Source organism: Modestobacter sp. VKM Ac-2977 (assembly GCF_026968045.1).
Taxonomy (GTDB): Bacteria; Actinomycetota; Actinomycetes; order Mycobacteriales; family Geodermatophilaceae; genus Modestobacter.
On the sequence record NZ_JAPVBQ010000003.1, the window covers coordinates 270,530 to 722,192 of the forward strand.

Here is a 451,663-nt window from a genome sequence, read left to right on the forward strand (position 1 = left end):
CGCCGCCACCGGCTTCACCGACCAGGCGCACCTGACTCGCGAGTGGCGGGCGTTCAGCGGCCTGCCGCCGACCCGGTGGTTGGCCGCGGAGCTCGGATTCGTCCAAGACGGCCGGACGCCCGTGTCGACATCCTGAGCTCATGACCGAGACCACGCACACCAACGCTCCCCCGCCCACCGTCTGGCCCGCGTTCCGGGCCCGGGACGCCCGCGCCCTGATCCGGTTCCTCGTCGACGCTCTCGGCTTCGAGGAGACCGCCGTGTACGGCGAGGGCGACGTCGTGCAGCACGCCCAGCTGTCCTGGCCGCCCGGCGGCGGGGTGATGCTCGGCTCGGTGCGCGACGACGAGGGCTGGACGGTCGCCCCGGGCAGCACCGGCTGCTACCTGGTCGCCGACGACGTCGACGGGCTGTTCGACCGGGCGGTCGCCGCTGGTGCCGAGGTCTTCCGGCCACTGCAGGACACCGACTACGGCGGCCGGGAGTTCGCCGTCCGCGACCCGGAGGGAAACCTCTGGAGCGTCGGCAGCTACCGCGGCGAGCCCCGCCGGGTCAGCTGAACAGGCCGCGGACGTCGTCGGCGGTCAACGCGCCCGAGGCGAGTGCGCCGTCGTCGACGACGCGGGAGAACAGGGCCTGCTTGCGGGCCTTGAGCTCCATCACCTTCTCCTCGATGGTGCCGACGGCGACCAGCCGGTAGACCATCACCGTCTTGTCCTGGCCGATCCGGTGCGCCCGGTCGACGGCCTGGGCCTCGCTCGCCGGGTTCCACCACGGGTCGAGGACGAAGACGTAGTCGGCCTCGGTGAGGGTGAGTCCGAAGCCGCCGGCCTTGAGGCTGATCAGGAACACCGGGGCGCTGCCGGTGCGGAACTCCTCGATCCGGGCGTCCCGGTCCCGGGTCCGCCCGTCCAGGTAGACCCAGTCGATGCCCTCGGCGGTCAGCCGGTCGCGGATGCTGCCCAGGAACCGGGTGAACTGGCTGAAGACCAGCACCCGGTGCTCCTCGGCGACCACCTCGCGCAGGTGGTCGAGGAACGCGTCGGCCTTGCTGGCGCGGACGTCGGCGTACGCCGGGTCGATCAGCGCCGGGTCCAGGCTGAGCTGCCGCAGCAGGGTGAGTGACCGGAAGATGGTCATCCGGTTCTTCGACATGTCCTCGACCAGCCCGAGGACCTTGCTCCGCTCCCGCTGCAGGTGGGTCTGGTACAGCTTCTCGTGCCGCGGGTTCAGCACCACCTCGAGCACCTGCTCCTGCTTGGGTGGCAGCTCCGCGGCGACCAGCTCCTTGGTCCGGCGGCGCACCAGCGGGCGGATCCGGCGGCGCAGCAGGGCCAGCTTCTCCGCGTCGCCGTCCCGCTCGATCGGGATCCGGTAGAACTCGGTGAACCGCTCCGGGTCGGGGAAGAGGCCGGGCGCGACGATCGACATCAGCGCCCACAGGTCCATGACGCTGTTCTCCAGCGGCGTCCCGGTGAGCGCCAGTTTCACCGGCGCCGGCAGCATCCGGGCGACCTGGTAGGTGCGGGCCTGGTGGTTCTTCACGAACTGCGCCTCGTCGAGCACCAGCCCGCGCCAGGACAGCGACGTCCAGGAGTCGGCGTCGATCCGGAACAGTGCGTAGGAGGTGACGACGACGTGCGCGCCGGCCACCCGGCCGCGCAGCGAGGTGCCCGCCTTGCGTTCGGTCTCGTCGACGGCGACCACCCGCAGACCCGGGGCGAACCGGGCCGCCTCCCGGGTCCAGGTTGAGACGACGCTGGTGGGCGCCACCACCAGCACCGGTGCGGCGTCCAGGTCGCCGGCCTCGTGCGCTCGGCAGAGCAGGGCGAGGGTCTGCAGCGTCTTGCCCAGCCCCATGTCGTCGGCGAGCACCCCGCCGAGCCGGTGGTCCCAGAGGAAGGCCAGCCAGCCGTAGCCCTCCCGCTGGTAGGGCCGCAGCTCCGCGGCCAGCCCGGCCGGTGGTGGGGGCGGCTCAGCCGTCTCGACGTCGATCAGGCCACGCACCTCGCGGGTCCAGCGGTCGCTCTGCTCGGTGACCACCCCCAGCCCCAGCAGTTGCTCCCACAGACCGGCGGAGAAGCGGCTGACCTGCACCTCGTCGCCGGGCAGGTCGCGCAGCTCGCGGGCCTCCTCGATCAGCAGCCGCAACTGCTCGAACTCCGGGCGCTGCAGGGAGAACCAGGTGCCGCTGATCAGCGCCAGCCGGGTGCGGCCGGCGGCCAGTGCGGAGAACAGCGTCGCGAACGGCACGTGCTGGCCGTCCATGGTCACCGAGATACCGAGGTCGAACCAGTCGGACTCCCGGCTGTCCCGCGCGGTGAAGCTGATCTGCGGCGCCGAGGTGGTCTGCCGGTAGGACGTCGGGGTGCCCACCACGGTCACGTCGACGTCGGGGTCGGCGCGCAGGGCCGGGAGCACCTCGGTGGTGAACTCCAGCGCCTCCATGCCGGCGAGCTCGACCCGCTCGGCCAGCCGGCGCTCCGGCGTCCACAGTTCCGGCAGTCCGCCGACCGGGCCGGGCAGCGCCTCGACCAACTGCTCCTCGGCGGCCGGGTCGCGGCCATCGGCCGGGCCGGCCGTGGTCGACAGGCCGAACGACCGGTCGCCGTACCCCACCGACCAGGCCATGGTGACCGTCGCGTCACCGGGGTAGGTCACCTCGGCGGCCAGCCTCGGGGGTGCGACGTCGGGCAGCTCCACCGAGCCGTCGGCCGAGATCACCGGGACGGCGCGTCGCAGCCCCGGGTAGAAGTCGCGCTGGAAGCGGTCGACGTCGCCGGCCGGGATGCCGATCACCCCGCCCCGGGCCACCAGGCCGGCCAGCACCGGGGGCACCGGGGAGTCCAGCCGCGCGAGCACCAGCCCCGGCGCGCCCTCGGGCGCCTCGTCGCGGGCCGGACCGTCGACGGTGACCCCGTGCGGGGGCATGCCGAGGAAGGAGAGCGCCGCCGGGTCGATCGCCCGCCCCGCCACCCGCAGCACGGCGGACAGCTCGGTGCGGTCGCCACTGTCGCGCAGGTCGACGGCCACGTCCGCCTCGCCCTCGGCGAGCACCACCGGACGCGGCTGGCGGTCGGCGGTCACCAGGGGGACGCCGTCGGCCACCGCCTCGGCCAGCAGCCGCCAGAGCCCGGGGCCGAACTCGTGCAGGTACACGTCGACCGGGGCGTACGAGTAGAACTGGTTGCGCGCCGCCTGGTGGGTGGCGTGCAGCGCGCGCATCGCCGCCACGTGCGCCGGGTCCCAGCCGGACCGGCTGTTGTCGTACTGCAGCTGACGCCAGGAGATCCCGCTGCGCACCCAGTGCCCCCGCTTGCCCGGGACCACCGGCCGCAGCCGCACCAGCCGCTGCAGGGTGCCCGGCGCGCCGACCGAGCTCCGACCCCGCCCGGGCGCCTGCTCGACCAGCTCGAACTGCAGCCCGATCGGCACCGCCGTGCGCGGTCGGCGGTCGGCCGCCGCGGCCACCAGCTCCTCGAGTTCGGCCTCCCAGCCGGCCGCCACCGGGGACGCCTTCAGGTTCGAGCGCAGCGACAGCAGGACGGCGACCGCGTGCTTGCAGTCGTCGCCCACCGGGCAGGTGCACGCACCCGCCCAGCCCACCCGGCCGCCGTCGGTGCGCACCACCGTCGTCCGGTAGGGCTCGGCGGCGCCGCCCTGGACCAGACCGGTCAGCCGGCGTGCGTCGTCGGCCAGCCGGAGGTCGAGGACGCCGCGGGCCACGTAGCGGCGGGCACGGTCGAGCACCTCGGGGCCGACGGCGTCGGCCAACGCCGCATCGGTGACCATCTCCCGCCAGTCCCCGAGCACCCGATCAGGCTACGGCGGTGCACCGACAGAGCTGCCCGGGTCGCGGTCACCGGTGCTCCGGCGCGAAGATCACTGCATGAGCTCCGACCGCGCCGGCCAGCCCGCCCAGCCCTCCGACCTGGTCGACGTCCCCCACCTGCTGACCGCGTACTACACGGTCGAGCCGGATCCGGACGACGTCGCCCAGCAGGTCGCGTTCGGCACCTCGGGGCACCGGGGCTCCTCGCTGGACGGCGCCTTCAACGAGCCGCACATCCTGGCCACCACCCAGGCGATCTGCGAGTACCGCGCGCAACAGGGGTACGACGGCCCGCTGTTCGTCGGCCGGGACACCCACGGGCTCAGCGAGCCCGCCTGGGCGAGCGCCCTGGAGGTGCTGGTCGCCAACGACGTCACCGTGCTCGTCGACGCCGCGGACCGGTACACGCCCACCCCGGCGGTCAGCCACGCGATCCTGCGGGCCAACCGGGGGAAGACCACCGGGCTGGCCGACGGCATCGTCGTCACCCCGTCGCACAACCCGCCCCGGGACGGCGGCTTCAAGTACAACCCGCCCTCGGGCGGCCCGGCCGACACCGACGCCACCGGCTGGATCGCCACGCGGGCCAACGAGCTGCTGGCCGCCGGCCTGGACGGGGTGCGGCGGGTGCCCTTCGCCCGGGCCCGTGCCGCAGCGCAGTCCTACGACTTCCTGGGCACCTACGTCGACGACCTGCCGAACGTGCTCGACCTGGACGCCGTCCGGGCCGCCGGGGTGCGGATCGGTGCCGACCCGCTCGGCGGTGCCGCCGTCGACTACTGGGGGGCGATCGCCGAACGGCACCGCCTGGACCTCACCGTGGTCAACCCGTTGGTCGACCCGACGTGGCGGTTCATGACGCTGGACTGGGACGGCAAGATCCGGATGGACTGCTCCTCCCCCTCGGCGATGGCCTCGCTGATCGGTGCGAAGGACGAGTTCCAGATCGCCACCGGCAACGACGCCGACGCCGACCGGCACGGCATCGTCACCCCCGACGGCGGGCTGATGAACCCCAACCACTTCCTCGCCGTGGCGATCTCCTACCTGTTCAGCCACCGCGACGGGTGGGGTGCCGAGACGGCGGTGGGCAAGACGCTGGTGTCGTCGTCCCTGATCGACCGCGTGGTCGCCGACCTCGGCCGGCGGCTGGTCGAGGTGCCGGTCGGGTTCAAGTGGTTCGTGCCCGGGCTGCTCGACGGGTCGGTCGGGTTCGGTGGCGAGGAGTCGGCCGGGGCGTCGTTCCTCCGTCGCGACGGCGGGGTGTGGACCACGGACAAGGACGGCATCCTGCTCGCCCTGTTGGCCTCGGAGATCCAGGCCGTGACCGGGAGCTCGCCCTCGGAGCTGCATACGTCACTGACGCAACGCTTCGGTGAGTCGGCCTACGCGCGGGTCGACGCCGCGGCGACCCGGGAGGAGAAGGCCGCGCTGGGCAAGCTCTCCCCCGACGCCGTCACCGCCACCGAACTGGCCGGCGAGCCGATCACCGCCAAGCTCACGAAGGCGCCGGGCAACGACGCCGCGATCGGTGGCCTGAAGGTCACCACGGAGAACGCCTGGTTCGCCGCCCGCCCCTCGGGCACCGAGGACGTCTACAAGGTCTACGCGGAGTCCTTCAAGGGCCCCGACCACCTAGCCCAGGTCCAGGAGGAGGCCAAGGCCGTCGTCTCCGCCGCCCTCACCCCCTGACGCTCGAGGGGCCAAGATCGCGCTTTTGGCCCCTCAGGAGGTCAGTGCCTCCCGGACCCGGCGGACGACGGAGTCCAGGTCGTGCAGGTCCGGAGCGCTCAGCCGGATGACCCGCCAGCGCGCCGCGACCAGGACGGCGTAGCGCTGGTCGTCCGCCACGATCTTCTCCGCGTCGAAGTGGTGGGCCCCCTCGTACTCGACGATCAGCTTCGCCTCCGGCCAGGCGAAGTCGACCCTGGCCAGGAACTCACCGTGGTGTTGCACGTGGAACTGTGGCACCGGGGCCAGTCCGGCGAGCACCAGCGCCACCCGCACCTTCGACTCCGGCGCCGACTCGGCCCGTGGGTCGACCAGGCCGAACGCCCGGCGGACCTTCGTGACGCCCCACTCTCCGGCGGCGCGTTCCAGCCGTGAGGTCAAGGTGGTCGCGGACACCGAGCCGGCTCGGACCATGGCGTCGAGCGCGGCCACGGCCGTACCGAGGGGCTCCAGGGCGGCGACGTCCCACGCGGTCCGGAGAGGGGTGCTGACCGGGACGTCGTCGATGACGTCGATGTCCTCGGGACCGAGCACGGTCTGGTGGACACGCACCCCTCGCGGCCCGGACCAGCGGACGTCTGCGCTCCGGAGAACGGTCACCGGATCGGCTGGTCCGGCGAAGGGGGCGCCGTGCCAGGCGGCGGCCGAGTGCCCACCGATCGCCGTCCCGGCCGGGAGCAGGAGGGCGACGCCGGTGCAGCGGAGCCGATGATCGAACTCGAGCCCCGGATCGGCGTATACGCCCTGGACGATGCGCCGGTAACCCAGCAGGCGAAGCTGTTTGCGGGTGATCGCCTTCTCCGCGATGGCGTGGCTGGCGACGAAGACACCGTGGAGCGGTCGTAAGGGCACCGGTGCAGAGTGGTGGACGAAGTCCGGTCTGTGCTGGCGTCGTCCACAGGGGCCAAAATCGCGATAATGGCCCCTCAGCGGGTGAGGAGGCCGCCGAGGAGCATCAGTGCGAAGGCCAGCGCGGGGGCGCCGATGAGGACGGCGAGTTGCCACCGCCCGAGGCGGGCCATGTCCTCGCCGGTGCGCGGGTCGCGCACGGTGTCGTCGGGCTCGCGCCGGCTCGCGGCGGCGATCCAGGCAGCGCACGCGGCCAGGACGACGGCGGCAGCGGCGGCCATCAGCCCGGCCGGGACGCCGAAGGCTGCGTCGTCCCCCGCGCCGAGTCCCCAGAGACTGTCGGCGAGCAGGAAGCTGGCGACGCCGATGACCACGGTGACGACCAGGTGCGCCCACGACAGACCGCTGAGCAGGTGGCGCCAGCCGCGGCCCCGCTGCAGGCCGAGCGCCGCCGCGACCTCGTCGGCGTACTGCTTCGGGTCGCCGAACGCCTGACGCGGGTCCTCCCCGGTCTCGGCCACGTGGCTCTGCACCTCGGCGAGGACCTCGCCGATCCGGCTGCCCGGGACCTCCCGCAGCCGCAGCGCGAGCAGCAGGTCGTCGCTGTAGGCCTGGTCGGTGCTCTTCATGGCGTGCTCCTCGAAGCAGGCAGGGGGGCCAGCAGGCCGGCGGCCCGCTCGGTGAAGACGTGCCAGAGCTCGGTCCGCTCGCGGAGGAACTGCTCGCCCGCGGGCGTGAGGGTGAAGAACTTGCGGCCCGGGCCCCCGTCGCCGGCCTCCCAGGACGAGGACACCAGGGCCTCGGTCTCCAGGCGGGTCAGGATCGGGTAGAGCGTGCCGCCCTTCACCGGGCCGAGCCCGGCGTCGGCCAGCCGGGCGGCGATCGCGTAGCCGTAGGTCGGGCCGTCGGCGACGACGCGGAGCACGCACAGCGACAGGACGCCGCGCATCCACTCCCCGGGCCACCGCTCGTCGGTCACGGCTAGACAGTACGACTGACTAGTCAGGCGCACAAGCTAGTCATCCGGCCGGGTGGGCCCGGACGCACGGCAGGCCCGCCGGAGCGGACTCCGACGGGCCTGCAGTGCCGAGGGGACAGGCGTCAGCTGACGTCCTCGTCCACCCAGTCCAGCGACTTCGTGACCGCCTTCTGCCAGTTGCGGTAGAAGCGCTCCCGCTCGTCGGTGGCCATCTGCGGGTCCCAGCGCTTGTCCTCGGCCCACTTGGCGGTGAGCTCGTCGAGGTCGGACCAGAAGCCGACGGCGAGCCCGGCCGCGTAGGCCGCACCCAGCGCCGTCGTCTCGGCGATCTTCGGCCGGATCACCGGGACGCCGAGCAGGTCGGCCTGGAACTGCATGAGCAGCTCGTTGCCGACCATCCCGCCGTCCACCCGGAGCTCGGTGAGGTCGACCCCGGAGTCGGCGTTCATCGCGTCCAGCACCTCGCGGGTCTGGTAGGCGGTCGCCTCCAGGACGGCGCGGGCCAGGTGCCCCTTGTTGACGAACCGGGTGAGCCCGACGACGGCGCCGCGGGCGTCGGAACGCCAGTGCGGGGCGAACAGGCCGGAGAACGCCGGCACGAAGTAGGACCCGCCGTTGTCGTCGACCGAGCGGGCCAGGTCCTCGATCTCCGGGGCGCTCTTGATCATCCCCAGGTTGTCCCGGACCCACTGCACCAGCGAGCCGGTGACCGCGATCGAGCCCTCCAGTGCGTACACCGGCTTGGCGTCCCCGAGCTGGTAGCACAGCGTGGTGAGCAGGCCGTTCTCCGAGGGGACAGCCTCCTCGCCGGTGTTGAGCAGCATGAAGTTGCCGGTGCCGTAGGTGTTCTTGGCCATGCCCTTGCTGAAGCAGACCTGGCCGAACGTCGCCGCCTGCTGGTCACCGAGGGAGCCGGCGATCGGCACGCCGGCCAGGAAGCCGGCCTTGCGGCCCTTGCCGTACTCCTCGGAGTTGGAGCGGATCTCGGGGAGCATGGACATCGGGATGCCCATCTCCTCGGCGATGTCGGCGTCCCAGGCCAGCTTCCGGTAGTCCATCAGCATGGTGCGGGAGGCGTTGGAGACGTCGGTGAGGTGCAGCCCGCCGTCGGCGCCGCCGGTCATGTTCCAGATCAGCCAGGAGTCGATGGTGCCCATCAGCAGCTCGCCGCGCTCGGCCCGCTCCCTGGTGCCCTCGACGTTGTCCAGGATCCAGCGGACCTTGGGGCCGGCGAAGTAGGTCGCGAGGGGCAGGCCGACCTTGTCCTTGTAGCGGTCGGCGCCGCCACCCAGCGCGCCGAGTTCCTCGATGATCTTCCCGGTGCGGGTGTCCTGCCAGACGATCGCGTTGTAGACCGGTTCGCCGGTGGTGCGGTCCCAGACCACCGCGGTCTCCCGCTGGTTGGTGATCCCGACGGCGACGATGTCGGAGGTGCCGGCGTCGCTGCGGGCCAGCGCCTGGCCGACCACCTCGCGGGTGTTGCGCCAGATCTCCATCGCGTCGTGTTCGACCCACCCGGCGCGCGGGAAGATCTGCTCGTGCTCCTTCTGGCCGACGGAGACGACGGCGCCGTCGTGGTCGAAGATCATGCACCGGGTGCTCGTGGTGCCCTGGTCGATCGCGGCTACGTACTGGGCCATGGGGTTCCTCCTGGATGCGGGAGGGGCCAAAATCGCGACTTTGGCCCCGACGGGCTGGTCGGGTCAGACGTTGACGTGCGAGAGCAGGCCGGCCAGGACGGCGCCGATGACCGGGCCGACGATCGGCACCCAGGCGTAGCCCCAGTTGCTGTCGCCCTTGCCGCGGATCGGCAGGACGGCGTGGGCGAGGCGCGGCCCGAGGTCACGGGCCGGGTTGATGGCGTAGCCGGTCGGGCCACCGAGCGAGGCGCCGATGCCGACGACGAGCAGGGCGACGGCGAGCGGGCCGATCTCGGTGGGCGTGTCCCCGAACCGCAGGATGATGTAGACGAGGACGAACGTGCCGACGACCTCGGTGACCACGTTGTCCTTGACGGTGCCGATGGCCGGGCCGGTGGCGAAGGTGCCCAGCTGGGTGCCGGCGGCCTCCGGGTCGTTGTAGTGCCCGTAGTAGGCCAGGTAGGCCACGACCGCGCCGATGAAGGCGCCGACCAGCTGCCCGGCGAAGTACACCAGCGTGCTGGTCACGCTGACCTCGACGCCGGGGGCGTACTCGTCGGTGCCGCTGACCAGCAGGCCGACGGTGACGGCCGGGTTGATGTGCGCGCCGGAGCTCGCCCCGGCGAAGACGCCGGCGAAGACGGCGAGCCCCCAGCCGAAGATGATGACGATCCAGCCGCTGTTGTTGCCGTTGGTCTTCGGCAGCACGACGTTGGCGACCACGCCGACGCCGAGCAGCAGCAGGATCCCGGTGCCGAGTACTTCACTGCCGAAGACGGTCCAGAGACCGACGGTGTCCACGAGTAGGCGCTCCTCACGACGGGCCCGCAGCATCGCGGGCCGTGCTGATCCAGGACGGGCCTGTGGCGGTGGTCACCACGCGTCCCGTCGTGCGAGGACCGTAGGAGGCGCACTGTGAGCTGGACAACAGTCTCGGTGCGACATCGTCGGACGACGACCTCAGGGCGCTCCCCAGGCGATGCTCAGCTCCACGGCACGTTCCCAGCGGGGGTACTCCGCGGTCAGCGCCCGCGCCCGCTCCGGCGTCGGCGTCCACTGCGCCGACCGGTGCCAGTTCCGGCGCAGCGCCTCGACGTCCGACCACACCCCCACGGCCAGGCCGGCGGCGTAGGCGGCCCCGAGGGAGACCGTCTCCCCCACCATCGGCCGCACCACCGGGGTGTCCAGCGCGTCGGCGACGAACTGCATGAGCAGGTTGTTGGTGGTCATCCCGCCGTCCACCCGCAGGGCCGGCAACGACAGGCCGGAGTCGGCGGCCATCGCCTGCACCACGTCGCGGGTCTGCCAGCCGGTGGCCTCCAGCACCGCACGGGCCAGGTGTCCCTTGGTGACGTAGGAGGTGAGCCCGGCCACCAGGCCGCGGGCCTCCCCCCGCCAGTGCGGCGCCAGCAGCCCGGAGAACGCCGGGACGACGTAGCAGCCGCCGTTGTCGCCGACCGTGCGGGCGAGGGTCTCCACCTCCGCGGCCGAGCTGATCAGGCCCAGCCCGTCGCGCAGCCACTGCACCAGTGCGCCGGCGACGGCGACCGACCCCTCCAGCGCGTACCGGACCGGCTCCCCGGCCAGCTGGTAGGCCACCGTGCTGATCGACCCGGACCGGGTGCGCACCAGCTCGGTGCCGGTGTTCTGCAGCAGGAAGCTGCCCGTGCCGTAGGTGCACTTGGCCTCGCCGGGGGCGAAACAGGCCTGGCCGAACAGCGCCGCCTGCTGGTCGCCCAGCGCTCCCGCGATCGGCAGCGCCCGGTTCAGCGCGGTGGCCGTGCCCAGGACGCCGACCGAGGGGCGGATCTCCGGCAGCATCTCCGCCGGGATGTCGAAGAAGGCGAGCAGGTCGGGGTCCCAGCGGCAGCTGCGCACGTCCATCAGCAGGGTGCGGCTGGCGTTGGTCACGTCGGTGACGTGGACCCCGCCGTCCGGCCCGCCGGTGAGGTTCCAGATCAGCCAGGTCTCCATGGTGCCGAACAGCAGCTCGCCGCGTTCGGCGCGCTCCCGGGCGCGGGGCACGTGGTCGAGGATCCAGCGCAGCCGCGGGCCGGAGAAGTAGCCGGCGATCGCCATGCCGCTGCGCTCGGCGACCACGCCGGCGTCGGGCCGGGCGGCCAGCTCCGTCACCAGGTCGGCGGTGCGGGTGTCCTGCCAGACCAGCGCCCGGGTCACCGGCCGGCCGGTGACCCGGTCCCAGACCACGGTGGTCTCCCGCTGGTTGGCGATGCCCAGCGCCACGACGTCCCCGGCGTCGGGCACGTCGCCGAGCACCTGCGCGGCGGTCCGCTGGGTGTTCGCCCAGATCTCCATCGGGTCGTGCTCCACCCAGCCGGGGCGGGGGAAGTACTGGTGGTGCTCACGCTGGCGGACGGCGACCATCCGGCCGCCCCGGTCGAACACCAGCGACCGCGTCGACGTCGTCCCCTGGTCGACGGCCAGCACGTAGCGGTCAGCCACCGCCGTGCCCCAGCTCCCGGGAGACGGCGTGGGCGGCGTCGACGACCATGGCCAGCAGCAGGCTGCGGGGTACGCCGCGGGCGTCGAACAGCGAGGTCAGCGCCCCGCTGACCCCCAGCGCGGCGACCACCAGCCCGCCCGCGGCGCGCACGGGTGCAGCGATCGCACCCGTCCCGGGCTCGTGCTCGCCCCGCTCGGCCGCCCAGCCCTGGGCCCGCACCTCGGCCAGCTCGGGCGGGTGGGCGGCCCCGTGCGCCAGCAGCACCTTGCCCAGCGCGGTGTTGTGCGCAGGGAGGGCGGTGCCGACCTCGAGCACCTGCGCGGAGTCGTCGGGGCGGAAGACGTGGTGGACGACGACCACCTCCGTGCCGGCGAGGGTGGCCAGCCGCACCGCCTGCCCGCTGCGGGAGGCCAGGGCGTCGGCCCAGTTCGAGGAGCGGGCCCGCAGCTCGTTGACGTCCAGGGACGTGCCCAGCCGGAGCAGCCCGGGGCCCAGCGCGTAGCGGCCGGTGGCCGGGTCCTGCGCCACGAAGCCGACGTGCAGCAGGGTGCGGAGCAGGCTGTGCGCAGTCGTCTTGGCCAGACCGACCGCCGCGGCGATGTCGGTGACACCCAGCGTGCCGCCGGAGCCGGCCACCACGCGCAGGATCGCCGCTGCGCGCTCGATGGACTGCACGGTGCCCGGCACGGCGCCCGACGCTAGGCCATCGCGGGCCCGGATGGTGACCCAGCGCACGTGAGTTGTCCGACCATGTCAGACAGCGGCCGTCGACGGTCCGTCGCGCACCGCCCTACCGTGGGTGCATCGTGCGCCGTCGTCGGCGATGGCCCGTACCGAGGAGTTCGCAATGACGGCAGTCCGCCCACTCGGCCCCGAACAGCGCGCCCAGGCCTGGGCCGACCTCGCGGCCGGTGACTTCGAGGTCCTGGTGATCGGCGGCGGGGTGACCGGCGCCGGTGTCGCGCTGGACGCGGCCACCCGCGGCCTCAAGACGGCGCTGGTCGAGGCCCGCGACTTCGCCAGCGGCACCTCCTCGCGCTCCTCCAAGCTGTTCCACGGCGGACTGCGCTACCTCGAGCAGTTCGACTTCGGGCTGGTGCGGGAGGCGCTGCACGAGCGCGACCTCTCGGTCAACCGGATCGCCCCGCACCTGGTCAAGCCGGTGCCCTTCCTCTACCCGCTCACCCACCGCGGCTGGGAGCGGCCCTACGTCACCGCTGGGCTCGCGCTCTACGACGGGCTGGCCCGGCTCGGCGCGCTGTCGGACCCGATGCCCGCGCAGAAGCACCTGACCCGCACCGGTGCCCGCCGGGTGTTCCCCGCCCTCAAGCCCGACGCGTTCGTCGGTGCCGTCCGGTACTACGACGCCCAGGCCGACGACGCGCGGCACACCCTGACCGTGGCCCGCACCGCCGCCGCCTACGGGGCGACCGTGCTCAACTCCGCCGAGGTCGTCTCCTTCGAGCACGCCGGTGGCCGGGTGGTCGGGGCGAAGGTGCGCGACGTCGAGACCGGGAACGAGGTCGACGTCTGCAGCGAGGTGGTCGTCAACGCCACCGGGGTGTGGACCGACGACGTCCAGACCCTGGTCGGCGGCCGCGGCCGGTTCCACGTGCGCGCCAGCAAGGGCGTGCACATCGTCGTCCCGCGCGACCGGATCAACGGCGAGGCCGGCCTGATCCTGCGCACGGAGAAGTCGGTGCTGTTCGTGATCCCGTGGGGCAGCCACTGGATCATCGGGACGACCGACACCGACTGGGAGCTGGACAAGGCCCACCCGGCCGCCAGCAAGGCCGACATCGACTACATCCTCGAGCACGTCAACGAGGTGCTGTCGGTCCCGATCACACACGCCGACATCACCGGGGTCTACGCCGGGCTGCGCCCGCTGCTGTCCGGTGAGCAGGAGTCGACCAGCCAGCTCTCCCGGGAGCACGCCGTGGCCCGGCCGATGCCCGGCGTCATCGCCGTCGCCGGCGGCAAGTACACGACCTACCGGCCGATGGCCGCCGACGCGGTGGACGCCGTGGCCGAGGACGTCACCCGCCGGGTCCCGCCGAGCGTCACCGAGAACATCCCGCTGGTCGGCGCCGAGGGCTACGCGGCGATGGTCAACTCCCTCGACGGGCTCTCCGACCGGTGGGGCATCCCGCGCTTCCGCGCCGAGCACCTGCTCAACCGGTTCGGGTCGCTCACCCCCGAGGTGCTCGACCTGGCCGCCGACGCCCCCGAGCTGCTCGAGCCGGTGCCCGGCGCCGAGGAGTACCTGATGGTGGAGATGGTGTGGTCGGCCGCGCACGAGGCTGCGCTGCACCTGGACGACCTGCTGGCCCGGCGCACCCGGATCTCCATCGAGACCCCGCACCGTGGGGTCGACTCCGCCGCGCCGGTCGCCCGAGCCGTGGCCGGGGTGCTGGGCTGGGACGACGAGCGGATCGCCAGCGAGGTGGACAGCTACACCGCCCGGGTGGAGGCCGAGCGGCGCTCGCAGGAGGCTGCCGACGACCAGGAGGCCGACGCCGCCCGGGTCGCCGCACCGGACACCCGCGCCGTCGCCGTCGGCCGCGCCCTGGGCTGAGCCCCGCTGGGATCAGGTGACCTGATCCCAGGGGGACCTACCCGGTGGCAGACCGCCGGGTAGGTCCCCACAGGGCCAGTCAGGAACCCTGGCCGGCCCGGCCGGCGTGACGTAGCTCGCGTGTCGATGCAGGGCTGTATCCAATACAGTCCTGCATCGTGACCGACGTCGACCTGCAACGGCCCAAGCGCCGTCGCGAGGCGACCGTCGAGCGACTGCTGGACGCCGCCCTGGAGACCTTCGCCGAGCAGGGCTTCGCCGCGGCCAGCGTCGAGGACATCTGCAGTCGCGCCGGGCTCACCCGCGGCGCCTTCTACTCCAGCTTCAAGACCAAGGACGAGCTGTTCGAGGCGTTGATGACCCGCGAGGTCGAGCGGGACCTCGCGCGGGTCGCCGAGCTCCTCACCGGCCTCGCCGACGAGCCGGACCCCCTCGCCGCCGCGGTCGACCGGGTGCTGGGTGCCTTCCGCTGTGACCGCACCTGGGCCCTGGTGGTCACCGAGTACACGCTGCACGCCGCCCGGAACCCCGAGGCCGCCGAGGTGCTGCGCCGGCACGACGACCAGCTCGGCAGCCGGCTCGCCGAGCTCGTCGACCGGATGGCCGCCGAGGCAGGGCTGACCTTCACCCTGCCGGCCGCCGACCTCATCGGGGCGGCCACCGCCTTGCTCAGCGGGCTCACCGTCATGTCGCTCACCGCGCAGGGTGACCTCGAGCCCCTGCGCCGCACCGCCCTGCTCTCCCTCGTCCGCGGCGCGGTGTCGCGCCCCTCGACCACCCCCTGACCGGCTGAACCCAGGAGAACCGATGTCCACCCTGCTCTACCGGATCGGCCGCGCGGCCTATCGCCGTCGCGGGATCTTCTCCGTGGCCTGGCTCGCGGTCCTCGGCCTCGTCGTGACGCTCTTCCTCACCATCGGCGGGGAGTTCGACGACGAGTTCACCATCCCCGGCTCGGAGTCCCAGGCCGCGCTGGACCGGCTCGACGAGGTCTCCCCCGCAGCCGCCGGAGCCGGCGCGCAGTTGGTGTTCGTCGCCCCCGAGGGCGCCACGGTGGCCGACCCGCAGTACGCCGCCGCGATCGCGGAGACCGTGGCCGCAGCCGGGCAGGTCGACCAGGTCGCCGGGGTGCAGGACCCCTTCGCCACCCAGTCGATCAGCCCGGACGGGCGCGCAGCCCTCGCGCCGGTGCAGTACTCGGTGCAGGGTCCCGAACTCGGCGAGACCGCCCTGGAGGACCTGCAGGCTGCCACCACCGCGGCCACCGACGCAGGCCTGGAGGTCGAGGTCGGCGGGGCCGCCTTCAACACCGGGGCGGTCACCGTCGGCCCCCTGGAGCTCATCGGCGTCGTGGTCGCCGTCCTGGTCCTCGTGATCACCTTCGGCTCGCTGCTCGCCGCCGGCATGAACCTGCTGACCGCGCTGGTCGGCGTGGGCATCGGGCTCACCGGGCTGCTGGCGACGTCCGGGCTGATCACGCTCTCCTCGACCGCCCCCACGCTGGCGCTGATGATCGGCCTGGCGGTCGGCATCGACTACACGCTGTTCATCCTGTCCCGGCACCGCTCCCAGCTGGCCGCCGGCATGGAACCCGAGGAGTCCGCGGGGCGGGCCGCCGGCACGGCCGGGTCCGCCGTGGTCTTCGCCGGCCTGACCGTGATCATCGCGCTCTCCGGTCTCGCCGTCGTCGGCATCCCGTTCCTCACCGTGATGGGCCTGGGTGCCGCCGGGACCGTGCTGGTCGCCGTCCTGGTCGCGCTCACCCTGCTGCCCGCGCTGCTGGGCTTCGCCGGCTCCCGGCTGGTGCCCAAGCCGGGGTCCCGCGCCGACCGTCGCGAGCGCGCGCTCGCCGAGCACGACGGTGTACCGGCGCGCACCGGTGGCGCCCGCTGGGGCGCCTTCGTCACCCGCCGGCCGCTGCTCACCGTGCTGGTCACGGTCGTCGGCCTGCTGGTGATCGCGATCCCCGCGCTGCAGCTGCGCCTGGCCCTGCCCGACGCCAGCACGGCGCCCGAGGAGAGCACCACCCGCCAGGCCTACGACGCGGTCAGCGAGTTCTTCGGCCCCGGGGCCAACGGCCCGCTCATCGTCTTCCTCGACGGGCTGGACCCGGCGACCGCCCAGCAGGCGGCGGGCCAGGCCGCCGCCGCGATCGGTGGCACGCCGACCGGGCAGCCCGGGGAGTTCACCGGTGGGCTGGACGACGTCGCCTTCGCCGCCCCCCAGGTGCTGGCCGACGGCACCGCCGCGATCGTCCAGGTGGTGCCGGAGAGCGGTCCGCAGGACGAGGCGACGACCGCGCTCGTGGCCGGGCTGCGTGACCTCGGGGACGACCTGGCGGCCGACACCGGCGCCGACGTGACGGTGACCGGGCTGACCGCCGTCGCCATCGACGTCTCCGACCGGCTGGGCAACGCGCTGTTGCCGTTCACCCTGGTCGTCGTGGGCCTGGCGCTGGTCCTGCTGCTGCTGGTCTTCCGCTCGGTCCTGGTGCCGGTCAAGGCCGCGCTGGGCTTCCTGCTGTCGGTGGGCGCCTCGTTCGGCGCCGTCGTCGCGGTCTTCCAGTGGGGCTGGCTGATGGACGTCTTCGGCGTGCCGGCCACCGGACCGGTCATCAGCTTCATGCCGATCCTGCTGATGGCGGTCCTCTTCGGCCTGGCGATGGACTACGAGGTCTTCCTCGTGTCGCGGATGCGCGAGGAGTTCGTGCACGGGGCGGCCCCGCGGGTGGCGGTGGTCGCCGGCATGCGGCACGCCTCCCGGGTGGTGGTCGCGGCGGCGCTGATCATGTTCTCGGTCTTCGGCAGCTTCGTGACCATCGAGGACGTGACCGTCAAGGCGATCGCGTTCGGGCTGGCGGTCGGCGTCCTGGTGGACGCCTTCGTCGTCCGGATGACGCTGGTGCCCGCGGTGCTGGCGCTGCTGGGCCGCTCGGCCTGGTGGCTGCCGCGCTGGCTGGACCGGCTGCTGCCCGACCTGGACGTCGAGGGTGCCAAGCTCGGCCGGACCGTCGAGGCCGAGCGCACCCCGGAGCCGGTGGGCAGCTGAGCACACCCGGTCCCGGTTCCACGTGGAACCGGGACCGGGGAGCAGGATGGGGGTCGACGGCGAGGAGGCCTGGCGTGAACGAGTTCGACCTGGTGCTGCCGACGGCGGTCGACGTCCGTGAGGTCGGGATGCGGGACGGGCTCCAGCTGGAGGACCCGGTCCCCCTGGCCGCCAAGCTGGCCATGCTCGAGTCGCTGGTGGCCACCGGCGTCCGGCGGATCGAGGTGACCTCCTTCGTCTCGCCGAAGGCGGTGCCCGCCCTGGCCGACGCCGACCAGGTCGCCGCGGAGCTGCACCGCTTCGACGGCGTGCACTTCTCCGCCCTGGTGGCCAACCCGCGGGGCGCGGTCCGGGCGGTCGACGCGGGGATCGCGCACCTGGAGTACGTGGTCTCCGCCGCCGACTCGCACAGCCGCGCCAACGCCGGCCGCTCCACCGCCGAGGCCGTCGCCGCGGTGGGGCAGATCGCCGAGCTCGCCCACGGCGCCGGTGGCTCGCTGGAGGTCATCGTCGCCACGGCCTGGGACTGCCCGTTCGACGGGCGGACGCCGGTGGCCCGCACCGTCGACGTCACCCGGGCCGCGGTCACCGCCGGCGCCGACCAGCTGTGCCTGGGCGACACCATCGGCACGACCACCCCGGCGCGCGTGGTCCGGCTGCTGGACGAGGTCCGCCGGGCCTGCCCGGGTGTGCCGTTGGGCGTGCACTTCCACGACACCCGTGGCACCGGTCAGGCCAACGCCCTGGTGGCCCTGCAGGCCGGCGTCACCCAGCTCGACGCCTCCGTCGGCGGCCTGGGCGGGTGCCCGTTCGCGCCGGGCGCCAGCGGCAACATCGCCACCGAGGAGCTCGTCTACTGGCTGGCCGACGCCGACGTGGCGACCGGCATCGACCTGGACGCCGTCCTCGCCGCGGCCGCGGTCACCGAGCGGGCCGTCGGTCATCAGCTGCCCAGCTCCCTGTACCGGGCCGGTGGGCGCAACGCGCCCCGCGGCGCGGTGGTCAGCGGTGGGTGACCGGTCGCACGGTGCCCCACCGGGTCGCGCGTGATGGGATCGACGGTGTGAACCCAGGAGCGGACGTCCCCCCAGCAGTGGTCGACCCCTCGGTGATGCGGAACGTGCTCGGGCACTTCGTCTCCGGGGTGACCGTGGTGACGGCGATGGCCGCCGACGGCCCGGTGGGCTTCACCTGCCAGTCGTTCAGCTCACTGTCCCTGGACCCGCCGCTGGTCGCCTTCGCCCCGGCCCGCACGTCCCGCACCTGGCCGCTGCTGCGGGAGGCGGGCCGGTTCTGCGTCAACGTCCTGGCCGACGAGCAGAGCGGGCTGTCCCGGCAGTTCGCCCGCTCCGGCGCCGACAAGTACGCCGGCGTGCAGTGGGCGCCCAGCCCGCACGGCTCTCCCGTGCTCGCCGACGTCGTCGCCTGGATCGACAGCGAGCTGTGGGCCGAGTACGACGGCGGCGACCACATGATCGTCGTGGCGCGGGTGCTCGACCTCGGCGCCGACGCCTCCCGCACGCCGCTGCTGTTCCACCGCGGCGCCTACGGCCTCCAGCAGGCGCGGCTGGACCCCGAGGAGAGCTAGCTGTGTTGTGCCATGACGTTACTGGCACGCGCTAGCCGCATCTACCGTGCGGGATGGGGGTCCGGTGGTGGGAGTCCGGCGCGGTAGTGAATGTCCGCGAGAGCGTCTCGCGGGATGTCCCCGGGGGACACCCGCTGCAGATCCCGGGGAGCGAACACGTGGAGACCAGTGCCCACCTGTACAACCAACAGCCCGCCGTAGGGCAGAGTCTCCCTGACCACGCCGAAGGGCGGCTTGCCGTCCGCCTGGTCATCGCCGTGCGCGAGTATTCGCACGTAGTGCCCCTGCTTCAGGGTGCCTTCCTCGCTCCCGCCTGGCTCGACCATTCGCGCAGGCTAACGCTCGATCGGTACGCCACCTACTGGCGGCTCTGCGTCGTCGACAACGTCATGGAGCAGTACAGCTAGCCGAACCGCAGGGCGATGACCGCGACGTCGTCGCGGCGGTCCGGGTCGGTGCCGACGGCGTGCAGGCACAGCGCTGCCGGGTCGTCGTCGACCGGGGCGTCGCTGAGTCGCTGGACCAGTGCAGCGATCCCCTGGTCCATGTCCTGGCCGGGCCGCTCGATCAGCCCGTCGGTGTAGGCCACCAGCGTCGCCCCGGGCGGGATCTCCACCGCGCGGGACTGCCGCCGATGCGTCACGTCGACACCGATCAGCATCCCGGTGATCCCGTCGAGCATCTCGACCGTGCCGTCGACGTGGCGGAGCAGCAGCGGCGGGTGCCCGGCGTTGGCCAGCAGCAGGCGCCAGGGCTCCCCGTCGGTGCGGGGCCGCTCGACCCGGCCGTAGATCATCGTCGCCATCGGGGCCACGTGCAGGCCCTGCACCAGCCGGTCGACCCGGCCGAGGATCTCCCCCGGGTCGCCGTCACCGGCGTCCCAGGCGCAGGCCCGCAGCAGGCCGCGCAGGTGGCCCATCGCCGCGGCTGCCGCGACGTCGTGCCCGACGACGTCCCCGACGGCCAGGCCGACGCTGCCGTCGGGCAGGTGGAGCAGGTCGTAGAAGTCGCCACCGACGTCGGCGGAGCTCGAAGCACTGAGGTAGTGGGCCGCAGCCGTGACGCCGGGGATCGCCGGCAGCTGCGGCAGCAGCGAGCGCTGCAGCGTCTCGGCGACGGAGTGCTCCTGCTGGTACAGGCGGACGTTGTCCATCGCCATGGCGGCCCGACGGGAGAGGTCACGGGCCAGGTCGACGTCGTCGGTCCCGAACCGCCGGTCCTGGGTCTCGGCGACCAGGGTGAGCGCCCCGAGCGTGCGGCGGCGGGCGACCAGCGGCACGGTGAGCTGCGAGGAGGTGCCCAGCTCGGCCATCACCGCACGCAGCGCCGGGTCGGGGGCTGCTGCGAGCAGGATCTCGTCGGTGATCTCCGGGACCAGGACCGGCTCGCTCGACCGGAGCACCCGCCGGATGGGTGCGGCGTCGGGCAGGTCGGCGATGCGCAACGCGGCGAAGCGGCGCAGCTCCTCGGTCATCCCCCGCCGGTGGGCGGCCGAGGTGCCGGAGACCGAGCCGTGCTCGTCCACCAGGGTGAGGAACACCCAGTCGGCCAGCAGCGGGACGCAGAGGGAGGCCAGCCGATCGAGCAGGTCGTCCATGTCCAGGGTCGCGCTGAGCGTGCTGGTGGCCTCGGCCATCAGCGCCAGCCGGCTCTGTGCCTGCTCGGCCTCGACCCGGGCGGCGTCGGCGGCGGCGTGGGCCTCCTCGGCGTCCCGCCGGGCGGCCTGCTCGGCGGCGAACGCGGCCTGGCGGTCGTCCTCGACCCGGACCCGCTCGGTGACGTCGGTCTGCACGCCCACGAAGCTGACCAGCGTGCCCTCGCCGTCGAACACCGGCGTGATCGAGACCTGGTTCCAGAAGGCCGTGCCGTCCTTGCGGTAGTTGAGCAGCGTGGTGGTGACCGGCTGCTCGTCGCCCAGCGCCTGGCGGAGGTCGTCGATCGCCTTCCGCTCGGTCGCCGGGCCCTGCAGGAAGCGGCAGTTGCGGCCGACGCTCTCCTCGTAGCTGTAACCGCTGATCCGGCTGAACGAGGGGTTGACCCACACCAGCGGGTCGTCCTCCTGCCGCGGGTCGGTGATGGTGAAGGCGATGTCGGTGGCGACGACCGCGCGTTCCCGCAGCGTCTGCAGCTGCGTCTCGGGGTCCCTGCTGTCGCCGGGCTCGTCGAGCTCGAGGAAGACCACCAGCGACAGCCGTTGCTCGCTGTCGTCCCGGGAGAGCGGGAAACCGCTGACCCACAGCACCTGGTCGGGGTCGTCTCCGGCGTCGGCGGCGCGCTGGGCGTTGGAGCTGTCCCGGGGGCTGAGCCGGACGGCCTCGCCGGCGACCAACCGCCCGGCGGCGACGTCGGACAACGGGCCGGTGCTCTTCGCCAGCGGTGCACCGGAGAGGTCGGTGAGCCCCGCGGAGGCGCCCCAGGTGTCGATGGCGACCGGCAGGCGCACGTTGCCGGCGAGTTCGATGGCTGCGGCGTTGGCGTAGGTGACGGCGCCGTCGGTCTGGTCGATGACCAGGACGGCGACCGGGACGTCGGAGAGCACCCCGGGCAGCGCGGCCTGGGCGCTCCGCTGGCTGTCCGTCCCGGAGACCGCTGCCTCGGCGGCACCGACGACCGACGCCTGCTGGCGGGTCTGCTCGGGCTGGTCGGGGCTGCTCGGCAGGGCATCGGCCAGTGCAGCGGCGGCTTCGCGGGGGACCGGGACCGGTCGCCTGTCGGACGGCACTGCGCGATGTTACGAGAGGAGCTTCGGTTGCGCACCACAGAGCGCCGCTGGGCGGGAGGACGTCCCCCGCACGGGTCACCCGGTGCGGTCGGGCCCGTCGTCCTGGGCCTGGGCCTGGGCCTGGGCCTGGGCTTGGGCTTGGGGCTGGGCGACCCGGGACTGGTGGCGCAGCCACAGCAGCCCGAGCACCGGGAGCAGCAGGGGCACGTACCCGTAGCCCTGCCCGTAGCCGGACCAGACGGTGGCGTCCGGGAACGCCGCCGGGTCCAGCAGCGACAGCGTGCCCACCACGAGGACGCCGGCCAGTTCGATCGAGCAGGAGACCACGGCGGTGCGCCGGCCGCCGCGGCCGCCGCGGGCCAGCCCGATCGTGGCGATCACGTAGACCACCGCGGCGAGGGCCGACAGCAGGTAGGCCAGCGGCGCCTCGTCGAACTGGGTCGACAGCTGCACCGCCGCCCGGGCGCCCGCGGCGAGCGCGAACACCCCGTAGAGCGCCACCAGCACCCGCCCGGGGCCGCGGGTCGTCCCCGGGGCGGCGCTCGTCGCTTCCTGGGCCGGCCGGCCCAGCGCGCCGCCGCCGGTGGCCCGACCCTCGTCAGCCACCGGTGACCTCCCAGAGGTCCAGCAGCCGCCAGAGCATCACCGCGACGGCCAGCGCGGCGACCCCGAGCACCGTGCCTGCCCAGCGGGTGGGTTCCGAGCGGGCCCACAGCAGGCCGGCCACCGGCAACAGCACCACGCTGATCAGGTAGGCGAGGAAGGTCGGCAGGTCCTCGGGCCGGTCGCCGCCGGCGAGTGCGGACACCGCCACGCCGAGCTGCACCAGCAGCAGGAGCTCCAGCAGCACGGCCCCGGCCAGGTGGGCGGTGCCGATCCGGCGGCGCAGCACCGTGCTCAGCCCCCCGAGGGCGGCCAGCACGACGGCGACCACGGTCGCGGCGACGACGAGCGGTGTGCTCACCGGCGGCAGTCGGTCAGGGTGGGTGGCACGTGCCCATCCTGCCCGGCGGCCGGATCAGCGGTGCACGGTGGACATGTCCGGGTACCGGTCGCCGGCCGTGGCCCCGGCCGGTGCGGCCTCGTCGAGCGCCTGCAGGTCGTCGTCGGTGAGGACGACGTCGGCGGCGGCCGCGTTCTCCTCCAGGTAGCGGACCCGCTTGGTGCCGGGGATCGGCACGACCGCCGGGGCGCCGTCCCGGCCGGACCGGGCCATCACCCAGGCGAGGGCGAGCTGGGTGGCGGTGACGCCCTTGGCCGCGGCGAGCTCGCGGACCCGGTCGACGAGCTCCAGGTTCCGGGCGAACGCCTCGCCCTGGAAGCGGGGGTTGCGCCGGCGGAAGTCGTCGGGCTCGAGGTCGTCGACGCTGCGGATCTGCCCGGAGAGGAAGCCGCGGCCGATCGGCGAGTAGGCGACGAAGCCGATGCCCAGGTCCGCGCAGGTGGCCAGTACGCCGTCCTCCTCCGGGTCACGGGTCCACAGCGAGTACTCGGTCTGCAACGCCGTGATCGGGAGGACGGCGTGCGCCCGGCGGATGGTGTCGGGCGCGGCCTCGGAGATGCCGGCGTACCGGATCTTCCCCGCCTCCACCAGCTCGGCGAGCGCGCCCCAGGTCTCCTCGATCGGCACGGTCGTGTCGACCCGGTGCTGGTAGTAGAGGTCGATGACGTCGACGCCCAGCCGCTGCAGGGAGGCGTCGCAGGCCCGGTGCACGTACTCGGCGTGGCCGTTGATCCGGATGAAGGAACCGTCCTCGGCGCGCTCGTTGCCGAACTTGGTGGCCAGCACCACTTCGTCGCGGCGGCCGGCGATGGCCTGGCCGACGAGCCGTTCGTTCGTGAAGGGGCCGTACATGTCGGCCGTGTCGAGGAAGGTGACGCCGAGGTCGAGGGCCCGCCGGACGGTGCGCTCGGCCTCGGCCTGGTCGCCGGTGCCGTAGAACTCGCTCATCCCCATGCAGCCCAGGCCCTGGGCGGAGACGGTGAGGTCGCGGAGCATGCGTGTCTGCATGGCCCCCTCCTGCCCGTTGACCGGGGGCCGCAACCCGCGCGGTGGGCGACCGGGTCCCACTGGGTGGGAGATCTGGCCGGTTCGGTCACGAAAGGGTCACGGCGCCGTGACAGACGACGGTGCTGCTGATTGGTTAGGCGGGCCTAAGTGAGGGCAGCCTCTCCTCAACGTGTCCGACCCTGGAGTCACGCATGTCCCGTACGTCCCGGCCGCTGGCTGCGACCGCCCTGTCCCTGACCGCCGTGCTGGCCCTCGGCGCCTGCGGTGGCGGCGAGGAAGAGGCTGCGGCCTCGACCGAGTCGAGCGACGCTCCCGCCGAGGTCACCGTCGCCCACGCCCAGGGCGAGGCCACCGTGCCGGTCGACCCCGAGACGGTCGTCGTCTTCGACCTGGGTGTGCTCTCCACGCTCGACTCCCTCGGCGTCGAGGTGGACGGCGTCCCTGACGCCAGCTTCCCCGAGGCGCTGGCGGAGTACGGCGGCGACGAGTACGCCAAGGTCGGCTCGCTCTTCGAACCCGACTACGAGGCGGTCAACGCCCTCGAGCCCGACCTGATCATCGTCGGCGGCCGGTCTGCCGCGGTCTACCCGCAGCTCGCCGAGATCGCGCCGACGCTCGACCTGAGCGTCGACAACAACGACTTCATGGCCTCCTTCCGCGAGCGCACCATCGCGCTGGCCGAGGTGTTCGGCGCCGAGGACGACGTGACCGAGCGGCTCGACGCGATCGACGAGCGGGCGTCCGAGGTCTCCGAGGCGGCAGCGGGCGCCGGAGAGGGCCTGATCGTGCTCACCACCGGCGGCGAGGTCAGCGCCTACGGCCCCGGGTCCCGATTCGGTGGGCTGATCCACGACACCCTCGGGGTCACCCCGGCCGACGACGGCCTCAGCGACTCCACCCACGGTGACGCCGTCTCCTTCGAGTACATCGCCGAGACGGACCCGGACCTGCTGTACGTCATCGACCGGGACGCCACGATCGGTGAGTCCGGCGCGGCCGCTCAGGCGGTGCTGGACAACGAGCTGGTGCGCAGCACGACCGCCTGGTCCGACGACGCCGTCACCTACCTGGACGGCGCCGACTGGTACCTCGCCCCGAACGGGCTGCCGAACGTCGAGCGGATGGTCGAGGAGATCGCCGAGAGCGTCGGCGCCTGATCACCGCATGAGCGACACCCTCACCACCCGCGACGCCGCACCCTCCGACCAGGGGGTGCGGCGCCGCGGCGTGCAGCGCTGGCAGCTGGCTCTGGCCCTGCTCCTCGTCGCGGCCGGCGCGTTCGCCTCGCTGTTCATCGGGGTCACCGACCTCACCCCGCTGGACCTGCTGGATCCCGACGAGGCGCAGGCCCGCGTCTTCCTGGCCTCCCGGGTGCCACGACTGCTGGCGATCCTGCTGTCCGGGTCGGCGATGGCGGTGGCCGGGCTGGTGATGATGACGCTGACCCGCAACCGCTTCGTCTCCCCGCACACCGCCGGCACCACCGAGTGGGCCGGGCTGGGCATCGTCGTGGCCACCCTCTGGTTCGGCAGCAGCTCGCTGCTGGGCAAGATGGGCATCGCCGTGCTGTTCGCCCTGGTCGGCACCTGGGTCTTCCTCCGCCTGCTGCGGAGGATGGTCTTCACCGACATGATCGTCGTGCCGCTGGTCGGGATCATGCTGGGTGGCGTCGTCATCGCCGTCGCGATGTTCCTGGCCTACCGCTTCGACCTGCTGCAGACCATGGACGCCTGGACCAACGGTGACTTCTCCGGTGTGGTGTCCGGGCGCTACGAGCTGCTGTGGGCGGTCGCCGCGGCGACCGTCGTCGCCTACGTGTTCGCCGACCGGTTCGCCGTCGCCGGGATGGGGGAGAGCTTCGCGGTCAACCTCGGGATCGCCTACGACCGCGTGGTCCGCACCGGGCTGGTCATCGTCTCGGTGGTGACCGCGATCGTCGTGGTCACCGTCGGGTCGATCCCCTTCCTCGGCCTGGTCGTGCCCAACCTGGTCACCATGCTGATGGGCGACCACCTGCGTCGGGTGCTGCCGGCCACCGCGCTGGCCGGGGCGGCGTTCGTGCTGGTCTGCGACGTCATCGGCCGCACGCTGCGGTACCCCTACGAGATCCCGGTCGGCAGCGTGGTGGGCGTGGTCGGTGGGGCGCTGTTCGTCGCGCTGCTGCTCCGCGCCCGGGGCAGGGGGGCCTGATGGCCGCCCCCGTCCGCTCCTCCCCGCGCCGCGACGGCATCGCGACCGAGCACCAGCGTGCCGTGCGCCGCCGGCGGGTGCTGCTGCTCCTCGGCGCACTGGCGCTCGTCCTGGCCGGGCTGTTCCTGACCGTGGGCGTCGCCGGCTCGTGGGAGTTCGCCCTCCGGATGCGCAGCCGCCGGCTCGCCGCCATGGTCGTCGTGGGCATCGCCGTGGCCGTCGCGACCGTGCTGTTCCAGACGGTGACGAACAACCGCATCCTGACCCCGTCGATCATGGGGTTCGACTCGCTGTTCGTGCTCATCCAGACCGCCGGGGTCTTCTGGTTCGGGGCCGCGGTGATCAGCGGGGCCGACGTGCGGCTGCGCTTCGCCGTCGACCTGGTCCTGCTCGTCGGGTTCGGGGCGCTGCTCCACCGGCTGCTGTTCGGCCGCAGTCAGCGGGACCTCTATGTGCTGGTGCTCGTCGGCGTGGTGCTCGGCACCCTGTTCACCAGCCTGACGCTGCTGGTGTCCCGGCTGATCGACCCGAACGAGTTCATCACCCTGCAGGACCTGCTGTTCGCCAGCTTCAACGGCATCGACACCCAGCTCCTCACCCTGACCGCGGTCATCCTGGCGGCCGTGCTGCTCGGCGTGGTGCGGCTGCTGCCGCAGCTGGACGTCGTCGCCCTGGGCCAGGACACCGCGATCGGGCTCGGGGTCGAGCACCGCCGGGTGGTCAACCAGGCGCTGCTGGCGATGGCCGTGCTGGTCGGGGTGTCCACCGCGCTGGTCGGGCCGCTCACGTTCCTCGGGCTGCTGGTCGCCAACCTGGCCCGCCAGCTGCTGGGCACCCATCGGCACGCCTGGACGGTGCCCGGGGCCAGCCTGCTGGCGGTGATCGCGCTGATCGGCGGGCAGCTGGTGCTCGAGCAGGTCTTCGGCTTCAACTCCAGCCTGTCGATCGTCATCAACTTCGTGGGCGGCATCGTCTTCATCGCCCTGCTCACCCGGGAGCCCCGCCAATGAGAGGGCACGGCCTGTGATCCGCATCGAGAACGTGACCAAGTCCTACGGCGACACCCGGGTCGTCGACGACGTCAGCCTGGAGATCCCCGCCGGGGGGATCACCTCGGTCATCGGCGCCAACGGCGCCGGGAAGTCGACGCTGCTGTCGATCGTGGCCAGGTTGCTGGCGCCGGACACCGGCCGGGTCACCGTCGACGGGCTGGACGTGCGGACGACGCCGGGGCCGGAGCTCGCCCGCCGGCTGGCAGTGCTGCGCCAGGAGAACTCCATGTCGGTGCGGCTGACCGTGCGCGAGCTGGTCGCGTTCGGCCGGTTCCCGCACTGCGGTGGCCGGTTGACGCCGGAGGACCGCAGGCTGGTCGACGAGGCGATCGACTGGTTCGACCTGGAGCCGTTCGCCGACCGGCACCTGGACCAGCTCTCCGGCGGCCAACGGCAGCGGGCCTACGTGGCGATGGTGCTGTGCCAGGGCACCGACTACGTGCTCCTGGACGAGCCCCTGAACAACCTGGACATGAAGCACGCCGTCGGCATGATGCGGATGCTCCGCCGGATGGCCACCGAGCTGGGCAAGACGGTGGTCCTGGTGGTGCACGACATCAACTTCGCCTCCGCCTACTCCGACCGGATCGTGGCGATGCGCGACGGACACGTGGTCGCCGAGGGGCCGACGCCTGAGCTGATGGAGCCCGCAGTCCTCCGGAAGGTCTTCGACGTCGAGGTCGACGTGCACGAGATCGCCGGGCAGCGGGTCGGCGTCTTCTGGTCTTGACGCTCCCCGCCCCGGCGGAGCCGGCGCGGCCACCGACGGCCCCCCGGTTCCACGTGGAACCGACCGGAAACGTCGGTCGCCTACGGTGGACCGGTGACCAGCGCACCCCGGAGGTTGGCCGGCCACCGCACCCGTCGCGAGGTCGGCGCGGCGTTCAGCAGCCGTTCCTGGCAACGGCCCGCAGCGCACGAGCGCGCGGGCATGCAGGACGACGTCGTCCTGGACATGGGCTGGGGCCGGCTGGTGTTCGGCCAGACCTTCGACGACCTCTCCGGCGTGCTCGCCGCGCTGCGGGCCGAGGAGTCCGGGCGGCGGGACATCTGCGTCTACCCCTGGGACCCGCAGGTGCTGGTCGGGATGGCGCCGGACGAGCTCTTCATCGACCCGTCCTTCGTCTACCGGTTGCCGTTGCACCGCTACCGCCCGCGGGAGGAGGTCATCCGCGGGGTCTTCGTGCGCACGGTGACCTCCGCGGCCGAGATGGACCGGATCAACGAGCTCTACGCCCGCGCCGGCATGGTCACCGGCGACCCCGCCACCATGTGGCGCAACCACCGCACCCGCACCTTCACCTACCTGGTCGCCGAGGACACCCGCACCGGGCAGGTCATCGGCACGGTCACCGGCGTCGACCACGAGCTGGCGCTCGGCGACCCCGACCGCGGCGCCAGCCTGTGGTGCCTGGCCGTCGACGCGCAGGACGCCCCGGCGGGCGCCGGCGAGGCGCTGGTGCGGGTGCTGGCCGAGCGCTACGCGGCGCGGGGCCGGGCACACCTGGACCTCTCGGTCATGCACGACAACCGCGCGGCGATCGCGCTCTACCGCAAGCTGGGCTTCTCCCGGATCTCCGCGGTCTGCGTCAAGCGGAAGAACCCGATCAACACCCCGCTGTTCGCCGCTCCCCCGCCCGGCCTGAACGAGCTCAACCCCTACGCGCGGATCATCGCCGACGAGGCACTGCGCCGCGGGATCCGGGTGGAGGTCACCGATGCCGCCTTCGGTGAGCTGCGGCTGGCACTCGGCGGGCGCACGGTGCTGACCCGGGAGTCGCTGTCGGAGTTCACCTCCGCGGTGGCGATGAGCCGGTGCGACGACAAGCGGGTGACCCGCCGGATCATGGACCGGGCCGGGGTCCGGGTGCCCCGCGGCGCCGTGGTGGCCGACGGCGCGGACACACCCGCCCGGCAGCTGCTGGCCGACTGCGGCGCCGTGGTGGTCAAGCCCGCGCGCGGGGAGCAGGGCAAGGGCATCACCGTGGGCGTCCGCGACGAGCCGGCGCTGGAGCGGGCCCTCGCGCTCGCCGTGCAGTACTGCCCCGACGTCCTGGTCGAGGAGCTCGTCGCCGGGGACGACCTGCGGGTCGTGGTGATCGACCACCGGGTGGTCGCCGCTGCGCTCCGCCGGCCGGCCGAGGTGGTCGGCGACGGCCGGCAGGACGTCGCCGCGCTGGTCCGGGAGACCAGCCGCCGCCGGCAGCGGGCCACCGGCGGGGAGTCGAGCATCCCGCTGGACGACGCCACCACCGAGGTGGTCGCCGCCGCCGGGCACACCCTGGACGACGTCCTCCCCCGCGGCGAGCGGCTGCGGGTGCGGCGGACGGCGAACCTGCACACCGGCGGCACGATCGACGACGTCACCGACCGGCTGCACCCCGACATCGCGGCGGCGGCCGTGCGGGCCAGCCGGGCCATCGGCATCCCGGTGACCGGGCTGGACTTCATGGTCCCGGACGTCGCGGGCCCCGAGCACGTGTTCATCGAGGCCAACGAGCGGCCCGGGCTGGCCAACCACGAGCCCCAGCCGACCGTGGCCCGCTTCGTCGACCTGCTGTTCCCCGAGACGCACGGGGCGAGCCGCTGACCGGCTACGTCGCCGCCGCCCTCGGCGGGGCGCTCGGTGCGCTGGCCCGCTGGAGCGTGGCCGACGCGCTCCCCTCCCCCGCCGGGAGCTGGCCGTGGGCCACGCTGCTGGTCAACCTCACCGGGTGTGCGCTGATCGGCGGCCTGCTGGCGGTCCTGCTGGCGCGACGCCCGGACTCCCGGTGGCTGCGGCCGTTCCTGGCCACCGGGGTGCTCGGTGGGTACACGACGTTCTCCACCTTCGCGGTCGAGACCGTGCAGCTGGCCGAGGCCGGCGCCGTCGCCCTCGCCGTCGGCTACGTGCTGGTCTCGGTCGTCGGGGGCGTGCTGGCGGTGGTCGCCGGGCTGACCGCCGGCCGCGCGGTGGTGGGCCGGCCGTGACGGCGCTGTGGGTGGCGCTGGGGGCCCTGGCCGGTGCACCGCTGCGGCTCCTCGCCGACCGGGTGGCCACCGCCCGCCGGGGCCCGGGCAGCGTGCTGGGGACGCTGACGGTCAACGTGCTGGGCAGCGCCGTCCTCGGCGTGCTGCTGGGCCGGTCCGACGTCTCCCCCGCCGTCCTGGCGCTGGTGGGCACCGGTTTCTGCGGCACCCTCACCACCTTCTCCACCTTCGGCTGGGACGTCGTCCGGCTGGTGGAGGAGCGCGCCGTCCTGCGGTCGCTCGGCTACGTCGCCGCCTCCCTGCTGCTCGGGCTGGGCGCCGCGGCGGCCGGTTTCCTGCTCTCCCGCTGAACTGCGGTGAGCGCCCGAGGGGCCGTGTCGCCTAGGGTCAGCGCGGGATGAGTGGATCAACGCGCACCGGAGGAGACCAGGTGGAGGCCGACAGCCCGGTGGTGGTGGTGGCGAACCGCCTGCCCGTCGACCAGGTGACCGACCCCGACGGGACGACGCGCTACCAGCGCAGCCCCGGCGGCCTGGTCACCGCGCTGGAGCCCTTCGTCGCCGGTCGCGGCGGCGCCTGGGTCGGCTGGTCGGGCGCAGCGGGCGACGCCCCCGAGCCCTTCGAGTCCGGCGGCATGTCGCTGGTGCCGGTGCCGTTGTCGGAGGAGGAGGTGGACCGCTACTACGAGGGGTTCTCCAACGCCTCGCTGTGGCCGCTGTACCACGACGTCGTCGAGAAGCCGGAGTACCACCGCAAGTGGTGGGACGCCTACGTCCAGGTCAACAAGCGGTTCGCCGACCGGGCCGCCGAGGTGGCTGCCGAGGGCGCGATCGTCTGGGTGCACGACTACCAGCTGCAGCTGGTGCCGGCCATGCTGCGGCAGCAGCGCCCCGACCTGACCATCGGCTTCTTCCTGCACATCCCGTTCCCGCCCTACGAGCTGTTCACCCAGCTGCCGTGGCGCTCGGCGATCATCGAGGGGCTGCTCGGCGCCGACCTGATCGGCTTCCAGCAGCCGTCGGCGGCCAGCAACTTCGTCAACCTCGCCCGGCGGCTGCACGACCTGCAGTGCAAGGGCAACACCATCTCCTACGAGGGCCGCACGGTCACCGCCAAGGCGTTCCCGATCTCCATCGACGTGGCCGCCTTCGACGAGCTCGCCCGCACCCCGGAGGTGCTGGCCCGGGCCGCGGAGATCCGCGAGGAGCTGGGCCAGCCGGACAAGATCGTCCTCGGCGTCGACCGGCTCGACTACACCAAGGGCATCGGGGTGCGCCTGGAGGCGTTCGAGGAGCTGCTCGAGGACGGCGCCCTGGAGGCCCCGTCGACGGTCCTCGTGCAGGTGGCCACCCCCAGCCGCGAGCGGGTCGAGCACTACGTGACGATGCGCGAGACCATCGAGCAGCAGGTCGGGCACATCAACGGCGTCTACGGCTCGATGGCCGGGCCGGCCGTGCACTACTTCAACCAGTCGATGCCCCGCGAGGAGCTGGCCGCGATGTACCGCGCGGCCGACGTCATGCTGGTCACGCCCTACCGCGACGGGATGAACCTGGTCGCCAAGGAGTACGTCGCCGCCCGCGGTGACGACCGCGGCGTGCTGGTGCTGAGCGAGTTCGCCGGAGCCGCCGCCGAGCTCAAGCAGGCGCTGCTGGTCAACCCGCACGACATCACCGGGGTGAAGGCGCAGCTGCTGCGCGCGCTGCGGATGGAGCCGGCCGAGAGCGCGAAGCGGATGAAGGCGATGCGCCGGTACGTCACCAAGCACGACCTCGACCACTGGGCGAACTCGTTCTTCGAGTCCCTGCAGGCGCAGGCATGACGACCGCCCTCGACCAGGCGCTGGACGAGCTGGCCGGACGCCGTCCGCTGCTGCTGGCCAGCGACTACGACGGCGTGCTGGCCCGGCTGCGGGACGACCCGGCCGCGGCGGTGCCCGAGGCCGGTGTCGGCGAGCTGCTCGCCCGGCTGGCGGCCGTCGACGGGGTGACCGTCGCGCTGGTGAGCGGCCGCGGGGTGGCCGACCTGCAGGCGACCAGCGGGCTGACCGGGCCGTTCCGCTGGGTGGGCAGTCACGGCGCGGAGTTCGACGGGCCGCTCACCGGTGACCTCGCCGTCCGGCGTGACCAGCTCGCCGCGGCGCTCGCCCCGCTGGTCGAGGCCGTCCCCGGTGCCCGGCTGGAGCACAAGCCGGCCGGTGCCGCGGTGCACGTGCGCACCGTCGCCGACCGTGCGGCGGCCGACCGGCTGCTCGCCGACGTCGCCGCCGGCCCGGGAGCCGACCCTGCGCTCACCGCCAAGCCGGGCAAGGACGTGCTGGAGCTGGCGGTCACCGATGCCGACAAGGGGTCGGCCCTGCTCCGGCTGCGCGCGGAGCTGGGCGCCCAGGGGGCGCTGTACCTCGGCGACGACGTCACCGACGAGGACGGCTTCCGCGCCCTGGCGCCGGACGGCGTGACGGTCAAGGTCGGGGACGGCGACACCGCCGCGGTCCACCGGGTGCCCGACCTGGACGGTGTGCGCGCCGTCCTCGAGCGGTTGGCTGCGGCCCTGCGCGCCTGAACCGGTCGCCCCACCGGCCTCAGCAGGCCGTTCTCATCCCCTGCTCCCCCACTGTGACCGTCGGCCCTCCCGGGTCGGCGGTCACAGTCGTCTCCGGGGCTGCCGATTCGTCACATCACGCCGTGGTCTCGCGTCCTGACCAGGTCGGACGCTGATCCGCGGCCATTGTCGACATGGGCATGAAACACCATTTCAGACCCATGGAATGGCAATTAAGAAAAGGCGAGTGCTCGCCCGGAGTTCACCTTCAGGTGGTCCGGCGGGCGCCGATGAAGCCATCGCTGTGTGGGGCAGGCCCCACGGCGCACCAAGGGGAAGAGGCAGGCGTGGAAGGTCTGGACGACATCGTCGAGGAGTTCCTCGTGGAGAGCCACGAGAACCTCGACCAGCTGGACCAGGATCTGGTCGCCCTGGAGCAGGACCCCCGTTCACGGGACCGGCTCTCGAGCATCTTCCGGACCATCCACACGATCAAGGGCACCAGCGGCTTCCTGGCCTTCAACCGGCTGGAGGAGGTCGCGCACGTCGGGGAGAACCTGCTGTCCCGGCTGCGGGACGGCGCCCTGGAGCTGACCCCCAGGCGCACCGACGCACTGCTGCAGATGGTCGACACCATCCGCGCCCTGCTCGCCGCCATCGAGGCCTCCGGCGGTGAGGGCTCCGTCGTGGTCGCCGACACCGTCGCCACGCTCAGCGCCGTCCTCGAGGACACCCCCGCGGCCGCTGCGCCCGAGCCGCAGGCCGCGCCCGAGTCGGAGGCCACACCGGCCGCCGAGCCCGCCCCCGCCGAGCCCGCCCCCGCCAAGCGCGTGGCGGCCAAGAAGGCGCCGGCCAAGAAGGCCGCACCGAAGACCCCGCGCGCCGCCAAGGCCCCCGCGCCGGTCGTCCCCAAGCCGGCCCCGGTGCCGGCCGCCGAGATGCTCCCGGTCGCACCGCCCGCGCCGGCTCCGGCCGTCGACGTCCCGAAGGAGGTCCCCATGGAGGTCCCGGTGGCCCAAGCCCCCGCCGAAGCCCCCGCCTTCCCCCCGGCCGCGGCCGAGCTCGCGCCGGAGCCCGGTGAGGAGCGCGCCGGTGCCCAGCCCGGCCGCCGGGCCGTGGCCGACAGCACCATCCGGGTCGACGTCGACCTGCTCGACGCCCTGATGCTGCTCGTCGGCGAGCTGGTGCTGACCCGCAACCAGATCGTCCAGTACGTCGGCCGGCAGACCGACCAGGACCTGGTCCGGGCCTCCCAGCGGCTGAACCTGATCGCCAGTGAGCTGCAGGAGGGCGTCATGAAGACGCGCATGCAGCCGATCGACCACATCTGGAGCAAGCTCCCCCGCGTCGTCCGTGACCTCGGGCTGCAGTGCGGCAAGTCGGTCCGCCTGGAGATGGAGGGCCGGGAGACCGAGCTGGACAAGACCCTGCTCGAGGCGGTCAAGGACCCGCTGACCCACCTGGTCCGCAACTCCGTCGACCACGGCGTCGAGCCGGTCGCGGCCCGCACGGCCGCCGGCAAGCCGGCCGAGGGCGTCCTGACCCTGCGGGCCCGGCACGAGAGCGGCCAGGTCGTGGTCGAGGTCGCCGACGACGGCGCCGGGATCGACCCGGTCAAGATCGGCGCCAAGGCCGTCGAGCGCGGGCTGCTCACCCCGGACGCGCTGTCCCGGATGAGCCCGGCCGACATCCTGCAGCTGGTCTTCCTGCCCGGCTTCTCCACCGCCGCTGCGGTCACGAACGTCTCCGGCCGCGGGGTCGGGATGGACGTGGTCAAGACCAACATCGAGTCCATCGGCGGCACCATCGAGGTCGAGTCGGTGCCCGGGCGCGGCACCTGCACCCGGCTCCGCATCCCGCTGACCCTGGCGATCGTCCCGGCGCTGACCATCGAGTGCGCCGGCGACCGTTACGCCATCCCGCAGATCAGCCTGCAGGAGCTCGTCGCCCTGGACGCCGAGAAGGCCGCGGCAGCCGTCGAGGAGGTCGGTGGGGCGTCGGTCTACCGGCTCCGTGGCGAGCTGCTGCCGCTGGTGCACCTGGCCGACGTCCTGGGCCTGCCCTCCGACCGGCACGACGGCCACGTGGTCATCGCGGTGCTCCGCTCGGAAGGGCGCCGCTTCGGGCTGGTCGTCGACCGGGTCATCAACACCGAGGAGATCGTCGTCAAGGCGGTCGGTGGCCAGATGAAGGCCATCGGGCTGTACTCCGGGGCCACCGTGCTCGGGGACGGCGCAGTCGCGCTCATCCTCGACGTCCAGGCGCTCGCCCGCCGGGCGCTGCGCGCCGAGACCGCGGAGCGCCAGGAGGCCCGGGTGGCCGCCAGCGTCAGCGTCGCCGTCCAGGAGCGGCAGCGGATGCTCCTCGCGGCCATCGGCGGCGGCCGGCGGGTCGCCATCCCGCTGGACACGGTCACCCGGCTGGAGCAGGTGCGCAGCGAGACCGTCGAGCGCGTGGGCTCCCGCGAGGTGGTCCAGTACCGCGGCGCGATCCTGCCGATCGTCCGGCTCGACCGGCACCTGGGCGCGTTCGGCGACACCGAGCGGGAGACGCTGGAGGTCATCGTCTACGCCGACCACGGGCGGAGCGTGGCGATCGTGGTCGAGGAGATCCTCGACATCGTCGACGGCGAGGCCTCGGTGCACAGCGACATCGACGACCTCGGCCTGCTCGGTTCGGCCGTCATCGGCGACCGCGTCACCGAGCTGCTCGACGTCCGGGCGGCCATCCTCGCCGCCGACCCGGCGTTCTACACCACGGCCCCGGCCGCCTTCCCCTCCCCCGATGCGTTCGACTTCGACGACGCCGGGTCCACCGCTCCCCTGATGGAGGTCTGACATGAGCACCGCGACCGAAGCCTGGACCGTGCCGGCGACCAGTCAGCTCGCCACCTTCTGGCTGGACGGCGACCTCTACGGCGTCGAGGTCGAGCACGTCCAGGAGGTGCTGCGCAGCCAGAGCATCACCCGGGTGCCGCTGGCACCGCCGGCCGTCGCCGGCCTGATCAACCTGCGCGGCCAGGTCGTCACCGCGATCGAGCTGCGGGAGCGGCTCGGCCGGCCGGCCCGCCCGGAGGGTGAGCAGCCCGTCGTGATCGTCGTCCGGCTGCACGGCGAGGCGGTCAGCCTGCTGGTCGACAGCATCGCCGACGTCGTGGACGTCGACGTCCGCGACTTCGAGGCCCCGCCGGACACGCTCGACGGTGCGGCCCGCGAGCTGATCCGGGGCGCCTACAAGCTCTCCGGCCAGCTGCTCCTCGCCCTCGACGTGAACCGCGCCGTCGGCACCTGATCCCCTCCCCGCTGCTCCCCTCCGCTCCGCAGGTCTGCGAGGGGAGCAGCGGGGACCGATCGCTCTGAACCGCCATCCCCACCCCGATCCGCTCCCCTACCTGGAGACAGTCCATGAGCACCACAGCTCTTCCCCCTCGGCGGCTCGGGTGGTTCGCCGACCGACCGATCGGCGTCAAGATCGGGGCGGTCGTCGCCCTGCTCGCCCTCGTCGTCCTCGGCACGAACGCGCTGGCGATCGGCCGGATCAACGACATGCGCGACGGTCAGGAGGCGATCTACACCGAGAACCTCAAGCCGCTGAACGAGCTGGCGGCCATCCAGCGGGCCGTGGCGGCCTACCGCTCCCGCGTCCTGCAGTACCCCGTCTACTCCGCCGCGGACCGCCCGAAGATCCTCCAGCAGGCACAGGAGAAGCTGGCCGACCTGCGCGCCGCCTCGGACGCGTACGCCCCCCACGCCGTGAACCAGGCAGCTCTCGACACCTTCGAGGCGTCCTTCGGTCAGTTCGTCCAGCTCAACGAGACCCAGCTGGTGCCGGCCGCCGACGCCGGTGACCTGGCGACCTTCGGCCTGGTGTACCAGAACACCGCCGCTCAGATCGTCATCGACTTCTCCCAGGCGATGGAGGACGAGGGCGTGGCGCAGTCGGAGGTGGCCGCCGACCGCAACGCCGAAGCCGCCGCCGCCGCGGATCGGGCGATCACGAACCTGCTCGTGACGGCGCTGGTCGGCATCCTGGTCGCCGGCGGCTTGGCCTTCCTGGTCGTCCGCCGCATCCTCGCCACGGTCGGCTCGGTGCAGCGCTCGGTGCAGGCGATGGCCGACGGTGACCTGACCGTGCTGCCCGAGGCGCGCGACCGGGACGAGATCGGCCAGATGGCCGAGTCGCTCGCCGCCGCGCAGGTCAACCTCCGCTCGGTGATGGCCTCCGTCGTCGCCTCGTCCGACGCAGTGGCTGCCGCCTCGGAGGAGCTGTCGGCGTCCTCGGCGCAGATCTCCGCCTCGGCGGAAGAGACCTCCGCGCAGTCCGGCGTCGTATCCGCCGCGGCGGACGAGGTCAGCCGCAACGTCGCCACCGTCGCGGCCGGTGCCGAGCAGATGGGTGCCTCGATCCGGGAGATCAGCCAGAACGCGAACGAGGCGGCCCGGGTGGCGGCTCAGGCGGTGGCCGAGGCGGAGACGACGAACGCGACGGTGATGAAGCTGGGTGACTCCTCGCGGGAGATCGGCAACGTGATCAAGGTGATCACCTCGATCGCGGAGCAGACGAACCTGCTGGCGCTCAACGCCACGATCGAAGCGGCGCGGGCCGGTGAGGCGGGCAAGGGCTTCGCGGTGGTGGCCAACGAGGTGAAGGAGCTGGCGCAGGAGACGGCGCGGGCGACGGAGGACATCGCGCGGCGGGTGGAGGCCATCCAGGGCGACACGACGGGTGCGGTGTCGGCGATCGGTCGGATCTCGGAGATCATCGGCTCGATCAACGACTTCCAGCTGACCATCGCCAGCGCGGTGGAGGAGCAGACCGCGACCACCAACGAGATGTCCCGGTCGGTGCAGGAGGCCGCCGGCGGCTCCACGGAGATCGCCACGAACATCACCGGTGTCTCCACGGCAGCGTCGTCCACCACCCAGGCACTGGGCCAGACCCGGCAGGCCGTGGACGAGCTCTCCCGGATGGCCAGCGACCTGCGCACCACGGTGGCCCGCTTCTCCTACTGACGCCTCTCCCGAGAGGCCGGAACCGCACGACTTCCGCGGCCGCTGTCTCGCCCCCTTCCCCGGGCGAGGCGGCGGCCGCGGTGCTGTTCCCCCTCTCACTCCCGAGTCGACAAAGAGCCGACCGAGAGCGTTCGTCGACCATTCTCGGCGCCGTTCAACGACACGTGCGTCACAGCGGTACCAACCATTACCGGATCCACCACCATTGCTCGTGCAGCACCCTCCGGAGAAGCCAGGACGACGACGTGCGGGCTGATCCGAGAATGCGGTCCACCGCCGACCCGGAGAAATCAGCGCACCCTTGCCGGGCCGGTGCAATCGTTCTCATCCGCGCTCCACCGCCGTTCCTGACCAGGAGACCCGCCATGCACTCCCCCGCCCCGACCGGCCCGCTGAGCTGGTTCGCCGACCGCCGGCTCGCCGTGAAGTTCGGCATCATGATCGGCGTCGTCGTCCTGGCCTTCGGTGTGCTGGTCGCCGCGATGCTGACCTCGAACGCCACCGTCCGGGACGCCAGTGCGCACCTGGCCGAGCTGGACGAGGCGGCCGAGCTCGTGCTGCAGCTGGACACCCGGGCCAGTGAGCTGAAGGTGGACGGCCTGAAGGCCCTGGTGAACCCCACCCCCGCCGACCAGCTGGTCGACGTGACCGACGACGTGGCAACGGCGGACGCGCTGCTGGACGAGCTCCGGGACGTCCCGCTGACCGGCGCCAGCGCTGCTGCCGCAGCGGCCGTGCAGTCGACCTTCGGCGACTACCAGCAGGCGCTCACGGCGTTCGTGCAGGCGGCCGTGGCCGACCAGGTCGGCATGCGGGCGCGGTTCGAGGAGATCCAGGTCGCCAACGACCTCACCGACGGGGCGGTCGGCGAGGCCAAGGACGCGCTCGCGGCGGAGTCTGCGACGGCCCAGGCCGAGCTGGACGCCGCGATCACCCAGGGGGCCCGCACCGGTGAGATCGCCGCAGCCCTGGGGCTGGTGGCGATCCTGGTCATCTGCCTGCTCACCCAGCGTTCGCTGGCCCGGCCGCTGCGGCGGGTGCAGGCGTCGCTGGAGGCCATGGCGACCGGTGACCTGACCGTGGACTCCGCCGTCTCCTCCCGGGACGAGGTCGGCCAGATGGCGGTCGCGCTGGGCACCGCGCAGGAGCACCTGCGTGCGGTGATCGCCTCGGTCGCCGCGTCCTCGGATGCGGTGGCGGCTGCCTCGGAGGAGCTGTCGGCGTCCTCGGCGCAGATCTCGTCCTCGGCGGAGGAGACCTCGGCGCAGTCCGGGGTCGTCTCGGCTGCTGCCGAGGAGGTGTCCCGCAGCGTGGCGACGGTGGCGGCGGGTGCCGACGAGATGAGCTCGGCGATCCGGGAGATCAGTCAGAGCGTGAACGAGGCCACCCGGGTCGCCGCCCAGGCCGTGAGCGAGGCGGAGACCACCACGCAGACCATCACCAAGCTCGGCACGTCGTCGCAGGAGATCGGCGCGGTCGTGAAGGCGATCACCTCGATCGCGGAGCAGACGAACCTGCTGGCGTTGAACGCCACGATCGAGGCGGCGCGTGCTGGTGAGGCGGGCAAGGGGTTCGCGGTGGTGGCGAACGAGGTGAAGGAGCTGGCGCAGGAGACGGCGCGGGCGACGGAGGACATCGCGCGGCGCGTGGAGGCGATCCAGGGCGACACGACGGGTGCGGTGTCGGCGATCGGGCGGATCAGCGAGATCATCGGGTCGATCAACGACTTCCAGCTGACCATCGCCTCCGCGGTGGAGGAGCAGACGGCCACCACCAACGAGATGTCCCGGTCGGTGCAGGAAGCCGCCGGCGGGTCGACGGAGATCGCCACGAACATCACCGGTGTCTCGGCGGCGGCCACCTCGACCACTCAGGCGCTGGGGCAGACGCGGCAGGCGGTGGACGAGCTGTCCCGGATGGCCAGCGACCTGCGGGGCAGCGTGGCCCGATTCACCTACTGACCGCTCGGTCACGACGGCCGGCACCTCTCCCGTATCGAGAGGTGCCGGCCGTCGTCGTCGGTGCGTCGCGAGGACCCGCGACGACCATTCCAGGATGTCGACACGAACACCCCGATCATCCGTGAGCGCGCTTCCTGGCGGCCCGAGCGGCGCTTTCTTCTCGCCGTCCAGCTCATCCGGGCATGTCGACAAAGGCGCACCGATGATCGGTTGGTGCACTTTGTTGCGCACGCCATGCGACACGCCAAAAAAACGGCACTTCGCATTACCGGATCGATCACGATGGTCCTCATCCACCGCGCGCAGACGAATGCGATCGATGGAGCGAACGGCCAGGTCGCCCCCCTCCCCCGCACAGTGAACGAACCCAGGAGAAGAACATGTCCGTCAGCCAGCTGGCCCGTACCACCTCGTGGTGGGGCGACCGAGGAGTGAAGACCAAGATCCTCACGGCCGTGGCCGTTCCCGTGGTCGCCGCAGGCGCGATCGGGGTCCTCGGCATGCAGTCCATGTCCGAGGCCACCTCGAGGGCCGAGGTGCTCTACGAGAACAACCTGAAGAGCATCGCGGCCGCGGGGGACATGAACCGCAGGATCAGCGACATGCGGGTGCTCGCTCGGGACGCGATCCTCTCCACGGACCCCGCGGACGCCCAGGTCAACCTGGACCAGCTGGACCCCTTGCTCGCGGAGTTCGACTCGTTCGCCGAGGCGTACGCCGCCGGCGGGCTGGGGGAGGGGCGAGCGAAGGCCTACGACCACCTGGTCGCGACCGTGGACGAGTACGTCACCTTCCAGAAGACCGTGCTGGCGCCGCTGGCCCTGACCGGGGACGTCCAGGGGTGGATCGTCGCGAACGACACGGGCGGTAGGCCGCTGGTCGAGGCGATGACCGAGGACATCCGTGACCTCCGGGAACGGGAGGACGCGGCCGCCGCGGAGCGGTTCGAGGAGATCAGCGCCTCCGCCAGCTCCCAGGCGACGACGTCGATGGTCATCCTGGCGGTCGCAGTGCTGGTCGCGCTGGCGGTGGGGTTGTTCGTGGCGGTCGGGATCGCCCGGGCCACCCGCAGGGTCCAGCTGGTCACCGAGGCGCTGGCCGGTGGTGACCTGACCGTCACGAGTGGCTTGACGACGCAGGACGAGCTCGGCCAGATGGGGGCCTCGCTGGACGCGGCCGTGAGCGAGCTGCGCGGGGTGATGGCGGCGGTCGTGGCCAACGCCGACGCGGTGGCAGCGTCCTCGGAGGAGCTGTCGGCGTCCTCGGCGCAGATCTCGTCCTCGGCGGAGGAGACCGCAGCGCAGTCCGGGGTCGTCTCGGCCGCCGCGGACGAGGTCAGCCGGAACGTGGCCACGGTGGCGGCGGGTGCGGAGGAGATGGGCGCGTCGATCCGGGAGATCTCGCAGAACGCGAACGAGGCGGCGCGGGTGGCGGCGCAGGCGGTGGCGGAGGCGGAGGCGACGACGGTGACGATCACCAAGCTGGGCACCTCCTCCAAGGAGATCGGTGCGGTGGTGAAGGCGATCACCTCGATCGCGGAGCAGACGAACCTGCTGGCGCTCAACGCCACGATCGAGGCCGCCCGGGCCGGTGAGGCGGGCAAGGGCTTCGCGGTGGTGGCCAACGAGGTGAAGGAGCTGGCGCAGGAGACGGCGCGGGCGACGGAGGACATCGCGCGGCGGGTGGAGGCGATCCAGGGTGACACCTCCGGTGCGGTGTCGGCGATCGGGCGGATCTCGGAGATCATCGGGTCGATCAACGACTTCCAGCTGACCATCGCCAGTGCGGTGGAGGAGCAGACGGCCACGACGAACGAGATGTCGCGGTCGGTGCAGGAGGCGGCCAGCGGCTCCACGGAGATCGCCAACAACATCACCGGCGTCTCGACCGCCGCCGACTCGACCACCGAGGCGCTGTCGCAGACCCGGCAGGCCGTCGACGAGCTGTCCCGGATGGCCAGTGACATGCGGGGGAGCGTGGCCCGCTTCACCTACTGAGGCAGGCCCCCGGGGAGGGGCGCCACCGCACAGCAGGGCCGCACGGACACCGCGTCCGTGCGGCCCTGCTGCGTCCCGGCCCGGTCATCAGCAGCGGGTGTCGACTCGTCGTCCCCTGGCGGTGGTCGTCGGTCTTTCTGCTGGTCGACGGCGCGACACGCGCTGCAGACGGCCGGTCACGCCGGCCCGCTGCCCGACGATCTGCGGGACGAAACCGAGTCACACGCGCCCCACGGCTCCCACGCGTGACCGGCCGTCACACCCCCGACCGACGGACCGGTCGGACCAGATCGAGCCCAGGAGGCCCCTTCGTGAGCGCACCATCCGTCCTCGCCCGGTTCCGGCTGCAGGGGATCCTGGCCAAGATCGTCGCCACCGTGGGCCTGGCAGTGCTCGTGGCCGTCGGGGTGGGGCTGGTCGGGCTGCGCAGCCTGGGGGAGTCGGCCGACACCACCGAGGCCATGTACCAGGACGAGCTGGTCGGCACCGTCGACGTCGAGGCCGTACGAGGTGAGCTCTACGCACTGCGGCTGTCGGCGGTGGACTACGCGGTGGCGACCGACCCCCTGGAGAAGCAGAGCTACATGGGCGACCGGCAGGCCGCGTACCAGGGCCTGGCGCGCGCGGCGTCGCACTACCTGGCGACCAACCCGACCTCCCGGAGCCGGGACCTGATCGACCACGCCCTGGCCGAGGTGAACGAGTTCAAGGCCGTGATGCCCGCCCTGGACGACCTGGCCGACGCTGGTGACCTGGCGGCGTGGTCGGCGGCCCGGTCCGCCCAGGCCGACCCGATCGCCGAGTCGATCCTGGCCGACCTGGACGAGCTCGCGACGTTGCGCCAGGACAACGCAGCGGCCAGCGCGGCCGACGCGCGGACGTCCTACCAGGAGACCCGCTGGGTGCTGGTCGGCGTGATCGTCGTCGGAGCCGCCGTGGCGCTGGCGATCGGGGTGCTGGTCGCCCGCCGGATCACCGCCGGGCTGCGCCGGGTGCAGCACGCCGCCGAGGGGCTCGCTGCCGGCGACCTGACCCGCACGGCCGACGTGGCGTCCCGGGACGAGGTGGGCCGGACGGCGGTGGCGCTGGACGGCGCGATGACCCAGCTGCGGTCGGTGATGGCCTCGGTGGTCGCGTCGGCTGATGCGGTGGCGGCGTCGTCGGAGGAGCTGAGCGCGTCGTCGGCGCAGATCTCGTCGTCGGCGGAGGAGACGTCGGCGCAGTCGGGCGTGGTCTCGGCTGCGGCCGAGGAGGTGTCGCGGAACGTGGCGACGGTGGCCGCTGGTGCCGAGGAGATGGGGGCCTCGATCCGGGAGATCAGCCAGAACGCGAACGAGGCCGCGCGGGTGGCCGCGTCGGCGGTGGGTGAGGCCGAGGCGACGACGGCGACGATCACGCAGCTGGGGATCTCCTCCAAGGAGATCGGGGCGGTGGTGAAGGCGATCACCTCGATCGCGGAGCAGACGAACCTGCTGGCGCTGAACGCCACGATCGAGGCGGCGCGGGCTGGTGAGGCGGGCAAGGGGTTCGCGGTGGTGGCGAACGAGGTGAAGGAGCTGGCGCAGGAGACGGCTCGGGCGACGGAGGACATCGCGCGGCGGGTCGAGGCGATCCAGGGCGACACCGGCAAGGCGATCGAGGCCATCGGTGGGATCAGCGCGGTGATCGGGTCGATCAACGACTTCCAGCTGACCATCGCCTCTGCGGTGGAGGAGCAGACGGCGACGACGAACGAGATGTCGCGGTCGGTGCAGGAAGCGGCCGGCGGGTCGACGGAGATCGCCACGAACATCACCGGTGTCTCGGCGGCGGCCAGCTCCACCACCCAGGCCCTCGGCCAGACCCGGCAGGCCGTGGACGAGCTGTCCCGGATGGCCAGTGACCTGCGGGGGAGCGTGGCCCGCTTCACCTACTGAGCGAACAGTTTGAACAATCAGTGACGGGGCACTGACCGTCCGGCTGCAACGCGCGGAGGTCACCCGCTCGCCGTCCCGCGAGCGGGTGACCTCCGCATGGCGTTGCTGCCCGGGCCCCCAGCACGATGGCCTGACCACTTCCTTGGAGGCGACGTGCCCTACTCCCTGGTCAGCGCTGCGACGCTCGGCTTCGACCTCGTCCGACTGCCCGCCGGTGGCCAGGTCGCCGACGTCCTGGTGACCGGCATCGGTGCCGACGCCGCCACCTTGCACCGGATCGCCGCGGCGCACCCCGCCGCCGGCCGCCCCGACGGCGAGCGCGCGGCCCTCGCCGTCCGCGCCCGCCGGGCCCATGAACTCGCTGCCGGTGGCGTCCCCCAGCTGCGCGACCTGACCGACCCGGGTGGTGGCGACGACCGGTCCGCCCGCCTGGTCGCCCTGCTCGAGCGGGGCACGATCGGCAACACCCCGGCCCTGGAGCGGCTGGTGCGCGACGACGTCCTCGGCCCGGAGCACCCCGTCGTGGCCGACCTCGACCCGGCCGTGGCGGCCCAGGCCGCCGACGTGCTGGCCGACGCCGCCACCGGTTGGTGGGCCTCGGACGCACTCGACGCCCCCACGCGGCAGGAGCTGACCGGCCCGTTCGCCACCGCTACCGCCTGGGAGCCGGGCCCGCGGCCCGACCTGGGCCCGGCTGCCCCCGGTGTCGCGGCGTTCTTCGCGGAGCTGCGCGGACTGGACGAGGCCGGCCGCCGGCAGTGGCGGCTGGCCGTCGACGCCGGGCGCGCGCAGCGTCGTCCCTGGGCCGCGGCGATGCACGGTGCCGCGTGGGCCGCGCACGTCTCCGGCCGCACCCGCACCCTCGCCGCTGTCCAGCTGATGACCGTCGGGGTCTTCGCCGAGGCCGGCTTCTCCCCGCGGGACGGCGCCGAGGGCGTCTGGAACGCGCTGGCCGGCTGCGTGCAGGGCCTGGCCATGGCCGACCTGCTGGACGAGGAGTCCCTCGCCGTGTTGGGTGGCCCGTGGACCACGGTGACCGGGCGGTCCCTCCCCCTCGCGGGGTGAATCCGGATGGATCCGTAGTACACGCCTGAATCCGCTCAAGGCCCGGCCCCCGATGCCGATACAGCTCTAGAGCGGCCCACCGGCCGGCACATCGGCTGCGGGGGAACGCGTGGAACAGATCAGGGTGATGGTCGTCGACGACTCCGTCGTCGTCCGCAAGATCGTGACGGACGTGCTGTCCGAGGACCCGATGATCACCGTCGTCGGCACCGCGCCGAACGGTCGGCTGGCCGTGGCCAAGCTCGAGCAGCTCAAGCCCGACCTGGTCACGATGGACATCGAGATGCCGGAGATGAACGGCATCGAGGCGGTGCGCGCCATCCGCAGTCGTGCGGGCGGTCAGACGTACAGCCGGGTGCCGATCATCATGTTCAGCACGCTGACCGAGCGCGGTGCCTCCGCGACCCTGGACGCGCTGTCCGCCGGCGCCAACGAGTACGTGACCAAGCCGGCCAACGTCGGCAGCGTCGCGCAGTCGATGGAGAGCGTCCGGCAGCAGCTCATCCCGAAGATCAAGGCCCTCACCGGCCGGCCGCAGAGCAGTGGCCCCGCGGCCGCCCCGGTCGCCGCGCCGGTCGCCGTCCGCCCGCCGGTGGCGCGCACCCGCGCCCCCAAGGAGCCGGCCGTGCTCGTGATCGGCTCCTCCACCGGTGGCCCCGAGGCGCTCACCAAGGTGCTGCCGCTGCTGCCGGCCTCGCTGCCGGTGCCGGTGCTGCTGGTGCAGCACATGCCCCCCGTCTTCACCCGGCAGTTCGCCCAGCGGCTCGACCGGCTCTGCCCGCTCACCGTGGTCGAGGCCACCGACGGCACCCCGCTGGTGCCCGGCACCGTGCACATCGCCCCCGGTGACTTCCACCTGACCGTGGGAACCAGCGGTGCCAACAAGCGGACGGCGCTGAACCAGGCGCCGCCGGAGAACTTCTGCCGGCCCGCCGTCGACGTCCTCTTCCGCTCGGCCGTGGCCGCCTTCGACGGCGCCGTGCTCGGCGTCGTGCTGACCGGCATGGGCTCCGACGGGCGCATCGGCGCCGGGCAGATCCGGGACGCCGGCGGCACCGTCGTCGCCCAGGACCAGGCCACCTCCGTGGTCTGGGGCATGCCCGGTGCGGTCACCCAGGCCGGCTTCGCCGACGAGGTGCTCCCGCTGGGCCGGATCGCCGAGGCGATCGTCCGACTGCTCCCGACCCCACGCCCGGCCGCCAGCTTCGCCGCTGCCCGGGCCGCTGCCCCGATGGGAGGCCGGCGATGACCCTCACCGCCACCAGCTTCGACTGGGTGCGCCAGCTGGTGCACCGCGAGAGCGCGATCGTCCTGCAGCCCGGCAAGGAGTACCTGGTCGAGGCCCGGCTGCTGCCGATGGCCCAGCAGCGCGGCCTGTCCGGGGTCAGCGAGCTCGTCGAGTCCGTGCGCAGCCGGCCGGACCCGGCGACCACCCGGCGGATCGTCGAGGCGCTCACCACGAACGAGACGTCCTGGTTCCGCGACGGCGACCCGTTCACCGCGCTGACCAGCACGGTGCTGCCGCAGCTGCTGGCCGCCCGCCGGCCCGACGAGCGGCTGCAGATCTGGTCGGCGGCCTGCTCCAGCGGGCAGGAGGCGTACACGATCGCCATGCTGCTGTCCGACGCGATGCCCAACGCCACCACCCGGGTGTCGATCACCGCGACCGACCTGTCCCAGAAGATGGTGGAGCGCACCCGCGCCGGCCGGTTCAGCCAGCTGGAGGTCAACCGGGGGTTGCCCGCCACCATGCTGGTGCGGCACTTCACCCGCAGCGGGAACGAGTGGGAGATCGCCCCGGCGCTGCGCCGGATGATCACCGCGACCGAGTGCAACCTGGCCGCGCCGCTGCCCCGGATGGGCCCCTTCGACGTGGTCTACCTGCGCAACGTCCTCATCTACTTCGACCTGCCCACCAAGCAGGCGATCCTCACCCGAGTCCGCCAGCTCATGCGCCCCGACGGGTGGCTGTTCCTCGGTGCTGCGGAGACCACGCTCGGGGTCGACGAGAACTGGGAGCGGGTCGTCCTCGGCCGCGGCTCCGCCTACCGCCCGCGAAAGGGAGCCTGACCGTGCGAGCTCTGGTGATCGACGATTCCCGCGCCATGCGGCGCATCGTCGGCAGCATCCTCAAGGACTTCGGATACGAGGTGCGTGAGGCCGGAGACGGCCAGCAGGCCCTCGACGCGCTGCAGGAGGGGAAGGCCGAGGGCTGGGTCCCCGACCTGTGCTGCATCGACTGGAACATGCCGGTGATGGACGGGCTGCAGTTCGTCATGGCGGTCCGCGCCAACCCCGACTTCCGCCAGGTGACGCTGATGATGGTCACCACGGAGAGCGAGACCGGCCAGATCGTCAAGGCGCTGGCCGCCGGTGCCCACGAGTACCTGATCAAGCCGTTCACCGCCGACGCGCTCCGCGACAAGCTGGCGCTGCTCGGCCTGCTCCCCGAGGAGGTGTCCGCGTGACCCTGCAGGAAGCCCAGCCGATCAGCGCGCTGCTGGACCAGGAGACGGTGCAGAGCATCGCCGACGAGATCTGGCCGGCGCTGGTCGGTGACGGCGAGGCGTTCGTGCCCGTCCCGGTCGCACCGCCGGCCGAGGTGGTCAGCGCGTGGGTGACGATCAGCGGCCCGTGGGACGGCGCCGTCGTCCTCACCTGCGCGCCGGCCACCGCCGAGGCGCTCGCGGAGAGCGTCCTGATGACCCGGCCGCCCACGGTCGTGGACGACGAGGACGTCGCCGACGCGCTCGGCGAACTCGCCAACGTGCTCGGCGGCAACATCAAGTCCGTCCTGCCGGGGCCCTCCAGCCTCGGCCTCCCCCAGATCGGTTCCGCGCCCACCACCGGGCGGCTGGACGACGTCTGCCGCGTCAACGGTCAGTGGCGCGGACAGAGCCTGACCATCACCGTGCAGGGCGCCACCGAGGCGCCGCACCCGAGCGGAACTGAGGTGCCGCAGTGAAGATCCTGGTGACCGACGACAGCCGTGTCATGCGGCAGATCGTGATCCGCACCCTCCGGCAGGCGGGCTACGACGACCACGACATCGTCGAGGCCGTCGACGGACGCGACGCGTTCGACAAGGTCGGGTCGGAGAAGCCCGACCTGGTGCTCTCGGACTGGAACATGCCCGAGATGACCGGCATCGAGTGCCTGGAGGCGCTGCGCGCCTCGGGCTCGCAGGTGCCCTTCGGCTTCGTGACCTCGGAGGGCTCGCCGGAGATGCGGGAGAAGGCGGCCAACGCCGGCGCCCTCTTCCTCATCGCCAAGCCGTTCAACGAGGACACGTTCAAGGAAGCCCTGGACGGGGTGATCGCATGACCGCCCCCGCACCGGCGCTCCTGCCCAACCCCAAGGACGTCCGCGACCTGCTGGAGGGGCTGTTCGGCAAGGACGTCACCGTCGCCCCGGGCGACCCGGTGTCGCTCAACGACAAGCCGGCCGTCGCCGTCTACGTCGACCCGACGATGGCCACCACAGCCCTCTGCCTGGTCGACATCCGCCTCGCCGCCTGGCTGGCCGGGGCGCTGGCCCTGCTCCCCAAGGGCGGGCTCGAGGACGCCATCGACGAGGGTGAGCTCTCGGAGATGCACCTGGAGGTCGTCTACGAGGTGGTGAACGTGGCCGCCGCGCTGTTCAACGGCGGGGGCGTCAACCACTCGAAGCTCTACAAGCTGCACGCACCGGGGGAGTCGATCCCGGGGGACATCGCCGGCCTGGCTGCGGCGTTCAACCGGATCGACCTCAAGGTCGACGTGGCCGGCTACGGCTCGGGCAACATGTCCATCGTGATGGCGCACTGAGCTCCACGTACGACCAGCAGGACCCGGACGACCAGGGGAGCGGGACCGGTGCGCGAGCACCGGACCCGCTCCCCTGGTCGTCCGTCCGTGGTCAGCGACCGCGGGCGGCCGCCTCGCGCACCGCGTCGGTGATCGCCCGGATGCCCTCCGCCGTCCAGAGCAGGGAGTCGTGGTCGGTGCCGGGCACCTCGCGGGCGGTCACGTCGGCCTCGCCGAGCTGCATCGGCTCCAGCCGCACCTCGTCGTAGAGGCCGGGCACCTCGCCCTGCATGCCGCGGGTGGCCCAGAGCAGGGTCGCCGGCACCGGGAGGTCGGTGGTGGCCTCGAGCACCACCTGGTTGCGGAGCATGTCCGCGCCGTCGACCCGGACCGCCTCGTGCACCACCGCGCTGCGCAGCTCCGGGGGCGTGCCGGTGAGGTCGCGGACGAAGAACGCGGACACCGGCGGGTCGTCGACCCACCGGCCCACCGTCGGGTGCCCGGACCAGAAGTCCCGGACGGCGGGGAGGTCGGGGAACGTGCGGTCCAGCCGGTCCAGGGTCGGCCCGAGGAAGGCGCCGAGCATCGCGTCGGTGTCCGCGGCCGGCGGGACGGCGAAGGGCAGGCCGCCGTCGACCAGCACCAGCCCGTGCACCATGTCCCGCGCCACCCCGGCGGTGGCCAGCGCGGCGACGAACCCGCCCATCGAGTGGCCGACGAGCACGGTCGCGTCGGCCCCGGCCTGGGCGTCGGCGCCGAACCGGTCGAGCAGCGCGGCGAGGTCCGCGGCGTGCACGGACAGGCCGTAGGGACCGGGGAGCCCGGCGCTGCCGGCCCGCCCCCGCAGGTCGGGGGCGACCACCTCGCACTCGCCGGCCAGGGCCGCCGCAACCGGTCCCCAGACCGCGGCGTTCCCGGTGATGCCGTGGACCAGCACGACCAGCGGGGCCCCCGGGGCGTCGGCCGCCCAGTACAGGGCGGCGAGCTCACCGCCCTCGACCGGGACGGTGATCTCCTCGGGGGAGCGGACGTCGGGAGGGGTGCTCACCCGCGCCACCCTGCCGTCCCGGCGTCGAGGTTGCACGTGGAACACGACTCGATCGCGTGCGGGACTACTCCGGGGCGTGCCGGAGCAGGTAGCGGCCGAAGTGCGGGACGGTGAAGGCGATCTGGCCGCGCTCGGCGGAGTAGACCAGGCCCTTCTTGATCAGTGAGTCGCGGGCGGGGGAGAGGGAGGCCGGCTTGCGACCGAGGGTGACCGCGACGTCGGAGGTGCCCACCGCGGCGCCGGTCGGGCCGCCGAGCTCGGCCATCGCGTGCATGTACTCCCGCTCGGCGGGGGTGGCCCGGTCGTAGCGGGAGCCGAAGAAGCCCACCGCGAGCTCGGCCTCGGCGGCCGGTGCGGCCATCGCCACGTCGTCGGCGGTGATCGGCGAGGCGGCGGCGACGTCCCAGGTGACCTTGCCGTAGGCCTGCACGAAGTAGGGGTAGCCGTCGGCGGCGGCGTAGAGGGCGTCCAGCGCAGCGGTGTCGAACTCGACGTCCTCCCGCTCGGCCGGCGCCAGCAGCGCCCGGTCGGCGGCGGGCCGGTCCAGCCGGTCGATCCTCAGGTAGCGGAACAGCCGTTCGGAGTAGCTCTTCGAGGCGCTCAGGACGGCGGGCAGGTGGGGGAGTCCGGCGCCGACGACGATCAGCGGCGAGCCCTGCTGGGAGAGCTCGTGGCAGGCGGCGCAGATCGCCGAGACGTCGTCGGTCTGCACGTCCTGCATCTCGTCGATGAACAGCGCCACGCCCTTGCCCACGTCGGCGGCGAGGCCGGCCACGTCGCTGAGCAGCTCGACCAGGTCGATCTCCATGTCGCCGGAGTCGGCACGGCCGGTGGTGGCCGGCACGTCGATGCCGGGCTGCCAGCGGTCGCGCACCTTCGCATCAGCAGGTGCCTGCCGCTGCGCGAAGGCCTTCAGCGTGCCCAGGACGGCGTCGGTGGACTCCTGGTCGGGGTGGCGCAGCTCGCGCAGCGCCATGTGCAGCGCGGCCGACAGCGGCCGGCGCAGCGACTGGTCCGGTCGGGCCTCGATCTTCCCGGTGCCCCAGCCGCGGGTGATCGCCGCGGAGCGCAGCTGGTTGAGCAGCACGGTCTTGCCGACACCCCGCAGCCCGGTGAGCACCAGGGAACGCTCCGGCCGCCCGCGCGCGATCCGTTCCAGGACGACGTCGAAGGCCGACAGCTCGGTGTCCCGGCCGGCCAGCTCGGGCGGGCGCTGGCCGGCGCCGGGGGCGTACGGGTTCCGGACGGGGTCCATGTCGAGCACCCTATGCCGGTGTCTTGCTGTCGGGTTAGAGACCGTTAGACGACGGCATCGACCGCCGTCTCGACCTCCGTCTGACCGTCTCTAGCAGTGATCCTAGACAGCGCGATACGGCGTCAGACGGACCTCGAGGAGTCGCGGCGACGGCGATGACGCTACCACGGTGTTCGAACGCGTGTTCGAACAGACCTCTTCTCGTCAGGCTTCCGGGCCGCCGGCGCCGGCCGGTCGCCGACGACGGTGGGTGGCCACCCCCAGGGCCACGAGGGCCACGGTGAGCGGGACCAGGCTCGCCAGCAGGGGGACCGCGCCGCGCCCGGCCGCGCCCACCGTCGCCCCGATCGACACGTGCAGCACGGTGCCCGGCACCAGGCCCAGTGCGGTGCCTGCCAGGTGGTCGCGCCACCGCATGCCGGACAGCCCGGCGGCGTAGCTGACCACGGTGAACGGCACGACCGGCGTGAGCCGGCCGATCAGCACGGCGACGAACCCGCGCTCGGACAGCAGCGCGTCGGCCCGGGCCAGCCGCGGCCCGGCCAGCCGGGTGACCACCTCCCGGCCGAGCCGGCGGGCGAGCAGGAACCCGGCGGCGGCGCCGAGGACGCCACTGGTCAGCGCCAGGGCGAGGCCGCCCCAGAACCCGGCGAGGACGCCGGCGAGCAGGGAGAGCGCGGTGCGGGGGACCGGCGCGAGCGTGGCCACCGCCAGACCGGCGACGAGGGTCGCCCAGCCGAAGGGGCCGGCGTCGGCGAGCCAGTCGCGCAGGGTGGCGACGTCGGGGAGGTCGGCCGTGAGCGTGATGGCGCCACCGGCCACGACCAGGGTGACCAGCAGCAGGGCGCGACGCGCCGTCCGGGCGGGCAGTCGGCGCAGTCCGGCGGTCGGCCGACGGGGGAGTGGCGCCACGGCTGGGTCCTGCGGCGGCGCGCTCACCGGCCCAGTCTCCCAGCGCAGCGCCCCGCCGGGGGGCGACTCCCGGCGGGGCGCGCGATGACCGGTCCGGGCGGGCGCCTCGCGGCGACCGGACCGACTGCCCGGGACAACGAGCGGCAGACTCGGTGGTTCCCCACCGGATCGTGGGACATGCAGCTCTGTCGGGCCGTCTGCCGATGTCTAGCGACGACGCGAGAATCGGTTAGACGATGGGAGTCCCGCCCATCGTGATCAGTGCGCGTTACCGTGCCGCCGTGGCCACGATCGGCAAGTTCGCCGTCCGCGTCGTCGTGCTCGCGGCGATCATCTTCGCCGTGACCCGGCTCGTCGAGGGGATCGAGGTGATCGGCAACCCGACCGGCTTCTTCGGCGAGACCGGCACCTACCTCTGGGTCGCGCTGCTGTTCGCGCTGGTCAACTCCATCGTCGGGCCGATCGTCCGGCTGCTGGCGCTGCCGTTCGTGATCCTCACCCTGGGCCTGTTCCTGCTGGTGATCAACGCGGCGATGCTCGGCCTCACCGCGGCACTGTCCGACCGGTTCACCGTCGACGGCTTCCTGGCCGCCTTGTTCGGCGGGTTCCTCATCGCCCTCTTCAGCTGGATCGCCGAGCTGGTGCTGCCGTTGAAGGTGCGCGGCCACTAGCGTCGGTGAGCATGGCTCGTCTGGGTTCGGAGTCCGAACGGTCCACGCGCATCCCGACCGGTCCGGGGGGCGACAGCGCCCAGGTCCCCCCGGGTGGCGGGACGGGTGACGCGCCCGTCGACAGCCCTGTCGACAGCCCTGTCGACATGGCCTCGCTGGAGGCGGCGCAGGAGGAGAAGCGGCGACTGTTGGACCGGGCGGCCACCGCGGCACGCGGGCTGCTGACCGACCAGGGCGCCCTCCCGGCCGGCGTCCAGTCGGCCGACACCCCGGTGCTGCTGCACCGCTTCTACGCCGGCGAGCCGGCCGCGGAGGTGGTCGGCCACGACCCCGCGGACCTGGCTGCCCTCGCGCTGGGGCACCTCCGGCTGGCGGCCTCCCGCCGGCCGGGCACCCCGGTCGTCGACGTCCACCGCACGGACGGCGGACGGGCCGTGCTCCGCGTCGTCGTCGACGACATGCCGTTCCTCGTCGACTCGGTGACCGCCGAGGTGACCCGGCAGGGCATCGCCCCCGACCACGTCGTGCACCCGGTCGTGGTCGTCCGGCGGGACGCCGACGGCGCGCTGGTCGCCTTCTGCGACAGCGCCGACGCCGCCACCTGCGGTGCCGACGCGATCGCCGAGTCCTGGATGTCCGTCGTCCTCTCCGGGCAGGTCGACGAGGAGGCCGCCGCCGACCTGCTGGCCGGGATCGGTGCGGTGCTCGACGACGTCCGCCGCTCGCACACCGACGCCGACGCCCTGGCCGGGCGGGCCGGGGAGATCGCCGACGCGCTGGACCGCCTGCCGGCGCCCGAGGACGCCGGCCACCCCGCCGACGACCCGGCCGAGGCCGCAGCACTGCTCCGCTGGCTGACCCGGGGCAACTTCCTCTTCCTCGGCGCCCGCACCGTCGAGCTGGTCGGGGACGCCGCCGAGCCGGCGGTCGACGTGGTCGCCGGCTCCGAGCTCGGCGTGCTGCGCAGCTCCCCCGCGCGAGCCACCTCGGTGGCGCCGGCCGCGCTGGCCGCACCCGGCGCGGTGGCCGCCCGCCGGGTCCGGATCACCAAGGGCGACGCCCGGTCCACCGTGCAGCGCCCCGCCTGGCTGGACCTGGTCGTCGTCGACCTGCCCAGCGACTCGCCGGGCAGCCGGGGCCGTCAGCACCTCCTGGTGGGCCTGTTCCCGAACGAGGCGTACACCAGCAGCGTCCGGGACGTGCCGCTGGTCCGGCGGACCGCCGACGCCGTGCTGGCGCGCTCAGGGGTGCCCGCCGACAGCCACTCGGGCAAGCAGCTGCTCGACGTCCTGGAGACCTATCCGCGCGACGAGCTGCTGCAGGTCGACGTCGACGAGCTGCTGCCGGTGGCGCTGGCCGTGCTGCACCTGCGGGAGCGCCGACAGACCCGGTTGTTCCTGCGCCGCGACCCGTTCGGCCGGTTCTTCTCCGCCCTCGTCTACCTGCCGCGCGACCGGTACACCACGCAGGTCCGGCTGACCATGCAGCGCCTCCTGCTGGAACACCTGGGCGGCACCCACGTCGAGTTCACGGTCCGGTCCAGCGAGTCGGTGCTCACCCGCCTGCACTTCGTCGTCCGGGTGCCGGTGAGCCGGCGGGGTGGCGCGTCGCTGCCCGACGTCGACGTGCCGGCTCTGGAGGCGGCGCTGGCAGCGGCGGCCCGCAGCTGGACCGACGACCTGGCCGAGGCCCTGGCCGCGCGGCACGGGAGCGACGCGCCCCGGCTGCTGGCCCGGGTCGCGGACGCCTTCCCCGCGGCCTACCAGGAGGAGTTCCCGGCGCAGGTCGCCGTGGAGGACCTCGCGCGGCTGGACCGGCTGGCCCCCGGTGGGCTGGACCTGCGGTTGCGGGCGCCGGCCGGCCCGGAAGGGGAGCGCCGGCTGACCGTGTACCGGGTGGGGGAGCGGCTGCTGCTGTCCGACGTGCTGCCGGTGCTGCAGCACATGGGCGTCGACGTGCTCGACGAGCGGCCCTACGAGATCGACCGGATCGGCGCCCCGCTGGCCTGGGTGTACGACTTCGGCCTGGCGTCGCCGACCGTCGAGGTGCCCTTCGCCGGCACGCTGCCCGAGCGCTTCACCGACACGATCACCGCCGTCTGGGCCGGCCGCGCGGAGGACGACGCCCTCAACTCCCTGGTGCTGCTGGCCGGGCTGACCTGGCGGCAGGTGGCCGTGCTGCGCGCCTACGTGCAGTGGCTGCGCCAGGGTGGGCTGCCCTTCGGCCAGTCCTACGTGCAGGAGACGCTCGCCGCGCACCCGGGGATCGTGGCCCGGCTGGTCGCGCTGTTCGAGACCCGGTTCCACCCCGACCGGTCGGCGGGCCGCGAGGCGCGCACCACCGCCCTGGTCGAGTCGCTGACCGCGGCGATCGGCGAGGTGGCCTCCCTGGACGCCGACCGGGTCCTGTCCTCGCTGCTGGCCGCCGTCCGGGCGACCCTGCGGACGACGGCGTACACGGCCGGCGTCTTCACCGAGGGCGCCCCGCTGGCGCTCAAGCTGGACCCCTCCGCCGTCCCGGACCTGCCCGAGCCCCGGCCGGCGCGCGAGGTGTGGGTCAGCTCGCCGCAGGTGCTCGGTGTGCACCTGCGCTTCGGTGCGGTGGCCCGCGGCGGGCTGCGCTGGAGCGACCGGCGGGAGGACCTGCGCACCGAGGTGCTCGGCCTGGTCAAGGCGCAGACGGTGAAGAACACCGTGATCGTGCCGACCGGGGCCAAGGGCGGCTTCGTGGTGCTGCGGGGACCGGGCGAGGGCGCCTCCCGCGACGAGGTGCTCGCCGAGGGCAAGGCTCGCTACACCCAGTTCATCGGTGCGCTGCTGGCGCTCACCGACAACCTGGTCGAGGGAACCGTGGTCCCGCCGGAGCGGGTCGTCCGGCACGACGGCGACGACACCTACCTGGTGGTCGCCGCGGACAAGGGGACGGCGACCTTCTCCGACCTGGCCAACTCGGTGGCGATCGAGCGCGGGTTCTGGCTGGGCGACGCGTTCGCCTCCGGCGGCTCGGTCGGCTACGACCACAAGGCGATGGGCATCACCGCCCGCGGCGCCTGGGAGTCGGTGACCCGGCACTTCCGCGAGCTCGGGGTCGACGTGCAGGCCCAGGAGGTCACCGTCGTGGGCGTCGGCGACATGTCCGGCGACGTGTTCGGCAACGGCATGCTGCTGTCCGAGCAGCTGCGGCTGGTGGCCGCCTTCGACCACCGGCACGTCTTCGTCGACCCGACCCCGGACGCCGCTGTCTCCTTCGCCGAGCGCCGGCGGCTGTTCGAGCTGCCGCGTTCCTCCTGGGCCGACTACGACCGCTCGCTGATCAGCGCCGGTGGCGGGGTGTGGCCGCGGACGGCGAAGTCCGTGCCGGTGTCCGCCCCGATGCGCGCGGCGCTGGGGCTGGCCGACGACGTGGCGGCCCTGAGCCCGCCCGAGCTGGTGCGCGCGGTGCTGCTGGCCCCGGTCGACCTGCTGTTCAACGGCGGGATCGGCACCTACGTGAAGGCCGCCGGGGAGAGCGCGCTGGACGTGGGGGACAAGGCCAACGACGCGGTGCGGGTCGACGGCGGCCAGCTGCGGGTCCGGGTGGTCGGCGAGGGCGGCAACCTGGGCCTGACCCAGCGGGGGCGGATCGAGTACGCGCTGGCCGGGGGGCGGGTGAACACCGACGCGATCGACAACTCCGCCGGCGTCGACACCTCCGACCACGAGGTCAACATCAAGATCGCGCTGAACCGGGTGGTCGACGAGGGGCGCCTGGAACCGGACGACCGGGCTCGGCTGCTGGAGGAGATGACCGACCAGGTGGCCGCGGCCGTGCTCGGGGACAACTACGCGCAGAACGCGACGCTGGCCACCGAGTGCGCCGCATCGCGAGGGCTGCTCGACGCCCACCAGCGCTACCTGCGGGCCCTGGAGCGGGCCGGCCGGCTCGACCGTGCCGTGGAGGCGCTCCCCGACGACCGGGCGTTGGCCGAGCGCCGCCGCGACGGTCAGGCCCTGACCGGACCCGAGCTGTCCGCGCTGCTGGCCTACGCCAAGATCGAGGCCGGCGACGCGGTGCTGGACTCGGGGTTGCCCGACGACCCGGCGCTGGCCGAGCTGCTCGAGGACTACTTCCCGACCGCACTGCGTGCCCGCTTCCCGACCGCGCTGACCAGCCACCCGCTCCGGCGGGAGATCGTGGCCACGGTGCTGAGCAACCGGGCGGTCAACACCGCTGGGGTCACCGGGCTGTTCCGGCTGGGTGAGGAGACCGGTGCCCCGGTCGCCGCAGTGGTGCGGGCGCACACCGTCGCCCGGGCGGTCTTCGACGTCGACCGGCTGTGGGACGCCCCCAGGGACCTGGACAACCGGGTGCCGGCCGCCACGCAGGTGCGACTGCGCACCGAGGGGACCCGGCTGGCCGAGCGGACCACCCGCTGGCTGTTGCGGATCCCCGAGCTCACCGCGGAGCCGGCGGCCACGCTGGCCCCGGTGATCGAGCGGTTCGCCGGGCCGGTCGCCGAGGTCCGTGCCGGCCTGCCCGGCTGGCTGCTGGGTGCCGACGCCGAGGCCTACGCCGAGCGGGCCGCGGAGCTGCGGGCCGCCGGCGTCCCACCGGAGCTGGCCGCCGAGGTCGCCGCGGCGCCGCTGCTGCCGACGGCGCTGGACCTGGCGGTGGTGGCCGAGGACACCGGTGCCCCCATCGCGCTGGCCGCGCAGGTGTCGCAGTGCCTGGCCGAGCGGCTGGCCCTGGTGCCGCTGCGGGAGCTGGTCATCGAGCTGCCCCGGGACCGGCGCTGGCCGTCGATGGCCCGGGCGAGCCTGCGGGACGACCTGGCCACCGAGCAGGCGACGCTCACCGCCGACGTGCTGGGCCTGCGGAGGTCCGATCGCGAAGAAGCGGCCGACCTGGTCGAGCGGTGGGTCGATGACTGGGACGTCGCCCAGCAGCGGGCCGCGGCGCAGCTGGCCGACCTGGCCTCCGGTGACCGGCACGAGCTGGCCGAGCTGCTGGTCGCGGTCCGCACGCTGCGGGGGCTGCGCAGCCGCCGCTGAGGCCCCACCTGCTCGCGACACGCCGAGGAGAGTGAGTGGAGCGCTGATCGGTGGGGCACAACCGGCCTGTGAAGACCGTCGTGATCGCCACCCTCGGTGGCCTGCTGACCCTCGCCGGCATCGCGCTGCTGGTGCTGCCCGGCCCGGGGTTCGTGCTCGTCGCCGCCGGGCTGGCGGTGCTGGCCACCCGGTTCGCCTGGGCGAAGAAGCCGCTGGACTACGCCCAGGACAAGGCCGTGGCGGGCGTCGAGGAGGTCGGCCGCAGCCCCTGGCGGGCCGCCGGCGCCGTCCTCGCCGCCCTCGCCCTGGTCGCCGTCGGGGCGCTGGTGCTCGCCGGGGTGGAGTTGCCGTTCACGAACGCCCTGACCGCCGTCGTGCTGGTCGCCTCCGGGCTGTTCCTCGTGGGCACGGTGGTCTTCGCCCGCAAGCACGAGCACACCATGGAGGCCCGGGCCCACCGCCCGGCCGGGGTGGCAGGCACCGACGGCGCCTACCGCGTCGTCCCGTCCAGCCAGGACTGACCTCCGGGCTCAGCCCAGGTCGGGACGGCGCCGGCCGAAGCCGGTGGCCTGCTCGAACGCGTGCCCGACCTCCAGCACCCGGCGGTCGGCCCGCGGCGCACCGATGACCTGCAGGCCCACCGGGAGGCCGTCGGGGGTGAACCCGCCGGGCACAGACAGTGCGGGGCACCCGGTCGCCGAGATCAGCGTGCAGGAGCGCATCCATCCCAGGTAGTCGTCCTGGGGGACGCCGGCGACCTCGGTCGGGTACTCCTGCTCGACCGGGAACGGCAGCACCTGGGTGGTCGGCGCCAGCAGCACGTCGTAGCGCTCGAAGAACGCCACGACCCGTTCGAAGAGCGCGGTGTGCGCCACCTCCGCGCGGCCGACGTCGGCGCCGGTCAGCGCGGCCCCGCGGGCGGCGTTCCAGCGGATCGTCTCCTTCACCTGGTCCGGGTGCTCGCGCACCAGGTCACCGAAGCTCGCCTCGAACAGCCAGGCGCGCAGCACGCCGAACGCCTCGTCGGCGCCGGCCAGGTCGGGGCAGTCCTCCTCGACGGTGGCGCCCAGGTCGCGGAAGACCCCGAGCTGCTCCATCAGCACGCCGGTGATCGCCGGGTCGACCGGCACCTGACCGCCCAGGTCGGGGGCCCACGCCACGCGCAGGCCGGTCAGCTCGGTCGGCAGTGGTGCGGCGAACGGGGCGCCGGGGTCGTTCAGCGAGATCGGCACCCGCGGGTCGGAGCCGGCCAGCGCGGACAGCCCCAGGGCGACGTCGGCGACGGTGCGGCCCATCGGCCCCTGCACCGACAGCTGCGACCAGCCGATCGCGGCAGGGTGGGTGGGCACCCGGCCGGGCGTGGGGCGCAGGCCGACGACGTTGCAGAACGCCGCCGGGTTGCGCAGCGAGCCCCCCATGTCGCTGCCCTCGGCGATCGGCACCAGGCCCGCGGCCAGCGCCGCGGCCGCGCCGCCGGAAGACCCGCCGGCGGACAGGCCGTGCCGGTAGGGGTTGTGGGTCGCACCGAACAGGGTGTTGAAGGTGTGCGAGCCGGCCGCGAACTCCGGCACGTTCGTCTTGCCGACCCGGATCGCCCCGGCAGCCCGCAACCGGGCGACCACCAGCTCGTCGCGGGCCGGGACCGTCTCGGCGTGCAGCGGGGAGCCCCAGGTGGTGCGCATGCCACCGGTGGCGTGGGTGTCCTTGTGCGCGACCGGCAGGCCGTGCAGCGGACCGACCGGCCCACCCGCGGCGAGCCGGGCGTCGGCGGCGTCGGCCGCGGCCCGGGCGCCCTCGGCGTCCAGGGTGACGATCGCGTTGAGCTCGGGGTTCAGCCGCTCGATCCGGTCGAGGTGGGCGTCCATCAACTCCCGGGCAGACACCTCCCGGTCGCGGACCAGCGCGGCCAGCTCGGTCGCCGGACGGGTGCACAGGTCGTCGACGTCACTCACCCGGGCGACGGTAGCGGGTCCTTCAGCGCTGAGGAACCTCGGTCAACGGGTCACGGCCGCTGCCGGGACGACGAGGGTGAGTTCGGTGCCGCCGTCGTGTTCCACGTGCAACCCCGCGCGGCGCAGCAGCGCCCGCAGTCGGACGACGGAGTCCGGCTCGGCGGTGGTCGTCGCCAGCAGCCGGGCCAGCCGGCCCTTGTGCGCCTTGTTGAAGTGGCTGACCACCGCCCGGGTGCCGTCGGGGCGTTCGCTGAGCACCTGCACGGTGACCGCGTCAGGGACGGGGGCCAGCTCGGCGTAGGCCCCGGACCGCAGGTCGACCACCAGGTCGTCCACGCCGGCCAGCACGTCGGTGAGCACGGGCTTCCAGAGCGACCGCAGCGTCGGCAGCCCGGGCAGGGAGCTGCCGGCGGAGAGCCGGTAGGCAGGGACGGCGTCGTCGGCGCGCAGCAGGCCGAACAGCGCCGACCCCACCGCCAACCGCCCGGCGGCCCGGCGGCGCTGCGCGCGGGTCAGCGACTGGACGTCCAGGGCGTCGTAGAGGACGCCGGTGTAGCGCTCGATCGCCGGCATCGTCGGGCTGGTGCGCAGTGCGGCGTTGCGGGCGATCTCGCCGTCCTGGGCGGGGGAGAGGCCGAGCGCGGCCCGGGCGGCCGGGACGTCGGCAGCGAGGCTCGCCACCGCCGCCACCAACTGCTCCCGGAGGGGGTTCAGCTCCGGGGTGCCGAGGGCACTCGGGTCCAGCGGGGCGCCGTCCCCACCCGGGTGCTTGGTCTCCGACGGCGGCAGCAGGACGAGCACGAGGAGGAACGGTAGGTGACCGCGCCCGCCGTGTTCGTGGGCGGCCCTGGGTCGCGTGATCTACCGTTCGGCGACCGCTGCGTTCGCAGTGCAGGTCGGTGGGCCGGTGAGGACAGGGGGTGACGGCAGGTGCTCGTGCTCGACAGCGCTGCCGTCTCCACCCGTGGCCCCCGCCCGGACAACCAGGACTCCGCGGTCGCCGGCCCCCAGCTGATCGCCATCGCCGACGGGGTGGGCGGCAACGTCGGTGGAGCGGTCGCCTCCTCGCTGGTGGTGAACTGGCTGGCCCCGCTGGCCACCGGCAGCACCGGTGAGGGCGCCGACGACCCGGTGCGGATCGTGGCGAGCGCGAACGAGCGGATCCGGGCGGCCTACACCGAGCGTCCCCGGCTGCGGACGATGGCGACCACGATGACCGCGCTGCACATCGACGCCCAGGGGTTGGCGCTGCTGCACATCGGCGACTCCCGCGGCTACCTGCTGCAGGACGGCGAGCTCCAGCAGGTCAGCACCGACCACACGTTGGTCCAGGCGCTGATCGACGCCGGCTCCCTCACCCCGGCCGAGGCGAAGGTGCACCCGCAGCGCTCGGCGGTCTACGCCGCACTGCACGGCGCGGACGACGACGTCGCCGCGGTCGACGTGCTCCGGCTGGACGCGCGCCCCGGTGACCGGGTGATGGTCTGCTCCGACGGGCTGTCCGACGTCGTCCCGGCGGCCGTGCTGTGCGACCTGCTGGCCGCCGACGGCACGCCCGCCCAGGCCGCCGCGCGGCTGCGGGACGCCGCGCTGGCCGGGCCGCCCACCGACAACATCACCGTCGTCGTCGCCGACGTCCTGGAGGCCGGGGCCGATGGCGGCCCGGTCCGGGTGTGCACGTTCGGCGCCGCCACCGAGCTCCGTGAGGAGACCGCCGAGGCGCTGGAGGCCGTCTGGCCCGGCCCGGTGCCGGTCGGCCTGGTCCAGCACCGCCCCCGCTGAGGTCCTTTCAGGTCCAGTAGAGCAACCGGGCGGCGGGGAGCCGGTCGGCGATCGCGCCGGTGAACCAGCTGCGCAGTTCTCCCATGGTGTCGCGCGGGTAGACGTGCTTCACGGCCCCGTACTTCCCGCGCTTGGTGGTCCGCGCGGCCTCGTCCGTCTCCAGCTTCGTCCGCGGGTACCAGTCGGTCAGCGTCGCCTTGCTCCCCGGCGTTCACCGAGAAGCGCAGCCGGGTCCGGCCGCCGTGCGGCAGGTCGATCAGGCCGGCGACGTCGTCGAACTCGGTGGTGGCCCGTAGCTGCACCGGCCCGGCCCAGTCGTGGCTGCCGATGTGCGTGATCGCCGTGGCCAGCCCGCTGGTCAGGTGCTCCAGCGCGAGCGGGTCGGTGTAGCAGGAGGCCTCGAACGTCGTCCCCTCGCCGACGCGGGCGGCGGATCCGGAGGTGACGGTGCCGTGCCCGACGTAGCCGTCCAGGCCCGCCAGTGCCTCGTCGAGATCGGCGTACACCCGGGTGATCGGCGGCCCGGACAGCGAGCCAGCGAGGTAGCAGTACTGGCAGCGCGCCGGGCAGCCGATCGCCACGCAGCAGTCGATGTCGCTGACCCCGGCGGCCTCCAGCTGGCCCAGCACCCGCAGCCCGGACGGGCGCTCGGCCGCAGAACGGGTGACGAGGACCCGGGACGGCGTCCAGAGCCGGTCGGCGTGGGAGCCGTGTCGGGTCGAACGGCGGTGAGCGGGGGGGGGGTGACGGGAGCGGTGCGCGCGGTGGGCATCACCTGGTGCCAGGGCCCCCGGACAGCCGTCCTTCCGTTCAGGCGGCGCGTCGCCGGACGAGGTCGCGATGGGCCATCAGCGCCCAGACGACGTGCTGCAGGTCCATCCGCTCGCCGTCAGAGGGGAGGGCCGCGGGCAGCAGGTGCGGGGACGGGAGCAGTGACGTCAGCCCGTCGGCGGCGGTCCCGCGGAACCGTTCCCCGGTGTCGGACCACGGCCGCCCGCCGTCCGGGGCCACGGCGATCAGTCGGCCGCCACGCCGGCTGAGCACCAGGTCGTGGTCGTGGACCAGCCCGTGGTCGACGTCGCAGAGCAGGACGAGGTTGGAGACGTCGGTGCGGCCGCCGTGCAGCCAGTGCCGCAGGTGATGGGCGTGCAGACGTTCCGGCCTCGTCTCTTCGCAGCCGGGTCGCGCACAGCCACCGTCGCGGAGCAGCAGTGCCCGGCGCTGGGCGCGGGTGGCGTATCGCCGCGACCGGCCCTGGGCCAGCACCTCGGGGCCGTCGGTGACGATCGCGGTGACGGCCGCGTCGCAGGCCAGCCGCCGGGCCTGCGACGGCGTGAGGGCCGGGCCGCCTTCCAACGCGGCCCGCCCGGCGGCCTCGTCGTCGGCGAGCACGGCGGCGTCCACGACGACGACCACCTCGCGACGGGGCGGGTCCCCAGCGCGGCGGTCGGCATCGGCAGCCGCCGCGGCCAGCTGGGTCATCGCCCGGCAGCGGCGCTCGGTGGTCACCGCCCGCGGCTCCACCTCGTCCTCTGCCGGTCCTGGAACGCCGCCAGCCACATCCCCTGCCAGTTCCGGGCCGCCGGCGGGTTCCGGGCCGTCCGCCAGTTCCGGGGCGCCTGCCAGGGCGGCCTGGGTGCGGCGACGGGCGGCTCGTTCCCGGCGGGCGTCCCGTTCGGCGAGCGACTCGATCGCGGCGAGGAACTCGGCGCCGTGTTCGGCTTCCAGCCGGACCTGTACCGAGATCATCCCGTCGTCCTCGGTCCACCAGGAGAACCGCCGCCGGTCGGCCACCCGGCCCGCATCGACGTCGTCGGCCCGGCGCCACGCCCGCACGGTGCGCTCCACCTGGGAGGCGGTGGCGTGCCGGGCGAACTCGACGAGCTCGGCCTCGGTGCCCGGCTCGGCGACCCGGGTCAGCGCGCGCACCTTCGAGTAGGAGAGCTCACCGGCGGAGAAGGCGGCGCTTGTGAGGGGCAGCCCGCGCAGTGCCCGCGCCACCCGGACGTGTTGCCGGGCCGTCCCCGGCGTCAGCGAGCACTTCCAGGCCAGCCAGTGCGCGCACGAGGTGATGCCGACGCCTCCCCAGCCCTCCCGCTCGTCGAACTCGGCGACCAGCCGCAGCCAGGAAGCCGTCGCCGCCGCCAGCTGCACCGCACCGGCGCAGATGCGATCACCGAGCGCTTCGATCGGCTCCACCGACTCGACCGGCTGCCTCGGCTCGACCGGCTCGACCGCGGCGGGGGCGACGACGGACAGCGGCAGGGGGGTCACCAGCGCATCGATCATGTGTTCGAACATAGCCGGGGCCACCGACGGAACTGCAGCTCAGTCGCGCGGGACGGTTCCGCGGAACCGTCCCGGCAACGCCGGCGGAGGGGCTCGCCGAGTCGACGGTGCAGTGCGGCCGGCGCACCGGCGCCACGAGTGAGCTGGGTCAGTCGGCCAGGTCGACGACCACCGGGGCGTGGTCGCTGGCGCCCTTGCCCTTGCGCTCCTCGCGGTCGATCCGGGCGCCGGTGACCCGCTGGGCCAGCGTCGGCGAGCCGAGCACGAAGTCGATCCGCATCCCCTCGCGGCGGGGGAAGCGCAGCTGGGTGTAGTCCCAGTACGTGTAGACGCCCGGCCCTGGGGTGTACGGCCGGACGACGTCGGTGAACCCGGCGTCGACCACGCCGCGGAACGCGGCCCGCTCGGGCTCGGAGACGTGCGTGGAGTGGCTGAACACCGAGATGTCCCAGACGTCGTCGTCCTGCGGGGCGATGTTCCAGTCACCGACCAGCGCCACCTGCGCCTCGGCGTCCTCGGTGAGCCACCCGCCGGCGTGCACCCGCAGCGCTTCCAGCCACTCGAGCTTGTACTGCAGGTGCGGGTCGGTGAGCGTGCGACCGTTCGGCACGTACAGGCTCCACACCCGCACGCCGCCGCACGTGGCGCCGAGCGCCCGAGCCTCCTGGGCCGGCTCGACGCCCTCCTTCGACGACCACGAGGGCATCCCCGGGAAGCCGACCTGGACGTCGCTGAGCCCGACGCGGGACAGCAGGGCGACGCCGTTCCACTGCGAGTGGCCGACGTGCGCGACGTCGTAGCCCAGCGCCCGGAACCGGTCCTCCGGGAACTGCTCGTCCTTGCACTTGGTCTCCTGCAGCGCCAGGACGTCGACGTCACTGCGCTGCAGCCAGGCCTCCACCCGGTCGACTCGGCTGCGGATGGAGTTGACGTTCCAGGTGGCCAGGCGCACGGACGCCGAGCCTAGGCGAGCGCGCTCCTCCCTCAGGCCTGGGGCAGGGGGGTGAGCGCGGTGTCCTGGCGGGCCTGCATGCGGGTGCGCATCCGGTCCCGGCTCTCCACGAACTTGGTGGCCTGGGCGTCCAGTCCGGCCAGGAACTGGGCCAGCTCCTCGCGGGCCTGCTCGCCCTCCGGACCCAGGTTGGTGCGCTCGAAGACCTTCCACGCGCGCAGCACGGGCTGGATGACCTCGTCGTGGTGCAGGCGCAGGTCGTAGATGCCGGCCTTGGCGATGAGCACGGAGTTCTTGCGGAAGCCGGCCATGGTGGCGCCGGGCATCTCGAAGCGCATGACCTCGTCGGCGACCGCTCGCATGGTCTTGTCCGGCTCGATCTCGAACGCCGCGGAGACGATGTTCCGGTAGAAGACCATGTGCAGGTTCTCGTCCTTGGCGATCCGGGCGAGCAGCTTGTCGGCGATCGGGTCGCCGGTGGCCTTGCCGGTGTTGCGGTGGCTCACCCGGGTGGCGAGCTCCTGGAAGGAGACGTAGGCGACCGCCTCGAGCGGGGTCTTGTCCCCCGAGTCGTAGCCGGAGGTCATGTAGTCCATCCGGGCGCGCTCGAGCTCGACGGGGTCGACCCCGCGGGTGACGACGAGGTAGTCGCGCAGCGCGATGCCGTGCCGGTTCTCCTCCGCCGTCCAGCGGCCGACCCAGGTGCCCCAGGCGCCGTCCCGGCCGAAGCGGGTGGCGATCTCCCGGTGGTAGCTGGGGAGGTTGTCCTCGGTCAGCAGGTTGGTGAACATGGCCGCCTTGGCGGTCTCGTCCAGCCGGGACTGCTCCGGCGACCAGTCCTCGCCGCCGAGGAAGGCGAAGTCGCGCCCCTCCGACCACGGGACGTAGTCGTGCGGGTGCCATTCCTGGGCCAGCCCGATGTGCCGGTTCAGGTTCTCCTCGACCACCGGCTCGAGCTCGGTGAGCAGTGCTGCCTCGCGCGACGTGTGGGACACGATCGACCTCCTCGGTCTGGTACCTGCGGTGGGGTGACCTGCGGACGGTGACGACGGCGCAGCCGATCGCGATCACACCTGACCCTTCCGTACCCGAGGACGCCCACACCAGACATGCGGGTGTGACCGGCCTCACGACCTCGCTCTCCCGGGGGGTGAGACCGTCCCGAGGCCCCGTGATACGTGCCCGAAACGGTGCGATCATGGCCAGATGACCGGTCATGGGACGCGTGGGGCTGCCGCGTGAGCGACGACTCAGACGTCCAGCGGGGCGGCCGGCGCACGGTGCGTGGCTTCGGGCCGGCCCTGCTGCTCACCGTGGTCGGTGCCCTGGTGCCCGGGTCCGCCTTCCTGGCCACCGGACGGCGACGCCTCGGTGCGGTGGTCGTCGTGGTGTTCATGGTGCTGCTCGGCGCAGTGGCCTACCTGGCCACCACGGGCCTGCGCGACGTGATCCAGGTGGCCGTCGACTCCGCGGCCCTGCGGTGGGTGGTCGGCGGCATCATCGCCCTCGCGGTGGCGTGGCTGCTCGTCGTCCTGATCGGTTACGCCCTGCTGTTGCCACGCCGCACCCGGGGCTGGCAGCACGTGGTCGGTGCGGTCGTTGTGCTGGCTCTCTGTGCGGCGGTGGTCGTCCCCGCCGCGTGGGCGGTTCGCATCGCCAACGCCCAGGCCGAGCTGCTCGACAGCGTGTTCGCCGACCGGGACAGCGCCACCGTCACCGACTCGCCCGACGGGGCCGACCCGTTCGGCGACCGGGAGGAGGTCAACTTCCTGCTGCTGGGCGGGGACGGCGGCGAGGGTCGCGACGGGGTCCGCACCGACACGGTGATCGTCGCCAACGTGCAGACCGACACCGGCGAGACCACGCTGTTCAGCCTGCCCCGCAACCTGCAGGAACTGCCCTTCCCCGAGGACAGCCCGCTGGGCGAGGTGTACCCCGACGGGTTCGACGCCGGGAGCGAAAGCGAGAGCCTGCTCAACGCCGTCTACCGCAACGGCCCGGCCTGGTACCCCGACGTCCTGGGCCCCACCGACGACCCGGGCGCCGACTTCCTGAAGCTCGGCGTGGGCGAGGCGCTCGGCCTGCAGATCGACTACTACGTGCTGGTCAACCTGGACGGCTTCAGCCGGCTGGTCGACGCGCTCGGCGGCATCGACGTGAACGTGAACTACTACGTGCCGATCGGGGGCGAGCCCACGCTCGAGATCCTGCCCGACGACTACATCGAGCCGGGCCCGGACCAGCACATGGACGGCGAGCGCGCACTCGACTACGCCCGTGGCCGGTTCGGCCTCACCGACTACCAGCGGATGGACCGCCAGCGGTGCGTGATCAGCGAGATCGTCGAGGCCGCCGATCCGATGACCCTGCTCAGCCGGTTCCAGCAGCTGGCCGCGACCACGCAGGACATCGTCTCCACCGACGTGCCGCAGTCCCGGCTGGACGACCTGGTCGACCTGGCGTTCAAGGTGAAGGACGCCGAGATCCGCAGCGTCGTCTTCGACGACACGGTGATCGACCCGGCCTACCCGGACTACGACCGGATCCGGACGCTGGTGCAGCAGGCGCTGGGCAACTCGTCGGACACCCCGTCCGCGGACACCTCGCCGGCCCCGAGCACCCCGGCCGAGAGCACCCCGGCCGAGGAGGACGCGACCGAGGACGGGGCTGCGCCGTCCCCCACGTCGTCGGCCGGCGCGACCAGCGCCGCGCCGGCGGAGCCGGACCCGGCCGCCGAGGTCAGCGACGCCTGCGCCTACGACCCGGCGCAGGCGCGGGCCGCCCGCGCGGAGGGGGAGCCCCCGACCCGCAACGGCTGACGCCGTCAGCCGGCCAGCACGACCAGCAGGGTCCGCGGGCCGTGTACGCCCTCGACCCGCTGGAGCTCGATGTCGCTGGTGGCCGAGGGGCCGCTGACCATGGTGAGCGGGCGCAGCGGGTCCAGCCGGGCCAGCCCCTCGGGCACGCTGCCCACCACCTGGTCGGCGGTCACCACGCAGACCAGGCAGTCCGGCAACAGCGACAGCGCCCGCCGCCCGCAGGCCGGTGAGCCGTCGAGCACCAGGGTGCCGGTCTCGGCGATCGCCACCGCCACCGCGGTGACCGAGGCGGCCCGGTCGGCGAGCTGCACCGCGGGGCGGTCGTCGTCGACGTCGCAGCCGGTCGGCCGCCAGTCCCCGGCCAGCCCGGGGGCGACGACGACGTCGCCGGCCGCCCACCCGGCACCCAGTCCCTGGTCCAGGGCGGCCCGCACGGTGGCGCCGACCTCGGCGGGGGAGCAGCGCAGCACCGTGGCCCGGTAGTCCTCCACCCGGTCGACCAGCAACTCCAGCAGCTCCGGGTCGCCGGCCGGGCGGCCGTCGGTCAGCCGGTAGTCGCGGACCACCTCGTCGGGCGTCGTCCGGTCCGCGCCCAGGGCCTGGCGCACCCGGGACAGCACCTCGTCGCGCGCGCTCACCGTCGTCCTCCCGTCGTGTTGCACGTGGAACGTCGGCACGGGGAGCCCTGCCCGGTCACGACCCGTGCTCCCGGACCCAGGACTCCACGAACGTCTCCTTCGGCGGGGTGGGCAGGTCGCGGCTGCGGGTCCAGCCGGAGACCGGCGGGGGCAGGGCGTTGGGCAGCGTGGGCCTCCCGCGGGCGATCAGCCGGCCCAGCCGGGACGCCCGCTGGGCCAGGTGCCACAGCCGGGGGTGCGACATGACCTTCGCCAGACCGCGGAAGGCGACCGCCTCCGCGGTCGGCCGCTCCTGGGCCTCGACGTGCTCGCCGCGCAGGTGCACCAGGATCGAGGGGATGTCGATCGCCACCGGGCAGACGTCGTAGCAGGCGCCGCAGAGCGAGGAGGCGAACGGCAGGGAGGCGTTGTCCTCCACCCCGGTCAGCATCGGCGAGAGGACCGCACCGATCGGCCCCGGGTAGACGGAGCCGTAGGAGTGCCCGCCGGCCCGCTCGTACACCGGGCAGACGTTCAGGCAGGCCGAGCAGCGGATGCAGTGCAGTGCCTCGCGGCCCACCTCGTCGGCGAGGACCGCGGTACGGCCGTTGTCCAGCAGCACCAGGTGGAACTCCTGCGGCCCGTCCCCGGGGGTCACGCCGGCCCACGTCGAGGTGTAGGGGTTCATCCGCTCGCCGGTGGAGGAGCGCGGCAGCAGCTGCAGGAAGACCTCGAGGTCGCGCCAGGTGGGCACCACCTTCTCGATGCCCATGACGGTGATCAGGGTCTCCGGCAGGGTCAGGCACATCCGCCCGTTGCCCTCGCTCTCCACCACGGTGAGCGTGCCGGTCTCGGCGACGGCGAAGTTCGCGCCGCTGACGGCCACCCGGGCGCGGAGGAACCGTTCGCGCAGGTGGGTGCGGGCGGCCATCGCCAGCTGGCGGGGGTCGTCGGTGAGGTCGGGGTCGACGCCGGGGATGGTGCGGGCGAAGATCTCCCGGATCTCGGCGCGGTTCTTGTGGATCGCCGGCACCAGGATGTGCGACGGCTTGTCCTCCCCCAGCTGCACGATCAGCTCGGCCAGGTCGGTCTCGAAGACGTCCAGCCCGGCGGCCTCCAGCGCCTCGTTCAGGCCGATCTCCTGGGTGGCCATCGACTTGACCTTGACCACCTCGGTGGTGCCGGTGGCCTGCACCAGCCGGGTGACGATCTCGTTGGCCTCGTTCGCGTCCCGGGCCCAGTGGACGACGCCGCCGCGGGCGGTGACCTGGCGTTCCAGCTCCTCGAGGTGCTCGTCGAGCCGGGCCATCGTCGCGGCCTTCAGCGCCCGGCCGGCCTCGCGCAGCTGCGCCCAGTCGGGCAGCTCGTCGACCACCTTGGCCCGCTTGCCGCGGATGGTGCTGGTGGCGTGGCCCAGGTTGGCCCGCAGCTGCCCGTCGCGCAGGGCCCCGCGGGCGGCGTCCGGGAAGGACTGGTCGCCGCGCAGGTGCCCCACTCCGCGGGGAGCGGTGGGCAGGCCGAGGAAGGTCGGGGCCTTCGGCGGGACGGTGGCGGTCATGCCGACACCGCCGGGGCGGTCTGCTGGTCGGGGGTCACTGCTTCCTCCGTCGAGGCGAGGATCTCGGCCAGGTGCACCGTGCGGGTGCCGGCCCGGAGCCGGGAGAGGCCGCCGCCGATGTGCATCAGGCAGGAGGCGTCCCCGGCGGTGCAGACCTCGGCGTGCGTGCCCAGGACGTTGGCCATCTTGTCGGTGAGCATCGCGGTGGAGGTGTCGGCGTTCTTCACCGCGAAGGTGCCGCCGAAGCCGCAGCACTGCTCGGCGCCGGGCAGCTCGACCAGCTCCAGCCCGCGCACCGCCCGCAGCAGCTGGTAGGGCCGGTCGCCCACCTTCAGCAGCCGCAGTGAGTGGCAGGTCGGGTGGTAGGTGACCCGGTGCGGGTAGTAGGCGCCGACGTCGGTCACCCCGAGCACGTCCACCAGGAACTGGGACAGCTCGTAGGTGCGCCCGGCCAGCTCCTCCGCCTCGTCGGCGAGCCGGTGCTCACCGGCCCGGCGGGCGACCGCGGCCTGCTGGTGGTGGATGGAGGCCACGCAGGACCCCGACGGCGCCACGATCGCCTCGGCGCCGGCGAAGGCCCGCACGTGGTTGGCGACGATCGGCACCGCCTCCCGGCGGTACCCGGTGTTGACGTGCATCTGCCCGCAGCAGGACTGCCCCGGCGGGACCACGACCTCGTGTCCGAGCCGCTGCAGCAGCGTGGCGGTGGCCCGGGCCACCGAGGGGGTCAGGGTGTCCACCAGGCAGGTGGCGAAGAGCGCGACCTTCACGGGCGGCTCCTCCTCTCAGCTCGCGACGGTCGGGCGGAGTCGCCGGACCGTGCTGGACTCGCGGACGACGAGCATCGGCTCGAAGACGGGTTGGTCGTGCTGGTGGCCCTCGCCCGCAGCCTCGTCCAGCAACAGCTCCGCCGCGCGGCGACCGAGTTCCTGGCGGGGCTTGCGGACCGAGGTCAACGGGACGGCGGCGGCCGCGGCGTAGTCGATGTCGTCGTAGCCGACGATGGCGAAGTCGTCGGGCACCCGGACCTGGTGCCGCACCATCTCCTGGAGCACCCCCATCGCCAGCAGGTCGTTCGCGCAGACGGCGGCGGTGGGGCGCTGCCCGGCGGGCAGGCCGATGATGCGGGACGCGGCCTCGCGGCCACCGGCGACGGTGAGCGTCCCGGGGGTGATGACGGCGAGCGCATCGTCGGACCCGGTGCCCTCGCGGACAGCGGCGACGACCCCCTGGTACCGCTCCTGCAGCTGGGGCAGCCCCTCGGGGCCGCCGATGAAGGCGATCCGGCGGTGCCCGCTCTCGAGCAGGTGGCCGGCGGCCAGCCGGCCGCCGAGGACGTCGTCGACGGCCACAGCACACTGGTCGGGGCCGGGTGCGCGGCGGTCGAGCAGCACGACCGGGACGCCGCGTTGCCGCAGCGTCTCGATCTGCGGGGAGAGCTCCGCGGTCGGGGTGAGCACGACCCCCCGCACCCGCTGCTCGGTGAGCACCTCCAGGTGGGCGGCCTCCTTGGCCGGCCGGCCGTCGGAGTTGCACAAGATCACCGACAGCCCCTGCGCGTTGGCCACCTCTTCGACCCCGCGGGCGACGTCGGTGAAGAACGGGTTGGCGATGTCCAGCACGACCAGCCCGATGGTGCGGCTGCGGCCGGCCCGGAGGTGGCGGGCCGACTCGTTGCGCACGAAGCCCAGCGCGGTGATCGCGCTCAGCACGCGTTCCCGCGTCCCGGGGCTGACCGTGTCGGGCCGGTTGAGGACGTTGCTGACCGTGCCGACCGAGACCCCGGCGTGGACGGCGACGTCGCGGATGCTGGCGGTCAGCGCTGCCCCCTCGGTTCCCGGCCGGCCCGTTGACCGCTCGCACTGAGCATCCTACTGTGGCCCACAGCACCTTGTGAATCGTTTCAGCGAGGAGGGCTCGTGCCCCGCGTCTGCTTCACCCTCCAGGTCCGGCCCGACCGGCTCGAGGAGTACCGCGCGCGGCACGCCGCCGTGTGGCCGGAGATGCTCCGCGCGCTCCGGGACGCCGGCTGGCGCGACTACCAGCTCTTCCTGCGCGACGACGGCCTGCTCGTCGGCACCGTGGTGACCGACGACCTCGACGCCGCCCAGGCCGCCGTGGACGCCGCCGCGGTCAGCGCCCGCTGGGAGGCCGAGATGGCCCCCTTCTTCGAGACCGGGGACGGCCGCGGCAAGTCCTCACTCGACCTCGTCTTCGACCTCGACGCCCAGCTGCGGGCCGCCGGGGAGCACCCCACGACGAACGGAGAGACCCCGTGACCACCGACCCCAGCGCCCAGGACCTCCGCGCCCGGGCGCTCGCCGCCCTGGCCGAGCAGACCATCGAGCTGCCCTCCTGGGCGTTCGGCAACGCCGGCACCCGGTTCAAGGTCTTCAGCACCCCCGGCGTCCCGCGCGACCCGTTCGAGAAGATCAGCGACGCCGCCCAGGTGCACCGGCACACCGGCGTCGCCCCGCGGGTCTCGCTGCACATCCCGTGGGACCTCGTCGACGACTTCGGGAAGCTGGCCGAGCACGCCACCGACGAGGGCGTCTCGATCGGCGCGATCAACTCGAACCTGTTCCAGGCCGACGAGTACAAGCTCGGGTCGCTGACCCACGCCGACCCGGCCGTGCGGGCCAAGGCCGTGGCCCACCACGTGCAGTGCATCGACGTCATGCGGGCCACCGGCTCCACCGACCTGAAGATCTGGCTGCCCGACGGCACCAACTACCCGGGCCAGGACGACATCACCGACCGCCAGGAGCGGCTCGCGGAGTCACTGCAGCAGATCTACGCCGAGCTGGACCCCGAGCACCGGCTGATCCTCGAGTACAAGTTCTACGAGCCGTACTTCTACACGATGGACATCCCCGACTGGGGCACCTCGCTGCTGCACTGCCTGGCCCTCGGCGAGCAGGCGAAGGTCGTGCTGGACACCGGCCACCACGCGCCGAACACCAACATCGAGTTCATCGTCGCCCAGCTGCTGCGGGTCGGCCGGCTCGGTGCCTTCGACTTCAACTCCCGCTTCTACGGGGACGACGACCTGATCGTGGGCGCGGCCGACCCGTTCCAGCTGTTCCGGATCATGAACGAGATCGTCCGGGCCGACGCGCTCCGCCCGGACTCCGGCGTCAACTTCATGCTCGACCAGTGCCACAACATCGAGCCGAAGATCCCCGGCCAGATCCGCTCGGTGATGAACGTCCAGGAGGCCACCGCCAAGGCGCTGCTGGTCGACCGCGAGGCGCTGCGGACGGCGCAGCGCAGCGGTGACGTGCTCGGCGCGAACGGCGCGCTGATGGACGCCTACAACACCGACGTCCGCCCGCTGCTCGCCGAGCTGCGCGAGTCCCAGGGCCTGCCCGCCGACCCGTACGCCGCCTACGCCCGCTCCGGCCACCAGGAGCAGATCGCCACCGAGCGCGTGGGGGGCCAGCAGGCCTCCTGGGGCGCCTGAACGACGACGAAGGACGACGAGATGACGAACCCCGTGGTCAGTGACCTGCTCGCCCGCTCCAACCGGCTGGGCGAGGACCCGCGCAACACCAACTACGCCGGCGGCAACACCTCCGCGGCCGGCACCGAGACCGACCCGGTGACCGGGCAGCCGGTCGAGCTGCTCTGGGTGAAGGGCTCCGGCGGCGACCTCGGCACGCTGAAGGAACCCGGCCTGGCCGTCCTCCGGCTGGACCGGCTGCGCTCGCTGGTCGACGTCTACCCCGGCGTCGACCGCGAGGACGAGATGGTCGCCGCGTTCGACTACTGCCTGCACGGCCGCGGCGGGGCCGCGCCGAGCATCGACACCGCGATGCACGGGCTGGTCCGCGCTGCGCACGTCGACCACCTGCACCCCGACTCCGGCATCGCGCTGGCCACCGCCGCCGACGGCGAGGCGCTGACCCGGGAGTGCTTCGGCGACCGCGTGGTCTGGGTGCCGTGGCGCCGTCCCGGGTTCCAGCTGGGGCTGGACATCGCCGAGATCGCGGAGAAGAACCCGCAGGCCATCGGCGCCGTCCTGGGCGGGCACGGCATCACCGCCTGGGCCGACACCAGCGAGCAGTGCGAGGCCAACTCGCTGGAGATCATCCGGACGGCGGAGCGGTTCCTCGCCGAGCGCGGCCGGCCGCAGCCCTTCGGTGTGCCGCTGCCCGGGTACGAGGCGCTGCCGGAGGCCGAGCGACGGGCCAAGGCGGCTGCCCTCTTCCCGGTGGTCCGCGGCCTGGCCTCGACCGACAAGCCGCAGGTCGGGCACCTCACCGACTCCGACGTCGTGCTGGACTTCCTCGCCTCCGCCGAGCACCCGCGGCTGGCGGCGCTGGGCACCTCCTGCCCCGACCACTTCCTGCGCACCAAGGTGCGCCCGCTGGTGGTCGACCTACCGGCGTCCGCCCCGGTCGAGGACGTCGTCGCCCGGCTGGAGGAGCTGCACGAGGCCTACCGCGCCGACTACGCGGCCTACTACTCCCGGCACGCGGGCCCGGACTCCCCCGCCATGCGCGGCGCGGACCCGGCGATCGTGCTGGTGCCCGGTGTCGGCATGTTCAGCTTCGGGGCGAACAAGCAGACCGCCCGGGTCGCCGGTGAGTTCTACGTCAACGCGATCAACGTGATGCGCGGCGCCGAATCGGTCTCCACCTACGCGCCGATCGACGAGAGCGAGAAGTTCCGGATCGAGTACTGGGCGCTGGAGGAGGCCAAGCTCGCCCGGATGCCGAAGCCCAAGCCGCTGGCCACCCGGGTCGCGCTGGTCACCGGCGCGGCGAGCGGGATCGGCAAGGCGATCGCCCAGCGGCTGGCCGCCGAGGGCGCCTGCGTCGTCGTCGCCGACCTGGACCTCGCCAAGGCCACCGACGCCGCTGCGGAGATCGGCTCGGCCGACGTCGCCGTGGGCGTGGCGGCCGATGTCAGCGACGCCGAGGCGGTGGCCGCGGCGTTCCGGGCGGCCGTGCTGGCCTTCGGCGGGGTCGACCTGGTGGTCAACAACGCCGGCCTGTCGATCTCCAAGCCGCTGCTGGAGACCACCGAGGCCGACTGGGACCTGCAGCACGACGTGATGGCCAAGGGCTCGTTCCTGGTCTCCCGCGAGGCGGCCCGGATCATGATCGAGCAGGGCATGGGCGGCGACGTCGTCTACATCTCCAGCAAGAACGCGGTCTTCGCCGGCCCGAGCAACATCGCCTACTCCTCGACCAAGGCCGACCAGGCCCACCAGGTGCGGCTGCTGGCCGCCGAGCTCGGCGAGCACCAGATCCGGGTCAACGGCATCAACCCCGACGGCGTCGTCCGCGGGTCGGGGATCTTCGCCGGCGGCTGGGGCGCCAAGCGGGCCGCGGTCTACGGCGTCCCGGAGGAGGAGCTGGGCCAGTTCTACGCCCAGCGCACCCTGCTCAAGCGCGAGGTGCTGCCCGACCACGTCGCCGACGCCGTCTTCGCGTTGACCGGCGGCGAGCTCACCCGGACGACCGGCCTGCACGTCCCGGTCGACTCCGGCGTCGCCGCCGCCTTCCTCCGCTGACGTGGGGGCCAAGATCGCGACTTTGGCCCCGAGGGGGACGACGTGAGCCGGGAGCTGACGCTCGCCGCTGTCGACCTCGGGGCCTCCAGTGGCCGGGTGATGACGGCGCGGGTCGGGCCCGGGCGGTTGGAGCTGCACGAGGTCAACCGGTTCGCCAACCGGCCGGTCCGGGTCGCCGGCACGTTGCACTGGGACGTGCTGGCGCTCCACGGCGGGGTGCTCGACGGCCTGCGGACCGCCGGCCGCGACGCCGGGCCGCTGGACGGCGTGGGCATCGACAGCTGGGCGGTCGACGTCGGGCTGCTCGACGGCGACGGCGCGCTGCTGGGCAACCCGGTGCACTACCGGGACGCCCGGCACGCCACCGCCGTCCCCGGGGTGCACGAACTGGTGTCACCGGCCGAGCTCTACGGGGTCAACGGCCTGCAGCACCTGCCGTTCAACACGGTGTTCCAGCTCGCGGCGATGCGGCAGCTGGCCGGGTTCGGGCTGGCCCGGCGGGCGCTGCTGATCCCCGACCTGCTGGCGTACTGGCTCACCGGCGCCGTCGGGGCCGAGCTCACCAACGCGTCCACCACCGGGCTGCTGGACGCCACCACCCGGCAGTGGTCGACCGACCTCATCGACCGGCTCCGCCTCCCGCACGAGCTGTTCCCGCCGTTGCGGCAACCCGGGGACCGACTCGGTGAGCTCACCGGTGACGTGCTCGCCGAGACCGGGTTGAGCGGGCCGGTCCCGGTGACGGCGGTCGGCTCGCACGACACCGCATCGGCGGTGGTCGGCGTCCCGGCGGTGTCCGACCGGTTCGCCTACGTCTCGTGCGGCACCTGGTCGCTGGTCGGCGTCGAGCTCGGCGCCCCGGTGCTCACCGACGCCAGCCGGGCGGCCGGCTTCACCAACGAGCTGGGGGTGGACGGAACGGTCCGTTACCTGCGCAACGTGATGGGGCTGTGGCTGCTGCAGGAGTCCTTGCGCACCTGGCAGTCGGCCGGCCTGCCGGCCGACCTCACCGAACTGCTGCACGCCGCGGCCCGGGAGCCGGCCTTCGGCGCGGTCGTCGACTGCGACGACGACCGTTTCCTGCCGCCCGGTGACATGCCGGCCCGGATCGCGGAGGTCTGCCGGGAGACCGGGCAGACGCCGCCGCAGAGCCAGGCGGCCACCGTCCGCTGCATCCTGGACAGCCTGGCGCTGGCCTACCGGCGCGCGGTGCGCCAGGCCGCGGAGCTGTCCGGGCAGGCGGTGGACGTCGTCCACCTGGTCGGCGGCGGCGCCCGCAACACGCTGCTGTGCCAGCTCACCGCCGACGCCTGCGGGCTGCCGGTGCTGGCCGGGCCGGTCGAGGCGGCGGCGCTGGGCAACGTGCTGGTCCAGGCCCGTGCCGGGGGCGCGCTCAGCGGGGGGCTCGCCGAGCTCCGGACGCTGCTGCGGACCACCCAGCAGGTCGTCCGACACACCCCCGCCGCCGGTGCTGAGCAGGCCTGGGCGGTTGCGGAGGCGCGACTGCGCTGATCGTCCGGGAGTCGGGGTCAGCCGCCGAGGATCGGCTCGTAGACCTCCTGGGTGCGGTCGAGCAGCTGCTGGAACTCCTCCGCACCCTGGAACTCCTCCGGCACGTACTCCTCGCCGATCTGCTCGACGACCGCCGGGTCCTCGGACGCCGTCCGGAGGGCGTCCTCCAGCTCGGTGACGATCTCCTCGGGCAGGTCGTCAGGGCCGATCAGCCCGAACGTCGACCCGGACAGCGTCAGCTCCGGGAAGCCGGACTCGGCCAGGGTGGGGGTGTCCGGCAGCCAGGGCAGCGGCTCGGCGGAGGAGACCGCCAGCGGACGGAACTGCCCGGCGTCGATGTTCGCGGTGACGTCGGAGGAGGCGTTGATCAGCACCGCGTCGACGTTGCCGCCCAGCAGGGCGGTGGTCATCTCCGCGTTGCCGTTGAAGGGCACAGCGGTGACCTCGACGTCGTACTCCTCGGCCAGCCGCTGCAGCTCGATCGCCTGCGGGGTGGAGGCGCCGGGCGTGCCGACGTTCAGCGCACCGGGCTGCTGCCGGGCGGCGGCGAAGAGCTCCTCGGCGGTGGCGTACGGCGAGTCCGCGCCGACGGCGAGCACCGACGGCACCTCGCTCATCACCCCGATCGTCGTCACGTCGTCCTTGGTGTAGCCGACCTCGTTGGCCAGCGGGGTGAGGACCAGGGTGCCGGGGGTGGCGAGGGAGAGGGTGTGCCCGTCGGGGTCGGCGCCGATCAGCTCCTGGGTCGCGAGCGCGCCCGAGCCGCCGGGCAGGTTCTCCACCACCACGGTCTGGCCCAGCTGCTCCTCCAGGGAGGCGCCGTAGGCGCGGGCGGTCAGGTCCGTGGGACCGCCGGCCCCGTAGGGCACCAGCAGCCGGATCTCCTCGGTCGGGTACTCGGCGGCCGCGTCGGACGACGTCTCCTCCGCCCCGCCGCAGGCGGTCAGCAGGGCGAGGGCGGTCACGGTGGCGAGGGCGCGGGCGGTGCGGGACAGGGGCATCGTTGCCTCCGGTGGTGGGTGGGACCGGTCAGTGCGGGTCGAGCTCGACGACGTCGTCGGCGAAGGTGAGCCGGGCGGCGGTGACCGACTGCAGCTCGGTGCGGGTCAGCCCCGGGGCCATCTCCCGGACGACGAACCCGACGGGGCCGACGTCGAGGACCGCCAGGTCGGTGTAGACCCGGTCCACCACCCCGGCGGCGGTGAGCGGGTAGGTGCACCGGGGCAGCAGCTTGGGGCGGCCGTCCCGGGTGGTGTGCGTGGTCATCACCAGCACCCGTCGGGCGCCCACGGCCAGGTCCATCGCCCCGCCGACCGCGGGCGGCATGGTGGCGACGTCGGTGATCCAGTTGGCCAGGTCCCCGCCCTCGGAGACCTGGAAGGCGCCGAGCACGGAGATGTCGATGTGCCCGCCGCGCATCATCACGAAGGCGTCGGTGTGGTGGAAGTAGGAGCCCCCGGGCAGCAGGGTGACCGGCTGCTTGCCCGCGTTGATCAGCTCCCGGTCCTCCTCGCCGGGCGCCGGGGCCGGTCCCATCCCCAGGATCCCGTTCTCGCTGTGGTAGACGATCTCCTTGTCCGGGCCGACCACGTCGCCGACCAGGATCGGCATGCCGATCCCCAGGTTCACGTAGGCGCCGTCCGGGATGTCCCGGGCCACCCGGCGGGCCACCGCGACGTCGCTCAGCGGGTCGATCACGACGCCGCCACCTGCACGACCCGGTCCACGAAGATGCCGGGGGTGACCACCGCCTCGGGGTCCAGGTCGCCGAGCTCGACGAACTCCTCGACCTGCACCACCGTCAGCGTCGCGGCGGTGGCCATGGTGGGGCCGTAGTTGCGGGCCGCCTTGCGGTAGACCAGGTTGCCCCACCGGTCGGCCCGGTGTGCCTTGACCAGCGCGACGTCCCCGGGCAGCGGGTGCTCGAACACGTGCGGGCGCCCACCGATGGTGCGCACCTCCTTGCCCTCGGCCAGCAGGGTGTCCGCGCCGGTCGGGGTGAAGAACCCGCCCAGCCCGGCGCCGGCGGCGCGCATCCGCTCGCTGAGCGTGCCCTGGGGCACCAGCTCCAGGCCGATCTCGCCGGCCCGCCACAGCTCCTCGAACCAGATCGAGCCCATCGACCGGGGGTAGGAGCAGACGATCGTGCGGACCCGGCGCTCCCGGATCAGCGCCGCGACGTCGCCCTCCCCCGCCCCGGCGTTGTTGGTGACCACGGTGAGGTCCCGGGCGCCCTGGTCGAGCAGGGCGTGCACCAGCTCCACCGGGACGCCGGAGTCCCCGAAGCCCCCGACCAGCACCGTGGCGCCGTCGGAGATCCCGGCGACGGCGTCGGCGAGGCTGGCCACCCGCTTGTCGATCACCGCGGCCCCTGCCGCCGGTACCAGCGCGGGGACGTCGACGGCGGTGGGGTGAGGGCGGCCCGGACCACCAGCACGTTCGGGCCGGTCGCCGCCAGGGCCGCGGTCAGCTGCTGCTCGAACTCCGGCCCGAAGCCGTCGACGGACTCGGCGGGGACGCCGAAGGAGCGGGCCAGGGCGACGAAGTCCGGGGTGACCAGGTCGACGCCGTGGGTCGGCGTCCCGCTGTGCACCTGGTCGAAGCGGAGCATCCCGTAGCCGCCGTCGTCGACGATCACCACGGTCAGCTCCGGCTGCTCCTGGGCGACCGTCGCGAGCTCGCCGCAGGCGAAGAGGAAACCGCCGTCGCCCACCAGGGCCAGGGTGCGGCCCTGCCCGGCCAGTGCCGCACCCAGCGCCGCCGGGAAGGCGTAGCCGAGCGTGCCCCAGCCCATCGGGAAGGCCAGCCGGCGCGGACCGGGGACCCGGCCGAAGGCCGCGACCCAGTAGCCGGCGATGCACATGTCGGCGACCAGCACCCCGTCCGGCACGGCGACCCGGCCCAGGACGTCGAGCAGCTGGGCGGCCTGCGGTTCGTCGGCCGCCACCAGTTCGCGCACCCGGCTGCCCAGGCGGACCAGCCGTTCCCGCAGCTCGGGCAGGCCCTCGCGCTGGGGGGCGCCGGCGAGGAGCTGGCCGACCACCGCGGTGGCGTCGCCGACCAGGGTGAGGTCGGCCGGGTAGTTCTTGCTCGCGTCGGCGGCGTCGACGTTCACCGCCAGCAGGGTGGGTGGCTGGGGCATCGCCCAGTTCTGGGTGGACAGGCCGTCGAGGTCGCTGCCGACGGCGACCACCAGGTCGGCGTCGTCCCACAGCGCCCCGACGTCGGGCACGTGGGCCAGGCCCGGTGCCAGGCACGGGTGGTCGGGCGGGAGCACGCCGCGGGCGTTGTAGGTGGTGACCACCGGTGCGGCGAGCTGCTCGGCGAGCCGGCCCAGCACCTCACCGGCGCCGCTGCGGAGCGCACCGCCACCCACCCAGAGCAGCGGGCGCCGGGCGGCGGCCAGCAGCTCCAGCGCGCGGGCGACGTCCGCCTCGTGGGCGGGAGCCGGTGGCGGGACGGCCGGGGCGGCCGGCCGGTCGCCGTCCACCGGCGCGCTGAGCAGGTCGGTCGGCACCCCCAGGTACACCGGCCCGGTGGCGGGGGTCAGCGCGACGGCGCCGGCCCGCACCGTCTCCGCACCCAGCTGACCGGCCGAGCCGCAGGTGACCGTCGTCTTGGTGACCGGGGCGAACATCGCGCCCTGGTCCCGGGTCTCGTGCAGTACGCCCCGGTGCACGCCGGGACGGCGCAGCGTGGTGGGGATGTCGGTGGCGACCACCAGCACGGGCACGCCCGATGCCATCGCCTCGCCGGTGGCGCCCAGGGCGTTGGCCGCCCCGGGGCCGGTCGTGACGACGGCGACGCCGAGCCGGCCGGTGGCGCGGGCGTACCCGTCGGCGGCGTAGACCGCGGTCTGCTCGTGCCGCACCCCGACCAGCCGCAGCCCCGCGGCGGCGGCCGCCTCCCAGACCGCCAGGTTGTGTACGCCGGGCAGGCCGAAGACGATCTCCACGCCCAGTTCCTGCAGTGCGGCGACGAGGTCGTCGGCGCCGGTGCGCACGCCGGTCGCCCGCGGCAGGGCCTCAGTCGCCGAGGACATCGCCGAAGGTCTCCTCGGTCTCGACGAACAGCTCGCCCAGGCCGTCAGCGCCGATGAACTCCTCCGGCACGTACCGCTCGTCCAGCGACTCGACGACCTGCGGGTCCTCGGTGGCGCTGCGCAGCGTGTCCTCCAGCGTCTGCACGACCTCCTCCGGCGTGCCGGCCGGGGCGATGACCCCGAAGGTCGTGGTGCTCTGCACCAGCTCGGGGTAGCCGAGCTCGACGAAGGTGGGGGCGTCCACGTAGTCCAGCGGCTCCGGGCTGCCGACGGCCAGCACCCGGAGGTCGCCGGACTCGATCGCGGGCAGGATGTCCTGGGACAGGTTGGCGAAGCCGGCGGTGACGTTCTCCCCCAGCAGCGCGGTCTGCACCTCCGCGTTGCCGTTGAACGGGACGACGGTGAGCGGGACGTCGTAGAGCTCGGTGATCCGCTGGGTCTCCGCGGCGTGGGTGTTCGTGGCCCCGGGGGTGCCGACCGTGACCGCCTGGGGGTCCTCCCGGGCGGCCTCGAAGAGGTCCTCCAGTGACTGGTACGGCGAGTCGGCCGGGACGAGGATCCCCGAGGGCACCTGGGTGACCACGCCGACCGGCGCGAAGTCCTCCCGGGTGTAGCCGACCTCGTTGGACAGGTAGTTGAGCACCGCCGTGGGCAGCGCCGTCATCGACAGCGTGTAGCCGTCGGCCTCGGCGTTGATGAGCTGCTGGTAGGCGGTGGCGCCGGAGGCCCCGGGCGCGTTCTCCACGACGACGGCCTGGTCGAGCTCGCTCTCCATGTGCGCCGCCAGCGCCCGGGCGGCGATGTCGGTCGGGCCGCCGGCGGTGTAGGGCACCAGCAACCGGATGTCCTCGGTCGGGTAGTCCTCCGACGCCCCGGCGGCCTCGGTGTTCTCCTCCGTGCCGCCGCAGCCGGTCAGGGCGACGCCGGTGGCGAGCAGGACGGCGAGGGTGCGGCGCGTGGTCATCGTTCTCCTGGGGTGGTGGAGGTGGAGCCCGAGGGCTCGTCGGTGGTCGAGTCGGCGCCGGGGCTGCCCTCGGCGGCCACCTGCCGGTCGGCGTCCGGGGACGACTCGTCGGTCTCGTCGACGTCGGCGGGGTCGACCCGGCCGAAGACCGCCTTGCGCCGCCGGCTGGTGATCGCGCTGACGATGATGATCAACGCCATGAAGGCGAACATGCCGCCGGAGATCGGGCGGGTGACGAAGATGTCGAGGTCGCCACCGGAGAGCAGCATCGACTGCCGGAAGGCCCGCTCGAGGATCGACCCGAGCACGAAGGCGAGCACCAGTGGGCCCGGCTCGAAGCCGGTCTTCTTCATCAGCCAGCCGATGATCCCGAAGACCAGCACGACCCACATGTCGAACGCGCTGTTGTTGACCGAGAAGACGCCGGCCATGGTGACCAGCAAGGCGAACGCGGCGAGGATGCCGGCCCGCACCCGGAGCATCTGGATGAAGATCCCGACCAGCGGGATGTTCAGCGCCAGCAGCATCATGTTGCCGATCACCATCGAGGCGATGACGCCCCAGAAGATCTCCGGCTCATCCTGGATCAGCTGCGGCCCCGCGACGATGTTCTGCTGGGCCAGGGCGCCGAAGATCAGTGCCAGCACCACGTTGGGCGGGATGCCCAGGGTGAGCAGCGGGATGAACGCCGAGGTGGAGGAGGCGTTGTTCGCCGTCTCCGGGCCGGCGACCCCCTCGATGGCGCCCTTGCCGAAACGGCTGGGGTCCTTGGCCCGGCGCTTCTCCATCGCGTAGGAGGCCAGCGAGGAGACCACCCCGCCGCCGCCGGGCAGCACCCCGATCACGAAGCCGAGCAGCGAGCCCCGGCCGATCGCGCCGGAGGAGTCGCGGAAGTCCTTCCGGGTCGGCCAGATGCCCTTGATCTTGGAGGTGACCGCCTGGACCTTCTCGGTCCGCTCCAGGCTGTGGATGATCTCCCCGACACCGAACAGGCCCATCGCCACCGCGACGAAGTCCAGGCCGTTGAACAGCGCCACCTCGCCGAAGGTGAAGCGCGCCGTGCCGGTGATCGGGTCCAGGCCGACCGTGGCCAGCAGCAGCCCCAGGGCGGCCATGCACAGGCTCTTCAGCACCGAGCCGGTGCCCAGGTAGGTGACCAGCAGGATGCCCAGGATGGTCAGCGCGACGTACTCCGGCGGCCCGAAGGAGACCGCCAGGTCGGCCAGCGGCGGCGCCAGCAGGATCATCCCGATCACCGAGACCGTGCCGCCGATGTACGAGCCGATGGCGGCGATGCCCAGCGCCGGCCCGGCCCGGCCCTGCTTGGCCATCTGGTAGCCGTCGAAGGTGGTCACCACCGACGCCGCCTCGCCGGGCAGCCGCAGCAGCACCGAGGTGATCGTGCCGCCGTACATCGAGCCGTAGTAGATGCCGGCCAGCAGGATGATCGCGGTCACCGGCTCGAGCGTGTAGGTGATCGGCAGCAGCAGGGCGATCGACGCCGTCGGCCCGAGGCCGGGCAGCACCCCGATGACGGTGCCGATCAGCACGCCGAGGAAGACGTACAGCAGGTTGGTCGGGGTCAGGGCCACGGAGAAGCCCTGCAGGATGCCGTTCCAGCTGTCCACGTCAGCCCCCGATCACGGCGTCGACGAGGCCGTCGGGGAAGGGCACGCCGAGCAGCTCGACGAACAGCAGGTACATCACGGCCGTGCCGCCGACGGCCAGCCCCAGCGTCCAGCGCCAGGTCTCCCCGCCGAAGACCCGCAGCCACAGCACCAGCATCAGGAACGCCGAGACGACGAAGCCGAAGGTCTGGAACAGCAGGATGAAGACCCCGAGGCTGACCAGCCCGGCGATGATCCGCACCGTGCCGCGGGTCCATGGCTCGTAGTCCTCGGCCGGGTCGATGAGGACCAGGACGGCTGCGGTGCCGGTCAGCAGCAGCGAGACGATGAAGGGCCACAGCCCCGGCCCCGGGGCCGTGAGCTCGCCCAGGCCCAGCCGGCGGGAGCCGATGACCGCGGCCACCCCGAAGGCGAGGAGCAGCAGGGGCGCGATCCGGTGCAGCTGCCGCCACCGGTGCCCCCGGTCGGCCGTCCCCTCGGTGGGGGCGCGGGACGCAGATGTCGAGCCGTGCACGTGCTCACCTCGTCCTCGTTGACGCCGCGTGTGAGGCAGGACACTAGGGCCGGCTTTGAGAGTGGTCCAATACGGAATGACCCGCTGATCGAGATCGGCTGTGCATGAATGGTGGAGGGGTTCGATGGAGCTGCGACACCTGCGCGCGTTCGCCGCCGTGGCCGGGGAGCTGCACTTCGGGCGGGCGGCGCTCCGGCTGCACACCGCCCAGCCCGCGCTCAGCCAGCAGATCAAGCACCTCGAGCAGGACGTCGGCACGCTGCTGCTGGAGCGGACCACCCGGCAGGTGCGGCTGACCGCGGCGGGCGTGGTCTTCCTGGAGCACGTGCACCGGGTGCTGGCCGAGGTCGACCGGGCGCGGGAGTCGGTGCTGGCCACGGAGCGGGGCGCGCGCGGCGAGATCCGGGTCGGGGTGACCGGGGCGATCACCTGGCGGCTGCTCCCGCGGATGGCCCGCGCCTACCGCCAGCGCTACCCCCTGGTGCGGCTGGACCTGCACCCGGCGGTGTTCAGCGGCACCCAGGTGAGCTCGTTGCTGGACGGCCGGATCGACGTCGGGTTCCTCCGCGCGCCGGTGCCCGACGGGCCACTGGCCAGCCGGGTCATCCTCAACGAGCCGCTGATGGCCGTGCTGCCGCTGGACCACCCGCTCGCCGGCGAGGACGCCGTGGACCTGGCGGACCTCTCCGGCGAGGCCTTCGTCACCTATCCCTCGCGGCACGGCTCCGCACTGCGCGACGCGGCGGTGCACGCCTGCTTCTCGGCCGGGTTCACCCCGCGGGTCGTCCAGGAGGCGCCGGACACCCACACGGTGGTCGCCCTGGTCGGTGCCGCCGTGGGGGTGACGCTGATGCCCGCGTCGGCCGAGCAGCTCCAGCTGGAGGGGGTGGTCTTCCGCCCGATCGCGGGAGGTGTCGACGTGCGGGTGCCGATCGCGCTGGCCTGGCGACGGGAAGACCCCTCCCCGGTGCTGGCCGGGTTCCTGGCCACTGCCGAGGAGGTGCTGCCCAGCCCGCCACCAGATGCTCGGTGACCGGCGCCGTCCCCCGCTGTGGACGGCGCCGGTCACCGGGGCTCACTCCTGCAGGATCGGGCCGTACGTCTCGACGATCTCGTCGATCCGGTCGGCGAAGGCATCCGTGCCGATGAACTCGTCGGGCACGTACTCCTCGCCGAGCCGCTCCATCACGTCGGGCTGCTCCAGGCAGTCGTTGACCGTCGTCTCCAGGGTGGTGACGACGTCCTCGGGCGTGCCGGCCGGGGCTGCGAGGCCGAACACCGACACGCTGTTGGTCAGCTCCGGGAAGCCCGACTCGGCCAGCGTGGGCACGTCCTCGAGGTAGTCGACCTGCTCGGCGGGGCTCACCGCCAGCGGCACGAACTCGCCGGCGTCGATGTTCGCCAGCACGTCCTCCGAGGCGTTGATGAAGACGGCGTCCACGTTGCCGCCGAGCAGGGCCGTGGTCATCTCGGCGTTGCCGGTGAACGGCACCGCGGTCAGCTGGACGTCGTACTCCTCGGCCAGCCGCTGCAGCTCCATCGCCTGGGACGTCGTCGCCCCCGGGACGCCGACGTTGAGCTGGCCGGGGTTCTCCTCGGCGTACTGGAAGAAGGCCTCGGCATCGGCGTACTCGGAGTCCGCGCCGACCGCGAGGACGGAGGGGATCTCGGTGACGGCGGCGATCGGGACGTAGTCCTCGTTGGTGTAGCCGACGTCCTGCTGGAGCGGGTTGGTCGCGGTGGCCGGGACGGCGATCAGCGACAGGCTGTAGCCGTCGTTGCCGCCGGCCAGCATCGCCTGCATGCCGAGCGACCCGGAGGCGCCGGGACGGTTCTCCACCACGACGGTCTGGCCGAACTCCGTGGTCAGGCAGTCGCCGATCGTCCGTGCGGCCAGGTCGGTCGGGCCGCCCGCGGCGTAGGGCACGTAGAGGGTGATGTCGTCGGTCGGGTAGTTCGCCGCCGCGGCGTCGTCCCCACCACCTCCCGTCGCGGGCTCGTCCTCGGCGCCGCCGCAGCCGGCGAGGGTGAGTGCGGATGCGGCGAGGAGTGCGGGAACGGTGAGCCGGCGTCGTTGCATCGGTTACCTCCGTCGTGAGCATGGGCAGTGGCCTGGCTCACTGTGCCCTGCCTCCCGAGGGGTCGCCCGGCCGCTGGATCACGGTCGGGCAACGATCCCGAGGACCGTGTGAGTGAGTTCATTCGCCAGACGTCCAAGACGACTGGCAGAGTGCCGCCATGGCTGCCGTGTCGTCGCCCCCCGCCCTGCACGTCAAGCCCGGCACGGAGTGGGCCGCGGTCCTCGGCCGTGCCGCAGAGCTCGCCCCCGAGGCGTTCGGCACCGACCGGCTGCACAACCTCGTGGACGGCGCCTGGCGACCGATCGGCAGCCCCGAGCCGCTGGTGACCCCGGTCGACGGCACCAAGCTCATCGGTCTCCCCCGCCTGTCGGCCGGCGAGGCGCAGCACGCCGTCCTGGCCGCGGCGGCCGCCCACCGTGAGTGGGCGCAGACCCCGCTCGCCGAGCGCAAGGCCCGGGTCGCCGCCGCCGTCGAGGCGATGGCCGCCGCCCGCGACGAGCTCGCGCTGCTGCTGGCCTGGGAGATCGGCAAGCCGTGGAAGCTGGCCTGCGCCGACGTCGACCGGGCGCTGGACGGCGTCCGCTGGTACGTCGAGGAGATCGACACCATGCTCGGCGACCGGGCGCCGCTGGCCGGCCCGGTGTCCAACATCGCCAGCTGGAACTACCCGATGTCGGTGCTGGTGCACGCCGAGCTGGTGCAACTGCTGGCCGGCAACGCGGTGCTGGCCAAGACGCCGTCGCAGGGCGGTGCGGCCTGCCTGACCCTGGCCCACGCGCTGATGGCCCGGGAGGGGCTGCCGGTCACCCTGCTCTCCGGCGGCGGTGCGGAGCTGTCCAGCGTGCTGGTGCGCTCCCCGGAGATCGGCGCACTGGCCTTCGTCGGCGGCCGCTCCAACGGCGGGAAGGTCGCCGCCGACCTGCTGGACACCGGCAAGCGGCACATGCTCGAGCAGGAGGGGCTCAACGCCTGGGGGATCTGGGAGTTCTCCGACTGGGCCGGGCTGGCCGCACACCTCAAGAAGGGCTTCGAGTACGGCAAGCAGCGGTGCACCGCCTACCCGCGCTACGTCGTCCAGCGGGAGCTCGTCGACCAGTTCCTGGCCACCTACCTGCCGGTCGTGCAGTCGCTCCGCTTCGGGCACCCGCTGGCCGTCGAGGCCGACGGCGACGACCTCCCGACGCTGGACCTCGGGCCGGTGATCAGCGCGGCCAAGGCCCAGGAGCTCGGCCGCCAGGTGGACGACGCGATGCACCGGGGCGCGGTGCCGCTGTACCGGGGCAGCCTCTCCGACGGCCGGTTCATCACCGGCCAGGACACCTCCGCCTACGTGGCACCCGCGGCGCTGCTCTCCCCCGCCGGCGCGAGCTCCCTCATGCACGCCGAGCCGTTCGGGCCGATCGACACCATCGTCGTCGTCGACTCCGAGGCGGAACTGCTGGCCCAGATGAACGCCTCCAACGGCGCGCTGGTCGCCAGCCTGGCCTGCGACGACGAGGAGAAGGCCCGCCGGCTGGCCCGGGAGGTGCAGGCGTTCAAGGTCGGCATCAACAAGCCCCGCTCCCGCGGCGACCGGGCGGAGCCGTTCGGTGGCCGGGGCGCGTCCTGGCTGGGCTGCTTCGTCGGCGGCGAGCTGCTGGTGCAGGCGGTCACCCAGGGCGCGGAGAACGAGCTGCTGTACGGCAACTTCCCGGAGCACTCGCGGTACCCCGCTGCGATCTGAACGCCCCGCTCAGGCGCTCTGCCGGACCACCAGCTCGGAGGGGAACAGGGTGACCGGGGTGCGGTCCCGGTCGATCAGGCTGCCCGCCGCGCGGGCGGCGATCTGCTCGACCGGGTGCGTCGCCGTGGTCAGCGTCGGCCCGCTGAAGGCCGCCAGCGGCAGGTCGTCGAAGCCGGTCACGGCGACGTCGTCCGGCACCCGGCGGCCCAGCGCCCGGACCGCCTGGATCGCGCCGAGGGCGGTCTCGTCGCAGATCGCGTACAGGGCGTCGGTGTCCGGCCAGCGGCGCAGCGCCTCGGCGGCTCCCTGCCGACCGCTCTCGGTGGTGAAGTCCCCGGCCAGCACCCGTTCGGGCAGGCCCGCGGCGCGGACGGCGGCCCGGTGCGCGGCGACCGGGCGCTCGGTGCAGGGCAGCCACGGCGGCCCGGCCAGCATCGCGATCCGCCGGCGACCCGAGCCGAGCAGGTGTGCGGTGAGCACCGCTGCGGCGGCGCTGGTGTCGACGTCGACCAGGGGCACGGTGGGGGAGCCCGCGCCGATCGAGGCCACCCGCCCGGCCAGCCGGGGCGGCACGGCGGCGAGCACTCGGCGGGTGGTGTTCACCAGCACCACCCCGGCGACCGAACGGTCCCGGGCGAGCGCCTCGAGGGTGGGCTCCGGCGCGCCCAGGGGCAGCCACTGCAGCGCCACCCCGAGCCCCTCGCCGGCGCACCGCTGCGCGGTCGAGCCGACCACCCGGGAGACGTAGGGGCAGTCGACGAGCTCGGTCGGGGATGCGCTGGTCACCGCCACCACGAGACGCGTGCCACGGCCGTGGACCAGCGCGCGGGCCACCGGGTCGGCGGTGTAGCCCAGCCGCTCGGCCGCGGCACGCACCCGCTGCCCGGCGTCGGCGGAGGACGGGCCGGAGCCGGTGAGCACCCGGGAGACGGTGGCCCGGGAGACCCCGGCAGCACGGGCCACGTGCTCGATGGTCACCGCAGGCCGGTGGTCCTCACGCATGCCACCCACCCTGTCACCGGCCGGCCGGCGCCGGGGGGACCAGCGCACTGGAACCGCTCTCAGCCTGGTCTGAGAGGGTCGGTGGCATGACGTCACCGGAGCCGCCCGCCGATCGACAGCGGCTGATCGGCCTGTTCCTGCTGGGCGTCGCCCTCGTCCTGCTGGTCTCCAGCGTCACGTGGTTCGGCAGCGACCGCGGCGGGATCGGCATCGCCCAGGTGGCGGTCGCCCTGGTGGTGGCGGTGGTGGGCGCCGTCGTCGTGCGCCGGGCGCCACCGCGCTGACCCCCGCCGTCCCCACGCCTCGGCGGCCAGCTGCCGCATCGCGGTGACCGACGCCGGCTCCCCGGTCACCGGCCGAGCTCGCTGACCGGCACCTCGGCGAGCACGGTGCCGTCCGCGGCCAGGAACCGGACCACGGCGGCCGCCGGGCCGTCGCCCGCGGTGCCCACCCCGCTGCCGGCCACCAGCGGCAGCGCGGTCAGGAGCGAGCCGTCGGCGTCCAGCACCTGCGCCTCGACGGCGTCCGGAGGCCCGCTGACTGCGACGTCCCCGTCCAGCGGCACCGCCAGCACCTGCTCGGTCAGCGGGGTCCCAGCCGGCTGCGGGTCGTCGGTCGAGCTCGAGCTGGTCGTCGACCCGTCGGCCTGTTGCTGGGTGGCGCCCACCACCAGCGTCGTCGCGCCGGAGCGGAACGTGATCCCGGCCAGCACCATCTCCCCGCGGCCGTCCGTGGTGGGCCCGGCGGCGAGCAGCACCGTGCTAGCGCCCTCCAGGCCGGGACCGTAGGCGCTCAGCGGGAGCTGCAGGAGGTTCTGCACGGTGTCCCCGGAGACCCGCGACCCCACCGCCCGCGGGTCGGCGATCCCCTCGATCGGGGCCCGGGCAGCGGCCTCGGCGCGGTCGGTGAGCGTGTAGCTCATCCCGAGCTCCTGACCGTTCCGCTGGACGACGACCTGCAGGCTGCGCGCCGATGCGCGCGGGTCGCTGATCGCCCCGGCGGCCACGCCGTCCTCCCCGGGCAGCTGGCGCCGGTCGACCTGCTCCTCACCGGCGGCGGTCACGGTGGTGGCGGCGACGTACTCCACGGTGTCGCCGGGGAGTCCGACGACGACCAGCACGCCGGGCGACCCGCCGTCCGGGACGTCGACGAACGCCAGGGGCTGGTTGCGGACCAGCCGCTGGACGCCGGTCGCCTGGGTCATCTCGCCCGGCTGCGCGCCGGCCGGGCCGGTGAACCAGGTCCCGCTGAGCCGGCCGTCTGCCTGGCCCAGCACGAAGGCGATCCGCAGGCCGGCCTCGTCACCGGCCCAGGCCACCCGGTGGCTGTCGGTGGGCGGGGGCGTGTCCGGGTCGAACTCGCCGGCCTGCCACGGCAGTGCGGCCACCGCCTGCAGCCAGGCGTCGTTCCCGGCGAGCGCCCCGCGCGGAGGCAGGTCGTAGAGGCTCCGCGTGCTCACCCCGCGGGACGGCGCGGCGACGTCCTGTGTCGTCCCGGTGTCGGGCAGCAGGCCGCGCACCACCGGCACCGACCCGAAGACGAGCGCGACCGCCAGCCCGACGCCGGCCACCGCCGCCTGCTGCCGGCGCTGCTGGCGGTGCCGCAGCCGGGTGCGCGCGGCCAGGTCACCGGGGGCACGGGGGGTCGGGCGGGTGGCCAGGTGGGACCGGAGCTCGGTCTCGACGTCCAGCAGGTCCATCTCAGCGCTCCTCGAGGGCACGGGCGGGCAGGGCGGCGCGCAGCCGCGCGAGCCCCCGGGTGGTCTGGCTCTTGACGGTGTTCACCGAGCAGCCCAGAGCTGCGGCGGTGGCGGCCTCGCCGAGGTCCTCGCCGTAGCGGAGCACCAGGACCGCGCGCATCCGCGGCGGCAGGGTGGCCAGCGCGGTGGCCATGGCGTCGCGTTCGGCGAAGACGTCGGTCTGGTCGGGCTCGGGGGCGTCGTGCGCGGGGAGGGAGACGATCTCCTGGGTGGTGCGGCGGCGGCGCCAGCTCGCGGCGCTGGTCACCAGCACCCGGCGTACGTAGGGGTAGGCGTCCTCGCCGGAGATCCGGCCCCAGTGGCGGTAGGCCTTGAGCAGTGCGGTCTGCAGCAGGTCCTCGGCGTGGCCGCGGTCGGCGGTCAGCAGGAAGCCGACCCGCAGCAGGTCGTCGGAGCGTGCGGCGACGAACGCCTCGAACGCTTCCTCGTGCTCGGCTCGCACCGGTCTCCCCCCGTCGTCGTCACCCTCTAAGACGCGGTGGACCGGCCGGGGAAGGTGCCTCCGTGACCTGATCGTGACCATCTGGCGTTCTCGTCGACGACCCGGCAGTGTGACCGCTGACACATCGAGGAGTGGAGACGGCCGTGCAGATCAGCAGGGAGCAGTTGGTCCAGGTGTTGCGCACCGAGGGCGACAACGACACCGCGGACAAGGTGGAGGGAGACCTGCCGGAGCAGATCGACACCGACCGGGACGGCGACGCGCTCACCGCGGCCGGGCTGGACCGCACGCAGCTGATGGCCAAGCTGGCCGGCGGCGCGTTCGGGGGCACGCTGGCCCCGTGACCGGTGGGCCCGCCGGGATGCGGCGGGCCCACCGGCATCAGCCGGCGAAGGGGCGCTCGCGGGCCAGTTCCTCCTTGGCGACCCCACGGATGTGCACCGCGTCCGGGCCGTCGACGATCCGCAGGGTGCGGGCGCTGGCGTAGAACCGGGCCAGCACGGTGTCGCCGCTGACCCCGGCGCCGCCGTGCAGCTGGATCGCCCGGTCGATGACGTCGAGGGCCACCCGCGGTGCGGCCACCTTGATCGCGGAGATCTCGGTGCGGGCGCCCTTGGCGCCGAACCGGTCGATCAGGTCGGCGGTCTGCAGCACGTACAGCCGGGCCTGGTCGATCTCGATCCGGGAGAGCGCGATCGACTCCCGCACGGTGCCCTGCTCGGCCAGCGGCCGGCCGAAGGCGACCCGGGACTTCGCCCGCTCCACCATCAGCGCCAGCGCCCGCTCGGCCATGCCGATGGCGCGCATGCAGTGGTGGATCCGGCCGGGCCCGAGCCGGGCCTGGGCGATCATGAAGCCGTCGCCCTCGCCGGAGAGGATGTTGCCCACCGGCACCCGGACGTCGGTGAACCGCAGCTCCGAGTGGCCGTGCTGGTCCTGGTACCCGAACACCGGCAGGTGCCGGACGATCTCCAGGCCCGGGGTGTCCCGCGGCACCAGCACCATCGACTGCTGCCGGTGCGGCGGGCCGTCCGGGTCGGTCTTGCCCATCAGGATGAAGATCTCGCAGCGCTCGTCGGCGGCGCCGCTGGTCCACCACTTGCGGCCGTTGATGACGTACTCGTCGCCGTCCCGGACGATCGAGGTCTGGATGTTGCGGGCGTCGGAGCTGGCGACGTCCGGCTCGGTCATCGCGAAGCCGGAGCGGATCTCGCCCTCCAGCAGCGGCGTGAGCCAGCGGGCCTTCTGCTCCTCGGTCCCGAAGAGCATCAGGGTCTCCATGTTCCCGGTGTCCGGGGCCCCGCAGTTCGTCACCTCCGGCGCGATGACCGGCGACCAGCCCATGATCTCGGCGATCGAGGCGTACTCGAGGTTGGTCATGCCGCCGAGTTCGTGGTGGAAGAGGTTCCACAGGCCGCGCCTGCGCGCCTCGGCCTTGAGGTCCTCCAGGATCGGGGGGTGGGCGTGGTCGTCGTGGCCGCGCGCGGCGCGCCACTCCTCGTACACGGGCTCAGCGGGGAAGACCTGTTCCCGCATGAAGTCCCACATCCGGCCACTGACGTCCTCGGCCTTGGCGGAGAGGGTGAAGTCCATGGACGGACGTTAGCGCCGGACGTGACGTGGGACGCACCGGGGTCGGCACCCGGTGCCACGCGCGCGACCGCCCGGACACCAGCTGGTGTCCGGGCGGTCGAGGTGCTGCTGGTGTGCCGGGGCAGGCCCCGGCCGCTGGGCTCAGCGGCGCAGGGAGTGGTCCGACCCGTGCGTGGTGTCCACGGTCTTCACCGGGCCGAGCGCGATGGCCAGACCGGCCAGGACGCTGGCCAGGTGCAGCCAGTTGTCGGCCCAGTTGATGCTCAGGAAGTTGAGCGAGTCGTCCCCGCCTGCGGCGAACAGGCCGTAGACGAAGGCCGCGCCGTAGCCGACGGCCAGCAGCCAGCCGTAGGTGCGGGCGGTGCTCAGCTTCCGGGCCAGCGCGATGCCGGCCAGGCCGATCACGAGGTGGACGATGTTGTGCAGCGGGTTGATGCCGAACCCGAGGATCGTCTCGTCGGTGTGCTCGGCGAAGTCGTCGAAGCCGGTGATGAAGAAGCCGACGATGCCGACGAGGGTGTAGATGACACCGATCGCCAGGGCGAGCATCTGCGGCCAGGTCATCCCTCGGTTGCCGGCGCCGGGCAGGTCTGCGTTGGACATGGGTGCCTCCGTGGTGTCGTGCGCCGCCAGGTGCTCAGCGGGCGCACACAGGGAGTTCCCAGGGGGCCGGTACGAAAACGGCCGCCACCCGAACGGGTGACGGCCGTTGCCTGATCGTCACCTCAGGCCGGGCGGGGGGTCGCCTTCGGCCGGCGGACGACGAACGGGCCGATCGCGAGCAGGTCGACCGGAGCCGAGCCGAAGCACTCCAGCGCGTCCCGGGGGTCGTCGACCATCGGCCGGCCGGCGGTGTTCAGGCTGGTGTTCACCACCACCGGCAGCCCGGTGCGCCGCTCGAACGCCGAGATCATCCGGTGCACCAGCGGGGACGTCTCCGGGTCGATGGTCTGGATCCGCGCCGTCCCGTCGACGTGGGTGACGGTGGGGATGCGCTCCCGCCACTCGGGTGCCACGTCGTGCACGAAGAGCATGTAGGGCGAGGGGATGGGCCCGCGGCTGAAGATCTCCGGCGCCTTCTCCAGCAGCACCATCGGGGCCACCGGGCGGAACTGCTCGCGCCCCTTGACGTCGTTCATCCGCTCCAGGTTGGCCTCGAAGCCGGGGTGGGCGATGAGCGAGCGGTGCCCCAGCGCGCGCGGGCCGTACTCGCTGCGCCCCTGGAACCAGGCGACGATGCCGTTGTCGGCCAGCACCTCGGCCACGGCCTCGGCCACGTCCTCCGGGCGCTCGTAGTCGATCGCCGCGGTGATCAGCACCTGCTCGATCTCGTCGTCGGTCCAGCCCCGGCCGAGTGCGGCGCCGGGCATCGGCTGGGTCTCCTCGCCGAGTTCGCGGGCCACGTGCAGGGCGGCACCCAGCGCCGTCCCGGAGTCGCCGGCGGCCGGCTGCACCCAGACCTGCTCGAACGGGCTCTCGGCGAGGATCCGGGTGTTGGCCACGCAGTTGAGCGCGGTGCCGCCGGCCAGGGTGAGGGTCTTCTCGCCGGTCTGCTCGTGCACCCAGCGGGCCAGGTCGATCAGCACCTCCTCCAGCCGCTGCTGCACGCTGGCCGCCAGGTCGGCGTGGTCGGAGGTCCACTGGTCGCCCTTGCCCAGGCGGGGGGCGAACTCGGTGTAGTCGATCGCCTCGGTGCGGAACCCGCCGTCGTCGGTGGCCCGGATCAGCTCGGTCAGGTCGCCGACGAAGCGCGGCTTGCCGTAGCTGGCCATCGCCATGACCTTGAACTCGTCGGAGCTGCGCAGGAAGCCCAGGTGGTCGGTGAGGTCCTCGTACATCAGGCCGAGGGAGTGCGGCAGCGCCTGGCCGGCGAGCACCTCGAGCTGCCCGTCGACGTAGCGGCCGGCCAGGTGGCTGTGCGCCTCACCGCGGCCGTCGAGGACGAGCACCGCGTTGTCCCGCTGCGGGGCGGCCAGGCCGGCCGAGGCCGCGTGCGCGACGTGGTGCTTGACGAAGCGGACCTTCGCCGGGTCGAGCCCGGGCAGGGCGTGGGCCAGGAAGTCCGGGGCCATCTCGGCGTACTTCTTGCGCATCACGTCGCCGTCGTCGAACAGCCCGGACTCCTCCGGGGTGCCCATCAGCGCCGGGTCGAAGGAGTAGGCGACCGCGTCCAGCTCCTCGGGGCGGATGCCGGCCTCGCGCAGGCACCAGGCCGCGGACAGCTCGGGCAGTTCCCAGGCGCTCCAGGGCAGCGGGCGCTTGCCGTGCTTGCGCCGACTGAACCGCTCCTCCTCCGCTGCGGCGACGACCTTCCCGTCGACGACCAGCGCCGCCGACGGGTCGTGGTAGATCGCGTTGATGCCCAGGACCTTCACGTGCACTCCTCCCGGCCGGGCTCCAGCGGCCCGGTCCCTGTTCATGATCACGCCGGAGGTCGGGCGCTGCACGGTGAGCGGCAGGGATCACCCCGTCGGTGGAGACGCCCGGGGGTCGATGCAGGGCCCCGACCTGCCGATGTGCTGACCGAGGCCGGGCGCTCAGGTGCCGGAGCGCCGCCGCAGCAGGCCGTGGTCGAGCACGGGCTGCAGGGCGAGGGTCTTGTAGCCGACCTCCTCGAACAGGACGACGACGCGGTCGTCCTCGTGCCGCATGACGACGCCGGGGCCCCACTCGGTGTGCTCGACCGGCACGTCCACCGGGAACGGGTGGTCCGCGTCGGCGGCGTGCTCCTGGGAGAGTCCGGCGCTGCAGTTGTCGCAGTTCCCGCACGGGGAGCCCAGCTGCTCGCCGAAGTAGCCGAGCAGGAACTGCCGACGGCAGCCGGTGGTCTCGGCGTAGCCACGCATCATCTCGACCCGGCTCTCGTCGACCCGGACGTGGTGCTCGGCGAGCTCCCGGGCGTCGGCCGCGGCCTGGCCGGGCGGCGGTGCGTCGGGCGCCGGTGCCGCCGTCCCCTCCTCGTCCAGGACGACGGCGCCTGCCTGTTCCAGCAGGTTGAGGTCGCGGACCAGCGGGGTCGCGGGGCGGCCGGTCTCCTCGCGCAGGTCGCGGACGTCGACGCCGTCCATCCCGGCGGCCGCCCCGGCTCGCACCAGCCCGGCGACCTGCTGCAGCTCCTCCTCGGCCGGGGCGCCGGCCGCGAAGAACCTGCGCAGCCCCAGGTCCTCCTGGCGGTACACCAGCACCGCCACCGCCGGCTCGCCGTCGCGGCCGGCCCGGCCGATCTCCTGGTAGTAGCTGTCGACCGAGTCGGCCGGTTCGGCGTGCACGACGAACCGGGTCTCCGGCCGGTCGATCCCCATGCCGAAGGCGGTGGTGGCGACGACGACGTCCAGCTCGTCGGCCATGAACTGCCGCTGCACCTCCGCACGGTCGCTCTTCCGCAGCCCGGCGTGGTACGCCCGGGCACGCAGGCCGCGGTCGTCGAGCGCCTCGGCGAGCTCCTCGGTGCTGCGGCGGGTGGCGCTGTAGAGGATCCCGCTGCCCCGCTCGGTCAGCGCGATGACCCGGTCCAGGACGGCGGTGTGCTTGGTGTGCGCATCGGCGTGCTGCTCGACCTCCAGCCGGATCTCCGGGCGGTCGAAGCCGGCCACGACGACCTCCGGGTCGGTCATCTCCAGCCGTTCCACGATCTCGGCCCGCACCGGGGGCGCGGCGGTCGCGGTCAGCGCCAGCACCGTCGGGTGGCCCAGCTGCTGGACGACCCCGCCCAGGCGCAGGTAGTCGGGGCGGAAGTCGTGCCCCCAGGCGGACACGCAGTGCGCCTCGTCGACCACGAACACTGCCGGTGATGCCGCCCGCAGTGCCTCGACCACCTCCGGCTTGGCCAGTTGCTCGGGCGCGAGGAAGCAGTAGCGGACCGTTCCGTCACCCACGCCGTCCAGCACGTCCCGACGCTCCTGCGCGGACAGTCCGGAGTTCAGCACCGCCGCCCGGCCGACCCGCTCCTCGCCCAGGTCAGCCAGCCGCTGCACCTGGTCGCGCTGCAGGGCGATGAGCGGGGAGACGATGACGACCGGGCCGTCCAGCAGCAACCCCGTGACGGTGTAGACAGCGGACTTGCCGGCCCCGGAGGGCAGCACGGCGAGGGTGTCCCGGCCGGCCGCGACCGCCTTCATGGCGTCCTCCTGGCCGGGGCGGAACTCGTCGAACCCGAGCACCTCCCGGGCGGTCTCCCGGATCCGCCGGGTGCGCACGGAGGCCGAACCCCCAGCGGAGGTCGTGGGGTCGGCGGCGCGCTGGGCGGTCTGGGTCACCGATCGCGACTTCCCGACCGCCGAGATCGACAAACGAGCCGCAGCCGCACGGCGAAGTCCGTCTCGGCGCCGTCAGTTCCAGGAGTCGAGCCAGAACCGCAGGTCCAGGGCATCCGACTCCAGCGGGAGCCCCAGCCAGACCGGGGCGAAGAAGGCGAACCCGGCCACGGAGAGGGCGAGCACCGCCGCACCGACCAGCCGGGGCCGGCGGGTCGCCTGCACCGCACGGACCAGGCCCAGGGCGATGAACGGCACCACCGGCACCATGTAGAAGAAGTAGCCGGGCTTGTTCGCGGCCAGCCAAGGCGCCCAGAGCAACGCCAGCGGGACCAGGATGGTGGCCGCGATGCCGTCCCGGCCGGCGACCGCCCGCCCGATCAGCACCGGGTAGGCCAGCAGGGCCGGCCACCACAGGCCGGGGTTGCCGAGCATGACGATCCGCGCCCGGGTGTCCGGCGGCACCTCGCACTCCCCGGCCTCCTGCTGTGCAGTGGTGCAGCTCTCGGCGTAGACCAGCACCGGCCGCTCCAGCCAGGGCCAGCCGAGCGGGCTGGAGCGGTAGGGATGGCTGGCCTCCAGGCCCAGGTGGTAGTCGACCAGGTCGACCTGGCTCTGCGCCCAGGTCTCCAGCCGGTCGCCCACCGAGGTGCCGCAGTCCCCGGCCTCGCAGGCCTGCTGTGCGGCGTAGCTCTCCGAGTAGTTGGCGAACCAGCCCGTGAAGGTGGCGAGGTAGACGGCGGCAGGGACCATCAGCAGGCTCAGCACGGCGCCGCCGGTGACCGCGACGGCGCGGCGGATGGCCTGGCGGAACGGCTCGCCCCGGCCGCTGAGCTCGGTGCCGAGCACCAGCAGCCCGACGACGCCGACGGCGATCAGGCCGGACCACTTGGTGGCCACTGCGAGCCCCAGGGCGACTCCGGCCAGCCAGCGGTAGCGGGAGCCGACGAGGGACCGGCGTAGTCCCTCCCCGGCCTCGCGGGTGCGGCGGCGGGCGTCCCGGTCGAGCAGTACGACCCAGAACGCAGCGACGACGAACAGGGCGAGGACCGCGTCCAGCATCGCGATCCGGCTGGCCGTCACCGCGAGGCCGTCCAGGGCGACGAGCACGGCGGCCAGCGCGGCCGGCGCAGTGCGGCGGAACAGGCGGAGCCCGCTCAGGTAGGTCAGCAACACGGTGACCGATCCGGCGACGGCCACGCCGACCCGCCAGCCGAACGGGGTGGAGCCGAACAGCTCCATGCCGGCCGCGATCACCCACTTGCCCATGGGCGGGTGGGCCGGGCGACCCTCCTCGACACCCCGGACCAGGTAGTCGGAGGCGTCGACGGCGTAGTACTTCTCGTCGAAGTAGAGGCGGTCCGGGTCGCCGAGGTCCCACAGCCGGATGGCGGCGGCGAGGCCGACCAGGGCCAGCGCCACCATCCACTGAGGGAGCTGGGGCAGTCGCCCTGGAACGGAGGACGGGCGGCGCCTGGAGGCGCCGCCCGTCTTCTGTTCCGCAACCGAGGACGCGGTTGCGCTCACTGGTCGAGTACCCCAGAGGTCAGTCGAGGACTCAGCCCTCGTCCTCCGTGACGTCGACGTCGAACTCGGTCTCGGTCTCGACCTCGAGCTCGGTCTCGGTCTCGACGACCTCTTCCTCGATCTCGGTCTCGGTCTCGGTCGGCTCGAGGGTCTCGGTGACCTCGGTCTCCACCTCCTCGGTCTCGGTGAGCTCCTCGGTCTCGGTCACCTCGACCGTCCCGTCCTCGTCAGCGTTCTCGCCGCTGCACGCAGCAACGCCGAAGACGAGGAGGCCGGAGAAGGAGGCGGCGGAGACGCCGCGGACGAGCTTGTTCATGGGGTGCTCCTGTGTTCGGGGGAAGCGGTCGCTCAGAGGCATGTCCGCATATCGCCGCCCTCACACACCCGGAACGCATAACGATCAGGTCACAGGAGGTGAACTGTCTCTCTGCACATGGATCGCACAACGATCCGGTAACGGCGAGTGTCGGTAAATCATGTTGGAGAACGGGGTGTCCGAGAGGTCGGGACTGGTAATGGCGGGACGGTGAATCCTCGGTCCGTGTGCGTCTGCATCCCCACCTACCAGGAGCGGGAGAGCCTGCCGCGCACGCTCGCCGGCGTGCTGCGTGCGGTCCCGGACGCCCACGTGCTGGTGATCGACGACAACAGCCCCGACGGCACCGGCGAGCTCGCCGACCGGCTGGCCGCCGATGACCCGCGGGTGCACGTGCTGCACCGCCCGGGCAAGGAGGGGCTGGGGCCGGCCTACATCGCCGGCTTCCGGTGGGCCCTGGCCGAGGGCTTCGACGTGGTGGCGCAGATGGACGCCGACGGGTCGCACCGCCCCGAGGACCTGCCCCGACTGCTGGCGGGACTCGCCGGGGCCGATGCCGTGCTGGGCTCCCGCTGGGTGCCCGGAGGTGCCGTCGCCGACTGGCCGCGCAGTCGTGAGCTGCTCAGCCGCAGCGCCAACCAGTACGTGCGGGCTGCGCTGCGGCTCCCGGTGGGGGATGCGACCGGGGGGTTCCGGGCCTTCCGTCGCCACACCCTGGAGCGGCTGGACCTGGACGCGGTGCAGAGCCAGGGCTACTGCTTCCAGATCGACATGGCCCGTCAGGTGTGGGCCCGGGGTCTGCGCCTGGTGGAGGTGCCGATCCTGTTCGTGAACCGGGAGTTCGGCGAGAGCAAGATGAGCGCACGGATCGTCCGCGAGGCGCTGGTCCGCGTCACCGCCTGGTCGCTGAGCTCGCGACGGCCTGCGCCGGTGGTGCGGTCGACGTCCACGAGCGGTGAGCGGCTCGTCCACCGGGCCGCCGCCTGACCCACTCCCACATCCGCATGTGCGGGTTCTGAACCGGTTGTCCGTCCGCAGCTGCGGAACTAGGCTTCCGGCGTGCCTCCCTCCTACCGGATCGCCGAGGCCGCTGCGCTGCTCGGCGTCAGTGACGACACGGTCCGCCGCTGGATCGACGGCGATCGGCTGTCCGCCACCCGCGACGGGGGCCCGGCGCAGGTCGACGGCGCGGAGCTGGCCCGGGTCGCCGCCGAGCTGTACGACGCGCCCTCGCCCGGAGCCACCCGCTCGTCCTCGGCCCGCAACCGGCTCACCGGCATCGTCACCCGGGTGGTGCGGGACACCGTGATGGCGCAGGTGGAGATCCAGGCCGGGCCGTTCCGGCTGGTCTCGCTGATGTCCCGCGAGGCCGCCGACGAGCTGGGGCTGGAGCCCGGCGTCCGGGCGGTGGCCACGGTCAAGGCCACCCAGGTCAGCGTGGACGTGCCGTGAAACGGCTGGTCGCCGGCGCCCTGCTGCTGGTCCTGGCTGGATGCGGGGTCGACGACGGGCGGTCGATCGAGACGGACGGCGAGCTGGGCGGCACCCTCACCGTCTTCGCGGCAGCCTCGCTGACCGACGTCTTCACCGACCTCGGCGACCAGCTCGAGTCCGAGCACCCGGGCCTGGACGTGCAGTTCAACTTCGCCGGCAGCTCCGCGCTGGCGACCCAGGTGACCCAGGGGGCGCCGGCCGACGTCCTCGCCTCCGCCGACGAGGAGCAGCTGGACGCCGTCGCCGACCTGGGCGCCGGTGACCCCGCCGTCTTCGCGGAGAACACGCTGGTCATCGCCGTCCCGGCGGGCAACCCGGCCGACGTGCGCGGGCTGGCCGACCTCGCCGACGCGGGGAAGAGCATCGCCCTGTGCGCCGCCGAGGTGCCGTGCGGGGCGGCGGCCGCGCGGGTGTTCGACGCCGCCGGCCTGACCCCCGCGCCGGACACCCTGGAGCAGGACGTCCGCGCGGCGCTGACGAAGGTGCAGCTCGGCGAGGTCGACGCCGCGCTGGTCTACGCGACCGACGTCGCGGCGGCCGGCTCGGCGGTGGAGGCGATCGAGGTCCCGGAGGCCGCCGACGTGGTCAACCGCTACCCGCTGATGGTGCTCGAGAGGGCACCCAACCCGCTGGCGGCGAGGGCGTTCGTCGACCTGGTGCGCTCGGACACCGGCCGCCAGGCCCTCGCCGACGCCGGCTTCCGCCTCCCATGACCCACCCGGTGGGGCCAAAGTCGCGACTTTGGCCCCAGAGACAGGGGCGGGGTGGCGGGGTGCCGGCGCCGCTGCTGGTCCCGGCGCTGCTGGGGGTGGCGTTCCTGGTGCTGCCGCTGCTCGGGCTGCTGGTGCGCGCGCCCTGGTCGGACCTCGGCCCGCAGCTGGCCCGGCCGGGCGTCGGCGAGGCGCTGCGGCTGTCGCTCGTCTCGGCCACCCTGGCCACCGTCGTCTCGCTGCTGCTCGGCGTCCCGCTGGCCTGGGTGCTGGCCCGGTCCCAGGTGCGTGGCCGGTCGGTGCTGCGCGCGCTGGTGACCGTGCCGCTCGTGCTGCCGCCGGTCGTCGGCGGGGTCGCGCTGTTCCTGGTGCTGGGCCGGCAGGGGATCATCGGCCGCTGGTTGTTCGAGGCCACCGGCTTCTCGCTGCCGTTCACCACCGCCGCGGTGGTCGTCGCCGAGACGTTCGTGGCGATGCCGTTCCTGGTGATCAGCGTGGAGGGCGCGCTGCGCGCCGCGGACGCACGGTTCGAGGACGCCGCCGCCACCCTCGGCGCCGACCGGTGGACGACGTTCCGCCGGGTCACCCTGCCCCTGGTCGCACCGGGGATCGCCGCCGGCGCGGTGCTGTGCTGGGCGCGCGCACTGGGGGAGTTCGGCGCCACGATCACCTTCGCCGGCAACTTCCCGGGGACGACGCAGACCATGCCGCTGGCGGTCTACCTGACCCTGCAGCGCGACCCGGAGGCGGCGATCGTGCTGAGCCTGGTGCTGCTCGGCGTCTCCCTGGCCACCCTGCTGCTGCTGCGCGACCGCTGGCTGGGGCGGGGAGCGGTCACGTGAGCCTGGCCGCGCACGTCGTCGTCCGGCGCGGGACGCTGGCGCTGGACGTGGAGCTGGCCGTGGCCGACGGCGAGGTGCTCGCCGTCCTCGGGCCGAACGGTGCCGGCAAGTCCTCCCTCCTGCGGGTGCTGGCCGGGCTGCTGCGCCCGGACGGCGGCCGGGTGCAGGTCGACGACGAGGTCTGGGACTCCCCCGACGTGCACCTGCCCGCACACGAGCGGTCGCTGGGCATGGTGTTCCAGGACCACCTGCTGTTCCCGCACCTCTCGGTCACCGAGAACGTGGCCTTCGGGCCCCGCACCCGCGGCACTCCCCGGCCGGCGGCGCGGGCCGCGGCGGAGGACTGGCTGGCGCGGGTCGGGCTGGCCGGGCTCGGGGACCGGCGTCCCGGACAGCTCTCCGGTGGGCAGGCCCAGCGCGCCGCGCTCGCCCGGGCCCTGGTCGGCCGGCCGCAGCTGCTGCTGCTCGATGAGCCGCTGTCCGCGCTCGACGCCCGGACCCGGCTCACCGTGCGCGCCGAGCTGCACCGGCACCTCGGCGACTACCCCGGCAGCGCGGTGCTGGTCACCCACGACCCGGTCGATGCCATGGCGCTGGCCGACCGGGTCGTCGTCATCGAGGAGGGACGGGTCGTGCAGGCCGGCACGCCGGCCGAGGTCGCCCGCCGGCCGCGCACCGACTACGTGGCCCGGCTGGTCGGGCTCGTGCTGCTGGCCGGCCAGGGCACCGGGACCCAGGTCGCGCTGGACGGCGGGGGCGCGGTCGCGGTCGCGGTCGACGTCGCCGGGCCGGTGTTCGTCGCCGTCCGGCCCGAGTCGGTGGCGCTCTACCTGCAGCGGCCGGTCGGCAGCCCGCGCAACGTGTGGCCGCTGCGGCTGGCGGCGGCGACCCCGCACGGCTCGGTGGTGCGCTGTGACCTGGCCGGCGAGGTGCCGCTGACCGCCGACGTCACGGCGACGTCCTTCGCCGAGCTGGGGCTGGCCCCCGGCGCCGAGGTCTGGGCGTCGGTCAAGGCCAGCGAGCTCACCGTCTACCCGCGCTGAGAGAGTGGGGGCGTGACGACGGATGCGCCCGTGGCCGGGCTCGTGCTCGCCGCCGGCGGTGGCCGTCGGTACGGGATGCCGAAGGCGCTGGTCGAGTACGAGGGCAGCCTGCTGGTCGAACGGGCGGTGCGGACGGCGGCCGCGGTCTGCGACCCGGTGCTCGTCGTCCTCGGGGCGCAGGCGGTCGACGTCTGGCGCACCGCCGACCTGACCGGTGCGACCGTGCTGGCCAACCGCGACTGGGAGAGCGGGATGGCCTCGAGCCTGCGCACCGGGCTGGACGGGCTGCGCGGGTGGCCGGGCCGGGTCGACGCCGTGCTGGTGCAGCTGGTCGACATGCCGGGGATGACGCCGGCTGCGCTGGCCCGGCTGGCCGAGCACGCGGCCCCCGATGCCCTGGCCGTCGCCAGCTACGACGGCGTCCGCGGGCACCCGGTGCTGCTGGGCCGCGAGCACTGGGCGGGGGTGGCCGGGACGGCGACCGGTGACGAGGGCGCGCGCGCCTACCTGGCCGCCCACGACGTCACCGAGGTCGACTGCACCGGCCTGGCCGACCCCACCGACCTGGACGTCCCGCCGACGGCGTGACCGCTCGCCAGAGCCCGGCCGGCGAGTACCTTCGCGGCCGTGGAGACGATCCTGGCCCGGGTGACCGAGGAGCCGCTGTCGGTCGCCGAGCACGAGGCGGCCGTGGCCGACAAGGCGGCCGGTGCGGTGGTCTCCTTCGCCGGCGTGGTCCGCGACCACGACGGTGGCCGCTCGGTCACCGAGCTGGAGTACACCGGGCACCCGTCCGCCCCGGAGCTGATCGCCGAGATCGCCGCCGAGTTCGCCGCCCGGCCGGAGGTGCAGGCGGTCGCCGTCTCCCACCGGATCGGCCTGCTGGGCATCGGTGATGTCGCGCTGGCCTGCGCGGTCAGCGCCGCACACCGCGGCCAGGCGTTCACCGCCTGCGCGGAGCTCGTCGACGAGGTGAAGGCGCGGCTGCCGATCTGGAAGCGGCAGGTCTTCTCCGACGGCGAGGAGGAGTGGGTCGCCTGCCCGTGACGGGTGGGCCGCCTGTGACGTCGCTCCTTGCCCGCCGTTCACCGGCATGGCATAACTGACCGACTCGACTCCAACCCACGGGGCGAGTGCTCCTCCGGTGTACCGCAGGCGGCGGAATGACCGGGAGGTCCCACATGCCCTGGCGGGCTGGCGAACTGATCGTCGAGGCGATGCCCTCGGGCTTCCTCTCCATGGACGCCGACTGGCGGATCACCTACGTGAACCAGGCCGGGGTGGCGATCCTCGGCTTCTCCCGCGAGGAGCTGGTCGGCGAGGACTTCTGGGAGGTCTTCCCGGCCAACGTGGACAACGAGTTCGGCCGGGCCTACCGGCGCGCGGTCGCCACGGGTGAGCCGGTCAACGTGGAGGGCTTCTACCCGGCGCCGCTGAACCGCTGGTTCGAGGTGCAGGCGATCCCGGCAGACGCCGGCCTGCTCTGCTACTTCTCCGACGTCACCGACCGCCGCACCGGCCGGGAGCGGCTGGCGATGATGGCCCGGGTCAGCGCCGAGCTGGCCGGCACCCTGGACGTCGACTCCGCGGCCGCCCGCATCCCGCGGCTGATCGTCCCGGTGCTGGGCGACTGGTGCGTGCTGACCGTGCTGGACGACGACGGCCGCCCCCGGGACGTCGGCTGGTGGCACGTCGACCCGTCCCGCCGTGCCCTGGTGGAGCGGTACGCCGCCGTGCGGCTGACCTCGATGCCGGTCACCTCCCCCGTGGTGCGGGCGCTGCTCGGCGAGACCGTCGTCGCCGCCGCCGGTGACGTGGCCGCGCTGATGCCCGAGGGTGAGGCCCGGGACCTGCTGGGGCTGCTCGGCCCGCACTCCGGCGTGACGCTGCCGCTGCGCGGGCGGGGGCGGACGCTCGGTGCGCTGACGCTGTACTTCGACGGCGACCGCGTCATGGAGGAGGCCGACCTGGCCACCGCCCAGGAGGTGGCCGACCGGGCGGGCCTGGCGCTGGACAACGTGCGGTTGTTCTCCCAGCAGCGGCAGCTGGCCGAGGAGCTGCAGCGCAGCCTGCTCACCGGGGCCTTCACCCACGACCAGGCCGAGGTCGTCGTCCGCTACACCCCGGCCGCCGAGGCGGCCCGGGTGGGCGGCGACTGGTACGACGCCTTCCTGCAGCCGTGCGGGGCGACGATGCTGGTCATCGGCGACGTCGTCGGCCACGACACCGCGGCGGCCGCGGCGATGGGCCAGCTGCGTTCGCTGCTGCGCGGCATCGCGACCTACAGCGACGCGGGACCGGGTGAGGTGCTGCGCGGGCTGGACGCGTCGATGGCCCAGCTGGACGTCGGCACCTACGCCACCGCGGCGGTGGCACGGTTCGAGCAGACCCCCGACGAGCTGACCCGCGGGGTCACCCGGATGCGGTGGAGCAACGCCGGGCACCTGCCGCCGCTGGTGATCAACCCCGACGGCACGCTGGCCGCGCTGGCCGACTGGCGGGGCGAGCTGCTGCTCGGCGTCGACGCCGAGACCTCCCGCGGGGAGTCGGTGGTGACGCTGGACGGCGGGACGACGGTGCTGCTGTTCACCGACGGGCTCATCGAGAGCCGCGGCGGCGACCTGGACCAGGGGATGGCCCGGCTGCGGACGGCCGCTGCGGAGCTGGCCGACAGGTCACTGGACGAGCTCTGCGACGAACTGCTCGACCGGCTCGTGCACGGGCAGCCCGAGGACGACGTCGCCCTGGTCGCCATCCGCCTGCGCGGATAGCGACCGGCCGGCCGGCCCGGTGGCGTCAGTGCGCGCCGGCGCCGGCCAGCCCGTCGTCGTCCCGGCCGTCGCGCCGGGACTCGGTCCGCTCGACCCGCTCCTCCTCGGCCTCCGCGTCCAGCCGGCGGGCCTCGCCGTCGATGGTGGCCGCGGCGTCGCCGTGGGACTCGCCGTAGACCTGCTCGGCGCGGCCCAGCAGCTCCTCCACCTTCAGCTTCGCCTTGTCGAACACGCTCATCGGGGGCTCCTCATCCGCCGGCGAACGGGGGCAGGACGTCCACCACCGAGCCGGGCGCCAGCACCAACGCGCGATCGCGGGTGGAGGTTCCGTCGACCAGGAAGGAGCAGGCGGGCAGCACCCGCTCCAGTCGCTCGCCGTGGGCGTCGGCGAGCTGGCCGACGAGCTCGGCCAGGGTGCCGGCCTCCCGGGTCTCGGTGTCCACGCCGACGGCGGCGCGGGCGCCGGCGAAGTACCGCACGGTGACGGGCACGGCTCAGCCCCCGATCGCGGACATCGGGCGGGTGGGCTGGAGGAAGCTCGGGTCGTCGATGCCGTGCCCGGGCAGCTTGGACAGCGTCGCGATCCGCCAGCGGTCGGCGATCTCCGCGTCGTCGGCCCCGCCGCGCAGCGCGCTGCGCAGGTCGGACTCCTCGCGGGCGAACAGGCAGTTGCGGATCTGCCCGTCGGCGGTGAGCCGGGTCCGGTCGCAGGCACCGCAGAACGACCGGGTCACCGAGGCGATGACGCCGACGGTCAGGCCGGTGTCGTCGACCAACCAGCGCTCGGCCGGGGCGGCGCCCCGCTCCTCGACGTCCGGCGTCAGTGTGTGCGTCGCGGTGAGCCGGGCCAGGATGTCCTCGGCGGTCACCATCTCCCCGCGCGTCCAGGCGTGGTGGGCGTCCAGCGGCATCTGCTCGATGAAGCGCAGCTCGTAGCCGTGCTCCAGGCAGTACTCCAGCAGCGGGACGGCGTCGTCCTCGTTGATGCTCCGCAGCAGGACGGCGTTGACCTTGACCGGCGTCAGGCCGGCGTCCCGGGCTGCCTGCATGCCGGCGAGGACGTCGGGCAGCCGGTCGCGGTGGGTGATCTGCTTGAACCGCTCGCGGTCCAGGGTGTCCAGGCTGACGTTGATCCGGTCCAGGCCGGCGGCCGCCAGGGCCGGTGCCATCCGGGACAGCCCGATGGCGTTGGTGGTCAGGCTGACCTCCGGGCGGGGGCGCAGCGCGGTGGTCGCCGCGACGATGCCGGGCAGCCCGGGGCGCAGCAGCGGCTCCCCACCGGTGAACCGGACCTCCTGGATGCCGAGGTGCTCGACGCCGATCCGGACCAGCCGGACGACCTCGTCGTCGGTCAGCTGCTCGACCTTGGGCAGCCACTGGAGCCCCTCGGGCGGCATGCAGTAGGTGCAGCGCAGGTTGCACCGGTCGGTCAGCGAGACCCGCAGGTCGGTGGCGGTGCGCCCGTGCCGGTCGACGAGCCCGCCAGTGCCCGGCGTCACCTTCGGGCGCACCCGCGGGTCGGGGAGGGGGCTGGGAGTCGTCACCACCCGAATGTAGTGCTGGTGGGGCAGCTGGGTGCGGTCGTGGCGGACGCCGTCTCGACCGGACGGCGACTGCTACGTTCGCGGAGCCACCCGAGGGTCCGGCGGGCACCCCCGCACTCGCCTGTGGCCAGGAAGCGCGAGCAGCCGTGTCACCCCACGCCGTCTTCACCCCCCGCACCGTCTTCAGCCCGTACGCCCGGCTCTTCACCGTCCCCGGCGCCCGGGCCTTCTCCCTCGCCGGCTGGTTCGCCCGGGTGCCGATGGCCACCGTGGGCCTGGGGTCGGTGCTGCTCGTCCAGGCGGAGTCGGGCAGCTACGCCCTCGCCGGTGCCATCGCCGGGACCCTGTCGCTCGCCTTCGCCGTCGCCAGCCCGCAGTGGGCCCGGGTGATGGACCGGTACGGCCAGAGCCAGGTGCTGCGCTGGACGGCGCTGGCCTACCTCGTGCTGGGGCTGTCGTTCGTCGCGGTGGTGGTGACCGGCGCACCGGTCTGGACCTGGTTCACGCTGGCCGTGCTGGCCGGGGGGAGCGGCACCAGCATCGGCTCGGTGGTCCGCAGCCGCTGGGCGCACGCGCTGGACGACCCGGCCCAGCGGCAGACCGCCTTCGCCTTCGAGTCGGTCGCCGACGAGGTCGTGTTCGTCACCGCACCGCCACTGGTCACCTTCCTCGCCGCGCTGGTCTCCCCGCCCGCCGGGTTCCTGACCGGGCTGCTGGTCGGCGTCATCGGCGGGCTGGTGATGTCCCGGCTGGAGGCGACCGCGCCGCCGGTCGCCCCCCGGGTGGCCGGGCAGCCGCACGTGCGGATCCGGGTGCTCACCGCGGGGCTGCTCGCCGTCGCGGTCACCTACCTGGCCATGGGCGCGGTCTTCGGGGCGATGGACGTCGTCGTGGTGGGCTTCGCCGACGCGGAGGGCCGGCCGGCCGTCGCCGGGTTGGCGCTGTCGGCCTACGCCGCGGGCAGCCTGGTCGCCGGGCTCGCCTACGGCGTGGCCCGGCTGCCCGGCACGCTGGTGACCCGGTTCCTCGGCTGCGCGCTGCTGTTCGCCGTCGCCGCGCAGACGCTGTACCTGGTCAGCTCGCTGACGATGCTGATCGCGCTCGCCTTCCTGGCCGGCCTGACGATCGCCCCGGTGCTGGTCGCCGGGATGTCGCTGGTGGAGTCCCGGGTGCCCCGCGCGTCGCTCACCGAGAGCCTCACCTGGACGTCGACCGGCCTGACCGTCGGGGTCACCGCCGGCTCGGCGCTGGCCGGCACGGCGGTGGACCGGTGGGGGGCGGAGGCGGCCTTCGCCGTCCCGGCCCTGGGGGCGGCGCTCACCGGGGTGCTCGGGGTGGCCGCTTGGGCGGTGCTCCGCCGGCCGACCGAGCTGGCCGCCGAGGTGGCTCCCGTGATCTCGCACTGACCGGCCTGCCCGGGGCCACCGCCGTACCATCGGACAGACCGTCCGCGCCACCTGAGGAGACCCGGCACCACGATGAGCACCGTCCCGAGCACGGAGCTCCGTCCCGACGCCGCGACCGGTGAGGTGCTGGCGCAGGCTGCCCGGCGGCGGACGTTCGCGGTGATCAGCCACCCGGACGCCGGGAAGTCGACGTTGACCGAGGCCCTGGCCCTGCACGCGCGGGTGATCGGGCAGGCCGGTGCGGTGCACGGCAAGGCCGGGCGGCGGGGCACGGTGTCGGACTGGATGGACATGGAGAAGGCCCGCGGCATCTCCATCACCTCCGCCGCGCTGCAGTTCGAGTACCGGGACACCGTGGTGAACCTGCTGGACACCCCCGGGCACGCGGACTTCTCCGAGGACACCTACCGGGTGCTGACCGCTGTGGATGCGGCGGTGATGCTCATCGATGCGGCGAAGGGCCTGGAGGCCCAGACGATGAAGCTGTTCGCCGTCTGCCGGCACCGGGGCATCCCGGTGATCACGGTGGTGAACAAGTGGGACCGGCCGGGCAAGGACGCCCTGGAGCTGATGGACGAGGTCGCCGAGCGCACCGGGCTGGCGCCCACCCCGCTGACCTGGCCGGTGGGCATCTCCGGTGACTTCCGCGGGGTGCTGGACCGCCGCGACGGCACCTACCGGCGGTTCACCCGCACCGCCGGCGGGGCGACCATCGCCCCGGAGGAGACGCTCACCCCCGCGGCCGCCGAGGCCCGGGAGGGCATCGACTGGACCCGGGCGGTCGAGGAGAACGAGCTGCTGGACGCCACCGAGGCCGACCACGACCAGCAGCGGTTCCTGGACGGGGAGACGACGCCGGTCATCTTCGCCTCCGCGGTCTCCAACTTCGGCGTCGGCGCGCTGCTGGACGTGCTGGTCGACCTGGCCCCGCCGCCCGCGCCGCGACCCGACGCCGAGGGTGCCCTGCGGCCGGTCGAGGCGTCGTTCAGCGCGTTCGTGTTCAAGGTGCAGTCCGGCATGGACGCCGCCCACCGCGACCGGCTGGCCTACATCCGGATCGCCTCCGGGGTCTTCGAGCGCGGCATGGTCGTCACCCACGCGACCACCGGCCGGCCCTTCGCCACGAAGTACGCCCAGCACGTGTTCGGCCGGGAGCGGGAGAGCGTCGACACGGCCTACCCCGGCGACGTCGTCGGGCTGGTCAACGCCAACGCGCTGCACGTCGGCGACACCCTCTACGCCGGCACGAAGGTCACCTTCCCGCCGCTGACCACCTTCGCGCCCGAGCACTTCGCGGTGATGCGCGGCAAGGACACCGCCAAGTTCAAGCAGTTCCGCCGCGGGGTCGGCCAGCTCGGCTCCGAGGGCGTGGCCCAGGTGCTGCGCTCGGACCGCCGCGGCGACCAGGCACCCGTGCTCGCCGTCGTCGGCCCCATGCAGTTCGAGGTGGCCGCGCACCGGATGGCGCAGGAGTTCGGCGCGCCGGTCGAGCTGGACCACCTGCCCTACCAGGTCGCGGTGCGCACCGACGCCGCCTCCGCCCCCGCGGTCGCCGCGGCCCGCGGGGTGGAGGTCTTCGAGCGCGAGGACGGCGAGCTGCTGGCGCTCTTCATGGACAAGTGGGACCTGCGCTCCCTCCAGCAGCGCAGCCCGGAGCTGACGCTGGAGCCGATGGTGGCCGCACAGCTGAGTTGATCGACGGCAGGGCCGAGGCGACACACTGTCGCGATGACCACGCGCCAGTCCCCCAGCCACCCGGCTCCGCTGGACGCCGGCACCCGGGCCGCCCGGGCCGCCGGCAACGCCGGCGAGCCCACCGTCGAGTTCGCCGAGGCGACCCCCTACGAGCAGTACGTGGGCGTCCGCCAGCTGCAGGCGCTGGTGCGGCCGGTGACCGAGCACCCGGCCGAGCCGGCGTTCCTGGTGGTCACCCAGGTGATGGAGCTGTGGTTCACGCTGCTGCGCCGGGAGTGGGAGTTGGCCCAGCAGCAGCTGCGGGCCGACGACCTGGACGCCGCGATCGGCTCGATCCGCCGGTCGGTGCACCACCTCCGGTCCCTGGACGCCAGCTGGGGCTCGCTGCTGTGGCTCACCCCGGCGGAGTTCAACGGCTTCCGCGACCAGCTCGGTGAGGCGTCGGGCTTCCAGTCCTACGAGTACCGGCACGTGGAGTTCCTGCTCGGGCTCAAGGCGGAGTCCGTCGTCCGGCCGCACCGCGGGCTGCCGGTGGTGCACGCGGACCTGCAGCGCGCGCTGGCCGCGCCGTCCCTGGAGGACGACGTCCTGGCGTACCTGGCCCGCCGCGGCCTGCCCGTGCCGGCTCCCGTGCTCGAGCGGGACCGCACGGTGACCCACGAGCCCGATCGCGCCGTCACGGCGCTGTGGGCCGAGGTCTACACCGACCCGCGGCCGGGCAACGAGCTGTTCACCCTCGGCGAGGCGCTCACCGACGTCGCCGAGGTGTTCACCACCTGGCGGCAGCGGCACGTCACCGCCGTCCGCCGGGCGATGGGCGCCAAGCCCGGCAGCGGCGGTTCGGCCGGCCTCGCCTGGCTGGAGCGCAGCGCCGCCCGGGTGGTCTTCCCGGACCTGTGGGCGGCCCGCACCGTGGTCTGAGCCGCATTCCCGGTCCATCGGTGAGATCAGTCGCGGGTAGCGACCGTGAGCCCGGGTAAGGGTGTGACAGGCCGGTCGCGCCCCATGAGGTCGCGCGCCGCCACCCAGACCGTCCGACGCTTGGAGGACCCCCCATGGCCACCGTGCCCACGATCACCCTGAACAACGGCGTGCAGATCCCGCAGTTGGGCTTCGGCGTCTTCCAGATCAAGCCCGAGGAGACCGTCGAGGCCACCCGCACGGCCCTCGAGGTCGGCTACCGGCACATCGACACCGCCGAGATGTACGGCAACGAGGCCGAGGTCGGCGAGGCCGTGCGCCAGTCCGGCGTGCCGCGCGAGGAGGTCTTCGTGACCTCCAAGCTCAACAACGGCTTCCACGCCCGCGACGACGCCCTGAAGGCCTTCGACGGGACGATGGACGCACTCGGCTTCGAGTACCTCGACCTGTTCCTCGTCCACTGGCCGCTGCCGGGCATCGACGTCGACTACATCGAGACCTGGAAGGCCATGGAGGAGATCTACCACTCCGGCCGGGTCAAGGCGATCGGCGTCTCCAACTTCAACGCCCACCACCTGAACCGGCTGTTCAGCGAGACCGACGTCCGCCCGGTGGTGAACCAGATCGAGGTGCACCCCTACTTCGCGCAGAACGACCTGCGGGCGTTCAACGCCGACCACGAGATCCGCACCGAGGCCTGGGCGCCGATCGCACAGGGCAAGGTCCTGGACGACGCGACCCTCATCCGGGTCGGCGAGCGGCACGGCAAGAGCCCGGCTCAGGCCACCCTGCGCTGGCACGTCCAGCGGGGCGACATCGTCTTCCCGAAGTCGGTCACCCGCGCCCGGGTCGAGCAGAACTTCGACCTGTTCGACTTCGAGCTCACCGAGGACGACATGCGTGAGATCGACGGTCTCGACCGCGCCGACGGCCGCAACGGCCCGAACCCCGACGAGTTCAACTACATCCCCAGCTGATCGAAGGACCCCCTCGCACCCCACCACTCGCGAGCTCGTGGGGGACCCTGCGAGGGGGCCGCTCCAGCGGGTCGCCAGCGGCCGTCGTCCCCTCGGGGACGGCGGCCGTTGGCCTGCCCGGGGCCTGTGCACGCCGTTCGTCTGCTGTGCACGTGCTGCAGCCCGGGCGGTGCGTGCAGAACGCATGCGGAGTGCCGCGGCAGCGGTCTCAGCGGGGCGCTGCGGTGAGCAGGGCGGCCCGGACGACGGCGAGCACGGTGTCCCGGTCCACGCCGTCCTCCTGAGCGGTGCGGGCCAACTCGGCCGCCAGTGCGCGGACCCGCTGCTCCCGCGGCGCAGGCGCGGCGGCGCCCCCGGTGACCACGGTGCCGGTGCGGCGGCGGCTGGCCACCAGCCCGGCGGCCTCCAGCTCGGCGTACGCCCGGGCCACCGTGCCCGTGGCCACGCCCAGGTCGGCGGCGAGAGCGCGCATGGTGGGCAACCGCGCGCCGTCGGCGAGCACCCCGCTCTGCACGTACGTCGCGATCTGGCCGCGGATCTGCTCGTAGGGCGGCGTCGGACTGGCGACGTCCACCGTGATGTCCAGCCCCATGGACGTCAGACGGACGCCGGCTGGTCCGCCGGCACGCCGGGCGCGCGGACGAACCCGACGACGAGGCCGGCGAGCATCGTCAGCAGGCCCGGCAGCCCGCCGGCCCACCCCGGCAGGGGCAGGGCGCCGACGTTGGACACCGCCATCCCGCCGACCAGCATCAGGCCACCGGCCACCACCAGGGTGGCCCCGACGGCGGCCCGGAGCACCCGGTGCGCCGATGCCCGGCGGAGTGCGGTCTCGATCCGGTCGTCCTCGGTGGCGACGGCGGGCCGGTTGGCGACCACCCACAGCGCACCGACGGTGACCACGGCGAGCACGAGCAGGCCGATCGCCGCCGGCCGGCCGTAGAAGAGGCCGGGGAACGGGCTGGCCGTCGACCAGGCCGGGTTGCCGTAGGCCGTCGAGCCGTGGGTCACCCGCCGTCCGGTCTCGTCGGCCAGGAGGGCGCCGCCGACGAGCACGGCGGCAGCGAGCGCGGCCGAGAGGACCGCCGCCCGCACCAGCCAGCGGGGCGCGGCGTCCAGCACGCCCCGCCGCACCAGCCGGGCCCGACGCACCGCACCCTCCGGTCGGGGCCAGGTCAGCTCTCCGGCGGCGAGGACCAGGGTGTGCACGATGCCGAAGACGATCGGGACCAGCAGGGCCGTGACCCCCAGGCCGCCGGGGGAGGTGTTCCCCACCTCGCGAGCCGCGGTGGCCAGGGCGGCGGCGGCCCCGAGTGCCACGGCCGCGACGGAGGCGGAGCGGGCGTGCCGGCGGGCGGCCGCCACCGAGGCCTCCCGGCTCGGCGGTGATCGTCGGACGACGCCCACGACGAGCGCGACGGCGCCGGCCAGCACCAGCACGGCGAGCAGCGGTACCAGCGCCACGACGGCCTCCATGAGTCATTGAGTCAAGTGATTGACACAATGGCGCACGATGGCGCAGTGCACAAGCCTGCAGCTGGAGGGGTACCCGCTACTCGGTGGTGACGAAGTCGATGAGCTCCTCCACCCGGCCGATCAGCGTGGGCTCCAGGTCGGTCCAGACACTCACCCGGGCCAGGATGCGCTGCGCCCAGACGTAGCCGGTGTCGTCCTCCCAGCCCAGCCGCTTGCAGACGCCGGTCTTCCAGTCCTCGCCCTTCGGGACCGTCGGCCAGGCCTTGATGCCGACCACCGAGGGCTTGACGGCCTGCCAGATGTCGATGAAGGGGTGCCCGACGACCAGGGCGTGGGCGCCGGTGATCTGGGCGGCGATCCGGGACTCCTTCGAGCCGGTCACCAGGTGGTCGACGAGCACGCCCAGGCGCCGTCCCGACGACGGGCGGAACTCCTTGACGATCCCCGGCAGGTCGTCGACGCCGTGCAGCGGCTCGACGACGACCCCCTCGATCCGCAGGTCGTGGCCCCAGACCTTCTCCACCAGCTCGGCGTCGTGCTTGCCCTCCACGTAGATCCGCCCCTCGCGGGCCACCCGCGCGCGGGCGCCGACCACGTAGGTCGAGCCGGAGGCGCTGCGCTGCGGGCCCGAGGGCGCGTTCTGCTTCGGCCGCACCAGCACGACCGGTCGACCGTCGACCCAGAAGCCGGGGCCCAGCGGGTAGGCCCGCACCCGGCCGTGGCGGTCCTCGAGGTGGACGACGTCCTTCTCGCACCGCACGACGGCGCCGACGAACCCGCTGCTGGGGTCTTCGACGACGACGTCCTTGAGCGCCTCCACCTGCGGTGAGGGCTTCTTCTGGGTGCGCGGGTGGACCAGGTTGTCGTAGGGCGAACGAGGAGGCACCCGCCCATGCTCGGCGTGCTCCCCGCCCGAGCCGGGTGCGACACGCCCGGTGTGACCGGTTCCCGCAGGTCCACGGCGTGTCGGGACGGCGGTGCGTCGCCCGCCGGATCCCGCATCGACCTGCGAGGACGCAGCCCGTGGTCGGCGTCGGGTCGGCGACACGCACTACCACGACGCCGAATCGATCAGGGGATCGCCGTTTTGTCCGGGCCGTGGCGGGCAGTTCAGAGAGCGAGACAGTACGACCCCCGAACAGAGGAGCGGAACACATGATCGGCACCGAGACCCTCGACCGCGTCATCGGCGCAGACGTCATCGACGCCGACGGCAACAAGATCGGTACGGCCTCCGAGGTGTTCCTCGACGACCAGTCGGGCGCCCCCGAGTGGGTCACCGTGAAGACCGGCATGTTCGGCACCAAGGAGTCGTTCGTCCCGATCCGGGACGCGAACCTGACCGGCGACGGCCTGCGTGTCCCCGTGAGCAAGAGCGCGGTGAAGGACGCCCCGCGCATCGACTCCGACGGCCACCTCTCCCCGGCCGAGGAGACCGAGCTGTACCGCCACTACAACATGACGGAGACGGCTGTCGCCGCGCCGGCCGCCGGTGCCCCGGTCGCCGACACGACGACGACCACGGCCGACACCAACCGGCACGGCACCGTGGGCCACGACACCTCCGGTCCCACGACCGACGACGCCATGACCCTCTCCGAGGAGCGCGTCAACGTCGGCACCCAGCACGTCGAGACCGGCCGCGCCCGGCTGCGCAAGTACGTCGTGACCGAGAACGTCACCGAGACCGTCCCCGTGTCGCACGAGGAGGTCCGGGTGGAGCGCGAGCCCATCACCGACGCCAACCGTGGCAAGGCCACCGATGGCCCGGCGATCTCCGAGGAGGAGCACGAGGTGACGCTGCACGCCGAGCGTCCCGTCGTGGAGAAGGAGGCCGTGCCGGTGGAGCGCGTGCGCCTGGGCACCGAGACCGTCACCGAGCAGCAGCAGGTGAGCGAGACCGTCCGCAAGGAGCAGGTCGACACCGACCAGGTGACCGACGAGAAGCGTCGCTGACCTCTCGCAGTCGCACACCGCAGAGCGCCCGTCCCGGTACACCGGGGCGGGCGCTCTGCTGTCCGGCCCCGCATCCCGCCGCCGGCCCGGGGGCCTCCGTCAGTCGGTGGCGGGGGGCAGGGGGTCGCCGGGGCGGGGCATGACCGGCGCGCCGGCCTCCTCCTCGAGCACCTCGGCCGCCGAGCCCACGATCAACGGATCGGGCGTGCCGACGGCGGCCGGGTCCTTGCCGGTGTAGTCGAAGCGGGCCAGCACGTGCCGCATCGCCTCCAGCCGGGCGCGCTTCTTGTCGTTGCTCTTGATCACCGTCCACGGGGCGTGGCCGGTGTCGGTGTGCAGGAACATCGCCTCCTTGGCCTCGGTGTAGGCATCCCACTTGTCCAGCGAGGCGAGGTCGGTGGGGGAGAGCTTCCACTGCCGCACCGGGTCGATCTGCCGGACGATGAACCGGCTGCGCTGCTCGCCCCGGGTCACCGAGAACCAGAACTTGACCAGGTGGATGCCGCTCTCGACGAGCAGCTGCTCGAACTCCGGGGCCTGCCGCATGAACCGCAGGTACTCCTCCGCGGTGCAGTAGCCCATCACCCGCTCGACGCCGGCGCGGTTGTACCAGGAACGGTCGAACATGACGATCTCGCCGGCGGCCGGCAGGTGCTGCACGTAGCGCTGGAAGTACCACTGGGTCTTCTCGCGCTCCGACGGCTTGTCCAGGGCGATCACCGTCGACCCGCGCGGGTTGAGGTGCTCGGTGAACCGCTTGATCGTGCCGCCCTTGCCGGCGGCGTCCCGGCCCTCGAACACCAGCACCAGCTTCTGGCCGGTGCCCTTCACCCAGCCCTGCAGCTTCAGCAGCTCGATCTGCAGCCGGCGCTTCTCGATCTCGTACTCGCGCCGCTCCATCCGCTCGCTGTACGGGTAGCCCTCGCGCCAGGTGTCGACCCGGTTGCCGTCGGGGTCGAAGAGCTCCCGGTCGTCGTCCCAGTCCTCGTCGGAGTGCGTGTCCGGCAGGGCGTTGAGCCGCCACCGGGACAGGTCGAGGACAGGTGACGGCGTGCCCTCCGGGGCGCGGTCACGCATCTGCTGGGTCACGTCGTCTCCGGTCTGCGGGGTCCAGGTGCCACGTGCGAGGTGCTCGCCCCGATCCTGCCCGGATGCGGCTCGTCCTGCCCAGCCCGGTGGTCAGGGTGCGCCGACCCGTGCGCGCACGTGCCGGAGGTGGCCGATCAGCTCGTCCCCGATCCGGCCCCAGGTCCGCTCCGCCACCGAGGGCCGGGCCCGGTCGGCGGCGGCGCGGAGTGTGGCCGGGTCGTCGCGCAGTCCGGCGACCATGGCGGCCAGCAGGTGGGGGTCGTCCCCGGCCCAGAGCCAGCCGTTCTGCCCGTGCCGGACCAGGTCCAGTGGGCCGCCCGAGGCGGCCACGACGGCCGGGACACCCGCGGCCAGCGCCTCCTGGACCGCCTGGCAGAAGGTCTCGTCGGCCCCGGGGTGCACGAAGAGGTCCAGCGAGGCGACGACGGCGCCCAGTTCCGCCCCGCCGAGCTGGCCGAGGAAGTGGGCGCGCGGCATCCGGCGGGCCAGCTGCCGGCGCTGGGGTCCGTCGCCGACGACGACCAGCCGGACGCCGGGCAGCTCGCTGAGCGGGGCCAGCAGCTCCAGCCGCTTCTCCACCGCCAACCGGGCGACCACGCCCACCAGCAGCTCCCCGTCCGGCGCCAGCTCACCGTGGAGACCCGGGTCGCTGTGCCACGGGGCGAACTGGTCCAGGTCGACGCCCCGCCGCCACAGCGTGACGGGGCCGATCCCGTGACGGGCCAGCATCGCCAGGCTCGCCGTGGACGGGGCCAGGGTCAGGTCGGCGGTCTCGTGCACCGAGCGCAGGTACCGCCAGGCCGCCGCTGGGCCGCCGGGGAGGCGGTAGCGCTCGGCGTAGGCGGCCAGGTCCGTCTGGAACACGGCGACCGACGGCAGCCCGAGCGAGCGTGCGGCACGGGCCGCCGCCAGGCCGAGGACGGCGGGGGAGGCCAGGTGGACGACGTCGGGGGCCAGTCGGCCGAGCACCTCGGCCAGGTCGCCGACCGGGCGCGCCACGGAGAGCTGCCGGTAGCCGGGCAGGCGCATCGACCGCACGGTCGCGACGTCCACCCAGGCGCCGCAGCGGGACTCGTAGCCCGCGCCGGACGGGGCCACGACCACCGGGTCGTGGCCGCGGACGGCGAGGTGGTCGACCAGCCGCAGCACCGAGGTGACCACCCCGTTGACGGCGGGCATGAAGGTCTCGGCGACCACCGCGACGCGCATGCCCACGCCGCCGGACGGCGGTGGGGCCACGACCGGCGCGGGCAGCGGGACGTCCACGCACCCGGCGGTGTCCGCCGGTACGACGTCCTCACGCAACACGCGCGGCCCCGGGGTGGGTCGGGGTGACGGTGGGCCGGCGGACCGGCGGCCGGCGGGCGGGCACCCGGGGCCGGCGCGGGTGGGCCGCGACGACGGGCCGCCGCGCCTCGGTGACCGCGGCGACCGCGTACTCGGCGAGCGCGGCCAGTTCCCGGCGGTCGGCGCCGGCCGGGTCGAGCGCCGGCAGCAGGTGCACCTCCACCACCAGGCCGCGGACGGCGACCACCCGGGCGATGCTGCGCCACAGCGGCTCGTCGGCCAGGTAGCCGGCGACCGCGGTGGGGGCACCACCGTCGACCCGGTACCGGACGGCGACCGGGCAGACCGGTGCTGCGGCGTCCACGGCGGCCTGGAAGAAGGCGGGGCGGAAGCGGCCGAGCTCCACCCCGCACGCCGTCGTCCCCTCCGGGTGGACGGTCACCGCCGTGCCGGACCGCAGCAGACCCGCGGCCTGGGCGACCGCGGCCGGGAGGGTCCGGATGCGTGCCCGGTCGAGCAGGACGACGCCGGTACGGCGCGCCAGGCCGCCGAGGACCGGCCAGTCGCCCACCTCGCGCTTGGCGACGGGCACCCCCGGCACCACGGTGAGCATCGCCAGGTCGTCGACCCAGGAGACGTGGTTGCTGACCACCAGGTGGCCCGGGCCGCGCCCGGCACCTGCCCGCGGCCAGGCCGCGGACGGCGCGCTGACCTCGACCCGCACCCCGGCGGCGGTGAGCACCCTGGCCGCGGCGCAGACGACCAGCCGACGGCGGCCCCGTGCGCCGGTCCACGGTGCCCGCAGCGCGGCCGCCCCGGTGCCGGCGAGCGCGACGCCCAGGCGGAGCCAGCGGCGCCGCCGCGTCGCGGCGTCCACGGTCGGGACGGGGTCGGCCGTGCAGGCGGTGGTGCAGGCGGAGACCGGCAGCCAGCTCATCGGTCGCCACCGAGCAGCCGGGCGCGCACCCGGTCGGGGATGTCGGCGACGGCCAGGAGCACGTACAGGTCGGCGGTTCCGAATGCCGGGTCGTAGGCGGGCCGGCCGCACACCCGGGCGCCCAGCCTCAGGTACGCCCGGAGCAGCGGGGGCACCACCAGACGCTCCGGCTGCGGTGGCGCCACGACGTCGAAGGGCAGGCGCGGCACCACCCGGAGGGCTGCGGGGGCGAGGTGGCCGGTGCGCACCGCCTCCCAGACCCCGGCGACGGTGGCGCCGCCGTCGGTCAGTGGGACCGAGGCGCAGCCGGCCAGGTGGGTGGCGTCGCGCTCCAGCACGTAGCGGAGGACGCCGGACCAGAGCGCGGTGATCACGGTGCCGGTGCGGTGGTCGGGGTGCACGCAGCTGCGGCCGGCCTCGACCAGCCCGGGGCGCAGGGCGGCGTGGCGGGAGAGGTCGAACTCGCCGTCGCCGTAGCTGCGGCCCGCGGCCGCGGATCGCTCGGGCGGCAGCAGCCGGTAGGTGCCGACGACCTCGCCGGTCGCCTCGTCGCGCACCAGCAGGTGGTCGCAGAGCTCGTCCCACTCGTCGACGTCCCGTTCGAGGGCGGCGGCCGCGGGGTCCAGCAGGGCGCCGCCCTCCCGGGCGAACACGCTCCAGCGGAGCCGCTGGGCGGCGGCGACGTCGTCGGCGTGGGTGGCCAGGGCGGTGGTGTAGCTGCGGCGGGGGGCCGGCAGGGCAGTGGTCACAGCTGCGGTCACGACGACACCTCGGGTGTCGGGAGGCCCCTGGACGAGGCCCGGACGCCGCCAGCGTCAGCGGCCGAGGTGTCCGGCGGGTGGCCGCGGACTGGCGAGCCCCCGGCGGACGGGCGAATCCCGCCCCGGGTGTCCGCCGATCGGGTGACCGGTCAGGGGACGATGCGCTCGGCGAGCTCCTCGGCGAAGCTGCGGGCGGCGTCGGCCTCGGCGGCGGCACGCTCGCGCAGGTCGGCCATCGCCGGGACCCGGTCGGCCAGGGTCAGCTGCAGGGTGATGACCGAGACCGTCATGCCGAAGGATCGTCCGAGCACCAGCTCCAGCGGCGGCACGGTGTGGTCCCAGCTGGCCTGCTCGCCGCCGGCGTCGTAGCTCGCCCCCCGGCTGGAGACGATGACGGCGTGCCGCCCGGCCAGTGGCCGGGCCTCGTAGTCGCCGAAGGGCACCGTCGCGCCCAGCACGTGCACGTGGTCGAGCCAGGCCTTGAGGGTGGAGGGCAGCGACCAGTTGTACATCGGCGCGCCGACCAGCAGGACGTCGGCGGCCAGCAGCTCGTCGAGGTAGACGTGCTGCTGTGCCTCGGCGGCCGGGTCGACGACCTCCTCGGGCGTGCGCAGCCGGGGGGTCCAGTGCAGGGCGGCGTCGGGCAGGTGCGGCGGCGGGTCGGCCTGCAGGTCCCGGGAGGCCACGGTGAACTCCGCGCCGCGGTCCTGCCAGCCCCGGGCGAAGGCGGCGGTGACCTCCCGGGAGGCGGAGGTGCGCGGATCGGCGGACGAGTCGAGGTGCAGCAGGTGCGGCATCGAGGGCTCCCGGGGCTGGGGGTGGGCGGGGTCGCCGGGACCCACCCAAGCAGTGCCGGGCGCCGGGACGTCGGTCGGGGCGGATGTTCCACGTGGAGCATCCGGCGCTCAGTCCAGCGAGACCCCGTCGACGTAGCGCCACCGGCCGTCCTCGCGGGCGAACCGGCTGTGCTCGTGCTGGGCTCCGCGCACCCCGCCGGCGCGGTGGTGGGCCCGGAACTCCACCGTGCCCTCCGGTGCCAGCAGGGTGCCGCCGGTGGTGGCCAGCACCTCCAACCCGGTCCAGCGCACCGCGGGGTCGAGGTCGAGGGTGCGGGGCCGGGTGCTGGAGTGCCAGGTGCTCAGCAGGTACCCGGCGTCCACGACCGCGAAGGCGCTGTAGCGCGAGCGCATCAGCTGCTCGGCCGTCCCCGCGGTCGCCGTCCCCGCGTGCAGCCGGCCGCAGCACTCGGCGTAGGGCAGGCCGGTGCCGCACGGGCAGTGTCGGGGAGCCACCCGTTCAGTCTCCAGGAGCGGATCAGTCGGTGCCGGCCTCCATCGCCGCGCGGTCCAGCAGCTCGTCGTGCTCGGAGACCTGGCCGCGCGAGGCGATCGCCTCGGCGCCGCCCTGCTGGGTGGCGTCGATCAACCCAGTCGAGGCGGCCTGGGCTGCACCGATGGACGTCGGGGTGGCGCCGCCGACCATGCCCATCCGGGCGTACTGCTCCAGCTTGGCCCGCGAGTCGGCGATGTCCAGGTTGCGCATGGTCAGCTGGCCGATCCGGTCGACCGGCCCGAAGGCGGAGTCCTGGGTGCGCTCCATGGACAGCTTGTCCGGGTGGTAGCTGAAGGCCGGGCCGGAGGTGTCCAGCACCGAGTAGTCCTCGCCGCGCCGCAGCCGCAGCGTTACCTCACCGCTGACCGCCATGCCGACCCAGCGCTGCAGCGACTCGCGCAGCATCATCGCCTGCGGGTCCAGCCAGCGGCCCTCGTACATCAGCCGGCCCAGCCGGCGGCCCTCGGAGTGGTACGTGGCCAGCGTGTCCTCGTTGTGGATGGCGTTGACCAGCCGCTCGTAGGCCGCGTGCAGCAGGGCCATCCCCGGTGCCTCGTAGATGCCCCGGCTCTTCGCCTCGATGATCCGGTTCTCGATCTGGTCGGACATGCCGAGGCCGTGCCGTCCGCCGATCGCGTTGGCCTCCAGCACCAGGTCGACCGGGGTGGCGAACTCCTTGCCGTTGATCGTCACCGGCCGGCCGTACTCGAAGCCGACCGTGACGTCCTCGGCGGCGATCTCGACCGTCGGGTCCCAGAACTTCACGCCCATGATCGGCTCGACGGTCTCGATGCCGGTGTCGAGGTGCTCGAGGGTCTTGGCCTCGTGCGTCGCGCCCCAGATGTTGGCGTCGGTGGAGTAGGCCTTCTCCGCGCTGTCCCGGTAGGGCAGGCCGTGGGCGACCAGCCACTCCGACATCTCCTTGCGGCCGCCGAGCTCGGTGACGAAGTCGGCGTCCAGCCACGGCTTGTAGATCCGCAGCCCCGGGTTGGCCAGCAGGCCGTAGCGGTAGAACCGCTCGATGTCGTTGCCCTTGTAGGTGGAGCCGTCGCCCCAGATCTGGACGCCGTCGGCCAGCATCGCCCGCACCAGCAGGGTGCCGGTGACCGCGCGGCCGAGCGGGGTGGTGTTGAAGTAGCTGCGGCCGCCGGAGCGGATGTGGAAGGCGCCGCAGGTCAGCGCCGCGAGCCCCTCCTCGACCAGGGCGGCCCGGCAGTCGACCAGCCGGGCGAGCTCGGCGCCGTAGGCGGTGGCGCGGCCGGGCACCGAGCCGATGTCGGGCTCGTCGGCCTGTCCGATGTCCGCGGTGTAGGTGCAGGGCACGGCGCCCTTGTCGCGCATCCAGGCCACCGCGACCGAGGTGTCGAGACCGCCGGAGAAGGCGATGCCGACGCGTTCGCCGACGGGCAGGGACGTGAGCACCTTGGACATGGACACGAGTATGCATTGCACTGTATGACCATGCAAAGCCGGGTCGGGTGACCCGCGTCGCGTCCTAGCGGTGGGTCTCCAGCCGGCCGGCCAGCGTGCCGGCGAACCCCTCGGCGACGGCCAGCTGGTCGCGCAGCGCGGCGACCCGGGCCGTGGCGGCCTCGTGGAACTCGCGCAGCCGGGTCAGCAGCTGCTCGCGGTCGCCCGTGCCGTGCTCGAGGTCCTGGAGCAGGGTGAGCAGCTCCTGCATCTCCTCCAGCGAGAAGCCCAGCGGCTTCATCCGCTTGATCACCTCGAAGCGGGCGACGTCTGCCTCGCTGTAGAGCCGGAAGCCCCCCTCGGTGCGGCTCGTGGGGACGACGAGCCCGTTCTCCTCGTAGAACCGGATGGTGCGCAGGCTCAGCCCGATCCGCTCGGCCACCTGGCCGATCTGCATCAGCTCGCCGTGCCCGGCCACCTCAGTGCCCCCCGGCCAGCTGGCCGGTGTGCCGCTCGTAGCGGTCGGCCGAGTGCTCGCTCAGGCCCACGATCTGCACGGTCTTGCCGCGCGTCTCGTACTTGTGCGTGATCGCGTCCAGGGTGGCGACGGTGGAGGCGTCCCAGACCTGGGCGCCGGACAGGTCGATGACGACGTCGGCGGGGTCGTCGGCGTAGTCGAACTGCTGGTAGAGGTCGTTGCTGGAGGCGAAGAACAGCGCGCCGTGGACGGCGTAGAAGCGCGTCGTCCCGTCCGGGCTGGTCGTGCTGGTGACCTCGACGAGGTGGGCCACCCGGCGGGCGAAGAGCACGCAGGCGACCAGCACGCCGACGCCGACGCCGATGGCGAGGTTGTGCGTGGCGAGGGTGACCGCGACGGTGGAGAGCATCACGACGGTCTCGCTGCGCGGCATCCGGTGGATGGTGCGCAGGCTGTGCCAGTCGAAGGTCGCGATCGACACGAAGATCATCACGGCCACCAGCGCGGCCATCGGGATGATCGCCACGATGTCGCCGAGGACGACGACCAGGACCAGCAGGAACACCCCGGCGAGGAAGGTCGACAGCCGGGTGCGGGCGCCGGAGCGCACGTTGATCATCGTCTGGCCGATCATGGCGCAGCCGCCCATGCCGCCGAAGAAGCCGGTGACGATGTTGGCCACGCCCTGCCCCCAGGACTCGCGGGTCTTGTCCGAGTGGGTGTCGGTCAGGTCGTCGACCAGCTTGGCCGTCAGCAGGGACTCCATCAGCCCGACGAACGCCACGCCGAGGGCGTAGGGGGCGATGATCGTCAGCGTCTCCCAGGTGAACGGCAGGTCCGGGATGCCGAACAGCGGCAGGTTGTCGGGCAGCTCGCCCTGGTCGCCCACGTTCGGCACGGTCAGGCCGACCGCCACGGTCAGCCCGGTGAGCACCACGATCGACACCAGCGGGGCCGGGACGACGCTGCTCAGCCGCGGGAGCAGGAAGATGATCGCCAGCCCGGCGGCCACCATCGGGTAGACCAGCCAGGACACGTCGACCAGGTACGGCAGCTGCGCCATGAAGATGAGGATGGCCAGCGCGTTGACGAAGCCGACCATGACGCTGCGCGGCACGAACCGCATCAACCGGGCGAAGCCGGCCAGGCCCAGCAGCACCTGGAGCACCCCGCCGAGGACGACGGCGGCCAGCAGGTACTCCAGCCCGTGGTCACGCACCAGCGGGGCGATGACCAGCGCGATCGCCCCGGTGGCGGCGCTGATCATCGCCGGCCGGCCACCCGTGAAGGCGATCACCACCGCCATCGTGAACGAGGCGAAGAGCCCGACCCGGGGGTCGACCCCGGCGATGATGGAGAAGCTGATCGCCTCGGGGATCAGCGCCAGGGCCACCACGAGGCCGGCGAGCACCTCGGTGCGGGCCACCTTCGGCGCCAGCCACGCGGGGCGGCCGGGTGCGGAGAGTGCGGTCGGGAGGGACATGCCACCGTCTTCGGGTCGTGCGCCCATCGGGCGCAAGCGGCCGGAGCAGCGGTGATCCGGGTCTGAGCGGCCGTCGCGGCCGCTCGCGTCGCCGACACCCTACCCTCACGTCACGGGAGGTCGGTGGAGCGACCCGCCGGGGCTGACACCATGCCCCCGCGGTGGCTCAGGCGTCGATGACCACCGGGATGATCATCGGGGTGCGGCGGTGGGACCGGTTCGCCCAGTTGCCGACGGCCTTGGCGATCAGCGACTCCAGCTGGGCGGCGTCCTTGACGCCGTCGGCCGCCGCGCGGGCCAGCTCCCGCTCGATCAACGGCACCGCGGCGTCGAAGGACTCGGCCTCGTGGACGAAGCCGCGGGCCAGGAAGTCGGGGGCCTCCACGAGCTGCCCGGTGTTGGCGTCGACGATCGCCACGACGGTGATCACGCCCTCCTCCGCGAGGGTGCGCCGGTCCTTCAGCGAGGCCTCGGTCGCGCCGCCGACGGTCGAGCCGTCGACGTAGACGTTGCCGGCGGACACCTTGCCGGTGATCGAGACCCGGCCGTCGACCAGGTCGATCACCGAGCCGTCCTCGGCGATGACGACCCGGCTCGGGTCGACGCCGGTGCGGATCGCCAGGTCGGCGTTGGCCCGCAGGTGCCGCGCCTCCCCGTGCACCGGCATGACGTTGCGCGGCTTGACGATGTTGTAGCAGTACACGAGCTCGCCGGCGCTGGCGTGCCCGGAGACGTGCACCTTGGCGTTGCCCTTGTGGACGACGTTGGCGCCGATCCGGGTGAACTCGTTGATGATCCGGTAGATGGCGTTCTCGTTGCCGGGGATGAGCGAGCTGGCCAGCAGCACCGTGTCGCCCTCGGAGATCCGGATGACGTGGTCCCGGTTGGCCATCCGGGACAGCGCCGCCATCGGCTCGCCCTGGGAGCCGGTGCAGACCAGGCACACCTGGTCGGCGGGCAGCTTCTCCAGCACCTTCATGTCGACCACCAGGCCCTTGGGCACCCGCAGGTACCCCAGGTCGCGGGCGATCCCCATGTTGCGGACCATCGACCGGCCGACGAAGGCGACCTTGCGGCCGTGCGCGTGCGCGGCGTCGAGGACCTGCTGGATGCGGTGCACGTGGCTGGCGAAGCTGGAGACGATGACCCGCTTGGGGGCGGTCCGGAAGACCGTGTCGATCGCCGGGGTGAGCTCACCCTCCGACGTGGTGAAGCCGGGGACGTCGGCGTTGGTGGAGTCGGTGAGGAAGAGGTCGACGCCCTCCTCGCCGAGCCGGGCGAACCCGCGCAGGTCGGTGATCCGCTGGTCCAGGGGGAACTGGTCCATCTTGAAGTCGCCGGTGTGCAGCACGAGGCCGGCCGCGGTGCGGATGGCCACGGCGAGCGCGTCGGGGATGGAGTGGTTGACCGCCAGGAACTCCAGGTCGAAGGGGCCGAGCCGCAGCTCGTCGCCCTCCGCGACCTGCTCGGTCACCGGGGTGATCTTGTGTTCCTTGAGCTTGGCCTCGATGAAGGCCAGCGTCAGCTTCGACCCGATGACGGGGATGTCCCGCCGCTCCCGCAGCAGGTACGGGACACCGCCGATGTGGTCCTCGTGCCCGTGCGTCAGGACGACGGCCACGATGTCGTCCAGCCGGTCCCGGATGGAGGTGAAGTCCGGGAGGATCACGTCGATCCCGGGCTGGTGCTCCTCGGGGAAGAGCACGCCGCAGTCGACGATCAGCAGCTTGCCGGCGTGCTCGAAGACGGTCATGTTGCGGCCGATCTCACCCAGGCCACCGAGGGCGACGACCCGCAGGCCGTTGGGGGCCAGTGCCGGAGGGGTGCCGGGGTCGCGGCGAGAGCGGCTCATGCCCTTCACGCTACGTGCGCGGGACCGGCGAGCTGCCGCCGGTCCCGGCGCGTCTGCATCCGACCCGGCGCCTGCCGGCGAACGTCTGGTGTGGAGTCGCTCGCCCGGGACGAACACCAGTGGGTCGTCCAGCCGTTGCTCGATGCCGGCCTGCCGCTCGACGAGATCCGCTCCCTGGTGTTCGGCCTGGCCTTCCAGGGCGTCCTGAGCGAGGGGCGCGAGGTCCTCGCCTGCATCCGGGACCTCGTCGCCGACCGGCCCGCGGAGGTCCGCGCCGCCTGGTCGGAGGTGGTCCACCGGCTGTTCCTGCTGGAGCCCCCGACGTAGGGGGCGGCTCAGCCGCGATCGGGCCCGGCGGACCCGGCCGGGTACTCCTGCAGCGGCACCTCACCCGCCGACCAGGCGGCCAGGATCGGCTCGACGATGCGCCAGGACTGCTCGGCCTCCACGTCGCTGATGGACAGGGTGGCGTCCCCGGCCAGCACCTCCCGGAGCAGCAGCCCGTAGGCCGACAGGTCGTTCGGGGGCAGGTCGATGTCCAGGGCGCGGCGCTCGAGGTCGAACGGCTCGCCGGCCCCGTTGAGGTTCAGCTCCAGCGTGACGTGGTCGGGGTCGAGGCCCAGTCGCAGCACGTCCGGCTGGAGCTGCTGGTCACCGAAGGCCAGGTGCGGCACGGGCTTGAACCAGATGGCGATCTCCCGCCGGCCCGCGCCCAGCGCCTTCCCGCTGCGCAGCCGGAACGGCACGCCCGCCCAGCGCCAGTTGTCGATCGTCACCGTGAACTCGGCGTGCGTCTCGGTCTCCCGCGCCGGGTCGACGCCCTCCTCGCTGGTGTAGTCCGGCAGCTCCCGGCCCTGGACGGTCCCGGCGGTGTACCGCCCGCGCACGGTGTCCCGGGCCATGTCGGCCGGGGGCCGGACCGCCCGCAGGACGTCGGCCTTGCGGGCGGACAGGCTGGCGCCGTCGACCGCGTTCGGCGGCTCCATCGCCACGAGGGCCAGCTGCTGGAGCAGGTGGTTCTGCAGCATGTCCCGCAGCGCGCCCGCCGTGTCGTAGTAGCCGGCGCGCCCCTCGAGGCCGAGCGTCTCGTCGAAGACGATCTCGACCCGGTCGACGTGCGAGGCGTTCCAGACCGGCTCGAACAGCCGGTTGGCGAAGCGCAGCCCCAGGACGTTGAGCACGGTCTGCTTGGCCAGGAAGTGGTCCGTGCGGAACGCCCGCTCCTCCGGGACCAGCCGGTGCAGGACGGCGTTGAGCTGCCGGGCGTCGGCCTCGTCGCGGCCGAAGGGCTTCTCCACGGCGATCGTCGTCTCCTCGGGCAGCTCGACCTCGGTCAGTGCCTCCAGGGTGGGGAGGAAGACGGTGTTCGGCAGGGCCAGGTAGACCACCGGGCGCCCCGGCACGCGGGCCAGCACCTGCCGCAGGTCCTCGGGGGCGGTGACGTCGCCGCGCTGGTAGCCCAGCCGGTCGAGCAGACGGTCCTGGGCCTCCTCGGGCACGTGCGTGGCGTGCTCGGCGAGCCGGTCGCGTGCCCACTCCCGGTACTCCTGCTCCGACCAGTCGTCCCGGCCCACCGCCAGCACGTCGACGTCGCCGTCGAGCGCATCTGCCTGGACCAGCTGGGCCAGCCCCGGGAGGAGGAGGCGGCCGGTGAGGTCACCCGTCCCGCCCAGCACCACGAGGGTCGCCTGCATCGTCGTCCTCTCCGTCGTCGTGTCGGGCCCGCCGTCCGCAAGCCCCTCCGCGCCCTGCCCAGGGCTCGCAGCGCTGAACCCCGGGACGCCCGATCAGCCGATCCGGCGAACGGCCGTGGTCCACTCCTGGGAACCGGGACCACGTCGGCGAGGAGGCGCAGTGAGCAGCACGCACGAGGTCCTCAACCAGGCGCCGCCGCGGGTCGACCTGGACGAGTACTCGACCAACCCGGCCCTGACCGAGGCGGTCGAGCGCCACGGCGCCGGCTGGTCCGCCGAGCACCTCGCCGAGGTCGGGTCGCTCGTCGGACAGGCCGACTTCCAGCGGGACGCCGAGCTCGCCAACACCCACCCGCCGGTGTTCGCCGGCCACGACCGCTGGGGCAACCGGGTCGACGCGGTCGAGTTCCACCCCGCCTACCACCGGATCAGCGCCGCGGCGATCGCGCACGGCGCGCACACCAGCTGCTGGGCGGAGCCGCGGCCCGGTGCGCACGTCGCCCGGGCGGCGGCGTTCATGCTCTTCGCCCAGGTCGAGCCCGGGCACGCCTGCCCGGTGAGCATGACCCACGCCGTCGTCCCCTCGCTGCGGGCGGCGCCGGAGCTGGCCGACGTGTGGCTGCCCAAGGTCTTCTCCCGGGACTACGACCCCGAGCTGCGCGACCCGGCCACCAAGTCCTCGGCGGTCTTCGGCATGGCGATGACCGAGAAGCAGGGCGGCTCGGACGTGCGGGCCAACACCACCCGGGCGGTCGACGCCGGCGACGGCACCTGGCGGCTGACCGGGCACAAGTGGTTCTGCTCGGCCCCGCAGTCCGACGCGTTCCTGGTGCTCGCCCAGACCGGCACCGGCCTCTCCTGCTTCCTGGTGCCCCGCGTACTGCCCGGCGGGGACCGCAACGTGTTCCGCATCCAGCGGCTCAAGGACAAGCTCGGCAACCGGTCGAACGCCTCCTCGGAGATCGAGCTGGAGGACACGGTCGGCTGGCTGGTCGGGGAGGAGGGGCGCGGGGTCCGCGCCATCATCGAGATGGTCGGGCAGACCCGGCTGGACTGCGTCCTGGGCAGCGCCGCCGGCATGCGGCAGGCCGTCGCCGAGGCCGCCTGGCACACCCGGCACCGCCGCGCCTTCGGCGCGACCCTGATCGACCAGCCGGCGATGACCGCCGTCGTCGCCGACCTGCAGCTGGAGGCCGAGGCGGCCACCTGGACAGCGCTGCGGGTGGCCGCGGCGTACGACAGCGAGGACGCCGAGTCGGTCGCGTTCCGCCGGCTCGCCACCCCCGTGGCGAAGTACTGGATCTGCAAGCGCGGGCCGCACCACGCCTACGAGGCGCTGGAGTGCCTGGGCGGCAACGGCTACACCGAGGCCTTCCCGCTGGCCCGCCGCTACCGGGAGCAGCCGGTGATGGCGGTCTGGGAGGGGTCGGGCAACGTGATCGCCCTCGACGTCCTCCGGGCCCTGGCTCGCGAGCCGGAGTCGGTGGCCGCCGTCGACGAGGAGGTCGTCTCGGCGCTGGGCCGGCACCGGGCCTTCGACGCGCACGTGCAGGCCACCCGGGCGCTGATCGGCCGGGTGCAGGCCGACCCGGGGAGCGCCCCGCAGCACGCCCGCCGGGTCGTGGAGGCGCTGGCGCTCGCCCTGCAGGGCGCCGTCCTGATCCGGGAGGCGCCGGCCGCCGTCGCCGATGCCTTCGTCTCCGCCCGGCTCGGGGCCGACCGCAGCCTGGAGTACGGGGCGCTGGACCCCGGCCTGGACCTCGCCGCGATCGCGGCGCGCGCCTGACCGGGCCCGATCCGCCACCGCGCGCCCTATCCTCCGGCGCATGACCGGACGTCGAACCGCCCTGACCGCCGGCGCGGCCGGGCTGAGCGTGCTCGCCTGGGTCGCGTGGCTGGCCTGGGACCGGGAGTACCAGTTCGACCCGGAGACCAGCACGACCTCGGGCCCCTACGAGACGTGGCAGGTGGTCGGCTGCGTGCTGACGCTGCTGGCCGCCACGGTGCTGGCCGGGTGGGCGCGGCGGCCGCTGGTCGCGGCGCTGGTGGTGACCGTGCCGTTCACGCTCTGCTGGACGGTCGACGCAGCCCGCCAGGACGAGACCGGGCTCTTCATGGTGGGCGCCCTGCTGATCGCCGTGGGCCTGTTCCTCGGCTCGTTCCTGGTCGCGGTCGGGATCGGCCGGGCACCGGGTCGCCGTCGCATCGACGCCTGACCTCCCCCGGCGCGATCAGTCGGCGAAGCAGGCGGTCAGCGCGCCGACCATCAGCGGGACGTCGAGGGCCGAGGCCAGCTCGCGGGCCGAGTGCATGGCCAGCATGGGTGCGCCGACGTCGACGGTCGCGATGCCCAGCCGGGTCGCCGTCAGCGGGCCGATCGTGCTCCCGCAGGGCAGATCGGCGCGGGTGACGAACCACTGCACCGGCACCGACGCCTCCGCGCAGCGCTCGGCGAACCAGCCGCTGGTCACCGCGTCGGTGGCGTAGGCCTGGTTGGCGTTCACCTTCAGCACCGGCCCGCCGCCCAGCTGCGGCTGGTGGCCGGGCTCGTGCCGGTCGGAGCGGGTCGGGTGGACGGCGTGCGCCATGTCCGCCGAGACCAGCCGGGACTGTGCCAGTGCCCGGGGGAGCGCCTGCGGGTCACCGGCGTCCAGGACCGCCACCAGCCGGCGGACGACGTCCTCCAGGAAGCTGCCGCGCGCCCCGGACATCGAGCCGCTGCCCACCTCCTCGTGGTCGTTGGCGACCAGCAGCTGGGTGCGGCTGGTGGCCGCCGCGGCGATCAGCGCCGTCACCCCGGCGTGACAGCTGGCCAGGTTGTCCAGCCGCGGCGCGGCGATCCAGCTGCCGTCGGCGCCCGTGCGGCCGGCCGGCTGGGTGTCGGCGAGCACCAGGTCGTGCCCGACGACGTCCTGCACGGCCGCGCCCACCTCGGCGGCCAGCGCCTCCCGCAGGCCCGGCTCGGTGCCCAGGTCCTGGGACCAGACGGGCACCAGTTCCCGCTGCGGGTCCAGCTTCAGGCCGTCGCGCACGCTGCGGTCCAGGTGGATCGCCAGCGACGGCAGCCGCAGCGGCGCACCGGGCAACCGCACGAGTGCGGTGCCGCCGCCACGCAGCGCCACCCGGCCGGCCACGGTGAGCTCCCGGTCCAGCCAGGTGTGCCACAGCCCGCCGCCGTAGGGCTCGACGCCGACCAGCCGGTACCCGGCCTGCCGGACGTCGTTGCGCGGCCGCACCTTGAACGTGGGGGAGTCGGTGTGCGCGCCGACCAGCCGCAGCCCCGCCTCGGCCGGCGAAGCGCTGCCGACCCGGAACGCGATCAGGCTGCCGTGCCGGACGACGAAGTGCTGCCCGCCGGGGGCCAGCTGCCACCGGTCGGCCTCGGCGAGCTCGGTGAAGCCGGCCGCGCGCAACCGCCGGGCGAGCTCCGCGACGGCGTGCGACGGCGAGGGGGAGGTGTCGACGAAGGCCCGCAGGTCGTCACCGAGGGAGAGGTCCGGCATGGGCTCCATCTTGCTCGACGGGCTGGGGGCCTGGCCCAGCCCGTCTCTGAGCCGCCGGCAGGGCCAGGGAGACTGCCAGAGCCCGTACGTATGTTCGTCATGCGATGACGACGGCGATCCCACCGGGATTCCGGGGTGTGGCGCTCGACCTCTCCTTCACCGGCGGTGCGTGCGCGACGCGCGGGACGTCATCTCCTCTGATGAGGAGATGGATGCCCGGCTGCAGGGGGTGCAGCGGCGGCGGGCGATGGCCGCCACCGAAGAGGCCGAGCTGATCCTCGCCCTGGCCGGCCGGCGACCCGCTGCGCTGGACCCGGAGGGTCCCGGTGCCCGCCGGCCGGACTGGGCCAGTGAGGCAGGTGGCGCGGAGATCAGCGAGTTCTTCTTCGCGGAGCTGTCCGCGCTGCTCCCCTGGGCGAGCGGGCTGTCGGTGGCCCGGCTGGAGAAACGCGCCACCGAGGAATTGCTCCGCCTCGATGCGCAGCCGCCGACGATCGCCGGGCCGAAGCGGAGAGGACCGTCGACGTGCGGGTGTGCTCCTCCCCTACCAACGGGCGGTCGACGCTGCACGCTGCCCTGCGCGTGGCGGGGCCACCGCTTGCGCTAACCCCACTAGTCGTCAAGGCGCCCTGTCCCCGCGTCCTGGTGGACGAGGTCAGCGCTGTCGTTGGAATGCTCTTCCTCACCCCCCATGGCTTGAGTCGCTTGCGCTCGCCAGTTGCTAACTAGGGCGTTGCCCTCCACGGCGAAAGGGGACGATGAGTCGAACGCGTTTACGATCTCCCGCCATGTTCGACTCTTTTCTGCGTACTGTCGTTGCTTTGTGACCCTGGGACTTTCCGAGTCGGGCAGAGACTGGATTCTCTGGTAGATATCCTCAATGTCGTCAACAATTTCAAGCAGTAAGCGATGCTCCTCGGACGACTCCTTGGCGGCGCGAAACAGGGCGCTCATCAGGGGGTCTAGTTCCAATGCGAGGGAGTTGTAGTGTCGAGCCAGTTGCGCATGTCGTTGCGCGAACGGAAGGTTGGCGCGACCCAGCTCCTGCAAGACCGCTGGGACCGCGCCAGCACGGCCGGCACGGCGCAGTCGATCCATTCGCTGGTTGTATACAGTCAATTGTGCAAGGTATTGCGCTTCGGTCACCCGATCCTGCTCGACCGCTTCAATCAGTGTCGGCAATTTCGCCTTCACGGTCTCTAAGATGTCGTAGAAGCGCTGCTCCTCGGGGACTGGCGGCGCGTCAGATTCTTCCTGCAACTGCCGTTCGGTCACTCTGCGGGTGACCTCTACAAGGCGCTTGGCGACGGTGTTCAACTCTTCCCTGTACTCCGCCGACTCTGGGCCCTTCACTCGAAGTTCGCGCCAATCTGCGTACTGACTTCGCGAAGCTAGAGCTATTAATTCGTCCGGATTCTCGGAGCTGAAGTCCTCAATCTCCGCATATAGGATTGGGAGTAGCACGTCTGCAACTCCGCGGGCTTTGGCCTGAGCGTGGAATTCACGCAATTCCTTGCGGCACTCGTCCCGCTGGAAGTATCGGGGCGTCAGGACGGGGATTAGATAGGTGCTCGCGGCCAGGGAGCTGTCGATCCGCTCACGCCACAATTCCCCCCACTTCAGCTTCTTGTCGACGAACAGGTCAAGATCCCTCCCCGTGAGCAGGCTGTACTCATTAGCGATTCGGGAAGCAAGGTGAGTGATTCCACCCGAGTCGGCTTCGTCGTCTCTATGTGCGTAGCTCCAAAAAATTACTGCGTCGTTCATGTGGCCCCCGGGGTGCCCGCTCTGGGCGACTTAGGTGGAGCGCCGGACCCGTAGGGCCCGGCTACTTGACTTGAAGTAGCAACGTAGCTCGGGACCTGCCCGCTGCTTGTCCTGGGCTATCCCGGCGGCGGCGTCGCTGGTTGGTGCCCTCTTGTCGCGCGCACGGTCAAGGCGGCTGGTGTCGCTGGTCGGCTCGCTGCTGTGGCTGGTGGGGCCCTGGACCGTCTGGGGGTGCGGGTGTGGCGCACGCCCGGTCCGGCGGGTTCGTCAATCCGGAGCATGGTGCCTTGACGGAAGCGTGGGGGTCGTGGACGGCCTGGGCGGCCGCGGAGAAGCGGTGCGCGTAGCGCACACTGCACAGCCGTGCAGGGCCCCAGTTCCGGCGGGCCATCGCCTCTTGCGTGTGTGGGTAACCGGCTGCTGATGCCGAAGCAGCAGACCCTTCGGGGGCATAGGCGCCGGAACCGATCAGTCGCTGATCGGTTGCTCGGGAGGCCTTCGGTTGCCTCATCTGTTCTGTCTGCGTCCAGTTCGGCGGGCTGCTAGCGGCAGTCCTCCAGCTGGCGTCGCAGGCCGAGTGCCTTGCCTGTCTGGTCGCTGCTGATGTGCATAAATCGCGGCGGATCGAGGCGTCGACACGAGGGGTCATGTGAGGCGCAAATGAGGAACCTGTGGTGCCTGTGTCGCTCCCACCGCCGGCTCAAGCCTTCGCTCCCGGCTGGCACTTCCGCATCGCCGCCGACGGCGCCCTGCACGTCAGCACCCCCGACAGCGCCCTGCACGTCAGCACCCCCGACGGCATCACCAGGACCACCCGCCCACCCGGCCAACGACCACGAGCACCCCAGCGCCGCAACACCGACCCCTTTGTTCAGCCACTACTGGCCGACCCGGCCGACGGTCCACCGCCCTTCTGACCTGGCGCCGCCCGGCTGCTGTCCCCGTCCCGTGGGTGGTCGCCGCCCGGCTGTCCGTCGAGCTGTCCGGTTCCTGCGCAGGCTCACGCCCTCCGCCGTCCGGGCGTTTGGCTGGCGGCGCGCGGGTAGGTCGGGTGCATGGCCGACGACATCGAGATCGATGCCCAGGGTGAGCACGGCTACCTCGTGACCCAGCCGAGCGAGCTGGAGGACGTGCGCACCTGGTTCAAGGTGACCCCCGAGGTGATGGACCAGCTCGGCGCCGACGACGAGGAAGACGTGGTCCTGCGCACCGTGCAGTTCCTGCGCAGGCACCAGGACGTCGCCGACTTCCCGGAGGCCGTCGACCTGGAGGACGTCATCGCCAGCTACGACGAGTACCTGACGGTGATGACGGCGGACTGATCACCACCGGCGTGCGGATGGGATGCTGCGACCTGTGACCGAGCCCACGCTGCCCGCTGACCCCGCGGCGCTGGCCGCTGCGCTGGAGGACGCCGGCTACCTGCCCGACGAGGGCCTGGCGACGGCGGCCTACCTGGCGCTGGTGATGCACCGCCCGCTGTTCCTGGAGGGCGAGGCCGGGGTCGGCAAGACCGCGTTGGCCCGGGCACTCGCCGACGTCACCGGCCGGCCGATCTACCGGCTGCAGTGCTACGAGGGCCTGGAGGCCAGTCACGCCCTCTACGACTGGGACTTCGGCCGCCAGCTGCTGCACCTGCGCGCTGCCGAGGCCGCCGGTACCGCCGAGCGCGCCGAGGAGCTGGAGGCCTCGCTCTACGACCGCCGGTTCCTGCTGGCCCGCCCGCTGCTGCAGGCCCTGGAGGACTCCCCGTCGGTGCTGCTCATCGACGAGGTCGACCGGGCCGACGACGAGTTCGAGGCGTTCCTGCTCGAGGTGCTCAGCGACTTCACCATCTCCATCCCGGAGCTGGGCACGATCCGGGCGCAGACGCCGCCGCTCGTCGTCCTCACCTCCAACCGCACCCGCGAGGTGCACGACGCGCTCAAGCGCCGCTGCCTCTACCACTGGCTGGAACACCCCGACTTCGAGCGCGAGGTGGCGATCCTGCGCCGCCGGCTCCCGGACGTCACCGAGGAGCTGGCCCGTCAGGTCGCCCGCGCCACGGCCCGACTCCGTGAGCTCGATCTGCTCAAGCCGCCCGGGGTCGCCGAGGCGATGGACTGGGCGACCGCGCTGCACGCCCTCGGCGCCCGCGAGCTCGACCCGGACACCGCGGCCCGCACCCTCGGGGCGGTGCTGAAGTACCGGGAGGACACCGACCGCGTGCAGGCCCTCGCCCGGGGAGCGCTGTTCGGTGGCGGGTGAGCAGCGGGACGTCGTCACGACCGTGCTGGGGTTCGCCCGCACGTTGCGGCACGCCGGCGTCGACGCCTCCCCCGACCGGGTCGAGGCGATGCTCGCCGCGGTCGCGCACCTCGACGTCCTGGACCCCACCGCCGTCTACTGGTCCGGCCGGCTGACCCTCTGCGCCAGCCCCGACGACCTCGAGCGCTACGACGCCGGTTTCGCCGCCTACTTCGGGGGCGAGGCGCCGCGGGCCCGGCGGCCGTCGGGGGCGGAGGAGCAGCGGGTCGCGCAGTCCGCGCCGCTGCAGACCGGTGAGGGCAGCCAGGAGGGCGGGGAGCCCACCGAGCTGGCCACCCAGGCCAGCGGCGAGGAGGTGCTCCGGCACCGGGACGTCGCCGAGCTGACCGTGGCCGAGCGCGACCAGTTGCGCCGGCTGTTCGCCCTGCTGGTCCCGGCCAGCCCGATGCGCGCGTCCAGGCGCCGCAGCCCGTCGGCACACGGGGCGATCCACCAGGCGCGCACGGTGCGGCGGGCGCTGCGCGACGGTGGCGAGATCACCCGGCTGGTGCACCACCGGGCCCGCCCGCGCCCGCGCCGGGTGGTGCTGCTGATCGACGTCTCCGGGTCGATGAGCCCCTACGCCGACGCCCTCCTGCGGTTCGCGCACGCCGCCGTCCGCGCCCGGCCGGCCAGCACCGAGGTCTTCACCATCGGCACCCGGCTGACCCGGGTGACCCGCGAACTGCGGCTGCGCGACCCGGACAAGGCGCTGGCCGCCAGCGGTTCGGCGATCCCCGACTGGTCCGGCGGCACCCGGATCGGCGAGGTGCTCAAGGCGTTCCTCGACCGCTGGGGCCAGCGTGGCACCGCCCGCGGCGCGATCGTGGTGGTCTGCAGCGACGGCTGGGAGCGCGGCGGCCCGGAGCTGCTGGGCGAGCAGATGGCCCGGCTGGCCCGGCTGGCGCACGCCGTCGTCTGGGTGAACCCGCACAAGGGCCGGGCCGGCTACGAGCCGCTGACCGGCGGGATGGTGGCGGCGCTGCCGTCGATCGACTGCTTCGTCGCCGGGCACAGCCTGGCCGCCTTCGAGGAACTGGCAGGGGTGATCACGCGTGCTTGAAGGACCTCGGTCCCCTCACCACTCGCAAGCTCGCGGCGAGCCTCCGACCGAGGCCGACCGACAGGAGGACGCAGATGCGCGACGTTCTTGACGACCTGGTCGGGTGGTGGCAGGCGGGGGAGACCGTCGGCGTGGGCACCGTGGTGGGCACCTGGCGTTCCGCGCCGCGCCCGGCGGGGGCGTCGATGCTGGTCGGCCCGGACGGGACGGCGGTGGGCAGCGTCTCCGGCGGCTGCGTCGAGGGCGCGGTCTACGCGGAGGCGCAGGACGTCCTCGCCAGCGGCGAGCCCACCCTGGAGCGGTACGGGGTGAGCGACGACGACGCCTTCGCCGTGGGGCTGACCTGCGGCGGGATCCTCGACGTCTACGTGGAGGCGATCTCCCGCGAGTCCTTCCCCGAGCTCGGTGACGTGGCGGCGTCGGTGGGCGCGCACGAGCCGGTCGCCGTCGTCACCTGCGTCAAGGGCCCGGCCGACCGGCTGGGCAAGCGGCTGGTGCTCTGGCCGGACCGCGCCTCGGGCACGCTCGGCGCCCAGCGGCTGGACGACGCCGTCGCCGACGACGCCCGCGGCATGCTCGCCGCCGGCCGGACGGCGACCCTCACCTACGGCCACGACGGCGAGCGGCGCGGCGACGAGCTGACCCTGTTCGTCTCCTCCTTCGCCCCGCCGGCGCGGATGGTGGTGTTCGGCGCGATCGACTTCGCTGCCGCCGTCGCCCGGGTGGGGTCGTTCCTCGGCTACCGGGTGACCGTCTGCGACGCCCGGCCGGTGTTCGCCACCGCCCGCCGCTTCCCCGACGCCGACGAGGTCGTCGTGGAGTGGCCGCACAAGTACCTGCAGGCCCAGGTGGACGCCGGGGCGCTCGACGAGCGCACGGTGCTGTGCGTGCTCACCCACGACCCGAAGTTCGACGTCCCGCTGCTGGAGGTCGCGCTGCGGCTGCCGGTGGCCTACGTCGGCGCGATGGGCTCCCGGCGCACCCACGACGAGCGGCTGGCCCGGCTGCGCGAGGCCGGGCTGACCGAGGACGAACTGGTCCGTCTCGCCTCACCGATCGGGCTGGACCTGGGCGCCCGCACCCCGGAGGAGACCGCCGTCTCGATCGCCGCCGAGATCATCGCCGGCCGCTGGGGCGGCACCGGCGAGCGGCTGGCCGAGGTCGCCGGCCCCATCCACCGCACCGCCGACCGCTAGCAGGGGCCGAACTCGCGATCTTGGCCCCTGAGCCCGGGCCACCGAAATGGCCATTTTGGTGGTGGGTCCGGCCAGGTGGGTCAGGCCGGGTGGGACGGCGGGGGCCAGGCGGGGGCGAGCTCGGCGAGGTCCCACCACAGGCCGGCCATGACCTGCAGGGACTCCCGGACCAGCGCGATCGGCAGGTGCTCGTCCGGGGCGTGCTGGGCGCAGCCGGGATAGGAGTGCGGCACCCAGACCGTCGGCAGCCCGAGCACGTCGGCGAAGGCACCGTTGGGCAGCGACCCGCCCAGGTTGGGCAGCAGCGCGGGCCGGACGCCGGTGGAGCGCTCCAGGGAGGCGAGCGTCCAGGCGACCCAGGGGTCCTCCGGGTCGAGGCGGGTGGCGGCCATCGCGAGGTCCTGGCTGACCTCGACCGCACCGAAGCCGGCCGCGGCCAGGTGGGCGCGCACCCGGTCGGCCACCGAGCCGCCGTCCGTGCCGACGACGAAGCGCAGCTGGCAGTGCGCCCGGGCATACGGCGGGATGGCGCCGACCGGGGCGTCCGGGTCGCCGGCGGTCATCGCCAGCACCTCGAGGGTGTTCCAGCCGAACAGCCGCTCGCTGGGCGTCAGCCCGGGCTCGCCCCACTCCGGGTCGATGGCGGGTGCGTCCGGCCCCTGGTCCAGCGGCACGTCCAGCAGCGCGCGCCGCACCGGCTCGGGGACGCCGTCCGGGCGCAGGCCCTCGACCAGCAACCGGCCGCGGCCGTCGACCAGGCTGGCCAGCGCGTTGGCCAGCACCGTGGCCGGGTTGGTGAGCACGCCGCCCCAGTTGCCGGAGTGGTGCGCCGCGGCACGGGCGCGCACCGACAGCGTCAGGTTCACCGCGCCCCGGGTGCCCAGGAAGACCGTGGGCCGGTCGGCGGCGACCCGCGGGCCGTCCGAGCCGATCAGCAGGTCGGCGGCGAGCTCGTCGCGCAGCTGGTCGCAGACCTCGTCCAGGCCGGGGGAGCCGAACTCCTCGCCCATGTCCAGCAGCAGCGTGACGTTGTAGCCCAGCCGGCCGTCGCGCACGGCGAGCACCTGCTCCAGCGCGACCAGGTTGACGCTGTGCTGGCCCTTGTTGTCGGCGACGCCGCGGCCGTACCAGCGGTCGCCCTCGACCACGACCTGCCAGGGGTCGAGCCCTTCCCGCCACTGCTCCGGGTGGGCGGGCTGTACGTCGCCGTGGCCGTAGGTGAGCACGGTGGGCAGGCCGGGGTCCTCGACCCGCCGCGCGACCAGGAAGGGGTGGCGGGGTGAGACCGGGTTCTCCACGATCCGCGCGGTGAAGCCCAGCCGCTCCACCAGCGGCACCATCTCGGCGGTCAGGTACTCCCGCAGCACCGGCTCGCGGGCGGGGTCGGCGCTCTCCGTGGGCAGCGTGACCCGGCGGGCCAGGTCGGTCAGGAAGACGCCGGAGTCGAGCTGCTCGGCGGCACGGTCGAGGGCGGTCTGGCGGTCCACGCCCGCAGCCTTCCCCACCGGTCGCCCTCCAGGGGCCAAAGTCGCGACTCTGGCCCCTGGGCCCCACCACCGAAATGGCCATTTCGGTGGTCGAGGGAGTCGAGGGGGGACGATCGACGGGTGACGGACGACGACCTGCCGTACCGCTACGACGTCGAGGTCGTCGGGCTGCTCGCCTCCCCGGCGCACCGCTGGGACGGCCGGCCCGACCCCGCCCTGGCCGGACCGGTCGAGCGCACCGACCGGGTCGAGGTGCGGGCCGGGCTGGGCATCGTCGGCGACCGCTACTTCGGCCGGCCCGCCCACCGGGACGCCTCGGTGACGGTGCTCGCCGCCGAGGGCCTGGAGCGGCTGGCCGGCGAGCTGGGCAGCGCGCCGTGGGACCCGCTCGCCGCCCGGCGCAACGTCGTCCTGCGGGGTGCGGAGGTCGAGGTGCTGCGCGGGCAGCCGTTCAGCCTGGACTGCGGGGAGGGGGTCGTCGTCCTGGCCGGTGGGCGGCCGGCGAACCCGTGCGCCTGGCTCGACCTCGCACTCACCCCCGGCGCACACCGCGGGCTCCGCGGGCGGGCGGGGGTCCGCTGCGCACCACGGTCGGACGGCGTGCTCCGGCTGGGCCCGGCCGTGCTGCGCGCCGCCGTCCCGCTGGACCCGGCGCAGGCGGGTGCCGCCGTGCGGCCCGCGCCCCGTCCGCCGACGGGGCGCGGGCTCGGTCAGCGGTCGGCGTCGGTGTAGACGACCATCCCGCGGATGTTCTTGCCGTCGCGCATGTCCTGGTACCCCTGGTTGATCTCGGCCAGGGAGTACTTCTGCGTCACCAGCCCGTCGAGCTTGAGCTGACCTGCCTGGTAGAGGGCGAGCAGGGCGGGGATCTCCGCGCGCGGGTTCGCGCCGCCGAAGATCGCGCCTTGCAGGTCCTTCTGCAGCAGCGTGAACTCGAACAGGTTGAGCTTCACGTCCATGTTGGCCGCGTTGCCCATGCCGGTGACGACGACCCGGCCGCCCTTGCCGATCATCGAGACCGCGGCCTGGACGTCCTCCCCCTGGATGTCGCCGACGGTGATGATCGCCTTCTCGGCCATCCGGCCCCAGGTCATCTCGTTGACCACCGGCGTGGCCTCCTCGATGGTCGAGAACACGTGGGTGGCGCCGAAGTCCTTGGCCCACTGGTGCTTCGCGGCGACCGGCTCGATCACCACCACGCGCAGCGCCCCGGCGGCCGCGGCGCCCTGGATCGCGTTCATCCCCACGCCGCCGGCGCCCATGATCACGACCGTCTCGCCCGGGCGGACGTCTGCCACCTTCGTCGCCGAGCCCCAGCCGGTGGTCACGCCGCAGCCGACCAGCGCGGCGACCTCCAGCGGGATGCTCGGGTCGATCTTGATCACCGACGCCTCGTGCACGGTGATGTAGGGGGCGAACGTGCCCAGCAGGCACATCGGGACGACGTCCTTGCCGCCGGTCTGCACCCGGTAGGAGCCGTCGGATATCGACGTCCCGGCGAGCAGGCTGGCGCCGAGGTCGCAGAGGTTCTGGTGGCCGTTGGAACAGGGCGGGCACTGCCCGCAGGCCGGGATGAACGCGGTGACGACGTGGTCGCCGACGGCCAGCCCGGTGACACCGGGGCCCACCTCGGTCACGACGCCGGCACCCTCGTGCCCGCCGAGCACCGGGTAGGAGCCGACCGGGGTGCCGCCGGTGACCAGGTGCTCGTCGGAGTGGCACAGCCCGGAGGCCGTGAGCTCCACGGTGACCTCGTTGGCCCGGGGGTCCCCGATCTCGATCTCCTCGATCGACCACTCCTGGCCGATTCCCCACAGGATGGCGCCCTTGGTCTTCAACTCATGTCCTCCAGGTCTGCTGCGACCACGTCGTCGTTGATGTGGTCTCGCTCACAGCGTGCGGAGGTGGGTGGGCGTCGTCAAGGCGGGATGGCGGGGATCGCGGCTGGGCGGCGCTCCGCGACCGTGTGCGCAGGGGTGGCGGGCAACCGTGCGGTGCGTCACAGTGCAGCAACTCCGCACGCCCTCGATGGTGCGGACACTGCCGACGAGAGGCGTCAACGTGGACAACCTCGCTGTGCTCAGCCTGCTGGCCCTGCTCCCGATCCTGGTGGTCGGCGTGCTGCTGGCCGGCCTCCGGTGGCCCGCCAAACGAGCCATGCCGATCGGCTTCGTGGTGGTGGTGCTCGTCGCTCTGTTCGCCTGGGAGATGAGCCCCACCGCGATCGCCGCATCGGCGGTCCAGGGGCTGCTGCTGGCCCTCACGCTGCTCTACATCGTCTTCGGTGCGCTGCTGCTGCTGGAGACCCTCACCAAGAGCGGCGCGATGGCGACCATCCGCGCCGGCTTCACCAGCATCAGCCCGGACCGCCGGGTGCAGGCGATCATCATCGGCTGGCTGTTCGGCAGCTTCATCGAGGGCGCGTCCGGCTTCGGCACCCCTGCTGCCGTGGTCGCCCCGCTGCTGCTGGCGCTGGGCTTCCCGGCCATGGCCGCGGTCATGGTGGGCCTGATCATCCAGAGCACGCCGGTGAGCTTCGGTGCCGTCGGCACGCCCATCCTGGTCGGCGTCAGCGGCGGGCTGACCGGGTCGGACGCCGTCGAGGCGCGGACGGAGTTCCTCGGCATCGAGTTCCCCGAGTTCCTGGAGCGGATCGGTTTCCAGGTGGCCGCCATCCACGCCACCATCGGCACGCTCATCCCGCTGATCCTCGCCTGCATGCTGTGCGGCTTCTTCGGCGAGCGGAAGCGGTTCGCCGACGGCCTGGCGATCTGGCCGTTCGCGCTCTTCGCCGCCTTCGCGATGACCGTGCCCTACGTGACCGTCGCCGCGGTGCTCGGGCCGGAGTTCCCGTCGCTGCTCGGCGGCCTGATCGGCCTGGTCGTGGTGATGTTCGCGTCCAGCCGGGGCTTCCTGATGCCGAAGGAGACCTGGGACTTCCCGGCTCGGCAGCGGTGGGCGACCAACTGGATGGGCAACCTCTCCCCGGAGGACGAGAAGGACGTCGCCGGCAAGAAGATGAGCATCTGGCTGGCCTGGACGCCGTACGTCATCGTCGCCGTCCTGCTGGTGCTGAGCCGGACCATCGACCCGGTCACCGAGTTCCTGACCACCGGCTGGCGGGTCGTCACCGTGGACGACATCTTCGGCACCGGCATCGCCCAGGCGCTGCAGATGGTCTACCTGCCCGGCTTCCTGTTCATCCTCACCTGCCTGATCACCTACGCCATCCACCGGATGCGGCCGGCCGACATCGCCGCGTCGTGGAAGGTGGCCGGCAGCCAGCTGGCCGGTGCGGCGGTGGCGCTGCTGTTCGCGCTGCCGCTGGTCCGGGTGTTCATCAACTCCGGGGCCGACTTCAACGACTCCGGGCTGGCGTCGATGCCGCTGACCTTGGCCGAGGGCGCGGCGTCCATCGCGGGCGACACCTGGCCGGCCTTCGCCCCGTGGATCGGTGCGCTGGGGGCGTTCGTCGCCGGGAGCAACACGGTCAGCAACCTGATGTTCTCGCTCTTCCAGTTCTCCACCGGTGAGCAGATCGGGGTGACCCCGGAGACCGTCGTCGCCACCCAGGCGGTCGGCGGCGCGGCCGGGAACATGATCACGGTGCACAACATCGTGGCGGCGTCGGCCACCGTCGGCCTGATCGGGCGGGAGGGCGACCTGATCCGCAAGACCGTCCTGCCGACGATCTACTACTGCCTGATGGCCGGTGGCATCTCGCTGGTGCTGATCTACGGGTTCGGGGCCAACCTGAGCACGCTGTGGCTGGCCGTCCTGCTGGTGGCGATCGCCGCACTGATCATCGCGATGCGGCGGTCGCCCGGGAAGCCGAACAACGAGCTCGTCGACACGGCCGGGTCGCCGGCGGACAGTCCCACGACCGGCCGCGCGCCCAGCGACGGCCGGGACCACACGGACATGGTCCCCGACCCCAACCGGACGCCCGGCGAGCCGTGACCCGTCGGCACCCCGCCCCAGCCGGGGCGGGGTGTCAGTCGGGCAGGACGACGTCCAGGGTGAGGAGCTCGTGGGCGACCGTGCCCGTGCCGCTCAGCCCGGCCAGCGCGGCGGTGCCCGAACCGGCGACCACCCGGGCCCACTGGGTGGTCGCCACGCCCTGGCCCATGGCGGCGCCGTGCTCCAGGACGAAGCTGCCCCGCCGGCCGGCGAGGGCGCCGGTGATCCGCTCCTGCGCCACGTAGGAGGCGCCGTGCTCGCCCTGGGTGGTGAGCGCGTGGCCGGTGGCCGAGCCGGTGAGGTTGTCGCCCTGGTAGGTCTTCACCAGCACGACCCGCGCGGTGGCCGGCGCGCCGGGCTCGGCGGTCTCCGGGTCGGGGACCGCGTCCCAGGTGTCGATGGTGAACGGCGCGGTCAGGTGCAGGTCCATGCCCGGCATCCTGGCCCGTGGCCTGCCGTCTGTCCTGGGGTCGGGCCACGGGCAGACTCATCGCCGTGACGGTCGTGGTGGTCGGTGCCGGACCGGTCGGGGTGACGGCGGCGCTGCTGCTGGCCCGCCGGGGCATCGACGTCCTGGTGCTCGACCGCCACCCGGCCGCCTACCCGCAGCCGCGGGCGGTGCACCTGGACGACGAGTCGCTGCGGGTGCTGCAGGCCGCCGGCGTCGCCGAGGCGTTCGCCGCGGTCAGCCGGCCGATGGCCGGGCTGCGCCTGCTGGACGGCGAGCACCGCACGCTCGTCGAGTTCGGGCGGGGGGACGGCGAGCACGGTTGGCCGCAGGCGTCGATGTTCAGCCAGCCCGACCTGGAGGCGGTGCTGCGCGACGCGCTGGCCGCCGAGCCCCGGGCCGAGCTGCGCGGCGGGGTCGAGGTGTTGCACGTGGAACAACCCGGACCTGTCCGGCTCACCGTCCGCGACCGGGCCACCGGCGTCGAGGAGGAGCTGGTCGCCGACGCCGTGCTGGGCTGCGACGGCGCGAACAGCACGGTGCGCCGGCTGATCGGGTCGTGGATGTGCGACCTCGGCCCGGCCGAGCGCTGGCTGGTGGTCGACCTGGCCGCCGACGCCCCGCTGGACGTCTGGCCCGGGGTGCACCAGGTCTGCGACCCGGTCCGCCCGGCGACGTTCATGCCGATCGCCGGCGACCGGTACCGCGCGGAGTTCCGGCTGGCCGCGGGGGAGTCCGCCGCGGACCTCGATCTCCCGGCGCAGCTCGGCCGGTTCGGGGCGCAGGGGTGCACCGTCGTCCGGAGCGCGGAGTACACCTACGCCGCCCAGGTGGCCGACCGCTGGCGCGACCGGCGGGTGCTGCTCTGCGGCGACGCCGCCCACCTGACCCCGCCGTTCATCGGCCAGGGCCTCGGCCTGGGTCTGCGGGACGTGCACCAGCTCGCCTGGAAGCTGGCGGCGGTGCTCGACGGCGCGGACGACGCCCTGCTCGACACCCACCAGGCCGAACGGGCGCCGCACGCCCGGGCGCTGATCCGGGTCGCGGTGCTGCTCGGCCGGCTGATGACCGGTGGGGGCGACCGGGCCGTGCTGGTGCGCCGGGCGGTGCTGACCGCGGTGCGCAGGCTGCCGCGGCTGGCCGCCTTCGCCGCCGCCAGCCGGACGCCGCCGCTGCGTCGCGGGCCGCTGGTGCGCCGGCCCCTCGTCGCGCCCGGCTCGCCGGTCGGGTCGCTCGTGCCGCAGCCGCCGGTCCCTGGCAGCCCGCGGCTGGACGACCTGCTCGGCCCCGGCTGGGCGGTGCTCACGGCCGGCGGGCCGGTGCCCGATGACTGGCCGGGTCCCGTCGTGCGGGCCGACCAGCTCGGCTCGCCGGAGCTGGTCCGCTGGCTCGGCAGGCGTTCGGTGCTGGTGCGCCCGGACCGGATCGTGGCCGCCGTCGCCCGCGGCTAGCGTGGCCGGATGACCGCCATCGGGCCCTTCGACGTCGCCGCACTCCGCGCCCACTTCCCCGCCCTCACCGACGGTGCCGCGCACTTCGACGGCCCGGGCGGCTCGCAGACGCCGGACGTCGTCGCGCAGGCGGTCGCCGCCACGATGACCCAGCCGATGGCCAACCGCGGCTCGGTCACCCAGGCCGAGCGCAACGCCGACGCGGTGGTGCGGGAAGCCCGGCAGGCGGTCGCCGACCTGACCGGCGGGGATCCCGGCGGCGTCGTCTTCGGGCGCAGCGCCACCGCACTGACCTACGACCTGTCCCGGGCGCTCTCCGCCGGCTGGGGGCCCGGCGACGAGGTGGTCGTGACCCGGCTGGACCACGACGCCAACATCCGTCCCTGGGTGCAGGCAGCCGAGGCCCGGGGCGCCACGGTGCGCTGGGCCGACTTCGACCCGCCCACCGGCGAGCTCGACCCCGCGACCGTCGGGGCACTGCTGTCCGAGCGCACCCGGCTGGTCGCCGTCACCGGCGCCTCCAACCTGATCGGCACCCGCCCCGACGTCGCCGCGATCACCGCGCTGGCGCACGAGGCCGGGGCGCTGACCTGGGTGGACGGCGTGCACCTGACCGCCCACGCGCCGGTCGACGTCACCGCGCTGGGGGCCGACTTCTTCGTCTGCTCGCCCTACAAGTTCCTCGGCCCGCACTGCGGCTGCCTGGTCGCCGCACCGGAGCTGCTGGAGACCCTCCACCCGGACAAGCTGCTGCCCTCCAGCAACGCCGTCCCGGAGCGGTTCGAGCTGGGCACGCTGCCCTACGAGCTGCTGGCCGGCACCACGGCGGCGATCGACCTGCTCGCCGCCCAGGCCGGCCCCGAGGGCGACCGCCGCAGCCGGCTGGTGGCCGCGATGGCCGCCATCGAGCAGCACGAGGACCGGCTGCGGGAGCGGATCGAGGACGGCGTCCGAGCCCTGCCCGGGGTGACCGTGTGGTCGCGCGCCGCGCACCGCACCCCGACCCTGCTGCTCACCTTCGCCGGCCGCAACGCCGCCGACGCGTACCGCTCCCTGGCCGAGCGCGGCGTCAACGCCCCCGCCGGCTCGTTCTACGCGCTCGAGGCCAGCCGCCACCTCGGGCTGGGCGACACCGGCGGCCTGCGGGTCGGGCTGGCACCGTACAACGACGACGCCGACGTCGACCGGCTGCTGGCCGGGCTGCAGGAGTTCCTCGCCTCCTGACCGCGCCCGCCGACCCTGGGTACACCGCACCCAGGTCCGGCGCGGCCTGGATGGCCCTCGGTCGGGCCCACAGGGTCGTGGCATGACCACGACACACCAGCTGAGCGACGACGTCCTCCCGGCGCTCCTCGCCAACCAGGCAGGCGGGCACCGCCCGCTGCTGTTCACGCACGCGACGGTGCGCACGATGGACCCCCTGGTCGGCGACCTGACCGACGCCGACGTGCTGCTCCGCTGCACCGAGATCGTGCGGGTGGGGCCGGGCCTGCACACCGCCGCTGAAGAGGACGACGCCCTGGTCGTCGACTGCACCGGGTTCACGATCGCGCCGGCGGTCATCGAGACCGGGGCAGTGGCCGGGCAGCGGGACCGGGTCGGCAGCCTGACGCCGGGCGACCCGGCCACCTTCGGCGTGGTCCCGTCCGCGGACACCCGGCCGGTCGAGCAGCTGGTCTGGTACACCGCCGGCGCTGCGGCGATCGTGGCCGACGGCGTCGTCCAGCGATGGAACGGGCGCCGGCTCGCCGCCCCGATCGACGAGACGGGCCCGGGCCGCGCCCCGGCCGACAGCCCGCATCTGGGGACGTGGGTCGACGAGACCGGTCTCATCCACCAGGAGCTGACCGCCGACGGCCGGTACGACGAGACCCGGGGAGGCCGCCCGCACGCCTACCAGGGGGCGTTCTGGCTCAGCGGGGACCGCATCATCTACCGTGACGACCTCGGCTTCTGGGCCTACGGCCGGTTCTGCGACGGCCTGCTCCACCACGGCGGGTACGTCTTCCGCCGCCGCTGACCACCCACGGGTCAACGGGGGTTCTGGACGGCCCCGGCGTCGGACGTGACCCCGGCGTTCGGAGGCGTCTCGGAGACCGTGCCGGTCGACTGGGCCCAGGCCAGCAACAGGCCCACGACCAGGACGACGACCACCGGGACCAGCGCCAGCGGCCGCAGCCCCCGTCGTCCCGCGGAGAAGAGCAGCGCGACGATCCCCATCCCGACGATCAGGCCGACGTTCATGCCGAGCAGCAGCAGCCCCCCGAGTGCGGGGGCCAGCTCGCCGACGTGCACCGCGATCGCCGACGCACCGACGGCGGGGACCAGGGCCAGTGCAGCGACGGTGCCGATGAGGGTGTCGGTCTTCTCGCCGGCCTGGGCGGTCGTCCCGGCCAGGCCGGCAGCCACCGCGGCGGCCATGGACCACCAGCCGGGGTGGACGCGCTCCTGCAGGAGCGGCTGTTCCATCAGCACGGCGTCCGGGGCGACGACACCCAGCGCGGTCATCACCGCGGTGGTGGCCCACGCGGCGGCGAAGGCCACCGCGAGGCCGATCAGCGCGACCCGCAGGCCGCGCCCGGCCTCGCCGCGACGATGCGCCACCAGCGCGAACGGGACCAGGGCCAACGGGGGCATCAGCGGCGCCACGATCATCGACCCGATCAGGATCGGGACCGAGTCCGACAGCAGCGCGACCGAGGCGAGGACCCCGGACGTGGCCATGAACAGCAGGTAGCTGCCGGACAGCTGGACCTGGGACGCGATCTTGTCGACCGTGTCGTGGTCCATCAGGCGCGGGAGCGGGGGTGCGGGCACGTGGTCATCCTGGGCCGGGGGAGGGCACCTGGCAGGTCCGGGGCCCCGCAGTGGCCTGGAGGTCAGCGCGGCTCGGCCTCCGCGATGGCCTTGAGGGCGGCGAGCGTGGCCGGGATGCCCGCGTGGGCGGCGTGGGTGCGGTCGTCGATCTGCTGCTGGGCGTCGGCGCCGTACCGCTCGGCGAAGAACTCCTGGCCGGCGGGGAGGAACTCCCAGGACTCGGTCAGCCGGGTGCCGCCCGCGACCGGCTCCATCGTGAAGCCCCACCGCACCAGCTTCCCGCCGACCAGGAAGGCGAACTCCCGGCCGGGCTCGGCGGCCACCACCTGGCTGCGGGTCTCCCACGTCCGCCCGGGCACCTCGTTGCGGCCGGTGAACCAGGCACCCACCTCGGCCGAGGCCCCCTCGTCCCACCAGCAGGCGGTGCAGATGGGGCTCCACTCGCCGGTCCGGGTCACGTCGGACACCAGCGCGTAGAGCTCCTCGGGCGAGGACCGGACGACGACGGAACCGGAGTGGGTCAGCGCGTTCACCGAGGCAGTCTCGCAGTGCTCCGCCGGTGTGTCGCGACGCCCGGCGCGTGGAAGCAGGACCGGCGGGTACCGCATCCCTCGTGCAGGGCGGTGACGGGTGCCTCAGCAGGCTCCCTGATCGCTGACTGCGTCCACCACGATCCGAGGAGCCCCGCGATGGCCCGCAACACCCTGTCCCGTTCCCTGCACGACGTCGGCCTCGCCGCCTGGTTCGGCGGCACGCTCGCCAACGCCGTCGCGCTGAACCCCGCCTCCGGCGAGGCGGGCAGCGCCCGCGCCACCGGCGCCGTCGCCAACGCCGGCTGGAACCGGTGGACGCCGGTCAACGCCGCCGCCATCGGCGCGCACCTGATCGGCAGCGTCGGCCAGCTGCAGGCGAACAAGCAGCGCGTCGCCCAGCAGCAGGGCGTGAAGGCGATGTCGACGGCCAAGACGGCGCTGACGGCGGCCGCGCTCGGCGTCACCGCCTACAGCCGGCTGCTCGGCAAGATCGTCGACCAGGGCGGCGCCACCCCGTCCAAGCGCGCCACCAGGCCCTCCAAGCGGGCCCGCGGCGAGGTCGCGGCCGCGCAGATGCGGCTGGACCAGCTGCAGTGGGTGATCCCGGCCATCACCGGGGCGCTCGTCGTCGTCAGCTCCTACGCGGGGGAGCAGCAGCGCCCGTCCGAGGTGCTGCGCGGCGTCACCGTGAAGCCCGCGACCGTCTGAGCCGAGCCGGGGGCGCGGGAGCAGCTCGACTGCCCCGCGCCCCCGGCTGCCCGGTCAGCCGGGCAGCCGCAGTGACGGGAAGCCGGCGGCCAGCTCGTCGAACGCCTGGTGCAGCGCGGTGCCCAGGGTGATCCGGCCGTCGGCCAGCCACAGCTCGAAGGCCGTCGTCGCGGCGGCGCGGGTGCTCGTCGCGACCAGCCGCGGCACCAGCGCATCCGGCGCCACCCCGGTCCGCCGCGCCACGTGCGCGGCGACGACCCGGTCGACGTCGGCGTAGCGCACCTGGGAGTGCGCCAGCAGCGCCGGCTCGGTCAGGATCAGCCGCATCCGCTGGCGCAGCATCGGCAGGTCGGCCGGTGCGTAGTCGTTCACCTCGACGTAGGCGGCGTAGACCGAGGCCAGCACCGGCTGGTCAGCCGCAGCGGCGGCGAGCATCCCCTCCAGCCGGACGACGTGGCCGTCGAACTGGCCCCAGACCGCGTCGGCCTTGGTGCCGCAGTGCCGGAAGAAGGTGCGCCGGCTGATCCCGGCGGCGTCGGCCACCTCGTCGATGGTCACCGCCTCGAACCCCTGCGCGGTGAACAGGTCGAGGGCGGCCTGCTCGATCCGGGCGCGGGTCTCCTCGCGGGCGTCGGCCGCGACCATCGTCTCGGTCACGGTCCCCATCCTGCTCCCCGGCAGCGCGGTGACCCCCCGGCGCCGCGCTCAGCGGTCGCAGCGCTTGCCGGTGGCACTGGGTGTCACCTACGGTCTGCCGGGTCAGGTCCGTGACCCAGCTCACCCGGAGGCACCGTGCCCGAGACGACGCAGGACGAGCTCACCGTCGAGACCCCCGCGGCCCCCGAGGAGGCCCTGGTCGAGGAGTCCCTCGTGGAGGAGGTCTCCATCGACGGCATGTGCGGCGTCTACTGATCCGCGCCCGATGACCTCGCCTGCTCCGGCCCCAGCGGGGGTCGACCCAGCGGTGTTCGACCCGGAGCTGCCCTGGCAGCGTGCCCGGTCGGTCGCGCTGCGGCCGGAGCCCTTCGGGGCGCTGGTCTACCACTTCGGCACCCGGAAGCTCTCCTTCCTCAAGTCGAAGACGCTGGTCCGGGTCGTGGAGACCCTCGCCGACCACCCCACCGCCACGGCCGCCCTCGTCGCGTGCGAGGTGCCGGAGTCGCAGCGCCCGACCTACGTGAAGGCGCTGGCCGACCTGGCCCGGTCGCAGATGATCGAACGACGGAAGGCAGCCGCGTGACCGCCGTCCTCCCCTCCCGCCCCACCGGCGGGAGGCTGATCGACCAGTTCGAGTACGGCCTGGACGCCCCGATTTGCCTGACCTGGGAGCTCACCTACGCCTGCAACCTGGCGTGCGTGCACTGCCTGTCCTCCTCGGGACGGCGGGACCCCCGGGAGCTGTCCACCGCTGAGGCCGAGGCGGTGATCGACGAGCTGCAGCGGATGCAGGTCTTCTACGTCAACGTCGGTGGCGGCGAGCCCACGGTGCGGCCGGACTTCTGGCACCTGCTGGACTATGCGATCGGGCACGACGTCGGAGTGAAGTTCTCCACCAACGGCGTGAAGCTGGACAAGGCCCGGGCGCAGCAGCTGGCCCGCACCGACTACGTCGACGTGCAGATCTCCCTGGACGGCGCCACCGCGGAGGTCAACGACCGGGTCCGCGGCACTGGCTCGTTCGCCACCGCCACGAAGGCGTTGGAGAACCTGGCCGAGGCCGGGATGAAGGACTTCAAGGTCTCGGTCGTGGTCACCCGGGAGAACGCCGGGCAGCTGGACGAGTTCAAGGCGCTCACCGACTCCTACGGCGCCCAGCTGCGGATCACCCGGCTGCGGCCCTCGGGCCGTGGGGCCGACGTCTGGGAGCAGCTGCACCCCACGATGGCCCAGCAGAAGGACCTGTACTCCTGGCTGCTGGCCAACGGCGACAACGTGCTCACCGGCGACTCGTTCTTCCACCTCTCCGCGTTCGGCGAGGCCCTGCCCGGGCTGAACCTGTGCGGCGCCGGCCGGGTCGTGTGCCTGATCGACCCGGTCGGGGACGTCTACGCCTGCCCGTTCGCCATCCACGAGGACTTCCTGGCCGGCAACGTGCGCTCACCCGGCGGCTTCCAGCAGGTGTGGCAGAACAGTGAGCTGTTCGCCGACCTGCGCAACCCGCAGACCGGCGGCGCCTGCACCAAGTGCCAGCACTTCGACTCCTGCCGCGGCGGGTGCATGGCGGCCAAGTTCTTCACCGGCCTCCCGCTGGACGGCCCCGACCCGGAGTGCGTGCAGGGCTACGGCGAGACCGCGCTGGCCGCCCGCGACGCGGCGACGGTCACGCCGAAGAGCCACCTCGACCACTCGCACACCGGCCCGGTACGCGGTCAGCCCACGCTGCTGGGCATGCCGGCCATCCCGCCGGCCAAGATCTGCGACGAGTCCCCGCTGGCCGGGCTGCAGCTGAGCTGACGCCCGAGCCCGGCCGGGTCGACGCCCCGGCCGGGCTCAGCGGCGGTCAGCGCAGCGGGGCGACCAACCCAGGGGCGTCGGCCGAGCCGGGCAGCAGGTCGGCGACGGTGAGCAGGGCGAAGAACGCGATGAGCACGGCGACGGAGAGCATCAGGACCTCCAGGGGTGGGCGGAGCTCCACCGTCCTCCCACCCGCTGGACGTCGTCGGTGCGTTCCCTGTGCGGCTGCTGGGAGTGCAGGTCAGAGCTGGACGGTCTCGTTCTCCCCGCCGGAGTACGGCTGCCCGGTGACCTTGGCCTTGGCGAAGCTGAAGACGCTGGCGAGCCGCCCGCCGGGGGAGTCCCAGTACTCGGCGGAGGCCGCGTCCACCCGGATCAGCACCACGTCGGGGTCCTCGGGGCCGTTCGGGAACCAGGCCCCGACGACCGGGTTCCACAGCTTCTGCTTCTTCGCCAGGTCGTCGAACACCACGGCGTGACCGGTCAGTGAGACCCAGCTGTCACTGCCCGAGGTGGCCACGTTGACCTGCGGGTTCGCGGTCACCTGGGCGACCTTGCGGGAGCTCCGGCTGGCGAAGAACCACAGGTCGCCGTCGAACTCGACCTGCTGCATGGACATCGGCCGGCTCATCAGCGTGCCGTCGGCGGTGATCGTGGTGAACACGGCGATCCGCTCGTCCTTCAGCAGTTCGGCCACCTTGCGCGTGTCGTCAGCGCGGGTCTCGTCGGTCATGCAGCTGCCCTGCCCGCTCCGGCGGCAGACGACACGCACGGTCTGGCAGGGTGCCCAGCCGTGGACGACGTCGTGCGGCTGACCGGGGCGACCTGGCCCGACCTGGAGGGGCGGCCGTTGCTCGTCGTCCCGCTCGGGTCGGTCGAGCAGCACGGCCGCCACCTGCCGCTGACCACGGACACCGTGGTCGCGCAGGCGGTGGCGGAGGCCGCCGTCGAGGAGTTGGACGGCGCGGTGCTCGCCCCGGCGCTGGCGTACGGGGCCAGTGGTGAGCACGAGGACTTCCCCGGCACCATCTCGATCGGGACCGCCGCGCTGACCACCCTGCTGGTGGAGTACGGGCGCTCGGCCGGACGCTGGGCCGGCCGGCTGCTGGTGGTCAACGGGCACGGCGGCAACGTCGAGGCGCTGCGGGCGGCGGTGCCACAGCTGCGGCGCGAGGGCCGGGACGTCGTCTGGTTCCCGTGCGGGGTGCCCGGGGGCGACGCGCACGCCGGGCGCACCGAGACGTCGCTGATGTTGCACGTGGAACCTGCTGGTGTCCGCCCGGAGCTCGCCGCCGTGGGGGAGACCGCACCGATCGGGGAACTGCTGCCCCGGCTGCGGACCGAGGGCGTGCGGGCGGTGAGCCCGGACGGGGTGCTCGGCGACCCGGCCGGCGCCTCGGCGGCGGAGGGGGCGCACCTGCTGCGGACGCTGACCGGCCGGCTGGTCGCCGCCGTGCGGGTCTGGGACGCCGACGCCGCCGGGCGGCTCCTGGGCTGAGCCAGGTGCTGCCCGGCGGCGCCGGTCCGATCAGTGGTGCGGCAGGTCAGCCGAGCGTGTCGGCGAACTGCGGGACGGCGTTGTCCAGGGCGTACTGGATGCCCTGCGGCGTGCCGATCGAGAACGCGTTGGTCAGCGTCTCGTCGTCCAGCACCACGGCGTTGCCGGCCTGCACGGACGGGATCGCCTGCCACAGTGGGTTGTCGGTGATCTCGCTGGCCTCGACGAAGATCGGGAAGGCGACGGTCAGGTCGGCGTCGAGCAGGGGGAGCTGCTCCTCGCTGACCGGGACGGTGAAGGCATCGGTGGCCAGGTCCTGGATCGCCGGGGAGTTGGTGAAGCCGAGCTGCTCCATGAAGTCCACCCGCGCGTCGCCGCGGACGTAGGCGCCGAAGCCCTCGGAGGTGTAGGCGGCGACCGCCACCTCGGTGCCGTCGAACTCCGGGTGCGCCTCGGCGGCGGCGGCGAAGGCCGCGTCGACCTCGGCCTCGACCTCCTCGGCCTCCTCGGTCTTGCCCAGGGCCTGGCCGACCAGGTCGAGCTGCTCCTCGAAGGGGACGATGTAGGGGTCGGTGCCCACCGGCTGGCTGATGGTCGGCGCGATGGCGCTCAGCGCGTCGTACCGCTCCTTGGTGGCGGGGGACTTGGTGTCCAGGATCAGGTCGGGGTCCAGCGCGGCGATCGCCTCGAGGCTGGGCTCCAGCGTCTCGATGATCTCCGGCGCCTCGTCGTAGAGCCCCTCGGCCCACGGGCCCACGCCCTCGCCGCCGAAGCCGAGCCAGTCGCTGGCGCCGACCGGCTGGACGCCGAGCGCCAGCGCCATCTCGGCGTCGCCCCAGCCGAGCGCGACCACCCGGGTCGGCTCCTCCTCGACCGTCACGTCGCCGAAGGCGGTCTCGACGGTGACCGGGAAGGCGTCCGACGAACCGGTCGTCGGGTCGGTGCCCTCGGCCGCGGTGTCGTCGCTGGAGTCGGAACCGCCGCAGCTGGTGAGGACGAGTGCGGCGGCCAGCAGGGCGGTGCCGCGGACGGCCCCGCGGCGGAGGGGGAGGCGGGACATACGAGCTCCTTCAGTGGGTCAGGTGAGGCTGACCTAAGCACACAGAGATCACGGCCCGGTCACCGCGGCCGCAGCCGCTCTGCGGGTCGCCCCTCGGGCGGCAGGGTTGAGCCGCGTGCGCACGCGGCTCCACCCCGCCGCAGGCGGCTGACCCCGAGCTCTGGTCGGGAGGATCGGGTCCGCCGAGTGGTCGAGCAGGGCGGTCGCGGTCGGGCCCGGTCCGCCGCACCGGCAAGTCGGTGGTCCCCGGCCCAGCGACCGGCAAGACTGCCGGGGTGCTGATGACCCTGTCCACCACCCACCGGCCGGCCACGGACCTGGGCTTCCTGCTGCACAAGAACCCCGCACGGGCGCAGCAGGTCGAGGTCTCGACCGGGACGGCGCACGTCTTCTACCCGGAGGCGACCGACGAGCGGTGCACCGTCGCGCTGCTGCTGGAGGTCGACCCGATCGCGCTGGTGCGCGGGAACCGGGGGAACGAGGGCTTCGCCCTGGGTCAGCACGTCAACGACCGGCCGTACGCCGCGTCCAGCCTGCTGGCCGTCGCGCTGGGCAAGGCCTTCGCCAGCGCCCGCCGCGGGGTGAGCAAGGAGCGGCCGGACCTGGTCGACCAGCCGCTGCCGCTGGAGGTGCACCTGCCGGCGCTGTCCTGCCGGGGCGGTGCCGAACTGGCCGAGCGGTTCTTCGCGCCGCTGGGCTGGCAGGTCGAGGCCCGGGCCCTCCCGCTCGACGAGCAGTTCCCCGAGTGGGGCGACTCCCGCCACGTCGACCTGCGGCTGCGCGGCACCCAGCGGCTCGCCGACGCGATCAACCAGCTCTACGTCGCGCTGCCCGTGCTCGACGACGCGAAGCACTACTGGGTGAGCACCGACGAGATCGACAAGCTGCTGCGCGCCGGCAGCGGCTGGCTGGCCACCCACCCGGAGCGGGAGCTCATCACCCAGCGCTACCTGGCGCACCAGCGGTCGCTGGCCGGCCAGGCGATGACCCGGCTCGCCGAGGTGGACGACGCCGACACCTTCGACGACGCGGTCGCCGAGGTGGCAGAGGCCCCCGAGCGTCCGGCACCGCTTGCCCGGCTGCGGCAGGAGGCCGTCGTCGCCGCGCTGCGGGCGGCTGGTGCGCACCGGGTGCTGGACCTCGGCTGCGGTGCCGGTGCCCTGCTGCCCGCGCTGCTCGCCGAGTCCTCGTTCACCGAGGTGGTGGGGGTCGACGTCAGCTCCCGGGCGCTCGAGGTGGCCGCTCGCCGGCTCCGTCTGGACCGGATGCCCGACCGCCAGCGTGCCCGGGTCAGCCTGCTGCAGAGCGCGCTCACCTACCGCGACGCCCGGCTGGCCGGGTACGACGCGGCGGTGCTGATGGAGGTCGTCGAGCACCTGGACCCCGACCGGCTGCCCGCGCTGGAGCACGCCGTCTTCGCCGCCGCCGCGCCGTCGACCGCCGTGGTCACCACGCCCAACGCCGAGCACAACGTGCGGTACCCCGCCCTGGCCGGCGGTGGCATGCGGCACCGGGACCACCGGTTCGAGTGGACCCGCGCCGAGTTCGCCGAGTGGGCCGACGGCGTGGCCGCCCGCCGGGGGTACGCCGTCCGGTACCTCGGCGTCGGCGGCGACGACCCGGAGGTCGGCCCGCCGACCCAGCTGGCGGTCTTCACCCGCACTCCCGGGCAGGAGGTGGCGGCATGAGCGACGTCCGCGAGCTCGCCGTCCCCGAGCTCTCCCTGGTCGTGCTGATCGGCGCATCCGGCTCGGGCAAGTCCACCTTCGCCAGGAAGCACTTCCGGTCCACCCAGGTGCTCTCCAGCGACGTCTGCCGGGGCCTGGTCGCCGACGACGAGAACGACCAGTCGGCGACGCCGGCCGCGTTCGCCGTGCTGCACGCGATCGCGGCGGCGCGGCTGGCCGCCGGCCGGCTCACCGTCGTGGACGCGACCAACGTCAAGCGCGAGGACCGGGCGTCGCTGGTGCAGCTGGCGCGCGACCACGACGTGCTGCCGGTGGCGATCGTGCTGGACGTCGCGGAGGGCGTCTGCCTCGCGCGCAACGCCGCCCGCCCCGACCGCGACCTCGCCCGCACCGTGGTCAGCCGGCAGCGCGCCGAGCTGCGGCGTGGGCTGCGCGGACTGAGCCGGGAGGGGTTCCGCAAGGTGCACCTGCTGAGCAGCCCGGAGGAGGTCGACGCCGCCGTCCTCACCTACGAGAAGGCCTACAGCGACCTGCGCACCGAGACCGGCCCGTTCGACGTCGTCGGTGACGTGCACGGCTGCCGCGCAGAGCTGGAGGAGCTGCTCGGCCGGCTGGGGTACGAGCTGGTCCGCGACCCGCAGGGCCGGCCGGTGGACGCCGTCCCGCCCGCCGGACGGCGCGCGGTCTTCCTGGGTGACCTCGTCGACCGGGGCCCGGACTCCCCCGGCGTGCTCCGACTGGTGATGGGCATGGTGCGCGCCGGGCACGCGCTCTGCGTCCCGGGCAACCACGAGAACAAGCTGGTCAAGGCGCTCCGCGGGCGCGATGTGCAGATCACCCACGGGCTGGAGACCACCCTCGCCCAGCTGGAGGCGGAGACCCCGGAGTTCCGCCGCGAGGTCGAGGACTTCTGCTACGGGCTGGTCAGCCACTACGTGCTGGACGGCGGCGCGCTGGTCGTGGCGCACGCCGGGCTGACCGAGGAGCTGCACGGGCGGGCCAGCGGACGGGTGCGCAGCTTCGCCCTCTACGGGGACACGACCGGTGAGACCGACGAGTTCGGCCTGCCGGTCCGCTACCCGTGGGCCCAGGACTACCGGGGCCGGGCGATGGTGCTCTACGGCCACACCCCGGTGCCAGAGCCCGAGTGGGTCAACAACACGATGTGCCTGGACACCGGCTGCGTGTTCGGCGGCCGGCTGACCGCACTGCGCTATCCGGAGCGAGAGCTCGTCGACGTGCCGGCGCACCGCACCTGGTACGAGCCGGCCCGGCCGTTCCTCTCCGAGGACGACGCGACGCCGGAGCGCCCCGACGAGGTGCTCGACGTCGCCGACGTGCTGGGCAAGCGGATCGTGGTGACCCGGCTGTCCGGCCGGGTCACCGTGCGGGCGGAGAACGCCGCCGCGGCGATCGAGGTGATGAGCCGCTTCGCCCTCGCTCCCCAGCAGCTGGCCTACCTGCCGCCGACGATGAGCCCGGTGGCGACCTCGGCGCGCGCGGACCTGCTCGAGCACCCGGCGGAGGCGTTCGCCTACTACCGCGGCGAGGGGGTCGACCAGGTCGTCTGCCAGGAGAAGCACATGGGTTCGCGGGCCGTGGCGCTGGTGCGACGGCAGGACGCGGCAGGGGACCCCGACCGGCCGGTCGGGGAGCGCGGCGCCCTGTACACCCGCACCGGCCGCTCGTTCCTCGGCGAGGAGCTGACCAGGGAGTTCCTGGCCCGTGTCGCCCGCGCGGTCGAGGGAGCCGGGCTGTTCGCGGAGCTGGGCAGCGACTGGGTGCTGCTGGACGGTGAGCTGCTGCCCTGGTCGGTCAAGGCCGGTGACCTCGTCCGCGGCCAGTACGCCGCCGTGGGCGCCGCGGCCCGGGCCGCGCTGCCGGTCGCCGAGGCGGTGCTGACGCAGGCCGCCGGCCGGGGGCTGGACGTCGGCGAGCTGCTGACCCGCCAGCGCGCACGACGGGTCGACATCGAGGGGTTCACCACTGCCTACCGGCGCTTCTGCTGGCCCACCGACGGGCTGACCGGCACCGCCTTCGCGCCGTTCCAGCTGCTCGCCGCGGCCGGGGCGACCTTCAGCGATCGGCCGCACGGGGAGCACCTGGCCCTCGCCGACCGGCTGGCCGAGGCCGACCCGGAGCTGGTGCGCAGGACGCAGCACCGTGCGGTCGACGTCACCGACCCGGTCAGCGAGCAGGCCGCCACCGACTGGTGGACGGAGCTGACCGCCGGCGGTGGGGAGGGGATGGTGGTCAAGCCGGCCGCCAACCTCACCCGCGGGCGCCGGGGCCTGGTGCAGCCCGGGCTGAAGGTGCGCGGCCGCGAGTACCTGCGGCTGGTCTACGGCCCCGAGTACACCGAGCCGGCGAACCTGTCCCGGCTCCGGGAGCGCAACCTGGGGCGCAAGCGGGGGCTGGCGCTGCGGGAGTACGCGCTCGGGCTGGAGGGCCTGGAGCGGTTGGCCCGGGGCGAGCCGATGTGGCGGGTGCACGAGTGCGTCTTCGCCGTCCTGGCGCTGGAGTCCGAGCCCGTCGACCCGCGGCTCTGAGTGGGGCCGGGGGCTCCGCCGGGTCGACCCGCGGGCGGCAGGGTGGAGCCGCGTGCGCACGCGGCTCAACCCTGCCGCGGGCGGCTGCTCCTGCGGCGCTGACCCGGGAACAGCGGGACCGCCGGGGTGGTTGACCCAGACAGTCGCGATCAGCCCGCCCCAACGGGGGTGGACGTCCCGCGCAGACCGAGAGGACCACCCATGCAGCACGGCATCCACCCCGAGTACCGCACCGTCGTCTTCCAGGACACCGCGACCGGGGCCACGTTCCGCACCCGCTCCACCGTGCAGACCAGCCGGACGATCGAGCTGGACGGCGAGACGCTGCCGGTGGTCCCGGTCGAGATCAGTGCGTCGTCCCACCCGTTCTGGACCGGCAACCAGCGGGTCCTCGACACCGCTGGCCGGGTCGAGAAGTTCAACCAGCGGTACGGCGCCCGCACCCGCAGCTGACGCACCGCTCACCCGACGCCCTCGTCGGCCCAGTCGGGCCGGCGGGGGCGTCGTCGTGTCAGTGGTCGGCCGGCACCACCGGCAGGGCCCGGACGGCGCGCAGGCCGACGGTGCCGGTGGCGACCCCGGTGGCCGCGGCGGCGAGGGTGGCCAGCACCACGACGGTCGCGTAGCCGGGCGGGGTGTCGTACGGCCAGCGGCTGGCCAGCGCCGGCACCGTCACCAGGGCCAGCACCGCCACCGCCAGCTCGGCCGGCCCCCGCGCCCGCCTGCGGCGCAGCAGCAGCACGGCACCGGCCACGACCGTCAGCAGCGCCCACTGCACCACCGGGTCGAAGAGCCCCCAGGTCCACTCCGGCGGCTCGCCCGGGCGGAGCGCCGCCACCGACACCGAGGCGACCAGTGGGACCGGGATCAGCCACAGCGGCCGGTGCATCGGGCGGCCCGGGGGCATGAACGCGGCTGCGACCAGCGGGACGGCGATCGTCAGCTGGAACAGCAGCTCCAGCGGGCGGATCACCGAGACGACCGCCGGCACCAGCTGCCCGATGAGCACGACGACGGCGAGCGGGCGGGTGGCGGCCAGCCCGCGGACGGCGCAGACCGCCAGCGCGACGGTGAGCGCGCTGACCACGGTGTGGACGGCGTACGAAGGCCCCCACAGCAGCCGGTCGCCGAGGTCCGGAGCGTCCATGAACGGGAGCCGGCCGTGCAGCCACGCCGTCGAGAAGAGCCCGAGCAGGGCCAGTGAGGCGAGCGCCACCGTGCCGGCGACGGCGACCAGCCGCACCGTCCGCCCGGTCGCCACGGCGCGCACCGAGGCGCCGGGCGCGCCCAGCCGGAGCCGCAGCGCCAGCCGGGCGACGTCCAGCCGGTCGGTCAGCGACGGGCTGCCGAACTCCGCGTACTCGGGGTCGTCGGCGGTCTCCACCTGCAGGTAGGTCTCGGTCATGTCGTCGGCCCAGCGCGACCGGGCGGGCTCGGGCAACCAGGTCAGCAGCCGCCGGTAGCGCTGCTCCAGCGGGCTCATGCCGGCCGCACCGCGAGCCGGGCCCGTACGGCGCGGGCGTTGCTCTCCTGCCGGGCGAGCTCGGCCTCCAGGGCCAGCCGGCCGGCGTCGGTGAGCCGGTAGTAGCGGCGCAGCCGCCCGGCGTGCACCTCCTCCCGGTCCGGTGCCACCTGCCCCTCGGCGACCAGCCGGTCCAGCACGCCGTAGAGCGTGCCGACCCGCAGCGTCACCCGGCCGTCGGACAGGCCCTGGACCTCGGCGATCACCCCGTACCCGTGCCGCGGCCGGTCGGCCAGGGCGGCCAGCACGAAGAAGGTCGGCTCGGTGAGCGGCCGGGCGTCCATGGCCGGACCGTAGCGGCTCCATGCATCGGCTGTCGATGCATCGGCGCCCGGAGGTCCGCGCCGGTGTCGGTGGCCGCCGTTAGGGTCCGGCACCGGGAGCGGGGCGGGAGCGCCCGCCGGCGAGGACGGAGCACGCACGGATGGCGCACCAGGCAACGGGCGAGGCCGGGCCCCCGGCGGAGGCCGCCACCCCGCGGGTGGCGGTGGAGACCAACGGCATCAACGTGATCGCCGAGGCCGAGCGCAAGGGCACCCCGCGCCAGCTGTTCTGGCCGTGGTTCGGCGCCAACGTCAGCGTGCTCGGCCTGGCCTACGGCGCATTCGTCCTCGGCTTCGGCATCTCCTTCTGGCAGGCCGTCGTCGCCGGCGTCGTCGGGATCGTGCTCAGCTTCGGGCTCTGCGGCCTCATCGCCATCGCCGGCAAGCGGGGCTCGGCGCCCACCCTCGTGCTCAGCCGCGCCGCCTTCGGCGTCACCGGCGGCCGGGTGCCCGCCGTCCTGTCCTGGATCCTCACCGTCGGGTGGGAGACGGTGCTCGCCTCGCTGGCCACCCTCGCCACCGCCACCGTCTTCACCCAGCTCGGCTGGGGCGGCGGGACGGCGACCCAGGTCGTCGCCCTGCTGGTGGTCGCCGCGCTGGTGGTCGGCGGCGGCGTGCTCGGCTTCGACCTGATCATGCGCATGCAGACGGTGATCACCGTCGTCACCGGCGTGCTGACCGTCGGCTACCTGCTCCTGGTCGCCGACGAGATCGACTGGGCGGTGGTCAGCGACCTGCCCGCCGGGTCGACGCAGGCGTTCATCGGCGCGCTGGTCTTCGTCATGACCGGCTACGGGTTCGGCTGGGTCAACGCCGCGGCCGACTACTCCCGCTACCTGCCGCGCACCGCCTCCACCCGCGGGGTCGTGGGCTGGACGACGTTCGGCTCCGCGCTCGCCCCGGTCGTCCTGCTGGTCGTCGGGCTGCTGCTGGCCGGCTCGTCGACCGACCTGGCGGCGGCGATCAGCGCGGACCCGATCGGCGCGCTGGCCGCCCTGCTGCCCACCTGGTTCCTGGTCCCCTTCGCCCTGGTCGCCGTCCTGGGGCTGGTCGGCGGCGCCCTGCTGGACATCTACTCCTCCGGCCTGTCCCTGCTCGCCGCCGGCGTGCGGGTGCCCCGCCCGGTCGCCGCCTCGATCGACGGCCTGCTCATGGTGCTCGGCGCCATCTGGGTCGTCTTCCTCGCCGAGGGCGACTTCTTCGTCCAGTTCCAGGGCTTCCTGATCACCCTCGGCGTCCCGGTCGCGGCCTGGTGCGGGATCGTGCTGGCCGACCTGCTGCTGCGCCGCCGCGACTACGCCGAGGCCGACCTGTACGACCCGCGCGGCCGCTACGGCTCGGTCCCGCCGGTCCCGCTGGCGCTCCTCGGGCTCGGCACGCTGCTCGGCTGGGGGCTGGTCACCAACACCTACGCCACCTGGCTGACCTGGCAGGGCTACCTGCTCGGCCCGGTGGGCCTGGGCGGGAAGGACGGCGAGTGGGCCTTCGCCAACCTCGGCGTCCTGGTCGCCCTGGCCGTCGGCTTCGCCGGCACGCTGCTGCTGCGCCGGGGCGCGGTGCGCCGGCAGGAGGCGGCGTGACCGACGGCGTGCTCGTGGTGGTCGACGCCCAGCACGTCTTCGCCGACCGCGACTCCCCGTGGGGCGCGCCCCGGTTCGCCGAGGTGCACCCGGCGATCCGCCGGCTGACCACGGCCTTCGCCGGGCGTGTGGTGCACACCCGCTTCGTCGCCCCGGCCGAGCCGGCCGGGGCCTGGGTGCCCTACTACGCGCAGTTCCCCTTCGCCCTGCAGCCGCCGGACGCGCCGCTGTACGCGCTGGTCGACGACCCGGGCGATGCGCCGGTGCTCGACGCGACCACGTTCGGCAAGTGGGGCCCCGAGCTCGCCGCCCTGGTCGGAGCCGGGCCGCTGGTGCTGGCCGGCGTCTCCACCGACTGCTGCGTGCTCTCCACCGCCCTGCCCGCCGCGGACGCCGGGGTGCCGGTGCAGGTGGTCACCGACGCCTGCGCGGGCGCCAGCGACGCCGACCACGACCGGGCGCTGGCCGCGATGGCGCTCTACGCGCCGCTGATCACCCTCACCACCACCGACGCGGTGCTCGCCCGGCGATGAACCCGCCCCCCACCGACCGGCTGCCCGACGGCTTCACCGTGGTGCTCGGCCCGGGCGTCGAGCGCCGGGACGGCGGCACGGCGCTGCTCGGCGGCTCCCCGGCCCGGCTGCTCCGGCTCGCGCCCGCCGCGCAGGAGCTGCTGGCCGGTGACCGGCTGGAGGTCACCGACGCCCGCAGCGCCGCACTGGCGGCCCGGCTGCTCGACGCCGGCGTCGCCGCTCCCGAGGTGCCGGCGGTGCCGTGGCCCGACGTCACGGTCGTCGTCCCGGTCAAGGACCGGACCCATGGGCTGGCGAGGCTGCTCGCCGCCCTGCGCGCCGACCCCGGCACGGCCGGCTGCCCGGTGGTGGTCGTGGACGACGGCTCGGCCGACCCGGCCGCGGTGGCCGCGGTGGCCGGCGGCACGCGGCTGCTCCGGCACGAGCACTCCCGCGGCCCGGCTGCAGCCCGCAACGCCGGGCTGCAGGTCGCCGACACCGACGCGGTGGCGTTCGTCGACTCCGACTGCGTGCCCGAGGCCGGCTGGCTGGCCACCCTCGCCGGGCACCTGGCCGATCCGCGGCTGGCCCTGGTCGCGCCCCGGATCACCGCCCTCGACCCGGCCCAGCCCGGCTGGGTGGCCCGGTACGAGGCGCTGGACAGCGCACTGGACATGGGCCCGGCCGCCGCGCGGGTCGCCCCGGGGACGGTCGTCTCCTACGTGCCCAGCGCGGCGCTGCTGGCCCGGCGGACCGCGCTGGGGGAGGGCTTCGACGAGGCGATGCCGGTCGCCGAGGACGTCGACCTGGAGTGGCGGCTCACCGGCGCCGGCTGGCGGGTGCGCTACGAGCCGGCCGCGCGGGTCGCCCACGACCACCGGGTGGAGCTGGGCGACTGGCTGCGGAGACGGGCGTTCTACGGCACCGGCGCGGCGCTGCTCGCCCGGCGGCACGGCGCCGGGGTCGCCCCGCTGGTGATCTCTCCGTGGTCGCTGGCGGCCTGGGTGCTCCCGGCGTTCGCCGGCCGGTGGGGACTGCTGGGCTCCCTCGGCGTGCTCGGCCGGGCCAGCGTGCTGCTCGCCCGGCGGGTGGCCGTGCCCGGCCGGCCGCTGCCGATCGGCTGGGCGGCCGGCCTGGTGCTGCGCGGGACGGCGTCGTCCGGGCGGGCGCTGGCCCGCACGGTGACCCGGCACCACTGGCCGCTGGCCGTGGCTGCGGCGCTGGTCTCCCGTCGGGCGCGGCGGGCGGCCGGTGCGGTCGCGGTCGTCGACGCGGTGGCCGGCTGGTGGCCGCACCGCCGGGAGATCGACCTGCCCGCCTTCGCGGCCGGCCGCCGGCTGGAGGACCTGGCGTACGGGGCCGGGCTCTGGTGGGGCGCGCTGCGGGCCCGCGACGGCCGGGCGCTGCTGCCCGCCGCACCCGAGCCGGTCGCCCCACGGGGGTGACCTCGGGGTGACGTGCGGCTGAACACCCCGTCCAGCCGGAATGCAGTTGCATCGCGCAGCCTTGTCGCCCAGGTACTGCGAACGTGGCCAGCGTCGGTCCCGCGGGAGCACAGCACCGACCAGGGGGACCCGATGACCGCCACAGAGCGCTCCGTACGACCCGACCCAGCTGCGCCGGCCCAGGCCGAGAGCACCGCTCCGGTCGACGTCTCCGGGCTGCCCGACCCGCAGGTGGAGAAGCCGAAGACCGCGCGCCTCGCGCTGACCCTGGGCGCCTTCGTCGCGCTCGGGCCGCTGACCATCGACATGTACCTGCCGGCCCTGCCGACGATCGCCACCGACCTGGAGACGACGTCCGCGGCGGTGCAGCTCACGCTCACCGGCACCCTGATCGGCCTCGCGCTGGGCCAGCTCGTGCTCGGCCCGCTGTCCGACCGGTTCGGCCGGCGCCGCCCGCTGCTGGCCGGCACCGCGGTGCACGTGGTCGCGTCGCTGCTGGTGCTGCTCGCGCCGAACATCGCCGTCCTGGGTGCCCTGCGGGTGCTGCAGGGCATGGGCACCGCGGCCGGTGCGGTGATCGCGATCGCCGTCGTCCGCGACCTCTTCGTCGGCCGTGCGGCGGCGACGATGCTCTCCCGGCTGTTCCTGGTGCTGGGGGCCGCGCCGGTGCTGGCGCCCACGATCGGCGGGGAGGTGCTCCGCTTCACCTCCTGGCGCGGGGTCTTCCTGATCCTCGCGCTCTACGGCGTGGCGCTGCTGGCCATCGGCTTCTTCCTGATCCGGGAGACCCTGCCGCCCGAGCGGCGCAGCACCGAGGGGGTCGGCGGCACCCTGCGCGGCTACCGGTCGCTGTTCGGTGACCGCACCTACGTCGGCCTGGTGCTGGTCGCCGGCCTGACCATGGCGGGCCTGTTCGCCTACGTCTCCGGCTCCTCCTTCGTCTACCAGCGCCAGTTCGGCCTGGACGAGCAGGAGTTCGGGCTGCTCTTCGGCGCCGGCGCGTTCTGGCTGATCGCCGCCACCCAGCTCAACCCGCTGCTGCTGCGCTGGTTCTCCCCCGCGCAGGTGCTGGTCGCCGGCACCATCGGGGGCGCGCTCTCCGGGCTGACCCTCACGGTGCTCGCGGCCACCGAGACCGGCGGGTTGTTCGCGGTCGCGATCCCGCTGTGGGCGGTGCTGTTCGCCTGCGGGCTGGCGCTGCCCAACGCCCCGGCGCTCGCCCTCTCCCGGCACGGCGAGGCGGCGGGCACCGCAGCCGCGCTGCTCGGCGCCGTGCAGTTCGGCGTGGGCGCTGCGGTCTCCCCGCTGGTCGGCCTGCTGGGCAACGACGCGGTGGCGATGGGTGCGGTGATCGTGGGGTCGCTGTCGCTGGCGATCGTCGTCCTGGTGGTCGTCGTCCGGCCGTGGCAGCTCGAGGAGCCCGACCCCGAGGTGGCTGCGGTCGCTGCGCACTGAGCGGCGACCCCGGTCAGCCGATGACGACGGCGCCGGTCGTGCCCACCTGGACCAGCCGGGTCACCCCGGTGCTGGCGCTGGTCACCTGCTCCTCGAACCAGAAGACGTAGGGCTCGCCGGGGGCGAGCCCGTCGACCGTGACGGTCATCGGCTGGCAGCCCTCGACCTGGTCGACGGCCCGCACCTCCGGCGGGGGCTGCTGCCCACCGACGAGCCGCTGGCTGACCGCCTGGACCCGGTACCCGACCACCTCGGGCCGGTTGTCCGACATCCAGTCCAGCGTCGCCGACCCCGGCCCGGGGACGACGCCGGGGACGATCCGGCGCGGCGTGGTGCCCGCGCCACCGCAGCCGTCGGGCCGCAGTTTGTACACGGGCGACCGGCCGACCGACGCGTTGGGCATGATCGAGATCCGTCCGGGGCGCGGCGGCTGGGGGACGACCAGGCCGCCGCCACTGGCGGCCACCTCGGCGCGCGAGCGGGTCTCGGCGCGGGCGGCGGCGACGTCGGCCAGGGTGTCCACGCCCTGCGCCTCCGCGAGCACGGGCACCTCCGCCGACACGGGGGCCGGGACGGCGGCGGGCACCTGGACCACCGGTGCGTCCGTGGCGGTCAGGTCGACCAGCACGGGGGTGAGCTGCGGGGCGAGCACGACCGCGCCGACGGTCACCGCCAGCAGCGGGACCAGCCAGCGGGTGTGGTCCCGGCGCCGCCGGACGGGGGCGCGCCGCCGGGCCACGGGGCGGCTGCCCGCGGTGCGTCGTCTCTGCTCGGCCATGACAGCTCCCTCCCGGTGCTCAGGTGAGCATCGGCACGGAGGGGCCCCGGCTCGCGCCGAACCACCCGAACGGGTCGCGACGACGAGGGGAATGGTGGCGGCGAGCAACGTCTTGGGCCAGCTGTGAGCGCAGCCCCCGCCGTCTCGACGACGTCGGCCCCCACCGCACCCTCCACCCGCACCGCGGTGCTGGCGATCGTCGCCCTCGCGCTCGGTGGGTTCGCCATCGGCACCACCGAGTTCGTGACCATGGGGCTGCTCCCCGACATCGCCCGCGGGGTGGACGCGACGATCCCCGAGGCCGGGCACGTGATCTCCGCCTACGCCCTCGGGGTCGTCGTCGGTGCCCCGGTGATCGCGGCGCTGGGTGCCCGGCTGCCGCGCCGGCGCCTGGCGATGGGGCTGATGGTGGCCTTCGTCGCCGGCAACGCGCTCAGCGCGCTGGCCCCCGGCTACGGCTCCCTGGTGCTCTCCCGCTTCGTGGCCGGCCTCCCGCACGGTGCCTACTTCGGCGTCGCCTCGCTGATCGCCGCCTCCCTGGTGCCTGCGCACCTGCGCGGCCGCGCGGTCAGCTCGGTGATGATCGGGCTGGCGGCCGCCAACGTCGCCGGGGTGCCCGCCGCCACCTGGCTGGGCCAGCAGCTGGGCTGGCGCTCGGCCTACTGGGCGGTCGTGGTCATCGGCGCGGTCACGCTGCTGGCCGTGCTCACCGTCGTCCCGTCGGTGCCCGGGCGGTCGGAGGCGACGATCCGCACCGAGCTGGGCGCCCTGCGCCGGCCCCAGGTGATCCTGACCCTGCTGGTCGCCACCGTCGGCTTCGGCGGCATGTTCGCGATGTACAGCTACATCGCGCCGATCGTCACCGACGTGGCCGGCCGGTCGGCCGGGTTCGTGCCGGTCGTGCTGTTCGCCTTCGGCGTCGGCGGCCTGCTGGGGACCGTGCTGGGCGGGCGGCTCGCCGACCGGGCGCTGTTCCGGTCGCTGGTGGGGGCGACGGTCGCCACCGGCGTGCTGCTCGGGGTGATGGCGGTGGCCGCCGGCAACGCGGTGGCGCTCGTCGTCACGGTGTTCACGATCGCCGCGGCCGCCTCCACGATGGTCGTGCTCCTGCAGCTGCGGCTGATGGAGGTCGCCGGTGAGGCGCAGATGCTCGGTGCCGCGCTGAACCACTCGGCGCTCAACGCGGCCAACGCCCTGGGCGCCTGGCTCGGTGGTCTGGTCATCGCCGCCGGCCTGGGTTACCGGGCGCCGAGCGTGGTCGGCGCCGGGCTCGCCGTCCTCGGCCTGGGCTTCCTGGCCGCCTCGGCCGTGCTGCGGCGCCGGGAGCTGCGCGCCGCCGCCTGACCCCGCGCCCGCCCGCAGGCCGGTCCGCCCGCGGCCCGCCGTCCCGAGCAGCCAACTCGGTCTGGCGCGTGAGTGTGTCCGTTGACACACTCACGCCGAGGCCGGGTGCTCTCGGCCACGAACGGCCCTGCAACGGAGCGGAGGACTCGTGACCCAGATCAACGTGCGGGTCGACGGGGCGTCCTACACGGACGACGTCGAGCCACGGACCCTGTTGGTCCACTACCTGAGGGAACAGCTCGGCAAGGTCGGCACCGTCGTCGGCTGTGACACCAGCAACTGCGGCGCCTGCACCGTGCACCTGGACGGCCAGGCGGTGAAGTCCTGCACGGTGTTCGCGGTGCAGGCCGACGGCTGCCAGGTCACCACGATCGAGGGGGTGGCCAGCGGCGAGGGCGAGAGCGCGACCCTGCACCCCGTGCAGCGGGCCTTCCACGAGATGCACGGCCTCCAGTGCGGCTTCTGCACGCCGGGGATGATCATGGCCTCGATCGACCTGCTGAAGGAGAACCCCGACCCCAGCGACGAGGAGGTCCGGGAGGGCATCGAGGGCAACCTCTGCCGCTGCACCGGCTACCAGAACATCGTCCGCGCGGTCCGCCAGGCGGCGGCGGAGATGTCGGGCAAGGCCGCCGACGACCCGCAGGCCGAGCCGGCCGCCGTCGACACGGCCGCCGCCGACCACGTGACGGCCCAGGCATGACCGCCGTCGAGGACCCGGCCTCCGCGGTCGACCTGCCGCCGGCGAAGGAGGTCGGACAGGCGCGTCGCCGCAAGGAGGACGCCCGGCTGATCACCGGCAAGACCACCTGGACCGACAACATGGTGCTGCCCGGGATGCTGCACCTGGCGGTGCTGCGCAGCCCGGTCGCCCACGGGCGGATCACCCACCTGGACGTCAGCGCGGCGAAGGAGCGGCCGAACGTCGTCGCCGTCTACACCGGCGCCGACCTCGCCGAGGAGCAGGGCTCGCTGCCGTGCGCCTGGCCGGTCACCCCCGACATGGTCAACCCGGGACACCCCTCGATCGCCGTCGAGCAGGTCAACCACGTGGGCGAGGCGGTCGCGATCGTCGTGGCCCGCAGCCGCACCGCCGCCGCCGACGCCCTCGAGGCGATCGACGTCGACTACGAGCCGCTGCCGGTCGTGCTGGACATGGAGCAGGCCGTGCAGGAGGGCTCGCCCCTGGTGCACGACTCCACCAGCTCGAACACCAGCTACCACTTCGTCTTCGACGCCGGCGAGGCCGGCACCGGCAGTGACACCGACCAGGCGTTCGCCGACGCCGAGGTCACGGTCAGCCGCCGGTTCGTCCAGCAGCGGCTGATCCCGGCGTTCATGGAGCCCCGCTCGGTCGTCGTCCAGCCCTCCGGCGACAACTACACGATGTGGTCGGCCACCCAGATCCCGCACATCCTGCGGGTGATGGCCGCGATGGTCACCGGCATCCCGGAGCACAAGCTGCGGGTGATCGCCCCCGACGTCGGAGGCGGGTTCGGCGGGAAGCTGCAGGTCAACCCGGAGGAGATCCTCTGCCTGCTCATCGCGCGGCGGCTGGGCAAGCCGATCAAGTGGACCGAGACCCGCGGTGAGTCGCTGATGACCGCCCACCACGGCCGCGACCAGGTGCAGTTCATCGACGTCGCCGCCGACCGCGACGGCACGGTCAAGGGCCTGCGGGTGCGGCTGCTGGCCGACATGGGTGCCTACCTGCGGCTGATCACCCCTGGCGTCCCGGCGCTGGGCGCGTTCATGTTCCCGGGCATCTACAAGTTCCCGGCCTACCGGTTCGAGTGCGACGGCGTCTTCACCAACAAGGTGCCCACCGACGCCTATCGCGGCGCCGGCCGGCCCGAGGCGACGTTCGCGATCGAGCGGATCATGGACGAGCTCGCCGTCGAGCTGGGGATGGACCCGCTGGAGGTGCGCCGCAAGAACTGGATCAACGCCGAGGAGTTCCCGTTCACCACGGTCGCCGGGCTGGAGTACGACTCCGGCGACTACCACCAGGCCACCGAGCAGGCGCTCGAACTGCTCGGCTACGACGAGCTGCGGGCCGAGCAGCAGCGCCGCCGGGAGTCGAACGACCCGGTGCAGCTGGGCATCGGCTTCTCCACCTTCACCGAGATGTGCGGGCTGGCCCCCTCGCGGGTGCTCGGCTCGCTCGCCTTCGGCGCGGGTGGCTGGGAGCAGGCGTCGATCCGGATGCTGCCCACCGGCAAGGTCGAGGTGGTCACCGGTTCCACGCCGCACGGCCAGGGGCACGAGACGGCGTGGAGCCAGATCGTCGCCGACCAGCTCGGCGTGCCGTTCGAGGACGTCGAGGTGCTGCACGGCGACACCGCGATCTCCTCCCGCGGCCTGGACACCTACGGTTCCCGGTCGCTCGTCGTCGGGGGCACCGCGGTCGTGAAGGCCGCGGAGAAGGTGGTGGAGAAGGCCCGGGTGATCGCCGCCCACCTGCTGGAGGCCAACGCCGACGACCTCGAGTTCACCGGCGGGAAGTTCTCCGTGCGGGGGACGCCGGGCGCCGGGGTCGGCATCCAGGAGGTCGCCCTGGCGATCTTCGCCGCGCACGACTACCCGGAGGGCATCGAGCCCTCCATCGACGCCGAGGCCACCTTCGACCCGGAGAACTTCTCCTTCCCGCACGGCACGCACATCTGCGCGATGGAGATCGACACCGAGACCGGGTTCGCCAAGATCCGGAAGTACGCCTGCGTCGACGACGTCGGCACGATCGTCAACCCGCTCATCGTCGAGGGCCAGGTGCACGGTGGCCTGGCCCAGGGGATCGCCCAGGCGATGTACGAGGAGGCGATCTACGACGCCGAGGGCAACCTGACCACCGGCAGCTTCGTCGACTACCTGGTGCCGGCGGCCTCGGACCTGCCGCACTTCGACACCGGCAACACCGTGCACGCCGCGACCAGCAACCCCCTGGGAGCCAAGGGCGTGGGAGAGGCCGGCTGCATCGCCAGCACCCCGGCGGTGGTCAACGCCGCGCTCGACGCCGTCCGGCACCTGGGCGTCACCGACATCCGGATGCCGCTCACCCCGGAACGGGTGTGGCGGGCGCTCCACGGCGGTGGGGACGGCGGCGACCGGGCCGCTCAGGGCAGCAACGCCTACGGCGGTGCCCGCACGACCGAGTCCGGCTACCAGGAGGCAGAGCAGTGATACCCGCACCGTTCGCGTACGCCCGCCCGACGACGGTCGAGGAGGCCCTGCAGGCGATCGCCGAGGGCGGTGAGGACGTCAAGGTCCTGGCCGGCGGGCAGTCGCTGATCCCCGTCATGCGGCTGCGGCTCGCCGCGCCCGAGCTGCTCGTCGACCTCACCCGGGTCGAGGAGCTGCGTGGTGTGCGGGAGGACGGCGACACGCTGGTCATCGGGGCGATGACCACGCACGCCGACGTCCTCGCCGACCCGCTGCTGGCCCAGTACGGCCAGCTCATCGTGCAGGCCACCGAGACGGTCGCCGACCGGCAGGTGCGCCGCCGCGGCACGTTCGGTGGCGCGCTGGCGCACGCCGACCCGGCCGGGGACCTCCCGGCGGTCGCGCTGGCCCTGGACGCGGAGTTCGTGCTCGTCGGGCCGGGCGGGCGGCGCACCGTGTCCGCCGCGGAGTTCTTCGTCGACTACCTCACCACCGCGCTCGAGGAGGGGGAGCTGCTGGTCGAGATCCGGGTGCCCAAGCTCGGCGAGGGCTGGGGGGTCCGGTACGAGAAGTTCAACCGGGTGGCCCAGGCCTGGTCGATCGTGGCGGTGGCCGCGGCCGTCCGGCGGCAGGGGGGCCGGATCGCGGAGGCCCGGATCGGGCTGACCAACATGGGGCCGACTCCGCTGCGGGCCTCGGCCACCGAGGCGGCGCTGGTCGGGGTGGACGTCAGCATGGAGACGGTGACGGCGGCAGCGGCCCAGGCCGCTGAGGGCACCAGCCCCAGCAACGACCTGAACGCCCAGGCCGACTACCGGCAGCACCTCGCCCAGGTGCTGACCCGGCGGGCGCTGGCGGCCGCGGCAGGCCTCTAGAGCGTGGTACCGGACCGGTCCGTCACATCCGTGGCGGAACCGGTCCGGCGGCGCCGGCGGGGGCGCGGTAGCGTCGCCGTCTCGCCTCGATCACCGCACGACCCGGACGGGCTGTCGCCGACTCGTCGCCTCCCGCCCGGGCTGCCCACTCCCGGAGGTCCTGCAGTGCAGCTGGAGAACGCGTTCACCGTGCCGGTGCCGATCGACGAAGCCTGGCGGGTGCTGCTGGACATCGAGCGCATCGCCCCCTGCATGCCCGGGGCCGCCCTGGACTCGGTGACCGGTGACGACTTCACCGGCCGGGTCAAGGTGAAGCTCGGGCCGATCGCCCTCACCTACCAGGGCAAGGCGTCGTTCGTGGAGAAGGACGAGGCCGCCCACCGTGCGGTCATCGACGCCCGCGGCAAGGACCAGCGCGGCAACGGCACCGCGGCCGCCGTCATCACCGCGACGCTCGCGGCCGAGGGCGACACCACCCGCGTCGACGTCCTGACCGACCTGAACATCACCGGCCGGCCCGCCCAGTTCGGCCGCGGCGTCATGACCGACGTCGGCAACAAACTGCTCGGCCAGTTCGCCGACAAGCTCTCCGCCCAGCTGGCCAGCGGCGACGCCGAGGGTGACGCCTCTCGGGCCGCAGCGGCCGTGGGCACGCAGGAGCCGACCGTGGCGGGTAAGGCCACCGCCGCTGCCGCCAAGGCCGCTGCGACCACCGCCGGCGTGGTAGAGGAGGCTGCGGCGAGCGTCGAGGGCGCTGCCGGTGACACCCCGGCGGCCGGCGCCGCGAAGAAGGCCGGTGCCGCGGCGAAGAAGACCGCGGCTGCGGCGGCGGACAGGGCAGCTGGCGCGGAGGAGGCGGCGGCTCAGGCGAAGGCGGCCAAGAAGGCCGCTCCCCCCAAGAGCACCCCGGCCACGAGCACCCCGGCCAAGGCCGCGGTCCCGGATCCGCTGGCCCCGCCGGCGAAGAGCACGCCGGCCGCCACCGGCACCGCCCCTGCGGCCGGCGACACGGCCCCGGCCGCCGGCGACACTGCCCCGGCGGCCGGCGACGCGGCACCGTTCTCCGGAACCGGGACGGTCGAGGACCAGGCGGCCGACGTCGAGCCGGCCTCGACGACGGCGGCCGACGCGCCGGCCGGTGGCCCGCGCAAGGCGCCGAGCAAGCCGCCGACCGGCACCACCGCCCCGCCGAACCGCCCGGCTGGTGGTGGCCCGGTGCGCAGCACCCCCAGCACGCCGCGGCGGCCGGTGGCTCCGGCCGAGCCGGAGCCGATCGACCTGCTCGAGGTGGCCGGCGGCGCGGCGCTGACCCGCTACGCCGCCCCGGCGGCCGGGGTCACCGTGCTGGCGCTGCTGGTCGCCCTGCTGGTGCGCCGCCGCCGGCGCTGACGGATCGGCCCGCTCCGGCGCGCTCGGGGCGGGCTCAGTGGCGGCGCAGCCAGTCCGCGACGGCGGCGGCCACGCCGGCGGGGTCCTTCTTCAGCCCGTGGTCGCCCGGCACCGCCGCGACCGCCCCGGGGTGACCGGCGAGCGCGGCGACCACCTCATCGGGGCGACCGAACGCATCGGTGGCGCCCTGCACGACCAGCAGCGGGACGTCAACCTGCTGCAGCTCGGGAGCGCGGGTCTTCTCCGGCTTGCCCGGCGGGTGCAGCGGGAAAGCCAGGGCCAGCACCCCGGCGGCTCCCTGGGCGGCCGCCGTCCGGCAGGCCACCCGGGCCCCGGCGCTGCGGCCACCCAGCACGAGCGGTCCGGTCAGCAGTCCGTCGGTGCGCAGCGCGTCGAGCACGGCCGTCCAGCCCTCGTCCAGCCGGGCCGGGGCGGGGGCGATCCGCTTGCCGGCCACCACCCACGGCTGGTCGATCCGCAGCACCCGCCAGCCGGCGGCGCAGGCGGCGGTGGAGACGGCGAGCAGGTCGGCGGAGTCCGACCCGGCGCCGGCGCCGTGACCCAGGGCGAGGGTGCCGTGCGCGTCGCCGGCAGGCTCGGCACGGTGTACGCGGGCCGGGCCGAGGGGGGTGGGGACCTCCGCGGCGGTCACGCCGGGGGCAGCGCCAGCAGCGCGTCGACGACCTCGACGAGCGAGCTGCCCTGCACGTGCGGCGGCTCGTACACCGCGGCGTAGGCCGACTCGGCGCGGGAGCACCACCCGCCGGTGAGGCCGGCGCGCTGGGCGCCGTGCACGTCCCAGGAGTGGACGGCGACCAGCGCCAGCTCCTGCGGTGCCACGTCGCACACCCCGGCTGCCCAGAGGTAGGCCGCCCGGTCGGGCTTCCAGACGCCGATCGACTCGGTGGTCAGCGTGCGCTCCACCAGCGGGGTCACCCCGCCCCGGGACAGGCCGGCCTCAGCGACGCCCGGCGACCCCTGGCTGAGGGTGATCGCGCGCACCCCGGCCTCGGTCAGCCGGCGCAGGGCGGGCTCGACGTCGGGGTGCGGGCTGAGCTCGCCGAAGGCGTCGGCCACCGCGGTCCGCTGCTCCGCCGACAGCGCGGTGAGCTGCGCCAGGGCGGCCTCGAAGGCGTCGCGGAAGCGGCACCAGGTGCCGGCGGTGGCGGCGGCGAACCCCAGCGCCAGGGTGCGGCTGAACACGGTCGGCAGCAGGTGTCCCGGTTCGCCGTTCTCGATCAGCGTGGCCTGCACCGGGGCGAGGTCCAGCAGCGTCTCGTTGACGTCGAAGGCGACGACGCTCGGCCGGGTGCGCGGGGTGGTCACGCCTGGTCCCGCTCGTCGACGGGCAGGTCGGCGCCGGCGGTGGGCGGGCGGCGGAGCCGCCCGGTCGCCTTCTTGTAGACGAACCAGGCCACCGCGGCGACCGCCACGACCACCACCACGTAGTCCAGGTACTGGAGGTTGGCCTGCACGAAGTCGCCCGCGGCGACGCCCAGGCCGATGAGCAGGCTGTTCCAGAGCAGGCTGCCGGCGGCGGTGAACAGCAGGAACTGCGGCATCGGCATCTTCACGACGCCGGCCGGGACCGAGACGAAGCTGCGCACGATGGGCACCATCCGGCCGAAGAAGACCGCGGCGCGACCGTGCCGGGCGAACCACTCGAACGTCCGGTCGACGTCGGCGGTCTCGACGAGCGGCAGCCGGTCGAGGAAGGCGTGCGACCGGCGGGGGCCGAACAGCCGGCCGACCCAGTAGAGGACGACCGCCCCGAGCACCGAGCCGACGGTGGCCCACAGGATGACCGGGACGAGTGACATCCGGCCGTCGTTGATCAGCACCCCTGCCGCGCCGAGCACGACCTCGCTGGGGATCGGCGGGATGACCGTCTCGATGAGGATCGTCAGGCCGACGCCCACCGCCCCCAGCCGGTCGATGAGGTCGAGCAGGAAGCCGGTGATCCCGCCTTCGTCGGATGCAGCGGCGGCGAGGACGGACATGGCCCCACGGTATCGGCGGTCGCTGTGTGCCGTCCTGCTGCCGGGTCGGGCCGGTCGTAGGGTCTGTCCCCATGGTGCACCGCTTCACCGCCCGCGCCGTCGTGGTCGGGGACCGCGCCGGCACCGTCGTCCCCGACGCCGTGCTGGACGTCGAGGACGGCCTGACCAGCTGGGTCGGCCCGGCCGCCGAGGCGCCGCCGGCCGGGGACGCCGAGGTCACCGCGCTGCCCGGGGTGCTCACCCCCGGCATGGTCAACACCCACTCGCACGCGCCGATGGTGCTGTTCCGCGGCCAGGGCGAGGGGTTGCCGCTGGACCGCTGGCTGAACGAGGTGATGTGGCCCCGGGAGGCCCGGCTCACCCCCGAGGACGTCGAGGTGGCGATGACCGCGGCATCGGCGGAGATGCTGCGGCACGGCGTGACCACCAGCGTGGAGATGTACTTCCACCCCGAGCGGATGGCCGCCGCGGTGCGGCGCACCGGTGCCCGTGGGGTGATCACCCACCCGCTGATCGGCCTGCCCGGCTTCGGCACGTTCGACGAGCAGCTGGCCCGCGCCTCCGCCTCCGCCGGCACCGGCGACGACCAGGTCGAGTGGGGCATCGGCCCGCACTCGGCCTACACCGTGCCGCTGCCGGTGCTCGCCCAGGCCGCCGAGGTGGCGCGCGAGCACGGTCTGCTGCTGACCACCCACGTCGCCGAGACCACGACCGAGGGCGCCGGGCTGCTGGCGGAGCACGGCCTGAGCGTGCCGCAGCTGCTCGCCGCGCACGACGTGCTCGGCGGCCGGGTGCTCGGCGCGCACTGCGTGCACATGGACGACGGCGACCTGGAGCTGTGGCGCGAGTACGACGTGGCCGTGGCCCACTGTCCGGGCAGCAACACCAAGCTGGCCAGCGGCACCGCCCGGCTGCGGGACATGCTCGACCTCGGCATCCGGGTCGGCATGGGCACCGACGGGCCGGCGTCCAACGACAACCTCGACCTCTTCGAGGACCTCCGGCTGGCCGCCCAGCTGGCCCGGCTGCGCGAGCGGGACGCCACCGCGCTCACCGCCCCGGAGGCGTTCTGGCTGGCCACCGGCGGAGCGGCCGCGGCGATCGGCCGCGAGGACCTCGGCCAGCTGACCGTCGGCCGGCGGGCGGACCTGGTGCACGTCGACACCGACGACATCGCCTTCGTGCCGGTCGGCGAGGTCACCGACCTGCTGACCCACCTGGTCTGGTCAGTGGGCTCCCGGCACGTGCGCGACACCTGGGTCGCCGGGCGGCAGGTCGTCCGCGACGGGGTGTCCACGACGGTCGACGAGGCCGAGCTGCGGGCCGACGTGCAGACCCGGGCGATGCGGCTCGCCGGCCGCTGAGGCCGGCCGCGGGATCAGCCCCGCGTCTGGTCGTCGGTCCACGCGTAGAGCTGGTCGTCCAGCACCACGGTGACCCAGCCGTCGCACAGCTGGGCAGTGCCGCCGAGGTCGGGCCACCGGCCTCCGCCGTCGAAGGGCATGCCGACCTGGTCCAGCGGGGTGCAGTCCGTCGGCAGCGTCGTCCCGGCGGCCAGCGTCATGTGCACGCGGACGCTGCCGCCGTCGTCGCCTGCGGCCTCCCCCGGCCGGACGACCGTCACGTCAGAGCCGACGCCGCGGGTCCAGTCCGGCACGTCCCCGCGGGGGGCGGCCTCGGCGGTGTCGTGGTCGGACGTCGCGGTGTGGCCCTGCAGCTCGGCGAGCACGGCGCCGGGGCCGTCCACCCCGGACGGCATGGTGACCGCCAGCGCGGCGGACCCCGCCCCGACCACGCCGACGATCGCCGTCACGGCGCCGAGCAGGACCTTCTTCGTGCTGACCACCGGGGGTGCCTCCACTCGTCCGCGCCACCGGTCGGTGGCGGTACGAGCATCGGGCCGGGCGTCGTCAGCGGGCGTCGCCCGCCGGGTTGATCCGCCCAGGTCAGCGGGTCATCCCCGGGGTGGATCAGGCGCGCAGCGAGATCGTCTGGCCGCGACCCACGGTGCGCACCTCGCCAGGGGCCCGGCGGGCGGCGACCTCGGCGACGAAGTCGCCCAGCGGGCTCTTGAAGAGGCCGTAGTCGTCGTAGTGCACGGGCACGGTGACCGGCGGCCGCAGCAGCTCGACCAGGTCGGCGCCCTGCTGGGCGTCCATGGTCACCGTGATGCCGGCGACCTTGGTGCCACCCAGGTGCGGGATGAGCACGTCGAGCGGCCCGCACCGCTGCAGCACCTCGCCGAGGAACGGCCGGTAGAGGGTGTCACCGCTGATGTAGCCACGCCAGGTCACCTCCGGGCCGGCGACGCCGCCGCGCACCAGCTCCAGCACGCTGCCCATCACCTGGGGCAGCAGCCGGGCCAGCGGTCCGGGGCCGTGGACGCCCGGCACGCTGGTGATCCGCAGCGTGTCCGTGCCCTGGGTGAGCTCGTGGGTCTGCCAGGGCCGCAGGTCGGCGGTGGCGGTGAAGCCGCGCTTGCCCAGACAGCCGGCCGCCTCCGGCGTGGTCACCACCGGCGTCTCCTTGGGCAGGGACCGGGTTGCCACCCGGTCCCAGTGGTCGCCGTGCATGTGGCTGAGCAGGACGGCGTCCAGCGCGGGCAGCTGTGCGGGCACCAGTGCCGGGTCGGTCAGCCGCCTGCTGCGCAGCCCGTGGCCCAGGTGCGCCCACTGGCCGCGGTGCAGGAAGTTCGGGTCGGTCAGCAGGGTGAACGGCCCGATCCGCAGCAACGTCGTGGCGGTGCCGCCGAAGGTCAGCGTGACGTCGTCCCCGGGGCGTGCCTGGTCAGCGGCCATGCCGACGCCTACCCACGGAGGGGGTCGGCCACTCCGCCGTTGTGCGCTGGCTGTCGCTCCACGGATCGAAGACCGACGACGGGCGCACAACGGCCGGCGCTGATCGGTAGCTGGGCTCACGAACTGCGTCGCTCCTGTCGGGTCCGCCTGGTAGACACGGGGCCGTGGCACAGCCCCGTTCCGTCGACGAGTCCTTCCTCGCCCTCCCGTTGTCCGCGCTGGCCGATGCGGCGTTGACCCGCGCGGTCGACCTGGGCTGCGAGCACGCCGACCTGCGGGTCGAGCGGATCCGCACCCAGACCGTCCGGCTGCGCGACGCCCGGCTGGAGGCGCTGGCCGACGGCGAGGACCTCGGCCTGGCGGTGCGGGTGGTGCACGAGGGCACCTGGGGCTTCGCCGCCGGTGTGGTGCTCACCGCGGCGGAGGCGGTGCGGCTGGCCGAGGAGGCCGTCGCCGTCGCCCAGGTGTCGGCGGCGATGAACACCGACCGCGTCGAGCTGGCTCCGGAGCCGGTGTACGCCGACGGCGAGTGGGTGTCGGCCTACGAGGTCGACCCGTTCGCCGTCCCGGACGCGGAGAAGACCGCGCTGCTGGTCGAGCTCTCCGAGCGGCTGCTGGCCGCCGACGGCGTGGAGCACGTGCAGAGCAGCGTGATGCAGGTCAAGGAACAGAAGTTCTACGCCGACACGGCCGGTACCCGCACCCGCCAGCAGCGCGTGCGGGTGAACCCGGAGTTCACCGCGCTCACCGTCGACCGCACGACCGGCACCTTCGAGTCGATGCGCACGCTGGCCCCGCCGGTGGGCCGCGGCTGGGAGTACCTCACCGGCACCGGCTGGGACTGGCGCGGTGAGCTGGCCGAGCTCCCCGAGCTGCTGCGGGAGAAGGTCAAGGCCCCCTCGGTCGACCCGGGCCGCTACGACCTGGTCGTCGACCCGTCCAACCTGTGGCTGACCATCCACGAGTCGATCGGGCACGCCACCGAGCTGGACCGCGCACTCGGCTACGAGGCCGCCTACGCGGGCACCTCCTTCGCCACCGTCGACAAGCTCGGCACGCTGCAGTACGGCTCGCCGCTGATGCACGTCATCGGCGACCGCACCGCCGAGCACGGCCTCTCCAGCGTCGGGTGGGACGACGAGGGCGTCGCCGGCCAGCAGTGGGACCTGGTCCGGGACGGCGTGCTCGTCGGCTACCAGGTCGACCGCAACATGGCCCGGCTGCGCGGCATGGAGCGCTCCAACGGCTGCGCGTTCGCCGACTCCGCCGCCCACGTGCCGGTGCAGCGGATGGCGAACGTGTCGCTGCAGCCCACCCCCGGCGGTCCTTCGACCGAGGAGATCATCGGCGGGGTCGAACGCGGCGTCTACGTCGTCGGCGACAACAGCTGGTCGATCGACATGCAGCGGTACAACTTCCAGTTCACCGGGCAGCGGTTCTACAAGATCGAGGGCGGCCGGCTGGCCGGCCAGCTCCGCGACGTCGCCTACCAGGCGACGACCACCGACTTCTGGGGCTCGATGACGGCGGTCGGCGGGCCCCAGACGTACGTGCTCGGCGGTGCCTTCAACTGCGGCAAGGCCCAGCCCGGCCAGGTGGCCCCGGTCAGCCACGGCTGCCCGACCGCGCTGTTCGAGAACACGACCATCCTCAACACGAAGCAGGAGGGTGGGCGATGAGCTCGCAGACCCCGCAGCAGCTCGTCGAGGCCGCGCTGGCGGCGTCCACGGTGGACGGGCAGATCACCTACGTCACCGACAGCTCGGAGGCCAACCTCCGCTGGGCGAGCAACAGCCTGACCACCAACGGCGCGATGCGCTCCCGGCAGGTCGTCGTCATCTCCTTCGTCGACGGCGGCGCCGGCATGGCCACCGGCACCGTGGCCCGCACCGGCACCCCGGACATCGCCGAGCTGGTGCGGATGAGCGAGCAGGCCGCCCGGGACGCCGGGCCGGCTGAGGACGCGATGCCGCTGATCAGCGAGGCCCCCGCCGGGTCGGGCGACTGGGACGCCGAGGTGGCCACCACCTCCATCGACGTGTTCGCCGACTTCGCGCCCGCGCTGGGCGAGGCCTTCGGCGGCGCCCGCGACCGGGGCGAGCTGCTGTTCGGGTTCGCCGAGCACCAGCTGGCCACGACCTACCTGGGCACCTCGACCGGGCTGCGGCTGCGGCACGACCAGCCCACCGGGCGGGTCGAGCTGAACGGGAAGAGCGCCGACTTCGGCCGCTCAGTCTGGGCCGGGGTCGGCACCCGCGACTTCACCGACGTCTCGGTGGCCGGCCTCGCGGCCGAGGTGCAGCAGAAGATGGCCTGGTCGCAGCGCCGGGTGGAGCTGCCGGCCGGGCGGTACGAGACGCTCCTGCCGCCGTCCACGGTCAGCGACCTGATGATCCCCACCTACTGGGCGATGGAGGCCCGGGACGCCGACGAGGGGCGCAGCGTCTACGCCCGGACCGGTGGTGGCAACCGGATCGGCGACCGGCTGGCCCAGCTCCCGCTCACCCTGCGCAGCGACCCGCACGCCCCGGGGCTGGAGACCGCGCCGTTCCAGGTGGTCGGCGGCTCCTCCGGGTCCGCCTCCGTCTTCGACAACGGCATGGCGACGCCCGCCGTCGACTGGATCCGCGACGGGGTGCTGACCAACCTGATCCGGCCGCGGGCCTGGGCGCTGCGGACGACGGCACCGGCGACCGCCGCGGTGGACAACATCATCCTGGAGGACCCCAACGCCACTGCCTCGCCGGCGGAGATGATCGCGCGCACCGAACGCGGTCTGCTGCTGACCACGCTCTGGTACATCCGCGAGGTCGACCCGCAGACGCTGCTGGTCACCGGGTTGACCCGCGACGGGGTCTTCCTCGTCGAGAACGGCGAGGTGACGGGCGCGGTGAACAACTTCCGGTTCAACGAGTCGCCGGTCGACCTGCTGGCCCGGGCGACCGAGGCCAGCAGCACCGAGCGGACCCTGCCGCGGGAGTGGAACGACTGGTTCAGCCGGGCCTCGATGCCGATGCTCCGGGTGCCCGACTTCAACATGAGCTCGGTCAGCCCGGCCAGCTGACGCCGGCCGGGCGGCCGACCCGGGTCAGTGCTCGCGCCGGTCGCGGCCGGTCTGTCCGGGGTCGGGGCTCGACGTGGCGACCGCCGGGTCGACCGGGTCGCCGGTCGGCTCGGGGCCCTGCGTGGCGGCGTCCGTGGAGGTGGGTTCGGTGGCCGGGTCGGAGCCGGCGGGTTCGGTCATGGCGACCAGGTACCCCGTGGAGCCCGGCCGGAACGGTCAGGGGGTGACGGGTCCGCGGCCGACGTCGTCGGGCTCGGGGGTCTGGAAGGCCGTCTCCGTCGACGGCGCCGCCTCGGCGTCGTCCGTGCCCTCCTCGGGGGCGTCCGGCTCCTCGCCACCGACGCCGAAGCCCTCGGCCGTCGGCGGGGCCCCGGCCCCGGGATCGGCCGCGGGGATCCCGTCGTCCGCGTTCGGCAGGTTCGGCTCCATGGGTGCGCTCATCGACATGGCCGGCCCCTACCCCGCCGGTCGCCGGCGGATGCACGCGCACCGCTCCACGGCCGGGACGCCCACGCCACGGCACTGCTGGGGCGGGGTGCGGTCCGCGAGGCGGCCGGGATGGGCGGGGTGGGTGTGGCGGGTGTGTGCAACTCGACGAGGAAACCGCGTTTCATGCCCCTGCGTCACGGACATGAAACGCGATTCGTGTCTACTTCCCCACGAACGCCGACGACGACCCCCTGCCTCCCCGGCAGGACGGCGAGGGGAGCTCCACATGACGTACTGCCAGAAGCCCTCGATCTTCCAGGTGGGCAAGGTCCACGACAACGGCCCGTCCGTGATCGTCTCCGGGTGGGGCCTGGGCATGTGCGCCTCGTCGTGTCGATGCCACCGCAACCCGGAGGACGGCCAGCTGTCCCTCGCCGAGGACCAGGCCGGTGGCAGCCTCGGCCTGCGCAGCTTCACCCCGACCGGCACCTGCGACTGCTGTGAGGCGTGGACGTCGGCCGAGCTGTCCGCGATCCTGCGCGACGTCGCTGCGGTCGAGGCCCTGGACGCCTCGGAGCCGGCCGCCGGCTGAACCCACCAGATCCGACCGAGCCGCCCACCGGGGAACCGGTGGGCGGCTCGTCGTCTTTGCCGGGTCCGCACCCCGGGTAGCCCGGTGCCCATGTGGGCGAGAGCAGCGGTACGCGGTGCGGTGGCCGGGCTGGCCGGGGTGGCGGTCATGACGGCGGGGGAGAAGCTCGAACAGCAGGTGACCGGTCGCCCGGACTCCTACGTCCCGGCCCGGACGCTCACCGCCCTGGCCACCGGGCGGCGGCTCCCCGGGTCCGCGCGCCCACCGGTGCGCAACCACCTCATGCACTGGGGCACCGGCGCCGCCGTCGGCGCACTGCGTGGGGTCTGGGCCGCGGCGGGTCTGCGCGGCGTGCGTGCCTCCGCCTGGCACACCTCCGTGCGGCTGGCGGTCGACCAGACCCTGGAGAACGTCACGGGCGTGGGCGCGCCGCCGTGGACCTGGTCCCGGCGGGACCAGGTGGTCGACGTGGCGCACAAGGCCGTCTACTCCTTCGCCACCGGCGCCGTCGCCGACCGCATCATCGCGCCCGCGCGGGGCAGGAGAGGCGCACGGGGCCTGTGGGACTGAGGTCCACTGTGGACCGATCGGTCCCGGCGCGCCGCGCCTCTTGACAAGAGCGCGATCTCCCTACCGTCCGTCGAGACGTGCACGGAGCCCCTCGCCCCTCCCCGGGCGGAACGTGCGCAGACGGAGGTCCAGTGAACCGATCGACCCACCGGCGGTGGACGCGCGCTGCCGCCCTCGCGCTGACCGTCGGCGCGGCCGTCGTCCTGACCCCGTCGATCGGTGCCGCCGCCCCGAGCACCGCGGCCGAGGCCCGGAAGGCCGTCACCGACGCCGGGCTGGAGATCACGGCCCTGGACGAGCAGGTCCACGAGGCCGAGGCCGCCGCCGAACAGCACCAGGCCGCCGCGGACGCCGCCGCTGCCACGGCCGCCCAGGCACAGGCGCAGCTCGCCGCCCTGGAGCCGCAGCTGCGGGCGATCGCCCAGACCGGGTACGTCGGCACCACCCGCGGCCGGCTCGCCGCCTTCCTGACCAGCGGTTCGGCCGACGACCTGATCCAACAGATGAACACCCTCGACCAGCTGGCCACGCACGCCGACGCCATCGTCGCCACGGCCGCCACCGTCCGGTCCGCCGCCGAGCAGGCACAGCAGGAGGCCACCGTCGCCGCGGCGGCCGCAAAGGCGGCGGAGGCCGAGCTGCGGGCGCAGAAGGACCAGCTGGAGGGTGAGCTCGCCGGTTACCAGGCCGACCTCGCCCGGCTGTCGGCCGCCGACCAGGTGCGGGTGCACAACGTCATCTCCGGGCCCGAGGTCGCCGCCCCCGCCCCCGCGCCGGCCCCCACTGCGGCCGCCGGGGTCGCCGTGGAGACCGCGCTCGCCCAGATCGGCGACATGTACGGCATCGGTGCCGAGGGGCCGGACTCCTTCGACTGCTCCGGCCTGACCCAGTACGCCTACGCCGCGGCCGGGATCTCGTTGCCGCACTCCAGCCGCGCCCAGTCCCAGCTGGGTGTCGCCGTCGCGCGGGCCGACCTGCAGCCCGGCGACCTGGTCTTCTTCTACTCGCCGATCAGCCACGTGGGGATGTACATCGGCAACGGCCAGATGGTGCACGCCAGCGTCTCCGGCCGCCCGGTCGCGGTCACCAGCGTGGACAAGGGCGGCTACGTCAGCGCCCGCCGCGTCACCGGCTGAGGAGGCCCCGCCGAGCTACTCGTGGATGCGGCGACCCTCCTCGAGCAGCTGCACGCAGGCCGCGATCCGCTTGGCCCGGGTCTGCGGCGTGACGGCGGTGTGCACCCGCCACAGCACGGCGTACCGGTTGGCCCCGTCGAGCCCGGCGAACGCCTCCTGGGCTGCCGGGGCGGCCGCCAGCGCGGCGGCCAGGTCGTCGGGCACGGTGATCGTGGCGGGCCCGGCATAGGCGCGGTCCCAGCGACCGTCGGCCTGCGCGGCCTCGACCGCGGCCAGCCCGGCCGGGCGCATCCGGCCGTCGGCGATCAGCCGACCCACCGTCTCCACGTTCTTCTGCGACCAGACGCTCTTCGGCCGCCGGGGCGTGTACCGGACGGTGAACCAGTCGTCGTCCACCCGGTTGCCCCGGCCGTCGATCCAGCCGTGGCAGAGCGCCACCTCCACCGCCTCGGCCGCGGTCAGGGACGGGATGCCGGCCGACTTCTTGGCGATCTTCAGGAACAGGCCCGGTGCCCGGTCGTGCTCGGTCGCCAGCCAGGCGTCGAAGTCAGCGGGGGTCGGGAAGGCCCGGGTCTCGAACGTGCTGTCGTCGGCCACGTCGGCCATCGTCCGCAGCGGCACGCGCGCCGTCCAGGGGGCCCGGCTCCCGGTTTGTCCGGGCGACCGGTCGGCTACCGCAGGGCGGACGGCGCCCAGCAGGGGCGCCGCGACGACGGACGGGACGACGGATGGCACGGGCACCTGGCCCCACCGCCCTGTGGGTGGTGCGGCACGGCGAGAGCGTGGGCAACCTGGCCGATGCGCACGCGCACGAGACCGGTTCGGGCCGGCTGGAGCTCGACGTCCGCGACCCCGACGTCCCGCTGTCGGACACCGGCGAGCGTCAGGCCGACGCCCTCGGCGCATGGCTGGCGGGGCTGCCGGAGGACGAGCGCCCGACCACGGTGCTGAGCTCGCCGTTCAGCCGCGCGGCCGAGACCGCCCGGCGCGCGGTGGCGGCCAGCGGGCTGGACCTGACCATCCGCTACGACGAGCGGCTGCGGGAGCGGGACTTCGGCGTCTTCGACGGCATGACCGGGCAGGGCATCCGCGAGGAGCACCCGGACGAGGCCGGCCGCCGGGAGCTGCTCGGCAAGTTCTACTACCGGCCCCCCGGCGGGGAGAGCTGGGCCGACGTCGCCCTGCGGGTGCGCAGCCTGCTGGCCACCGAGGCGCTGCGGCACGACGGCGAGCGGCTGCTCTGCGTCTCGCACCAGGCCGTGATCATGGTGTTCCGGTACGTGTTGGAGGAGCTCTCCGAGCAGCAGTTGCTGGAGATCGACCGGGCCGAGCAGGTCGCCAACACCTCCGTGACCCGCTACGAGTCCGCCGACGGCGGGCTGTTCCGGCTGGCCGGCTTCAACGGCGTCGACCACCTCGACGACGCCGACCGGGGCGACGGTGCCCCCGTGACCGAGGAGACCGATGTCCCGTCCCCGGCCTGACCACACCTTGGTCAGCCCTCAGGTGCTCCGCGACTGGCGGCTGCCCGAGCCGACCGGCGGCAAGGAGGCCCGTGGCTCGATCCTGGTCGTCGGCGGGAGCACCGAGACCGTGGGCGCCGTCCTGCTGGCCGCCGAGGCCGCGCTGCGGTCCGGAGCCGGGAAGCTCCAGGTCGTCGTCCCGTCCAAGGTCGCACCGCACGTCTCCATCTCGCTGCCCGAGGCGCTGGTGCGCGGCGTGCCGTCCACCGAGGCCGGCGCCATCCAAGGCTCCTCGGCCGAGCTGTTCCTGGACCTGGCCCGGCAGGCCTCCGCGGTGCTGATCGGGCCGGGCATGGCCGACGAGCCCGAGACCCGGCGACTGGTCGAGCAGTTGCTGCCCGAGCTCCAGGGACCGGTCGCCCTCGACGCGCTCGGGCTGGCCGCCGTCACCGCCGACCCGGCGTGCCTGGAGCACCTGGGCGGCAACGTGGTGCTGACCCCCAACCCCACGGAGCTGGCGATCGCGTTGCACGTGGAACAAGAAGAGCTGGAGGACGACCCGGCAGGGGCGGCCCGGCAGCTGGCCGAGCAGACCGGCGCCGTCGTCGCCCTGGGCGGGGTGACCAGCTGGGTCGCTGCCCCCGACGGCCGGCTCTGGGCGGACGAGAGCGGCGGCGCCGGGCTCGGGGTCTCCGGCTCCGGCGACGTGCGCGCCGGGATCGTCGCCGGACTGCTGGCCCGCGGCGCGGAGCCGGCCCAGGCTGCCGTCTGGACCGCGCACCTGCACGGCCGGGCCGGTGAGCGGCTGGCCGCGACGGTCGGGCAGCTGGGTTTCCTGGCCCGGGAGCTGCCGCCGGAGATCCCCCGGGTGATGGCCGAGGTCGACCTCTGACCCGGCGTGTGAAGCGTGCTTGACACTCGACCGCGGGGCTGGTCGACTGCACGTGTCAAGCGAGCTTGTCACCGAGGAGTCGTGCATGGTCCGCCGTCACATCGCCGCCGCGCTCACCGGACTGCTGATCGCCAGCGGGATCGGCGTCCTCGCCGGCGCCTTCGAACCCGACGAGTTCTGGCTGCGCGCCGTCGTCTTCGCCTTCTGCACGTCCACGCCGGCCTACGGCGTGGGCTGGCTGGTGTTCCTCTCCGGCGTGACCGGAGAGGACCCGCCGGCGCACGTCGAGGAGACGATCGAGCACCAGTGGTTGCAGCGGAGCAGCTCCGCCGCCTTCCTCGACCTGGTGATCGTCGCCGGGCTCGGCGCGCTCGCACTGGCGGTCACGGACCTGGATCTCGCGGCCTCCTCGGTGCTCATGTGGCTGATCCTGTTCGCCTTCGCCGACGTCGCGGTGCGGCTGACCGTGCTGCGCCGTCGCGCCGCCTGAGTGCGCAACGACCTGGCCGACCGGCGGCAGGCCCGCGGCTGGTCACAGGGGCAACTGGCCCAGGAGCTGGGCGTCTCGCGGCAGACGGTGATCTCGCTGGAGAAGGGCCGCTTCGACCCCAGCCTGCCGCTCGCGTTCCGGATCGCCGCGCTCTTCGGCTGCCGGATCGAGGACGTCTTCAGCCCCGACGGGGAGTGACACCGCGATCGGTGTTCGGCAGGCTGGGTCGGTGAGCGATCCAGGCAGGGCGACGGACGGCGTCCGGGCGGCGGAGCTGTACGAGGCGACGCTGCAGCCGCGCCGCGGTGGCCGGGTGCTGCGCGGTGCACGGCTGGCGGCCGCGTTCGTGGCCGAGCTGGCCTGGGGGCTGATCCCCGGGCCGTCCCTGCACGACGTGGTGGTCACCCGGCGGGCCGACGGCGCCGAGGTGCTGCGCGTCTGGGCCGGTGACCCGATGCACCCCGGCGACATGCTGGCGCAGGTCCGGCGGCAACTGGCGGAGCGCTCCCCGTCCGACTTCCTCGCCGAGTGGGGCGCCGACGAGCCGGTGTGATGTGCTGCGCGCAGCAGCGGGAACCGCCCGCCCCCTCGGTGAGGAGTGCAGCAACGTGGCTGACAGCTACATCGGAGCCCTCGACTTCGGTGCCCCGGAGATCGACGAGCAGGCGTTCGTCGCCCCCACCGCCGTCGTGGTCGGCAAGGTGACCATGGGCCCGCGGGCCAGCATCTGGTACGGCGCGATCGCCCGGGCCGACTCGGAGGTCATCGAGATCGGCGCGGACTCGAACGTCCAGGACGGCTCGACCCTGCACAGCGACCCCGGGCACCCACTGGTGATCGGCCGCGGCGTGACCGTCGGCCACAACGTCGTGCTGCACGGCGCCCGGGTCGACGACCACGTGCTGGTGGGCATGGGCAGCACCGTGCTCAACGGTGCGCACATCGGCTCCGGCTCGATCGTCGCCGCCGGCGCGGTGGTCATGCAGGGCGCGCAGATCCCACCGAACTCCTTGGTCGCCGGGGTGCCGGCCAAGGTGCGACGGGAGACCACCGAGGACGACCGCACGGCGATCGAGCTGAACGCCCAGAGCTACACCGACCGGCTCGACCAGCACCGCGCCGTCCGCCGGGTGCGGCAGGAGGGCTGAGCGGATGAGCGCCGAAGAGCTGCGCCGTCAGGTCTCCTGGACCGTCGATGACACCTCAGCGGCCCGGCGGGCCGGCCGGTTCCTCGGCGGGGTCGTCCACCTGGTCTCCGCGGTGGCGACCCTGGGCGCGGACGCCGGGACCGGGGCTCGTCGACCCACGTGGAGCCTGCCGGCCGACCCGGACGACTACCTGGACCTCGGTCCGCTGACCCTGCGGCTGCCCGAGTCCGGCCCGTCCGAGCTGGTGCAGGCGACGCGGACCGGGGTCTGGGCGACCCCGGCGGGGAGGCCGGCGCGACGGCTGCCGGTGGAGGCGTGGCGGGTGGTGTCGGCGGTGCCGGGCACCGGCTCACGCTCGCCCCGCCACCCGGAGGCGGAGTGGACGCTGACCGTCAGCAACGGGTCGGCGCACGGTTCGCTGACCGGCGCCTGGCTGGGGCTCGCCTGGATCGGGCACCTGGCCGGCTGGTCCGAGCCGGTGGCGTCGCCGGGGAGCGCATGACCGCTGGGGCGTTCGAGGAGTTCGTCGCCGCGGAGTCGACGCCGTCCCTCCGCGTGGCGTACCTGTTGACCGGTGACGGTCGCGCGGCCGGTGACCTGCTGCAGGAGGCGCTGATCGCCGCCCACCACCGCTGGGACCGGCTCGCGGACCGGGAGGAGGCGACGTCCGCCCTCCGGCGGGAGCTGGTGGCCGCGCACCTGGGCCGACGGTGGAGCCGGGTCGGTGCGGCGCTCGGCGACTCCCCGCTGCTGGCCGGCACCACCGGGATCCCCGGTTTCTCCTCGGCACACTCGGATCCGGTTCCGTCGGACGAGACGGCGGCCGCGCTGGCCCACCTGCTCCCGCGGCAGCGCGTGGCCCTCGCACTCCGGTACGGCGCGGGCCTGTCGGAGGAGGCGGTCGCCGACGCGCTGGGCACGCCGGTGGCCGACGTCCGGGCGCTCGTCGGCGACGGGCTGGGCCGGCTGGGCGAGCTCCTCGAGGTGGACGGCGCAGCGGCGGCGGCCCTGGTGTGCGACCTCGCCGGGCGGGCCCCCGCCGACCCCGGCGACGTCCACGGCCGGGTGCTGGACGGCGAGCGATCGGAACGCCGACATCGGGCCGGGCTGCTCGCCCTGGCGGCGTTCTTCGTCCTCGTCGTCCTGCTGGTGCTGTTCGCCGGACGGTGAGGCCCCGCTGCCGGGCTCCGAGGCAGCGGGACCCTTCCTCAGTTGCGGATCGAGGACGTCAGCGGGCAGACGAACGGGTCGCGCTCGCCGAGCCCGACGCGGTTCAGGTACTGGACGACGATCCGGTACGAGCCGACCAGCGACGTCTCGGTGTAGCTGATCCCGTGCTGGGCGCAGTGTGCGCGCACCATCGGCTGCACCTTCTTCAGGTTCGGCCGCGGCATGCTCGGGAAGAGGTGGTGCTCGATCTGGTAGTTCAGGCCGCCCATCATGAAGTCGGTGACCCGGCCGCCCTTGATGTTGCGCGACATGAGCACCTGACGGCGCAGGAAGTCGACCTTGGCGTTCTTCGGGACGATCGGCATGCCCTTGTGGTTGGGCGCGAACGAGCCACCCAGCAGCAGACCGAACACGGCCTGCTGGACCAGGATGAAGGCCACGGCCAGCAGCGGCGGCATGATCAGGAAGACCGCCCCGACGAAGAGCCCCAGCCGGGCCGCGATGATCGCGATCTCCAGCCGGCGGTGCGGCATCGTCTTCTCGCGGGCGAGGGTGGCCAGGCTGTTGGCGTGCAGGGCGGCACCCTCGAAGCACAGCAGCGGGAAGAACGCCCAACCTTGGTGCCGGGTCCACCAGCCACGCAGGCCGCTCATCCGGTCCTCGGCGTCGTCCGGCGTGAAGGCCAGCACCGCGGACTCGATGTCGGGGTCCTTGCCCATCTGGTTCGGGGCGTTGTGGTGCCGGTTGTGCTTCTGCATCCACCAGCCGTAGCCGATGCCGGCGAAACCGCAGGAGAGCACCCGGGCGTTCCACTCGTTGGCCCGGTGCGAGCCGAAGGCCTGCCGGTGCGCGGTGTCGTGGCCCAGGAAGCCGAACTGGGTGCAGACCAGCGAGAGGACGACGGCCAGGCCCAGCTGCCACCAGGAGTCGCCCAGTGCCACGATCGCCACCCAGACCCCGGCGAAGGCGGCCACGGTCAGCGCGATCGACGCGACGTAGTACGGGCGGCGGCGGTTCAGCAGCCCGGCGTCCTTCACCTGCTGGGAGAGCTCGGCGTAGACGCTGACCTGACGGTCGCGGGCTCGCTCGGGGCGGGGCGCCCGGGCGGGGGGAGGCGTGGAGCCCTCCAGCGTGGTTGCGGTCATCTGCACTCTCAGGGTGGGTCCCGGGCTGCTCCGGGTGGTGCCGGGCGACCGGCGACGACAGGGACCGCGCTACGTCTGGCTGGAGCACCGCGTGCTGCCGACGGTAGGCGACGGGGCACACCTCTGCCACGCGGGTCCCGGGGGTGATAAGCGCGGGAGACACGTGACATCACGCTCAGTGCAGACTCGCTGGCGTGCGGGTGGCGATCAGGGTGCGGCCGGGGGCATCGCGTACCGAGGTCGGGGGCGAGCACGACGGCGCACTCATCGTCCGGGTGTCGGCGCGGGCGGTCGACGGCAGGGCGACCGAGGCGGCGTTGGCTGCGGTGGCCGCCGCCTTCGGCGTCCGCCGCTCCGCGGTCACGCTCGTCACCGGCGCGACGGCCCGTTCGAAGGTGGTCGACGTGGACGGCGGCACGGACGCCGCGCTCCAGGAGCTGCTGGCCCACTGAGACTCACCCGCGATCGCACCCTCCCCCAGGGGCCGAGGTCGCGACTGCGGCCCCTGGGGGAGGCTGTCGGGGTGCGCGCGCTCTTGTTCGAGGAGTTCGGTGGCCCGCTGACGGTCCGGTCGGTGCCCGACCCGACCCCCGGCCGGGACGGCGTCGTCGTCCGGGTGGGCGCCAGCGGGATCTGCCGCAGCGACTGGCACGGCTGGTCCGGCCACGACCCCGACGTCGTCCTGCCGCACGTGCCCGGCCACGAGCTGGCCGGCACCGTGGCCGCCGTCGGTGACCGGGTGCGGACCTGGTCGGTGGGCGACCGGGTCACCGTGCCGTTCGTCTGCGCGTGCGGGCACTGCGGGCCGTGCCGGGACGGCGCCGGTCAGGTCTGCCTGAACCAGACCCAGCCCGGGTTCACGCACTGGGGTTCGCTGGCCGAGTTCGTCGCGCTGGACGCGGCCGACGTCAACCTGGTCGCCCTGCCCGACGAGATGCCGTTCGCCACCGCGGCCGGCCTGGGCTGCCGGTTCGCCACTGCCTTCCGGGCCGTCACCGGCGTCGGCCGGGTGCGGCCCGGCGAGTGGGTGGCGGTGCACGGCTGCGGCGGCGTCGGGCTGTCCGCGGTCCAGGTCGCGGTGGCCGCCGGGGCCCGGGTCGTGGCCGTCGACATCACCCCGGGCGCCCTCGAACTGGCCCGGGCCTGCGGTGCGGAGCACACGGTGGACGGCGCCGGCGACGTCCCCGGCGTGATCGCCGAGCTGACCGACGGCGGTGCGCACGTCTCGCTGGACGCTCTCGGCGCCGCCGTGACCTGCCTGAACTCGATCCGCAGCCTCCGACCGCGGGGTCGGCACGTGCAGGTCGGGCTGCTGCCGCCGGTGCTCGGCCGCCCGGAGATCCCGATGGAGCGGGTGATCGCCGGCGAACTGGCCCTGCTGGGCAGCCACGGGATGGCGGCGGCCGACTACCCGGCGATGCTCTCGCTGATCACGGCCGGTCGGCTGCACCCCGAGCTGCTGGTCACCCGGGAGCTCGGCCTGGACGCCGCTGGTGCTGCGCTGCCCGCGGTGGGCCGCGAGCCGGGGATCGCCGTCGTCACCTCGTTCTGAGCTGGGCAGCACCTGCCACGATCGCCCGGTGGCGACTTACCGGGTGTCGGTGACCTACACAGTGGACGTCGTGGACGAGGAGGCGCTCCTCCGGGCCGGCGCAGCCACGTGGGACGCGTCAGCCGGAGGCTGGGCACTCCGCACCGACGACGACGGCGGTGTCGCGGAGGCCACGACCGAGGAGGTGGCGGCCGTGACACCTGGGCTCGAGGCCAGCATCGCCTTCGTCCTGGGCGCCCAGCCGTACCCGGTCGTCCCCGGGGTGTGGTTCGCCGCCTCGTCCGTCGACGTCGAGCCCGGCAACCCGCCCGGTCCAGCTCATGCTGCCGGACCCACCTCGTCCTGAGCTCAGTCGGTGGGGTCCGGCGTCGTCTCGTCCGCGGTGCTGGTGGCCTCGGGCTCCGTCGTCCCGGCCTCGGTCGTCTCGTCCCGGGTCGGCGTGCTGGTGGGCGAGGGGGTCCGGGTCGGCGTCGGTGTGGGGGTCGGCGCGCGGGGGGTGGTGCGGGACGGCGTGCTCACGGGCTCCTCGTCCTCCCCGTCGTCCGGCGGCACCGGGCTGGTCGGCACGACCGGGACGGGCGTCTCCGGCGTCGGGGGCGTCGTCGGCTCGTCGCACTCCACGACGGTGCAGGGCACCTCGAGTGTCTCGCCGTCGGAGGTGGTGATGGTCCTCGTCCCGCTGTCCTGGCTGGGCAGGAAGAGGTTGAGCACGAACAGCACCACGAACAGGCCGCTGAGCACCACGGTCGAGGTGCGGGCCCGCCAGATGTGCGAGGGCACCCGCTCGTGCCAGGTCGGCGAGCGCCGGGTGGCCGGGGCGGCGACCGCGGACGGTTGTGCGGGGGCGGCCTGCGGCAGGACCCTGGTCGGCTGGTCGTCCGACGACGTGCTCATGCGGCTCCTCCCGTGCGTGCCCGGTCCTCGGCCAACGCCTCTTCCTGGATGCTCACGCCGTCCTGCACGTTGGTGGCGCGGAGGGACACGCCCTCCCGGGACAGCGCCAGCGCCACCCGGGCCCGGAGGTCGCGGCCCACGTCGAACTGCTTGCCCGGCAGCGTGCGGGCGACGACCCGCAGGTTCACCTCGTCCAGCGAGAGGCTCTCCACACCCATCACGCTGGGCTCGTCGAGCAGCAGCTTGTGCAGCCGCGGGTCGGCGAAGGCGCGTTGCCCGACCTCCCGCAGCACCTCCTGCACCCGGGTGACGTCCGCGGTCGCAGGCACCGGCACGTCGACGACGGCCCGGGCCCAGTCGCGCGAGAGGTTGGTGACCTTGACGATCTGGCCGTTGGGCACGATCACCACCTCCCCGTCGACCGAGCGCACCCGGGTGATCCGCAGGGTGACGTCCTCGACCGTCCCGGACGCAGGCTCCATGCCACCGACCACCTGGATGGAGACGACGTCGCCGAAGCCGTACTGCCGCTCGGTGATCAGGAAGAAGCCGGCCAGCACGTCACCGACGACCCGCTGGGCGCCGAAGCCCAGCCCCACGCCGAGCACGGTGGCCGGGGCGACCAGCCCGGTGACCGGGAGCCCCAGCCGGTCGAGGGCGAAGATGACCGCGATGGACCAGATCAGCACGATCGCCGCCCAGGTCAGCACCTGGGTCAGCGAGTGCCGGTGCTTGGCCGCCTCGGAGCGCACCAGGGCGTCGGAGTCGGTCGCGGCGGCGTCGATCCGGTCGGTGATCCGGTTCCCGGCCCAGCTGACCAGCCGGGCCACCAGCAGCGCGCCCAGCACGATCAGGAGCGCGTCGAGGGCGGGTCCGCGGAGCCAGTAGAAGAAGTCGGTGACCGGGCCGGCGGCGAGCACGTTCATCACCCTCCAGTGTGGCCGGTGGACCTGTGCGTGGGGTGCGCGGGTGGTGTGTGCGGGGTGGATGGGGCCGCTGGTGCGCGCGCCACGGATTTGCATCCGGGCCCGCGGGCAAGGACGGTGGTCCGTGCAACGAGGTGTCCCGAGTGTGGGGCAGCTCGCTCGACCTGCGCGCCGACCCGAAGGGAGGGGCGCCGATCAGGCGCCACGCCACGTGACGAACCCACCGAACAACCCACCCGGGCAGCCCTCATCCGGCTCGACCCGCAGCGGCGAGGCCCCGGGCGTCGACCAGGCCCCGGCTGCCGACCAGGCCCCGGCCGTCGACGACGCCGGCGCGACCGGCCAGACGATCGATGACGTGCTCGACCCCGACGTCCCCAGCCAGACCCACCCGGCGATCGCCCAGCCGCCGAGCCAGGAGCACGAGCGCCGCCCGAAGCTGGACCGCACGGTCTTCGGGATCGCCGCCGTCATCACCCTGGCCTTCCTCGCCTGGGGCTTCCTCAGCCCCACCGGCCTGGGCTCGGCCAGCGGCAGCGCGCTCGGCTGGATCGAGGGCAACCTCGGCTGGTTCTTCGTGCTGCTCGCCTCCGCCGTGGTCGTCTTCGTGCTGTGGATCGCCGCCAGCGCCTACGGCCGCATCCCGCTCGGTGCGGACGGCGAACGGCCGGAGTTCCGGACGATCAGCTGGATCGCGATGATGTTCAGCGCCGGGATGGGCATCGGGCTGATGTTCTTCGGCGTCTCCGAGCCGCTGTCGCACTACGTGTCGCCGCCGCCGGGCACCGTCCCGGGCGAGACCGACGCAGCCGTGACCACCGCACTGTCCACCACGCTGTTCCACTGGACCCTGCACCCGTGGGCGCTGTACGCCCTGGTCGGGCTGGCCGTCGCCTACGGCACCTACCGTCGGGGCCGCGGTCAGCTGCTCTCCTCGGTGTTCACCTCGCTGTTCGGCCGCGGAGTCGCCGAGGGGCCGGCCGGCAAGGTGATCGACGTCCTGGCCATCTTCGCCACGCTGTTCGGCACCGCCGCCTCCCTCGGGCTCGGCGCCCTGCAGATCGGCAGCGGGCTGGAGATCCTCGGCTGGCTCGGCCCGGTGGGCAACGCCGCCACGGTCGGCATCATCGCGGTGCTGACCGCGGCGTTCGTGGCGTCGGCGTTCTCCGGCATCGCTCGCGGCATCCAGTGGCTGTCCAACATCAACGTCGTCCTGGCGTTCGTGCTGGCGCTGTTCGTCTTCGTGGTGGGCCCCACGGTGCTGATCCTCAACCTGGTGCCGACCGCGCTGGGCTCCTACCTGGCCGACCTCCCCGAGCTGGCCGCCCGCACGAACGCATCCGGCGGCGACCTCGTGGCGGAGTGGCTGTCCGGCTGGACGGTCTTCTACTGGGCCTGGTGGATCTCCTGGACGCCGTTCGTCGGCGTCTTCCTCGCCCGGATCAGCCGGGGCCGCACGATCCGCGAGTTCATCACCGGCGTGTTGCTCGTGCCCAGCGTCGTGACGCTGCTCTGGTTCGCGATCTTCGGCGGTGCCGGGATCGACGCCCAGCGGTCGGGTCAGGACCTCGCCGGGCAGGCGACGGCCGAGGGCCAGCTGTTCGGGCTGCTCCAGGAGCTGCCGTTCGCCACGGTCACCAGCGTGATCGTGATGCTGCTGGTCGGGATCTTCTTCGTCACCGGCGCCGACTCGGCCTCGATCGTGATGGCGTCGCTCTCCGAGCGCGGCACCCGTGAGCCGACCTCGAAGATGGTCGTCTTCTGGGGGCTGCTGACCGGTGGCGTGGCCGCCGTGATGCTGCTCGTCGGCGGCGACGAGGCGCTGCAGGGGCTGCGGAACCTGACGATCATCGCCGCACTGCCCTTCGCAGTGGTGATGATCGGGCTGGCGGTCGCGCTGACCAAGGACCTGCGCTCGGACCCGATGGTGCTGCGCCGCACGTACGCCAGCGAGGCCGTCGAGCAGGCGGTCGTCGACGGGATCACCCGGCACGGCGACGACTTCGAGCTGGTCGTGCGCCAGAGCCCCGACGGCCACACCGAGGCACACCCCGAGCCCACCCAGCCCGGGCCGCGCTGATCACGGTGGCGACCCGCCGGCGCATGCCGCCGGGTCGCCACCGGGCCCTTCAGCCGCGGAGGCGGCGGACCGGGACCACCATCGGGGTGCCGGTCACCGGGTCGGGCACCACCCGGGCCTCCAGCTCGAAGACGTCGGCCAGCAGTTGCTCGGTGAGCACCTCCTCCGGGGTCCCGGAGGCGACCAGGACGCCGTCCTTCATCGCGACCAGCCGCTTCGCGTACCGGGCGGCCAGGTTGAGGTCGTGCAGCACGACCACCACGGTCCGGCCCTTCTCCGCGTGCAGCCGGCCCACCAGCTCCAGCACGTCGACCTGGTGCGCGAGATCGAGGTAGGTCGTCGGCTCGTCGAGCAGCAGCAGGTCGGTGCCCTGGGCCAGCGCCATGGAGATCCAGGCACGCTGGCGCTGCCCCCCGGAGAGCGCATCGACCGGTGAGTCGGCGAGGTCGGCCATGTCGGTCCAGCTCAGCGCCTCGGCGACCACGGCCTCGTCGTCGGAGGACCACTGCCGCAGCCAGCTCTGGTGCGGGTGCCGCCCACGCGCGACCAGGTCGGCGACGGTGAGCCCCTCGGGTGCCAGCGGCGTCTGCGGCAGCAGGCCCAGCACCTTGGCGACGTCGCGGGTCGAGGTGGCGCCGATCGCCCGGCCGTCGAGCAGGACGGTGCCCGAGGTCGGTCGCAGCAGCCTGCCCAGGGCCTTCAGCACGGTGGACTTGCCGCACCCGTTGGGGCCGACGATCGCGGTGAACGACCCGTCGAGGAGCTGCAGGTCCAGGTCGTCGACGACCACCTTGTCGCCGTAGGCGAGCCGGACGCCCTCGGCGGCCAGTCGCACCGACGGGGGCTGCTGGACACCGGTGGCGGAGGAGGTGCGGTGCTCGGTCACGGTCACAGGGTCGATCGCCGCCTTCCGCGGACGAGGAGCCAGAGCAGGTACGGGGCGCCGACGATCGCGGTGATCACGCCGACCGGGAACGACTCGGGCAGCGCAGTGCGGGCGACCAGGTCGCTGCTGACCAGCAGCAGCGCACCCAGCAGGGCGGAGGTGACCAGCGGCGGGCGCGACCCGCCGGTCAGCCGGACGGCGATCTGGGGGACGACGAGGGCGACGAACTGGATCGGCCCGGCCGCGGACACGGCGAACGCGGCCAGGCAGACCGCGACCACGACGACGATGCCCTGGGCCAGGGCGACCCGCACCCCGAGCGCGCGCGCCGTCTCGTCCCCGAACTGCAGGACGCCGAGCACCCGGCTCAGCGCGAGGGCCGCGGGGAGCAGCACCAGCAGTGCCAGGGCCAGGGGCAGCGCCTGCTCCCAGCCCCGCCCGTTCAGCGACCCGGTGATCCACACGTTGGCGGCGGCGGCGTCCCAGATGGCGCTGCGGGTGAGCAGGTAGTTGACGATCGCGTGGGCCATCGCGGACAACGCGATGCCGATGAGCACCAGCCGGTACCCGTCGACGCCGGACCGCCAGGCGAGCCCGAAGACCAGGAAGGCGACGACCATGCCGCCGAGCAGGGCCGCGGCGGGCACGCCGATCCCGCCGAGCAGCCCCGCGGCGGTGGTGCCGGTGCCGCCCAGCACGATCACGCTGACCGCGCCGATCGCCGCCCCACCGGTGACGCCCAGGATGTCGGGGCTGGCGAGCGGGTTGCGGGCGAAGGTCTGGATGAGCGCGCCGGACAGGCCGAGGGCCACCCCGACGAGCACGGCCACCGCGATCCGCGGGGCGCGCAGCTCGAACACGATCAACCGCTGGGTCTCGTCGCCCAGCCCGACCAGTGTGCCGAGCACGTCGAGCACGCTGATCGGGTAGTCGCCGCGGCCGAGGCCGGCTGCGGCGGCCAGCACCAGCACCAGCAGGACCGCGATCGGCACCAGCACGTCGCGCAGCCGGTAGGTGGTGGAGACGGGGCCGATCCGCAGCGGCCGGCGGGGCCGGGACCGGGGGGTGGTGGCCCGGGTGGGCGCCGTGGTGCTCACAGCTGCACCAGCCGGCGGCGGCGGATCAGCGCGATGAAGAACGGCGCACCGACGACGGCGAGCACGATGCCGACCTGCAGCTCACCCGGCCGGGCCAGCACCCGGCCCAGCACGTCGGCGAGCAGCAGGAAGACCACGCCGAGCAGCGCGGAGTACGGGATCAGCCAGCGGTGGTCGGGGCCGGTGATCGCCCGGGCGACGTGTGGCACCACCAGCCCGACGAAGGCGATCGGACCGCACGCGGCGGTGGCGGCGCCGGTGAGCAGGGTGATCGCCGCCAGCCCGACCACGCGGGCCAGCCAGACCCGCTGGCCCAGTCCCCGGGCGACGTCCTCCCCGAGGCCCAGCAGGTTCAGGGCCGGCGCGTTGACCAGGGCGAGCGCCAGGCCGACCACGATGGAGGGGGCGACCTGGGTGACGACCTCGGCGTCCCGCCCGGCCAGCGCCCCGACGACCCAGAACCGGTAGGCGTCCAGCGCCGTCGTCTCGCGGATCGTGACCGCCTGCACCAGGGCGTAGAGCAGGTAGGTGATGGCCGCGCCCGCGAGGGCCAGGCTCACCGGGCTGGGCGCCCCGCGGCCCGCTGAGCCGATCAGGAAGACCGCCACGCTGCCCAGCAGTGCGCCGGCGAAGGCGAACCACACGTACCCGCCGGCCGTGGTGATCCCGAGCAGCCAGATCGAGAGGACGACGGCGAACGACGCGCCCGCGGTGACGCCGAGCAAGCCAGGGTCGCCCAGCGGGTTGCGGGTGTGGCCCTGCATCAGTGCCCCGGAGACGGCCAGGGCAGAGCCGGCGAGCACACCGAGCAGGGTCCGCGGCACCCGCAGCTCGCGGATGATCACCGTCTCGTCGCCGGGTGTGCTCGGGTCGATCAGCGCCTGCCACACGGTGCCCAGGCCGATCGGCCGGGTGCCGACGGCGATGCTCAGCGCGCAGACCGCCACGACGACGGCCAGCAGCAGCCACAGCCCCAGCACCCGCGGGGTCATGCCCTGCAGCAGACCCCGGCGCGGCGGGGGGCTCACCTCCCCGGCGGGTCGGGTCGCCGTGCGTTGCACCACGAGCGACTCCTGGGGACGGCGGGCAGGCCGGGTCGCCGGCCGAGCAGGTGAGGCTCACCTTACCCAGCGTTGGCCCACCTCGGCACCGTCGCCCTTCGCGCCCCCGTCCCGAGGCTCCCCCAGAGCGTGCGAGGGGTGCGGAGGACGGGGTCCGTCAGCAGCGCGGGGCGACGACGAGGTCGGCGAGCTCCCGGTGGGCGGCGGCGGAGGAGGTGTTGCGCTGGGGAGTCCAGTACTGCGTACCGTCCGGGAGTACTGCAACCAGGTCGGGACGGCGTCGTCCCGGCCCGCCTGGAGGTGCACCGTGCCCGTCCGTCGTCTGGTCCCCACGCAGGAGGCCGCCGACCTGCTCGACCTCACCCGGCAGCTGGCCCGCGACGAGCTCGCGCCCCGGGCCGCCGTGGCGGAGGCGGCCGAGGAGTTCCCCCGGGACGTCTTCCGCACCCTGGGCCGGGCCGGGCTGTTGGGCCTGCCCTACGCCGAGGAGCTGGGCGGCGGTGGCCAGCCCTACGAGGTGTACCTGCAGGTGCTGGAGGAGATCGCGGCCGCCTGGGCCAGCGTCGGCGTGGGGGTGAGCGTGCACGGGCTGTCCTGCTTCGGGCTGGCCACCCGGGGCACGCCCGAGCAGCAGCAGTGGCTGCCGGAGATGCTCGGCGGCGAGCTGCTGGGCGCCTACTGCCTGTCCGAGCCGCACGCCGGCTCCGACCCGGCGGCGATGCGCACCCGGGCCGTTCGGGACGGCGACTCGTACGTGCTCACCGGGGAGAAGGCCTGGACCACCCACGGCGGGCACGCAGACTTCTACAAGGTCATGGCCCGGACCTCCGACGACGGCCCGCGCGGCATCTCCTGCTTCCTCGTGCCCGCCGACAGCGACGGGCTGTCCGCCGACACCGCCGAGCGCAAGATGGGGCTGACCGGCTCGACCACGGCGACCATGCGGTTCGAGGGCGTGCGCATCGACGCCGACCGCCGGCTGGGCGAGGAGGGCGAGGGGCTGTCGATCGCCCTCGCCGGGCTGGACGCCGGCCGGCTCGGGATCGCCGCCGTCGCCACCGGCCTGGCCCAGGGCGCGCTGGACGACGCGGTCGCCTACGCCCAGGAGCGGGAGACCTTCGGCAAGCCGATCATCGAGCACCAGGGCCTGGGCTTCCTGCTCGCCGACATGGCCGCCGCCGTCGAGACCGCGCGGGCGACCTACCTGTTCGCGGCCCGGCTGCGCGACGCCGGCCAGCCCTACGGCCAGCAGGCCTCGATCGCCAAGCTGGTGGCCACCGACAACGCGATGAAGGTGACCACCGACGCCGTCCAGGTGCTGGGCGGGTACGGCTACACCCGCGACTTCCCGGTCGAGCGGTACATGCGCGAGGCCAAGGTCATGCAGATCTTCGAGGGCACCAACCAGATCCAGCGCCTGGTGATCAGCCGCGCCCTGGCCCGCGGCGGCACCCCGACGACCACCGTCGTCCCCTAGGGCCCTGCCTCGTCGAGTGACAGCCCAGCGGGCATCCGCCCGCCGGGAAGCCCCCTCACCTGTCACTCGACGTGGAGCGGGGGCGGCCAGGGGCCAAAGTCGCGACTTTGGCCCCCCTCACCACCAAAATGGCCATTTTGGTGGTGAGGGGACGGGCCTACGCTGCGCGGCATGTGTCGGAACATCCACGTCCTGCACAACCTGGAGCCCGCCACCACCTCCGACGAGGTCCGGGCGGCGGCGCTGCAGTACGTGCGCAAGGTGAGCGGGTCGACCAAGCCGTCGCAGGCCAACCAGGCGGCGTTCGACCGGGCGGTCGAGGAGATCGCGCACGCGACCGAGCACCTGCTCGCCGACCTGGTCACCACCGCCCCGCCCAAGGACCGCGAGGTGCTCGCCGCCCAGGCCCAGGCCCGCGCCGCCGTCCGCTACTCCCGCTGAACACGCACGACGGCCCCGGTCGACCCGTGTGGGTCGGCCGGGGCCGTCGTGGGCGCTGGTCGGGCTACGCGGGCTGCAGCGAGCCGAGCACGGCCAGGACGTCGGCCGGGCTCTGGGCCTCCTCGAGGCGGGCGACCTGGGCCGGGTCGACGAAGACCTCCGCGATCCGGCCCAGCAGCTTGAGGTGGTCGTCCCCGGCGCCGGCGACGCCGATCACGAAGGAGACCTCCTTGCCGTTCCAGTCGACGCCGCGGGCGTGGCGCACGAAGGAGATCGCCGTGCGCCGGATGGCCGGCTTGGCCTCGTTGGTGCCGTGCGGGAGCGCCAGCCGGTTGCCCATGTAGGTCGACACGGAGGTCTCCCGCTCGTGCATGGCCTGCACGTAGGAGGGGTCGACGGCGCCGGCCGCGACCAGCAGTTCGCCGGCCTCCTGGATCGCCTCGTCCCGGGTGGTGGCGGAGCCGTCCAGGACGATGCTCTCCACGGCGAGGACGTCGACGCCCTCGTCCGTGCCCTCGTCGGTCAGCCGTGCGGTGCCGCCGGCCGCGGCGGGGGCGGTCGCCTGGCGCCCGGGGACGGCGGCGCCGTCGGGCGCGGCAGCGGCGGTGGCCTCCTCGGCGGTCGGCGCACTGTTGGTCCGCTGCAGCATCTCGACGATCTCGTCGTAGCGCGGGCTGGACATGAAGTCCGACACCGACACGTGCACCGCCGAGCCGGTCCGCTGCTCCGCCCGCTCCGTGAGGTCCTCGTGGGTGACGACGAGGTCGTAGTCGTCGGTGAGGTTGGAGATGGCCTTGTTGACCACGGTGACGTCGTCGAACCCGGCGCCGTGCACCTTCTTGCGGAGCACCGAGGCGCCCATCGCGGAGGAGCCCATGCCCGCGTCGCAGGCGAACACGATGGAGCGGATCGGGCCGTCGGAGCGGGCAGCCCCCGCGCCGGTCAGGGCCGAGGAGACCGACGACTTCTTGCCCTTGCGGGCCTCCATCGCCGCGGTCGCCGCGGTCAGGTCGCCGTCGTCGTCCTTGTCCAGCTTCAGCAGGAAGGCCGCGACCAGGAACGTGACACCGGCGGCGACCAGCACCGAGAGCGTGACGCCGATCAGGCTGCTGGGGGGCGAGGCCGCCCAGACGGCGATGATCGAGCCGGGCGAGGCCGGCGAGCGGAGCCCGGAACCGAACAGGACGTTCGTGGCCACGCCGGCCATGCCGCCGAGGATCACCGCGGCGATCAGCTTCGGCTTGGCCAGCACGTAGGGGAAGTAGATCTCGTGGATGCCGCCGACGAACTGGATGAGGATCGCACCGGGCGCCGAGGCCTTGGCCGCCCCGCGGCCGAACACGGCGAAGGCCAGCAGCAGGCCCAGGCCGGGGCCGGGGTTGGCCTCCAGCAGGAAGAGGATCGACTGGCCGGCCTCGGTGGCCTCGGTGGTGCCCAGCGGGGTCAGGATGCCCTGGTTGATGGCGTTGTTGAGGAAGAGCACCTTGGCCGGCTCGATGAAGATCGAGGTCAGCGGCAGCAGGTTGCTCTCGACCAGGGTGTCGACGACGTTGGAGGCCAGGTTGCTGAAGGCCTGCACGACCGGGCCGGCCACCACGAACCCGACGACGGCGAGGAACCCGCCCCAGATGCCGGCGGAGAAGTTGTTCACCAGCATCTCGAAGCCGGGGCGGATCTTGTGCGCCCACAGTGCGTCGAGCTTCTTCATCGTCCAGCCGCCGAGCGGGCCCATGATCATGGCGCCCAGGAACATCGGCGTGCCCTCGGCGCCGGTGATCGCGCCCATGGTGGCGATCGCGCCGACCACACCGCCGCGGAGGTTGTCGTCGTACATCATCCGGCCGCCGGTGTAGCCGATGAGCAGCGGCAGGAGGTACGTGATCATCGGGCCGACGATCCCGGTGCCCTCGGCGCCGTCACCCCAGGCGCCGAGGTCCTCGACGAACCCGTAGCCGCCCTCGTACCCGAGCGCGTCACCGATCAGGGTGATCCAGCCGGTCTCGATGAACAGGGCGGTGATCAGGCCCCAGGCGATGAAGGCGCCGATGTTGGGCAGCACCATGTTCGACAGGAAGGTGCCGAACCGCTGGACGTGCATCCGCGCCCCGCCCGAACGGGCGGCCGGGTGGGTCGTCGTGGCCATGGAGTGGACCTTTCCTTCAGCTGCGGCGTCGGCGAGCGGCACGCAGCCGGCCGGGGGTTGACACGTGCTCCGAATCCTGTGAGCGGAGTCACGGGAATCTGTGAATGTCTGTATATAGACCCCTGCGATCGTGGTCAAGTGGCATCAAAACCACACGTTCGCACGGAGAACCATGCAACCGGGCGTGGGGTGGGGTCCTAGAGTGACCAGGGACACCAGCAGTGGGCCACACCTGGGACGGCGTCGGCAGGCCCTCGGTCCACACGACACCCGTCGACACACCACCCGTCGACACACCACCTGTCGACACACCACCTGTCGACACAGCACTCGGAGGACGACATGAAGGCCCTGCGGTTCTACGCCCCTGAAGACGTGCGCCTCGAGGACGTCCCGGAGCCCGAGTGCGGCCCGGGCGAGATCAAGCTCAAGGTCAAGAACTGCTCCACCTGCGGCACCGACGTCAAGATCTTCCACAACGGCCACCAGAACCTCTCCCCGCCGCGCACCATCGGGCACGAGATCGCCGGTGAGGTGGTGGAGGTCGGCGCCGACGTCAACGCGACCTACGGCAGCAACTGGGCCCCGGGGGACCGGGCGCAGGTGATCGCGGCGGTGCCCTGCGGGGAGTGCCACGAGTGCCGCAAGGGCTGGATGGCGGTGTGCCAGAACCAGACCTCGGTCGGTTACCAGTACGACGGCGGGTTCGCCGAGTACATGATCGTCCCGCAGCAGGTGCTCAAGGTCGACGGCCTCAACCGGATCCCGGACAACGTCGGCTACGACGAGGCCTCGGCCGCCGAGCCGTTCGCCTGCGCCATCAACGCCCAGGAGCTCCTCGACATCGAGGAGGGGGACACCCTCGTCGTGTTCGGCGCGGGGCCGATCGGGTGCATGCACATCCGCATCGCCCGCGGCGTCCACAAGGTCGGCACGGTCATCCTGGTCGACGTCAACGCCGAGCGGCTGCAGATGTCGGCCGACGCCGTCCAGCCCGACGAGGTGATCAACGGCGCCGAGGTCGACGTGGTCGCCCGGGTCCTGGAGCTCACCGGCGGCCGGGGCGCCGACGTCATCATCACCGCGACGGCGGCGAACGTCACCCAGGAGCAGGCCATCGCGATGGCCGCCCGCAATGGCCGGATCTCCTTCTTCGGCGGTCTGCCGAAGACGAACCCGACGATCACCTGCGACTCCAACGTGGTGCACTACCGCCAGCTGCACATCCACGGCGCGAACGGGTCGGCGCCCGAGCACAACAAGCGGGCGCTGGAGTACATCTCCACCGGTCAGGTGCCGGTCAAGGACCTGATCACCGCGCGCCTGCCGCTGGACCGCGTCCTCGACGCCTTCTCCATCGTGCAGAAGGGCGAGGCGATCAAGGTCACCGTCGAGCCGTGACTCGCCGGCGCGGCCCCCGCCGGGGCCGCGCTAGACCAGGAAGCGGTAGGCGGTCGTGCCGGGGGCGAGCAGCTGGATCTTGAGCGGGCCCGCCTCGATCCGGGCCAGCAACGGCGCCAGGCCGTCGACGCTGCCCAGCTCGATGCCGGTCAGCGCCGCCCCGGTCTCCCGGTTGTCCCGCTTGACGTACTCGAACAGCACGATGTCGTCGTCCGGGCCGAGCACCTCGTCGAGGAACCGGCGCAGCGCCCCGGGCTCCTGCGGGAACTCGACCAGGAAGTAGTGCTTGAGCCCGCGGTGCACCAGTGACCGCTCGACCACCTCGGCGTACCGGCTGACGTCGTTGTTGCCGCCCGAGAGCAGGACGACGACGGTCTGGCCGGGCTCCACGACGACCGACCCCCCGGTGAGCGCCGCGCTGGCCAGGGCGCCGGCGGGCTCGGCGATCACCCCGTCGACCTGGTAGAGGTCGAGCATCTCGGTGCACACCTGCCCCTCGGGCACGGTCACCAGCTCCGCGCCGGAGTCACGCACCAGCGGGAAGGTCACGTCACCGGCCCGGCGCACCGAGGCGCCGTCGACGAAGGTGTCGATCTCGGCCAGCTCCACCGGCCGGCCGGCGGCCAGCGCCGCGGCCATGTTCGCCGCCCCGGCCGGTTCGACCCCCACCAGCCGGACGCCGGGCGCGTGCTCGCGCAGCCAGGTGCCGCAGCCGGCCAGCAGCCCGCCGCCACCGACCGGCAGGACGACGACGTCCGGCGGGGTGTCCAGCTGTTCGAGAAGCTCGCACGCGACGGTGGCCTGGCCGGCGACGGTCGACAGCGCGTCGAAGGCGGGCACCAGGGTGGCCCCGGTCATCGTGGCGTGCTCGGTCGCGGCGGCGGCTGCGTCGTCGTAGGTGTCGCCGTGGACGACGAGCTCGACCATGTCCCCGCCGAGCGCGGCGATCCGCTGCCGCTTCTGCCGCGGCGTCGTCCCGGGCACGAACACCCGGCCCCGGACGCCGAGCACCCGGCAGGCGTAGGCGACGCCCTGGCCGTGGTTGCCGGCGCTGGCGGTCACCGCCCCGGCGGCCCGGCCGGCGGCGTCCAGCTGGCTGATCGTGTTGTAGGCGCCGCGCACCTTGTACGAGCGGCCGACCTGCAGGTCCTCACGCTTCACCCACACGGCGGCGCCGGTGAGCTCGGAGAGCCGGGCGTTGCGCTGCAGCGGCGTCCGCTCGGCGACGCCGGCCAGCCGACTGGCGGCGGCGGTGACCTCGGCGGAGAAGGCGGTGCGGAGGGAGGTCACCGGTCCATCCTCCCCGACGCCCCGCCGGCGTCGAGTGGCCAGTGGTGGTCGCCGGCCTACGCGTGTCGGCGCGTGTCGACGACCGCAACTGCGCACTCACCGGGAACCCGCCGGCCGGACGGGCGACGGTGGGGTGGGCGGCGACGGGGCTGGTGCCGCTGCTGCCGGGCCTCCTCGGCGAGCTGGCGGGCGGCGAGGACGCTGGCGCACTCGGCGCCGGTCCAGGCCGCGTCGTACCTGGTGGCGTCGTACCCGGCCATCAGGAGCCGGCGCCGAAGGCGGCCCACAGGACCAGCGCGATGATCGCGAGCACCTGCAGCAGCGAGATGGTCATCCCGGCGAGGGCGAGACCGCGTCCGCGGCTGCCGTCCCGGCGGGTGTTGCGCAGGCCCAGGGCGCTGAACACGATGCCGAGCGGGAAGAGGACGAAGGCGAAGACCAGACCGAGGACTGCCATGGCGTCGGTGCCCACGGCGCGGCCGGGCCAGTTCTCCGGGTCGAGGTGGACGGTGGACGTCTGCGTGTCGTTCATGGCACGAGCCTGTCCGGCGCCGGGGGGTGCGGGCATCGCCCGGAGGTGGTCGGCTCGTTGCTACGAAAGTCGCAGGTCATCGACCCGCTCCTCAGCCCGTCGGGGGACGGCGTGGGGCCGGATGATCTCTACGCTCACCCCCGTGGAGACGAGTGGCGGGGCGGCCGTCGAGGTGGCCGGTGGCCGACGGTGGCCCTGGGCTCGGCTGCGCGACCTGGCCTTCGTGGCGCTCGGTGTCCTGGGGGCGGCCACCCTGGTCATCGGTGAGGGGTCGGTGGCGGACATCCCCACCTGGACCTGGCTGCAGGCCCTGGGCACGCTGACGGTCGCCGTCGCCCTGTGGTGGCGCCGGCGGTACCCGGTGCACGTGGCGCTGCTGGGCTGCGTCGTCGTGGCCGTGGGGGGCTCGTGGCTGCCGGTCTGGCTGGCCCTGCTGACCGTGGCCATCCGGCACCGCGACCGGTGGCTGGCGCTGGTGGTGGCCGCAGCACTGGCCGCCCTGGTGGCGAACGGCGCGACCGAGATCGGGCTCGACCTGGTGTTCGCCGATCCCCTGTACGCCGTCGTCACGGCGGCCTTCGCGGTGGCGATGATCGGGTTCCCGGTGCTGCTGGGCGCCTACCTCGGTGCCCGCCGCGACCTGGTGCAGTCGCTGCAGGAGCGGGTCGCCCAGACCCAGGCCGAGCAGCGGCTGCGCGTCGAGCAGACCCGTCAGGCCGAGCGCACCCGCATCGCCCGGGAGATGCACGACGTGCTGGCGCACCGCATGTCCCTGGTGGCGCTGCACGCCGGCGGCCTGGAGGTGAACCCGACGGCCGGCCCGGCCGAGGTCGAGCAGTCCGCCGCCCTCATCCGCACGACCGCCCGGCAGGCCCTGGAGGAGCTCCGCACGGTCCTGGGGGTGCTGCGCGCCGACACCAGCCTGCCCGAGCCGGTCGATCCGGCCGAGGCGGAGCTGCTGCCGCAGCCCACCCTCGCCGACGTCGACCGGCTGGTCCGGGCGAGCGCCGAGGCAGGTGTCGCCGTGCAGCTGCACACCGACCTGCCGACCGGGCAGACCCCGCCCCCGCTGGTCGGCCGCACCGCGCACCGGGTCGTGCGTGAGGCCCTCACGAACGTGCACAAGCACGCCGCCGGGGGCACGGCCACCGTGCTGCTGGCCGGCGAGCCGGGCAGCGGTCTGCAGGTGCGGGTGCACAACAGTGCCCCCGTGGCGGCGGCGGCACCGTTGGTGCCCGGGGCCGGCCTGGGGCTCCTGGGGCTGCGCGAACGGGTGGAGCTGGTGGGTGGCCGGCTCAGCACGGGAGCGCAGCCCGACGGCTTCCTGGTGCACGCCGACCTGCCCTGGCCCGATCGTGCCGAAGGAGACCTCACATGAGCGGGTCGGCAGCCGAGCCCGTGCGCCTGCTGCTCGTCGACGACGACGCGCTGGTGCGCGCCGGTCTGCGCGCCGTCCTGGCCAGCGCCCCGGACCTGCGCGTGGTCGGTGAGGCCGGGGACGGCGCGGACGCGATCGACGCCGTGCTGCGCCACCGGCCGGACGTCGTCCTGATGGACGTGCGGATGCCGCGGATGGACGGGCTGGCCGCCACGGCCGCGCTCACCGCCCGCCCCGACGCCCCCCGGGTCCTGGTGCTGACCACCTTCGACCTGGACGAGCACGTCTTCGGTGCGCTGCAGGCCGGGGCCAGCGGCTTCCTGCTCAAGGACACGCCACCGCGGGAGCTGGTCCAGGCGGTCCGGGTGGTCGCCGCCGGCGAGGCCATGCTCTCCCCGACCGCCACCCGGCGGCTGATCACCCGCTACACCGACACGGGCGCCGACGTCCGCCGCCAGGACGCGCTGGCGCGGATCGAGACCCTCACCGACCGGGAGCGCGAGGTGCTGCTGGCCGTGGGGCGGGGCCTGTCCAACGCCGAGATCGGCAAGGAGCTGTTCCTCAGCGAGGCCACGGTGAAGTCCCACGTCTCGCGGGTCTTCACCAAGCTGGGCACGGCCAACCGCGTCCAGGTGGCGATCCTGGCCCACGTCGCCGGGCTCCTCTGACCGGGCGTCAGATGCCCCGGGAGCTGCCGCGCGTCGCCTCCTTCTCCGGCACCGGGGCGAAGACGTTGCCGGTGGTCGGCGGCACCGGGTCGCGGCCCATGCTGAACGCCTTGAGCAGCGGGCCGACCAGGGCGTCGAACACCGGTGGGAAGAGCCGGAACCCGGCGATGATCACCGGGTTGGCGAAGCCGGACTGCTTGAGCCGGCGCGGGTTCGCCACCCGGTCCAGCACGGCCCGGGCGACCCGCTCCGGGGTGTAGACCGGCGGCGGCGGGTGGGCGCTGTTGCCCAGCACGGTGGCCGCCTGGTCGTAGATCGGTGTGGTGACGCCGCCAGGGGCGACGGCGGAGACGTGCACGTCGGGCAGTTCGCGCAGCTCCTGCTGCAGCGTCCGGATGAGCCCGAGCTGGCCCCACTTGGCGGTGACGTAGGCGCTCATGGTCGGGGCGGTGATCGAGGCGAGCAGCGAGCTGACCACGACGAGCGAGCCCCGGCGTTGGGCACGGAACACCGGCACGACCGCCTGGAAGACGTGGAACGTGCCCTGGACAGCGGTGTCGACCACGCGCTGGAAGACGGCGGGGTCCAGGTCCTCGACCCGGCCGTAGGCCATCACGGTGGCGGAGTGGACGACGACGTCCAGCCGGCCGAAGGTGCTCGTCGCGCGGTCGACGGCGGCCTGCACGGCCGGGGCCTCCAGGACGTCGGCCGGCACGCACTCGACGGCCGCGGCACCGGCGGCGCGGCAGTCGGCCGCGGCGTCGGCGAGCGTGCTGGCGCTGCGGGACACCAGCACGAGGGAGGCTCCGCGGCGGGCGAACCCGATCGCGCTGGCCCGGCCGATGCCGCTGGAGGCGCCGAAGACGAGCACGACCTCTCTCAGCTCGCGGGCGGAGGAGACGTCGTCAGCCGGGGTCTGCTCGGTCACGCCGGGGGGGCTACCCGGCCCGGCGCCCCGGCACGCCTGTTGCGCGCAACAGAACAGACGGGCAGCTGGGCGCGCCGCTAGCGTCGGCCCCCACCGACCCGAGAGGGGCACCCGTGTTCGACAAGGTCCTGGTCGCCAACCGCGGCGAGATCGCCGTGCGCGCCTTCCGCGCCGCCTACGAGCTGGGCGCCGGGACGGTCGCCGTCTTCCCCCACGAGGACCGGAACTCCGTCCACCGGCTGAAGGCCGACGAGAGCTACGAGATCGGCGAGCCCGGCCACCCGGTGCGGGCCTACCTCGACGTCGCCGAGATCGTCCGGGCCGCCCAGCGCGCCGGCGCCGACGCCGTCTACCCCGGCTACGGCTTCCTGTCGGAGAACCCCGACCTGGCCGAGGCCTGCGCGCGGGCCGGGATCACCTTCGTCGGCCCGAGCGCCGCCGTCCTGGAGCTGACCGGGGACAAGTCCCGGGCGATCGCCGCGGCCCGTGAGGCCGGCCTCCCCGTGCTGCAGGGCACCGAGCCCAGCGACGACGTCGACGAGCTGCTGGCCGCCGCGGACGCGATCGAGGGCCCGGTCTTCGTCAAGGCCGTCGCCGGCGGCGGCGGGCGCGGCATGCGCCGGGTCGAGCAGCGCGACCAGCTGCGCAGTGCCATCGAGGCGGCGATGCGGGAGGCGGAGTCGGCGTTCGGGGACGCGACCGTCTTCCTGGAACAGGCGGTGATCGACCCCCGGCACATCGAGGTGCAGATCCTGGCCGACGGGCAGGGGGACGTCATCCACCTTTACGAGCGCGACTGCTCGGTGCAGCGCCGGCACCAGAAGGTCATCGAGATCGCCCCGGCGCCGAACCTGGACCCGGCCCTGCGTGAGCGGATCTGCGCCGACGCCGTCGCCTTCGCCCGGCAGATCGGGTACAGCTGCGCGGGCACGGTGGAGTTCCTGGTCGACCGCGAGGGCCGGCACGTCTTCATCGAGATGAACCCGCGGATCCAGGTCGAGCACACGGTCACCGAGGAGGTCACCGACGTCGACCTGGTGGGCAGCCAGCTGCGGATCGCGGCGGGGGAGACGCTCGCGGACCTGGGGCTGACCCAGGAGTCGATCGTGCTGCGCGGGGCGGCGCTGCAGACCCGGATCACCACCGAGGACCCGGCCAACGGCTTCCGCCCGGACACCGGCCGGATCACCGCCTACCGCTCGCCCGGCGGCGCCGGCGTGCGGCTGGACGGCGCCGCCACCCTGGGCGCCGAGGTGGGCGCGCACTTCGACTCGATGCTGGTCAAGCTCACCTGCCGCGGCCGCACCTGGGACATCGCGGTGGCCCGGGCCCGCCGCGCCGTGGCCGAGTTCCGCATCCGGGGGGTGTCGACGAACATCCCGTTCCTGCAGGCGGTGCTGGACGACCCGGACTTCCGGGCCGGCCGGGTGACGACGTCGTTCATCGAGGAGCGGCCCGAGCTGCTCACCGCCCGCAGCTCCGCCGACCGCGGCACCAAGATGCTCACCTACCTGGCCGACGTCACGGTCAACGCCCCGCACGGTGAGCGCCCGCACCTGGTCGACCCGGTCGAGAAACTCCCGCGGTTGGACCTGGCGCTGCACCCGCTGGACGGCTCCCGCGACCGGCTGCGCGAGCTGGGGCCCGAGCGGTTCGCCGCCGACCTGCGCGCGCAGAAGGCCCTCGCGGTCACCGACACCACCTTCCGGGACGCGCACCAGTCGCTGCTGGCCACCCGGGTGCGCACCAAGGACCTGCTGGCCGTGGCCGGGCACGTGGCGCGGGCGACCCCGCAGCTGCTGTCGATCGAGGCCTGGGGCGGGGCGACCTACGACGTCGCGCTGCGGTTCCTGCACGAGGACCCGTGGGAGCGGCTGGCCGCACTGCGCGAGGCGGTGCCGAACATCTGCCTGCAGATGCTGCTGCGCGGCCGCAACACCGTCGGCTACACCCCCTACCCGGAGCAGGTGACGACGACGTTCGTCGCCGAGGCCGCGCGCACCGGCATCGACGTCTTCCGGGTGTTCGACGCGCTCAACGACGTCAGCCAGATGCGCCCGGCGATCGACGCCGTCCGGGAGACCGGGACGGCGGTCGCCGAGGTCGCGCTCTGCTACACCGCCGACCTCTCCGACCCCGCCGAGACGCTGTACGACCTCTCCTACTACCTCCGGCTGGCCGAGCAGATCGTCGAGGCCGGGGCGCACGTGCTGGCGATCAAGGACATGGCCGGGCTGCTCCGCCCGCCGGCGGCGGCCACCCTGGTCACCGCGCTGCGCGAGCGGTTCGACCTGCCGGTGCACCTGCACACCCACGACACCCCCGGCGGGCAGCTGGCCACCCTGATGGCGGCCTGGCAGGCCGGGGTCGACGCGGTGGACGGCGCCAGCGCGGCACTGGCCGGGACGACGTCCCAGCCGGCGCTGAGCAGCATCGTCGCCGCCACCGACCACACCGAGCGGTCGACCGGCCTGGACCTGACGCGCGTCAACGACCTGGAGCCCTACTGGGAGTCGGTCCGCCGGGTCTACGCGCCCTTCGAGTCCGGGCTGCCGGCGCCGACCGGGCGGGTCTACACCCACGAGATCCCCGGCGGGCAGCTGTCCAACCTGCGCCAGCAGGCGATCGCCCTGGGGCTGGGGCAGCGGTTCGAGGAGGTCGAGGCGATGTACGCCGCGGCCGACCGGCTGCTCGGCCGGCTGGTCAAGGTCACGCCGTCGTCGAAGGTGGTCGGTGACCTGGCGCTGCAGCTGGTCGGTGCGGGGGTGGACGTCGAGGAGTTCGCCGCCGACCCGGGGCGCTTCGACCTGCCCGACTCGGTGGTCGCGTTCCTGCGCGGCGAGCTGGGCGACCCGCCCGGTGGCTGGCCGGAGCCGTTCCGCACCAAGGCGCTGCAGGGACGGCGCCCCGCCGAGCCACCGGCCGAGCTCTCGGACGAGGACCTGGCAGGTCTGGCGGAGGCGCCGCGGCCGACGCTGAACCGGCTGCTGTTCCCCGGCCCGACCAAGGAGCTCCAGGAGCACCGGGAGGCCTACGGGGACACCTCGGTGCTGCCGAGCAAGGAGTTCCTCTACGGCCTGCGCCAGGGGGTCGAGCACTCGGTCGACCTGGAGCCCGGCGTGCGGCTGCTCATCGCGATCGAGGCGATCTCCGACGCCGACGAGCGGGGGATGCGCACGGTGATGTGCACGCTCAACGGCCAGCTCCGGCCGGTCTCGGTGCGGGACCGGTCCGTCACGTCCGACGTCCAGCCCACCGAGAAGGCCGACCGCAGCGACCCCGGGCAGGTGGCCGCACCGTTCGCCGGGGTGGTCAGCCTGTCCGTCGCCGAGGGCGACATGGTGGAGGCGGGCGCGCAGCTGGCCACCATCGAGGCGATGAAGATGGAGGCCGCGATCACCGCGCCACGGGCCGGCACGGTCTCCCGGGTGGCGATCAGCGCCGTCCAGCATGTCGAGGGCGGTGACCTGCTCGTCGTCCTGGGCGGCTAGCGGGCGGTCCAGCCGCCGTCCACGGTCAGGGTGTGGCCGGTGACCAGGGAGGCCGCCGGGGAGGCGAGGAACGCGACGGCGGTGGCGACCTCCTCCGGCCGGCCGATCCGGTGCAGTGCGGCGATCCGGTCGACCACGTCGGCACGGAACGCCGGGTCGGACAGCGCCGGCTCGGTGCCCGGCGTCTCGATGAAGGTCGGCGCCACGGCGTTGACCCGGATGCCCAGCTCGCCCCACTCGACGGCCAGGCACCGGGTCAGGTGGATGACGGCGGCCTTCGCGGTGCAGTAGGCGGACTCGCCGGGCAGCGCGACCAGCCCGGCCTGCGAGGCGACGTTGACGATCGCCCCGCCGCCGGCCCGGGCCATGTGCCGGGCGGCGTGCTGGGCGAGGAAGAACGTCGAGCGGGTGTTGCGGGACCAGACGGCGTCGAAGTCCGCCTCGGTCAGCTCCAGCGCCGAGGCCATCACCCCACCGCCGGCGTTGTTGACCAGCACGTCGACCGACCCGAGCTCGTCGACCACCCGGTCGATCGCCGCCCGGCTCTGGGACAGGTCGGTGACGTCCATCGGGACGGCGACCACCCGGCGTCCGAGCGCGGCGATCTCCCCGGCGAGCCCGCCGTCGGCCGCGACGTCCCGGAGGCCCAGGCCGACGTCGGCGCCGGCGGCCGCGAGCTCCAGGGCGACCGCCCGGCCGATGCCCCGCGCCGCCCCGGTGACCACCGCGACCTTGCCCTCGAGAGCTCCGTCGTGCGCCATGTCGGTCCTCCTGGTGGTCCGTGCCGCCGCACGGTCGTCCGGCGGGCAGGACGGGTCGTCCGGCGGATTCCGCGCCGTCACATCCGCAGGGTAGGAACAGCGCGTGACGTCCCCGTCCCGCACCTCGAGCCGCGCCTCCCGGACCGGTCACCTGCTCGCCCAGCTGTCCACCCCGGCCCGCCGGTTCCTGCAGACCGAGGCGTCCAGCGCCGCGCTGCTCGTCGTCGGCACGCTGGCCGCGCTGCTGTGGGCCAACTCCCCGTGGGGCGACTCCTACGAGCGGGTGTGGCACACCGAGCTCAGCCTGGAGCTGGGCTCCATGGCCGTCGCCATGGACCTGCGGCACTGGGTCAACGACGGCCTGATGGTGTTCTTCTTCTTCCTCATCGGCATGGAGGTGCGCCGCGAGCTGTCGATGGGGGAGCTGACCCAGCGCAGCCGGCTCTCGGTGCCGGCGCTCGGTGCGGTCGCCGGGCTGGTGGTGCCCGCGGGGCTCTACCTGGCGATCAACGCCGGTGGCCCCGGCGCGCAGGGCTGGGGCATCCCGATGGCCACCGACACCGCCTTCGTCCTGGGTGCGCTGGCGCTGGTCGGCAGCCGCTGCCCCACCCAGCTCCGGGTCTTCCTGCTCTCGCTGTCGGTCGTCGACGACATCGGCGCGCTCACCGTGATCGCGGTCTTCTACTCCGACGACATCGACCTCATAGCCCTCGGCGTCGCCGCGCTGTGCGTGGTCGCCTTCGGACTGCTCACCCGGCTGAAGGTGTGGCGCGGGCCGGCCTACTTCGCCGTCGGCGTGGTGATGTGGCTGGCGATGCACGCCTCGGGGGTGCACGCCACCATCGGCGGCGTCGTGCTGGGCCTGCTGGTCAGCGCCTACCGGCCGCGCCGGGACGAGGTGGAGTCCGCCGGCACGCTGGCCCGCGCCTTCCGGCAGGCACCCGACGTCGCATTGGCCCGGCGGGCGAAGCTGTCGGTGGAGCGGGCGATCTCGCCGAACGAGCGGATCGGCGCGCTGCTGGTGCCGTGGAGCGGGTACGTCGTCGTCCCGGTGTTCGCGCTGGCCAACGCCGGGGTGCAGTTCAACACCGAGCTGCTGGACCGGGCGCTCACCTCCCCGATCACGATCGGCGTCTTCGTGGGCCTGGTCGTCGGCAAGTTCGTCGGCATCGGGCTGGCGTCCACGCTCGCCGTCCGGTTCGGGATGGGCTCGCTGCCGCCCGGGGTGTCGCTGGCCAGCGTGTGGGGCGGGGCGGCGCTGTCCGGCCTGGGCTTCACCGTGTCGCTGTTCGTCGCCGACCTGGCCTTCGACGACGCGGTGCTGCGCGAGGAGGCGATGGTCGGCGTCCTCGCCGCGGGCGTCGTCGCCGCCGCGCTGGGCGCGGTCTGGTTCTGGGCGCTGGGACGACGGTCGCCCCAGGTGGCCAGCGCCGGGCCCCGGCAGCTGGACCCGCCGGTCGACCCGGAGGTCGACCACCTCCGCGGCCCGGTCGACGCGCCGCTGACCCTGGTCGAGTACGGCGACGTCGAGTGCCCGTTCTGCGGCCGGGCGAGCGGGGTGGTCGAGGAGCTGCGCCGCCGGTTCGGTGACGACCTGCGCTACGTCTTCCGGCACCTGCCGCTGCCCGACGTGCACCCGCACGCCGAGCTCGCCGCCGAGGCCACCGAGGCCGCCGGCGCCCAGGGCGCCTTCTGGGCGATGCACGACCGGCTGTTCGCCCACCAGGACGAGCTCGAGGCCGACCAGCTGCTCGACCACGCCGCCGCGCTCGGGCTGGACCTCGGTCGCTTCGCCGAGGAGCTGGGCAGCGGCACGCACGCGGCCCGGGTCCGCGCCGACGTCGCCGGCGCGGAGGCCAGCGGGGTGCAGGGCACCCCGACGTTCTTCGTCAACGGCGTCGGGCACGACGGCCCGACCACCACCGAGGCGCTGGCCGCCGCACTGGTCGCCTCCGACCCGCGGGGGCCCGGTCACGGCAGCCTGCTGCCGGCGGCCGAGCTGGTCACCCCGGCGCGGTCGTCGGTCGCCCTCTCCCCGGCCGCCCAGCTGCCCGCGATCGACGTGCTGCCGGGCGAGCGCCTCGCCGAGACGCCGGAGGACGGTGCCTCGCCACGGCTGTCCGACGGGCACACCGCCGTGCTGCGGCGGGTGGGGCGCCGGCTGAGCACCACCCGCGGGCAGGTGCTGCTGCGGTCGGGGCAGGCGGAGTTCGACTTCTTCGTCGTCCTCGCCGGCACCGTCGCGGTGGTCGAGGGGCCGCTGGACGGCGGGCCGGACGGCGGCAAGCGGGTGGTGGCGGTGCACGGCCCGGGCCGGTTCCTGGGCGGGCTGAACATGCTGGCCGGGCAGCGGCCGGTGCGCTCGCTGGTGGCCGCCGAGGACGGCGAGGTGCTGGTGCTCAGCCTGGAGCAGCTGCGCGCCGTCTTCACCCGAGACCGGGGGCTGGCCGACGTCATCACCCGGTCGTTCCTGCTGCGCCGGGCGATGCTCATCGGGCAGGCGAGCGGGCTGCGGGTGGTCGGCGACCGGCGCTGGCCGGCCAGCACCGAGCTGCGGGCCCAGCTGGCCGAGGACGGGGTACCGCACACCTGGCTGGACCCGGCCGAGGACGACGCCGCCGCCCGGCTGCTCACCGAGCTCGGGGTCGAGGAGGCGGACGCGCCGGTGGTGCTCACCCCCGACGGCCGGGTGCTGGTGGAGCCGACCCGCGACGACCTGGCCCGCTTCGCCACCGCCCCGCGCGACCTGACCACCACATGAGGTCCCTCGACGAGGAGCTCACCGACCTGGCCGACCACTACCGGTGGTTCGCCCAGGTGGAGGCCGCGCCGGTCTCCCCGCGGTACGCCCAGCTCGCTGCCGCGGTCGCCGAGGTGCTGGCCTTCCTGGGCACCCTGCCGCGGCCCAAGCGGCAGGCCAACCTGCTGCTCGGCGCGCTGCAGTACCTGCACGGCGGCCCGCCGGCCGACGGCGCGCAGCTGCACGAGCGGGTCACCGGCGACGCCGACCGGCTGCGGGCGACGATGCTGGCCCGGGCGACGCAGACCAACGAGGCCGCCCGCTGCGCGGCCCTGCTGCCGGTGCTGGCCGGCCTGCCGGGCCCGCTGGCGCTGATCGAGGTGGGCGCGTCGGCCGGGCTGTGCCTGTACCCCGACCGGTACGGCTACGCGTACGACGACGTCCGGGTCGGGCCCGCCTCGAGCCCGGTGCAGCTGCGGTGTGCGGTGACCGGGCGCGTGCCGGTGCCGACGGAGGTGCCGCAGGTGGTCCGTCGGGCCGGCATCGACCTCAACCCGCTCGACCCAGCCGACCCCGCCGACGTCGCCTGGCTGCAGGCGCTGATCTGGCCGGGCATGGAGGAACGCCGCGACCGGCTCACCGCCGCGGCCGCGATCGCCGCCCGGGAACCGGCCGAGATCCGGCGGGGCGACCTGGTCGAGCAGCTGCCCGGGCTGGTCGCGGCGATGCCGACGGAGGCCACCGTCGTCGTCTTCCACACCGCGGTGCTGGCCTACCTGCCGGCGCCGGCGAAGGAGGCGTTCGCCGAGCTGGTCACCGGGCTGCCGGTGCGCTGGGTCTCCCAGGAGGGGGTGGGCGTGCTGCCCGCCGTCCGGGAGCGGCTGCCCGCGCCGCCGGCCGACGACGAGGCCCGCTTCCTGCTGGCCCTGGACGGCGAGCCGCTGGCGTACACCGCCGCCCACGGCGGCCGGATCGACTGGCTGCCCGCCGCGGCCGCCCTCGGCTGAGGTCCCCGAGGCGGGTCAGGAGGCCGGCGGAGGACGGCGGGAGAGCTCCATCGTCAGCCGGAACAGGTCGCCGTCCGGCGGGAGCGCGGCCAGCGAGCGCAGCTCGGCGTCCACGGCGGTGATCGCCTCCTGCCCCGCCGCCAGCAGTCGGCGGCCCTGGTCGGTCACCTCCAGCAGCGCCCGCTTCCCTCGGCCCGGCCCCGCCGGGGCGACCGCCCCGGCCTCGATGAGCGCGGCGACCGTGGCGTGCATGCTCTGCGGCGTCACCCGGGCCCGGCGGGCGAGCTCCGTGTAGGACAGCCCGGGCTGCCGGGCCAGGTGGCCCAGCGCGCCCATCAGCCGCAGCGACAGGCCGCTGGACTCCAGCGCCGCACCCAGCCGTGACTCGGCCTCCCGGCCCAGGGCGACGAGGAGCACGGCCGGGCTGGCCGCCGGCGGTTCCCCGGCACCCGGCGCGGTCGGGTCGGTCACGTGGGTCTCCCTCGGTCCACCGCCCGGACGGCGGAGCGCCCATCCTCGCAGCCTCCGGCACCGCAGACCGTCCTGACTTTCAGCCAGGCTGATACTGTCCTCGACGACCGAGAGGAGCAGTGCGATGGCGGGGTTCCTGCTGAGCGTCCACGTGGTGGCCGCGATCGTGTTCGTGGGGTCGGTGACCGTGGCGGTGAGCCTGTTCCCCCGCTACGCCCGGCTCGCGCTGGAGGAGGAGACCGCGGCCCCGGCGCTCCCGGCGGTGCACCTGCTGCACCGGATCAGCCGGGTGTACGCGGTGCTGGCGCTCGCCGTCCCGGTCTTCGGGATCGCGGTGGGGTCGGCCCTCGGGGTGCTCGGCGAGCCCTGGGTGCTGGTCTCCATGGCGCTCACCCTCGCTGCGGGGCTGCTGCTGGGTGGCGTCGTCCTGCCCCGGCAGCGACAGCTGCTCCAGCTGGCCGAGGGCGGCCCGGCGCCGACGTCCGCCGCGGCTGCACTGGTCGCGCCGACGACCCGGCAGGCGGACGCCGCCGTCCTGGTGCGCCGGCTGGCCATGGCCTCCGGCACCTTCAACCTGCTCTGGGCGGTGGTCGTGGTGCTGATGATCCTGCGCCCCGGGTCGACCACGGGGGTCTGAGGTGCAGACCCGCTGGCTGACCGTCGCCGCGGCGGTCGAGACGGCGTCCCTGGTCCTCCTGCTGACCAACCTGGCGACGGTGCACCTGCCGGCGGTCGCCTCCGCGCTGGGCCCGGTGCACGGCTTCTGCTACCTGGTCGTGATCGTGCTGGCCTGGCAGCTGCCGGTGCCGACCCGGGTGCGGCTGCGCGCCCTGGTGCCGGCGATCGGCGGCCTGCTGGTGCTGCGGCTGTGGCACCGGGCGGCGAGCCGGCCCGCCTCGCCGCCCCCGCGCACGAGCTGACTCCGGGCAAGGGGTGGAGGTCAGCCGCGCATCTCGCCGAGGAAGCCGGTCATCTGCGACCGCAACTGCTCCGCCAGTTGGGAGAGGCCGGGGGAGGCGCCGCCGTCCTGGCCCAGTGCGGGTGAGCCGTCCACGGCCGTGGTGATGCCGTCGACCAGTCCGGTCATGTCCGCGACCGTCGTCCCGACGTTGCTCATCACCTCGGCGACGTCGTCGCAGGCCGCGCGCACCGACTCCACCTGTGCGGTGACCCGCTCCGTGGCACTGGCGGTCTGGTCGGCGAGGTCCTTGACCTCGGAGGCGACGACGGCGAAGCCCTTGCCCGCCTCGCCGGCGCGGGCCGCCTCGATGGTGGCGTTGAGCGCCAGCAACCGGGTCTGCGCGGCGACGGCGTCGATCAGCGCGATCACCTGCTGGATCTCGGTGGAGGAGGCCTCCAGCGAGGTGATCGTCTCCCCGGCCCGACGCACCTCGGTGCTCGCGGAACCAGCGGCTCCGGTCAGCCCGGCAGCCGAGGCGCTCAGCTCGGTCGAGGCCGTGGCCACCTGCTCGGACATGGCCAGCACGACCGACTCGAACTCGTCGGCCAGCTGGAGGCGGGTGGCCTGCGCCTCGGTGACCCGGCCGGCGGAGGCGCGCATCGCCTCGGCCGCCTGGTTGAGCACGCCGGCGCTGCGGCGGAAGGTGCCGGGCAGCCCGGCGGGCAGCACCCGACGGTGGAACCGGCCGCTCGCGGCGGAGGTCAGGGCGGCCCCGGCCTCCCGGACGAAGGTGTCGGAGACGTCCAGCAGCTGGTTCACCCCGTGCTGCAGCTCCCGCAGCTCGGGTACGTCCGCCGAACCGTCCACCGCACGGCTGCGGGCCTCCAGGTCACCGGCCGCCGCAGCCCGGCAGACCGCGCTCAGCTCGCGGACGAAGGTGCGGTAGACCGCCAGCTCCTCCTCGGCGCCCCGGGGCCCCCCGCCGTTCCGTCGCCTCCTCGGCAGCGCGCTCACCGAGGCCCTCCCTCGCCGATCAGCGACCAGACGAACTCGTCGTAGCTCATCGACCGCTCGGCCAGCAGCGAGCTCAGCAGCGCCGAGGACGCCGCGGTCGCGGCCCGGGCGTTCGGGTGGCGCCGCTCCTCGGTCAGCAGCAGGTCGTAGACCGGGCGCACCCCGGCGATCGCCTGCGGTGCCGGTGCCCGGCGGCTGGAGTGGTAGCCGATCACCGTGCCGCCGGGGTCGAAGGTGGGCGTGACGTTGGCGAGCACCCAGTAGTTGGCGCCGTCGGCGGCCAGGTTGTCCACGTAGGCGAAGACCTCCTGGCCGGCGGCGACGGTGTCCCACAGCAGCGCGAAGACCGCGCGGGGCATGTCGGGGTGCCGGATCAGGTTGTGCGGCTGCCCGAGCACCTCGTCCTCGGCGTACCGGGAGACCCGGAGGAACGACTCGTTCGCGTAGGTGATCACCCCGCGCAGGTCGGTCTTCGACACGATCAGGTCGTCGGGCTCCAGGCGGCGCTCCACGCCGCTCGGCTGCACCGTGCGCCGTCCGTGCCGCGGCTGCGCGCGCTCCGGCAGCGTGTCCGTCCCCACGTTCCTGCGTCCCCCTCGTGCCGGTGCCTCTGTCCAGCTTCGGCGGCGGGGCGCGGGAGTTGAGTGGAGCGCGGGGCTCAGGCCGACCAGGTGGTGTTCGGTGGGCGGCGGAAGTCGATGGTGTGCGGCACGAAGTAGGACAGGTCGTCGGTGATCAGCCCGTCGGACTCCCGGATGCCCAGGCCCGCGGCCTCCCCGTCGACCACCCACGCGCCGAGCACCGGGTGGTGCGGGCCGTCGGGGCCGGCGAAGTCCGGCAGCGCGCACAGCTGCTGCACGACCCAGCCCTCCGCGCCGTACTTCCCGCCGAGCGAGGCCAGCGGCGCGCCGCCGGGGGCGAACAGCTCGACGTTGTTGCCCTCCCGGCCGAACAGCGGCTTGCGGGCGTACCCGGTCCGTTCCAGCTCGGCCGCGCGCGGGTCGTCGGCGAAGTAGGCGGGGAGCAGGTGCTTGGCGATCACCGGGTCGTCGGCGTAGCGCTGCCAGAGCACCGGCAGCAGCCCCTTGTTCGACCACAGCATCTTCCAGATCGGCTCGATCCAGGTGGTGCCGTCGGGGGTCCACAGGTCGGCGATCACCGAGGGGCCGTACGCGTCGTCGAGCAGCCATTCCCAGGGGTAGAGCTTGAAGAGGACGTCGATCCGGTTGCCCTTGGGGTCGTAGAACCGGGCGTCGCCGGTGTCCAGGCCCAGCTCCTCGGTGGTCAGCACCACCGTCTCGTAGCCGGCCCGCTGGACGGTGTCGGCCAGGTAGGCCACCGTCATCCAGTCCTCACCGCTGCGGTCGCCGTTGGTCCAGGCCAGGTGCACCCGGGGACGGCGGCCGTGCTCGCTCTCCCAGCGGGTCAGGTTGCGCCGCCAGGCGTCCACCAGCCGGTCGTCGAGCTGGTTCCACTGGTCGCGGCCCTGGCCGGTCTCCAGGTGCCAGGCCCACTGCACGACCGCGGCCTCGACCAGCGAGGTCGGGGTGTCGGCGTTGAACTCCAGCAGCCGCGGGGCGCCCTCGCCGTCCCACCACAGGTCGAAGCGGCCGTAGACGCTGGGCGGCTCGGAGTCCCAGGTGGCCTTGATGACCTCCCGGGCGTCGTGCGGGATCCGCATCCGGTCCAGCAGCCGCTCGTCGGCCAGCGCCACGTCACCGGCCTCCACGCAGGCGGCGAAGAGCTGGTCGGTGACGTCGGCGAGGTGGTCGATCTCGGCGGAGGTGAAGTCGTAGAAGACGTCCTCGCGCCAGTACGAGCGGGTCTCGCCGCCGGGGACCGTCGTCTTGTTGTAGACCAGCCCCTGGCTCTCGATCTCGGCCTCCCAGCCGAGCCGGGCCGTGCCGTAGAGCCGTCTCACGAGCCGACGCTCCCGCTCCCGACCCGGCCCGAGCCGATGCCGCCGGAGATCCGGGTGCCCGAGGTGACCCGGCCGCTGCCGGGCAGCCCGGCCCGGGACCGCGCCGTGGTGTCGGCGGGGTTCACCCGGGTCGCCGCGCCGGTGTACTGCTGCGGGATGGTCTGGCCGACCGCGTACCGGTTGCCGCCGAAGCCGCCCAGCAGGAAGAAGTAGGGCACCCCGCCGATGAAGCCGCCGTTGCGCTCGGCCTCCTCGCACTGCTCCTCGTCGACGACCTGGTCCTGCTCGTCGACGCAGTAGACCCGCTCGGCCTCCTGCTCGTCCTCACCTGCGACGCCACAGGCGGACAGGAAGCCCATCGCCGCCCCGGTCAGGCTGACCGTGCCGATCGCCGCCCGCACCCGGTTGCTCCTCGACGTGCTCACCGTCCGCGCTCCTCACCTGGGCGTCCACCGTGTCCCCGGACCGCACATGCTGTCGGACCCGGCGTCCTGCCGTGCACCCGCCCCCTCGCATCATCCCCAGTTCCGGCCGCGGGTGGCGGGTGCCGCGACGTGGCGGGGGGTAAGCGGGCGGGCATGGACCTCGCAACGCACCGGACCGGCTCCGGCGACCCCCTCGTCCTCGTGCACGGCCTGGGCGGTTCCTGGCGCTCCTGGGACCCGGTGCTCCCCGGCCTGGCCGCGGCGCGGGAGGTGGTGGCCGTGGACCTGCCCGGTTTCGCCGGCGACACCCCACCGCTGGCCGACCCCGGCTTCGGCTCGCTCACCGACGCGGTGGCCGACTGGCTGCGGGCCGAGGGGCTGGCCGACGCCCCGCTGGTCGGCAGCTCGCTGGGCGCCCGGATGGTCCTGGAGCTGTCCCGGCGGGGGCTGGGCGGGGACGCCGTGGCCCTCGACCCCGGCGGGTTCTGGACCGACCGGGAGGCCGCGGTGTTCCTGGCCAGCCTGCGCGCCTCGATCGCGCTGGTCCGCCGGATCCGGCCGGCGCTCCCCACCGTGCTGGGCAACCCGGCCGGGCGGACGGCGCTGCTGGCCCAGTTCTCCGCCCGCCCGTGGGCGCTGGACGGCGAGGTGGTCACCCGTGAGCTCACCGGGTACGCGGACTCGCCGTCCTTCGACGCCGTCCTCACCGACCTCGCCCGCGGGCCCCGACAGCAGGGCGCCCCGGCCGGGTCGCTGCCCGGCCGGCTGACCATCGGGTGGGGACGGCGGGACCGGGTGACCCTGGCCCGCCAGGCCGCGCGGGCGCTGGAGGCCTTCCCCGACGCCGAGCTGCACTGGTTCGACGGGTCCGGTCACTTCCCGATGTGGGACGTGCCCGCGGAGACCGTCGCCCTGGTGCTCGCCGCGACCGCCCGCCGATGAGTTCCCCGGGGATGGCCGGTCTGACCCGTGACGGGACCGGACGGTGGTCCCGCGAACCGAGGAGCTCCCCGTGCGCACCATCTTCGTGAACCTGCCGGTCACCGACCTGGAGCGGGCCACGGCCTTCTACGCCGCGCTGGGCTTCCGCAACGACGCCCGGTTCACCGATGACACGGGCGCCGCGATGGTGATCGAGGAGAACATCCTGGTGATGCTGCTGACCCGGGAGAAGTTCGCCGGGTTCGTGTCGGGCGAGGTCGGCGACCCGACGCGGGCCACCTCGGTGCTCCACGCGATCTCCGCGGCCGACCGGGCGGAGTGCGACGACCTGCTCTCCCGGGCGCTGGCCGCCGGCGGCAAGCCCTTCATGCCCGCCCAGGACCACGGCTTCATGTACGGCACCAGCTTCACCGACCCGGACGGCAACGTCTGGGAGGCGGCCTGGATGGACCCCGCCGCCCTCCAGGCCTGACCCGCGCCCTCCAGGCCTGACCTGCGGACGTCGAGTGGCGAGCTGTGCTCCTCTGCCCCGGGGGCGAGGGGTGCACAGGTCGCCACTCGATGGGACGTCGACGAAAAGGTAGGGGGCACGGGCCGGTTCACCCGCTACATTGCCGGTGTGCCCGCCGCCCGCCCCACCGTCGGCTCGCTGCTGACCCTCGCCGCGGCCGGGGTCTTCGCTATCAACGGCACGGTCTCCACGCTGGCGCTGCAGGCGGGGATCCCGCCGACCAACCTGACCGCGCTGCGCTGCACCGGCGCGGCGATCGCCCTGGTCGTGGGCCTGGCGATCGTCTCCCCGCGGCGGCTGCGGCTGCGCCGGCGGGAGGTCCCGCTGATCGCCGTCCTCGGCGTGGTCGGGATCGCGATGACCCAGTTCCTCTTCTACGTCGCCATCGACGGCCGGCTGCCGGTCGGCATCGCGCTGGTGTTCGAGATGACCGCGCCGGTGTTCATCGCCCTGTACGTGTGGCTGGTCCGCCGCGAGCAGGTGCGCAGCCGGCTGTGGCTGGCGCTGGCCCTCTCCCTCGGCGGCCTCGTGCTGGTCGCCGAGGTGTGGGAGGGCGGCGGCTCGCTGGACCCGGTCGGCGTGGCGGTCGCGCTCACCGCCGCGCTCTGCCTGGCCACCTACTACCTGGTCGGCGAGCGCAGCACCGCCGACCGCGACCCGGTGGCGCTGACTGCCTGGAGCTTCGTGGCGGCCGCGGTGTTCTGGGCGATCGCCGCGCCGTGGTGGCGGTTCGACGCCGGCGTCCTCGGCGAGCGGGTCCCGGTCTCCCTCGGCGACGTGCTGCTGCCGGCCTGGGTGCTGGTCGGCTGGATCGCCGTGCTGGGGGCCGCCGTCCCGTTCTGGCTCTCGCTGGCCGCGCTGCGCCACCTGCCGCCGACCACCGCCGGCATCCTGGCCACGGCCGAGCCGGTGCTGGCCTCCATCGTGGCCTGGCTGTGGGTGGAGCAGGTGCTCACGCCCTGGCAGATCGCCGGTGGCGCCGTCGTCCTGGCCGGGATCGTGCTGGCCCAGACGGCCAGGACGGCGGCCGCGCCCGCCCCGGTGCCGGAGACCGTGCCCAGCTGAGGCGTCAGTGCAGCGGGATCTCCGGCTCGTCGGGGGTACGGGGGCCGGTCAGCCGCCGATCGGCCTCGGTGATCGGGACGTCGTTGATGCTGGCCTCCCGCCGCCGCATCAGCCCGTGCGCGTCGAACTCCCAGTTCTCGTTGCCGTAGCTGCGCCACCACTGCCCGTCGGCGTCGTGCCACTCGTACTGGAACCGGACGGCGATCCGGTCGTCGGTGAACGCCCACAGCGACTTGCGCAGCACGTAGTCCTGCTCGCGGGCCCACTTGGCGGTGAGGAAGGCGACGATCTCGGCCCGGCCGGTGACGAAGGTGTCCCGGTTCCGCCACACCGAGTCCTCGGTGTAGGCCAGCGAGACCCGCTCGGGGTCCCGGCTGTTCCAGGCGTCCTCGGCCGCCTGCACCTTCGCGGCGGCGGTCTCGGCGGTGAACGGGGGCAGCGGCGGGCGATCGGTCACCCGCCCATCCTCGCCCGGTCGGCAGCTCAGAGCGAGGAGAGGTCGTCCGGGACGTCGACGGCCTGGGACCGCAGCGCCTCCAGCGGCACCACCTCCAGGGCGCGGGCGTTGGTCGCGGCCAGCACCACCCCGGCCGGGGTGCCCGCCTGGAGCGCCTGGAGCCAGCGGACGGCGACCATGCACCAGCGGTCGCCGGGGCGCAGCCCGGGGAAGTCGTACTCCGGGCGCGGGGTGACCAGGTCGTTGCCCAGCTCGCGCTGCATCTCCAGGAACTCGGCGGAGACCACGGCGCAGACCGTGTGGCTGCCCAGGTCGGCCGGCCCGGTGCGGCAGGAGCCGTCCCGGGTGAAGCCGGTCATCGGGTCGGTGCCGCATGGCTCCAACGGACCGCCCAGCACGTTGCGTTCCTCGCCGGGGGCGCTCATGGGCCGATCATCGCGCCCCCGGAGCCGGTGTGCCGGGTGGATCGCGTGCTCCTGAGTCGCGCCCGACCGGCTGCACCGGGAGGCTGGGGGCGTGCGAGTACTGGTCACCGGGGCGTCGGGGTTCGTCGGCAGCAGGCTGGCGCCTGCCCTGGAGGAGGCCGGGCACGAGGTCCGGGCGATGACCCGGCATCCGGACACCTACTCCGGTGCCGGCACGCCGGTGCCGGGTGACGTCGGCGACGAGGCGTCGCTGCGCGCCGCGCTGGCCGACTGCGAGGCCGCCTACTACCTGGTCCACTCGCTGGACTCCGCGGACTTCCAGGAGAAGGACGCCGCTGCGGCCCGCGCCTTCGCCCGGGCCGCGGCCGACGCCGGGGTCCGCCGCATCGTCTACCTCGGCGGGCTCGGCAGTGACTCCGACGACCTCTCCGCCCACCTGCGCAGCCGCCGCCAGGTGGAGCGGTTGCTGGGCGAGACGGGCGTGCCGGTCACCGCGCTGCGGGCCGGGATCGTGGTGGGGCACGGCGGGGTCTCCTGGGAGATGACCCGCCAGTTGGTCGCCCACCTGCCGGCGATGGTCACCCCGCGCTGGGTGCACACCCGCACCCAGCCGATCGCGATCGCCGACGTCGTCCGGTACCTGGTCGGGGTGCTGGAGGCACCGGAGGCCGAGGGGCGGGCGTTCGACGTCGGCGGCCCCGAGGTGCTCGAGTACCTGGAGATGCTCACCCGGGTCGCGGAGATCCAGGGCCGCCGGCTGCTGATCGTCCCGGTGCCGCTGCTGAGCCCGAAGCTCTCCTCCTACTGGCTGTCGCTGGTCACCGACGTCGACGTGCAGACCGGCCGGTCGCTGATCGACTCGATGACCAACGAGGTGGTGGTGAAGGACGACTCGATCCGCCGGGTCGTCCCCTTCCAGCCGATGAGCTACGACGAGGCGGTGCTCACCGCGCTGGGTGAACGGGCGCGCGCTCGCCGGGAAGCCCGGGCGGCGACCACGGGACTGGTGGGATGACCCGCACCACGCGGCGGCCGGGCCAGGCGCTGCTGTCCGACGCCCGGCTGGCCCGGCTGCTGCGCCGGGCGCCGTCCTGGCTGGTGGACAAGGTGCCGCGCGACCACCACGAGTCCGACGAGGCCTTCCGCCGCCGCCGCCGGGTGACCGCCGGGGTCTCGCTGGCCGGCGCGGGTCTGCTCGGGGTGTCGCTGTCGCAGAAGCCCAACTCGACGTCGTTCTACGCGCTGACACTGGGCGTGGCCGGCACCTGGGTGGCCGGGGGCCTCGCCTCCGGGCCGCTGCACCTGGGCTGGGTGCAGACCCCGAAGGCCACGTTGCGTCGCCCGCTGCTCACGCCGGTCGTGGCCGGGGCGGCGGCCTTCGCGGGGTTCTACGGCGCCGCGCTCGTGGCCAAGACCATCCCGCCGCTGGACGCCGCGGTGTCCCGGGTGCTGCGGTACGCCCAGCAGGGGTCGCCGCCGCTGGTGCTCACCACCACGCTGGCCAACGGCCTCGCCGAGGAGGTCTTCTTCCGCGGGGCGCTGTACGCGGCGGCCGGCGTCCACCACCCGGTGCTCAAGTCCTCCGCCGTCTACACGCTGGCCACCGTCGCGACCCGCAACCCGGCGCTGGTGCTGGCCTCGGTGCCGATGGGCCTGCTGTTCGCGCTGCAGCGGCGGGTCACCGGCGGCATCCAGGCGCCGATGCTCACCCACGCCACCTGGTCGGTGCTGATGCTGCGGTACCTGCCGCCGCTGTTCGCCGACGAGCCCTCGGTGAACGACCCGCACCCGGCCGAAGAGCTCTGAGCCTGGCCGAGCTGGCAGACCGGAACGGACCGGTCAAACAGGTCGGTCGACGGTCTCGTCGAGGAGCTCGACCGGGTCGCCGAGGGCGATCTCGCCGGGCTGCTCGACCGTGGCGTACATGCCGAGGACCACCGCGCCGTTGTCCGGCAGGTGCGCCACCGGCGTGCTGAGGTCGGTCGCGAGCTCGCCGCGGTGGCGCACGATCGCCTTCAGCGTGCTGAAGTCGACCACTCCGCTGTCGGGGTTCTCGTTGGTCACGACGCAGCGCGGAACGGGACCGACCACCTGGACGGTGACCCCGCCGATCCGCACGCGGCGGCCGGCCCAGGTGTCCTCCTCGTGGACGTCGCAGCCGTCCACCTCCATGAGCATCCGGAACCGGCGGTGGTCCAGCCGCTCCCCGCCGGGGGTGACCCGGCGGAGGTGCTCCAGCGTCGCGGTGGAGATGAGCGTGACCGGGTGGACGTCGACCGCGTCACCGGGCCGGTCGACCGCGACCAGGTGCACCTCCTGCCCGACGAAGTCGCTGAGCGCGGCCGACCACGGTCCCTCGACGAGGTGCCCGTCGACGGCGCGCCCGTAGAAGTCCGTGCGGACCGCCTCGCCGAGCTCGGTCGTCCGGCCCCCCACGGGCGAGCGGTCGGGGAAGAGCAGCCGGAGCTGGTCGTCGCCGGGGTCGAACTCGGCGGTGAGCTGCACGAGCGGGCCGTGCTGCTTGCCGTTGAACAGCCGCCGCCGGGCGTCGACCAGGTGGAAGCGCCGGTTCTCCGGCACCCCGTTCCCGGTGACCGTCACGCTGCGTGGGTCGTGCAAGGCGGTGCCCTTGACCGGGGTGGTCGAGAGTCGGGAGACGAGCGGCATGGCCCTCCGTCCGGAGCGGTGCTGGTGCCGGTGCTGTGGACCGTAGCTGGGGTCGGGTGGTCCCGCTGCCGGCTCAGTGCCGATGGGCCGCGCCACCGAACGGGGAGCACCCAAGACCGGGCGGGTTCTGCACACGAGACGGGCCGTGATCGCCGGGCTGGCCGTGTCGGTCTTCCTGACGGTCATGAGAACCCGGCAGGCGCCGCCCGCGAGCCGCCTCATGAGCTCCGTGCTCACCGTGGGTGCGCTCCCGCTCCCGCTCTCGTTGAGCGGAACGGTCCGTCACGCGATGGCGGTGTTGCCTCGGTCACGTAGGGGTGCATCGGCGTGCTCGTTACCCGACAGTAGGGCGCACCGGAACCCGACCCAGGAGGCACCGACGATGACGTCGACCGCCAGCCGCCCCGCCGAGACCGACGACACCTGGCTGCCCGAGCCACCCGTCCTGCGCTCCCCGTGGCACACGCCCGAGCGGGCTGCCCTGATGGAGCAGTCCCGCCGGTTCGCCATGGACGAGGTGCTGCCGGTCGCGAACGAGCTCGATCCGCAGAAGGGCGAGATCCCGCAGCGCCTCCTCGAGCGGCTCGGTGAGCTGGGGTACTTCGGCGTCACCGTCCCCGCGGCCGACGGCGGGCTGGGCCTCGGCGTCTTCGAGTACTGCATGGTCAGCGAGGAGCTGGCGCGGGCGTGGATGAGCGTGGCCAGCATCCTGGCCCGCTCCCAGGGCATGGGGACGGCGGTCGCCGACCCCGACCGCCGCAGTGAACTGCTGCGGCGCAGCGCCGGTGGGTCCTGGATCGGCGCGGTGGCGCTGTCCGAGCCCGAGGCCGGGTCGGACCTGGCGAACGTGCAGACCCGCGCGGTGCGCGACGGCGACGAGTGGGTGGTCACCGGGCGCAAGCGCTGGTGCGGCAACGCCAAGGCCGCCGACTTCATCCAGGTGCTCGTCCGGGTGGCCGACCCGCAGCCCGGGGAGTCCCGCTCCCGCGGCCTGCGGAACCTGCTGCTGGTCAAGGAGCGCGGCTCGTTCCCGCCGGGGCTGTCCGGCTACGCCATCGACAAGGTCGGCTACCACGGCTTCCTGACCTGGGACCTCACCTTCGACGGGGTCCGCATCCCGGCCGCAGACCTGATCGTCGGCCCGGGCGAGGGCGGTGGCTCCGACAGCAGCGGCGACTCCGGCGCCGGCTTCCGCGAGGCGCAGGCCTTCCTGAACACCGCCCGGGTGCACACTGCCGCCCGCGCCGTCGGCCTGGCCCGGGCCGCGGTCGAGGACTGCGTGCTCTACCTGCAGGAGCGCGCCCAGTTCGGCCACCCGATCGGTGACTTCCAGGCGCTGCGCTTCACGCTGGCCGACATGGCCGCCCAGGTGGAACAGGCGCGGGCGTTCTACCGCCAGGTGGCGCACCTGCTCGACGAGGGCGTGCCGTGCGAGAAGGAGGCGGCGATGGTGAAGCTGCAGGCCACCGAGATGGCGGTGCGGGTCACCAACCAGGCCATGCAGCTGCACGGCGGCAACGGCTACACCACCGAGCGGCAGGTGGAGCGGCACTGGCGGGACGCCCGGCTGACCACGATCTTCGAGGGCACCAGCGAGATCCAGAAGCGGATCATCAGCAACACCATGCTGCCGCGCAGCCCGCTGGGCTGACCGGCTGCGGCCGCGCGTGTCGGCGGCGGCGCGGTCGGGCAGGAAGGGGCCGGGGCCGGCGGCGTCGCAGACGCGTCCGCCCGGTGCCCCGACCCGCCCACCTCCTCAGCCACGGGGAGGTCCCGCACCGAACCCGCCTCGTCCCGGTGAAGGAGCTTCCGTGCCCGCGCAGCCCGACCACGACGTCCCGACACCCCCACCGACCGACCCGCCGGCCGGTGGGCAGGCGGGGACGGCGACCGATGCGGGCGTGCCCGCCGGGGTCCGGACCGCCGGCATGTGGTGTGTCTGGACCCTGGCCATCGGCGCCGTCGTCTACTACGCGGTGCAGTTGTCCGTCCTGCTCGGCACCGTGCTGCTCACCTTCCTGGCCGGTCTGCTGCTGACCGCGCTCATGCGGCCGGTCGTCTCCTGGCTGGACCGGAGCCGGCTGCCCCGGCTCGCGGCCACCTGGCTGGTGATGCTGGTCTTCCTCGCCCTGGTGGCCGGGGTCGTCTACTTCCTGCAGCGGCAGGTCGCCGGGGAGTGGGCCAGCCTGCGTCCCACCCTGGCCAGTGGGCTGGAGGAGGTGCGCAGCAGCCTGGCCGACACGTTCGGCCTGTCCTCGGAGCGGATCGACTCGGTCATCGACGGGCTGATCAGCCAGTTGACCTCCGGCGGGACCGGGGGCGACGCATCCGGGCCGGGGATGGTGGTGACCGGCGCCACGACCGCGGCCTCCGTCGCGGCCGCCCTCGTCCTCGCCCTGTTCACCGCCTTCTGGCTGTCCTACGACGGAGCCCGGATCTGGCGGTCGTGCCTCCGGATCGTGCCGGCCGACCGCCGTGCGGCCGCCGACGCCGCCGGGAACGGCGCCTGGAAGACCCTGGGTGGCTACCTGCGGGGCACCACGATCGTGGCGCTGATGGACGCCGCCGGGATCGGCCTGGCGCTGGTGCTCATCGGCGTCCCGCTGCCCTTCGCCCTGGCCCTGCTCACCTTCCTCGGCGCCTACATCCCGATCGTCGGTGCCTTCGTGGCCGGGCTGGCCGCGGTGGTGGTGGCCTTCGCCTCGGGTGGGCTCACCGACGCGCTGTGGGTGCTCGCTGCGGTGGTCGTGGTCCAGCAGGTCGAGGGCAACCTCCTGCAGCCGCTGATCATGCGGCGGACGGTGTTCCTCCACCCCCTGGGGATCGTCTACGCGCTCACCGTCGGCGGACTGCTGTGGGGGATCGCCGGTGCGATCGTCGCCGTCCCGCTGACCGCCGTCCTCTACGCGGTCGCCGTGGCCCTGGCCGGTCGGCACGGCGAGGAGGACGCCGACCCGCGGCCCCGCGGGCTCCGGCTCCGGTTCGGGCCCGGCGGCGCGTCCCGGCGGGAGGTGTCGGCTGCCGAGGACCGGCCGGTGGGGGACGGCGCAGGCAGCGGAGTAGCTAGCCGCCGGGACGGGGCGGCGGAGGTGTCCGGAAGCTCCTGATGGTCACGGTGGTGCCCTCCGGGCTGGGGACGACGGTGATGTCGGCGAACGCGCTCATCAGCGTCGAGCCGCGCCCGCGGTCCATGCTCGGCACCCGTTCCCGCCACTGCCCGTGGTCGCGCACGGTGATCTCCACGCCGTCCACGGACGCATCGACGGTCACGTCGACGACGGGCTCGGTGGGGTCCTGGGCGTGTTCGACCGCGTTGGTGGCCGCCTCGCAGGCGGCCAGCAGCAGGTCGTAGACCTGGTCCTCGTCCAGCCCGGCGGCGGTGAGCACCCGGCGCAGGGCCCGCCGGAGCCCGGGGATCGCCCGGGGGGTGGCGGGGAACCGCCAGTGCTCACGGAGCACCGATGCGGCCGTCGGTGCCGGGGTCGTGGCCGGCGGCCGGCAGGCCGGCACCAGGGCGCGGACCTCGGCCGGTCCGGCCGGCACGGCCGGCGACGGTGGGAGCGGGAGGGCGGGGACGGGGGCGGTCTCGGTGCGGCCGCGTGCGCCTGCACTGCGCTCGACCGCGACGCGCACCCGGGCGATCAGCTCAGCGGCCTGGAACGGCTTGGCCAGGTAGTCGTCGACCCCGGCGGTGAAGCCCTCGACCGCGGCCTCCTGCCCGGCCCGGGCGGTCAGCATGATCACCGGGATGGCGGAGGTGGCGGGTGCGGCGCGCAGCCGGCGGAGCAGTTCGAAGCCGTCGACGCGCGGCATCATCACGTCGGTGAGGACGACGTCGGGCTGCTGCTCGGCGACGGCCGCCAGCGCCTCCTCGCCGTTGGTGCAGGTGCGCACCCGCCAGATCGGCGCCAGCAGCCGGGTGAGGTAGGTGCGCATGTCGGCGTTGTCGTCGACGACCAGCACCGTGGCGGTGGCGCCTGCGGGGGTGGCAGGCAGCTGGTCGGGGGTCACGTCGGCGATCCAGGAGGCGGCGGTGCCGTGCGCGGCGGCCGAGGGGGCGACCGAGGCCTCCGGGTCGGCGGGGGTGTCGGGGCTGCCGTAGGGGATCGTGACGGTGAAGGTGCTCCCGGCGCCGGGCTCGCTGTCCACCGTCACGGTGCCGCCGTGCAGGCCGACCAGCTCGCGGACCAGGGCCAGTCCGATGCCGGTCCCCTCCCGGTTGCGGGCCAGGGACCCCTGCACTCGGTGGAAGCGGTCGAACACCAGCGGCAGCTCGGCGGCGGGGATGCCGATCCCCGTGTCGGCGACGGTGAGCACCACCGCATCGGCCCCGCCCCGCAGCGTCAGCTCGATCCCGCCGACGAAGGTGTACTTGACCGCGTTGGAGAGCAGGTTGAGCACCACCTTCTCCCACATCCGCGGGTCGACGTGCACCCGGCGGTCCAGCGGGGGGCAGTCGACGGTCAGGCGCAGCCCGGCCCGTTCGGCGGCGGCCCGCAGCACCCCGGCCAGCTCGGCGGTGAAGGCGGCGACGTCGGTCGGCACGCGCACCGCGCCGGCCCGGCCGGCCTCGATGCTGGCGAAGTCCATCAGGTCGTTGACCAGGCGCTGCAGTCGCTGCCCGTTGCGCAGGGCCAGGTCCAGCTGGTCCCGGGCCGCCCGGGGCAGCGCGTCGGAGGTGTCGGCCAGGACGTCGCTGATCGGTCCGAGCAGCAGGGTGAGCGGGGTGCGCAGCTCGTGGCTCACGTCGGAGAAGAACGCCGTCTTCGCCCGGTCGAGCTCGGCCAGCGACTCGGCTCGCCGCCGTTCGGCCTCGAACGCCCGGGCGTTGCCCAGCGTGCTGTTGAACTGCCCGGCGACCAGGTCCAGGAAGGTGCGGTACTCGGCGTCCAGGGCGCGGTTCGGGCTGACCCCGGCGACCAGGACGCCGATCCGCTCCTCGTCCGCGGCGCCGCCCAGCGGCAGCACGACGGCGTCGCGGACCGGGTCCTGCCAGAACCCGCCGACCAGCCCGAGCCCGGCGACCGGTCCGGGCAGCTCGGCGGCGTCGGCGACGGAGGCGGGCAGCCGCTCGGCCGGGCAGCCGACCGTGCCGGCCCGCCGGAGGCCGTCGCCCCCGTCGAAGTAGACCGCCGCGAACGGGACGTCGAGCGGATCGCTGCCCAGGGTGCGGCACAGGCCGGCGAGCACGGCCTGCTCGTCGCCCCGTTCGGCCTCGGTGCAGGAGAGCTCGTGCAGCAGCTGCTGACGCCGTTCGCCGAGCACCTCGTTGGTCACCTCGGTGCAGACGGCGTGCATCCCGGCGACCAGCCCGTCGTCGTCGAACGCCGGGGCGTGGGAGACGGTGAAGTAGGTCTCCTCGCGGTAGCCGGCGCGCTCCAGCAGCAACGGCAGCCAGGACGCCTCGCGGGCGGCCATCGCGTGCTCGACCGGCCCCGACAGGGCGGCCCAGCCCTCGGCCAGGGTGACCCGGATGTCCGCGCCGATCGCCGGGTGCTTCGCGCCGATGAACGGGGCGTAGGCGTCGTTGTAGAACTGCACGTACTCCGGGCCCCAGGTCAGCACCATCGGGAAGCGGGAGGCCAGTACGGTGCGGATGGCGTACCGCAGGCTCGCCGGCCATCGTTCGACCGGGCCCACCGGCGTGGCGGCCCAGTCGTGGGCGGCCATCAGCCGGCCGGCCTCGCCGCCGCCGCTGAAGAGGTCCCGGTTGCCGGCCTGGTCGCGTGCCGACGACGCATCGGGGGCCACGCACACCTCCAGCCAGGACACCAGCACGCCTGCGAGCCCGGGCAGCCGGGCAGGGCTGCGCTCGGAGGCGGTCACCGGTGACGCCACCCGCGACGTGCAACCTACCTCCGGGTGGTCGCCACCGCCTCGGAGGCCAGCTGTGCCCAGCAGGTCGCCCGGCGGGTTGGATGGGGGCGAACCGCCGGGAGAGCCCTGGCGCCGACCCCGAGGAGACCCCCGTGGCAGAGCTGACCCGCCCCGACGTCGAGCCCCCCACCGGGCCCGTCCCGTCCGACCTGGTGATCGAGGACCTGGTGGTCGGTGACGGCCCCGAGGCCACCGCCGGCAGCCTGGTGAGTGCGCACTACGTGGGCGTCACCCACGACGGCGGCGAGCAGTTCGACGCCTCCTGGGACCGCGGCGACCCGTTGGAGTTCCGGATCGGTGTCGGCATGGTCATCCAGGGCTGGGACGAGGGCATCGTCGGCATGAAGGTCGGCGGCCGCCGCCGGCTGACCATCCCGCCGCACAAGGCCTACGGCGAGCGCGGCGCCGGCGGCGTCATCAAGCCCGGCGCCACCCTGGTCTTCGTCGTCGACCTCGTCGGCGTCCGCTGACCCCAGCGGCAGGCCTCCTCCCGGCGGCCCGCCGGGAGGAGGCGTTCCCTCAGGAGGCCTGCGGGCTGTAGAACTCGCGCGGGTCGGCAGCCAGTGCGGCCTTGACGCCCCGGCTCCAGTCGTCGACCAGCACCTCCCAGTCGCCGGCCTGGACGCCGTCGAGCGCAGCCCGGACGACGTCGGCCGGGTCGCTCATCGGGCCGGTGTAGCCGGCCATCATGTCGGTGTCGGCGGCTCCCAGCACGACCCCGGTGACCGAGGTGCCCTGCTCGGCGAGCTCGATCCTGACGCCGTTGGTCAGGCTCCACTCCGCGGCCTTGGCGGCGCTGTAGGCGTTGGCGCCAGCGGTGGAGAACCAGGAGAGCGCCGAGAGCACGTTGGCGATCGCGCCCCCGCCGTTGCGGGCGAGCACCGGAGCGAACGCCCGGATGACGCCCAGCGTGCCGAAGAAGTGCGTCTCCATCTCCAGCCGGACGTCGGCCAGGTCACCGGTGACGAGGTCGGCCCGGGTCGTGAGGCCTGCGTTGTTGACCAGCAGCGTGACGTCGCCGGCGGCTGCGGCGGCGGCGGCGATCGACTCCGGGTCGGTGACGTCCAGCCGCAGCACCTGCACGCCGGGGACGTCGACGAGCTCGGGGCGGCGGGAGGTCGCGTAGACCTTCGTGGCCCCGCGCTCGAGCAGCTGCTGGGCGAAGTGACGACCGAGGCCGCGGTTGGCGCCGGTGACGAGGGCGACCGATCCGGTGATGTCCATGACGTTCTCCTTGCGTTCGGGGTGACGTGTCGACGACGCTAGGACCTGACGTTGACGTCAGAGGCAAGGGTGATCTGGGCCACCGGGAGGACCTGTGCGGATCGGTGAGGTCGCTGCGGCGGCCGGTGTGAGCGTGCGGGCGCTGCGCTACTACGAGGAGCAGGGGCTGCTGGAGGCCGAGCGCAGCCCCAGCGGTCAGCGCCGGTACCCGGCGAGCGCCGTGGACCGGGTGCACTTCATCCAGCAGCTCTACGCCGCCGGGCTGACCAGCAAGGACGTCCTCGAGCTGCTGCCGTGCGTGCACACCGGCCGCGCCACGCCGGCGATGATGGCCCGGCTGGTCGAGCAGCGGGACGGCATCGACCGGCAGATCGCCGACCTCACCCGGGCCCGTGCGCGGCTGGCCGAGATCATCCGCATCGGCCACGAGCACGTGCCGGCGGTCGAGGCCGCCTCCTGACCCTGCGGCGATGAGTTCTCGGCCGCGCGGGAGTCCTCCCCGGCATGACCACCGCAGCGCAGCCCACTCAGCCGCTCGACGCCCGCTTCTCCTGCGTCATCGCCAAGGACGGCGCCTTCCCCACCTACCTGGAGCTCGCCGACTCGGCCGAGGTGCTGGGCACCCGACGGGCGGTGCGCGTCGCCGGGACGCTGGACGGCCACCCGTTCGCCGCCACCCTGATGCCCTCGGGTCGGGGGCCGCACTGGTTGCCGCTGAAGAAGGCGCTCTGCGCCCAGATCGGCAAGAGCGAGGCCGGCGCACCGGTGCAGGTCCACCTGGCGGAGCGCGCCGGCTGACCTGGCGGAATGCCGGGGGTGGGCGGGAGGTTGGGCGGGTCATGCAGGTCGAGGTGTGGTCCGACGTCGTGTGCCCGTGGTGCTACATCGGCAAGCGCAAGCTGGAGACGGCGCTCTCCCGCTTCCCGCACGCCGACCAGGTCGAGGTGGTCTGGCGCTCCTTCCAGCTCGACCCGAGCGTGCCCGAGGGGCACACCGAGCCGACGCTGCCGGCGCTGGCGGCCAAGTACGGCCGCAGCGTCGAGGAGATGGCCGGCCAGATGCGCCGCGTCGAGGAGGTCGCCGCCGCCGAGGGGCTGGACTACGACCTCCTCCAGGGGGTCAGCGGCAACACGCTCCTCGCCCACCAGCTCCTCCACCTCGCCGCCGAGCGGGGCCTGGGCGGGGCGATGAAGGAGCGGCTGCTGCACGCGCACTTCACCGAGCGCCGCTCGGTGTTCGACGTGGACGCGCTGGTGCCTCTCGCCGTCGAGGTGGGGCTGGACGAGCCCGAGGTGCGCGCCGCGCTGGCCGACCACCGGTACCTGCCCGCCGTCCACGCCGACATCGAGACCGCCCGGGCACTCGGCGCGACCGGCGTCCCCTTCTTCGTCGTCGACCGCGCCTACGGCGCCTCTGGGGCGCAGCCGGCCGAGACGCTCCTGCAACTGCTCGAGCGGGCCTGGGCCGACACCCACCCGCTCACCACCGTTCCGGCCGCCGAGGGCTGCGCGGACGGCAGCTGCGCCGTCTAGGTCGCTCTGCACGCGTTCCGGCCACTTCGCACGTGTCGCAGCACGTGCAGAGTGGGGGAAGCGCGTGCAGAGCGCTGCTCAGCCCAGCAGGCGGGGAGCGCGTTCCAGGGCCTTGCGGGCACCGCCGGCGAGCCGGCGGACGACGTCGGTCGCCGACTCCTCGGTGGTCACCAGCCCGACCGACTCCCCGGCGTAGACCGGGGCGTGGTCCAGGTCGCCCTCCTCCCGGGCCCGCCGGACCAGGTCGGCCGCCGCGGTGTCGCCGCGCAGCTCGGTCTCCCGGCCGTGCCAGAGCTGGGTGAACTCGTTGGCCAGTGCCCGCCCGGGCCAGCGCGCCGGCCAGGGCAGACCCTGGGCGACGTCGAAGGCGCTGGTCAGCACGGTGTCGTCACCCCCGGCGGCCCGGACGCGCGCCCGGGCGGCCGGGGTGTTGGCCGCCTCGGTGCAGGACAGGAACGGGGTGCCGATCCAGGCCCCGGCGGCGCCGGCGATGAGGACGGCGGCCAGGCCGGCACCGGTCGCCACCCCGCCGGCGGCGAGCACCGGCCGGTCGGTCGCGGCCAGCACCTCCTGCAGCAGCGGCAGGGTGGCCCGCTGCCCGGTGTGCCCGCCGGCCTCGGTGCCCTGTGCCACGATCACGTCGGCCCCGGCCTCCAGGGCGCGGTCCAGGTCGGCGCGTGAGTTCACCGCGGTGGCCACCGCGATCCCGGCGTCGTGCAGCGGCCCGACGAAGGGCGCTGGGTCTCCGAAGGAGACCGAGACCAGCGCCGGCTCGGTGGCGATCGCCGCGGCCAGCAGCTCGGGGCGCTGCTCCAGGGCCCAGGCCATCAGGCCGACGCCGAAGGAGACGTCGGCCTCCGCGGGCAGCCGCGCCTGCTCGGCGAGCCACTCCACCGGGGTGTCCGAGCCGACGCCGATCATGCCGAGCCCGCCGCCCAGGGAGACGGCCCGGGCGAGCTCACCGCCGGCCACCCCGGCCATCGGTGCACCGAAGACGGGGACGTCGAGGTCGAACCATCGGGTCAGCGGGGTCTTGATCACCGGCCCATCGTCGTCCCTCGGCTCGGCGAGCGCAGCGGCGGTCAGCGGCGGGTGACGTCGGCGGTGAAGGCCTGTAGCCGCTTGTGCAGTCCCACGACCTGCTCCTCGACCGCGAGGGCCTGCAGTTCCTCGTCCAGGTGCAGCGCCGACGGCGGGACGGCGGTCACCCGGCTCGTGCAGTCCAGGTCGGCGCAGATGTAGGTGCCCACGGTGTTGCCGTTGCGCCCGGCCGCGCCGACCCGCCGGGCGGTGAACAGCGAGACGTCGGCGGCCGACTGCACCGAGTGGCACAGCAGGCACATCGCCGAGCGGCGGCTGGACATCTTGGTGTCCGCGGCGCGCAGGGCGATGCCGATCGGGTCGCCGTCCCGCTCGTGCACCAGGTAGCCGCGCAGCTCCGCCTTCGCGTCCCGCCACCCGAGCACGTCCAGCGACGCCCAGTCCAGCTCGGCGAGGTCACGGGGCGGCGTGAGGGCGGCGGCCTCGCTCCGGGAGCAGTTGACCATCGAGCGGCGGATGGCCGCCTCGGTCAGGGCGTGCACGGGAGACCTCCAGGGGCGTCGGGACGGGACGGCCGCAGAGGTTACGTACCGCGCCCGCCCCGTCGCACCCGGATTTCCCGGCTCTGCCACCACCAAAATGGCCATTTTGGTGGGCTCGGGCGTGTCAGGTGGTGGCTGGGCCGCCGTGCTCGGTGCCGGCCAGCGTGCGGAGCAGCTCGTGGGCGCGCTCGGCGCGCTGAGAGTCCTGCTCCATCACCTCGCGGAAGAACGAGGCGACGTCGTCCAGGTTGGCGTTCTCGGCGTCCCGGACGTACTGGCCGTAGTCGTGCCCGGCCTTGAGGGAGTGGTACTGGACGGAGATCAGGTCGAACGTGACGTCGGCGAAGCCGGTCTCACCGGTGGCCATGGGTCCTCCTCAGGAGTGCGCATGGGGCCGTTGCTGAGCCTCGGATCTGACGTCGTCGCGCTACCCCGTCCGAGGGCGGATGACACGCGGGCCGGACCGTTCCGTCTCAGGTCTGGTCGTTGGTCGGCGCCTCGCCCACCGCGCCGGCGAAGCCGCCGGTCATGTCACCGCCGCCGGCCTCGTCGGCCTCGGTGCGGGACGAGGCGAGCTCGTCCTCGCCGGTCGAGACCTGGTCGTCCTCGGTGGAGGCGAGGTCCTCGCCCTCGCCGAGGGCGCCGGGGTCGGCCTGCAGCGTGCGCGGGTCGTTGAGGGGGTCGGGGACGTCGGGGTCGGTGACGGTCATGACCCGACCGTGCCCCGGTCGCGCACGGTCCGAACGTGCGTAACTGGACAGTTAAGTAACTTACCTGTTACACCTTCCGCGTGGAGGCGCTCGCGGCCCTGGCCGACCCGACCCGGCGGCGGATCGTCGCCCTGCTCGCCGCCGGTGAGCAGGGCGCCGGCGAGCTGGCCGATCAGTTCCCGGTCAGCCGTCCGGCGATCAGCCGGCACCTGCGGGTGCTCCGCGAGGCCGGGCTGGTGCAGGTCCGGGCCGAGGGGCAGCGCCGGGTGTACGCGCTGGACCCGCGGCCGCTGTCGGAGCTCGACGCCTGGCTGGCCCCCTACCGGCGGCTGTGGGCGCAGCGGCTGGACGCGCTGGACACCGAGATGGCCCGCGGGCGGCGGGCCCGAACGCAGGAGGACGGTCGATGACGACACCGGACGAGCGGATGGGGCAGGTCACCGAGCTGCCCGAAGGGGTGCGGCTGCAGTTCCGCCGCAGCTGGCCCGACCCGATCGACGACGTCTGGGCGGCGCTCACCGAGCCCGACCGGCTGGCCCGCTGGATCGGAACCTATGAGGGGGAGCGCCGCGCCGGCGGCGCGGGCACCTTCACCATGACGCACGAGGAGACGCCGATCGGCGAGCCGATGCGGATCGTGGAGTGCGCGGCGCCGCACCGGCTGGTGGTCGACTGGGACACCGAGGAGGGCTGGCGGGCCGAACTGGACCTGACCGCCCAGGACGGCGAGACGGTGCTGCTGTTCACCCAGCTGTTCGCCCCGGGCACCCAGGTCACCGACTACGTGCTCGGCTGGCACTGGTACCTGGACAAGTTCGATGCCGAGGTGGGCGGCCGCCCGTCGCCCGGGTCCTGGGACGACTTCCTCGCCGCCACCGGCCCGGCCTACGGGCGCTCGCCGCAGGCCTGAGCCGGCCGGCCGACCGTGGAGCCGGGGTGCGCCGCGGCTCCACGGTCGAGCGGGTGGCTCAGCCCCGACGGGTCGGGGCCGGCTCCTGCACCCGGACCGGGTCGGGGCCGGTCCACGGGCCCAGTCGGCCGAGCAGGCGGTCGCGGGAGGCCAGCCGCGGGCCGGCCTGCACCGGGTAGGCGTCGTAGGAGCTGGTCAGCGCCCGGGCGGCGTGCAGGGCGAAGTTCGCGTCGTCCTGCGCCTCCCGGGCGACGGCGACCAGGTCGGCCTGGCCGGTGGCGACGACGGCGTCGGCCTGCTGCGGGTCGACGACCAGGCCCACGGCCATGGTCGGGATGCCGACCTGCTCCTTGATCGCGGCGGCGAACGGCACCTGGTAGCCGTAGCCGATCGGGTGCTCCCAGCCGGTGCCGATGCCCCCGCCGGAGACGTCGATCGCGTCGACGCCGAGGGCCTTGAGCTCCCGGCAGAAGGCGATCGTGTCGGCCAGCGTCGTCCCCTCGCGGGTCGCGTCGACGGCGGAGACCCGGACCATCAGCGGCAGGTCGGCCGGCCAGACGGCGCGCACGGCCTCGACCACCTCGAGCGGGAACCGCATCCGGTTCTCCAGCGACCCGCCATAGGCGTCGGTGCGGGTGTTGGTCAGCGGGGAGAGGAACTCGTTGAGCAGGTAGCCGTGCGCGGTGTGCACCTCGGCCACCTGGAACCCGGCGGTCAGCGCCCGGCGGGCGGCGGCGACGAACGCCTCGCGCACACCGGGCAGCTCCTCGGTCGTGAGCGCACGGGGGGCCGGCCAGCCCTCGCCCATCGGCACGCCGCTCGGGGAGACCGGGGTCCACGGGACGTCGCCGGGGCGGGCGTTCTCCGCGGTCACCGGGCCGTCGCCGTCCCACGGGCGCAGGGTGCTGCCCTTGCCGCCGGCGTGCGCCAGCTGGATGGCCGCGACGCTGCCGTGCTCGCGCAGGAAGGCGGCCACCCGGGCCAGGCCGGGCACCTGCTCGTCGTTCCACAGGCCGACGTCCCCGGGGCTGATCCGGCCGTCGGCCGTCACCCCGGTCGCCTCCACCATCACCAGGCCGAAGCCGCCGAGGGCGAAGCGGCCCAGGTGCACCAGGTGGTAGTCGCCGACCACCCCGTCAGAGACGCAGTACTGGCACATCGGAGCCACCGCGAGGCGGTTGGGGAGGGTGACCCCGCGCAGGGTCAGGGGCTGCAGGAGCTGAGGGGTGCTCACGACCGCCGACAACCCGCGAGGGGCCCGATGGCATCCCGAGGGGAGGTACGTCACACTTCAGGTAGACGTTCTAGACGTACGCCCGGCAGGCGGTAGCCTGGCCCGATCCCCCGGCCCCAGCGTCGCGGCCGGGGGGCCGACACAGCGCCAGCGCCGGTGCGACACCCCGCCGGCGGCACCCGAAGGAGGAGACGCCGTGACTTCCGTGGCCATCCCAGGTCTCGAGAACGCCCCCACCACGCACGCCCGACTCCTCGCCTGGGTGCAGGAGATGGCCGAGCTGGCCCAGCCCGACCAGGTGGTGTGGGTCGACGGCTCCGACGAGGAGTGGGAGCGGCTCACCACCCGGCTCGTGGACGCCGGCACCTTCACCCGGCTGGCGAAGAAGCCCAACTCCTTCCACTGCGCCTCCGACCCCAGTGACGTCGCCCGGGTCGAGGACCGCACCTTCATCTGCTCGGTCGACGAGGCCGACGCCGGTCCCACCAACAACTGGATGGACCCGGCCGAGATGAAGGCCGTCATGACCGAGCTGTACCGGGGGTGCATGCGCGGCCGGACGATGTACGTCATCCCGTTCTGCATGGGCCCGGTCGAGGCCGAGAACCCCATGTTCGGCGTCGAGCTCACCGACTCCGAGTACGTCGTGGTCTCGATGCGGGTCATGGCCCGGATCGGCAGCCGGGTGCTCGAGGCGATGGGGTCCGACCGGCCGTTCGTGCCGGCGATGCACTCCCTCGGCGCTCCGCTGGAGGCCGGCCAGAACGACGTCCCCTGGCCGTGCAGCGACACCAAGTACATCGTGCACTTCCCCGAGGAGCGGGCCATCTGGTCCTACGGCTCCGGCTACGGCGGCAACGCCCTGCTGGGCAAGAAGTGCTACTCGCTGCGCATCGCCTCGGTCATGGCCCGGGACGACGGCTGGCTCGCCGAGCACATGCTGATCCTCAAGCTCACCAGCCCGCGGCAGAAGACGTACTACGTCGCCGCGGCCTTCCCGTCGGCCTGTGGCAAGACGAACCTGGCGATGCTCGAGCCGACCATCCCCGGCTGGAAGGTCGAGACCCTCGGCGACGACATCGCCTGGATGCGCTTCGGCGAGGACGGCCGGCTCTACGCCCTCAACCCCGAGTACGGCCTCTTCGGCGTCGCCCCGGGCACCGGCTGGGACACCAACCCCAATGCCATGCGCACCATCGACCAGGGCAACTCGGTGTTCACCAACGTCGCACTGACCGACGACGGCGACATCTGGTGGGAGGGGATGACCGACGACGCCCCCGCCCACCTGACCGACTGGAAGGGCCGGGACTGGACGCCGGAGTCCGACGAGCCCTCCAGCCACCCGAACAGCCGTTTCTGCACCCCGATCACCCAGTGCCCGATCCTGGCGCCGGAGTACGAGGACCCGAAGGGCGTGCCGATCTCGGCGATCCTCTTCGGTGGACGCCGCAAGACCACGATCCCGCTGGTCAGCGAGGCCCGGGACTGGAACCACGGCGTGTTCATGGGCGCGACGCTCTCCTCGGAGACCACCGCGGCGGCCACCGGTGCCGTCGGCGTCGTCCGCCGCGACCCCTTCGCCATGCTGCCGTTCATCGGCTACAACGCCGGTGACTACTTCCAGCACTGGGTCGACACCGGCAAGCAGCACGACGCCAGCAAGCTGCCGCGGATCTTCTACGTGAACTGGTTCCGCCGGGACGACGACGGCGGCTTCCTGTGGCCCGGGTTCGGGGAGAACAGCCGCGTGCTCAAGTGGGTCGTCGAGCGCCTCGAGGGCACCGCGGCCGCCGAGGAGACCCCGGTCGGGCACGTGCCGACGCCGGACTCGCTCGACGTCTCGGGTCTGGGCATGACCCGTGAGCAGGTCGAGCAGGCGCTGCGCGTGGACAAGCAGGAGTGGCAGGCCGAGGTCCCGCAGATCACCGAGTGGTTCGAGAAGTTCGGCGAGAAGCTGCCCAGCACCATGTGGGACGAGCTGGAGATCCTCAAGAGCCGTCTCGCCTGAGCCGGTAGCACCGGCCACAGACCGGGTCGGCCGTCGCGGTGGCCGACCCCCGGGACGAGGTCCCGCTCACCGACAGCGTCGTCGGGGGCGGGACCTCGTCGCGTCCGGGATCCCGGCCGGCGACGCTCCGTGCCCGTGCCGCGGGGGGCAGCGCCGTCGGGTTAGCGTGGCGGGGGCGTGCCCATCCCCGTGACGGAGGCCAGTCCGCTCGTGCCCAACCCCTACCTGCACGTGCTGCGGACTCCGCACGCCCTGCCGATGGTGCTGGCCGCGTTCATCGGCCGGCTGCCGCTGTCGATGATCGGCCTGGGCAGCGTGCTGCTCGTCCAGTCCGAGACGGGCTCCTACGGCCTGGGCGGTGCGGTGGCCGCCGTCGGCGCGATCGCCACCGCGATCGCCGGGCCGGTGATCGGCCGGCTGGCCGACACCCACGCCCAGCGGCGGGTGCTGTTGGGCGTGCTGGCGATCTTCGTCGTCTCGGGGGTGGCCTTCCTCTGGTCGGTGCGCGGCGGCTGGCCGCTGTGGACGGTGTTCCTCTCCGCCGCCGCCGCCGGGGCGAGCATCCCGCCGGTCTCCTCGATGATCCGGGTGCGCTGGACCCACCTGCTCCGCGGCACCCCGCGGCTGCCCACCGCCCTGGCGATGGAGTCGGTGGTCGACGAGTTCGTGTTCATCGTCGGGCCGGTGCTGGTCACCTTCCTGTCCACCACCGGGCACACCACCTCCGGCGTCGTCACCGCGTTCACGCTGGCCGCCGTCGGCAGCCTGTTGTTCGCCGCGCAGGGGCACACCGAACCGCCCCCGGCCGCGCACGGGCACCGGCGCGGGGCGTCGGCGATCCGGGTGCGGGGGCTGCGGGTGCTGTTCGTGGTGGGGGCCGCGGTCGGCGCCATCCTCGGCGCCCTGGAGATCGGCCTGGTCGCCTTCGCCGACGAGGTCGGTCAGCGCTCGCTGTCCGGTCTGCTCATCGCCGGCCTGGCCGCCGGCTCGATGTTCGCCGGCATCGGCTGGGGCGTCGTGCACTGGAAGGTGCGGCTGCGGCACCGGTTGGTCGCCGCCCTCGTCGTCCTGACCGTGCTGACCGTGCCGCTGGTGCTGGTCACCAGCTACTGGCTGATGCTGCCGCTCGTGGTGGTCGCCGGCGTCGCCGTCTCGCCGTCGTTGATCAGCGCCTTCACCCTGGCCGAGGTGCTGGTGCCCCGCTCCGCGGTCACCGAGGCGTTCACCTGGATCGGCACGGCCCTCGCCCTCGGGGTGGCGATCGGGGCGTCGGCCGCGGGGAAGATCGTGGACACGGTCGGTGCCAACGCCAGCTTCCTGGTCGCCACGGTGGCGGCGGGGCTGGCGGCGGTGGTGGTCGCCCTGTGGCAGCGGACCCTGCACGTGCCGGCCGAGCACGCCGCCTCCCCGGCGCTGGCCCACTGAGGGAGGACACCCCGCGGGAGCTCGGGGCGGGACCCTGGAGGGGGCCGGAAGAGCCTGCTGCTGCGATGCTCCGCGGATGACCTCCCCCCGCCCCGCCGCCGGTGGTGGGCGACTGCTCGGGGTCGCCCCGGAGCGGCTGGACCGCTGGCTGGACGGCGTCGCCCAGCGGCACGGCGCGTTCACCGACGTCCGGGCCGACGAGGCGGGCGTGCTCACGGTGACCTGCCAGGACACCACCACGGTGCGGCTGACCGCCCCCTACGGCTGGACGCCCGGCCCCGTGCCGCTGACCGCCTTCAGCGCCGCGGCCAAGGTGCCGCAGCGCACCGCCGTCCTGCTGGTCCGGCGCGGCCGCTGGGCGGTCGGGGTGTTCGACGGCGCGGAGCTCGTCGTCTCCAAGGTCGACGCCCGCCAGGTGCAGGGCCGCACCGCCGCCGGCGGGTGGTCGCAGCAGCGGTTCGCCCGGCGGCGCGGGCACCAGACAGACGCCGTCGTCAGCCATGCCGCCGACACCGCCGCCCGGGTGCTGCTGCCGCACGCCGGCACGCTCGCCGGGCTGGCCCCGGGCGGGGACAAGGGCCTGGCTGCGGAGGTGCTCACCGACCCGCGGCTCCGGCCCTTGGCCGATCTCCCGCGCCTGCCCGCCCTGGAGGTCGGCGAGCCGACCAAGGCCGTGCTGCTCGAGACCCCGGCCCAGTTCCGGGCCGTCCGGGTGCACATCGTGGAGCCCACCGACCGGGGGTGAGAGGGGCCAAAGTCGCGACTTTGGCCCCTCAGCTGGTGTGGTGGGTCTCCTGCAGGCGGTAGACCGGGGTCGGGATGCCCACCTGCCGGGCCTTGAGCTGCAGCGCCAGGTAGAGCGAGTAGTGCCGGGACTGGTGCAGGTTGCCGCCGTGGAACCACAGCGCCTCCTGCTGGGTGGGCTTCCACATGTTCCGCTGCTCGCCCTCCCACGGCCCCGGGTCCTTGGTGGTGTCCGAGCCCAGCCCCCACACCTTGCCCACCCGGTCGGCGACCTCCTGGCTGATCAGGTCGGCCGCCCAGCCGTTCATCGAGCCGTACCCGGTCGCGTAGACGACCAGGTCGGCCGGCAGCTGCGTGCCGTCGGCCAGCACGACCGAGTCCTCGGTCAGGTGGTCGACCTGGCCCTGGACCAGCCGGACGTCGCCGTTCGCGACGAGGTCTGCGGCGCCCACGTCGATGTAGTAGCCCGAGCCGCGGCGCAGGTACTTCATGAACAGGCCCGAGCCGTCCTCGCCCCAGTCGTGGTCGAACCCGGCCGCCTCGAGCCGCTGGTAGAAGTCGGCGTCCCGCTCCCGCATCTGGTCGTACAGCGGGATCTGGAACTCGTGCATGATCCGGTAGGGCAGCGAGGCGAACGTCAGGTCCGCCTTCTCCGTCGTCATGCCGCCGGCCACGGCCTCCTCGGAGTACAGCGCGCCCAGCCCGATCTCCATCAACGAGTCCGACCGGACGATGTGGGTCGAGGAGCGCTGGACCATGGTGACGTCGGCGCCGCTCTCCCAGAGCGCCCCGCAGATGTCGAAGGCCGAGTTGTTCGAGCCGATGACCACGCACTTCTTGCCGCGGTAGGCGTCCGGGCCCGGGTGGGCCGAGGAGTGGTGCTGGTCGCCGCGGAAGACGTCCTGTCCGGGCAGCACCGGGACGTTGGGCTTCCCCGACATCCCCGTGGCCAGCACCAGCTGCTTCGGGCGCAGCACCACCGGCACGCCGTCCCGCTCGACGGTGACCGTCCACTCGGCGGTCTTCTCGTCGTAGGCGGCGCTGATCGCCCGGGTGTTCGCCCAGTAGTCCAGCTCCATCACCCGGGTGTAGGACTCCAGCCAGTCGGCGATCTTGTCCTTGGGGGCGAAGACCGGCCAGTTGTCCGGGAACGGGATGTAGGGCAGGTGGTCGTACCAGACCGGGTCGTGCAGGCACAGCGACTTGTAGCGACTGCGCCACTGGTCACCCGGGCGCGGGTGCTTGTCGATCACGATCGTCGGGACGTCGAGCTGGCGGAGCCTGGCCCCGAGGGCGATGCCGCCCTGCCCGCCGCCCACGACCAGCACGACGGGCTGGGTCTCGTACCCGAGCTCGCGGGCCTCCCGATCGCGGCGGTCGCGCCAGGTCTCCCGGTCCCGGTGCACACCGTGCTCGGCGCCCATCGGCCGCCGGTCCCGCACCGGCTCCTCGTGCCCGGTCAGCTCGTACAGCGTGGTCAGCAGGGTCCAGGCCCTGCCGTCCTGCAGCCGCAGGTGCCCGCGGCCGCGGCCGACCGCCGTCTCGAAGGCGATCCACGCCTCGTCGACGCCGTCGGCGCCGGTGGCCGGTTCGGTGGCCCGGAAGCCCTGCGGGTCGGTGCGGTCGAGCGTGGCCTGGAGCAGGTCCCGGACGCCGTCGTGCCCCTCGACCGTGGTGATGTTCCAGCTGAAGGCGACCAGGTCACGCCAGAAGCAGGTGGGGGCGAAGAGCTCGGCCACCCGGTCGACGTCCCGGGCGGTCAGGGCCGACTGGAACTCCGCCAGCCAGGCCCCGACCCGGCTGCCCGGCTCGTCGGTGTCGGTGGTCGTGGTGTCGGTCGGGTCCAGGGTCTGGGTCACCGCGCGGCTCCTGCGTCGTCGGAGGAGTGGCCGCCGCGACCGGCGTCCGGGTGCAGCTGACCACCCCCGGGACGCCCGACGAGAGAGCGCCGCCGAACCCGGCTTGGCGGCCGTCGAGCGCCGCCACCCGCCGTATGACTCAAGTCACACGGGGTGACCCCGGAGGGGCCGAAGTCGCGACTTCGGCCCCTCGAGTTCAGGGCTGCAGGACCAGCCGGATCGGGTTGCCCTCCTTGCGCGACAGCCGGTCGACCGCGGTCGCCGCCTCGCTGAGCGGCAGGGTGTCGCTGACCGAGCGGGCGAAGTCGATCCGGTGGTGCCGGACGAGCTGCACCAGTTCGAGCACGTGCTCGGGCATCGACCCGTAGTGGCCCAGCACCCTCTGCCCGAAGTAGCTGAACGCCGTCCCGTCCTCGATCGTCAGCGGCTGCCTGGTCAGACCGACCAGTACGAGCGCGCCACCGGCGCCGAGTGCCCGCACCGCCTGCTGGCGCACCGCGGCGACGCCGGCGAAGTCGAAGGCGAACGCCAGCCCGGCGCCGCCGGTGGCCGCGCGCACCTGGCCGACCAGGTCGTCGTCGGCCGGGTCCAGCGCCAGGTCCGCACCGAACTGCAGCGCGCGTTCCCGGGCGGCCGGCACCGGGTCGACGGCGATGATCGGCGCCGCACCGGCCAGCCGGAGCAGCTGCACACCGTGCGCCCCCAGCCCGCCGATGCCCCAGACGCCGACTGGCTGGGCCGGCCGGACCCCGGCGGTGGCGGTGATCGCCGCCCACGGGGTGGAGACCGCGTCGGGCACGATGCAGGCCTGCTCGAGCGGCAGGTCGTCGGGGACGGCGACCAGCGTGTCGGCCCGGGCGACGGCGTACTGCGCCCACCCGCCGTCGTAGTCGACGCCGCGGGTGTGCACGACGCCGTGCCGCTCTTCCCCGGCCTGCAGCAGGACCCGCTGGTCGTCGGCCCAGCCGGTCACGCCGGCGCCCAGCGCCGCGACGGTGCCGGCCACCTCGTGGCCCAGGGTCACGGTGTCCCCGCGGAGGAACAGCGGGGTCAGCTCGCCCTCGATCAGGTGCACGTCGGACAGGCACACGCCGGCGGCGCGCACCCGGACGAGCACCTCACCGGGGCCCGGCGTCGGCACGGGCACCTCGGTGACGGCGAAGTCGCGGGTCCGGACGTTCAGCCGTCCGGCGAGCATGGAGTCAGGGATCGTCTCGGGCACCACCTCACCTTGCCCCTGGCCGTGCAGGTGCGCCGTCCGGGGGTAGGGGAGCGCGGTGTCTCCTTCCTCACGCGCGGCGGACGGCCGCCTCGACAGTCGCCCCGACCAACCGACCGGCACCGCCCCCGGTCCGGGGGTCACCCGGCTCGCCCTCGGGCCCGGGGCCGAGGCGCTGCTCGCCGTCCCGTCCGGCGACCCGCGGCCGCGCCCCCTGCTGGTGTTCTTCCACGGTGCCGGGGGGACGGCGGAACAGTCGCTTGCCGCCGTCGGGGAGCTGGTCACCGCCCGCGACGTGCTGGTGCTCGCCCCGACCTCGGCCGGCAGCACGTGGGACCTGATCGACGGTGGCCTGGGCCGGGACGTCGCCGTCCTGGACGCGGCGCTCGCGCAGGTCTTCGCCAGCTGCCCGGTCAGCCAGGTGGCGATGTCGGGCTTCTCCGACGGCGGTTCGTACGCGCTGTCGCTGGGGGTCGCCAACGGCGACCTGGCCGCCACCGTGCTGGCGTTCTCCCCGGGCTTCGTCTCCTCACCCGGCCGGTACGGCCGGGCGAGGTTCTGGCTGAGCCACGGCACCGACGACCCGGTCCTACCGGTGGACCGGTGCGGACGTCGGGTGTCGGCCGAGCTGCTGGCCGACGGCTACGACGTGACCTACGAGGAGTTCGCCGGTGGTCACGTGATCACCCCGGAGCTGGTGGCCGCCGGGCTGGACTGGTGGCTCGGCGCCCCGGCCGGCTGACCGGCCGGGGCGGCGGCTCAGTCGCGCGGCGTGTCGGTGGTGGTCAGATCGACCTCTTCGTGCCGCAGCTGCTCGGTGACCGACGACTGCTCGGTCTCCCACGTCGTGGTCAACCGCACCCGCTCGGCCGGCACCCGCTCCAGGGAGACCCGCGGCTCCTCGGCGTACAGGGTGACCCAGCCGGTGCTGCGGGAGGGCTGCCGTTCGCCTGTCGCCGCCCGGCCCGGCTCGCGATCGCCGTGCGCGAGTGGCAGGTGCTCGATCCGGGCGCGCTGCCGGGTGATCGTCACCGGCACCAGCACCTCCTCGCTGACCTCCTCGATGCGGAGCACGGCCCGGGTCCAGGGCTCGACCACGGTCGTGACGTCGAGCTGCTCCTCGGCGAGGGTGATCGTGCCGTCGCCGTCCCGGACGGTGCCGTTGCCGTCCCGGACCATGCCGTCGTTGTCCCGGACCATGCCGTCGCCGTCCCGGACCGTGCCGGCTGCCGGCCGGCGGTAGTGCTCCAGCAGCGCCGCCTCCTCCTCCGGGCTCAGGTGGTCCGGTCGGGTCGCCCGGGGCGCGGAGTGCACGGCGGCGGAGTCGACCGCCAGCTGCATCCGGTCGTCCGCGAGCTGGGACCCGGTGACCGGGGCGATGAGCGGGACCTCGTCGTCGTCCGGGGCGGCGTGCGCCCCGGGGGTGAGGCCCACCCAGGTGGGCTGTTCGGTCACGTCGTCCAGGTAGACCGCGGTGACCGTGCCCAGCGGCTTCCCGTCGCGGTCGTGGGCGATCGCACCGATGACAGAGGGGGGAGTCGGGTCGCTGGCCATGACTGGTGGGTGATCCAGACGCCGGTGGTCTACACATCGCCCGGCGGGTCGTGCCGGAACTCGGTTGAGCCGAGCACGGTCCGCGCGTAGCGTCCTCCGATCGTGTCCGTGCCGTCCGCCCCGGCCCACCCCACCGCCGCCGATCCCGTCCTCGCCGCCGAACGCGACCACCTGGCCCACGCCGCCGGGTGCCTGACCTCCATGCGTGCCGCCGCCGTCGCGGTCGCCGATGCCGGCGTCGACGCCTGGGCCTCCGAGCGACTCGGCGCCGCCCGCGCCGAGCGACTGCTCGCGCTCGCCGCCGACCCGGGCGTCCCGGCCTTCTTCGGCCGCACCGACGCTGCCGGTGGCACCGACCCGGAGACCTTCCACATCGGCCGCCGCCACGTGCGGGACGCGGCCGGCGACCCGGTCGTCATCGACTGGCGGGCACCGATGAGCCGGCCGTTCTACCAGGCCAGCGCCGCCGAACCGCAGGGCCTGCTGCGCCGCCGCCGGTTCGGCTTCGCCGATGGCGAGCTGACCAGCTACGAGGACGAGCTGATCGCCGACGGCCAGGACGACGCCGGTGGCGGCGAGCTCTTGCGCCAGGAGATCGAGCGCCCGCGCAGCGGCCCGATGCGCGACATCGTGGCCACCATCCAGCCCGACCAGGACGACATCGTCCGGGCGCCGCTGACCGAGTCGATCTGCGTGCAGGGCGCGCCGGGCACCGGGAAGACGGCGGTCGGGCTGCACCGGGCTGCCTACCTGCTCTACACGCACGGCGACCAGCTGGCCCGCACCGGTGTGCTCGTCGTGGGGCCGAACCGGGCGTTCCTGCGGTACATCGAGCAGGTGCTGCCCGCGCTGGGCGAGGTGGAGGTCGACCAGGCGACGGTCGCGAGCCTCACCGCCCGGGTGACCGTGCGCGCCCAGGACGAACCGGCGGTCGCCGTGCTCAAGGGCGATCCGCGGCTGGCCGAGGTGCTGCGCCGGGCACTGTGGGGCGGCATCCGCAAGCCGACGGACTCGGTGCAGGTGACGCTGTCGGGGCGGAAGTACCGGATCGGTGAGGACCGGCTCAAGCGCTTCGTCGACGACCTGCGCCGGGCCGGGACCTCCGGGGTCGACGACCAGCAGCTGGTGCACTACGCCGCCGGCCGGGAGCGGCTGGCCATGGGGCTGGCCGAGTACGCCCGGCGGCTCAAGGAGGCGGGCGGGGGGAGCCCGACCGACGCGGAGACCCGGCGGACCGCCCGCAGCGCCGAGGTGCGGGCCTTCTGCGACGCCGTCTGGCCGGCGGTGGACGCCGCCGGGCTCGTGCACGACCTGTTCACCGACCCCGAGCGGCTGGCCCGGGCGGCCCGCGGTGTACTGGCCGAGGAGGAGCAGGCGCTGCTGCGCTGGCCGAAGCCGCCGCGGTCGGTGCGCGCCGCGCGATGGACGGCGGCGGACGCGGTGCTGGTCGACGAGGTGGCCGGGATGCTGGAGCGGACCCCGGGCTACGGGCACGTGGTGGTGGACGAGGCGCAGGACCTCTCCCCGATGGAGTGCCGCGCCGTCGCCCGCCGGCTGGGCGCGGGTTCGCTGACGGTGCTCGGCGACCTGGCCCAGGCCACCAGCCCGTGGTCGGTGGCGGACTGGTCGCAGACGCTGACGGCGCTCGGCCGGCCGGCCACGACCGTGCGGCCGCTCACCAGGGGCTACCGGGTGCCGGGTGAGGTGCTGGACTTCGCCAACCGGCTGCTGCCCGCCATCGCCCCCGGGCTGGCCGCGGCCACCGCGGCCCGCCGGGAGCCGGGGGCGCTGCAGCTGCGGCCCGTGGGCACGCTGGCCGGGCCGCTGGCCGAGGTGGTCGGCGAGCTGGCGGCCAGAGCCGGGTCGACCGGGGTGGTCTGCGCCGACGCGTCGGTCGCCGAGGTGGTCGGGGTGCTCACCGCGGCCGGGCTGGACGTGTCGTCGTTGAGCGACGACGGTGCGGCGCCGGCCCGGGTGTCCGTCGTCCCGGCCGGGCTGGTGAAGGGGCTGGAGTTCGACCACGTCGTGGTCGTGGAGCCGGCCGCGATCGTCGCCGCGGAGCCCCGCGGCCTGCACCGGCTCTACGTCGTCCTCACCCGGGCGGTGAGCAGCCTGGTCGTGCTCCACCACGCCGACCTGCCCGACCTGCTGGTCGAGGAGATCACCGCGGTCCGGTCCGGCTGACCGGCGTCCCTAGGCTCCCGGCATGCCCGACTCCCTGCGCCGCGCGCTCCGCGTCCCCGCCGCCCCGATCGAGCTGCGGGAGATCGACCCGCGGTCGACGCCGCTGGCCCCCGGCGACAAGGAGCGCACCCGGGAGGCGACGCGGCTGGACGCGACCCATCTGGCCGAGCTGCAGCAGCGGCTCTACGCGGAGGGCAGCGGCGGCAGCCGACGGCGGGTGCTGCTGGTGCTGCAGGGCATGGACACCAGCGGCAAGGGCGGCGTGGTGAAGCACGTCGTCGGCGCGATGGAGCCGCACGGGGTGGCGGTGGCGAGCTTCGGCACGCCGACGCCGGAGGAGCTGCGGCACTCCTTCCTCTGGCGGGTGCGCCGCGCCCTGCCGGGCCCCGGCAAGGTCGGTGTCTTCGACCGTTCGCACTACGAGGACGTGCTGATCGGCCGGGTGCGCGAGCTGGCGACCCCGGAGGTGATCGAGCGGCGCTACCGGGAGATCGTGCGGTTCGAGCGCCAGCTCGTCGACGACGACGTCACCGTGCTCAAGGTCCTCCTGCACCTGTCGCCGTGGGAGCAGAAGCAGCGCCTGCTGGCCCGGCTCGACGACTCCAGCAAGCGCTGGAAGTTCGATCCCGCCGACATCGACGAGCGGGCACTCTGGCCGCAGTACCAGCAGGCCCATGCGACCGCCCTGGAGCGCACCGACACCGGCACCGCACCGTGGTACGTCGTCCCGGCCGACCGGAAGTGGTACCGCAACTGGGCGGTCGGCCGGCTGCTGCTGGAGACGCTGACCGAGCTGCAGCCCCGGCTGCCGGAGCCGGCCTGGGACGTCGACGAGCAGCGCGACCGGCTGATCGAGGAGCACCCGATCAGCTGGTGACCGCCGTCCCGCGGGCAAGGCGCTCGTCCAGGGCCTGGGTGAACAACCAGCCGCCGATCAGCACGAACTGGAGCAGGAACAGCCAGAACCCGATGGCGATCACGCCGCCGACCACGGTGAGCCCACCGAACGGGGCGCCGAGGTCCAGCGGCAGGGCCAGGAACAGCACGAACCCCTGCAGGAAGCCGGAGAGGCAGGCGGCGGTGAACAGCGCCCCGGACACCACGGCCCGCCAGCCCAGCCGGCTGGCCGCGACCACTCGGAAGATCCACACCAACGGCAGGGTGAGCGCGAACAGCACCGAGTAGTAGCCGGTGGCGAACCCGCCGACCGCGGCGCCGAACCCGGGAGTCTCGGCCAGGTGTGCAAGCACCCCCGCGACCAGCAGCAACGGGTACAGCAGCAGCGGTGCCAGCACCAGCAGGGGCAGGGCCAGCGCCCGGCCCCGCCAGGCGGTGAACCGGTCGTGCGCCGGGCTGAACCGCAGCAGCGCCCGGCGCAGCCCCTCGCCGTACAGCGAGATGGGCAGCAGGGTCAGCAGGGCGCCGACGACGCTGAGGCCGGTGCCCGCCTCGGCCAGCCGCTGCACCGCTGCCGGGGCGCCCAGCGCGCCGGGCAGCACCTCGGACAACCGGGTGGCGAGCTCGCGCACCTCGTCGGCGCCGGCCACCCAGCTGGTCAGCCCCAGGGAGAGCACCAGCGCCGGGACGACGGCGATCCCGGCGTAGAAGGTGAGCCCGGCGGCGATCAGGGCGGTGTCCCGGTTGCGCAGACGGGCCCGCATCGCCCTCAGCAGGCCGCGCGCCTCCTTCGCCACCTGCACCGGGACATGTGACCAGGTCCGGCCTGGTCCCGCTCGTCGGCGCGCCCGGCGCCGCGGTCCGGAGGTCAGCCGAGGGTGCCGACCAGGATCATGAAGGTGAAGGCCACCACCAGGATCAGCACGAAGGTCCCGACGATGAGCAGGCGGGCCCGGTTCTTCGGCAGCCTGCCCTGTCCGTTGCGGTCGGTGCGGCCGTCGGGTCGCTCGCTCATCGGTCCTCCTGAGAATCGGTACGCGCCCCGGTCCGACACGTGGTCTCCCCGGGTCGCCGGCCTGCTCGGGCGAGCGGGCGGCTGTGTCCGGTGCCTGCCCAGTTCCGCGGAAGCTCACGCCTGAGCCGTGGCCCACTCCGCTCAGTGGCCGCCGAGCAGGTGCTGCGCCGCGGCGAAGCCGCCCAGGCCGCTGACCGCACCGCCGCGCACCGTGCCGCCCGAGGAGGCGGCGACCACCCGCGGGTGCGCCGTCGCCACGCCCCAGGTGCCGACGGCCTCCGGGCCGGGCGCGACCGGCCAGGCGAGGTCGCCGTGGAAGATGTGCCCGCCCGGCATCGCCAGTGACGCTTCGACGTCCAGCGGCGAGGACGCCTGCAGGCACGGCTGCCCGTCGCCGTCGGTGGCCAGGCACTCGGCCAGCGGCTCGGTCAGGTGGGCGTCCAGCTGGGCCAGCACCCGCCGCACCGCCTCCGTCCGGGTGCCGACGGGGTCGGTCGCGTACAGCTCGGCCGGCGTGTGCAGCCCGAACAGGGTCAGGGTGTGCAGCCCGGTGTCGCCGACGATCGACGGGTCGGTGAGCGAGTGGCAGTACACCTCGAAGGGGACCACCTCGGGCAGCTGCCCGGCCGCGGCCTGCGCGTACGCGGCGTCGAGCTGGCCGGCCGCCTCGTCGACGTGCACGGTGCCGCTGAAGACCCGGCGGGGATCGGCGCCCGACCGCAGCCCGGGCAACCGGCGCAGCACCATGTTCACCTTCAGCTGCGACCCCGACGGCCGCGGCGCCGGGGCGGCGCCCAGCAGCTCGTCGAGCACGGCCGGGGCCGCACCGCCGACCAGGTGCCCGGCGTCGGCGGCGTGCGTCGTCCCGTCGGCGTCGGTCCAGTGCACGGTGACGCCGTCGGCCCGGGTCTCGACCGCGGTGACCTCGGCCCGGGTGAGCAGTTCGGCGCCGCCCGCGCGTGCCGCGTCGGCGAGCGCGCCGCTGACCGCGCCCATCCCGCCGACCGGCACCCGCCAGCGCCCGGTGCCGTTGCCGACGAGGTGGTACAGGAAGCACCGGCCGGCCAGCCCGTCCGCGGCGTGCACGTCGGCGAAGGTGCCGATCAGCCCGTCGGTGAGCGCGATGCCCCGGACCTCATCGTCGCGCAGGTGGTCGGCGACGACGTCGGCCAGCGGCCGTTCCCGCAGGTCGTGCCAGATCTCCGGGTCCCGCAGGCGCGCGAGGAGCGCCGCCTCGCTGGGCAGCGGTCCGGTCAGGGTGGGGGCCAGGTCCTCGGCGAGGGTGGTCAGCCGGCCGTAGAACCGCTGCCAGCCGGCGAACTCGGCGTCCGAGCCGGTGTGGGCGCGGAAGGAGGCGGCCGTCTCCGGCCCCTCGTCCCGCTCGACCAGCAGCCCGGTGGCCGCACCGCCGCGGCGCAGCGGCGTGTAGGAGGCGACCGCCCGGTCCAGCAGGGTGATCGGCAACGCCAGGTCGGTGACGACCCGGTCGGGCAGCAGGCTGACCAGGTAGGAGTACGCCGACAGCCGGACGTCGACGCCCGGGAAGACCTGTTCGCTGACCGCGGCGCCACCGAGCACGGCACGTCGCTCCAGTACGAGCACCGACCAGCCCGCGCGGGCCAGGTAGGCGGCGGCGACCAGTCCGTTGTGACCGCCGCCCACCACGACGGCGTCGTACCGGGCTGCGGTGCTCACGCCAGCTCCCGGGCGAAGCAGAGCGAGAACGGGTCGTCCGCGTAGTGCCCGAACGCCGGGACCGGCCGGTAGCCGGCCGCGGTGTACAGCCCGACCGCCTCGGGCTGGCGCGGCCCGGTCTCCAGCAGCACGGTGGTCCAGCCCCGCCCCACCGCCTCGGCCTCCAGCGCGGTGAGCAGCAGCCGGGAGACGCCCCGCCCACGCGCCGCCGGGACGACGTACATCCGCTTGAGCTCGGCGGTGCCGTCCCCGAGGGGCCGCAGCGCACCGCAGCCGATCGGCGTGCCGTCGTCGTCCCGGGCGAGGAGGACGACGGCGACGTCGGCGGCGGACGGCGGCACCCCCGGCTCGCTCGCACCGCCGTAGCGGGCCCGCAGCTCGACCTGCTGGGCGGCGGTCAGCGCGGCGACGTCCGGGTCGTCCCACGAGGCGGCGGAGAGGGTCGGCACCAGGTCATCCTGGCGCGCCGTCGGCCACCCGCTGCAGCAGCCCCAGCCGAACGGCTCGGTGTGGACCACAGCGGCAGCGGCCACCGCCGGACGACGAGGTCGCCGTCGCCGGGCCGACGGTCCTCCTGCTCGACGGGTGGACCGAGCACGGCAGCGCGCGGCGCCAGCCCGTGCGGTGCTCGCTCTGCGTGAGGGGGTGCGCGCCGACGACTGTGCGCAGCTCGCGCCTGGGCCCGGTCGGCGCCGAGTCTTGGCGACGCCTCGGCGACCAGGTCGGGTCGCGTGTCGGCCATGCGGCGGAGCAGCACGAGGCAGAACTCCCGCCGTGCCAGGCCCTTTACCCGGCGAGCCTGTCACGCTCGGTGAGCGTGTTGGAGCACACGCCCGGGGATTTCCACAAATTGGCCCCAGTCGTTTGTCACGAGCACATAACGCACGTACGGTCACCAGCGGTCCTGACGGGCAGCGCAGTCGCCCACCCGGGTGACGACCGACAGGACCGCCGCCGAACCACACGGCTCGCCGCAACACTCGCGGGCTCGTGGACCGGGGACCCACCGCAGCACTGGGGTGAAGCTCCGCACGGCCCGTTCGCGGGCCTCGAGGAGCCGGGCGACTTCCCGCCCGAACCCGTCAGCTAACTCGGTAGGCGGCAGGTGGAAGAAAGGACACACCCGCCGAACATGGCGAGTTCGCACACCTCTGTCCGTCGTGGCCGCAACGGCCGACGGGCCCTGCTCACCCTGATCGCAGCGGGTGGCCTGACTCTCGCTCCGCTGCCCGCCCTGGCAGCTCCCGAAACACCCACCACCTCCCAGGAGGCGGCCGAGCTCATCGCCGCCCGCGGTCACGACCTCGAGGTCGTCACCGAGAAGATGCACGAAGCGACCGACGTGCTGACCAGCATGAAGGCCGCCTCGGACGCCGCCGCCGCCGAGCTCGTCGCCGCCGAGGCGGCCGTGGTCGAGGCCCGTGACCACGTGCGCCAGGTCGCCCGCAGCGCCTTCACCGGTGAGCAGCTCTCCTCGCTGCAGGCCATGCTCACCAGCTCCTCCGCCGACGAGATGCTCGACCGGATGGGCACGCTGGACAGCATCGCCGGGCACAACAACGAGGTGCTCGGGGTCGCGCAGCAGGCCAGCGTCACCGCCGACGAGGCGAAGGCCGCTGCCGAGAAGGCCGCCGCCGACGCGGAGGCCCAGGTCGCTGAGGTCGCTGCCCAGCAGGCCGGCCTCAATGCGCAGATCGCCGAGTACCAGGCCGAGTACGAGCGGCTCTCCGCCGAGGAGCGGGAGCGCGCCCGGATCCTGGCCGAGCAGCACGCGGCCGCAGAAGCGGCTCAGGCCGCAGCCGAGCGCGAGGCCCAGGCGGCCGCGGCGGCCGAGCGCAACAACTCCCAGACGGCCTCGCGGGACGAGCGCACGGCCCCGGCCGCCGGTTCTTCTGCACCCCGCTCCGCCTCCGTCGCGGCGCCGGCCCCGGCTCCGGCCGCGCCGGTCGTGGCCAGCAGCGGTGCTGCCGCCGCCGCGGTGAACACCGCGATGGCCCAGCGTGGCAAGTCCTACGTCTGGGGCGCCACCGGTCCGAACTCCTACGACTGCTCCGGGCTGGTGAAGTACTCCTACGCCGCGGCGGGGGTCAACCTGCCCCGCAGCAGTCGGCAGCAGGCGGCGTCGGGCCGGGCGGTCTCCCGCGGCGAGCTGCAGCCGGGCGACCTCATCGCCTACTACAGCCCGGTCAGCCACATCGGCATCTACATCGGCAACGGCCAGATGGTCCACGCGCCGACGTCGGGTGACGTGGTCAAGGTCGCCAGCATCGACGCCATGGGCCCCATCACCGCCATGCGTCGGGTCGCCGGCTGACAGCTGCACCACCCCGCGACACCCGCCGGTGCCCCGGTCGCCTGACGGCGGCCGGGGCACCGGCGCGTCCGGGCACCGGCGTGTCCGAGCCCGGTGGCGGCGATCACGCGAGCCCGCGCACCGGCGCTCCGTCCCGCCGGGCACGATGAGGACCAGTCCACCCGCGCCCACTCCGAGGAGCACCGTGCCCGCCGCACTGACCGACCCCACGAGGGTCGCCCGCGTCTTCCGCGTCGTCGCCATCGCCGAGGCCGTCTCCTGGGTGCTGCTGCTGGCCGGCATGTTCGTCAAGCGGGTGCTGCAGACCTCGGAGCTGGGCGTGCAGGTGTTCGGCCCGGTCCACGGTGCGGTGTTCGTGGTCTACGTCGTCGTCGCCCTGCTGGCCTGGCGGGTGCTGCGCTGGACGCCGGCCACCGGCCTGCTGGCGCTGGCCGCCTCCATCCCGCCACTGGTGACCATCTGGTTCGAGCGCTGGGCCCGGCGTACCGGCCGGCTGCCGGTCGACGCCACCACGCCGGTCCGGGCCGGCTGAGCGCACGATGGTCACGCCCGTCCTGCCCGCCACCGCCCGCACCCTGCTGGCCCGCACCGCCCGGGTCCAGCGCGACGGCCGGGCGCCCAGCCTGGTCGCGGGCGTCGTCCGGGACGGCGGGCTGGCCTGGTCGGCCGGTCGCGGCGACGTCGCCGAGCCGCACACCGACGTGCAGTACCGGCTGGGCTCGATCAGCAAGACGGTGACGGCCCTGGTCGTGCTCCGGCTGCGCGACGAGGGTCGCCTGGGGCTCGACGACCTGCTCGAGGAGCACGTCCCCGGCACCCCCTTCGGGGAGCGCACCGTGGGCCAGCTGCTCGCCCACCTCGCCGGCGCGAGCTCGGAGAGCCCCGGCGGCTGGTGGGAGCGCGTCCCCGGCGGGTCGCTGGCCGAGCTGCGGCTGACCGACGACGACGTCGTCCTGGGCAGCGCCCGGCGGTTCCACTACTCGAACCTCGGGTTCGGGCTGCTCGGTGAGCTGGTCGCCCGGCACCGTGGGCGCTCCTGGGCCGAGGTGGTCCGGGACGAGGTGCTGCTGCCGCTGGGCATGGAGCGCACCACGCCGCGGCCCACCGGTCGGGCGGCACAGGGTGCGGCGGTGCACCCGTGGGCGGACGTCGTCCTGCCCGAGCCCGAGCACGACGCCGGCGTCATGGCCGCGGCCGGCCAGCTGTGGGCGACGCTGGCCGACCTCGGCCGATTCGCCGCCTTCCTGCTCGGCGACACCGGCGACGTGCTCTCCCCGGCGACGCTGGAGGAGATGACCGTGCCGGCCGGGATCGACTCGTCGTCCCCCGGGTGGTCGGCGTACGGGCTGGGGGTGCAGGTGCTGCGGGTCGACGGGCACACCCTCATCGGCCACGGCGGCTCGATGCCGGGCTTCCTGGCCGGGGTCTTCGTCGACCGGTCCGAGCAGGCCGGAGCGGTGATGCTGGCCAACACGACCAGTGGGCTCGACCCGCTGGTGCCAGGGCTGCTGGCCGACCTGCGGGCCGCCGAGCCCCGGATCGTCGACGCCTGGGTGCCGTCCCCGCCGCCGCTGCCGCTCGACCTGCTCGGCGTCTGGTTCTGGGGGCCGGCCCCGCTGGTGCTGCGCGCCCAGTCCGGGGGGCTGCTGCACCTGGGGCCGCTGCCCGGCCGGCCAGGCCGGGCGAGCCGGTTCGCTCCCCGCGCGGACGGCACGTGGGTCGGGCTGGACGGCTACTACGCCGGCGAGACGCTGCGGATCGCCCCTGACCACCTGGACCTGGCGACGTTCGTGCTCACCCGTACGCCCTACGACCCCGAGGCGCCCGTGCCCGGCGGGGTCGACGAGCGCGGCTGGACGGCGCCCTAGGCGTCAGGTGCCGGGCGGTCGGACGCTGGGGTACAGGCCGGCGGCGTACTGCTCGCCGTAGTACTGCTCCAGCTCGGCCAGTGGCGTGGCGGCGGCCTCCTGGGCGTGCGCGATCCGGGCCCGGGAGGGCAACGCCCCGGGGTCCCAGGTCGCCGGGTCCCACAGCTGGGACCGCAGGAACGCCTTGGCACAGTGGTAGAAGACCGTTTCGATGTCCACGACCATGGCCAGCAGCGGCCGGTGTCCGCGGACGAGCATCCGGTCCAGCAGGTCCTCGTCGCGCACCAGGCGGGCGCGGCCCTGCACCCGGAAGGTGTCGCTGCGGCCGGGCACCAGGTAGATCAGCCCGACGTGCGGGTTGGTCAGGATGTTGCGGAACCCGTCGGCGCGGCGGTTGCCGGCGCGCTCGGGCAGCGCGATCGTCCGGTCGTCCAGGACGACGGTGAAGCCGGGTGGGTCGCCCTTCGGGGAGACGTCGCAGCTGCCGTCGGCCGCGGAGGTCGCCACCAGGCAGAACGGGGAGGCGGCCAGCCACTCCCGGTCGATGGCGTCCAGGCAGAGGCGGTCCTTGGTGGCGGCGCGGGGCGCCGGTTCACCCAGCAGCTCGCGCAGCTCCGCCTCGGTGGTGATCTCGTCCACGGCGCCAGTCTGGCCCACCGGCACCGTCCGGAGGCTCACCCCGGACGGTGCGGGTCCTCAGGGGAGGTCGAACGCGTCCATCGTCGTCTTCACGACGACGCCGTAGGCCAGGTGCGGGACGACGTCGGTGACCCAGGAGGACAGCGGCCAGGTGCGCGGGTCGGTGATCCCGAGCGCGGTCATCGGGCCGTTGGTGCCGATCAGCACGCCGACCGTGGTCAGCGCCGCCCCGACGAGGGGCTGGGAGCGGAAGCCGGCCGCGCGGGCGAGCCCGGCGAGCACCCCGACCCCCACCCCGGCCGCCAGCCCGGTGAGCGGGCCCAGCCCCTGGACCCGGTTCTGCCGGGTCTCCTCGTCGCCCGGGATCGACACGTGGGCCTTCTCCGCGAGCGCCTCGACCGTCTGCTCGGGGGTGGAGCTGGTGCCCCGGCCCCGGCCGGCCATGTCCAGGTAGGTGACGGCGTTGAGCGCGGTCGTCCCCGCTGCGCCGGCGGCGGCCCCGCGGAGCACCCAGCCCAGCGTGCTGATCCCGCGCTTGCCCTTGCCGATCGTCCCGAACGGGGTGTGCTTGGCCATGGTCGCCGCCCTACCCGGGCCGCCGGGTGGGCGAAACGACCGTCAGCGCCAGCTGAGCCGGCTGCGGGCGGACCAGTACTGCGCCGGCTCCTCGGGCTGCACCCACCCCGATGCGGTCGGCTCCTCGGCCGTCAGGTCCAGGGTGCGGGCGGCGGCGTTGCTCTCCAGCTGCGCCACGGTCACCGCGCCGGAGAGCACGACGTCGCACCACGGCTGGGCCAGCGCCGCGGCCAGGGCGAGGGCGTCGACCCCGACGCCGCGCTCCTGCGCGGCAGCGGCCAGCGGGGAGTCCGCTGCGCTGCCCCGGTCGGTCAGTCGGCCGTTGGCGACCCCCTCCTTGACGACCACCCGGGCGCCGGCGGCCGAGGCCTCGGCCAGCGCCGGCCCGGCCGAGGGCTCCAGCAGGTTCCAGGTCGACTGCACGCTGGTGAACAGCGGCGCGCCGTCCACGGTCAGCTCCACGCCGCGCCGGACGGCGTCGGCCTGGGCCGGCCCGGAGGTGGAGAAGCCGAGCTCGACGCCGTCGGCGCGCAGCCGGGCCAGCCGGTGCTGCAGCGGCCGGTCGGCCCACAGCGGGCTGTCGGCGGTCAGCGAGTGCACCTGGTACAGCGTCAGCCACGGGCCGAGCAGCGCGGTCGTCTCGGCCAGCTGCCGCTCGAAGGCGGGCTCCGTGTGCTCCTTGACCTCGTGCACGGTGGCGTCCGGGCGCCAGTCGGCGGTGTAGCGATAGCCCCACTTGCTCGCCACGAACGGGACGGCGCCGGTGGTGCTCAGCCACGCGGCGAGGAACTCCTCGGCGCGGCCGTAGGACCGCGCGGTGTCCACGTACTCGATGCCCAGCGCGGTCGCGGCGTCGAGCAGCTCGGAGGTGCGGGCCTGGAGGACGGCGGGGGCGCGGTCGGCGGGCAGGTCGGCGTCCCGGCCGAGGGTGAGGTAGGCCGGCCGGCCCACCGCGGCCAGGCCGACACCCAGCTGGGCAACGGAGTCGTGGGGCACGGGCCCATCCCAGCACCCGGACGGCGGCCGGGGCATCCTGACCGGGTGGACGACGTCGACCGGGTGCTCGAGCAGACCATCGACGCCCTGCTGGACCAGCGTCGTCCCGGCGCGTCCATCTGCCCGTCCGAGGCGGCCCGGACGGTCGACCCCGACGGCTGGCGGGACCTGATGCCCGCCGCCCGCTCGGCGGCTGGACGGCTGGCCGCGACGGGCGCGGTCGAGGTCACCCAGTCCGGCGCAGTGGTCGACGTCGCCACCGCGCGCGGGCCGGTGCGGGTCCGCCGGCCCGGCTGAAACGGCTGTCCCCGCGGGCCGGTGCGTCGCTACGGTGCGGTCTCCACCGGCGTACGGGAAGCGGGGCAGCGTGGCGGTCGACGGACAGGCGTACCGGTCCGAGCTGAGGCTCGAGTTCGACCCGCCGCCCACCGCGGCACCGCGGCCGGAGCTGGCCGACGTCGGCAAGCTGGTGCGCCGCGGGGTGCGGGCAGTCGTCGGGGCGGCCCGCGCCGAGGACCGGACGACGCTGTCCGGCCTGCTGCTGGCCCATCTCGGTCCGGCGGGTGCCGAGCTCGACGTCGTCGAGGAGGCGTGGCCGGGCTACGAGCACGTGAACGTCCAGGCCGGGCTGGACACCTGGCTGGCCGGCGCGGACCGCGCCTGGCAGCTGGTCGGCGTCGTGGGCTTCCAGCACCGGCCGTTCGGGCTGGGGGAGCTGCTGTCGGCGGGACCGGAGGCGCAGGACCCGTACGGGCCCCGGCCGGGGAACGCCTCGCGGGTCAACCGGGCGGCCGGACCGGACGGGGAGTCGCGGCCGTGCGTGCGCTGCGGCGTCTACCTGGTGACCGAGGGGCCGGCCCGCACCGCGGTGCTGGTGCGCGGCCCGGAGCCGGAGTCGGGGCTGCCGAACACCACGGTGCAGGTGGTCAGCACCGACCCGGAGCTGGCTGCGCGGGCCGCGACGGAGATCCGCGCCGCGGCGATGGCACAGAACGTGTTCCGCGGGCAGGTGCTGTCCTTCGGCGCCGAGGTGTTCGGCCACGGCCAGACGCTGCTGCAGTTCCACCGTCGGCCCACCCTCGCCGCCGACCAGCTGGTGCTCGCCGCGGACACGCTCGGGGAGGTGCAGCGCCAGGTCGTGGAGGTGGCGCGGCACAAGGAGCAGCTGCTCGCCGCCGGGCAGCACCTCAAGCGCGGCGTGCTGCTGTACGGGCCGCCCGGCGTCGGCAAGACGCACACGGTGCGGTACCTGACCAGCAGGCTGACCGGGACGACGGTCCTCCAGCTCACCGGCAACGCCCTGCACCTGATCGCCGAAGCCTGCTCGGTCGCCCGCGCGCTGGCGCCGGCGATGCTGGTCATCGAGGACGTCGACCTGATCGCCGAGGACCGCGGCATGCACCCCGGCCAGCACCCGCTGCTGTTCCAACTGCTCAACGAGATGGACGGGCTGGCCGAGGACGCCGACGTCGTCTTCGTGCTGACCACCAACCGGGCCGACCTGCTCGAGCCGGCGCTGGCGGCGCGGCCGGGGCGGGTGGACCAGGCGGTGGAGCTGCGGCTGCCCGACGCCGAGGCCCGCCGGGCGCTGTTCGAGCTCTACCGGCGCGGACTGGAGGTGGACACCAGCGGGCTGGACGACGTCCTGGCCCGGACCGAGGGCGTGACCGCGTCGTTCCTCAAGGAGCTGCTGCGCCGGGCGGCGTTGCTGGCGGCCCAGCGGACCGAGACAGGGCCGCTGAGCGTGTCCGCCGTCGACCTCTCCGGCGCGCTGGACGAGCTGCTCGACACCCGCAACGCGATGACCCGCACTCTGCTGGGCAGCGCCCCGGGCTGAGCTGCGCCGATCAGCCGCGGCGGCGCCGCGACCGGCGCACCAGCAGGCCGGTGAGGAGGGCGAGGCCTGCGCCCCCGACAACCAGCACGCCGGCCCAGCGCTGCGGCGCGGACCGCAGCTCGGTGCCGGCCGCGCCGGGCAGCGGGTCGACTGCGACGGCGGCGCCCTCCGCCGCGCTCAGCGCCCGGACCTCGGCGACCAGCTCTGGCGCGGCCGGCGCGGTGCCACCACAGAGGTCGGCGCGGTGGGGGCCGCCGTCCTGTTCGCCGGCGAAGACCAGGAACGGTCCGTCACCGGCCAGCTCGAGGCCGCAGCTGGCGCCCGAGGCGGCCGAGACGACGCCCTGCCGGGCGTGCGCCGTGCCCTTGAACACCGCGTCCACGGCGAACACGTGCAGGGCGGGGTCGCTGCTGCTCGCCCCGCCGTTCACCTCGCGGGAGACCAGGTGCCCGGCGAAGACGACGTCGGCCCGCTCGAACTGCTCGGGGGTGGCCAGTCCCGCACAGCTGCACGCCGACGCCCGGGTCGCCAGGACCCAGCCGGTCAACACGAGCGCCACGGCGGCCAGGACCACCGCGACCAGCGTCGTCGTCCGGGGCATGGCCGGGAGCATGCTCCCGCAGGATCTCGGTCAGGTCTCGCCGACGGGGCTCACCGGCGCCGCATCCGGTGGGCCTCCCAGGGCGGCTCGGGATCGAAGCCGCCGCCCTGGTGGGTCCACCAGCCGGTGGGGTGCGGCTCCCGGGCGGCCAGCGACTCGTCCCAGTGCACCAGCATCAGCCGGGCCGTGGACTCCACCGCGCTGACGCCGGAGCCCCAGAGCAGCTCGGCGTCCTCGTCGACGTGCACCCTCCCGGGGTCGATCCACAGCCGGTGGGTCCGTCCGTCGACCACGACGACCACCTCGTCCCGGTCCGCTCCGCGGGAGACCGGCGTCCCCTGGCTGTCGAGCTTGCGGACGAACAGGTCGACGATCTCTCGGCCCACCGCGTCGTCAGCCATCGTCGGTGACCGGCAGGGACCCGGCGGCGCGTTCCAGCAGCGGGGTCATCCGGTGGTCGACGAACCGGCGCAGCGCCAGGTTCGTGTCCGTGCGCTGGACGCCGGGGATCGCCAGCACCTGCTCGGTGATCCGCCACAGGTCGTCGGCGTCGACGGCGACCACCTGCACGAGCAGGTCAGCGACCCCGGAGAGCCCGATGACCTCCAGCACCTCGGGGATCGCGGCCAGCGCCTCGCCGACGTCGGCGAGGCTGCGCTGGACGACCTGCACGGTGACGTAGGCGCCCAGCCGGTAGCCCAGCGCCTCGGGCCGCACCCGGCGTTCGAAGGGGTCCAGGACGCCGTTGGACTCGAGCCGGGCCAGCCGCGCCTGCACGGTGTTGCGGGCCAGGCCGAGCTGCTGGGAGAGCGCGAGGACGGTGGCCCGCGGGTCCTCGGACAGGGCGAGCAGCAGCCGCGCGTCGGTGGCGTCCAGGGCGGGCACGTTGCTCAGTCTGACATGGGAGGGCGGCCAAACAGTGCCTTTTCTGCGCAACGGCGACGGAGGTGGTTGCGCAGATCGGCAGCAGAGTGATCTTCTCCGCATGCGGTCCGGCGTGCCACCATGTGTGAGTGGCGCCACACCCCGGCGCCGCGTGGACGTCCAGCGGCGAGCGCTCCGGTGACCCCGGGCTCCGTCGAGGCGGCAAGGCCAGACGGCGAGGAGAGTGGCGTGACTGCGTTGCAGCAGAAGACCACCGAGGTGGTCGATCCCGTACCGGGCGCCGGAGCGCCACACCTGCCGGGCCAGCCGGACCTGGTCCAGCTGCTGACCCCCGAGGGCGAGCGGGTCGAGCACCCCGACTACGGCATCGACGTCTCGGACGAGGAGCTGCGCGGCCTCTACCGCGACCTCGCCCTCGTCCGGCGGTGGGACGTCGAGGCGACCGCCCTGCAGCGCCAGGGCGAGCTCGGCATCTGGGCCTCGCTGCTCGGTCAGGAGGCGGCCCAGGTGGGCGCCGGCCGGGCGCTCGCCGACGGCGACATGGCCTTCCCGACCTACCGTGAGCACGGCGTCGCCTGGACCCGGGGCGTCGACCCGCTGCACGTGATGAGCCTGTTCCGCGGGGTCGACCAGGGCGGCTGGGACCCGGTCGCGCACGACTTCAACCTCTACACCGTCGTCATCGGCGCGCAGACCCTGCACGCCACCGGCTACGCCATGGGCGTGCAGCGCGACGGCGCGGAGAGCGCGGTGCTGGCCTTCCTCGGTGACGGGGCGACCAGCCAGGGCGAGGTCAACGAGGCGATGATCTGGGCGTCGTCGTTCGCCGCCCCCGTCGTCTTCTTCTGCCAGAACAACCAGTACGCGATCAGCGCGCCGATCGAGCGGCAGTCCCGGGTGCCGCTGTACCAGCGCGCCGCCGGGTTCGGCTTCCCCGGGGTGCGGGTCGACGGCAACGACGTCCTCGCCGTCCTGTCCGTGACGCGCGCGGCCCTCGCCGCCGCCCGCGAGGGCTCCGGCCCCACCTTCATCGAGGCGTTCACCTACCGCATGGGCGCGCACACCACCTCCGACGACCCGACCCGCTACCGGTTGGCCAGCGAGCTGGAGGAGTGGAAGCTGCGCGACCCGATCGCCCGGCTCAAGGCGCACCTGTCCCGCGCCGGCATCGCCGACGCCGACTTCTTCACCGGGGTCGACGCCGAGGGCGACGAGCTCGCCGCCCGGATCCGGAAGGGCACGCTGGAGATGCCCGACCCGGCCGGCACCGAGATGTTCGACCACGTCTACGCGGAGCAGACCCCCGAGCTGGCCCGCCAGCGCGAGGAGTTCGTGGCCTACCACGCCTCGTTCGAGGGGGAGCAGTGACCGAGACGCTGACCATCGGCAAGGCGCTCAACCTCGGCCTGCGCAAGGCCATGGAGGACGACGGCAAGGTCGTGCTCATGGGCGAGGACATCGGCAAGCTGGGCGGGGTCTTCCGGATCACCGACGGCCTGCAGAAGGACTTCGGCGAGGCCCGCGTCGTCGACACCCCGTTGGCCGAGGCCGGGATCCTCGGCACCGCGGTCGGGCTGGCGATGCGCGGCTACCGGCCGGTCTGCGAGATCCAGTTCGACGGCTTCGTCTACCCGGCCTACAACCAGATCGTCACCCAGGTCGCCAAGATCCACGCCCGCTCCCGGGGGCGGATGCCGATGCCGATCGTCATCCGGATCCCCTTCGGTGGTGGCATCGGTGCGGTCGAGCACCACAGCGAGAGCCCCGAGGCCTACTTCGCACACACCGCCGGCCTGAAGGTGGTCGCGGTCAGCACACCGGCCGATGCCTACTGGGGCATCCAGCAGGCGATCGCCTCCCCCGACCCGGTCGTCTTCTTCGAGCCCAAGCGGCGGTACTGGGAGAAGGGCGAGGTCGACCCGGACGGCAGCCCCGACCCGCTGTTCGGCTCCCGGGTGGTCCGCGGCGGGGACGACGTCACGGTGCTCGCCTACGGGCCGATGGTGAAGACGGCGCTGCAGGCCGCCGACGCCGCCGCCGAGGAGGGCCGCTCGCTGGAGGTCGTCGACCTGCGCACCCTCTCCCCGCTGGACCTCGACCCGGTCTACGAGTCGGTGCGCCGCACCGGCCGCTGCGTGGTCGTGCACGAGGCGCCGGTGACCCTCGGCCTCGGCGCGGAGATCGCCGCCCGGGTGACCGAGAACTGCTTCCACTCGCTGGAGGCGCCGGTGCTGCGCGTGGGCGGGTACGACACCCCGTACCCGCCGTCGAAGCTCGAAGAGGACTACCTCCCCGACCTCGACCGCGTGCTCGACGCCGTCGACCGAGCGATGGGCTTCTGATGGCCGAGCTGCGCCAGTTCAAGCTCCCCGACGTCGGGGAGGGGCTGACCGAGGGCGAGATCCTCTCCTGGCTGGTCGCCGTGGGCGACGCGGTCACCGTCAACCAGCCGCTGTGCGAGGTCGAGACGGCGAAGGCCGCCGTCGAGCTGCCCAGCCCGTTCGCCGGCACGGTGACCGAGCTGCTGTACGACGCCGGGACGACGGTCGACGTCGGTGCGCCGATCATCACGATCGACGTCGGGGGCGGCGCAGCTGCGGCCCCGGTCGCGGACGCACCGGCCGCCGAGAGCACCGGGTCCGGGCTGATCGGGGAGACCAACGCCAACGGCCGGACGGCGGTGCTGGTGGGCTACGGCCCGCGCAGCACCGAGGCCAAGCGCCGTCCCCGCCGGGGACAGCCGGTCGAGGCCGCAGCCGCCCGGGCCACGGCGCCGCAGGTGCTCCCCGAGGCCGACTACGGCTCCGGCAGCGACCGGCCGCCGCTGCTGGCCACGGCGCCCGACGCCACCGTCAAGCCGGTCCGGCACGGTGGCCTGGAGGCCGCCCGTGCGGCCGAGGCGGCGGCGGCCCGCCGTCCCGCCGAGCCCACCGCGTCGGCGCCCTCGGCGACCGCCGGCCGCGGCGCGCTGCGCCCGCTGGCCAAGCCGCCGGTGCGCAAGTACGCCAAGGACCTCGGCGTCGACCTCACCACGGTCACCGGTACCGGCGAAGGTGGGGTGATCACCCGCGCCGACGTCGACGCGGTCGTCGCGGGCCCGTCGTCGCCGGAGGCCGGGGCTGCCCCGTCGCGGGAGCCTGCGGCCGGCGACACCCGGATCCCGATCAAGGGGGTGCGGAAGCACACCGCCGCCGCGATGGTGGCCAGCGCGTTCACCGCCCCGCACGTCACCGAGTTCCTCACCGTCGACATCACGCGCACGATGAAGCTCCGCGAGCGCCTGTCTGCGCGGCCGGAGCTGGCCGGGGTGAAGGTCAGCCCGCTGCTGTTCGTGGCCAAGGCGCTGCTGCTGGCGGCGAAGCGGCACCCGATGGTCAACAGCTCCTGGGACGAGGCGGCCCAGGAGATCGTCGTCCACGGCGCGGTGAACCTGGGCATCGCCGCCGCCACGCCGCGGGGCTTGATCGTGCCGAACGTCAAGGACGCCGGCCGGCTGTCGCTGGCCGAGCTGGCCGGTGCGCTCGGCGAGCTCACCGAGACCGCCCGGGCCGGGAAGACCCAGCCCGCGGACATGACCGGCGGCACGATCACGATCACCAACGTCGGCGTCTTCGGCGTCGACACCGGCACGCCGATCCTGAACCCCGGCGAGTCGGCGATCCTGGCCTTCGGCGCGGTCCGGGAGATGCCGTGGGTGCACAAGGGCAAGGTCGTGCCCCGGCAGGTCACCCAGCTGGCGCTCTCCTTCGACCACCGGATCGTCGACGGCGAGCTGGGCTCCCGGTTCCTGGCCGACGTGGGGGCGCTGCTGCACGACCCCGGCACCGCACTTACGTTCTGACCGTGCGCACCCAGCTCGGTCCCCTGCTGTCCTTCGCCGCCGCCTCCCGGGTCCCCGAGGGGTTCGGTTACCTCGGGGACGACGGGCAGGTGCTCGCCGGCAAGCCGGTGGAGACCTGGATCAGTGCCCGGATGACGCACGTCTTCGGCCTCGGCGCGCTCGTCGGCGAGCCGGGCGCCGAGGAGCTGGCCGCCCACGGGGTGGCCGCGTTGCGCGAGGGCCCGCTGCACGACGTCGAGCACGGCGGCTGGCGCTCCGCGGTGGGTGCCGGCGCCGACGACGACACCAAGGCCGCCTACGTGCACGCCTTCGTGGTGCTGGCCGGCTCGACCGCCACCGTGGCCGGCATCGCGGGTGGGCGTGCGTTGCTGGAGGAGGCGCTGGGGGTCTGGGAGCAGCGGTTCTGGGACGACGACGAGGGCCTGGCCGCCGAGTCGTTCGACCGCACCTGGGCCACCAGCGAGGCCTACCGCGGCGCGAACGCCAACATGCACGGGGTCGAGTCGACCCTGGCGGCGGCCGACGCGCTGGCCCCCACCGACCCCGGCGCGGCAGCCCGGCTGCGCACCCGCGCCCTGCGGGCGACCGATCGGATCGTGCACCAGTGGACCCGGGAGCGGGACTGGCGGCTGCCCGAGCACTTCACGCCGTCCTGGGAGCTGTTGCCGGAGTTCAACCGGGATCGGCCGGCCGACCCGTTCCGCCCGTACGGGGTCACCGTCGGGCACCAGTTCGAGTGGGCCCGGCTCTGCCTGCACCTGGCTGCCGCACTGGGTGAGGACGCGCCCGGCTGGCTGCACACCGACGCCGACGGGCTGTTCCTGGCCGCCGCCGAGCGGGGCTGGGCGGCGGACGGGCACGAGGGCTTCCCGTACACGCTGGACTGGGACGACCGCCCGGTGGTCGCCGCCCGGATGCACTGGGTGGTCACCGAGGCGATCGCGGCCGCGGCCGTCCGCCACGCCGTGCTCGGCGATCCCCAGTCACTGGCGCTGCAGCAGCGCTGGGAGGAGCTGGGTGACCGGCTGTTCCTGGACCCGGCGGTGGGCAGCTGGCACCACGAGCTCACGCCCGAGGGCGCGGTGGGCAGCGGCACCTGGGCGGGCAAGCCGGACGCGTACCACCTGGCGCAGATGCTGCTGCTGCCCGGACGCCCGGTGCGGGGCAGCGTCGCCGCCGCCGTCCTCGCGTCGCGCTGATCCGAGGCGGGATCCCGCTACGGTGCACCAAGATCACGGCGCCGTCCGGCGTCGGGGTGACCGTCGAGGAGGAGCTGGACCATGAGCGGAGCAGGGAGCGGCCGCACCGCTCGGCACGCGCAGCTGGGGGAGCCGCTGGGGACGCCGACCCTGCTCCGGTGGCGCCGCATCGGGCTGACTGCGGGCACGGTGGCGGTCCTCGCCGTCCTCGGGTTCCTGGCCGTCGCGGTGGCGCAGGACGGCGTCGGCGGCCTGCCGGGCGCGCTGGTCCTGGTGTCCGCCTTCATCTGTGCGCTGGCCGCGCTGAGCTTCCTGCGGCGGGCCTGGGCTGAGCCCGAGGTCGCCGACGACCCGCGGGTCGTCCGGGCCGAGCGCTGGGCGGGCATCGCCTCGACCTCCTGGCTCCTGGCGATCGTGCCCGGTCTCGCGGTCCGGGTCCTGCCCGAGTCCTTCGACTGGCTCCGCTTGCTCGTGCTGGCCCTGGGCGCCTTCGCCGTGCTCGCCTTCACGGGGATGCTCGTGCTCACGGCCCGCTGGCGCCCCGCACGCTGAGGGCGCGACCGTTCTGACGGGACCGTCGGGCGATTACGGATCTTGTTTGTCGGTCGTCCACGTCCGGGTAGGGCGCGACTGGACGTACGAGACCCCTGAGCAGAGGAGGCTCCCCATGGCGAACGTGGAGAAGTCGATCGACGTGGACGTGCCGATCCGGCAGGCCTACGACCAGTGGACCCAGTTCGAGACGTTCCCCCAGTTCATGAACGGGGTGGAGCGGATCACGCAGCTCGACGAGCGGCACACCCACTGGGTCACCAAGATCGGTGGGGTCGAGCGCGAGTTCGACGCCGAGATCACCGAGCAGCACCCCGACGAGCGGGTGGCCTGGAAGAGCACCGACGGCAAGTCGCACGCCGGCGTCGTCACCTTCCACAAGATCAGTGACACCACGACCCGGGTGATGGTCCAGATCGACTGGGAGCCCGAGGGCGTCGTGGAGAAGGTCGGGGCGGCGGTCGGCGTCGACGACCGGCAGATCAGCGCCGACGTGAAGAAGTTCAAGGAGTTCATCGAGAGCCGCGGCACCGAGACCGGTGCCTGGCGCGGGGACGTGCCGCGCGAGTAGAAGGACCACCCTGCCCCCCACCCCTCGCAGGCTCGGGGCGGGCCCCTGCAGGGCGGCCGGACGGCGCCCGCTCCCTCGGTTCGAGGGGGCGGGCGCCGTCGTGTTCGTCCGGGGCCGGATCCGATGTGCAGTGCACGACCGGATGGGGCATGGGTTCGTCATGACCACAGCGACCCCGCTGCGCGCACTCGCGCTGACCTGCAGCCTCAAGCCGTCCCCCGCCCCCTCCAGCACCGACCTGATCGCCCGCCAGGTGCTCGACGCCCTGGCCGAGCACGGCGTCGAGGGTGAGCTGGTCCGGGTCGTCGACCACGACGTCAAGCCCGGCGTCGAGGTGGACATGGGCGACGGCGACGCCTGGCCGTCCATCCGGGAGAAGGTCCTGGCCGCCGACGTCCTGCTGATCGCCACGCCCACCTGGGTTGGCCAGATGAGCAGCGTCGCCAACCGGGTGCTGGAGCGACTGGACGCCGAGATCTCCGAGACCGACGACCAGGGCCGACCGCACACCTTCGGCAAGGTCGGGATCGTCGCCGTCGTCGGCAACGAGGACGGCGCCCACAAGATCAGCGCCGACCTGTTCCAGGCGCTGGACGACGTCGGCTTCACCGTCCCGGCCCAGGGCGCCACGTACTGGAACGGCGAGGCGATGCACGGCACCGACTACCAGGACCTCGACGAGACGCCGGAGGCGACCGCCACGACCACGGCCACGGTGGCCCGCAACGCCGCACACCTGGCCCGGCTGCTCACGACCTCGCCCTACCCGCCGGCCTCCTGAGCCGACGACAGCGCCCGTCCCCGGTGGGGACGGGCGCTGCGGCGACGTCTGGAAAGGCCCCTCTGCAGGTCCCCGCCGCGAGCTCGCGAGCGGTGGGGGGCAGAGGGGTCCTTCAGTCCGCGTCGAGGTCGCTGGCGACCATGTCGGCGATCCGGTCGAGCACCGCCTCGTCCTCACTGTCCACGACGACCTCGGTGCCCTGCTTGGCGCCGAGCGTCATGATCATCAGCGGCGAGCCGGCGTCGATCGGGTTCCCGCCGGGAGTGGCCAGCGTGACCGGCACCCCGGACTTCGAGACGGCCTCGGCGATGAGGGCGGCCGGACGGGCGTGCAGGCCGACGGCGGAGCCGACGGTCACGGTCTTGGAGGGCATCGGTGCCTTCTTTCTGGTCGGCGTGCTGGTGGTCAGTGTGCCGGTCGGGTGACGGCCGGGCGCGCCGGGGAGGTGCCCGCGCCGGAGTCCCCGTCCAGGTCAGCGGTCAGGTCGCTGGCCAGTGGCTCTCCTCGCTCGGTCCGGCCGACGCTCTTGGCCAGGGTGACCGCGACGCCGCCGACGGCTGCGCCGACGAGCACGGCGAGGAAGAAGAGCGCCCAGTTGCTCATCGCGAACCAGACGAAGAACCCGCCGTGCGGAGCCTGCAGCTCCAGGCCGAGGCCGGCGACGATCGCACCGGTGGTCGCGCCGCCGAGCATCATCGACGGGATGACCCGCAGCGGGTCGACCGCGGCGAAGGGGATGGCGCCCTCGGAGATGAACGAGGCGCCGAGCAGCCAGGCCGCCTTGCCGTTGTCCCGCTCGGCCGGGGTGTACAGCTTCGGCCGCAGGACGGTGCTGGACAGCGCCATCGCCAGCGGCGGCACCATGCCGGCCGCCATGACGGTGGCCATGATGACCAGCTGCTGCTGGCCGCCCTCGCCGGCGATCGCCGCGGTCAGCCCGGTGGTGGCGAAGACGTACGCGGCCTTGTTCACCGGGCCGCCCAGGTCGAAGCACATCATCAGGCCGAGGATGATCCCGAGGACGATGCTCGCGGCGCCGGTCAGTCCGTTGAGGAAGTCGCCCAGCCCGTCGAGCGCGGCGGCCAGCGGGCGGCCCAGCAGGACCACCATGATCCCGCTGGAGATGAACGTGGCCAGCAGCGGGATGATCACGACCGGCTGCAGCCCGCGCGCGAAGGCCGGCAGCTTCCAGCGGCTGATCCAGAGCGCCGCGAAGCCGGCGATGATGCCGCCCACGAGGCCACCGAGGAATCCGGCGCCGACGGTGAGCGAGACGGCACCGACGACGAAGCCGGGCACGATGCCGGGGCGGTCGGCGATGGCGTAGGCGATGTAGCCGGCCAGTGCCGGGACGAGGAAGCCGAACGCGGCCTGGCCCAGCACGGTGCAGAGGGCGCCGAGGTAGCCCCAGAACCCGTCGTTGAGCCCCTCGACCGGTTCGGCGGACGGCAGGTCGAAGAAGGTGTTGTTCAGCGCCCAGTTCAGTGCGTAGCTCTGCGCGCCGTCGGTGGCCGGGTCGCCGTTGACGATCTGGTAGCCGCCGAAGAGGAAGCCCAGCGCGATGAGCAGGCCGCCTGCGGCGACGAACGGGATCATGTAGCTGACGCCGGTGAGCAGCCAGCGGCGGATCTCCGACCCGGTGCTGGGCCGGTCACCGCTCGCCGCGGGCGCCACCCCGGCCCCGGCCGTGCCGGGCACCCGGCGGCCGTTCGGGTCATCGGCGGCGGCCAGCGCCTCGCGGATCATCACCTCGGGCTCGTTCATCGCCCGCTTCGTCCCGGACTGCACCAGCGGCTTGCCGGCGAAGCGGTCGCGGTCCTTGACCCCGACGTCGACGGCGAAGATGACGGCGGCGGCCTGGCTGATCACCGACGGGTCCAGCGGGGTCGAGCCCGAGGAGCCCTGGGTCTCCACGTGCAGCTCGACGCCCATCTCCTTGGCCGCGGCGGTGAGCTTGTCGGCGGCCATGTAGGTGTGCGCGATGCCGGTCGGGCAGGCACTGACCGCGACGATGCTGCGGCGGGCCGTCGTCGGGGCAGGCTCGGCTGCCGGGGTGGGGGCCGTCGCGCCGGCGGCGGTGGCGCCGCCGGTGGTCTGCGGGGCCGCAGCGGCCGGTGCCTCCGGCGGGGAGACGACGTCCTGCACCAGCGCGACGATCTCGTCGGCGGAGCCGGCGCTGCGCAGCGAGGCGACGAACTCCGGGCGCACGAGCGCCCGGGCCAGGGCGGTGAGCAGCGTCAGGTGGTCGGCGTCGCCGTGCTCGGGGGCGGCGATGAGGAAGGCGAGGTCGGCCGGGCCGTCGGGCGCGCCGAAGTCGACCTTCGGGTCGAGGCGGGCGAAGGCGAGCGACGCCTGGGTCACCGCGGCGGAGCGGCAGTGCGGGATGGCGATGCCACCGGGCAGGCCGGTGGCGGCCTTCGCCTCCCGGGCCATCGCGTCGGCGTGCAGGCCGTCGGCTCCGGTGGCCCGGCCGCTGGCGGCGACCAGGCCGGCCAGCCGGCGGACGACGGCGTCCTTGTCGTGACCGAGGTCGGCGTCGAGCGCCACCAATTCGGCCGTGATGAGTGCGGACATGGTGGTTCCCCCGGGTGCTCTCAGCGGGCGCCGGCGGCCGGGACGGCCTCGGCGGGAGTCGGGTGGCGGGGCGGGCCGGCGGTGACGGTGACCGCAGCCGGGTCCACCTGCGTGGGTGTCGGCACGGCGGAGCCGGGCAGCGCGGCGCTGGCGGCCCCGTAGGCCACCGCCGACCGCAACCGATCGGCCGGCGCGGCACCGGCGAGGTCGGCCAGCACGTAGCCGGCGAGGCTGCAGTCGCCGGCCCCGACCGTGCTGCGGACGGTGATCCGCGGCGGGCGGGCCGACCAGACCTCGCCGTCGGCGGTGGAGAGCAGCGCCCCGTCGGCACCGAGGGTCAGCAGCACCTCGGCCACGCCCCGCCGGTGCAGGGTGGCGACCGCGGCCAGTGCGGCCTGGGGGTCGCCGGTCACGACCTCCTCGGGCACGCCGGCCAGCTGGGCCAGCTCCTCGGTGTTGGGCTTGAGCAGGTCGGGGGCCGACTCCGGGCCGGCGGCCAGCAGCGCCAGCAGCGGCGCCTCGGAGGTGTCGACGGCGATGCGTGCGCCGGTGCTGCGGAGCGCGCGGACGAGCGTGGCGTACCAGTCGCGCGGCACCCCCGGGGGCAGTGAGCCCGACAGCACGACCCAGCTCGCGGTGCGAGCGTGCTCGAGCAGGGCACGCTGCAGCGCCTCGAGCGTCGGCTCGTCCAGCCGGGCACCGGGCTCGTTGAGCTTGCTCGTCGTCCCGTCGGGCTCGGTGAGCGTGTAGTTGGTGCGCACCGGGGTGTCGATGGGCACGCTGGCCAGGTGCAGGCCGAGCGCGTGCAGGGCGCGGACGATCGGGTCGTCGTCGGCCGCCGGGAGCACCGAGACGACCTCGGCGCCGGCCGCGGCCACGGCCCGGGAGACGTTGACCCCCTTGCCGCCGGGCTCGGTGTGGCTGCCGCCCAGCCGGGTCACCGCGCCGCGGTCCAGCGGGCCGGGCAGGTCCAGCGTCCGGTCCAGGCTCGGGTTGGCGGTCAGCGTGACCACCCGCCCGCCCGGTGTGGAGTCCGTCCTCATGCGACGAGCACCTCGATCCCCTGTTGCTCGAGCTCGGCGACGACGGCCGGGTCGGCCTCCTCGTCGGTGACCAGGACGTCGACGTCCTCGATGGCCGCGAAGCGCACCAGGTGCTCGCGGCCGAGCTTGCTGCTGTCACCGAGCACGACGACCCGCTGCCCGGCGCGCGCCATGGCCCGCTTGACCGCCGCCTCGGCCTCGTCGGGCGTGGTGAAGCCGAAGCCCGCGCTGATCCCGTTGGTGCCCAGGAAGACGACGTCGGCCCGCAGGTCGGTGAGCGCCGCCAGGGTGGACTCCCCGACGGCGGACTGGGTGATCCCGCGGACCCGCCCGCCGAGCACGTGCAGGGTGATGCCCGGGGAGCCGGAGAGCCGGGCGGCGATCGGCACCGAGTTGGTGGCGGTCACCAGCGGCCGGTCACCGGGCAGCAGCTCGGCGAGCGCCGCGGTCGAGCTGCCGCCGTCCAGGATCAGGCTGCCGTTGGCGGGCGGCAGGAGGGCGAGCGCCGCGGTGGCGATGCGGCGCTTGGCCTCGATGCGGGTGCCGCGCCGCTCCCCGAGCGCGGGCTCCACCACGGTCAGCGTCCCGATGGGGACGGCGCCGCCGTGCACCCGGCGAAGCATCCCGGCACGCTCGAGGACGGCGAGGTCACGGCGGACGGTCTCGGTGGTCACCCCGAAGTGCTCGGCGACGGCGGTGACGGCGACCCGGCCGCGCTGGGTGACCAGGCCGGCGAGCGCCTGCTGACGTTCCTCCGCGTACATGCTCACCCCCGGGGTCGCGCTGTACTGGTACGACGGGCCCATGCCCGATCATGTGGGTATCGCGCCGCTTTCATGTTGTTCTACGTGGGATCAGTTGACAAGTCAAGGGTTGCTGGTGACTCTGGTCACCGGATGCACCATTGTCGTTGCGTCGTCCCCAGTCATCCACGACGGAGCTCGTCCGACCGGACGCACCCCGCCTGGTCCGAGCAGACAGTGAGGCCCTCGATGTCCAGCACGCCGACCGGAACCCGGATCTCCCCGGCCGCCCTGACCGGAGCGACCGTGTTCACCGGGACGCCGGTCGTGCCCGGGGTGGCTGCCGGCCCGGTGGTGCGCCCGGTCGGGACCATCGAGCTGCCGCCGGCCGAGGGGCCGGTCGTCCCCGAGGCGCAGCGCGCGGCCGAGAAGGAACGGTTCACCACGGCGGCCGACGCGGTGGCCGAGCGGCTGGCCGGCCGGGCTGCGGCGGCGACCGGCGTGAGCGCGGAGGTGCTGAACACCACGGCGCAGCTGGCCCGGGACCGTGGGCTGCTGTCGGCCGTGGAGCAGCGCATCGGCGACGGCGCCTCGGCGGAGGCCGCCACGGTGGGCGCCGCGGCACAGTTCGTCGACCTCTTCGTCAGCCTCGGCGGCGTGATGGCCGAGCGGGCCACCGACGTCCGCGACGTCCGCGACCGGATCGTCGCCGAGCTCACCGGCCAGGGTGAGCCGGGGGTGCCCGCGCCGGAGACGCCGTCGGTGCTGCTCGCCGACGACCTCGCGCCGGCCGACACCGCTGGCCTGGACCCGTCCCGGATCGTCGCGCTGGCCACCCGGCTGGGTGGGGCCACGAGCCACACCGCGATCATCGCCCGGCAGCTCGGGCTGCCCTGCGTGGTGGGCGTCGGCGGGCTCTCCGACGTCCCCGAGGGCGCGATGGTGCTGGTCGACGGCGAGCAGGGCACCGTCACCGTCGATCCCGACCCGGAGGAGGCCCGCACCCGCGTGGCCGCGGCACAGGAGGCCTCTGCGGCGCTCGCCGGGTACCGCGGGCCGGGCACGACCCGCGACGGCCACGCCGTCCAGGTGCTGGCCAACGTGCAGGACGGCGCCGGGGCGCGGGCCGCGGCGGCGGCGCACGCCGAGGGGGTCGGCCTGCTCCGCACCGAGCTCGCCTTCTTCGGCCGTACGGAGGAGCCGTCGGTCGAGGAGCAGGCGGAGATCTACGCCGGCGTCTTCGCGGCCTTCCCCGAGGGCAAGGTCGTGCTCCGGACGCTGGACGCGGGCTCGGACAAGCCGCTCCCCTTCGCCACCCCGCCGGACGAGGCGAATCCGGCCCTCGGGGTGCGGGGGCTGCGCACCGCCCGTCGTGACCCCGGCCTGCTGACCCACCAGCTGGACGCCGTGGCGCAGGCCGCCCGCAGCACCGGCGCCGCCCCCTGGGTGATGGCCCCCATGGTGGCCACCGTCGCCGAGGCCGCGGAGTTCGCCGCCCAGGTGCGGGAGCGGGGCATGGTGCCCGGCGTCATGGTGGAGGTGCCCTCGGTCGCGGTGCTCGCCGACCGGTTCCTGGAGCACCTGGACTTCCTGTCGATCGGCACGAACGACCTGTCGCAGTACACGCTCGCCGCCGACCGGCTCTCCGCGGACCTGGCGGACCTGACCGACCCGTGGCAGCCCGCGCTGCTCGCGCTGGTGCAGGCGACGGCGGCTGCCGGTCAGCGCGCCGGGAAGCCGGTGGGGGTCTGCGGTGAGGCGGCTGCCGACCCGATGCTGGCGTGCGTGCTGGTCGGCATGGGGATCACCTCGCTGTCCTGCGCCGCCTCGTCGGTGGCCGGGGTGGGTGCGCGGCTGGCGGCGGTGGACCTGGCGACCTGTCAGCGCGCTGCGGAAGCGGCGCTCGCCGCAGCCGACCCCGCCTCCGCTCGCGCCGCCGTGCGTGAGGTGCTGCTCGCCGCCGACTGAGGCCCCCAGTGCTCGCAGGCCCGTGACGGGCCCGCGCAGAGGGGGAGAGTGCCCGCGCCCCGTCGGTCGAAGGTGACCGACGGGGCGCGGCCGTCTCCAGGACATCGTCGTTCACGCTGCAGAGGTGACCGACTGCACTCCGTAGGTGCTGGACAAGTGGCGTGAAGGTGACGGATCCATGGCCAGCACCCCCTTCGAGTGAAGATTCCATCGGAAGCTTCAGCGACACGGCCTTAGATCCGTTGGAATACCAGCCGCTACGCCTGGTTTAATGCAGACGTAACACCCACTCAGGACCACCGAAAGAAGGCAGTGACATGAGCAGCGTGACCTCCAGCTGGCGTCAGCGTCGGCAGGCGTCGCGTACGCGGCGGGCAGTGGATGCCGCCGTCGCCCGCACCAGCAGCCCCGCGATGCGCGACGAGCTGCTGACCCTGGCCAACAGCGGCCAGTTCACCAACGTCCTGCGCTGATCCACCCCCGCCGTCGACGACGACGGCGGGCGCAGGCACGCACCGTGACCCCGACTCCCTCTGGGAGCCGGGGTCCTCTGCTGTCGGGGTCCTTCGTCAGTCGCGGAGGCGGGACCGCAGGGCGGCCTGCTCGTCGGCGCCGAAGCCGTGCTGCTCCAGCCAGCCGACCGGGCCGCCCCAGCGCTCGTCGAGCAGCTCCAGCACCCGGCGCATCGACTCCGCCTGCGGGGTGTGGCTGGCGACGTCGCGCCGGGTCATGTCCTCGGCGTAGGTGGGGCTGCTGGCCAGCTTGGCGACGAGCGCATCGATGACCTCGGCGGTCTGCGCGTAGTCGGCGATGATCGCCTCCGGCGTCGCGCCGGCCACCGCGAGCGCCAGGGCGCAGATGACGCCGGTGCGGTCCTTGCCGGCGGCGCAGTGCACGACCGCGGCGCCTGGGCCACCGGCGGCGAGCGAGCGGAGCGCGGCCAGCACGTTCTCCGTGCCGTCGGTCAGGTAGCCGAGGTAGGAGCGGACGGCGGGCGGCTCGCCCTCGTCCCCGGGCGTGACCTGGCGGGGGAGGATCGACTCCGCCCAGTCGGCCGGCAGCTGGGCCCGGATCTCCTCGTCGGTCTCCTCGGCGGCGAAGACGTCGGTGCGCATGCCGCGCTCGACCAGCAGGGTGAAGTGCCGGTGGGTGACCGAGTCGACGTCGCGCAGCGGGCTGCGGCCCTCCAGCAGGATCTCGGCGGTCGTGCGCAGGTCGACGACCTCGGTGAGCCCCACCTCCTCGACCAGCGTGGCGACGTCGGCGCCGCTGAGGGTCTGCAGGTTGTCGCTGCGCAGGATGCGCCCGAACTGCGTCGTCCCGCCGTCGGTGGTGGGCAGCCCGCCCAGGTCACGGGTGTTCGTCGTCCCGTCCAGGTGCAGCCAGCGGTCGGTGCGGGTGGAGGTCACGCCCCCGACCGTACGACGTCAGCCCAGCGCCAGCAGCTCCCGGCACACTGCGAGCAGCCGCTCCCGCAGCACCGCGCCGCGGTCGGCGAAGCCGCGCTGGGCGGCGCCGTACTCGGCCTTGCCCTCCGGCGTCTCGACCGCGACGGGTGCGTACCCGTGGCTCGTGAGGTCGTAGGGGGAGGCGCGCATGTCCAGCTCACGGACGTCGGCGGCCAGCGCGAAGCAGTCGGCCAGCAGCTCGCCGGGCACCGCCGGGCCGAGCTTGTAGGCCCACTTGTAGAGGTCCATCGTGGCGTGCAGGCAGCCGGGCTGCTCCAGCTGCTGCTGGGTGTCCCGGGTCGGCGTCAGCGTGTTCCGCGGGGCGCCGGCCCGGGTGAAGAACCGGAACGCGTCGATGTGGCTGCACTGCACCCGGTGCGACTCGACGACGGCGTCGGTGCCGGCCTGGCCCAGCCGCAGCGGCAGCTGCTCGTGCCGCACCTCGCCCTCGCCGGGGCGGTAGAGCATCGCCCACTCGTGCATCCCGAAGCAGCCGAACTGGCCCGGCCGGCCGGCCGTCCCGGCCAGCAGGCCCTCGACCCAGCCGACCGACGCCCGCCGCTTGGCCAGGAACGCCGGGACGTCCAGCCCGACCCCGCGCACGGTCTCTCCTGCGGCGTCCCGGGCGTCGACCTCCGCGTAGAAGGGCCAGCCCAGGCGCTCGGTGGCGGCCGCGCCGGTCAGCACGACCCCGACCCCGGGGTGCCATCGGCGCAGCCGGGCCGGTGTCTCGGAGTAGTAGGTGAAGAGGAAGTCCAGCACCGGGTGGGCGACCCCGGTGCGACGGCGCTCCTGGTGCGGGGTCAGCCAGGTGTCCATCCGCTGCCGGTGGGCTCCGGCCCGGGCCGTCCACTCGGCCTCGGACAGCACCGTCGGCGCGGGGGCGAGCAGCGGGAGCACCGGCCCAGGGTAGGCGTGCACCCACCACCCATGACACGTGTCACCGCCCGTCCGTGCACCGGCGGGGAGAAGTCGTGCACCCAGGCACCTGTGCCGGCCGCGGAGTGGCAGCAACGTGGGGGATGCGTCCGACAGCCCGGCCCCACGGCGGCCGGCGGCGCACCGAGGAGGTCGACCGTGCACCCCAGCGCCCCACCAGTGTCCGCGCCCGTCGAGGCCGCTCCCGCGATCGAGGTGCGGGACCTGCGGCGCAGCTACGGCGACTTCGAGGCGGTGCGGGGCATCTCGTTCGAGGTGCAGCCGGGGGAGGTCTTCGCCCTGCTCGGCGTCAACGGGGCCGGCAAGACGTCGGCGCTGGAGGTGCTCGAGGGGCTCGCGCCGGCCGGTGGGGGCACCGTGCGGGTGCTCGGCGCCGACCCGGTGCGCGAGCGGGCCCGGGTACGGCCGCACCTGGGCGTGCTGCTGCAGTCCAGCGGCCTGCCCGGCGACCTCACCGTGGCCGAGACCCTGCAGACCTGGGCCGGCACCCTCACCGACCCGCGGCCGGTGCCCGAGGCGCTGGCGCAGGTGCAGCTGGCCCACCGGGCCGACGTCCGGGTGCGCAGCCTCTCCGGCGGCGAGCGTCGGCGACTGGACCTCGCGCTGGCCCTGCTGGGCCGGCCGCGGGTCGTGGTGTTGGACGAGCCGACCACCGGTCTGGACCCAGAGAGCCGGCGGCAGGTGTGGGGGCTGGTCCGCGACCTGGTCGCCGACGGCGCTGCCGTGGTGCTCACCACCCACCACCTGGAGGAGGCCGAGGAGCTGGCCGACCGGGTGGCGGTGCTGCGGGCCGGGCAGATCGTGCTCTCCGGCACCAAGGAGGAGATCGCCGAGACCCAGCCGGCCACCCTCCGCTTCACCCTCGACGAGGACGCGCCCGAGCTGCCGCGGCCGGCCGGCGTGCAGGTGGTCGCGCAGCGGCCACGGGTCGAGTGGCACACCCGCGCCCTCCAGCCGGTGTTGGCCGAGCTGCTCGCCTGGGCGGCGGCGCACCACGTCGTCCTCCGTGCACTGGAGGCCCGCTCCGCCTCGCTGGAGCAGGCCTTCCTCGCCGTGGCCGCCGAGGCCAGCAGCCCGTCCACGTGACCCACCCAGCCGAGAGGACCCCCGCCATGACCACCACCCACGCCCCTGCCCCGTCTGCCGCGACCGCCCCGAGCCGGCTGCGTCGAGTCGCCGCCCTGGCCCGCGGTGAGCTGCGGCTGTTCCTGCGCAACCGGACCGCCGTCGCCAACTCGGGCCTGCTGCCGCTGCTCCTGGTGGCGGCTGTCCCGGCGCTCGGCCTCGACGGCGACCTCCCGCTGGGGCCGCAGCTGCTGGTCGCCGCCGTCGGCGTGACCCTGGTCTTCGTCACCTACTACAACCTGGTGATCACCTACGTCGCGCGGCGCGAGGAGATGGTGCTGCAACGCATGCGCACCGGGGAGCTGACCGGGCTGGAGGTGCTCGTCGGCACCGCCGTCCCCACCCTGCTGGTCACGCTCGCGCAGGTCGCGCTGGTCGCCGTCGGCGTGGTGGTGCTCGGGGAGTGGAGCGCGCCGGTGGAGTACCTGCTGCCGGTGGTCGCGCTGCTCGGCGGCGCGCTGCTGATGACCGTGCTCGCGGCGGCGAGCACCAGCTTCACCCGCACGGCCGAGAGCGCCCAGGTCACCACCCTGCCGCTGGTCGTCGTCACCTCCGCGCTGTCCGGCCTGATCACCCCGCTCAGCGTCTTCCCCGAGCCGGTCGCCCTGGTGGCCCGGCTGATGCCGGTCACCCCGGTGGTCGAGCTGCTGCAGCTCGGGTTGGCCGGCGTCACCTGGGACGGCGACCGTGTGGACGCCGCGGGCGCCTGGGCGGCCGCCCCGCTGCCGCTGGCCGTGCTGGCCGGCTGGCTGTTGATCGGCACGGTGGCCGCCACCCGGGGGTTCCGGTGGGCACCCCGCCGGTGAGCACCGCGCAGGTGAGCACCGCACGGATCGGCCGGTACGGCAGCATGACCGCCGTGCCGACCGTCTCGCGCTGGTGGGGCAGCCGGACGGCGCCCCAGCGGATCGACCTCTACACCCGGTGGTCGTTCCACGCGTGGCTCGGCGGCGGGCTGCCGCTGTTCGCCTTCGCGGTGCTGGGCTCGGTGACCGAGGTGGCCTCCCGGGCCGCGGTCGTCGCCTACTTCGCCGGCACGGCGCTCACCACCGGCCTCGCCGTCGTGCTCGCCGCCCGCGGGCTGCGCGCACACCGGCACGGCAGTGGGGTCTCGCCGCTCCTCGTCCTGGCCACCTTCGGCGCTGCCCTGGCGGCCGGCGCCGCCGGGCTCTGGGTGTCCGCGGGCGACGGGGAGTACACCCAAGGGGCGCCGTGGTCGCTGGCGATGCCCCTCGGCATGGTGCTCACCGCCTGCTCGACGATCTGGGTCACCCGCCGGCTCGCGGCTCCGGCCGCGGTGATCGGGGTACTGGGCGGTGTCGCAGCCCTCGTCGAGGGGGCGCCGGTGGGTCCGTCGGCCGCGCTGGCCGCCGTGCTCGGCTTGACGGTCTACGCCATCGTCCTGGCCTTCCGGTTCTCCGTGTGGGTGCTCGACGTGGTGCTGGAGATGGAGCGCACCCGCGGCGTGCAGCTGCAGCTGGCGGTGGCCGAGGAGCGGCTGCGGTTCGCCCGGGACCTGCACGACGTCATGGGTCGGAACCTCTCGGCGATCGCGGTGAAGAGCCAGCTGGCCGGGGAGCTGGTCCGCCGCTCCCGGCCGGAGGCGGCCGCGGAGGTGGCCGACATCAGCCGGATCGCCGAGGAGTCGCTGAAGGAGGTCCGGGAGGTGGTCCGCGGCTACCGCCGGACCGACCTCACCGGCGAGCTGGCGGGGGCACGCTCCGTGCTGCGCGCGGCCGGCGTGGGCTGCACGGTGCAGGGTGAGGACGGTGCCGGCACCCTGCCCGAGCCCGTGCAGGCCGCGCTGGGCTGGGTGGTGCTGGAGGCGGTCACCAACGCGCTGCGGCACAGCGAGGCCGCGGAGTGCACGATCACGCTGGAGCGAGGGAGTGGAGAGGTGCGGCTGACCGTGAGCAACGACGGCGTCTCCGCCGACCCGGGTGAGGGCAACGGCCTGACCGGGCTGCGGGAGCGACTGGCCGGTGCCGGCGGGACCCTGCACGCCGGCCGGGACGGCGACCGGTTCACCGTCACCGCCACGCTGCCCACCGGGGGCGCGGCGTGATCCGGGTGCTGCTCGCCGACGACGAGAACCTGGTCCGCTCCGCCTTCGCCGCGCTGCTGGGCCTGGAGGACGACCTCGAGGTGGTCGCCCAGGCGTCGTCGGGGGCCGAGGCGCTGGCGATGGCCCGGGCGCACACCCCGGACGTCGCCGTCCTGGACCTGCAGATGCCCGACCGGGACGGGATCAGCGTGGCCGGCGAGCTCACCACGCTGCTGCCCGGCTGCGGGCTGGTCATCGTCACCGGGCACGGGCGGCCGGGGCACCTCAAGCGCGCCCTGGAGGCCGGGGTCCGGGGGTTCCTGCCGAAGACGGTCAGCGCGGCCGTGCTCAGCGACGTGGTGCGCACGGTGCACCGGGGCGGGCGCTACGTCGACCCGGAGCTGGCCGCCGAGGCGATCAGCGCCGGGGACAGCCCGCTGACGCCGCGGGAGGCCGACGTCCTGGAGCTCGCCGCCGGCGGTGCCCCCGTGGAGGAGATCGCCGTGCGGGCGCACCTGTCGCCGGGGACGGTCCGCAACCACCTGTCCGCGGCGTCGGCCAAGTTGGGTGCCCCGAACCGGCACGCCGCGGTGGACACGGCGCGCCGGCACGGCTGGATCTAGAAGGACCCCCTTGCCCCCCCACTGCTCGGCCCCCTGCAGGGGCCCGCCGCGAGCTCGCGAGTGGTGGGGGGCAGGGGGCGTTTCCTCAGGAGTTGCCGGGGCGGGCGACGGAGTCCTCGCTCTGGGCGTCGTCGTCGGTGAGCAGCACGGTGTCCTTCTCTCCGCCGTCCCCGCGGTCGTGGCCGGAGGTGCCGTCGACCAGGTCGCCGTCGGGGTCGGAGGTCGCCGGGGAGTCGTGGTAGCCGCTGCTGGTGGGTTCGGTCATGGGGTGGGCCTCTCGATCAGGGGGTTCAGCTCGGGTCGGCGCGCTGCGCCAGGGAGGGCTCGGTCGGGGTGCGCTCCGGCTGGAGGTCGTCGCTCTCCGCGTCCCGCTCCAGCGCGGCGTCCCGGGTGAGCGGGACGCCCTCCCGGGTGCCCGTCGCGTCCGTGTCCTCCGCGCCGGTGCCGAGGTCGCTGTTGTCGCCCGTCCCCGAGGCAGTGGGCACGTCCTGCTGGATGCGGTCGCTGCCGCCGGTCTCGCTCATCGCGGTCCTCCTCGCGTGGACGTCGTCCCCCGCCCATGCCCGCGATCCCCGGGCACCATGCACCGCCGGCCGCCCGGTCCGGCCCCCTTGCAGGGGCCCGCCGCGAGCTTGCGAGTGGTGGGGGGCAAGGGGGTCCTTCCTCAGAACGCGGCTTCGTCGACGTCCATGAGGGCGTTGTCGGTGTGCTCGACGATGAACCGCTCGCTGGTGAGCGTCGGCAGCACCTGGGCGCAGAAGAACCGGGTGGCGGCGAGCTTGCCCTCGTAGAAGTGCCGGTCGGACTCCGAGACCTCGCCCTCCAGCGCGGTCAGCGCGACCTCGGACTGGCGGACGAGCAGCCAGGCGGTGATCAGGTCACCGGTGGCCAGCAGCAGCCGGGAGGTGTTCTGGCCGACCTCGTAGAGCTTGCGGACGTCGGTCTGGGCCGCGGTGAGCTGGCCGAACATCGCGGTCAGCATCCCCTGGACGTCGCCGAGCGCGGTCGCCAGCAGCGCACGCTCCTCCTTGAGCCGCCCGTTGCCGGCCTCCGCCGTGACCGTCGCCTGGACCTGCTCGGCCAGCCAGGTCAGCGCCACCCCGCCGTCCCGCACGATCTTGCGGAAGAAGAAGTCCTGCCCCTGGATCGCCGTGGTGCCCTCGTAGAGGGTGTCGATCTTGGAGTCCCGGATGTACTGCTCGATCGGGTGGTCCTGCAGGTAGCCGGAGCCGCCGAGGGTCTGCAACGACTCGGCGGTGAGCAGCTGGGTGGCCCGCTCGGAGCCGTGGCCCTTGACGATCGGCAGCAGCAGGTCGTTGAGCTTGGCGGCGAGGACGGCCTCGGGGCTGTCGGCCGTGCCGGCGGCCTCGGCCTCCATGACCTGGTCGCGGAAGGTCGCGGTGTACAGGTACAGCGCACGCATGCCCTCGGCGTAGGCCTTCTGCAGCATCAGCGAGCGCCGGACGTCGGGGTGGTGGGTGATGGTCACCCGCGGGGCGTCCTTGCTGGTGGCGGTGAGGTCGGCGCCTTGCACCCGCTCCTTCGCGTAGGCCAGCGCGACCTGGTAGCCGGCGGAGAGGGTCGCGATCGCCTTGGTGCCGACGAACATCCGGGCGTACTCGATCACCTTGAACATCTGGGCGATGCCGTCGTGCACGTCGCCGACCAGCCAGCCCTTCGCCGGCACCGGGCCGTCGCCGAAGCTCAGCTCGCAGGTGGTGGAGACCTTCAGGCCCATCTTCTTCTCCACGCCGGTCACGTACACGCCGTTGCGCTCGCCGAGCGCGCCGGTGGCCAGGTCCACGTGGTACTTCGGGACGACGAAGAGCGACAGGCCCTTGGTGCCCTGCTTGGCGCCCTCGGGGCGGGCCAGGACCAGGTGGACGATGTTGTCGCTGAGGTCGTGCTCGGCGGAGGTGATGAACCGCTTCACCCCACTGAGGTGCCAGGAGCCGTCGGGCTGCTGCACCGCCTTGGTGCGCCCGGCGCCCACGTCGGAGCCCGCCTCGGGCTCGGTGAGCACCATGGTGGCGCCCCAGAGGTGCTCGATCATCAGCTCGGCCAGCCGCTGCTGGTCCGGGGTGCCCAGGGAGTGCAGGATCGCGGCGAAGGTGGGGCCGGAGCCGTACATGAACGCCGCGGGGTTGGCGCCGAGCAGCATCTCGAACGCGGCCCAGCGCAGGCTGAACGGTGCGCCGAACCCGCCGAGCGCGTCCGGCAGGTCGAGGCGCCACCACTCCCCGTCGTTCACCGCCCGGACCGACGCCTTGAACGACTCGGGCAGCGTCACCGAGTGCGTCGCCGGGTCGAACACCGGCGGGTTCCGGTCGGCGTCGGTGAAGGAGGCGGCGAGCGGGCCCTCGGCGAGCCGCCGCACCTCGGCCAGCACCCCGCGGGCCGTATCGGCGTCCATCTGCTCGAAGGGTCCGGTGCCGAACCTGTCCTTGGTGCTCTGGAACTCGAACAGGTTGAACTCGAGGTCGCGCAGGTTGGCCGTGTAGTGGCTCATGGAGGGTGCTCCCGTGCTCGCTGTTGCCCGCGAGCAGGTCCTACTCGCGGGTAACAAACGCTATTACCGCCCGGTGGCCAGGGGCAAGCGCCCCCGCCGCGCCCGGCCCTCCGGGGTCAGTCCCTGCCGTGCGCGTCGGGCTCGGTCTCCGGCGGCGGGTAGACCGGGCCGGCCATGCCGTCGGCGTCGTCCTCGCCCTGGGTGGGGGAGGCGGCGCCACCCAGCGGCTCCACGTCGTGCTCGTCCGGCCGGTCCTGCGGGGAGCTGGTCATCCCCCGAGTCTCGGCTGCGCGCGGTCGGGCGGCGAGCTGGGCGAGCTCAGTCGTCCAGGGCCGGGCCGGCCTCGTGGCGTTCGTGGCCGGACGTGCGCTCGCCCTGCTTCATCCGCGCCTCGAGCACGTGCCGGTCACCGCCGGCCAGCTCGTCGCGGGCGCGCTGGTCGAAGGCGCGGTAGGCGTTCCAGTAGTTGGCGTCGTAGTCCTCGACGACCTGGAAGGTCCACCGGTCGGCGATCACGTTCCGGCCGACGAGGTCGCGGTCGAGGTCGTCGGCGAGCTCGGTGTGCCCGGCGTCGCGGAGGCCGGCGACGGCGTCCTGCAGGAGGAGGTCGGCCTTGCCGGTGAGCTGGTGGAACCCGTACAGCAGGCCGCGGGCCTGCTCGACGGTCTCGAGGGACTCGGAGAGCTTGCCGAGGGCGGCGACGGTGGCGTCGTCCAGGTCCGGACGCGAGCGGTCGGTCATGCCCCCAGTCTGTCGTCCTGGCTCAGGCGGCGGCGGCGATGGCGGAGTCGATGAGCTTCTCGGCCAGCTGGCGCCCGTGCGAGGCGGGGCCGTCGGGGCCGAGGAGACCGCCGGAGAGGTACATCCCGTCGATGATCAGGTGGACCTGCGCGGCGAGGTCGTCGCCGCCGCCGGGGATCAGCTGGTCGGCCAGGCCCTCGAGCCGGGCGTGCAGCTCGAACTTGTAGTCGGCGGCCGCGCTGCGGGCGGGGTGCTGCGGGTCGTCGTACTCGCTGCTGACGTTGGTGAAGGGGCAGCCGCGGAAACCGACGCTGGTGACGTCGGCCTCGACGGCGTCGACCACGGAGAGGAGCGCGGCCCGCGGGTCGTCCTGGTGCTGGTCCAGCTCGGCGTCGATGGCGGACAGCACGGTGGCGGCCTTGCGCGAGAGGTAGGCGCCGACCAGGTCGTCCTTGCTCTTGAAGAGCCGGTAGACCGTCATCTTGCCCAGGCCGGTCTCCCGGACCAGCTCGTCCATCCCCACGCTGCGGGAGCTGCGCGCCGAGAAGAGACGCTCGGCGGTGTCCAGGACGATCTCCTGCCGCTCCGCGCGGGAACGACGGGCCGGGACGGCGCCGTCCTCAGGTGCGTGGAGGGAGAGGGCTGCGGCGGTCACGGTCTGATCGTGCAGCACATCGTGACGGAGCGGTTCGCGGCACGCCGGGGTGCGCAGGCCGCTGACCAGCACGTCCGGGGCGGGAGGGGCAGCCCGGGGCGGTGGGGGACTGTGAGGCGCCTGTGACTCTCCGCGAGGGGTGCTGGTCGCGGGCCCTCAGTTCCGGCGGATCCGCCGGGGGTTGGCCAGCATCCGGACGGCCGCCGCCTGCTGCGGCGTCGGCTCCTCGGCGGGGGTGGTCGTCTCGTCCAGCTGCGGTTCGCGTTCGTCGTCGTGCACGTGTCCCACCCTCCCGCCGGGACCTGTGCAGGTACAGCCCCCGGACGGGTGGACGACGGAGACGTCGATCACCTGGTCCGGTCGGGGACCAGCTGGGGCACGTCCAGCACCGGGGCGGCGGTCTCCCGCGGCGCGCGGGCCCGGGTGAGGGGCAGGGTCACTGCCCAGGTCAGCACGGCGAGCGTGGTGACGAAGAAGCTCGGCGGCAGGTTGACCATCGCCGAGAGCACCAGGCCGAACCAGACACTGCCCAGGGCGATGGCCACGGCGATCGCGGCCACCAGCCCGGGCCTGGCGGTCATCCGCAGCGCCGCCGCGGCCGGGGTGACCACGAGCGCGAACAGCAGCAGCGTGCCCACGACCTGCACGGCCATCGTGATGGTCAGCGCGAGCAGGACGACGAAGGCCACGCCCAGGGCGCGCACCGGCACCCCGCGGGCCTCGGCCACGGTCGGGTCCACCGAGGCGAACACGAGCGGCCGGGCGATGACCGCCAGCACGCCGACCACGAGCAGGGTGAAGCCGCCGAAGACCCACAGCTGGTCGGTGGAGATGGCCAGCAGGTTGCCGAACAGCACGGTGGTCGTGCTGCTGGCGTTGGCCGTGGCCAGCGAGGCGAACAGCACGCCGAGGCCGGTGGCGAAGGCGAGGATCGTGCCGGTGGCCACCTCCCGGTCGGCCACCCGCTTGCCGAACAGCCCGATCAACAGCCCGCCGCCGACGCAGAACACCGCCAGGCCCAGCGTGACCGGGGCGCCGATCAGGATGGCGCCGGTCGCGCCGGGGAAGCCGATGTGGGCCAGGGCGTGGGCGGCGAAGGCGTTCTGCCGGGTGACGACGAACCAGCCCATCAGCCCGGCGGCCAGCGCGACCATCGAACCGCCGAGCAGGGCGTGCTGCATGAACGTGGTCTGCAGCACCTGCAGCCAGTTCTCCTGGAAGGTGACCACGGCTCAACCGCCCCGGGTGAAGAGATCGCCCTGCGCGGTGCGCACCACCCGGACCGGGGTGCCGTACAGGTGGGTGAGCAGGTCCTCGGTGACGACGGCGTCGATCGGGTCGTGGTGCGGGTGGCCGTCGAGCAGGTAGACGGCGTCGGTGAGCACGGGCAGCAGCGGGTTGAGGTCGTGCGCGACGACCAGCACCGTGACCCGGCGCTCGCGGGTGAGCTCGCCGAGCAGCGCGACCACCTCGTGCTGGTTGCGCAGGTCGAGGTTGGCCAGCGGCTCGTCGAGCAGCAGCAGCTCGGCGTCGTCGACGATCGCCTGGGCGATCGCGACCCGCTGCTGCTGGCCGCCGGAGAGCTCGGACATCCGCCGGTCGGCGTAGCCGTCGGCGCCCACCCGGCGCAGTGCGTCGTCGACCCGGGCCCGCTCGGCAACCGAGGCGCGGCGCAGCCCGAAGCGGCCCCCGGTGAGGCCGAGCATCACCAGGTCGCGGGCGCGCACCGCCTCGCCCAGTGCGGCGGTGTAGTTCTGCGGCACGTAGCCGATCCGGCGGTCGCCGCGGCTGGGGGTGCGGCCCAGCACCTCGACCCGCCCGCCGGCCGGGGGCAGCATGCCGAGGACCAGCTGGAACAACGTGGTCTTCCCGGCGCCGTTGGGGCCGATGACCCCGACCACGGCGCCCGCGGGCACGGTGAGCGTGCCCTGCGACCAGACCACCCGGCCGCCGCGCACCACCGAGACGTCGTCGAGGACGAGCGCCGGTGGCCGCGCGGCGACCTGGTCGGCCATCGGGACGTCTGTCACTGACCCCCACCGAGTGCGTTCGAGAGCTGCTGCAGCTGGGAGAGCTGCCAGGACACGAAGGACGACTCCCCGTCCGGCGCCGACTCGGTGACCTCGACGACCGGCACGTCGGCCGCCTCCGCCGCGGCGCGCAGCTGCTCGGGGACGCTGCCCTCCGTCTGAGAGTTGTACACCAGCACGTCGACCGAGCCGTCGGTCAGCGCCGCCTCGAAGGCGGCCACGTCGCCGGGCGCGGGATCGGTCTCGTTGCTGGCGGCGTCGCGGTAGCCCTCGGGGGTGGCGTCGGTCAGGCCGATCGCCTCGGCGGTGTACTGGAAGACGCTCTCCGTGGCGGCGTACGAACGCCCGGCGGCCGCGGTCTCCAGCGCCGCCAGTTCGTCCAGGTAGGGCTGCAGGTCCGTCTCCCAGGCCTCTGCCTGCTCGGCGAAGTGGTCGGCGGCGTCCGGCGACAGCTCGCTGAGCTGTGCGGTCACCGCGGCGGCGACGTCCTGGACGTACTCCGGGGAGTACCACAGGTGCGGGTTCACCCCGCCGTGACCGTGCTCCTCCTCGGCGTGCTCCTCCTCGGCGTGCTCCTCGCCCTCGGCGTGCTCCTCGCCCTCGACGCCGACCACCTCGGCCCCGTCGACGACGGCCGGCGCGGGGTCGAGGGTGGCGACGGCGTCGGCGGCCCAGTGGTCGTAGTCGGCGCCGTTGAGCACGACCAGCTCGGCGTCGGAGAAGGCGGCGATGTCGGCGGTCGTCGGCTCGTAGTCGTGCGGGTCGACCGCGGAGGAGGCGAGCACGGTCGTGACGTTGGTGCAGTCCCCGCCCAGCTGCTCGACGACCGCGCCCCACTGGCTCACCGAGACGACGACGTCGAGCACCTCGCCGGGGCAGTCCGCCTCGTCGGCCTGGGTCGTCGTGGTCCCGGCGCCGGCGCTGGAGCCCCCGCAGGCGGCGAGGGTCAGCGTTGCGGTGGCGGCCACGGCGGCGAGCGTCGGACGGCGGAACAGGTCGAGGCGGCGCACGGGAGGTCCTCACGGGAGCAGTTACTGGGAATGGTCTTCACAATCAGTATCACCCCAGCCGTGCGCTGCGTCGATGTCGGCCCGCCCACAGCGGGCCCGTCCCGATCCCGGCCCGCTACCGTCCGGGCGTGCCGATCCAGCCCGGACGCACTCCGGTCCGTCCGCCGACCGCCCCACCCCGGCGGACGCCGCGGACACCGGACCGTCGGCCCGGTCCCGTACCGGCCCCCGCCCCGCCGGCCCCCGACCACCCGGTCCCCGACCACCCGGTCCCCGGACACCCGGGCCGGGACTGAGTCGGGGCCGGCCCGCGTCAGGCGGGCATCAGGCCCCGGTCACCCGGTTCTCCGGGTCCACGCCGGCCGCCGGGTCGGTGCCCTCGGCCGGCTGCTCGGGGTGCGGGGTGCGCCCGGTCTCGTGCTGGTCGGACGTGGCGTCGCCCTCGGCGGGCTCTTCGGCGTGCGGGGTGCGTCCGTTGCTCTCGGTCATGTCCGCCCGTTGCCCCCGCCCGGTGCGGCGCAACCATCAGCCGACGGGCGTCGCCGCGGGGGTCTGGGGCAGCAGGGCCTGGACCTCGTCGTCGTCCGGCAGCGCGCCGCGCGCCCCCGGACCGGTGGTCGACAGTGCCGCCGCCGTGACCGCGTAGCGGACCGCGTCGGCCAGCGTCTCGCCCCGGTCCAGGGCGCTGCTCAGCGCACCGCAGAGGCAGTCGCCGGCGCCGGTGGTGTCCACCGGCCGGACCGGCGGTGGCCCCTGCACGAGCGCCGGGCCGTCCGCGGGCACCACCAGCGCCCCTCGCGCGCCGAGGGTGACCACCGCCGACCGCACGCCCAGCCCGCGGGCCAGCTCGGCCAGCTCGGCGGGGGAGAGGTCGCCGGGCGGCGCGCCGGCCAGCCGGCGCAGCTCGTGCTCGTTGGGCACCAGGACGTCGACCCGGGTCAGCAGGTCGGCCGGCAGCGGCTGCGACGGCGCGGGGTTCAGGACGACGCTGCCCCGGGTGGCGGCGGCCGCGGCCCGGACCGTGTCCAGCGGCGTCTCCAGCTGGAGCAGCAGCACGCCCGCGCGGTGCACCGACTCCACGTCGACGTCCGCCGGGGTCAGCTCGGCGTTGGCGCCGGGCACCACCACGATCAGGTTCTCCCCGCCGTCCGCCTCGACCGGGATCGTCGCCGTCCCGGTGGGCACGCCCTCGGTGCGCTGCACCCGCCCGACGTTGACCCGCGCGTCGGCGAGCGCGGCGAGCTGCCGGCCGGCCGCCGGGTCGGTGCCGACCCGGCCGACCATGTGCACCCCGGTGCCCAGCCGGCCGGCCGCGGCGGCCTGGTTGGCGCCCTTGCCCCCGGGCAGGACGGCGACCGCTGAGCCGATGACGGTCTCGCCGCGGCCGGGCAGCCGGTCGACGGTCACCACGACGTCCTCGTTGAGACTCCCCACCACGGTCACGGACACGCTGCGCTCCCGGTGATCACCACCCGGCCAGCCTAGGAGGGCCGGGTGGTCCGACGCCGCAGCGGCAACAGGTACCAGGTGGTCAGCCCGACGACGCCGATCGCCGCGCACACTGCGATCGCCGGCCAGCGGCCGAGGACCACGTCCAGCACCAGCAGCACCGCGCTGACGACGCCGGTCAGGAGCAGGGCGAGCCCGATCATCAGCGACCGGTCGGCGAACTGGACGATCGCCGCCTTCTGCCGCCGCCGGAACAGCATCCGATGGAAGGAGACGGGGGAGATGAGCACCACCGTGGCCAGGGCGGTGCTGGTCATCGTGATCGCGTAGACCGTCGTCCCGAAGGTGCCCAGTTCGGCGAAGCGGGACTGGAACGGGAGGGTCAGCAGGAAGGCGAACAGCACCTGGACGGCGGTGATCGCCACCCGGATCTCCTGCAGCACCTCGTTGACGTTGCGGTCCAGCACCTCGTCGGGCGTCTCGCCGCGGGCCTCGGCGGTCCGCTCCGCGTCGGCGCGCTCCGCGTCGATCCGTTTCTCCGCCACCTGCCTGCGGTACCGCAGGCGCAGTCGATCGACACCCGGGAGATGCCCCATGCCCCAGCACCAGGCCGAGGACGCCGACGCCGTCCGCCGTGAGTTCGGCGAGGCGGTGAACATGACCGCCGGCGAGCTGGAGGAGTGGCTGTCCACCGAGGAGTCGCAGTCGGTGGGGCAGAAGAGCAGCGGGTCGGCGGAGTCCACCGGCCACGAGTCGGGCCGGCGGATCGTGCAGCTGCTGCGCACGGGGAAGGCCGACCTCGCCGACGACGACCTGGCGCACATGCGCAAGGTGCACGGCTACGTGCAGCGGCACCTGGCGCAGGAGCCCGCCAAAGCCGACGTCGAGACGTCCAGGTGGCGGTGGTCGCTGATGAACTGGGGCCACGACCCGCTCAAGGGCAAGTAGCGTCCGCGGCGTGCAGCGCAACGACCCGGCGCAGTACGACCAGTTGGCCGACCAGTGGTGGGACCCGCACGGCGGCTTCGCGATGCTCCAGTGGATCGCCGCCTCGCGGGCCGGTCACGTGCCACCGGCGTCGACACCCGGTGCGGTCCTGGTCGACCTGGCCTGCGGTGGTGGCCTGATGGCACCGCACGTGCAGCGGCTGGGGTACCGGCACGTCGGCGTGGACATCGGCCTGGCCGGCCTGCACATCGCCCGCGGGCACGGGGTCGGTGTCGTGCGCGGGTCGGTGCTCGCCGTCCCGCTCGCCGACGGGTGCGCCGACGTCGTGACTGCCGGGGAGATCCTCGAGCACGTCGAGGACCCCGGGCAGGTGCTCGCCGAGAGCGCCCGGCTGCTCAAGCCGGGCGGCCTGCTGGTCATCGACTCGATCGCGGCCACCCGGCTCGCCCCGCTGGTGGCCGTCCGGATCGCCGAGCGGCTGCCCGGCGGGCCGCCGCCGGGCATCCACGACCCGGCGCTGTTCGTCGACCGGCGCGAGCTGCTGGCCACCGCCGACCGGCTGGGGCTGGACCTGCGGCTGGTCGGCCTGCGCCCGTCGGTGCGCGACCTGGTCGCCTGGCGGCGGGGACGACGGGACACCGTGCGGATGCGCACCATGCCCTGGACCGGGATCCTGTTCGCCGGCTCGGCGACCAAGCGTGCAGAGCCCGACGCCGAGCGGCGGACGCCGGGCTCCGCACGTACCGTCGGGTCATGAGCGTCTGCGGTCCCGCCACCCCCACCGTGCCGGGATCGGCCTGGTGAGCGCCGCCGTCATCACCGGTTCGGGTCGGGCGCTGCCGGCGAGGTACGAGCAGGGCGAGGTCTGGGACGGCTACTTCGCCGAGAAGTACGCCGGGCTGCGGGCCGCCGAGCGGGTGTTCCGCGGTGCCGGTGTGCGCAGCCGGCACGCGGTGGTCAACCCCGTCGACGAGGACGTCTCGCAGTGGGGCACCGGGGCCCGCATGGAGCGTTACGTCACGGAGGGGCTGCCGCTGGGCAAGCAGGCCGTCGCCACGGCGCTGGACGCCGCCGGGTTGGCTCCCGGGGACGTCGGGCAGTTCGCCGTCGCCACCTGCACCGGGTACGCCACCCCCGGCCTGGACATCCGGCTCTCCAGTGACCTGGGCATGCCGCTGGGGTTGCAGCGGCTGCTCGTCGGCCACATGGGCTGCTACGCGGCGCTGCCCGGGCTGGCTGCGGTCAGCGACTTCGTCACCGCACGCTCCCGGCCGGCGGTGCTGCTGTGCCTGGAGCTGACCAGCCTGCACGTGCAGCCGGCCGTCGCCGACCTGGAGCAGGTCGTCACCCACGCGCTGTTCAGCGACGCCGCGGCCGCGGTCGTCGTCGAGCCCGCCGCGCGACGGGGCCGGCGGGTCGCCGGGATGGTGGCGCGCACCGACCACGCGACCGCCGACCACATGACCTGGGACGTCACCGACCTCGGTTTCCGGATGGGTCTGTCGCCCCGGGTGCCCGACGTGCTGGCTCGGCACGTCGGCGGCGTGGTCGAGGAGCTGCTGACCGAGGCCGGCCTGCGGGTCGAGGACGTGGCGGGCTGGGCGGTGCACCCGGGCGGGCCGCGGATCCTGGACGTCGTCCGGGACGAGCTCGGGCTCGCCGAGGAGCAGATGGCCGCTTCGCGCCGGGTGCTCGCCGAGCACGGCAACTGCTCGTCGGCGACCGTGCTGCTGGTGCTCGACGAGCTCGGGGACGTCGACGGCCCGGTGGTCGCGATGGCCTTCGGCCCCGGCTTGACCCTCTACGCCACCCTGCTGCTCCCGGCCTGACGCGCTCCCGGAGCGGCCCTCCTCCCGATGCCCGCTCCTCCCTGCGCGGCTCGACCCGCAGGCGCCAGGGTTGAGCCGCGTGCGCCGGCGGCTCAACCCCTCCCGGGGCGGCTCGAGCCGCCCCGGGAGCAGGGCCCCGTCAGCCCAGGTGGGCCTGCTTGGGAGCCAGGCCGCGCAGTGCCTCGGCGGCCACCCGGTCCCGGTCCGCGCCACCGGCGGCGACCACCGCCGCGCCGACCAGCCCCTCGACCAGCGGGGCGGCGCTGAGCACCACCCGCGCCCGGACGTCGTCGTCCAGCAGCTCCAGCGCCGTCTCGGCCGACATCACCGCGCTGCCCAGGTCCATCAGCACCACCACGCCGTCCCCGGTGTCGGCGGCGGTGATGGCCGTGGAGACGGCGACCGCGTCGGTGCCCAGCCCGCCGTCGTCGGTGCCGGCGGCCACCTCGATGGCCACGGTCGAGTTCGGCAGCATCTGCCGGGCCAGCTCGACCGCGGCCTCGGCCAGCGGCCGGCTGTGCGAGACGACGACGATCCCCACGGCGGCCACGGTCAGCTCCCCGGCAGGGTCGTCGCGGCGGCCTCGACCAGCAGCACCGCCGAGGCGGCCCCCGGGTCGACGTGGCCCGCGCTGCGCTCGCCCAGGTAGCTGGCCCGGCCCTTGCGGGCGACCAGCGGCGTGACCGAGTCGCGCCCCGTCGCGGCGGCGTCCGCGGCGGCGCGCAGGGCGGCGTCCAGCTCCTGCCCGGCCTCGACCGCCGCGGTGAGGGCGTCGGCGGCCGGCAGCAGCGCGTCGACCATCGTCTTGTCCTCCAGCTCCGCCTTGCCGCGGGCGACGACGCCGTCGACCCCGGCCCGGAACGCAGCCGCGAAGGCCGCCGGGGAGCCGTCGTCCAGGGCGCCGGACATCCGGAGGAAGAACGTCCCGTACAGCGGGCCGCTGGTGCCCCCGACCTTGCTGATCATCGTCATCGCGACCGTCTTCAGCAGCGCGGCGGCGTCGGCCGGCGGGGTGGCGTCGAGGGCGGCGACGGCCGCGGTCATCCCGCGGTGCATGTTCGTGCCGTGGTCGGCGTCGCCGATGGCCGAGTCGAGTTCGGTGAGCTCCTCGCGGTGCTCGGTGACGGCGCGGGCGTACTCGCGCACCCAGGTCCCGAGGGCGTCGGTGTCCAGCGCGGCCATGCTCAGACCCCCCACCGCAGCGCGGGGGTGCGCACCGGCGCGTCCCAGAGCCGGATCAGCTCGTCGTCGACCTTGAGCAGCGTGACCGAGCAGCCGGCCATCTCCAGGCTGGTCATGTACGAGCCGACCAGCGAGCGGGCCACCGTCACGCCGGCCTTGGCCAGCACCGCCTGTACCTCGGCATAGACCACGTAGAGCTCGAGCAGCGGCGTCCCGCCCATCCCGTTGACGAAGGCGAGCACGCCGTCGCCGCCGGTGAAGTCCAGGTCGGCCAGCACCGGCTCCAGCAGCATCTCGGCGACCTCCCGGGCCGGGGCGACCGGCACCCGGCGGCGGCCGGGTTCACCGTGGATGCCCACGCCCAGCTCCATCTCCCCCGCGGGCAGGTCGAAGGTGGGCTTGCCGGCGGACGGCACGGTGCAGGAGGTCAGCGCCATGCCCATGCTGCGGCCCTGCCCGTTGACCCGGCGGGCCACCTCGGCGACCTCGGCCAGCGGGCGGCCCTCCTCGGCGGCGGCACCGGCCAGCTTCTCCACCAGCACGGTGACGCCCACGCCGCGCCGGCCGGCGGTGTACAGGCTGTCCTGGACGGCGACGTCGTCGTCGGTGACGACGGCGACCACCTCGGTGCCGGACTCCGCGGCCACCAGCTCGGCGGCCATCTCGAAGTTCATGACGTCGCCGGTGTAGTTCTTCACGATGTGCAGCACGCCGGCGCCCGCGTCGACGCCCTGGGTCGCCGCCACCATCTGGTCCGGGACGGGGGAGGTGAACACCTCGCCGGCGCAGGCGGCGTCGAGCATGCCGAGCCCGACGAACCCGCCGTGCAGCGGCTCGTGGCCGGAGCCGCCGCCGGAGACGAGCCCGACCTTCCCCGCCACCGGGGCGTCGCCGCGGAAGACGACCCGGTGCTCGGCGTCGATCCGCAGCTCCGGGTGGGCGGCGGCCATGCCGCGCAGGGCGTCGTCGACGACGTCAGCCGGGTCGTTGATGAGCTTCTTCATCGCGGGCTCCTGATCATGGGGGACGAGCGAACCGTAGGAGTGGGCCAGGTCTCAGGGCAACGGGGGGCGGTCCGCATCGTCGGACGGAGCTGCGGGGTGGACGTGACCTGGGGCACACTCGGCCTCCCATGCTCTCCGATGCATGCCGGTCGTGGTGGCGTCCGGAGGGTGTGCGACCAGGACGGTCCCCCAGAGCTGAGGAGCTCCCCAGATGGCTGGCAACAGAGGCGTTGCGTACATCGAGCCCGGCAAGGTCGAGGTGCACGAGACCGACTACCCGAAGCTGGAACTGCAGGACGGCCCGGGGGTGAACCCGGCCAACGTGGGCCGCAAGCTCAACCACGGGGTGATCCTCAAGGTGGTCACCACCAACATCTGCGGCAGTGACCAGCACATGGTCCGCGGCCGGACGACGGCGCCGCCGAACCTGGTGCTCGGCCACGAGATCCTCGGCGAGGTCGTGGAGAAGGGGTCCGACGTCGAGTTCATCGAGGTCGGCGACCTCTGCTCGGTGCCGTTCAACATCGCCTGCGGGCGCTGTCGCAACTGCAAGGAGGGCAAGACCGGGATCTGCCTGAACGTGAACCCGGCCCGCCCCGGTGCGGCCTACGGGTACGTGGACATGGGCGGCTGGGTCGGCGGGCAGGCCGAGTACGTGACGGTGCCCTACGCCGACTGGAATCTGCTGAAGTTCCCGGACAAGGACCAGGCCATGGAGAAGATCCTGGACCTGACCATGCTCTCGGACATCTTCCCGACCGGCTTCCACGGCGCGGTCACCGCCGGGGTGAAGCCCGGCTCGACCGTGTACATCGCCGGGGCCGGCCCGGTGGGGCTCGCGGCGGCCGTCGGCGCCCAGCTGCTGGGCGCGTCGGTGGTGATCGTCGCCGACCTCGTCGAGCAGCGGCTGGCCCAGGCGCGCAGCTTCGGCTGCGAGACCGTCGACGTGTCCAAGGGCTCGCCGCAGGACCAGATCGAGCAGATCCTGGGCGAGCCCCAGGTGGACGCCGCCGTCGACGCGGTGGGCTTCGAGGCCCGCGGCCACGGCGAGGGAGCGGGGAAGGAGGCGCCGGCGACGGTGCTGAACTCGCTGATGGAGGTGACCGCGGCCGGCGGCGCCATCGGCATCCCGGGGCTGTACGTCACCGGTGACCCCGGGGGCATCGACGAGGCGGCCAAGGTCGGTTCGCTGTCGCTGAGCCTGGGCACCGGCTGGGCGAAGTCGCTCTCCTTCACCACCGGTCAGTGCCCGGTGATGCGGTACAACCTCGGGCTGATGAAGGCGATCCTCCACGACAAGGTGCAGATCGCGAAGGCGGTCAACGCCACGACCATCTCCCTGGACGAGGCGCCGAAGGGGTACCAGGACTTCGACTCCGGTGCGGCGAAGAAGTACGTGATCGACCCGCACGGGATGGTGGGCAAGAAGGCCGCCTGAGTCCTGTCGCCGGCCCGGGGCGCACGCCCCGGGCCGGCGTCACCACAGGTCGCCCCGGCGCCAGTCGCACACCAGCCGGGCGGCGGGGTCCAGCGGCGCCGGGGTGGCCGGGGTGGGCAGCACGAAGACCGCCCCACCTGGGGTCGCCACCATGCCGTCCGGGGTCAGCGCCGCCAGGTCGCCGGACCAGGTCAGCCACCCGCGCGCGGTGTACAGCCGGGCGCCGTCCTCGCTCGCGGCCAGCGCGCCGAACTCGAACCCGCCGCGGACGAGCCGTTCCGTCTCGGCCATCACCGCGGCCCCCACGCCCCGGCGGCGCATCGTGGCCGCGGTGGCGACGGCCTCGACGTAGCCGGTCCGCAGCGTCCGACCGCCGGCGATGAGCTGGCGGACGACGACGGCGGCGTGCCCGGCCGGCTCCCCGTCCACGGTGGCCAGCACGTGCACGCCGCCGAGGGCGTGGGACCAGTCGTCGTCGCTGAACCGGCCGCTGAACGCCGTGTCCAGGAACTCCCGCAGCCGGTCGAGCTCGTTCGTCGAGAGATCGGCGGTGGGCGCGCTGCGGACGGTGACCGTCGGCCGGGGGGAACTCACCGGACCAGCTTCGCGGAGGCATCGCCGTGCCGCCCCGACAGGGGCCGCTGGAGGAGGAGAGCGGGTGACGAGAATCGAACTCGCACTGTCAGCTTGGGAAGCTGATGTTCTACCATTGAACTACACCCGCGACAGGTCAGTGACCTGTCGGAGAGCTTAGCAAGGCAGTCGCCCCCGACCGGTACCCGGTCGGGGGCGACTGTGTCTCAGCGGCTCAGAGCAGCACACCTCGGCAGCTGGTGCTGCAGTCCAGCGACCAGAACGAGCTGCCCAGCCGCCCGAAGGCCGCCGAGCGCACCAGCCGCTCGCCGTTCGGCCCGACCGCGGTGACCAGGGACGAGCCGCCGCCCGTGCCCGGCGTGCTGCCGGAGTCCGGCGTCGACCCGTCGTCCGTGTCCGGTGCCGTGCCGCCGCCGGCCGGCTCCTCGACGTAGGTGAGGCCGTCGGCCAGCACCGAGGACTCCGGCCCGGACGGGCCGAAGACGGAGACGTCGTACACCCCGGCCACCAGATCCGGAGCGGTGAAGACGACCGACGTGCTGTCGGAGCTGACGACGGTGGCCTCCCGGGTGTCCCCGATCCGCACCCGTGCGCCGTCGGGGACGTTCGTCCCGGTGACCGTCACCCGCGTCCCGCCGGCGGTGCTGACGACCGCCGGGGAGATGCTGGTCAGGCCGAACGACCCGACCTCGGGGTAGGTGATGACGGACGGCGGCGGGGTGGTGTCGCCGGACCCGCCGCCGGGGCTGGTGCCCGGACCCGGCGGCGTGCCTGAGTCCGTGCCGCTGTCCGGGACGGTGTCCAGGGGGGCGTCGGCGTTGTCGGCACCATCCGCTCCCGAGCCGCTCTCCGCACCGGTGCCGGTGTTCGGGTCGGTGGGCACCGGCGCACCCGTGCTCGGTGGAGTGGTGGCTGGTGCGTCCGGCGTGACTCCCGTACCCGGCCCGGCCGAGCCGGTGTCCGAACCGTCCGTACCCGAGTCCGAACCGCTGCCACCGTCGGTCCCTGAGCCACCCGTCCCTGAACCACCCGTTCCTGAGCCGTCGGTGCCTGACGGGGCGGTACCCGAGCCATCGGTTCCAGGACTGTCAGTGTCCGAGCCGACGCCGGTCGAGGGATCATCGCCGTCTCCAGAGCCGGCGCCCGGGGTGGTGGGGGCCGGCGTCGTGATGCCGTCCGGTGACGGGGTCGAGGTGGCGCTGACCAGCAGGGGCGCGGCGAACGTCCCGCCGAACGGCTGGCCGTCGACGTGCATCTGCGCGCTCAGCGCGTAGCGGCCCGGGGCGAGGTCGAGCGACGGGGCCAGCTCCAGGCCCTCCGCCGTGGTCAGCGTGCCCAGCGGGACGGTGACCTGGCCGGCGTCGTCGGTGGTCAGCGTGGTGCCGGCGATCGTGACCTCCTCGCCGGACAGTGCCCAGACCTCGCCGCCGCGCTCCATGCCCAAGCCGAGCACGAGCTCGTAGTCGCCGGCCAGCTCCGGGCCGGTCGCCCGGAGCTGCGGCGTCACCGGGCCGGCCGTGGCCCTCATCGAGGTGAACCGGTACCCGACGCCGGTCTCCGGTGCCAGCTGGCTGAGGGTCAGCCGGCCGCCGGTCACCGACTTCCCCTGGAAGGCCGTGATCGGGTCGACGTCCGCCAGCAGCGCCGCCTTCAGCTCGGCGGCCGTGGCGGTCGGCATGGTGGTCCGGTACAGCGCCAGGGCGGCTGCGACGTGCGGTGCGGCGATCGAGGTCCCGCTCACCAATCGGTAGCTGCCGTCGTTCCAGGTGGTCGCCACCTTGTTGCCGGGGGCGAACAGGTCCACCGACGTCGCTCCGTAGGCGGAGCTGGCGGAGACGCCGTCCACCGCGTTGGAGCTGCCCACGACGATGAGGTTGTCGTCCGGCGAGCTTGCCGGGTAGAACTTCGAGGAGTCGCGGTCGAGCGCGTCGTTGCCTGCCGCGGCCACGATCAGGACGCCCTTGCTCGCCGCATGGGCGATCGCCGACTGCAGGTTCGTCAGGGCGCTGCCCGTGAACTGTCCTCCCCACGAGGCGTTGATGATCGTGGCGCCGTGGTCGACGGCGTACCGGATGGCCTTGGCCGCGAGGTCGACGTTGACGGACTCCCCGCTGCCGATCACCAGCGGCATGATGGTCGCCTCCGGCGCCACCCCTGCTGACCCGATGCCGTTCCCCGCGCGAGCGGCGAGGACGCCGGCGACCGAGGCCCCGTGCGAGCCGTCCACGCCGTTGTCCACGTCAGCGCTGTTCGTGTAGAAGTTCCAGCCGTGACAGTCCCCGGTCAGGCCGTCACCGTCGGCATCTCCCGTGCAGGAGGGGTTGGTCCACAGCGACCCGGCCAGGTCGGGGTGGTCGGAGTCGAAGCCCGTGTCGGTGAGGGCGATGACGATGCCCTTGCCCGTCGAGGCCGCCCAGCCGTCGGTCACGTCGATGTCGGCGTCGGCCTTGGCCTCCTGCTCATGCACGTTGGTCCCGGTGTTCTCCAGGTTCCAGCCGTAACGGACCGCGTAGGGGTCGCTGACCGTCCCGAGCACCGGGACCGAAGGCGAGAGCTCGACGTCGGCCACGCCAGGCAGTGAGCGCAGGGTCTGCGCCGAGATGCCGTCGGTCGCCACCAGCGCGGTGGCCTCGAAGAGGGACTGCGCGGAGTCGACGCCGTCCAGTTGGTCCAGCTCGGCCAGGAACTGCGGCGTGACGTCCCCGGCTGCCGCAGTGACCACGTACCGGGTCAGGCCGTCGCCGGTGCCGAAGCCGTCGGCGACGGCGATCGGGAGGCCGGGCCCCGCCAGCGCGTCCACGGCTGCGGCACCGCCGAAGCCGGTCAGCGCAGCGGCGACGACGGCGACCACGCGCACGCCCCGGCCGTGCGCGGGCAACCGACTGCCCTGGTGGCCCACGAGATCCATCCGGTCCTCCTCCGAGGTGCACCCCGTGCTGTCACGGCGGTGCTCGAAGGAGGGGCATCGGCGCGGCCGGTCCCCCGCTGGAGCGTCCCGATCGCCTCTCCCCTCATCGGGTGACCCCGGACGTCAGCCCCGCATCTCGCCCAGGAAGCCGGTCATCTCCGACCGCAGCTTCTCCGCCATCTGGGACAGCCCGGTGGTGTCGCTGCCGGCCGGCCCCAGCGACGCGGAACCGTCGACCGCTGCGGCGATCCCGTCGACCAGCCCGTTCATCTCCGTCACGGTGTTCCCGACGTTGCTCATCACGGTCGCGACGTCGTCGCAGGCCGCGCGCACCGACTCCACCTGGGTGGTCACCCGCTCGGTGGCCCGGGCGGTCTGGTCGGCGAGGTCCTTGACCTCGGAGGCGACGACGGCGAAGCCCTTGCCCGCCTCGCCGGCGCGGGCCGCCTCGATGGTGGCGTTCAACGCGAGCAGCCGGGTCTGGTCGGCCACCGTCTCGATGAGCGCGATGACCTGCTGGATCTCGGTCGAGGAGCGGTCCAGCGAGGTGATCGAGTCGCGGGCGCGCTCGACCTCGGTGCTCGCGGCGGTGGCCGCCCCGGTGAGGCCGGCGGCCGAGGCGCTGAGCTCGGTGGCCGCGGTGGCCACGCCCTCGCTCATCGCCAGCACCACGGACTCGAACTCGTCGGCCAGCCGCAGCCGGGAGTCCCGGGCCTCCACCACGCGATCGGCGCTGCACCGCATCGCGTCCCGCGCGGCGTTGATGTCCGACGCGCTCTGCCGGTAGGCGCCGGGCAGGCCGGTGAGCAGCACCTGCCGGTGGAAGCGGCCCTCGGCCGCCGAGGTCAGCGCGGCGCTGGACTCCCGGATGAAGGCATCGGAGACGTCGAGCGCGCGGTTGACGCTGTGCTGCAGCGCGACCAGTTCGGGGACGCCGTCGGACCCGGGGACCGGGCGGCTGCGCGCCTCGAGGTCGCCCCGGGCCGCGGCATCGCAGGCCTCGGTCAGCTGCTGGACGAAGGCCCGGTAGACGGCCAGCTCGGCCGCGTCGCCGGAGGAGGGACGCCGTGGCATCTCAGTCGCCCTTCGCGCTGATGATCGACCAGATGAAGTCCTCGTAGCTGGGTGCCCGTTCCGCGATCAGCCGGCGCAGCAGCTCGCTGGACGCCGCCACCGCGGCCCGTGCGGAGGGGTGCCGTCGTTCCTCGGTGAGCAACTGGTCGTAGAGCGGCTTGACCGCCGCGATCCCGGCGCGGGAGGGCCGGCGCCGGTTGGAGTGGTAGCCCACCACGGCGCCGTCCGGCCCGTAGGAGGGCGTGACGTGCGCGAGCACCCAGTAGTGGGCGCCGTCGGCGGCCAGGTTGTCGATGTAGGCGAACAGCTCCTGCCGCTGGGCCAGGGTCTCCCAGAGCAGGGCGAACACCGCGCGGGGCATGTCCGGGTGCCGGATCAGGTTGTGCGGCTGGCCGATCACCTCGTCGAGGGAGTAGGCGCCGACCCGCAGGAACACGTCGTTGGCGTAGGTGATCACCCCGCGGGCGTCGGTCTTGGAGACGATGAGCTCGTCGGGGGAGAAGGTGCGTTCGACCCCGGTCGGGCGCACGGCCCGACGTTCGGCGCGGGACGCGCCGGGTGTCGCCATCGTCAGGACCACGGTCCCCTGCTTCCGTCCACTGCCGTTCCGGCACTCTGCTGTGTCACGGGTACATCGGCAGGAGCGAGCCGCTGTCGACCCGGGTCGGCCGGAACGGGACGAAGGTCCCGAGCAGCGCTGTCCCTAGACTCCGCGCCATGCTGCTGTCCGACCGCGACATCCGAGCGGCCCTGGCGACCGGCCGGCTCGGGATCGAGCCCTACGAGCCGGCGATGGTGCAGCCCTCGAGCATCGACGTCCGGCTCGACCGGTTCTTCCGGGTCTTCAACAACGCCCGGTACACCCACATCGACCCGGCCGAGCAGCAGGACGACCTGACCACCCTGGTCGAGCCCACCGGTGACGACGCCTTCGTGCTGCACCCGGGTGAGTTCGTGCTCGGGTCGACGCTCGAGGTGGTCCGCATCCCCGACGACCTCGCCGCCCGGCTGGAGGGGAAGTCCTCCCTCGGGCGGCTCGGGCTGCTCACCCACTCGACGGCAGGGTTCGTCGACCCCGGGTTCACCGGGCACATCACGCTGGAGCTGTCCAACGTGGCGAACCTGCCGATCACGCTGTGGCCGGGGATGAAGATCGGCCAGCTGTGCCTGTTCCAGCTGAGCTCGGCCGCCGAGCACCCCTACGGCTCGGCGGTCTACGGCTCGCGCTACCAGGACCAGCGCGGGCCGACGCCGTCCCGGTCGTTCCGCAACTTCAGCCGGGCCGAGACCCGCCGCCCCGACCCGGCCTGACGGGTACCGCGGGCGGCGGGTGTCCGACGACTCGGTGAACGGTGGCGCGAGGCCGGATGACGGACCGCCTTCCGGGGTAGGCCTGCCCCATGGACCCCCGGGACACTGCTGTTCTCCTGCCCCAGCCGTCGGGCAACCACATCGTGGACGGCTTCTTCGACTGCGCCGAGGAGTCGGCTCACTACGCGTTCTCGGTGCAGCTCCTGCTGACGCAGTACGCGACGCTGGTGCCCTGGCAGACCGAGGGGGTCGCGGAGCTCGGCAGCGGTGACGCACGGGCCATCGCCCACGTCGTCCGGGCGGTGCCCGGGCTGCAGGTGCACGGCACCGACATCAGTGCGACGTCGGTCGAGCGGGCCCGGCAGACGATCAGCGGCCTCGACGTGGCCGACCGCTACGCCGTCGAGCACGGTGACTTCTTCGCCTGGGCCGACTCCCCGAGCGGGCGGGACGTCTCCACGGTGATCGCCAACCCGCCCTACATCCCGGCGCCGGACGCCGACATCCTGATGCCCGAGCTGTGGGGCGGCTGGTACGGCAACGACATGGTGCTCCGGCTGCTCAAGGCCGGGTTCGATCATCTGCTGGTCGCGCTGCCCAGCTACTCCGACCCCGCCGCCACCCTGGCCACGGCCCGCGACCTCGGGTACCAGGTGGCCAACTTCCTGGCGATGGGCCTGGAGTTCGGTGCGTACAGCGGGGAGCCCAGGGTGCGCGAGCACATCGCCGAGCTCACCGCGGAGGGGCGCGGCTGGGCGGGCGAGGACTCCTACGTCGTCGCCGTCGCACTGCTCACCCGGTCACCGGAGCTGCGTCGGGACCGGTCCACGGAGCTGCTGCGCGCCCTGCAACTGCCGGTCTGAGCTCAGCGCTCGGGGCGTGGGAGCAGGACCGGTGGCTCGGCGCCGGCGACCTCGGTCTCCGGGAAGTCCTCCGGGCGACCGGCCGGGCCGCCGAGCGCGGGCACCTCGTCGTCGACGTACCTCGGCCGGCAGATGCTCCAGCCGGTGACCAGCAGCAACCCGACCCCGGCGTAGACGAGCACGAACATGCCGGTGTAGCCGCCCGTGAGGCCCCGCAGCAGGCCGACCAGCAGCGGGCCCACCCCGGCCAGTGCGTACCCCCAGCCCTGGGCGACGGTGGAGAGGGCGCTCACCGACTCCGGGGTGCGCCCGCGCATCCCGAACAGGGCAAGGATCATCGCGAACGTGCCCATGCCCAGCCCGAGCAGGCAGACCCACAGCCAGGTCAGCGTCAGCGGGGCCAGCAGCAGGCCGGTCCAGCCGGCCAGGTAGCAGGCGACGAAGGCCAGCAGCATCGGCCGCTGCCAGGTCGGCCGCACCGTGCCGAGCGGGACGACGGCGTTGAGCGGGATCACGATGAGCGCGTTCAGCCCGACCAGGAACCCGGCTGCCTCCGCGGACATCCCCTGGTCGCGGAGGTACTGCGCCGTCCAGCCGACGATGACGTAGGCCTGCATCGCCTGCAGGCCGAAGAAGGCCGCCATCGTCCAGGCCAGCCGGCTGCGCCCGAGCGCACGCAGCCGCACCGCTGCGTGCCCGCCCCGGGAGGCCCCCGGCCGGACCGGCACGGCGAGCCACGGCAGCGCCGCGACCAGCGCGAACACCGCCCAGATCCCGAGGCCCCAGCGCCAGCCCTCCGCGCCGGCCGCCTCGGCGATCGGCGCGGTGGAGACGCTGGCGACCGCCCCGCCGATCGCGAGTGCGGTGCTGTAGGCGCCCACCAGCAGTCCGGTCCGGTCCGGGAACCACCGCTTGACCAGCCCGGGCAGCAGCACGTTGCCCAGCGCCCCGCCGACCATCGTGGCCACGGTGCCGAGCAGGAAGACCCACACGTTCGGCACCGACACCCGCAGCAGCAGCCCGATCGCCATGACCAGCAGGGCCGCGGCGAGCACGTGCCCGTCGCGGAACCGGGCGGCCAGCGGCGGGCCGGCGAAACCGATCAGGGCGAAGCAGATCAGCGGCATGCTGGTGATCAGGCCGGCGAGGCCGGAGGAGATCCCGAGACCGCGCTCGATCTCCTCCAGCACCGGGCCGACGCTGTTCACCGCGGTGCGCAGGTTGAACCCGGTCAGCACGATCGCCGTCCCGACCAGGACCAGCCCCTGCCGGGAGGAGGTGCGCGTCGGCGGTGGGGCGGCGCTGCGGGTCACGTCCGCTCATCCTCCTCCCCGAGCCGCCGCCGCCCGGGAGTCGGGTGCTCCTACCGGGTACCGGTCACCGTGACCGGCACCGCGGCCACCTGCTCGGTCGTGCCGTCGCCGGCCACCCGCAGCATCGCCAGGTCGTGGACGCCGTCACCGGCCGGGGCGGCCAGCCGCAGGGTCGGGCTCACGCACTGGGGCAGTCGGAACGCCGGTCCGGCAGGGGTCTCGGTGTAGCTGACGGTGGTGCCGGCGTCGCCACGGACCGGTTCGCCGTCCAGGGTCATCACGTAGTCGACGTCCTCGGCCCCGGTGACCCGGAACCGTAGCGGCTGGCCGGCGGTGACGACGCTGCTGGCCACGGCGATCTGCGGGGCGTCGCAGTCGGCGGTGATCGGCACGTCCTGGGCGCCGCGGCCGCCGACGACGGCGAGCACCGACATCGCCACGATCGCGACCGCCAGCCAGGTCCAGTGGCGGCTGCGCCGGATCGTCGGGCGGTCGTCGGCCAGCGCGCGCTCGTCGTTGACGTCGCGGGCGTAGTGCATGCGCGTGCTGCGGGAGGCGGCGGCCCGTTCGGCCTCCCCGCGGCGACGGCCGCCGCCGTACGGAGAGCTCATGGTGCCCAGTGTCCCTCCGGCTCGTCCCCCTGCACCGACGACCGTCCCCCCGCACCAACGCTGGTGCGGGGGGACGGTCGTTCCCGGCCCCGCTGCAGGGGCCCGCCGCGGGCTTGCGAGCGGTGGGGGGCAGCGGGGTCCTTCGTCAGTTGTGCTGGGTGGCGGCCGATCCGGTCCCGGCCGGGTCGTCGGGCTCGGTGCCCACGCCGGGGCCGGAGTCCGTGCCCGGCGCACCCGCGGGGGCCATCGAGCGGAGCAGGATCTGGCTGACGTCCAGGACCTCGACGTGCGACTTCGCCTCGCCGGCCTGCTGCTTGCTGGTCACCGCGTCCGACAGCATCGTGATGCAGAACGGGCAGGCGGTGGAGATGACGTCCGGGTCCAGCTCGAGCGCCTCCTCGGTGCGCTCGACGTTGATCCGCTTGCCGATCTTCTCCTCCATCCACATCCGCGCGCCGCCGGCGCCGCAGCAGAAGCCGCGGTCCTTGCAGCGGTGCATCTCCTGGGTGGACAGGCCCTTCACCGAGTCGAGGATCTCCCGCGGCGGTGTGTAGACCTTGTTGTGCCGGCCCAGGAAGCACGGGTCGTGGTAGGTGACCTTGCGGTCGATCGGGGTGACCGGGGTCAGCCGGCCCTCCTCGACCAGCTGGCCGAGCAGCTGGGTGTGGTGGACGACGTCGTAGTCGCCGCCCAGCTGCGGGTACTCGCGGTTGATCGAGTTGAAGCAGTGCGGGCAGGTGGCGACGATCTTCCGCCGTCCGGCCGGGCGCTCCTCGAAGACGGCGTTGAGCGTCTCCACGTTCTCCTGCGCCAGCTGCTGGAAGAGGAACTCGTTGCCCATCCGGCGGGCCGGGTCACCCGAGCAGGTCTCCCCGTTGCCCAGGACGGCGAACTCCACGCCGGCGATGTGCAGCAGCTCGGCGACGGCCTTGGTGACCTTCTTGGCGCGGTCGTCGATGGCGCCGGCGCAGCCGACCCAGAACAGGTACTCGACGTCGTCGTCGATCGCGCCCTCGACCTGCCGGACCTCGAAGTCCAGCTCCTTCATCCACTCCTCGCGGATGTTGCCGCCCACGCCCCACGGGTTCCCGCGGTTCTCCAGGTTGCGCATCATCACGCCGGCCTCGGACGGGAAGCTGGACTCGATCAGCACCTGGTAGCGGCGCATGTCCATGATGTGGTCGACGTGCTCGATGTCGACCGGGCACTGCTCGACGCAGGCGCCGCAGTTGGTGCAGCTCCACAGCACGTCGGGGTCGATGACCCCGCCCTCCTCGAGGGTGCCGACCAGCGGGCGGTGCGCCTGCGCGTCGTTGGTGCCCTCGATGCGGGCGTAGCCGGAGGCCCAGACCTGCTCGGCGCTGGGCTCCAGGGTGGTGAAGTCGGCGAAGTTCGGCGCCTCGTCGGAGGCCTTGGTCGCGCCGGTCAGGTACGGGGCCTTGGCGTACAGATGGTCCCGCAGGTCCATGATCACCATCTTCGGCGACAGGGGCTTGCCGGTGTTCCAGGCCGGGCACTGGCTCTGGCACCGCCCGCACTCGGTGCAGGTGGTGAAGTCCAGCATCCCCTTCCAGGTGAAGTCCTCGATCTTGCCGCGGCCGAAGACGTCGTCCTCGCCCGGGTCCTCGAAGTCGATCGGCTTGCCGCCCGAGGTCATCGCCGGCAGTGGGCCGAGGGCCTGCGTGCCGTCGTCCTCACGCTTGAAGTAGATGTTGAAGAACGCGCTGAACCGGTGCCACGCGACGCCCATGTTGAGCACCCGGGAGATGGTGATCAGCCAGCCCAGGCTCACCACGATCTTGACGAACGCGACGACCGACAGCAGGTCGGGGTTGGCCGGGACGATGTTCGCCAGCAGGCCGGAGACCGGGTGCGACCAGGCCGGCGCGTCGGTGAGGTCGGCGGCGACCTTGATCGCGCGGATCAGCAGGATGCAGATGCCGATGGTCAGGACGACGGCCTCGACGAAGTAGCCGCGCCCCTCGTTGGACCCGGCGAACCGGCTGTCCCGTCCCTTGCGACGCGGGTGGTCCAGCTGCCGCCGGACGATCAGGTACAGGATGCCCAGCACCGTGGCCGTGCCGATCAGGTCGGCGAAGAGGTTCCACAGGCTCCACTCGCCGATCAGCGGGAGGTGCCACTCCGGGTTGAAGACCTCCCCGAACGCCTCGACGAGGGTGAGGAACAGGCCGTAGAACCCGATGAAGACGAACCAGTGGGCGGCGCCGATGGCCGACCACTTGAGCATCCGGGTGTGCCCCAGCGACTCGACCGCCAACGTCTTCAGCCGCGGGCCGACCGGGCCGGAGCGGGTCGGGTCGGGCTGGCCGGCGCGGAAGATCCGCAGCATCGCGCGGACGGCCTTGGTGGCGTAGACCACCGAGACCACCAGCAGGATCACGGCCAGCGTGCCGAGGACGATCTGCAACGGGCCCATGAGCTCCCTCTCGTGCGTGCGCGGGCGTCGTCGCCCACCCGGCACGGACACTAACCGGGCGCCCACAGGCTACTCGCGGGTAACCCTCCAGCCCCGCGCCGTCGCCCGAGCCCGCCAGCTCTGGGACCAGGTCACCTGGTCGCGTGGGCACCTACCGGGTGGCCGGCCGGGCGGTAGGTGCTCACCACGCGAGGTGGGACGTCGCCGTCCACATCGGGCCCCGCCGTCCACATCGGGTCCCGCTGTCCACAGCTGGACCGCGAGGCCGCCTCGAGCTCGGTCGCGGGGTGACCCTCGACGAGTGCTCCCGGTCCTCGACGAGATCGCCACGCGCCGCCGGCGACCCACGGCTCGCCCACCTGCTCGACGTCGCCGCCGTCCTGGTCGCCCTACCGCGGCGCCCGGCGGTCAGCCACGCATCGGCGGCGGCCGTGCACGGGTTGCTCGTCCCGTGCCGGGGGCTGACCGAGGTGCGGCTCACGGACCCGTACAACTGGCGCGTGGGCCGCGGCTACCGGGTCTCTCAGGGTGGCCTGCCCGCCCGTGCGGTGGCCGGCTGGGGACCGCGCGGGTTCCGGGTGGTGCGCCGTCCCGGCCTGACCGGCGGGGGTCGGCGTCCTACCTGACCGTGTGGGCACCTACCGAACGGTGGGCCGCGGGGTAGGTCGCCACATGACCAGGTGACCTGGTCCCGGTGCGACGGGGCGTGAAGGTGAAGGCACGTCGAGGGCGCCCTGCAGGTGAGGGGGGCGTCACGGTCGGACGCCCCCGGGAACACGCGAACGCAGACTGCCGTTAGGCTGGGCAGGAAAGTTGAGCGGACCAGGCGCAAGGCCCAATGGTGGACGGCGCCGGGCCCCCGACTCCCAGACCAGCACCATCCCGTCAGCAACGCTAGGAGAGGCCTTCCATGGCACGAGCAGTCGGAATCGACCTCGGCACCACGAACTCCGTCGTCGCGGTCCTCGAGGGCGGCGAGCCCACCGTCATCGCCAACTCCGAGGGTGCGCGCACGACTCCCTCGGTCGTCGCGTTCGCCAAGAACGGCGAGGTCCTGGTCGGCCAGTCGGCCAAGAACCAGGCGGTCACCAACGTCGACCGCACGATCCGCAGCGTCAAGCGCGAGATCGGCACCACCTGGAAGACCGGCGACGTCGACGGCAAGCAGTACACCCCGCAGGAGATCAGCGCCCGGGTGCTGCAGAAGCTCAAGCGCGACGCCGAGACCTACCTGGGCGAGCCGGTCACCGAGGCCGTCATCACCGTCCCCGCCTACTTCGAGGACGCCCAGCGCCAGGCCACCAAGGAGGCCGGGGAGATCGCCGGCCTCAACGTGCTGCGCATCGTCAACGAGCCCACCGCCGCGGCCCTGGCCTACGGCCTGGACAAGGGCGAGACCGAGCAGACCATCCTGGTCTTCGACCTCGGTGGCGGCACCTTCGACGTCAGCCTGCTGGAGATCGGCGACGGCGTCATCGAGGTCAAGTCCACCGCCGGTGACAACAAGCTCGGTGGCGACGACTGGGACGAGCGGGTCGTCAAGCACCTGGTGCAGACCTTCAACGCGCAGTCCGGCATCGACCTGGCCAAGGACAAGCTGGCCATGCAGCGACTGCGTGAGGCCGCTGAGAAGGCCAAGATCGAGCTGTCCGGCGCACAGTCGACGAACGTCAACCTGCCCTACATCACCGCCGGCGCCGACGGCCCGATGCACCTGGACGTCACGATCACCCGCGCCGAGTTCCAGCGGTTGACCCAGGACCTGCTGGACCGCACCAAGGCCCCGTTCAACCAGGCGATCCGCGACGCCGGCGTCAAGGTCGGCGACATCGACCACGTCGTCCTGGTCGGTGGCTCGACCCGGATGCCCGCCGTCACCGAGCTCGTCCGCGAGCTGACCGGCGGCAAGGAGCCCAACAAGGGCGTCAACCCCGACGAGGTCGTCGCCGTGGGTGCCGCACTGCAGGCCGGTGTGCTCCGCGGCGAGGTCAAGGACGTCCTGCTGCTCGACGTCACCCCGCTCTCCCTGGGCATCGAGACCAAGGGCGGGATCATGACGAAGCTCATCGAGCGCAACACCACGATCCCGACCAAGCGCTCGGAGATCTTCACGACGGCCGACGACAACCAGCCGAGCGTGCAGATCCAGGTCTTCCAGGGCGAGCGCGAGATGGCGTCCTACAACAAGAAGCTCGGCATGTTCGAGCTGACCGGTCTGCCGCCGGCCCCCCGCGGCGTCCCGCAGATCGAGGTCGCCTTCGACATCGACGCCAACGGCATCGTGCACGTCCACGCGAAGGACCTCGGCACGGGCAAGGAGCAGTCGATGACCATCACCGGCGGCTCGGCCCTGCCCAAGGACGACATCGCCCGGATGATGGCCGACGCCGAGGCGCACGCCGAGGAGGACAAGAAGCGCCGCGACGAGGCCGAGACCCGCAACCTCGCCGAGTCGCTGCAGTACCAGACCGAGAAGTTCCTGGCCGAGAACGGCGACAAGATCCCGGCGGAGAAGAAGGAGGAGCTCGGCGAGGCGCTGACCGAGCTCCGCTCCTCCCTCGGCGGGTCGGACATCGCCGCGATCAAGACCGCGCAGGAGAAGGTCGCCCGGATCTCCCAGGAGGTCGGCGGGGCCCTCTACGCCCAGGCGCAGGCCGACGGTGCCACCGACGGTGCGGCAGGTGACGCCGGCTTCGACGGCGGCACCGACTCCACCGGTTCGACCTCGACCGCGGCCGCTGGGGACGACGACGTCGTCGACGCCGAGATCGTGGACGACGAGTCCGACAAGCGCTGACCTCACCGTCGACGCGCAGGTGCACCGGCCCGGGTGACCGGGCCGGTGCACCTGGCGAGAGACGATGAGCCAGCAGGACGAGCAGGCGCCGCGGGTCGTCATCCGTGACGAGCGGCGCATCGACCCGACCAGCGGCACGGTCCGCGTGCCGGCCGGCGACGAGCCGGCCGGCGCCACGCCGGAGCAGGGAGAGCACATGAGCGAGCACGACAACGACACGAGCGCCTCCGGGAACGGAGCGGGCCCGGTCGTCGAACCGCCGGTGACCGGCGGGATCGAGAGCGGGGCCGACGACACCGCGCGGCAGCTGGCCGAGCGGACCGAGGACCTGCAGCGGGTCACCGCCGAGTACGCCAACTACCGGCGCCGGGTCGAGCGTGACCGGGTCCTGGTCGTCGACCAGGCGGCCGAGCGCTTCGCCGGCCAGCTGTTCCCGATCGTCGACGACATCGAGCGCGCCCGGGACCACGGCGACCTCACCGGCGCCTTCAAGGTCGTCGCCGACCGGGTGCTGGGGCTGCTCGACGGCCTCGGGGTCACCTCGTTCGGCAAGCCGGGCGACCCGTTCGACCCGGCCCTGCACGAGGCAGTCCTGCACGACACCTCGCCGGAGGTGAGCGAGCCGACCGCCACCACGGTGCTGCGGCCGGGCTTCCAGCGCGGGGACCGGGTGCTGCGCACCGCGATGGTCGGCGTGAGCGAGCCGGAGACCCCGGCCGCGCCTGCTGCGGCGGCGGCGGGACCGGAGGTCGTGGACGCCGAGGTGGTCGAGACCGCCGCGGACGTCGATCAGCCGGGCTCCGGCCCGGCCGCCGGCTGAGCCCGATCCCCCGGCCGGTCCGGCCTCCGTCCCCCGGAGGCCGGACCGGCCCGTCCCCCGCCCAGCAGAGAGGAGGCGCCCGATGAGCAGCACCCGGGACTTCATCGAGAAGGACTACTACGCGGCCCTGGGCGTCGCCAAGGACGCCGACGCCGCGGCCATCAAGAAGGCCTACCGGCAGCTGGCTCGTGAGCTGCACCCGGACAAGAACCCGGGGAACACGCAGGCCGAGACCCGCTTCAAGGAGGTGTCGGAGGCCTACGACGTCCTGTCCGACCCGAAGCGGCGGGCGGAGTACGACGACGCTCGCCGGCTCTTCGGCTCCGGGGGCTTCCGGCCCGGCGCCGGGGCGCCCGGCGGCTTCCCCGGCGGCTTCCCCGGCGGGGGCGGTGCCGGCGCGGGCCAGCCGTTCGACCTCGGCGACCTCTTCGGCGGTGCGTCCGGCGCCCCCGGCGCCGGGGGGCGGGCCGGTGGCCTGGGCGACCTCTTCGGGGGCCTGTTCACCGGCGGCGCCGCGAGCCCGGGTGGTTCCGCGCGCGGCCGCAGCCAGGCCGCGTCCGGGCCGGCCCGAGGTCAGGACGTCGAGACGGAGGCCACCCTCGCCTTCGACGAGGCCGTGCTCGGGGTGACCGTGCCGCTGCGGATGCAGAGCCCGGGCACCTGCCCGACCTGCGCCGGCAGCGGTGCCCGCCCGGGCACCAGCCCGCACACCTGCCCGGTCTGCAACGGCGCGGGCGTCACCAGCCGCAGTCAGGGCGCCTTCGCCTTCTCCGAGCCGTGCAAGGAGTGCCGCGGCACCGGCTCGGTGGTCGACGACCCCTGCCCGGAGTGCAAGGGCGGCGGCGTCACCACCCAGACCCGCACCATCACCGTGCGGATCCCGGCCGGGGTCAAGGACGGGCAGCGCATCCGGTTGCCCGGCAAGGGCGCCCCCGGACGACGCGGTGGCCCGGCGGGCGACCTGTTCGTCGTCGTCCACGTCAGCGGCTCGGAGCTCTTCGGGCGCAGCGGCAACGACCTCACCCTCACCGTGCCGGTGTCCTTCGCCGAGGCGGCGCTGGGCACCACGCTCACCGTGCCCACCCTGGACGGGTCGGTGTCGCTGAAGGTCCCGGCCGGCACCTCCAGCGGCCGCACCTTCCGGGTCCGCGGGCGCGGCGTGCCGAGCAAGGCCACGACCGGCGACCTGCTGGTCACCGTGGAGGTCGCCGTCCCCAGTCGGTTGACCCCGGGTGCCCGGGAGGCGATCGAGAAGCTCGCCGCCGAGCTGCCCGACGACCCGCGACCGGAGGTCACGGCCGCGCTGCGGAACGGAGCGGCGCGATGACGCTGCCCGACCCCGGTCGCTCCTTCGCCGAGGACGCTCCGGTCTTCGTCATCTCCGTCGCCGCCGAGCTGGCCGGCATGCACGCCCAGACGCTGCGGCAGTACGACCGGCTCGGCCTCGTGAGCCCCGGTCGCACGGCCGGCGGGGGCCGCCGGTACAGCCCGCGGGACGTCGCGCTGCTGCGCGAGGTGCAGCGGCTGAGCCAGGAGGACGGCGTCAACCTGGCCGGGATCAAGCGGATCATCGAGCTCGAGTCCCGGGTCGAGGCGCTGCAGGCGCGGGTGGCCGAGCTGCTCGACGAGCTCGAGCTCTCCGAGGCCCACCGGATCGCGGCCGAGTCCGCGGTGTCGGCGGCCTACCGCCGGGACCTGGTGCCCCGCACGTCCAGTTCTGCCCTGGTGGTGTGGCGGCCGGCGGGCCGGCAGTGACGCCTTCCGGGAACGCGGGGTCCGCCTCGGACGTGGAGAACGGTGTGACCGTCGACAGCGCAGCCCGCGCCACCCCGGACGGAGCCGACGTGGACAGCACCGGGCAGGACCCGCACGCCGCCTACGTCGCGCTCGAACGCGAGGTGGCCCTGCTGCTGCGCCGGGCCCGGGCCATCTCCGGCCGGCTGGGTGGCCAGCTGCACCAGGACCTCGACGGCGCGGCGTACGGCCTGCTGGTGCTGCTGGACGACGCCGGCCCGCTGCGGGCCAGTGACGTCGTCGCACGGCTCGGGCTGGACAAGAGCACGGTCAGCCGTCAGGTGTCCTCGCTCGTCGACCTCGGCCTGGTCGACCGGGTCGCCGACCCCGACGACGGCCGGGCCCAGGTGCTGTCGACGTCCGAGGAGGGGCACCGGCGGCTCAGCCGGCTGCGTGATGCCCGTCGGGCGCGCTGGGAGGCCGACCTCGCCGGCTGGGAGACCTCCGACGTCGCCACCCTGGCCCAGCTGCTGGGCCGGCTGAACCGGCTCGGCGAGGCGCACGAGGCCGAGGTCACCGGCCAGACCGACTGACCGCCGAACGGCCCGCCCAGGCCCCGTTCCGAGGCTCGCCCCGAGCCTGCGAGGGGTGAGGAGAACGGGGTCCTTCCTCAGTGCTGGGGCCCGAGGGTGTCGACCGGGAGGCCCCGGATCGAGGCGTCGATGACCTCGATGGTGTGGGCCAGCCCGATCCGGGTGCCCTGCCGCTCCAGCGAGGACGAGACCTGCATCAGGCACCCGGGGTTGGCGGTCACCAGCAGCTGGGCTCCGGTGCCGGCGATGTTGCGCGCCTTGCGGTCGCCGAGCTCGCGGGCGGGTTCGGGGTTCAGCACGTTCCAGATCCCGGCCGAGCCGCAGCACACCTCGGCCTCCGCGATCTCCTTGACCTGCAGGCCGGGGATCTCCCGCAGCAGGCTGCGCGGCTGGTTCCGGATGCCCTGCGCGTGCCCGAGGTGGCAGGCGTCGTGGTAGGCCACGGTGACCTCCAGCGGGTGCCGCGGGGCGACGCTGCCGAGGTCGGAGAGGAACTCCGAGACGTCCCGGACCTTGGCGGAGAAGGCCTTCGCCCGCTCGGCGTAGTCCGGCTCGTCGGCGAGGAGGTCGGCGTACTCCTTCATGCTGGAGCCGCAGCCGGCCGCGTTGACCACGACCGTGTCGACGCCGGCGGCCTCGAACGCGTCGATGGTGGAGCGGGCGAAGGACTCCGCCTCCTGCTGGCGGCCGTTGTGCACCGACAGCGCCCCGCAGCAGCCCTGCTTGCGGGGGATGATCACATCGCAGCCCTCGGCGGCGAGGACCCGTGCAGTGGCGGCGTTCACGCCGGGGAAGAACTCGCCCTGCACGCAGCCGGTCAGCATGCCCACCACGGCCCGCCGGGTGCCGGTGGCCGGCACGCGCTCGGGCAGCTTCTCCCGCTTCTCCAGCACCGGCGCCAGGCCCTCCATGGCGGCCAGCTTCGGCGCCAGCCGGTCCAGCAGCCCGCTGCCGCGCACCACCTTGGGCAGGCCGCTGGCCTGATAGGCCCGCAGCGGACCGCGCAGCGCGCGCAGCCGCTTCTTGTAGGGGAAGAGCGCGAAGATCGCCGCGCGCATCGCCCGGTCGCCCGGGCTGCGCGTGTGGTGCCGCTCCACCTGCACGCGGGTGGCCTCGATGAGCTTGTCGTACTGGACGCCGGAGGGGCAGGCCGTCACGCAGGCCATGCAACCCAGGCAGGCGTCGAAGTGCTGCACCATCGTGTCGCTGAGCGGTGCGCCCTCCAGCCCGGCCTTCATCAGGTCGATGCGGCCGCGCGGGGAGTCCATCTCCTCGCCCCACAGCGTGTAGGTGGGGCAGGTGGGCAGGCAGAAGCCGCAGTGCACGCAGTCGCTGATCAGCTCCGCCGAGGGCGGGTGCTCGTCGTCGAAGGCCGGGCGCACGGTCGGCGTGCCCACGGGCACGGGCCCGGCGCTGAGGACGTCGGCCTTGCGTGGGTCGCTCTGCGGCTCGTCGGAAAGGGAGCGGGTGGACTCGACCATCAGATGCCTCCGACGAACCGGCCGGGCGCCAGACGGCGCTCGGGGTCGAACTGTTCCTTCACACGGCGCATCAGGTCGATCGCCGGTACCGGGCCCCACGTGTCGACCGCAGCCTTGACCGCCGGGGGGCCGTCGACCACGACCAGTGCGCCGCCGTGCTCGGTGCAGACCGCCCGGGTGCGGGCGACCACGTCGGCCACGGCGTCGACCGGGGCGTCGGCACCGAGCGCGGCGTAGAGGACGCCGGCCCCACCGGAGCCGCGGACCGTGAGGGCGACGCCGGCGTCCTCCGCGGCCCGGCGGACGGCGGTGAGGACCGGCGCCAGACCGGACAGCGCGCAGGTGAGCTTCAGGCCGGTCGACCCGGGCTCGTCGGTCCACGGCAGCACGCCCCAGCCGGGCGGTGCGGCCTCGGCGGCCTCCGTGCCGGCCCCCAGCAGCCGGCGGGTGGTCGTCGTCCGGGCCTCGACGCCGGCAGGTGTGCCCTCCAGCAGGACCCCGACGGTGCCGGCGCCGTCGACGCGCCACTCCACCTCCACGGCGGCTGGCACGACCTGCGCGTGCACCACCGACTGGACCAGCCGGGAGGCGTCCTCAGGGGTGCCGAAGGGCACTGTGACGAACCGCCGGGCGGCCGGCACCGGGTGCAGCCGGAAGACGGCCCGGGTGACGACCACGAGGGTGCCGAACGAGCCGATGACCAGCTTGCCCAGGTCGTAGCCGGCCACGTTCTTCACGACCCGGCCACCGGCCTTGGCGACCACGCCGTCGGCGCGCACCACGGTCACGCCGATCAGCAGGTCGCGGGCGGTGCCGACGGCGACCCGGCCGGGACCGCTGGCGTTGGTGGCCAGCATGCCGCCGACCGTGCCGCCGGCGACCGGCTCGTCCAGGGCCAGTCGCTGCCCGGCCGAGCCCGCGGTCCGCTGGACGTCGGAGAGCAGCGCGCCGGCCTCGGTGTCGACGATGAGGTCGCCGGCGGCGTGGTCGAGCACCCGGTTCATCCGGCTCAGGTCCAGCACCACGTCGGCGGACTCCGGCGGCCGGCCCCAGGTGAGCTTGGTGCCCTGACCGCGCGGGACGACGGTGAGCCCGGCGGCCGCGGCGGCGCGCAGCACGGCGGCGGTCTCCTCGGTGGAGCCGGGCCGGGCGACGAGCGCGGCGGGCACCCCGTCGACGGCGTCGGCGGGGGTGGCGTCGGTGACGTCGGAGCAGGCGTCGGAGAGGGCGGTACGGGCGGTGTCCAGGTCGACGGTGGTCATCAGAACGCGTCCGCCAGACCGGCCTCGACCAGCGGGTGCGCGTGCTTCCGCTTGCCGGGCACCTCGCCGCACAGTCGGGGCGTCGGGAAGATCTTGCCCGGGTTGGAGATGTTGCCGGGATCGAAGGCGCACCGGACCAGCTGCATGGTGTCCAGGTCGTCGTCGGTGAACATCTTCGGCATGTAGGCGGCCTTGTCCACGCCCACCCCGTGCTCGCCGGTGATCGCCCCGCCGTGGGTGATGCAGAGGTCCAGGATCGCGCCGCTGACCTTCTCCGCGGCCTCGCCGGCGCCGGGCTTCGCGTCGTCGAAGAGCACCAGCGGGTGCAGGTTCCCGTCGCCGGCGTGGAAGACGTTGGCCACCCGGACGCCGGAGGACTCCGAGAGCTCGGCGATCGCCCGGAGCACCTCGGGCAGCGCGGTCCGCGGGATGACGCCGTCCTGCACGATGTAGTCGGGGCTGATCCGGCCCACCGCGGCGAAGGCGGACTTGCGGCCCCGCCAGATCAGCGCCCGTTCGGTGGCGTCGATGGCCAGCCGCAGCTCGAAGGAGCCGTTCTCCTGGCAGAACCGCTCGACCAGGGCGTACTCGTGCTCGACCTCGGCCGAGGCGCCGTCGAGTTCGATGACCAGCACCGCGCCGGCGCCGTCCGGGTAGTTGCAGTGCACCGCGGCCTCGGCGGCCTCGATGGCCAGGGCGTCCATCATCTCGATCGCGGCGGGCAGGACGCCCGCGCTGATGATCGCCGAGGTGGCGGCCCCGGCGTCGTCGGTGGTGTGGAACCCGACGAGCAGGGTGCGGACCTCCTCGGGCAGCCGCACCAGCCGGACGGTGGCGGTGGTGGCGATGCCGAGGGTGCCCTCGGAGCCGACGACGGTGCCGAGCAGGTCGTAGCCGGGGGAGTCCGGCGCCAGGCCGCCCAGCTGCACCACGTCGCCCTGCGGGGTGATCAGCTCGGTGCCGAGCACGTGGTTGCTGGTGAACCCGTACTTCAGGCAGTGCGCACCACCGGAGTTCTCGGCCAGGTTGCCGCCGATGGAGCAGATCTGCTGGCTGCTGGGGTCGGGGGCGTAGTAGTAGCCCTCGGGGGTGGCGGCCCGGGTGACGTCGAGGTTGATGACGCCGGGCTCGACGATCGCGCGCTGGTCGGCGCGGCGGACCTCGTGGATGGTGCGCATCCGGGAGGTGACCAGCAGGACGCCGTCGGCCCGGGGGAGCGCGCCGCCGGACAGCCCGGTGCCCGAGCCGCGGGCGACGAACGGGACGCCGTGCTCGGAGCAGGCCTTGACCACCGCGGCCAGCTGCTCGGTCGTCTCCGGGAGGACCACCAGCGCGGGGGTGACCCGGTAGTGGGCCAGGCCGTCGCACTCGTAGGTGCGCAGCTGGGTGGGGTCGGCGATCACCCCGGTCTCGGGCATCAGCTCGCGGGCCACCCGGCCCACGGCCGCGATGCCCGCGGCGTTGTCCCCTGCCTCACCGGTGGCCGAGGTGGCCTCGGGTGGGGTGTCGCCGAGGACCGGGCCGGCCGTCGTCTCGGTGCCGTGCGTGCCGCTCATGAGGTTCCGCCTTCATTGCCGGACCTGCTGTGACGTGCGAGGTGGTGCGGCCCCCGCTGACCACCAAGATGGCCATCCTGGTGGTCAGCGGGGGAGTGGATCAGGGCATGCGCTCGTAGGCCGGGACGGTCAGGAAGTCGTTGTACTCGTCGCCCAGGGCCATCTCGGTGAAGAGCGCACGGGCATCGTCCCACCGGCCGGAGGAGTACGCATCTCCCTTGGCCTCCGCGATGGCGGCGACCTCCTCCTCGATCACCCGCTGCACGAGCTCGGTCGTGACCTGCTGGCCGTCGTTGAGCGACACCCCGTTGTGCAGCCACTGCCAGACCTGGCTGCGGCTGATCTCGGCGGTGGCGGCGTCCTCCATCAGGCCGTTGATGCCGGCGGCACCCGAGCCGCGCAGCCAGGACTCCACGTACTGGATGCCGACGCTGACGTTGGCCCGCAGGCCCGCCTCGGTGACCTCGCCGGGGGTGGCCTTCACGTTGAGCAGGTCGGCGGCGCTGACCGACACGTCCGCACGCAGCTTGTCCAGCTGGTTGGGTCGCTCGCCGAGCACCTTGTCGAAGGCGTCCATCGCGGTCTGGACCATGCCCGGATGGGCCACCCAGGATCCGTCGAAGCCGTCGTTGGCCTCGCGGCTCTTGTCCTCGGTGATCTTGTTGAACGCGAACTCGTTCTTCTCCGGGTCCTTGCTCGGGATGAACGCCGACATGCCGCCCATCGCGTGCGCGCCGCGCTTGTGGCAGGTGCGCACCAGCAGCTCGGTGTAGGCCCGCATGAAGGGCACGGTCATGGTGATCGAGTTCCGGTCGGGGAGGGTGAAGTCCTCACCGCGGGTGCGGAACGTCTTGATCACGCTGAACAGGTAGTCCCAGCGGCCGGCGTTGAGCCCGGAGGAGTGCTCGCGCAGCTCGTAGAGGATCTCCTCCATCTCGAAGGCCGCCGGGTAGGTCTCGATCAGGCAGGTGGCCCGGATGGTGCCGCGGGGGATGTTCAGCTGGTCCTGCGCGAGGTTGAAGGCGTCGTTCCAGAGCCGCGCCTCGAGGTGGCTCTCCATCTTCGGCAGGTAGAAGTACGGACCCTGACCGCGGTCGATCTGCTTCTGCCCGCACGCGGAGAGGTAGAGCGCGAAGTCGACCAGGCTGCCCGACGTCTGCTCACCGTCGACGGTGATGTGCTTCTCCGGCAGGTGCCAGCCGCGGGGGCGGACGATGATCGTCGGCAGCTCGTCGTCCGGCTTGAGCTCGTAGGACTTGCCCTGCGGGCTGGTGAAGTCGATGGTGCGGTCGATCGAGTCCATCAGGTTGAGCGGGCCGTTGACGACGTTCTCCCACAGCGGGGAGTTGGCGTCCTCCTGGTCGGCCAGCCAGCACTTGGCGCCGGAGTTGAGCGCGTTGATCGTCATCTTGCGGTCGGTCGGGCCGGTCATCTCCACCCGGCGGTCGACCAGGCCGGGGGCCGGCGGGGCCACCCGCCAGGAGTCGTCCTCGCGGATCGAGGCCGTCTCCGGCAGGAAGTCCAGCGTGCCGCCGTCGGCGAGGGCCTGCACGCGCTCCGTGCGGGCCTGCAGCCGCTCCAGCCGGCGGCCGTTGAGCTCGCGGTGCAGCAGTGCGATGAGCTCCAGAGCCCGAGGCGTCAGGACCTCGTCGAACCGCGGGCCCATCGGGCCGGTGATCTCCACGCCGTCGACGCTGCTCATTGCTCTCCCTGGGGGTCGGTGCCGTCCGGCAGCGGTACCGAGGCGTTCCCCGGGCCGGCGGGACGGGCCGTACGTGTGGTGTCACCTTCCGAGAAGCGGAAGGTTCCATCTGTGATGTGGAAAACGTATCCTCGGTCACCAGTGGGGTCAAGACGACCGTGGGCGCTCCGGTGCCCGGCGGCCGTGCGGCCCCGGGCGCCCGAGGAGCGAGCACGCTGGCGGGCCCCGGGTGCGCGGGACGACGGAGGAGTGGCATGGCCGAGACCGGCGGCGTGATCAGCGGTTCCGACGGGGGCGTGCAGTCCCTGGAGCGGGCCTTCCTGCTCCTGGAACTGATGGCGGAGGACGGCGGCGAGGTCGCGCTCTCCCGGCTGGCGGTGGACAGCGGCCTCCCGCTGTCCACGATCCACCGGCTCGTCCGCACCCTGGTCGCCCGCGGGTACGTGCGCCAGCTCCCCTCCCGGCGCTACGTGCTGGGCCCCCGGCTGATCCACCTCGGCGAGAGCTCCTCGCGGACGCTGGGCACCTGGGCCCGGCCGCACCTGAGCGACCTGGTCGACTCCACCGGGGAGACGGCGAACCTGGCGATGCTGGACGGCGACCGGGTGGTCTACGTCGCCCAGGTGCCCTCCAAGCACTCGATGCGGATGTTCACCGAGGTCGGCCGCCGGGTGCACCTGCACTGCACCGGGGTCGGCAAGGCGCTGCTGTCCCAGCTGCCCGCCTCCACCGCCCGCGAGCTGCTGGAGCGCGGCGGCATGCCCCGGCGCACCGACAAGACGATCACCGACCCCGACGAGCTGCTGGCGCTGCTGCCGCAGATCGCCGCGCAGGGCTACGTGCTGGACGACGGCGAGCAGGAGATCGGCGTCCGCTGCGTCGCCGTCCCGGTGCCCGGCGGCCCGGCGCAGACCGCGATCTCGGTCTCCGGCCCCGAGGGACGGGTGCCGATGGAGAGCGTGCCGGCGATCGTGGCGCTGCTGCAGCGGACCGCCGACGGGCTGGCCGCCGAGCTGCGGGAGGACGGCGCCCGCGCGCTCAGCGGCCGGTCCAGCTGACCTGTCCACGGTCCACGAACGCCCGCACGCCGGCCCGGAAGTCCGCACTGCCGAACACCTCCCGCACCAGGTCGTCGCCGTCGGGCAGGGTGGCCCGGCGCAGCCGCGCCACCGCCTGGCCGGCGGCCTTCATGCTCAGCGGCGCGTGCCCGAGCAGCGTCTCGACGAGCGACGTCAGCGCCGGGTCCAGCTCACCGTCGGGCACCACCTCACCGACGAAGCCGGCGGCGGCTGCGTCGGCGGCGGACAGCAGCTTCGCCCGCAGCAGCATGTCCAGCGTGCGACCGGGGCCCAGGTGGTGCACCAGCAGCGAGTAGCTGTTCATCGACAGGCAGTTGCCCAGCGTTCGCGCGATCGGGACGCCGAACCGGGACGACGCCGTCGCCACCCGCAGGTCGCAGGCGGCGGCCAGGGCGAGCCCGCCGCCGACGCAGGCACCCTCGACCGCGGCGACGGTCGGCACGGTGACGTCCTCCAGGCGGTTGACCACCCGCTCGATCCGCGCCTCGTAGGCGATGCCGTCGTCCCCGCTGGTGAAATCCCCTTCACCGAACGCCAGGAACTGGGCGATGTCGGTGCCGGCCACGAAGGCCCGGCCGCCGGCGCCGCGCAGCACCAGCACCCGCACCGACTCCTCGGCGTCGGCCCGGGCGCAGGCCTCCTCGAGCCCCTCGTACATCGCGAAGGTCATCGCGTTGCGGGCCTCCGGGCGGTTGAACAGCACGGTCAGCACCGCGCCGTCCTGGGTGACCTCGAGCTCGCTCATGCGTCGTCCTCTCGACTGGATGGGATGACGGCGTCGACGACGTCGGCGGGGACGCCGTACCGGGTGAGCACCGCGCGGGTGTCGGCGCCCAGCGGGGGGCCGGCGACGCCGCGGACGGCGGGGGTGCGGGAGAACCGCATCGGCGAGCCGATCTGCCGCACCGGCCCGAGGGTCGGGTGTGGGGCGTCCCAGAAGAACTCCCGCGCGTTCAGGTGCTCGTCGGTGAACACCTCGCCGTAGTCGTTGATCGGGGCGCAGGGCACCCCGGCCGCCCCCAGTGCGGCGAGCAGGTCGGCGGTGGTGCGGGCCCGGGTGCGGCTCTCCACGACGTCCAGCAGCTCGCCGCGACGGGCGTGCCGGCGGCTGGCGTCGGCGTAGCCGGGGTCCGCGAGCTCGTCGGCCATGTCCAGCGTGGCGCACAGCCCGGCCCAGGTGTTGGGGGTGTTCGCGCCGATGGTCACCCAGCCGTCGGCGGTCTGGAACGCCTGGTAGGGCGCCTGGCTCTGGTGCGCCGAGCCCAGCGGGCCGCCCACCTCGCCGGTGGCGAACCACTTGCCGGCCTCCCACACCGCGAGGCTGACCCCGGCCTCGAACAGCGAGACGTCGATCGACTGGCCGACGCCGGTGCGGTCCCGCTCGCGCAGCGCCGCGGTGACCGCCAGCGCCAGGTAGAGGCCGCAGACCAGGTCGCAGACCGGGACGCCGACCTTGACCGGCTCGCCGCCCGGGGTGCCGGTGATGCTCATGATCCCGCTGCGCGCCTGGGCCATGATGTCCAGCCCGGGCAGCGGGGCGAGCGGCCCGTCCTGCCCCCAGCCGGACCCGGAGGCGTGCACCACCCGCGGGTTGGCCGCCCAGATCCCCTCGGCGTCCAGCCCCAGCCGGGCCATCGCGCCGGGCCGCAGGTTCTCGATCACCACGTCCGCGGAGGCGACCAGGTCGAGGAACGCCTGCTTGCCGGCGGCCGACTTCAGGTCCAGCGCGACGGACTCCTTGTTCCGGTTCAGCCGCAGGTACGGCGAGCTCTCGCCGCCGACGAACGGCCCGCTGGCCCGGACCGGGTCGCCGGACCGGGGGTCCTCGACCTTGATCACCCGGGCACCCAGGTCGGCCAGCTGCATCGCGGCGTACGGCGCCGCCATGAAGACGCCGACCTCCAGCACGGTGATGCCGGTCAGGGGCGGCTGGTCGGGGGGTGTGGGCGTGCTCACGTCTGCCTCCGCGGTGGTGGTCGTCTCGTCGTGCTCCGCACGTGACCGCGCCCCGGCGGCAGGATCGCCGTCCGGGGCGCGGGTGGTGCGGGTGGTGCTCAGAGCCAGCCGGGCACGATCAGGACCAGCCAGGTGATCGGCGGGATGAGCGCGACCATCGAGAAGCCCCAGACGGTGAGGTTCTTGAACGTCCGCTCCCGCTCGGCCTCGGTGGCGTTGGCGACCACGAGTGCCCCGCTGGTGGAGAACGGGCTGGAGTCGACGATCGAGGAGGACATCGCCAGCGCGGTGATCAGGCCGATGGCCCCGATCGCGTTGTCGCCCTGGAGGAAGGGCACGGCCAGCGGGATCAGCGCACCGAGGATGCCGGTGGTGGAGGCGAAGGCCGAGACGACGGCGCCGATGTAGCAGATCAGGAGGGCGGCGATCAGCGGCAGGCCGAGCTGGGCCACGTTGTCCCCGAGCCAGCCGGGCACGTCCTGGTCCTGCATCAGACCGACGTAGGTGACGATGCCGCAGATCAGCAGCACGGTCGGCCAGGCGATCTGGCCCACGGCGCCCTTGGCGCCACGGGGCGCGACCACCGACAGGATGACGCCGACGGTGATGGCCATCAGACCGATGTCCAGGCCCAGGGGGAGCAGCGACCCGACGACCAGGATGACCAGCCCGATCAGCGTCAGCGAGCGGTCCCGGTCGAGCGTGGTGACCGGGTCGGGCGCGTTGTCGACGGCCAGCGCGGTGGTCTGCAGCGCCTTCTGGTCGGCGCGGTCCTCGACGTGGGAGTGCTGGTGGCCCGGCTCGCCGTGCCGCGCCTCGGTCACCCGGCCGCCGGACACCGCCGCACCGGCGGTGCCGGTGCTGCCGACGGCCACGCCGCGGGCAGGGCCGCCGGGGATGTCCTCGCCGGTGTCCTCGGTGGCGTCCCCGGCGACGGAGGCCGCCACGAAGTCGTCGTTGCGGTTGTCGGTCAGGTCGACCCGCCCGCCGCCGAGCAGCTTGCGGCCGCCGAACAGGAAGAAGACGGCGATGGAGAGCAGGATGTTGATGACGATCGAGGCGCCCCAGAGGAACAGCGGGCTGCCCTCCAGGCCGTTCTCGTCGACCACGGTGTTCGTGATGACACCGAAGATCGACAGCGGCGAGAACCCGCCGGCGGTGGCGCCGTTGATGATGAACAGGCCCATCAGCACCGGGTTGATCTGGTAGCGCCGCGCGAAGGACATGCCGACCGGGGCGATGATCGCCACCACCGCCGGCACGACGCCGCCGATGGCGGTGAGCACGCCGGTGACGGTGAACATCGCCCACGGGATGGCGGCGAGCCGGCCGCCGGATGCGGTGACCGCGGCGTGCACCAGCCAGTCGACGGTGCCGTTGTTCTTCGCGATGGCGAACAGGTACGTCACCCCGACCAGGACGACGAACAGCGACCCGGGGAAGAAGCCGAAGACCGCGTCGTCGTACGTCGGGTCGCCGTCGGTGCCGTAGATGAAGTAGCCGGCGATGAACGCCGCCACCAGGGCCAACGCACCCATGTGCACGGGCAGCACCGTGGCGATCAGGAAGACCACCAGCAAGATCGAGATCAAGACGAGCTGTACGGACACCGGCGTCCCCAGGGTTGGTCGAGGCGGGTGTGCCACCCGCCGGTCAAGCGCTTCCGCGATGCGGAACCGCCCTTTCGCTAGCGGGGATTAGAAGGTCTGCTGCCCGTCAGTGTCAAGGGTCACAGGACGTCCGAGATGTCTCTGCGCCAATCCGCCTGCCGGTAGTAGCCTCCCGCATGGTGGACTTCCGGTGTCGAGCCGGGGATCCGGACGAGAGGGCCACACCCATGGAGGCACGGGAATGTCAGTGACGACGACGACCGGCGGGCGCCACTTCCTGCAGATCCCGGGGCCGACCAACGTGCCCGACCGGGTGCTGCGGGCGATGGCGGCCCCGACCATCGACCACCGCGGCCCGGAGTTCGCCGCCCTCGGCCTGGAGGTCCTCGAGGCCGTCAAGCCCGTCTTCGGCACCACCCAGCCGGTCGTCATCTACCCCGCGTCGGGCACCGGCGCGTGGGAGGCGGCGCTGACCAACACGCTCTCCCCGGGCGACAAGGTGCTGGCCTTCGAGACCGGCCACTTCGCCACCCTCTGGCAGGACATGGCCAGCCGGCTCGGCCTGCAGGTCGAGTTCGTCCCCGGCGACTGGCGGCACGGCGCCGACCCGGCCGCCGCCCAGGAGCGGCTCGCCGCCGACACCGGGCACGAGATCAAGGCCGTCATGGTGGTCCACAACGAGACCTCCACCGGGGTGACCAGCCGGGTCGCCGAGGTCCGCCGGGCCATCGACGCCGCCGAGCACCCGGCCCTGCTGCTGGTCGACACCATCTCCTCGCTGGGCAGCATCGACTACCGGCACGACGAGTGGGGTGTCGACGTCACCGTCGCCGGGTCGCAGAAGGGGCTGATGCTCCCGCCGGGGCTGAGCTTCAACGCGGTCAGCGACAAGGCGCTGCAGGCGTCGAAGACCGCCGGCCTGCCCCGCTCCTTCTGGGACTGGCAGCCGATCCTGGCCGCCAACGAGCGCGGCTTCTTCCCCTACACGCCGGCCACGAACCTGCTCTACGCGCTGAAGGTCGCGCTGGAGATGCTGGACGACGAGGGCCTGGCCAACGTCTACGCCCGGCACACCCGGCACGCCGAGGCCACCCGGGCCGCCGTCCGGGGCTGGGGCCTGGAAGTGCTGGCCCTGGACGAGCGGGAGTACTCCGGTTCGCTCACCGCCATCCACATGCCGGACGGCGGCGCCGACGCCGTCCGGGCGACGATCCTGCGGGAGTACGACATGTCGCTGGGCGCCGGGCTGGGCAAGCTGGCCGACAAGGTGTTCCGGATCGGACACCTGGGCCACTTCAACGACCTGACCCTGGTCGGCACGTTGGGCGGTGTGCAGATGGGCCTGGTCCGCAGCGGTGTGCCGATCGACCCGAACGGCATCCAGGCGGCCCTCGAGCGCCTGCAGCAGGCATGACAGCGGCCCCGGAGCGCCCCCGCGTCGGGGTGGCGGACCTGGAGCAGGAGCTGACCCGGGCGCTGGACGGCGAGGTCGCCTTCGACGACTACACCCGGCACATCTTCAGCCAGGACGCCTCGATGTACACGATGACGCCGGTCGGGGTCGCCTACCCGGCGCACACCGCCGACGTGGTCGCCGCGGTGCGGCTGGCCCGCGAGGCCGGCATCCCGGTGCTCGCCCGGGGCGCGGGCACCAGCCTGGCCGGGCAGACCGTCGGCCCGGGCCTGGTGCTGGACCTCTCCCGGCACATGCGCCGGATCACCGAGCTGGACCCGGAGGCGCGCACCGCCCGGGTCGAGCCCGGCGTCGTGCAGGACGACCTCAACCGGGCCGCGGCCGACGCCGGCCTGATGTTCGGGCCGGACACCTCGACGTCCAACCGCGCCACCATCGGCGGGATGATCGGCAACAACTCCGCCGGCAGCGGCTCGGTGCGCTTCGGCATGACGATCGACCACGTCGAGGAGGTCGACGTCGTCCTGGCCGACGGGTCGACGGCCACCTTCGGGGTCGTAGACGAGGCCGAGCGCGCCCGCCGGGCGCAGGGCGACACGCTCGAGGCGGAGATCTACCGCCGGCTGCCCGAGCTGGTGGCGGAGAACGCGGAGGCGATCGCCACCGGGTTCCCGTCCTTCTGGCGGCGGGCCGGCGGCTACCGGCTGGACCGGCTCGCCGAGGGGCAGCCGTTCGACCTGGCGAAGTTCCTGGTCGGCTCCGAGGGCACGCTGGCGATCATCACCGCGGCCCGGGTCGGGCTGGTGCCCAAGCCGTCGAAGCAGGTCTTCGCGGTGGGCCACTTCGAGACGGTGCAGGCGGCGATCAACGCCACCGAGGACGCGCTGTCGGTCGACCCGGCGCAGGTGGAGCTGCTGGACCGCACGATCCTGGACCTCTCCCGGCAGAAGATCGAGTACGCCGGGCTGGGCAAGATCCTGCAGGGCGACCCCGACGCGCTGCTGTTCGTCTCCTTCACCGGGGACGACGAGGACCGGCTGGTCGAGTCGATGGACTCCCTCGTCGAGCTGTGGGAGCGCAACGGGCACGGCTACCACACCCTGCGGGCGGTCACCCCGGCCCAGCAGGGCGCGCTGCTCAAGGTGCGCAAGTCCGCCCTGGGCCTGCTGATGGCCAACTCCGTGGGCGCCCGCCGGCCGCTGGCCTTCATCGAGGACACCGCGGTCGACCCCAAGCACCTGGCCGAGTACACCGCTCGCTTCAAGGACGTGCTGGACCGGCACGAGCTGGAGGCGGGCTTCTACGGGCACTGCTCGGTCGGCTGCCTGCACATCCGCCCGTTCGTCGACCTGAGCCAGCCCGGACAGGTCGAGGTCATGCGTTCGGTGGCGGTGGAGATCAAGGACCTGGTGCGCGAGTACGGCGGGGTGAACTCCAGCGAGCACGGCGACGGCCTGGCCCGCAGCGAGTTCAACCGCGAGCTGTTCGGCGACGACCTCTACGAGGCGATGCGGCAGGTCAAGGGCCTCTTCGACCCGCAGGGCACGCTCAACCCGGGCAAGATCGTCGACTCCCCGGCGATGACCGAGCACCTGCGGGACGCGAACCCGCCGACCCCCGGCCCGTTGCGCACCCGGCTGCAGTTCGACGTCGTCGGCGGGATGTTCGGCGCCGCCGACCGCTGCATGAACATCGGGCTGTGCCGCAAGTCCACGACCGGGGCGATGTGCCCCTCGTACATCGCCACCCGGATGGAGGAGCACTCCACCCGTGGCCGGGCCGGCGCGCTGGTCAAGGCGCTGAGCGAGGGCGACCCGCACACCGCGCTGGCCGACGAGCGGCTGCACGAGGTGCTCGACCTGTGCCTGATGTGCAAGGCCTGCAAGAGCGAGTGCCCGCTGGGCGTCGACGTCTCGGCGATGAAGAGCGAGGCGCTGGCGGCCAAGCACGACGTGCACGGCACCCCGCTGCGGTCGCGGGCGTTCGGGGCCATCCGCACCCTCAACCGGCTGGGCTCGGCGACGGCGCCGCTGTCGAACCTGCCGCTGAAGATCAAGCCGTTGCGGGCGCTGATGGACTCCCGCCTCGGCATCGCGCGCCAGCGGGACCTGCCGGTCTTCCACCGGACGACGCTGATGCGCTGGTTCAAGCGGCACGAGGTTCCGGCGGCACTGACCCAGCAGCCGGTCACGATGCTGGCCGACTCGTTCACCAGCTACACCGAGCCGGGCATCGGCCAGGCCGTGGTGCGGCTGCTGGAGGCCGCCGGGCACCCGGTGCGGCTGGAGAGCAAGGGCTGCTGCGGCCGCGCGAGCATCTCCAAGGGCCTGCTGGACGACGCCCGGGGCAAGGCGCAGAAGCTGGCGGCGAACCTCTGCGAGGGCTCCGAGCCGGGTTCGCCGATCGTGGGTTGCGAGCCCTCCTGCATCCTCACGCTGCGTGCCGAGCACGTGGAGCTGCTCCCCGACGACCCGAACGTCCGGGACGTCGCGGCGCGGGTGAAGCTGCCGGAGGAGCTGCTGGTCGATGCGATCGACGACGGCCGCCTGCAGCTGCGGACCGACAGCTGGCTGGCCGGGCGCACGGTGGTCTTCCACGGCCACTGCCACCAGAAGGCCGAGGCCGGCACGGCCGCCACGGTGGCCCTGCTGTCGCGGATCCCCGGCGTCACCGTGCAGGAGCTGGACGCCGGCTGTTGCGGCATGGCCGGGTCGTTCGGCTTCGAGTCCGAGCACTACGACGTGTCCCTGCAGGTGGGGGAGGACCGGCTGTTCCCCGCCGTCCGGGCCGCCGCGCCCGACGCGGTCATCGCCGCCACGGGGGTGTCCTGCCGCCAGCAGATCTTCCACGGCACGCAGCGCACCGCCTGGCACCCGGCGGAGCTGGTGCTCGAGGCGCTGCAGGTGCCGGCCTGACCCCAGGCTGAGCACGTACCGCCGGACGGGCGGCGACCGGACCCCGGAGGTCCGGTCGCCGCCCGTCCTGCATCCGGGAGACGCGGTTCACCCGGAATGGTCGTTGCAGACCGCAACAAACGGGTGCAGGATGGTTGCTGTCTACATGTACCGGGTGTCCGGCGCGCGGGGCCGATCGGCCACCGGACGGCGCTCGCACTCGGACTCGCAACGTCCAGGAGAACCACCGATGAGCAGCTCCGCACCGACCCGGCCGGCCGCCGGGGCGACCGCCGCCCCAGCGCCGCTCGGCCCCGCCGAGCAGCAGGGCCGGATGACGCACCGGCAGATCCTCAGTGCGCTGTCGGGGATGTTGCTGGCGATGTTCGTGGCGTTCCTGTCCTCGACCGTCGTCTCCAACGCCCTGCCGACGATCATCACCGACCTCCGCGGCTCGCAGAGCCAGTACACCTGGGTGGTCACCGCCACCCTGCTGGCCTCGACCGCATCCACGCCCATCTGGGGCAAGCTCGCCGACCTGTTCAGCAAGAAGCTGCTCATCCAGATCGCGATCGTGGTCTTCGTCGTCGGCTCGATGCTGGCCGGGCTCTCGCAGTCGCTGCCGACGCTGATCGGCTGGCGGGTCCTGCAGGGCCTGGGTCTGGGTGGGCTGCAGGCGCTGGTGCAGATCGCGATGGCGGCGATGATCAGCCCGCGTGAACGGGGGCGGTACTCCGGCCTGCTCGGCTCGGTGATGGCGGTCGCCACCGTCGGTGGCCCGCTGATCGGTGGCCTGCTGGTCGACACCAGCTGGCTGGGCTGGCGCTGGTGCTTCTTCGTCGGCGTCCCGTTCGCCCTCGTCGCCCTGGTGCTGCTGCAGCGGACCCTGCACCTGCCGGTCACCCGGCGCGCGGTCTCCATCGACTACCTGGGTGCGACGTTCCTGACCGCCGGCGTCTCTGCGCTGCTGATCTGGGTGACCCTGGCCGGGGACAGCTTCGCCTGGGCCTCCCTGGAGACCGGGCTGTTCGTCGGGGGTGGCGTGCTCGCCCTCGTCGCGTTCGTGGTCACCGAGCTGCGTGCCGAGGAGCCGATCGTCCCGCTCCGGTTGTTCCGTGACCGGACGACGACCCTGGCGATCATCGCCAGCGTCGCGATCGGTGTCGCGATGTTCGGTTCCACGGTGTTCCTCGGCCAGTACCTGCAGATCTCCCGCGGCTACTCGCCCACGGCGGCCGGGCTGCTCACCATCCCGATGGTCGGCGGCCTGCTGGTCTCCTCGACCGTCTCCGGGATCCTGATCACCCGCACCGGGTTCTGGAAGCGCTACCTGGTCGCCGGTTCGTTGCTGGTGGCCCTCGGGTTCGGCCTGCTGGCCACGATCGACCACGCCACGGACATGGTCGTGCTGGGCGTCTTCCTCACCGTGCTCGGTGTCGGCATCGGGATGACCATGCAGAACCTGGTGCTGGCCGTGCAGAACACCGTCGCCGCCACCGACCTGGGGGCGGCGAGCTCGGCGGTCGCGTTCTTCCGCAGCCTCGGCGGCACGATCGGCGTCTCGGTGCTCGGTGCGGTGCTCTCCAGCCGGGTGGGCACGCTGATCCAGTCCGGGCTGTCCGACGTCCCGGGTGCCTCCGCGGCGGCCGGTTCCCAGGAGATCGGACTCGCCGACCTGGCCGACGCCCCGGCGCCGGTCCGCGCGCTGATCCAGGTCTCCTACGGCGACGCCACCGGGCGGGTCTTCCTCATCGCGGCGCTGCTGTCGCTGATCACGATCGTGGCCGTCCTGCTGATCCGGGAGGTCGCGCTGCGCACCGAGACCGGGGACGAGCGGCTGCGGACCGAGGCTGGTGCCTCCTCGGGGGACACGACCGCCGACGTCGACGCCCAGCTCGCGGGCCGCCGCGGCTGACCGTCAGGACGCGCAGAGGCCCGTCCCCCCACCGGGGAGACGGGCCTCCGTGCGTTCCGGCCCCCCTTCAAGGGCCCACCCTGAGCCTGCGAAGGGTGGGGGAAGGGGGGTCCTTCTTCAGAGGAGCGCGGCGTCCAGGCTGATGTCCACGGCGGCCAGCGCCTTGCTCACCGGGCACCCGGCCTTGGCGGCCTGGGCTGCCTTGTCGAACCCGGCGGCGTCGAGCCCGTCGACCTCGCCGCGCACGGTCAGCGCGATGGCGGTGATCGTCGGGGCGCCGTCCTGCTGGCCCAGGGTCACGTCGGCGCTCACCTCGAGCGACTGCGTCGTGCCGCCGGCCTTGCCGATCTCGCTGGACAGCGCCATGGCGTAGCAGGACGAGTGGGCGGCGGCGATGAGCTCCTCGGGGCTGGTGGTGCCCCCGGCCTCCTCGGCCGCCCGCTTGGGGAAGCTGACGTCGAACGTGCCGACCTTCGAGCTGGACAGCTCGACCTGGCCGGAGCCCTCCTGCAGAGAGCCGTTCCAGGCGGTGCGTGCGGTACGGGTGGGCATCGGACCTCCTCCTCGTCGGTGGCGGTCGCGACGCGGGGCTGCGCCGGGACCGGGCACCGGTTCTGACGGGGTCAACCGTTCCGGGCCGCCGGTGTTCCCGCCACCGGACCGGCCTCTCCCCGTCCGGCCCCGCTGCAGGGTCCCGCCGCGAGCTCGGGAGTGGTGGGGGGCAGCGGGGGCCTCCTTCAGGCGGGGGCGCTCGCGCGGGTGTCGGCGACCCGCTCGGTGATCAGCCGCAGCTGGCTCTTCAGCTCGTCGAACTGCTGCTGGTTCAGCGCCAGGGCGTCGATCATCTCCGCGGAGATCGCGCACGCGGGGGCCTCGAGGGCCCGGCCCGCGTCGGTGAGCCGGACGGAGACGGACCGCTCGTCGTCGGCCCGGCGGTGCCGGGTCACCAGCCCCGCGGCGGTGAGTCGCTTGAGCAGGGGGGACAGGGTGCCGGAGTCCAGCGCCAGGCGGGCGCCCAGTTGGCCGACGGTCTGCCCGTCCTCCTCCCACAGCAGCATGAGGACCAGGTACTGGGGATAGGTGACCCCCAGCTCGTCCAGCATGGGCCGGTAGCGGGCCGTGACCGCCCGCGAGGCGGCGTAGAGCGCGAAACAGAGCTGATCGTCGAGAGCGACGCTCGGCGACGGGGTGTCTGTCATGGGGCAAGAGTAGGGCGCGATCCGGCGGCAGGCAGCCATGTGGCCCATCTCGTCGGCTTTTCTGCCAGGGTCGGAGGTCTCTGGCGGCCTGCGGGGCGGCCCTGGACGCGTTCAGGTTGAGTGGAACAGACTCAAGTCCTGATCCGTTGGACTCCACGAACCGTCCCGTGCCGCAGGAGAGGACAGGCCCACCCGCCATGCAGAGCAAGCTCACCACCCGTTCGCAGGAGGCCGTCGCCGCCGCTCAGCGGCTGGCGGTCGACCGGGGCCAGGCGGCCCTCGAGCCCCTGCACCTGCTGGTCGCCCTGCTCGAGCAGGCCGACGGCATCGCCGGGCCGCTCCTGCAGGCCACCGGCGCCGACCCGGCCGACGTCCGGGCCAAGGCCGACGCCGCGCTGCGCCGGATGCCGAGTGTCAGCGGCTCCACCGTGGCCGCCCCCGCGCCGTCCCGGGAGCTGCTCCGGGCGATCAACGCCGCCGGGGAGCAGGCCAGCGCGCTGGGCGACGAGTACGTCTCCACCGAGCACCTGCTGGTCGGCCTGGCCACCACCGACGGTGAGGCCGGCGCCGTCCTGACCAGTGCCGGGGCCACCCGTGACGCCCTCGTCGCGGCGTTCCGCACCGTCCGCGGCAACCGCAAGGTCACCAGCCCCGACCCGGAGAGCACCTTCCAGGCCCTGGAGAAGTACGCCGTGGACCTGACCGCCCGCGCCCGCGAGGGCCGGATGGACCCGGTCATCGGGCGGGACACGGAGATCCGCCGGGTGGTGCAGGTGCTCTCCCGGCGCACCAAGAACAACCCCGTCCTGATCGGCGAGCCCGGGGTCGGGAAGACCGCGATCGTCGAGGGCCTGGCCCAGCGGATCGTCGCCGGCGACGTGCCGGAGAGCCTCAAGGGCAAGCGGCTCATGGCGCTGGACCTGAGCGCGATGGTCGCCGGGGCCAAGTACCGCGGTGAGTTCGAGGAGCGGCTCAAGGCCGTTCTCCAGGAGATCACCGAGGCCGAGGGGCAGGTCGTCACCTTCATCGACGAGCTGCACACCATCGTCGGGGCCGGCGCCAGCGGCGACTCGGCGATGGACGCCGGCAACATGATCAAGCCGATGCTCGCCCGCGGTGAGCTGCGGATGGTCGGCGCGACCACGCTCGACGAGTTCCGCGAGCACATCGAGAAGGACCCGGCACTGGAGCGCCGCTTCCAGCAGGTCTACGTCGGGGAGCCGTCGGTCGAGGACACGATCGGCATCCTGCGCGGCCTCAAGGAGCGCTACGAGGTGCACCACGGGGTGCGGATCACCGACGGCGCCATCGTCGCCGCGGCCACCCTGTCGGACCGGTACGTCACGGCCCGTTTCCTCCCCGACAAGGCGATCGACCTCGTCGACGAGGCCGCCAGCCGGCTGCGGATGGAGATCGACAGCCGGCCGGTCGAGGTCGACGAGGTCGAGCGGGTCGTGCGCCGGCTGGAGATCGAGGAGATGGCGCTTGCCAAGGAGGACGACCCGGCGTCCCTCCAGCGGCTGGCGGCGCTCCGCGAGGAGCTGGCCGACCGCCGCGAGACGCTCGGCGAGCTGACTGCCCGCTGGCAGCAGGACAAGACCGCGATCGACCGGATCCAGCACACCAAGGAGGAGCTCGAGGGGGTGCGCCTGGAGGCCGAGCGCGCCGAGCGGGACGGCGACCTCGCCCGGGTCGCCGAGCTGCGCTACGGCCGGATGCCCGCGCTGGAGCGGGCGCTGTCCGAGGCCGAGACGTCGGTCGCGGCCAGCGACTCGATGCTCAAGGAGGAGGTCGGCGCCGACGACATCGCCGAGGTCGTCCAGGCCTGGACCGGGATCCCCGCCGGCCGGCTGCTGGAGGGGGAGACGCAGAAGCTGCTGCGGATGGAGGAGGAGCTCGCGAAGCGGGTCGTCGGCCAGCCCGACGCCGTCCGCGCCGTCTCCGACGCCGTGCGCCGGGCGCGCTCCGGCGTCGCCGACCCGGACCGGCCGACCGGCTCCTTCCTGTTCCTGGGGCCCACCGGCGTCGGCAAGACCGAGCTGGCCAAGGCGCTGGCGGAGTTCCTGTTCGACGACGAGCGGGCGATGGTCCGCATCGACATGAGCGAGTACTCCGAGAAGCACTCGGTGGCCCGGCTGGTCGGCGCCCCGCCCGGGTACGTCGGCTACGAGGCGGGTGGCCAGCTCACCGAGGCGGTGCGCCGCCGCCCGTACACGGTGGTGCTGCTCGACGAGGTGGAGAAGGGGCATCCCGACGTCTTCGACGTGCTGCTGCAGGTCCTCGACGACGGCCGGCTCACCGACGGGCAGGGCCGCACGGTCGACTTCCGCAGCACGCTGCTCGTGCTGACCTCCAACCTGGGGTCGCAGGTGATCGCCGACCAGTCGGTCCCCGACGAGCAGAAGCAGCGGGCGGTGCAGGACGTGGTGCGGGCGCACTTCAAGCCGGAGTTCCTGAACCGGCTCGACGACGTCGTCACGTTCCGCGCGCTCGGCTCCGACGAGCTCGTCGGGATCGTCGACATCCAGGTCGAGGTGCTCGCCCGCCGGCTGGCGGCCCGCCGGCTCACCCTGCGGGTGACCGACGCCGCCCGGGAGTGGCTGGCGCTCAACGGCTTCGACCCGGTCTACGGGGCCCGGCCGCTGCGCCGGCTGGTGCAGTCGGCCATCGGTGACCAGCTCGCCCGGGCGCTGCTCGCCGGGGAGATCCGCGACGGCGACGACGTCGTCGTCGACTGGGCGGCCGACGTGGCCGACGGCGACGCCGGGCTGACCGTCACCTCGGGGCCGGTGACCGGGGAGCCGACCGCGGGGCCCGTCCCGGCACCGACCCCGCCGGCGCTCGGCCCCGGCACCGGGGAGTGAGGCGCGTGCCCGCCGTCCCGACGGCGGGCACGGTCGTCGCCGGCCCGGCGCAGGCGGGTGAGGAAGGGGTGACCGCGGGACAGGGCCGGTGCCGGCACGCCGGGGATGCGCCATGATCAGGAATTCACGTACAGCAGTGATCCGAGGAGCGTCATGACGTCAGGACCGCAGGACCCCCAGCAGGGCGGCTCCGGACAGCAGCCCCCGTACGGCCAGCAGCCCCCCTACGGGCAGCAGCCGGGCTACGGGCAGCAGCCCGGCTACGGGCAGCAGCCCGGCTACGGGCAGCAGCCCGGCTACGGGCAGGGCGGGCCGGAGCAGCCGGGCCAGTACGCCTACCCCGCCGCACCCGGCGCCCAGTACGGCGACGCCCCGGATGCCCCGACGGAACGACCGACCACCGTCAAGGCCGGGATCGGTGCGTTCCTGGCGAACACGATCCTCGGGCTGATCAGCTCGATCATCACCTTCACCAGCCTCGACTCGCAGATCGACGACCTGATCGCCGACCAGGCGCTCACCCGCGACGAGGCCTCGGCGGCGCTCACCATCGGCGCGGGCATCGGCCTCGTCCTGACGGCGGCCTACCTGCTGGTGCTGTTCTTCGCCTGGAAGGGGCACAACTGGGCGCGCATCGTCCTCTGGGTGCTGGGTGGCCTGAGCGTGCTGTTCAGCCTGCTGGGGGCATCGGCCCTCGGCTTCCTCGGCGTGATCGGCCTGCTGCTCACCATCGCGGGGATCGTGCTCCTGGCGCTCAAGCCCTCCAGTGACTGGTACAAGGCGGAGACGCAGCGCCGGAACCGCTTCTGACCCCCGTCAGCGGGAGGAGCGGCTGCGTGGGCCGGACGAGGCCCACGCAGCCGTCGTCCGGGCCAGCAGGCTGGTGGCAGCAGCCGCGCAGAGCACCAGCACCAGCAGCGACGAGGCCGCCACGCCACCGGTCAGGAAGGTCGCGCCGAGGGTCAGCAGCCCCAGCGGCAGGCTGACGGCCAGCCCGGTCCACCGCGCCCACGCCCGGCCGTGGGCGAGGGAGACCGCGGAGACGGCGGCCAGCACCCCGAACACCACGGCCTGGACCAGGTTCAGGAGCACGGCCCGCTCGGCGTCGGAGCGCGGCGAGCCCGGCTGGGCATCGGCGAGGGTGTCGATCACGGTGTCCCGGACGACGAACGTGAGCAGCGCGTTGAGCAGGAGCAGCAGGGCGAGCGCGGCGAGCACCGCGATGGAGACCTTGACCGAGGCGGGGGTCTCCGGGCGGGCCGGACCGGAGGGCGGAGGGCTGCTGCTCACCGCGTCAGGGTGGCACGCCGGGGCGGCAGCTCGGTCGCCTGCCGCGCCGGATGCGATGCTGGCGGCGTCCTGGCCGGCGCCAGCAGCAGGACCAGGACCACCGTGAGCGTGTGGTGACCGAGACCAGGAGGACAGTCGCAGTGATGGCCCCCCGGCAGACCCGAGCCGTCGTCCCGTCCCGGATCGGTGGGCTCCTCGCCGTCCCGGTCCTGCTGGCCGGGCTGGCCGGCTGCAGTGGGTCCGACGAACCGACCGCGCGCGCCACCCCCAGTGTCACGGCGGCCGAGACCAGCGCCGCACCGACGCCGGAGGCGGCTGCGACGCCCACCGGCCCGATCGGACCGGGCTGCGAGCAGGTCTTCCCCGCGGCCGGCGGTGCGCCGGCGGACCTGGCCACCCAGCCGGTGAGCGCGGTGGTGGGCGCCAACCCGCAGCTCAGCACCCTCACCGCGGCCGTCGGCGCGGCCAACCTGGTCGACGTGCTCAACACCCGCGAGGAGGTCACCGTGCTGGCGCCGACGAACGCCGCCTTCGATGCGCTGGGCCCCGATGCGCTGCCCGCGCTGCTCGGTGACGTCCCCCGGCTCACCTCGCTGCTGACCCACCACGTCCTGCCCGGTCGGCTGGCGCCGGCCGACCTCGTCGGCGAGCACGTCACGCTCAACGGCGACCCGGTCACCGTCGCCGGGACGGCCGAGGCGCCGACGGTCGCCGTCGAGGGCACCCTGGCCGGCGCCGCCCCGGCGACCGTGGTCTGCGGCAACGTGCCCACGGCGAACGCCACGGTCTACGTCATCGACCAGGTGCTCGCCCCGGCCGGCTGAGCCGTGCCGACCGGCGGGGTCGCCCGTCCGCCGGCCCCAGTAGGGTCGGCGGGATGAACGTCCCTGCTCCGGCCCACCCCGACCGCGACCGGCTGCTCGAGCTCATCGTCGACCTCGCCGTCGTGCACGGAAGGGTGACCCTCTCCTCCGGTCAGGAGGCCGACTGGTACATCGACCTGCGCCGGGTGACGCTGCACCACGAGGCCGCCCCCCTGGTGGGCCGGGTGATGCGCCAGCTCACCGGCGACCTGCGCTACGACGTGGTCGGCGGGCTCACCCTGGGCGCCGACCCGGTCGCGGCCGCGATGCTGCACGCCGCCTCGGACGGCGAGGGGTTCCTGGACGCCTGCGTGGTGCGCAAGGCGACCAAGGCGCACGGGATGCAGCGGCGGATCGAGGGGCCCGACGTGGCCGGCCGCACGGTGCTGGTGGTCGAGGACGTCTCCACCACCGGCGGCAGCCCGCTCACCGCCGTCGAGGCGCTGCAGGAGGCCGGCGCCGAGGTGCTGGGCGTGGCCGTGATCGTCGACCGCGGCGCCCGCGCGGCCGTCGAGGCGGCCGGCCTGGAGTACCGCGCGGCGTTCGAGCTGGCGGATCTCGGCCTCTCCTGAAGGAGGGCGCCGGCGAGACGTACGGTGACCGTGTGACCGCCCTCACGACGACGTGGGTCCGCGAGCTCCAGGACGCCCTGGGCCCGGACAGCGTGCTCACCGATCCCGACGTCACCGCCGCCTACGCACGCGACCAGGCGATGCTCGCCGAGGCGGGGCTGCCGGCCGCGGTGGCGCTGCCGCGCAGCACCGAGGAGGTGTCGGCGGTGCTCCGGCTGGCCAGCCGGCACGGGGTACCGGTGGTGCCGCGGGGCGCCGGCTCCGGGCTGGTCGGCGCGGCCAACGCCGTCGACGGGTGCATCACCCTGGCCCTGACCCGGATGGACGCCGTCCTGGAGGTGGCCCCGGCCGACCGGCTCGCCGTCGTCCAGGCCGGCGTGGTGAACAAGACCCTGCGCGACGCCGTCCGGGAGCACGGGCTGTTCTACCCGCCGGACCCGGCCAGCTACGACTGGTGCACCCTCGGCGGCAACCTGGCGATGAACTCCGGCGGGCTGTGCTGCGTCAAGTACGGCGTCACCACCGACTACGTGCTCGGCCTGGAGGTCGTGCTCGCCGACGGCCGGGTGCTGCGCACCGGACGGCGCACCGTCAAGGGCGTCGCCGGGTACGACCTGGCCCGGCTGTTCGTCGGCTCCGAGGGCACGCTGGGCGTGATCACCGAGGCGACGCTGGCCCTGCGCCCCGCCCCGCAGCCACCGGTCACCCTGGTCGCCAGCTTCGGCACCAGCGCGCAGACCGGCCAGGTGGTCGAGCGGGTGGTCACCAGCGGCCTGGTGCCGAGCATGCTCGAGGTGATGGACCGCACCTGCATCCGCGCGGTCGACGACCTGATGAGGGCCGACCTGGACCGCGACGCGGCGGCGCTGCTGCTGGCCCAGTCCGACAGCGGCGGAGACGTGGCGCTCGCCGAGATCGCGGCGCTGACCCGGCTGTGCGAGGAGGCCGGGGCGGACTTCGTGCACTCCACCGACGACCCGGCCGAGGGCGACCTGCTGATGACCGCCCGGCGGATGGCGCTGCCGGCCCTGGAGCGGCTGGGCAGCAGCCTGCTGCTCGACGACGTCGCCGTCCCGCGGTCGCGGGTGGCCACGTTCGTCGACGGCTGCGACGCGATCGCCGCCACCGCCGGGCTGGTGGTCGGGGTGGTCGGGCACGCCGGCGACGGCAACATGCACCCCACCGTCGTCTTCGACGGCGCCGACCCCGACCAGTGCACCCGGGCCTACGCCGCCTTCGACGCGATCCTGGAACTCGGCCTCTCCCTCGGCGGCACCATCACCGGTGAGCACGGGGTGGGCACGATCAAGGCCGACTGGCTGGAGCGGGAGATCGGCCAGGTCTCCCTCTCGGTCCACCAGGCGATCAAGCACGCGCTGGACCCGGCGGGGCTCCTCAACCCCGGGAAGATGTTCCGCCGGGCCTCCGGCGGCGACCTGGCCGCCGTCTCGGGCCTCATCGGCGCCTGAGACGTCCGGCGGTGGGAGGCTGCAGGGCATGACCGAGCGACTGGTGGTGGTCGGCGGCGACGCGGCCGGGATGTCGGCGGCCGCCCAGGCCCGGCGGCTGCGCACGGCGGCCGAGCTGGAGATCGTCGTCCTGGAGCAGAGCGACGTCGTCTCCTACTCCGCCTGCGGCATCCCCTACTGGGTCGCCGGGCAGGTGAGCGACCGGGACGACCTCATCGCCCGGACGCCGGCGCAGTTCGCCGCCGCCGACATCACCGTGCACATCGGCACGCGGGCCGAGGCGATCGACCTGGACGCCGGTGTGGTGCACGCCCGCGGGGGCGCGCGGTTCGGCTACGACCGGCTGGTCGTCGCCACCGGCGGCCGGCCGAGCCGGCCCCCGATCCCCGGCCTGGACGCCCCCGGGGTGTTCGGCGTGCACCGGCTGGACGACGGCGCGGCCATCCGGGCGGCGATCGACCGGCTGCCCGCCGACGGCCCGCGGCGCGGGCTGGTCCTCGGCGGCGGCTACATCGGGCTGGAGATGGCCGAGGCCCTGCAGGACCGGGGCCTGGAGGTCACCGTCGTCCTGGCCGACCCGCTGCCGATGGCGCTGCTGGACACCGACATGGGCGAGCGGGTCTGCGCCGCCCTCGGGGCGATGGGCATGACGGTGCACGCCGACCAGGCGGTGCGGGAGGTGCTCGTCGACGCCGACGGCCGGGCCTGCGGGGTGCGCACCGACGTCGGCACCTACGAGGCCGACCTGATCGTCCTCGGGCTCGGCATGGGTCCGGAGGCGTCCCTGGCCGCCGGGTCCGGGCTGGCGGTCGGGCCGACCGGCGCGGTCGACGTCGACCGGAGCCAGCGCTGCCGGGACCACCCGGAGGTCTTCGCCGCCGGCGACTGCGCGCAGACGTTCCACCGGGTCACCGGTGAGGTCACCCACGTCGCGCTGGGCACGCACGCCAACAAGCAGGGCCGGGTCGCGGGCTCGGTGATCGGTGGCCGGCCGGCCCGGTTCGCCGGGGTGCTCGGCACCGCGGTGACCAAGGTGCGCGAGCTGGAGATCGGCCGCACCGGTCTGTGCACCACCCAGGCCGAGGAGGCCGGGTTCGCCTACCGCACCGACATCATCGAGGCGACCACCCGGGCCGGCTACTTCCCCGGCGCCGAGGAGATCGCGGTCAAGCTGGTCACCGAGGCGGGCTCCGGGCAGCTGCTCGGGGCGCAGGTGGTCGGCGGGCCGGGGTCGGCCAAGCGGATCGACGTCCTGGCCACCGCAATCTGGGCGGGGATGACCGCCGAGGAGCTCGCCGGCAGCGACCTCTCCTACGCCCCGCCGTTCTCGCCCACCTACGACCCGGTGGTGGTCGCCGCCCGCGCCGTCAGCCGCATCGAGCAGGGCTGAGGGACTTCCCCGCCCTCACGGCGCTGCCCCGGAGCGGCCGATGAGCGGTGCGTCCGGTGGCGGTCGGCTCCACTAAGGTGCGGGCATGCCGATCGCGACACCCGAGGTCTACGCCGACATGCTCGCCCGGGCAAAGGAAGGCGGGTTCGCCTATCCGGCGATCAACTGCACCTCGTCCGAGACGATCAACGCCGCGCTGCGCGGCTTCGCCGACGCCGGCAGTGACGGGATCATCCAGTTCTCCACCGGGGGCGCGGAGTTCGGCTCGGGCACCCGGGTGAAGGACATGGTGACCGGTGCGGTCGCGCTGGCCGAGTTCGCGCACGTGGTCGCCGACAAGTACCCCGTCCAGGTGGCGCTGCACACCGACCACTGCCCCAAGGACAAGCTGGACAGCTACGTCCGGCCGCTGATCGCCCTCTCCCAGGAGCGGGTGGACGCCGGCAAGGAGCCGCTGTTCCAGTCGCACATGTGGGACGGATCGGCCGTCGAGCTCACCGAGAACCTGGAGATCGCCCAGGAGCTCATCGAGAAGTGTGCGGCGGCCAAGATCGTGCTCGAGGTGGAGATCGGCGTCGTCGGCGGCGAGGAGGACGGCGTCGCCCACGAGATCAACGAGAAGCTCTACACCGCCGACGGCGACTTCGTGCGCACCGCCGAGGCCCTCGGGCTCGGGGAGAAGGGCGTCTACCTGCTGGCGGCGACCTTCGGCAACGTGCACGGGGTCTACAAGCCGGGCAACGTGAAGCTCCGCCCCGACGTGCTCGAGCGCGGCCAGGCCGTCGTCGCCGAGCAGTTCGGCCTCGGGGACGGCGCCAAGCCGTTCAACCTGGTGTTCCACGGCGGTTCCGGCTCCGCGCTCGAGGAGATCCGCGAGGCGCTCTCCTACGGCGTGGTGAAGATGAACGTCGACACCGACACCCAGTACGCGCTGACCCGGGCGATCGCCGGGCACATGTTCAGCAACTACGACGGCGTCCTCAAGGTCGACGGCGAGGTCGGCGTGAAGAAGACCTACGACCCGCGCACCTACATGAAGCTGGCCGAGGCGAGCATGGCCGACCGGATCGTGGAGGCCTGCGAGCACCTGCTGTCCGCCGGCCGGTCGCAGGCGGCCTGAGCCATGACCCACGCACACCACAACCTGCTCGGCGAGCCGCCGGCCACCCTGCTGCCGGGCATCCCGGAGGCCGACGACGCGCTGGCTGCCGGCGCCGACCCGGCCGAGGTCGCGGCGGGGCACCCCACCTCCAGCGCCGCCTGGGCCGCGCTCGCCGAGACCGCGCTGGAGGCCGGCCGCACCATCGAGGCCTACGCCTACGCCCGCACCGGGTACCACCGCGGGCTGGACGCGCTGCGCCGCAACGGCTGGAAGGGCTACGGCCCGGTGCCGTGGTCGCACGAGCCGAACCGCGGTTTCCTGCGCTGCGTCACCGTGCTCGCCACGGCGGCCGGGCGGATCGGCGAGGTCGACGAGCAGGAGCGGTGCACCCAGCTGCTGCGCGACTGCGACCCGACGCTGGCCCCCTGACCAATCGGTCTGCGCAGCATCCCGCCGCCGACTGAGCAGTTCCGGTCGCTCCCTGTGGCGTGTCCGCGCGAGTCGGCGACCGCAACTCCTCAGTCGGCGCGGCCAGTGGCAGGACGCCCGCCAAGATACGGATCTTGATCGTCCTGATGCCGAGACCCGGCGGTCTCGTTAGCGTCAAGATCCAGTCGGTGCCACGGGGCGCCGCCTAGAGAAGAGAGGCCAGCCATGGCCACGTTGCTCTGGATCCTCGCCGTCGTCCTGGTCGTCGCGGGGATCGTCGCGGTCGTCCGCAAGCAGATCGTCTGGGGGATCGTGCTGATCGTCCTCGGGCTGCTGGTCGGCCCCGGAGGCGTCAGCATCTTCACCTGAGGTGCCCCCGGTGGGGCCGGGAGGTCTCCCGGCCCCACCGGGGGAGTCAGGGCACCAGGATGGCGCGGCCGCGCACCCCGGCCGGCGTCGAGTTCGTCGATCGGCGGCCGGGGGTCCTCCAGCGCGTAGCCCGCGGACGCCAGCTCAGCGGTCGCGCTGGGCGGCCCGCAGCGAGTCGCCCAGCCGGGAGAGCTCGTCCCCGCCGGCGACCAGCCGGGTCAGGTCGTGCACGTCGACGTCCTCCCGGGTCAGGTCGCCGGCCACCCGCCCACCGCCGAGCAGCAGGAAGCGGTCGCCGACCAGGTGCGCGTGCTGCGGGTTGTGGGTCACGAACAGCACGGCGAGCCCCGCCTCGCGGGCGGACACCACCGACTGCAGCACCAGTGCCCGCTGGGCCACCGTCATGGGTGCGGTCGGCTCGTCGATGACCAGCGCGCGGGCACCGAAGTGCAGGGCGCGGGCGATCGCCAGGCTCTGCCGCTCACCGGCCTGCAGCGCGCTGGCGGCCTGACCGGGGTCGAGCCCCGGGACGCCCACCCGGGCCATCGCCCGCGAGGTGATCTCCTCGGCCCGCCCGACGTCCAGCCGACGGAACGGCCACAGGCCGCGGGTCGGTTCGGCGCCGAGGAAGAAGTTGCGCCAGACCGACATCAGCGGCGCGATCGCCAGGTCCTGCCAGACCGTGGCGATCCCGCAGGCGCGAGCCTGCTGCGGCGACCGGAAGCGCTCCGGCCGGCCGTCGACCAGCAGTTCGCCCTCGGCCGGCTGCTGCAGGCCGGAGAGGACGGCGACCAGCGTCGACTTGCCCGAGCCGTTCTCCCCGAGCACGCAGACCACCTCGCCGGCGCGCAGGGCCAGCGACACCCGGGACAACGCCGGCACGCTGCCGAAGCGGACCGTCACCCCGCGCAGCTCCACGACCGGCGCCGGGGAGTGGTGCGGGGACAGGGGGGAGGCCGTGCTCATGAGCGGGGCACCGAGCGGAGCCGGCGGCGGACCACGCCGTTGACCAGCAGGGCCACCAGCAGCAGCATCCCGAGGAAGGCCTGGAACCAGCGCGGGTCCCAGTCGGCCAGCGAGATGCCCTCCCGGGCCACGGCGTACAGCAGCGCCCCCAGCGCGGCGCCCACGGTGGAGCCGTACCCGCCGGTGAGCAGGCAGCCGCCGATCACCGCGACCACGATGAACTCGATCTCGTCGCCCAGGGCCGGATCGACCTGCACGCCGCCGAGCCGGACCAGGGTCAGGGTGCCGATCAGCCAGCCGGCCGCGGCGGTGCCCAGGAACAGCAGGACCGTCGTGCGCGCGACCGGGACGCCCAGCTCCCGGGCCGCCCGGCTGGCGCCGCCGCTGGCGAAGACGGCGTTGCCGAAGCGGGTGCGCCACAGCAGCCAGGTGGTCAGGACGGTGGCCAGCAGCCACCAGAGCAGCGAGATGCGGAACCGTCCGTCACCCAGCTGCGCGGTGGCCCCGAACACCGCCAGCGCCGACTCCCAGCCCGGCGCGTCCGACAGTCCGGTGATCCGCGAGGACCCTGCGATCGCGGCGGCCCCGGCCAGCGAGGCGCCCTGCAGCACGAGGAACGTCGCCAGCGTCACCAGGAAGCTGGGCAGCCCGGTGGTGACCACGAGCAGCCCGTTGGCCGCCCCGACCAGCAGGGCGGCGAGCAGCGACACCAGCAGGGCCGGCCAGATGCCGAGGCCGAGCTGGGTCACCAGCAGCGCGGTGACCAGGCTGCTGCCCACCGCGACGACCCCGATGGACAGGTCGAACTGGCCGGCGACCAGCAGCAGCGCGACCGCCACCCCGCCGATGCCCAGCGGGGCGGCGACGTCGAGCACGGTGGCCAGGCCGCCGGAGCTGATCAGCCCCGGTGCCTGCAGCCCGAAGAAGACGGCGAGCACCAGCACCCCGAACAGCGCGCCGATGCCCGGGCGGGCGAGCAACCGGTCCAGCACCCGGCGTCCGGCCGAGCGGGGGACGGCGGGCGCCACGGGGCCGAAGCCGGGCGGGCGCTCGGTGCTCACCGGCGACGCGGCCGAGAAGGGGTGGAGGGGTGGCACGGCGACAGCGGGACCTCTCGAGCGGGGCGGAACCCCCAGTGTCCACGATGTCGGACGCACCGAGCGCCCTCCGCCTAGGGGCGCAGCCGCCAGCGCACCCGGTCGTCGGCGTACCAGGTCCACTTCACCACCTGGCGGTCGAACGGGACGCCGTCCCGGCTGACCTGTGCGGGGTCGGAGGCGAGCTGCAGCGCCCGGCCGACGGCCCGGCGCACCGGGCGCAGCGGCAGCGTCACCACCGTCACGCCGATCCGGTCCACCGCCGTCCAGTCCGGTCGGACGTCGATCCGGGTGATCGAGCCGTCGGCCACCCGGGTGTCGTCGCAGTACGCCCGGGCGCCGAACCGGCGGGCGAGGACACGGCGCGCCGCGCCGTGCGCGGTCACCAGGCCGGTGTGCAGCAGCACGCCGCCGTGGTCGTCGCGGACCAGCGGCAGTTCCCGCTCGGCCCCGGTGCCGACGCCCAGGGAACGGGCCAGCCCGGTGGACGCCGGGTCGTCCGCGGGTTCCCAGCTCACCGGCACGGCGGGCAGCCGCTCGGTCTTCCACAACCGGGTCAGGACGGCGGCCAGCGCCGGCACCGGGCCCAGCACGTGCACCGCGTCGGCGCCGTCCACCACCGAGGCGACGTGCCGGCGCGACGGCGGCTGGACCGCCGCCAGGCCGCGCAGGTCGAGCTGAGTCGCGGGCATGCCGATACCCTGCCACCTGGCCAGCCGGGAACCGCCGGTGTCTTGGGCAGACGCGACGAACGAGGAGAACCCCCCGATGCCGGCAGTCGTGCTGATCGGCGCCCAGTGGGGCGACGAGGGCAAGGGCAAGGCCACCGACCTGCTGGGCGGCCGCGTCCCGTACGTCGTGCGCTACCAGGGTGGCAACAACGCCGGCCACACCGTGATCACCCCGGACGGCGAGAGGTACGCGCTGCACCTGATCCCCAGCGGGATCCTCACCCCGGGCTGCACGCCGGTCATCGGCAACGGCGTGGTCATCGACCCCGAGGTGCTCATCGGCGAGCTCGCCGGCCTGGAGGAGCGTGGGGTGGACACCTCGCGCCTGGTGATCTCCTCTGACGCGCACCTGATCATGCCGCACCACCGCGCTCTGGACCGGGTCACCGAGCGGTTCCTCGGCCAGCGCAAGATCGGCACCACCGGCCGCGGCATCGGCCCGGCCTACGGCGACAAGGTGGCCCGCACCGGCATCCGGGTGCAGGACCTGCTCGACCTGTCGATCCTGCGGCAGAAGCTCGAGGGCACGCTGCAGGAGAAGAACCAGGTCCTGGTCAAGGTCTACAACCGCAAGGCCATCGACGTCGACGAGGTGGTCGAGGAGTACGCGGCCTACGCCGAGGCGCTCAAGCACCGCATCGTCGACACCCGGCTGCTGCTGGGCAAGGCCCTCGACGCGGGCGAGTGGGTGCTGCTGGAGGGCTCGCAGGGCACGCTGCTGGACGTCGACCACGGCACCTATCCGTTCGTGACGTCGTCCAACCCGACCGCGGGTGGGGCGGCCGTCGGGGCCGGCGTCGGCCCGACCCGGATCAGCCGCGTCGTCGGCATCCTCAAGGCCTACACGACCCGCGTGGGCTCCGGGCCCTTCCCGACCGAGCTGCACGACCAGTGGGGCGAGTACCTGCGCAAGCACGGCGGCGAGGTCGGCGTGACCACCGGCCGCGACCGGCGGTGCGGCTGGTTCGACGCCGTGGTCGCCCGCTACGCCAGCCGGGTCAACGGCATCACCGACTACTTCCTCACCAAGCTCGACGTCCTCTCCGGGCTGGAGACGGTGCCGATCTGCGTCGCCTACGACGTCGACGGGGTGCGGCACGACGAGATGCCGATGACGCAGACCGACTTCCACCACGCGAAGCCGATCTACGAGGAGATGCCCGGCTGGTTCGAGGACATCACCGCCTGCCGCCGATTCGAGGACCTGCCGGCCAACGCGCAGGCCTACGTGCGCCGGCTCGAGGAGCTCTCCGGCGCCCGGGTCAGCGTCATCGGCGTCGGCCCCGGGCGGGACGAGAACGTCGTCCTGCACGACCTGATCGACTAGAGGAAGGACCCCGCTGTCCCCACCGCTCGCAAGCTCGCAGCGGGCCCCTGCAGCGGGGCCGTGGGCGTCAGGCGGGCTCGGGGACGCCGCCGGTGTCGCCGCCGGGGTCGTCCGGGGTCGACTCGATCGGCGGGGGCGGCAGCGTGTCCGGGGTGTCCGGCAGGAGCTCGCCTGCGTCGTCGGGCACCGGCTGGTCCGGGTCGAGGGGGGAGTCCGGCTCCGGGATCGACGTCATGAGCCGAGTCAACCAGCGCATGATCGCCTCCGCCATCGACCGGGTCCGGTCCGCCCGGCCCGGCGGGGGCGGTCAGACCCGGGGGCGCACCGGGGCCATGGCGGCGGCGGAGAGCTCCGCACGGGCCCGGTGGGCGGTCTCCGGCGCGTCGGTGATCACGCTGTCGACGCCCAGGGCGAAGAGCAGCCGGGCCTCGGTCTGGGCGTCGCCCAGCCCGCGGGGGTCGCCGCCGCGGCGCAGGTGGCTGGGGAGGAACACGTTCTCCGGCCGCAGCGTCCACGGCTCGACCGTGAGCCCTGCCCGGTGCGCCTGGGTGATCAGGTCCGAGACGCCGACCAGCCCGCCGTCGGCGCCGTGCAGCAGGATCCGGCCCTTGTGCGGCGCGATCCCGTCGGCGTAGGTGGAGACCTCGCGCAGGCCCGAGGGGCTGACGAGGGCGTCCTGGCGGCCCTCCTCCTCGATCAGCTGCACCAGCCGGGGGCCGTCGCTGCCGAGGTCGGCCCGCAGCTCGCGCAGCGCCGCCTGCTCGAAGGCCATGACGACGACGGAGCCGTCGGACCGGGTCGCGTCCAGCCGGCGCAGCTCCGCGGCGACCAGCTCGGTCATCGGGAGCCCCTGCGCGGCGAACCAGGCCGGGCACTTCAGCTCCGCCTGCACCCGCACCTGGCGGCCGGGCGTGGAGCGGCGCCGGACCACCTCCACGACCTCGGCCAGGGTCAGGATGCCGAACCGGCCGTCGTAGGCGGTGTTCATCGGCCGCATCCCGGGCAGCCGCTCGACCGCGCGCAGGGTGCGCAGCTCGGCGAGGGTGAAGTCCTCGCTGAACCAGCCGGTCAGCTCCTCGCCGTCCACCTCCTGGGTGCGGCGGCGGTCGGCGAACTCGGGGTGCCGGGCCACGTCGGTCGACCGGGAGAGCTCGTTCTCGTGGCGGGCCACGAGCTGGCCGTCCCGGGTCACCACGACGTCGGGCTCGATCAGGTCGGCGCCCAGGTCGATCGCCAGCTCGTAGCTGGCCACGGTGTGCTCGGGGCGGTAGCTGGGGGCACCGCGGTGCCCGATGATGCGCGGTGAGCGCTCTTGGCGGGGCGAGTGAACGGCCTTCAGGCCGGTCTCCTGCATGGCTCCAGGGAAACCCAGTTCGCTGTCCGGGGGCTGAACGCGCGCCGACTTCATGAGGACAAATCGGGGGACAGCGCCCTCACCTGGAGACGAGCATGACCCGTGTGAGGGATGTCTCAGCAGGGTCAGGTGCAGGAGAGCGCGTCACCGGGCTCCCCGACGGCGGGGAGGTGGCCCGGGTGGCCCGGGTCGACCGCGGCCGGCTCACCGTGCTCAACGCCGAGGGCGAGCGCCGGGTCAGCTGTGCCGGTGCGGTGCACGCGGGGACCCCGCCCGCGGTCGGGGACTGGGTGGTGCTGCGCGGTGAGCAGGCGGTGCGGGTGCTGCCGCGGCGCACCGCCTTCGTGCGCACGGCGGCCGGCCGCGGGTCCGCTGCGCAGGTGGTCGCGGCGAACGTCGACGTCGTCCTCGTGGTCGACGCCCTGGGGGCCGAGGCGAGGCTGCGGCGGATCGAGCGGTACCTCGCCGTCGCCTGGGCCAGCGGGGCGACGCCGGTCGTCGTCCTGACCAAGGCCGACCTGTGCGCCGACGTGCCGGCCGCGGTGGCGCAGGTCGCCGAGGACGCCGTCGGCGTCGACGTCCTGCCGGTCAGCGCGGTCACCGGCAGCGGGCTCGCCGCCGTGCGGGCGCGCGTCCCGGCCGGGTGCACCGCGGCGATGGTCGGCCCCTCCGGCGTGGGCAAGTCCAGCCTGCTCAACGCCCTGGCCGGCCGGCCGGTGGCCGCGGTCGCCGGGACCCGCGGCGACGGGCGCGGCCGGCACACCACCACGGCGCGGGAGCTGCACCCGCTCCCCGGCGGCGGGCTGCTGATCGACACCCCCGGGATGCGCGAGCTGGCGCTGGCCGACGGCGAGGGGCTGTCGGCGACCTACGCCGATGTGGCCGACTGGGCGGCCGGGTGCCGCTTCCGGGACTGCGCGCACCGCACCGAGCCCGGGTGTGCGGTGGCGGCCGCGATCGACCGCGGCGACCTGGACCCCGCGCGGTTCGTCGCCTGGCGCACGCTGCAGGCCGAGGCCCACCGGCAGGAGCTGCGCGCCGACGCCCGGGCCCGCGCGGCCGAGTCGGCCCGGCTGCGGGCGCTGCACCGGCAGCTGCGCGCCCGGCCCGGGCGGTGACCCCCCACCGAAATGGCCATCTTGGTGGGTCGGGCGCCGGTGGGTAGGTTCGCCCGGTGCGCGTCCTCGTGATCGGTTCCGGTGCCCGGGAGCACGCCCTGTGCGTGGCTCTGCAGTCCGACCCCGCCGTCACGGCGCTGGCCTGCGCACCAGGGAACGCCGGCACCGTCACCCTGGCCCAGGCGTTCCCGCTCGACGCCGCTGACCCGGTGGCGGTCAGCGCCCTCGCCGTCGAGTGGCAGGCCGACCTGGTCGTGGTCGGCCCGGAGGTGCCGCTGGTCGCCGGCGCCGCCGACGCGGTGCGCGAGGCCGGGATCGCCTGCTTCGGCCCGTCGGCCCAGGCCGCGCAGATCGAGGGGTCCAAGGCCTTCGCCAAGCACGTGATGACCGCCGCCGGGGTCCCGACGGCGCAGTTCTGGGCCGTCGGTGGGACGGCCGAGCTGGAGACCGCGCTGGACGAGGCGGGCGCCCCCTACGTCGTCAAGGACGACGGGCTGGCGGCCGGCAAGGGCGTGCTGGTCACCACCGACCGCGCGGCGGCCGTCGCCCACGGGCGAGCGGTGCTGGACGCCGGGCACTCGGTGGTCATCGAGGAGTTCCTCGACGGCCCGGAGGTGTCGCTGTTCGCCCTGTCCGACGGGACGACGGTGGTGCCGCTGCTGCCCGCCCAGGACCACAAGCGCCGGGACGACGGCGACGGCGGGCCCAACACCGGCGGGATGGGTGCCTACGCCCCACTGCCCTGGGCGCCCGAGGGGCTGGTCGAGCAGGTCCGCACCACCGTCCTGCAGCCCACGATCGACGAGATGGCCCGCCGCGGGGAGCCGTTCAGCGGCCTGCTCTACGCCGGGCTGGCACTGACCTCGCGCGGCGTGCGCGTGGTGGAGTTCAACGCCCGGTTCGGCGACCCGGAGACCCAGGTCGTGCTGCCGCTGCTGGAGACCCCGCTGGCCGGGCTGCTGTACGCCGCGGCCACCGGCACGCTGGCCGAGCAGCCGCCGCTGCGCTGGCGGGACGGGGCAGCGGTCACCGTCGTCGTCGCCGCCTCGGGCTACCCCGAGCGGCCGCGCCTCGGTGACCCGATCACCGGCGCCGACGGCGAGGGCGTCCTGCACGCCGGCACGGCACTGGGCGCCGACGGCCTGGTGCACTCGGCCGGGGGGCGGGTGCTCGCGGTCACCGCGGTCGGCGACGACCTGGCCGCGGCACGGCAGACCGTCTACGAGCGGCTCGCCGCCGTCAGGCTGGCCGGCGCCCATTGGCGCACCGACATCGCCCTGGCCGCCGTCGAGGGGCGCATCACCGCCTGAGCGACCGGCCGGCCGCCCTCCGCGCGTGCGGGTCGACCCGCGCCGGCAGGGGTTGAGCCGCGTGCTGCCGCGGCCTCACGCCATCCCGGGCGGGTTGGCCCGGCCCAGCAGGGGTCGAGCCGCGCCGTCGACCTGCGGCGTCAGCGGGCGGTGACCGGTCGGCGGGCGCGGCGGGTGTCCGGTTGCGGTGGCCGGGGTCCCTCGTGCCGCCGGGACAGGTAGGTGCCCGCCACGTTGCCGCAGGCGATCACCGGGACGGCGATGAGCGCGCCGAAGATCCCGCCGATCAGCAGCCCCGCGGCGATGCCGAGGACGACGGCCAGCGGGTGCACCGAGACCGCGCGGCCCAGCAGCAGGGGCTGCAGCACGTGGCTCTCCAGCTGCATGATCAGCACGATGATCCCCAGGGCGATCAGCGCCCGGACCGGTCCGACGGCGACCAGGGTGACCAGCACCGAGACCGTGCCGGCCAGGAACGACCCGATGATCGGGATGAACGCGCCGAGGAAGACCAGCGCGGCCAGCGGCACGACCAGCGGCGTCCCGAGGAACACCAGGCCGATGCCGATGAAGACGGCGTCGAAGGCGGCGACCCCCACGGTGGCCCGCACGTAGGAGATGAGCGTGCGCCAGGACCGGCGGGCCGCCTCGTCCAGGTAGGCCTGCGAGTTCGCCGGGGTCAGCCCGACCACCCACAGCCAGATCTGCCGGCCGTCCATCAGGAAGAAGAACAGGGTGAACAGGGCCAGCAGGGCGCCGGTGAGCACCTCGCCGACGGTCGCGGCGGTGGTCAGCGCGCCGGAGGTGAGCACGTCCTGGTTGTCCGCGATGGCCTGGTTGGCGCTCTCGACCGCGTCGGTGATCTGGCCGTCGGTGACCGGGAAGGTGCGGGTGACGTAGTCCTGGACCTGGGTGAGCCCCTCGTCGACCTGGGACACGAGGTCGGCGTAGCCGGCGGCGAACTCCTCGACCACGAGGGTGACGATCCCGGCGACCACGCCCACGCCGACGACGAGCATGGTGAACGCGGCCAGTGACGTCGGCCAGCCGCTGCGCCGCAGGAAGACCGCGCCCGGCTGGAGCAGTGCGGCCAGCAGCAGCGCCACGATGACCGGCACGATGACGACGGCGACGTAGCCGGCGGCGCGCAGCAGCAGGTAGAGCGCGGCCACGACGGCCACCGTCCGCCAGGACCAGGCCGCGGCGACCCGCAGCCCGTAGGGGACGTCCCGCTCGACGGTCCGGGGAGCGGACTCCGGTGCCAGCAGGCTGCCCCGGCTGCGGTCCCGGCCGGGCGCCAGGGGTGGGCCACCCGGTGCCGGGGGGCCGCTGACCCCGCCGGGGACGTCGACGTCCGGGGCGTCGGGGTGCGGGCTGCCGGGGGCGAGGGGAGCAGCGTCGCGGACCGGGGCGCCGGTGGCGTGGTGGCCGTCACCCGAGTGCGGCTCCTCGACGTGGTCGACGACGGCGCGGCTGCCGTCCTCCAGGACCAGCACGGTGCCGTCGGGCCAGGCGTGCGGATCGTGTTCGGCGGCGGCCCGGATGCGCTCCCGGGCGCGGTCGACCAGGTGTCTGGCCCGCTGCAACATCGAGTCCTCCGAGCTGATGGGGGCCCGCTCGCAGCGGTGCGAGAGGATGGGGCCGTGGTGCGACGAGCTGACCGGTCCGAAGCGGTGCCCGCATGATCGACAGGTACACCCTGCCGGAGATGGGCCGGGTCTGGAGCGACCAGCACAAGTACGACCTGTGGTGCCGGGTCGAGACGCTCGTGCTGGAGGCGCACGCGGCCGCCGGGCGGGTGCCCGCCGACGTCGTCGAGCCGGTGCGCAACGCGCCGCCGCCCACCCCTGCGCGGGTTGCGGAGATCGAGGAGACGACGCAGCACGACGTCATCGCCTTCCTCACCGCCTGGGCCGACAACACCGAGCCGCGCTCGGCCGCGGCCTACGTGCACCACGGCATGACCTCCTCGGACCTGCTGGACACCGCGCTCGCCGTCCAGCTCACCGACGCCACCGACGTGCTGCTGGCCAAGGCCGACCGGCTGGTCGTGGCGCTCCGCGACCACGGCCTGGCGCACCGGGACACGATCAAGGTGGGCCGCACCCACGGGGTGCACGCCGAGCCGGTGGTCTGGGGCCACCGGGTCGCCGACCTCGCCTTCGCCATGGCCCGGTCCCGGGACCGGCTGCGCCGGGCCCGTGCGGCCGTCGGCGTGGTGGCCATCTCCGGCGCCGTCGGCACCTACTCGCTGATCGACCCCTCGGTCGAGGTCGCCGTGGCGGAGGCGCTGGACCTGCGCGCGGCCGACGCGTCCACCCAGGTGGTGCTGCGCGACGGGATCAGCGAGTGGGTGTCCGCGCTGGCCGTCATCGCCACGGTGTGCGAGGCGATCGCCCTCGAGGTGCGGCACGGCCAGCGCACCGAGGTGCGTGAGCTGTCCGAGGCGTTCGGCAAGGGCCAGAAGGGCTCCAGCGCCATGCCGCACAAGAAGAACCCGATCCGCTCCGAGCGGATCGCCGGGCTGGCCCGGGTCGTGCGTGCGGCGATCGTGCCGGTGATGGAGGGCATCCCGCTGTGGCACGAGCGGGACATCTCGCACTCCTCCACCGAGCGGGTGTTCCTCCCCGACGCGGCGATCACCACCGACTACCTGCTGGACCTGACCGCCGGCCTGGTGGAGAACCTGGTCGTCGACGCCGACCGGATGCGCGCGAACCTGGAGTCCACCGGCGGGCTGATCTACACCTCGTCGGTGCTGCTGGAGCTGGTCGAGGGCGGGATGAGCCGCGAGCAGGCCTACGCGCTCGTCCAGTCGGCGGCGATGCGCACCTGGTCCGACGGCACCCCGTTCCGGCAGACGCTGCGCGAGCGGGCGGGTGAGGACGGCGTGACGCTGGACGAGGCCCGGCTGGACGAGATCTGCCGGCCGGAGCAGTACGTGGCGAACCTGGGGCCGCTGTTCGACCGGCTGGCCGCGCTGTCGTGAGCCTGCCCTTCGAGCTCGTCGCCCAGGGCAAGGTCCGCGAGGTCTACGCCGTCGACCGCGACCGGCTGCTGCTCGTCGCCAGCGACCGGGTCTCCGCCTACGACCACGTGCTCCCCACCCCGATCCCGGACAAGGGGCGGGTGCTCACCGCGCTGTCGGTGTGGTGGTTCGAGCAGCTGGCGCCGGTGCTGGCCGAGCACGGCGCGGAGCACCACCTGCTGGCCGCCGGCGACGACCTGCTCGCCTCCGGCGTCCCGGCCGAGCTGGCCGGCCGGTCGATGCTGGTCCGGCGGCTGGAGATGCTCCCGGTGGAGTGCGTGGCCCGCGGCTACCTGTCCGGGTCGGGCACGGTCGAGTACCAGCGCACGGGTGCGATCGTCGACGTCCCGCTCCCGGCCGGGCTGGTCGAGGGTTCTCGGCTGCCCGAGCCGGTGTTCACCCCGTCGACCAAGGCCGAGGTGGGCGAGCACGACGAGGCGATCGGGTTCGCCCAGGTGGTCGACGCGGTCGGTGCCGACCGGGCCGAGGCGCTGCGGTCGCTGACCCTGGCGCTCTACCGCCGCGGCGCGGAGATCGCCGAGCAGGCCGGGATCGTGCTGGCCGACACCAAGTTCGAGTTCGGCACGGCCGCTGACGGCCTGGTGCTGGCCGACGAGGTGCTGACCCCGGACTCGTCGCGCTTCTGGCCGGCGATGACCTGGTCGCCGGGGGCGCCGCAGCCCTCCTTCGACAAGCAGTACGTCCGGGACTGGCTGACCACCTCCGGCTGGGACCGGGTGTCCCCGCCGCCGGAGCTCCCGGAGGACGTCGTCGCCGCCACCCGCGACCGCTACGTCCGGGCCTACGAACAGCTCACCGGCCTGCCCTGGAACTGAGCCACCCGAGCCACCAAGATGGCCATGTCGGTGGGGAGAGGGCTCAGTAGATGGCGGCGATGCCGCGGGCGCGGGCGTTGCGCAGCGCGGTGAAGACGTGGGAGCGGATCAGGTCGGCGGCCGGTTCGGGCAGGTCGACGAAGCGCAGCGACCACTCGTGCAGGTTGTCCTGCCGAGGCCGACGGCGGACCAGCGCCACCTCGGTGACGAGCTCGTCGGAGTAGAGGTCGAGCGAGAGGGTGAGTGACTGGTCCCTCGTCGGGAACGGGACGCCCACGCCCAGGTCGCCGTGCGGGCGGAAGACGGCGAGCAGCCCGCCCTCGCTTAGGTCGACGGTGCTCCCGACCAGGGTGGCGCGGTCCCAGGAGAGGGTCACCGACAGCCCGATGGGGGCGCGGACGGCGTCGCGGCGCTGGATCTTGCTGGCCGGGCCGGTGACCTTGACCTTCCACAGCCCGTCGTCGGCGACCGCCACCGCGTCGGCCGGGACGGACCGGAGCCCGTCGTCGGCCTGCCAGGACAGCTCCAGCATGTCCCGGTCGACGAAGGGGGTGGCCTCCCCGAGGGCGTTGCGCGGTGCGCTGAGGTAGAGGTACGACTCGCTCTCCCGGCGGACCCGGGCGGTGAGCGCCTCGTCGCGCCCGAGGGGGAGGACGCTGAGCGCGGTGGCGGCGGCTGGGTGGTCCACGTTGGGCACTCCGGCGACCATCCCGTGCTCCTCCGTCCACCTCGCCGACCGCCCGGTGGCGACCGTGTCCGGGCCCATCATCGGCAGTCGGGGCCGGTTGTCCAGCACAACGGTGCAGGTCGGTGACCCGTTCGGATGAGCCCCGGTCGGAGGACACCGGGCAGCGGGCGGTCGGTCGTGCACGACCGGTCCGCCGACCGGCGTGGTGTCAGCGCCCTTCGCCGGGCCGGTACCCTCATCGGCGTGTCCCAGGTGGTCGTCGACGTCGTCCTGAAGCCAGAGATCTCCGATCCCCAGGGGCAGGCGGTGCTCGGCGCCCTCGGCCGCCTCGGTCACACCGGGGTGCGCAGTGTCCGCCAGGGCAAGCACTTCGTGCTCGAGGTCGACGGCAAGCCCGACGAGGCCGAGCTCCGGCAGATCGCCGAGACGCTGCTGGCCAACCCCGTCATCGAGGACGTCGAGCTGCACCTCCCCGCTCGCACCACCGACTGAGAGAGACCCAGTGCGCATCGGTGTCATCACCTTCCCGGGTTCCCTGGACGACGTCGACGCCGCACGCGCCGTGCGGCTCGCCGGCGCCGAGCCCGTGTCCCTCTGGCACGGCGACCACGACCTGAAGGACGTCGACGCCGTCGTCCTGCCCGGCGGGTTCTCCTACGGCGACTACCTGCGCGCCGGGGCGATCGCGGCGCGCTCGCCGCTCATGCAGGACGTCGTGGCGGCGGCGCACGGCGGCCTGCCGGTGCTGGGCATCTGCAACGGCTTCCAGGTGCTGTGCGAGGCCGGGCTGCTGCCCGGGGCGCTGACCCGCAACAGCCACCTGCACTTCCGCAACCGCGACCAGGGGCTGCTCGTCGAGCGGGCCGACACCGCCTGGACGACGGCGTTCCAGCAGGGGCAGCGGATCGTCGTCCCGGTGAAGAACGGCGAGGGCCGCTACGTGGCCGCCGACGCCGACCTGGACCGGCTGGAGGGCGAGGGCCGGGTGGTCGTGCGCTATGTCGACGGCAACCCCAACGGCAGCTCCCGGGACATCGCCGGGGTCACCAGCGCCGACGGACGGGTGGTCGGGCTGATGCCGCACCCGGAGCACGCGGTCGAGGACCTCACCGGTCCGAGCACCGACGGCCTGGGCTTCTTCACCTCTGTGCTCACCGCGATGGTCGCCGCGTGAGCGCCACCGAGGGCCTCTCCGAGCTGGACACCGCCCCGGGCCGGACGAACCGGCTGGACACCGTCGCGCTGGCCACCCGGCACCCCGACGACGCGCAGCCCTACGCCGAGCTGGGGCTCAAGGACGACGAGTACACCCGGATCCGGGAGATCCTCGGCCGCCGGCCGACCACCGCCGAGCTGGCGATGTACTCGGTGATGTGGAGCGAGCACTGCTCGTACAAGTCGTCGAAGGTCCACCTCCGCCGGTTCGCCGACCTGCCGAAGAGCGACGCCCTGCTGGTCGGCATGGGCGAGAACGCCGGCGTGGTCGACGTCGGCGAGGGCTACGCGGTCACCTTCAAGGTCGAGTCGCACAACCACCCGAGCTACGTCGAGCCCTACCAGGGCGCGGCGACCGGCGTCGGCGGCATCGTCCGCGACATCCTCACCATGGGCGCCCGCCCGATCGCCGTCATGGACTCGCTGCGCTTCGGCCGCGCCGACGCCCCCGACACCGCCCGGGTGCTGCCCGGCGTGGTCGCCGGGGTCGGCGGCTACGGCAACTGCCTGGGCCTGCCCAACATCGGCGGCGAGCTGCTCTTCGACGACTGCTACGCCGGGAACCCGCTGGTCAACGCCCTGTGCGTCGGCGTGCTGCGGCACGAGGAGCTGCAGCTGGCCAAGGCCGAGGGCACCGGCAACAAGGTGGTCCTCTTCGGTGCCCGCACCGGCGGCGACGGCATCGGCGGCGTCTCGGTGCTGGCCAGCGAGACCTTCGACGCCGAGGGCCCGGCCAAGCGCCCGGCGGTGCAGGTCGGCGACCCGTTCACCGAGAAGCTGCTGATCGAGGCCTGCCTGGAGATCTTCGCCGCCGGCCTGGTCACCGGGATCCAGGACCTCGGCGGCGCCGGCATCTCCTGCGCCACCAGCGAGCTGGCTGCGGCCGGTTCCGGCGGCATGGCGATCGACCTGGACGCCGTCCCGCTGCGGGACTCCACGCTCACCCCGGCCGAGATCCTGATGAGCGAGTCCCAGGAGCGGATGTGCGCCGTCGTCGAGCCGGGCAAGGTCGACGAGTTCCTCGCCGTCTGCGCCAAGTGGGACGTGCTGGCCACCGTCATCGGTGAGGTCACCGACGGCGACCGGCTCACCATCGACTGGCACGGCGAGCGGATCGTCGACGTCCCGCCGCGCACGGTCGCCCTGGAGGGGCCGCGCTACGAGCGCCCGATGGCCCGCCCGGCCGACCTGGACGCGCTGCAGGCCGATGTCCCGCCGTCGTCCTCGGCCGACCTGCGGGCCGACTGGCTGGCGATCGTCTCCAGCCCGGACGGCGCGGACAAGAGCTGGGTCACCGAGCAGTACGACCGCTACGTGCGGGGCAACACCGTGCTCGCCCAGCCGGAGGACGCCGGCGTCCTGCGGATCGACGAGTCCAGCAACCTGGGCATCGCGCTGTCGCTGGACGGCAACGCCCGCTATGCCCGGCTGGACCCCTACACCGGCGCCCAGCTGAACCTGGCCGAGGCCTACCGCAACGTCGCCGTCTCCGGTGCCAAGCCGCTGGCGGTCACCAACTGCCTGAACTTCGGCTCCCCGGAGAACCCCGAGGTGATGTGGCAGTTCACCGAGGCCGTCCGCGGCCTGGCCGACGGCTGCCGCGAGCTCGGCCTGCCGGTCACCGGCGGCAACGTGAGCCTCTACAACCAGACCGGGGACGTCGCGATCAACCCCACCCCGGTGATCGGGGTGCTGGGCGTGCACGCCGACGTCACCCGGCGGGTGCCGACCGGCTGGCGGACCGCAGGCGAGGCCGTGCTGCTGCTGGGGGAGACCCGGCCGGAGTTCGGCGGCTCGGCCTGGGCCGCGGTCGTCCACGGCCACCTGGGCGGGCTGCCGCCCCGGCTGGACCTGCCCGCCGAGCGCGCGCTGGGCGAGGTGCTCACGGCCCTGGCGGCCGACGGGCTGGTCAGCTCGGCGCACGACCTGGCCGACGGCGGGCTGGCGCAGGCGCTGACCGAGTCGGCGCTGCGGTACGGCACCGGTGCCCGGCTGGCCGTCCCCGGCGACCCGACGGCGGCGCTGTTCGGCGAGTCGGTGGCCCGCGTCGTCGTCACCACCGCCGACCCGGCCGCGGTGCGCGCGGCGGCCGAGGCGGCGGGCGTGCCGGTCACCGAGCTCGGCACGACGGGCGGCGACGCCCTGGTGCTGGACGGTCTGCTGGAGCTGCCGCTGGCCGAGCTCCGGGCGGCGTGGACGGCGACCCTGCCGGCGCTGTTCGGCAGCCCGGAGGTCGCGGTGGGCACCGTCCCGGCGGGCACCGTCCCGACGAGCTGACCTCGTGTCCGCTGTGCTGGCTCCGCGCTGATGGCCCCGGTCTGATGCCCGGCGCCGCGCCGATCTCGGCGGAGGACCTGCGGGCGGCGCTCGCCCCCACGGCCGGCTGGCTGGCCGGGGAGGCCGAGCAGCCGCCCCGCGCGGTGCTGGGGGCTGCGGTGAAGACCTCGGCGCGCTGGCTGGCCCAGCACGTGCCCGGGCGCTCGGTCGAGCTGCGGGTGCCGCCGTTCGTGGCGGTGCAGTGCGTGCCCGGGCCGCGGCACACCCGCGGCACCCCGCCCAACGTGGTCGAGACCGACGCCGCCACCTGGCTGCGGCTGGCGACCGGCGCCCTGTCCTGGGCCGAGGCGGTGGGGGAGGGCAGGGTCAGCGCCAGCGGCAACCGCGCCGACCTCTCCGAGCACCTCCCGCTGCGCGCGGTCCGATCCGCCGGGCCACCCCTCCCGCCCTGTTGATCATCGGCGAACGGCTGCCCGCCACGCCGGTGGGCGCCGCCGTCCGTCGATGGTCAACTGCGCTGGTGGGTGGCCCCTCGACGACAGCGCCCCTCCTGCCGGTGGCAGGAGGGGCGCTGTGCTGCGTGGTGCGGGTGGATCAGCCGCCGAAGAGCGCGCTGGCCGCCTTCACCGTGTTGTACAGCCCGTAGGCGAGCGGGACGCCGACCAGGGCCCAGGCGAAGGCGACCAGGGCGGTCGGGGTGTGCGTGGTGGCCTTCTGGTCACCTGCGTGCTGGGGGGTGCTCATCGCGAGAGGCTCCGATCTCCGGTGGTGGACGCCGTGGTGGGGGCGTCGGTGTTCTTCGGCTCGAACCACTTCTCGGCGACCGGCTTGATCATCAGGTTGGCGATGAAGCCGACGGCCAGCAGGCCGACCATGATGAACAGCGCCGGCCGGTAGTCACCGGCGGTGAGCTGACCCGGCGTGCCACGGGCGTCGAGGACGCCGTTGATGATCAGCGGGCCGGCGATGCCCGCGGCCGCCCAGGCGGTCAGCAGCCGGCCGTGGATGGCGCCGACCTGGTAGGTCCCGAAGAGGTCCCGCAGGTAGGCCGGCACCGTGGCGAAGCCACCGCCGTAGAACGAGATGATGATCGCCGCGAGGATCACGAAGACCCAGGTGGCGGTGCTGCCGACGGTGGCCAGCAGGACGTACAGCACCAGGCCGACACCCAGGTACACCATGTAGATCGGCTTGCGGCCGATGTAGTCCGACGTCGTGGACCACACGAAGCGGCCGGCCATGTTGAACAGCGAGAGCAGACCGACGAAGCCGGCGGCCGTCGCGGCGACGACCGTGGAGGTCTCACCGTTGCGGAAGAAGTCCTGGATCATCGGGGCGGCCTGCTCGAGGATGCCGATGCCGGCGGTGACGTTGCAGAACAGCACCGTCCACAGCAGCCAGAACTGCGGGGTCTTGATGGCGTTGTTGGCGGAGACGTTCTCCGTCGTCACCAGGGACTTGGCCTTGACCGCGGACGGGTCGAAGCCGTCGGGGCGCCAGTCGGGTGCCGGGACCCGGACGATGAACGCGCCGAACATCATGAAGACCAGGTAGACCAGGCCCAGGGTGACGAACAGCTGGGCGACGGCCGCACCCGTCGGCGTGGTGCCGACGGTGCCGTCGTAGGTCGGGTCGTACCAGTTCATCAGCTGGCGGGACAGCGGCGAGGCGATGAGCGCGCCACCACCGAAGCCCATGATCGCCATGCCGGTGGCCAGGCCCGGCCGGTCCGGGAACCACTTGATCAGCGTGGAGACCGGGGAGATGTAGCCGATGCCCAGCCCGATGCCGCCGAGGACGCCGTAACCGAGGTAGACCAGCCACAGCTGCTCGGTGGAGATGCCGAGGGCGCCCACCAGGAAGCCGGCGGACCAGAAGCACGCGGCGGTGAACATGGCCGCGCGCGGGCCGTTCTTGTCCACCCAGGTGCCGAAGACGGCGGCGGAGAGGCCGAGCATGACGATGGCGATCGAGAAGATGATGCCGATCGCGGTCAGGCTGGACTCGAAGTGCGAGACGAGCGCGGCCTTGTAGACGCTGGTCGCGTAGGCCTGGCCGATGCACAGGTGCACGGCGAGCGCGGCGGGCGGGATGAGCCACCGGTTGAAACCCGGGCGAGCGATGATGCGCTCCCGGGCCAGGAAGCTGGGTACTGCCACGGAACGACCTCCGAGGAACGGGAACGGCGCGCCCGGCCGGGCGCAACCCGATCGTGGTCTGTCCACAGGTGTGACACAGATCCCGCGACCGCAGCGCACCGTACGACGGTGTGACGATCCCGGCTGCACGGCGGCCCCCTCCAGGGTGAGGCCGAGACCAATTCGTTGCACGCGCAACCGTCGTTTCCACGGTGCGGGAGCGGGGCGCGGACCGGCGGCGTCGTTCCCTAGGCTGGCGACATGCCGTACGAGGTCAAGGGCGTCGTCGCCCTGAGCAAGGGTGCTCCGGTCACCATCGAGACGATCATCGTCCCCGACCCGGGGCCGGGTGAGGCGGTGGTCGACGTCCAGGCGTGCGGGGTCTGCCACACCGATCTGCACTACCGGGAGGGCGGGATCAACGACGAGTTCCCGTTCCTGCTGGGCCACGAGGCGGCCGGCGTGGTCTCCGCGGTCGGCGAGGGCGTCACGAACGTGGCCGTCGGCGACTACGTGGTGCTGAACTGGCGCGCGGTGTGCGGGGAGTGCCGGGCCTGCGCCAAGGGCAAGCCCTGGTACTGCTTCAACACCCACAACGCCGCGCAGAAGATGACGCTGGCCGACGGCACCGAGCTCTCCCCGGCGCTGGGGATCGGCGCGTTCGCCGAGAAGACGCTGGTCCACTCCGGGCAGTGCACGAAGGTCGATCCGGCGGCGAAGCCGACCGCGGCCGGGCTGCTGGGCTGCGGCGTGATGGCCGGCGTGGGTGCGGCGATCAACACCGGCGGGGTCGGCCGCGGCGACTCGGTCGCCGTCTTCGGCTGCGGTGGCGTCGGTGACGCCGCGATCGCCGGCTCCCGGCTGGCCGGTGCGGGCACGATCATCGCCGTCGACATCGACGACAAGAAGCTCGAGTGGGCCAAGGGCATGGGTGCCACGCACACGGTCAACTCCGCCGAGACCGACGCGGTCGAGGCCATCAAGGCGCTCACCGGCGGGTTCGGGGTCGACGTCGCGATCGACGCCGTCGGGCACCCGGCGGTCTACGAGCAGGCGTTCAACGCCCGCGACCTGGCCGGCACCGTCGTCCTGGTCGGCGTGCCGAACCCGACGATGACGATCGAGCTGCCGCTGATCGAGGTCTTCGGCCGCGGTGGCGCGCTCAAGTCCTCCTGGTACGGCGACTGCCTGCCCAGCAGGGACTTCCCGATGCTGATCGACCTGTACCTGCAGGGCCGGTTCGACCTGGACGCCTTCGTCAGCGAGACGATCGGCCTGGAGGACGTCGAGTCGGCCTTCGACAAGATGCACGCCGGTGAGGTGCTGCGCTCCGTGGTCGTGTTCGAGGGGGCCGGCCAGTGAGGGCCCGGGTCGAGCAGGCCGTCGTCAGCGGGGTCTTCAGCCTCGACGGGCAGGACTTCGACGTCGACAACAACGTCTGGTTGGTCGGGGACGACGACGAGGTGCTCGTCATCGACGCGCCGCACGACGCCGCCCCCATCGTCGAGGCGATCGGCGGCCGCCGGGTGACCGGGATCGTGCTCACCCACGGGCACAACGACCACATCACCGCGGCGGTCGCCCTGCGCGCGGCCACCGGGGCACCGATCTGGCTCAACCCCGCGGACCGGATGCTCTGGGACGTCGTCCACCCCGATGCCGAGCCCGACCACGACCTGGTCGAGGGCACCCGGTTCGGCGTGGGCGACGTGCAGCTGCACGCGCTGCACACCCCCGGGCACTCCCCGGGCAGCACCTGCCTGCACGCGCCCGACCTGCGCACCGTCTTCACCGGCGACACGCTGTTCTGCGGTGGTCCCGGGGCCACCGGGCGGTCGTTCAGCGACAAGCCGACGATCCTGCGGTCCATCACCGACCGGCTGATGACGCTGCACGGTGACACGGTGGTCAGGACCGGTCACGGCGACGACACCACGATCAACGCCGAGCTGGGCAACATCGCCTAGTCGGTCCCCCGTCGTCCCCTCCCGAGTGAGCGGTCCCACCCGGGAGGGGACGACGAAGCCGGTACGCTCGCACCCGTGCCTCGCGGTGATGGACGGCTGACGCACGACCTCGATCCCCAGGACCCCGGTCCCCAGGACGCCTGTGGCGTCTTCGGGGTCTGGGCGCCGGGGGAGGAGGTCGCCAAGCTGACCTACTTCGGCCTGTACGCCCTCCAGCACCGCGGTCAGGAGGCGGCCGGGATCGCGGTGTCCGACGGCTCCTCCGTCGTGGTCTACAAGGACCTAGGCCTGGTCAGCCAGGTGTTCGACGAGCCGACGCTGGGCAGCCTCCGCGGTCACATCGCCGTCGGTCACGCCCGGTACTCCACCACCGGGGCCTCCACCTGGGAGAACGCCCAGCCGACGTTCCGCACCACCGGGGCGGGCACCGGTCTGGCGCTGTGTCACAACGGCAACCTGGTGAACACCGCCGAGCTGGCCAGCGCCGCGGCCGACGAGGGTGTGGCCGGGGCGTTCGTCGCCACCAACGACTCCGACCTGGTCACCTCGCTGATCGCGGCCAAGCCCGACATGTCGGTCGAGGCGGCGGCGATGGAGGTGCTCCCGCGCCTGCGGGGGGCGTTCAGCTTCACCTTCATGGACGAGGACACCCTCTACGCCGCGCGTGACCCGCAGGGCGTGCGACCGCTGGTCCTCGGCCGGCTGGAGCGCGGCTGGGTCGTCGCCAGCGAGACGGCGGCGCTGGACATCTGCGGCGCCTCCTTCGTCCGCGAGGTCGAGCCCGGTGAGCTGATCGCCATCGACGAGGACGGGCTGCGCAGCCAGCACTTCGCCCCCTCGGACCCCAAGGGCTGCGTCTTCGAGTACGTCTACCTCGCCCGGCCGGACACCACGATCTCCGGCCGCGGCGTGCACGCCGCCCGAGTCGAGATCGGCCGCCGGCTGGCCAAGGAGCACCCGGTCGAGGCCGACCTGGTCATCCCGGTGCCCGAGTCCGGCACGCCGGCCGCGGTCGGGTACGCCGAGGCCTCCGGGATCCCCTACGGCCTCGGCCTGGTCAAGAACTCCTACGTCGGGCGCACCTTCATCCAGCCCAGCCAGACGATCCGGCAGCTGGGCATCCGGCTGAAGCTGAACCCGCTGCGCGACGTCATCCGGGGCAAGCGCCTGGTGGTCGTCGACGACTCGATCGTGCGCGGCAACACCCAGCGGGCGCTGATCCGGATGCTCCGTGAGGCCGGCGCCCTCGAGGTGCACGTGCGGATCGCCTCCCCGCCGGTGAAGTGGCCGTGCTTCTACGGGATCGACTTCGCCAGCCGGGCCGAGCTGGTCGCGAACGGTCTGGACGTCGACGGCGTCCGGGCCTCGATCAACGCCGACTCGCTGGGGTACGTCTCCGAGCAGGGGCTGATCGCGGCCACCGAGCAGCCGGCCAACCGGCTGTGCACGGCCTGCTTCACCGGCGAGTACCCGATCGCGCTGGGCCAGCCGGAGGTGCTGGGCAAGCACCTCCTCGAGGGGATCGGCCGCCGGGCGCTGACCGAGGAGGCCTCCGCGGTCACCGGGTGGACCGGCCAGCAGGCCGGCAGCCCGATGGTCCCCGGCGGTGCCGACGACGCGCTGAGCCGGCCGTGACGGCCCATGAGGGCGAGCTGACCTACGCCGCCTCCGGCGTCGACATCGACGCCGGCGAGCGAGCGGTCACCCTGATGCGCGCCGCGGTGGAGAAGACCAACCGCCCGGAGGTCGTCGGCGGCCTGGGCGGGTTCGCCGGGCTGTTCGCCCTGGACACCGCCAAGTACCGCAAGCCGCTGCTCGCCTCCTCGACCGACGGGGTGGGCACCAAGATCGCGCTGGCCCGGGCCCTGGACCGGCACGACACCGTCGGGATCGACCTGGTCGCCATGGTCGTCGACGACCTGGTCGCCTGCGGTGCCGAGCCGCTGTTCCTGCAGGACTACGTCGCCTGCGGTCGGGTCGTGCCGGAGCGGATCGCCGCCATCGTGACCGGGATCGCCGAGGGCTGCACGCAGGCCGGTGCCGCGCTGGTCGGCGGGGAGACCGCCGAGCACGGAGACCTCATGGGTGCCGACGACTACGACCTGGCCGCCACCGCGGTCGGGGTCGTGGAGGCCGACGCCGTCCTCGGGCCGGAGCGGGTGCGCGCCGGTGACGTCATCGTCGCCATGGCCTCCTCCGGGCTGCACTCCAACGGCTACTCGCTGGTGCGCCGGGTCGTCGACCGGGCGGGGCTGGACCTGACCGGCACCCCGGCCGGCCTGGGGCGCCCGCTCGGGGACGAACTGCTCGAGCCCACCCGCATCTACGCCCGCGACTGCCTGGCGCTGGTGGAGCAGCTGGGCGTGGAGACGGTGCACGCCTTCGCCCACATCACCGGTGGAGGCCTGGCCGGCAACACCGTCCGCGTCGTCCCGGCCGGGCTGGAGGCGGTGCTGGACCGGAGCACCTGGGCGCTGCCCGCGGTGGTGCGGCTGCTGGAGGAGCACGGCGTCCCCCGCGCGGAGTCCGAGCGGGCCTTCAACTGCGGCGTCGGCATGGTGGCCGCGGTCGCGCCCGAGCACGCCGACCGGGCGGTCGACCAGCTCCTCGCCCGCGGCGTCCCGGCCTGGGTCGCCGGCACGGTCGGGGCGCACGACGGAGAGGCCTCGGCGCGGCTGGTCAGCTCCTACCGCTGACGGAGGGCCTCCGGCCCCACCGCGCGCGTGTGGCGGGACCTGCCGGGGGCAGGACGCGCGGCGACACCGCTCCTCCCGGAGGAGGAGCGGTGTCGCCGCGCTACAGAGGGCTGGGTCGCCGGTTCAGCGGCTGGCAGCCCAGTCGTCGTCTTCGTCGTCCTGCGACCAGCTCCCGACGTGCGTGTCGTCCTCGTCGTCGTCCTTCGGCCCCCGAGAGGGGAATGACGACGGCTGTCCAGCCAGTTCGCGCTGGAGGGCAGTGAGGTCGGTGTTGGGTGAGCTGTACTTGAGCTCACGGGCCACGCGTGTCTGCTTGGCCTTCGCTCGGCCGCGCCCCATGGCTCGACCCCCTCGTGACGGAGTGCGGGTCGTCTCCAGCACTGGGCTGGACGGCCCGTGTGGCGACCCCGACTGAGTGACTGTGTCCTTGGCCGAGCTTACGACACGGATCGGTCACGGGCACGCAGCCCACCCCCCGGCTGCCTCATCCGGAGGTGGATGTGACCGGTGTCTCACCCGATTCGGCTGCAGTGGCCGGTCATCGGGGCAGGCGGATGGTCGCCAGCCGCCCCACCGAGCTCATCCGCTCCTCGGCGAGTCGATCGGCGGCCACGGCCGGGGAGACGCCCTCGGCGTCGGCCGCGGCGAAGACCCGCAGGGCGACGTCGAAGATCGAGGTCGTCTTCGACTCGGCCCGGGGGAAGGAGAAGCCGTGCCGCTCGTCCTCGACCTGGATCACGCCGCCGGCGTTCACCAGGTAGTCGGGGGCGTAGAGGACGCCACGGCCGCGCAGCAGCTCGGCGGTGCCCGCGTGGGCCAGCTGGTTGTTCGCACCGCCACAGACGATCTCGGCGGGCAGCACGGCCACGGTCTCGTCGTCCAGGGCGCCACCGAGGGCGCAGGGGGCGTAGACGTCGTGCGGCGTGCGCACCAGGGTCGCGGTGTCGGCGACCGCCTGCACCGTGGAGTGCCGGGCCCGGACCCGGGCGACCGCGGCCGGGTCGACGTCGGTGACGACGACGGACGCGCCGTCGGCCACCAGCCGGTCGACCAGCCAGCTGCCCACCTTGCCCACCCCGGCGACGGCGACGGTGCGACCGGCCAGGGTCGGGGAGCCCCAGCGGTGCTGGGCCGCGGCGCGCATCCCCTGGAAGACGCCGAAGGCGGTGAGCACCGAGGAGTCGCCGCAGCCGCCGAAGGCCTCGGACCGGCCGTGGGCGAAGCGGGTCTCCCGGGCCACGACGTCCAGGTCGGCGTTGTAGGTGCCGACGTCGCAGGCAGTGAGGTAGCGCCCGCCGAGGCTCTCGACGAAGCGCCCGTAGGCGCGCAGGAGAGCCTCGGTCTTGTCGGTGTGCGGGTCGCCGATGATGACCGCCTTGCCGCCACCCAGGTCGAGGCCGGCCAGGCTGTTCTTGTAGGCCATCGCCTTCGACAGGGCGAGCGCGTCGGCCACCGCGGCCTCCTCGGAGGCGTAGGGGAAGAAGCGGGTGCCGCCCAGTGCCGGGCCGAGCGCGGTGGAGTAGACCGCGATCACCGCGCGCAGCCCCGACCCGGGGTCGGAGCAGAAGACGACCTGTTCGTGCCCGGAGCCCATCACGTCCACGACCGGCAGCCTAGGCAGCCGCACGCCCGTCCGCCGCGTGCGCGCGCCCCCGCGGGGGCGCTGCTGCCGCTCCGCGGACGGTGCAACGGCAACGACCGGGTCTCGACGAGGAGGTCCGTGCCGTGTCCGCCCGCTGCGGCGGGCATGATCAGGGGTGGACCAGAGGCGCCGGCCGACCCCGGTGCCGCACACTCCTCCGGGGGCCCGAGTCGGGGCCGACCGGTGGAGGACACCAGCGGGGCATCGCAGCGCCGCCACACAGGAGGACACGCACACGATGGCTCGACCCAAGCGGCTGCTCGCACTCGCCCTGGCGGCACCCCTGTTGCTGAGCGCCTGCTCCACGGAGAACTCCGGTGGTGGCGACGAGGGCGGGGACGGCGGTGGCACGGCCGCCTCCGGCGACCTCGACTTCGCCGTCGTCACCCACGGGGCGGCCGGTGACGCCTTCTGGGACGTGGTGCAGAACGGTGCCGAGGCCGCCGGGGAGGACCTCGACGTCGGCGTCGACTACCAGAGCGACGGCGACCCGCAGCGGCAGTCCCAGCTGATCGAGGCCGCGGTCAACCAGGACGTCGACGGCATCGTGGTCTCCATGGCCAACCCGGACGCGCTCGAGGACTCGATCAGCGCCGCGACGGAGGCAGGCATCCCGGTGGTGACGATCAACTCCGGCGCCGACCGATCCGCGGAGTTCGGCGCGATCGGGCACGTCGGGCAGGACGAGACGATCGCCGGCATCGGCGCCGGGCAGCGGCTGGCCCAGGACGGCGCGACGAACGTGCTGTGCGTTGTCCACGAGCCGGGCAACATCGGCCTCGAGCAGCGGTGCGACGGCGCCTCCCAGGGTCTGGGCAGCGACGTGCAGCTGCTGCAGGTCGACATCAACGACCTGCAGGCGGCCCAGTCGACGATCACCTCGCAGCTGCAGAGCGACCCCTCGATCGACGCCGTGCTGACGCTGAACTCCGCCGTCGCCTCGGTGGCCGCCTCGGCCGCTGCCGACGCCGGTTCCGACGCCGCGATCGCCACCTTCGACCTCAACGCCGACGTCATCGCCGCGATCCAGGACGGCACGATCTCCTTCGCCGTCGACCAGCAGCAGTACGAGCAGGGCTACCTGCCGATCGTGATGCTCCAGCTGTACGCCGAGAACCTCAACACCGTCGGGGGCGGCCAGCCGGTGCTGACCGGCCCGGGGATCGTCGACGCGGAGAACGTCGACGAGATCGCCGACCTCGCCTCGGCAGGGACCCGCTGAGCGCGACCCGGGAGGCGCCCGTCGACGGGCCGGCCCGCGCCGACGAACGCGTCGCCCGGGTCAGTCCGTGGCGCCGGCTGCTGGTCAAGCCCGAGCTCGGCTCGCTCATCGGGGCCGTCGTCATCCTGGGCTTCTTCTCCGCCCAGTCCGACGTCTTCCGGTCGCTGGCGGGGGTGGCCAACTGGCTGGACGTGGCCTCGGTGCTGGGGATCATGGCGGTCGCCGTCGCGCTGCTGATGATCGGTGGGCACTTCGACCTCTCGGCCGGGGTGATGACCGGGACCACGGCGCTGACCGTGGGCATCGTGGCGGTGGAGCTGCAGCAGAACATCTGGGTGGCCATCGCCGCAGCTCTGGTGCTGGCCCTGGGCATCGGCGCCTTCAACGGCTGGCTGGTCACCCGCACCGGCCTGCCCAGCTTCATCATCACGCTGGGCACGTTCCTGATGCTGCAGGGGCTGAACCTGGGGCTGACCAAGCTGTTCACCGGGACGGTCATCGTGCGCGGGATCGCCGACGCCCCCGGGTACCACTCGGCCGAGCTGGTGCTCGCCTCCACGGTCGACGTCTTCGGGCAGCCGTTCCGGATCGCCGTCCTCTGGTGGCTGCTGGTCACGGCGGTGGCCAGCTGGGTGCTGCTGCGCACCCGCTTCGGCAACTGGGTCTTCGCCACCGGCGGTGACGAGATCGCCAGCCGCAACGTCGGCGTCCCGGCTCAGCGGACGACGATCGTGCTGTTCATGACCACCGCCACCGCCGCCTGGCTGGTCGGGTCGATCACCGCCGTGCGGCTCACCTCGGTGCAGGCCAACACGGGCACCGGGCAGGAGCTGATCTACATCGTCGCCGCGGTGATCGGCGGCTGCCTGCTCACCGGCGGCTTCGGCTCGGCCATCGGCGCGGCACTGGGTGCGCTCATCTTCGGCATGACCCAGCAGGGGATCGTCTACCTGAACTGGGACGCCGACTGGTTCTACTTCTTCCTCGGGGCCATGCTGCTGCTCGCGGTGCTCACCAACCGGCTGGTCCGGCGCTACGCCCAGGCGGCCCGGCGATGAGCACCGCGACCGACGCGCCCGGGGGCGCCCCGCTGCTGGAGCTGCGCGGCATCGGCAAGGACTTCGGCTCGGTGATCGCCCTCGAGGGCATCTCCACCAGCGTGCGCGCCGGCCAGGTCACCTGCGTGCTCGGCGACAACGGCGCCGGCAAGTCGACGCTGATCAAGGTGCTCTCCGGCGTGCACCGGCCGACCCGCGGCGAGCTGCTGCTGGACGGCGAGCCGGTGGACTTCGGTGCGCCGCGCGACGCGCTGGACGCCGGCATCGCCACCGTCTACCAGGACCTGGCGATGATCCCGCTGATGTCCATCTGGCGGAACTTCTTCCTCGGCTCGGAGCCGACGACCGGGTGGGGCCCGTTCCGGCGGTTCGACCGAACGACCGCCAAGGAGGTCACCCGGTCGGAACTGGCGGCGATGGGCATCGACATCCGCGACCCCGACCAGCCGGTGGGCACGCTGTCCGGCGGGGAACGGCAGTCGGTGGCGATCGCCCGGGCAGTGCACTTCGGGGCGCGGGTGCTGATCCTGGACGAGCCGACGTCGGCGCTGGGCGTCAAGCAGGCCGCCGTGGTGCTGCGCTACATCGCCCAGGCGCGGGACCAGGGACTCGGCGTCGTCTTCATCACCCACAACCCGCACCACGCGCACCCGGTGGGCGACCGCTTCCTGCTGCTCAACCGTGGCCGGAGCATGGGGGACTTCGCCAAGGGCGAGGTGACGCGGGAGCAGTTGACCGACATGATGGCCGGCGGGGACGAGCTCACCCGGCTCGCCGAGGAGCTGGGGCAGCCGGGCGGCGCCTGAGCAGTCGAGTCGACATGATGACCGGACCGGGGGACGACCGAACGACTTCATGACGGCTCGTGGTTGCTGCGCGTGTTGACCGTGTGACTCGTGGTGCGACTGGGACGCTCGCTGAGCCCACCCGTCCATCCCTCTTCCCCAGGGAGCGACCATGACGCAGCACGTGCGGCGCCCGGCCACGGCGGCCGTCCGCCGGGTCCGCGCCGGACGCCGCCGGCCGTCCCGACTGCTGGCCGGTGCGCTGACCGCAGCCGTCGCGGCCGTGCTGGTCGGGGCCGGCGGCGGCATCGCGCACGCCGAGCCGGTGAACCCGAGCGACGAGCAGCTCACCGGCGCCCAGACGGCGCAGGACGTGGCCGCGGCCGAGGTCGGCCGGATCGCCGGGCAGGTCGCAGCCACCGAGGCCCAGCTGGAGCAGGTCCAGGTGCTGGCCGAGGCAGCCGGCACCGCCTACCTCGCGGCGGAGGAGGCCCGGGTGCTGGCCGAGGCCGCCGCGGCCCGGACGGCGGAGCAGCTGCAGGCCGCGGCCGACGCCGTCACCGCCGCGCAGACGCGGATCGCCGAGTTCTCGCGGGACACCTACAAGAACGGCGGCGAGCTCACCAGCGAGATGGCCCTGCTGGACGTCGGTGGGCCGGCCGAGCTGGTGCAGAAGGCCGCCATGCTGTCCTACGTCGGCGACCACCAGGTCGACGTCCTGGGCGTGATGGAGCAGGCCAGGGTGCAGCAGGCCCAGGCCGATGCGGCCGCCCGGGCGGCCCGGGACGAGAAGGTGGCGGCCGAGGCGGCGGCCGAGGGGGCGCGGGTCGAGGCCGAACGGCAGCTGGCCAACCAGCAGTCGGTGTACACCCAGGTGACCGCGGAGAAGGCGGCGCTGGACCAGCAGCTGCAGGACGCCCAGGTCCAGCTGCTCACGCTCCAGGGAGCGCGCAACGCCTACCAGGTGTGGCAGCAGCAGAAGGCGGCCGAGGAGGCCGCGGCCCGGCTGGCTGAGGAGCGGGCCCGGGCACAGGCGCTCGCCGACGACCAGCAGGCGCTCCAGGCGGACGCCGAAGCCGCCGGGTCCGGCTACGCCCGGCCGACCGTCGGCATCACGAGCAGCTGCTTCGGAGCACGCTGGGGGGTCACGCACTTCGGCGTCGACATCGGCGCCCCCATCGGCACGCCGGTGCGCGCCGCCACCGCCGGGGTGGTCCAGCGGGCGGGGCCGGCGACCGGCTTCGGGCTGGCGGTCTACCTCCGCGGGGACGACGGCGCGATCACCGTGTACGGCCACGTCAACCGGTACTTCGTCCGCGCCGGGGAGCGGGTCGCGGCCGGTGAGCAGATCGCCGAGGTGGGCAACCGCGGTCAGTCGACCGGGCCGCACCTGCACTTCGAGGTGCACCCCGACGGAAAGATGCACAGCGGCCAGGTCGACCCGGTGCCGTGGCTGCGTGCCCGGGGCATCACGATCCGCGGCTGCGGCTGACCCGGGCGACGACGGCCCGGCACGGACGCACTGCGGCCCGGCACCCTGGGGAGGGGGCCGGGCCGCGGTGCGTCGTCGGCTCAGGCGTTGTCGCAGTTCTCCGTGAGCCAGGCGTCCAGCCGGGTCTGGGCGTCGGTCGCCCCGGCCTCGAGGCCGGCGAGCTCCTCCTCCACGCTGGCCTGCCCCTCGGGGGTGGTCAGGTCGACGTCGGCGACGGCCTCCCGCACGCCGGTGAACGTCTGGACCAGGACGTCCCAGTCGGCGCTGATCTCGGCCGGCGGGTCCAGCTGCTCCAGGTCGGCGATGGTCTGGTCGAGCGACTCCTGCTGGGTCAGGCCGGCGTCCGGGGGTGCGGTGAGCACGGTCTCGGCCTCGGCGCAGAACGCCTGCACCTCCTCGTCGGAGGTGGTCGCGGAACTGCTGGCGCTGCTGGAGCTGCTGGCGGTCGACGTGGCGTCGGGCTGCTCGTCGTCGCTGCCGCACGCGGCCAGCAGGACGACGGCGGCTGCGGCGGAGAGTCCGGCGCGGAACGGGGTGGTGAGAGCGCGCATGCGCTCGACGGTAACCGCTCCCGGTGGCGGGCATCCGGGCCCGCCGGGCCCGCTACCGTGCTGCCCGTGACCGCCCCCGTCGACCCGCGGACCAGCTGGGCGCTGCCCGCACCCGGCACGATGGCGCCGGTCGCGGACCCCGAGCCCCTGGTCACCCGGGTGCTGGCCCCCAACCCCTCGCCGATGACGCTGGACGGCACCAACACCCACCTGGTGGGCGAGCCGGGATCGGGCCAGGCCGTCGTCGTGGACCCCGGGCCGGACGACCCCCGGCACCTGGCCGCGGTCGAGGCCGCGCTGACCGCCCGGGACGCCCGGGTGGTGGCCGTGCTGGTCACCCACCACCACGCCGACCACGCCGAGGCGGCGCTGCCGTGGGGGCGGCACTTCGGTGCGCCGGTCGCTGCGGCCACCGCCGAGGTCGCCGGCCCGGGCGGCCGGTTGCTCCGGGCGGGAGAGCGGCTGCAGCTGGCGGGCACGACCCTGGACGTCGTCCCGACACCCGGGCACACCGCCGACCACCTGGCCTTCCGGCTGGCGTCGGGTGCCGTGCTGGTCGGCGACCACGTGCTCGGCCGGGGCACCTCGGTGGTCACCCACCCCGAGGGCGACGTGCTCGCCTACCTCGAGTCGCTGCGCCGGGTGCACGATCTGGGGCCCGCGGCGCTGTACTGCGGCCACGGGCCCGAGCTGACCACCGACCCCGGGGCGGTGCTGCGGTTCTACCTGGCGCACCGGGCGTACCGGGAGCAGCAGCTGCTCGACGCCCTCGTCGAGGGGCCCCGGACGGTCGAGGAGCTGGTCGCCGTCGTCTATGCGGCCGTGCCGGAGGCCGTCTGGCCGGCCGCCGCCCAGTCGACCCGGGCCACGCTGGCCAAGCTGGTCACCGAGGGCCGGGTCGAGCCCGACGGGGACCGGGTGCGGCTGGTCTGACCCCGCCCCGGTCGCCGTCCTAGGGTCCCTGGGGTGGAGCTGACGGGGGAGTGGGACGTCGTGGTCGTCGGTGCCGGGTCGTCGGGCTGCGCGCTGGCCGCCCGGCTGGTCGACGCCGGCCGGCGGGTCCTGGTCCTGGAGGCCGGCGCCGACCACCCGCGCCCCGAGGACTTCCCGGCGACGATCCGGGACGCCGCGACGATGGGGGCCGCGACCCCTGGCCACCCCGCCAACTGGGAGCTCACCGGAGAGCTCACCGACGACCTCCGCTGGCCGGTGCCGCGGGGGAAGGTGCTGGGCGGTTCCAGCGCGCTGAACGGGACCTACTTCATCCGGGCCACCCGGGCCGACCTGGACGGCTGGGCCGCCGCGGGCAACGACCTGTGGTCGGCCGACGCGCTCCGCCCGGCCTTCGTCCGCTGCGAGAGCGACGCCGACTACGGCGACCGCCCCGGCCACGGCTCGACGGGCCCGCTGCCGGTCACCCGGGTGCACCGGTCGCACCCGGTCACCGACGCCTTCGCCGGTGCCTGCGACGCGCTGGGCTTCCCGGCTGAGCCGGACAAGAACGCCGACGGCACACCCGGGCACGGGCCGGTGCCGTTCACCGTCGCCGACGGCGTGCGGGTCAACACCGCGATGGCCTACCTGTCCCCACGCCGGGAGTCCCCCGACCTCACCGTCGTCGGCGGGGTGCGGGTCACCCGGGTGCTGGTGGAGCAGGGGCGGGCGGTGGGCGTGCAGACCGACCGCGGCCCGGTGCGCGCCGCAGAGGTCGTGCTGTCGGCCGGCGCCGTCGGCTCCCCGCACCTGCTGCTGCTCTCCGGGATCGGCCCCGCCGACCACCTGCGGGCCACCGGCGTCGACGTCGTCGCCGACGTGCCCGGGGTGGGTCAGGGGTTCAGCGACCACCCCGACGTCTACGTGACCTACCGGCCGGCCCGGCGCACGCCGATGCCCCGGGAGCTGCTCCCGCTGGCCACCGCGCTGAACACCGCCGACCACCTCGAGGTCATGCCGTGGCTCAAGCCGTTCCGGCAGGTGATGTTGGCGCGGTCCTCGGGCCCGGCGCTGTCCGGCGTCACCGAGGTGCTGCGCCGGCCCGCGGCGACGCTGCGGGCACTGCGGGGCGCCTCGGTGTCCCGGCTGCTGGACTCCGCCCGTCGGCGGGACGACCTCTACCTGGCGGTGGCGCTGCAACAGGAGGAGAGCCGCGGCCGGATCAGCCTGACCAGCGCCGACCCGCTGGTGCAGCCACGGATCCAGTACCGCTACCTGACCGCGGACGCCGACCGGCGACAGCTGCGGGCCGGCGTCCGGCTGGCCGCCGAACTGCTGCGCACCCCCGCCTTCGCCCCGCTGGTCGCCGAGCGCACCGGCCTGCCCGACGCCGTCCTGGCCGACGACCGGGAGCTGGACCGGTGGACCCGGGCCCACCTGGCGACCGCGGTGCACCTGGCCGGCAGCGCCCGGATGGGGCCGGCCACCGACCCCGGGGCGGTCGTCGACCAGCGCCTGCGGGTGCGGGGGGTGGCGGGCCTGCGGGTGGTCGACACCTCGGTGATGCCGACGGTGCCCTCGCGTGGACCGGCGGCGACGGCCGTGGCGATCGGCGAGCGGGCCGCCGAGCTGATGACCGGTGCCCGCTGAAGAGGGCGGCGGGTTCAGCGCTGGGCGTCGGCCACGGCGAGGGACCGGTCCAGGTAGACCGCGTTGCCGGACAGCAGCCGGTGCATCTCCCGGAACGACCGGTCCAGCACCGCGGCGGGATCGGTGTCCGCCGGGTCCGGGTCCGGCGCCTGCCCGGCCATCTCGGCCAGCCCGACCGACGCGTCGGCCAGCGTCGGCCACAGGTGGGCCCACTGCCAGAACTCGTAGGTGGCCGGCCTCACCAGCGCTGACGCGGGCGTGCCGAGCAGGCCGATGCCGTCGACGCCCGGCCGGTCGGGCGGCTCCCCCAGCCCCAGCAGCAGTGACTGCACCCGGTGGGTGCGGGCGAACTCGGCGGCCGACTCGCTGCCGGGGACGAGCTCGGCCACCAGTCCGCGCTCGATCAGCGTGTCGAGCACGAGGTCGCAGTCGGGGACGCCGGCCTCCTCGGCTGCCTCGCGGACTGCGGTGCGGGTCCACGGGACGCCGTCCCGCACCCGGCTGGGCACCCCGTGCGTCAGCGTCCACACGTCGGCGGTGGTCTGGTCGCCCAGCAGCGGGCTGTCCCAGCCCAGCCGGACCACCCAGTAGCTCGGCGGTTCCCCGCGGTGCTGGTGGAAGGCCCCCATGGGGTGACCGAGGGGGAAGACGAGCGCCTCGTCGGAGGGGGGCATCAGCTCACGGCCCAGGTGTCCAGGTGGACGGCGTTGGGGGTGAGGAGCCGGTGCAGGTCCTCCAGCAACGACGTCAGCAGCGCGTCGGGATCGGTGGCGAGGGTGTCGGCGATGCCCACCCGAGCGGCGGTGGCCGCAGCGCCCTCGCAGGCCCGCCAGAGGCTGGTCTCCATGTGCGCCCACTCGAACAGGTCGTAGGCGGCGGCCGACAGCACGGCGAGCGGGCGGCCGGGCAACCCGACCGCGTAGGCGTCCGGCGCGGCGGCGCTGTTCCCCAGGCCCAGCACCAGGGGCACCATCCGGACCCGCCGGGCCAGGTCGCGGGCCGACTCGGTGCCGGGCGCGGCCAGGGCGACGAGCCCCTGCTCCTGCAGCCGGTCCAGCCGCTGCGCGCAGTCGGGGACGCCGACCGACTCGGCCTGCGCGGCCAGCGCATCGGGGGTCCACGGGCGCGGCACGTGGTCGGCCGGCCCGTGCGCCATGGCCCAGACCCCGAACTCGGCGGAGGTGAGGCTGTGCAGGGCTGCGCCGACCCGGACGTCGAACTGGTCCACGGCCGCGCGGACGCCGATCAGCTGACCGATCGGGTAGACCTGCAACGCGGTCGAGTCGCTGGTCATCGCAGGCGAGCCTAACCGGGGTCGGATGTCCGACGCCGGGCCGCCGGGTCGGTGGCGGCCGGCCCCGAGCGCCCGGGGAGGCAGCCGCCCAGGTCAGCTCAGCGGACGGCGCGGATCTGGGTGCTGGTGGTCGACAGCGGTGCCCACGGGTCGGGGTGCGGCTGCCCGGTGTCGTTCACCCAGCCCGGCGCGCGGGTGCCCGTCGTGCTGCCCCGGGTGGCCGGGCGGGCGGACAGGTGCACGATCAGGGAGAGCAGGACGAGCAGCCCCACGAGCACGCCGGCGATGGTCAAGAGCGTCGAGAGCATGCTGCTGAAGCTAGTGGTGCGGACTGGTCCGTGTCCGGCGTTGCACTGGGCACAAGTAGCCGAAGTCGATCACCAGATGCGGGAAGTCTGACAGTGGATGTCGACATGTCGACCGCAGTTGGACGATCCGGCCCGGCAGAGTCTGCCAGTGCACGCGGTTCCGCGACAGCCCGGCCCCAGCGCCATCCCGACCCCCGACCACCAAAATCTTGGTGGTCGGGGGGCGGGGGCGGCCTCAGGCGTCGAGGGGGAGGCCGGTGTAGTTCTCGGCCAGCTCGCGGGCGGCGGCCTCGGACGAGCAGACCCGGCGGAGCTGGGAGAGCTGCAGCTCGGCGTCGAAGTCGTCGCCGGAGCGGTGCAGCATCGAGGTCATCCACCAGGAGAAGTGGGTGCAGCGCCAGACCCGGGCCAGCGCCCGGTCGCTGTAGCTGTCGACCAGGTCGGTCTGCTTCTCCTGCAGCAGGCGGACCAGTGCGGTGGCGAGCAGCGTGACGTCGGCGACGGCGAGGTTGAGGCCCTTGGCGCCGGTCGGCGGGACGATGTGCGCGGCGTCGCCGGCGAGGAACAGCCGGCCGCGGCGCATCGGCGCGCTGACGAACGAGCGCATCGGCAGGATGGACTTCTCGCTGACCGGCCCGGTCTCCAGCTCCCAGCCGTCGAGGGCGAACCGGGTGGACAGCCCGTCCCAGATCCGGTCGTCGGACCAGTCCTCGATCTTCTCGTCCGGGTCGACCTGCAGGTACAGCCGCGACACCGACGGCGAGCGCATCGACAGCAGCGCGAAGCCGTCGGGGTGCCAGGCGTAGACGAGCTCGTCCTCCGAGGGGGCGACGTCGGCCAGGATGCCCAGCCAGGCGTAGGGGTAGGTGCGCTCCCACAGCCGGCCGGAGGTGCCGGCGGTGACCACCGGGCGGGAGACGCCGTGGAAGCCGTCGGTGCCGGCGATCACGTCGCACTCGAGCACCTGGGGCACGCCGTCGGCGTCGGTGAACCGGATGCGGGGACTGTCGGTGTCGACGTCCTCGGGGGTGACGTCGGAGACCTCGAACAGCAGCGGCGGGCCGTCGTCGAGCTGGGCGGCGATGAGGTCCTTGGTCACCTCGGTCTGCCCGTAGACCCACACCTTGCGGCCGCACAGCTCGGGGAAGTCCAGGTGGTGCCGGGTGCCGGGGTACTGCAGGAAGATGCCGTCGTGCGGCAGGCCCTCGCGCTGCAGCCGGTCGCCGATGCCGGCGTCGATCAGCGTGGAGACGGTGTGCTGCTCCAGGATGCCGGCCCGGATCCGCGCCTCCACGTAGCCGCGGGACCGGTTCTCCAGGACGACGGTGTCGATGCCCTGCAGCTGCAGGAGCCGGGACAGCAGCAGCCCCGCCGGGCCGGCTCCGATGATCCCCACCTGGGTGCGCATCGCCCGAGTGTGACCCCGGCCGCCGACCTCGGGCGACCTCCCTCTCCCGCTGGGCGGAAGGATCAGCGGAACTGCTCGGTGCGCGCCAGGGCCCGGCCGATGCCGCGGGCGGCCACCTGCAGCACCGGGGCCAGCCGGGCGACGTCGCGCCGCTGGGCCGGCACGACGATGCCCAGCGCGGCGACCACCATCGGCCCGGCCAGCCGCTCCACGGTCACCGGGACGGCGACCGACGCCGCGCCCAGGCTCATCTCCTCCGCGGTGCGGGCCCACCCGCGGCGGCGCACCTCGGCCAGCTCCCGGCTCAGCAGCCCGGCGTCGACGACGGTGTGCCGGGTCTCCCGGGTCGGCTGCCGGAGCACCTGCTCCAGGACGTCGTCCGGCGCGGAGGCCAGCAGCACCTTGCCCACCCCGGTGGCGTGCAGTGGCAGCCGGCTCCCGACCTGGCTGACCACGGGCACCGACTCGCGGCCGGAGATCCGCTCGACGTAGAGCGCCTTGGTGCCCTCGCGCACCGCCAGGTGCACCGTGTCGCGGGTGGCGGTGTGCACGTCGAGGAGGAACGGCGAGGCGACCTGCCGCAGCTCCAGGTCGACCGGGGCGAGCAGCCCGAGGTCCCAGAGCTTGCGGCCGATCTCGTACCGGCCGTCGCTGCGGCGGACCAGGGCGCCCCAGGCGGCCAGTTCGGCGAGCAGCCGGTGGGTGGTGGTCAGCGGGGTGCCCGACCGCTCGGCGACCTCGGAGAGGCTGAGCCGGGGGTGGGCGGCGTCGAAGGCGTCCAGGACCCCGAGCGCACGGGAGGTCACCGACCGGCCGGATGCGGCAGCACCACCGGCCATGGCGTCCTTCTTTCTGCTCAGCGGAAGACGTTGCTTGGGCAGCGTAGTGCCGGGTCGTACGGTCCCGGCATGACCGGGACCACATCTCGCGAGCCGCGACCGGCGTCGGACAGCGCCCTCGTGCTGCCCCGCTACCTCCGGGAGCCCGCCGACCGGCGCACCCCGGTGGCCTACGCCGGTTACAAGAGCACGGGGCTCCGTGCGCCGCTGCGCACGCCGGTCGACCTGCCGCACCGGCTGACCGAGGTCACCGGCCCGGTGCTGGGCGAGGACATGGTCACCGCCGCCGACGCCGACCTGACGCTGCGCCTGGGCGGCGAGGCCCAGGGCCAGCGGATCATCGTCCACGGCCGGGTGCTCGACAGCGACGGCCGCCCGGTGCCGCACGCACTGGTCGAGATCTGGCAGGCCAACGCCGCCGGCCGCTACCGGCACGTGGTCGACAACTGGCCCGCCCCGCTGGACCCGCACTTCGACGGGCTGGGCCGGGTGGTGACCGACGACCTGGGGCGCTACGAGTTCACCACCATCAAGCCCGGCGCCTACCCGTGGGGCAACCACCACAACGCCTGGCGGCCGGCGCACATCCACTTCAGCCTCTTCGGTCAGGCGTTCACCCAGCGGCTGGTCACCCAGATGTACTTCCCGGACGACTCGCTGTTCGGGCAGGACCCGATCTTCAACTCCATGCCGACGACCGCGCGACACCGGGCGGTCAGCCGGTTCGACCTGGAGCGCAGCCAGCCCGACTGGGCGCTGGCGTTCCAGTGGGACATCGTGCTGCGTGGGCAGGACCAGACGCCCTTCGAGACCGACGACGACGGAGACGTGGCGTGAGCGACGACCGACTGTCCCCGCTGGTGCTGGCCGCCGACGAGAGCAACGACCGCCGCCAGGGCACGCCGCGGCGCGGCAGCGGCTTCCTGACCGAGCCCTTCCGGCTGGGCACCACCCCGAGCTCGACCGTCGGGCCGTACCTGGCGATCGGGCTGACCTGGGCCGACGGCCCGGACGTCGTCGCCGAGGGCACCCCCGGCGCCATCTGGCTGCGCGGCCGGGTCTTCGACGGCAACGGCGACCTGGTGCCGGACGGCATGATCGAGACCTGGCAGGCCGACCCGGACGGCCGCTTCGCCCACCCGGACGACCCGCGCGGCGCGGTCGCCACCCCCGGCTTCCGGGGCGTGGGGCGGTCGCACACGGTGGACGGCGGTGCGTACGCCGTCCGCACGCTCAAGCCCGGCCGGGTGCCCGACGGCGAGGGCGGGCTGCAGGCGCCGCACGTCGACGTCTCGGTCTTCGCCCGTGGCCTGCTCGACCGGCTCGTCACCCGGATCTACTTCGCCGACGAGGCCGCCGCGAACGCCGAGGACGCCGTGCTGCGCAGCCTGCCGGACGACGCCTCCCGCGCCACGCTGATCGCCCAGCTCAGCGCGGACGGCTATGTGCTGGACATCCATCTGCAGGGCTGCACGGCCAAGGGCATGGACGAGACCGTCTTCTTCGCGGTGTGAGCGCCGGCCACGCGGGGGCACCCGCCAGGATGGGCGCGTGATCCTCGACGCGACCTTCGCCCGTGGCCCGGTCTCCGCCGGCACCTCCGGGGACGCCTGGCTGGTGGCCCTGCTGGAGGTGGAGGGCGCGCTGGCCCGTGCCGCCGCCCGGGTCGGCCTGGTGGCCGGCACGGCCGCGGACGAGGTGAGCCGGGTGTGCGCCGACCCGGCCGCCCTGGACCTCGCGGCGGTGTACGCCCGGGCCGGGGACGCCGGCAACCCGGTGCCCCCGCTGGTCCGGGCGCTGCAGGACGCCGTCGGCCCGCACGCCGCCCGCGCCGTGCACGTCGGCGCCACCAGCCAGGACGTCGTGGACACCGCGGCGGTGCTGCTGGCCCGCCGCGGCCTGCACCTGGTCGACGCCGACCTCGCCGCGGCCGCCGAGGCCTGCGCCCGGCTGGCCGGCGCACACCGGGACGACGTGCTGATCGGCCGCACCCTGCTGCAGCAGGCGCTGCCGATCACCGCCGGCCTCAAGGCCGCCACCTGGCTCGCCGGGCTGGACGGCGTGCGCGCCCGGATCGCCGCGGTGACGGCGGCGCTGCCGGTGCAGTACGGCGGGGCGGTGGGCACGCTGGCCGCCAGCTCCGGCTCCGGGGTGGACCTGCGCCGGGAGCTGGCCGCCGAGCTCGGGCTGGTCGCCACCGAGGTGCCCTGGTTCACCGTGCGGCTGCCGATCGCCGACGTCGCCGGCGTGCTCGGTGCGGCGGCCGGGGTGGTGGCCACGATCGCCCTGGACGTCGTCCTGTTGGCCCAGACCGAGGTCGCCGAGGTGGCCGAGGTGGCCGAGGGCCGCGGCGGCTCCTCGGCGATGCCGCACAAGAACAACCCGGTGGCCGCGGTCTCCGCCCGGGCCTGCGCCCGCCGCGCCCCCGGACTGGTCGCCACCCTCTTCGCCGCGATGGAGCAGGAGCACGAGCGCGGCGCGGGCACCTGGCACGCGGAGTGGCCGACGCTCACCGACCTGCTGGGCACGGTCGGCTCGGCGGCCTCCTGGCTGGCCGAGTGCCTGGCCTCGCTGCAGCTGGACCCGGAGCGGATGGCGCGGACGGTGGCTGCGGCCGGCGACCCCCAGCTGGCCGGTGCGCTGGCCGAGGCGCTCACCCCGGCCCTGGGCGCGGGCCCCGCGCACGACGCCGCGGCCGCCGCGGTCCGCGAGGCGGCCGCGGCCGGTCGCCCGCTGGCCGACCTCGTGGCCGGGCGCACCGACGTCGACGGCGCCGCGCTGGTCGCCGACGGCAGCCCGGACGTCGGTGAGGCCGGGGCCCAGGTGGACGCCGCCCTCGCCGCCCACACGATCGCACTCCAGTCCGACCCCACCGCAGGAGAAGGAGGACCGGCATGACCGCCGTCGAGGTGCACGCCGTCGTCGAGGGCCCGGCCGATGCGCCGGTGCTGCTGCTGTCCAACTCCCTGGGCTCGGACCTGTCCATGTGGGACCTGCAGGTGCCGGCGCTCACCGAGCACTTCCGGGTGGTCCGGTACGACACCCGCGGGCACGGCCGCTCGCCATCGGTGTCCGGGGAGGCCACGATCGACGACCTCGCCGACGACGTCGTCGCGCTGCTGGACCGGCTCGGGGTGGACCGGGCGCACGTCGCCGGCGTCTCCATCGGCGGGATGACCGGCCTGCGGCTGGCGGTGCGCGACCCGCAGCGGGTGCTCACCCTGGCGGTGCTGTGCAGCTCGGCGCACACCGGCAACCCGGACAGCTGGGCCGACCGGGCGCGCACCGTGCGCGCCGAGGGCACCGGGGCGATCGCCGAGCCGGTGGTCAGCCGGTGGCTCACCCCGCCGTACGCCGCCGCCCACCCCGAGCTGGTCGCCCGGCTGCAGGCGATGGTCACGGCTGCCGACGACGAGGGCTACGCCGGCTGCTGCGCCGCGATCGCGGCGATGGACCAGCGCCCCGACCTGCACCGGATCACCGCGCCGACGCTGGTGGTCTCCGGAGCCGACGACCAGGCGGTGCCGCCGGAGCACCAGCAGCTGATCGCCGACGGCGTCCCCGGCGCCCGGCTGCTCAGCCTCAGCCCGGCCGCGCACCTGGCCAACCTGGAACGGCCCGAGCAGGTCAGCCGGGCCCTCATCGAACACGCCACCGGAGGCACGCCGTGACCGAACCGACCGGACCGCTGGAGACCGACGAGCAGCGGCGGGCCGCCGGCATGCGGGTCCGCCGGGAGGTGCTCGGCGACGCCCACGTCGACCGGGCGGTCGCGGCGGTGACCCCGTTCACCGCCGACTTCCAGGACTTCATCACCCGCGTCGCCTGGGGCGACCTGTGGCAGCGACCGGGTCTGGAGCGCCGCGAGCGCAGCATGCTGACCCTGGCGATCACCGCGGCGCTGCGGCACTGGGACGAGTTCGCGCTGCACGTCAAGGCCGCGGTGCACAACGGGCTGACCGACGAGGAGATCGCCGAGGTGTGCCTGCACACCGCGGTCTACGCCGGGGTGCCGGCGGCCAACCACGCGCTGGCCGTCGCCAAGCCGATCCTGGCCGAGCTCCGCGCCCAGGGCTGAAGCACCTCGGGAGGGGCCCGGGCGGCCGTCAGCCCGCGGGGACCGTGACCGGCACGGTCGCGCGGCCGTCGCCGAGGTCGACGGTGGCGCCGTCGGGGAAGGTCGCGGAGCCCGCGACGACGACGGTCCCCTCGGTGAAGTCGGCGGGCACGTCGAACGCGGTGATGACCCGGGTCGGGGAGTCGTCCAGGTCCAGTGCCGGGAGCGTCGTCCCGTCCGGCAGGCGCAGCGACAGCAGCCCCGGTGGCACCGCACCGGGCGCGGAGTCCGGCAGGGCCATGGTGACGTCGAGCAGCAGCAGCGCGCGGCTCGGGTCGGCCGGTCGCTCGTCGCGGACGAACCACTCGAGCCGGCCGCCGCGCACCGCGATCGTGACCGGCAGGGACGCCGAGACCCGGCCGGGTGCGCTCAGCGTCGCCGGCAGCTGCCGGGAGGCGTCCACGTCGGCCTCCCGGGAGGTGCGGGCCAGCACCTGCAGGTTGTCCGGGCCGGGTGCGCCGGTGAGCAGCGACAGTCGCTGCTCGACCCCGGCGTCGGTGACCACCAGGTCGGCGACGGGGGTGTCGGCGGGCACCGACAGCAGCGCCTCGACCGTGGTGCCCGGTGCGGTCAGCGCCGGGGGGACGGGAACCGGCTGCCGGTCGCCGACCTGGTAGGTGATCGAGGGCGGGGTGGGGGAGCGGCCCTCGCCCTGCTCGACCACGTACCGCACGGCGAGGAACTGCTCGCCGTCGGCCGGCCGCAGGGCGGCGTCCCCGGTGCCCACCCGGTCGGGCTGCGCCAGCCCGGTGACGGTGACCGCCGCGGCCGGGCCGGAGAGCCGGGCCGGGCCCGCCGGCTCGCGGTAGGTGACGTCGGGGAACGGCCCCACCGTGGTGTGGCCGGGCGCCGCCTGGGGCACGGCCGGCGCAGTCAGGCCGCCGGTGCCCCGCGGGGGCTCCCCGCCATCGGGCCGGCGGAGCAGCTCGCGACCGGTCAGCGGCTGCGGGTCGGGGTCGGCGGGCAGCGCGGCCACCGACAGCCGCACGTCGCCCCCGGTCGGGGTGCCGGACAACGGGAACCGGAGCCAGCTGGCGGCGTCCTGACCGTCGACGAAGAGCGCCGGGCCGCAGAGCAGGTCCGGGCGGACCTCGGAGCCGGCGGCGTCGGTCAGCTGGAACCAGCAGCGGCTGTCCTCGCTGCGGACCCCCTGCCGCGCCGCCACGTGGTCGGTGAAGACGCGGTCGGCCTCGGCGAGGACCGCCCCGGGATCGGTGACGTAGCGGCCGCCGTAGGTGAGCGGGTCCTCGCGCAGCAGCGCGAACAGGCCGGCGCCGGCCAGCAGCACGACCAGCAGGGCAGCGCTGAGGATCGACCCGACCGGCCGGGGACGGCGGCGTCCGGTCACCGGCGGCTCGGGGGCGGCCGGGTCGGGCGTGGGGGCACCGGGGCGCTCCTCGCCGTCTCCGCCCACTCGCCCTCCGGCCTCTCGGTGTCCCACGGCGGCCCCGGGGAGCGGCCGACCGGGAACGCTAACCGACCGGGTGGGGCGACCGCACGCACCGCCACCGGAACGGGGAACGGGTCGGGTGGCCGTCGGTCACCCGGACGGAGGAGCGACGCCTTGCCTCTCGGTTCGGGGGCGGCTACACCGGGTAGGGACGATCCGCTGACACACCCCCACCCGTCGAGGAGCACCGCACCTGCCGCGTCGGAGTGCCCGACCGCAGGAGGCGTACGACCGCGTGACCGCAGTGCCCGAGGAGACGGCCCGCCCGCTGCGGGTGGCGACCGTGCCGTACGCCGGCGCCTACCTGGACGCCGTGCTGCCGGACACCACCGTCCGGGTGGGCCCGGCCACCACACCCAGCCCGTGGTTGGACGTCCGTCACCTCACTGCGCACGCCCGCGAGGTCGACGTCCTGCACCTGCACGGCGGGTACGACCACCTGACCGTGGCCGAGATGGAGGCCTGGACGGCGGCGGTCCGGCGCACCGGTGTGCCGCTGGTCGTCACCGTGCACCACCTGGACGCCCTCGAGGGAGCCGACACCGGGACCCACCCCGAGGCCGCCCGCGCCCGGCACCGCGCGCACCTGCGGGCGCTGCTCGGCACCGCCGAGGTCGTGCTCACCCTGACCCGCGGCGCCGCCGACGAGATCGCCGACCGCTTCGGCCGGACGGCGATCGTCGTCGCCCACCCCTCCCTGGCAGGCCCCACCCCGGACGTCGGGCGGGAGACGCGGCTGGTCGGGCTGCACCTGGGGCGGCTGCGCGCCGACGTGCCCGAGGCCGAGGAGCTGGTCCGGGCCGCGCTGTCCGGCGCGGTGTCCGGTGGCGGCCGGCTGCGGGTCGACGTGCACCCCGACGTCGACCTCGCCGCGCGGCTGCCCGGGCTGCTGGCGCTCGCCGACGCCGGAGAGCTGGAACTGGCCCGCAGCTGGCCCGACGACCCGGCCGCCTGGGTCCGCCACCTGCAGGAGCTGCACGTGTCGGTGCTGCCCCGCCGTACGGGCACCCATTCGGGCTGGGTGGAGCTGTGCCGCGACGCCGGCACCCGGGTCGTCGTGCCCGGTGGTGGCCAGCACGCCCAGCAGTGGTCCGACGTCGTCGTGTACGGCAACGACCCGCGCCGGGGCCTGGACGCCGCGTCGCTCAACTCGGCCGTGGTGGCGGCGCTCACCCGGCCGGCGCCGGCCCGGGTGGACCGGGCCTGGCGGGCCGAGCAGCGCGTCGCCGTGCAGCGGGTGCACGCCCAGGTGTACGAGCAGGTCGCCGCCGACGTCGCGGTGGGCTGAGGCGGCGGGTCAGTCGGCCTGGGTGGCGTGCGGCAACCGCACGGTGAACGCGGTGTGCCCCGGGGTGCTGGCCAGCTCCACGCTGCCGCCGTGCGCGGCGACGACGGCGTGCACGATCGCCAGCCCCAGCCCGGTGCTCCCGGCCGAGCGGGACCGGGAGGCGTCGCCGCGGGCGAACCGCTCGAAGACGTGTGCCTGGAGTCCGGCGGGCACCCCCGGGCCGTCGTCGAGGACCTGCAGCACCGACTCGCCGCCCATCACCCGCAGTCGAGTGGTGACGGTCGTTCCGTCGGGGGTGTGCGTGCGGGCATTGCCCAGCAGGTTGACCAGCACCTGGTGCAGCCGGGCGGCGTCGCCGCTCACCAGCACCGGGGTGTCGGGCAGGTCGAGCTGCCAGCGGTGGTCGCGCCCGGCGACGTGGGCGTCGCTGACCGCGTCCACGACCAGGGCGGTGAGGTCGACCTCCTCGGAAGCGAGCTCCCGGCCGGCGTCGAGCCGGGCCAGCAGCAGCAGCTCCTCGACCAGGGCCGACATGCGCAGCGCTTCGGATTCCACCCGCCGCATCGCGTGGCCGACGTCCCCGGCGACCTCGGTGTGCTGCCGTCGGACCAGCTCGGCGTAGCCGCGGATGGAGGCCAGTGGGGTGCGCAGCTCGTGGCTGGCGTCGGCGACGAACTGGCGCACCCGGGTCTCGGACTCCTGGCGGGCGGCCAGCGAGCCCTCGACGTGGTCGAGCATCCGGTTCAGCGCCGCGCCGACCTGGCCGACCTCGGTGGCCGGGTCGGTGTCCTGCGGGGCCACCCGCTCGGCCAGCTGCACCTCGCCGCTGGCCAGCGGCAGCTCGGAGACCCGGGTCGCGGTGGCCGCCACCCGGTCCAGCGGCGCCAGGGTGCGGCGGATGACCAGCACGGCGGTGCCCGCGGCGGCGAGCAGGGCGGCCAGCCCGGCCAGCAGCTCGACGGTGACCAGGTTCCGGACGGCGTCGGAGGCGCCGCTCAGCGGCAGGCCGTTGACCAGCACCTCGCCGTCCGGGGCGGTGACGGCCACCAGCCGGTAGTCGTCGAGGTCGCCACCGAGGTCACGGGTGACCGGCCCGCCGTCGACGGGGAGGTCCGCCAGTACGTCGTCCTGGGCGTCGGTCAACGGCTGCGGAGCGCCGCTCCGGCCCACCACCCCGGAGCCGGTGACGGCCCCGTCGGTCAACTCGGCGACCAGGGTGCCCTCGCCCTGGCCGCGGGCGTCCAGGCCCTCCGGCCCGCGCCGGCCGTCGTCGTCGGGTCCCCGCCCACGGTCGGGGTCCAGTGAGCGTTCGATGACCGCCGCCAACCGTGCGTCGACCTGACCGACCAGCTCCGAGCGCAGCGCGGTCACCGAGACGACGCCGACCAGGGTCAGCACCAGCACGAGCGGGACGACGAAGGCGATCAGCAGCCGGGTGCGCAGCGAGCGGCGGGACCGGGGAGGACTGCCGGTCACCGGGAGGGGACAGACGTCATGCGGCGGGCTTGATCACGTACCCGGCGCCCCGGAGGGTGTGGATCATCGGCGGGCGACCCGCGTCGATCTTGCGCCGCAGGTAGGAGATGTAGAGCTCGACGATGTTGCCCTGGCCGCCGAAGTCGTACTGCCAGACCCGGTCGAGGATCTGCGCCTTGGACAGCACCCGCTTGGGGTTGCGCATCAGGTAGCGCAGCAGCTCGAACTCGGTGGCGGTCAGCCGGACGTCCTCCCCGGCCCGGGTCACCTCGTGGCTCTCCTCGTCCAGGGTCAGGTCGCCGACGACCAGCAGGCCGTCGTCGGCCACGACCCGGCTGGTGCGGCGCAGCAGGCCGCGCAGCCGGGCGGCGACCTCCTCCAGGCTGAAGGGCTTGGTGACGTAGTCGTCGCCGCCGGCGGTGAGCCCGGCGATCCGGTCCTCCAGCGCGTCCTTGGCGGTCAGGAAGACCACCGGGACCAGGGGGGTGTCCGCGCGCAGCCGGCGCAGCACCTCCAGACCGTCCATGTCGGGGAGCATGACGTCCAGGACGACGGCGTCCGGGCGGAACTCGCGGGCTTCGCGGACCGCAGCGGTGCCGTCGGGGGCGGTGCGGACGTCCCAGCCCTCGTAGCGCAGCGCCATGGACAGCAGTTCACAGATCGAGGGCTCGTCGTCGACGACCAGCACCCGCAGGGCGCTACCGTCCGGCCGGGTGAGCTGGGCGCGGGAGCTGGACGCGGGGGAGGTGGTCGTCATGAGACGACTGTGCGTCCTGGACCTGAGAGCTCCCTGTGCGCTGGGCAGGAACTCGCTGGGCGTCTGCCCAGCGGCGAGGAGCGCGGCTGGGCAGACGGGGATGAGGTGAGGTGGGCAGGGGCGGGGTCGAACCGCCGACCTCTCACTTTTCAGGCGAGCGCTCGTACCAACTGAGCTACCTGCCCCTCCCGGTGTGCTGGACACCGGGTGGCGACCCTGACGGGACTCGAACCCGCGACCTCCGCCGTGACAGGGCGGCGCGCTAACCAACTGCGCTACAGGGCCTTGCTGTGGTGCATGGAGCGTTGTGGTGCATGGTGCGTGCCCCCAACGGGGTTCGAACCCGTGCTACCGCCTTGAAAGGGCGGCGTCCTGGACCGCTAGACGATGGGGGCTCGTGGTCGCTGGAGGCAGGGAGAACCATACATGGCCCGGGGCGAGTCCTCGCACCGGGGGGCACCGGTGCGCGTGGCGCCCGTACCGGAGGCGCCCGCCGTGCCAGCATCCACCCCGTGCCGATCCGCCATTCCGCTCGGGTGACCCGCTCTGCCGGGCTCGCCGTCGCCCTCCTGCTGGCGGCCGGCTGTGCCGCGCAGCCCGGCACCGACAGCGCGGCGTCGACCGACGAGGCGACGTCCAGCGCTGCACCGGAGCCCGAGGAGACGCCCGAGGAGGCGCCCGAGGCGACCACCGCGGCAGGGTCGGAGAGCCCGGCGCCGGAGTTCCCGGCGGACACCTCCGTCGACACGGCCGAGCCGGTCGACCCGGAGGGCCTCACGGTGACGGACGTCCGGGCCGCCCCGCACGAGGGGTTCGAGCGGGTGGTGTTCGAGCTCGCCGGCAGCGGCACCCCCGGGTGGCGGGTCGAGTACGTCGATGCGCCGTCGTCCCAGGGGTCCGGGGACGCCGTCGACGTCCCGGGGTCGGCGTTCCTCCAGGTGACCCTGCAGGGCACGAGCTACCCGTACGAGACCGGCGCCGAGGAGGTCGCCCGGGGACCGGTGTCGGTCTCCGGCACCGACACCGTGCAAGGCGTCGTCTACGACGCCACCTTCGAGGGCACCTCGGTCGCCTGGATCGGCACCAGCGCCCAGGTCCCGTTCCGGGTGTCCGCGCTGTCCGACCCCACCCGGCTGGTGGTCGAGGTCGCCGACGCCGGCTGAGTCCGGGGAGGCGGCTCAGCCCAGGGAGGCGCTGAGCTCCACCGAACCGGATTCCACCGTCGTGCAGGTCAGCGACAGCGGCCCGGCGGAGACGCTCTCGCCCTCGGCGCAGGTGACGCTGGTGCTGCCGACGGTGACGGTCGCCCGGCCGTCCTCCGTGCCGCCGTAGGAGAGCTCGGTGCCCAGGATCGTCGCCTCGGCGCCGTCGCCGCTGAGCGTCGCGCTGCACTCGTTGCCCGAGCACTCGACGCTGTACGAGCTGCAGGCCGTGAGCGGGGCGATCAGCAGCATCCCGGCGGCCGCGCCGGCCGCCAGGCGGGCGGATCGGTCCATGATCGACATGCGGGCAGCCTAGGGGCGGCACGCCGAGGCCCCGGTCAGCCGGAGCGGCGAGCCGCGGTGCTCGGTCGCGGGGAGGTCGGTCGCGGGGAGGTCGGTCGCGGGGAGCTCAGTCGCGGGGAGCGGGGGAGAACACCCAGCTGCGCAGGGCGACGAACCGGATCAGGCCGATCGCGCCGGTGACCGCGGCGATCAGGCAGAGCTGGGCGATGGTGCCCACGTCGCCGGTCAGGGTGTGCAGGCCGGCCAGCGCGAGCGAGGTGGCGACCAGCCCGATGCCGGCCAGGCCGCCGCCCTCCCACTGGGCGGTGAACCAGGAGACCCGGCCGCCGGCGTGGAAGGTGAGCCGCCGGTGCATCTCGTTGGCCAGCAGGGTGGAGGCGATCGCGCCGGCGAGGTTGGCGGGCTGGGCGCCGAGGCCCTGCAGGCCGATGAACACCAGGGCGTAGAGCGCGCTGGAGACCCCGCCGACGACGACGAAGCGGGCGAACTGTGCGCCGGCGTCGTCCTGCTGCAGCCGCTCGCGCACCGCGCCTGACCGCTCACGCACCCACGTCGGCGCGACCGCGACGTCGCACCCACCCACGCGCACGCCGCCGACGGAGGTGCGGCGGAGCAGGGACGGGCAGGTCACGGGTCCTCCTCAGGACGTGAGCACGGGTCCATGCTCGGTCAGCAGGGTCATCCTGCGGCAGCAACCAGTGGGCTGCATGTGCATTCCCGGTGCGTTCCCGCAACACTCCGTGACGTCGCTCACGCAGAGTGTCGGTACGCGCGTCGGCGTCCTGCTCGCGGTGGTGAGCCGGTCAACGGCGGGTTCCGGTCGGCTGCGCCGGGTATGGGCCGGTGCATGAGCCTGTTCGGTGTGCTGGACCGCCTGTCCGAGGTGTCGTCGTTCGACGCGAAGCTGGAGTCCGCCCGGACGGCGGTGAACAAGGTGCTGCAGCCACAGGCGTTCCGCGACCTGCTGCACGGCACCTGGCTGGGCCATCCGCTGCACCCGATCCTGGCGATGGTGCCGGTGGGCACCTGGCTGTCGGCCGGGATCCTGGACCTCATGCCCCCGGCCCGGCCGGCCGCCACCGCGCTGATCGGCACCGGGGTGGCGGCCAGCCTGCCCGCGGCGATGGCCGGCGCGGCCGACTGGTCCGAGCAGGACGACGCCGTCCGGCGGCTGGGGGCCATCCACGCCGCCGCCAACGTCGCCGCTCTGGGGCTGTACGTCGGCTCGCTGGTCGCCCGCGGCAAGGGCAACGGCACGCTCGGGCGGGTGCTGGCCTACAGCGGCCTCGGCCTGGCCAGCGGCTCGGCGGCCATCGGCGGCCACATGTCCTACGCGCAGTCCTCGGGTGCGAACCACGCCGTCACCGACGCCCGGCAGCTGACCACCGACTGGATCGACCTCGGCCCGCTCGACGACCTGCCGGAGGGGCGGCCCGCGCTGCGCACGGGCGAGGGCCGGGGCACGCCCGTGGCGCTGGCCGTGGTGCGCCGGGGCGCCCGGGTGGACGCCTTCATCAACTCCTGCGCGCACGTGGGCGGGCCGCTGGCCGAGGGCACCGTGGAGCAGGTGCGCGGGTCGGACTGCATCGTGTGCCCGTGGCACGGCTCGGCCTTCGACCTGGAGAGCGGCGAGCCGCGCCGGGGCCCGACGGCGTCGGCGCAGGAGCGGCTCGAGGTCAAGTACGAGGCCGGCCGGGTGCTCGGCAAGCTGCCCAACCGGCACGTCTCGAAGTGACCGCCGGCGGCTGAGGCCGCTCCGGGTTGGGCAACGTGCGGTCGGTGCCCGGCCGGGTCTCCACGGGGTGACCGGGGTTGGCCGGCAGGGAGGGCGGGCATCGGAGTCAGGTGTTCCTCTTCTTCAACAACCGTCTCGGTTGCATGGGTTCCCTGCTGATCAGCCTCGTGCTCACCGGACTGCTCGTCCTGCTGTTCACCCTGCTCTGACCGGCCCCGGCCGACGTTCTGGGAGACTCGCCCCGCCGGGCCTCTAGCTCAACTGGCAGAGCAGCGGACTTTTAATCCGCGGGTTGTGGGTTCGATCCCCACGGGGCCCACTCGTGCTGGCCTGCGCGTTCGCGCCCTGGGCGACGCTCTCCGGCCGTGCTCGCTCGGTTCAGGTGCTGGCCACCTCGTCGGGTGGTCCCAGCGACCGTTCAACGGCCATGCTGGCGTCGTGGACACCCGCAAGCGTCTTCCGCTGGTCGTCGGCGGGCTGGTCCTGCTGCCCGCCCTGGTCGTGGCCCTGCTGCCCGGTGGCGGTGCGGCTGCTGCGGAGCAGGGCGCTGCGGCCGGGCTCCCGGACCGGATGGCCGGGTACTCCTACCTGACCGGGGACGTGTCCTCCGCTCCCCCCGGGCGTGCGGTGGCCCTCTTCCAGCACGGGTGGGGAGTGGAGTTCATGGACTTCCCGCAGGCGGTCGCGGTCGGTGCCGACGACGACGTCTACCGGCGGGTCGACCTCGCCGAGGACCGGGCCGGCCCGGAGAGCCAGGGCGACCCGGCGCCGATGCTGCTGTCCCCGGAGGGCACCCGGGTCGTCGTGGGCGACCACGACAGCGACCGACTCGACCTGGCGGTGCAGGACCTGGCGACCGGCGAGGTCACCTCGTACCCCCTGCCAGAGGGGAGCAGCGCCGTCCCCGTGGCCTGGTCGCCGGACGGACGGCTGGTCGCCTACCTGACCGGCGACGCGGCCACGAACCCGTACAGCGGGACGCCGGTCGAGGGGGACATCAGCGTGCTCGACGTGTCGAGCGGCGAGGTCCGTGCCCTGGCGGGGGCCACGCAGGCGTCGGCGGCAGCGTTCTCGCCGGACGGCAGCGAGCTCGCAGTGCAGCACTCCGCCGCCGTGGGCGGGACCCTGGCGGTCGTCGACCTCGAGGGCGGGGGGCGGCGCGGTCTCGCCCTGCCCGCCGGGCACCAGCTCGGCGGCGCGGAGGCGTGGTCCCCGGACGGCGCACTGCTGGCCACCTCCCGCGCGCCGTTCCCGTGCCTGGACGTGACCGACGAGGCCGAGTGGGCGGCGTGTCAGGAGCAGTGGGGCGCGATCCCCGACGTCATCGACTTCGTCGCCGCGACCGGCGAGCCCACGGAGGTCCCTCGCCCGGTGGACGGGGTGGTCGCGGAGGCGGGCAGGGTGCTGGGCTGGGCCTCGGCGCGGGAGGTGGTCGTCCTCGCCGGGCGCGACCGGGTGGAGGGCAGCGACCCGGACGAGTACTGGGTGACCCGGGTGTCCCTCGACGACGGTGCCACCGAGCGGCTGAGCGCCGTCCCCACCGGCGGCGGCAACTACGGGGTCGGGCGCTTCCAGCTGGCCGCAGGGCTCGTGCCCGAGCTGGACGTGCGGGCCGCCGAGGAGCCCGACCGGGGACGGTGGCCGGTGACGCTGCGGGTGACCACGGCGCTGCTCGCTGCCGCAGCCGCGGGTCTCCTGGCGTCCATGCTGGTGCGGCGGGCGCGCCGCCGCTGACCCTGCTCCAGGACCGCGAAAGTGACTGGCACGTGCCGTGCAGAAGCGTCATCGACCGTTCCGCGGTCGTGCGCGAGAAACGACACGGAAGGGGCCGGGGAATGGCGGGCGCAACATGCCCGATTCCTCGCGCGATCAGGGTGACCGTGCCCGAGAACGGGAAAAGTCCAGCTCAGCGCCGCGCACATGTCGACAAGACGGCTGCTGGGAGGCCGGTCATCGACCGTTCGGGTGCCCCGCACAACGATTCGGTGACGGGACCGTGATGACGGTGTGAAAGCGCGTCGTCCGGGGCGTCGGGAGCCCTAGCTTTTGGCATGTCCGCGGCGCTTCCCCAGCCGCGACGGACTGCACCGAGGAGCCCTTGTGACCACCCTGCTCGACCTGGCACCCCGCCCGTCGTCCCGTTCCGTGATCCCCGCGGAGGAGGAGCTGGACCTGGCCGCCCTGCTCCAGCTCTTCGAGGCCGGCGTGGACGGCGGGGACGCCGAGGAGGACGGCGTGGACGGGACGACGCCGGTGCACACCTCCCTGTGGTCGTCGGCTGTCGCACTCCTCCGGTGGGCCCAGGGCTCCTCGCGTCGGGCCGCGAGCTGGGGCGCCGTCTCCGGTGGGTGGCAGTGATGCTGATCTGGCCGGTGGTCGCAGTGGTCGGTTTCGTGGTGCTGGCCGCGCTCGTCGTGGCCCTCGCGCAGCGCTCGACCGCGCAGTACGAGTTCGAGCGGAACCAGGTGCAGGGCCAGCGTCAGCAGGCGTCGGCCGAGGCGGCGGTCCCGGTGGCGGTGGGCGTGGTGGCGGTCGCCGGCGGTGCGGCAGCCCAGGCCCAGATCGCTGAGCCGGCCAACGCAGTGGCGCGGCAGCCGGCCCCGGCCAGCGGCATGGCGGCACACCCGGCGGGCCGGCAGGGCGGCGCGCAGGGCACACCGCCGGCCTGGTGGCTGGTCGAGGAGCAGGAGGACGGCGCCCGCGAACAGGTGCTGGCGGGCCCGTTCGCCGACCCGATCGAGGCCGACTGGCTGGCGATGTCGGCACCGGCGGGTGCTGGCCGGGCCGTCTACGGTGTGCTGCGCTCCGACGGCCGGCTGATCCGCCGGCAGCTGCCGGCCGAGCGGGAGTGGCTCAGCGACCTCGGGGACCAGCTCGACCGGCTGCCCGAGGAGTGGGACGGGCCGCTGGCGGACGAGGACGAGCTCGTCTCGCTGGGGGTCGAGGTGACCGCGGCGCTGGTCGAGGCGGGGCTGCAGCTGCACGACTGCGCGGGGGAGGGCCCGGCCGGCGGCGTGTGCCTCACGCCCGAGCCCGGGCACCCGGGTGTGCTGGTCAGCTGGCACCAGCACGACCGGATGAGCCGAGACCACGTCCGCGGCGTCGCGGCGCAGGAGGCAGTGCAGCACACGATGAACGCCGCGATCGCCGAGTGCCTGCTGCAGCTGGGCTTCGACGTCCAGCCGTTCGGTGCAGCCGGGTGCTTCCTCGTGGCGGTCGACCCGCACTGAGCGGACGGTGGCCCGGGGCGACCACGCCCCGGGCCACTGTCACCATCCCGCCGCACGGCTGCGGCGGTCCACCCGGCCATGAAGGAACAGCGTGGGTCTCACCGTCACCACCGGCATCGCGGCGAGGAACGCCTCCCGAGTGCTGGCGACGAACGACCAGGCGCTGCGCACGTCGCTGGAGCGGCTCTCCTCGGGCTTCCGGGTCAACCGGGCCGCCGACGACGCCGCCGGGCTGACCCTCTCCGAGGGCCTGCGTTCCCGGATCGGGGGGACGACCCAGGCACTCCGCAACGCCCGGGACGGCATCAGCGTCCTGCAGACGGCGGAGGGCGCGCTGCACGAGAGCGCCGCGATCCTGCAGCGCATGCGCGACCTCGCCGTCCGGGCGGCCAACGACGGGGCGGTGGACGTCGCCGGCAGGTCGGCCGTCCAGGCCGAGCTGAGCCAGCTCCGGGACGAGCTGGACCGGATCGCCGTCACCACCACCTCGCACGGCAACACCCTGCTGGACGGCACCTGGGACCGGGTCTTCCAGGTGGGCGCCCAGGTCGGCGAGACGATCGGGCTGCGCCTGGGCACCGGCACGAACGCCGTCGCACTCGGGCTCGCGGACGTCGACGTCACCCGGGGCGAGCCGGTGGTGCGGACGACCGCGGCGGTGGGCCCGGACGGCACCGACAGTCCCAGCGGCGCCGCGCTGGTGTTCGAGGGCGTGACCCTGGTGGCCGGCGGCGTCGCCGCGCTCGCCGGCACCATCTCGCTCGATGGCCTGACCCTCGACCTGGGAGCGGTGAGCCATCCCGATCCCGAGGGCGACGGCGTGACCGACGCCGAGGCCGTGGCCAACCTGAACGCGGCCGCGCGGGCCGCCGGCTTCAGCTGGCCGCACGACCCGTTCCTGGACGACGGCGACGACCTGCTCGTCCGCGGCCCGCTGCCCGCCGACGACGCGACGGCGGCGGACCTGGCCGCGGCCACCCCGGTGTACACGCCGCTGACCGGCGCGCCGCCGGTCACCGTGTGGACGGTCCCCGCCCTGCCCCCGGACAGCCCGGCGGCCGGTTCGCTCGCCTTCCTCGATGCCGCCGCGGGCGGCCACGTCCCGCGGCTCACCGGCACGGTCTCCGTCGGCGGGCGGACCCTCGACCTGGGACGGGTGTCCCTCGTCGACACCACCGGCGACCAGGTCGTCTCGCTCGCGGAGGCGCTGGAGCAGCTGGGCGCCGCGGCCCAGGCGGCCGGCCTCACCAGCGGGGACGGCGCCTTCACGGCCGTCGGCGACGACCTCGTGTTCCGCGGCCCCGTGCCCGCCGACGACGCGACCGCGGACGAGGTGCTGGCGGCCGGCCCGGTGTACCGCCCCGTCGTCGGCGCCCCGGCCGCGATCCGCGCCATCGACCAGGCGATCGGGCTGGTCTCCGCGCAGCGGGCGGAGCTGGGGGCCGTGCAGAACCGGCTCGAGCACACGATCAGCAGCCTGGGGGTGGCCCTGGAGAACGCCACGGCCGCGGAGTCGCGGATCCGGGACACCGACATGGCCCAGGAGATGACCCTCTTCACTCGCGGTCAGGTGCTGACCCAGGCCGGCACCGCCATGCTCGCCCAGGCGAACCAGTCGGCGCAGCGTGTCCTGTCGCTGCTGCAGGTCTGACCGGGCGTCAGTCCGCGTCGGCCCAGGACTCGACGACCGAGACGTCGAGCGGGAAGTCGACCGGGAACGAGCCGAACAGCAGCCGGCCGGCCTCCGCCGCTGCCCGGTGCACTGCCGCGGTCACCTCGTCGGCGAGGTCGGCGGGGGTGTGCACCACGACCTCGTCGTGCAGGAAGAACACCAGGTGCGGGCGGTCGGCGAGCTCCCCGGCGTCCCCGAGCTGCCAGAGCCGGTTGCGCAGGTCGGCCAGCCAGCACAGCGCCCACTCCGCCCCCGTGCCCTGGACGACGAAGTTGCGGGTGAACCGGCCCCACGCGCGGCGGTCGCGGGCCCGGTCCTCCGGAGCCACATCGTCATCTGACGGTTCCAGGGCGCGCTCGGCCCAGGCGCCGGTCGGCGGGGGAGAGCCGCGACCGAGCAGCGTGTGCACGACCTCGCCCCGCTCGCCGGCCCGGGCGGCCTCCTCGACCAGGCCGATCGCCCGCGGGTAACGGCGGGCCAGCCGGGGGAGCATCCGCCCGCTCTCGCCCCGGGTGCCGCCGTACATCGCGCCGAGCATGCCCAGCTTCGCGTCGCTGCGGCTCGGCACGGCGCCGCTGTCGACCATCGCCTGGTACAGGTCCGCCGCACGGGCGGCCTCGGCCATCGCCGTGTCGCCGCTCATCCCGGCGAGCACCCGTGGTTCCAGCTGGGAGACGTCGGCGACGACGAACCGCCAGCCGGCGTCGGCGACGGCCGCCGGCCGGATCTGCACCGGCACCGACAGCGCGCCTCCGCCGGAGGACGCCCACCGGCCGGTCACGACCCCACCGGGCAGGTAGGTGGGGCGGAACCGGCCGTCGCGCACCCAGCTGTCCAGCCACGCCCAGCCGTACGCCGTGAGCAGCCGGGCCAGCTTCTTGTACTCCAGCAGCGGCGGGATGCCGGGGTGGTCCAGCTGCTCCAGCGTCCAGGACCGGGTGTCGGCCACCGGCAGCCCCGCGGTCTGCAGCGCCCGCAGCAGCTCGCCGGGGGAGTCCGGGTTCAGCTGCGGCGCCCCCAGGGCGGTGCGGATCTCCGGCACCAGCCGTTCCAGCTCCGCCGGCCGCTGCCCCCGCAGTGGTCGTGGGCCCATCAGCTCGGTCAGCAGCCGGTCGTGGACGTCGGCGCGCCAGGGCAGCCCGGCGTGCGTCAGCTCCGCGGCCACCAGCGCACCGGAGGACTCCGCGGCGAGCAGCAGCGCCAGCCGGCCGTGGTGCGGCGAGGCGGCCAGGGCCGCCTGCTGCCGGCCGTGCTCGGCGCCCGCGTCGAGCCGGGCGGCCAGGTCGTCGAGGGCGAAGAGGGCGTGGTCCTCGGCGGCGACCGGCGCGAGCGCGTCCCAGGCCGCGGCGTCGTCCCCGGTGAGGAACGCCTGGTCGACGAAGGGGGAGTGGCGCAGCAGTGCCCGGCTCAACCGCAGGTCGGAGCAGCGCTCGACCCGTACCCCGGCCGCGAGCAGCCCCGGGTACCAGCGGGTGGTGTCGTCCCAGACCCAGCGGGTGCGTGCGCGCTGTCGGACGAAACCAGGCAGCTCCTCCTCCACGAGCCGCACCGGCGCACCGGCGCCGGCGAGCGGGTGCGCCTCCACCTGACCGGGCGCCGGGCGGACCAGCAGCACCCGCTCCGGGACGCCGCCGTCCTGCACCGGACTGCCCGAGGTCACCGCGGCAGTGTCCTGGACGGGTACGACGCGACCGCTCAGCTGCCGTGCTGGCAGGCCGGGCAGAGCCCGGTGTCGTCCGGCACGTCCTCCACCGGCACCACCTGGACGTACGCGCCGCACAGTGCCGGCACGTCCTCGTGCGACTCCAGCGCCGGACGTCCGACGGTCGCGTCGACCGCGTGCAGCGGCCCGGCCAGCTTCTCGCCCACCGGGTCCTCTGCCGTGCGCCGGGCCCGCCCGATCACGTTCGCCATGTCCTCCACTCTCCCTCACCTCCGACGGGCGGGCTCGCCCGGCGCATGGGACGGACCGGTCCCGGGCAGGGACCGGGAGCGTCCCAGTCCCGGACGCCGCACCGCCGCACCGCCGCACGCCAGGAGAACCGGATGTCCCGATCGATCGCCGACCAGACCGTCGAGGAGCTCGGCGGGCCGGGTAGCGTGTTCTCCCGCCAGCGGGACGACCACGCGCAGCTGGACCGGCTGCTGCACGAGCTCGACGGCGCCACCGGCACCGACCAGGAGCGGGTGCTGCGCCGGATAGACCGGCTGGTGTTCAGCCACGCCTTCGCCGAGGAGACCGTGCTCTGGCCGGTGATCCGGCGGGTGCTGCCCGATGGCGACGCGCTGACCCGCCAGGTAGAGGAGGAGCACCAGGAGGTCAACGAGCTGGTCAGCGAGCTGGAGACCCTCCCGCGCGACGACCCGCGCCGGGCCGCGGCGCTCTCCCGCCTCGTGGAGGTGCTGCGCGAGGACGTCCGGGACGAGGAGGACGTGCTGTTCCCCCGCCTGCAGGAGGCCCTGGACGCCGACGCGCTGCGCCGGCTGGGCCGCCAGTGGCAGCTGGCCCGGCTCGTCTCACCGACCCGGCCGCACCCGACGGTGTCCCGTCGTCCGCCGGGCAACGCCCTGTCCGGGCTGCCGCTGACCGTGCTCGACCGCACCCGCGACCTGGTCGACGCGGGCGTGCAGCACGCCCCGACCCGGATCGCCCCCGCCGGCCAGGCGCTCAGCCGCGGGCTGGCCACGGTCGCCGGCTGGGTGGAGCGGGTGCCGCCGGCCCGCCGCGGCGACGACGGGCAGTCGACCAGCCGATGAGAGACGTCGCCGGCCACGTGGTCTGATCGCAGGGACACGGCCGGCACCGCCGCCGGCCGACGACGCGAGGGAGTCGCATGTCCGGCAGCTCAGGCGAGGTCCAGCTCGAGGTCACCGACGGCGTCGCCGTCGTCACGCTCAACGCCCCGGAACGCCGCAACGCGCTCACCCCCGCGATGGCGGCCGAGTTGATCGCGACCTTCGACGAGGTCGACGGCCGGGACGACGTGGGCGCGCTCGTGGTGCAGGCGGTCGGGAAGTCGTTCTGCGCCGGCGGGGACGTGCAGACCCTGACCGACGCCGGCCGCGACCCGGCGGCGCCCGAGGCCTACGCCGGGATGGGGGCCATCTACGACTCCTTCTACCGGCTCGGCCAGGTCCGGGTGCCGACGATCGCCGCCGTCCGCGGCTCGGCGGTGGGCGCCGGGATGAACATGCTGCTCGCCGCCGACCTGCGGATCGTCGCCCGGGACGCCCGGCTGATCTGCGGCTTCCTCAAGCGCGGCATCCACCCCGGCGGCGGGCACTTCGTGCTGCTCTCCCGGCTGATCGGGCGCGAGGCGGCTGCCGCGATGGCACTGTTCGGCGAGGAGCTCGACGGCGAGGCCGCGGTGCGGCTCGGGCTGGCCTGGGAGACCCACGACGACGACGCCGTCGAGGGCCGTGCCCGGGAGCTCGCCGCCCGGGTGGCCCGGGACCCGGCCCTGGCCCGGCTGGCGGTCGGCAACTTCCGCAAGGAGACCGGCCCGCCCGGGGTCAGCTGGGAGATCGCCACCCAGTTCGAGCGGCCCGCCCAGATGTGGTCGATGCGCCGGCCGACCGACTGAACACAACACGACGGCCCCCGGTCCAGCTGGACCGGGGGCCGTCGTGGGTGTGCAGGGGGTCGATCAGGTGGTCTGCTGACGCTTCGGCTCGTCCCGGGCGTCCAGCTGGATCTCCTTCTCCGCGCGCGGCACGCCGGCCTTCAGCTCCTTGCTCCGCTCCATCTCGGCGTCGAACTCGATGCCGAACAGCAGGGCGAGGTTGATCAGCCAGAACCAGATCAGGAAGATCACCACGCCGGCCAGCGCCCCGTAGGTGGCGTTGTAGCTGCCGAAGTTCGCCACGTAGAAGGCGAACAGCGCGGAGGCGACGACCGCCACCAGGATGGCCACGCCGGCACCGGGGCTGATGAACTTGAAGCCGCGGAGCTCGGCGTTCGGGGTGGCGTAGTAGAGGACGGCGATCATCAGTGCCAGCAGCACCAGGATGACCGGCCACTTCACCCAGGTCCACACGGTCAGCACCGTCTCGCCGAGGCCCAGGGCCTGACCGATGGCGTCGACGACCGGGCCGCTGAGCACCAGCATCGCCAGGATGAGTGCGGCGAACAGGATGCCGATCAGCGTGACCAGCAGCTGCAGCGGCTTGAGCTTCCAGATCTTGCGGCCCTCGCGGGTCTCGTAGACCACGTTGGCCGCCCGGGTGAAGGCGCCGACGTAGCCCGACGCCGTCCAGATGGCGCCCAGGAGACCGAGGACCAGGCCGAAGCCGGCTGCAGTGGGGCTGCCGGCGATCTGGTCGATGACCGGGTTCAGTGTGGTCGCCGCCTGCTCGGGCACGACCTCGGTGAGCGCGTCGGTGAGCTGCTGCGGGTCGGTCAGCAGGCCGATGATCGACGCCAGTGCGGTCAGCGCGGGGAAGAGGGCCAGCACGCCGTAGTAGGTCAGCGTGGCCGCCCAGTCGGTCAGCCCGTCCTCGCTGAACTCCTTGGCCGTGCGCTTCAGCGTCCCGCCGGCGCTCGCGTCGGTGTCTGCGCCGGTGGGCGCGAAGTCCGCCCGCTCGTGCGTGATGTTGTCGTCGCCGGGAGCGATGTCTCGCTCCCGGCTGTCCTGCGCAGTGTCACTGCGCGCCCCCTCACGGGGGTCGCGCGCACTGGCTCCGGCCATTCGTGGCCTCCGGGGGTGTGGCGCCGTCATTGTCGAGCGGTGGGTGCCCCGCCCCGGCCCCCGGCACTCCTCGTGCGGGAGAGAATCCGACACCGGGCGGTCCCGGGTGGTGCGAGGGTCGGGGCGACCCCGACGTGCCTGGTCGCCCGCCCAGGACGGGTGCGAGGAGCGTCACAACTCGTTTGGGTGAATTCCGGGTGACCAGGGGTTCGCCGCGCCCCGGGCCGGGCAGTGGACGCCGGACGGAAGTCGCCGGGCGCGTCCCGGCGAGCCCCGAAGAGAAGCATGGAGAGCGACAGATGGTGTTCTGGCCGGCGCTGACCCTGATCGGGTTCCTGGTCCTGACGGCCCTGGTCATCGCGATGGGCACGCAGTCCACCGCGCGGTACGAGGCGGAGAAGCGCGCAACATCAGGTCCGCGCGCGCGGCACACGGCGGCGGACAACCGCTCGACGGTCCCCGCGAACGCCGTCTCCTGACCTCCCCGGCGCCCACCGGCGCCGCTGCACTGCCCCACGACGGCGGTCCTCCTCCGGAGGGCCGCCGTCGCCGCGTTCAGAACCAGTCGCTGCGCATCTCCAGCACCGTGGTGTCCAGCGAGGCCAGCAGGGCCAGCTGCGGGCCCACCTTGGGCAGCTCCCAGTGCTGGAAGTAGCGCGCGGCCTGGCGCTTGCCGGTGTAGAAGTCGCCGTCGCGGCCCTCGGTGGCCAGTGCCTGCTCCAGCCACAGCCAGCCGACGACGACGTGGCCGGCCGCCTCCAGGTAGACGCTGGCGTTGGCCAGCGCCACCTGCGGGTCGCCCTGGCCCCACAGGGTCGCGGTGACCGCCCCGAGCTGCTGCACCAGGCCGTCGAGCTGCTCGCCCAGGTCGGCCCACTGCGTGCCGGCCGCCCGGGCGGTGGTCGCCGCGATCGTCTCGCCCAGCAGGCTCAGGCCCGCCCCGCCGGACATGACGACCTTGCGCCCCAACAGGTCCAGCGCCTGCACGCCGTGGGTGCCCTCGTGGATGGGGTTGAGCCGGTTGTCCCGGTAGAACTGCTCGACCGGGTAGTCGCGGGTGTACCCGTAACCGCCGTGCACCTGGATGGCCAGGTCGTCGGCGGCCAGGCACCACTGCGAGGGCCAGCTCTTGGCGATCGGGGTCAGCATCTCCAGCAACAGGTGCGCCCGCTGCCGTTCGGCCTCGTCCTCGGCGGTGCGCTCCTCGTCTACCAGCCGCGCGCAGTACAGGCCCAGGGCGAGCCCGCCCTCGACGTAGGACTTGCCGGCCAGCAACATCCGCCGCACGTCCGGGTGCTCGATGATCGGGACCGGCGGCGTCGCGGGGTCCTTGCCGGTCAGCGGCCGGCCCTGGGTGCGGTCTCGGGCGTAGTCGAGGGCGTGCAGGTACCCGGTGTAGCCCAGGCCGGTGGCGCCCATCCCGACGCCGATCCGCGCCTCGTTCATCATGTGGAACATGTAGGTCAGCCCACGGTGCTGCTCGCCGACCAGGAAGCCGACGGCGCCGGGCTGCCCGCCGGGGGTGTGCACGCCCTCCCCGAAGTTCAGCAGGGTGTTCGTCGTGCCGCGGTAGCCCATCTTGTGGTTCAGGCCGGCCAGCACGACGTCGTTCCGCTCGCCGAGCGACCCGTCCTCGCGGACCAGGAACTTGGGCACGATGAACAGCGAGATGCCCTTCACCCCGGCCGGGCCCCCGGGCGCCTTGGCCAGCACCAGGTGGACGATGTTCTCGGTCAACTCGTGGTCGCCGGCCGAGATCCACATCTTGTTGCCGGTCAGCCGGTAGCTGCCGTCGTCCTGCGGCACGGCGCGGGTGGTGATGTCGGCCAGCGACGACCCGGCCTGCGGCTCCGACAGCGCCATCGTGCCGAACCAGCGACCCTCGGCCATCGGCGGGACGTAGGTCTGCACCTGCTCCGGGGTGGCGTGGGCGACCAGCAGGTTCGCGTTGGCCATCGTCAGGAACGGGTAGGCCGAGGTGCCGATGTTGGCCGCCTGGAACCACACGTGCACCGCCTGGTTCACCACCGCCGGCAACTGCAGCCCGCCGAGCTCCTCGGGCAGTGCCGCGGCGGTCATCCCCGCCTCGGCGAAGACCCGCAGCGCCGCCGCCACCTCCGGGATCAGCACCACCTTGCCGTCGACGACGTGCGGCTCGTTCTCGTCGGCCTTGCGGTTGTGCGGGGCGAACTGCTCGGTGGCGATCTGCTCGGCCAGCTCCAGGACGGCGTCGAACGTCTCCCGCGAGTGCTCCGCGTACCGCTCCCGCTTGGTCAGGGTCTCGACCTGCAGCCACTCGTGCAGCAGGAACTCGAGGTCACGGGGGGACAGGACGAGCGACGAGCGCACGGGAGCTCCTTGACGACGGCGGTGTCGGCGGGGCGGACGGCCGGCCCCCTGTCAGGTTAAGCGCCCGGTGGTGGTCATCGGCGGTGCTCGGCGACCAGCGTCAGACGGTCGGCGTGCAGCGTGTCGCACTGTCCGGGGTTGGTCGCCCGGCCGGCCCGGGTAGGGGCGCGGCATGCCCCTACCGAAGATCCTGGCTCGTGCCGCCGGGCTGGCCACCGAGGCCGGCAGCGGTGCACTCCAGCAGCTCCAGCACCTCCGGCTCCCCGGCGTCGGTCAGTCGTCGGTCACCGACGACCCGGACACCGCCGCCCGGCGCTGGCGGGCCGTCACCGTGCTCGCCGACCTCGAGCAGCTGCGCGCGGAGACGCCGGAACCGCTGGCGCGGTTCGGCGACCGGCTCGAGGTCCGGGTGACCCCGGCCCCGGGTGGTCGTGGCGCCGAGCTGGCCGCTCGATTCCGCTCGCCGGTCACCGAGGAGGAGCTGGGCGAACTGCGCTCGGCGCTGCGGGAGGCCAAGCAGCGGATCGAGACCGGCGAGGTGCTCCGGAACGAGCCGCAGCCGCACGGTCACCGCAAGCAGACCCCGCAGGGCGAGGCCCTCGACGGGATGGTCGAGCGAGCACCGAAGGAGGGCGTGCTGTGAAGGCCGCGACCTGGACCGGCGTGAACGAGGTCTCCGTCGAGGAGGTCCCCGAGCCGCAGCTGCTCAACGACCACGACGTGATCCTGAAGGTGAAGCAGTCGGTCACCTGCGGGTCGGACCTGCACCTGCTGGGCGGCTACATCCCCTTCATGCGGGCCGGCGACGTGCTGGGCCACGAGTTCATCGGCGAGATCGTCGAGGCGGGGCCCGCCGTGCGGCACCGCAAGGTCGGCGACCGCGTCGTCGGCGCCCCGTTCGCCGCGTGCGGGAACTGCTGGTACTGCAAGCAGGAGCAGTACTCGCTCTGCGACAACGGCAACGCGAACCCCGGGATCACCGAGGGCCTGTGGGGGCAGAGCCCCGGCGGCTGCCTCGGCTACTCCCACGCCATGGGCGGCTACGCCGGCAGTCACGCGGAGTACATCCGCGTGCCCTACGCCGACGTCGGCACCTTCGTCGTCCCCGAGGGCATCTCCGACACCCGGGCGCTGTTCGCCTCCGACGCGGCCTCGACCGGCTGGATGGGCGCCGACCTGGCCGGCACGAAGCCCGGCGACGTCGTGGCCGTGTGGGGCGCCGGCGGCGTCGGCCAGATGGCGGCCCGGGCCGCGATGCTGCTCGGCGCGGAGCAGGTGGTCGTCGTCGACCGCCTCCCCGAGCGGCTCCAGCAGGTGCGGGAGCACGTGGGCGCCGAGACGATCGACTACTCGAGCACCGACGTCCTCGCCGAGCTGCGCGAGCGGACCGGTGGCCGCGGGCCCGACGTCTGCATCGAGGCGGTCGGCATGGAGGCGCACAGCTCCGGCGCCGCAGGGGTCTACGACCAGGTCAAGCAGCAGCTGCGGCTGCAGACCGACCGGCCCACCGCCCTCCGGGAGGCGGTCATGGCCTGCCGCAAGGGCGGGAGCATCTTCACCCTCGGGGTCTTCGCCGCGATGGTGGACAAGTTCCCGCTGGGTGCGTTGATGAACAAGGGCATCACCCTGCGCGGGGCACAGGTGCACGCCCAGCGCTACATCCCCGAGCTGCTCGAGCGGATGGAGCGGGGCGAGCTGACCACCGAGCACCTGGCCACCCACGTGCTGCCGCTGAGCGAGGCGCCCCGCGGCTACCGGATGTTCAAGGAGAAGGAGGACGGCTGCGTGCGCGCCGTCTTCACCCCCGGCAGCTGACGCGGCCGTCCCCGGCCGTGTCAGGCTGGGGACGAGCCCGGCACCGGGCTCCCGGACGAGCGCGCCGTACCCGGACAGCGACAAGACGGTGCACCAGGAGGCCCCGGTGTACTGGCTCGTCCTCGTCCTCTCCGGCGTGCTCGAGGCCGTCTGGGCCACCGCCCTCGGCCGGTCGGAGGGGTTCAGCCGGCTGGCGCCGACCGTGGTCTTCGCGGTCGGCCTCGCCGGGAGCATGGCCGGACTGGCCTACGCGATGCGCGGCCTGCCCATCGGCACGGCCTACGCCGTGTGGGTCGGCATCGGCGCGGCGCTGACCGCCGGCTGGGCGATGTGGTCGGGTGACGAGCAGTTCTCCGTCGTCCGGGTGCTGCTGCTGGCCGGCATCGTCGGCTGCGTCGTGGGGTTGAAGCTCACCCACTGACCGCGCCCGCTCTGCACGCGTTCCGGGCGCTCTGCACGCGCCGCAGCACGTGCAGAGCGCCCGGAGAGCGCGCAATGCGAGCTGTCAGCGCCCGTCGCGGGCCCCGTCGGGCAGGTGGGCGGCCGGGACGCTGTCCAGCCCGGTCGGCTGGTCCGGCGCCGCCTCGTGCCGGCCCCCGCCGGAGGACGGTGCGCCGACCCGGTCGTCCAGGCGCCGGTCGGTGCGGTCGGCGTCGTCGACCGGCGGCTCCACCGACGTCGGCGCCGCGACACCGGCCGCGTGCGCCGCGGCCGTGTTCGGGTCGTCGGTGACCTCGCGGGCGCCGGCCTGCTGGGCCTGGATGCCGGACTGGGTCCGCAGCTCCAGCTGGGGCAGGAAGAGCAGCACGAAGAAGCCCAGGGCGACCACGCCGGCGGCGATCAGGAACACCAGGTCGATCGAGTCGGCGAAACCGGCCTTGAACGGCAGGGCGACGGCGCTGGGCAGCTCCTGGATGAAGGAGGTGTCCGACAGGTCGGCCGCGTTGCCGGCTGCCGCCTGCAGCTGCGGGGCCAGGGCCGGGTCGGCCGCAGCGGCGGCGGACACCTCGTTGCCGATGTCGGTGGGCAGCCGGGTGAACAGCACGGAGAGGAAGACCGCCGTCCCCAGGGTGCCGCCCATCTGACGGAAGAACGTCACCGAGGACGTGGCGACGCCGATCTCCCGCGGGCTGACCGCGTTCTGCACCGCCAGGATGACCGGCTGGAAGTTGAAGCCCAGGCCCAGCCCCATCAGCGTCATGAAGGGGAACAGCGCCCACACCGACGTGTCCGCGCCGACGATGACCGACAGGGACACCAGCGCGGTGACGATGAAGACCACGCCGACCAGCGGGAACGGCTTGTACACGCTGGTCCGGGCGATGACCTGGCCGGCGATGATCGAGCCGGCCATGATCCCCATGACCAGCGGGATCATCTGCAGCCCGGCCTCGGTGGGGCTGGAGCCGAGCACGATCTGCAGGTACTGGGGCAGCAGCAGGATGCCGCCGAACATGCCGGCGCCCAGCACGATGCTGCTGAGGCTGGTCACCGCGAACGTCCGGTTGGCGAACATCCGCAGCGGCAGCAGCGCGTCGTCCTTGTAGACCCGTTCGGCGAGCACGAAGAGGACGAAGCCGACGGCGGAGAGGGCGTAGCAGACCAGCGCGCCGGTGCTGTCCCAGCCCCAGGTGCGGCCTTGCTCGGCGACGATCAGCAGCGGCACCAGGAAGGTGATCAGCGCCAGGGCACCGGGGAAGTCGATGCGGTGCTCGCGCTTGGTGTGCGGCAGGTGCAGCACCTTGAAGACGACGGCGAACGCGAGGATGCCCAGCGGCACGTTGACGTAGAAGATCCACCGCCAGCCGGTGATGCCCAGGATCGCGGACTGGCCGGCGAAGAAGCCGCCGATGACCGGGCCGAGCACGCTGGAGGTGCCGAAGACGGCCATGAAGTACCCCTGGTACTTCGAGCGCTCCCGCGGCGGCACGATGTCGGCGATGATCGCCAGCGCCAGGGACATCAGCCCACCGGCACCGATGCCCTGGATCGCCCGGTAGACGGCCAGCTGGTACATCGTGTCGGCCAGACCACAGAGCATCGAGCCGATGACGAACACGGCGATCGCGAACAGGTAGAACGGCCGGCGGCCGTACATGTCGCTCAACTTGCCGTAGAGCGGCGTGGTGATCGTCGAGGTGATGAGGAACGCCGTGGTCGCCCACGCCTGCAGGTCGTAGCCGTCCAGGTCGTCGGCGATCGTGCGGATCGCCGTGGACACCACGGTCTGGTCCAGCGCAGCGAGGAACATGCCGAGCAGGAGGCCGCCCAGGATCGTCATGATCTGGCGGTGGGTGAACACCCCGGAGGCGTCGGGCGCCGCCGCGGCGGCGCGGGCGTCCCGGCGGGTGGCCCCGGTCGCGCGGTCGCTGGTCTGGGTCATCGGTCCTTCTTCTCCTCGCGGTCGTCTCCGGCGCTGCCAGCAGGGGCGCCGGGGGTCGGGAGGTGGTCGGTGAGGTCCTGGACGAACCGCTGCAGCGCGGTGGTGAAGGAGTCGAGCTCGGCCGGGGTCCAGCCGGCGGTGGCCTGCGCCAGGTGGGCGTTGCGCTCCTCGCGCAGCCGCTCCAGGGCGGCCTCGCCGGCGGGGGTCACGATGAGCCGGCTGGCCCGGCCGTCCCGCTCGTCGGCGACCCGGCGGACCAGCCCCTGGTCGACGAGCAGGGTGACGTGCCGGCTGACCGTCGAGGGGTCGGCGTGCACCATCTCGGCGAGCGCGCCCTGCCGGAGCGGGCCCAGCCGGGTCAGTGGGAACAGCAGCACGTGCGCCGCCCGCTCGCGGGCGTCGGGGCCGGAGTCGTCGGTGGCCAGGGTCTTGAGCGCGTGCATCACCCGCATCAGGCGGCCGAGCTCGTCGCCGAGGGCCACCCTCTGGTCCGGGTGGCGGGCGAGGTCGGTCATCACTGCTCCGGGGGTTCGCGGCGGGTCTGCGCAGCGCGACGGTGCGCCGGAGGAACCGTTGCACCATACAATCCGTTGCGCGGTGCACGCAACCAGTTGCACGCTGCACGGAGTGTGACGCCTGCGACCGTGGCCGGGGAGGTGAGACCCTGGGTGGTCGTCCCCTCTCTCCAAGGAACTGCGAGCACCCCGTGACCACCCCGCACGACGACCTCCGGTCCCGGCTGTCCGCACTCACCCTCGCCGACGAGCACCGGCTCCGCCGACGGCTCGACGGCACCCGGCGCACCAAGGACGCGGCCGCCCGCGCCCGCCAGCACGAGCAGATCGCCGCGGACGTCGCCGCCGCCGAGGAGCGCATCGCCCGCCGTCGCGCCGCCGTCCCGGTGGTCAGCTACCCGGAGGAGCTGCCGGTCAGCCAGCGCCGCGAGGACATCGCCGCCGCGCTGCGCGATTCCCAGGTGGTCGTGGTGGCCGGCGAGACCGGCTCGGGCAAGACCACCCAGCTGCCGAAGATCCTGCTCGAGCTGGGCCGCGGGGTGCGCGGCCGGATCGGGCACACCCAGCCGCGGCGGCTGGCCGCCCGCACGGTGGCCGAGCGGATCGCCGAGGAGATCGGCTCCCCGCTGGGCGAGACCGTCGGCTGGAAGGTCCGGTTCACCGACGAGGTCGGCGACAAGACGCTGGTCAAGCTGATGACCGACGGCGTCCTGCTGGCCGAGGTGCAGCGCGACCGGATGCTGCGCCAGTACGACACGATCATCATCGACGAGGCCCACGAGCGGAGCCTCAACATCGACTTCCTGCTGGGCTACCTGGCCCGGCTGCTCCCTCGCCGTCCGGACCTGAAGCTGGTCATCACCTCGGCGACCATCGACGTCGACCGGATCGCCAAGCACTTCTCCGGCCACTCCCACCAAGATGGCCATTCTGGTGGTGGGGAGGGGGACGGCGCACAGGTGCCGGTGGTCGAGGTCAGCGGGCGCACCTACCCGGTCGAGGTCCGCTACCGGCCGGTGATCGACCCCGACGAGCCCGAGGCCGACCCGGACCGGGACCAGGTCTCGGCGATCGTCGACGCCTGCGCCGAGCTGGTCGCCGAGGGGCCGGGCGACGTGCTGGTCTTCCTGGCCGGCGAGCGGGAGATCCGGGACACCGCCGAGGCCCTGGGCGGGACGACGGAGCGCAACGGCACGCCCATCGACGTCCTGCCGCTCTACTCCCGGCTGTCGGCCGCCGACCAGCACAAGGTCTTCCAGGCGCACACCGGCCGCCGGATCGTGCTGGCCACCAACGTCGCCGAGACGTCACTGACGGTGCCCGGCATCAAGTACGTCGTCGACCCGGGCACCGCGCGCATCTCCCGGTACAGCCATCGCACGAAGGTGCAGCGGCTGCCGATCGAGCCGGTCAGCCAGGCCTCGGCCCGGCAGCGCTCCGGCCGGTGCGGGCGCACCAGCGAGGGCATCGCGATCCGGCTCTACACCGAGGACGACTTCGACGCCCGGCCGGAGTACACCGACCCGGAGATCCTGCGCACCAACCTGGCCTCGGTGCTGCTGCAGATGGCCTCGCTCGACCTGGGCGACGTCGCCGACTTCCCGTTCATCGACCCGCCGGACCGCCGGGCGGTCGCCGACGGCCTCGCCCTGCTGACGGAGCTCGCCGCGCTGGACGGCGACGGCAAGCTCACCGAGACCGGGCGGGCGCTGGCTGCCCTGCCGCTGGACCCCCGGATCGCCCGGATGGTCGTGGAGGCCGACCGGCGCGGCGTGCTGGAGGAGGTGCTGGTCATCGCCGCCGGCCTCACCGTGCAGGACGTGCGGGAGCGCCCGGCCGAGCACCAGCAGGCCGCCGACGAGCTGCACAAGCGGTTCGCCGACGAGAACTCCGACTTCCTCGCCCTGCTGAACCTGTGGAGCTACCTGGCGGAGCGGGCCGAGGAGCTGTCGGGCAACCAGTTCCGGCGGACCGTGAAGAAGGAGTTCCTGCACTACCTGCGGATCCGGGAGTGGCAGGACCTGCACGGTCAGCTGCGCAGCACCGCCCGCCGGCTGGGCATGACCACCGGCTCGCTGGCCCCGGCGCCGGACGAGCGGGGCGTCACCGCGTCACTGCTGGCCGGGCTGCTCTCCCAGGTCGGCATGCAGGCCGAGCCGGTCAAGGACCGCAGCGGCAAGCCCGGCCGGCCCGGCCGGGAGTACCTGGGCACCCGCAACACCCGGTTCGTGATCGCCCCGGGCACCCCGCTGGCCAAGAAGCCGCCGCGCTGGGTGGTCGCCGCGGAGCTGGTCGAGACCAGCCGGCTCTTCGCCCGCACCGTGGCCCGGGTGGAGCCCGAGGTGGTCGAGCGGCTGGCCGACCACCTGGTGAACCGGCAGTACAGCGAGCCGCGGTGGGACGCCAAGCGCGGCTCGGTCGTGGCCACCGAGCGGGTCACCCTCTACGGCCTGCCGCTGGTGGTGGGCCGGCGGGTGCAGTACGGCTCGATCGACCCGGTCGTCTCCCGCGAGCTGTTCATCCGGCACGCCCTGGTCGACGGCGAGTGGACGACGCACCACACGTTCTGGGCGGCGAACCAGGCCGCGATCGAGCGGGTCGCCGAGCTGGAGGAGCGGGCCCGTCGCCGCGACATCCGGGTGGACGACGAGACGGTGTTCGAGCTCTACGACGCCCGGGTGCCCGCCGACGTCGTCTCCACCCGGCACTTCGACCGCTGGTGGAAGGAGGCCCGGCGGGCCCAGCCGGACCTGCTGAGCTTCACCCCGGAGATGCTCACCAACGCCGCGGCTGCCGGGCAGGTGCAGGCCGAGGACTACCCGGACGAGGTGCGGCTGACCCAGGGGCTGACGCTGCCGCTGTCCTACGCGTTCGCCCCGGGAGCGGCCGAGGACGGCGTCACCGTCGACGTCCCGCTGGGCGTGCTGGACACGCTGGCTGCGACCTCCGGGGAGTCGTTGGCGTTCACCGTGCCCGGGCAGCGGGCCGAGCTGGTCACCGAGCTGCTGCGCTCCCTGCCCAAGCAGCTGCGCCGCGGCCTCGTGCCGATCCCCGACCGGGTGCGCGAGGTGCTGCCGGCCATCGACCCCACCGAGCCGCTGCTGCCGGCGCTGGAGCGCGAGCTGCGCCGGGCCACCTCGGTCGTCATCCCGCCCGACGCCTGGCAGCCGGCCGAGGTGCCCGCCCACCTGCGGGCGACCTTCCGGGTGCTCGACGACCAACAGCGTCCGCTTGCCCAGGGCAAGGACCTGACCGCGCTGCGCGCCGAGGTGGCACCGCACGCCCGGGCCAGCCTGGCGCGGGCGGCGTCCACCTACGAGCGCACCGGTCAGACCAGCTGGACCTTCGGGGACCTGCCGGCGACCGTGGAGGTGCAGCGCGGCGGCCACGTGGTCACCGCGTACCCGGCACTGGTCGACGAGGGCGCGACGGTCGGCGTCCGGGTGGTGGCCACCCAGGCGGAGGCGACCCGGCTGGGCTGGCGCGGCGCGCGGCGGCTGTTGGTGCTGGTCGCCGGGGCACCGGTCAAGCAGGTGGTCAAGGGGCTGGGCCCGCGCAGCCGGCTCGCGCTGCAGTTCAACCCGGACGGCGAGATCCCTGACCTGGTGGCCGACTGTGTGGACGCGGCGGCCGACGAACTCATCGCCGCGGGCGGCGGTCCGCCGCGCACCGAGGCGGCGTTCACCGCGCTGGTCGCCTCGGCGCGGGAGCAGCTGCTGCCGCTGACCTCCGACGCCGTCCGCCGGGTGGAGGCGGTGCTGACCCAGGCCCGCGAGGTCGCCATCGCCGTCGGTGCCGCGCCCGGACGCCGGGTGCCGGAGGCGGCGATCGCCGACCTGCGCGCCCAGATGGGCGGGCTGCTGCACCGCGGGTTCGTCGCCACCGCCGGCCGACGCCGGCTGCCGGACCTCGTGCGGTACCTGACGGCCATGGCCCACCGGCTGGAGAAGCTGCCGGCGAACGCCGCCCGCGACGAGCTGTGGACCGCCCAGGTCGCCGCGGTGACGGCCGAGTACGCGCAGCTGCGTGCGGCGGCGCCGCCGACCGGGGCGCCGGACGACCCGGTCACCCGGGTGCGCTGGATGATCGAGGAGCTGCGGGTCGGCCTGTTCGCCCAGACCGTCGGCACCCCTCGGCCGATCTCCGAGCAGCGGGTCTACAAGGCGATCGACGCGATCAGCGCCTGACGAAGGACCCCGCTGCCCCCCACGCCTCGCAGGCTCGGCGCGGGACCCTGCAGCGGGGCCGAACGGCCCGTGGGGCCGTGAGGGTCAGGCGGGGTCGTTGGCCTCGCGGAGCAGGGCGGAGATCCGTTGGCGGGTCACTCCGAACATCGCGGCGATCCGGTTGATGCTCACGTCCTCGGCCTGCAGGGCGGCGGCCTGCTCCCGCCGCCAGGCGTGCCCGGCGGTGGAGAGGGCGCCGAGCACGGTGCTGATCCGCTCCACGATCAGCGGGCGCGCCTCAGAGCCGACGACGTCCTGCCAGGGCAGGCCGGACGCCCGGGCAGCGAGCAGGGCCTCGGCCCGCGCCTTCGCCTGCTCCAGCTGGGCGGTGCAGGCGTCCAGCTCGGTGAGAAGGGTGCGCAGGGCGCGGGTGGCGTCGTCCTCGAGCGGTCCGCCGGTGTCGGTCACGCCCCTCACCCCTCTGGCACTTGGTCCGAGCCGTTTCGGTCCGTCGGTTCAGTTGCACACTACTGGACTGAACAGTTCTTTCATGCAATGACCATGACATGCAATGGGCATTGCGCTTCGACGTGGTCGATGGAATGGTGGTGCACCTGCCGGTTGCGGACAACCGGAAGCTCTGCCTGCCGAGAGGAGACCCGTGTCCTCCTTCACCGCGAGCATCGACCTGCCGCCCCGGGCGAGCAGCGTCCCGCTGGCCCGGCGTCTCGTCCGTGACGTGTTGCGCACCTGGCGCGCACCGCAGGACCCGGAGGACGCGGAGCTGCTGGTCACCGAGCTGGTGGCCAACGTCGTGGACCACGCCGGTGGTGACGTGCTGACGCTGGAGCTCAACCTGGCCGGGGCCTGGCTGCGGGTCGGGGTGCTGGACGGCTCCGCGGTGCTGCCGGTGGTCCGGGAGATGTCGCACACCGCCGAGCGGGGCCGGGGGATGCAGCTGGTCGCTGCCATCGCGGACCGCTGGGGGTGCGAGGAGCACCGCGGCGGCAAGCGCGTGTGGTTCGAGCTGTCGCCCGCCGGCGTGGGGGAGCCCACCGAGCCCTGACCGGCGCTGGTTTGCCGCCCCGGCGGGACGGGGACGGTCCGGGGGACCGCGACCGTCAGACGAAGGAGTCGTCGCATGAGTGAGCCGACCAGCCACACCGAGCCCGCCGGACAGGGCCTGTCCGACGAGGAGATGGTGGAGACCGTCGCCGGGCAGACCGACAGCGCCTCCGAGAACGCCGACGAGGCCGGCAGGGACTGGAACGGCGAGGCCTCGGACGCCCCGCAGCCGGACGCCGCGACCGACCCGACGGCCTAGTCCGGCCGTGACGCCGTCCTCGCCCCTCCGGGGTCCAGGACGGCGTCACGCGCGGCACCCCAGCCGGCCCAGACCATCGGGGCCAGCAACGCGATCAGCAGCAACAGGGGCCAGGTCCACCCGGTCGTGGCGTCGTGCAGTGCCCCCAGCGCCACCGGCCCGGTCGAGGCGACCAGGTACCCCAGGCACTGGGCCACGCCGCCCAGCCGGGCGGCCACCAGCGGGCTCGGGCTGCGCAGCACGATGAGCGTCAGCGCCAGGGCGAACCCGCCGCCCTGGGCCACGCCGAACACGGCCACCCACACCAACGTGCCGCTGGCCGGGGCGAGCAGCAGCCCGCCCAGCCCGACGGCGTACGCGGCCAGCACGCCGGCCACCAGCGGCCGCTGGGTCGGCATCCGACCGGCCGCGGCCGGCACCAGCAGTGCCCCCAGGGCGCCGGTGACGTTGGTCGCCGCCAGCAGCAGCCCGGCTTCCCGCACCGGCACCCCGGCGTCGGCCAGCAGGGTGGGCAGCCAGGCGGCGAAGGAGTAGAACTGCACGCTCTGCAGGCCGAGGTAGGCGGTCACCTGCCGGGCCAGCGGCTGCCGCAGCAGCGACCACGAGCCGGCCTCCGGCGGCGCCGTCCGGGTGCCGCGCACCCCCGCCACTGGCAGCCACAGCGCCAGAGCGGCGAGGGCCAGCACCAGCCAGGAGGCGAGCGCCACCCGCCACTCCACCCCGAGCGCCGCGCCGATCGGCACGGTGAGCCCCGCGGCCGCCGCCGCGCCGACGTTCAGCGACGCCGAGTAGGCGCCCATCACCGCGCCGGGCCGGGTGAACTCCCGTTTGACGTAGGCCGGCATCAGCACGTTCGCGATGGCGATCGCCGCGCCGGCCACCAGGCTGCCGGCGTACAGGAGCGCGACCGGGGACAGCAGCCGCAGCGCGATCCCACCGGCCAGCAGGACCAGCGAGGCGGCCACCGCCGTCTCCAGCCCGATCCGGCGGGCCAGCCGTGGGGCGAGCGGGGCGAAGGCGCCGAAGCAGAGCACTGGGAGCGCGGTCAGCAGGCCGGCCAGCGCGCTGCTCAGGCCGGTGTCCGCACGCAGGGCGCCCAGCAGTGGCGCCACCGCGACGACGGCCGGTCGCTGGTTCAGCGCCACGGCGACGATCGCCGCGACCAGCAGCAGCACGGCGCCCCGCGAGCGGACCGCCGGAGCGGCGACGTCGGTCATGGCCGCAGGACCCCGCCCCGGTGAGGACGGGGTCCTGCGGCCATCAGCCTGCGGGGGTGAGCATCCCGGCACCGACGGTGGCGTTGGTCGCCTCGTCGATCAGGATGAAGCGGCCGGTCACCCGGTTGCGGTGGTAGTCGTCGACGAACAGCGGCTGGGTGGTGCGCAGCCGCACCCGGCCGATGTCGTTGAGGCCCAGCCCGGTCGCGTCGGTCTCCCGGTGCAGCGTGTTGACGTCCAGCCGGTACTGCAGCTCCTTGACCATCGCGCGCACCGTGCGGGTGGTGTGCTTGACGGCCAGCCGCATCCGCGGGGTCAACGGGGCATCGGCCATCCAGCAGACCAGCGCGTCGAGGTCCTGGGTGACCTGCGGGGCGTTGTGCGGGCGGCAGATCATGTCGCCGCGGGAGACGTCGAGGTCGTCGGCCAGCCGCACGGTCACCGACATGGGCGGGAAGGCCGCCTCCACCGGGCCGTTCGGTCCGTCGATCGCGGTGATCGTGGTGGTCAGCCCGCTGGGCAGCACCTGCACCTCGTCGCCGGGGCGCAGCACGCCGGCGCCCACCCGGCCGGCGTAGCCGCGGTAGTCGTGGAAGGCGTCGGACTGCGGCCGGACCACGTACTGGACCGGGAACCGGGTGTCGACGAGGTTCCGGTCGCTGGCCACGTGCACGTGCTCCAGGTGGTGCAGCAGCGAGGTGCCCTCGTACCAGGGCATGTTCGTGGACCGGGTCACCACGTTGTCGCCCTGCAGCGCGGAGATCGGGACGACCGTCAGGTCGGGGACCTCGAGCTTGGTGGCGAAGGCGGTGAACTCGTCGCGGATGCCCTCGAAGACGTCCTCCGACCAGTCGACCAGGTCCATCTTGTTCACCGCGACCACCAGGTGCGGCACCCGCAGCAGGGAGGCCAGGAAGGCGTGCCGGCGGCTCTGCTCGACCATGCCCTTGCGGGCGTCGACCAGCACGATCGCCAGGTCGGCGGTCGAGGCGCCGGTGACCATGTTGCGGGTGTACTGCACGTGCCCGGGGGTGTCGGCGAGGATGAACGTGCGCCGCGGGGTGCTGAAGTAGCGGTAGGCGACGTCGATCGTGATGCCCTGCTCGCGCTCGGCGCGCAGCCCGTCGGTGAGCAGCGCCAGGTCGACGTAGTCGCCCCGGCTGGCCCGCTCGATCGCGGCGTACTGGTCCTCGAACACGGCCTTGCTGTCGTACAGCAGGCGGCCGATCAGCGTGCTCTTGCCGTCGTCGACGGAGCCGGCGGTGGCGATGCGCAGGATGTCCTTGCGGGCGTGCGCGATCTCCGCGGCCGCCTCGGCGGCGGCGGAGTGGACGTCGATGGGTGCCTCGGCGGAGGTCATCGGGCGGCCTCTTCCCTGTCTCGTCGGAGGTCTCGCTGGCGGACGGCTCCGCGGAGGCGGACGCTGGGCCCCACGTCCACGGAGAGGTGACGGTGTTCGTCTTCGCTGCCGCAGTGCCCGCGCTGATGGTCGTGCTGCTCGGTTACGTCGTCGGCTACGTGGTCACCGAGTGGGCCAGCGGTCTGATCGGCGCGGCGTTCGGGGCACCGCTGGGCCCGGGCGTGCCCGAGGTGGTGGGGTGGCTGACCGGGCTGGTGCTGCTGGGCGTCGTCGTCCGGGTGCTGGTCGACCGCCGTCGGCGCATGCGGCGCTCGCTGCGCCGGGCCCGCGCCCAGGGGCAACAGGCCGAGGTCGAGCGGCTGGAGGCCGCGTTGGCCGCGCGTGCCCGCCGCCATCAGGACCGTCATCAGAAGTAGCCCTCCTTCTTGCGGTCCTCCATGGCGGCGTCGCTGACCTTGTCGTCACCGCGGGTGGCGCCGCGCTCAGTCAGCCGGGTCACCGCGATCTCGGCGATGACCTCCTCGATGCTGGTGGCCGTCGAGCGGACGGCCGCGGTCAGGTTCGCATCGCCGACGGTGCGGTACCGGACGCTCTCGCGCAGCACCTGCTCGCCGTCCCGGGGCGTGATGAACTCGTTGACCGCGTAGAGCATCCCCTGGCGGTCGACGACGTCCCGCTCCCGCGCCAGGTACAGCTGCGGGATCGCGATCTCCTCCTGCAGGACGTACCCCCAGATGTCCAGCTCGGTCCAGTTCGACAGCGGGAACACCCGGATCGACTCACCGAGGTGGGTGCGGCCGTTGTAGAGGTCCCAGAGCTCGGGGCGCTGGTTCTTCGGGTCCCACTGGCCGAACTCGTCGCGGAAGGAGAACATCCGCTCCTTGGCCCGGGCCTTGTCCTCGTCGCGTCGTGCGCCGCCGAAGAGGGCGGTGAAGCCGTGCTGCTCCACGGCGTCCAGCAGCACCGGGGTCTGGATCCGGTTGCGCGACCCGTTGGGCTCCTGGCGCACCGTGCCGGCGGCGATGGCGTCGGGCACCGAGGCGACCACCAGCTCCACGCCCAGCTCGGCGACCCGCTTGTCCCGGAACTCCAGGACCTCGGGGAAGTTCAGCCCGGTGTCGACGTGCATCACCGGGAAGGGGATGCGGGCAGGCGCGAACGCCTTGCGGGCGAGCTCGAGCATGACGATCGAGTCCTTGCCGCCGGAGAACAGCAGCACCGGCCGCTCGGACTCGGCTGCCACCTCGCGGATCACGTGGACGGACTCGGCCTCCAGCGTCTGCAGCTGGGTGAGCCGGTGGTCGGCGATGGACACGCTGTCGAGCTCCCGGGGACGACGGCAGACGTCGCCGGCCGGCGACGCGATCAGTGGGGCAACCGCATCGACGTGATGGGGATTCCCGACACCAGTGTCCGGCATGGCGCCCCCGGGCCCGGCGGCCGGTCGGCTCAGCCGGTGGCGCCGGGCTGCTCGACGACCGCGGCCGCGTCCCCGGGGCGGCCGGGTGGGGTCGACCGGCCGGAGGCATCGGTGATGGCGGAGAAGTAGGCAGCGGCCTGCTCCGGCCGGGGCGTCACGAACACCCCGCGCGCCTCCACCAGCGGCTGGTCCGGGGCCGCGGCCAGCGCGATCGTCCCGGAGACCGTGGTCCGGCGGCCGGCGCTCTCCCGGACCGCCGCCCGCAGCACCAGCGCCGTCTCCAGGGGCACCGGACGGCGGTAGTCCAGCTCCAGCCGCGCCGTCATGCCCCAGAGCCCGGCCGCGATCGCCGCGGAGCCGAGCAGCTGGTCCATCATCAGCGCGCTGATCCCGCCGTGCACGTAGCTCGGCGGGCCCTCGTAGGCCAGCCCCAGTGCCACCTCGGTGACGACGCCGTCGTCCTCGCGCCGGATGACCAGGGGCGGGGCCAGCGGGTTCCCGACGCCGCTGACCGGGTTGAAGACCCGGCGCGCCTGCCCCGGGTCGTCGAGCGCCGGCAGCTGGTCGCGGCTGCGTCGGGTGGCCGACAGCCGGGCGGTGACCTGCCGGACGGCGACGGCCGCCGACCGCAGCTCGGCAGCCGGGACCGTCGTCGTCACCGCGGTGCCGACCAGCTCGCGCAGGGCGCTGCCCAGGTCGGTGACGGCCGCCAGCAGTTCGGCCTCGGTCGCAGTCCCCTCGATCGTCACCCGTGGATTGGACCAGGCGGTCCGGCGGCCGGGTCAGGAGGGCCGGGCGCCTGGTCCGCCGGCGGGGCGGGCGGGCCGGACCGGGGCAGGTGGACGGCGAACGTGGCGCCCTCGCCGGGGGCGGTGCGCAGTTCGACCCGCCCGCCGTGCGCCTCGACCAGCGCGGCGACGATGGACAGCCCGAGACCGGTGCCCCCGGCGGCCCGGGTGCGGGAGGAGTCGGCCCGGTAGAACCGCTCGAACACCCGGTCGGCATCGGCCTGGGCCAGGCCGGGGCCCTCGTCGCCGACCTCGAGCACCAGCCAGCCGGGCTCGGCCCGGTCCTCGGCCACCCGGATGGTCACCCGGGTCTCGGCGGGGGTGTGGGTCAGCGCGTTGGTGACCAGGTTCCCGATCACCTGGTGCAACCGCGCCTCGTCGCCCCGTACGACCGGGACGTCGGTGAGCGAGGGGTCCAGCTGCAGGCTGACCGGCCGGTCCGGGGCGACGGCGCGGGCGTCGTGCACGGCGTCCCCGGCCAGCTCGGCCAGGTCGACGGGCGTCAGTGCCAGCGGCCGCTGCTGGTCCAGCCGGGCCAGCTGCAGCAGGTCCTCGACGAGCAACCCCATCCGGGTCGCCTCGGACTCGATCCGCTGCATGAGCCGGCCGGTGTCCTCCGGGCCGTGGACCGCGCCCTGGCGGTGCAGCTCGGCGAAGCCGCGGATGGAGGTCAGCGGGGTGCGCAGCTCGTGGCTGGCGTCGGCGACGAACCGGCGCATCCGGGCCTCGGAGGCGACGGCGTGCTCCTCCGAGGCCTGCTGAGCGCGGAAGGAGCTCTCGATCCGGCCGAGCATGCCGTTGAGTGCCTGCGACAGCCGGCCGACCTCGGTCCGGTCGTCGCCGTCGGGCACGCGCCGGGACAGGTCGCCGGCGGCGATCGCCTGGGCCGTGTGCTCGACCTCGACGAGGGGCCGCAGGCTGTTGCGCACCACCAGGTAGCCGGCGACCCCGAGCACCGCGAGGACCAGCAGGCCGACGATGAGCTCGATCCGCACCAGCCGGCCGAGGGTCTCCTCGTCCTCGGCGAGGTCCAGCCCCACCAGGAGGACGGCCTCTTCGCTGAACGGGGTGGCGGGCACCCGGGTCGCGCCCACCCGCCAACTGGTCCGCCCGTCCGCCGAGCGGGCGGTGAAGACCTGGGTCCCGTCGACCGACGCCGGGTCCAGGCCGCTGACGTCGGGGAGGCCGCCGTCGTCCCGGGGGCCCGTCGCGACCCACACGGTGTCGTCCTCGGCGCCGAGGTCGGCGCAGGCGGTGTACTGGTTGCTCGGGAACCGCATCTCCCCGGGGGAGCAGAGCCGGGGGACCACGTACGGCTGCGAAGCCAGCTGGTCCAGCGTCCGGGCCAACTCGGTGTCCTGCTGCTCGACCAGGTAGTCGCGCAGCAGGGAGGTCGCGGCGAAGCCGGTGGCGGCCAGGGCCGCCGCGACCAGGGCCACCATCAGCGCCACGAGGGTGACCCGCAGCGGGATCCGGGGCGCGGAGCCGCGGACCGGGTGCTCCGCCTGCGCACCTGCGGATGACGGGGTCGTCGCCGGCTCCACCGGCGTTCTCGGGGCGGTGGCGGTCACGAGCCGCGGGGCAGGCGCAGCGAATAGCCCACGCCGCGCAGCGTGTGCAGCAGCCGTGGTTCGGTGGTGTCGATCTTGCGACGCAGGTAGGAGATGTAGGACTCGACCACGTTGGCCTCGCCGTTGAAGTCGTAGTTCCACACGTGGTCGAGGATCTGCGCCTTCGACAGCACCCGGCCGGCGTTGGTCATCAGGTAGCGGAGCAACTTGAACTCCGTCGGCGACAGGCTGACCAGCTTGCCGGCCTTGAGGACCTCGTGTGACTCCTCGTCGAGCTCGATGTCGGCGAAGGTCAGCCGCGGTGCCTCGGTGGGCTGCTGCACGCTCTGGGTGCGGCGCAGCACCGCCCGGATGCGGGCCAGCACCTCGTCGAGGCTGAACGGCTTGGTGACGTAGTCGTCCCCGCCGAGGGTCAGCCCGGTCACCTTGTCCTCGCCGGCGTCCCGGGCGGTCAGGAAGAGCACGGGGGTGTGCGAGCCGTTCTGACGCAGCCGGCGGACGACGCCGAAGCCGTCCAGCCCGGGCATCATCACGTCCAGCACGAGCAGGTCGGGGCGGAACTGCTCCACGACTGACAGGGCCTGCTGCCCGTCCGGCGCCGTCGCCACCTCGAACCCGGCGTACCGGAGGCTCGCCGACAGCAGTTCACGGATGTTCGGCTCGTCGTCGACGACCAGGAGCCGGGCCTCGGGCCGCTGGGCGCCGGGAGTCGGTGAGCTGGAGCTGGTGGTGGACACGTCCCTCCCCGATGGACCCTGCGGCGGCGTCGTCATCGCACCAGCATGCCGCTGGCGACTGCGGCTGTCCTGGATGCGACCTGTGAGGAGCCTGGGTGTCCCGACTGCGCGGGGGTCACCCGGCCGGCGACATCGCCCGGCCGGCGCGCCAGTAGCCGATGGCGTGGTGCTGGCTCCGGCGCAGCCCCCAGCGGCCCCGCAGGTCGGCGCGCACGGCGCGGACGACGGCCGACTCGGCGCCCACCCAGGCGAAGAGGTCCTCACCCAGCGGGCGGGGCAGCGCGGCCACCGCCTCGACCAGCAGGGTGCTCGCCTCCGGCGCCGTCCCGGTCCGGTGCAGCCAGCGCAGCTCGACGCCGGTCGGGGCGGTCAGCGGTTGTTCCTCCTGCGGACCGGCCACCTCGAGCAGGGCCACGCCGCGGGTGTCCGGAGCGGCCGCGGCCAGGATCCGGCTGATCGCCGGGAGCGCGGTCTCGTCGCCGGCCAGCAGCAGCCAGCCGGCGGGGGAGACGCCCAAGGGGGCGGCGCTGGCCAGGCCCAGCACGGCGCCGGGCGTGGCGGCCGCCGCCCACGAGGCGGCCGGGCCGTCGCCGTGCAGCACGAAGTCGACGTCGACCTCACCGGCGTCCGGGTCCTGCCGGCGCGCGGTGTAGCTGCGCAGGGCGACGCCGTGGCTGCCCTGCGGCCAGACGATGCGGCCGTCGCGGGCCACCTGCGGCCAGCGCGGAGATCGGTCGTCGGCGCGGGGGACCAGCAGGGACATCGTGGGTCCGCAGGCGGCGACCACGGCGGCGGACGCGGTGAGGGTGACCCGGCGGACCGCGGGCGTCACGTCGTGCACGGCGGTCACGCTCAGCACGTCGACCGGGCGGACGGCGGGGTCGGCCGCCCCGGCGCCGGGCGCGGCTGTCGTGGGGGCGGGTTCCTCGATCGGTGCCACGTCCTCGGTCGCCACGAGGACCGACCCTAACGGGGCCGGCCCGGCCGGCCCCGGGGGAATGGGGCCAGCCGGGCCGGCGATCGTGGACGAGAACCTCACCCAACGTGACCAGTTGATCGCACTGATCAGGGAAGACGCTGTGTGCGTCCCGTCGAGTGAGCACGCTACGTGACGATCCCGCCGCCGGCACCACTGCCCGCCCGGAGACCCCCCGAACGGGTGACCGCCGTCGGGTGGGGAGATCCGGTCGACGCGCGTCGGCGCCCGATGTGTGCGCCCGTGCCGCCCCGGGCAGGCACACCGGACCGACGGTGTGAGAGGGGGCCTGCCATGGCGGAGGAGTTCTCGAAGGGCGACCACGTGAGCTGGAAGAGCCACGGCGGAACGGCCGAGGGCACGGTGAAGCGCGAGATCACCGAGGACACCGAGGCTGCCGGGCGAACGGTGCGCGCCAGCCCCGACGACCCGCAGTACGAGGTCGAGAGCGAGAAGAGCGGGGGCACCGCCGTGCACAAGCCCAGCGCACTGGAGAAGGATTGAGCGGCGCGGCGACGCCCGCACGGAGGAGGAGAACGTGAGCGAGACCGACGGCGGCTTCACCGGGAGCCGGAGCACCAAGCACAACCCGCGCCTGGACGAGGAGCTCGAGCACGAGGTCCAGGGGATGATGAAGGCCGAGCGAGCCACCCGCTCCGAGGAGTGGCGTGAGGTGGAGCCGGTCGGGGAGGACCAGCCCGACATCGACTCCGACCCGGCCGGCACCTTGGTCGGCGGGGTCCCGCAGGGCATGGACGCCGACGCGGTCGTGGCCCGGGCGGAGCTGTCCCGCTGGCTGGACCGCGCGGACTTCCCCAGCACCGGCCCGGAGCTGGTCGAGGCCGCCCGGGATCACCGGGCGCCGGACGTCGTGGCCAGCGAGCTGTCCCGGCTGCCGGAGGGCCAGGTCTTCGAGCGCATCGGGGACGTCGTCCGGGCGCTGGGCTACCCGACCGAGACCTGAGCCCCGACCCGACCGACCAGCGACCGGCGTCGCCCCCTGGGGGTGGCGCCGGTCGGTGCGTTCAGGACGAGCTGTCCGCGTCGGCCGCCTCCTCCTCGGCGATCTCCTCCGCGCCACGGCGACGGAGCAGCCGCGACCCCGGGAACCCCTTCACCACCTGGCGCATGTCCTGCACGGTCTCCACCAGGGTGTGCACGTCCGGTGCGACGTCGCTCAGCGTCAGCAGCACCGGGAGCAGGTCCTCGTCGAGGTGCACCACCAGGTCGGGGAGCCGGTCGACCAGGGTGATGATCGCGGTGACCTCGTCGGTGTGCAGCTCCTCGGCGAAGCGGGTCAGGACCGGGGCCAGCGTGGTCAACGCGGGGCGGTAGTCGTCGAGCAGCGGGGAGATCGCCGCGAGCAGCGCCTCCGCGCGGGCCAGCGTGCCGTCGGCATCGCCGGCCGTGCCCGTGACTGCGGTGAGGAGCGCATCGGCGGCATCGGTGGACCGGCTGATCCGGGCGACGGACTCGTCGGCGGCGTCGTTGGTGACGCCGATCCGGGCGACCGACCGGTCGGCGGCGTCGTTGGTCACGCCGATCCTGGCCACCGAGGCGTCCGCGGCGTCGTTCGTGACCCCGATCCGGGCGACGGCGGCGTCCGCGGCGTCGTTGGTCACCCCGATCCGTGCGACGGACTCGTCGGCGGCGTCGTTGGTGACGCCGATCCGTGCGACGGACCGGTCGGCTGCGTCGTTCGTGACGCCGATCCGGGTCACCGCGGCGTCTGCGGCGTCGTTGGTGACGCCGATCCGTGCGACGGACTCGTCGGCGGCGTCGTTGGTGACGCCGATCCGGGCGACGGCGGCGTCGGCGGCGTCGTTGGTCACCCCGATCCTCGCGACGGCCTCGTCGGCGTGGGCGCGGGTGACGTCGATGCCGGCGACCGCCACCTCGGCCCGGTCGGCGATGCGTTCCATCCGGTCGACCAGCACCCCGACGCGCTTCAGCAGCTGTTCACCCTCGCTGAGGGCCCCCACCACCCGGGGCAGCAGGGCGAGGGCCTCGGCGACGCCGTCGCGGAGGCCCTCGGCGGCGTTCAGCACGTCCGACGGTCCGGGAAAGGGCAACTTCACGGGCCCGACGCTACGGTCCGCCGGGTCAGCCTGCCGGTCGAGAGCCCTCTCCGCACGACGGGATCCGTCCGTCGCCCGCGCGTCCGGCCGGCCCGGGAGCCCACCGCCCGTATCGTGGAGCGGTCGCGCTCGCGACGGTCTCCGGCCGTCCCGGGGCGCAGGACGACCACGCAGCGAGCGGCTGCGGACAACGACGATGGGATGTCGACGCCGGTGGCGGATCAGCCGACGCGGGACGGGGCCGACGACGGTCCCCGGCGCGGCGACCGACCGACCGGCGCCGTCCCCTCTGTCCCAGGGGGCGAGCCAGGTGGTCCCGGTACGGGCGGCCCGGCCGCGCCGCTGACCGTCGCCGAGCTGCTCGCCCGCTCGGGCACGGGGGTCCGCCGGCGACGGGCGGAGCGACGGGAGGCCGGTGAGGCCACCGGCCGTCAGCAGCCGGTCGACGACGCCGGCACCCCGCTGTGGCAGCCGGGGCCGGCCCGGGGTGACGGTCCCGCCCGGCCCGGTCGGCCGGTGACCTCCGATGAGCTCGGTCCCCGGAGTGCGTGGCGGGACGGTCCGCAGCCGTCCGCCGTGCCCTCGCCGCCGGTGCTGCCGACCGGCTGGCAGCCGGCGATGCCCGGACCGGCCTCGGACCCGGAGCCCGCCACGCCGGCCCAGGAGCCGGCTGTCCGGCCCGCCCGCCCGCCGGTCGCCCCACCTGGCTCCCGCGCTCCTGCGCCTCCTGCCGTGCCGCGGGCCACGCCGTCGGCAGACCGTCGTCCCCCGTTCCCCGCCTCGGCGCCGGTCGGGTCGTCGTCGCGTCCCCCCGGCGTCCCGCAGGGCTCGGCGCCACCGGCCGACCGCAGCCAGACCGCGACGCCCTCGGCAGCGCCACCTCTCGCGCCGGTGCCCCCACGGCCGGTCCCCCAGGCGTCGCCCGGATCCGCTCCGTCCCTGTCCCCGTCCCCGGCATCGGCACAGCCATCCCGGGCAGTGGCGCCGCCACCCCCGCGACCGGTGCACCCGCCGTCGGTCACCCCCTCCGCGCCACCGCAGTACTCGGTGCCGGTGCCCGGCGTACGCCGCAGCCTGCCGGTGCCGCCGATCCCCGGTCGGGACGTGCCCGTCGTCCCCGGGGGTGCCACGGTCGCCGACCTGCCGGCGCCGCGTCCACCGGCCGGCCCGGTCCGTCGTCGGGTGACCCGGGCCGCCCTCGCGCTGGTGGCCCTGCTCGGCCTGGTGACCGCCTACTACGTCGGCCTCTACTTCTACGTCGACCGTGGGATCGACCGGGTCGACGCGCTGGTCACCGACGGCCCGGAGGTGCTGGCCCCGCAGCTCCAGGAGACCTCGTCGACCTACCTGGTGGTCGGCACCGGCGTGCCCGGGGGCAGCGGGCTGTCTGCGGTCAGCCCCGTGGTCGCACACGTCTCCGGCGACGGTGAGCAGGCGGTCCTGGTCAGCCTGCCGCCCACGGCGCTGACCGACACCCCCGTCTGCCGGACGGCGGACGGCGAGCTGCGCCAGCCCGTGACCGAGCCCTTCGCCGCCGCACTGCTCGACGGCGGGCCCTCCTGCCTGGTCCGGTCGGTGCAGCAGCTGACCGGCCTGCGGGTCGACCACTACGTGTCCGTCGACCTCGCCCGGCTGCCCGGCATGGTCGAGGCGCTCGGCGGGGTCCCGGTCTGCCCGGGGACGGGTGAACTCCAGCTGGCCGGCGCAGAGGTGACCGGGTACCTGCAGCCCGCCGCCACCGGGACCGACGTCACCGGTGCCGCGGTGGCCGAGCGCGAGCAGCGGGTGCTGGTCTCGGCACTCGACTCCGCCCTGGCGGACAGCACGCTGGCCGACCCGCTGACCCTGACCCGCTTCCTCTCCCGGGCCGGCGATGCGTTCACCGTGGACGCCGGGACGACGCTCGGGGACCTGCGGTCCTTCGGGGCCACCCTGGGTGAGCTGTCCGGGAGCGCGATCGAGCGCACCGGCCTCCCGGTCACCGAGGTGGGGCACGTGCCCAGCGGCAGCGACCAGGCGGTGGTGGTCGTCGACGCGACCGCGACCCGGCAGCTGTTCGACTCCGTCATCGACGCAGGCAGGCTGCCCGCCCCGGCCGTGGAGGACGTCGCCGACGCGGCGCCGACCGACCCCGCCCTCACCGAGCCGGCGGCCAGCGACCCGGTGCCCGAGGGGACGACGGTCTCCGTGGCGCCGGCCGGGGTGACCGTGGACGTGCTGGACGGTTCCGGTGCCGGGCGCACGGGCGAGGTGGCCGACGGCCTGGCCGCCGCGGGGTTCCGGGTCGGTGCCCGGGGCATCGAGCCGGCCGCCGTGCAGCGCACCGTGGTCCGGTACGGCCCGGCGGCGCTGGAGCCGGCACGCACCGTGGCGGCGGCCGTGCCCGGCGCCGTGCTGGTGGAGACCGCCCTGGTCGGCTCGGCGGTGCAACTGGTCGTCGGGCCGGAGTTCACCGGGCTGGCTCCCGTCGACATCGGCACCCCGGTGCCCACGACAGCGGCCCCGGACCCCGCTGTCGCAGGGGCCGAGGCCGCATCATCCTGCAGCTGAGCGGCGGTACCACCGCTCAGCGGAGCATCACCCGAACCGGCCGGAGATGTAGTCCTCCGTGGCCTTCTCGTCGGGGTTGCTGAAGATCTTCTCGGTGGGGTTGTACTCGATCAGCCGGCCGGGCTGGCCCACCCCGTTGAGGTTGAAGAAGCCGGTGGTCTCGCTGACCCGCGCGGCCTGCTGCATGTTGTGCGTGACGATGACGATGGTGAACTGCTCCTTGAGCTCCATCATCAGGTCCTCCACGGCCAGCGTGGAGATCGGGTCGAGGGCCGAGCAGGGCTCGTCCATCAGCAGCACCTCGGGCTGGATGGCGATGGCCCGGGCGATGCACAGCCGCTGCTGCTGACCACCGGAGAGCCCCGAGCCCGGGCGGTTCAGCCGGTCCTTGACCTCGTTCCAGAGGTTCGCGCCCTTGAGCGAGCGCTCGACCAGGTCGTCCATGTCGCTCTTGCTGGTCTTCTTGGCGTTCAGCCGCAGGCCCGCCGCGACGTTGTCGTAGATCGACATCGTCGGGAACGGGTTCGGCCGCTGGAAGACCATGCCGATCTGCCGGCGGACGTCGACCGGGTCGACGTCGGAGCCGTAGAGGTCCTGCCCCTCGATGACGACCTTCCCCTCGACGCGCGCGCCGGGGATCACCTCGTGCATCCGGTTGAGGGCGCGGAGGAACGTCGACTTGCCGCAGCCCGAGGGGCCGATCAGGGCGGTGATGCTGCGCGGCTCGATGGAGAGGTTGACACCTTCCACGGCCTTGAAGTTGCCGTAGTAGATGTCCAGGTCCGAGACGTCGATGCGCTTGGCCACGTGGTGTTCCTCCGGGTTTCGGGTCAGCGACTTGTCTTGGGGGCGAAGAGGCGGCTGATCAGGCGGGCGACCACGTTGAGGCCCATGACCAGGATGATGAGCACCAGGGCGGCTGTCCAGGCCCGGTCGATCCCTTCCTGCGGTGGCACGCCCGGTTGGGTCAGCTGGTAGTAGGCGTAGACCGGGAGGGTCGCCATCCGCCCGTCGAACGGGTTGAAGTTGGTGGCGTTGGTGATGCCCACCGTGATCAGCAGCGGCGCGGTCTCGCCGATCACCCGGGCGATGGCCAGGGTGACGCCCGTGGCGAGACCGGCGATGGCGGTCGGGATGACCACCTTGAGGATCGTGCGCCACTTGGGCACGCCGAGGGCGTAGGCGGCCTCGCGGAGCTCGTTCGGGACGAGCTTGAGCACCTCCTCCGCGGAACGCACGACCACCGGGATCATCAGCACCGACAGCGCCACCGCGCCCATGATCCCCAGCCGGATGCCCGGGCCGAAGATGAGCACGAACAGCGCGTAGGCGAAGAGGCCGGCGACGATGGAGGGGATGCCGGTCATCACGTCGATGAAGAAGGTGATCGACCGCTTGAGCCGGCCGGTGCCGTACTCGACCAGGTAGATCGCGGTCATCAGACCGATCGGCACCGAGATCAGCGTGGTGAGCGCCGTGATGATCAGCGTGCCCATGATCGCGTGGTACGCGCCACCGCCCGGGCCGATGACGCCCTGCAGGGACGCGGTGAAGAACTCGGCGTCGAAGCGCTCGGCCCCGCGGCGGACGACCTCGTAGACCAGCGAGACCAGCGGCACCATCGCGATCCCGAAGGCGCTGACCACCAGGCAGGTGATCAGCCGGTCGGTTGCCTTGCGCGAGCCCTCGGTCACCCGGGAGAGCAGGTAGGTGCCCAGCGTGCCCAGCACCACCGTGTAGATGACGAAGAGGACGATGTTCCAGCCGGTCAGCAGCGAGATCGCCAGCGCGACCGCGGCGGCGGCACCGAACACCGCCCACGGCACCCACGGCGCCTGCTTCTCGTGGCCGCCCAGAGCGCCCTGGGACGGCGCCGAGGTGGCCGGTCCGGCGCTGGACTGCTGGGTGGAGGTGCTCATCAGTTCGCTCCGGAGAAGTCGGCCCGGCGGCTGACGACCCACCGGGCGAGCATGTTGACCAGGAGGGTGATCACGAACAGCGCCAGGCCACTGGCGATCAGGGTGTTGACACCCAGACCGGTCTCCTCCGGGAACTGCAGCGCGATGTTGGCCGCGATGGTCTGCGGGTTGGCGCTGGTGATGAGCGCCCAGGTGATCCCGGCGGCCGAGCCGGAGAGGATGATCGCCACGGCCATGGTCTCGCCGAGCGCGCGGCCCAGGCCGAGCATCGAACCGCCGATGATGCCGGACTTGCCGTAGGGGATGACCGCCATCTTGATCATCTCCCAGCGGGTGGCGCCCAGGGCGAGGGCGGCCTCGGTGTGCAGCGTCGGCACCTGGCTGAACACCTCGCGGGAGATGGCGCTGACGATCGGCAGGATCATCACCGCGAGCACCAGGCCGATGGTCAGCATGGTGCGGCCGCTCGAGGAGACCGGTCCGGTGAAGAACGGGATGAAGCCGAGGTTCTCCTCGAGCCAGCGGTAGAAGGGCACCAGCCGGGGAGCGAGCCAGGCGATGCCCCAGAAGCCGTAGACGATGCTCGGGATGGCGGCGAGCAGGTCGACCACGTAGCCCAGCCCGGCGGCCAGCTTGCGCGGCGCGTAGAAGGTGATGAACAGCGCGATCGCCACCGCCAGCGGCGTGGCGACCAGCAGAGCGATCATCGCGGAGAGCAGGGTGCCGAAGATCAGCGGCCCGATGTAGGAGGCGAGGCCACCGTCACCGGGGATCTCGTCCGGGGAGGCCGTCAGCGCCGGGACCGACTCGCTGATCAGGAAGAGGGCCACCCCGGCGAGGATGACCAGGATGAGGATGCCCGCGCCCTTGGCGGTGCCGGCGAAGATGCGGTCACCGGGCCGGCTCTTGGGCTGCTGGGCGGGTGGTGCGCTGGTGGTGGAGGTCACCGATCGCTCCGGGGGGCTCGTACCGCTGGATGCTGGGAGGCGTGCAGTGGGGCATGCACCACGGCGGCCCGGGGTGTCCGGGTGGACACTCCGGGCCGCCGCAGCGCGCTGCTGACCGGCTCGATCAGCCGGCAGCCGTGATGGCGTCGATCGCACCCTGCGCCTGCTCGCGCAGGTTGTCCGAGATGGGCGCGCTGCCCGCGGCCTCGGCCGCGGCCTGCTGGCCCTCCTCGCTGACCACGTAGCTCATGAAGTCCGCGACCAGGTCGGCGGTCTCCTGGTCCTCGTACTCGACACAGCCGACGTGGTAGCTGATCAGCACGATCGGGTAGTTGCCCGACTCGGTGGTGTCGCGGGCGAGCTCGATGGCGAAGTCGTACTCGCCGCGGCCCTCCAGCGTCTCCGAGTTCTCCACCACGGCGGCGGCGGCCTCGGCGGTGGGCTCGACGAACTCCTCGCCCACGCCGATGTTCGCCACGCCGAGGTCGCCGGCCTGGCTCAGGTCGGCGTAGCCGATGCTGCCGTTGCCGGCCCCGACGGCGCTGACCACGCCCGAGGTGCCCTGGGCGGCCTCGCCACCGGAGACCGGCCAGTCACCACTGGCCTCGTGCGGCCAGGCGTCGCCGGCCGCAGCGACCAGGTACTCGGTGAAGTTCTCCGTGGTGCCGGACTCGTCACTCCGGTTGACCGGGGTGATGGGGAGGTCCGGCAGGGTGGCGTCCGGGTTGTCCGCCGCGATCGCCGGGTCGTTCCAGTTGGTGATCTGCTGGTTGAAGATGCCGGCGAGGACCTCGGGGGAGAGGTTCAGCTCGTCGACGCCCTCGAGGTTGTAGACCACGGCGATCGGCGCGATGTAGTTGGCCAGCTCGAAGATGCCGGACTCGCCGCAGCGCTCCTCGGCCTGCGCGAGCTCCTCCTCGTCGAGCGAGGCGTCCGAGCCGGCGAAGTCGGTGCCGCCGGCCAGGAACTGCTCACGGCCACCGCCGGAGCCGATCGGGTCGTAGTTGACCGTCACATCGGGCTGGACGCTGGAGTAGCCGGCGGTCCAGCCCTGCATGGCCGCCTGCTGGCTGCTGGCGCCGGCGCCGACGAGGGTGCCGCTGAGCTCCTCGCCGCTGTCGCCCCCGGAAGCGGTGCCCGAACCGGTCTCCTCGTTCGAGGCGCCGCACGCGGCGAGAGCGAGGGTGGCGGCGAGCGCTGCGGACACGGCCGCGGTGCGCGTCGTGGTGCTGAGCTTCAACTCAGTGGCCTTTCGACTGGTGTGTGCCCGGACGTCGGAGCCGGGCAGGGAAGATCGAACGACGAGGACGCTAAGCAGCCCAGATGGACGGATCCAGGTGCGTCGATGAACGCGGGGTGAACGCGGACTGAGACTTGGCCCACGAAACGAGAGACGCTGTACGTCCAACGGGTGAACCGCCGCGTGGCGGGGCGCCGACGGGCGGATCGGGCCGCTCAGCGGCACGGCCACGAGGGCGCTCAGCGACGGGGTGCGCGCCGCCAGGAGACGTCGACGGCGTGCCGGGTGAACCCGCTCCGCTCGTAGAGCGCGACGGCGGTGGTGTTCTCCTCCTCGACGTAGAGGAGCACGGCGGACAGCCCACGGGCACGCAGGTGCGCCAGCCCCACGTCGGTCAGGGCCCTCCCCAGCCGCATCCCCTGCGCGTCCGGGTCGATGCCCAGCACGTAGATCTCGCCGATCGGCTCGTCGCCGGCGTCGCCGGCCGGGTGCACCTTGGTCCAGTGGAAGCCCAGCAGCTCCTGCCCGCCCGGCGTCTCCCGCCAGGCGAGGAAGAACCCGGCCGGGTCGAACCAGGCCTCGGCCTCGCGCAGGGTCAGGTCGCCGCGGGTCCACCGGCCCTGCTCCGGGTGGGAGGCGAAGGCGCGGGCGTTCACCCGCAGCCAGGCGTCCTCGTCGGTGGCCGGCCGGAACGTCGCGACGGACACCCCGTCGGGCAGCGCCGGCCGGGGTGTGGGGTCGACCCCGTCCAGTGGCCGGCGCATCTGCAGCAGCACGCGCGCCCGGTCGTAGCCGCGGCGGCGGGCGAGCTCTGCCGAACCGGGCAGCTCACCGTGGGCCCACACGCGCAGCGGACGATCGGCGGCGAGCTCCTCGACCCGGGTGACCAGGGCGGTGCCCACGCCGCGACGGCGACTGGCCGGGGCCACGACGAGCTCCGCCTCGGCCTCCGGGTCGCCGGGCGGGAGCTCGAGTCGGGCGTAGCCGAGCAGCGTGCCGGCGTCGTCCCGCACGGTGAGGTCGACGCCACCGACCGGGCCGCCGTGCTGCAGTCGCAGCTCGGACTCCTCGGAGACCGGCCGGACACCGTCGGCTGCCAGCGCGGCCTCGAGCAGGGCCCGCACCTCGCCCACGGCGGCGGCGGGGAGCCGCTCGGCGACCTCGACCTGCACCGGGTTCAGCGGACCGGGCTCAGGAGAGCGGGACGGTGGTGTCGATCGCCGCCACGTTGGCCGCGGCGGTCGCGTCGGCGACCTGCTGGTCGAGCTTGTAGCCGACGTTGCGCACGGTGCCGATCAGCGCCTCGTGCTCGGCGCCGAGCTTGGCGCGCAGCCGGCGGACGTGGACGTCGACGGTGCGGGTGCCGCCGAAGTAGTCGTAGCCCCAGATCTCCTGCAGCAGCTGGGCGCGGGAGAAGACCCGGCCCGGATGCTGGGCGAGGTACTTGAGGAGCTCGAACTCCTTGTACGTGAGGTCGAGTGGGCGGCCGCGGAGCTTTGCCGAGTAGCTGTGCTCGTCGATGACCAGCTCGCCGGCCTTCGTCACGCCACCCTCCGCGCCGTCGGCGGGGGCCGCGGCGGCCAGCCGGCGGGCGGCGGCCCACTTGAGCCGGGCGTCGACCTCGGCCGGGCCGGCGGTGTCGAGCACGACGTCGTCGACGCCCCAGTCGGCCGACAGCGCGACGAGGCCCCCCTCGGCCAGCACTGCGACCAGCGAGGCGGCGACGCCCGTCGAGGCCAGCAGTGAGCACAGGGTCCGGGCGGAGACGAGGTCGTGCCGGGCGTCTACCAGGACGACGTCCCCGGCGTCACCGTCGAGCAGACTGGACAGCTCGGGGGGCACGACGCGCACCTGGTGGGCCAACAGCCCGAGCGCGGGGAGGACCTCCGTGGTGGCCTGACGGGCCGAGGTCATGAGCACGAGTCGCATGTCGTCTCCTTCACTGGGCGGACCCAGGCCGTCGACCGCGCTGTCGAGGTGAGGCTGCAGGATAGCGGACGTGCCCTGCCGTCCCGGCGAAGTCGTGACCCGCGGCACGGTCCGGTCGCGCGCCGGCGACACGACGACGCCGGCACGCTCGGCGGTCCGGCCACTCTCTGCGAGGATCGCGGGGTGACGCAGGCCGCCCCGGACACGCAGCTGTCCCCGCGCGCCCACCACCTGCCGGCGGCCGGCCTGGTCGTCGTGGTGGCCGCGGTGGCCGTCGGGTTGCCCGCTGCGCTCGGTGACACGGGATGGGTCGCCTCGGTGGCGCTGCTCCAGCTGGGCCTGGTCGCCGGCTGGGTGGTCGCCACCGGCATCCGTGGCTTCGTGGGCTCCCTCGCCCTGGGCGGCGCCGCGGCGGTCGCGGCCGACGCGGCGATGCTCCTCCCGGCCCGCCCGCAGCTGGACTGGCTGCTGGCGGTGCTCGGCCTGGGGTTCCTGGCCGCCGTCGTCCACCAGATGACCCGCCCGGCACCCCGCCGCTACCTCGTCGCCTCCCTGGCCGGCGTCGTCCTGCTGGTGTGCTCGGTCTGTGCGCTTGCGGTGCTGCTGGGGGTCTCCCGGCTGGAAGGCGGGACGCAGGCGCTGGAGACGGCGGTGCTGGTGGTCGGTGCCGCACTGCTGGTCGGTCACCTCGTCGACCTCGTGCTGCCCCGCCCGGAGATCACCCCGGACGTGCCCCGGGGCCTGCTCGGGGTCGTCCTCGCCGTGCTGGCCGCCACGGGGGTGGCCCTGCTGGACCGCGAGGGCGACGCGCTCGTCGACGCCCTGTCGGCGGCCATCTACGGCGCGGCACTGGGCGGGGCAGCCGCGCTGACGGCGCTGGGCGCCTCCTACGTCGTGGCCGAGCGCGGCGGGTGGAGCTGGGCGCTGCCGGTGGTGCAGGCGGTGCTCCCGCTGGCCGCCGTCGCCCCGGTGGCCTACGCGCTCGCCTCCTATGGCACCGGCTGAGCGGCAGGGGAGACTCGACGCGTGAAGGCACTGCTGATCGTCCTGCTGCTCGCCCTCGGCCTGCTCTTCCTGGTCGACCGGGTCGGCGTCGCCGTCGCCGAGGGGCAGGTCGCCGACCAGCTCGCTGAGCGCGGTGGGCTGGCCGGTACGCCGGAGGTCGAGATCACCGGGTTCCCGTTCCTCACCCAGGCGGTGGCCGGTCGCTACGACGAGGTGCGGATCAGCCTGACCGCCGAGCAGCTCGGCGAGCCGGCCGGCACCCGCGCCGACGTGCAGCTGTACGGGGTGCAGGTGCCGTTGTCCGACGTGATCTCCGGGTCGGTCCAGGAGATCCCGGTTGAGCAGGTCGACGGGACGGCGACGCTCTCCTACGAGCTGCTCGCCCAGCAGCTCGGCGGCGACACCCGGCTGGCCCCGGAGGGCGACCGGCTGCGGATCGACCGCACGGTCGACCTGGCCGGGATCGAGGTCCCGGTCATCGCCCGGGGCACCGTCACCCTCGACGGACAGGACCTGGTGGTCGACGTCGAGGACGCATCGGCGGCGGGCGTCGACGTCCCCGGTTTCGTGATGGACCGGGCCGCCGACCTGCTGGACTTCCGGTACCCGGTGCCGGAGCTGCCCTTCGGGCTGGAGCTGACCAGCGTCGACCCCGGGGACGACGGCGTCCTGGTGGTGGTGGCGGCGACCGACACGGTGCTGCAGGGCTGACCGGTGCTGCAGGGCTGACCGGTGCCGCGCGGCTGCTCGGCGGAATGTGCCCGGCGGGGCGCCCGTTGCCCCTCAGGTGGACACGACGACCAGCACCACCGACGCCACGGCCGCCCTCGCCGGGCTGGGCGTGCGTCCGGCGGAGGCGGAGCTGACCGTCGTCCAGTTCTCCACGGCCTTCTGTGGGCCGTGCCGGGCCACCCGTGCCCGGCTGCAGCGCCTGGAGTCGACCCATCCCGGGTTGTCCTACGTGCACGTGGACGCCGAGAGCCACCTGGACGAGGTCCGGGCGCTGGACGTGCGGGTCACGCCGACGCTGATCTGGCTGGACGGCGCCGGGACGGTGGTGGCCCGCAACACCGGCGCGCCGGGGCCGGCTGAGCTGGCCGCTCTGGTGACCGCTCACGTGAGGTCGGGGCGATGATCCGCTACCCTCGCGCCGTGGGCCCCCTGCTGACCTCGCGCCGCACAGTCGACCTGTGCCGCGTCGGCAGCTCCCGCTGTCCGGCCTGCTGAGGCCGCACCCCCGCGCCGGAGACCCCGTCCCGCGCCGCTCTCCGCACGCCCTGGCCGACCCCCGCCGGATGTGCGTTCCGGTGGACACCGGCTCGGTGGTCCCGCACGGGATCGGCACCCGTTCCAGATCTGCACCGCACGACGTCCGCACCATCCGCCCCACCTGATGGAGGAACCACACTCATGAGCCGTAGCGACGTGCTCGTCACCGCCGACTGGGCCCAGGAGCACCTGGGTGACCCCGGCATCGTCTTCGTCGAGGTCGACGAGGACACCAGCGCCTACGACGGCGGCCACCTCGAAGGTGCCGTAAAGCTGGACTGGAAGACCGACCTGCAGGACCCGCTGCGCCGCGACTTCGTCGGCCGTGAGGCGTTCGAGGCGCTGCTCTCCTCGCGCGGCATCGGCAACGACGACACCGTGGTGCTGTACGGCGGCAACAACAACTGGTTCGCCGCCTACGCGTACTGGTACTTCAAGCTATACGGGCACCGCGACGTGAAGCTGATCGACGGTGGCCGCAAGAAGTGGGAGCTCGACGGCCGCCCGCTGTCCAAGGACACCGTGGAGCGCCCGGCCACCACCTACCGCGCCAGCGAGCCCGACCTCTCGATCCGCGCCTTCCGCGACGAGGTCGTGTCCTCGATCGGCAGCAAGAACATCATCGACGTCCGCTCGCCCGACGAGTTCTCCGGCAAGATCCTCGCCCCGGCGCACCTGCCGCAGGAGCAGGCGCAGAAGGGCGGGCACGTCCCCACGGCGATGAACATCCCGTGGAGCAAGGCGGCCAACGAGGACGGCACGTTCAAGAGCGACGACGACCTGGCCAAGCTCTACGCCGAGCAGGGCTACGACGAGAGCAAGCCGACCATCGCCTACTGCCGCATCGGCGAGCGCTCCAGCCACACCTGGTTCGTGCTGCGCGAGCTGCTCGGCAAGTCCGACGTCAAGAACTACGACGGCTCCTGGGTCGAGTACGGCTCGCTGGTCGGCGTCCCGATCGAGAAGTGAGCTGACATGTGCGGAGCCCCGAAGCAGGGCGGCAGCCTGGCCGGTGTCGACCTGAGCACCCAGACCGTCATCCAGGGATCGGTGTGGCACGACGGCACCCCGGTGGCCGGCGCGTACGTGCGGCTGCTGGACGCCACCGACGAGTTCACCGCCGAGGTGGTGACCAGTCCGGAGGGTGAGTTCCGGTTCTTCGCCGCGCCGGGGCACTGGACGCTGCGCACCCTGGCGCCGGTCGGCCGCGCCGAGCGCGCGATCGACGCCGAGGTCGGGCTGAACGAGACCACGCTCGCCATCGACTGACGTCGGCCGCGTCCCCCAGCGCCCGCTCCGGCTCCGGCCGGGGCGGGCGCTGTCGTCTGCGAGGCGGCGGACCACCACGCGACGGCCAGGTCGGCGCACGCGCGTGAACGGCCCTGGTCAGAAGCCGAGCAGGGGTGCCACCGGCCCAGTCGCACCTGCTGCGCCAGCTGGCGACCCTGCGTCGGGGCAGGCGGGCCTGGGTGAGCGGCGTGCCGTGGCCGGTGCTCCGGGCGGTCGGGCTCGCCGCGCCGGTGATGCGGGAGGTCGTGGAGATCCGGCACCAGTGGACGCCCCGTTCGTCCTCGACGCGACCGAGACGACCGAGACGTTCGGCCTGCGGCCCACACCCTGGGACGACGTCGTCCGGGCGACCACCGCGACAGGTGTGCCGGTCCGACCCGGGGCACCGCAGTCCGGGACGGGCGGCGCGGATACCGTGGCGGCATGGGTCTGTTCTCCGCCTGGGTGCTCATCACCCTCGTCGCACTGGTCGCGCTGGGCTTCGCCGCCTCGGCGTGGCGGGTCGCCCGCGCCGAGCGTCCGGGGCGCGCACGATGAGCGCCCCCGTCCCGCCCGGCCTGCCGACCGGGCCGGTCGCCGGTCCGACCGAGCTGCCGGTCCCGGACACCGTCGACGTCCGCGAGGGGCCCGAGGTGGCCCACGAGCTGCTGTCGGTGCTGCCACTGCTGGGCGAGTGGCACGGGGAGGGTCAGGCCGCCGGCACCGGCGGCGACCACCGCTTCGGGCAGTGGGTCCGGTTCGCCCACGACGGGCGCGACTTCCTCAGCTACGAGTCGCGCACCTGGCGGCTGTCCGACGACGGCCAGGTGGCCGGCCCGGAGCAGCGGGAGTCCGGCTTCTGGCGGCCCCGCGGCGAGGAGGAGGTCGAGCTGCTGGTGAGCTCCCCGGCCGGCCTGGTCGAGATCTACGTCGGCACGGCCCGGACGACGACCAGCTGGGAGCTCGACAGCGACGTGCTGGCCCGTACCCCCGACCACCCCGACACCAGCCGGGCCAAGCGGCTCTACGGCATCGTCGACGGCGCCCTGCTCTACGCCGTCGACCGGGCGGCAGGCGACCAGCCGCTGCGCCCCACCATGTCCGCCCGCCTGGAGAGGATCCGCTGAACCCCGTGACGCAGCCCGCCACCACCCCCCGTCAGGTCGCCGACCGCTACGTCGACGCGGTCTGCGACCTGGACCCGATCGTCGCCACCCAGCTGGGCACCCGCCCCGGTGACGACCGGCTGCCCGACACCAGCCCGACCGGGCTGGCCGCCGAGGCCGAGCTGATCCGGGCCACGCTCGCCGAGCTGGACCGCGTGCTGGCCGCGGACCCGTCCCTGGACGACGACCCGGTGGAGCGCCGCTGCGCGCGGCTGCTGCGGGAGCGGCTCACGGCTGCGCTGGACCTGCACGAGGCCGGCGAGGACCTGCGGGCGGTGTCCAACCTCTTCTCCCCGGTGCACTCCATCCGGCAGGTCTTCTCGATGATGCCGACCCGGACCCCGGAGGACTGGGCGGTGCTGGCCCGTCGGCTCGCCCGGGTGCCGGCGGCCTACCGCGGTTACCGCGAGTCGCTGAGCGCCGGGGCCGCGCAGGGCCTGTTCGCCGCGCCCCGCCAGGTGCACACCGTCGTCGGGCAGCTCGACGAGTGGCTGGCCGGCCCGTACTTCGCCGGGCTGGTCGCGGCCGGCCCCGACGAGGTGCGCGCCGAGCTGGACGCCGCAGCTGCTGCGGCCGACGCCGCGGTCGCCGCCGTCCGCGACTTCCTCCGGGACACCTACGCTCCGCAGGCCGAGGGCACCCCCGACGCGGTCGGCCGGGAGCGGTACGCCCGGTTCGCCCGCTCGTGGAACGGCTCGGACCTCGGCACCGGCACCGGCCTGGAGGAGGCCTACGCCTGGGGCTGGGCCGAGCACCAGCGGATCCTGGCCGAGCAGCGCCTCGAGGCCGAGAAGGTGCTCCCGGGGGCCACCCCGATGGAGGCGATGCGCTGGCTCGCCGAGCACGGCGAGGCCGTCGAGGGCGTGGAGCCGGTCCGGCAGCGGCTGCAGGCGATGATGGACTCCGCGATCGAGGTCCTTGACGGGGTGCACTTCGACATCGCCGGCCCGGTGCGCCGGGTGGAGGCGATGATCGCCCCGCCGGGGAGCGCCGCGGCGCCGTACTACACCCGGCCGACCCAGGACTTCTCCCGTCCCGGCCGCACCTGGCTGCCGACGCTGGGTCGGGAGCGCTTCCCGCTGTGGGACCTGGTCTCGACCTGGTACCACGAGGGCGTCCCCGGTCATCACCTGCAGCTCGCGCAGTGGGCCTACGTCTCCGGCGACCTGTCGTCCTACCAGACCTCGCTGGGGTCGGTCGGGGCCAACGTCGAGGGCTGGGCGCTCTACGCCGAGCGGCTGATGGACGAGCTCGGCTTCCTGACCGACCCCGGGGCCCGGCTGGGCTACCTGGACGCGCAGCAGATGCGCGCCGTCCGGGTCGTGGTCGACATCGGCATGCACCTGGAGCTGCCGATCCCCGACGACGCCGAGGGCGCCGTCGCCGCGCACCGGGGGGAGCCGTGGACGCCGGAGCTGGCGCGGGCCTTCTTCGGGGAGAACTGCGGCCGGGACGCCGACTTCCTGGACAGCGAGCTGGTCCGCTACCTCGGCATGCCCGGGCAGGCGATCAGCTACAAGCTGGGGGAGCGGGCCTGGCTGGCCGGCCGGGAGGCGGCCCAGCAGGCGCGGGGCGCCGACTTCGACCTGAAGGCCTGGCACATGGCCGCGCTCTCCCAGGGCAGCCTCGGCCTCGACGACCTGGCCGCCGAACTCGCCCAGCTCTGACGCCCTGCCGCCACCAAGATGGCCATTGTGGTGGCGACTGGAGCCGGTAGGGCCAAGATCGCGACTTTGGCCCTACCGGCGGTCGGGGGCCTGGGGCGTCAGCTGTCGGGGGCGTCGGGTGGGGTCGGGTTGACCTGGTCGGCGTCCCAGGTGGTGCGTTGGCCGGGCGCCGCGGGGACGACCTCCAGGCCGTCGACGGCGAACAGCTCGGCGATGCAGGCGGCGCTGCCCCCCACGTAGGTGCTGACCAGGTCGATGTCGGTCACCACGCACCAGGCGCGGTCGGCCGGCCACCACAGGTTGGCGCTCTGCTCGAACGGCTCGGCGGCCATGTTCTGTGCGGCCAGCTCGATCGGCCCGTTGATCAGCCAGTACTCGCGGTCGGGCAGGCTCAGCGTCGGGTGGTCGGTGATGACGGCGCCGCCCTGGGCCACGGCGAACCAGCAGACGTCGGGGGTGGTCGTCCAGCGGGAGAGCACCGCGACCAGGCGTTCGGCGACCGGGGCGGGGAGGTGACCGCGGGCGGGGGCACCGTGCCACAGCGGCGACTGGTCGTCGTTCTCGAAGTACTCCATCGCGCCGGTGACCGAGCCCCACTGCATCAGCGGGTGCACGGTGGTGCCGTTGGCGGCTGCGACGGAGGCCCAGGGGACCTCGACGTCGTCGTCCCCCACGTACCGCACGGCCGGGTGGAAGACCCGGGCCACGGCCTCGAAGGAAGAGGGGACCAGCGCGGCCACGGTCGCCGGCGTGGCGGACGCGGCGGACTCGGCGAGCCAGATGCCGGCCGAGGTGTCCAGGGCGACGGAGCGACCGGTGAACTGCACGCCCGACTCCTCCCCCCAGACAACGGACAACCCCCGGGCTGCTCCGTGGCGCTGTACCCACCGTGGTGGGGAGCGGCTCACGGGCCGACTGGACAACGTCGGCAGCCCGGGGGTCGGGTGACTGTCCGGTTCTCGCCTGCCGCCATCGACGGACGGGCGGGAGTGCCGTCGCTCAGGTGCTGTGGGTCTTCCACAGGCTCTGAACGGGCGGCCCATCTGGACGGCGGCTAGCGGACAGCCACCTCACGTGTCCTGTAAGTCATCAACTTCGGGACCACCTCCTCTCTCGTGTGCCACGACGGTACGACGCGGAGGAGGGCTCGGCAACGACCTTTTCTCAGGTGTCGGACGACGGGCCGGCCGTCCGCCCGGGCGGGGGCGTGCCCTCCCAGTCCGGGTCGTGGGTCGCCTTGTCGTCCACGGTGCGGATCTGCTGGCCGTCCTCGGTCTGGTAGACGTCGGGCACGCCGTCCCGGTCGCGGTCCTCCGTCTCGACCGCGGCGATCCGGCGGTAGCGGCGGTCGCGCGTCTTGAGCAGGATCGAGGCCAGCACGGCCGCCGTCACGGTGCCGACCAGGACGCCGACCTTCACGTGCTCGTCGCGCAGCGAGCCCTCGCCGTAGGCGAGTGCGCCGATGAGCAGGGAGACCGTGAACCCGATGCCGGCGAGCATGGACAGGCCGATGACGTCGGGCCAGCCCAGCGACTCGTCCAGCTCGGCGCGGGTGAAGCGGGACACCAGCCAGGTGGCGCCGGTGATGCCGAGCGTCTTGCCGGCCACCAGGCCCACCACGATGCCGATGGCGACCGGGTCCGACAGCGACTCGACCAGGCCGGAGAAGCCGCCGATGGTGACGCCGGCGGCGAAGAAGGCGAACACCGGGACGGCGAACCCGGCGGAGATCGGGCGGATCCGGTGCTCGAGGTGCTCGGCCAGGCCGGGGCCCGCGTCCGGGCCGCCGGCGGCCTGGCTGCGGACGACCGGCACGGTGAAGGCGAGCAGCACCCCGGCGACGGTGGCGTGCACCCCGGACTCGTGCATCAGCACCCAGGTGATGACCGCGAGGGGGATGAGCAGCCACCAGGAGCGGATCCGCTTCTGCACCAGGAACCCGAAGACGGCGAGCGGGAGCAGCGACAGCAGCAGTGGCGTGACCGCCAGCTCGGAGGTGTAGAAGATCGCGATCACCGTGATGGCCAGCAGGTCGTCGACCACGGCCAGGGTCAGCAGGAACGTGCGCAGCGCGGTGGGCAGGTGGGTGCTGATCACCGCGAGGACGGCGAGGGCGAAGGCGATGTCGGTGGCCGTCGGGATGGCCCAGCCGCGCAGTGCGCCGTCGCCGGTGCCCAGGTTCACCAGCACGAACAGGACGGCGGGGACCACCATGCCGCCGACGGCTGCGGCGACCGGCAGGGCTGCCCGCCGAGGGTCACGGAGGTCGCCGGCGACGAACTCCCGCTTGAGCTCGAGCCCGACCACGAAGAAGAAGATCGCCAGCAGCCCGTCGGCCGCCCAGGTGCCGAGGGTGAGGTCCAGGTGCAGCGACTCGGGGCCCACCCGGGTGTCGCGCAGCGCCTCGTAGGACTCCGCCCAGGGCGAGTTCGCCCAGACCAGGGCGATCACCGTGCCCACCAGCAGGAGCGCCCCGCCGATGGTCTCCTTGCGGAGGATCGCGGCGATCCGCGTGGCCTCCGGGTAGGACCCCCGGCTGAACAGGCGGGTGGGTGTGGTCACGTGGCGGCTCCGTTGTGCAGGGTCGGGAAGAGAGTTGCCGACCAGACTTCCCGGCGCACCTCGATCGAGGTTACCGGGCCAGCAGCTCGCGCACCCGTCGGGACAACCCGGCGTCCCCATGGGGCACGTCGTCCAGCCGGGTGACCGTCGCGGCGCCGCGGATCCCGGACAGCAGCCAGACGGCGTCGGCCGACCGCATGTCCTCGACCGACCCCGGGGTGACGGTGGTCGGCCACCCGGCGGCCCCGGCCCGGTCGAACAGCCGGGCCTGGGTCGTCCCGGCCAGGATCCCGGTGTCCACCGGCGGGGTGTGCAGCCGGCCACCGGCGGCCCAGACGACGGTGGAGGTCGGGCCCTCCAGCAGCCGGCCCTCCACCGAGGTGAACACGACGTCGTCGGCGCCGACGGCGTGCGCGTGCCGCAGGGCCGCCATGTTCACCGCGTAGGAGAGCGTCTTCGCCCCGCCCAGCAGCCACGGGGCGGTGGCGCGCACGTCGGCGGGCACGCCGAGGGGGAGGCTGACCACGGCGATGCCCTGTTCCCGCTGCCGCAGGGTCTCGGCCGGCACCGGGGCCAGCAGGGCGAGCAGCGTCGGCGGCCCGTCGTCGCCGAGGCCGCGGGTGAGCAGCACCCGGCAGGCCCCCTCGACCTCGGCCGGCCAGTCGGCGACCCCGGCCGCCACCACGGCCCGGACGGCGTCGTCCCCGGGGTGGGCGAGCTCCATGATCGACGCCGAGCGGCGCAACCGGGTCAGGTGGGCGTCCAGGTGCGGGGTCGTCCCGCCGGTGACCAGCACCGACTCGAAGACGCCGTCACCCCGGCCGAGCCCCAGGTCGAACCCGGTCACCACCGGCTCGTCCGGCGCCACCGCCGTCGCCGTCCCGTTCCGCCAGACCACGACCCGCGCGCTCGTCACGACGTCCACCCTGCCGCATCGGCGAACTAGGCTCGGCACCGTGTCCGGACCGGAGAGCGCGCCCCCGTTGGCCGCCGAGCTGCGGGCCCGCGGCCTGCGGCTGACCAGCCAGCGACAGCGGGTGCTGGCGGCCGTCGCGGCGCTGGAGCACGGCACCCCGGAGGAGATCGGCGCCCGGCTGCGGGCCGAGGCCGGCCCGGACGGCGCGGCCCCGGACACCTCGACGGTCTACCGCACCCTGGAGCTGCTCGAACGGCTCGGCCTGGTCTGGCACACCCACCTGGGCAAGGGCGCACCGATCTACCACGCCGCCCAGCACCCGCACCTGCACGTCGTCTGCCAGTCGTGCGGCGAGATCCACTCGGTCGAGCCGGAGCTGCTCGACACTGCTGCGGAACGTCTGAGCGCCCAGCTGGGTTTCACCCTGGACGTGGGCCACGTGGCGCTGTCCGGCACCTGTCGAGCCTGCGCGGAGAAGGAGAACGCATGAACTCCCCCCTGTTGCAGCGCCCCGGTGCCGTCGCCCTCGACGTCGAGGGGGGTGGCTCGGTCGCGGCCCACTACGGCGAGCCCCTGCCCGAGCAGCGCCGGCTCGCCGAGGGGGCCGGCCTGGTCGACCGCAGCGACCGGGACGTCGTCGCCGTCCCCGGCCCCGACCGGCTGAGCTGGCTGCACGACCTCACCTCGCAGCACCTGCGCGCGATGCCCGACGGCACCGGCACCGAGGCGCTGTTCCTGGACCCGAACGGCCGGGTGGAGCACCACGCCGTGCTGGCCGAGCTGGCCGGCACCACCTGGGTCGACGTCGAACCGGGCACCGGTGCGGCGCTGACCGCCTGGCTGCAGAAGATGCGGTTCATGCTGCGGGTCGAGCCGGAGCTGCGCACCGCGGGCTGGGCCCTGCTCAGCCTGGTCGGGCCGCAGGGCGACGCGGTGCTCACCGCAGCCGGCTGGCCGGTGCCGTCCGAGGTGCACGAAGTGGCGCCGTTGGCGGACGGCGGCTGGGTGCGCCGGATGCCGGCGATCGGCGACGGGACGGCGGCGGTCGTCGACCTGCTGCTGCCGCGGGCCGAGGTGGCCGCGCGGGCCGACGCCCTGCTGTCCGCCGGTGCGGTGCTCGCCGGCCTGGACGCCTACGAGGCGCTGCGGGTCGAGGCCCGCCGCCCGCGCGCCGGGATCGACTCCGACCACCGCACCATCCCCAATGAGCTGGTCTGGCTGGACAGCGCCGTCCACCTGGAGAAGGGCTGCTACCGCGGGCAGGAGACGGTCGCCCGGGTGCACAACCTCGGCCGCCCGCCGCGCCGTCAGGTGCTGCTGCACCTGGACGGGATGAGCGAGGTGCTCCCCGCGCCGGGCACCCCGGTCACCGCAGGCACGCGTGAGGTCGGCCGGGTGGGCAGCGTGGTGCGCCATCACGAGCTGGGCGTGATCGGGCTGGCGCTGGTCAAGCAGTCCGTGGCACCCGACGCCGACCTGCGGGTCGGGGAGGCGGTCGCCGTCATCGACCCCGACGACGCCCCGGCGGCGCTGGACGACACCCGGGCGGCGGCCCGCGACCGCGTGCGCGCCGTCCGGTCTGCGACGATCGGCCGGTGAGCACTCCGGTCGGCGTCCAGGGCACCCTGCTGACCCTGGCACCGACCGGCGCCGAGTCGGTCAAGGCCGACGTCCCGGCGCTGCCGGTCACCGTCGACGAGGTGGTCGCCACCGCCCGCGACTGCCGGGCCGTCGGCGCCGCCGTGCTGCACCTGCACGTGCGCGGCACCGACACCCGGCCGACGCTGGACCTGCCCCGGGTCCGCGAGGTCGTCGCCGCGGTCCGGGAGGCCACCGACCTGGTCGTGCAGCTCTCGACCGGCGGCGCGGTCACCGACCCGGCCGAGGCGCGGCTGGCGGTGCTGGACGCCGAGCCGGACGCCGCCTCGCTCTCCCTGGGCACGGTCAACTTCGGCCGGGACGTCTTCTACAACCCCTGGGACCTCATCGTCGAGCTGCACACCCGGATGCAGCAGCGCGGGATCGTGCCCGAGTACGAGGTGTTCGACCTGGGCCAGCTGGCGACCCTCTCCCGGTTGCTCGACCGGCACGGGCCGCCCGCCGGCGGGCACGTGCACGTCGACCTGGTGATGGGGGTGCCCGGCGGGATGCCCGGGACGACGGCGGCGCTGGCCGCCTGCCTGCCGTTCCTCCCGCCCGGGGCCACCTTCGCCGCCACCGGCGTCGGCCGCACCTCGCTGCCGGTGATGCTGGCCGCGCTGTCGGCCGGCGGCCACCTGCGGGTCGGCATGGAGGACACGCTGACCTATGCCCCCGGCGAGTCGGTGCGCGACAACGCCCAGCTGGTCGCCCGCGCGGCCGGGCTCGCCCGGATCGCCCAGCGCCCGCCGCTCACCCCGACCGAGGCCCGGCAGCTGCTGGGCATCACGCGCGTCCCCACCACTGCGGAGGTCTCCCGATGACTGTCCCCTCTCCCGCCGGCGGCGCCGGCGTCGACGAGCTGCTCGACCCGTCCTTCCTGGACGGGGTCGAGGAGCTGCCGATGACCGAGGTCCGCGCGCTGCGGCACCGCGCCGAGCAGGAGGAGGTCAACCTCTCCTACACCCGGCGGCTGCTCCAGGGCCGGCTGGACATCGTCCGTCGTGAGCTGCAGCGCCGGGCCGAGCACGACGGGCGCTCCCTGGTCGACCTGCTGCCGGAGATCCTCGCGGAGAAGGGCCGTGGCCCCGCGCACGGGCTCGGGCGGCACCAGACCGTCCAGCCGACGTCCCCGGAGCAGTTCGAGACCTGGGTGAACGGGTTGGCGCCGGGGGTCGACCTGTCCGACGTCCCGTCCCTGCCCGACGACCAGCTGGAGCAGGCCGCCCGGGCGCTGGGTGAGGGGGAGCGGACGCTGTCCGAGCGGCGCCGCGGCGTGCAGCAGGTGATGGACACCGTCGCCGGTGAGCTGGCCCGCCGCTACCGCGAGGGCCTGGCCGACGTGGCGCAGCTGCTGGCCGACGAGTCCCGGCACCGCGCCTGATGGGTGACCACCTGAGCCAGTGGGCCGACGAGCCCGTCCTGGTCGAGGTGTGGCGCGCCGGCCTCGGGGTCGACGTGCTCGAGTCGGTGCACCGGGGGGCGCTGGTCGTGCTCGGTGCCGACGGCGCACCGCTGCTGGAGGTCGGCGATGTCACCCGGCCGGTGCTGCCGCGCTCGTCGAACAAGCCGGTGCAGGCCACCACGTACCTGCAGGCGGGCTGGCAGCCGCGGGACGACCGGGAACTGGCCCTCGCGGCCGCCTCGCACAGCGGTGAGGACGAGCACCGCGCGCTGGCCGGCGAGCTGCTCGCCGCCGCCGGGCTGGGCCCGGACGACCTGGGCTGCCCGCCGGCGCTGCCGCAGCACGAGCGCACCCGGGCGGAGTGGCTGGTGGCCGGCCGGGCGCCGGAGCGGCTGGCGATGAACTGCTCGGGCAAGCACGCGGCGATGCTGGCCGCCTGTGCGGCGGCCGGCTGGCCGACCGCCGGGTACCTGGACCGCGAGCACCCGCTCCAGCAGGCGATCGAGGCCCGGCTGGGCGAGGCCGCGGGGGAGCCGGTCGCGGCGGTCGTGGTCGACGGGTGCGGTGCGCCGCAGCACGCGATCTCGTTGACCGGGCTGGCCCGCGGCGTCCTCTCGCTGGTGCAGGCCGAGCCCGGGACGCCGGGGCGTCGGGTCGCCGACGCGATGCGCGCGCACCCGTGGCTGGTGGCCGGCACCGGCCGGGAGGACACCGAGCTGATGCAGGCGGTGGACGGTCTGCTGGTGAAGGGCGGGGCCGACGGGGTGCACGTCGCGGCGCTGCCGGGGGCCGGGGCGGTCGCGTTGAAGCTGGACGACGGCGGGGACCGCGGCCGGGCGCCGGCGCTGGCTGCGGGGCTGCAGCGGCTGGGGGTGCCGGCCGAGACGCTGGCCCGGTGGCTGGTCACGCCGGTGACCGGCGGCGAGGGCGTGGTGGGCGAGGTCCGGGCGGCCGCGGTCCTCGGTGAGGCGAGCCGCTAGCAGCCTGCTTGCAGCAGCTAGCACATTGGGTTACCGTGGGTTTGTGCAGCGACCCACGGAGTTCGTCCGGGAGCAGGTGACCGCGGTCCGCGAGAGCGTGGCGACCGCGGCCGCCGAGGCCTCGACGGTGAACACCACCGTCAGCTCCTCGGTGGGCGAGTTCATCCGCAGCCAGCGCAACGCCGCCCAGGTGTCACTGCGCGAGCTGTCCCGCCGGGCCGGTGTCAGCAACCCCTACCTGTCCCAGGTCGAGCGCGGGCTGCGCAAGCCCTCCGCCGAGATCCTGGCGCAGATCGCCCGCGGCCTGAAGATCTCCGCGGAGACGCTCTACGAGCAGGCCGGGATCCTCGACCGGCGGTCCGGCACGGCCGGCACCGTGGCCGCCCTGCGCGCCGACGAGGCGCTCTCCGAGCGGCACAAGGCCGTGCTCCTGGAGCTGTACGAGACCTACACCCGGGAGCACGCCGCACACCTGGCCCGTGAGCAGGCGGCCGCTCCCACCACCACCGCACCCACCCCCACTCCCCAGGAGGAGACGGCATGAGCCGCACCGACACCCTGAAGAACCAGACCCTCAAGCAGCAGGGCGAGACCTTCGTCCGTACCGGCCTGCTGGCCGCGCTCGGCGCCGGCGACGTCGCGGTCGACCGTGCTCGCACCGTCGTGGGCACGTTCCGCACCCGCGCCGAGGCGCTGCCCGGCGAGGCCCAGGTGCAGGCCGACCTGGCCGGCAAGGAGGCACGCAGCCGCGTCGAGGCCGCCCGCACCCGCGCCGCCCAGGCGGCGGCCGAGGCCCGGGTCCGCGCCGAGCAGGCCCGCGGGGTCGCCACCACCGTCCGCCCGGAGACCGTGCTCGGCACCGTCACCGGCCTCGTGGAGGGCGCCCGCACCCAGGCGCTCGGCGCGATCGAGGAGCTGGCCGGTCGCGGCGAGAAGGTCGTCGACGAGCTCCGCACCCAGCCGGTGTTCCGCAAGGTCGTGGCCCGTACCGAGCGGGCCGTCGACGCCGTCGAGGACACCGTCGAGGACGTGCTGGAGGAGACCGGCGAGACCGTCGGCAAGGCCTCCGACGAGGTCACCTCGGTCGCGCAGAAGGCCAAGTCGCGCACCGACAAGGCCGTCGACGCCGCGCAGCAGGAGACCCAGGAGGTCGCCGACTCGGCCAAGCGCAGCGCCCGGGAGACCGCCGCCCCGGCGAAGAAGGCCCCGGCCAAGAAGGCGGCCGCCAAGCGCACCACCAAGGCCACTCCGGCGACCGTCGCCCCGGTGATGTCCGAGGGCACCACGCTGCCCGACCCGCTGGCCGTCCCGGCGAAGAGCACCGACGCCACCAGCTGACACAGCGCTGAGCACCGCGCCCCGGCGCCCGCACTGCGGGTGTCGGGGCGCAGTGCTGTCACCCCGAGGGGTCAGGGCCGGCGGGTGCCGCGAGGGTCGAGGCGCCGCCGCGACGCCCGGCGCGCCTATCCTGCTGACATGGCTGGCATCGACGGGCTCATCAACCTCGTCGTCTTCTACGCGACCCTCGCCCTCGCGGTGTGGGCCTTCATCGACGCGATCATCCGACCGGCCGCCGCGTTCGTCGCGGCCGGGAAGCTGAGCAAGCCCGGCTGGATGGCGATCACCGGCATCGCGACGCTGGTCCTGCTCTGGCAGGGGCCGCTCAGCTTCCTGGGCCTGCCGGCCGTGATCGCCGCCGTCGTCTACCTGGTCGACGTGCGCCCCACGGTGCGCGGCCTGCCCCGGGGCAACTCCAGCTGGTGAGCTCGCCGCCCCCGGACCGGGCGGTCAGCGCCGGTCGTCGCGGGGCATGACGACCCACAGTGCGACGTAGGCGATGAACTGCGGGCCCGGGAGCACGCAGGAGACGACGAACGCCAACCGCAGGCCGTTGCGGGAGAGGCCGAGGCGGCGGGCCAGGCCGGCGCACACCCCGGCGATGACCTTGTGCTGGGTGTCGCGGGTGAGCCGTCGTGATGCGGGAGCGGTCATGGCCCGACCCTAGGCCGGGGGCCGGGCAGGTGCACCCCCCTCAGGCGCTCAGTCGAAGATGCCGGCCGGCGGCGGGGGCGAGGGCTCGGCCACGGCGTCGCTCACCGGTACGGCCTGCCCGACGAAGCGGTCCAGCTCCGCGCCGCTGACCACCCGGGAGGGCATCGGGTCGCCGGCGCACCGGCGGGTGAGCCCGGCGATCGGCAGCTCAGCTGCGGACGCGACCGCCACGGTGTTGCCGAACCGGCGCCCGCGCAGTGTGCCGGGCTCGGCGAGCAGGGCGACGTGGCCGAAGACGGCCCGCAGGGTCGCGGCCTCGGCGCGGGCGAAGCGCAGCGGCGGGCCGTCGGAGACGTTCCACGCCGTGGTGCCGCCGGGGCGCAGCACCCGGGCCACGTCGGTGGCGAACTCCACCGTGGTCAGGTGGGCGGGGGTCCGGGCCCCGGCGAAGACGTCGACCAGGACGACGTCGGCGCTGGCGTCGGGCAGCGCGGCAAGCCCGGTCCGGGCGTCGATCCCCCGGACCCGGACGCGGGCGTTCCGGGGCAGCGGCAGCTCGCGGCGCACCAGCTCGGTGAGCGCCTCGTCGAGCTCCATCACCCGCTGCGCGGACCCGGGGCGGGTCACCGCCACGTAGCGGGGCAGCGTCAGCGCGCCCCCGCCCAGGTGCACCACGTCCAGCGATCGGCCGGGTTCGGCGACCAGGTCGAGCACGTGGCCCATCCGCCGCACGTACTCGAACTCCAGGTACGTGGGGTCGGTCAGGTCGACGTGCGACTGCGGGGTGCCGTTGACCAGCAGCTGCCAGGAGCCGTCCCGGTCGGCGTCGGCCAGCAGCTCCGCCGTCCCGCCTCCCACCTCGGTAGCGCCCGGGAGTGCGGTGAGGTGCCCGCGGTCGCGTCGGCCCACGGTCAGCGGCCCCGCAGCAGGGCCTCGGCGGCCCGGTCGCCGTGCACGGTCACCGGGGCCGGGCGGCCCCACAGGTGCAGGAGCAGCTGGGGCGCCGTCCCGGACAGCTGGGCGTCGGCGGACGCGGTCGCGCCGTCGGTGCACCGGACGGCGCCGTCGGCCACCTCCACGGTCCAGCCGCGGTCCAGGTCGGTCGCGGTGACACCGACGGACGCCTGGGCGGTGACCAGCGGGGCGGTGTGCTGCCAGCGGGGGAGGACGACGGCCAGCAGCTCGTCGACCCCGTCACCGGCCAGCACCGGGTCGACGGGGGCGTGGTCCAGGGACGCGGCCGCCTCCAGGTCCTGCCGGTGGACGGTGTGCTCGTGCGCCTGCCGCCGGGCCCAGTCGCGCGCGGTGCGGCCGGCAGCTGGGCTCATGTGCCAGGCGGGCGCGTCGGGGTCGGTGGTGCGCAGCGTGGCGACCAGCTCGGTGAGGCCCAGGGCGTACCAGCCGTGCAGGTCGTCGTGCGGCGGGGCGATGCCGTCGTAGGAGCCCGGGGGGCGGGTGTGCCCGGCCCGCAGGATCCCGGTGACCCAGCGGTGCACGGCACCGAGGTGGGCGATCAGGTCGCGGGCCGTCCAGCCGGCCACCCACGGCACCTCGGTCTGCAGCCCACCGGCGGCCGGGGTGCGCCCGGCGTCCAGCTCCTGGGCGAGCACCCCGATCCGCTCGCCGCCCTGCACGACGGCGGTGATGCACCGGTCGTGCAGCTCGTCGGGAGCGAGCAGGGGGGCGGGCACCCCGTCATGGTGCCGCACGGGGCGGGTCAGGTCGGCGCGACCGCCGACCAGCGGACGCTGACCTCGCCGTGCTTCCACCGCCGGGCCGGGGCCACCAGCGGCCAGCCGTCGTCGGCGAGCGCCCCGACCGCGGCGGCCCAGCGCTGTCGCGGGCCGAACGTCGACAGCCCGGCCGCCGAGGCCCAGGCGGTGTCGAAGGCGGTGAGGAAGGCGTGCACCGGCTGCCCGGGCACGTTGTGGTGGATCAGCGCCTTGGGCAGCCGTTCCGCCAGGTCGGAGGGGCGCTCCAGGTCCGACACCCGGGCGGCCAGGGTCAGGGTGAGCGGGCCGTCCTGGTCCAGGGCCACCCAGGTCGCCCGTCGTCCCCACTCGTCGCAGGTGCCCTCGACCAGCAGGCCCCCGGGTGCCAGCGCGGCGCGCATCGTGTCCCAGGCCCGGCCGGCGGACTCCTCGTCGTACTGACGCAGCACGTTGAACGCCCGCACCAGCACCGGGCGCAGGCCGGCCAGCTCGAAGCCGCCGAGCCGGAAGTCCACCCGCGGCGGGTCGCGGTCGTCGGCCACGGCGGCCACCCGCTCGGGGTCGATCTCCAGGCCGACCACCTCGAGCCGGTTGACCTCGGGGGCGAGCCGGTCGACCAGCTCCAGCGTGGTCACCGCCGACGCGCCGTAGCCGAGGTCGACGACCAGCGGCCGGGCGGCGTCACGCAGCCGGGCCACCTGGGTGGCCACCAGCCAGCGGTCGACCCGACGGAGCCGGTTGGCGTTCGTGGTGCCCCGGGTCGGCAGCCCGAGGGCGCGGGCGCGGCCCGCCGCCAGCCGGGGGGCCTTGCGGACGGGTGGCAGCGACGCACGCTGGGTGTGGTCGCTCACGGTGCACGAGGTTAGTCGTGGCGCCGATTACGGTGGTGGCGTGCAGGTACGCCATGACGCCCGGCTGGCGGACCTGACGACCCTCGGGGTCGGCGGTCCGATCGAGCGGTTGGTCGAGGTCACCGGCCGCGACGAGCTGGTGGCCGCCGTCCGGGACGCCGACGACGCCGCCCGCCCGCTGCTGGTGCTCGGCGGCGGCTCGAACATCGTGGCCCCGGACACCGGCTGGCCCGGCGACGTGGTGCTGGTGCGCACCCGGGGCATCTCCCGCACCGACACCGCTGACGGCGTCGAGCTCGAGGTGGAGGCCGGTGAGCCCTGGGACGACCTGGTCGCGCACACCGTGGCCCAGCAGCTGGCCGGGATGGAGGCGCTGTCCGGCATCCCCGGCTCGACCGGCGCCACCCCGGTGCAGAACGTCGGCGCCTACGGCCAGGAGGTCGCGGCGCTGATCACCTCGGTGCGGGTGTACGACCGGTCCGCCGGGGCCGAGCGGGTGTTCCTCCCCGCCGAACTGGGCTTCGCCTACCGGGACAGCCGGCTCAAGCAGCAGCCCGGCGCGTACGTGGTCCTCTCGGTGACCTTCCTGCTGCGGTCCTCGGGGCAGTCGAGCCCGGTCAGCTATGCGGAGCTGGCCAAGGCGCTGGGCGTCGACCTGGGGGACACCGCGCCGCTGGCCGCGGTACGGGACGCCGTGCTGGCCCTGCGCCGCGGCAAGGGGATGGTCTGGGACCCGGCCGACCCCGACTCGCGCAGCGCCGGCTCGTTCTTCACCAACCCGGTCGTGCCGGTCGGCACCGCGGTGCCCGAGTGCCCGTCCTGGCCGGCCGGGATCGGCGCCGA

Annotated in this window: 445 protein-coding genes, 5 tRNA genes, 2 pseudogenes and 2 riboswitches (2 of these 454 cut by a window edge); of the genes and pseudogenes, 239 read left to right on the forward strand and 213 right to left on the reverse strand. The window is 73.9% G+C overall.

The genetic code is table 11. The features are described 5' to 3' along the window. Together O2V63_RS14085 and O2V63_RS14090 are read left to right on the forward strand one after the other, a co-directional pair. A protein-coding gene (locus O2V63_RS14085; protein WP_269168189.1) for an AraC family transcriptional regulator crosses the window boundary here: on the forward strand, positions 1 to 136 show its end. The gene continues 710 nt to the left of window position 1, outside the view; the window shows 136 of its 846 coding nt (coding positions 711-846); its start codon lies beyond the left edge, outside the window; it ends in the stop codon at positions 134 to 136. Positions 137 to 140: 4 nt separating this feature from the next. Further along, positions 141 to 560: a VOC family protein gene (locus tag O2V63_RS14090; RefSeq protein WP_269168190.1), complete on the forward strand. Its 420-nt coding sequence runs from the start codon at positions 141 to 143 to the stop codon at positions 558 to 560. Here O2V63_RS14090 and O2V63_RS14095 read toward each other — a convergent pair. Further along, positions 553 to 3,813 (reverse strand): DEAD/DEAH box helicase, encoded by a 3,261-nt coding sequence (locus O2V63_RS14095; RefSeq protein ID WP_269168191.1) that lies wholly within the window; start codon positions 3,811 to 3,813, stop codon positions 553 to 555. The genes O2V63_RS14090 and O2V63_RS14095 overlap by 8 nt on opposite strands. A 76-nt stretch (positions 3,814 to 3,889) precedes the next feature. Here O2V63_RS14095 and pgm point away from each other — a divergent pair, with 76 nt between their 5' ends. Continuing rightward, positions 3,890 to 5,524 carry a phosphoglucomutase (alpha-D-glucose-1,6-bisphosphate-dependent) gene (gene pgm, locus O2V63_RS14100; protein ID WP_269168192.1) on the forward strand — a complete coding sequence of 545 codons (1,635 nt, stop codon included), beginning with the start codon at positions 3,890 to 3,892 and terminating at the stop codon, positions 5,522 to 5,524. A 33-nt stretch (positions 5,525 to 5,557) separates the two neighbouring features. Here the strand turns inward: pgm and O2V63_RS14105 are convergent, their stop codons facing one another. From O2V63_RS14105 to O2V63_RS14135, 7 genes are all read right to left on the reverse strand, one after another. Further along, on the reverse strand, positions 5,558 to 6,415 hold the full coding sequence (locus O2V63_RS14105; RefSeq protein WP_269168193.1) for an endonuclease domain-containing protein: 858 nt from the start codon (positions 6,413 to 6,415) through the stop codon (positions 5,558 to 5,560). A 74-nt stretch (positions 6,416 to 6,489) separates the two neighbouring features. Further along, entirely contained in the window at positions 6,490 to 7,041 is a 552-nt protein-coding gene (locus O2V63_RS14110) for an HAAS signaling domain-containing protein (protein ID WP_269168194.1), read from the reverse strand. Next, the gene (locus tag O2V63_RS14115; RefSeq protein WP_269168195.1) at positions 7,038 to 7,391 is read right to left on the reverse strand and encodes a PadR family transcriptional regulator; all 354 of its coding nucleotides are present in this window, start codon (positions 7,389 to 7,391) and stop codon (positions 7,038 to 7,040) included. The genes O2V63_RS14110 and O2V63_RS14115 overlap by 4 nt, the downstream gene beginning before the upstream one ends. Before the next feature lie 122 nt (positions 7,392 to 7,513). Continuing rightward, entirely contained in the window at positions 7,514 to 9,031 is a 1,518-nt protein-coding gene (gene glpK, locus O2V63_RS14120) for a glycerol kinase GlpK (RefSeq protein WP_269168196.1), read from the reverse strand. Positions 9,032 to 9,094: 63 nt separating this feature from the next. Beyond that, the gene (locus O2V63_RS14125; RefSeq protein ID WP_269168197.1) at positions 9,095 to 9,832 is read right to left on the reverse strand and encodes an MIP/aquaporin family protein; all 738 of its coding nucleotides are present in this window, start codon (positions 9,830 to 9,832) and stop codon (positions 9,095 to 9,097) included. 159 nt (positions 9,833 to 9,991) lie between these two features. After that, complete coding sequence (glpK, locus tag O2V63_RS14130; RefSeq protein WP_269168198.1) at positions 9,992 to 11,494, reverse strand: glycerol kinase GlpK; 1,503 nt, start codon at positions 11,492 to 11,494, stop codon at positions 9,992 to 9,994. Further along, positions 11,487 to 12,182, reverse strand: a complete 696-nt coding sequence (locus tag O2V63_RS14135; RefSeq protein ID WP_269168199.1) for an IclR family transcriptional regulator — start codon at positions 12,180 to 12,182, stop codon at positions 11,487 to 11,489. The genes glpK (O2V63_RS14130) and O2V63_RS14135 overlap by 8 nt, the downstream gene beginning before the upstream one ends. Positions 12,183 to 12,342: 160 nt before the next feature. Here O2V63_RS14135 and O2V63_RS14140 point away from each other — a divergent pair, with 160 nt between their 5' ends. From O2V63_RS14140 to O2V63_RS14165, 6 genes are all read left to right on the forward strand, one after another. Then, positions 12,343 to 14,073 carry a glycerol-3-phosphate dehydrogenase/oxidase gene (locus O2V63_RS14140; RefSeq protein ID WP_269168200.1) on the forward strand — a complete coding sequence of 577 codons (1,731 nt, stop codon included), beginning with the start codon at positions 12,343 to 12,345 and terminating at the stop codon, positions 14,071 to 14,073. Between the two features lie 158 nt (positions 14,074 to 14,231). Beyond that, a complete protein-coding gene (locus tag O2V63_RS14145; protein WP_269168201.1) occupies positions 14,232 to 14,858 on the forward strand; it encodes a TetR/AcrR family transcriptional regulator in 627 nt (208 codons plus the stop codon). A 22-nt stretch (positions 14,859 to 14,880) separates the two neighbouring features. Continuing rightward, on the forward strand, positions 14,881 to 17,121 hold the full coding sequence (locus O2V63_RS14150) for an MMPL family transporter (protein WP_269168202.1): 2,241 nt from the start codon (positions 14,881 to 14,883) through the stop codon (positions 17,119 to 17,121). A 74-nt stretch (positions 17,122 to 17,195) separates the two neighbouring features. Then, a complete protein-coding gene (locus O2V63_RS14155) occupies positions 17,196 to 18,137 on the forward strand; it encodes a hydroxymethylglutaryl-CoA lyase (protein WP_269168203.1) in 942 nt (313 codons plus the stop codon). A 47-nt stretch (positions 18,138 to 18,184) separates the two neighbouring features. Further along, positions 18,185 to 18,709 carry a flavin reductase family protein gene (locus O2V63_RS14160; protein WP_269168204.1) on the forward strand — a complete coding sequence of 175 codons (525 nt, stop codon included), beginning with the start codon at positions 18,185 to 18,187 and terminating at the stop codon, positions 18,707 to 18,709. A 158-nt stretch (positions 18,710 to 18,867) separates the two neighbouring features. After that, positions 18,868 to 19,116, forward strand: coding sequence for a hypothetical protein (locus O2V63_RS14165; RefSeq protein ID WP_269168205.1), 249 nt, complete (start codon positions 18,868 to 18,870; stop codon positions 19,114 to 19,116). On the opposite strand, the gene O2V63_RS14170 is transcribed toward O2V63_RS14165, so the two are convergent. The 4 genes from O2V63_RS14170 to O2V63_RS14185 all read right to left on the reverse strand — a co-directional run bounded on the left by O2V63_RS14170 (position 19,113) and on the right by O2V63_RS14185 (position 23,442). Further along, the gene (locus O2V63_RS14170) at positions 19,113 to 21,431 is read right to left on the reverse strand and encodes a SpoIIE family protein phosphatase (RefSeq protein ID WP_269168206.1); all 2,319 of its coding nucleotides are present in this window, start codon (positions 21,429 to 21,431) and stop codon (positions 19,113 to 19,115) included. The genes O2V63_RS14165 and O2V63_RS14170 overlap by 4 nt on opposite strands. Positions 21,432 to 21,506: 75 nt before the next feature. After that, entirely contained in the window at positions 21,507 to 22,037 is a 531-nt protein-coding gene (locus tag O2V63_RS14175) for a hypothetical protein (protein WP_269168207.1), read from the reverse strand. Continuing rightward, positions 22,030 to 22,395 (reverse strand): hypothetical protein, encoded by a 366-nt coding sequence (locus O2V63_RS14180; protein WP_269168208.1) that lies wholly within the window; start codon positions 22,393 to 22,395, stop codon positions 22,030 to 22,032. The genes O2V63_RS14175 and O2V63_RS14180 overlap by 8 nt, the downstream gene beginning before the upstream one ends. Positions 22,396 to 22,449: 54 nt before the next feature. After that, a complete protein-coding gene (locus O2V63_RS14185) occupies positions 22,450 to 23,442 on the reverse strand; it encodes an aldo/keto reductase (protein ID WP_269168209.1) in 993 nt (330 codons plus the stop codon). Between the two features lie 191 nt (positions 23,443 to 23,633). Here O2V63_RS14185 and O2V63_RS14190 point away from each other — a divergent pair, with 191 nt between their 5' ends. The 22 genes from O2V63_RS14190 (at position 23,634) to O2V63_RS14295 (ending at position 47,952) form a co-directional block, all read left to right on the forward strand. Beyond that, on the forward strand, positions 23,634 to 24,599 hold the full coding sequence (locus O2V63_RS14190) for a siderophore ABC transporter substrate-binding protein (protein WP_269168210.1): 966 nt from the start codon (positions 23,634 to 23,636) through the stop codon (positions 24,597 to 24,599). Positions 24,600 to 24,606: 7 nt separating this feature from the next. After that, entirely contained in the window at positions 24,607 to 25,632 is a 1,026-nt protein-coding gene (locus O2V63_RS14195) for an ABC transporter permease (RefSeq protein ID WP_269168211.1), read from the forward strand. Beyond that, entirely contained in the window at positions 25,632 to 26,642 is a 1,011-nt protein-coding gene (locus O2V63_RS14200) for an iron chelate uptake ABC transporter family permease subunit (protein ID WP_269168212.1), read from the forward strand. The genes O2V63_RS14195 and O2V63_RS14200 overlap by 1 nt, the downstream gene beginning before the upstream one ends. A gap of 13 nt (positions 26,643 to 26,655) precedes the next feature. After that, positions 26,656 to 27,414 carry an iron ABC transporter ATP-binding protein gene (locus O2V63_RS14205; protein ID WP_269168213.1) on the forward strand — a complete coding sequence of 253 codons (759 nt, stop codon included), beginning with the start codon at positions 26,656 to 26,658 and terminating at the stop codon, positions 27,412 to 27,414. Positions 27,415 to 27,507: 93 nt separating this feature from the next. After that, the gene (gene ngg, locus O2V63_RS14210; RefSeq protein WP_269168214.1) at positions 27,508 to 29,274 is read left to right on the forward strand and encodes an N-acetylglutaminylglutamine synthetase; all 1,767 of its coding nucleotides are present in this window, start codon (positions 27,508 to 27,510) and stop codon (positions 29,272 to 29,274) included. Continuing rightward, on the forward strand, positions 29,271 to 29,654 hold the full coding sequence (gene crcB / locus O2V63_RS14215) for a fluoride efflux transporter CrcB (RefSeq protein WP_269168656.1): 384 nt from the start codon (positions 29,271 to 29,273) through the stop codon (positions 29,652 to 29,654). The genes ngg and crcB overlap by 4 nt, the downstream gene beginning before the upstream one ends. After that, on the forward strand, positions 29,651 to 30,004 hold the full coding sequence (locus tag O2V63_RS14220) for a fluoride efflux transporter FluC (RefSeq protein ID WP_269168215.1): 354 nt from the start codon (positions 29,651 to 29,653) through the stop codon (positions 30,002 to 30,004). The genes crcB and O2V63_RS14220 overlap by 4 nt, the downstream gene beginning before the upstream one ends. Positions 30,005 to 30,084: 80 nt before the next feature. Beyond that, complete coding sequence (locus tag O2V63_RS14225) at positions 30,085 to 31,476, forward strand: alpha,alpha-trehalose-phosphate synthase (UDP-forming) (RefSeq protein ID WP_269168216.1); 1,392 nt, start codon at positions 30,085 to 30,087, stop codon at positions 31,474 to 31,476. After that, positions 31,473 to 32,216, forward strand: a complete 744-nt coding sequence (gene otsB, locus O2V63_RS14230; RefSeq protein WP_269168217.1) for a trehalose-phosphatase — start codon at positions 31,473 to 31,475, stop codon at positions 32,214 to 32,216. Before O2V63_RS14225 ends, otsB begins: the two co-directional genes overlap by 4 nt. Before the next feature lie 326 nt (positions 32,217 to 32,542). After that, entirely contained in the window at positions 32,543 to 35,032 is a 2,490-nt protein-coding gene (locus O2V63_RS14235) for a chemotaxis protein CheA (protein ID WP_269168218.1), read from the forward strand. 1 nt (position 35,033) lies between these two features. After that, entirely contained in the window at positions 35,034 to 35,486 is a 453-nt protein-coding gene (locus tag O2V63_RS14240; protein ID WP_052090872.1) for a chemotaxis protein CheW, read from the forward strand. Between the two features lie 113 nt (positions 35,487 to 35,599). After that, on the forward strand, positions 35,600 to 37,207 hold the full coding sequence (locus O2V63_RS14245; protein WP_269168219.1) for a methyl-accepting chemotaxis protein: 1,608 nt from the start codon (positions 35,600 to 35,602) through the stop codon (positions 37,205 to 37,207). Between the two features lie 365 nt (positions 37,208 to 37,572). Then, on the forward strand, positions 37,573 to 39,168 hold the full coding sequence (locus O2V63_RS14250) for a methyl-accepting chemotaxis protein (protein ID WP_269168220.1): 1,596 nt from the start codon (positions 37,573 to 37,575) through the stop codon (positions 39,166 to 39,168). Between the two features lie 380 nt (positions 39,169 to 39,548). Continuing rightward, positions 39,549 to 41,165 (forward strand): methyl-accepting chemotaxis protein, encoded by a 1,617-nt coding sequence (locus tag O2V63_RS14255; protein WP_269168221.1) that lies wholly within the window; start codon positions 39,549 to 39,551, stop codon positions 41,163 to 41,165. 311 nt (positions 41,166 to 41,476) lie between these two features. Beyond that, positions 41,477 to 43,081: a methyl-accepting chemotaxis protein gene (locus O2V63_RS14260; protein ID WP_269168222.1), complete on the forward strand. Its 1,605-nt coding sequence runs from the start codon at positions 41,477 to 41,479 to the stop codon at positions 43,079 to 43,081. A gap of 153 nt (positions 43,082 to 43,234) precedes the next feature. After that, on the forward strand, positions 43,235 to 44,146 hold the full coding sequence (locus O2V63_RS14265) for a hypothetical protein (protein WP_269168223.1): 912 nt from the start codon (positions 43,235 to 43,237) through the stop codon (positions 44,144 to 44,146). 109 nt (positions 44,147 to 44,255) lie between these two features. After that, a complete protein-coding gene (locus O2V63_RS14270; protein ID WP_269168224.1) occupies positions 44,256 to 45,395 on the forward strand; it encodes a protein-glutamate methylesterase/protein-glutamine glutaminase in 1,140 nt (379 codons plus the stop codon). Then, complete coding sequence (locus tag O2V63_RS14275; RefSeq protein WP_269168225.1) at positions 45,392 to 46,216, forward strand: CheR family methyltransferase; 825 nt, start codon at positions 45,392 to 45,394, stop codon at positions 46,214 to 46,216. Before O2V63_RS14270 ends, O2V63_RS14275 begins: the two co-directional genes overlap by 4 nt. A gap of 2 nt (positions 46,217 to 46,218) precedes the next feature. Continuing rightward, positions 46,219 to 46,614, forward strand: coding sequence for a response regulator (locus O2V63_RS14280; protein WP_269168226.1), 396 nt, complete (start codon positions 46,219 to 46,221; stop codon positions 46,612 to 46,614). Further along, a complete protein-coding gene (locus tag O2V63_RS14285) occupies positions 46,611 to 47,111 on the forward strand; it encodes a chemotaxis protein CheX (RefSeq protein WP_269168227.1) in 501 nt (166 codons plus the stop codon). The genes O2V63_RS14280 and O2V63_RS14285 overlap by 4 nt, the downstream gene beginning before the upstream one ends. After that, positions 47,108 to 47,470, forward strand: coding sequence for a response regulator (locus O2V63_RS14290; protein ID WP_269164195.1), 363 nt, complete (start codon positions 47,108 to 47,110; stop codon positions 47,468 to 47,470). The genes O2V63_RS14285 and O2V63_RS14290 overlap by 4 nt, the downstream gene beginning before the upstream one ends. After that, entirely contained in the window at positions 47,467 to 47,952 is a 486-nt protein-coding gene (locus tag O2V63_RS14295) for a hypothetical protein (RefSeq protein WP_269168228.1), read from the forward strand. The genes O2V63_RS14290 and O2V63_RS14295 overlap by 4 nt, the downstream gene beginning before the upstream one ends. A 91-nt stretch (positions 47,953 to 48,043) precedes the next feature. Here O2V63_RS14295 and O2V63_RS14300 read toward each other — a convergent pair whose 3' ends face one another. The 3 genes from O2V63_RS14300 to O2V63_RS14310 form a co-directional block, all read right to left on the reverse strand. Next, the gene (locus tag O2V63_RS14300; RefSeq protein WP_269168229.1) at positions 48,044 to 48,979 is read right to left on the reverse strand and encodes an alpha/beta fold hydrolase; all 936 of its coding nucleotides are present in this window, start codon (positions 48,977 to 48,979) and stop codon (positions 48,044 to 48,046) included. Between the two features lie 64 nt (positions 48,980 to 49,043). Continuing rightward, entirely contained in the window at positions 49,044 to 50,234 is a 1,191-nt protein-coding gene (locus O2V63_RS14305) for an ATP-binding protein (RefSeq protein WP_269168230.1), read from the reverse strand. 204 nt (positions 50,235 to 50,438) lie between these two features. Continuing rightward, positions 50,439 to 51,173 carry a TVP38/TMEM64 family protein gene (locus O2V63_RS14310; protein ID WP_269168231.1) on the reverse strand — a complete coding sequence of 245 codons (735 nt, stop codon included), beginning with the start codon at positions 51,171 to 51,173 and terminating at the stop codon, positions 50,439 to 50,441. Positions 51,174 to 51,427: 254 nt separating this feature from the next. Between O2V63_RS14310 and O2V63_RS14315 the strand changes: the two genes are divergently transcribed. The 3 genes from O2V63_RS14315 to O2V63_RS14325 all read left to right on the forward strand — a co-directional run bounded on the left by O2V63_RS14315 (position 51,428) and on the right by O2V63_RS14325 (position 57,368). Beyond that, positions 51,428 to 51,817, forward strand: coding sequence for a phage holin family protein (locus tag O2V63_RS14315; protein WP_269164200.1), 390 nt, complete (start codon positions 51,428 to 51,430; stop codon positions 51,815 to 51,817). Positions 51,818 to 51,963: 146 nt separating this feature from the next. Further along, positions 51,964 to 56,847 (forward strand): NAD-glutamate dehydrogenase, encoded by a 4,884-nt coding sequence (locus tag O2V63_RS14320; RefSeq protein WP_269168232.1) that lies wholly within the window; start codon positions 51,964 to 51,966, stop codon positions 56,845 to 56,847. Positions 56,848 to 56,915: 68 nt separating this feature from the next. After that, complete coding sequence (locus tag O2V63_RS14325; RefSeq protein ID WP_269168233.1) at positions 56,916 to 57,368, forward strand: PGPGW domain-containing protein; 453 nt, start codon at positions 56,916 to 56,918, stop codon at positions 57,366 to 57,368. Positions 57,369 to 57,377: 9 nt separating this feature from the next. Here O2V63_RS14325 and O2V63_RS14330 read toward each other — a convergent pair whose 3' ends face one another. Both O2V63_RS14330 and yaaA read right to left on the reverse strand, forming a co-directional pair. Beyond that, entirely contained in the window at positions 57,378 to 58,799 is a 1,422-nt protein-coding gene (locus tag O2V63_RS14330) for an amidase (RefSeq protein WP_269168234.1), read from the reverse strand. A 42-nt stretch (positions 58,800 to 58,841) separates the two neighbouring features. After that, positions 58,842 to 59,600, reverse strand: a complete 759-nt coding sequence (gene yaaA / locus O2V63_RS14335) for a peroxide stress protein YaaA (RefSeq protein WP_269168235.1) — start codon at positions 59,598 to 59,600, stop codon at positions 58,842 to 58,844. 129 nt (positions 59,601 to 59,729) lie between these two features. Between yaaA and O2V63_RS14340 the strand changes: the two genes are divergently transcribed. After that, entirely contained in the window at positions 59,730 to 60,581 is an 852-nt protein-coding gene (locus tag O2V63_RS14340) for a PP2C family protein-serine/threonine phosphatase (RefSeq protein WP_269168236.1), read from the forward strand. 7 nt (positions 60,582 to 60,588) lie between these two features. On the opposite strand, the gene O2V63_RS20745 is transcribed toward O2V63_RS14340, so the two are convergent. From O2V63_RS20745 to O2V63_RS14355, 5 genes and pseudogenes are all read right to left on the reverse strand, one after another. Beyond that, positions 60,589 to 60,771: a spore photoproduct lyase family protein gene (locus O2V63_RS20745; RefSeq protein WP_331253845.1), complete on the reverse strand. Its 183-nt coding sequence runs from the start codon at positions 60,769 to 60,771 to the stop codon at positions 60,589 to 60,591. Between the two features lie 76 nt (positions 60,772 to 60,847). Further along, a pseudogene (locus O2V63_RS20750) lies at positions 60,848 to 61,210 on the reverse strand (spore photoproduct lyase family protein); the annotation flags it as partial. A gap of 181 nt (positions 61,211 to 61,391) precedes the next feature. After that, positions 61,392 to 62,870: an HNH endonuclease signature motif containing protein gene (locus O2V63_RS14345; protein ID WP_269168237.1), complete on the reverse strand. Its 1,479-nt coding sequence runs from the start codon at positions 62,868 to 62,870 to the stop codon at positions 61,392 to 61,394. A gap of 148 nt (positions 62,871 to 63,018) precedes the next feature. Then, positions 63,019 to 63,822, reverse strand: a complete 804-nt coding sequence (locus tag O2V63_RS14350; RefSeq protein ID WP_269168238.1) for an exodeoxyribonuclease III — start codon at positions 63,820 to 63,822, stop codon at positions 63,019 to 63,021. 32 nt (positions 63,823 to 63,854) lie between these two features. After that, positions 63,855 to 64,817, reverse strand: coding sequence for an acyl-ACP desaturase (locus O2V63_RS14355; protein WP_269162388.1), 963 nt, complete (start codon positions 64,815 to 64,817; stop codon positions 63,855 to 63,857). Positions 64,818 to 65,060: 243 nt separating this feature from the next. Here O2V63_RS14355 and O2V63_RS14360 point away from each other — a divergent pair, with 243 nt between their 5' ends. Then, complete coding sequence (locus O2V63_RS14360) at positions 65,061 to 66,641, forward strand: LCP family protein (protein ID WP_269168239.1); 1,581 nt, start codon at positions 65,061 to 65,063, stop codon at positions 66,639 to 66,641. Positions 66,642 to 66,646: 5 nt separating this feature from the next. On the opposite strand, the gene O2V63_RS14365 is transcribed toward O2V63_RS14360, so the two are convergent. The 4 genes from O2V63_RS14365 to O2V63_RS14380 are packed head-to-tail and all read right to left on the reverse strand — an operon-like array spanning position 66,647 to position 70,636. Beyond that, a complete protein-coding gene (locus O2V63_RS14365) occupies positions 66,647 to 67,279 on the reverse strand; it encodes a LutC/YkgG family protein (protein ID WP_269168240.1) in 633 nt (210 codons plus the stop codon). A 55-nt stretch (positions 67,280 to 67,334) separates the two neighbouring features. Next, entirely contained in the window at positions 67,335 to 68,816 is a 1,482-nt protein-coding gene (locus tag O2V63_RS14370; RefSeq protein WP_269168241.1) for a LutB/LldF family L-lactate oxidation iron-sulfur protein, read from the reverse strand. Further along, positions 68,813 to 69,586: a (Fe-S)-binding protein gene (locus O2V63_RS14375; RefSeq protein WP_269168242.1), complete on the reverse strand. Its 774-nt coding sequence runs from the start codon at positions 69,584 to 69,586 to the stop codon at positions 68,813 to 68,815. The genes O2V63_RS14370 and O2V63_RS14375 overlap by 4 nt, the downstream gene beginning before the upstream one ends. A gap of 15 nt (positions 69,587 to 69,601) precedes the next feature. Beyond that, positions 69,602 to 70,636 carry a LacI family DNA-binding transcriptional regulator gene (locus O2V63_RS14380; RefSeq protein WP_269168657.1) on the reverse strand — a complete coding sequence of 345 codons (1,035 nt, stop codon included), beginning with the start codon at positions 70,634 to 70,636 and terminating at the stop codon, positions 69,602 to 69,604. 99 nt (positions 70,637 to 70,735) lie between these two features. Between O2V63_RS14380 and O2V63_RS14385 the strand changes: the two genes are divergently transcribed. Genes O2V63_RS14385 through O2V63_RS14400 form a run of 4 tightly spaced genes read left to right on the forward strand, consistent with a single transcriptional unit; the run spans position 70,736 to position 75,849 of the window. Then, a complete protein-coding gene (locus tag O2V63_RS14385; RefSeq protein ID WP_269168243.1) occupies positions 70,736 to 71,095 on the forward strand; it encodes an L-rhamnose mutarotase in 360 nt (119 codons plus the stop codon). Then, positions 71,092 to 72,279: an L-rhamnose isomerase gene (gene rhaI / locus O2V63_RS14390; RefSeq protein WP_269168244.1), complete on the forward strand. Its 1,188-nt coding sequence runs from the start codon at positions 71,092 to 71,094 to the stop codon at positions 72,277 to 72,279. Before O2V63_RS14385 ends, rhaI begins: the two co-directional genes overlap by 4 nt. A 21-nt stretch (positions 72,280 to 72,300) precedes the next feature. Then, positions 72,301 to 74,337, forward strand: a complete 2,037-nt coding sequence (locus O2V63_RS14395) for a bifunctional aldolase/short-chain dehydrogenase (protein WP_269168245.1) — start codon at positions 72,301 to 72,303, stop codon at positions 74,335 to 74,337. Positions 74,338 to 74,379: 42 nt separating this feature from the next. Next, positions 74,380 to 75,849 (forward strand): rhamnulokinase, encoded by a 1,470-nt coding sequence (locus tag O2V63_RS14400; protein WP_269168246.1) that lies wholly within the window; start codon positions 74,380 to 74,382, stop codon positions 75,847 to 75,849. A gap of 17 nt (positions 75,850 to 75,866) precedes the next feature. Here the strand turns inward: O2V63_RS14400 and O2V63_RS14405 are convergent, their stop codons facing one another. The 7 genes from O2V63_RS14405 to O2V63_RS14435 are packed head-to-tail and all read right to left on the reverse strand — an operon-like array spanning position 75,867 to position 82,997. Beyond that, the gene (locus tag O2V63_RS14405; protein ID WP_269168247.1) at positions 75,867 to 76,850 is read right to left on the reverse strand and encodes a Bug family tripartite tricarboxylate transporter substrate binding protein; all 984 of its coding nucleotides are present in this window, start codon (positions 76,848 to 76,850) and stop codon (positions 75,867 to 75,869) included. A gap of 28 nt (positions 76,851 to 76,878) precedes the next feature. Then, positions 76,879 to 77,547: a 3-oxoacid CoA-transferase subunit B gene (locus O2V63_RS14410; RefSeq protein WP_269168248.1), complete on the reverse strand. Its 669-nt coding sequence runs from the start codon at positions 77,545 to 77,547 to the stop codon at positions 76,879 to 76,881. Beyond that, complete coding sequence (locus tag O2V63_RS14415; protein ID WP_269168249.1) at positions 77,544 to 78,212, reverse strand: 3-oxoacid CoA-transferase subunit A; 669 nt, start codon at positions 78,210 to 78,212, stop codon at positions 77,544 to 77,546. Before O2V63_RS14415 ends, O2V63_RS14410 begins: the two co-directional genes overlap by 4 nt. Beyond that, positions 78,209 to 79,891, reverse strand: a complete 1,683-nt coding sequence (locus O2V63_RS14420; RefSeq protein ID WP_269168250.1) for a thiamine pyrophosphate-binding protein — start codon at positions 79,889 to 79,891, stop codon at positions 78,209 to 78,211. Before O2V63_RS14420 ends, O2V63_RS14415 begins: the two co-directional genes overlap by 4 nt. After that, complete coding sequence (locus O2V63_RS14425) at positions 79,875 to 80,855, reverse strand: Bug family tripartite tricarboxylate transporter substrate binding protein (protein ID WP_269168251.1); 981 nt, start codon at positions 80,853 to 80,855, stop codon at positions 79,875 to 79,877. Before O2V63_RS14425 ends, O2V63_RS14420 begins: the two co-directional genes overlap by 17 nt. After that, positions 80,852 to 82,483, reverse strand: coding sequence for a tripartite tricarboxylate transporter permease (locus O2V63_RS14430; protein ID WP_269168252.1), 1,632 nt, complete (start codon positions 82,481 to 82,483; stop codon positions 80,852 to 80,854). Before O2V63_RS14430 ends, O2V63_RS14425 begins: the two co-directional genes overlap by 4 nt. A 1-nt stretch (position 82,484) precedes the next feature. Next, positions 82,485 to 82,997, reverse strand: a complete 513-nt coding sequence (locus O2V63_RS14435; RefSeq protein ID WP_269168253.1) for a tripartite tricarboxylate transporter TctB family protein — start codon at positions 82,995 to 82,997, stop codon at positions 82,485 to 82,487. Between the two features lie 124 nt (positions 82,998 to 83,121). Between O2V63_RS14435 and O2V63_RS14440 the strand changes: the two genes are divergently transcribed. Further along, on the forward strand, positions 83,122 to 84,030 hold the full coding sequence (locus O2V63_RS14440) for a LysR family transcriptional regulator (protein WP_269168254.1): 909 nt from the start codon (positions 83,122 to 83,124) through the stop codon (positions 84,028 to 84,030). Positions 84,031 to 84,072: 42 nt separating this feature from the next. Here the strand turns inward: O2V63_RS14440 and O2V63_RS14445 are convergent, their stop codons facing one another. Beyond that, complete coding sequence (locus tag O2V63_RS14445; protein WP_269168255.1) at positions 84,073 to 85,077, reverse strand: tripartite tricarboxylate transporter substrate binding protein; 1,005 nt, start codon at positions 85,075 to 85,077, stop codon at positions 84,073 to 84,075. Between the two features lie 158 nt (positions 85,078 to 85,235). Between O2V63_RS14445 and O2V63_RS14450 the strand changes: the two genes are divergently transcribed. Then, positions 85,236 to 86,801, forward strand: coding sequence for an aldehyde dehydrogenase family protein (locus tag O2V63_RS14450; RefSeq protein WP_269168256.1), 1,566 nt, complete (start codon positions 85,236 to 85,238; stop codon positions 86,799 to 86,801). A gap of 9 nt (positions 86,802 to 86,810) precedes the next feature. Here O2V63_RS14450 and O2V63_RS14455 read toward each other — a convergent pair whose 3' ends face one another. Further along, positions 86,811 to 87,803, reverse strand: a complete 993-nt coding sequence (locus tag O2V63_RS14455) for a LacI family DNA-binding transcriptional regulator (protein WP_269168257.1) — start codon at positions 87,801 to 87,803, stop codon at positions 86,811 to 86,813. 86 nt (positions 87,804 to 87,889) lie between these two features. Between O2V63_RS14455 and O2V63_RS14460 the strand changes: the two genes are divergently transcribed. Next, positions 87,890 to 88,087, forward strand: a complete 198-nt coding sequence (locus O2V63_RS14460) for a hypothetical protein (protein ID WP_269168258.1) — start codon at positions 87,890 to 87,892, stop codon at positions 88,085 to 88,087. 65 nt (positions 88,088 to 88,152) lie between these two features. On the opposite strand, the gene O2V63_RS14465 is transcribed toward O2V63_RS14460, so the two are convergent. Then, positions 88,153 to 89,502 carry a hypothetical protein gene (locus O2V63_RS14465; protein WP_269168259.1) on the reverse strand — a complete coding sequence of 450 codons (1,350 nt, stop codon included), beginning with the start codon at positions 89,500 to 89,502 and terminating at the stop codon, positions 88,153 to 88,155. A gap of 1 nt (position 89,503) precedes the next feature. Next, complete coding sequence (locus tag O2V63_RS14470) at positions 89,504 to 90,004, reverse strand: SigE family RNA polymerase sigma factor (protein WP_269168260.1); 501 nt, start codon at positions 90,002 to 90,004, stop codon at positions 89,504 to 89,506. A gap of 143 nt (positions 90,005 to 90,147) precedes the next feature. Here O2V63_RS14470 and O2V63_RS14475 point away from each other — a divergent pair, with 143 nt between their 5' ends. Next, on the forward strand, positions 90,148 to 90,348 hold the full coding sequence (locus O2V63_RS14475) for a hypothetical protein (RefSeq protein WP_269168261.1): 201 nt from the start codon (positions 90,148 to 90,150) through the stop codon (positions 90,346 to 90,348). A 37-nt stretch (positions 90,349 to 90,385) separates the two neighbouring features. Here O2V63_RS14475 and O2V63_RS14480 read toward each other — a convergent pair whose 3' ends face one another. The 6 genes from O2V63_RS14480 to O2V63_RS14505 all read right to left on the reverse strand — a co-directional run bounded on the left by O2V63_RS14480 (position 90,386) and on the right by O2V63_RS14505 (position 97,693). After that, positions 90,386 to 91,597 (reverse strand): acyl-CoA dehydrogenase family protein, encoded by a 1,212-nt coding sequence (locus tag O2V63_RS14480; RefSeq protein ID WP_269168262.1) that lies wholly within the window; start codon positions 91,595 to 91,597, stop codon positions 90,386 to 90,388. Between the two features lie 141 nt (positions 91,598 to 91,738). After that, on the reverse strand, positions 91,739 to 92,200 hold the full coding sequence (locus O2V63_RS14485) for a DUF4383 domain-containing protein (RefSeq protein ID WP_269168263.1): 462 nt from the start codon (positions 92,198 to 92,200) through the stop codon (positions 91,739 to 91,741). A 122-nt stretch (positions 92,201 to 92,322) separates the two neighbouring features. Then, positions 92,323 to 93,972, reverse strand: a complete 1,650-nt coding sequence (locus O2V63_RS14490; RefSeq protein WP_269168264.1) for a carbamoyltransferase family protein — start codon at positions 93,970 to 93,972, stop codon at positions 92,323 to 92,325. Between the two features lie 162 nt (positions 93,973 to 94,134). After that, positions 94,135 to 95,853, reverse strand: coding sequence for a RecQ family ATP-dependent DNA helicase (locus tag O2V63_RS14495; RefSeq protein ID WP_269168265.1), 1,719 nt, complete (start codon positions 95,851 to 95,853; stop codon positions 94,135 to 94,137). Positions 95,854 to 95,925: 72 nt separating this feature from the next. Next, on the reverse strand, positions 95,926 to 97,275 hold the full coding sequence (locus O2V63_RS14500; RefSeq protein WP_269168266.1) for a phospholipid carrier-dependent glycosyltransferase: 1,350 nt from the start codon (positions 97,273 to 97,275) through the stop codon (positions 95,926 to 95,928). A 133-nt stretch (positions 97,276 to 97,408) separates the two neighbouring features. Next, a complete protein-coding gene (locus O2V63_RS14505; protein WP_269168267.1) occupies positions 97,409 to 97,693 on the reverse strand; it encodes a hypothetical protein in 285 nt (94 codons plus the stop codon). Positions 97,694 to 97,918: 225 nt separating this feature from the next. On the opposite strand from O2V63_RS14505, the gene O2V63_RS14510 reads away from it, so the two are divergent. From O2V63_RS14510 to O2V63_RS14545, 9 genes and pseudogenes are all read left to right on the forward strand, one after another. Further along, a complete protein-coding gene (locus O2V63_RS14510; protein ID WP_269168268.1) occupies positions 97,919 to 98,680 on the forward strand; it encodes a polyprenol monophosphomannose synthase in 762 nt (253 codons plus the stop codon). Between the two features lie 72 nt (positions 98,681 to 98,752). Next, positions 98,753 to 99,145: a TOBE domain-containing protein gene (locus tag O2V63_RS14515; protein ID WP_269168269.1), complete on the forward strand. Its 393-nt coding sequence runs from the start codon at positions 98,753 to 98,755 to the stop codon at positions 99,143 to 99,145. Beyond that, complete coding sequence (gene modA / locus O2V63_RS14520) at positions 99,142 to 99,900, forward strand: molybdate ABC transporter substrate-binding protein (RefSeq protein ID WP_269168270.1); 759 nt, start codon at positions 99,142 to 99,144, stop codon at positions 99,898 to 99,900. The genes O2V63_RS14515 and modA overlap by 4 nt, the downstream gene beginning before the upstream one ends. Before the next feature lie 59 nt (positions 99,901 to 99,959). Then, entirely contained in the window at positions 99,960 to 100,739 is a 780-nt protein-coding gene (locus tag O2V63_RS14525) for an ABC transporter permease (RefSeq protein ID WP_269168271.1), read from the forward strand. Between the two features lie 29 nt (positions 100,740 to 100,768). Continuing rightward, positions 100,769 to 101,206: pseudogene (locus O2V63_RS20870) on the forward strand (ATP-binding cassette domain-containing protein); the annotation flags it as partial. A gap of 120 nt (positions 101,207 to 101,326) precedes the next feature. Then, positions 101,327 to 101,782 carry a TOBE domain-containing protein gene (locus O2V63_RS20875; RefSeq protein WP_442929033.1) on the forward strand — a complete coding sequence of 152 codons (456 nt, stop codon included), beginning with the start codon at positions 101,327 to 101,329 and terminating at the stop codon, positions 101,780 to 101,782. A gap of 12 nt (positions 101,783 to 101,794) precedes the next feature. Continuing rightward, on the forward strand, positions 101,795 to 102,370 hold the full coding sequence (locus tag O2V63_RS14535) for a nucleotidyltransferase family protein (RefSeq protein WP_269168273.1): 576 nt from the start codon (positions 101,795 to 101,797) through the stop codon (positions 102,368 to 102,370). Between the two features lie 39 nt (positions 102,371 to 102,409). Then, positions 102,410 to 102,829, forward strand: a complete 420-nt coding sequence (locus tag O2V63_RS14540; RefSeq protein WP_269168274.1) for a molybdenum cofactor biosynthesis protein MoaE — start codon at positions 102,410 to 102,412, stop codon at positions 102,827 to 102,829. Positions 102,830 to 102,963: 134 nt separating this feature from the next. After that, positions 102,964 to 104,553 carry a SpoIIE family protein phosphatase gene (locus tag O2V63_RS14545; RefSeq protein ID WP_269168275.1) on the forward strand — a complete coding sequence of 530 codons (1,590 nt, stop codon included), beginning with the start codon at positions 102,964 to 102,966 and terminating at the stop codon, positions 104,551 to 104,553. Positions 104,554 to 104,578: 25 nt separating this feature from the next. Here the strand turns inward: O2V63_RS14545 and O2V63_RS14550 are convergent, their stop codons facing one another. From O2V63_RS14550 to moaA, 3 genes are read right to left on the reverse strand one after another with little or no spacing between them, the layout of a single operon-like run. After that, on the reverse strand, positions 104,579 to 104,791 hold the full coding sequence (locus O2V63_RS14550) for a hypothetical protein (protein WP_269168276.1): 213 nt from the start codon (positions 104,789 to 104,791) through the stop codon (positions 104,579 to 104,581). Between the two features lie 10 nt (positions 104,792 to 104,801). Next, positions 104,802 to 105,044 carry a MoaD/ThiS family protein gene (locus O2V63_RS14555; protein WP_269168277.1) on the reverse strand — a complete coding sequence of 81 codons (243 nt, stop codon included), beginning with the start codon at positions 105,042 to 105,044 and terminating at the stop codon, positions 104,802 to 104,804. 3 nt (positions 105,045 to 105,047) lie between these two features. Continuing rightward, positions 105,048 to 106,097 carry a GTP 3',8-cyclase MoaA gene (gene moaA, locus O2V63_RS14560; RefSeq protein ID WP_269168278.1) on the reverse strand — a complete coding sequence of 350 codons (1,050 nt, stop codon included), beginning with the start codon at positions 106,095 to 106,097 and terminating at the stop codon, positions 105,048 to 105,050. Positions 106,098 to 106,243: 146 nt separating this feature from the next. Here moaA and O2V63_RS14565 point away from each other — a divergent pair, with 146 nt between their 5' ends. From O2V63_RS14565 to O2V63_RS14580, 4 genes are all read left to right on the forward strand, one after another. Then, the gene (locus O2V63_RS14565) at positions 106,244 to 107,503 is read left to right on the forward strand and encodes an MFS transporter (RefSeq protein ID WP_269168279.1); all 1,260 of its coding nucleotides are present in this window, start codon (positions 106,244 to 106,246) and stop codon (positions 107,501 to 107,503) included. Between the two features lie 72 nt (positions 107,504 to 107,575). Next, on the forward strand, positions 107,576 to 109,198 hold the full coding sequence (locus O2V63_RS14570) for a peptide chain release factor 3 (protein ID WP_269168280.1): 1,623 nt from the start codon (positions 107,576 to 107,578) through the stop codon (positions 109,196 to 109,198). Between the two features lie 33 nt (positions 109,199 to 109,231). After that, positions 109,232 to 110,119: a tryptophan 2,3-dioxygenase gene (locus O2V63_RS14575; RefSeq protein ID WP_269168281.1), complete on the forward strand. Its 888-nt coding sequence runs from the start codon at positions 109,232 to 109,234 to the stop codon at positions 110,117 to 110,119. 134 nt (positions 110,120 to 110,253) lie between these two features. Beyond that, complete coding sequence (locus tag O2V63_RS14580) at positions 110,254 to 111,096, forward strand: aldo/keto reductase (protein WP_269168282.1); 843 nt, start codon at positions 110,254 to 110,256, stop codon at positions 111,094 to 111,096. Between the two features lie 208 nt (positions 111,097 to 111,304). Here O2V63_RS14580 and O2V63_RS14585 read toward each other — a convergent pair whose 3' ends face one another. The 3 genes from O2V63_RS14585 to O2V63_RS14595 all read right to left on the reverse strand — a co-directional run bounded on the left by O2V63_RS14585 (position 111,305) and on the right by O2V63_RS14595 (position 113,458). Then, on the reverse strand, positions 111,305 to 111,688 hold the full coding sequence (locus tag O2V63_RS14585; RefSeq protein ID WP_269168283.1) for a GntR family transcriptional regulator: 384 nt from the start codon (positions 111,686 to 111,688) through the stop codon (positions 111,305 to 111,307). A gap of 5 nt (positions 111,689 to 111,693) precedes the next feature. Beyond that, the gene (locus O2V63_RS14590) at positions 111,694 to 112,560 is read right to left on the reverse strand and encodes a hypothetical protein (RefSeq protein ID WP_269168284.1); all 867 of its coding nucleotides are present in this window, start codon (positions 112,558 to 112,560) and stop codon (positions 111,694 to 111,696) included. Positions 112,561 to 112,648: 88 nt separating this feature from the next. Next, positions 112,649 to 113,458 carry a DUF3097 domain-containing protein gene (locus tag O2V63_RS14595; protein ID WP_036335399.1) on the reverse strand — a complete coding sequence of 270 codons (810 nt, stop codon included), beginning with the start codon at positions 113,456 to 113,458 and terminating at the stop codon, positions 112,649 to 112,651. A gap of 269 nt (positions 113,459 to 113,727) precedes the next feature. On the opposite strand from O2V63_RS14595, the gene O2V63_RS14600 reads away from it, so the two are divergent. Further along, on the forward strand, positions 113,728 to 114,528 hold the full coding sequence (locus O2V63_RS14600; RefSeq protein ID WP_269168285.1) for a PRC and DUF2382 domain-containing protein: 801 nt from the start codon (positions 113,728 to 113,730) through the stop codon (positions 114,526 to 114,528). A gap of 99 nt (positions 114,529 to 114,627) precedes the next feature. Here O2V63_RS14600 and ppk2 read toward each other — a convergent pair whose 3' ends face one another. From ppk2 to O2V63_RS14650, 10 genes are all read right to left on the reverse strand, one after another. Then, positions 114,628 to 115,617 (reverse strand): polyphosphate kinase 2, encoded by a 990-nt coding sequence (ppk2, locus tag O2V63_RS14605; protein ID WP_269168286.1) that lies wholly within the window; start codon positions 115,615 to 115,617, stop codon positions 114,628 to 114,630. A gap of 90 nt (positions 115,618 to 115,707) precedes the next feature. Further along, complete coding sequence (locus O2V63_RS14610; protein WP_269168287.1) at positions 115,708 to 116,883, reverse strand: glycosyltransferase family 4 protein; 1,176 nt, start codon at positions 116,881 to 116,883, stop codon at positions 115,708 to 115,710. Positions 116,884 to 116,914: 31 nt separating this feature from the next. Then, positions 116,915 to 117,841 (reverse strand): lysophospholipid acyltransferase family protein, encoded by a 927-nt coding sequence (locus O2V63_RS14615; protein WP_269168288.1) that lies wholly within the window; start codon positions 117,839 to 117,841, stop codon positions 116,915 to 116,917. Then, positions 117,838 to 118,602 (reverse strand): GNAT family N-acetyltransferase, encoded by a 765-nt coding sequence (locus O2V63_RS14620; protein ID WP_269168289.1) that lies wholly within the window; start codon positions 118,600 to 118,602, stop codon positions 117,838 to 117,840. The genes O2V63_RS14615 and O2V63_RS14620 overlap by 4 nt, the downstream gene beginning before the upstream one ends. A 149-nt stretch (positions 118,603 to 118,751) precedes the next feature. Continuing rightward, the gene (locus O2V63_RS14625) at positions 118,752 to 119,399 is read right to left on the reverse strand and encodes an FMN-dependent NADH-azoreductase (RefSeq protein WP_269168290.1); all 648 of its coding nucleotides are present in this window, start codon (positions 119,397 to 119,399) and stop codon (positions 118,752 to 118,754) included. Positions 119,400 to 119,507: 108 nt separating this feature from the next. Continuing rightward, entirely contained in the window at positions 119,508 to 119,894 is a 387-nt protein-coding gene (locus tag O2V63_RS14630; RefSeq protein ID WP_269168291.1) for a YchJ family protein, read from the reverse strand. 22 nt (positions 119,895 to 119,916) lie between these two features. Then, entirely contained in the window at positions 119,917 to 121,365 is a 1,449-nt protein-coding gene (gene argG, locus O2V63_RS14635) for an argininosuccinate synthase (RefSeq protein ID WP_269168292.1), read from the reverse strand. A gap of 64 nt (positions 121,366 to 121,429) precedes the next feature. After that, positions 121,430 to 121,822, reverse strand: a complete 393-nt coding sequence (locus O2V63_RS14640) for a MerR family transcriptional regulator (RefSeq protein WP_269168293.1) — start codon at positions 121,820 to 121,822, stop codon at positions 121,430 to 121,432. 1 nt (position 121,823) lies between these two features. After that, positions 121,824 to 123,305 carry a SulP family inorganic anion transporter gene (locus O2V63_RS14645; RefSeq protein WP_269168294.1) on the reverse strand — a complete coding sequence of 494 codons (1,482 nt, stop codon included), beginning with the start codon at positions 123,303 to 123,305 and terminating at the stop codon, positions 121,824 to 121,826. Positions 123,306 to 123,471: 166 nt separating this feature from the next. Next, the gene (locus O2V63_RS14650; protein ID WP_269168295.1) at positions 123,472 to 125,157 is read right to left on the reverse strand and encodes a ribonuclease J; all 1,686 of its coding nucleotides are present in this window, start codon (positions 125,155 to 125,157) and stop codon (positions 123,472 to 123,474) included. 90 nt (positions 125,158 to 125,247) lie between these two features. Here O2V63_RS14650 and O2V63_RS14655 point away from each other — a divergent pair, with 90 nt between their 5' ends. Then, positions 125,248 to 125,484: a hypothetical protein gene (locus O2V63_RS14655; RefSeq protein WP_269168296.1), complete on the forward strand. Its 237-nt coding sequence runs from the start codon at positions 125,248 to 125,250 to the stop codon at positions 125,482 to 125,484. 8 nt (positions 125,485 to 125,492) lie between these two features. On the opposite strand, the gene O2V63_RS14660 is transcribed toward O2V63_RS14655, so the two are convergent. After that, on the reverse strand, positions 125,493 to 126,851 hold the full coding sequence (locus tag O2V63_RS14660) for a glucose-6-phosphate dehydrogenase (RefSeq protein ID WP_269168297.1): 1,359 nt from the start codon (positions 126,849 to 126,851) through the stop codon (positions 125,493 to 125,495). 160 nt (positions 126,852 to 127,011) lie between these two features. On the opposite strand from O2V63_RS14660, the gene O2V63_RS14665 reads away from it, so the two are divergent. Next, positions 127,012 to 128,637 (forward strand): acyl-CoA dehydrogenase family protein, encoded by a 1,626-nt coding sequence (locus O2V63_RS14665; protein ID WP_269168298.1) that lies wholly within the window; start codon positions 127,012 to 127,014, stop codon positions 128,635 to 128,637. A gap of 40 nt (positions 128,638 to 128,677) precedes the next feature. After that, a complete protein-coding gene (locus O2V63_RS14670) occupies positions 128,678 to 129,067 on the forward strand; it encodes a hypothetical protein (RefSeq protein ID WP_269168299.1) in 390 nt (129 codons plus the stop codon). A 15-nt stretch (positions 129,068 to 129,082) separates the two neighbouring features. Here the strand turns inward: O2V63_RS14670 and O2V63_RS14675 are convergent, their stop codons facing one another. After that, on the reverse strand, positions 129,083 to 130,354 hold the full coding sequence (locus O2V63_RS14675; RefSeq protein ID WP_269168300.1) for a M18 family aminopeptidase: 1,272 nt from the start codon (positions 130,352 to 130,354) through the stop codon (positions 129,083 to 129,085). A gap of 169 nt (positions 130,355 to 130,523) precedes the next feature. On the opposite strand from O2V63_RS14675, the gene O2V63_RS14680 reads away from it, so the two are divergent. Further along, entirely contained in the window at positions 130,524 to 130,961 is a 438-nt protein-coding gene (locus O2V63_RS14680; protein ID WP_269168301.1) for a hypothetical protein, read from the forward strand. A gap of 5 nt (positions 130,962 to 130,966) precedes the next feature. On the opposite strand, the gene O2V63_RS14685 is transcribed toward O2V63_RS14680, so the two are convergent. Continuing rightward, positions 130,967 to 132,121, reverse strand: coding sequence for a TIR domain-containing protein (locus tag O2V63_RS14685; protein WP_269168302.1), 1,155 nt, complete (start codon positions 132,119 to 132,121; stop codon positions 130,967 to 130,969). Positions 132,122 to 133,176: 1,055 nt separating this feature from the next. On the opposite strand from O2V63_RS14685, the gene O2V63_RS14695 reads away from it, so the two are divergent. From O2V63_RS14695 to O2V63_RS14710, 4 genes are all read left to right on the forward strand, one after another. Further along, entirely contained in the window at positions 133,177 to 133,443 is a 267-nt protein-coding gene (locus O2V63_RS14695; RefSeq protein WP_269162488.1) for a hypothetical protein, read from the forward strand. 34 nt (positions 133,444 to 133,477) lie between these two features. Beyond that, positions 133,478 to 134,368 (forward strand): AAA family ATPase, encoded by an 891-nt coding sequence (locus tag O2V63_RS14700; protein WP_269168303.1) that lies wholly within the window; start codon positions 133,478 to 133,480, stop codon positions 134,366 to 134,368. After that, entirely contained in the window at positions 134,358 to 135,470 is a 1,113-nt protein-coding gene (locus tag O2V63_RS14705; protein ID WP_269168304.1) for a vWA domain-containing protein, read from the forward strand. Before O2V63_RS14700 ends, O2V63_RS14705 begins: the two co-directional genes overlap by 11 nt. 74 nt (positions 135,471 to 135,544) lie before the next feature. Beyond that, a complete protein-coding gene (locus O2V63_RS14710) occupies positions 135,545 to 136,666 on the forward strand; it encodes an XdhC family protein (RefSeq protein ID WP_269162493.1) in 1,122 nt (373 codons plus the stop codon). 80 nt (positions 136,667 to 136,746) lie between these two features. On the opposite strand, the gene O2V63_RS14715 is transcribed toward O2V63_RS14710, so the two are convergent. Then, positions 136,747 to 138,153: a M20 family metallopeptidase gene (locus O2V63_RS14715; RefSeq protein ID WP_269168305.1), complete on the reverse strand. Its 1,407-nt coding sequence runs from the start codon at positions 138,151 to 138,153 to the stop codon at positions 136,747 to 136,749. Positions 138,154 to 138,273: 120 nt separating this feature from the next. Here O2V63_RS14715 and O2V63_RS14720 point away from each other — a divergent pair, with 120 nt between their 5' ends. Beyond that, positions 138,274 to 138,885, forward strand: coding sequence for an MOSC domain-containing protein (locus O2V63_RS14720; protein WP_269168306.1), 612 nt, complete (start codon positions 138,274 to 138,276; stop codon positions 138,883 to 138,885). Here O2V63_RS14720 and O2V63_RS14725 read toward each other — a convergent pair. Next, complete coding sequence (locus tag O2V63_RS14725) at positions 138,864 to 139,991, reverse strand: NDMA-dependent alcohol dehydrogenase (RefSeq protein ID WP_269168307.1); 1,128 nt, start codon at positions 139,989 to 139,991, stop codon at positions 138,864 to 138,866. The genes O2V63_RS14720 and O2V63_RS14725 overlap by 22 nt on opposite strands. Positions 139,992 to 140,214: 223 nt before the next feature. Here O2V63_RS14725 and O2V63_RS14730 point away from each other — a divergent pair, with 223 nt between their 5' ends. Then, positions 140,215 to 142,113, forward strand: a complete 1,899-nt coding sequence (locus tag O2V63_RS14730) for an L-lactate permease (RefSeq protein WP_269168308.1) — start codon at positions 140,215 to 140,217, stop codon at positions 142,111 to 142,113. A gap of 34 nt (positions 142,114 to 142,147) precedes the next feature. Here O2V63_RS14730 and O2V63_RS14735 read toward each other — a convergent pair whose 3' ends face one another. Further along, positions 142,148 to 142,543, reverse strand: a complete 396-nt coding sequence (locus O2V63_RS14735; RefSeq protein ID WP_269168309.1) for a DUF3224 domain-containing protein — start codon at positions 142,541 to 142,543, stop codon at positions 142,148 to 142,150. Positions 142,544 to 142,608: 65 nt separating this feature from the next. Between O2V63_RS14735 and O2V63_RS14740 the strand changes: the two genes are divergently transcribed. The 3 genes from O2V63_RS14740 to O2V63_RS14750 all read left to right on the forward strand — a co-directional run bounded on the left by O2V63_RS14740 (position 142,609) and on the right by O2V63_RS14750 (position 146,032). Then, entirely contained in the window at positions 142,609 to 144,012 is a 1,404-nt protein-coding gene (locus O2V63_RS14740) for a bifunctional 3-(3-hydroxy-phenyl)propionate/3-hydroxycinnamic acid hydroxylase (RefSeq protein WP_269168310.1), read from the forward strand. A 9-nt stretch (positions 144,013 to 144,021) separates the two neighbouring features. Continuing rightward, positions 144,022 to 145,236 carry a cysteine desulfurase-like protein gene (locus O2V63_RS14745; protein WP_269168311.1) on the forward strand — a complete coding sequence of 405 codons (1,215 nt, stop codon included), beginning with the start codon at positions 144,022 to 144,024 and terminating at the stop codon, positions 145,234 to 145,236. Between the two features lie 82 nt (positions 145,237 to 145,318). Then, a complete protein-coding gene (locus O2V63_RS14750; RefSeq protein ID WP_269168312.1) occupies positions 145,319 to 146,032 on the forward strand; it encodes an Atu4866 domain-containing protein in 714 nt (237 codons plus the stop codon). A gap of 11 nt (positions 146,033 to 146,043) precedes the next feature. Here O2V63_RS14750 and O2V63_RS14755 read toward each other — a convergent pair whose 3' ends face one another. Together O2V63_RS14755 and O2V63_RS14760 are read right to left on the reverse strand one after the other, a co-directional pair. Next, complete coding sequence (locus O2V63_RS14755) at positions 146,044 to 146,829, reverse strand: DUF389 domain-containing protein (RefSeq protein ID WP_269168313.1); 786 nt, start codon at positions 146,827 to 146,829, stop codon at positions 146,044 to 146,046. Between the two features lie 62 nt (positions 146,830 to 146,891). Then, positions 146,892 to 147,362, reverse strand: a complete 471-nt coding sequence (locus O2V63_RS14760) for an SRPBCC family protein (RefSeq protein ID WP_269168314.1) — start codon at positions 147,360 to 147,362, stop codon at positions 146,892 to 146,894. Between the two features lie 156 nt (positions 147,363 to 147,518). Between O2V63_RS14760 and O2V63_RS14765 the strand changes: the two genes are divergently transcribed. Beyond that, entirely contained in the window at positions 147,519 to 148,070 is a 552-nt protein-coding gene (locus O2V63_RS14765) for a hypothetical protein (protein WP_269168315.1), read from the forward strand. 54 nt (positions 148,071 to 148,124) lie between these two features. On the opposite strand, the gene mftR is transcribed toward O2V63_RS14765, so the two are convergent. After that, positions 148,125 to 148,727 (reverse strand): mycofactocin system transcriptional regulator, encoded by a 603-nt coding sequence (mftR, locus tag O2V63_RS14770; protein ID WP_036335607.1) that lies wholly within the window; start codon positions 148,725 to 148,727, stop codon positions 148,125 to 148,127. Between the two features lie 135 nt (positions 148,728 to 148,862). On the opposite strand from mftR, the gene mftA reads away from it, so the two are divergent. The 3 genes from mftA to mftC are packed head-to-tail and all read left to right on the forward strand — an operon-like array spanning position 148,863 to position 150,524. Continuing rightward, on the forward strand, positions 148,863 to 148,982 hold the full coding sequence (mftA, locus tag O2V63_RS14775; RefSeq protein ID WP_064972396.1) for a mycofactocin precursor MftA: 120 nt from the start codon (positions 148,863 to 148,865) through the stop codon (positions 148,980 to 148,982). 10 nt (positions 148,983 to 148,992) lie between these two features. Beyond that, complete coding sequence (gene mftB, locus O2V63_RS14780; protein WP_269168317.1) at positions 148,993 to 149,310, forward strand: mycofactocin biosynthesis chaperone MftB; 318 nt, start codon at positions 148,993 to 148,995, stop codon at positions 149,308 to 149,310. After that, positions 149,307 to 150,524 carry a mycofactocin radical SAM maturase gene (mftC, locus tag O2V63_RS14785; protein ID WP_269168318.1) on the forward strand — a complete coding sequence of 406 codons (1,218 nt, stop codon included), beginning with the start codon at positions 149,307 to 149,309 and terminating at the stop codon, positions 150,522 to 150,524. Before mftB ends, mftC begins: the two co-directional genes overlap by 4 nt. A gap of 241 nt (positions 150,525 to 150,765) precedes the next feature. On the opposite strand, the gene O2V63_RS14790 is transcribed toward mftC, so the two are convergent. Beyond that, positions 150,766 to 151,257 carry a pyridoxamine 5'-phosphate oxidase family protein gene (locus O2V63_RS14790; RefSeq protein WP_269168319.1) on the reverse strand — a complete coding sequence of 164 codons (492 nt, stop codon included), beginning with the start codon at positions 151,255 to 151,257 and terminating at the stop codon, positions 150,766 to 150,768. 60 nt (positions 151,258 to 151,317) lie between these two features. Between O2V63_RS14790 and mftE the strand changes: the two genes are divergently transcribed. Next, complete coding sequence (gene mftE / locus O2V63_RS14795; RefSeq protein ID WP_269168320.1) at positions 151,318 to 152,022, forward strand: mycofactocin biosynthesis peptidyl-dipeptidase MftE; 705 nt, start codon at positions 151,318 to 151,320, stop codon at positions 152,020 to 152,022. Between the two features lie 46 nt (positions 152,023 to 152,068). Here mftE and O2V63_RS14800 read toward each other — a convergent pair whose 3' ends face one another. Continuing rightward, entirely contained in the window at positions 152,069 to 153,082 is a 1,014-nt protein-coding gene (locus O2V63_RS14800; protein WP_269168321.1) for an iron-siderophore ABC transporter substrate-binding protein, read from the reverse strand. A 281-nt stretch (positions 153,083 to 153,363) separates the two neighbouring features. Between O2V63_RS14800 and O2V63_RS14805 the strand changes: the two genes are divergently transcribed. From O2V63_RS14805 to O2V63_RS14815, 3 genes are all read left to right on the forward strand, one after another. After that, the gene (locus O2V63_RS14805; RefSeq protein ID WP_269168322.1) at positions 153,364 to 154,770 is read left to right on the forward strand and encodes a 3' terminal RNA ribose 2'-O-methyltransferase Hen1; all 1,407 of its coding nucleotides are present in this window, start codon (positions 153,364 to 153,366) and stop codon (positions 154,768 to 154,770) included. Further along, entirely contained in the window at positions 154,767 to 157,319 is a 2,553-nt protein-coding gene (locus tag O2V63_RS14810; RefSeq protein WP_269168323.1) for a polynucleotide kinase-phosphatase, read from the forward strand. The genes O2V63_RS14805 and O2V63_RS14810 overlap by 4 nt, the downstream gene beginning before the upstream one ends. A 201-nt stretch (positions 157,320 to 157,520) precedes the next feature. Continuing rightward, positions 157,521 to 157,772 (forward strand): type B 50S ribosomal protein L31, encoded by a 252-nt coding sequence (locus O2V63_RS14815; protein WP_036335573.1) that lies wholly within the window; start codon positions 157,521 to 157,523, stop codon positions 157,770 to 157,772. Positions 157,773 to 157,830: 58 nt separating this feature from the next. Here O2V63_RS14815 and O2V63_RS14820 read toward each other — a convergent pair whose 3' ends face one another. Further along, the gene (locus O2V63_RS14820; protein WP_269168324.1) at positions 157,831 to 158,802 is read right to left on the reverse strand and encodes a hypothetical protein; all 972 of its coding nucleotides are present in this window, start codon (positions 158,800 to 158,802) and stop codon (positions 157,831 to 157,833) included. Continuing rightward, positions 158,799 to 159,125, reverse strand: coding sequence for a PadR family transcriptional regulator (locus O2V63_RS14825; RefSeq protein ID WP_269168325.1), 327 nt, complete (start codon positions 159,123 to 159,125; stop codon positions 158,799 to 158,801). Before O2V63_RS14825 ends, O2V63_RS14820 begins: the two co-directional genes overlap by 4 nt. Positions 159,126 to 159,265: 140 nt before the next feature. Here O2V63_RS14825 and O2V63_RS14830 point away from each other — a divergent pair, with 140 nt between their 5' ends. From O2V63_RS14830 to O2V63_RS14845, 4 genes are all read left to right on the forward strand, one after another. After that, complete coding sequence (locus tag O2V63_RS14830) at positions 159,266 to 160,744, forward strand: purine-cytosine permease family protein (RefSeq protein ID WP_269168326.1); 1,479 nt, start codon at positions 159,266 to 159,268, stop codon at positions 160,742 to 160,744. Continuing rightward, the gene (locus O2V63_RS14835; RefSeq protein ID WP_269168327.1) at positions 160,741 to 161,277 is read left to right on the forward strand and encodes a cysteine hydrolase family protein; all 537 of its coding nucleotides are present in this window, start codon (positions 160,741 to 160,743) and stop codon (positions 161,275 to 161,277) included. Before O2V63_RS14830 ends, O2V63_RS14835 begins: the two co-directional genes overlap by 4 nt. After that, the gene (gene mftF / locus O2V63_RS14840; RefSeq protein ID WP_269168328.1) at positions 161,274 to 162,701 is read left to right on the forward strand and encodes a mycofactocin biosynthesis glycosyltransferase MftF; all 1,428 of its coding nucleotides are present in this window, start codon (positions 161,274 to 161,276) and stop codon (positions 162,699 to 162,701) included. Before O2V63_RS14835 ends, mftF begins: the two co-directional genes overlap by 4 nt. A 132-nt stretch (positions 162,702 to 162,833) precedes the next feature. Next, positions 162,834 to 164,156, forward strand: a complete 1,323-nt coding sequence (locus O2V63_RS14845; protein ID WP_269168329.1) for a multidrug effflux MFS transporter — start codon at positions 162,834 to 162,836, stop codon at positions 164,154 to 164,156. Between the two features lie 13 nt (positions 164,157 to 164,169). Here the strand turns inward: O2V63_RS14845 and O2V63_RS14850 are convergent, their stop codons facing one another. Further along, entirely contained in the window at positions 164,170 to 164,934 is a 765-nt protein-coding gene (locus tag O2V63_RS14850) for a hypothetical protein (protein ID WP_269168330.1), read from the reverse strand. A 123-nt stretch (positions 164,935 to 165,057) separates the two neighbouring features. On the opposite strand from O2V63_RS14850, the gene O2V63_RS14855 reads away from it, so the two are divergent. The 5 genes from O2V63_RS14855 to O2V63_RS14875 all read left to right on the forward strand — a co-directional run bounded on the left by O2V63_RS14855 (position 165,058) and on the right by O2V63_RS14875 (position 171,701). Then, on the forward strand, positions 165,058 to 166,278 hold the full coding sequence (locus O2V63_RS14855; protein WP_269168331.1) for an MFS transporter: 1,221 nt from the start codon (positions 165,058 to 165,060) through the stop codon (positions 166,276 to 166,278). 148 nt (positions 166,279 to 166,426) lie between these two features. Then, positions 166,427 to 166,981, forward strand: a complete 555-nt coding sequence (locus O2V63_RS14860) for a (2Fe-2S)-binding protein (RefSeq protein ID WP_269168332.1) — start codon at positions 166,427 to 166,429, stop codon at positions 166,979 to 166,981. Next, positions 166,978 to 169,458, forward strand: a complete 2,481-nt coding sequence (locus O2V63_RS14865) for a xanthine dehydrogenase family protein molybdopterin-binding subunit (protein ID WP_269168333.1) — start codon at positions 166,978 to 166,980, stop codon at positions 169,456 to 169,458. The genes O2V63_RS14860 and O2V63_RS14865 overlap by 4 nt, the downstream gene beginning before the upstream one ends. Beyond that, entirely contained in the window at positions 169,455 to 170,312 is an 858-nt protein-coding gene (locus tag O2V63_RS14870; RefSeq protein WP_269168334.1) for an FAD binding domain-containing protein, read from the forward strand. The genes O2V63_RS14865 and O2V63_RS14870 overlap by 4 nt, the downstream gene beginning before the upstream one ends. A 165-nt stretch (positions 170,313 to 170,477) precedes the next feature. Continuing rightward, on the forward strand, positions 170,478 to 171,701 hold the full coding sequence (locus O2V63_RS14875) for an SRPBCC domain-containing protein (RefSeq protein ID WP_269168335.1): 1,224 nt from the start codon (positions 170,478 to 170,480) through the stop codon (positions 171,699 to 171,701). Positions 171,702 to 171,735: 34 nt separating this feature from the next. Here the strand turns inward: O2V63_RS14875 and O2V63_RS14880 are convergent, their stop codons facing one another. Genes O2V63_RS14880 through O2V63_RS14890 form a run of 3 tightly spaced genes read right to left on the reverse strand, consistent with a single transcriptional unit; the run spans position 171,736 to position 173,701 of the window. Beyond that, positions 171,736 to 172,353 carry an alpha/beta hydrolase family protein gene (locus tag O2V63_RS14880; protein WP_269168336.1) on the reverse strand — a complete coding sequence of 206 codons (618 nt, stop codon included), beginning with the start codon at positions 172,351 to 172,353 and terminating at the stop codon, positions 171,736 to 171,738. After that, positions 172,350 to 173,027: an HAD family hydrolase gene (locus O2V63_RS14885; RefSeq protein WP_269168337.1), complete on the reverse strand. Its 678-nt coding sequence runs from the start codon at positions 173,025 to 173,027 to the stop codon at positions 172,350 to 172,352. Before O2V63_RS14885 ends, O2V63_RS14880 begins: the two co-directional genes overlap by 4 nt. After that, positions 173,024 to 173,701, reverse strand: coding sequence for a DedA family protein (locus O2V63_RS14890; protein WP_269168338.1), 678 nt, complete (start codon positions 173,699 to 173,701; stop codon positions 173,024 to 173,026). Before O2V63_RS14890 ends, O2V63_RS14885 begins: the two co-directional genes overlap by 4 nt. A 71-nt stretch (positions 173,702 to 173,772) precedes the next feature. Here O2V63_RS14890 and O2V63_RS14895 point away from each other — a divergent pair, with 71 nt between their 5' ends. Then, positions 173,773 to 175,065, forward strand: a complete 1,293-nt coding sequence (locus O2V63_RS14895; RefSeq protein ID WP_269168339.1) for an amidohydrolase family protein — start codon at positions 173,773 to 173,775, stop codon at positions 175,063 to 175,065. Between the two features lie 14 nt (positions 175,066 to 175,079). Here the strand turns inward: O2V63_RS14895 and O2V63_RS14900 are convergent, their stop codons facing one another. Both O2V63_RS14900 and O2V63_RS14905 read right to left on the reverse strand, forming a co-directional pair. Further along, positions 175,080 to 175,547, reverse strand: coding sequence for a hypothetical protein (locus O2V63_RS14900; RefSeq protein WP_269168340.1), 468 nt, complete (start codon positions 175,545 to 175,547; stop codon positions 175,080 to 175,082). A 124-nt stretch (positions 175,548 to 175,671) separates the two neighbouring features. Beyond that, positions 175,672 to 176,499 carry an MBL fold metallo-hydrolase gene (locus O2V63_RS14905; protein ID WP_269168341.1) on the reverse strand — a complete coding sequence of 276 codons (828 nt, stop codon included), beginning with the start codon at positions 176,497 to 176,499 and terminating at the stop codon, positions 175,672 to 175,674. A gap of 164 nt (positions 176,500 to 176,663) precedes the next feature. Between O2V63_RS14905 and O2V63_RS14910 the strand changes: the two genes are divergently transcribed. Both O2V63_RS14910 and O2V63_RS14915 read left to right on the forward strand, forming a co-directional pair. Beyond that, the gene (locus tag O2V63_RS14910; RefSeq protein ID WP_269168342.1) at positions 176,664 to 178,178 is read left to right on the forward strand and encodes a TldD/PmbA family protein; all 1,515 of its coding nucleotides are present in this window, start codon (positions 176,664 to 176,666) and stop codon (positions 178,176 to 178,178) included. After that, positions 178,175 to 179,563: a metallopeptidase TldD-related protein gene (locus tag O2V63_RS14915; protein ID WP_269168343.1), complete on the forward strand. Its 1,389-nt coding sequence runs from the start codon at positions 178,175 to 178,177 to the stop codon at positions 179,561 to 179,563. The genes O2V63_RS14910 and O2V63_RS14915 overlap by 4 nt, the downstream gene beginning before the upstream one ends. Positions 179,564 to 179,587: 24 nt before the next feature. Here the strand turns inward: O2V63_RS14915 and O2V63_RS14920 are convergent, their stop codons facing one another. Beyond that, on the reverse strand, positions 179,588 to 179,743 hold the full coding sequence (locus O2V63_RS14920) for a hypothetical protein (RefSeq protein ID WP_269168344.1): 156 nt from the start codon (positions 179,741 to 179,743) through the stop codon (positions 179,588 to 179,590). A 36-nt stretch (positions 179,744 to 179,779) separates the two neighbouring features. Then, positions 179,780 to 180,004, reverse strand: coding sequence for a hypothetical protein (locus O2V63_RS14925; protein WP_269168345.1), 225 nt, complete (start codon positions 180,002 to 180,004; stop codon positions 179,780 to 179,782). A gap of 274 nt (positions 180,005 to 180,278) precedes the next feature. On the opposite strand from O2V63_RS14925, the gene O2V63_RS14930 reads away from it, so the two are divergent. The 3 genes from O2V63_RS14930 (at position 180,279) to O2V63_RS14940 (ending at position 182,290) form a co-directional block, all read left to right on the forward strand. Then, positions 180,279 to 180,584: a hypothetical protein gene (locus O2V63_RS14930; protein WP_036335899.1), complete on the forward strand. Its 306-nt coding sequence runs from the start codon at positions 180,279 to 180,281 to the stop codon at positions 180,582 to 180,584. A gap of 90 nt (positions 180,585 to 180,674) precedes the next feature. Beyond that, positions 180,675 to 181,154: a hypothetical protein gene (locus O2V63_RS14935; protein ID WP_269168346.1), complete on the forward strand. Its 480-nt coding sequence runs from the start codon at positions 180,675 to 180,677 to the stop codon at positions 181,152 to 181,154. A gap of 131 nt (positions 181,155 to 181,285) precedes the next feature. Continuing rightward, a complete protein-coding gene (locus O2V63_RS14940) occupies positions 181,286 to 182,290 on the forward strand; it encodes a C40 family peptidase (protein WP_269168347.1) in 1,005 nt (334 codons plus the stop codon). Between the two features lie 15 nt (positions 182,291 to 182,305). Here the strand turns inward: O2V63_RS14940 and O2V63_RS14945 are convergent, their stop codons facing one another. Next, positions 182,306 to 182,911, reverse strand: a complete 606-nt coding sequence (locus O2V63_RS14945) for a YdeI/OmpD-associated family protein (RefSeq protein ID WP_269168348.1) — start codon at positions 182,909 to 182,911, stop codon at positions 182,306 to 182,308. Positions 182,912 to 183,018: 107 nt separating this feature from the next. Here O2V63_RS14945 and O2V63_RS14950 point away from each other — a divergent pair, with 107 nt between their 5' ends. From O2V63_RS14950 to O2V63_RS14985, 8 genes are all read left to right on the forward strand, one after another. After that, positions 183,019 to 183,774, forward strand: a complete 756-nt coding sequence (locus O2V63_RS14950) for a histidine phosphatase family protein (RefSeq protein WP_269168349.1) — start codon at positions 183,019 to 183,021, stop codon at positions 183,772 to 183,774. Further along, positions 183,755 to 184,645 carry an NAD(P)H-hydrate dehydratase gene (locus tag O2V63_RS14955; RefSeq protein WP_269168350.1) on the forward strand — a complete coding sequence of 297 codons (891 nt, stop codon included), beginning with the start codon at positions 183,755 to 183,757 and terminating at the stop codon, positions 184,643 to 184,645. Before O2V63_RS14950 ends, O2V63_RS14955 begins: the two co-directional genes overlap by 20 nt. An 85-nt stretch (positions 184,646 to 184,730) precedes the next feature. Then, positions 184,731 to 185,135, forward strand: coding sequence for a hypothetical protein (locus O2V63_RS14960; protein WP_269168351.1), 405 nt, complete (start codon positions 184,731 to 184,733; stop codon positions 185,133 to 185,135). Continuing rightward, on the forward strand, positions 185,136 to 185,333 hold the full coding sequence (locus O2V63_RS14965) for a helix-turn-helix transcriptional regulator (RefSeq protein ID WP_269168352.1): 198 nt from the start codon (positions 185,136 to 185,138) through the stop codon (positions 185,331 to 185,333). Between the two features lie 31 nt (positions 185,334 to 185,364). Then, a complete protein-coding gene (locus tag O2V63_RS14970) occupies positions 185,365 to 185,688 on the forward strand; it encodes a hypothetical protein (RefSeq protein WP_269168353.1) in 324 nt (107 codons plus the stop codon). Between the two features lie 55 nt (positions 185,689 to 185,743). Continuing rightward, the gene (locus O2V63_RS14975) at positions 185,744 to 186,283 is read left to right on the forward strand and encodes a gamma carbonic anhydrase family protein (RefSeq protein WP_269168354.1); all 540 of its coding nucleotides are present in this window, start codon (positions 185,744 to 185,746) and stop codon (positions 186,281 to 186,283) included. 4 nt (positions 186,284 to 186,287) lie between these two features. Next, on the forward strand, positions 186,288 to 186,785 hold the full coding sequence (locus O2V63_RS14980) for a hypothetical protein (protein ID WP_269168355.1): 498 nt from the start codon (positions 186,288 to 186,290) through the stop codon (positions 186,783 to 186,785). After that, a complete protein-coding gene (locus O2V63_RS14985; RefSeq protein ID WP_269168356.1) occupies positions 186,782 to 187,453 on the forward strand; it encodes a sigma factor-like helix-turn-helix DNA-binding protein in 672 nt (223 codons plus the stop codon). Before O2V63_RS14980 ends, O2V63_RS14985 begins: the two co-directional genes overlap by 4 nt. A 38-nt stretch (positions 187,454 to 187,491) precedes the next feature. Here the strand turns inward: O2V63_RS14985 and O2V63_RS14990 are convergent, their stop codons facing one another. Next, positions 187,492 to 188,598: a fatty acid desaturase family protein gene (locus O2V63_RS14990; protein ID WP_269168357.1), complete on the reverse strand. Its 1,107-nt coding sequence runs from the start codon at positions 188,596 to 188,598 to the stop codon at positions 187,492 to 187,494. A gap of 194 nt (positions 188,599 to 188,792) precedes the next feature. Here O2V63_RS14990 and O2V63_RS14995 point away from each other — a divergent pair, with 194 nt between their 5' ends. The 3 genes from O2V63_RS14995 to O2V63_RS15005 all read left to right on the forward strand — a co-directional run bounded on the left by O2V63_RS14995 (position 188,793) and on the right by O2V63_RS15005 (position 190,496). Beyond that, the gene (locus O2V63_RS14995) at positions 188,793 to 189,050 is read left to right on the forward strand and encodes a DUF167 domain-containing protein (protein ID WP_269168358.1); all 258 of its coding nucleotides are present in this window, start codon (positions 188,793 to 188,795) and stop codon (positions 189,048 to 189,050) included. Positions 189,051 to 189,121: 71 nt separating this feature from the next. After that, a complete protein-coding gene (locus O2V63_RS15000) occupies positions 189,122 to 190,150 on the forward strand; it encodes a zinc-dependent alcohol dehydrogenase family protein (protein WP_269168359.1) in 1,029 nt (342 codons plus the stop codon). A 49-nt stretch (positions 190,151 to 190,199) separates the two neighbouring features. Beyond that, the gene (locus tag O2V63_RS15005) at positions 190,200 to 190,496 is read left to right on the forward strand and encodes a hypothetical protein (RefSeq protein ID WP_269168360.1); all 297 of its coding nucleotides are present in this window, start codon (positions 190,200 to 190,202) and stop codon (positions 190,494 to 190,496) included. 2 nt (positions 190,497 to 190,498) lie between these two features. Here O2V63_RS15005 and O2V63_RS15010 read toward each other — a convergent pair whose 3' ends face one another. Further along, entirely contained in the window at positions 190,499 to 191,044 is a 546-nt protein-coding gene (locus O2V63_RS15010) for a hypothetical protein (RefSeq protein WP_269168361.1), read from the reverse strand. Continuing rightward, entirely contained in the window at positions 191,041 to 191,970 is a 930-nt protein-coding gene (locus tag O2V63_RS15015) for a mechanosensitive ion channel family protein (protein WP_269168362.1), read from the reverse strand. Before O2V63_RS15015 ends, O2V63_RS15010 begins: the two co-directional genes overlap by 4 nt. A 211-nt stretch (positions 191,971 to 192,181) precedes the next feature. On the opposite strand from O2V63_RS15015, the gene O2V63_RS15020 reads away from it, so the two are divergent. Further along, complete coding sequence (locus tag O2V63_RS15020) at positions 192,182 to 194,050, forward strand: BCCT family transporter (protein ID WP_269168363.1); 1,869 nt, start codon at positions 192,182 to 192,184, stop codon at positions 194,048 to 194,050. Between the two features lie 49 nt (positions 194,051 to 194,099). On the opposite strand, the gene O2V63_RS15025 is transcribed toward O2V63_RS15020, so the two are convergent. Genes O2V63_RS15025 through O2V63_RS15035 form a run of 3 tightly spaced genes read right to left on the reverse strand, consistent with a single transcriptional unit; the run spans position 194,100 to position 197,061 of the window. Continuing rightward, a complete protein-coding gene (locus O2V63_RS15025; protein ID WP_269168364.1) occupies positions 194,100 to 194,936 on the reverse strand; it encodes an ABC transporter ATP-binding protein in 837 nt (278 codons plus the stop codon). 2 nt (positions 194,937 to 194,938) lie between these two features. Next, the gene (locus O2V63_RS15030; protein WP_269168365.1) at positions 194,939 to 196,033 is read right to left on the reverse strand and encodes a FecCD family ABC transporter permease; all 1,095 of its coding nucleotides are present in this window, start codon (positions 196,031 to 196,033) and stop codon (positions 194,939 to 194,941) included. Continuing rightward, positions 196,030 to 197,061 carry a FecCD family ABC transporter permease gene (locus O2V63_RS15035; protein WP_269168366.1) on the reverse strand — a complete coding sequence of 344 codons (1,032 nt, stop codon included), beginning with the start codon at positions 197,059 to 197,061 and terminating at the stop codon, positions 196,030 to 196,032. The genes O2V63_RS15030 and O2V63_RS15035 overlap by 4 nt, the downstream gene beginning before the upstream one ends. A 340-nt stretch (positions 197,062 to 197,401) precedes the next feature. Here O2V63_RS15035 and O2V63_RS15040 point away from each other — a divergent pair, with 340 nt between their 5' ends. Continuing rightward, on the forward strand, positions 197,402 to 198,571 hold the full coding sequence (locus tag O2V63_RS15040; RefSeq protein WP_269168367.1) for an acyl-CoA dehydrogenase family protein: 1,170 nt from the start codon (positions 197,402 to 197,404) through the stop codon (positions 198,569 to 198,571). Between the two features lie 171 nt (positions 198,572 to 198,742). Continuing rightward, entirely contained in the window at positions 198,743 to 199,012 is a 270-nt protein-coding gene (locus O2V63_RS15045) for a DUF2277 domain-containing protein (RefSeq protein WP_269168368.1), read from the forward strand. Positions 199,013 to 199,076: 64 nt separating this feature from the next. Here the strand turns inward: O2V63_RS15045 and O2V63_RS15050 are convergent, their stop codons facing one another. Next, positions 199,077 to 201,155 carry a PTS mannitol transporter subunit IICBA gene (locus O2V63_RS15050; RefSeq protein WP_269168369.1) on the reverse strand — a complete coding sequence of 693 codons (2,079 nt, stop codon included), beginning with the start codon at positions 201,153 to 201,155 and terminating at the stop codon, positions 199,077 to 199,079. Between the two features lie 342 nt (positions 201,156 to 201,497). On the opposite strand from O2V63_RS15050, the gene O2V63_RS15055 reads away from it, so the two are divergent. Beyond that, positions 201,498 to 202,556, forward strand: coding sequence for a zinc-dependent dehydrogenase (locus O2V63_RS15055; protein ID WP_269168370.1), 1,059 nt, complete (start codon positions 201,498 to 201,500; stop codon positions 202,554 to 202,556). A 30-nt stretch (positions 202,557 to 202,586) separates the two neighbouring features. Here the strand turns inward: O2V63_RS15055 and ilvA are convergent, their stop codons facing one another. After that, the gene (ilvA, locus tag O2V63_RS15060) at positions 202,587 to 203,846 is read right to left on the reverse strand and encodes a threonine ammonia-lyase IlvA (protein ID WP_269168371.1); all 1,260 of its coding nucleotides are present in this window, start codon (positions 203,844 to 203,846) and stop codon (positions 202,587 to 202,589) included. A gap of 259 nt (positions 203,847 to 204,105) precedes the next feature. Then, entirely contained in the window at positions 204,106 to 204,378 is a 273-nt protein-coding gene (locus tag O2V63_RS15065) for a DUF4190 domain-containing protein (protein ID WP_269168372.1), read from the reverse strand. 142 nt (positions 204,379 to 204,520) lie between these two features. Between O2V63_RS15065 and O2V63_RS15070 the strand changes: the two genes are divergently transcribed. Together O2V63_RS15070 and O2V63_RS15075 are read left to right on the forward strand one after the other, a co-directional pair. Next, the gene (locus O2V63_RS15070) at positions 204,521 to 205,756 is read left to right on the forward strand and encodes a sensor histidine kinase (protein WP_269168373.1); all 1,236 of its coding nucleotides are present in this window, start codon (positions 204,521 to 204,523) and stop codon (positions 205,754 to 205,756) included. Continuing rightward, positions 205,753 to 206,424 carry a response regulator gene (locus O2V63_RS15075; RefSeq protein ID WP_269168374.1) on the forward strand — a complete coding sequence of 224 codons (672 nt, stop codon included), beginning with the start codon at positions 205,753 to 205,755 and terminating at the stop codon, positions 206,422 to 206,424. The genes O2V63_RS15070 and O2V63_RS15075 overlap by 4 nt, the downstream gene beginning before the upstream one ends. 7 nt (positions 206,425 to 206,431) lie before the next feature. Here the strand turns inward: O2V63_RS15075 and O2V63_RS15080 are convergent, their stop codons facing one another. After that, positions 206,432 to 207,352 (reverse strand): SDR family NAD(P)-dependent oxidoreductase, encoded by a 921-nt coding sequence (locus O2V63_RS15080; RefSeq protein WP_269168375.1) that lies wholly within the window; start codon positions 207,350 to 207,352, stop codon positions 206,432 to 206,434. A 113-nt stretch (positions 207,353 to 207,465) separates the two neighbouring features. Here O2V63_RS15080 and O2V63_RS15085 point away from each other — a divergent pair, with 113 nt between their 5' ends. After that, complete coding sequence (locus O2V63_RS15085) at positions 207,466 to 210,843, forward strand: pyruvate carboxylase (protein ID WP_269168376.1); 3,378 nt, start codon at positions 207,466 to 207,468, stop codon at positions 210,841 to 210,843. Here the strand turns inward: O2V63_RS15085 and O2V63_RS15090 are convergent. Further along, positions 210,840 to 211,604: an SDR family NAD(P)-dependent oxidoreductase gene (locus tag O2V63_RS15090; RefSeq protein WP_269168377.1), complete on the reverse strand. Its 765-nt coding sequence runs from the start codon at positions 211,602 to 211,604 to the stop codon at positions 210,840 to 210,842. The two genes, O2V63_RS15085 and O2V63_RS15090, sit on opposite strands and share 4 nt — an antisense overlap. A gap of 103 nt (positions 211,605 to 211,707) precedes the next feature. Here O2V63_RS15090 and nhaA (O2V63_RS15095) point away from each other — a divergent pair, with 103 nt between their 5' ends. Continuing rightward, positions 211,708 to 214,365: a Na+/H+ antiporter NhaA gene (gene nhaA / locus O2V63_RS15095; RefSeq protein WP_269168378.1), complete on the forward strand. Its 2,658-nt coding sequence runs from the start codon at positions 211,708 to 211,710 to the stop codon at positions 214,363 to 214,365. Further along, positions 214,362 to 215,351: a DUF2332 domain-containing protein gene (locus O2V63_RS15100; RefSeq protein ID WP_269168379.1), complete on the forward strand. Its 990-nt coding sequence runs from the start codon at positions 214,362 to 214,364 to the stop codon at positions 215,349 to 215,351. The genes nhaA (O2V63_RS15095) and O2V63_RS15100 overlap by 4 nt, the downstream gene beginning before the upstream one ends. Positions 215,352 to 215,366: 15 nt before the next feature. Here O2V63_RS15100 and O2V63_RS15105 read toward each other — a convergent pair whose 3' ends face one another. Then, a complete protein-coding gene (locus O2V63_RS15105; protein WP_269168380.1) occupies positions 215,367 to 215,822 on the reverse strand; it encodes a MarR family winged helix-turn-helix transcriptional regulator in 456 nt (151 codons plus the stop codon). 124 nt (positions 215,823 to 215,946) lie between these two features. Here O2V63_RS15105 and O2V63_RS15110 point away from each other — a divergent pair, with 124 nt between their 5' ends. Both O2V63_RS15110 and O2V63_RS15115 read left to right on the forward strand, forming a co-directional pair. Further along, on the forward strand, positions 215,947 to 216,459 hold the full coding sequence (locus O2V63_RS15110) for a hypothetical protein (protein ID WP_269168381.1): 513 nt from the start codon (positions 215,947 to 215,949) through the stop codon (positions 216,457 to 216,459). Position 216,460: 1 nt separating this feature from the next. Continuing rightward, positions 216,461 to 216,742, forward strand: a complete 282-nt coding sequence (locus O2V63_RS15115) for a hypothetical protein (protein WP_269168382.1) — start codon at positions 216,461 to 216,463, stop codon at positions 216,740 to 216,742. Positions 216,743 to 216,762: 20 nt separating this feature from the next. Here O2V63_RS15115 and O2V63_RS15120 read toward each other — a convergent pair whose 3' ends face one another. The 4 genes from O2V63_RS15120 to O2V63_RS15135 form a co-directional block, all read right to left on the reverse strand. After that, positions 216,763 to 217,737 (reverse strand): methyl-accepting chemotaxis protein, encoded by a 975-nt coding sequence (locus tag O2V63_RS15120; protein ID WP_269168383.1) that lies wholly within the window; start codon positions 217,735 to 217,737, stop codon positions 216,763 to 216,765. Continuing rightward, positions 217,734 to 218,318 (reverse strand): PAS domain-containing protein, encoded by a 585-nt coding sequence (locus tag O2V63_RS15125; protein WP_269168384.1) that lies wholly within the window; start codon positions 218,316 to 218,318, stop codon positions 217,734 to 217,736. Before O2V63_RS15125 ends, O2V63_RS15120 begins: the two co-directional genes overlap by 4 nt. Positions 218,319 to 218,395: 77 nt before the next feature. Next, complete coding sequence (locus tag O2V63_RS15130) at positions 218,396 to 219,658, reverse strand: glutathionylspermidine synthase family protein (RefSeq protein WP_269168385.1); 1,263 nt, start codon at positions 219,656 to 219,658, stop codon at positions 218,396 to 218,398. Next, positions 219,655 to 220,083 (reverse strand): hypothetical protein, encoded by a 429-nt coding sequence (locus O2V63_RS15135; protein ID WP_156119136.1) that lies wholly within the window; start codon positions 220,081 to 220,083, stop codon positions 219,655 to 219,657. Before O2V63_RS15135 ends, O2V63_RS15130 begins: the two co-directional genes overlap by 4 nt. Positions 220,084 to 220,236: 153 nt before the next feature. Here O2V63_RS15135 and O2V63_RS15140 point away from each other — a divergent pair, with 153 nt between their 5' ends. From O2V63_RS15140 to O2V63_RS15150, 3 genes are all read left to right on the forward strand, one after another. Continuing rightward, complete coding sequence (locus O2V63_RS15140) at positions 220,237 to 221,025, forward strand: alpha/beta fold hydrolase (RefSeq protein ID WP_269168386.1); 789 nt, start codon at positions 220,237 to 220,239, stop codon at positions 221,023 to 221,025. Between the two features lie 70 nt (positions 221,026 to 221,095). Continuing rightward, positions 221,096 to 221,497 (forward strand): VOC family protein, encoded by a 402-nt coding sequence (locus tag O2V63_RS15145; RefSeq protein WP_269168387.1) that lies wholly within the window; start codon positions 221,096 to 221,098, stop codon positions 221,495 to 221,497. A 147-nt stretch (positions 221,498 to 221,644) separates the two neighbouring features. Further along, the gene (locus O2V63_RS15150) at positions 221,645 to 222,601 is read left to right on the forward strand and encodes an EamA family transporter (protein WP_269168388.1); all 957 of its coding nucleotides are present in this window, start codon (positions 221,645 to 221,647) and stop codon (positions 222,599 to 222,601) included. Positions 222,602 to 222,605: 4 nt separating this feature from the next. Here O2V63_RS15150 and O2V63_RS15155 read toward each other — a convergent pair whose 3' ends face one another. Continuing rightward, positions 222,606 to 223,058 (reverse strand): nuclear transport factor 2 family protein, encoded by a 453-nt coding sequence (locus tag O2V63_RS15155; RefSeq protein ID WP_269168389.1) that lies wholly within the window; start codon positions 223,056 to 223,058, stop codon positions 222,606 to 222,608. Between the two features lie 26 nt (positions 223,059 to 223,084). Then, on the reverse strand, positions 223,085 to 223,483 hold the full coding sequence (locus tag O2V63_RS15160) for a DUF2237 family protein (RefSeq protein ID WP_269168390.1): 399 nt from the start codon (positions 223,481 to 223,483) through the stop codon (positions 223,085 to 223,087). 91 nt (positions 223,484 to 223,574) lie between these two features. Between O2V63_RS15160 and O2V63_RS15165 the strand changes: the two genes are divergently transcribed. Both O2V63_RS15165 and O2V63_RS15170 read left to right on the forward strand, forming a co-directional pair. Continuing rightward, positions 223,575 to 224,498 carry an NAD(P)H-binding protein gene (locus O2V63_RS15165; protein WP_269168391.1) on the forward strand — a complete coding sequence of 308 codons (924 nt, stop codon included), beginning with the start codon at positions 223,575 to 223,577 and terminating at the stop codon, positions 224,496 to 224,498. After that, the gene (locus O2V63_RS15170; protein WP_269168392.1) at positions 224,495 to 225,289 is read left to right on the forward strand and encodes a CPBP family intramembrane glutamic endopeptidase; all 795 of its coding nucleotides are present in this window, start codon (positions 224,495 to 224,497) and stop codon (positions 225,287 to 225,289) included. Before O2V63_RS15165 ends, O2V63_RS15170 begins: the two co-directional genes overlap by 4 nt. 33 nt (positions 225,290 to 225,322) lie before the next feature. Here the strand turns inward: O2V63_RS15170 and O2V63_RS15175 are convergent, their stop codons facing one another. Further along, positions 225,323 to 226,150 (reverse strand): MOSC domain-containing protein, encoded by an 828-nt coding sequence (locus O2V63_RS15175; RefSeq protein ID WP_269168393.1) that lies wholly within the window; start codon positions 226,148 to 226,150, stop codon positions 225,323 to 225,325. Positions 226,151 to 226,532: 382 nt separating this feature from the next. Here O2V63_RS15175 and O2V63_RS15180 point away from each other — a divergent pair, with 382 nt between their 5' ends. Together O2V63_RS15180 and O2V63_RS15185 are read left to right on the forward strand one after the other, a co-directional pair. Next, on the forward strand, positions 226,533 to 227,801 hold the full coding sequence (locus O2V63_RS15180) for an acyl-CoA dehydrogenase family protein (protein ID WP_269168394.1): 1,269 nt from the start codon (positions 226,533 to 226,535) through the stop codon (positions 227,799 to 227,801). Between the two features lie 160 nt (positions 227,802 to 227,961). Next, complete coding sequence (locus tag O2V63_RS15185; protein ID WP_269168395.1) at positions 227,962 to 229,257, forward strand: AI-2E family transporter; 1,296 nt, start codon at positions 227,962 to 227,964, stop codon at positions 229,255 to 229,257. On the opposite strand, the gene O2V63_RS15190 is transcribed toward O2V63_RS15185, so the two are convergent. After that, on the reverse strand, positions 229,214 to 231,976 hold the full coding sequence (locus tag O2V63_RS15190) for an ATP-binding protein (RefSeq protein WP_269168396.1): 2,763 nt from the start codon (positions 231,974 to 231,976) through the stop codon (positions 229,214 to 229,216). The two genes, O2V63_RS15185 and O2V63_RS15190, sit on opposite strands and share 44 nt — an antisense overlap. Positions 231,977 to 232,119: 143 nt before the next feature. Here O2V63_RS15190 and O2V63_RS15195 point away from each other — a divergent pair, with 143 nt between their 5' ends. After that, positions 232,120 to 232,497 carry an FKBP-type peptidyl-prolyl cis-trans isomerase gene (locus tag O2V63_RS15195; protein ID WP_269162618.1) on the forward strand — a complete coding sequence of 126 codons (378 nt, stop codon included), beginning with the start codon at positions 232,120 to 232,122 and terminating at the stop codon, positions 232,495 to 232,497. A 49-nt stretch (positions 232,498 to 232,546) separates the two neighbouring features. Here O2V63_RS15195 and O2V63_RS15200 read toward each other — a convergent pair whose 3' ends face one another. Then, positions 232,547 to 233,251, reverse strand: a complete 705-nt coding sequence (locus O2V63_RS15200; RefSeq protein ID WP_269168397.1) for an SDR family oxidoreductase — start codon at positions 233,249 to 233,251, stop codon at positions 232,547 to 232,549. A 94-nt stretch (positions 233,252 to 233,345) separates the two neighbouring features. On the opposite strand from O2V63_RS15200, the gene O2V63_RS15205 reads away from it, so the two are divergent. From O2V63_RS15205 to O2V63_RS15215, 3 genes are read left to right on the forward strand one after another with little or no spacing between them, the layout of a single operon-like run. Further along, positions 233,346 to 233,711, forward strand: a complete 366-nt coding sequence (locus tag O2V63_RS15205) for a MerR family transcriptional regulator (protein WP_269168398.1) — start codon at positions 233,346 to 233,348, stop codon at positions 233,709 to 233,711. Positions 233,712 to 233,755: 44 nt separating this feature from the next. Further along, positions 233,756 to 234,049: a DUF1905 domain-containing protein gene (locus O2V63_RS15210; RefSeq protein WP_269168399.1), complete on the forward strand. Its 294-nt coding sequence runs from the start codon at positions 233,756 to 233,758 to the stop codon at positions 234,047 to 234,049. A gap of 41 nt (positions 234,050 to 234,090) precedes the next feature. Continuing rightward, positions 234,091 to 234,783: a DsbA family oxidoreductase gene (locus tag O2V63_RS15215; RefSeq protein ID WP_269168400.1), complete on the forward strand. Its 693-nt coding sequence runs from the start codon at positions 234,091 to 234,093 to the stop codon at positions 234,781 to 234,783. Positions 234,784 to 234,861: 78 nt separating this feature from the next. On the opposite strand, the gene O2V63_RS15220 is transcribed toward O2V63_RS15215, so the two are convergent. The 4 genes from O2V63_RS15220 to O2V63_RS15235 all read right to left on the reverse strand — a co-directional run bounded on the left by O2V63_RS15220 (position 234,862) and on the right by O2V63_RS15235 (position 237,076). Beyond that, entirely contained in the window at positions 234,862 to 235,824 is a 963-nt protein-coding gene (locus O2V63_RS15220) for an NAD(P)H-dependent flavin oxidoreductase (RefSeq protein WP_269168401.1), read from the reverse strand. Positions 235,825 to 235,865: 41 nt separating this feature from the next. Next, positions 235,866 to 236,366 carry an FBP domain-containing protein gene (locus tag O2V63_RS15225; RefSeq protein ID WP_269168402.1) on the reverse strand — a complete coding sequence of 167 codons (501 nt, stop codon included), beginning with the start codon at positions 236,364 to 236,366 and terminating at the stop codon, positions 235,866 to 235,868. A 124-nt stretch (positions 236,367 to 236,490) separates the two neighbouring features. Continuing rightward, a complete protein-coding gene (locus tag O2V63_RS15230; RefSeq protein WP_269162625.1) occupies positions 236,491 to 236,733 on the reverse strand; it encodes an acyl carrier protein in 243 nt (80 codons plus the stop codon). Between the two features lie 106 nt (positions 236,734 to 236,839). Beyond that, on the reverse strand, positions 236,840 to 237,076 hold the full coding sequence (locus O2V63_RS15235) for a hypothetical protein (protein ID WP_269168403.1): 237 nt from the start codon (positions 237,074 to 237,076) through the stop codon (positions 236,840 to 236,842). 80 nt (positions 237,077 to 237,156) lie between these two features. Here O2V63_RS15235 and O2V63_RS15240 point away from each other — a divergent pair, with 80 nt between their 5' ends. After that, entirely contained in the window at positions 237,157 to 237,486 is a 330-nt protein-coding gene (locus O2V63_RS15240) for an ArsR/SmtB family transcription factor (RefSeq protein ID WP_269168404.1), read from the forward strand. Continuing rightward, positions 237,483 to 237,986 carry an SRPBCC family protein gene (locus tag O2V63_RS15245; protein WP_269168405.1) on the forward strand — a complete coding sequence of 168 codons (504 nt, stop codon included), beginning with the start codon at positions 237,483 to 237,485 and terminating at the stop codon, positions 237,984 to 237,986. Before O2V63_RS15240 ends, O2V63_RS15245 begins: the two co-directional genes overlap by 4 nt. A 58-nt stretch (positions 237,987 to 238,044) precedes the next feature. Here O2V63_RS15245 and O2V63_RS15250 read toward each other — a convergent pair whose 3' ends face one another. Beyond that, positions 238,045 to 239,220 carry an NADH:flavin oxidoreductase/NADH oxidase gene (locus tag O2V63_RS15250; RefSeq protein ID WP_269168406.1) on the reverse strand — a complete coding sequence of 392 codons (1,176 nt, stop codon included), beginning with the start codon at positions 239,218 to 239,220 and terminating at the stop codon, positions 238,045 to 238,047. Positions 239,221 to 239,425: 205 nt separating this feature from the next. On the opposite strand from O2V63_RS15250, the gene O2V63_RS15255 reads away from it, so the two are divergent. The 3 genes from O2V63_RS15255 to O2V63_RS15265 all read left to right on the forward strand — a co-directional run bounded on the left by O2V63_RS15255 (position 239,426) and on the right by O2V63_RS15265 (position 243,401). Next, positions 239,426 to 241,231 (forward strand): phosphoenolpyruvate carboxykinase (GTP), encoded by a 1,806-nt coding sequence (locus tag O2V63_RS15255; protein ID WP_269168407.1) that lies wholly within the window; start codon positions 239,426 to 239,428, stop codon positions 241,229 to 241,231. Positions 241,232 to 241,408: 177 nt separating this feature from the next. After that, positions 241,409 to 242,656: an MFS transporter gene (locus tag O2V63_RS15260; protein ID WP_269168408.1), complete on the forward strand. Its 1,248-nt coding sequence runs from the start codon at positions 241,409 to 241,411 to the stop codon at positions 242,654 to 242,656. Positions 242,657 to 242,732: 76 nt separating this feature from the next. Continuing rightward, a complete protein-coding gene (locus O2V63_RS15265) occupies positions 242,733 to 243,401 on the forward strand; it encodes an acVLRF1 family peptidyl-tRNA hydrolase (RefSeq protein WP_269168409.1) in 669 nt (222 codons plus the stop codon). 28 nt (positions 243,402 to 243,429) lie between these two features. Here O2V63_RS15265 and O2V63_RS15270 read toward each other — a convergent pair whose 3' ends face one another. Together O2V63_RS15270 and O2V63_RS15275 are read right to left on the reverse strand one after the other, a co-directional pair. Next, complete coding sequence (locus tag O2V63_RS15270; RefSeq protein ID WP_269168410.1) at positions 243,430 to 245,259, reverse strand: NAD(P)/FAD-dependent oxidoreductase; 1,830 nt, start codon at positions 245,257 to 245,259, stop codon at positions 243,430 to 243,432. A 196-nt stretch (positions 245,260 to 245,455) separates the two neighbouring features. Further along, complete coding sequence (locus O2V63_RS15275; protein ID WP_269168411.1) at positions 245,456 to 246,481, reverse strand: zinc-binding dehydrogenase; 1,026 nt, start codon at positions 246,479 to 246,481, stop codon at positions 245,456 to 245,458. Positions 246,482 to 246,536: 55 nt separating this feature from the next. On the opposite strand from O2V63_RS15275, the gene O2V63_RS15280 reads away from it, so the two are divergent. Next, positions 246,537 to 247,220, forward strand: a complete 684-nt coding sequence (locus O2V63_RS15280; protein WP_269168412.1) for an alpha/beta hydrolase — start codon at positions 246,537 to 246,539, stop codon at positions 247,218 to 247,220. A 17-nt stretch (positions 247,221 to 247,237) separates the two neighbouring features. Here the strand turns inward: O2V63_RS15280 and O2V63_RS15285 are convergent, their stop codons facing one another. Next, positions 247,238 to 248,032, reverse strand: a complete 795-nt coding sequence (locus O2V63_RS15285; RefSeq protein WP_269168413.1) for a YsnF/AvaK domain-containing protein — start codon at positions 248,030 to 248,032, stop codon at positions 247,238 to 247,240. Positions 248,033 to 248,134: 102 nt separating this feature from the next. On the opposite strand from O2V63_RS15285, the gene O2V63_RS15290 reads away from it, so the two are divergent. Beyond that, on the forward strand, positions 248,135 to 250,216 hold the full coding sequence (locus tag O2V63_RS15290) for a HelD family protein (protein WP_269168414.1): 2,082 nt from the start codon (positions 248,135 to 248,137) through the stop codon (positions 250,214 to 250,216). A gap of 22 nt (positions 250,217 to 250,238) precedes the next feature. Further along, positions 250,239 to 251,093: a PPK2 family polyphosphate kinase gene (locus O2V63_RS15295; protein ID WP_269168415.1), complete on the forward strand. Its 855-nt coding sequence runs from the start codon at positions 250,239 to 250,241 to the stop codon at positions 251,091 to 251,093. On the opposite strand, the gene O2V63_RS15300 is transcribed toward O2V63_RS15295, so the two are convergent. From O2V63_RS15300 to O2V63_RS15315, 4 genes are all read right to left on the reverse strand, one after another. Then, positions 251,083 to 251,916, reverse strand: a complete 834-nt coding sequence (locus O2V63_RS15300; protein ID WP_269168416.1) for a YihY/virulence factor BrkB family protein — start codon at positions 251,914 to 251,916, stop codon at positions 251,083 to 251,085. The genes O2V63_RS15295 and O2V63_RS15300 overlap by 11 nt on opposite strands. Before the next feature lie 65 nt (positions 251,917 to 251,981). Beyond that, positions 251,982 to 252,128, reverse strand: a complete 147-nt coding sequence (locus O2V63_RS15305) for a hypothetical protein (protein ID WP_269168417.1) — start codon at positions 252,126 to 252,128, stop codon at positions 251,982 to 251,984. Positions 252,129 to 252,269: 141 nt separating this feature from the next. Next, complete coding sequence (locus O2V63_RS15310) at positions 252,270 to 253,823, reverse strand: phytoene desaturase family protein (RefSeq protein WP_269168418.1); 1,554 nt, start codon at positions 253,821 to 253,823, stop codon at positions 252,270 to 252,272. Continuing rightward, the gene (locus tag O2V63_RS15315) at positions 253,820 to 254,272 is read right to left on the reverse strand and encodes a GNAT family N-acetyltransferase (RefSeq protein ID WP_269168419.1); all 453 of its coding nucleotides are present in this window, start codon (positions 254,270 to 254,272) and stop codon (positions 253,820 to 253,822) included. The genes O2V63_RS15310 and O2V63_RS15315 overlap by 4 nt, the downstream gene beginning before the upstream one ends. Before the next feature lie 510 nt (positions 254,273 to 254,782). Next, positions 254,783 to 254,939: riboswitch (cyclic di-AMP (ydaO/yuaA leader) on the forward strand. Positions 254,940 to 254,955: 16 nt separating this feature from the next. On the opposite strand from O2V63_RS15315, the gene O2V63_RS15320 reads away from it, so the two are divergent. The 3 genes from O2V63_RS15320 (at position 254,956) to O2V63_RS15330 (ending at position 258,005) form a co-directional block, all read left to right on the forward strand. Further along, positions 254,956 to 256,137, forward strand: a complete 1,182-nt coding sequence (locus O2V63_RS15320; protein ID WP_269168420.1) for a C40 family peptidase — start codon at positions 254,956 to 254,958, stop codon at positions 256,135 to 256,137. 184 nt (positions 256,138 to 256,321) lie between these two features. Further along, on the forward strand, positions 256,322 to 256,669 hold the full coding sequence (locus tag O2V63_RS15325) for a DUF3817 domain-containing protein (protein ID WP_269168421.1): 348 nt from the start codon (positions 256,322 to 256,324) through the stop codon (positions 256,667 to 256,669). A gap of 7 nt (positions 256,670 to 256,676) precedes the next feature. Continuing rightward, the gene (locus O2V63_RS15330) at positions 256,677 to 258,005 is read left to right on the forward strand and encodes a serine hydrolase domain-containing protein (protein WP_269168422.1); all 1,329 of its coding nucleotides are present in this window, start codon (positions 256,677 to 256,679) and stop codon (positions 258,003 to 258,005) included. Positions 258,006 to 258,008: 3 nt separating this feature from the next. Here O2V63_RS15330 and O2V63_RS15335 read toward each other — a convergent pair whose 3' ends face one another. The 3 genes from O2V63_RS15335 to O2V63_RS15345 are packed head-to-tail and all read right to left on the reverse strand — an operon-like array spanning position 258,009 to position 260,216. Continuing rightward, positions 258,009 to 258,644 carry a pyridoxamine 5'-phosphate oxidase family protein gene (locus O2V63_RS15335; RefSeq protein WP_269168423.1) on the reverse strand — a complete coding sequence of 212 codons (636 nt, stop codon included), beginning with the start codon at positions 258,642 to 258,644 and terminating at the stop codon, positions 258,009 to 258,011. A gap of 57 nt (positions 258,645 to 258,701) precedes the next feature. Next, complete coding sequence (locus O2V63_RS15340; protein WP_269168424.1) at positions 258,702 to 259,220, reverse strand: hypothetical protein; 519 nt, start codon at positions 259,218 to 259,220, stop codon at positions 258,702 to 258,704. Positions 259,221 to 259,262: 42 nt separating this feature from the next. Beyond that, a complete protein-coding gene (locus tag O2V63_RS15345; protein ID WP_269168425.1) occupies positions 259,263 to 260,216 on the reverse strand; it encodes an aldo/keto reductase in 954 nt (317 codons plus the stop codon). A gap of 45 nt (positions 260,217 to 260,261) precedes the next feature. Here O2V63_RS15345 and O2V63_RS15350 point away from each other — a divergent pair, with 45 nt between their 5' ends. Together O2V63_RS15350 and O2V63_RS15355 are read left to right on the forward strand one after the other, a co-directional pair. Next, positions 260,262 to 260,513: a DUF3253 domain-containing protein gene (locus tag O2V63_RS15350; protein ID WP_269168426.1), complete on the forward strand. Its 252-nt coding sequence runs from the start codon at positions 260,262 to 260,264 to the stop codon at positions 260,511 to 260,513. A 70-nt stretch (positions 260,514 to 260,583) separates the two neighbouring features. Continuing rightward, complete coding sequence (locus O2V63_RS15355) at positions 260,584 to 262,053, forward strand: AAA family ATPase (protein ID WP_269168427.1); 1,470 nt, start codon at positions 260,584 to 260,586, stop codon at positions 262,051 to 262,053. A gap of 10 nt (positions 262,054 to 262,063) precedes the next feature. On the opposite strand, the gene O2V63_RS15360 is transcribed toward O2V63_RS15355, so the two are convergent. Genes O2V63_RS15360 through O2V63_RS15370 form a run of 3 tightly spaced genes read right to left on the reverse strand, consistent with a single transcriptional unit; the run spans position 262,064 to position 263,539 of the window. After that, positions 262,064 to 262,654: a hypothetical protein gene (locus O2V63_RS15360; protein ID WP_269168428.1), complete on the reverse strand. Its 591-nt coding sequence runs from the start codon at positions 262,652 to 262,654 to the stop codon at positions 262,064 to 262,066. A 50-nt stretch (positions 262,655 to 262,704) separates the two neighbouring features. Beyond that, positions 262,705 to 263,055 (reverse strand): hypothetical protein, encoded by a 351-nt coding sequence (locus O2V63_RS15365; RefSeq protein ID WP_269168429.1) that lies wholly within the window; start codon positions 263,053 to 263,055, stop codon positions 262,705 to 262,707. Further along, positions 263,048 to 263,539 carry an Lrp/AsnC family transcriptional regulator gene (locus tag O2V63_RS15370; protein WP_269168430.1) on the reverse strand — a complete coding sequence of 164 codons (492 nt, stop codon included), beginning with the start codon at positions 263,537 to 263,539 and terminating at the stop codon, positions 263,048 to 263,050. Before O2V63_RS15370 ends, O2V63_RS15365 begins: the two co-directional genes overlap by 8 nt. A 228-nt stretch (positions 263,540 to 263,767) precedes the next feature. Between O2V63_RS15370 and pdhA the strand changes: the two genes are divergently transcribed. The 7 genes from pdhA to O2V63_RS15405 all read left to right on the forward strand — a co-directional run bounded on the left by pdhA (position 263,768) and on the right by O2V63_RS15405 (position 270,483). Beyond that, entirely contained in the window at positions 263,768 to 264,907 is a 1,140-nt protein-coding gene (gene pdhA, locus O2V63_RS15375; RefSeq protein ID WP_269168431.1) for a pyruvate dehydrogenase (acetyl-transferring) E1 component subunit alpha, read from the forward strand. Then, entirely contained in the window at positions 264,904 to 265,881 is a 978-nt protein-coding gene (locus O2V63_RS15380) for an alpha-ketoacid dehydrogenase subunit beta (RefSeq protein ID WP_269168432.1), read from the forward strand. Before pdhA ends, O2V63_RS15380 begins: the two co-directional genes overlap by 4 nt. Continuing rightward, complete coding sequence (locus tag O2V63_RS15385; protein WP_269168433.1) at positions 265,881 to 267,380, forward strand: dihydrolipoamide acetyltransferase family protein; 1,500 nt, start codon at positions 265,881 to 265,883, stop codon at positions 267,378 to 267,380. Before O2V63_RS15380 ends, O2V63_RS15385 begins: the two co-directional genes overlap by 1 nt. 2 nt (positions 267,381 to 267,382) lie before the next feature. Continuing rightward, positions 267,383 to 268,579 carry an AGE family epimerase/isomerase gene (locus O2V63_RS15390; RefSeq protein WP_269168434.1) on the forward strand — a complete coding sequence of 399 codons (1,197 nt, stop codon included), beginning with the start codon at positions 267,383 to 267,385 and terminating at the stop codon, positions 268,577 to 268,579. 81 nt (positions 268,580 to 268,660) lie between these two features. Next, positions 268,661 to 269,131, forward strand: a complete 471-nt coding sequence (locus O2V63_RS15395; RefSeq protein WP_269168435.1) for a hypothetical protein — start codon at positions 268,661 to 268,663, stop codon at positions 269,129 to 269,131. 115 nt (positions 269,132 to 269,246) lie between these two features. Further along, complete coding sequence (locus O2V63_RS15400) at positions 269,247 to 269,702, forward strand: SRPBCC family protein (RefSeq protein ID WP_269168436.1); 456 nt, start codon at positions 269,247 to 269,249, stop codon at positions 269,700 to 269,702. Between the two features lie 160 nt (positions 269,703 to 269,862). Next, the gene (locus O2V63_RS15405) at positions 269,863 to 270,483 is read left to right on the forward strand and encodes a flavodoxin family protein (protein ID WP_269168437.1); all 621 of its coding nucleotides are present in this window, start codon (positions 269,863 to 269,865) and stop codon (positions 270,481 to 270,483) included. A gap of 112 nt (positions 270,484 to 270,595) precedes the next feature. Here O2V63_RS15405 and O2V63_RS15410 read toward each other — a convergent pair whose 3' ends face one another. Genes O2V63_RS15410 through O2V63_RS15425 form a run of 4 tightly spaced genes read right to left on the reverse strand, consistent with a single transcriptional unit; the run spans position 270,596 to position 274,906 of the window. Continuing rightward, on the reverse strand, positions 270,596 to 270,856 hold the full coding sequence (locus tag O2V63_RS15410) for an HPr family phosphocarrier protein (RefSeq protein WP_269168438.1): 261 nt from the start codon (positions 270,854 to 270,856) through the stop codon (positions 270,596 to 270,598). Between the two features lie 32 nt (positions 270,857 to 270,888). Beyond that, positions 270,889 to 273,057 (reverse strand): PTS fructose transporter subunit IIABC, encoded by a 2,169-nt coding sequence (locus O2V63_RS15415; RefSeq protein WP_269168439.1) that lies wholly within the window; start codon positions 273,055 to 273,057, stop codon positions 270,889 to 270,891. Positions 273,058 to 273,077: 20 nt separating this feature from the next. After that, positions 273,078 to 274,100, reverse strand: coding sequence for a 1-phosphofructokinase family hexose kinase (locus tag O2V63_RS15420; RefSeq protein ID WP_269168440.1), 1,023 nt, complete (start codon positions 274,098 to 274,100; stop codon positions 273,078 to 273,080). Further along, a complete protein-coding gene (locus O2V63_RS15425) occupies positions 274,097 to 274,906 on the reverse strand; it encodes a DeoR/GlpR family DNA-binding transcription regulator (RefSeq protein ID WP_269168441.1) in 810 nt (269 codons plus the stop codon). Before O2V63_RS15425 ends, O2V63_RS15420 begins: the two co-directional genes overlap by 4 nt. A 186-nt stretch (positions 274,907 to 275,092) precedes the next feature. Between O2V63_RS15425 and O2V63_RS15430 the strand changes: the two genes are divergently transcribed. Together O2V63_RS15430 and O2V63_RS15435 are read left to right on the forward strand one after the other, a co-directional pair. Continuing rightward, positions 275,093 to 276,811, forward strand: a complete 1,719-nt coding sequence (locus O2V63_RS15430) for a phosphoenolpyruvate--protein phosphotransferase (RefSeq protein ID WP_269168442.1) — start codon at positions 275,093 to 275,095, stop codon at positions 276,809 to 276,811. Positions 276,812 to 277,128: 317 nt separating this feature from the next. Next, entirely contained in the window at positions 277,129 to 277,284 is a 156-nt protein-coding gene (locus O2V63_RS15435; RefSeq protein WP_269168443.1) for a hypothetical protein, read from the forward strand. Between the two features lie 96 nt (positions 277,285 to 277,380). Here O2V63_RS15435 and O2V63_RS15440 read toward each other — a convergent pair whose 3' ends face one another. Then, the gene (locus O2V63_RS15440) at positions 277,381 to 278,220 is read right to left on the reverse strand and encodes a tyrosine-protein phosphatase (protein ID WP_269168444.1); all 840 of its coding nucleotides are present in this window, start codon (positions 278,218 to 278,220) and stop codon (positions 277,381 to 277,383) included. A gap of 18 nt (positions 278,221 to 278,238) precedes the next feature. Next, a complete protein-coding gene (locus O2V63_RS15445; protein ID WP_269168445.1) occupies positions 278,239 to 279,159 on the reverse strand; it encodes a 3-methyladenine DNA glycosylase in 921 nt (306 codons plus the stop codon). A gap of 198 nt (positions 279,160 to 279,357) precedes the next feature. On the opposite strand from O2V63_RS15445, the gene O2V63_RS15450 reads away from it, so the two are divergent. Genes O2V63_RS15450 through O2V63_RS15465 form a run of 4 tightly spaced genes read left to right on the forward strand, consistent with a single transcriptional unit; the run spans position 279,358 to position 282,990 of the window. Next, complete coding sequence (locus O2V63_RS15450; protein WP_269168446.1) at positions 279,358 to 280,284, forward strand: ABC transporter ATP-binding protein; 927 nt, start codon at positions 279,358 to 279,360, stop codon at positions 280,282 to 280,284. A gap of 26 nt (positions 280,285 to 280,310) precedes the next feature. Continuing rightward, positions 280,311 to 281,129: an ABC transporter permease gene (locus O2V63_RS15455; protein WP_269168447.1), complete on the forward strand. Its 819-nt coding sequence runs from the start codon at positions 280,311 to 280,313 to the stop codon at positions 281,127 to 281,129. Positions 281,130 to 281,140: 11 nt separating this feature from the next. Beyond that, positions 281,141 to 282,388, forward strand: coding sequence for a sensor histidine kinase (locus O2V63_RS15460; protein ID WP_269168448.1), 1,248 nt, complete (start codon positions 281,141 to 281,143; stop codon positions 282,386 to 282,388). After that, positions 282,385 to 282,990 carry a response regulator transcription factor gene (locus O2V63_RS15465; RefSeq protein ID WP_269168449.1) on the forward strand — a complete coding sequence of 202 codons (606 nt, stop codon included), beginning with the start codon at positions 282,385 to 282,387 and terminating at the stop codon, positions 282,988 to 282,990. Before O2V63_RS15460 ends, O2V63_RS15465 begins: the two co-directional genes overlap by 4 nt. 85 nt (positions 282,991 to 283,075) lie before the next feature. On the opposite strand, the gene O2V63_RS15470 is transcribed toward O2V63_RS15465, so the two are convergent. The 13 genes from O2V63_RS15470 to O2V63_RS15530 form a co-directional block, all read right to left on the reverse strand. Then, positions 283,076 to 283,255, reverse strand: a complete 180-nt coding sequence (locus O2V63_RS15470; protein WP_269168450.1) for a hypothetical protein — start codon at positions 283,253 to 283,255, stop codon at positions 283,076 to 283,078. Between the two features lie 25 nt (positions 283,256 to 283,280). Beyond that, entirely contained in the window at positions 283,281 to 283,514 is a 234-nt protein-coding gene (locus O2V63_RS15475) for a hypothetical protein (RefSeq protein WP_269168451.1), read from the reverse strand. A 140-nt stretch (positions 283,515 to 283,654) separates the two neighbouring features. Continuing rightward, entirely contained in the window at positions 283,655 to 285,499 is a 1,845-nt protein-coding gene (locus O2V63_RS15480; RefSeq protein WP_269168452.1) for an acyl-CoA dehydrogenase, read from the reverse strand. A gap of 116 nt (positions 285,500 to 285,615) precedes the next feature. Beyond that, positions 285,616 to 285,771: a hypothetical protein gene (locus O2V63_RS15485; protein ID WP_269168453.1), complete on the reverse strand. Its 156-nt coding sequence runs from the start codon at positions 285,769 to 285,771 to the stop codon at positions 285,616 to 285,618. Positions 285,772 to 285,817: 46 nt separating this feature from the next. Then, entirely contained in the window at positions 285,818 to 286,240 is a 423-nt protein-coding gene (locus O2V63_RS15490) for a hypothetical protein (RefSeq protein WP_269168454.1), read from the reverse strand. 22 nt (positions 286,241 to 286,262) lie between these two features. Then, a complete protein-coding gene (locus O2V63_RS15495) occupies positions 286,263 to 286,895 on the reverse strand; it encodes a TetR/AcrR family transcriptional regulator (RefSeq protein WP_269168455.1) in 633 nt (210 codons plus the stop codon). 156 nt (positions 286,896 to 287,051) lie between these two features. After that, positions 287,052 to 287,174: a hypothetical protein gene (locus tag O2V63_RS15500; RefSeq protein ID WP_269168456.1), complete on the reverse strand. Its 123-nt coding sequence runs from the start codon at positions 287,172 to 287,174 to the stop codon at positions 287,052 to 287,054. A gap of 68 nt (positions 287,175 to 287,242) precedes the next feature. Then, complete coding sequence (locus tag O2V63_RS15505; protein ID WP_269162679.1) at positions 287,243 to 288,124, reverse strand: metal ABC transporter permease; 882 nt, start codon at positions 288,122 to 288,124, stop codon at positions 287,243 to 287,245. Positions 288,125 to 288,127: 3 nt separating this feature from the next. Further along, entirely contained in the window at positions 288,128 to 288,910 is a 783-nt protein-coding gene (locus tag O2V63_RS15510; protein WP_269168457.1) for a metal ABC transporter ATP-binding protein, read from the reverse strand. Positions 288,911 to 288,921: 11 nt separating this feature from the next. After that, positions 288,922 to 289,935, reverse strand: coding sequence for a metal ABC transporter solute-binding protein, Zn/Mn family (locus O2V63_RS15515; protein ID WP_269168458.1), 1,014 nt, complete (start codon positions 289,933 to 289,935; stop codon positions 288,922 to 288,924). Between the two features lie 324 nt (positions 289,936 to 290,259). Beyond that, complete coding sequence (locus tag O2V63_RS15520; protein ID WP_269168459.1) at positions 290,260 to 290,424, reverse strand: hypothetical protein; 165 nt, start codon at positions 290,422 to 290,424, stop codon at positions 290,260 to 290,262. Between the two features lie 36 nt (positions 290,425 to 290,460). Further along, complete coding sequence (locus O2V63_RS15525; protein ID WP_269168460.1) at positions 290,461 to 291,384, reverse strand: ribokinase; 924 nt, start codon at positions 291,382 to 291,384, stop codon at positions 290,461 to 290,463. Positions 291,385 to 291,416: 32 nt separating this feature from the next. After that, positions 291,417 to 291,929, reverse strand: coding sequence for a DUF6328 family protein (locus O2V63_RS15530; protein ID WP_269168461.1), 513 nt, complete (start codon positions 291,927 to 291,929; stop codon positions 291,417 to 291,419). Between the two features lie 49 nt (positions 291,930 to 291,978). Between O2V63_RS15530 and O2V63_RS15535 the strand changes: the two genes are divergently transcribed. The 3 genes from O2V63_RS15535 to O2V63_RS15545 are packed head-to-tail and all read left to right on the forward strand — an operon-like array spanning position 291,979 to position 294,161. Next, positions 291,979 to 292,332, forward strand: a complete 354-nt coding sequence (locus O2V63_RS15535; protein WP_269168462.1) for a DUF3140 domain-containing protein — start codon at positions 291,979 to 291,981, stop codon at positions 292,330 to 292,332. 10 nt (positions 292,333 to 292,342) lie between these two features. Next, positions 292,343 to 293,089 (forward strand): methyltransferase domain-containing protein, encoded by a 747-nt coding sequence (locus O2V63_RS15540; protein ID WP_269168463.1) that lies wholly within the window; start codon positions 292,343 to 292,345, stop codon positions 293,087 to 293,089. Between the two features lie 43 nt (positions 293,090 to 293,132). After that, positions 293,133 to 294,161 (forward strand): type III polyketide synthase, encoded by a 1,029-nt coding sequence (locus O2V63_RS15545; protein WP_269168464.1) that lies wholly within the window; start codon positions 293,133 to 293,135, stop codon positions 294,159 to 294,161. Between the two features lie 139 nt (positions 294,162 to 294,300). Here O2V63_RS15545 and dhaM read toward each other — a convergent pair whose 3' ends face one another. Genes dhaM through dhaK form a run of 3 tightly spaced genes read right to left on the reverse strand, consistent with a single transcriptional unit; the run spans position 294,301 to position 296,347 of the window. After that, positions 294,301 to 294,711: a dihydroxyacetone kinase phosphoryl donor subunit DhaM gene (gene dhaM / locus O2V63_RS15550; RefSeq protein WP_269168465.1), complete on the reverse strand. Its 411-nt coding sequence runs from the start codon at positions 294,709 to 294,711 to the stop codon at positions 294,301 to 294,303. A gap of 2 nt (positions 294,712 to 294,713) precedes the next feature. Beyond that, the gene (dhaL, locus tag O2V63_RS15555) at positions 294,714 to 295,343 is read right to left on the reverse strand and encodes a dihydroxyacetone kinase subunit DhaL (protein ID WP_269168466.1); all 630 of its coding nucleotides are present in this window, start codon (positions 295,341 to 295,343) and stop codon (positions 294,714 to 294,716) included. Positions 295,344 to 295,345: 2 nt separating this feature from the next. Further along, entirely contained in the window at positions 295,346 to 296,347 is a 1,002-nt protein-coding gene (gene dhaK / locus O2V63_RS15560; RefSeq protein ID WP_269168467.1) for a dihydroxyacetone kinase subunit DhaK, read from the reverse strand. A 211-nt stretch (positions 296,348 to 296,558) separates the two neighbouring features. Between dhaK and fdhA the strand changes: the two genes are divergently transcribed. Continuing rightward, entirely contained in the window at positions 296,559 to 297,785 is a 1,227-nt protein-coding gene (gene fdhA / locus O2V63_RS15565) for a formaldehyde dehydrogenase, glutathione-independent (protein ID WP_269168468.1), read from the forward strand. A 39-nt stretch (positions 297,786 to 297,824) separates the two neighbouring features. On the opposite strand, the gene O2V63_RS15570 is transcribed toward fdhA, so the two are convergent. The 5 genes from O2V63_RS15570 to O2V63_RS15590 all read right to left on the reverse strand — a co-directional run bounded on the left by O2V63_RS15570 (position 297,825) and on the right by O2V63_RS15590 (position 302,941). After that, the gene (locus O2V63_RS15570) at positions 297,825 to 298,379 is read right to left on the reverse strand and encodes a GNAT family N-acetyltransferase (RefSeq protein WP_269168469.1); all 555 of its coding nucleotides are present in this window, start codon (positions 298,377 to 298,379) and stop codon (positions 297,825 to 297,827) included. A 59-nt stretch (positions 298,380 to 298,438) separates the two neighbouring features. After that, positions 298,439 to 298,509 (reverse strand) — tRNA-Gly (locus O2V63_RS15575). 84 nt (positions 298,510 to 298,593) lie between these two features. Continuing rightward, positions 298,594 to 301,287, reverse strand: a complete 2,694-nt coding sequence (locus O2V63_RS15580; protein ID WP_269168470.1) for a S8 family serine peptidase — start codon at positions 301,285 to 301,287, stop codon at positions 298,594 to 298,596. Between the two features lie 123 nt (positions 301,288 to 301,410). Next, entirely contained in the window at positions 301,411 to 302,361 is a 951-nt protein-coding gene (locus tag O2V63_RS15585) for a methyl-accepting chemotaxis protein (RefSeq protein WP_269168471.1), read from the reverse strand. Between the two features lies 1 nt (position 302,362). Beyond that, positions 302,363 to 302,941 carry a PAS domain-containing protein gene (locus O2V63_RS15590; protein WP_269168472.1) on the reverse strand — a complete coding sequence of 193 codons (579 nt, stop codon included), beginning with the start codon at positions 302,939 to 302,941 and terminating at the stop codon, positions 302,363 to 302,365. A 137-nt stretch (positions 302,942 to 303,078) separates the two neighbouring features. On the opposite strand from O2V63_RS15590, the gene dcd reads away from it, so the two are divergent. Both dcd and O2V63_RS15600 read left to right on the forward strand, forming a co-directional pair. Further along, positions 303,079 to 303,672, forward strand: coding sequence for a dCTP deaminase (dcd, locus tag O2V63_RS15595; RefSeq protein ID WP_269162705.1), 594 nt, complete (start codon positions 303,079 to 303,081; stop codon positions 303,670 to 303,672). Between the two features lie 89 nt (positions 303,673 to 303,761). Further along, positions 303,762 to 304,535 carry a methylase gene (locus tag O2V63_RS15600; protein WP_269168473.1) on the forward strand — a complete coding sequence of 258 codons (774 nt, stop codon included), beginning with the start codon at positions 303,762 to 303,764 and terminating at the stop codon, positions 304,533 to 304,535. Between the two features lie 2 nt (positions 304,536 to 304,537). On the opposite strand, the gene O2V63_RS15605 is transcribed toward O2V63_RS15600, so the two are convergent. From O2V63_RS15605 to O2V63_RS15615, 3 genes are all read right to left on the reverse strand, one after another. Then, positions 304,538 to 305,848, reverse strand: a complete 1,311-nt coding sequence (locus tag O2V63_RS15605; protein WP_269168474.1) for a CynX/NimT family MFS transporter — start codon at positions 305,846 to 305,848, stop codon at positions 304,538 to 304,540. Between the two features lie 50 nt (positions 305,849 to 305,898). After that, entirely contained in the window at positions 305,899 to 306,459 is a 561-nt protein-coding gene (locus O2V63_RS15610) for a hypothetical protein (protein WP_269168475.1), read from the reverse strand. 145 nt (positions 306,460 to 306,604) lie between these two features. Continuing rightward, positions 306,605 to 308,896, reverse strand: coding sequence for a (Fe-S)-binding protein (locus tag O2V63_RS15615; RefSeq protein ID WP_269168476.1), 2,292 nt, complete (start codon positions 308,894 to 308,896; stop codon positions 306,605 to 306,607). Positions 308,897 to 309,183: 287 nt separating this feature from the next. Here O2V63_RS15615 and O2V63_RS15620 point away from each other — a divergent pair, with 287 nt between their 5' ends. From O2V63_RS15620 to O2V63_RS15645, 6 genes are all read left to right on the forward strand, one after another. After that, entirely contained in the window at positions 309,184 to 309,522 is a 339-nt protein-coding gene (locus O2V63_RS15620; RefSeq protein WP_269168477.1) for a hypothetical protein, read from the forward strand. 284 nt (positions 309,523 to 309,806) lie between these two features. Then, positions 309,807 to 311,693 carry a molecular chaperone DnaK gene (gene dnaK / locus O2V63_RS15625; RefSeq protein ID WP_269168478.1) on the forward strand — a complete coding sequence of 629 codons (1,887 nt, stop codon included), beginning with the start codon at positions 309,807 to 309,809 and terminating at the stop codon, positions 311,691 to 311,693. A 64-nt stretch (positions 311,694 to 311,757) separates the two neighbouring features. Beyond that, complete coding sequence (gene grpE, locus O2V63_RS15630; RefSeq protein ID WP_269168479.1) at positions 311,758 to 312,513, forward strand: nucleotide exchange factor GrpE; 756 nt, start codon at positions 311,758 to 311,760, stop codon at positions 312,511 to 312,513. 82 nt (positions 312,514 to 312,595) lie between these two features. Continuing rightward, positions 312,596 to 313,840 (forward strand): molecular chaperone DnaJ, encoded by a 1,245-nt coding sequence (gene dnaJ, locus O2V63_RS15635; protein ID WP_269168480.1) that lies wholly within the window; start codon positions 312,596 to 312,598, stop codon positions 313,838 to 313,840. Then, complete coding sequence (locus O2V63_RS15640) at positions 313,837 to 314,268, forward strand: heat shock protein transcriptional repressor HspR (RefSeq protein WP_269168481.1); 432 nt, start codon at positions 313,837 to 313,839, stop codon at positions 314,266 to 314,268. Before dnaJ ends, O2V63_RS15640 begins: the two co-directional genes overlap by 4 nt. Positions 314,269 to 314,312: 44 nt before the next feature. Continuing rightward, positions 314,313 to 314,840 (forward strand): MarR family winged helix-turn-helix transcriptional regulator, encoded by a 528-nt coding sequence (locus O2V63_RS15645; RefSeq protein ID WP_269168482.1) that lies wholly within the window; start codon positions 314,313 to 314,315, stop codon positions 314,838 to 314,840. Between the two features lie 77 nt (positions 314,841 to 314,917). Here O2V63_RS15645 and O2V63_RS15650 read toward each other — a convergent pair whose 3' ends face one another. The 4 genes from O2V63_RS15650 to aceB form a co-directional block, all read right to left on the reverse strand. Then, a complete protein-coding gene (locus O2V63_RS15650) occupies positions 314,918 to 316,321 on the reverse strand; it encodes a (Fe-S)-binding protein (RefSeq protein WP_269168483.1) in 1,404 nt (467 codons plus the stop codon). Next, positions 316,321 to 317,583 (reverse strand): FAD-binding oxidoreductase, encoded by a 1,263-nt coding sequence (locus tag O2V63_RS15655; protein ID WP_269168484.1) that lies wholly within the window; start codon positions 317,581 to 317,583, stop codon positions 316,321 to 316,323. The genes O2V63_RS15650 and O2V63_RS15655 overlap by 1 nt, the downstream gene beginning before the upstream one ends. Then, complete coding sequence (locus tag O2V63_RS15660; protein WP_269168485.1) at positions 317,583 to 319,139, reverse strand: FAD-linked oxidase C-terminal domain-containing protein; 1,557 nt, start codon at positions 319,137 to 319,139, stop codon at positions 317,583 to 317,585. Before O2V63_RS15660 ends, O2V63_RS15655 begins: the two co-directional genes overlap by 1 nt. A gap of 100 nt (positions 319,140 to 319,239) precedes the next feature. Continuing rightward, complete coding sequence (gene aceB, locus O2V63_RS15665; protein WP_269168486.1) at positions 319,240 to 320,841, reverse strand: malate synthase A; 1,602 nt, start codon at positions 320,839 to 320,841, stop codon at positions 319,240 to 319,242. Positions 320,842 to 321,095: 254 nt separating this feature from the next. Between aceB and O2V63_RS15670 the strand changes: the two genes are divergently transcribed. Continuing rightward, positions 321,096 to 321,899 (forward strand): IclR family transcriptional regulator, encoded by an 804-nt coding sequence (locus O2V63_RS15670; protein ID WP_269168487.1) that lies wholly within the window; start codon positions 321,096 to 321,098, stop codon positions 321,897 to 321,899. Here O2V63_RS15670 and O2V63_RS15675 read toward each other — a convergent pair. From O2V63_RS15675 to O2V63_RS15685, 3 genes are all read right to left on the reverse strand, one after another. Then, positions 321,880 to 322,665 (reverse strand): enoyl-CoA hydratase/isomerase family protein, encoded by a 786-nt coding sequence (locus O2V63_RS15675; RefSeq protein ID WP_269168488.1) that lies wholly within the window; start codon positions 322,663 to 322,665, stop codon positions 321,880 to 321,882. The two genes, O2V63_RS15670 and O2V63_RS15675, sit on opposite strands and share 20 nt — an antisense overlap. Further along, the gene (locus O2V63_RS15680) at positions 322,662 to 323,876 is read right to left on the reverse strand and encodes a CaiB/BaiF CoA transferase family protein (protein ID WP_269168489.1); all 1,215 of its coding nucleotides are present in this window, start codon (positions 323,874 to 323,876) and stop codon (positions 322,662 to 322,664) included. The genes O2V63_RS15675 and O2V63_RS15680 overlap by 4 nt, the downstream gene beginning before the upstream one ends. A 98-nt stretch (positions 323,877 to 323,974) precedes the next feature. Further along, a complete protein-coding gene (locus O2V63_RS15685) occupies positions 323,975 to 325,486 on the reverse strand; it encodes an SLC13 family permease (RefSeq protein ID WP_269168490.1) in 1,512 nt (503 codons plus the stop codon). Between the two features lie 241 nt (positions 325,487 to 325,727). Here O2V63_RS15685 and O2V63_RS15690 point away from each other — a divergent pair, with 241 nt between their 5' ends. From O2V63_RS15690 to O2V63_RS15700, 3 genes are all read left to right on the forward strand, one after another. Next, entirely contained in the window at positions 325,728 to 326,900 is a 1,173-nt protein-coding gene (locus O2V63_RS15690; RefSeq protein WP_269168491.1) for a pyridoxal-phosphate-dependent aminotransferase family protein, read from the forward strand. Next, on the forward strand, positions 326,897 to 329,815 hold the full coding sequence (locus O2V63_RS15695) for an FAD-binding and (Fe-S)-binding domain-containing protein (RefSeq protein ID WP_269168492.1): 2,919 nt from the start codon (positions 326,897 to 326,899) through the stop codon (positions 329,813 to 329,815). The genes O2V63_RS15690 and O2V63_RS15695 overlap by 4 nt, the downstream gene beginning before the upstream one ends. A 229-nt stretch (positions 329,816 to 330,044) precedes the next feature. After that, positions 330,045 to 331,709: an MFS transporter gene (locus tag O2V63_RS15700; protein ID WP_269168493.1), complete on the forward strand. Its 1,665-nt coding sequence runs from the start codon at positions 330,045 to 330,047 to the stop codon at positions 331,707 to 331,709. Positions 331,710 to 331,826: 117 nt separating this feature from the next. On the opposite strand, the gene O2V63_RS15705 is transcribed toward O2V63_RS15700, so the two are convergent. Together O2V63_RS15705 and O2V63_RS15710 are read right to left on the reverse strand one after the other, a co-directional pair. Next, on the reverse strand, positions 331,827 to 332,261 hold the full coding sequence (locus tag O2V63_RS15705; RefSeq protein ID WP_036336349.1) for an OsmC family protein: 435 nt from the start codon (positions 332,259 to 332,261) through the stop codon (positions 331,827 to 331,829). Positions 332,262 to 332,446: 185 nt separating this feature from the next. Continuing rightward, the gene (locus tag O2V63_RS15710) at positions 332,447 to 332,908 is read right to left on the reverse strand and encodes a MarR family winged helix-turn-helix transcriptional regulator (protein ID WP_269168494.1); all 462 of its coding nucleotides are present in this window, start codon (positions 332,906 to 332,908) and stop codon (positions 332,447 to 332,449) included. 197 nt (positions 332,909 to 333,105) lie between these two features. Between O2V63_RS15710 and clpB the strand changes: the two genes are divergently transcribed. Both clpB and O2V63_RS15720 read left to right on the forward strand, forming a co-directional pair. Continuing rightward, the gene (gene clpB / locus O2V63_RS15715; protein WP_269168495.1) at positions 333,106 to 335,772 is read left to right on the forward strand and encodes an ATP-dependent chaperone ClpB; all 2,667 of its coding nucleotides are present in this window, start codon (positions 333,106 to 333,108) and stop codon (positions 335,770 to 335,772) included. A gap of 153 nt (positions 335,773 to 335,925) precedes the next feature. Then, positions 335,926 to 336,582, forward strand: coding sequence for a hypothetical protein (locus O2V63_RS15720; protein WP_269168496.1), 657 nt, complete (start codon positions 335,926 to 335,928; stop codon positions 336,580 to 336,582). Between the two features lie 6 nt (positions 336,583 to 336,588). Here the strand turns inward: O2V63_RS15720 and O2V63_RS15725 are convergent, their stop codons facing one another. Further along, a complete protein-coding gene (locus O2V63_RS15725) occupies positions 336,589 to 337,062 on the reverse strand; it encodes a hypothetical protein (RefSeq protein WP_269168497.1) in 474 nt (157 codons plus the stop codon). Positions 337,063 to 337,205: 143 nt separating this feature from the next. Between O2V63_RS15725 and O2V63_RS15730 the strand changes: the two genes are divergently transcribed. The 7 genes from O2V63_RS15730 (at position 337,206) to O2V63_RS15760 (ending at position 343,256) form a co-directional block, all read left to right on the forward strand. Further along, positions 337,206 to 337,886 carry a fasciclin domain-containing protein gene (locus tag O2V63_RS15730; protein ID WP_269168498.1) on the forward strand — a complete coding sequence of 227 codons (681 nt, stop codon included), beginning with the start codon at positions 337,206 to 337,208 and terminating at the stop codon, positions 337,884 to 337,886. Positions 337,887 to 337,939: 53 nt separating this feature from the next. Next, the gene (pyrE, locus tag O2V63_RS15735; RefSeq protein WP_269168499.1) at positions 337,940 to 338,497 is read left to right on the forward strand and encodes an orotate phosphoribosyltransferase; all 558 of its coding nucleotides are present in this window, start codon (positions 337,940 to 337,942) and stop codon (positions 338,495 to 338,497) included. A gap of 32 nt (positions 338,498 to 338,529) precedes the next feature. Further along, positions 338,530 to 339,966: an FAD-binding oxidoreductase gene (locus tag O2V63_RS15740; RefSeq protein ID WP_269168500.1), complete on the forward strand. Its 1,437-nt coding sequence runs from the start codon at positions 338,530 to 338,532 to the stop codon at positions 339,964 to 339,966. A 28-nt stretch (positions 339,967 to 339,994) separates the two neighbouring features. Continuing rightward, on the forward strand, positions 339,995 to 341,356 hold the full coding sequence (locus O2V63_RS15745; RefSeq protein WP_269168501.1) for an FAD-dependent oxidoreductase: 1,362 nt from the start codon (positions 339,995 to 339,997) through the stop codon (positions 341,354 to 341,356). 85 nt (positions 341,357 to 341,441) lie between these two features. Then, entirely contained in the window at positions 341,442 to 342,476 is a 1,035-nt protein-coding gene (fbaA, locus tag O2V63_RS15750) for a class II fructose-bisphosphate aldolase (RefSeq protein ID WP_036336355.1), read from the forward strand. 3 nt (positions 342,477 to 342,479) lie between these two features. Beyond that, complete coding sequence (locus tag O2V63_RS15755) at positions 342,480 to 342,887, forward strand: DUF3151 domain-containing protein (protein WP_036336356.1); 408 nt, start codon at positions 342,480 to 342,482, stop codon at positions 342,885 to 342,887. A gap of 225 nt (positions 342,888 to 343,112) precedes the next feature. Continuing rightward, a complete protein-coding gene (locus O2V63_RS15760; RefSeq protein ID WP_269168502.1) occupies positions 343,113 to 343,256 on the forward strand; it encodes a GPGG-motif small membrane protein in 144 nt (47 codons plus the stop codon). 144 nt (positions 343,257 to 343,400) lie between these two features. Here O2V63_RS15760 and O2V63_RS15765 read toward each other — a convergent pair whose 3' ends face one another. From O2V63_RS15765 to O2V63_RS15775, 3 genes are all read right to left on the reverse strand, one after another. Then, the gene (locus O2V63_RS15765) at positions 343,401 to 344,222 is read right to left on the reverse strand and encodes an ATP-binding cassette domain-containing protein (RefSeq protein WP_269168503.1); all 822 of its coding nucleotides are present in this window, start codon (positions 344,220 to 344,222) and stop codon (positions 343,401 to 343,403) included. Continuing rightward, complete coding sequence (locus tag O2V63_RS15770) at positions 344,219 to 345,319, reverse strand: ABC transporter permease (RefSeq protein ID WP_269168504.1); 1,101 nt, start codon at positions 345,317 to 345,319, stop codon at positions 344,219 to 344,221. The genes O2V63_RS15765 and O2V63_RS15770 overlap by 4 nt, the downstream gene beginning before the upstream one ends. 74 nt (positions 345,320 to 345,393) lie before the next feature. Beyond that, positions 345,394 to 346,011, reverse strand: a complete 618-nt coding sequence (locus O2V63_RS15775) for a hypothetical protein (protein ID WP_269168505.1) — start codon at positions 346,009 to 346,011, stop codon at positions 345,394 to 345,396. Between the two features lie 76 nt (positions 346,012 to 346,087). Between O2V63_RS15775 and O2V63_RS15780 the strand changes: the two genes are divergently transcribed. Next, positions 346,088 to 347,377 carry an adenylosuccinate synthase gene (locus O2V63_RS15780; RefSeq protein ID WP_269168506.1) on the forward strand — a complete coding sequence of 430 codons (1,290 nt, stop codon included), beginning with the start codon at positions 346,088 to 346,090 and terminating at the stop codon, positions 347,375 to 347,377. A 67-nt stretch (positions 347,378 to 347,444) separates the two neighbouring features. Here O2V63_RS15780 and O2V63_RS15785 read toward each other — a convergent pair whose 3' ends face one another. Then, the gene (locus O2V63_RS15785) at positions 347,445 to 347,612 is read right to left on the reverse strand and encodes a hypothetical protein (RefSeq protein ID WP_269168507.1); all 168 of its coding nucleotides are present in this window, start codon (positions 347,610 to 347,612) and stop codon (positions 347,445 to 347,447) included. Positions 347,613 to 347,684: 72 nt separating this feature from the next. Continuing rightward, positions 347,685 to 348,731 (reverse strand): glycerophosphodiester phosphodiesterase family protein, encoded by a 1,047-nt coding sequence (locus tag O2V63_RS15790; RefSeq protein WP_269168508.1) that lies wholly within the window; start codon positions 348,729 to 348,731, stop codon positions 347,685 to 347,687. Between the two features lie 179 nt (positions 348,732 to 348,910). Here O2V63_RS15790 and rsgA point away from each other — a divergent pair, with 179 nt between their 5' ends. Together rsgA and purD are read left to right on the forward strand one after the other, a co-directional pair. After that, entirely contained in the window at positions 348,911 to 349,849 is a 939-nt protein-coding gene (gene rsgA, locus O2V63_RS15795) for a ribosome small subunit-dependent GTPase A (protein WP_269168509.1), read from the forward strand. A 56-nt stretch (positions 349,850 to 349,905) separates the two neighbouring features. Then, a complete protein-coding gene (purD, locus tag O2V63_RS15800; RefSeq protein WP_269168510.1) occupies positions 349,906 to 351,159 on the forward strand; it encodes a phosphoribosylamine--glycine ligase in 1,254 nt (417 codons plus the stop codon). 140 nt (positions 351,160 to 351,299) lie between these two features. On the opposite strand, the gene O2V63_RS15805 is transcribed toward purD, so the two are convergent. Beyond that, the gene (locus O2V63_RS15805) at positions 351,300 to 352,748 is read right to left on the reverse strand and encodes an AI-2E family transporter (protein ID WP_269168511.1); all 1,449 of its coding nucleotides are present in this window, start codon (positions 352,746 to 352,748) and stop codon (positions 351,300 to 351,302) included. A 92-nt stretch (positions 352,749 to 352,840) separates the two neighbouring features. On the opposite strand from O2V63_RS15805, the gene purB reads away from it, so the two are divergent. After that, positions 352,841 to 354,148: an adenylosuccinate lyase gene (purB, locus tag O2V63_RS15810; RefSeq protein WP_269168512.1), complete on the forward strand. Its 1,308-nt coding sequence runs from the start codon at positions 352,841 to 352,843 to the stop codon at positions 354,146 to 354,148. Beyond that, positions 354,145 to 355,023 (forward strand): phosphoribosylaminoimidazolesuccinocarboxamide synthase, encoded by an 879-nt coding sequence (locus tag O2V63_RS15815; RefSeq protein WP_269168513.1) that lies wholly within the window; start codon positions 354,145 to 354,147, stop codon positions 355,021 to 355,023. Before purB ends, O2V63_RS15815 begins: the two co-directional genes overlap by 4 nt. 43 nt (positions 355,024 to 355,066) lie before the next feature. Here O2V63_RS15815 and O2V63_RS15820 read toward each other — a convergent pair whose 3' ends face one another. Next, entirely contained in the window at positions 355,067 to 355,732 is a 666-nt protein-coding gene (locus O2V63_RS15820) for a PilZ domain-containing protein (RefSeq protein ID WP_269168514.1), read from the reverse strand. A gap of 222 nt (positions 355,733 to 355,954) precedes the next feature. Between O2V63_RS15820 and purS the strand changes: the two genes are divergently transcribed. Genes purS through O2V63_RS15840 form a run of 4 tightly spaced genes read left to right on the forward strand, consistent with a single transcriptional unit; the run spans position 355,955 to position 359,658 of the window. Further along, positions 355,955 to 356,203 (forward strand): phosphoribosylformylglycinamidine synthase subunit PurS, encoded by a 249-nt coding sequence (gene purS, locus O2V63_RS15825; protein ID WP_269168515.1) that lies wholly within the window; start codon positions 355,955 to 355,957, stop codon positions 356,201 to 356,203. A 10-nt stretch (positions 356,204 to 356,213) separates the two neighbouring features. Next, positions 356,214 to 356,885, forward strand: a complete 672-nt coding sequence (gene purQ / locus O2V63_RS15830) for a phosphoribosylformylglycinamidine synthase subunit PurQ (RefSeq protein ID WP_269168516.1) — start codon at positions 356,214 to 356,216, stop codon at positions 356,883 to 356,885. Next, entirely contained in the window at positions 356,882 to 359,203 is a 2,322-nt protein-coding gene (purL, locus tag O2V63_RS15835) for a phosphoribosylformylglycinamidine synthase subunit PurL (protein WP_269168517.1), read from the forward strand. The genes purQ and purL overlap by 4 nt, the downstream gene beginning before the upstream one ends. Positions 359,204 to 359,247: 44 nt before the next feature. Continuing rightward, on the forward strand, positions 359,248 to 359,658 hold the full coding sequence (locus O2V63_RS15840; protein ID WP_269168518.1) for a sterol carrier family protein: 411 nt from the start codon (positions 359,248 to 359,250) through the stop codon (positions 359,656 to 359,658). Positions 359,659 to 359,797: 139 nt separating this feature from the next. On the opposite strand, the gene O2V63_RS15845 is transcribed toward O2V63_RS15840, so the two are convergent. Continuing rightward, a complete protein-coding gene (locus tag O2V63_RS15845) occupies positions 359,798 to 359,947 on the reverse strand; it encodes an MFS transporter small subunit (protein WP_269168519.1) in 150 nt (49 codons plus the stop codon). Next, entirely contained in the window at positions 359,944 to 361,362 is a 1,419-nt protein-coding gene (locus tag O2V63_RS15850; RefSeq protein WP_269168520.1) for an OFA family MFS transporter, read from the reverse strand. Before O2V63_RS15850 ends, O2V63_RS15845 begins: the two co-directional genes overlap by 4 nt. Positions 361,363 to 361,602: 240 nt before the next feature. Here O2V63_RS15850 and O2V63_RS15855 point away from each other — a divergent pair, with 240 nt between their 5' ends. From O2V63_RS15855 to purM, 4 genes are all read left to right on the forward strand, one after another. Beyond that, a complete protein-coding gene (locus O2V63_RS15855; protein ID WP_269168521.1) occupies positions 361,603 to 362,703 on the forward strand; it encodes an S-(hydroxymethyl)mycothiol dehydrogenase in 1,101 nt (366 codons plus the stop codon). After that, positions 362,700 to 363,308: an MBL fold metallo-hydrolase gene (locus O2V63_RS15860; protein WP_269168522.1), complete on the forward strand. Its 609-nt coding sequence runs from the start codon at positions 362,700 to 362,702 to the stop codon at positions 363,306 to 363,308. The genes O2V63_RS15855 and O2V63_RS15860 overlap by 4 nt, the downstream gene beginning before the upstream one ends. A 75-nt stretch (positions 363,309 to 363,383) precedes the next feature. Next, positions 363,384 to 364,943, forward strand: coding sequence for an amidophosphoribosyltransferase (purF, locus tag O2V63_RS15865; protein ID WP_269168523.1), 1,560 nt, complete (start codon positions 363,384 to 363,386; stop codon positions 364,941 to 364,943). Further along, positions 364,940 to 366,004, forward strand: coding sequence for a phosphoribosylformylglycinamidine cyclo-ligase (gene purM, locus O2V63_RS15870; RefSeq protein ID WP_269168524.1), 1,065 nt, complete (start codon positions 364,940 to 364,942; stop codon positions 366,002 to 366,004). Before purF ends, purM begins: the two co-directional genes overlap by 4 nt. Positions 366,005 to 366,127: 123 nt before the next feature. On the opposite strand, the gene O2V63_RS15875 is transcribed toward purM, so the two are convergent. Together O2V63_RS15875 and O2V63_RS15880 are read right to left on the reverse strand one after the other, a co-directional pair. Next, positions 366,128 to 366,343: a DUF3073 domain-containing protein gene (locus O2V63_RS15875; RefSeq protein WP_036336377.1), complete on the reverse strand. Its 216-nt coding sequence runs from the start codon at positions 366,341 to 366,343 to the stop codon at positions 366,128 to 366,130. A gap of 199 nt (positions 366,344 to 366,542) precedes the next feature. Next, a complete protein-coding gene (locus O2V63_RS15880; RefSeq protein ID WP_269168658.1) occupies positions 366,543 to 367,598 on the reverse strand; it encodes a Glu/Leu/Phe/Val family dehydrogenase in 1,056 nt (351 codons plus the stop codon). 286 nt (positions 367,599 to 367,884) lie between these two features. Between O2V63_RS15880 and O2V63_RS15885 the strand changes: the two genes are divergently transcribed. From O2V63_RS15885 to O2V63_RS15900, 4 genes are all read left to right on the forward strand, one after another. After that, positions 367,885 to 368,868 (forward strand): sugar ABC transporter substrate-binding protein, encoded by a 984-nt coding sequence (locus O2V63_RS15885; protein WP_269168525.1) that lies wholly within the window; start codon positions 367,885 to 367,887, stop codon positions 368,866 to 368,868. Positions 368,869 to 369,041: 173 nt separating this feature from the next. Continuing rightward, complete coding sequence (locus tag O2V63_RS15890; protein ID WP_269168526.1) at positions 369,042 to 369,926, forward strand: ABC transporter permease; 885 nt, start codon at positions 369,042 to 369,044, stop codon at positions 369,924 to 369,926. Further along, positions 369,923 to 370,732 carry an ATP-binding cassette domain-containing protein gene (locus tag O2V63_RS15895; protein WP_269168527.1) on the forward strand — a complete coding sequence of 270 codons (810 nt, stop codon included), beginning with the start codon at positions 369,923 to 369,925 and terminating at the stop codon, positions 370,730 to 370,732. Before O2V63_RS15890 ends, O2V63_RS15895 begins: the two co-directional genes overlap by 4 nt. 151 nt (positions 370,733 to 370,883) lie before the next feature. Further along, entirely contained in the window at positions 370,884 to 372,203 is a 1,320-nt protein-coding gene (locus tag O2V63_RS15900) for a M23 family metallopeptidase (protein ID WP_269168528.1), read from the forward strand. An 80-nt stretch (positions 372,204 to 372,283) separates the two neighbouring features. Here the strand turns inward: O2V63_RS15900 and O2V63_RS15905 are convergent, their stop codons facing one another. Further along, on the reverse strand, positions 372,284 to 372,754 hold the full coding sequence (locus O2V63_RS15905; protein WP_269168529.1) for a hypothetical protein: 471 nt from the start codon (positions 372,752 to 372,754) through the stop codon (positions 372,284 to 372,286). A 66-nt stretch (positions 372,755 to 372,820) separates the two neighbouring features. Here O2V63_RS15905 and O2V63_RS15910 point away from each other — a divergent pair, with 66 nt between their 5' ends. Both O2V63_RS15910 and mftG read left to right on the forward strand, forming a co-directional pair. After that, on the forward strand, positions 372,821 to 373,687 hold the full coding sequence (locus O2V63_RS15910; RefSeq protein ID WP_269168530.1) for an MBL fold metallo-hydrolase: 867 nt from the start codon (positions 372,821 to 372,823) through the stop codon (positions 373,685 to 373,687). Positions 373,688 to 373,720: 33 nt separating this feature from the next. After that, positions 373,721 to 375,337 carry a mycofactocin dehydrogenase MftG gene (mftG, locus tag O2V63_RS15915; protein WP_269168531.1) on the forward strand — a complete coding sequence of 539 codons (1,617 nt, stop codon included), beginning with the start codon at positions 373,721 to 373,723 and terminating at the stop codon, positions 375,335 to 375,337. 14 nt (positions 375,338 to 375,351) lie between these two features. On the opposite strand, the gene O2V63_RS15920 is transcribed toward mftG, so the two are convergent. From O2V63_RS15920 to O2V63_RS15940, 5 genes are all read right to left on the reverse strand, one after another. After that, on the reverse strand, positions 375,352 to 376,011 hold the full coding sequence (locus O2V63_RS15920; protein WP_269168532.1) for a hypothetical protein: 660 nt from the start codon (positions 376,009 to 376,011) through the stop codon (positions 375,352 to 375,354). Beyond that, positions 376,011 to 376,631 (reverse strand): hypothetical protein, encoded by a 621-nt coding sequence (locus tag O2V63_RS15925; protein ID WP_269168533.1) that lies wholly within the window; start codon positions 376,629 to 376,631, stop codon positions 376,011 to 376,013. The genes O2V63_RS15920 and O2V63_RS15925 overlap by 1 nt, the downstream gene beginning before the upstream one ends. Positions 376,632 to 376,729: 98 nt before the next feature. Further along, positions 376,730 to 376,939 carry a hypothetical protein gene (locus O2V63_RS15930; protein ID WP_269168534.1) on the reverse strand — a complete coding sequence of 70 codons (210 nt, stop codon included), beginning with the start codon at positions 376,937 to 376,939 and terminating at the stop codon, positions 376,730 to 376,732. 235 nt (positions 376,940 to 377,174) lie between these two features. Then, positions 377,175 to 378,347: a 4-hydroxybenzoate 3-monooxygenase gene (locus O2V63_RS15935; protein ID WP_269168535.1), complete on the reverse strand. Its 1,173-nt coding sequence runs from the start codon at positions 378,345 to 378,347 to the stop codon at positions 377,175 to 377,177. 62 nt (positions 378,348 to 378,409) lie between these two features. Next, entirely contained in the window at positions 378,410 to 379,186 is a 777-nt protein-coding gene (locus O2V63_RS15940; protein WP_269168536.1) for an IclR family transcriptional regulator, read from the reverse strand. Positions 379,187 to 379,255: 69 nt separating this feature from the next. Between O2V63_RS15940 and pcaH the strand changes: the two genes are divergently transcribed. Genes pcaH through pcaC form a run of 5 tightly spaced genes read left to right on the forward strand, consistent with a single transcriptional unit; the run spans position 379,256 to position 383,264 of the window. Next, positions 379,256 to 380,023, forward strand: coding sequence for a protocatechuate 3,4-dioxygenase subunit beta (gene pcaH, locus O2V63_RS15945; protein WP_269168537.1), 768 nt, complete (start codon positions 379,256 to 379,258; stop codon positions 380,021 to 380,023). Then, positions 380,020 to 380,700, forward strand: coding sequence for a protocatechuate 3,4-dioxygenase subunit alpha (gene pcaG / locus O2V63_RS15950; protein WP_269168538.1), 681 nt, complete (start codon positions 380,020 to 380,022; stop codon positions 380,698 to 380,700). Before pcaH ends, pcaG begins: the two co-directional genes overlap by 4 nt. Before the next feature lie 37 nt (positions 380,701 to 380,737). Next, positions 380,738 to 382,084 (forward strand): lyase family protein, encoded by a 1,347-nt coding sequence (locus tag O2V63_RS15955; protein WP_269168539.1) that lies wholly within the window; start codon positions 380,738 to 380,740, stop codon positions 382,082 to 382,084. Next, positions 382,081 to 382,857 carry a 3-oxoadipate enol-lactonase gene (gene pcaD, locus O2V63_RS15960; RefSeq protein WP_269168540.1) on the forward strand — a complete coding sequence of 259 codons (777 nt, stop codon included), beginning with the start codon at positions 382,081 to 382,083 and terminating at the stop codon, positions 382,855 to 382,857. Before O2V63_RS15955 ends, pcaD begins: the two co-directional genes overlap by 4 nt. Next, on the forward strand, positions 382,854 to 383,264 hold the full coding sequence (gene pcaC, locus O2V63_RS15965) for a 4-carboxymuconolactone decarboxylase (protein ID WP_269168541.1): 411 nt from the start codon (positions 382,854 to 382,856) through the stop codon (positions 383,262 to 383,264). Before pcaD ends, pcaC begins: the two co-directional genes overlap by 4 nt. Before the next feature lie 28 nt (positions 383,265 to 383,292). On the opposite strand, the gene O2V63_RS15970 is transcribed toward pcaC, so the two are convergent. Beyond that, the gene (locus O2V63_RS15970) at positions 383,293 to 384,717 is read right to left on the reverse strand and encodes a hypothetical protein (RefSeq protein ID WP_269168542.1); all 1,425 of its coding nucleotides are present in this window, start codon (positions 384,715 to 384,717) and stop codon (positions 383,293 to 383,295) included. 271 nt (positions 384,718 to 384,988) lie between these two features. Between O2V63_RS15970 and O2V63_RS15975 the strand changes: the two genes are divergently transcribed. After that, entirely contained in the window at positions 384,989 to 386,041 is a 1,053-nt protein-coding gene (locus O2V63_RS15975) for a glycosyltransferase family 4 protein (RefSeq protein WP_269168543.1), read from the forward strand. A gap of 9 nt (positions 386,042 to 386,050) precedes the next feature. Here the strand turns inward: O2V63_RS15975 and O2V63_RS15980 are convergent, their stop codons facing one another. The 5 genes from O2V63_RS15980 to O2V63_RS16000 form a co-directional block, all read right to left on the reverse strand. After that, positions 386,051 to 387,517 (reverse strand): sensor histidine kinase, encoded by a 1,467-nt coding sequence (locus O2V63_RS15980; RefSeq protein WP_269168544.1) that lies wholly within the window; start codon positions 387,515 to 387,517, stop codon positions 386,051 to 386,053. A gap of 16 nt (positions 387,518 to 387,533) precedes the next feature. After that, entirely contained in the window at positions 387,534 to 388,274 is a 741-nt protein-coding gene (locus tag O2V63_RS15985; protein WP_269168545.1) for a response regulator transcription factor, read from the reverse strand. Positions 388,275 to 388,385: 111 nt separating this feature from the next. After that, positions 388,386 to 388,459: transfer RNA gene (locus O2V63_RS15990), tRNA-Phe, on the reverse strand. Between the two features lie 23 nt (positions 388,460 to 388,482). Further along, a tRNA-Asp gene (locus tag O2V63_RS15995) sits at positions 388,483 to 388,559 on the reverse strand. Between the two features lie 37 nt (positions 388,560 to 388,596). Beyond that, positions 388,597 to 388,669, reverse strand: a tRNA-Glu gene (locus O2V63_RS16000). 141 nt (positions 388,670 to 388,810) lie between these two features. On the opposite strand from O2V63_RS16000, the gene O2V63_RS16005 reads away from it, so the two are divergent. Next, positions 388,811 to 389,437, forward strand: a complete 627-nt coding sequence (locus O2V63_RS16005; RefSeq protein ID WP_269168546.1) for an AMIN-like domain-containing (lipo)protein — start codon at positions 388,811 to 388,813, stop codon at positions 389,435 to 389,437. A gap of 15 nt (positions 389,438 to 389,452) precedes the next feature. Here the strand turns inward: O2V63_RS16005 and O2V63_RS16010 are convergent, their stop codons facing one another. Continuing rightward, positions 389,453 to 389,779 (reverse strand): hypothetical protein, encoded by a 327-nt coding sequence (locus tag O2V63_RS16010; protein ID WP_269168547.1) that lies wholly within the window; start codon positions 389,777 to 389,779, stop codon positions 389,453 to 389,455. A 106-nt stretch (positions 389,780 to 389,885) separates the two neighbouring features. Beyond that, positions 389,886 to 390,410 carry a GtrA family protein gene (locus tag O2V63_RS16015; RefSeq protein ID WP_269168548.1) on the reverse strand — a complete coding sequence of 175 codons (525 nt, stop codon included), beginning with the start codon at positions 390,408 to 390,410 and terminating at the stop codon, positions 389,886 to 389,888. 216 nt (positions 390,411 to 390,626) lie between these two features. On the opposite strand from O2V63_RS16015, the gene O2V63_RS16020 reads away from it, so the two are divergent. The 6 genes from O2V63_RS16020 to O2V63_RS16045 all read left to right on the forward strand — a co-directional run bounded on the left by O2V63_RS16020 (position 390,627) and on the right by O2V63_RS16045 (position 396,395). Continuing rightward, the gene (locus O2V63_RS16020; protein WP_269168549.1) at positions 390,627 to 391,514 is read left to right on the forward strand and encodes a Rieske 2Fe-2S domain-containing protein; all 888 of its coding nucleotides are present in this window, start codon (positions 390,627 to 390,629) and stop codon (positions 391,512 to 391,514) included. A gap of 246 nt (positions 391,515 to 391,760) precedes the next feature. Beyond that, positions 391,761 to 391,833 (forward strand) — tRNA-Lys (locus tag O2V63_RS16025). Between the two features lie 119 nt (positions 391,834 to 391,952). Next, positions 391,953 to 393,248, forward strand: coding sequence for a hypothetical protein (locus O2V63_RS16030; RefSeq protein WP_269168550.1), 1,296 nt, complete (start codon positions 391,953 to 391,955; stop codon positions 393,246 to 393,248). Between the two features lie 366 nt (positions 393,249 to 393,614). Continuing rightward, entirely contained in the window at positions 393,615 to 393,872 is a 258-nt protein-coding gene (locus O2V63_RS16035; RefSeq protein ID WP_269168551.1) for a hypothetical protein, read from the forward strand. Then, entirely contained in the window at positions 393,872 to 394,744 is an 873-nt protein-coding gene (locus O2V63_RS16040) for a hypothetical protein (protein WP_269168552.1), read from the forward strand. The genes O2V63_RS16035 and O2V63_RS16040 overlap by 1 nt, the downstream gene beginning before the upstream one ends. A 91-nt stretch (positions 394,745 to 394,835) precedes the next feature. Next, positions 394,836 to 396,395 carry a flagellin N-terminal helical domain-containing protein gene (locus O2V63_RS16045; protein WP_269168553.1) on the forward strand — a complete coding sequence of 520 codons (1,560 nt, stop codon included), beginning with the start codon at positions 394,836 to 394,838 and terminating at the stop codon, positions 396,393 to 396,395. A 7-nt stretch (positions 396,396 to 396,402) separates the two neighbouring features. On the opposite strand, the gene O2V63_RS16050 is transcribed toward O2V63_RS16045, so the two are convergent. Together O2V63_RS16050 and O2V63_RS16055 are read right to left on the reverse strand one after the other, a co-directional pair. Then, positions 396,403 to 398,076, reverse strand: a complete 1,674-nt coding sequence (locus O2V63_RS16050; RefSeq protein ID WP_269168554.1) for a bifunctional 3'-5' exonuclease/DNA polymerase — start codon at positions 398,074 to 398,076, stop codon at positions 396,403 to 396,405. Positions 398,077 to 398,111: 35 nt separating this feature from the next. After that, positions 398,112 to 398,330, reverse strand: coding sequence for a hypothetical protein (locus tag O2V63_RS16055; RefSeq protein WP_269168555.1), 219 nt, complete (start codon positions 398,328 to 398,330; stop codon positions 398,112 to 398,114). A 132-nt stretch (positions 398,331 to 398,462) separates the two neighbouring features. Between O2V63_RS16055 and O2V63_RS16060 the strand changes: the two genes are divergently transcribed. Next, a complete protein-coding gene (locus tag O2V63_RS16060; protein ID WP_269168556.1) occupies positions 398,463 to 399,173 on the forward strand; it encodes a hemerythrin domain-containing protein in 711 nt (236 codons plus the stop codon). A gap of 77 nt (positions 399,174 to 399,250) precedes the next feature. Continuing rightward, complete coding sequence (locus tag O2V63_RS16065) at positions 399,251 to 400,000, forward strand: enoyl-CoA hydratase/isomerase family protein (protein WP_036333870.1); 750 nt, start codon at positions 399,251 to 399,253, stop codon at positions 399,998 to 400,000. Between the two features lie 63 nt (positions 400,001 to 400,063). Here O2V63_RS16065 and O2V63_RS16070 read toward each other — a convergent pair whose 3' ends face one another. Continuing rightward, positions 400,064 to 401,104: a YihY/virulence factor BrkB family protein gene (locus O2V63_RS16070; protein ID WP_269168557.1), complete on the reverse strand. Its 1,041-nt coding sequence runs from the start codon at positions 401,102 to 401,104 to the stop codon at positions 400,064 to 400,066. Positions 401,105 to 401,403: 299 nt separating this feature from the next. Here O2V63_RS16070 and O2V63_RS16075 point away from each other — a divergent pair, with 299 nt between their 5' ends. Further along, positions 401,404 to 401,583 (forward strand): hypothetical protein, encoded by a 180-nt coding sequence (locus tag O2V63_RS16075; protein ID WP_269168558.1) that lies wholly within the window; start codon positions 401,404 to 401,406, stop codon positions 401,581 to 401,583. 76 nt (positions 401,584 to 401,659) lie between these two features. Here O2V63_RS16075 and O2V63_RS16080 read toward each other — a convergent pair whose 3' ends face one another. Beyond that, on the reverse strand, positions 401,660 to 403,453 hold the full coding sequence (locus O2V63_RS16080) for an acyl-CoA dehydrogenase (RefSeq protein ID WP_269168559.1): 1,794 nt from the start codon (positions 403,451 to 403,453) through the stop codon (positions 401,660 to 401,662). Between the two features lie 172 nt (positions 403,454 to 403,625). On the opposite strand from O2V63_RS16080, the gene O2V63_RS16085 reads away from it, so the two are divergent. The 3 genes from O2V63_RS16085 to O2V63_RS16095 all read left to right on the forward strand — a co-directional run bounded on the left by O2V63_RS16085 (position 403,626) and on the right by O2V63_RS16095 (position 405,689). After that, positions 403,626 to 404,096, forward strand: a complete 471-nt coding sequence (locus O2V63_RS16085) for a hypothetical protein (protein ID WP_269168560.1) — start codon at positions 403,626 to 403,628, stop codon at positions 404,094 to 404,096. After that, positions 404,093 to 405,268 (forward strand): zinc-dependent alcohol dehydrogenase, encoded by a 1,176-nt coding sequence (locus tag O2V63_RS16090; RefSeq protein WP_269168561.1) that lies wholly within the window; start codon positions 404,093 to 404,095, stop codon positions 405,266 to 405,268. Before O2V63_RS16085 ends, O2V63_RS16090 begins: the two co-directional genes overlap by 4 nt. A 30-nt stretch (positions 405,269 to 405,298) precedes the next feature. Beyond that, a riboswitch (guanidine-III (ykkC-III) riboswitch) is annotated at positions 405,299 to 405,363 on the forward strand. A gap of 11 nt (positions 405,364 to 405,374) precedes the next feature. Beyond that, on the forward strand, positions 405,375 to 405,689 hold the full coding sequence (locus O2V63_RS16095; RefSeq protein WP_269168562.1) for a DMT family transporter: 315 nt from the start codon (positions 405,375 to 405,377) through the stop codon (positions 405,687 to 405,689). Positions 405,690 to 405,773: 84 nt separating this feature from the next. On the opposite strand, the gene O2V63_RS16100 is transcribed toward O2V63_RS16095, so the two are convergent. Continuing rightward, positions 405,774 to 407,651: an MDR family MFS transporter gene (locus O2V63_RS16100; protein ID WP_269168563.1), complete on the reverse strand. Its 1,878-nt coding sequence runs from the start codon at positions 407,649 to 407,651 to the stop codon at positions 405,774 to 405,776. After that, positions 407,648 to 408,166, reverse strand: coding sequence for a MarR family winged helix-turn-helix transcriptional regulator (locus tag O2V63_RS16105; RefSeq protein ID WP_269168564.1), 519 nt, complete (start codon positions 408,164 to 408,166; stop codon positions 407,648 to 407,650). The genes O2V63_RS16100 and O2V63_RS16105 overlap by 4 nt, the downstream gene beginning before the upstream one ends. 191 nt (positions 408,167 to 408,357) lie before the next feature. On the opposite strand from O2V63_RS16105, the gene hrpA reads away from it, so the two are divergent. Then, positions 408,358 to 412,353, forward strand: coding sequence for an ATP-dependent RNA helicase HrpA (gene hrpA, locus O2V63_RS16110; RefSeq protein ID WP_269168565.1), 3,996 nt, complete (start codon positions 408,358 to 408,360; stop codon positions 412,351 to 412,353). A gap of 84 nt (positions 412,354 to 412,437) precedes the next feature. On the opposite strand, the gene O2V63_RS16115 is transcribed toward hrpA, so the two are convergent. Then, the gene (locus tag O2V63_RS16115; protein ID WP_269168566.1) at positions 412,438 to 412,800 is read right to left on the reverse strand and encodes a hypothetical protein; all 363 of its coding nucleotides are present in this window, start codon (positions 412,798 to 412,800) and stop codon (positions 412,438 to 412,440) included. 193 nt (positions 412,801 to 412,993) lie between these two features. On the opposite strand from O2V63_RS16115, the gene O2V63_RS16120 reads away from it, so the two are divergent. Next, complete coding sequence (locus tag O2V63_RS16120) at positions 412,994 to 413,398, forward strand: ATP-binding protein (RefSeq protein WP_269168567.1); 405 nt, start codon at positions 412,994 to 412,996, stop codon at positions 413,396 to 413,398. A 75-nt stretch (positions 413,399 to 413,473) separates the two neighbouring features. Continuing rightward, positions 413,474 to 413,656, forward strand: a complete 183-nt coding sequence (locus O2V63_RS16125) for a hypothetical protein (RefSeq protein ID WP_269168568.1) — start codon at positions 413,474 to 413,476, stop codon at positions 413,654 to 413,656. Here O2V63_RS16125 and O2V63_RS16130 read toward each other — a convergent pair. Together O2V63_RS16130 and O2V63_RS16135 are read right to left on the reverse strand one after the other, a co-directional pair. Continuing rightward, positions 413,653 to 414,873 (reverse strand): MFS transporter, encoded by a 1,221-nt coding sequence (locus O2V63_RS16130; RefSeq protein ID WP_269168569.1) that lies wholly within the window; start codon positions 414,871 to 414,873, stop codon positions 413,653 to 413,655. The genes O2V63_RS16125 and O2V63_RS16130 overlap by 4 nt on opposite strands. A 43-nt stretch (positions 414,874 to 414,916) precedes the next feature. Further along, complete coding sequence (locus O2V63_RS16135; protein ID WP_269168570.1) at positions 414,917 to 416,233, reverse strand: sulfate adenylyltransferase subunit 1; 1,317 nt, start codon at positions 416,231 to 416,233, stop codon at positions 414,917 to 414,919. Positions 416,234 to 416,319: 86 nt separating this feature from the next. Between O2V63_RS16135 and O2V63_RS16140 the strand changes: the two genes are divergently transcribed. Beyond that, on the forward strand, positions 416,320 to 416,649 hold the full coding sequence (locus O2V63_RS16140; RefSeq protein WP_269168571.1) for a hypothetical protein: 330 nt from the start codon (positions 416,320 to 416,322) through the stop codon (positions 416,647 to 416,649). Here the strand turns inward: O2V63_RS16140 and cysD are convergent. The 5 genes from cysD to O2V63_RS16165 all read right to left on the reverse strand — a co-directional run bounded on the left by cysD (position 416,640) and on the right by O2V63_RS16165 (position 421,704). Next, entirely contained in the window at positions 416,640 to 417,548 is a 909-nt protein-coding gene (gene cysD, locus O2V63_RS16145; RefSeq protein WP_269168572.1) for a sulfate adenylyltransferase subunit CysD, read from the reverse strand. The genes O2V63_RS16140 and cysD overlap by 10 nt on opposite strands. 134 nt (positions 417,549 to 417,682) lie before the next feature. Continuing rightward, positions 417,683 to 418,402: a PaaI family thioesterase gene (locus tag O2V63_RS16150; RefSeq protein WP_269168573.1), complete on the reverse strand. Its 720-nt coding sequence runs from the start codon at positions 418,400 to 418,402 to the stop codon at positions 417,683 to 417,685. Further along, positions 418,399 to 420,012 carry a sensor histidine kinase gene (locus O2V63_RS16155; protein WP_269168574.1) on the reverse strand — a complete coding sequence of 538 codons (1,614 nt, stop codon included), beginning with the start codon at positions 420,010 to 420,012 and terminating at the stop codon, positions 418,399 to 418,401. The genes O2V63_RS16150 and O2V63_RS16155 overlap by 4 nt, the downstream gene beginning before the upstream one ends. Then, positions 420,009 to 420,749: a response regulator transcription factor gene (locus O2V63_RS16160; RefSeq protein ID WP_269168575.1), complete on the reverse strand. Its 741-nt coding sequence runs from the start codon at positions 420,747 to 420,749 to the stop codon at positions 420,009 to 420,011. Before O2V63_RS16160 ends, O2V63_RS16155 begins: the two co-directional genes overlap by 4 nt. A 115-nt stretch (positions 420,750 to 420,864) precedes the next feature. Continuing rightward, positions 420,865 to 421,704 carry a siderophore-interacting protein gene (locus O2V63_RS16165; protein ID WP_269168576.1) on the reverse strand — a complete coding sequence of 280 codons (840 nt, stop codon included), beginning with the start codon at positions 421,702 to 421,704 and terminating at the stop codon, positions 420,865 to 420,867. Positions 421,705 to 422,019: 315 nt separating this feature from the next. Between O2V63_RS16165 and O2V63_RS16170 the strand changes: the two genes are divergently transcribed. Both O2V63_RS16170 and O2V63_RS16175 read left to right on the forward strand, forming a co-directional pair. Continuing rightward, positions 422,020 to 422,229: a DUF2945 domain-containing protein gene (locus tag O2V63_RS16170; protein WP_052090735.1), complete on the forward strand. Its 210-nt coding sequence runs from the start codon at positions 422,020 to 422,022 to the stop codon at positions 422,227 to 422,229. Between the two features lie 34 nt (positions 422,230 to 422,263). After that, a complete protein-coding gene (locus O2V63_RS16175; protein WP_269168577.1) occupies positions 422,264 to 422,689 on the forward strand; it encodes a DUF2795 domain-containing protein in 426 nt (141 codons plus the stop codon). 61 nt (positions 422,690 to 422,750) lie between these two features. Here O2V63_RS16175 and O2V63_RS16180 read toward each other — a convergent pair whose 3' ends face one another. Next, a complete protein-coding gene (locus tag O2V63_RS16180) occupies positions 422,751 to 423,803 on the reverse strand; it encodes a hypothetical protein (protein WP_269168578.1) in 1,053 nt (350 codons plus the stop codon). A gap of 1,002 nt (positions 423,804 to 424,805) precedes the next feature. Here O2V63_RS16180 and O2V63_RS16185 point away from each other — a divergent pair. After that, positions 424,806 to 426,353, forward strand: coding sequence for an LCP family protein (locus tag O2V63_RS16185; protein ID WP_269168579.1), 1,548 nt, complete (start codon positions 424,806 to 424,808; stop codon positions 426,351 to 426,353). 27 nt (positions 426,354 to 426,380) lie between these two features. Here the strand turns inward: O2V63_RS16185 and pstB are convergent, their stop codons facing one another. The 6 genes from pstB to O2V63_RS16215 all read right to left on the reverse strand — a co-directional run bounded on the left by pstB (position 426,381) and on the right by O2V63_RS16215 (position 432,388). Then, positions 426,381 to 427,160 carry a phosphate ABC transporter ATP-binding protein PstB gene (gene pstB / locus O2V63_RS16190; protein ID WP_269159027.1) on the reverse strand — a complete coding sequence of 260 codons (780 nt, stop codon included), beginning with the start codon at positions 427,158 to 427,160 and terminating at the stop codon, positions 426,381 to 426,383. Between the two features lie 23 nt (positions 427,161 to 427,183). Beyond that, positions 427,184 to 428,272, reverse strand: coding sequence for a phosphate ABC transporter permease PstA (pstA, locus tag O2V63_RS16195; protein WP_269168580.1), 1,089 nt, complete (start codon positions 428,270 to 428,272; stop codon positions 427,184 to 427,186). Beyond that, on the reverse strand, positions 428,272 to 429,219 hold the full coding sequence (pstC, locus tag O2V63_RS16200) for a phosphate ABC transporter permease subunit PstC (RefSeq protein ID WP_269168581.1): 948 nt from the start codon (positions 429,217 to 429,219) through the stop codon (positions 428,272 to 428,274). Before pstC ends, pstA begins: the two co-directional genes overlap by 1 nt. Before the next feature lie 124 nt (positions 429,220 to 429,343). Then, complete coding sequence (gene pstS / locus O2V63_RS16205) at positions 429,344 to 430,426, reverse strand: phosphate ABC transporter substrate-binding protein PstS (protein ID WP_269168582.1); 1,083 nt, start codon at positions 430,424 to 430,426, stop codon at positions 429,344 to 429,346. 272 nt (positions 430,427 to 430,698) lie between these two features. Next, positions 430,699 to 431,631, reverse strand: a complete 933-nt coding sequence (gene mshD, locus O2V63_RS16210; protein WP_269168583.1) for a mycothiol synthase — start codon at positions 431,629 to 431,631, stop codon at positions 430,699 to 430,701. 19 nt (positions 431,632 to 431,650) lie between these two features. Further along, entirely contained in the window at positions 431,651 to 432,388 is a 738-nt protein-coding gene (locus O2V63_RS16215; protein ID WP_269168584.1) for a winged helix-turn-helix transcriptional regulator, read from the reverse strand. Positions 432,389 to 432,571: 183 nt separating this feature from the next. On the opposite strand from O2V63_RS16215, the gene O2V63_RS16220 reads away from it, so the two are divergent. The 7 genes from O2V63_RS16220 to O2V63_RS16250 all read left to right on the forward strand — a co-directional run bounded on the left by O2V63_RS16220 (position 432,572) and on the right by O2V63_RS16250 (position 438,764). After that, positions 432,572 to 433,393, forward strand: a complete 822-nt coding sequence (locus tag O2V63_RS16220; protein WP_269168585.1) for a hypothetical protein — start codon at positions 432,572 to 432,574, stop codon at positions 433,391 to 433,393. A gap of 21 nt (positions 433,394 to 433,414) precedes the next feature. Next, complete coding sequence (locus O2V63_RS16225; protein ID WP_269168586.1) at positions 433,415 to 434,104, forward strand: LmeA family phospholipid-binding protein; 690 nt, start codon at positions 433,415 to 433,417, stop codon at positions 434,102 to 434,104. A 76-nt stretch (positions 434,105 to 434,180) separates the two neighbouring features. Beyond that, positions 434,181 to 434,528, forward strand: a complete 348-nt coding sequence (locus O2V63_RS16230; protein ID WP_269168587.1) for a TlpA family protein disulfide reductase — start codon at positions 434,181 to 434,183, stop codon at positions 434,526 to 434,528. 275 nt (positions 434,529 to 434,803) lie between these two features. Continuing rightward, the gene (locus tag O2V63_RS16235; protein ID WP_269168588.1) at positions 434,804 to 435,631 is read left to right on the forward strand and encodes a sulfurtransferase; all 828 of its coding nucleotides are present in this window, start codon (positions 434,804 to 434,806) and stop codon (positions 435,629 to 435,631) included. 6 nt (positions 435,632 to 435,637) lie between these two features. After that, a complete protein-coding gene (locus tag O2V63_RS16240) occupies positions 435,638 to 435,931 on the forward strand; it encodes a DUF1416 domain-containing protein (protein WP_269168589.1) in 294 nt (97 codons plus the stop codon). A 554-nt stretch (positions 435,932 to 436,485) separates the two neighbouring features. Continuing rightward, on the forward strand, positions 436,486 to 437,058 hold the full coding sequence (locus O2V63_RS16245; protein WP_269168590.1) for an FABP family protein: 573 nt from the start codon (positions 436,486 to 436,488) through the stop codon (positions 437,056 to 437,058). A 5-nt stretch (positions 437,059 to 437,063) separates the two neighbouring features. Then, positions 437,064 to 438,764, forward strand: a complete 1,701-nt coding sequence (locus O2V63_RS16250) for a DUF885 domain-containing protein (RefSeq protein ID WP_269168591.1) — start codon at positions 437,064 to 437,066, stop codon at positions 438,762 to 438,764. Between the two features lie 98 nt (positions 438,765 to 438,862). On the opposite strand, the gene O2V63_RS16255 is transcribed toward O2V63_RS16250, so the two are convergent. The 3 genes from O2V63_RS16255 to O2V63_RS16265 form a co-directional block, all read right to left on the reverse strand. Further along, positions 438,863 to 439,591, reverse strand: a complete 729-nt coding sequence (locus tag O2V63_RS16255) for a hypothetical protein (protein ID WP_269168592.1) — start codon at positions 439,589 to 439,591, stop codon at positions 438,863 to 438,865. A 337-nt stretch (positions 439,592 to 439,928) separates the two neighbouring features. Continuing rightward, positions 439,929 to 441,326, reverse strand: coding sequence for a Na+/H+ antiporter NhaA (gene nhaA, locus O2V63_RS16260; RefSeq protein WP_269168593.1), 1,398 nt, complete (start codon positions 441,324 to 441,326; stop codon positions 439,929 to 439,931). A gap of 70 nt (positions 441,327 to 441,396) precedes the next feature. Then, on the reverse strand, positions 441,397 to 442,242 hold the full coding sequence (locus O2V63_RS16265) for an aminotransferase class IV (RefSeq protein ID WP_269168594.1): 846 nt from the start codon (positions 442,240 to 442,242) through the stop codon (positions 441,397 to 441,399). A gap of 40 nt (positions 442,243 to 442,282) precedes the next feature. Between O2V63_RS16265 and O2V63_RS16270 the strand changes: the two genes are divergently transcribed. The 8 genes from O2V63_RS16270 to O2V63_RS16305 all read left to right on the forward strand — a co-directional run bounded on the left by O2V63_RS16270 (position 442,283) and on the right by O2V63_RS16305 (position 448,029). Further along, entirely contained in the window at positions 442,283 to 442,732 is a 450-nt protein-coding gene (locus O2V63_RS16270) for a Fur family transcriptional regulator (RefSeq protein ID WP_269168595.1), read from the forward strand. Then, positions 442,729 to 443,841 (forward strand): CAF17-like 4Fe-4S cluster assembly/insertion protein YgfZ, encoded by a 1,113-nt coding sequence (ygfZ, locus tag O2V63_RS16275; RefSeq protein ID WP_269168596.1) that lies wholly within the window; start codon positions 442,729 to 442,731, stop codon positions 443,839 to 443,841. Before O2V63_RS16270 ends, ygfZ begins: the two co-directional genes overlap by 4 nt. Continuing rightward, positions 443,838 to 444,704 carry a 3-keto-5-aminohexanoate cleavage protein gene (locus O2V63_RS16280; protein ID WP_269168597.1) on the forward strand — a complete coding sequence of 289 codons (867 nt, stop codon included), beginning with the start codon at positions 443,838 to 443,840 and terminating at the stop codon, positions 444,702 to 444,704. The genes ygfZ and O2V63_RS16280 overlap by 4 nt, the downstream gene beginning before the upstream one ends. Beyond that, the gene (locus O2V63_RS16285) at positions 444,701 to 445,264 is read left to right on the forward strand and encodes an RsiG family protein (RefSeq protein ID WP_269168598.1); all 564 of its coding nucleotides are present in this window, start codon (positions 444,701 to 444,703) and stop codon (positions 445,262 to 445,264) included. Before O2V63_RS16280 ends, O2V63_RS16285 begins: the two co-directional genes overlap by 4 nt. Then, positions 445,264 to 446,265 carry an asparaginase gene (locus O2V63_RS16290; protein WP_269168599.1) on the forward strand — a complete coding sequence of 334 codons (1,002 nt, stop codon included), beginning with the start codon at positions 445,264 to 445,266 and terminating at the stop codon, positions 446,263 to 446,265. The genes O2V63_RS16285 and O2V63_RS16290 overlap by 1 nt, the downstream gene beginning before the upstream one ends. A 43-nt stretch (positions 446,266 to 446,308) precedes the next feature. Next, positions 446,309 to 446,809 (forward strand): helix-turn-helix domain-containing protein, encoded by a 501-nt coding sequence (locus O2V63_RS16295; RefSeq protein ID WP_269168600.1) that lies wholly within the window; start codon positions 446,309 to 446,311, stop codon positions 446,807 to 446,809. Then, a complete protein-coding gene (locus O2V63_RS16300) occupies positions 446,806 to 447,603 on the forward strand; it encodes a hypothetical protein (protein WP_269168601.1) in 798 nt (265 codons plus the stop codon). The genes O2V63_RS16295 and O2V63_RS16300 overlap by 4 nt, the downstream gene beginning before the upstream one ends. Positions 447,604 to 447,741: 138 nt before the next feature. Then, positions 447,742 to 448,029, forward strand: a complete 288-nt coding sequence (locus O2V63_RS16305) for a DUF2516 family protein (RefSeq protein WP_269168602.1) — start codon at positions 447,742 to 447,744, stop codon at positions 448,027 to 448,029. A 24-nt stretch (positions 448,030 to 448,053) separates the two neighbouring features. Here O2V63_RS16305 and O2V63_RS16310 read toward each other — a convergent pair whose 3' ends face one another. From O2V63_RS16310 to O2V63_RS16325, 4 genes are read right to left on the reverse strand one after another with little or no spacing between them, the layout of a single operon-like run. Then, positions 448,054 to 448,257: a PspC domain-containing protein gene (locus O2V63_RS16310; RefSeq protein ID WP_269168603.1), complete on the reverse strand. Its 204-nt coding sequence runs from the start codon at positions 448,255 to 448,257 to the stop codon at positions 448,054 to 448,056. 48 nt (positions 448,258 to 448,305) lie between these two features. After that, on the reverse strand, positions 448,306 to 449,115 hold the full coding sequence (locus O2V63_RS16315; RefSeq protein WP_269168604.1) for a spermidine synthase: 810 nt from the start codon (positions 449,113 to 449,115) through the stop codon (positions 448,306 to 448,308). A 53-nt stretch (positions 449,116 to 449,168) separates the two neighbouring features. Then, complete coding sequence (locus O2V63_RS16320) at positions 449,169 to 449,948, reverse strand: maleylpyruvate isomerase family mycothiol-dependent enzyme (protein WP_269168605.1); 780 nt, start codon at positions 449,946 to 449,948, stop codon at positions 449,169 to 449,171. 26 nt (positions 449,949 to 449,974) lie between these two features. Then, the gene (locus O2V63_RS16325) at positions 449,975 to 450,820 is read right to left on the reverse strand and encodes a class I SAM-dependent methyltransferase (RefSeq protein ID WP_269168606.1); all 846 of its coding nucleotides are present in this window, start codon (positions 450,818 to 450,820) and stop codon (positions 449,975 to 449,977) included. Between the two features lie 40 nt (positions 450,821 to 450,860). Between O2V63_RS16325 and O2V63_RS16330 the strand changes: the two genes are divergently transcribed. Next, positions 450,861 to 451,663, forward strand: the 5' portion of a protein-coding gene (locus O2V63_RS16330) for a UDP-N-acetylmuramate dehydrogenase (RefSeq protein WP_269168607.1). The gene runs 232 nt beyond the window's last position; 803 of the gene's 1,035 nt are visible here — the first part of the coding sequence; it begins with the start codon at positions 450,861 to 450,863; its stop codon lies beyond the right edge, outside the window.

Coding starts and splice junctions, on each gene's coding strand:
- O2V63_RS14090 (WP_269168190.1), top strand. CDS start 141: ATGACCGAGACCACGCACACCAACGCTCCCCCGCCCACCGTCTGGCCC.
- pgm (WP_269168192.1), top strand. CDS start 3,890: ATGAGCTCCGACCGCGCCGGCCAGCCCGCCCAGCCCTCCGACCTGGTC.
- O2V63_RS14110 (WP_269168194.1), bottom strand. CDS start 7,041: ATGAAGAGCACCGACCAGGCCTACAGCGACGACCTGCTGCTCGCGCTG.
- glpK (WP_269168196.1), bottom strand. CDS start 9,031: ATGGCCCAGTACGTAGCCGCGATCGACCAGGGCACCACGAGCACCCGG.
- O2V63_RS14140 (WP_269168200.1), top strand. CDS start 12,343: ATGACGGCAGTCCGCCCACTCGGCCCCGAACAGCGCGCCCAGGCCTGG.
- O2V63_RS14150 (WP_269168202.1), top strand. CDS start 14,881: ATGTCCACCCTGCTCTACCGGATCGGCCGCGCGGCCTATCGCCGTCGC.
- O2V63_RS14185 (WP_269168209.1), bottom strand. CDS start 23,442: ATGCAGACACGCATGCTCCGCGACCTCACCGTCTCCGCCCAGGGCCTG.
- O2V63_RS14190 (WP_269168210.1), top strand. CDS start 23,634: ATGTCCCGTACGTCCCGGCCGCTGGCTGCGACCGCCCTGTCCCTGACC.
- O2V63_RS14195 (WP_269168211.1), top strand. CDS start 24,607: ATGAGCGACACCCTCACCACCCGCGACGCCGCACCCTCCGACCAGGGG.
- O2V63_RS14200 (WP_269168212.1), top strand. CDS start 25,632: ATGGCCGCCCCCGTCCGCTCCTCCCCGCGCCGCGACGGCATCGCGACC.
- otsB (WP_269168217.1), top strand. CDS start 31,473: ATGACGACCGCCCTCGACCAGGCGCTGGACGAGCTGGCCGGACGCCGT.
- O2V63_RS14240 (WP_052090872.1), top strand. CDS start 35,034: ATGAGCACCGCGACCGAAGCCTGGACCGTGCCGGCGACCAGTCAGCTC.
- O2V63_RS14245 (WP_269168219.1), top strand. CDS start 35,600: ATGAGCACCACAGCTCTTCCCCCTCGGCGGCTCGGGTGGTTCGCCGAC.
- O2V63_RS14250 (WP_269168220.1), top strand. CDS start 37,573: ATGCACTCCCCCGCCCCGACCGGCCCGCTGAGCTGGTTCGCCGACCGC.
- O2V63_RS14255 (WP_269168221.1), top strand. CDS start 39,549: ATGTCCGTCAGCCAGCTGGCCCGTACCACCTCGTGGTGGGGCGACCGA.
- O2V63_RS14275 (WP_269168225.1), top strand. CDS start 45,392: ATGACCCTCACCGCCACCAGCTTCGACTGGGTGCGCCAGCTGGTGCAC.
- O2V63_RS14295 (WP_269168228.1), top strand. CDS start 47,467: ATGACCGCCCCCGCACCGGCGCTCCTGCCCAACCCCAAGGACGTCCGC.
- O2V63_RS14305 (WP_269168230.1), bottom strand. CDS start 50,234: ATGGACCCCGTCCGGAACCCGTACGCCCCCGGCGCCGGCCAGCGCCCG.
- O2V63_RS14320 (WP_269168232.1), top strand. CDS start 51,964: ATGGCCTCGCTGGAGGCGGCGCAGGAGGAGAAGCGGCGACTGTTGGAC.
- O2V63_RS14345 (WP_269168237.1), bottom strand. CDS start 62,870: ATGATCGATGCGCTGGTGACCCCCCTGCCGCTGTCCGTCGTCGCCCCC.
- O2V63_RS14370 (WP_269168241.1), bottom strand. CDS start 68,816: ATGACCGCCACCGTCCCGCCGAAGGCCCCGACCTTCCTCGGCCTGCCC.
- O2V63_RS14395 (WP_269168245.1), top strand. CDS start 72,301: ATGACGAACCCCGTGGTCAGTGACCTGCTCGCCCGCTCCAACCGGCTG.
- O2V63_RS14405 (WP_269168247.1), bottom strand. CDS start 76,850: ATGCCCCTGTCCCGCACCGCCCGCGCCCTCGCCACCGTGACCGCCCTC.
- O2V63_RS14420 (WP_269168250.1), bottom strand. CDS start 79,891: ATGTCCTCGGCGACTGAGGCCCTGCCGCGGGCGACCGGCGTGCGCACC.
- O2V63_RS14425 (WP_269168251.1), bottom strand. CDS start 80,855: ATGACCACGCGCCGCACCCTCGCCGTCCTGCTCGCCACCGGCGTCGCC.
- O2V63_RS14440 (WP_269168254.1), top strand. CDS start 83,122: ATGGAGCTGCGACACCTGCGCGCGTTCGCCGCCGTGGCCGGGGAGCTG.
- O2V63_RS14445 (WP_269168255.1), bottom strand. CDS start 85,077: ATGCAACGACGCCGGCTCACCGTTCCCGCACTCCTCGCCGCATCCGCA.
- O2V63_RS14450 (WP_269168256.1), top strand. CDS start 85,236: ATGGCTGCCGTGTCGTCGCCCCCCGCCCTGCACGTCAAGCCCGGCACG.
- O2V63_RS14455 (WP_269168257.1), bottom strand. CDS start 87,803: ATGCGTGAGGACCACCGGCCTGCGGTGACCATCGAGCACGTGGCCCGT.
- O2V63_RS14460 (WP_269168258.1), top strand. CDS start 87,890: ATGACGTCACCGGAGCCGCCCGCCGATCGACAGCGGCTGATCGGCCTG.
- O2V63_RS14465 (WP_269168259.1), bottom strand. CDS start 89,502: ATGGACCTGCTGGACGTCGAGACCGAGCTCCGGTCCCACCTGGCCACC.
- O2V63_RS14480 (WP_269168262.1), bottom strand. CDS start 91,597: ATGGACTTCACCCTCTCCGCCAAGGCCGAGGACGTCAGTGGCCGGATG.
- O2V63_RS14485 (WP_269168263.1), bottom strand. CDS start 92,200: ATGTCCAACGCAGACCTGCCCGGCGCCGGCAACCGAGGGATGACCTGG.
- O2V63_RS14500 (WP_269168266.1), bottom strand. CDS start 97,275: ATGGTGGCGCTGGCCCTGGTCGGCCTCGCCGCCGCCATCCGGCTGTGG.
- O2V63_RS14505 (WP_269168267.1), bottom strand. CDS start 97,693: ATGAACAAGCTCGTCCGCGGCGTCTCCGCCGCCTCCTTCTCCGGCCTC.
- O2V63_RS20875 (WP_442929033.1), top strand. CDS start 101,327: ATGGCGCTGGCCGACCGGGTCGTCGTCATCGAGGAGGGACGGGTCGTG.
- O2V63_RS14545 (WP_269168275.1), top strand. CDS start 102,964: ATGCCCTGGCGGGCTGGCGAACTGATCGTCGAGGCGATGCCCTCGGGC.
- O2V63_RS14550 (WP_269168276.1), bottom strand. CDS start 104,791: ATGAGCGTGTTCGACAAGGCGAAGCTGAAGGTGGAGGAGCTGCTGGGC.
- O2V63_RS14570 (WP_269168280.1), top strand. CDS start 107,576: ATGAGCACCGTCCCGAGCACGGAGCTCCGTCCCGACGCCGCGACCGGT.
- O2V63_RS14575 (WP_269168281.1), top strand. CDS start 109,232: ATGACCACGCGCCAGTCCCCCAGCCACCCGGCTCCGCTGGACGCCGGC.
- O2V63_RS14580 (WP_269168282.1), top strand. CDS start 110,254: ATGGCCACCGTGCCCACGATCACCCTGAACAACGGCGTGCAGATCCCG.
- O2V63_RS14585 (WP_269168283.1), bottom strand. CDS start 111,688: ATGGGGCTGGACATCACGGTGGACGTCGCCAGTCCGACGCCGCCCTAC.
- O2V63_RS14600 (WP_269168285.1), top strand. CDS start 113,728: ATGATCGGCACCGAGACCCTCGACCGCGTCATCGGCGCAGACGTCATC.
- O2V63_RS14615 (WP_269168288.1), bottom strand. CDS start 117,841: ATGAGCTGGCTGCCGGTCTCCGCCTGCACCACCGCCTGCACGGCCGAC.
- O2V63_RS14625 (WP_269168290.1), bottom strand. CDS start 119,399: ATGCCGCACCTGCTGCACCTCGACTCGTCCGCCGATCCGCGCACCTCC.
- argG (WP_269168292.1), bottom strand. CDS start 121,365: ATGTCCAAGGTGCTCACGTCCCTGCCCGTCGGCGAACGCGTCGGCATC.
- O2V63_RS14645 (WP_269168294.1), bottom strand. CDS start 123,305: ATGTCCCTCCCGACCGCACTCTCCGCACCCGGCCGCCCCGCGTGGCTG.
- O2V63_RS14650 (WP_269168295.1), bottom strand. CDS start 125,157: ATGAGCCGCTCTCGCCGCGACCCCGGCACCCCTCCGGCACTGGCCCCC.
- O2V63_RS14660 (WP_269168297.1), bottom strand. CDS start 126,851: ATGCAGGCGACCCTCGTGGTGCTGGGCGGGACGGGTGACCTCACCGGC.
- O2V63_RS14670 (WP_269168299.1), top strand. CDS start 128,678: ATGACCGGACGTCGAACCGCCCTGACCGCCGGCGCGGCCGGGCTGAGC.
- O2V63_RS14675 (WP_269168300.1), bottom strand. CDS start 130,354: ATGCCGGACCTCTCCCTCGGTGACGACCTGCGGGCCTTCGTCGACACC.
- O2V63_RS14685 (WP_269168302.1), bottom strand. CDS start 132,121: ATGAACGACGCAGTAATTTTTTGGAGCTACGCACATAGAGACGACGAA.
- O2V63_RS14695 (WP_269162488.1), top strand. CDS start 133,177: ATGGCCGACGACATCGAGATCGATGCCCAGGGTGAGCACGGCTACCTC.
- O2V63_RS14710 (WP_269162493.1), top strand. CDS start 135,545: ATGCGCGACGTTCTTGACGACCTGGTCGGGTGGTGGCAGGCGGGGGAG.
- O2V63_RS14735 (WP_269168309.1), bottom strand. CDS start 142,543: ATGGACCTGCACCTGACCGCGCCGTTCACCATCGACACCTGGGACGCG.
- O2V63_RS14745 (WP_269168311.1), top strand. CDS start 144,022: ATGACCGCCATCGGGCCCTTCGACGTCGCCGCACTCCGCGCCCACTTC.
- O2V63_RS14750 (WP_269168312.1), top strand. CDS start 145,319: ATGACCACGACACACCAGCTGAGCGACGACGTCCTCCCGGCGCTCCTC.
- O2V63_RS14765 (WP_269168315.1), top strand. CDS start 147,519: ATGGCCCGCAACACCCTGTCCCGTTCCCTGCACGACGTCGGCCTCGCC.
- mftB (WP_269168317.1), top strand. CDS start 148,993: ATGACCTCGCCTGCTCCGGCCCCAGCGGGGGTCGACCCAGCGGTGTTC.
- O2V63_RS14790 (WP_269168319.1), bottom strand. CDS start 151,257: ATGACCGACGAGACCCGCGCTGACGACACGCGCAAGGTGGCCGAACTG.
- O2V63_RS14800 (WP_269168321.1), bottom strand. CDS start 153,082: ATGTCCCGCCTCCCCCTCCGCCGCGGGGCCGTCCGCGGCACCGCCCTG.
- O2V63_RS14805 (WP_269168322.1), top strand. CDS start 153,364: ATGACCCTGTCCACCACCCACCGGCCGGCCACGGACCTGGGCTTCCTG.
- O2V63_RS14810 (WP_269168323.1), top strand. CDS start 154,767: ATGAGCGACGTCCGCGAGCTCGCCGTCCCCGAGCTCTCCCTGGTCGTG.
- O2V63_RS14815 (WP_036335573.1), top strand. CDS start 157,521: ATGCAGCACGGCATCCACCCCGAGTACCGCACCGTCGTCTTCCAGGAC.
- O2V63_RS14820 (WP_269168324.1), bottom strand. CDS start 158,802: ATGAGCCCGCTGGAGCAGCGCTACCGGCGGCTGCTGACCTGGTTGCCC.
- O2V63_RS14825 (WP_269168325.1), bottom strand. CDS start 159,125: ATGGACGCCCGGCCGCTCACCGAGCCGACCTTCTTCGTGCTGGCCGCC.
- O2V63_RS14830 (WP_269168326.1), top strand. CDS start 159,266: ATGGCGCACCAGGCAACGGGCGAGGCCGGGCCCCCGGCGGAGGCCGCC.
- mftF (WP_269168328.1), top strand. CDS start 161,274: ATGAACCCGCCCCCCACCGACCGGCTGCCCGACGGCTTCACCGTGGTG.
- O2V63_RS14845 (WP_269168329.1), top strand. CDS start 162,834: ATGACCGCCACAGAGCGCTCCGTACGACCCGACCCAGCTGCGCCGGCC.
- O2V63_RS14850 (WP_269168330.1), bottom strand. CDS start 164,934: ATGGCCGAGCAGAGACGACGCACCGCGGGCAGCCGCCCCGTGGCCCGG.
- O2V63_RS14865 (WP_269168333.1), top strand. CDS start 166,978: ATGACCGCCGTCGAGGACCCGGCCTCCGCGGTCGACCTGCCGCCGGCG.
- O2V63_RS14890 (WP_269168338.1), bottom strand. CDS start 173,701: ATGTCCGTCCTCGCCGCCGCTGCATCCGACGAAGGCGGGATCACCGGC.
- O2V63_RS14895 (WP_269168339.1), top strand. CDS start 173,773: ATGGTGCACCGCTTCACCGCCCGCGCCGTCGTGGTCGGGGACCGCGCC.
- O2V63_RS14905 (WP_269168341.1), bottom strand. CDS start 176,499: ATGGCCGCTGACCAGGCACGCCCCGGGGACGACGTCACGCTGACCTTC.
- O2V63_RS14915 (WP_269168343.1), top strand. CDS start 178,175: ATGAGCTCGCAGACCCCGCAGCAGCTCGTCGAGGCCGCGCTGGCGGCG.
- O2V63_RS14920 (WP_269168344.1), bottom strand. CDS start 179,743: ATGACCGAACCCGCCGGCTCCGACCCGGCCACCGAACCCACCTCCACG.
- O2V63_RS14925 (WP_269168345.1), bottom strand. CDS start 180,004: ATGAGCGCACCCATGGAGCCGAACCTGCCGAACGCGGACGACGGGATC.
- O2V63_RS14930 (WP_036335899.1), top strand. CDS start 180,279: ATGACGTACTGCCAGAAGCCCTCGATCTTCCAGGTGGGCAAGGTCCAC.
- O2V63_RS14935 (WP_269168346.1), top strand. CDS start 180,675: ATGTGGGCGAGAGCAGCGGTACGCGGTGCGGTGGCCGGGCTGGCCGGG.
- O2V63_RS14950 (WP_269168349.1), top strand. CDS start 183,019: ATGGCACGGGCACCTGGCCCCACCGCCCTGTGGGTGGTGCGGCACGGC.
- O2V63_RS14955 (WP_269168350.1), top strand. CDS start 183,755: ATGTCCCGTCCCCGGCCTGACCACACCTTGGTCAGCCCTCAGGTGCTC.
- O2V63_RS14960 (WP_269168351.1), top strand. CDS start 184,731: ATGGTCCGCCGTCACATCGCCGCCGCGCTCACCGGACTGCTGATCGCC.
- O2V63_RS14980 (WP_269168355.1), top strand. CDS start 186,288: ATGAGCGCCGAAGAGCTGCGCCGTCAGGTCTCCTGGACCGTCGATGAC.
- O2V63_RS14985 (WP_269168356.1), top strand. CDS start 186,782: ATGACCGCTGGGGCGTTCGAGGAGTTCGTCGCCGCGGAGTCGACGCCG.
- O2V63_RS14990 (WP_269168357.1), bottom strand. CDS start 188,598: ATGACCGCAACCACGCTGGAGGGCTCCACGCCTCCCCCCGCCCGGGCG.
- O2V63_RS15010 (WP_269168361.1), bottom strand. CDS start 191,044: ATGAGCACGTCGTCGGACGACCAGCCGACCAGGGTCCTGCCGCAGGCC.
- O2V63_RS15015 (WP_269168362.1), bottom strand. CDS start 191,970: ATGAACGTGCTCGCCGCCGGCCCGGTCACCGACTTCTTCTACTGGCTC.
- O2V63_RS15045 (WP_269168368.1), top strand. CDS start 198,743: ATGTGTCGGAACATCCACGTCCTGCACAACCTGGAGCCCGCCACCACC.
- O2V63_RS15050 (WP_269168369.1), bottom strand. CDS start 201,155: ATGGCCACGACGACCCACCCGGCCGCCCGTTCGGGCGGGGCGCGGATG.
- O2V63_RS15055 (WP_269168370.1), top strand. CDS start 201,498: ATGAAGGCCCTGCGGTTCTACGCCCCTGAAGACGTGCGCCTCGAGGAC.
- O2V63_RS15065 (WP_269168372.1), bottom strand. CDS start 204,378: ATGAACGACACGCAGACGTCCACCGTCCACCTCGACCCGGAGAACTGG.
- O2V63_RS15075 (WP_269168374.1), top strand. CDS start 205,753: ATGAGCGGGTCGGCAGCCGAGCCCGTGCGCCTGCTGCTCGTCGACGAC.
- O2V63_RS15090 (WP_269168377.1), bottom strand. CDS start 211,604: ATGGCGCACGACGGAGCTCTCGAGGGCAAGGTCGCGGTGGTCACCGGG.
- O2V63_RS15100 (WP_269168379.1), top strand. CDS start 214,362: ATGAGGTCCCTCGACGAGGAGCTCACCGACCTGGCCGACCACTACCGG.
- O2V63_RS15110 (WP_269168381.1), top strand. CDS start 215,947: ATGGCGGGGTTCCTGCTGAGCGTCCACGTGGTGGCCGCGATCGTGTTC.
- O2V63_RS15140 (WP_269168386.1), top strand. CDS start 220,237: ATGGACCTCGCAACGCACCGGACCGGCTCCGGCGACCCCCTCGTCCTC.
- O2V63_RS15160 (WP_269168390.1), bottom strand. CDS start 223,483: ATGAGCGCCCCCGGCGAGGAACGCAACGTGCTGGGCGGTCCGTTGGAG.
- O2V63_RS15170 (WP_269168392.1), top strand. CDS start 224,495: ATGACCCGCACCACGCGGCGGCCGGGCCAGGCGCTGCTGTCCGACGCC.
- O2V63_RS15175 (WP_269168393.1), bottom strand. CDS start 226,150: ATGCCGCTCGTCTCCCGACTCTCGACCACCCCGGTCAAGGGCACCGCC.
- O2V63_RS15180 (WP_269168394.1), top strand. CDS start 226,533: ATGACGTCGACCGCCAGCCGCCCCGCCGAGACCGACGACACCTGGCTG.
- O2V63_RS15200 (WP_269168397.1), bottom strand. CDS start 233,251: ATGGACATCACCGGATCGGTCGCCCTCGTCACCGGCGCCAACCGCGGC.
- O2V63_RS15210 (WP_269168399.1), top strand. CDS start 233,756: ATGACCACCGCAGCGCAGCCCACTCAGCCGCTCGACGCCCGCTTCTCC.
- O2V63_RS15215 (WP_269168400.1), top strand. CDS start 234,091: ATGCAGGTCGAGGTGTGGTCCGACGTCGTGTGCCCGTGGTGCTACATC.
- O2V63_RS15230 (WP_269162625.1), bottom strand. CDS start 236,733: ATGGCCACCGGTGAGACCGGCTTCGCCGACGTCACGTTCGACCTGATC.
- O2V63_RS15235 (WP_269168403.1), bottom strand. CDS start 237,076: ATGACCGTCACCGACCCCGACGTCCCCGACCCCCTCAACGACCCGCGC.
- O2V63_RS15245 (WP_269168405.1), top strand. CDS start 237,483: ATGACGACACCGGACGAGCGGATGGGGCAGGTCACCGAGCTGCCCGAA.
- O2V63_RS15265 (WP_269168409.1), top strand. CDS start 242,733: ATGACCTCCCCCCGCCCCGCCGCCGGTGGTGGGCGACTGCTCGGGGTC.
- O2V63_RS15285 (WP_269168413.1), bottom strand. CDS start 248,032: ATGGCCAGCGACCCGACTCCCCCCTCTGTCATCGGTGCGATCGCCCAC.
- O2V63_RS15295 (WP_269168415.1), top strand. CDS start 250,239: ATGCCCGACTCCCTGCGCCGCGCGCTCCGCGTCCCCGCCGCCCCGATC.
- O2V63_RS15305 (WP_269168417.1), bottom strand. CDS start 252,128: ATGAGCGAGCGACCCGACGGCCGCACCGACCGCAACGGACAGGGCAGG.
- O2V63_RS15320 (WP_269168420.1), top strand. CDS start 254,956: ATGGCGAGTTCGCACACCTCTGTCCGTCGTGGCCGCAACGGCCGACGG.
- O2V63_RS15330 (WP_269168422.1), top strand. CDS start 256,677: ATGGTCACGCCCGTCCTGCCCGCCACCGCCCGCACCCTGCTGGCCCGC.
- O2V63_RS15340 (WP_269168424.1), bottom strand. CDS start 259,220: ATGGCCAAGCACACCCCGTTCGGGACGATCGGCAAGGGCAAGCGCGGG.
- O2V63_RS15360 (WP_269168428.1), bottom strand. CDS start 262,654: ATGCCCCGGACGACGACGCTGGTCGCGGTGGTCCTGGCCGCCGTGGCG.
- O2V63_RS15365 (WP_269168429.1), bottom strand. CDS start 263,055: ATGGCTGACGACGCGGTGGGCCGAGAGATCGTCGACCTGTTCGTCCGC.
- O2V63_RS15385 (WP_269168433.1), top strand. CDS start 265,881: ATGGCCGAGCTGCGCCAGTTCAAGCTCCCCGACGTCGGGGAGGGGCTG.
- O2V63_RS15395 (WP_269168435.1), top strand. CDS start 268,661: ATGAGCGGAGCAGGGAGCGGCCGCACCGCTCGGCACGCGCAGCTGGGG.
- O2V63_RS15400 (WP_269168436.1), top strand. CDS start 269,247: ATGGCGAACGTGGAGAAGTCGATCGACGTGGACGTGCCGATCCGGCAG.
- O2V63_RS15405 (WP_269168437.1), top strand. CDS start 269,863: ATGACCACAGCGACCCCGCTGCGCGCACTCGCGCTGACCTGCAGCCTC.
- O2V63_RS15410 (WP_269168438.1), bottom strand. CDS start 270,856: ATGCCCTCCAAGACCGTGACCGTCGGCTCCGCCGTCGGCCTGCACGCC.
- O2V63_RS15415 (WP_269168439.1), bottom strand. CDS start 273,057: ATGTCCGCACTCATCACGGCCGAATTGGTGGCGCTCGACGCCGACCTC.
- O2V63_RS15420 (WP_269168440.1), bottom strand. CDS start 274,100: ATGAGGACGGACTCCACACCGGGCGGGCGGGTGGTCACGCTGACCGCC.
- O2V63_RS15425 (WP_269168441.1), bottom strand. CDS start 274,906: ATGGGCCCGTCGTACCAGTACAGCGCGACCCCGGGGGTGAGCATGTAC.
- O2V63_RS15430 (WP_269168442.1), top strand. CDS start 275,093: ATGTCCAGCACGCCGACCGGAACCCGGATCTCCCCGGCCGCCCTGACC.
- O2V63_RS15435 (WP_269168443.1), top strand. CDS start 277,129: ATGAGCAGCGTGACCTCCAGCTGGCGTCAGCGTCGGCAGGCGTCGCGT.
- O2V63_RS15455 (WP_269168447.1), top strand. CDS start 280,311: ATGACCACCACCCACGCCCCTGCCCCGTCTGCCGCGACCGCCCCGAGC.
- O2V63_RS15470 (WP_269168450.1), bottom strand. CDS start 283,255: ATGACCGAACCCACCAGCAGCGGCTACCACGACTCCCCGGCGACCTCC.
- O2V63_RS15475 (WP_269168451.1), bottom strand. CDS start 283,514: ATGAGCGAGACCGGCGGCAGCGACCGCATCCAGCAGGACGTGCCCACT.
- O2V63_RS15480 (WP_269168452.1), bottom strand. CDS start 285,499: ATGAGCCACTACACGGCCAACCTGCGCGACCTCGAGTTCAACCTGTTC.
- O2V63_RS15485 (WP_269168453.1), bottom strand. CDS start 285,771: ATGACCAGCTCCCCGCAGGACCGGCCGGACGAGCACGACGTGGAGCCG.
- O2V63_RS15490 (WP_269168454.1), bottom strand. CDS start 286,240: ATGACCGACCGCTCGCGTCCGGACCTGGACGACGCCACCGTCGCCGCC.
- O2V63_RS15510 (WP_269168457.1), bottom strand. CDS start 288,910: ATGGCCGACCAGGTCGCCGCGCGGCCACCGGCGCTCGTCCTCGACGAC.
- O2V63_RS15520 (WP_269168459.1), bottom strand. CDS start 290,424: ATGACCGAGAGCAACGGACGCACCCCGCACGCCGAAGAGCCCGCCGAG.
- O2V63_RS15535 (WP_269168462.1), top strand. CDS start 291,979: ATGCCCCAGCACCAGGCCGAGGACGCCGACGCCGTCCGCCGTGAGTTC.
- dhaL (WP_269168466.1), bottom strand. CDS start 295,343: ATGGCCGCGCTGGACACCGACGCCCTCGGGACCTGGGTGCGCGAGTAC.
- dhaK (WP_269168467.1), bottom strand. CDS start 296,347: ATGAAGAAGCTCATCAACGACCCGGCTGACGTCGTCGACGACGCCCTG.
- fdhA (WP_269168468.1), top strand. CDS start 296,559: ATGGCTGGCAACAGAGGCGTTGCGTACATCGAGCCCGGCAAGGTCGAG.
- O2V63_RS15580 (WP_269168470.1), bottom strand. CDS start 301,287: ATGGATCTCGTGGGCCACCAGGGCAGTCGGTTGCCCGCGCACGGCCGG.
- O2V63_RS15585 (WP_269168471.1), bottom strand. CDS start 302,361: ATGCCACGGCGTCCCTCCTCCGGCGACGCGGCCGAGCTGGCCGTCTAC.
- dcd (WP_269162705.1), top strand. CDS start 303,079: ATGCTGCTGTCCGACCGCGACATCCGAGCGGCCCTGGCGACCGGCCGG.
- O2V63_RS15600 (WP_269168473.1), top strand. CDS start 303,762: ATGGACCCCCGGGACACTGCTGTTCTCCTGCCCCAGCCGTCGGGCAAC.
- O2V63_RS15610 (WP_269168475.1), bottom strand. CDS start 306,459: ATGAGCTCTCCGTACGGCGGCGGCCGTCGCCGCGGGGAGGCCGAACGG.
- O2V63_RS15615 (WP_269168476.1), bottom strand. CDS start 308,896: ATGGGCCCGTTGCAGATCGTCCTCGGCACGCTGGCCGTGATCCTGCTG.
- dnaK (WP_269168478.1), top strand. CDS start 309,807: ATGGCACGAGCAGTCGGAATCGACCTCGGCACCACGAACTCCGTCGTC.
- grpE (WP_269168479.1), top strand. CDS start 311,758: ATGAGCCAGCAGGACGAGCAGGCGCCGCGGGTCGTCATCCGTGACGAG.
- dnaJ (WP_269168480.1), top strand. CDS start 312,596: ATGAGCAGCACCCGGGACTTCATCGAGAAGGACTACTACGCGGCCCTG.
- O2V63_RS15640 (WP_269168481.1), top strand. CDS start 313,837: ATGACGCTGCCCGACCCCGGTCGCTCCTTCGCCGAGGACGCTCCGGTC.
- O2V63_RS15650 (WP_269168483.1), bottom strand. CDS start 316,321: ATGGTCGAGTCCACCCGCTCCCTTTCCGACGAGCCGCAGAGCGACCCA.
- O2V63_RS15655 (WP_269168484.1), bottom strand. CDS start 317,583: ATGACCACCGTCGACCTGGACACCGCCCGTACCGCCCTCTCCGACGCC.
- O2V63_RS15660 (WP_269168485.1), bottom strand. CDS start 319,139: ATGAGCGGCACGCACGGCACCGAGACGACGGCCGGCCCGGTCCTCGGC.
- aceB (WP_269168486.1), bottom strand. CDS start 320,841: ATGAGCAGCGTCGACGGCGTGGAGATCACCGGCCCGATGGGCCCGCGG.
- O2V63_RS15670 (WP_269168487.1), top strand. CDS start 321,096: ATGGCCGAGACCGGCGGCGTGATCAGCGGTTCCGACGGGGGCGTGCAG.
- O2V63_RS15675 (WP_269168488.1), bottom strand. CDS start 322,665: ATGAGCGAGCTCGAGGTCACCCAGGACGGCGCGGTGCTGACCGTGCTG.
- O2V63_RS15690 (WP_269168491.1), top strand. CDS start 325,728: ATGTCAGTGACGACGACGACCGGCGGGCGCCACTTCCTGCAGATCCCG.
- O2V63_RS15695 (WP_269168492.1), top strand. CDS start 326,897: ATGACAGCGGCCCCGGAGCGCCCCCGCGTCGGGGTGGCGGACCTGGAG.
- O2V63_RS15700 (WP_269168493.1), top strand. CDS start 330,045: ATGAGCAGCTCCGCACCGACCCGGCCGGCCGCCGGGGCGACCGCCGCC.
- O2V63_RS15705 (WP_036336349.1), bottom strand. CDS start 332,261: ATGCCCACCCGTACCGCACGCACCGCCTGGAACGGCTCTCTGCAGGAG.
- O2V63_RS15710 (WP_269168494.1), bottom strand. CDS start 332,908: ATGACAGACACCCCGTCGCCGAGCGTCGCTCTCGACGATCAGCTCTGT.
- clpB (WP_269168495.1), top strand. CDS start 333,106: ATGCAGAGCAAGCTCACCACCCGTTCGCAGGAGGCCGTCGCCGCCGCT.
- O2V63_RS15720 (WP_269168496.1), top strand. CDS start 335,926: ATGACGTCAGGACCGCAGGACCCCCAGCAGGGCGGCTCCGGACAGCAG.
- O2V63_RS15730 (WP_269168498.1), top strand. CDS start 337,206: ATGGCCCCCCGGCAGACCCGAGCCGTCGTCCCGTCCCGGATCGGTGGG.
- pyrE (WP_269168499.1), top strand. CDS start 337,940: ATGAACGTCCCTGCTCCGGCCCACCCCGACCGCGACCGGCTGCTCGAG.
- O2V63_RS15745 (WP_269168501.1), top strand. CDS start 339,995: ATGACCGAGCGACTGGTGGTGGTCGGCGGCGACGCGGCCGGGATGTCG.
- fbaA (WP_036336355.1), top strand. CDS start 341,442: ATGCCGATCGCGACACCCGAGGTCTACGCCGACATGCTCGCCCGGGCA.
- O2V63_RS15755 (WP_036336356.1), top strand. CDS start 342,480: ATGACCCACGCACACCACAACCTGCTCGGCGAGCCGCCGGCCACCCTG.
- O2V63_RS15760 (WP_269168502.1), top strand. CDS start 343,113: ATGGCCACGTTGCTCTGGATCCTCGCCGTCGTCCTGGTCGTCGCGGGG.
- O2V63_RS15765 (WP_269168503.1), bottom strand. CDS start 344,222: ATGAGCACGGCCTCCCCCCTGTCCCCGCACCACTCCCCGGCGCCGGTC.
- O2V63_RS15775 (WP_269168505.1), bottom strand. CDS start 346,011: ATGCCCGCGACTCAGCTCGACCTGCGCGGCCTGGCGGCGGTCCAGCCG.
- O2V63_RS15780 (WP_269168506.1), top strand. CDS start 346,088: ATGCCGGCAGTCGTGCTGATCGGCGCCCAGTGGGGCGACGAGGGCAAG.
- O2V63_RS15785 (WP_269168507.1), bottom strand. CDS start 347,612: ATGACGTCGATCCCGGAGCCGGACTCCCCCCTCGACCCGGACCAGCCG.
- O2V63_RS15790 (WP_269168508.1), bottom strand. CDS start 348,731: ATGCAGGAGACCGGCCTGAAGGCCGTTCACTCGCCCCGCCAAGAGCGC.
- O2V63_RS15805 (WP_269168511.1), bottom strand. CDS start 352,748: ATGTTGCAGCGGGCCAGACACCTGGTCGACCGCGCCCGGGAGCGCATC.
- purB (WP_269168512.1), top strand. CDS start 352,841: ATGATCGACAGGTACACCCTGCCGGAGATGGGCCGGGTCTGGAGCGAC.
- O2V63_RS15820 (WP_269168514.1), bottom strand. CDS start 355,732: ATGGTCGCCGGAGTGCCCAACGTGGACCACCCAGCCGCCGCCACCGCG.
- O2V63_RS15840 (WP_269168518.1), top strand. CDS start 359,248: ATGCCCGGCGCCGCGCCGATCTCGGCGGAGGACCTGCGGGCGGCGCTC.
- O2V63_RS15845 (WP_269168519.1), bottom strand. CDS start 359,947: ATGAGCACCCCCCAGCACGCAGGTGACCAGAAGGCCACCACGCACACC.
- O2V63_RS15855 (WP_269168521.1), top strand. CDS start 361,603: ATGCCGTACGAGGTCAAGGGCGTCGTCGCCCTGAGCAAGGGTGCTCCG.
- O2V63_RS15875 (WP_036336377.1), bottom strand. CDS start 366,343: ATGGGGCGCGGCCGAGCGAAGGCCAAGCAGACACGCGTGGCCCGTGAG.
- O2V63_RS15880 (WP_269168658.1), bottom strand. CDS start 367,598: ATGGGCTCCGGGCACGAACAGGTCGTCTTCTGCTCCGACCCCGGGTCG.
- O2V63_RS15885 (WP_269168525.1), top strand. CDS start 367,885: ATGGCTCGACCCAAGCGGCTGCTCGCACTCGCCCTGGCGGCACCCCTG.
- O2V63_RS15895 (WP_269168527.1), top strand. CDS start 369,923: ATGAGCACCGCGACCGACGCGCCCGGGGGCGCCCCGCTGCTGGAGCTG.
- O2V63_RS15900 (WP_269168528.1), top strand. CDS start 370,884: ATGACGCAGCACGTGCGGCGCCCGGCCACGGCGGCCGTCCGCCGGGTC.
- O2V63_RS15905 (WP_269168529.1), bottom strand. CDS start 372,754: ATGCGCGCTCTCACCACCCCGTTCCGCGCCGGACTCTCCGCCGCAGCC.
- O2V63_RS15920 (WP_269168532.1), bottom strand. CDS start 376,011: ATGCCCCCCTCCGACGAGGCGCTCGTCTTCCCCCTCGGTCACCCCATG.
- O2V63_RS15925 (WP_269168533.1), bottom strand. CDS start 376,631: ATGACCAGCGACTCGACCGCGTTGCAGGTCTACCCGATCGGTCAGCTG.
- O2V63_RS15930 (WP_269168534.1), bottom strand. CDS start 376,939: ATGCTCTCGACGCTCTTGACCATCGCCGGCGTGCTCGTGGGGCTGCTC.
- O2V63_RS15935 (WP_269168535.1), bottom strand. CDS start 378,347: ATGCGCACCCAGGTGGGGATCATCGGAGCCGGCCCGGCGGGGCTGCTG.
- O2V63_RS15940 (WP_269168536.1), bottom strand. CDS start 379,186: ATGGCCGGTGGTGCTGCCGCATCCGGCCGGTCGGTGACCTCCCGTGCG.
- pcaH (WP_269168537.1), top strand. CDS start 379,256: ATGACCGGGACCACATCTCGCGAGCCGCGACCGGCGTCGGACAGCGCC.
- pcaD (WP_269168540.1), top strand. CDS start 382,081: ATGACCGCCGTCGAGGTGCACGCCGTCGTCGAGGGCCCGGCCGATGCG.
- O2V63_RS15985 (WP_269168545.1), bottom strand. CDS start 388,274: ATGACGACCACCTCCCCCGCGTCCAGCTCCCGCGCCCAGCTCACCCGG.
- O2V63_RS16010 (WP_269168547.1), bottom strand. CDS start 389,779: ATGTCGATCATGGACCGATCCGCCCGCCTGGCGGCCGGCGCGGCCGCC.
- O2V63_RS16020 (WP_269168549.1), top strand. CDS start 390,627: ATGAGCCTGTTCGGTGTGCTGGACCGCCTGTCCGAGGTGTCGTCGTTC.
- O2V63_RS16040 (WP_269168552.1), top strand. CDS start 393,872: ATGCTGATCTGGCCGGTGGTCGCAGTGGTCGGTTTCGTGGTGCTGGCC.
- O2V63_RS16055 (WP_269168555.1), bottom strand. CDS start 398,330: ATGGCGAACGTGATCGGGCGGGCCCGGCGCACGGCAGAGGACCCGGTG.
- O2V63_RS16060 (WP_269168556.1), top strand. CDS start 398,463: ATGTCCCGATCGATCGCCGACCAGACCGTCGAGGAGCTCGGCGGGCCG.
- O2V63_RS16065 (WP_036333870.1), top strand. CDS start 399,251: ATGTCCGGCAGCTCAGGCGAGGTCCAGCTCGAGGTCACCGACGGCGTC.
- O2V63_RS16070 (WP_269168557.1), bottom strand. CDS start 401,104: ATGGCCGGAGCCAGTGCGCGCGACCCCCGTGAGGGGGCGCGCAGTGAC.
- O2V63_RS16075 (WP_269168558.1), top strand. CDS start 401,404: ATGGTGTTCTGGCCGGCGCTGACCCTGATCGGGTTCCTGGTCCTGACG.
- O2V63_RS16085 (WP_269168560.1), top strand. CDS start 403,626: ATGCCCCTACCGAAGATCCTGGCTCGTGCCGCCGGGCTGGCCACCGAG.
- O2V63_RS16100 (WP_269168563.1), bottom strand. CDS start 407,651: ATGACCCAGACCAGCGACCGCGCGACCGGGGCCACCCGCCGGGACGCC.
- O2V63_RS16105 (WP_269168564.1), bottom strand. CDS start 408,166: ATGACCGACCTCGCCCGCCACCCGGACCAGAGGGTGGCCCTCGGCGAC.
- O2V63_RS16125 (WP_269168568.1), top strand. CDS start 413,474: ATGAGTGAGCCGACCAGCCACACCGAGCCCGCCGGACAGGGCCTGTCC.
- O2V63_RS16130 (WP_269168569.1), bottom strand. CDS start 414,873: ATGACCGACGTCGCCGCTCCGGCGGTCCGCTCGCGGGGCGCCGTGCTG.
- O2V63_RS16135 (WP_269168570.1), bottom strand. CDS start 416,233: ATGACCTCCGCCGAGGCACCCATCGACGTCCACTCCGCCGCCGCCGAG.
- O2V63_RS16170 (WP_052090735.1), top strand. CDS start 422,020: ATGGCGGAGGAGTTCTCGAAGGGCGACCACGTGAGCTGGAAGAGCCAC.
- pstA (WP_269168580.1), bottom strand. CDS start 428,272: ATGAGCACCTCCACCCAGCAGTCCAGCGCCGGACCGGCCACCTCGGCG.
- O2V63_RS16215 (WP_269168584.1), bottom strand. CDS start 432,388: ATGCGACTCGTGCTCATGACCTCGGCCCGTCAGGCCACCACGGAGGTC.
- O2V63_RS16235 (WP_269168588.1), top strand. CDS start 434,804: ATGAGCCGTAGCGACGTGCTCGTCACCGCCGACTGGGCCCAGGAGCAC.
- O2V63_RS16240 (WP_269168589.1), top strand. CDS start 435,638: ATGTGCGGAGCCCCGAAGCAGGGCGGCAGCCTGGCCGGTGTCGACCTG.
- O2V63_RS16245 (WP_269168590.1), top strand. CDS start 436,486: ATGAGCGCCCCCGTCCCGCCCGGCCTGCCGACCGGGCCGGTCGCCGGT.
- ygfZ (WP_269168596.1), top strand. CDS start 442,729: ATGAACTCCCCCCTGTTGCAGCGCCCCGGTGCCGTCGCCCTCGACGTC.
- O2V63_RS16285 (WP_269168598.1), top strand. CDS start 444,701: ATGACTGTCCCCTCTCCCGCCGGCGGCGCCGGCGTCGACGAGCTGCTC.
- O2V63_RS16290 (WP_269168599.1), top strand. CDS start 445,264: ATGGGTGACCACCTGAGCCAGTGGGCCGACGAGCCCGTCCTGGTCGAG.
- O2V63_RS16300 (WP_269168601.1), top strand. CDS start 446,806: ATGAGCCGCACCGACACCCTGAAGAACCAGACCCTCAAGCAGCAGGGC.
- O2V63_RS16305 (WP_269168602.1), top strand. CDS start 447,742: ATGGCTGGCATCGACGGGCTCATCAACCTCGTCGTCTTCTACGCGACC.
- O2V63_RS16310 (WP_269168603.1), bottom strand. CDS start 448,257: ATGACCGCTCCCGCATCACGACGGCTCACCCGCGACACCCAGCACAAG.